Here is a 461,373-nt window from a genome sequence, read left to right as displayed (position 1 = left end):
GCTTAACGGAAAGAGGAAATGAAATATATAAAGCTCATGAAAAATTGCATAAACAAGCTGAAGAAAAGTGGCTGTTACTTTTAGATGGATATACGAAAGAAGAGCAAGATTTTATTCAAAGATTTATAAAGGATGTCTCTGGTCATTTGGAAATATAATTGGAAGAAAAAACCCCTCCATTTCAAGCCTTTTCAATATAATTTCTGAAAGAACTCATATATAATAGAAAAAGATACTTAACATAGTGAATAATTAAAGAGTCAATATATATAAAGAGGAGAGAATAACATGCTTGAAAATACGGGGTTAGTATTAGAAGGCGGCGGTATGCGTGGTGTATATACGGGCGGGATATTAGAATATTTTATGGAACAAGATTTATATTTTCCATATGTAATTGGTGTATCAGCTGGTGCTTGTCATGCAGCGTCGTATCTTTCCAGACAAAGAAATAGAAATAAAACAGTAAATATTGATTATGCATCACATCCGCAGTATTTATCGTATAAAAACTTGTGGAAAAAACGTCAGCTATTTGATATGGAATTCATTTTTCATGAAATTCCAGAAAAGCATGTACCGTTTGATTTTGAAACATACTTTAATAGTCCAGAGCGTTTCCTTGTAGGAACAACTGATTGTGAAACAGGACAGTCTGTTTATTTTGAAAAAGAGGGAACGAATGATGATGCACTAAATTTATTGCAAGCATCTAGTTCATTACCTTTCATTGCACCGGCAGTAAACTACCGAGGTAAGCAATTGTTAGATGGCGGGATTTCAGATCCGATTCCAGTTCGTAAAGCACAGGAAGATGGATTTAAAAAATCAGTCGTTATTTTGACGAGAAATCATGGTTACGCGAAGAAAAAATCAAAATTTGGTTGGATTGCAGCAAAGGCTTATAAGAAGTATCCAAACCTTGTAAATACGATGCTGAATCGTTATGAAGTGTATAATGAAACACTTCACTACATTGAAAAAGAAGAGCAAGCAGGTAATTTATTTGTTATTCGTCCAGAAGTGCCGCTTCAAGTAGATCGTATGGAAAAGGATACGGCTAAATTACAAAGTTTATATGAGCAAGGCTATGAAGATGCAAAGAGACAATTTGCAGATTTGCAGACGTTTTTGCAAAAATAATAATTAGGCTGTGGAGAAGGAGTTCTCTGCAGCCTTTTTTATTATTGGTTTCAATACCGAATGTTGGTTATATACATTTTGGGATTATGGTATAATATGGATAAAAGTATGTGGAGAGGTGATACATATGGAAAATGTATATAAAGGGCTTAGACATACTGGATTTACAATGTTGCTTATTTTTGGTGGCGTATTTCTATTGCGCTGGTTCATTCATGATGAAATGTTATTAGATCAGCTTATTGGTTTTAGTATAGGAATGGTAATGGTTATTTCATCAGTGTTCATTCAAAAGTATAGTAAAGAATTGCAGGTAAATGAGAAATATTAAAGGTTTCTAACCTCTTTTAAGTAATTTGGTCGTAGAGGAGGCTTTCATATGACTTTTTTATTTGCGATATATTTTGTTTTTATTATGACATTGTTAATTACATTTCTTCTTTCTAAAAGATCATTTGAGAAGCCTTTTATTAAATATATACCAGCGTTCATATTGTTTATTTTGGCTTTCATTTCTTCTATTATTTTTATATTTAATAACGGAATGGGAGAGCTTATGATAGCAATCTTCTTAGGTGTTACAGCAATAGCGAACGGTCTTTTGCTTTTTGCGTTGAAAGTAGTTCGTGTGATTGTTGCAAAAGGAAAGTAGCGCATCGGAATTCGATGCGCTACTTTTTTATTTACGCTTCTTTTTAATAAATGAAAAGGCTAAAGCTGCAATTAAAATACTGCCTTTAATGATATCTTGCGCATAATAAGGAACGTTCATCATTGTAAGGCCGTTTAATATGATTCCAATTAATACGGAACCAAGAAATGTTCCGATGACATTTGGTTTCTTAGCACCGAACATTGCATAACCGATATAGGCAGCTGCAACTGCATCCATTAATAATGGGGCGCCAGCTGAAACTTGTCCTGTTCCAACGCGGCTACATAGAATAATACCGCCAATAGAGGCAAGTAAACCGCTAATCATATAAGCATATACACGGTAACGATCAGTAGGAATACCAGCTAGTCTAGCAGCTTCTCGATTCCCACCTGTCATATAAAAGAAACGACCGTACGTTGTTTTTTCTAAAAATACATATGCAATTAAAACGACGATAAGCATGATAATGACAGGGACTGGAATTCCTAACACAGAACCTTGACCGATAAATAAAAAGGATGGAATAAAATGTCCTTTGGCACCAGACATTCCTTCATAAATAGAAGATCCTTTTGAAAATGTTAAATGTAGTCCATTCACGATATACATGATACTTAATGTAGCTAGTAAATCTGGTAGTTTAATTCGGATAACGAGTAGTGCATTTAATAATCCAACTAATAGCCCACAAAGAATAGGAACAAGGAGTGTGACTAATAGTTCTTGTCGATATAAAATGAGACAGGAAGCAGCGGCAATGGTTGCTAAACTAGCGGTAGAGCCGACTGATAAATCAAATCCATCTACAATTAATGTAAAGGTAACACCAATTGCAAGTAACGTTACGATAGAAATGGAACGTAAAATATCACTAATATTGTTGTATGTTAAAAAAGAATCGTTGACGATAGAGAAGAAAATTGTAACACCTATAATGATAGCAATCGTACTAAATTGATAAAAAAGATGAGTAGGTAAATATAGTTTCTTAGTTTTTGTTTTATGAACGAGATTCAATGGAATAACTCCCTTCAGATAAATGTAAAAGCTGTTCAGGAGATAGTTCGTCTGGTAAGTATTCACCTACAAATTCTCCGTTTGCGAGTATAAGAATGCGATCAGCGATATGTAGTGCTTCATCTTGTTCTCCTGTGAAGTAAATTACGGAACTTCCGTTTTCGGTAATGTTACGAATGAATTGAAAAATGTCTTGTTTTGCAGCTATGTCTACACCTTTAGTTGGCTCGTCCAAAAGAAATAGATTCGGTTTGAATCCATGCCACTTTGCAATGGAGACTTTTTGCTGGTTTCCACCGCTAAGTGAATGAATAAATGCTTTTGGGTCATTGGGTGAAATGCTGAAAGAAGAAATTGCTGTAGTAGCATTATTTACTTCGGTTTGCTTTCGTCTCCAACCTGATTGGTGTAAATTAGTGTGGCTTATAATATCTTCCGAAAGAAATACGCCTTGTTTTCTTCTTTCCTCTGGTACAAGTGCGATCTTTGCTTTAATCGCATCTCGCGGTGTTTTAATTGTTATTGTTTGACCATCTATTTCTGCGTGATAAGTATGACGAGTACCAAATAACGTTTCAGCAAGTGTTGTTTTGCCACTGCCAATTAATCCGTATATCACAACAGTTTCACCTTTCCGTACGGTGAGAGAAAGAGGAGAATGGTCTTTGTGTAATGGAAGTTCTTGTACTTTAAATAATTCTTCGTTCCCTCGTTTTGGCGCTGTATTAATAGGAAGTGTAAGTTGTTTTCCAGTCATCGCTTCCACAATTTGTTGATCTGTAACCTTTGTAATCGCTTCAGAAATTGCAACTTTACCGTTATGTAATACGGTTACATCATCTGCGAAATTTCGAATCTCTGATAAACGATGAGAAATTAAGATGATGCCAATTCCTTTCAATGTTAAATCTTTTAATAGTTGCCCGAAGGTTTCTACTTCTTTCGGTCCAAGAGAAGAAGTAGGCTCATCTAATAAAAGATAATTTGTATTGTTGGATAAAGCTCTTGCGATAAGAAGTAATTGTTTTTCATGTAATGAGCAGTTTGAAACATCTTCCGAAACATTTAAATCAGCCTGTACAGTTTGCAAATGTTGTTTAGCGAGTGAGACTAATTTTGACTTTGAAAATAGTACTTTATTTTGCATTGCTAAATGATCGATTAGTACATTTTCTAATACAGATAATCCAGGAATAAGTCCGTGATCCACTTCTTGTGTTACGAAGGAAATACCATGCTTTTTTGCATCGCGTGGTGAAGTAAAGGAAATAGACTGATTATCAATTTTTATATTCCCAGCAACTGGTTGAATTTCACCAGTTGCTATTTTTAGTAAAGTACTTTTTCCTGCACCATTCATTCCTAGTAAAGCGTGAACTTTTCCTTTTTGTATGTTAATAGAAACATTTTCTAGTACAGGGGTAGAGATGTGATAAGAATGTGTAATGTTTTGAAGAGAGAATGTCATCATTTTTTCTCCTTCTCTAATTTTTTCATCCAAGGTGAATATGCATCTTTCGAGTCTCCCCAACCGTTTATATGTTTTGATAATTGATCCATCGTTATATTTTCTTGTGGCAAACTATTTTTCTTTACTAAATAAGGTTCTAGTGAATAAATATCTGGCGTTTGTTCACCAGCGATTTTCTTGTATAAGAAACGCACTTGAACTTTACCGACTTCAGCTGGATCGGTTGCAGCCGTAGCAGTCCAAGGTGAATTTTCTTTTTGCATGAGTTGTAAATCTTCATTACTTAAGTCAATGCTGTATACTTTTATATCTGTACGACCAGCTTGTTCGAGTGCTTTGACGGCCCCCTTAGCAAACTCATCCCACGAAGCGAAAATAGCTTGTAAATCACCTTTTTTCGGATATTTTTTTAGTAAAGCCTCTACTTGTGTTTGCGTATCAAGTGGTGTGTTATTACTAGCGGTACCAAAGCGTGCAACTTCTTTTATATTTGGATAACGTTTATAAAAAGCATCAATGATAACATTGCGACGTTCCATTGGAGCAAATCCGCCAACCCATACGACGGCGATATTCCCTTGTCCATTCAGATCTTCCGCTAACGTTTTTAATGATTTCCATGCAAGACTATAGTCATCTTGATCAATAATCGTTACGCCTGGTAAGCGTAGGTCGTTATCAAATGCAACTACAGGAATATTCGCTTGTAATGCTTTTTCTACTCCGGGTTTTAGTGCTTCAGAGCGACCGTGATCAATTAAAATACCATCAACTTTTGAATTAATAGCAGTATCTAGATTTGCTACCATTTTTGCTAAATCATTATCAGAATTGTAGACTTGCACACTGCCGCCGAATAGCTCGACTTGTTTTTTGACACCCTCAATATATTGAGAGGAAAAAGTTCCGATGGACATTTGCATAATTAATGCGATTTTTAATGGATTTTTTACTTGGCTTGGAATTTCTGTTTGTAAATGATTTGCTGCTGTAGTAGCTTCTTTCTTCACCGTTTGTTGCTTTTGTGAAGAGATGGCATCTTGTTCATTTGTGCAAGCTGTTAATGCGAGTAAGAGAATAATGAGTACGGTGGAACATAATTTTTTCATGAAAAAATCCCTCCTAAATTAAGAAAAGAGAGGAGGGAGTGAAAATAAAAACGTCTTTTCATATAGAAAAGACGTCTTATCATATTACTCTTATCTTTCAACACAATGTGTTGTAAGAATTAGCACCGTGCCCATAAATGGGTCGGTTGCCGGGCTTCGTAGGGCTCATCCCTCCACCTGCTCTTGATAAGACATCGAATATTTAACTATTTCGAATTATTCCATAAGTGTATGCTGTTGTCAAATGTTTTTTTGTAAATAAAAAATCCCTCTTTACGAGGGATTTTAATGTGGTAAGAAAACTAATTGATAAGCGAACAAGATCCCGAATAAATACACAAGTGGGTGAACAGCACGGAATTGTCCTTTTGCCACTTTCATAAGTGGGTATGAAATAAATCCAAGTGCAATACCTGTTGAGATACTTGATGTAAGTGGCATGCTTAAGATTACTAAAAATGCTGGGAATGCTTCATCGAATGTATCCCAATCGATGTGGCGAACTGAGCCCATCATAAGACTACCAACGATAATTAGTGATGGTGCTGTAATAGCTGAAACGCCAGAAACAGCGCTCACTAACGGTCCGAAGAATGCTGCTAATGCAAATAGAACAGCTACTGTAACAGTTGTTAAACCAGTACGACCACCAGCTGCAACACCAGCAGATGATTCAATGTAAGCTGTTGATGGTGTTGTTCCGAACATAGCTCCAATTGTTGCTGAGAATGAGTCAGATAGAAGAGCTCGTCCTGCTTTTGGAAGCTTTCCATCTTTCATAAATCCACCTTGTTGTGCAACGCCAAGTAATGTTCCAGTTGTATCAAATAGTGTAACAAGGAAGAATGAGAACACAACGCCGTATAATCCGTAGTTAATTACATCAGATACAGCAGTAATTGGATTTGAAACGATAATTCCTTCTGGTAATCCAGGCATTGATGTAACGCCGCTTGAGAATGTTAATTGACCTGTGAAGTAAGCGATAATACCAGTTAATAACATTCCGATAAATAGTGCCCCGTTTATATTTAAAGACATAAGGATAATTGTAATTCCAAGGCCAGCTAATGCTAGTAGAACTGGAGCAGAGTGAAGATCGCCAAGCCCAACTAAGTTTGCATCATTTTTTGTAACAATTCCCGTTAAGCGCAAACCGATAAAAGCAATAAAAAGACCGATACCAGCAGTAAGTGCATGTTTTAAGTTTTCAGGAATTACTTCCATTAATTTTGTACGGAAAGATGTGAATGATAACAAAATTAAAATCATACCTGCTACGAATACAGCAGAGAATGCAATTGCGAAAGTCATGCCTTCATGGGCTTTTACAACAGAATAAGAGAAGTAAGCATTTAATCCCATACCTGGTGCAATTGCGATTGGTAAATTAGTAAAGATCGCCATAAATAATGTTCCGACAACAGCAGCGATAATTGTAGCTGTAAATGCTTGTTCAAAAGGAACACCTGCATCCCCAAGGATGACAGGGTTTACGACAATGATATATGCCATTGTTAAAAAGGTAATAATACCTGCCATAATTTCAGTTTTAATAGAAGTTTTATGTTTTGAAAGGTTAAACATATAAACATCCTTTCTTTTTACGAATAATTTTCACAACAGTTATATATAATATTCGTTTTTTAACTATTTTGCAATAGTTTTGCATAAAAACTTTAGAACAACTCATATTTTATGTCGTAAATTCGAATATTAATCGTAAAACTGTGTGTGCATTGCGGTTCTTTAATGTGTAAGTAGTTTTTTTTATTGTGCGCATTATAAGGGGAAAGGAGTTGAAGGAAGTTATGCCGCAGCAAAAAAACTTTTTAACAATGCCAGCACAACATCAAAATAAACAACCTGGTATTGAATCGTTAATGAATCCTCTTCCAAAGTTTGAAGATCCAAATTATAAAGGAAGTGAAAAGTTAAAAGGAAAGAATGTATTAATTACAGGAGGAGATAGCGGGATTGGAAGAGCTGTTTCTATCGCTTTTGCAAAAGAGGGAGCAAATATTGCGATTGCTTATTTAGATGAGGACGAAGATGCAACTGAGACGAAACAACTTGTGGAAAAAGAAGGCGTGAATTGTGTATTATTGCCGGGAGATTTGAGTAATGAACAACATTGTAAAGAGATTGTAGAAGAGACCGCCCAGCAGCTAGGGGGGCTAAATGTTCTTGTGAATAACGTCGCACAGCAATATCCGCAGCAAGGACTAGAGTATATTACAGCGGAACAGCTAGAAAAAACGTTCCGTATTAATATTTTTTCTTATTTTCATGTTACAAAAGCAGCCCTCTCTCATTTAAAGCAAGGGGATGTAATTATAAACACGGCATCTATCGTTGCGTATGAAGGAAATGAAACGTTGATTGATTATTCTGCAACGAAAGGAGCAATTGTCGCTTTTACAAGATCGCTATCTCAGTCGTTAGTACAAAAAGGAATTCGTGTAAATGGTGTTGCACCAGGCCCAATTTGGACTCCGCTTATTCCATCTAGTTTTGATGAGAAAAAAGTATCACAGTTTGGGAGCAATGTTCCTATGCAAAGGCCTGGTCAGCCGTATGAATTAGCGCCTGCATATGTATATTTAGCGTCTAGTGATTCGGCATATGTAACGGGACAGATGATGCATGTAAATGGTGGAGTAATTGTGAATGGATAGTTTTCATTTATAAGAGCAAAGTAAAGTTAATTGTATTTATCCCGCATTAACGGGCAGTAAAATTCCACCTCAAAATTCAGGTGGAGCACAGAAGTTAGGTGGGAGATTAACTGCCCGTAAATGCCCGATTGGTGAAGGCTAATAATCAGTGGGGGATGAACAAAACCCCCACTGATTAAAATTTCACTTTATCCCGCTATTTGCGGGCAGTAAGACCCCTACCTAACAATTCGGTGAATACAAGGAAGTTAGGTGGGAGATAAATGTCCGTAAATGCTCGATTGGTGAAGGCTAATCCTCAGTGGGGATGGACAAAATCCCAAGCCGAGTAAAGTTTCACTTTATTATGATGTTAGTGCTAGGGAGGATTTAGATGAAGAAAGTATGGTTTATCGTAATCCTATTTTTCTGCCTGCCAGCTAGCGTTTTTGCTAATACAGATCATTTAATATTAGTTAACCTTACGACGAATCAGCTGTCTTTTTTTGAAGATGGAAACTATACTAAAACATTTCCGATAACGACAGGAAAAGACAGGACCCCGACGCCTGAGGGTAATTTTTGTATTATAACTAAATATAAAAATAAAGAATACCATCGTAAAAAAATAGCTGGGGGTGCTCCGAATAACCCTCTCGGTACGAGGTGGTTAGGTCTAGATAAAAAGGAATATGCAATTCATGGAACAAATCGGGAATGGACGATTGGAAGCAGGGAGTCGAATGGTTGTATTCGCATGCACGATCGGGACATACAATGGTTATACGACCGGGTACAATTACAGACGAAAGTAATTATTTCTCGTTTTCATACGGGTCCCGAATATGAAGCGTATAAGCTTGGTTATCGGGTTGTGAGTTGGAATGGTCGTAAAGTAGAAGAAGAACAAATTGGAATGCTTACGTTAGTAGATCGTGTAAATATATATTGGCAAGAACCAAATGGACAATTGACGAAAGTAAAAACGGTATTGCCAAATGAAAAATATACAGTGTATTCAAAACGAAAAGATGGAACCTATTATATAGGAAACAATTTGTATATTGTAGATGTAACGGGAGAAAAAATTCGTTATGAGCAATTACCTTATTCGATTTTAAGTAACATATATAAAAGGAAATATAATGTTCCATAATAGCTACCGTGTATAGGCGGTAGCTTATTTGTGATGAAGTTTAGTTGGTTTTAATGATTTCATACCAATCGCGCGCCTGTAAATAGTGAGATAAAAAAATTGAAACAGCAACTATTATGTTTTGCTGAATATAATACAGTACAGACTGGGGGGCGGTCACATTATGAAAAGTGAATTTGCATTTAAAATTTTCTTAATCACGACTTGTTTATTTATCGTGTATTTATATGCGTTACTCGTCTTCTCCTTTTATGTTCCATATATTGATTTAATATTGTTCGTTGGATTTATTTGGGCATTTGTTAAAGCGAGGGAAGGGGAGAAGAGTGTATATCGGCGCATTACTTTATGCGGGACGGTCCTTCTCGTTATTTTGTACTTTTTTATGATGCATGATGTTTGGAGAGGAATGTAAAAAAGCATACGACTAATCGTATGCTTTTACGTTTAATATTTCGGTTTAAATGTATGACAACACGTTTCTACACTCGTTGTTACAGAACTTTCAAGCGTCTCGTTTGTTAAAGTAGCGTTTGTATATGAACTGTTTTCAATTTGACCTGCTTCTTGTGCATCAGGTTGAACAACGATTGCACTTGCTTGACAAAGGTTACCTTGTCCCCAAAATGAGCAATTGGAAACAGAGCATTTCACTTCTGGCATAAAACCCCCTCCTCATACATTAGTGTGGGATTTTACGCCCATTTCATGTATAGAAGGAGTTTCCTTTTCTTATTATTTTTTCGTTTGCTCAAGCCACTCTTTTAATTTGTCTTCCGGTTGTTCGCCGCTAATACGGCTCACTTCTTTACCGTCTTTAAAATGAATGATTGTTGGAGTTCCTTTAATTTTATATTCATCCCAAGGAGCATCTAATTTTTCAATATCCATAACTTTCATATCAACATTCAAGTCTTTAGCCATTGGTACTACGATAGGAGATAATTTTTGGCAATGAACGCAAGATGTTTGATAAAAGTATACTGTTTCTTCTTTTTTCTCTTTTAAATTCTTTTGGAGATCTGAAAGAGAGATTTTATTTGTGTAGTAGTCAGAACCATCTGTTTGACTAGTAGCATTATCAATTTTTTGGCTTGTTGAAGCATTTTTTTCTTCCATTTGTGTTACAGCGAAAATTGCTGCAAACAAGGCGATAATAATACCGCCAAATATAAGCATTTTTTTCATTCTTTCATCTCCTTATTTGTTTTTAATTACGATGAAGCTACAAACAGCGATTGTGATAAAGCCGATAAGTGCTAAAAACGGGATTGTCACAAAGCCGAACCAGTTTATGTATTCTCCCGTACAAGGTACGCGGCCGCAAGCTGCCCCAGCAGCTGAAAATGCTGCGATTTTTTGAATTGCATAGTGATATAAAGAAATACAAGCACCAATACTTGCGATTGGTAAAGAATAACTTGCAATGCGATAGTCTTTCTTTACTACAGCGATACCGAGCCATAAAACAAATGGATACATAAAAATACGTTGATACCAACAAAGGACACAAGGCTCAAATTTCATAATTTCGGAAAAGTATAGACTTCCTAATGTAGCAATAAACGAAGCTCCCCATGCAGCAAATAAAGCATACTCTTGCTTTTTTTCTCGTCCCATATTTTATACCTCACTTATAATAGTTACATACTAAATTATAGTATGAAGTAGTAGGGAAAAGAAAGAAAAATATGTTTATCAATAAAAGTTTTATAAGGAGAAACTTTTATTGATATAAACATTTTAAAAAAGCGCTATTCTCATAAAGAGAATAGCGCTATATTTTACATTTGAATTTGCTCTACTTCTTCTACATGTGACTTTTGGGATGCGTGGTCAATATATTGAAATAGGAGCTGCAATTGTTTATCAACTTCTGGTAGTTCTTTACTGTATTGATAAGCGTGTAAAAAATGCTCAATACGCTTAGAAAATAATTGATCGTTCGTTTGAACCATGAGAACGAGTAATTTATCCCAATTACAGCAATACGTGTAATAGAGAGCTTTATCATAGTCGTTATATGTTTGCACTGTGTACCCTCCTTACCGAGGAGTTATATATAGTGTGTGACAAGTAAGGAGAAATACACTTGAAAGAATTTGTTAAGAAAAAAGGTGAATGAAAAGAGAAAAACGAGGGATTTCCTCGTTTTTATGCTTTTGGCATTGGCGTAGGTGTTGGCTTGCCATACCCTTCTTTGTATTTATTGTCGATATAGTTACGAATTTCGAGCGTTGATTTTCCTTTTTGTTTCATGGAAGCCGATTCAACCGCGATTTCTAGGCAGTTGACACAAGTTGTTGCGTGGGAATCCCAAACAACTTCACCATTCTTTTTAATTTCACGAATAAAGCAGTTTTTATTGTTTTTATGTCCTACAGTCTCACCGCAACCGCAGTAACATGGAATCCAATCTAATAGCTCTGCATTTTGTCCAGCGACAGTGTAGATATCTTTCATTTGCGGATCAAGCTTGTCTAGGAAGGTAGGGAGTGTGTCGACTCCTTTTGTCTTTTCTTGAATATCAGCTTGCTGAGTATGTGATGCGTGGTCATGCTCTTCTTTTGATTCAGAAGATTTTTTGTCATTTGTACTAGTACTCCCGCATCCAACAAGAATTAGGCTCAGTACTGCAAGTAAAGAAAATACATACTTTTTCATTCGCTTGTCCCCTTTACAAATGTATTAACCAAATTGTATCAAATATCATGGTGTGTCGGGTGAAGATTTTTTCGACTGATTTTTGAAGCGCCATCGTAGTGAATGGAATAGAAATAAAATTGGTATATAAGCGTATACAATATATAAACCAGCTTGAGACAGTACTGTATTTAATGTATTGATACTTTCACGGTTTGTGAAAAATAAGGATGAAATAAATATAGCTGCAATAAAAAATGGAAGTGTAATTTTAAATGGTACGTGAAAAGACCTTTTACTAATGCAACAAGAAGACCAAATTGTTAAACAAAGATTAGGTAAAATAATAAGATACCACATGAAAATAATGATGTACTCAAACCTTTGGATAAAAGGAATCTTTATGATTTTTAGCATTGTTAGTGTTGGCCAAATTGTATGATGCAGTTGTCCTTGGCTATAGTACATAAGGGAAACGATGGCTAGTATTACGTATAGAATTGTTGTAAAAGCAATACCACCGTGCGCCCATTTATTTAATGATTTTTCTTTTTTTATAAATGGATAAAAAACAAGAATTGCTTCAAATCCAAGAAATTCTAATGCAGATGATTTCGCTGCAGTTAGAATTTCTAAAGGTGAATGAGTTAGAATTGGGAGAATGTTACGGACATGCGCGTATTTCATTGGGAAAACTAAGAAAAATAGGACGAAAATCGGTATTACGACGCCCCAAAAACATATTCCTGTTACAGAGCGAAAACCACCTTTAATTACGTAGTAAGTCACAAGTAAAAATAATAAAGTTAATTTCCACGGTTTAATTGTAGGGAAGACCCAAACTTGAATGACTTCAATATATGTACGAAGGACAGTAAGGCAAAATAATAGAAGGTATGCAGCAAAGCATACGGACAAAAATGTTCCAATCCACTTTCCGAAACATGTCGTATGAATATTCATTAAATCATTATCTTTTTCTAACATTTTAAGCATGCAAAATAGCACGATATGAGTTGCAATGCCCGCAACAATAAGAGAAATCCAAGAATCATAACCGGCATATTGCGCAATAATCCTTTGGTATCCTAACACACCTACTCCAATTTGAAGGGAGTGTAATAGAAGAAATGTGAAATAAGGGGAAACAGTATGTGTTTTATCTTGTCCAGCCATTACAGCACCTCACTATTCTCCGATACCAGATTGCACGACATTGATTTGCACATGAACAGCAACGTCTACATTAGGGTACATTTCTTGAATTTGTTTTATAGTCCATTTTCTTGAATGACTACGAATTTCTTCTTGTATACCTATCGGATCGATTTCTTTTTCTTGGAATTGTTTTATTAATTCGTTTAAATGCTTCTCAAGCGTTTTTTCTACATGTTTTTTTACGTAAGTTATATTTTCGTGCTTTGCTAAATCGAGCCAGTCGGGAGCATTTTTTATAAGTCCGTTTAACTTTAAGTGGATGTTAACTTTCGGAATGTCACCGTTTTGGGAAAGAGAACAAAAACTTTTCCCGGATAAGTTTTGAGTAGCGATCAATCCTTTATGCTTACCTTGACGTATCGGAACTTCGTAACGACCATTTTTAGTTGGATTAATGAGTAGTTTTAATAAAAAAGATCCTTTTTTATCTGTGTACATAACCACTTTATCCTTTTTTAAAAAAGCAATTCCTTTAATGGAAGCAGACTTGTCTTCATCAACTTTAATATAAGGAAGAAATGGATCGCATCCAGATGAATAAAAGTTATATAAAAAAATATTTAAAGCTGTCCGAGGGATTGTCTCGGTTTCTATATTTTGCTCCAGTAAATCAGATAGATATAGCGATCCATTCGTTTTGACATGTTTAAGTAATTCTTCTGTTGAACCATCTACAAGCGCTAGTTGCACATCTCGGCCAATATTAGGATCACGTTGTAAGTTGTTAATAACATCCCCAATTCCACGTTCACCAAATGATTTTCCAAATAGGACAACACGCATTTGACCTACAGCGATCGTATGTGGTGATTTGGCGTTTAGAAGTGAAGAAATTGTTTCAATTGTATCTGCGGTAGTTGACTGAGTTTCTGGTTTTGATTGAACGCCTTTTGTGTAATCGGGATATAAGATTGTCCCGCGAAATTTTTTATCTTTCGTTATATCAAATCCACCTATATGAATCATTCGCTGTGTGTCTACTATATTCGGTTGTGTACAGCCGGATTGGAAAATTAAAATGATAATGGCAAAGCATAATAAAGTATTTTTCATTTCTCTTCACCATCATGTTTTTCTTTCGCTTTGTTTGGATCATAGCGCCATTTCTTTTTTGGTCTTAGAAAAGAGGCACGTCCTGCAGTTTGACTAAATGGCAAGCGAAAGAGACCTTCTGCCGTTCCTAAACCGCGAAATGGATATAGAGGTAATAAATAAGGTGATCCAAGTGATTTTAAGCGAATTAAATGAGCTAATATGAGTACGAATCCTACAATGAGACCTAAGCCCCCAAATGCACCAGCTAAAAGAATAAGTGGAAATCGTAGTATCCGGATAGTAGAAGACATTTTTACAGTTGGTGTTGTAAAAGAAGCGAGTGCTGATAAAGCAACTGCAATTAATAAAATGGTACTCGTTAAAGCAGCCTGAACAGATGCTTGGCCAATTACAATCCCGCCAACGATACCGATTGTTTGTCCAACTTTTGTAGGTAATCGTGCTCCAGCTTCACGGAGCAATTCGATTGTGATTTCTAAAAAAAGTGCTTCTAAAATGGGCGGAAAGGGTACATTAGCTCTTGAAAAAATAATCGGACCTAGTAAATCCGCAGGAATCATTTGATAGTGATACGTTAATACAGCTGTATAAATAGCTGATGAAAATAGCGAGAATGCTGCTCCGAAAAAGCGAACCATTCGAAGAAATGAGCCTGCTATCCATGGTAAATAATAATCTTCTGGAGAGACGAAGAAATCGAGTAATGTCGCTGGTCCAGCTAATGCGTAAGGTGAACCGTCTGTTAAAATGACGACTCCTCCATTCAATAATGCATAAACGGAGCGATCTAAACGCTCTGTAGGAAGTAAAACAGGGAAGGGAGAGTTGCTGTTATCACTAATAAACTGTTCAATCATAGTTGCATCGAAAGGAACATCAAAGTCAATGTCTTGTAAGCGCTGCATCGCAGTATTAACGTGCTGCTCATTCGTAATATCTTCGATGTAAGCAACTACGACTTTTGTTTTTGATATAGAACCAACTATAACTTCTTTGAAAACTAATTGTTCTGTGACGATATTTCGCCGAAGTAAGTGTATATTTGTATCGATATTCTCAACAAATCCGACTTTTGGACCGATGACACTATATTCATTTTCAGTATCGTTATATAGCCGTGTACCTAAAACGGAACTTTCAGCACGAATAAGTGCATATTCTGCGATTTGAGAATCATTTTTTAGTTGTATAAGTACATACCCACTTAATAATTTTTCACGAATGTCATCAATAGTAGGGCCAGTGATAATCTCCTCAAGTGTGACGATATTTGCTATATCACTTATATTTTCAATGTGATCTAATTCTCTTTTTATAGGTGTTAAAATGAATCGATTAATGAGGAGTGATTCAGCCGTAGATTTATAGTAAAACAAACATAATGTCCCATCTTCTACGATGTTATAAGAAACGAAATCACTCGATTCTTTCATAGTATGGATAAACTCTGGAATGGAACAGATTGTTTTTTTCTTCTTTTTAGACGATAAACGAAACATTTTCTCACCCCTTACTACATCATTTTCTTATGTTAGTTTTTGGGAAAGACGGGAATTTATACTTGAAAATTGAAAGTTCATAAAGAAAAGGAAGAGTATTGAATATCTCTTCCTTTTTGACAGGCTAATTTGTTTTCTTTTCTTTAATAGACTTCACTAATTTAATCATTTCTGCCCGTATATCTTCTTTTTTAACACTTAATTTTTCCGCAATTTGTTTAATATCCATCCCATCTTTTTTCATTTTTAGTACATCGTCAAGAGGGGTATTACTTTTTTGAGAGATGATTGTTAACACGGTAAGTTGGCGTAAGCCGATGTTATATTCTTTCATTTTTTGTTTCAGTCCATCTGGTGTGGACTTTTGCATATTTGCTAATTTTTGCAGTAGTGCTTTTTTCGTTTCTTTATTCATATGATGCTTTTTCAATTTACTTGGGTCTACACCGAAATGCTCGGCTGTTTTCTCCCAAGATTTATTTTGCTTATAGTAAGCTAAAACGTCCTTAATTTCTTTTTTACTTATTCTTGCAATGTGGGCAGCTTTCCAAATTTCATGTTTATTATAGCCGAGTTTTTCGAGCGACTGCATTTCTTCTTCTGAAATAGGCTTATGATGGTGCATTGTTACTTCTTTTGGCGTGGCAGCGGAAGCAGGAAAGACAGATATCCCGCACAATAATGCTGCCATAGTCATACTTACTGCGATTTTCTTGTACATATAAACTCCTCCTAGATGGGTAATGTGGAAAACTTACACATATCATTTCCATAAAATGTGAAAAACTTGTGAACAAGTTAAGTTTTTTTATTCACAGTATAAAAAGAAGTTTTTCATGGTTTTCCAACATAAAACATTGATTAATAGTGAAAAACTAGGTTATAATCGAAATTGAAAATCAATATCAATGACGGATTTATACATATAGATAAAAATAAGGGAGAGAAAAATATGACTACATATACTTCCATCGCAAACGTTATTAAAGAAAGACGTTCTGTTCGTACATTTACAAATAAAGCAGTAGAAAAAGAGCTATTAATTGAACTATTGAACGACGCAACATGGGCACCGAATCATAAACACCGTGAACCATGGAATTGTAAATTATACATTGGAGAAGGCCGTCAGAAATTAGTAGACGCAGTACTAAACTCTTTCACAGAAGAAGAAAGAGCAAAACGCGGCAAAACTTTATCTGATCGTTTCTTAAGCACACCTGCACAAATCGTTGTTTACATTAATGAAGATCCGCGTCAAATTCAACGTGACGAAGATTACGCTGCAACATGTGCATTTATGCAAAACTTCCAATTACTTGCTTGGGAACGCGGCTTAGGGTGCGTTTGGAAATCAGGTGGATTAAACTACAATCCACTATTTATAGAAGGAATTGGTTTAACAAGAGGTCAACGCATCATTGGAATTCTTCATATCGGCTATTTCGATAAAGCACCAGAAGGAAAAGCGCGTACACCGATTACGGAGAAGATGGAGATTATTGAGGGTTAATTAGAAAGAGGCATTCTCGTTTTTTAAGAGGGTGTCTTTTTATTATGCAATCAATCCTCATGAAAGCTTGTTCCTCATCATACACTTTCTTAAGGGAAAGTGTAAGGAGGGAAAATAATGAGAGCAAGTGATGATAAAGCACTACAATATGCGATTGCTGAAATTACGGAAATTGCGACTGGATTTGGTCTTGATTTTTATCCGATGCGCTATGAAGTATGTCCAGCGGAAATTATCTATACATTTGGTGCATATGGGATGCCGACGAGGTTTTCGCATTGGAGTTTTGGAAAGCAATTTTTCAGAATGAAATTACAATACGATTTAGGACTTAGTAAAATTTATGAACTCGTTATTAACTCTAATCCATGTTACGCCTTTTTATTAGATACGAATTCTTTAATTCAAAATAAATTAATCGTGGCGCACGTTTTAGCACATTGTGATTTCTTCAAAAATAATATTCGTTTTTCTAATACGAAACGCGATATGGTTGAGAGTATGGCAGCGACAGCAGATCGTGTGAAGGCGTATGAACATAAGTATGGAAGAGAAGAGGTAGAAACATTTTTAGATGCCGTACTTGCCATTCAAGAACATATTGATCCATCGCTTATGCGTCCGAAACTTGCATGGAGTATTGAAGATTTAGAAGAGGATGTAGAAAAGAAAAAGATATCACAGTACGATGATTTATGGAATTTAGATGATCGAAACAAAAAGAGAGAACGACCTAATATGCATAAAAAGAAGAAAATCCCACCGCAGCCAGAAAAAGATTTACTCCTCTTTATTGAAGAATATAGCCGTGAGCTAGAAGAGTGGCAGCGCGACATATTAACGATGATGCGTGAAGAAATGTTATACTTCTGGCCACAGCTTGAAACGAAGATTATGAATGAAGGTTGGGCTTCCTTCTGGCATCAACGCATACTTCGTGAAATGGACTTAACATCTGGTGAAGCAATTGAATTTGCGAAATTAAATGCAGGTGTCGTACAGCCATCAAAAACAAGTATTAATCCATACTACCTCGGTATTAAAATGTTCGAAGATATTGAAGAGCGCTATAACAACCCGACAGAAGAAATGAAACGACGCGGTGTGAAACCTGGTTCTGGTCGTGACAAAATCTTTGAAGTACGGGAAATTGAATGGGATGTATCGTTCCTAAGAAACTATTTAAATAAAAAACTTGTAATGAGAGAAGATATGTACTTATTCCAGCGCCAAGGAAAAGAATATAAAGTAATTGATAAAGAATGGGAGCATGTACGCGATCAACTCGTAAATATGCGTACAAATGGAGGTTTCCCGTACTTAGTAGTAGAAGATGGAGACTACTTAAAGAATGGGGAATTGTACATTAAACATAGCTATGAAGGAATTGAGTTAGATTTAAAATACTTAGAAAAAGTATTACCGTATCTTCATCAGCTATGGGGAAGAACAGTGCATATGGAATCGATTGTGGAGAGTAAGGGCGTTGTGTTTTCTTATGATGGGAAAATGGTGCATCGGAAGTATGTGTGATGAAAAGAACGGACATAGAAATGCTATGTCCGTTCTTTTTTATTATATGGAGTTTTTGTTTACCAAACAGGTCGTATGCTCGATGATAATTTTCCTGTATTTTCTTTAGTAACGAATGTTGTTAAATCCTCTTTAAGCATTTGCATTCGTTCTGCACCTATGTTTGCAATCCATCGTTGTTCTATTTCAGCTACTATTTCTTCTTTTGCTTTCATTACTGCTAAACCACGCTCGGTTAAAACAATAATTTTACCTCTTTTATCAGTAGGATGCGTTTGGCGCGTGACATAACCACTGTTCTCAAGAGAATCTACCATTTTACTTATGGCTTGTTTTGAAACCCCTAAATATTCAGCTAGTTCTATACCGGTTGCTCCATTAGGAAGGATGCGTTTGAACATAAAACCATGCGCTGGCCTAATATCTTCAAATCCCAATTCACTTAATTTGTCATGTAGTTCAGTAATTAATGTGCTGAAGGATAATGATAAAAGTGAAGTGAGATCTAATTCGTTAAATATTTGATGCTCCATGTATATAACCTCCTTACTTATAGTCAATCAAATTGACTATATAATAGTGATAGAACAAATAATGATTTATCTAAATAAAATCAATGAATTATGGAGGTTTCACATGGTTAATATCGTTAAAATTAGAGGGAGTGTATTTGCACCGTATGCTTCGCTGAAACCTATTCAGGATCCTGCGACGGGAAGAGTGTTTGAATATGCCGGAGATGCACGGGAGTTTACACCGTGCGCTGTGAACACAAAGCGTTCAAGATTAGAACAAGAAGTGAATATTGATTTTTATAAAAGAGAGATTTTCACATATGCAGATGCTTGTATCGTCACTGTGAAAATTACAAATCCAGATGGCTCAATTGAGTATCAAAAAGGAGAAACAAGTACAGAAAACATTGCATGTACAAATATTGTATGGAGTGAAGATGAAGTTTCATTTGAAATGAGAGCAAGTGCAAGTAATCCGTTAAACGCGGCAGCACCTGCAGCTGATTATTTTTTGACTATACGAGTTAATGAAAGTGGTACTGTGCATGTTGAAGGTTTACATGATGGTTTTCCTTGCTATGAATTTTATAAACAAATCGACTTTGGTTCATTTGAATTAATATATACACATGATTTCAGGAAAACGGATGATACCCCAGCAGCACTAGCTGGAGAAATGGAATATAGCTTTAAAACGAAAATCTAGATATAAATATAGCGCTATTTTTTAGAAGGAAGTAGCAAACGTAAAAGAGAAAGCTATTGGTTCTAGGATTGAAATTGTGGTCTATTTTATTCAATAGTATGCAGTATATAAAATTAGAATTACAGGGGTGTTTCTTATGACGAATATCGTTAAAATTAGAGCCAGTGTATTTATTCCAGTGTCTTGGACGGAACCGAGTAAGGATGTACAAACAGGAAGAGTAATCCAATTCGAAGGTGATTCACGTGAATTTACACCACATGCGGTAAATACTATGCGCTCTAGAGTTGAGCAAGAGGTAGTAGTGGACTTTTATAAAGAAGAAGTGTTTTCATATGCAAACACGGGTATTACGACAGAGAAGATTACAAATCCAGATGGTTCTGTGAATAAAAGAACAGGAAAAGCGAGTACTGAAAATATTGTGTGTACGGATATTTCATGGAATTCTGATGGTGTGCAATTTAAAATGAGTGCAAGCGCTAGTAATCCGTTAAATGTGTATGCCCCTCCTGTGGACTATTTATTAACTGTATGTGTGAACAAGGATAGTAGTATCGATACTCAAGGAGAACATGATGGATTCCCTTGTTTCGAATTTTATAAGCAAGTAGATTTCGGTTCATTTGAACAAATTTATACACATGATTTTAGAGAAACTGGTGATACACCTGAAGCGTTAGGTGGAGAAATGGATTATAGTTTTACAAAGAGATTATAGGAAGTATGATAATAAAACGGTTGATTCTTTCGTTCGTTCGTAAATGGAATGAATTAATTGGACTATCCAGCAGTGTAGTTGAGCAATGCAAAAGCCAATAAAGTTAGTGGCTTTTGCATTTTTATTATACTCTAAGAGGTTTCAAAAAAACAAACAACTTTACAATATACCCTTAAGGGTATATGATATTATACAAAGTTACAAAGTAATGTATAATATAGTTATAATTACGGAGGTGATCTACAGTGGAATATAATCAAGATATGAAAAATAGATTGAAACGTATTGAAGGTCAAGTGCGTGGTGTGCTTCGCATGATGGAAGAGGGAAAAGATTGCCGAGATGTTATTACACAGTTAACTGCATCCCGTTCTGCACTTGATCGTACAATTGGACTCGTTGTTGGAACAAATTTAGAGCAATGTTTGCGCGAGCAGTTTGAAACAGGTAATGGTTCAAATGAAGAGTTAATTAAAGAAGCCGTTCAATTACTTGTAAAAAGCCGATAATCTGTCAAACATATGTGTTGACAGATTTTCAAAAACATTTTATTATACCCCTACAGGTATATATATTCTGATTAGGGAGGAAATGATTATGAGTATAAAAGTTGATATGAATTTAGACTGTAAAGGCTTGGCTTGTCCGATGCCAATTGTGAAGACAAAAAAGGCGATGGAAGGATTGGCATCAGGACAAGTTATTGAAATAGAGGCGACGGATAAAGGATCGACGTTAGATATACAAAGTTGGTCAAATAAAGTAGGGCATCAATATATTGGAACGAAACAAGAGGGAGATATATTAAAGCATTATGTACGAAAAGCCCATGAACATGAAGTAAATGAAGTTGTGAAGTATCCTCATACAATTACGAATGGGGAATTGCAAAATAAATTATTAAGTGGTGAAGAGTGCACTGTATTAGATGTTCGTGAAGAAGCGGAATTCGTCTTTGGTCATATTCCATCCGCAATTTCGGTGCCGTTAGGTGAATTAGATAGTGCTATGTTAGACAGTGCGAAACCAATTTATGTTGTTTGCCGAACTGGTAACCGTAGTGATGTAGCTTGCCAAGTGTTGAAAGAGAGAGGTTTTTCAAACGTGAAAAATGTTATTCCAGGTATGTTAGAGTGGCAAGGAAATATAGAAAAATAAAATTTTTTAAATATAAATATACCTCAGGGGGTAATTGAATGAGTGTTAAACTGTTACAAGCAAAAGATGTCGCAGAGAAAGTTTTATTCGGAGAATTGTTTATTTTAGATGTTCGTAATGAAACGGACTATGAAGATTGGAAAATTGAAGGGAAACAAGTTTCTTCTATAAATAAACCGTATTTTGACTTATTAGATGGTGTAGATCATATTGTAGATGAATTGCCGAGGGAGAAAGAAATTTTAGTCGTATGTGCGAAAGAAGGTTCTTCGCAGTTTGTCGCAGAGCAATTGTTACATGCCGGATTCAATGATGTTTATTATTTAGCTGGTGGTATGAAAGTTTGGAGTGAATATGTAAAGCCGTTAAAAGTAGGAGATGTACAGGGCGGAGGAAGTGTATATCAATTTAACCGTCTTGGAAAAGGCTGTTTATCTTATATGATCGTCTCAAACGGTGAAGCAGCAGTTATTGATGCAGTCAGAACGGTTGAAGCATATGAATATTTTGCGGAAGAGCATGGCGTTACTATTACGAATGTCATGGATACACATTTACATGCAGACCATATTTCTGGAGGACGTAGGTTAGCTGAAAAAGTAGGTGGTACGTATTGGTTACCTCCAAAAGATGCGGAGGAAGTCGTTTTCTCATATAAACCGCTTGTTGAAGGATCTGTTATTACGGTGGGGGGTACCAAAATTGAAATTGATGCATTATACTCACCGGGGCATACGATTGGAAGTACATCATTTATTGTAGATGATTCCTATTTATTATCAGGTGATATTTTATTTGTAGATTCAATTGGCCGTCCAGATCTTGCTGGGAAGGCTGAAGATTGGGTGAGTGATTTACGAAATACGTTATATAAACTTTATAAGGAACTGTCTCAAGATTTAATTGTTTTACCGGCTCATTATTCAAAAATAAGTGAAATGGACGACAGAGGCATTGTGAATGCGCATTTACAAGATTTATTTAAGGAGAATGTAGGGTTAAATATTGTTGATGAGGGAGAGTTTCGTAAAACTGTGACAGAGAACTTACCGCCTCAGCCGAATGCTTATGAAGAAATTCGTCAAACGAATATGGGTAAGATTTATCCGAGTGTGGAAGAAGAGCGTGAAATGGAGATTGGCCCAAATCGTTGTGCAGTTCATGATTCATTATAAAATAACAAACTGGAGGAATAGATGATGAATGTAAAACAAGTATTAGATGCCAAAGGTTTAGCATGTCCAATGCCGATTGTAAGAACGAAGAGAGCGATGGATGCTTTACAAACTGGAGAAGTATTAGAAGTACATGTAACAGATAAAGGATCAGTAAAAGATATTCCAGCATGGTCAAAAACAGGCGGTCATGAAATAGTAAAGCATAATATAGAGGACGATGTACTGAAGTTTTGGATTAAGCGTAGTGAAGAACTAGTTTTGTAAAGGCGGAGAGGTTGGTTATATGAATACAATATTAAGTACGCCTTTCATTGTACTTGCTGCATGGTTTGTTATTTCGCGTTTTTTACCGGTGAAAGGTGTTCAAAATATAAATGGAAAAGAATTAAAGAGTATAGTGGGAAAACAGGGAAAACAATTTGTCGATGTTCGTACAGTAGGTGAATATAGAGGAAATCATATGAAGGGATTTCAGAATATCCCGCTAAATGAGTTAGCTAGTAGAGCAAATCAATTAGATAAAAATAAGGAAATAATCGTTATTTGTCAGAGCGGGATGAGAAGTAAGCAAGCAGCAAAAGTATTAAAGAAATTAGGATTTCAGCGCATTATAAATGTTTCAGGCGGTATGAACGTTTTGTAAGGGGAAAGTAGTATCAGGTGTAGCTAGATAATTTGAGCCTTTTTACAATTTTTAAAATACCCCTACAGGTAATTAGGAGGAGAACAACATGGAACAACAGAAGAAAACAACAATCGTTTTATTTAGCGGAGATTATGATAAAGCGATGGCTGCTTATATTATTGCGAATGGTGCAGCAGCGTATGATCATGAGGTGACTATTTTTCATACTTTCTGGGGTTTAAATGCCCTTAGGAAAGATGAGCATGTGAAAGTAAAGAAAACGTTTATAGAGAAAGTGTTTGGAAAAATGATGCCGCGCGGCGCTGATAAGATGGGATTATCAAAAATGAATTTTGCTGGTATGGGGCCAAAGATGATTAAAGGCATTATGAAGAAGCATAATGCGATGCCTTTGCCAGATTTAATTGATATGGCGAAAGAACAGGGAGTTAAACTTGTAGCTTGTCAAATGACAGTAGATTTATTAGGGTTAAAAGAGGAAGAGATTATGGAAGGGGTAGAGTTTGCAGGAGTAGGTGCATATTTAGCAGATGCTTCGGATGGGAATGTGAATTTATTTATTTAAATCACCTTCTTTTTAGAAGGCAGGGGATACAATATGAGTTTAACAGTACTACTTTTTATTATTGGTTTTATAGGATCATTTATTTCAGGAATGGTTGGTATTGGCGGTGCAATTATTAATTATCCGATGATCTTATACATTCCAGTATTGCTAGGATTTGCTGGATATACATCACATGAAGTAAGTGGTATTACAGCGATTCAAGTATTCTTTGCAACTTTTGCAGGCGCGTGGGCGTATAGGAAAAGTAACGATATGGATAAAACTTTAGTTGTGTATATGGGAGCTAGTATATTAATAGGAAGCTTTGTAGGTAGCTTTAGTGCGAATCTATTAAATGAGCATGCTGTAAACGTTGTTTACACATTACTAGCTACTATTGCGGCTATTATGATGTTTATACCGAAGCGAAGCAATCGTAAGGGGACAGAAGGAATTACGTACAATAAGTGGCTCGCTAGTTTGCTAGCGTTTATTGTAGGAAGTGTTTCCGGCATTATTGGGGCTGGTGGTGCGTTTCTTTTAGTCCCGATTATGCTAGTTGTTTTAAAACTACCGATACGTACGACAATAGCCACATCTATCGCTATTACTTTTATTTCCTCGATAGGAATTACTACTGGGAAAGTGATTACTGGACAAATAGTTGTTATTCCGGCTCTTATCGTTGCGATAGCAAGTTTATTTGCCGCTCCGCTTGGGGTGAGAGTAGGGAAGAGAGTGAATCAAAAAGTTTTGCAATACGTATTGTCTACTTTAATTGTAGGAACTGCGATAAAGATGTGGGTTGATATGATATCGAAATAAAAAGATGGTGCTTTTGTAGCACCATCTTTTTATTTACGCCCAAATAACTTTCATTAAGTTCTTATATTCATCGTTTGCCAGTTTATATAGCATTCTCGTATGTTCAAAGACAAGTGCGGGATTAAAGTTTGGTTCTGAGAATGCAAGAGATGTTGAAATATCAATTGCATTTTGTTTGTTTAGCGTGAATTTTGCAAATCGATAAGATGTGTTTAATTCATTGATGACATGTAAAATATCATTTGTTGATGTTGAATCAGGTACAAGAGCAACATTGAAGCAGTATATATCCACAGCAGGATGTTCGCTTTGGAAAGCAGCGATAAGCTGAATTTTTGCGCCAGCTTCTGTTTCTAATCCTACTGAAAAATGTACCGAACCATCATTTTCATCTATATTTTCTTCCATGTATATATCGTTTGATTTTAAGTACTCTTTAAAATCTGAAATGTTATGTTTTACTGCAGCTTTCATATGTGTGAGCCCCCTGGTAATTGGAATAGATTACTATTATTTATTATAATTTAAAAATATTAAAAAAGATAGTTGGAAAGTTCTGATTTTTTGTTTTGGAAGCATTAAAAAGAAGCAGTGCTCTACCTCCATAGAGCACTGCTTCACTTTATTCATTGTTATTAGACGATGTTTCTGTATCTTCACTGTTATTCTTATTTTGAGTTTCATCGTTACTCGATTCGCGTTCACTCGTATTTTTAGACGTAGATTCTTTTGTTTTCTCTGAGCTTGTTTTTTTCGAATCAGAATCAGATTTTGTATAGGCAGGTAGTCCAAGGTGACTACGAAGTTCATTTGTAACATTAGCTAATTCTTTTTTATCTGGATTGTAGTAGTAAGTTCGACCACCACCAGCTGACTTACTACATGTATCATCACCTTTTGCCATGTAACAATCTTCACCTTCAATTTGTAATTTCTCAATTGAAGAATCTGCTCCATATTTATAGAATGAAAGCATATCGTCGAATGTTAAGTTTGTAACGAATTGTCCGTTAATATCATCAATGATGTTACCAACTTTTGTTACGGATCCAACGCTTGTTAGTTTCTTTAAAATGGCTTCGATAACGAGTTGCTGACGTTGACCACGCATCGCATCACTATCAACGTGTCGTGTTCTAGCAAGAGCAAGAGCTTCTTCACTATTTAACTTTTGAACACCTTTTTTCAGGTGAATTGCATCGGCGTTATCATTACTATCTTGTTCAGTAAATTCAACTGGTACATCAACTTCAATGCCACCTAAATCATCAACGATTTTCATGAATGATTTAAAGTTAAATTTTACAAAGTAATCGACAGGAACATTCATTAATTTTTCAACTGCATCAATACTTGCTTGTGGTCCACCATCTTTTCCGTTTTTGGTAGCACCGAATGCATGAGCGTGTGTAATTTTATCTTTTTTCTTTTCTACTGGAATATAAGTATACGTGTCTCGTGGAATACTTAATAGTTTTACAGTTTTGCTATCTTTATTAAACGTTGCAAGTAATAGTGCATCCGTTCTTATAGCTTCACCATATTCTTTCCCACGGACATCGCTTTCATCAACACCCATTATTAAGACAGAGACGTTATTTGTAATAGGTTTTACAGCTTTATCACGTAAATCAGATTTATCACCGCGCGCTAAATCGTGAGCGGCATTTCGAACAGCAGAAGATGCTTTATTTACTAAAAACCAAGTATAACCGCCACCTATTATTAAAACTAATAGAATAACGCTTATAATAATTTTTGTTTTTTTCTTACTTTTTTCGGTTTAGTTCGTGTATTTTCTTGCAAAGATGGGTTTTGCTCCATTTCTTGTACTCCTTCATTTGAATTGAAATACGACACTCATATCCACTTATTATAATGAAATTTAGCGAAAAAAAACATTACAAATCATTTACATTTCGTAAAAATTCAATTTATTTATAAAAAGTCAGATTTTCTATATTTTATTTTTAAGATATAGAACAAGTATAATGTGTTTTAGTAGAAATGAAAATATGTATTGTGAGAAAGTGATAGAGAAGTAAGATTTGTTGAAATATAGCCAATAAGATGTGATTAGCTGTATGTGTATTTCTTATATAATAAAGAAAGATTTTACGGATGAAGGAGAGAGCATAATGAATCATACATCATTCCGAGCAATTGTCGTGAACGAAAAAGAAAATAATCAATTTGAAAGAAAGCTTGTTGAGAGAGAAGTCAATAGTTTACCTGAAGGAGACGTATTAATACGTGTTTATTATTCTTCATTAAATTATAAAGATGCCCTTTCAGCTACGGGTAATAAAGGTGTAACGAGAACATATCCTCATACACCAGGTATCGATGCAGCGGGAGAGGTAGTTAGTAGTGAAAATAACGCCTTTCAGGAAGGCGATCAAGTTATTGTAACTGGATATGATTTAGGTATGAATACTTCTGGTGGTTTCGGAGAATATATTCGCGTGCCATCATCTTGGGTTGTTCCTTTACCGAAAGAAATGTCTTTGAAGGAAAGTATGATGTACGGGACAGCCGGTTTTACAGCTGCCTTATCGGTATATAAGCTCATTAGAGCGGGAATTACGCCTAGTATGGGAGATGTTTTAGTAACGGGTGCTACGGGCGGAGTAGGCAGTGTAGCAGTTAGCATTTTAGCGAAGCTAGGATATGACGTAGTAGGATCAACTGGGAAAATGGAAGAGGAACAGATGCTGCTACGTTTAGGTGCAAAAAAGATGATTCATCGCGCGGAGTTGAGTGATGAATCAGGAAGACCGATGCTTAAAGGAATATACGCTGGGGTTGTCGATACCGTAGGCGGAAGCATGTTAGAAAGTTCTTTAAAGGTAGTTAAGTATGGAGGCTGTGTAACAACGTGTGGTAACGTAGCAGGGCATGAATTAAATACAACTGTATACCCATTCATATTACGAGGGTAACTAACTGTTACGATTTATTTAACCAATTATAACTAAAGTTAATTAAATATATCAGTAAGCCCTGCTAGTCAAGTGATTGGCTAGTAGTGAGGGGTAACTGCGGGCAATCCCTAAAGCTGATTGAACTACAGCGTGGCTAGAAATAGCGAGCGCGAATGTCGCGAAAGCAGAAAAAATCAATCAGATCGTGCAAGGTTAAATCCTAAACACTAGAACAATGGGTCTTCCGCCTCGAATCATCTAAGTCAAAATGGATAAGATGAACGTTCAACGACTATCTCGTATAACTGACGAGAGTACATCACAAGCCTATGGTGGTGGAAAAATCCTCTATCTCTAAGTAGATAAACATATAGTCTGCGCTCATGTGAAAACATGAGAAGTTCATAAGAGAACTGGCTAAGGAATTGCGCCCTTAGTTGAACAAGATAAATTTTATTGAATCTATCAAACTTCATTGAAAATATAGAACTTCATTGAAAATATAGAACGTATGTGCTATGTTTGGTTCAATGAGGTGAGAATCATAATGAAATTTTCACGAGTTAGTCAAGTATCAGAATTAACAGGATTGCATCCGAGTAGTCTAAGGAGAATGCTGGTGGAACACGCTACTATTCAGAAGAACAAATCTTTCATTAAAGAAGTTAAATTCTGATGATATTAGCGAAGAAAGTCAGACTGATTCCAACGCCTGAACAAGAAAAAGTGCTTAGAAACCATGCTGGAGCTGCAAGATTTGCTTATAACTATTGTAAAAGAATGAGTGATAGATACTATAAGCTATTTGGAAAATCTGTTTCACAGTTAGCTTTACAGAAACGATTTACAAAGATCAAGAAGCGAAAGCAATATGAGTGGTTAAAAAATATCAACGCACAAGTTCCCAAACAGGCTTCAAAAGATTTTGACAAGGCGCGAAAAAATTCGTTCGAAAAGTACCAAAATGGTTATCACACTTCTTATAAATCCAAAAAAGATTTAATCCAAGGATTTTATGCCAATTATGAAAGACTGATTATAGGAAAGAAAGTAGTTCATATTCAGTCTATTGGAGAAGTGAAAACAAGCCAACAACTACCAAGAAACAAAAAGCCATCCAATCCAAGAGTTACATTTGATGGTCGTCACTGGTGGATTAGTGTAGGGTTCCAAGAAGACTTTGAATTACAAGAGCTAACCAAATGAGTCGATTGGTGTGGATGTTGGTTTAAAAGAGCTGTTTGTGGCTTCTAATGGTATGAAAGAACGAAATATAAATAAAGATGCTAAGGTTAAAAAACTTTTGAAAAGGAAAAAGTCAGCGCAAAGAGATATGTCTAGGAGATTTAAAAAAGGTGTAAAAATTCAATCTGCCGAATATGAAAAAGCTAAAGCGGAGCACCTGCGGTTATCTAGGAAAATTACGAATATCCGAAATAACCATATCCATCAAGCAACAGCAAAATTGGTGAAAACCAAACCAATGAAAATTGTTGTGGAAGACTTACCTATCTCAAACCTGTTAAAAAACAAAAAACTATCGAAAGCATTTTCATTTCAAAAATTAAACTTCTTCTTTCAATGTTTGTCATACAAGTGTGAGAAATATGGCATCGAGTATGTAAAAGCTGATAAATGGTTCGCCTCAAGCAAGATTTGCTCATGTTGCGGAGTAAAATACGACCATTCAGTTCAACCAGAAGGACAGTGGAGTTTAAAAATACGTGAGTGGTGTTGTGTTGGGTGCAATAGCCATCACGATAGGGATGTAAATGCTTCGATAAATTTATCAAGATGGGTAAAATAAATGCTTGATAATAGGAGGTAACGATACTGCCTCGTGTGGAGTGTTATACCCCTCGTCCCTTCGGGGTTGCGAGAACACGATGAAGCACTAACTTGTGTAAATTTGATTGAATTGTATAGATTTAGTTAAGTTTATCGTATCGGATTAGCCTTTTAGGAATAGATTCAGTTCAATGTCCAGTAGATGTGAGAAGAGAAGTGTGGGCATTGCTAGCAGGTGAGTGGAAAAATTCAGAGCTATTATCTTATACAGAAGAATGTACATTAAAAGAATTAGATGAGAAGTTTGTACTTATACTGCAAGGAAAGTTAAAAGGAAGAACGGTTGTAAAGATGAAATGAAAAAAGAGACGCTTAAATTAGCGTCTCTTTCCTATTATAATGATTGTTTTATATTTACTTTTCCTTGTTCACCTAAAACACCATCAGCGATATTTACAGCGTGATCACCGATACGCTCTAAGTTACTTACCATATCAACGTAGATGATGCTTGCATCACCTGAACAGCTACGTTCGTTCAGACGTAACACATGGCGTTTACGTAAAACACGTTCCATTTGGTCAATTTTACGTTCTTTTGCAATAACGGTTTGAGCTAGTTCAGTGTCAAAGTTTGTTAAAGCATTGATTGCATCTTGTAATGTTGAAATTGTTAATTCAAGCATTTCATTTAATTCAGCTAGTGCTTCATCTGATAGTGAAACACGGTTTGAAATTTGGAAATCTACAAGTTCTACAAGGTTTTCTACATGATCACCGACACGTTCAATATCTCCAACAACACCTGCTAAAACTGAATGTTTTTCAGAGTCTGTAGGTGAAAGTGGTTTTTCTGATAGTAAAACTAAATACTCGATAATTTTTTTATCTAAATTGTTAATAGCTCCTTCTAATTGAGTAGCCATGTTAGCGTGTTTTTTGTCTTGTGTATTTAAAAATTGATTAGCTTCTTTTAGTCCATCTAATGAAAACTCAGCCATACGAATAATTTCTTTTTGAGCTTCTGTTAAAGCAATCGCTGGAGATTGCTCAATAAAGATTGGATTTAAATGCTGTGGTTTGAAGTTAATAGATGCATCTTCACCACGAATAAGTTTTGTTACAATCCATGCTAATACTGCAATGAATGGGAACTGAATGATTGTATTCGTTACGTTAAACGTCCCGTGTGCGAATGCAATTGTCATTTCTGGATTTAAGTTTAATGACGTTTGGAAATATTGAATTAAACTTGTAAATGGTATTAATATAATCGTAAAGATAATGGTACCGATTATATTAAAGATAACGTGAACTAATGCTGCACGTCTTGCTGCAATTGAAGTACCGATTGCTGCTAATACGGCTGTAATTGTCGTACCGATGTTATCACCGAACAATACAGGAAGAGCAGCTTGTAAATCAATAGCACCCTGGCCGAATAGTTCTTGTAAAATACCGATTGTCGCACTTGAACTTTGTACAATTAAAGTGAAGACTGTACCAACAACAATTCCTAAAATTGGATTATCACTCATGCTAACCATTAATTCTTGGAATGACTCTAAAGAACGAAGAGGCTTCATACCTGCGCTCATTAATTCTAAACCGAAGAATAACATACCAAACCCAAATACGACTTGACCTACAGAATGTACTTTTTTATTTTTAAAGAAGAATAGTAAGATAGCTCCAACTGCCATAACTGGGAGAGCGTATTCTCCGATTTTAATCCCGATAATAAATGCAGTAACTGTCGTTCCGATGTTCGCACCCATAATAACACCGATTGCTTGTCTTAATGTCATAAATCCAGCACTTACAAGTCCGACTGTTAAAGCGGTTGTTCCTGAACTTGATTGAATTAATACTGTAACTAACATACCTGCTAGTACACCCATAAGAGGGTTTGTTGTAAAACGATCTAGAATATCGCGAAGACGATCTCCAGCTGCTTGTTGCAGTCCATCGCCCATGTATTTAATCCCGAATAAGAAAATACCTAATCCACCAATGAACTGGAAGATCATATCTTGAATATTGTATTCCACGCATTCCACTCCTTAAATTTCATGTACGATGTAATTATTAACTAAACCTTGAGACACTGTAAACGGTTTATCAGTAAAATTTACACTAAATTTACAAAGTGATAAAAAGTTTACAAATCTTTAAAGAAACACCTGGATTTAATTGGTTTTTCAGATGATATATCTGATCGGTTTGTAAAGAAGTCACATTTATCACACTATTTTCGGATAGTAAAAATAGGTGAAGGGAAACTACCCAACTGGATATGCGGATTGGAATTTTATTTTGTTATGATGATGGTTCTTTGCATATTTTTTGATTAAAGTTAGAAAAATATGTAGGGAAACGGGGGAGGTTTGAAATGAATGTATTAAGTGAAAATGAAAAAGCAATGTGATTTTTTTAGGAATCCACTGCTTTTACAAATGTGTATACATGATTTTTTGGTCCAAGTACTTCGAAAAAGAACCAATTAGCATTACCCAACGGCTTTTTCTTTTGTTTTATCCCCCTGTTTTTGCTTCCGTAAGCTTGTGATGTAAATGAAAAGAAAAGCGATAAGTAATAGAGAGGAATATCGATATACAGTTGCATAGTTGGTAAAGTGTGCAATGAATCCAAAAATAATCGCTCCAGCACCAATTCCAAGATCAAATGCTGAGAAGAATGTTGCTGTTGCTACTCCTCTCCGGTGCGGTGCTACTCGGTCAATCATCCATGCTTGTAGTGCCGGTTGAATTGCTCCGAAACCACTTCCGTAGCACGCTGCGGCAATAATTAAGCTCGGAATTGTAGTTGTATACGACAGCAAAATAATACCTGTAAACGTAATAATAACTCCTGGAATGATGACGAATGTATGGCCTTTCGTATCATATAATCTTCCAGAAAACGGACGAGTTACAGCGATTGCAAGTGCATTAAATAAAAAGAAGAGGCTAATATCAGCAATCCCGACTTCTGTAGCAAATAATGTAATAAAGCTCCCAATTCCCCCGTACATTAATGTAATACATAATATTAATAGTGAAGGAAGTAAAGCTTTACGCTCAATAAACCCATCGAGAAAGGTACCAGATGTTTGCTGTGGTGGTTGCGGCGATTTTTTGATTTGAAGTAGTTTCGTTAATATTAATGAAACTATTGTGCATGAAAGTGCACATAAAAAAAGAATCGTGAAGTTATATGCTTGCATAAGCCAAAGTCCAATAAGCGGACCGAGCGCCATGGCAATAGTTCCAGAAAGACCGAAGTATCCCATGCCTTCTCCGCGGCGAGCTTGCGGAATTAAATCTGAAACGACAGTTCCGTATGTAGTCGTTGTAATACCAAAACCAGCTCCGTGTAAAATTCGAACGGCAAGCAATAGGAAAACGGTTGAAGCGAAAAGATAACTGCCCATAGCGAGTAAACAAATAGCGGTACCGATCATTAAAATGATTTTTTTGTTGAATTTCTGCAAGGCATTTCCAGTTAGCGGCCTAATAAAAAGTGCTGCAACGGTAAACATGCCGACAACGAATCCGATATTTGAACTTGTGCCCCCAATTTCTTTCACATAAACAGGTAAAGTTGGAATTAACATTTGAAATCCTAAAAACATACATAAGTTTGCTAGAATTAGCGCAATAAACTCTTTTGTCCATAACGGTTCTCGTTTTACGAGTACTGCCTCTCCCATATATTCATCCCCTATATAAAAGTTTTCTCTATTCTTTCGAGTATATGTATTGGTCAACGTAACAGTCAAGGAAGGTGTCTTGAAAACGTATAACAATTTTCGAGGCGAAAAAACTGACAAATTTGTGGAAAGACTACACAACTATGAAAAAAAGATGTAAAGTATAGATGTATAGACTAGTAGTTGTTATGAATGATAGAAATTATTTTTTCTTTAAAGAAAGCGGATTCAAATGGTAGTGAAAGAAAAGGGGATACATACTTTTTCGCTACATATATTTGAAAAGGTTTACAATATGATGAAGAAAGAGGCGTGTACATATGAGACGATTAGGTATTTCTATTTATCCAGAACATTCGACAGTAGAGAAAGATAAAGAGTATGTAACATTAGCGAGTAAATACGGATTTACACGTGTATTCACATGTTTATTATCTGTAGATGGCGAAAAAGAGAAAATTATAGAAGAGTTTAAAGAAACGATCTCTCATGCAAATGCATTAGGGTTCCAAGTATTAGTTGATATTAGTCCGTCTGTCTTTACACAATTAGGTATTTCATATAATGATTTATCGTTCTTCCATGAGTTAGGAGCGTACGGTATCCGTTTAGATGTTGGATTCTCTGGTTTAGAAGAATCGATTATGACTTACAATCCATACGGCTTAAAAATTGAAATTAATATGAGTAACGGTACGAAATATGTAGATAACATTATGAGCCATAGACCAAATCGTGAAAATTTAATTGGTTGCCATAATTTTTATCCGCATCGTTATTCAGGATTATCATACGATCATTTCATTAAATGCTCGAAACAATTTAAAGATTACGGTATGAGAACGGCTGCTTTTATTTCATCATTTGATGCAACATACGGACCTTGGCCAGTAACAGAAGGGTTATGTACGTTAGAGCAGCATCGCGAATTACCGATGACAACACAGGCGAAGCATTTGTTTGCAACAGAATTAATTGATGATGTTATTATTGCGAATGCTTATGCTTCAGAAGAAGAATTACAAGCACTAGGTGCGTTAAATAAAGAGAAACAAACATTTGATATAGAACTATACGATACAACAACAGATTTAGAAAGAATTATCGTATTAGAAGAACCTCATTTTTATCGCGGGGATGTATCTGAATATATGATTCGTTCTACACAAAGTCGTGTGAAATATAAAAAAGAAGAGTTTAAACCGCATAATACGCGTGAAATTAAGCGTGGCGATCTTTTAATTGATAATGAGCAATATGGCCAATATAAAGGTGAATTGCAAATTGCTTTAAAAGATATGGTGAATACAGGAAAAACAAATGTAGTTGGCCGAGTTGTAGAGGAAGAAATCTTCTTATTAGATTATTTACAAGCTTGGGATAAATTTGGATTTACACTAAAAAAATAATGAGAGCGGGATAAAGTGAAGCTTTAATAAGTGGGAATGTAGTTCATCTCCACTTATTATTAGCCTGCATTAATCGGGGATAAAAGGGAAAAAACTACTGATTTCAGTGGCTTTTTCCCTTTTATATAAAGAGCGAGAGGAAGAGCTATGACAAAAGTGCATCAGCGATTAATTTCCATTTTAGAGGAGTTTTTAGAAGAGAAATCGATGTTAAATCGAGCTTTTTTAGCGAGCCGTTTACACGTATCAACGAAGACGATTCAAAAGGATATAAAATTATTAAATGATATATTGGAAGAACACGGAGCGAAAATTGAATCACAAAGAGGGAATGGGTACGAACTAGAAATTATACAAACTAAGAAGTTTGAAGATTTTTGCGTAAATGTATTTCAAAAACAGACAGAAAAGATTCCAACTTCTTATGAAGAAAGAGTAGCTTATATTTTACACCGTATTTTAACGACAGATGGGTATGTGAAGCTTTCACAGCTAGCGGAAGAGATTTATGTGAGTAAATCTACTGTAAACTTAATTATGAAAGATGTTACGGATATTTGTAGTCGCTATGAGTTACAAATTGAAAAAAGACCATATTATGGTATACGTATTGTAGGAGAAGAATTTAATATTCGTTCTTGTTTATCACAATATGGTTTACCGCGGTATGAACATACTCCGTTTCATGAGAACTATGAGCAGACGGACACATATTTATCGTTACCCCATATTTCTCTCATCCGCTCAGTTATACTAAAGTATATCGAGGGAGGAACGATATATTTATCAGATATAGAAATTGATAATTTATCAATTCATATTGCGATTGCTTTAAAGAGATGCAGGGATGATCATTACATTCAAGCACTGCATGTAGAGGAATCTGAACTTATAATAAAGAAAGAATATAAAATTGCGAAACAGATTTTAGGGAATTTAGGGGAAGAGCTAAAACTTCAATTTCCAGAAGAAGAAATTTTATATGTGACGATGCATTTATTAAGTACTGCTGTTACAGCGAGAGATCGCTATGAAAATGTGGAAGAGCTATTAGGGAAAGACGTATATGCATTCATGCAGCATATTCTTTTCAAAGTAGCGGAAGAACGTAATCTTACTTTTTATTATGATGAAGAATTATTATTTGGTTTTGGTGTTCATTTAAAAACGTTATTAAATCGTTTGAAATATAAGCTAAATACGAGAAATCCTCTTTTGGCAGAAGTGAAAAAAAATTATCCATATGCTTTTGAAATTGCAGTTCTCGTTGGAGATATAATTGGTGAATATACGGGTGAATCCATTCCAGAGAGTGAGATTGGTTATATTGCCATTCACTTTGGTGGGGCGATGAGCCGCTTGCAGGAAAATAATCAAAAGAAAAGATGTTTATTAGTTTGTGCAACTGGTCAAGGGAGTGCACAACTACTGAAATATAAAATTCTATCACATTTCCGAGATAAACTAGAGATTGTAGGTATTACAGGGTACTATCAATTGAAAGTGGAAGATCTTTATAAAGATAAAATAGATTGTATTATTAGTACGATTCATATACCGAGTGGTTTGCCTGTTCCGGTTATAAAGGTAAACTCAATATTTGATGATAAAGAGATTAAATCAATTGGTAAGCAGTTATTTACACATGTGAATGATAGTATGCAGCAATATATTAAGGAAGATTTGATCTTCTTAAATCGTAGTGCTTCTACGAAAGAAGAGGTTATTCAGTTTTTATGTGAGAAAGCTGCTGAGAAAAACTATGTACCCGCAAACTTTTATGCTTCTGTTATGGAGAGAGAGAACACATCTCCTACAGCGGTTGGAAACTTAGTGGCAATTCCGCATCCGATGCAATTATTAAGCGATACGACATTTTTGATGTTTTGTACACTCGATAAGGCGATTGACTGGGGAGATAAAAAAGTACAAGTTATTATTATATTTAGTGTGAAGCGCAATAATAATGAAGATTTACAAAAGCTTTATAATTTTTTATTTGATATTATGTCTAGTCAAACTATAATAGAAAAATTGCATCAGGCTCAAGCTGTTGATGATTTTCAAGAAATCTTACTATCATTATGAAAAAGTATATTAAAACTTCCGTTACATAACGGAAGTTTTTTATGTTTAATTGTATGCGTTTTCATAATAAGATGAAAATATAGAAAAAACATAGCTTGGAGGAATTTAAAATGACTGATATGCAAACTCCATTTGCGTTAATTTTACATGGCGGCAACGCGAGAAGCGCGGCACTTGAAGCAATCGCTTTTGCAAGACAAGGAGATTTTGAGAATGCGAGTGAAAAGATGACACTTGCTAGTGAAGAAATTTCAGCAGCTCATCGCATTCAAACAGACTTAATTCAAGAAGAAGCAAGAGGAAATCATGCAGAAATAAGTTTACTGTTAGTGCATGCACAAGATCATTTAATGAATGCCATTACAGTGAAAGAACTTGCTGAAGAATTTATTACTCTTCATAAACGAGTGGAAGAGAAAGTGACAGTGTAATATGTACATTTTATTATGTTGCGCGGCAGGTATGTCAACGAGTATGGTTGTAAGAAAAATGCAAGAAGAGGCAAAGAAACAAGGGAAGGATTATAAAATTAAAGCAGTCGATTCAGAACTTGTGAAACTGGAAATGAAAAATGCTGATGTTGTTTTAATTGGACCACAGGTGAAGTATTTGTTTCCAGCGGTAGAGTTTCTTGCGAAATCATACGATATACCAGTTGCAATTATAGAGCAGCGAGATTATGGTATGTGTGATGGTTTGAAAGTACTTAAGCAAGCTGAACAATTAGTTTTAGCGTAATTATATTTTTTTAAATATAAACATTATAATGTTATAACTTTTGTTTTTGTCAGATAGAACATAGGGAGGGTTATCGATGAATGGTTTTATGAGTTTTATGGAACAGAAGATTATGCCAACAACGCAAAAGATTGCGGGGCAACGACATTTATTAGCAATTCGAAATGGAGTTATTTCTACATTACCGTTAACGATTGTCGGGTCATTTTTCGTTATCTTTTTAAACTTACCAATTGATGCATATATGGAGTGGATTGCACCGTTTCGTCATATTTTAGATATTCCATTCCGATTTACAGTAGGCTTAATGGCTTTATACGCAGCATTTGGGGTAGGGGCCTCACTCGCGAACTTTTATCAGCTCAATCAATTAAGTGCAGGATTATTATCTGTACTCGCCTTTTTACTAGCATCAGTTGAACCAATTCAAATAACAAAAGCTGTACCAGGTGTTATTGATGCAGGAAGATATATTTCAGTAGGGACATTAAGTGCAACTTCTTTATTCGGAGCTATTGTGACAGCATTAATTGCAGTAGAAATTTATCACTTTATGATTAAGCATAATATTTCGATTAAATTACCAGATAGTGTACCACCAGCAGTTGCAAACTCGTTTGCAGCATTAATTCCAACTTTAGTAGTTATTCTTTTATTCTGGGGTATTCGTTACGGTTTAAAATTTGATGTAAACACAACAATCACATATTTAATCGCACCATTAAAATCAGTATTAGTAGGAAATAATTTATTCGGCGGTTTATTAACAGTATTCTTAATCGTGTTCTTCTGGTCGTTCGGTATACATGGCCCAGCGATTTTAGGACCAATCATCCGTCCGATGTGGGATTCAGCAATTCTTGAAAATATGGAAGTATTCACGGCTACAGGAAATGCACATCAGTTACCAAACTTATTTACAGAGCAATTTATTCAGTGGTTCGTATGGATCGGTGGATCAGGCTCAACGTTAGCTTTAGTAATTATGTTTATGTTCTCTAAATCTAAGTTCTTAAAAGAGTTAGGTAGATTATCATTCGTACCAGGTTTATTCAATATTAACGAGCCAATTATTTTCGGGGCACCAATTGTAATGAATCCAATCTTAATTATTCCGTTCGTTATTACACCGTTAGTTACAACGACGGTATCATATTTCGCAGTTGTTTCAGGTATGATTCCGCTCATGATGGCGAAGCTGCCATTTACGATGTTAGCACCAATTGCAGCGATTATTAGTACGGACTGGACAATTATGGCTGGTGTACTTGTACTTGTTAACTTTGTTATCTCATTCGTTATTTACTATCCATTCTTCAAAATGTATGAGAAGCAACAATTAGCAGGAGAGGAGAAAACAGAATGCTCGGAGCAATTATCATCTTAATTACATTCGTGGCGGGGCAGTGTATTGCACATTATTCAAAGTGGGTACAAAGTAAATCGCTATTAGTTTTACTACTTGTGTCGATATTATTTATTGGATGTTCAATGGGAGCTTATGTGGCATTTAGTTTAGAATCACCGTACTTTATCATCGTACCAACGATTTTATGTGCAACATGTTTATCTGCAAAATATAGATTTACGAGCATGGCATTAATACAACGTGTGAAGGAGATGCAAAAGCATGGAGCGTAAATTAGGAATTTCACTTTATCCAGAGCATTCAACGAAAGAACAAGATATGGCATACATTTCGGCAGCGGCACGCCACGGTTTTTCAAGAATATTTACATGTCTATTATCTGTGAATCGTCCGAAAGAAGAAATTGTAGCTGAATTTAAAGAAATTATTAATCATGCAAAAGATAACAATATGGAAGTTATTTTAGATGTAGCTCCAGCTGTATTCGATCAACTTGGTATTAGTTATAGTGATCTAGCATTCTTTGCAGAGTTAGGTGCAGATGGAATTCGTTTAGATGTAGGGTTTGACGGGTTGACAGAAGCGAAAATGACGAATAATCCATATGGCTTAAAAATTGAGCTGAATGTAAGTAATGATATTGCCTATTTAGAAAATATCCTTTCGCATCAAGCGAATAAATCAGCTTTAATTGGTTGCCACAATTTTTATCCGCAAAAATTTACTGGTCTTTCGTATGATTATTTCATGCGCTGTAGTGAACGCTTCAAAAAGCATGGTATTCGCAGTGCAGCCTTTATTACATCGCATGCAGCTGACATCGGTCCATGGGATATTAATGACGGATTATGTACGTTAGAACAACATCGTAACTTACCAATTGAAGTACAAGCGAAACATTTATGGGCAACAGGGCTTATTGATGATGTTATTATCGGAAATGCTTATGCGAGTGAAGAAGAGTTAGAGAAACTAGGAAACTTAAATCGTTACATGTTACAGCTAAAGGTACAATTTGTAGACGAAGCGACTGAAGTAGAGAAGAGAGCGACACTGCAAGAATTACACGTAAGACGCGGTGACATAACAGAGTATATGGTACGTTCTACAGAAGTACGTAAAAAGTACAAAGACTATGACTTCCCAGTGCGCGAAAGTGTACGCCAGGAAAGAGGGCAAGTTGTAATTGGTAATAACCTATTCGGAAAGTATAAAGGTGAACTACAAATCATTCTGAAAGAAATGCCAATAGATGAACGGAAAAATATTGTCGGTACAATTGCAGAAGAAGAGTTATTCTTACTAGATTATGTAGGAGCTTGGACACAGTTTACTTGTGTGGAATAGGGAAGATAGGAGGGGATGCTATGGCATCCTCTTTTTTCTGTTGAAATAGTAATCTATCGTATATAGAATGCAAAGAGATAGATTTAACTTGGACGGGGGAGAAGGAGAAAGAATGTAAGAATCATAAAAAAAGAGTCAGTCTCAACGTTGAGACTGACTCTTTTTTATATAGTAATTAGTTTAAAACTTTCACTGTAACTGTTTTACGTCCCCAGTTACTTGATGTACCTTTATCTGGCATTAAAACGTCAATTTTATTTCCTTTAATAGCTCCACCAGTATCACCAGCGATTGCTACTCCGTAACCTTCAACCCATACTTTTGAACCTAATGGAATGACACTTGGATCAACTGCAATAAGTTTCATGTTTGGATTAGCTGTTAGGTTATGGCCTAAAGCTGATTTTACTTGGTCGCCTGCTTTATAACCATTTTCAAGTGGATCTGCTGTGTAAGCTGTTGCTACAACTTGGAACTCACGAGAAGAAGATTGTGTGTTTTTCTCAGTTTCTTTTGCAACAGGTTGTTGTGTAGCTGGTTTTTGAGCCTTATTAGCCGCTTCACGATCAGCTGCCTCTTGAGCCTTAGCCGCTTTACGAGCTTCAGCTGCTGCCTCTTGAGCCTTAGCTGCTTCACGAGCTTCAGCATCTGCCTGAGCTTTAACTTCTGCTTGAGCCTTAGCTGCTTCACGAGCTTTAGCCGCTGCTTGAGCTTCAGCTGCTTCTTGAGCTTTAGCTGCTTCACGAGCTTTAGCTGCTTCTTGAGCCTTAGCTTCTGCTTGAGCTTCAGCTGCTTCACGAGCTTTAGTTGCTTCTTGAGCTTTAGCTGCTTCACGAGCTTTAGCCGCTTCTTGAGCCTTAGCTTCTGCTTGAGCTTCAGCTTGAGCTTCAGCTGCTTCACGAGCTTTAGTTGCTTCACGAGCTTTAGTTGCTTCTTGAGCCTTAGCTTTTGCTTGAGTTTCAGCTACTTCCCCGGCTTTAACTGCTTCACGAACTTTAGCTGTATCTTGAACGTTAGTTACTTTTTCAGCTTTAACTACTGGCTGAACTTTAACTGGTGCTTTTCCTGTTAAGTAAGGAATGTGTACATAAGCTGTTTGGCCGTTATATTCAAATTGGATCCAATCATTTTGTACTTGGTGTGTTGTTTCGATTACATCATCTTTTTTCAATTTACCAAGAATCGCTGAATCTGTATTTGCTCCAGCACGTACGTTTAATACGCTTGCTGTTACGTAGTAAGTATCTTTTGTGTAGTCAGCGCTTATGAAAGCCTCTTTACCACTATTTAATTTAACTTTTGACCATCCGTTTTCTGTATGTAAAACGTTAACTTTATATCCATCTAATAACTTTCCGACAACTTGTGATTCAGTAGTTGGGTTTTCTCGTACATTTAGTACATCAGTCGTTACGATTGTTTCTGCTTTAGCAGATGTTGTGAAAATCCCAAGACCAAAAACCGCTGCTGTTGCTATACCCATAAATTTTTTCATAATAGCCTCCATTGCATTTGTTTTCGTTGACCTCATTATAGCAACCATTATTTTCTTATTTGCGGAAAACACAAAACTACAAAGCATTCGTAACGAGGCATTAATATTCTGTAATAATTCCATTAATATCCTGATAGCGTTTTCTTTGCGTTTTTTAGGGGATTAGTACATACGATTCATAAAATCAACACTTTTTTAATTACTAATAGATTAATAATGTATCGGTGATGTTACTTGAATATTTCTGTAACGTTACAAAAAAGGGGTATTTAACTATTTGAATCGTAATGTAGTTATGAAAATATAATATTCTTGTGTGTGAAGTCGTATATATAGGGGTGATTTTAATGAAATAGAGATATAATTGTTACAAAATAAGTTGTAGTATGGAAAAAATTACGCCTTGAATTTGTTCTTTTACATATTATTTTTGCAATAATAGGATTGCTTGATAGCTTTCGTGAGAAATGAAAGTTTAAATGATAAAAAGATAATCGCAACATGAAACATATATAATAGAAGAAACATGATTTAAAGGGATGATATCGTTATGAAGTGGTTCGCGAATTGCAGTAGAATTATCCCGCTATTTGTGGGCAGTAAAACCCCCACTGATTATAGTTTCACTTTATATAATAGAAGTTAGAGGTTCTTATTTTTGTCAAAACGTCGATGAAATTACATTTGCCTTCAACAAAATAAAAAACGTAGGAGTGTAAACTCCTACGTTTTTTTATTTACTCATATCGTAAACATTCAATTGGATCAAGTTTAGCAGCTTTGTTTGCTGGTAGTAAACCGAATGCAATACCGATTAGCATTGAGATACCTACTGAAAGAAGTCCAAGTTCTTTTGAGATAACGAGTGGCCATCCGGCAAAGATTGAGACGATCCAAGCGAAGAAAATACCAAGCATGAATCCGATGAAACCACCGAGTCCTGTTAAAATACAAGATTCAATTAAGAATTGTGTTAATACTTTACCGCGCGTTGCACCAAGTGCTTTACGAATACCGATCTCACGTGTACGTTCTGTTACAGATACAAGCATGATGTTCATTACACCGATACCACCAACAAGTAAGGAGATAGCGGCGATACCACCGAATACCATTTTCATCATACCGATTGATTCGTCTAATTGCTTCGTAAACTCACCCATATCTTGAGCTTCAAATTTATGCTCAAATTTAGGAGCTTTCATGTCGTTTAAAACAGAAGCAGCTTGTTTTTCTACACTTTTACGTTCTGCTGGCGAAGTTAATATTAATCTTACAGAGTCATACTCAGTTACTCCTGAGATTACAGGAGCGTTTTCAAGTGATGTATAACCTTCTGACATAGCCATTCCGAAATCATTTTTTGCTTCATACACACCGACTACTTTATATGGCTTTCCTTTTATGTCAGTATATAAATTTGATTCCCAACCATTAAACAATTTGTTGAAAGCTTCTTCATTTAAAATAACAGCAGGAATTGCTTGCTTTAATTCACTATCATTTAATTCACGACCGTGAACTAATTTTATTTTCGCATCTGTCATGAAGGCACCTGTTCCACCTTTTAAATCAAGAGAGACATCTTTTGAACCAGAAGATGCTTTTACTTTCATACTTACATCTGGATAAACATCTTTAGCGCCAGGAACAGTTTGAAGACGTTTTAGCATATCCGGTGTGATTTTGGCACTATCAGTTCCATAATCAGGGTTGTTGTAGTAAATCGTTACTTCAGTATCTTTTCCTTGGCCTAACTCTTTTTTAAACTTTGCATTTGTACCATCACCCATTGAAATGATAGTAATAATGGCGCTAATACCGATAATAATACCTAGCATTGTTAATATAGAACGCATTTTATGAGCAAAGATAGAGGAAAGGGCCATGCGTATATTTTCACTCGTGTTCAAAATTAACCTCTCCAATCTTGGACGATATTTCCGTCACGAATTACAATTTGACGTGCTGCCGCTTCCCCAATTTCACGATCGTGGGTAATCATAATGATTGTTGAGCCTTGTTTGTTTAATTCGTAAAAGAGATCCATAATTTGTGTACTTGTTTTCGTATCAAGTGCACCCGTCGGTTCATCTGCTAAGAGAAATTTCGGGTTATTTACGATTGCACGTGCGACTGCGACACGCTGCTTTTGTCCACCTGACAATTCATTTGGTAAGTGAGTAGCACGATCAGCTAAACTGACTTTTGTTAAAGCTGCTAATGAGCGCTCACGTCTTTCTTTTTTATCGACTCCAGCGTAAATAAGAGGTAGTTCTACATTTTGAAGTGCTGTAAGTCTCGGTAATAACATAAAGTTTTGGAATATGAATCCGATCTCTTTATTACGAACATGTGCAAGTTCTGTTTCAGACATGTTTGAAATGTTTTGACCAGCTAGTTCGTACGCACCTGTCGTTGGTTTATCTAAGCAACCGATAATGTTCATTAATGTTGATTTACCAGAACCAGATGGTCCCATAATAGAAGTGAATTCTCCTTGGTTTAGTGTTACATCAATTCCGTGTAATATTTGAACGGACTCTGCACCATTTTGGAAAGATTTCGTGATGCCTTTTAAGTTAATCATTGAGTGACAACCTCCATACCGTCTTTTAAGTCTTTTTCAGGTTTAGAGATAATTTCCTCTCCTTTTTTCACTCCAGAAACTTTTGCTTCGCTATCTGTCTCAAATTCAACAGTAACTGCTTGTTCTTTCGCTTTACCGTCTTTTACAACGAAGACAACATTTTTGTCACCTTTTTTCACAATGCTGCTTTTCGGAACAATCGTACCAGTTGCTTCGCCAGATTTACTTGTTACGTAAACATGGAAGCCGTTTTGTAATTCTTCACTATTATCTAATGTGACAGTGAATTGATAATTAGAAACAGTTTTATTTTCGTCCATGCTCTTTAATGGTGTAGAACCGATTTCTGTTACTTTTCCTGTCCAAGTCTTACCAGCGACAGTTTTTGATGAAACAGTTACTTCTTGCCCAACTTTCATACTAGCAAGTTCATATTCAGAAAGTTGACCTTTTACTTTAAATGGACCAGCGTGACGAAGTGTAATGCCACTCATACCTGTTTTTTCATCAGCAGTTTTTACGATATCATCAATTACACCGTCGGCTGGACTCGTTACAGAAAGTGTGTTTACTTTCTCTTTTGCTACTTTAATCATTTCATCAGCTTTTTCTACTTCAAACTTCTTCATTTCAAGTTGTGATTCTAATTGCCCAACTTCAATTTCTGATGCTTTTAATGCTTCAGCGGGAAGGCCTGCATTTTTATCTTTTTGTAATTTTTGTTTCGCTGCATCAATTTGTTTTTGGAACAATGTTACTTCTTTTTGTGCGATTTTCTTTTGCATTTCTGCTTCTGTTACACCTTGTTTAGCAGTAGGGTCATTATATTTAAATAGAAGCTGACCTTTTTTCACTTCATCACCTTTTTTAACAGCTAATTCATACGTACCTTTTGTTGGATCGAATGAAATTGATTCAATACCATTTGGAATAACTTCGCCGCCAAATTTTTGTGCATTTTCAATTTGTTTTTCCGTAATTTTATAACCGCTATATGCCATTGCTACTTCTGAACTTCCGCCAGCAAAAGCAAAATATGATCCAGCTGCAATTCCGATTGCTACTACACTAGTAATTAACACTTTATTTTTCTTCTTCATCTTCATCTATTTATCACCTTTTCGTTCGTTTTAGTATCTACATTAAGTATAGAAGAGGTGAAGAATATGACAAATCGTTTTAGCTTACAATAACCTTACAGTTTTGTAAGGTATAAATATGTAAATGTAAGGTGGAGGTTGTCCTAGTTTAAGCAAATGAATTGACTCGTTGTTTCTTTCTAACAATAATATTGTATGAAGGAAGATGGAAGCTTATTTTAGTGCGCATCCATTAAAACCATTTATTCCGTACTCGAGGCAACATGTCATTATATTATTTATTATGTTGGTGGGGATATTTTTTCTGTATCAATACCAAGATTTATTGCGTCAAAGTGAGTGGAATATAACGGTTCGATATGCGATTGCATTTCTATTTATAGGAAGTGAGATTGGACTTCATATGTGGGAATGGAAAGCCGGTATTTTTGAGCTAGGCACTTCATTACCATTTGAGTTATGTACGATTAGTTTATTGTTAGCATCGATTATGATTGTAACGAAAAGCTATCGAATATATGAGATTGTGTTTTTTACAGGAATAATCGGTGCATCGCAAGCCATTTTAACGCCGAACGTGCAATACGCTTTTCCGCATTTTCGCTTTATAGAATTCTTCATTGCACATGTATTACTCATTTGGGCACCGCTCTTTATGACGTGGGTAGAAGGATATAGACCTACCTTGCAATCGATTAAGCGTACGATGATATTTTTAAACATAGTAATTCCAATCGTTTCATTTGTTAATTATAAAACGGGTGGCAATTATATGTTTTTAGCTCATAAGCCAGAAACTGCTTCATTACTCGATATGTTAGGGCCGCATCCTTACTATTTTACTGCACTTAGGGTTACTGGAAGTATTCTTTGGTGGAACAGTTAACTTTATGGGGCCGGTGGAAGAAGTGGAATCTTATACGCATGAATGGTCAGGTTTAATTGGAGTTTATTTTAGATCATTAACAGTTAATCCGTGGATTCCTCTCGTTCCAATTACATTTTTTGGACTTACTATCTTTTCAGGAAATATGATTGTAAAAAGTATAGAAGAGGCGATGATGAAAGTAAGGTTAGGCGGAGTGAGAAAGAAGACAGATGTAGAAAAGGAACAACCTGCTGTGCAGTCAAAAGAAGAGCTGTTTACGTTTAAGCATACGATTTGAAAATAAAGAAGAAGCAAGCATAATCAATGCTTGCTTCTTCTCTTTATTTTGTAGAAACTTCACCTTCAGCTTCTGTTTGCGGAATAAAGTATCCGACTATACCACCAATTATTGCTGGAACAATCCAGCCAATACCTAGTTCATAAAAAGGAATTGTGTGTACGATATTAGCGATAAAACTTGGTATCATTCCCACATTATCAAGTGCATGAATACAGCTAATAATGAATGCTGCAATCATTGCTCCGATATAGACAGAAGGTTTACGTTTCGTATATTTATCGATAAATGATACGAAAATTAAAATGATTGTAATTGGATATAAAATAATTAATACGGGTAATGTAATTTTGATTAATAAACTTAATCCTAAGTTTGAAATAACGAAGCTAAAGATACAAACGTATAGTACAAGCTTCTTATATGAAACATTTGTTAGTACTGTTGTGAAATAGTTGGCGAATGCACTTACAACACCGATTGCAGTCGTTAAACAAGCAAAGATAATTGCGATACTTAATAAAACATTACCGCTTGTCCCAAAGAATTGATACATAACAGTTGCTAATAGCTGACCGCCATTTTCGAATTGTCCTAAGTTTCCGTTTGAAGCGCCAATATAACCGAGTAAGAAATAAACAATTGTTAAGAAAAGGGCAGCAATGCTTCCGCAAATAATTGTATATTTTGCAATGGATTTCTTATCTTGTATACCGTTTTGACGAATTGCATTTACAACAATTGTTGATAATACGAGAGCTCCGATTGCATCTAATGTTAAAAAGCCTTCGAGAAATCCTTTGAAAAATGGAATTTCTTTATAGTCACCGATAGGTTCTGCGAATGATCCTGGTGAAAGAATTGCTTTTGTTGCCATAATTGCAATAATTCCAAGTAAAATTGGCGTTAATATTTTTCCGATATGGTCTACTAATTTGGATGGATTTAATGATAAAAAGTAGACGACTGTAAAGAAAATAGCACTAAAGACTAACATAGAATACCATTGGTCCGGGAAGAGTGGTGCGATTCCAATTTCGTAAGACACAGTTCCAGTTCGTGGAATAACAAATAGTGGGCCGATTGAAAGATAAATAATGATAGCGAATACTGCTGCGAATTTTGGGTGAACACGGCTCGCTAAAGTATTAAAACTACCACCAGCAAGGGCAACAGCGACGATAGCTAGTAAAGATAAACCGACATCTGTAATAATAAATCCTGTAATGGAAACCCACATATTTTCTCCGGAAGAAAGACCGAGAAGAGGCGGGAAAATCATATTACCAGCACCGAAGAAAACTGCGAATAGTAATAAACTAATCGAAAGTATTTGCGCTGGTTTTAAAGTTGTACGCATATAAAGAAAAGCCTCCTAATGAGCGTTTTTTTGTCGAAAATTCAAATAATTTGTCGATTAACTGTTATTATTTTAAAGGTCTGATGACTAGAAAGCAAGAGGGAATTTTAAAAATATTTTAAAATAATGCGTAAAATTGAATAAATATACTATTTATATGTTAATTAGGAAGGATTTAACTTTAAATATAAAAAAACACATATCGTTACGATATGTGTGTTAAAAGAAAATCTTTTTATCACGTTCTTCTTTTAAAATTTCTACAGCCTCTCGGAAACGTTGAGAATGGACAATTTCTCGTTCGCGTAAAAAGCGTAAGCTATCATTTATATCGGGATCGTCTGATAAATCAATTAGCCATTGATAAGTCGCTCGTGCTTTTTCTTCAGCTGCAATATCCTCGTATAAATCTGCGATAGGATCTCCTTTCGCTTGAATGTAAGTGGCAGTAAAAGGAACACCACCTGCATTATGGTAAAACAAGGCGCTATCATGATTCGCATAATGCGCGTCTAATCCGGCAGCTTTCATTTGTTCAGGTGTTGCATCTTTTGTTAATTTATAAATCATTGTAGCAATCATTTCTAAATGTGCGAACTCTTCTGTACCAATATCGGTTAGTAAGCCAACGACTTTATCAGGAATTGTATAACGTTGATTTAAGTAGCGAAGAGCAGCAGCCAGTTCGCCGTCCGCACCACCGTACTGTTCAACTAATAATTTGGCGAGTGCTGGATTACAAGTACTCACTTTAACTGGATATTGTAATTTTTTTTCATAAATCCACATAGTTTCTCTCCTTTATCCCGCTATTTGCTGCCCGTAAACTCCACTTGATTAAAGTTTCATTTTATATTTGCCATGGCCACGGTCCTTGGCTCCATTGCCATGGAGCGTTAGAATAACTATTTCCGAACTGCTGAAGTGGCCCGTATTTTTCTTCAATTTTTTGTTTTAATACTCTTCGTTTATAAGAAAAATCGTTGAATTGATTTATAGCTGTAGTATCGTCGGGATGCGTATCTAAATAGAGAGTAAGTTCAACTAATACAAAGTCTAATTCTTGCAGTTCTTCAATCCATTTGTAATATTCATCAGGTAATGTTTGTGTCACGTTTTTATTCACCGTCCTTTTTTGTAAGGATTTTCATAATAATCATAAAAAGCAGGCCATAAAGTCCCTTTTCTTAAAGCTTCTTTTGGTGTGAATTGGGGTAAATTAGTTGGTTGAAAACCCATATATAAGTGCGGGGGAGTTGAGTAATATTTTTTTTCAATTGGGGGACAAGGATCATTTGGACCGTGATAAGGTATGTAAGATTTCATGAATTTATCCATGTTACACGCCTCCTTTATAAATGAAATATTCATCACTATGTATTGTATTCGTACATAATTGCAAATTATGACTCATATAGAAAACTAAAAGGGGCAGGGGGAGTGTGGATGGAAAGTGTTACAACATGTATTGTCTTAGAATCCAAAAACTTAAAGGAAACATTATATTTTTATGAAGGAATTCTAGGGTTTAAACCGAGCAAGGAGAGGCCACAAATACGTGTAACAGGTGTGTGGTATGATATCGGTTCAACGAGAATTTGTTTTGTTGTAAACAGGGGACTGGGAGAGCATAGAGAGACTGTTATATCATCAGTGAAGGGACTATTGTTAAAAGCTACAAATATCGAGCGTTTAAAGAAAAAGTTAGCGTTTTATCAAATATCATTTGTAGAAAAGCGCCACGGTGAAGAAGTTAGAATAATATTTCATGATCCAGATGGTTATACACTCCAATTTATTTCAATAGAGAACATGGAAGAGAGTCTTTTACAATGTAATAATCTGAATGGTGAATGAAAAAAATATTGACAAGCTTAGTTAAATATTTTAATGTGATTGTATAAAACTATGTATATAAAGGGGAGTAACTTATTACAGTAAAGTCGTCATTACAGGGAGAAACCCTCGGCTTTATTGGCAACGTTTCGTTGTTAGTGAGACCTTTACCAGCAATGGTAAAGGCCCCTTCTTGTCTTTTTTAGGACCCTTACCATATTTGGTAGGGTCCTTTTTGTATACAAAGAGAGGAGCTAGAAAATGAAAAAACTTTTTAGTAGATTAAGAGTTGTATTTCATGTCCGCCGTTTTGTTCCATTCCTATTTGACTTTTTTACTTCAAAAGAGGTTTCAATAAAGAAGAAAATTTTATCTATTGCTTTTTTAGTTGGTTATGTAGCGATGCCGCTCGATTTAATTCCAGACTTCCTACCGTTCATTGGTATTTTAGATGATATTGGAATTGTGTTATTTATTTTGAATCGAATTGTAAAGATGGCGCCAGTTCAATTACAAGAAAAGCATAACGTAAACGTAGGATAGGAGTTGAAAATATGGAGCAAATTATTTTAGATATAATCGAGTTTTTAAAGCAGTTTTCTTATTTTGGAGTTGTGTTAGCATTAACGTTTGAATTTATTCCAGCAGAAGTAGTTTTGCCCATGGTTGGGTATTGGGTATATGAGGGAGATATGAATTTTTGGCTAGCTGTATTAGCTGGAACGCTTGGCGGAACGACAGGACCTTTAACGTTATATGCGCTCGGGTATTACGGTGGTCGTCCTCTATTAATAAAATACGGGAAATACTTCTTCATTAAAGAAGAACAAATTCAAAAAGCAGATGATTTCTTTGGAAAATATGGACCGGTTGTAGCATTTTTAGGACGCTTCATCCCGGGAGTTCGAACGCTTATTTCCGTTCCATGTGGTATGGCGAAAATGAACATATGGAAATTTAGCATATATACATTTGTAGCAATGTTCCCATTAACGACTTTGTATATTTATTTTGGAATGAAATTAGGTCCGCATTGGGAAAAAGCAGCGGGTGTTGTTGGACAATATATGCTACCGATATTAGCCGTCGTTCTTATTATTGTAGGTGGTATTTTAATCTATAAATTTATGAAAAAACGAAACAAATCGGAATCTATCTAGTCATTGGTAATGGAATTTGCATATTTTTTGAAAATAGATGAATAGTACAGGCAAAAGACTCTGAGGGACATACACATATAGGGAATATAAAAGAGAGAGGGGAAACAACTATGTCTTGTGAGTGCTCAGGGTCAGCATTAACTTGCTGTCCAGATAAAAATTATGTGCAAGATAAAGTGTGTAGTCCGTGGTCTGCTACTGTAGTTGCAACAGCAATTGATAATGTTCTTTATACAAATAATATTAACCAAAATGTAGTTGGTACTGGTTTTGTTAAATATGATGTTGGTCCAGGTCCAATTACTGTAGAAGCGCTTGATTCTGCTGGGGCTACAATTGATACACAAACATTAAACCCAGGAACGAGTATCGCTTTTACGTATCGCCGCTTTGCTAGTATACAAGTTGTGTTACCTGCAACACCTGGTGGAACGTATCAGGGAGAATTTTGTATTACAACACGTTATCCACTTTCATAGTAGAATTGGAGAGGATCGAAATGGGAATGAGAAGTTCCGGTTTGTCTTGTTGTTCTAATAAAACACTTGTGCAAGATCAAGTATGTACAGACTGGTCTATTACAGGTGCTGGTACTCAAATTGTATATACGAATAATATTACACAAGAAGTATATGGTTCAGGTTATGTGAAATATGATGTAGGCGCGAATCCCATTACAGTTGATTTTTTAGTCGGTGCTACAGTAGTTGATACAATTACTGTACAACCACAAAGTAGTGGTACTTTCACTGTACGATATTTTACTACTGTCCGAATTACTACGACAGGAACAACTGTTAATCAAGGCGAGTTTTGTATTACAGTACGTTATCCAATTTCATAAAAAAAGCATACCGTAAATGGTATGCTTTTTTTAAATTGAGGAAGTAATAAAATTGGTATTCTATAAGCAACATGTAAATTGGCAACAGTACTTGCCTTCTAAATATAGTGAAGGATTATTTTGTATATTAATAATACTAACGGATTTTAAATCTTTACCTGTGTAAGATATTGTATTGCCAGGAAACACAGTGAAAATATTGGTTACTGCTCCAACGATTTGAATTGTAATTGCTTCAGTGCTGCTAGTACTATTGTAAACCGAGACAGTACCTGATATAAGTAGTATCCCATCACTTTGCCACAGTATCATTGATGGTGACGCATCTTTGGTAGAGGGAATAGTGTTATTAGTTATGAGGAAGTTTCCTGCAAATTCATTTGTTACTCGTTCGCAACTTGGATTTGGAGGAGGGGGGGATGGACAAGGGGTCGGGCAAATGATAGATAAAGGAGCAAAACAGCCAATATTTTTTTTGTTCTTCAATACAACCCCTCCTTTTTAAGCTGTCTTTTACTACTATTAAATGTAGAAGCATGGCCGATGTGTTAAGAAAAGAAGAAAATTTTTAAAATTAAGATTGTCTAATAGGCTTAGAACTTAACTTGTCATTTGTTTTATAGAAAAGATTATATGTGAATAGGCGTGGGAAAAGAATAATCAGACTCTTTTAGACAAAATGTGGTTGTTTACAATAGTACAAGTAGTGTTGAAGTTAATGAACAATTCACTGTATATTTACAAAAAACTAATAAAATTAATTTGTCATTTAAACGGAGTTAATATGTTTTCGTTACAATAACCCTTGTAATTAATCAATTATTATGAGGAGGATTTACGTGGACAGAACTGTTTTACGAAAAGTAAAAGGCCTTATTGGAGTATTAATGGTTTTTGTATTAGCATTTGTATCATTTCCGTGGAGTACATCAGTCAAAGCGGAAGAGAAAAAGCAAGAAAAGGCACCAAGTGAGAAGAAAATTGTTTTCCCAGTTGTAAGTGATGTGCATATTAAAGATAATAAAACGGATGATATGTTCCGCTGGAAACGAGCGATTGAGCAATTGAATTCAATCGCACCAAAGCAAGATGCTTTTGTTATTGTAGGTGATTTTACTGATTCTGGGTCACTGCAGCAATATGATCGTTTCATGCAAGTGTATAATGACAATGCAAATAAAGATGCGGTACGAATGAATTCTCTAGGTAATCATGATTATTGGAACGGTTTATCTGTAGAGGGAGCGCAGAAGCGTTTTTTAGAAAAGACAGGAATGGAATCAATTTATTATCATAAAGTGGTAAAAGGCTATCATTTCCTTGTTATGTCTCCAGAGAATGGAGCGACACATGGGTATTATTCGGACAAGCAAATTAATTGGTTAAAAGAAGAAATGGCAAAGGCACAAAAAGATGATCCGGAAAAACCGATTTTTGTGTTTTTACATCAACATATTAAAGATACAGTGTACGGTAGCCAAGAATGGGGAACGCAAGATAGTGCAAAAATTAATGCGGTATTAACAGAATATCCACAAGTAATTACGTTCTCAGGTCATTCGCATTATCCATTAGATGATCCAAGATCGATTCATCAAAAAGACTTTACATCTGTTGGTACATCTTCTGTAAGTTATATGGAAGTTGAAGGTGGTAAAGTGCAAGGGAATATCCCTTCAGAATCTCGTGCATTAAGCCAAGGCTTATTAGTAGAGGTAGATGATAAGGAAGTAACAATTAATCGCCGTGATTTCCATACGAATTCTTGGACAGGCGAGCCATGGAAAATTCAGTTGCCATCAAAGAAAGAAACATTTACGCATGTAGAAGATCGTGATAAAGAAAAGCCATCTTTTGTAAAAGATGCGAAATTGTCAGTATCAAATGTAACGGAAAATGCAGCAACAGTAACATTCCCGCAAGCGGTGGATAACCTTCTTGTTCATTCTTATCGTGTACAAGCGAAGGATAAGCAAACAGGTGAGATTAAAAATAAGTTATTAGCATTCTCAGAGTTTTATCGTGATCCAGTTCCAAAAGAACTTACATTTACACTTGCAGGATTAGATGGCGGGAAATCATATACACTTGAAGTAGTTGCGATTGATTCGTTTGGCAACGAAAGCGCGCAGCCGTTAACAACAGAAATTACTACGAAAAAAGATAATATTGATCCGAACGTAAAAGTGCCAAAGGCAGACGTTTTTGATGTGAATTTCTTAGATGGTACATTTAAGGATAACTCACCGTTTGGAACAAAAGGTGATGTGAAAGGGAATGTATCTGTTGAATATGATAAAGCGTTGAAAACAAATGTAATGAAATTAAATGGAAAAGCAAATACATTTGGTTATCTTCCATTTTCAGCAGCACAAAAAGAAAAAGTAGCAAATTCATTTACGTTAGAAACTGTATTTTCAATGAATGAAATTCGCGGACAAGGTATTTTGCAAAATACAGAGAGTGGTGGAATTGGTTTTGAGTCTACAGGAAGTGGTTATGTAGAATTATGGGCTCATATTGGCGGAAGCTATAAACGTGTTGGAGTTCAATTAGAAGCAAACAAAACGTATCATTTAACAGGAACGTATAATGGAAGTGAAGTAGCAATTTATGTAGATGGTAAAAAAGTAAATAGTCAGCCAGCTAGTGGGAAAGTGTATCATCCGAACGTGCCATTTGCACTTGGTGCAGATCCAGATAGCAACGGAAATGGCGGTATTCCGTTAAATGGACAAATTGCGTTAGCAAAATTATATAGTAAAGCATTAAGTTCTTCAGAAGTAGTAGCAGCGTATAACGAGTTTTCAAATCGTACAAAATTAGAGCAAGTAAATACGTTATATGAAGAGATTGGAAAAGTGAAAGAAGTATTGGCAGGTACTTATGAATTTGGTGAAAAACCAGGTCAGTATTCCCAAGCAGCTTTTAACGAATTACAAAGAAGTTATGACAATGCAAAGAAAGTGTTTGAGAATATAGCAAGTACAGGAGAACAAATTGTTCAAACGTATAATGAATTAAAAACAGCAAACCAAACATTTTTACAATCAAAGGTAGCAGAAGAACAGCCGAAAACACCGAAAGAAAAATTACAAATCAATATTGAATTAGCCAAAGCTTTAGTGAAGAAAGCCCAATCTGCAAACGTAACGGAGGGTTCAGTGAAATCATTGAGTCGAAAAATTACAGTTGCAGAAGCTGTATTAAAAGATGTGAAAGTAAAAGATGCACAGGTAGAAAAGATGAATCGTACGATAGAGCATGCGATTTCACTTGTTGAGAAAAGCATGAACAAATAAGGTAGAAGAAAAGAAGCTTATCATGATAGGCTTCTTTTTTGTTATACTAAAAATAGCATGGAAAAAAGGAGCGAATAATTTGGAACAGAAAAAGATAAAAAGAATTCTTGAATATGTATGGATCGCGGTTGTGCTCCTTGTAGGATATTATTTCTTAAAAGAGAAAAGTATATGGGTTCTATTTTTAATGACATTTTTATTAGCGGGATTAGGAACGCTATTTATTAACTTTTTCTTTGATAGTGTAAACGTGTGGAGAAAGAAAAAGAAAGAGGCGAAGTAAGGGAGAAGAAGTATACAAAAGTTGATCGGTATATTTTTCATTTTACAATCGTTAATGAAAATAGCTCGCCGTTTCATCGGCGAGCTATTTTGTTATGCTTTTTTCGTCTCATCACCTGTTTTTTCAGTAGCTAAATGACTATGTTTTCTAGAGTAGAAGAAGTAGACGCATAAACCGACTATAAGCCAGACTGCAAAGCTGATCCATGTTGTTTTGGACAAATTAATCATTAAATATAAACAACAAATAATAGCGACAACCGGTAGTGCAGGTACGAGTGGTGTACGAAAGCCACGTTTTAAATCAGGATGCGTTTTCCGTAAAATAAGTACAGCAAAGCAAACGAATGTGAAGGCTGTTAACGTACCGATGTTTACTAAATTCGCTAGTAAATGTAGGTCTAGAAGTCCTGCTAATAAAGCTGCAAATACCCCAGTAATCCATGTGTTTAGTAAAGGGATTTTTACTTTTTTATTTACGCGTGATAACGCTTTTGGGAGTAAGCCGTCTCGGCTCATTGCATAAGAAACACGAACTTGTCCATACATAACGACTAAAAGAACGGTTGTCATTCCTGTCATCGCACCTACTGCAAGTAGCCCCGCAATAGTATCTTCGCCAACGAAATGTAGTGCAAATGCAACTGGATCAGAAACATCTAATTGCGTATAAGGAACCATACCTGTTAAAACGAAAGATACGATCATGTATAAAACTGTACAAATAAGAAGGGAACCGATAATGCCAATTGGTAAATCACGCTGCGGTTTTTTCGTTTCTTCTGCTGCAGTTGCAATTGCATCAAAACCTAAAAAGGCGAAGAAGACAGTCGCAGCTCCGGTAATAATACCGTCGTACCCGAATGGAATGAACGGTGTCCAATTTTCAGGCTTTACATATTTTGCGCCTGCTACGATAAAGGCGATAATAACTGCTAATTTGATAAGGACCATAATATTATTAATGCGTGCGCTTTCGCGAATACCAAAACTTAAAAGCCCAGTAATGAGAAGTAAAATACAAACAGCAGGTAAATCGATGAGACCACCCTTTCCTACGCCAGGTGCCGAGGCGATTATGGCGGGAAGATGTATGTTAAAGCCTTGTAGTAAAGATTGTAAATAACCAGACCAACCAACAGCTACTGCTGCCACGGCAAGTAAATATTCGAGCATTAAACACCAACCAACAATGAAGGCGACGATCTCTCCGACTGTCATGTATGCGTAAGTATACACACTTCCTGAGACAGGAATAGAAGAAGCGAATTCGGCATAGCAAAAGGCTACACAAGCACAAGTGAATGCAGCAATAAGAAATGATAGCATAATACCAGGACCGGAATGTTTTGCTGCGACAATACCTGTTAATACAAAGATGCCTGTCCCAATTACGGCGCCGATTCCTAAAAACATTAAATCGAGTGCCGTTAATGTTCTATCTAGCTGCCTTGGTGATTCAGTACTAAGCGCTTTTTTACGTAATAATGACTTCATTTTGGACTCTCCTCCTTTAGTTTTCATTTCCATAACTGCGAATATAGTACGAGCCCATTGGAAAAGAGTATGTAAGTGAATGAAAATACAGTTATGGTATGTAGTTTTTTAAAATTTCTGGGTTAATCTTATTATAATTCAGAATATTTTGTCAAATGAAATTTTAACAAATAAAAAGCCGGTTGTAAGGAGAAACTATGTGCAGAAATAGATGCAGGTTAACAATCAGTAGAGATGAAGAATAATCCACTGATTAAAGTTTTACTTTATTATAGTAGGAGAAGATGTTATGTTATTTTATTTTGAACTTGTCGTCATTTTACTTTGTACGAAATTAGCTGGTGATATTAGCGTTAGACTTGGCCAGCCTTCTGTACTCGGTAAATTAATCGTTGGTATTATTATCGGTCCGGCTTTGCTAGGTATTATTAATAGTTCAGAACTTATTGATGAGCTTAGCGAAATTGGTGTTTTGCTACTTATGTTTATGGCAGGACTCGAAACTGATTTAGAAGAGTTAAATCGTAATTTAAAATCTGCATTCGCAGTAGCGATGGGAGGAATTATTTTCCCATTCCTTGGTGGGTATTTAGCAGGACTTGCGTTTGGAATGTTACAGTCGCATGCGATCTTTTTAGGGTTATTACTTTGTGCCACTTCGGTTAGTATTTCTGTTCAAACACTAAGAGATTTAGGGAAAATGAATACGAGAGAAAGTACGACGATTTTAGGTGCAGCTGTATTTGATGATGTAATTGTCGTTATTTTATTAGCATTTGTGATGAGTTTTTTAGGTACACAAGATGTAAATGTAACGCTAGTCATTGCAAAGAAAATTATCTTTTTTGTAAGTATTGTTTTCATCTCTTGGAAAGTTGTTCCATGGATTATGAAAATGCTCGTACCACTTCGCGTAACAGAAGCATTAATTAGTGCAGCTCTTATTATTTGTTTCTCTTTTTCGTATTACAGTGAAATGATGGGGATTGCAGGTATTATTGGAGCATTCGCAGCTGGAATTGCCATTTCTCAAACAGAGTATAAGCATGAAGTGGAACATAAAATTGAACCAATTGCTTATGCAATATTTGTTCCAGTGTTCTTCGTAAGTATTGGAATGGAAATTACATTTCAAGGTATCGGAAGCCAGCTTTGGTTCATTATCATTATGACGCTCATCGCAATTTTCACAAAGTTAATTGGATCAGGTTTAGGAGCAAGACTAACAGGATTTAACTTACAATCTTCTATTAGTATTGGTGCGGGGATGGTGTCGCGCGGGGAAGTAGCGCTTATTATCGCAGCAAATGGACTTACGGCAAATTTATTAGCGAAAGAAAATTTCACAGCGATTGTCATTGTTGTTATATTGACGACGATTATTACGCCGCCGCTTTTGAAGAAGTATTTTGTATAGAGAGGAAGGGCTTATCTGATGTAGGTAAGCTCTTTTTTTATTGCAAAATGAAGTGGTCATGTAGCATGAATGGATTGTAATTATGATAAAATCTATGTATGTGATATGACAAGGAGAGGGAAGTGTGAAGATTACAAAGGGGAAAGTTATAGGTGTAATCATACTTATTGCACTATGTATACCATTTACTGCATGGAAAGAGTCGAAAGTGAAAAATTTTCCAGTTTCTATTTTTTCTTCCTATGTAGAAGACGAAAACCCGAAAGACTATAAGTACACTGCTTTTGTACCTGACTTTGCAATTTGGATACATGGATGGGAAAAACAGCGATCTGAAGGTGAAATAACGTCATATAAAAAAGGGGATCGAACTGTAATTGTTCACCATCCACCTGGCAATGATGGTTTTTATCTATATGATACAAATGATATTAGAGAATATACGCAACCGTAAGAAGTGGAGGTTAAATAGTGAAAGCTTCAACATTACTATTTAAAATTGAAAGTAATATGGATCAATTTTCACCAGCCGAAAAGAAGGTTGCCATGTACATAATGGAGAATGCAGAAATTGTTCCGAACTTAACGACGAAAGAAGTGTCAACGAATGCAGGCGCAAGTGAGGCAAGTGTTGTTCGCTTTTGTAAGTCGATTGGGATTGGGAGCTTTAAATCATTTAAAATCGCGCTCGTTCGTGAATTAACGATTGCTGATTATAATATTAATGATTTTTCAGTGATGAATACGGAAGATGGACCGTACGATTTGTTTAATAAAGTTACATATGTGAATAAAGCTGCAATTGAGGCGAGCGTTACTGCGATAGATAAAAAGGAACTTGAGAAAGCTGCAGATCGTATTGTAAATGCGGATAAAATTATATTTTACGGAGTAGGCGGATCGGCTACTCCGGCGATGGACGGGGCTTATAAATTTACAAGGCTCGGATTTACAGCGATGATGCTATCTGATTTTCATATGATGTTGCCACTCGTCACGAATTTAAAAGAGGGAGATATATTTGTGGCGATTTCAACTTCTGGGCGGACGAAAGATGTGCTCGAAATGGCGCAATATGCGAAGAAGCGAGGGGCTACAGTTATTGCGATTACGAAGCTAGACCAATCATCTCCGTTATATAAAGCGGCAGACATTCGCCTTTGTATGCCAGATGTAGAGCAAGATCATCGTATTGCAAGTATTGCTTCCAGAATGACACAACTGAATATGATTGATGCTTTATATGTGATTACTTTCAATCGAATTGGCAATAAAGTGCTGGATCAATTTATGGAGACGCGAGAAGAAGCAGTGCGGTTACGGAAGTTAAAATAGAAGAAAAGATGAGGGGACTCATCTTTTTTATTATCTTTGACACAAATATGTCATTTTGTGAAATTTTATTTCATAAAATAAGAAAGTAATATTGATTTTTAATTTCTTGAAGTTATAATAAAAGTGTGAAATATAATTTCAAAGAGGGTGGCAATATGTTAGAAAATTTATCGACAGAACACCGTAATGAGAAAACGACGAATCTAGATGAGATGAGTATAAAAGAAGTGTTACAAAGTATGAATGAAGAAGATCGAACTGTTGCGTTAGCAGTTGAAAAAGAGATAGAACAAATTGAAAAGGTCGTACAGACTGTTATTAAATCTTTTGAAGCAGAGGGCCGATTAATTTATATTGGGGCTGGTACGAGTGGTCGTTTAGGTATTTTAGACGCAGTGGAATGCCCGCCGACATTTGGCACAGACGATAAAATGGTGCAAGGATTTATAGCAGGTGGATTGAAAGCGTTTACTAAGGCGGTGGAAGGTGCCGAAGATCGCGAAGAGTTAGCAGAAGAAGATTTGAAAAGTATTGGATTAAACGAGAAAGATACAGTGATTGGTATTGCCGCAAGTGGTAGAACCCCTTACGTAATTGGCGGATTGAAATACGCACATAGTGTGGGAGCTAGTACGGCGAGTATTTCTTGTAATAAAAATGCTGAAATAAGTAAGTATGCAAAACTCAATGTAGAAGTGGAGACAGGCGCAGAAATATTAACAGGCTCAACACGTTTGAAGGCTGGTACAGCGCAAAAATTAGTGCTTAATATGATTTCAACAGCGTCAATGATTGGTGTAGGAAAAGTATATAAAAACTTAATGGTAGATGTTCAATCTACGAATGAAAAGTTAGTAGAACGATCAAAACGAATTATTGTAGAAGCAACAGGAGTTAGTTATGAAGTAGCGGCAGATTATTACGAAAAAGCAAATCGTAACGTGAAAGTTGCTATCGTTATGGCATTACTACAGTGTGAGTACGGGGAAGCAAAAGAAAAACTAAAAGAAGCGAAAGGCTTTGTGAAGAAGGCTTTATAAAGTGAAACGATAAGAATAGGGAGGGGGATTCTATTATGAAGAAAGAAGAGAGAATGGCCAAAGAAATTTCGGAGCAACTTGGGGGAATAAAAAATATTCGTGGCATTGCTCATTGTATGACGAGACTGAGGTTAACGCTTCATGATGAAAGTAAAGTGAATATGGATTTTTTGAAAAAGGTTGAAGGCGTTATGGGCGTCATTGAAGATGAAACACTTCAAGTTGTTGTTGGTCCAGGAACGGTAAATAAAGTAGCAGCCGAAATGGAAGTTTTAACAGGATTACGAATTGGTGAGGTTGCAGATCATCATCTTGAAGATATTGGTCAAGAGATTAAATCAGAGATGAAGAAGAAAAATAATACACCAGTGAAGAACTTTTTACGAAAAATAGGTAACATTTTTATTCCGTTAATACCTGGTCTTGTTGCATCAGGAATTATAAACGGAGTTGCTAACTTCGCAAAAAACGCAGGTGCTGATCCGAATGCAACATGGCTACAAATGTTACTACTTATTGGCGGCGGTATCTTTACATTTTTAGGGATTTTAGTCGGTTGGAATACAGCGAAAGAATTTGGCGGGACACCAGTTCTTGGAGCGATTGCGGGTATTTTAATTTTTAATCCAGCGATGGCAAATGTGAAATTATTTGGTGAAGCAATGGTACCCGGGCGGGGCGGATTGTTTGCAGTTATTTTTGCAGCATGGCTTATGGTAGTAGTTGAGAGAAGAGTACGAAAAGCAGTGCCGAATGCAGTTGATATTATTGTAACACCGCTTATTACTGTATTAGCTGTAAGTATAGTAACGATGTTAGCGATTCAGCCAGCAGCGGGATTTTTATCTGATGGTATTACGAGCGGTATTAACGCAATTTTAAATGTTGGCGGAGCATTTGCTGGAGCAGTGCTAGCCGGAACGTTTTTACCACTCGTTATGGTCGGATTACATCACGGTTTAACACCGATTCATATGGAATTTATTAATCAAACGCACGTAACGCCTTTATTACCAGTACTCGCAATGGCTGGCGCTGGGCAAGTAGGAGCAGCAATTGCGATTTATGTGAAAACAAAAAATAAACGCCTTCGTAATGTGATTAAAGGTGGATTACCAGTAGGATTTTTAGGAATTGGCGAACCGCTATTATACGGGGTTACATTGCCACTTGGGAAACCGTTTATTACTGCTTGTTTAGGAGCGGCTGTCGGTGGTGCATTCCAAGCTGTTATGAAAACGGCTTCACTCGGAATAGGTGTATCAGGATTATCATTAATTCCGTTAATTGCTGATAATAAATATTTATTATATTTCCTTGGATTAGTAGTTGCATATATTTTCGGATTCATCTTTACGTACTTCTTCGGCTTTAAAGAAGAAATGGCAGAAAACATATAGAGAAAGGGATTCCTTTCTCTTTTTTTTATATTAATAGAAGGAGAGATTTATATGATAGGAGTTTCAATTTATCTTTCAAAAGAGCGAGTAGAGAAACAAGAAGCATGGTTAAAACTAGCGAAAGAAAACGGATTTTCATCTGTTTTTACATCTCTTCACATTCCAGAAGATGATCCGAATAGGTATAAGGAGTTAATTCAAATACTTGGGAAACAAGCTCTCGAAAATGAAATGGAATTAATGGTTGATGTCTCTCCAAAATCGTTAAACCATTTAGGGATGACGTATGAAAATGTGGAAGAGTTATTAGACTTTGGCATTACTGGTTTACGAATGGATTACGGTATTACGCCAAAAGAAATCGCACGTGTATCTCATAAGATGAAGGTAGCTTTAAATGCGAGTACGATTACAGAATCATTTTGGAAAGAGTTACTTGCGGAAAATATACGAGTAGATCGTATAGAAGCGTGGCATAATTTTTATCCACGTCCAGAAACAGGACTAGCAAAGTCGTTTTTGCAAAAACAAAATAAATATTTACATGAGTGCGGAATAAAAACGATGGCGTTTATTCCGGGAGATGGTGAAAAACGCGGTCCGTTATATGAGGGTTTACCAACTTTAGAAAAGCACCGCTATATGCGGCCACTTGAAGCGTATTTAGAACTTGTTCAAGAGTGTGACATTGATAAAGTGTTAATTGGAGACATAAGTGGGAGCCTAGAAAGTGTACAAGAAATCTCGAGTGCGAGTGGTGGGATTATTCCAGTGCGATATGAGTCATTTATAAATGCAAGTGAAGTATTAAAAGTGGTAGAGCAAGTGCATACAAATAGGTTAGATCCGGCTCGTGACGTAATTCGCTCTGTAGAATCAAGAGAAGAAAATAAAGTTGCAATACAACCGATGAATACAATTTCAAGAAAACGAGGCAGTATTACAATTGATAATGAATTGTACGGTAGATATGCTGGGGAGATGCAAGTTGTTGTAAATGATTTACCTGTAGATGAGAAAGTGAATGTTGTCGGAATGGTTGTGGAAGAGGACGTGCCGTTATTGCCCTATATTGGTGCTGGAAAAAAGTTTCAACTTTTTCTGTGCGATAGAGCGAAAGCTTGAATTAGCACTATTTTATAAAAAACATTATTCGTAAAACGGATAATGTTTTTTGGTTTCTTTAAAAAAGTATTTGACGAATGAAAAGAAATACCGTATTGTTTTGTCTTGTGAATAAATGTTCACCATAACAAAACAAAAAAGGAGAGTTCAGAATGAATCAATATATTGGGAATTTAATTATTCGTATCGTATTAGGAGTTACTTTTTTTGCACACGGTTTAGCAAAGTTTCAATCAGGTATAGATAACGTAGCAGGATGGTTTACAAGCATCGGTTTACCAGGTGGTCTTGCATACGGCGTAGCAACAGTTGAATTAGTTGGTGGTATATTATTGATTATCGGTTTAGGCGTGAGGTATGTAGGATTGTTATTCGCTCTTATTTTAGCTGGAGCTATCGTAAAGGTAAATGGAGCAGCAGGATTATTAGGAGATGGAAAGAATCCAGGGTATGAATTAGATCTTGCGTTATTATCAATGGGTGCGTATTTATTCGTTGTAAAAGCAGAAGGATATGTAGATCGTTTCTTAAAAGAGAAAGTAATGAAAACGAAGTAAATTTCATTTTTTAAGTGTTGACTTGACGACTTGGTGTAACTATAATGATTACATCAAGTCGATTAGTAATAAAATGATTCATATATTTTTTTATTCTAGTTGTAACTAAAATAGTTACAACTAGAATAAAGCTTAAAGAATAAAGGAATATAAAAGAGTAAATAAAAAGTGGAGGAAATAACATGTCCAAATTACATTTAGAGGTTTTTACAGGATCTGAGCAAGCATTTCAAGTTACATCCACAATTGTATACGGAGAAAAAGATGCAATTCTTATCGATGCACAATTTTTATTAAGTGATGCGCACCGTTTAGCAGCTCAAATTATTGAAACAGGAAAGAATTTAACTCATATTTATGTGACTCATTTCCATCCAGATCACTATTTTGGATTAAATGTATTACATGAAGCATTTCCAGAAGCGAAGATTGTTGCATTACGGAATACTGTTGAAGATATTCGTAACACATTTGAGAAGAAAGTGGAACAGTGGAAACCATCTATTGGGCATAATGTTCCTCATCAACCAATTGTTCCAGAGGAATTAACAGAAGAGAAATTGATTTTAGAGGGAAATGATTTAATCATTAAAGGTGGTTTGCAAGGTGATACACCGAATAATAGTTATGTATGGATTCCATCATTAAAAGCTGTTGTTACAGGCGATATCGTTTATAACAATACTTTCGTATGGACGTTAGAAACAGATGCTGAAGCTCGTCATAAATGGTTAGAAACATTAAGTGAACTTGAAAATCTTCATCCTGAAATTGTTGTAGCGGGTCATCGTGATTATGACGTACCAAATACAGCAGACGCGATTAAACATACTCGTAAATATTTAGTTGCATTTGATGAAGTTCTTGCAGGAAATCCTTCAAGTGAAGAAATTCAAACGGCAATAAAGGAACGATTCCCGCGCGTTAAAGCGTTAGAAATTGGACTTATTTTAGCGGCAAACGCGTTTGGGGCGAAAAAATAATGAAGCAAAAAACAAATTTAGAAATTATTCAAAGCACGTATGAAGGATCAGCTTCTTCGAATGCAAAACATTTAGCAGAAGCATTTTCTGAAAAAGTGGAATGGACAGAGGCAGAAGGTTTTCCGTACGGCGGAACGTATATAGGTACAGAAGCTATAATGGAAAATGTATTTAGTCGTTTAGGATCAGAATGGGATGATTATAAAGCGAGTGTAAAGACGTACCATGAAGTAAACGGAAAAGATGTAATTATTGCTGAAGGTGTTTATTCAGGAGTTTATAAAGAGACGGGAAAATCATTTGAGGCGGAATTTGTTCATGTATGGCAACTTAAAAATGGAAAAATCGTGAAATTTAAGCAATATGTGGACAGTTACATTGTACGAGAAGCGATGAAGGCTTAAAATAAAATAAGGAAACAAATGGAATCGACTATGTGCAGGCGATTCCATTTGTTTATGTAATTATTAGGGGGAATGGGGAGTACATAATATGAAAAAATGGATAATAGGGACAATTACAATGATTGTAATTGCGGTAGGAGCTGTATTCGGTGTTACTAAACTTCTTAATTATATAGAGGAGGAGGAGAAGAGTCTTAAAACACAAAAAGTGATGAGCCAACGGGACAAGAAAGTTGCGGAAGAGAAGCCACAATTTAGTGAGGATGAAATTATTTCTACAATGCATAGGATGGTACATCAAAAAGTGAAATCATCTGATAAATGGGGATTTATCGAAATGACAAATAAGGAAATTCGTAGTGCGAAGAACGCAGTAGAAGGCAGTACAAATTTTAAATATAAAGCAAAGCTACTTTCTACTTTGGAGCGTTGGGAGAAAGGAGACTTTTCACAAACGGTTGAGGATCATAACTTTTTGTGGGAAATTCAAGGTGGTGATACCGGAAAGGCAACAGAACGTTTATCGCCAGAAGAAGAAAAACAGTATGTGAAAGAAATGAAAGGTAAATAAAAACATCGCCACTTTGGTGGCGATGTTTTTGATTAAGAATGTTTTCGCATTAAAGCTCTAGTTGGCTGAACAGCAACGGTTTTGAAATGAGAAAATAAATAACACCCTGTCACGACGATGATTGTACCGAAAATTTGAATCCATGTTAATTCTTCTCCAAGGAAAAGGAATGCTAAAATAGCTGTGAAAATTGGATTGAAATTTAGAAAAATCCCCGATGTAGTAGCGCCTAATTTCTGTACACCAATATTCCAAAACACCATACAAAGTACTGTTGAAATGAGTCCTGTATATAAAAGTGATGTTATGAAGGAAGAGTTGATATTGGAAACAGTGAAGCTACCTATGTTAAATGGAAGCAATAAAATAACGCCGAAAATGCCAGAATATAATGTAGCCATTAGGGGTGTAACTGTTTTTGTCGCCCATTTACTACAAACAGAATAAATGCCCCAAATACAAACTGCTGCAATCATCCATAAATCCCCGCTATTAAAATGTAGTGAAAATAAAAGAGCAAAATTTCCTTTTAAAAGGACGAGCATAACCCCGAAAAATGAAAGAATCATAGAAAGAATTTGAAGTGTATTTACTTTTTCTTTTAGAAATAGCACAGAAAATAATGTAATTGAAATAGCGTTCAATGTAGAAATAAGACCTACATTCGTTGCGGATGTTTTTTCTAGTGCTAAAAATTGAAAAATGTTAAAAAGAACGACTCCTGAAATTCCCATAAGTATTAACGGAAGTATTGCAGAGCGTGGTGGAATGATTTTCTTCTCTTTAAACCATACCATTGGTAATAAACAAATGATCGCAATTAGCCATCTTAAACTTGTCAGTGTCATCGGAGATGCATGATCGACGAGTGATTTCCCAACGACGAAATTTCCTCCCCATAATAAGCTTGTTAATAATAGTAAAAAGACGTAAAAATAAGGCATGCTAAAAACCCCTTTGTTGAAATAAGAATGAACTGTAAATAATTTTAGCATTTTTCTTTATTATCTAATATATTCTTTTGTATAATGGTAAAAACTCGATAAAATGTTTCGTTAGAAATCTTATTTACAGAAAAATATTTAGTTTGATATAAGTTATGAGATGTTTCTTCGAATAATCGTCGGTAAGAAAAAAGGGGGAATTTTGATGGAGTCATCTGTTATTAAAGTGCTTGATGATTTGGATGTGAAAATTTTAGATATATTGCAGAAAGAATCACAAGTAAGTAATGCAGAGCTTGCACGCCGTGTTAATTTATCTCCAGCTGCGATGCATGCACGAATAAAAAGGTTAGATGGGGAAGGTTTTATTGATAAGCAAGTAGCAATTTTAAATCAAGAAAAGCTTGGATTTGATTTATTATGTTTCATTTTTATGAGCACGAATATTCATCAGTATGAAAAGCTGGAAGTGTTAGAACGAGAATTAGAATCTATGCCTGAAGTGTTAGAATGTCACTGTTTAACAGGAGAGTATGATTATTTATTAAAAGTTGCAAATCGTGATCGTAAAGAACTGGAGCATTTTATTAGAAAGCTGAATAAGCTTGGTATTACACGTATACAGACGAGTTTAGCACTTCGTGAAATTAAATATTCAACGGTATTACCGATACGAAATGAGGAATCAAGCATCGATTAAGTTGCTTGGTTTTTTGTTTATGTAAAGTGAAACTTTAATCAGTGGGGGTTTTGTTCATCCACCACTGATTATTAGCCTTCACCAATCGGGCGTTTAGGGGCAGCCCGACTCCCACCTACCTTCTTTGCTTCAGCCGAATTTTGAGGTGGGAGTCTTACTGCCCGTTAATGTGGGATAAAATTCAGAAAAGTGATTGACGGAGAGAAAAGAGAGATGTATTATTATATGAAATTATGAATTAAAATTCATACAATGTTATAAATATTAACACTGGGGGCAAGGGGATATAATATGAAAATCTTTAATGCGGTTACAAGTGATGTGAAAGAAATTTATACTCTCATTGAAATGTATGCAAAAGAAGGAGTTGTTTTGCCGCGTTCTCTTTTGTCTCTCTATCAATATTTACAATGTTTATACGTTGTGAAAGAAGGAGGGGAAATCGTGGGAGTTGCTGGTTTGCATGTGTTAGGAGAGGATCTCGCAGAAGTACGATCGTTAGTAGTTTCGCATACATATGCAGGAAAAGGGATAGGGCGTAAGTTAGTGAATCATGTAATGAATGAGGCGGCAAAGATAAAAGTGAACAGGGTAATTTCTGTAACATATGAAACGGAATTTTTTCAAAAGTGCGGGTTTGATTTTGTGAATAGAGAAGCATTGCCAGAAAAAGTGTGGATTGATTGTAGACATTGTCCAAAAGTTGATTATTGTGATGAGGTGGCGATGATACGGTATGTGGGTGGAATTTTTAGAGAGAAAAAAGGCCCACTATTATTTAAGAAATAGTGGGTATCTATATTTTAATCAGAAATGAGATGTTGTTAAGAATTTGAATTCGTTTTTCTCACGGCAAAATTATAAAGTGGATCTCTAAGTTCATAGTTATACGTAGAACCATCGACAAGTCCTACAACTTTATCGCTATCATAAAGGTCGAGCATAAATTGTGCCATTTGTTTTGCAGTGTGGAATTGTGGCACAACATTAGCGTATTGGAACTCATCAATATCAAATGAACGTTTTGCGAATTCTGTTTCAGTTGCAGCAGGAGCTAAAACTTTTGCTTGTAGTTTTGCACCTTGTTCTTTCAGTTCGTGAGATAGTCCTTCTGTAAATGCACTTACATAAAATTTCGTAGCGCAATACGTAACAGCATTGGCAACAATCGTGTATCCACCGCCTGATGAAACATTAATAAGTTGTGTTCCTTCGGTCATTGAATAATCTCGAACGAAAAGGGAAGATAGTATTGTTAGTGCTTCTATATTTACATGCAACATCGTTTCTATCTTGTTTAAATTTTGTTCAGCAATTGAGGCGAAATTACCAAAACCTGCGTTGTTAATCCACGTTTCAATTTGAAAACTTTGTAGACTTTCATAAAATTTATAAACTTCTTCAGTGACTGATAAATCAGTTCTTCGAATGACAACATCCAATTCCGGATGCATTTCATTAATTTTCAATTTTAATCCGTCTAATTCTTCTTGTCTTCGAGCTACAAGTATTAAGTTTTTTCCGCGAGATGCAAAGGCTAAAGCGGATTCATAGCCAATTCCTGAACTAGCACCAGTAATAACAGTATATTTCATATAAAAGCCTCCTAAATTCAAATTAATTTATCATGGTTAGATTGTATTTGTTAGAGTATACTCTAAGTCAAATGTTTTTTATAATTTGGATAAGGCAGTAAAATATATGAGAGTAAATGGCGTGCGGAGGGAGTATGGTTATGTACACAATTAGCGAGGTAGCTAAATTATTAGGAGTGAGCACACATACATTACGTTATTATGAAAAGGAGAACATATTAATTGCAAATCGCGATGCAAATGGGAATAGATTGTATGAAGAGTCACATATAAAGTGGTTGCAGTTTGTAATGAAATTAAAACAAACGCAAATGCCGATAGCGAAAATAAGAGAATATGCTAGATTATATTTAGAAGGGGAGCATACAACCGAAGCTCGTTTACAGCTCTTAGAAGATCATAGGAAATCTATTCAGATTCAAAGAGAAAATTTAGAAGTTACAGAGAAGATGCTCGAAAATAAAATTATTGCATACAAAGACTCGTTGAAAAGTAAATAGCGTACAAAATATTTCGTTCTTTGTTGCATGTTGAAAAGGGAGTACAGGTCTTTGTTTTGGAATTTATCTATGAGTATTTTATTATAATGTGCCGATAAATTAAAAAAGAGCAGTTAGCTAAAAGCAACTGCTCGATTCAAAGGGATCTCCAAGGGGGGAATGGAGAAAATATTATGTTACTACCATTATTCACAGATTATTAAGAAATATTCATGTGGATTTAAGAAATTTAAAATATTTTTGGTTAATAGAATCCGGGTGTTGACACTTTATCAATTGGTCATGTAGAATGTTTATGAATGACATTCAGTCATTTTTTTCTGTGGAAGGGTGTAGATAAGCAACTTTTATATGTAGTTAGCTTAATAACGGAACAAATATAAGGATAAATGAGGATGATATTGGTTTTTTAAATAGTAGTTAGAGTGAGATTATATTTTTTAAATCAAAAAATGACTGACGGTCAGTCAGTAAATAATAGAAGGTGAGAGATATGAAAAATAAAGCTTGGTTATATGTCATATTAACATGTATCTTTGAAATTTTTTGGGTGTTTGGTTTTAATACAGCTCATACTTGGTGGCATTGGGTCATTATTGTAGGAGTTATCGCTGTTGATTTTTACTTCCTATCGAAAGCGTGCGAACATCTTGCAACAGGGACTGTATATGCTGTGTTTGCCGGAGCTGGTACGGTTGGTACTTTCCTAATGGATGTATTCCTTTTCGGCGGCAGTTTCAGTTTAGGAAAGCTATTCTTTATCGTAATGGTCGTAGCGGGCGTGATCGGTTTAAAATTAGCTGATAATAAAGAAGAAACCGCGGAAGAAATTGTGAAAGGAGCTGCTTAAAAATGGGTTGGATTTTCGTATTTTGTGCTGCAATTAGTGAAATAGTCGGTGTGATAGGCCTTAAAATGTATAGTAAAGATAAGACGTTAACAAATGGAGCGATTTATATAGGTGGATTTGCAACTTCCTTTGCATTCTTATACACATCTTTCTTGTTCTTACAAGTAAGTGTAGCTTATGCGGTTTGGATTGGCATTGGAACAGCAGGAGCTGTTTTATTAAATATGTTTCTGTTTGGTGAATCGAAAAGTAAGGCACGTTTGATTAGTGTAGCTCTTATCGTATGTGGAGTTACGGGATTAAAGGCTCTTTCATAAGAAAAGGATATTAAAGTTAAATCTCCTAACGATTTGTTGGGAGATTTTTATTATGAAAAGTGCACGATGATTGACAGTACAGCTAGTTATTTTATAAAATGAGTGACAGTCATTCAATACGCGTGTGAAAGGGTTTAGATGATGAATAAAAAAGAAAAAATTGTCTATGCAGCTATTGAGGTGTTTCAGGAAAAGGGCGTTGAAAAAACGAAGATTTCTGATATCGTGAAATTGGCTGGCATTGCACAAGGAACTTTCTATTTATATTTTCCTTCTAAGTTATCTGTTATGCCTGCAATAGCAGAAGTGATGGTTGAGAAGATGATACTTGCAGTGAAAGAAAAAGTACAGAACGATGCACCTTTTTCAAGTAAGGTTGAGCAGGTAATAGATGCAGTGTTTAACTTTATAGCTGAATATCGTGAAATACAAGCTTTAATGTATGCGGGTCTTGCATCTACTGAACATATAAAAGAATGGGAAGCTGTGTATGAGCCTCTTTATATGTGGCTAAGTGAATTTTTAAGTGAAGCAAAAGAAGCTGGTGAAATTCGTGATTCGGTTCATGCAGAGAGAACAGCGAAGTTATTTATTGCTCTTGTTGAATCAGCAGCGGAACAAGTTTATTTATATGATCATAAAGATGATGAGCAAGTCGAGCTACAAAAGGCAGAAGTACTAGATTTTTTAACACATGCACTACATATAAAAGAATAGAGAAATTAGATGAACCTATCTTAGAAAGGTAGGTTCATTTCTGCGGAAAACTGAATGATAGTCATTCACTATGTATTTATGTATGTGTGGAAGGATAGAGTGAAATTCTAATGAGTGGGGGCATCTTTACTCAGTATGAGCCCACAAATAGCAGGATAAAGAAAAAGCTTCTTGGGCATTATTTTTGAGAGGAACTACGGGAAGAGGTGTTAAAAATTGAAGAAACCGATAAAAGAACAAAAGATGGTATTGATCATTCTTTTGAGTAATATATTTATCGCTTTTTTAGGGATTGGATTAATCATTCCGGTTATGCCGTCCTTTATGAATGATATGAATTTAACAGGAAAGACGATGGGTTATCTCGTTGCAGTGTTTGCAATGGCGCAGCTTATTACTTCACCTATTACGGGTCGTTGGGTCGACATTTACGGTAGGAAGAAAATGATAATCATTGGATTATTTATTTTTGGTGTTTCAGAGCTTCTTTTTGGATTAGGTACAGATGTGTGGATGCTTTATGCAGCGAGGGTGTTAGGCGGAATTAGTGCCGCGTTTATTATGCCGGGTGTTACGGCATATGTTGCTGATATTACTTCTATTCAAGAACGTCCAAAGGCGATGGGATATCTTTCAGCGGCTATTAGTACCGGATTTATTATAGGGCCTGGAATCGGCGGGTTTATTGCAGAATACGGTATACGTGTGCCGTTCTTTGTGGCAGCAGTGATTGCCTTTATAGCATGTGTGATTTCCATCTTTATTTTAAAAGAACCGTTAACGAAAGAGCAAATTGCAGAGATTTCTGCTAATACGAAGGAATCAAGCTTTATCGGGGATTTAAAGAAATCATTAAATCCAATGTATGCAATCGCATTTATTATTGTATTTGTACTCGCATTCGGATTATCGGCATATGAAACTGTGTTTAGTCTGTTTTCTGATCATAAATTTGGTTTCACACCGAAAGATATTGCTGCAATTATTACGATTAGCTCCATCTTTGGGGTAGTTGTGCAAGTATTTATGTTTGGCAAATTGGTTGACATGTTCGGTGAGAAAGTATTAATTCAAATATGTTTAATTGTAGGTGCAGTATTAGCATTCGTCTCAACTATAGTCTTTAATTATTGGAGTGTACTTCTCGTTACTTGCTTTATTTTCCTAGCATTTGATTTACTTCGTCCAGCTTTAACGACGTTTTTATCAAAAGCAGCTGGAAAAGAGCAAGGATTCGTTGCTGGTATGAACTCAACGTATACGAGTTTAGGAAATATCGCAGGACCAGCGATGGGCGGAATATTATTTGATATAAACATTAATTATCCATATGCATTTTCAGGTGTTGTTTTAATCGTTGGTCTCGGCATTACATTTATGTGGAGAGAGAAACAGCTAGCTCAAAGTTTTGCGAAGTAATGTAGTGAGTAATGAAAAACCCCTTACCATTATAAGGGGTTTTTAGAGATAATCGAGAAACGTTCTGATTTAAGTGCATTGTAGAAGAAGAGTTTTCTATTGAACAAAAGTGGGGTTTTACATAATTCACCAAATGAATCAATGAGAGCTTCGGCTCTCTTTTTTATTTTCGTTCGACAAAATATGACAATGTTGCGATTGAATGTTTGCTATGATAAACTCGGAAATCTTACATTTTGACCGAAAATTATCAGAAAAGGCGGATTTAATATGGAAACACTAGCAGTACTGATTTTTCTAGCTTCAATTGTTCTGTTTGTATTATTTATAATTGCTATTTTCAAAAGAAAACCTAAGGCGAAACTTATTATTAGTTCGATTGTATGCCTTGTGTTAGCAATGATATTAATGCCATCAAAAGATAAAGAAGAAAAACCAAAAGCGAAAGAAACAACTCAACAAGCTTCTACAGAGGTGAAAGAAGAGCCTAAAAAAGAAGAAGTGAAAAAGGAAGAACCAAAAAAAGAACAACCTAAAAAGAAAGAAGAACCTAAGAAAGAGGAGCCTAAAAAGGAACTTTCTAAAGAAGGGGATTCTTCTAAAGTTAAAATCGCTGTAGGTTCTGTTGAATCAATAGATTCTGTTGGTGGCGAATATTTAAAAGAAAGCGCACAAGGCGTGTTTAAAATAGTTGAAATTTCTATTACAAACAATCAAAAAGATGCAATTACTGTTGATGCTAATAGTTTCAAATTAATGGACAATCAAGACCGCGAATTTACATACTCTACACAAGCTCAGACAGCTTATGATATTGGAAATGGTGGTAAATCTGATTTCTTCTTAAAACAACTTAACCCTGGACTAACTCAAACAGGAAAAATCATCTTTGACGTCCCTGCTGACGCACAAGGCTTAGTATTAAAAGCTCGCGGCGGTATGATGGGTAAAGAAATTAAATTAAAAGTAGAATAAACTTTAAAGGAGCAATAAATTGAAAAGAACAGCTGAATTTGTATTAGGACTTATTGGTGGGATTTTTGGTATTATTTTTGCATTTATCGCTTTACTGATCGGCGGTATGGGGGCTGCTTTCGAAGCTGAAGGCGCAAATACGATTATCGGATTGGGATGGGGTGCCGTAGGCCTATCAATCTTAGGAATCGTTGGCTCTGTTATGGTAAGAAACAAAGCAAAAGTTGGCGGTATCATGATGACTGTTGCTGCTATTGGTGGATTTGTTTGTATCTCTATATTTTACTTATTGCCAGGAGTATTATTATTAATCGGCGGATTAATGGGTATCTTCCGTAAAGATAAAGCTGCTGTATCTGCTTAAAAAGGAGCACTCGAAAGAGTGCTTTTATTTTGCCTTTACTAATACAATTTAACAATTATGCATAAATGGAGGAGTCAGCATGAACAAAAAGATAATTGGGGGAATTTTAGGGGTTATTGTGATTGTTATAGCCCTTGTGAGTATGAATGTATTGCAAAACAAAGCTAAAGAAGCTGAAGAAAAGAAGAAACGTGAAGCTAGCTATGTTCAAGCCGCAGCAAAATTTTATAATAATATCGAACTAATGGGGTTTGTTGCTGATACAGTTTTACCGGAGTATTCGAAAACTTGGTCTAAAGCTATTGATGATCGCCGAGATTTTAATGTAGCTGTAAACGCTAAGAAAAAATTCTATAATTCAATGATCTCTCAAGCTTCTATACTATATAGTGATATGGAAGGTCAATTAAAAACTGTTTCTGAGGCTGCAAAAGAAAATCCAGATAAGTATAAAGAGCTTTATGATGAATATAAAAAGATGTATGGAACTATTACATCTTTAAAGGAACAAACTGAATCTCCTAGTGGAACTCTGATGACATTTAACCAAAATGCAAACATGTTATTCCAAGAATACAAGAAATATAAAGGGAATATAGATGTGGCCGTATCTGAGGATGTAAAAAATGAGGTCGAAAAAATTAAAGAAAAGAATAAAAAGTAAATACAACAAAATATAGATTTGAAAAACTCCCTTTAGATATCTAAAGGGAGTTTTTCAGGTTTATACATTAATATAAGACTATCAATTGCTATTAATCTATTTTTTGCGTGTCATAAACATTATAACAAACCAAAATAAAATAACTAATCCTGCAATAATAATTGCTATTGGAGTGTTTAAACTCAATAAATAATCAACACCAAAATAGAAAACTATACAGATTAGAATAGCTAATACTATAACAAACTTGTCATGCATTAAACTTCTTACCTTCTACCGCTGCACTAGCAGAAGTTGCAATAGTACCTGATAAAATAGTTGCTGCTACAGCAAATGCTGTACCTTTAAAAATCTTTTTCTTCATAATAAATTCCTCCTACGACATAACGCTTTGTTTTATTTTTCTATTTCTATTTATTTACCCTACAACCAAATATTAAAATTAATGGGGTTAAAATACAAATATAGTTGTCTGTACATTTTTTTGATACAATTAACTTGTTAAAAAATGGAAACTTCATGAATTGTACGATTGGGGATTATAATTTTTTTATCCTTTTATTGGAATCGTAAATTAACTTGGAATTTATATAAAAAACTTAAACCAAGTCAGAAGGAAGCCCCCTTAGCGTGTCTTTTCTTTATACATTAAAAAGCCCACCTATTTCCGTAGGTGGGCTTTATCTTTATTACACAATACCAAAGTATACTTTCATTTCCTCATAAACTTTAACATATTTACAAAAACTACACTTTATAAACTTAATCCAAACCGCTTTAATTCAATAAATATCCCCTCTAATTGCTTTCCTTTATCCGTTAATGTGTACTCTACGCGAGGCGGAACTTCTGGATATACTTTTCTCGTTATAATCCCTTGTGCTTCCAATTCTTTTAGGCGAAGTGATAATGTTTTCGGACTAATCCCGTCCATTGATTTTTGTAAATCGCTAAATCTTAATGTTCCTTCGATAAGAAGATCGCGAATGATTAAAAACGTCCATTTTGTACTAATTACGTCAAGCGTTTTAGCGATAGGACAAGGTATACCAGGTAAACCTTTCGTTAATACAACTGGATCTATATTGCTCATGGAAATAGCCTCCATAAAAATTTTTTGAATGAATTTTCCTTATCGTATCACAAAACTATCTTTTTGGTAACTATATGAAAAAAATATCACTACTTCCATAAAGGAAGTTAGTGCATATACAATAGAAATAAGAAATACAAAGGGTTTGTATGAAGAGGAGGTGATTTCCATGGGTATGAAAAAGCTGTTTATGTTACTTAGTTTTTTTGTCACTTGTATTGTGCTTGTAGCATGTAGTGGTGAGCAAAAAACTGAAATCCAATTATTGAAGGAAATGCCGAAGCCAAAAACAATGACAATCGATCCTTCACTAGGCAAAAAAGAAGCGACAGAAATGGTTCATGCAGCCCAGCGCTTTTATGCATTTTGGGATACAGGTAGAGAGGAACTTATTCCGCAGACGGTTACTGAAAATTTTTTCGATAACACACTGCCGAAAGGTCGACCACAAGGCACTGAAGGATTAAAGCTTGCAGCGCAAAACTTTCGTAAAGTAGTTCCAGACATACATTGTGAAATTGAAGATTTATTAGTGGTTAGTGATAAAGTAACAGCTCGTCTTTCTTTTACTGGAACCCATAATGGTAAAAACATTCGTTTTTTTGCAATTGATATTTTACATGTGAAGGATGGAAAGATAACGGAAGATTGGCATTTAGAAGATAATCTTACGCTGAAGCAGCAACTGGGCTTAATAGCTGAAGAGTAGATCATATAGGGGAGAGAAAAGCGATGAAAAATATTTTTATTATAAATGGACATGAAAAATACGGTACGAAAGAAGGACGATTAAATAAAACGTTAGTTGATTATATGGTAACTGTATTAAGCGAAAATCATCATGTGAAAACAACAACGATTCAAGATGGATATAGTATTAAAGAAGAACAAGAGAAGTTTTTATGGGCCGATGTTGTGGTTTATCAAACACCAATTTATTGGTTTAGTGTCCCGGGATTATTTAAAACATATATGGATGAAGTGTATGAGTACGGTTTGTTCTTTAAAGGTGCAGATGAATACGGGACAGCTGGTTTATTAAATGAGAAGCAGTATATGTTTTCTACAACTTGGAATGCACCTGAAAAGGCATTCGGAGATAAGACGAAGTTCTTTGAAGGAGAAAGTTTAGAATCAGTGCTTAGTCATTTACATCGTGTGCAGAAATTTCTCGGTATGAGTCCGTTAAAGAGTTTTGCTTGTTATGATGTGGTGAAAAATCCGGATATTGAGAAATTTTTGATGGACTTGAAGAATCATTTGGCTGAGGTAATTTAATAGTAGTTTGCATCTTTGTGCGTAAAAAGGTTCATCTTTAAACATGTAAGAGAAGGTACTACTAAGGAGGTAGTACCTTCTCTTACATTCATAAAAATTGCTTAGTTTTTCTTAGCTTAAAGTCTTCATAAGCGGAATTTAACCTTTTATGAAATACGTTGAAAATCTTTACTCATACAGGACTGTTTTAGTTTTTTTGATTTGATTAAATGTTTAATATCAGAGATGTTATCGTATGAAAGCTGAGTATGATAATAGTTAATGTACTCAAGTAATGCAAAAATATAAATAAATAGAGTGAATGATAGCCCACCTAAAGGTAAGTGGGGATACCAAATTGCAAAATCAATAGTAAACGTAATAAATCCCGTGATAAGTAATGCTATATTTATCTTTTTAAGTATTTTTAAATATTGAATCATCCTAATGGGTGTAACAGATGTTTTCTCTTTTTTTAGTCGTTTCCACTTTACGTACCAGTAAAGTGTTCCTTGTAATAAGATAAACTCTAAAAGAAGAAATGAGATCCAAAAAGAATATAAGGAATATAAATGTAACGTAGGATAAGCATAATTAAGTAAGTAACTTGTGAAAATAAAAGTAATGACTGAAAATAACTCACCTGTGTATAGATAGGAAAGCCTTTTTTCTAGGTTGCTTTTCATGGTTCTTCTCCTTTTATAAAAAACTTCACATTTTAATGCGGGGATGGCTGTATCCATAACTTCGCAAAATTCGCCCAACCGAATGAATCAATTGTTACATTTTTTAAAGAAGAAGGGTATGTTTTTCTTTTTAAAACGTGATAGTTAAATAAAATGATGTTTTCAGCTTGTAAAAACTCTTCGATCTCATACATGAGCTTATACCGTTTTTCTTTATTGTCTTCTAATAAAAAGGTATCAAGTAAACAATTAATTTGTTTTGCATAGTGTGGGTCCATGAATCGATTTACGAAGCAACTTTTATTTTTAAATACATTTAAAAATGCAATTTCATGATCAGCAGCAAACACTTCGCCCATAAAAATAATATCGGCATGTTTATCAATAGAACGATCCATATAATCTGAAACGAGAAATGGGTGAAGTTCTACGTGTACTCCTAATTGTTCGCAGCGTTCTTTTAGGAAATGTGCATCATTTGCACTATCTTTAAATGCGAAGAAATAAATATGTATCGTTTCTCCATTATAGGTGCTCTTTTTCAAATAATCTTTCGCTTTTTCTAAAGAGTAGGATCTTCCCTGAGCTTGGCGGCTTCTTTCAGGGAAAAAGCTTGATGCAGCAATTGTTCGTCGCCCCTCTATATTACGAAGTATCGTTTCAACGTCATATAGTTCTCTCCAAGCTTTACGAAAGTAAATGTCGTGGTGGGGACCAGATTTTGTAAAGTTGAAGCTAGCATAAATACAGCCTATTTCTTCTATTTGTATGTCATGTCTTTCATTTTCATTCTCATTTGGTAATTCATAATCAGCATCTATTTGCACATGATCAGGAATACCCCAAAATTCAATACGGTCTAATAACGCGCGCTCTTTAAAATAATGGGTGAACGCTTCGAGTACGATATTATCTTCAGAGTAATGAGCAAGCCTGAAAGGTCCAGTACCTATATAATGATGATTTTGAACGGCTGCATCATGTGGCAAAATTGCTAGTTGCATGGAACTCACATAGTGTAAGAAAAATAAATTTGGTTTTGCTAAATGAAATCGTATTTGCAGTGGTGATGGTGTTTCAATTTGAACAATTTCCTGTGTTAACCATGCGTAAGGAGATTGAGCTTGCTGCAATCTTTCAAATGAAAATTGTACATCTTTAGAAGTTAGAACAGTTTCGTTATGAAAATATATATCTTTTCGTAAATGAAACGTCCACGTAAGCCCGTCTTCGCTTAATTCCCACGTATGTGCAATGTGTGGTTCCATTTTTTCTGTAATATCGTTATAAATGACTAATGTATCAAAAATTTGGTTAATAAGATGACCCTCTGTTGTTACAGCCGTAAAAGCGGGATCTAATGGCAATATCTTTCTTGATATAGGGATCTTCAATATGTCATACATATCATTTGAAGGTTCGTATCCAAAATGATGATGTAGTTTATTTTCTATTTTTTTTTGAATTGCAAGAGGAAGGGGCTCTTTTAAAAGAAGAAAGATATCTTTTAATTTTTCTTGGGCTAACAGTTCATCTGTATAGGATTCAATTGCTTCTACGAAACTATGTACAAATATAATTTCTGTTTTATTTCCGCGACCACGCCCTGGTGTCCACTTAATGAATTGTTCCTCGCTCATTTTCTTTAATAAAATCTTCACGTTTTTCGTACTGCAATATAAAATATCCGCTAATTCTTGTAAGCTATTTCGTATAAGTTGCTGATCTTGTGAATGTAACCTTAAACGAACATAATAGTCCATAATCTTCATATGTATGCACTTCCTTCTATTTAAAAGGGGAAACTCTTTAGAATATTCTAACCTTTTTCTTCCTCTTTTTCAAAGTAAAATGAATAAGCATAAGGAGGGGGAAACAATGGGATTTTGGAGTATGCACCGAAATATAAAAATTAGAATTATAACTTCGTTTTTAACACGCACTGTATCCACAATGATTTTTCCATTTATGGCGATTTATTTTTCAATAAAATTAGGTAGTGCGATTGCTGGTGCTTTATTACTCATCAATGTGCTAGCTGCATTAATTATCGGTTTATATGGTGGGTATGTTGGAGATCGGCTCGGTCGTAAAAAAGTAATGATTATCGGCCAAAGTATACAAGTCGTTTCCATTGCTTGTATGGGAATTGCAAACTCAGATTATGTAGATTCACCGTGGCTAACATTTGTGTTTATGTTAGTGAATAGTTTAGGATCTGGACTTATGAATCCAGCGACGGAAGCGATGTTAATAGATGTGAGTACACCTGAAAATCGAAAAGTGATGTACAGCATTAACTACTGGGCTATTAACTTATCAATTGCGATTGGAGCAATATTTGGCGGATTATTATTTGAGAACTATAGATTACAATTGTTTATCGTATTAACGGCTGTTGCGGTCATTACTTTATATGTGATGGCTGTATATATGGAAGAAGTGTATGTGGCACGAAAAACGGTGGAGAAGAAAAATGTATTAAAAGATATGGCAGATAGTTATAAAGTCGTGATGAAAGATAGAGCGTTTTTAATTTTTTGTGCAGCAAGTATATGTACACTATCGTTAGAGTTTCAAATTAATAATTATTTAGGGATACGTTTACAGAAGGAATTTGAAACGGTGCACTTTTTCTTCGGGAATGGTTTTACATTCGATTTAACAGGTATTCGAATGCTTAGCTGGATATCGGCAGAGAATACAATTTTAGTTGTGTTATGTTCGGCGCTTCTTATTAAAATGCTGAAAAGCTTCAACGATTTGAAAATTTTATATGTAGGTTTATTCATTTACACGATTGGATTTACAATACTCGGAACGAGCAATAGTTTATGGATCTTATTAATCGCAGGGCTTTTCCAAACTGTAGGAGAGATGATGTATGTGCCGGTTCGTCAATCTATAATGGCGGATATGGTGCCAAATGAGGCGAGAGGTTCTTATATGGCGATTAATGGAATGGTCTTTCAATTAGCGAAAATGAACGGTGCATTAGGTGTTATGCTAGGCTCGTTTATTGCATCTTGGGGCATGAGCGCTCTATATTTCATCGCTGGTATGAGCAGTATTTTATTATTTATGAAGGCGATCGGGAAAGAGAAGTATCAGAATGAAGGAAATGTTTCTCAGATTGGATGAAACTATATAAAAGCGAACCAGTTATACTGGGACCCGCTTTTTATATAATTTTTAAAACGGATCAACTTCAGCTAAATCAGGATTGGCGTTAGGGTTTGTTAATAAGGTTTTCAGCTCACCTACTTCTGAGAGAGCGACGAGGATATAACCACTAATAAGGACGATGAGTCCGATGACTCGTAATGTTTGCAATTTAATGTCACGGCTATTTTCTTCTGAGTTGTTTTGGGGCGTTGCAGGCGGATTGTTGTTCATAATAGAGCTCCTATCTTTTTTATTTATATGTGCGAAATCATTATTAACGTATGGATAAGAATTGTATAGTCATTTTCACTATATGAGAAATGCCTATGAAAAGTGATTATAAATTTTAGGACGAGAAAAGAGGCTGTCTCAAAAAATCATTAAAGATGAAGAAATGTTTCATATGGTGTTAATTTTGTTTTTTACAAATAAAAAGGTTAACCAAAGTAGCTATTTAGCTAATTTGGTTAACCTATAATAACTATCCTAATATACGCAATGATTCTTCAATAAACACTGGGATGTCCTCTGGTTGTCTACTTGTTACTAGCTGATTTTGGCATACAACCACTTCTTTATCATGAAAATTTCCACCGGCATTTTTCAAATCGACCGCAATGGATTTATATCCAGTCACATCGCGTCCTTCAAGTGTTTGTGCAGTGATGAGTAATTGGGGGCCGTGACAAATAGCAAAAACAGGTTTTTTCGCATCCATAAATGCTTTGCTAAAGCGAACAAAACGTTCATCTGCACGAAGTATATCTGGGGAAAATCCGCCTGGTATAAAGATGGCATCAAAGTTCTCTGGAGAAACATCATCAATACTTTTATCAATTACGACTTCACTTTTTCCTTGTTTACCGTGTACCGTTTTACCTTTTTCCATTTCAATAGTTGTTAATTCGTATCCCTTTTGATTAAAAGCTTCTACTGGCTCTGTGTATTCTGTGTCCTCGAAATAATCCGTTATTAAAATAGCAATTTTTTTACTCATTGCAATCAGCTCCTTATATTATATAATCGGTTCCAGAATCGTCCTTGAGCAACGCCTTTTATAAAGTGAAACTTTAATTCATATTTTTCATTCCCTCCAGTTCCTTTGCCCTGTTAATTTAATAACTACCCTTTTTATTAGGACGTAAACATGTATTATCGTTTTTGTATGTAAAAATCATAAAATATCGGTTGTTTCAGTGATTCTTGTTTGAGGAAGAAAAATAAAAAAGCCAAGGAGATAATTTATTTTCTCCTTGGCTTTTAAGATAATTCTTTTCGTTAAAACGAAGAAACGCGTTGCTTCGTTTTTGGTACAATAATAAATTTGATCCAGATTAAACCGATAATCATAATGATAAGACTATGTGAAAATTGCCCTGTGGCAATGAGTATAACACTTGAAAATAAAATGAGTTGAATACTTAGCAATATGAAAATTAAGCTAAGAAATTGACTCATTCGTTCTTCAGTATCAATTGGATATAATGCTACAATAATATTTCCTGAAAAATATTTCCACAGAGAACGAAGCTGCATAGAAATCATATATAGGACGATATAAGCGATAGCACCTTTTACATATATATTCGGAATAAAATATAGAGCGAAAGCACCGATCAACCCTAAGCGAATATATATACCGAAATAATCATTACCGCGTAAAAATGCTAGTGTATGTAAATAGAAGAAAGTTGCTCGTTTTTTATGTAATAAAGGTTCAATCCAATTTGTAAGCCATTTTCTTTTATTTACTTGCTTATTCAGTTGCGGAACATCGGTGAAAATGCTAGCAAATTGATAGAAACGAACGTCCATTTTTTCTTCTTGTTCGATTATGTAATCCCACGGTATTCGTTTTGTAGGTTGTTTCTTCGTGTATAGAAGCAGGAAAGCAAGAAGTAAGAGTAGTCCGCCTAACACGATCACATTTGCAGTATAAAACAGCATGTAAATGATCAGGGCGTTACAAGCAATGCGAATGATAAACCATATGCTTTTTTCATAACTATCACGCCACATCCAATGTATGTATATGTTCCAGCCCTTTAGAATCATTAAAATTATAAAGATTGTACATAAGAAAGGTACGGTTAGTTGTAATGATTGCATGGCAAGCGGTACGATAACAAGGAACGTAAATATAAGCGGGAAAAGCTGAATGATGTAATTATATAGAAGAGATTTTTTAAAATAAGATGTTAATTTCTCTTCTAATGCAAGTAAATAGACAGCGTCCGGTTTTTGAATAAATGTGCGAACTTGGCATCTCGTTATAATGAGTGTAAGTACGATCGTGATGAGTAATAAAGATATTCCTTTAGAAGGATCCGTTTTAAGAAACTTAGCGTAATAATATGCACCTACACATGAGACGAAGATGAAGCTATATAGTAAACCGTTAATCATACGTGCAAAGTATGTGATGGCATTTTGAATATGTTGTTGAAAGCGAGAGCTCCATAGTGATTCGATTGACATGTTTTTCACCTCTTTTTTCTATTATATATGTTTTATAAAGTAAAAAACGAGCAAATTGCGTTACGCAACTTGCTCGTTTTTCTTTTCTTTATTTTTTTTCTGATCACGATTCATTAATGGATAGAAGGCAAAGCCAATTCCGAATAAACCAATTCCGAGAAGAAATGTTTTTATATCGGATGCGCCGGTTTTAATAACCCATAGTGCATAGCAAAGTGCGATAACTGCAACTACACCATCCATAATTCTTGCCCGCATTTCATTTTTATATGTTTCACCAGTTGCGACTAGTTTTAACTGGAAGATTGGTGAAACGAGATATGGAATGAGGTAGGCCAGTGTTGATACGGTAATAACGAATGTATAAGCTTCCGCAATTGTTCCTGATAATGTTGAGAATAAGAACACTTGCGACATAATGTTTGTTAATCGTAGTGAATGAATTGGACTTCCTTTTTTATTTGTTTTTGCGAAGAAGGAAGGGAAGAAACCTTCTTTTGCTGCTTGATAAGGTACTTCTGAGCTTAATAAAATCCAGCCTAATATTGAGCCGAATAGGGAAGTAAGAGCAAGTAATGCCATAAGTTTCCCGCCGCCGTGACCCATTGCAGCGTTTAGCGCATCTGCTAATGGACGTTCAGAAGCTTGTAATTTATCAACGTGAAGTACACCCATTGTTAAAATTGTAATTCCTAAATAAATTGCAACTGTTATTAGTAAACCGGCAACAGTCGCACGTTTTACCGTTTTGGGAGAAGTAGCTCGGTTTGATAAAAGAACGGCTGATTCAATCCCGATAAATGCCCAAAGTGTTGTAAGAGCAGCTAAGTTTACTTGTGAAAGTAGACCGTGTGATACGCCTTCTTTATCGATCATTGGTGTGTACCATTGTCCAAATTTTGAAGCTTCGAACGCAAATAACGTAACGACGATGAATAGAAGGAATCCAGTTACTTTCGTTGTTGTTGCTAAGAAGTTTAGCTTCCCAGCTCCGCTTACACCGTTTGTTAAAATTAAATGTGTTCCCCAAAGTAAGATGGAACAAATAGTAAATGTAATTAGTTTTCCAACTTCTATATTGAAAGAGCCAATTGAAAATAGTAGTCGTGTATCTTTCATAATTGGGAAGAAGAGCGATAAATATCCCGCGAAAGATGTAATAATGGCAACGTTACTTGCCCAGTTTGCAACCCAATATCCCCATACCATGCTGAAACCAGCCATTTTCTTTCTTTTTGGTGTTGAGAATAAAGCATATGAATGACTTTGTGGTCCTGTCGTTAAATCAGGACGACGAATTGCTAAATTACCGAAAACAAGAGCTAGCATTAAAACACCAAACCCTGTTGTTAACCAAGCTAAAGTGACACCGAGTGGGCTAGCTGTTTGTGCCAACGTACTTGGTACCATGAAAATACCAGCGCCAACCATGTTACCGACAACGAAAGCTGTTAGTACCCAAAAGCCCCATTTTTTTTGTTGCATAGAAAATACCTCCAAAGTTAGTATAACCAAGTCAAGCGAGGAGATATGTATGTCTTCCTATTAGGGAAGAGAAGTTCCAAACAAAACAAAAAAAGCACGTAAACTTGCCGCTACATGCTTTCTATCTTATAAGAAACCCACGACATACCTCTCGATAGCTCTCCACAAACGAAACGTTTGTGACAGTTCTGCACTTATTAAATGCAGACCCAGCAAGCGTGCATGGTGGACACGACTTACTTCGGCAATCATTCCTTTCTCATTTCTTCATCAATGCCACTACATCTCCTGAAATGATACTCTTAATGACTGCAACCTCTACCTCACCGAGATACGAATGAGGATTTATGTATTAAATTAACATGTTTAAGAGTAACAAATGTATTTTTATACGTCAATGGATATAGTAATAATCAGATTATAGAGAAGAATTCGTTATTAGGTTCTGGAGGGTTTTAACTAAAAAGCAGCTGACCTAAATATTAGATCAGCTGCTACATATAAGATTAAACTAAGTTTAATACAGTTACTTTTTGACGAGTCATAGACTCAAGGCTCTTACGAATACCTTGTGCGCCCATACCTGAACCTTTTACACCGATGAATGGGAAGTGGTCAGGGCCGCGCTCTGTGCGTCCGTTAATTTGAACAGAACCAGTGTCGATTTTGTTAGCAATTGCAAATGCTTTGTTAATGTCTTTTGTGAAGACACTTGCTTGCAGACCGAACTCTGATTTGTTAGCAATTTCAATCGCTTGTTCGTCAGAAGAAACACGGATGATTGGAAGGATTGGGCCAAATGGCTCTTCCCAAGCAACTTTCATTTCTTCTGTTACGTTGTCGATTAATGTTGGATAAATTAGGTTGCGCTCACGTTTGTTACCGATAACGATTGTTGCACCTTTTTCAGCAGCATCGTCAATTAAACCTTGAACGAAGTCAGCAGATTTGTCGTCGATTAATGGAACGATTGTGCTGTTTTGTTCTGGAGATCCAACTGATAGTTCAGCTACTTGCTCTTTTAATAAGCCAGCTAGTTCGTCTGCTACATTTTCATGTACAAGTACACGCTTAATAGCTGTACAACGTTGACCTGAGTAAGAGAATGCACCGCTTACGATATGCTTTGCAGCTTCTTGTAAGTCTGCATCTTCACAAACGATACCAGGATCTTTACCACCAAGTTCTAATACAAGTGGAATCATCGCAGCTTTTTTCGCTAAATGTTTACCTGTATTGGTACCACCTGTGAACGATACCATATTTACGCCAGGATGTTCTACTAAGTAGTCACCAATTACAGAACCGCGTCCTGTAGCTACGTTTACAAGACCTTTTGGAAGGCCAGCTTTATGAAGTGCTTCAACCATTTTAACACCGCTAATTGCACCTTGAGTTGCTGGTTTGAAGATAACAGCGTTACCCATAATTAGTGCTGGTGCAAGTTTTGCAGCAGATAAGTTTACTGGGTAGTTAAATGGTGCAATTGCTAATACAACACCAAGTGGTGCGCGCTGAATAATCGCAAGTTTAGATTTAGATCCACCAGGGAAGCTATCACCCATCATGCTTTCACCGTGCATGTGAAGTGCTTCGTCAACTGTGTAACGAATTAAGTCAGCTGTACGAACGACTTCTTTTTGCGCATCTTTATAGCCTTTACCGACTTCTTTCATAATGATATCGGCAATTTCATCTTGCATATTTACGAGCTCATCAGCCCATTTATATAAATATTTTGCGCGATCTTGTAGAGAAGCTTCAGCCCATGATTTTTGAGCTTCTTTTGCAGATGCAATTGCTTCATCTACTTCTCCTTGAGTAATTGCTTGTACTTGCCCAATTACTTCGTGTAAGTATGGAGATGGAATGTCGATTGTTTGACCTGAAGAGCTTTCTCTCCATTCTCCGTTTAAATAAAATTTGTACGTATTGCTAGTTGTCATGATTAGTCCTCCTAAAATAGCAACTTGTAAGAGTGAGTATAAGGTGATTGTAGGTGGTTTGATAATATTTTTCAAATGAAATGTTTGTGAAAGCGATTTCTTACTATTTTTTTATTTTGTATGCCCTTTCTTACAGAAGATTCTCTTATTTCAAACTGAATTATAAGTAGAATGCATCACTTTTATTTTTTGTGATAAAAGATTATTTTATTCTAAAGCGAAAAAAATAATTGACAGAATACTCAATAAAGTTGTAAGATTATAAATGGAAAATAAATGAAGGGGGTGTGCGTAATGATTGTAATCGTAAATGTAATGGGCTTAGCTCTGTTAAATGGCGGAAAACATTCATATCATTACGCAACCCGTGCGGATATATAGGACCTTTTTGTCTTATGAGAAGCGTATGTTGCGTATATCGTAACGTACGCTTTTATGCATTCTATTGCATATCGTCAAGCGGCGGTATGCTTTTTTTTGTTTATCCCGCTATTTGCGGGCAGTAAGACTCCCGCCTCAAAATTCAGCTGGAGCAAAGAAGTTGGGAGGGGAGTCGGGCTGCCCGTAAACGCCCGATTGGTGAAGGCTAATAATCAGTGGGGAATGAACAAAACCCCCACTGATTAAAGTTTCACTTTATTTTCCTTGTTACTATAAAAAATCAGAATTTGGAAGGTGGAAAAATGTGATGAAATTGTATGGCTTACGAAATGTAAATGTGATGGGTTTGGATAGCGGATAAAGAAATGTGAATCAAACGGGAACGAGAAAGGAGAGGTTATATTGTTTTCAGTATTACTAAAGTTAAGCTGGTTTTTTAGAGAGCATTGGAAAAGGTATAGTATTGCAATTGGGGTACTTTTAATTGTAAACGTGATAGAGGTAATTCCACCGAAAGTGTTAGGAATTACAATTGATAATATTAAAACGGGAGCCTTAACGAATGAGGCGATTATGCAATATATTCTTATTTTACTTGGGGTAACGATTGTTGGGTATGTACTTACTTTCATTTGGCAGCACCAACTATTTGGCGGTGCGTTCGTACTTGAGAAAACGATGCGTTCAAAATTTATGGGGCATTTACTTAAGATGACACCGACGTTTTATCAAAAAAATCGTACTGGCGATTTAATGGCGAGAGCGACAAATGATTTAAAAGCAATCTCCATGACAGCTGGTTTTGGTATATTAACGCTCGTTGATTCTAGTCTATATATGCTTACAATCGTTTGTATGATGGGCTTTTCAATTAGTTGGCAGTTAACATTTGCTGCGCTTATACCGCTTCCGATTATGGCATATGCGATGAATAGATACGGAAAGAAGTTGCATGAAAGATTTACAGTCGCGCAAGATGCGTTCGGGGATATGAACGATAAAGTACTTGAATCAATTGCGGGTGTACGCGTTATTCGTGCGTATGTACAGGAGAACGCTGATCAAGAAAGGTTTCATCATTTAGGAGATGACGTATACGAGAAAAATATGAGAGTAGCAAGAATCGATGCATTATTCCAGCCAACTGTAAAAATGCTCGTCGGTCTTAGCTATTTAATTGGTTTAGTTTACGGTGCATATCTCGTATTCCAATCAAAGGTGACACTTGGTGAGCTCGTTTCTTTTAACGTCTATTTAGGGATGATGATTTGGCCGATGTTTGCAATTGGTGAATTGATTAATGTTATGCAAAGAGGAAATGCGTCGCTCGACCGTGTAAATGAAACGTTAGCTTATGAACCGGATGTAAAGAATCCGAAAGATCCAAAGGTTGTACAAGAGCCAGATTACATTCAATTTGATAACGTTACTTTTTCATATCCTTCATCAATTGAAACAAATTTAAAAAATGTTTCGTTCTCATTAAAACAAGGAGAGACACTTGGAGTTGTTGGGAAAACAGGAAGCGGGAAAACGACGCTCGTTCGTCAGCTTCTTCGTCAATATCCACTTGGGGAAGGGGACATTGCGGTTTCTGATGTGAAGCTAGATAAAATTACGAATGATAACGTACTTGGCTGGATTGGGTATGTACCTCAGGAACACATTTTGTTCTCAAAAACAGCGAAGGAAAATATTTTATTCGGAAATAGAGAAGCGACTGAAGAAGAACTTGAAAAAGCGATTGAAATAGCTGCGTTTAAAAAGGATTTAGAGTTTTTACCGGAAGGTTTAGAAACGCTCGTTGGAGAGAAAGGTGTTTCTTTATCAGGTGGGCAAAAGCAAAGGATTTCGATTGCGAGGGCTGTTATTCAAAATCCGGAAATTTTAATTTTGGACGATTCTTTATCAGCTGTTGATGCTCGTACTGAAGCGGCAATTATTGAAAACATACGAACAGAAAGAAGCGGGAAGACGACGATTATAACAACGCATCGTTTGTCAGCAGTGCAGCATGCTGATTGGATTCTCGTTATGGATAACGGTGAGGTTATTGAAGAAGGTTCGCATGAAGCGCTCATTCGAAATGGGGGCTGGTATGCAGAGCAGTTCGAAAGACAACAAGGTGAAAGTGAAAGTGAAAGTGAAAGTACGGATAGTGGGGTGAAAATATGAGTGTTTCAAAACGATTGTTTCAATACGCGATGAAAGTAAAAGGGCCGATTTTTGCAGCGATGGCGATGCTATTTGTTTTCGTTATTGCAGAACTCGCGGGTCCTTTCGTCGCAAAAACGATGATCGATGAGCATATCGTTGGAATAGAGAGACCCTGGTATGAAACAGAAAAGAGTGAGGATGCTGTTTCATATAATGGCGCCTTTTATAAGCGAAGTGATCGCTTTGAACAAGGTGAGCAAAAAGGGAAAGAAGTCCGAGTGATTCAAGTTGGTTTTCAGTACTATTTTGTACCGAATAAAATAACGCTTGAAGGAACTCGTTCTGTTAAGGGTGATGTGCTTACAGTACAAAGTGGTAAGGCAGTGCAAGTGTATAAATCGAAAGCCTTAACGAAAGAAGAAGTATTTGCGTTTTATAAACCAGAAATAAATAGGTTATTACTACTTGGCGGTGGATATTTCGCTTTATTAGTAGTCGTATCATTATTTGCATACGGAAAGCAGTTCTTCTTACAGAAGGCAGCAAACAAAATTATTCAAATTATGAGGGAAGACGTCTTTTCCCATATTCAAACGTTGCCAATTCGTTATTTTGACCATTTACCAGCAGGGAAAATTGTTTCGCGTGTAACGAATGATACAGAAGCGATTCGTGATTTATATGTAACAGTGCTTGCGACATTCGTCTCTAGTATCATCTATATTATCGGGATTTTCGCTGCGCTATTTTTACTTGATGTAAAACTGGCGGCACTATGCTTACTCATCATCCCAATTTTAATCGTTTGGGCGATTATGTATAGAAAGTATGCGTCTGTATACAATCATAAAATGCGTTCGCGTTTATCGGATATTAACGGAACAGTGAATGAATCAATTCAAGGGATGCCAATTATTCAAGCATTTCGTCAAGAACATGAAACGAAGAAGGAATTTGAAGAGTTAAATGGTGATTATTTTAAATATCAAAATAAAATTTTAAATTTAAATGCAGCAACTTCGCATAATTTAGTGTCTGTATTAAGAAACATCGCTTTCACAGGTGTAATTTGGTATTTCGGTGGTGCTTCATTAAGTGCTTCTGGCCTCCTTTCTCTAGGGATACTATATGCTTTCGTTGATTATTTAACGAGATTGTTCTCGCCAATTACGAACATGGTGAACCAACTTGCTAACTTAGAGCAATCGCGTGTTGCATCAGAGCGCGTCTTTGAATTGCTAGAGGAAAAGGGAGAGGCAGTAGAAGAAGAACGTATGCCTCGCTTAACCGGAAATGTGAAATTCGATAATGTTTCGTTTTCTTACAATGGAAAAGATGAAGTATTAAAAAATATTTCTTTTGAAGCGAAACAAGGGGAGACAGTGGCACTTGTCGGTCATACTGGATCAGGAAAAAGTTCCATTATGAATGTGCTCTTTCAGTTTTATGAATTTCAAAAAGGGAAGCTTACGATTGATGGTCACGATGTAACAGAGATGCCGAAACAAGCCACACGTGAACATATGGGAATTGTATTGCAAGATCCGTTTTTATTTAGCGGGACAGTGGCATCCAATGTAAGCTTAGAAAATGAAGAAATTTCAAAAGATCGCATCGTAAAGGCGTTACGTGATGTTGGTGCGGAAAGGTTTGCGAACAATATAGATGAAAAAATTACGGAGAAAGGAAGTACACTTTCAACCGGAGAACGTCAGCTTATATCGTTTGCTAGGGCACTTGCTTTTGATCCTGCCATTTTAATTTTAGATGAAGCGACTTCCAGTATTGATACAGAAACAGAAGCGATGATTCAACAAGCGCTAGAAGTTGTGAAAAAAGGACGAACGACGTTTATTATCGCTCATCGTCTTTCAACAATTAAGAGCGCTGATCAAATTATTGTGCTTGATAGAGGAACGATTTTGGAAAAAGGTTCCCATGATGAATTAATGAAAAAGCGCGGGCGTTATTATGATATGTATAAAACGCAAATGGAAGGAAACCAGAGTGCTTAATTTTTAGAAGAACTTGCGATTTTCGCAAGTTCTTTTTTGATCGGATTGTCCGCTTAGAAGTTAGTATATTTCACCGGCTGAAAAACTTATAAATAAGTAGGTATTGTTTTACCTTTTTCTTTATAAATGCTATATTAAAAAATGTTACTTATTTTTTGTATGTAGCGCTATTTTTCCATTTTGTTTGATTATGAAGAAAAAGGTTAAACTAAATAAGAACATTTTCATTGAAAAATTGTTCAAAATTGCATACAATCAATATAGTTTTTAAATTCCTATCAGAATACTTGGAGGACTACTATCATGAAAAAATTATTTTCAGTGCTTGCAGTAACTACATTAGCGATTGGGATTGTAGCGGGCTGCGGTAAAGAAGAGAAAAAAGATACAGCTAATCAAGATGCATTACAGAAGATAAAACAAAGCGGTGAGCTTGTAATTGGTACAGAAGGTACATATCCACCATTTACGTTCCACGATACAAACGATAAATTAACTGGGTTTGACGTTGAATTAGCAGAAGAAGTTGCAAAACGTTTAGGTGTAAAGCCTGTATTTAAAGAAACACAATGGGATAGCTTACTTGCAGGAATAGATGCAAAACGTTTCGACATGGTTGCGAACGAAGTTGGTATTCGTGAAGATCGCCAAAAGAAATATGACTTCTCTAGTCCATATATTTCTTCTTCAGCAGCATTAGTTATTGCGAAAGATAAAGATAAACCTGCTACATTTGCTGACGTAAAAGGATTAAAAGCAGCACAATCTTTAACAAGTAACTACGCAGATATTGCTAAGAAAAATGGTGCGGAAATCACAGGTGTAGAAGGGTTTAGCCAAGCAGCAGAATTATTAAGTTCTGGCCGCGTTGATTTCACAATCAATGATAAATTATCAGTGTTAAACTATTTAGAAACGAAAAAAGATGCAAAAATTAAAATTGTAGATACAGAAAAAGAAGCGTCACAAAGTGGATTCTTATTCCGTAAAGGTAGCGACAAACTTGTACAAGAAGTAAATAAAGCGTTAGAAGATATGAAAAAAGATGGTACGTACGATAAAATAACGAAAAAATGGTTCGGTGAAAATGTATCTAAGTAGCGCATTGATGTCAGATCGATTGTCTACTTGGATAGATATTATGCAGACTTCCTTCGCGCCTATGCTGAAGGAAGCTGTCTTTACGACAATTCCGTTAACGCTTATTACATTTATTATCGGTATTATACTTGCGACGTTAACAGCGCTCGCACGTATTTCAGGTAGTCGTATTTTACAATGGATTGCTCGTATCTATGTATCTATCATTCGCGGAACGCCACTTCTTGTACAGTTATTTATTATTTTCTATGGTCTTCCAACTCTTAATATTGAAGTTGAGCCATATACAGCAGCAGTTATTGGATTTTCATTAAATGTAGGTGCATATGCATCTGAAATTATTCGTGCTTCTATCCTTTCAATCCCGAAAGGACAGTGGGAAGCAGCTTACACAATTGGGATGACATACCCGCAAGCATTAAAACGTGTTATTTTACCACAAGCAACACGCGTATCAATTCCGCCGCTTTCGAATACATTTATTAGTTTAGTGAAGGATACGTCATTAGCGTCGTTAATTTTAGTAACAGAAATGTTCCGAAAAGCGCAGGAAATTGCGGCAATGAACTATGAGTTTTTAATTGTTTATTTTGAAGCAGGTCTAATTTATTGGGTAATTTGCTTCTTATTATCTATCGTGCAACAAATATTAGAAAAACGTTCAGAACGTTATACTCTAAAATAACCCTTTCATAAAAGGAGTTTTTGTTTTTATGATTTCAATTCAACATTTACAAAAAAGTTTCGGAGATAATACCGTATTAAAACATATAGACTTATCAGTTGAGAAGGGCGAAGTGGTTGTTATTATCGGGCCATCTGGATCTGGTAAAACGACATTCTTACGTTGTCTCAACGTGTTAGAAACGCCGAACGCTGGTAACATTCGCATCGGCAATAAAGAGCTCGATTTCTCTCAAAAAGTATCGAAGAAAGATATTGTAAATCTTCGTACGCAAACAGGTATGGTATTCCAACACCATAATCTATTTCCTCATTTAACAGCAATTCACAATGTAATGGAAGGGCTCGTTACAGTGAAAAAGATGGGGAAAGAAGAAGCGAAGAAAAAAGCAAACTATTTCCTTGAAAAAGTTGGTCTTGCGGATAAAGTAGACTTATATCCGTTCCAATTATCAGGTGGACAACAACAGCGCGTTGGAATCGCTCGTGCGCTTGCGATGGAGCCGGAAGTTTTACTATTTGATGAGCCAACGTCAGCACTTGATCCTGAGCTAGTTCAAGAAGTTTTAAAGGTTATGAAAGAACTTGCTAAAGAAGGAATGACGATGGTCATTGTAACGCATGAAATGCGCTTTGCTCATCAAATTGCGAACCGTGTTATTTTCATGGATGGCGGTGTCGTTGTCGAACAAGGTACACCGGAAGATGTATTTACAAATCCAAAAGAAGAACGAACGAAGAAGTTTTTACAAATGTTGCAATAAATTAAGGAAGGTCTCAAGGCATATGCCTTGAGACCTTTTTGCCATATATATTTATTTTTGGAATCCGCCAAGGCTTTGCTCAGCCATTGCAACTAAACGTTTTGTAATTTCTCCACCAACAGAACCGTTAGCGCGAGCCGTAGAATCTGCTCCTAATTGTACACCAAATTCTTGAGCGATTTCGTACTTCATTTGATCGATTGCTGCTGTTGCACCTGGTACTACTAATTGATTTGAAGAATTTTGGTTTGCCATAGGAATATATCCTCCTTAGAGTTATAAAAATTTTTTTGGTTGGACTAGCTGGATTTGAACCAGATTATCGCCCCGTTTGGCGCTAATCCATCGGTAATTAAGTTTGTACTCATAGTATGGATGTTACCTAGAAAGATATACAAAATAATAATTTGTAAATTTTGTAAAAAAATCATCGCTATTTTGTAAATTATGAAATAAGAGTAATCGTTGTATTTTTAAGAAAGAAGGCTAAACTAAGAGCGAAATCATATGCGTTTTTTTCTTTGTATAACCAGCTTGGCTTACTTAACTTATGATTTGTTAAAGTGAGACAAATTCCAGTTTAGTAAAATGAAAATTAAATCGGGAGCAACTACATAGTTCTTTTTTAACCCAGGATGGGGAAGAAAAAGGAACTGACCGCGTCTATGCACGGCTAGATGCTCTCTTCAATCTAAAAAAGAGGCTTTTAAACGAAAATGTAATTAAAGCTTAGTAAAATGAAAATTAAACGGCAACAACTGCATAGTTCTGTTTTAACCCAGGGTGGGAAGAAAAAGGAACTGACCGCGTCTATGCACGGCTAGATGCTCTCTTTAATCTAAAAAAAGGACTTTTTAAACGATAACGTATGGAGGAATCATGATGGGAATTTGCCCGCTTTGCAACGCGCTAGAATCACAAACATATTCTTGTCAAAATTGCCAAGGTATACTCCAAGATTATGGGAAAACTGTAGATTACATAGACGATTACAGTGCATATATGGATCAAGAATTATTAAGTGCAGTAGACGATTTAACACATAATAATTCACAGGAGTATTGCAATCATGTTTTTTATTGCGGAGTATGTAATGTGGAAACAGAAGTTGTAGTGAAGCTCGTTTAAATAAAAAACTTCCACCTTATGAAGGAGGTGGAAGTTTTTGTTTTTGTATTTGTGAGTTAATCATAGGGGAAGGGATGTTTTCGGTATGTGACGAAGGATCTGATTTTATTTGTGACATTTTTTCTTTCTTGTCGCGCAAAGAGTGTTCAGTTAAATAGATGGCATATTCATAAAATAATTGGCGCGTAAGTTCACTTTGTTCTTTTAACTTTTCATCTTGGAATACAGTTCGCCCCGGTTTAGAATTTGCTTCAAATAGCCACGGGTTTTCCGTGGTGTCTAAACCAATGTCAAAACCAATTTCTCCAATGTTCCCGGTTACTTGCCCATCAAGTGCATAACTGATTTGTAAGGCTGTTTGTTTTAGTTTATTTTCAATTTGAACTTGCTTTGTTGAATCAGGAAATAGTTCCTGAAGTAATTTCGTATCACCGCCGCTATTTACATGAGTTGTTAAGCTACCTTTGCCGGCGATTTTTGCGACGATTGCACTGACTACCCAATTACCAAAATGGTTTTTATTTGTATGAATGCGAAAATCGACGGGTTGCCCTTCGAAGCGGAGCAGTGAGATACCTTGTTGTACGATAAACTTTTTTAAATCATGTCCTTTTAACACATGGTTAAGAAGGGCTTCTAATGATTGATACTTTCTTAGTTTGTTTTGTTCATTTTCACGATAACGACAATAGTAGCAATTATCAGTTTGAGAATAGAGTATTTGATGAATATTTCTTCCGAAGCTACCGTGTATTGGTTTCATATAAATGTACTTATGCGTACCGAGAAGTCGTTCTACTTGTTCAAAATGTTGAAATACTTCTGTATTTGGTAAGAATGGTTTAATTGAATCTTCTTTCATTAAAAGTTGATGCACTTCCCATTTATTGAAAAATCCTGGATTAAACCACGGAATCGCATAGTCGCTTTCTAAACGTTTTTTTGCTCTTACGATAGGTTTGTAATTTTCCGCTTGCCGATTTGGTAATCGGTCGTAAATGACATTTGGTAAAGGGACTTTGTTTTTTACCCATTTTCCTTCTTGAAAGAAGTACCCTTCAATTGTTTCCTCTTCCCAGTTTATATGTTGAATGCCAAAGACAAATACAAATGGCTGCAATGTGAATGGTGGTGTTAATAACTCACTGAGAGAGATGGAACGGCTTCCTAAAGGAGAATTAGAATCATCGTTAAAGCCAGTTGTGAAAATCCCGATTAATGGGCCGAAAACAATGGTTTGATTGTGTAAGAAGGCATGGATTGCCGTCGAATGCGGTAGTAAAAGATCGGCTGCAATCTGTTCGCCAATAATAATTTCTCGCGTGAATGAATAATGAATTTTAATATTCTCACATGTAATATAACGTAAGCCAAAGAAAAAGGATGTAATTGGTGGTGTAATAGAAAAAACGTAAGGTAAAGTAATACTATTTGGATGCTCATCTGAAATACTTAATGTATATATGTGCTCTTTCAACGGGGATTTCCTCCTTTCGTTATGGTGTAAATCGGCTAAACTTTAATGGACCATGAAAAATTTGTTCAGCCAGTTCGTCGTTGTACCTAGTATAAACATCGTAAGAAGGCATCGTATTGACGTACATAAGCCAAATGGCACCTTTTTGATCCATAATGGTAGAAAGCTCTAGTTCAAATAATGAAGAATAGGACTGATCGAGTGTTTTAAACACTTCATTTACAACATCATGTAAAGCATCTTTTAATAATTGAACGCCAGTTGGAGAAAGTAAATATTTAATTTTAGAAAATGGATGTAACATAGAACGTTCTGTTGCTGAAAGTAAAAATTGTGCTGGGAATGAAGATTTTTGTATAAATTGACCGAGCACTTGCCAATTCTGTTCTTTATTTTTTTGCATAATGGTTCGAATATGAATCGGATATGATAGTTGATTTGGAGGTTGTAACATTGGATGAATCATATAACGGAATGAGTGTATGTTCGATTTGCACCATGATATAAATTTATCTGTTCGTTTGAATTGAGTAGAAGTATGATGTTGTTCATTTATTGTATCGATATGAAATGTTTTATTTTTGTAAGTGGCCCGATATAAATTTTCATTGGAGTGTATATTGATTGGTCTTATAATAATATCTCTTGTTTCTAGTAGTAATTTAAAAATTCCTTGTACTGTTCCTTTTATTATTTTTGGTACGTAAGGGGAAAGACGTTTATTAGTAAGAAAAAGATTGTGTAAATCGCTTGGGTTAATAAGTGTGTTGTTTAAAAAAGTAGTGGAAGAACGTTTGTGTAATGAATGAATAATCGCATTTGCTTGTTGGAATTCCTCATCCTCTTTGAAATGACAACGATCATATATATATGAAGGAATGGGAAAGGTTTGATCTATCCAATTTCCTGTATCTGTATCGTAAATAAGACCAGAAACAAGATCTGTCTTTGAATCAATGCTAAACGGTGTGAATTGGGCAACGACGTTATGATAAAGACGAGCTCGCTTAGCGATTTCGGTGTAATACGTTTGCTCGTGATGGAGACCGGAAGTTAAAAGACCAAGAACCAACGAAATCACTCCTTTAGTAATAAGATGTTTGCATTATAGGCGAAGCTATATATTGCAAATACGTTTTTATACCATTATACTTTTGTCCGTATGATGATATGCTATAGTTTTGGAGAAGTGAAAGGTTGATTGTGATGAATATATGGTTAAATATGTTAATAACGACAGGGCTCGGGGCAATTATTGGAGGATACACAAATCATTTAGCCATAAAAATGTTATTTCGTCCTCATCGTCCGATTTATATTGGGAAGTTTCAAGTTCCATTTACGCCAGGGTTAATTCCGAAACGCCGCGATGAGCTTGCTGTTCAATTAGGTAAAATGGTTGTAGACCATTTGTTAACACCAGAAGGAATCGGAAAAAAACTAACAAATAAAGAGTTTCAAACCAGTTTAATTCGCTGGACACAAGTGGAAGTTGATAAAGTAATTACAAATGAACAGTCGTTACGGGATATGTTAGAAAAATGGAATTTAGAACATGTAGAAGAAGAGGCGAGCGGGAAAATCGAACATGTTATTACAGAAAAAATTCATGCATTTTTAGCAGAGTACTATACATATACATGGGAACAGGCGTTACCTCATTCTGTTCATGAAAAAGTAGAGAATGCGATTCCGAATGTAGCATCTTTTATTTTAAAAAGAGGAATTAGCTTTTTGGAAAGTGAAGAAGGAAAGGAACGCCTTTCAAAAATGATTGATGACTTTTTCGCTTCTCGCGGAACGCTGCTTAACTTAGTTGGCATGTTTTTAGGGAATGTAAGTTTAGTTGATCGTGTGCAGCCGGAAGTAATTAAGTTTTTAGGACAAGATGGAACAGAGCGGCTTTTAACTGATGTACTGCAAAAAGAGTGGGAAAAGTTAAAAGGAAGAGACGTAAAAGAATTAGAAACGTTCGTAGAGAAAGAAATGATTGTGAACTCCATATTGTCAGCGGTTAAAGTAGAGGAAACAGTGAGTAGATTTTTAAATCAGTCTGTTCAGCAAGTATGTGAGCCAGTTCGAGAAACAATCGTTGAAAAAGTGGTCCCTAGCGCAGTAGAGAAAGGCTTGAAGTGGGGGACAGAAAATGTGGGAAGTATATTGGGAAATCTACAGCTTGCGGAAATTGTCCAGCAAGAAGTATCTACATTTTCAACAGAGAGACTAGAAGATCTCGTATTGTCCATTACAAAAAATGAGTTGAAAATGATTACATATTTAGGGGCGTTATTAGGAGGAACAATTGGATTTATTCAAGGGTTGTTACTCTTGTTCCTTAAGTAATAAAGATGGGTGCATAGAAATAAAAGTGAAATTTCTTCCCATCTCTTGCATAGTTTGATATGGTAGGAAGAGGTGCGTATGTAAATGCACTTAAAAGGCAGTGCGAGCGAAAAGCGCTAGCCTTCTAAAGGAGGAAAAATAAAATGACAAAAAACATTCATGATGTTGCATATGAATTACAAAAAACAATCGCTGAAAACGAAGATTTCCAAACACTAAAAGCAAGCTACGCAGCAGTACAAGGAGATGCAGAGTCAAAGAACTTATTCGAAGAGTTCCGCGCGATGCAACTTGGCTTACAACAAAAAATGATGCAAGGCCAAGAAATCACTGAAGAAGATAACCAAAAAGCACAAGAAGTTGTAGCTCGCATTCAACAAGATGCTAAAATCACAAAGTTAATGGAAACTGAGCAACGTTTAAACATCGTTATCACTGACGTTAACAAAATTATCATGAAGCCACTTGAAGAATTATATAGCGCGCAACAACAAGCTTAATGATGGAAGACGCCCTGGTATAGGGGCGTCTTTTTTGTTTATGAAATAGATGAATTACATTTTGATAGTCCGTCCACAAAAAAAAAGCCCATTCAAAACAGTCTTTTTTAGTGACTATTTTGAATGGGCTTATGATAGATTCTACAATTTTTGAATATTTCATTACTTGTTGAAATACTCAGTTCTAATATTTTTTTCTTTCAAAAACTTTTCAATTTCTTTTTGCTTCCTACCATTAACTTTCTCAAAGCGTTTTGTAAAAGAAAAATCAGTTTTGAATAAGTTACCATCTTGCGCGAGTTTGTCTAATTCGTCCTCTAGTTCTACTGAAAGTGCTGTAGAAGATGAAATAAATTCATAGATTTCCTTCGAAGGCTGTTTGTAATCATTGGGGATCGTATTGTTACTAATAAAAGTATGGAAATTCGCATCATTTTGTTTTGCTAAATCTACTAGTTGCTTTAATTTCTCTCGGTCGGATTCCGTGACATTCTCGTCAGACATAGATGATGAAAGTGGAACGATGTTTTCGTCTAACTCTCCGCTATAATTTAAATACGTCTTTATATTTTGTTTCATTTCGTCTTCGTTAATCGTTTCATTCTTTTTTGAGGAAGTGAATATAGTTTCTGGAATTTTTATCGTTACATCTTTAATAGATTGCACATCGTTTTCTTCCTTAGGTTGTGCACTGTTTGAACAAGCTGATAGAAATAAAATTGTAAGTAACATGAGTAGATATAAAGTATACTTCTTCATTTTAATCTCCTTTTATATTCATTATTATCTTTGTAAAATAGCTATATTCCATTTCAAATACTTTACTAAAGTTGTGTATAGATGTTTTACCATTTGGTAAGATATGACGGATATGAGTAAACCGCTGCAAAAAGCGATGAACACATTATAAACATCGGAATAACTAATTTGATGAAACCCTTTAAAAAATCCTAACCCTATTAATAAAATAGGTGAAATGATTAATAATGGAGTGGCAATGATAAGGGCTAGAAGAATCGGTAATAAAAAGAGTAGTACGAAAAAGGCGATAATGATAAAGGCAAAGTTTAAAACACTTAAGCTCATAACAGAAAATAGTGCGGTTATCATATTTTTGAAGCTTCGTTTATTGTCCGCGTTTTGTATTGCATAGGAAACATTAAGTTCTTTAGCAATAGTTTTAGGGTCTCCTAGTTTCCTGGAAATTTCTTCTTCAGATTTCCCATCCTGTTTAGCACTGATAAAATGAGTTTCATACTCTGAAATAATATCTTTCTTTTCTAAACTAGGCATATTCCGCAGGGAAGAACTAAGTTGTTCCAAAAATTCACTTTTGTTCATAACAATCACTTTCCTTTATAAAATGATGAATTACAGCTGAGAATCCTATCTTTTGAAAAGGGGGATACGAATTATAAGGTGCGTTCCAATTATTGGGCATTCCAATATTTACAAATATATCATTTAGTAGTGTTCTTTGCAAGGTACTATAATGTTTTTAATACTGTGATGAGATGAAAGTTTTTCGTACATTTTTAGATGAGATATAAAAATATTATTTTAGGATAAGCAAAGGGTTGTAAGCGTATTCCTTAGAGGTTGTCAAAAAACTGTCGAATTCATATCGTTGGAAAAATAATGAATTTGTAATATAATGATAAATAATACTTCACCACATTAATTAACTAGGTGAAATTAAAAATCTTTATTACACACATTATGAAATAAAGGGATGATTAGTTTGAGTACAGGTGTAAAAGCAAACGACGTGAAAACAAAAACAAAAGGAGCAGATCTTGTTGTTGATTGTTTAATTAAACAAGGTGTTACACATGTTTTCGGTATTCCAGGAGCGAAGATTGACTCTGTATTTGATGTACTGCAAGAAAGAGGACCAGAGTTAATTGTTTGTCGTCATGAACAAAATGCAGCATTTATGGCAGCTGCTATTGGTAGATTAACAGGGAAACCGGGCGTATGTCTTGTAACTTCAGGACCAGGGACATCAAATTTAGCGACAGGTCTTGTTACTGCGAATGCGGAGAGTGATCCCGTTGTTGCTTTAGCTGGTGCAGTTCCGCGTACAGATCGATTAAAACGTACGCATCAATCTATGGATAATGCTGCATTATTCGAACCAATCACTAAATATAGCGTAGAAGTCGAGCATCCTGATAATGTACCAGAAGCACTTACTAATGCATTTCGAAGTGCTACTTCTACAAATCCAGGAGCAACACTTGTAAGTCTTCCGCAAGACGTTATGACTGCGGAAACGACAGTAGAATCTATCGGTGCGCTTTCTAAGCCACAGCTTGGAATCGCTCCCATAAGTGAAATTACATATGTAGTAGAAAAAATAAAATCAGCGAAATTACCAGTTATTTTACTCGGCATGAGAGCGAGCACAAATGAAGTAACGAAAGCAGTTCGTGAGTTAATTGCTGATACAGAACTTCCTGTTGTTGAAACATATCAAGCAGCTGGTGCAATTTCACGTGAGTTAGAAGATCATTTCTTCGGCCGCGTTGGATTATTCCGTAACCAACCAGGTGATATTTTACTAGAAGAAGCGGATCTTGTTATTTCTATCGGCTATGACCCAATTGAGTATGATCCGAAATTCTGGAATAAACTTGGCGATAGAACAATTATTCACCTTGATGATCACCAAGCAGATATCGACCATGATTACCAACCAGAGCGTGAATTAATTGGCGATATCGCTTTAACTGTAAATAGCATTGCAGAGAAATTACCGAAGCTTGTATTAAATACGAAATCAGAAGCAGTTTTAGAACGATTACGCTCGAAATTATCAGAGCAAGCAGAAGTTCCAAATCGTGCTTCAGAAGGTGTTACGCATCCACTTCAAGTCATTCGTACACTTCGTTCTTTAATTAGTGACGATACAACCGTTACATGTGACATCGGTTCCCATTCTATTTGGATGGCAAGATGTTTCCGTTCTTATGAACCACGTAGACTATTATTTAGTAACGGTATGCAAACGTTAGGTGTTGCACTTCCTTGGGCAATTGCAGCTACTTTAGTTGAACCGGGCAAGAAAGTTGTTTCCGTGTCAGGTGATGGTGGTTTCTTATTCTCTTCGATGGAATTAGAAACAGCGGTACGTTTAAATGCACCGATCGTACATCTTGTATGGAGAGACGGTACGTATGATATGGTTGCGTTCCAACAAATGATGAAATATGGTAGAACATCAGCTACAGAGTTTGGCGATGTTGATCTTGTGAAATATGCAGAAAGCTTCGGTGCAAAAGGTCTTCGCGTTAACACGCCTGATGAATTAGAAGGTGTATTAAAAGAAGCATTAGCAGCAGACGGACCTGTCATTATTGATGTTCCAATTGACTACCGTGACAACATTAAATTAAGCAGAAAATTATTACCAAACCAATTAAACTAATGGAGGCATGATTGAGATGACTGTTGCGCAATTAATTGATATTGATGCAAAAAGAACGAAAACGAGTAATGAAGTATATCAAACATCTACAATGCTTGCGCTATTAGATGGTATATACGATGGTGTTATTAACTTTGAGAAACTGAAAGAACGTGGTGATTTTGGCATCGGCACATTTGATCAATTAGATGGTGAAATGATTGCATTTGATAATGAGTTTTACCATTTACGTTCAGACGGTTCAGCGGAAAAAGTAGAACCGGAAGAAACAACACCGTTTGCGACTGTAACGTTTTTTGAAAAAGAAATGAGTTATACGGTAGAGCGTCCGATGAATCGTGAAGAAGTGGAAGCATTATTACATGAGTTAATGCCAAGTAAAAACTTATTTTACGGTATTCGAATGGATGGAACGTTCCGTGAAGTAAGAACGAGAACTGTTCCAAGACAAGAAAAACCGTATACGCCGCTCGTTGAAGTGACGAAATCACAACCGATCTTTTCATTTAAAGATACAGAAGGTACGCTAGCTGGATTTTGGACACCAGATTACGCGCAAGGTATTGGTGTAGCTGGTTTCCACTTACATTACATTGATGATGAAAGAAGCGGTGGCGGACATGTTTTCGACTATGTTGTAGAAAACTGTACGATCCAAATTTGTCAAAAAGCTCATATGCATTTAGCACTTCCTGAAACAGCTGATTTTATGGCGGCTGAATTATCAAGAGAAAACTTAGAGAATGATATTGCGACCGCGGAAGGTGCGGAGTAAAAAGGAATCGAAATTATGTATTCTCTATATAAAGAACCGAAGTCTTGTTCAGGCTTCGGTTTTTTTCATTGATTTGCAATCTTCGAGTGAAATTCCCCTATCCAATTTCACTGCACCGCCTCATTATGTTTCTTTTGTAAAATGAAAACTCAATTTTGAAGCAAAAGAAATATAAATTTCTCTCCAAACATATACATCAAAAGGATAGGGGGGATATGATGGAAAACTCCATTACTATTAGTTTATGCATGATTGTAAAAGATGAAGAACAAACTATATCAAAATGCTTAGAATCGGTTAAAAGTGTTGTGGATGAAATTATTATTGTAGATACAGGTTCCACAGATGCTACAAAAGAAATTGTGAAGAAGTACGACGCGAAAGTTTATGATTTTCAATGGATTGAAGATTTTTCAGCGGCACGAAACTTTGCGTTTTCTAAAGCTACAAAAGAATACATTCTTTGGCTAGACGCAGATGACATAATAGATACGGAAGATATAAAGAAATTGTTGCAGTTAAAACATACGTTAGATCGTAGTACGGATGCAGTATCTATGAAATATTATTTAACTTTTGATATAGAAGGAAATCCAACACATTCTTTAAGGAGATATCGATTAGTCAACAGAAGTAAAAATTTTCAATGGTATGGATTTGTTCATGAATATTTAGAGGTGTATGGAAATCTTATAAATAGTGACGTAGGGGTAAGTCATAAAAAAGAAAAAGCATATACTAATCGTAATTTGAAAATATATGAAAAACATCTTGAGAGTGGAAAAGAGTTTAGCCCCCGCGATGTGTACTATTATGCAAATGAATGTAAGGATCACAGATTATTTGATAAGGCTGTTAAGGGGTATTCTAGGTTTTTAGATGAAGAAAAGGGTTGGGTTGAAGATAATATTCAAGCTTGTTTAAAAAGAGCCGAATGTTATTTAGAATTGGGGGACTTAAAAAAATCTATACAGTCTTGTTTACAATCATTTACGTATGACACGCCTAGAGGAGAACTTTGTTGCCACTTAGGACGTGTATTTTTGCAACAAGGGGAATATTCTAAAGCGATATATTGGTACCATGCAGCAATTGATGGGCCACGCCCAAAGGATTCTCCATTTGTCCGGGAAGAGTGTCATACATGGTTGCCGCATATTCAACTATGTATTTGTTATGATCGAATAAAAGAATATGAAAAGGCAATTTATCATAACGAACAAGCTGCACAGTTCATACCTAATAATCCGAGCATTGAATATAATAGAAAATATTTTGATAGTTTATCAGAAAAATAATATTTAATAATACTAGATAATCATTTTGGCTGCTGAGAGGAGTTTGATTCATGCTCACAAGTATAATTATATTGACTCATAATCAATTACAGTATACAAAAGAATGCATCCAAAGTATTAGAACTTATACAGTGGAACAAGAGTATGAGTTAATAGTTGTGGACAACGCGTCAACAGATGGTACTGTAGAATGGTTACAAAAACAATCGGATATTATGCTAGTGGAAAATGCGGAGAATATGGGTTTTCCAAAGGGATGCAATCAGGGAATTAAAGAGGCAAAAGGTGACAATATTCTATTATTGAATAATGATGTGGTCGTAACTGAAAATTGGCTAAGCAACTTAATTCGGTGTTTATATGAAAGTAAGGATACTGGAGCGGTAGGGCCCATAACTAATAATGCCGCTTACTATACTGCTATACCAACCTTTTATAAAGATATTGAAGGAATGCAGAAGTTTGCAACTTTATATAATCAAAGTGATAAAAATAAATGGGAAGAACGTATGAAATTAATCGGATTCTGTATGCTTATAAAAAAATCAGTGTTAGATGAAGTTGGATTATTAGATGAACGATTTACACCGGGGAATTATGAAGATGATGATTTGTCACTAAGAATGTTTGAAAAAGGATATAAACTGTATTTATGTAAAGATACATTTATTCATCACTACGGAAGTGTCTCATGGAAAGAAGATAGTATGAAATTTTCTGTAGTTTTACATGCAAATAATATAAAATTGTATGAAAAATGGGGATTTTATGGTGAAAGTTTATACATTCATTATGATTTACTAGCAATTGTAGATCGATTTGCGCCTGATCAAGTGAATATTCTTCATATAGGAGCTGGATGTGGTGCAACTTTATTAGAAATGAAAAGGCGTTACCCGGCAGTTCCCATATTCGGAGCAGAAATTAATGAAAAAGCGGCAGCTCTTGCAAATAGGGTAGCTCCTACAACTTCTACTGAGTATGACAAGTTACATGAGGTATTTACAGATGAAAAATTCCAGTACATTTTGTTATCACATCCTATTGAGTTAGCTCAATTACCGCAGGTCATACAATCTATGTCACAACTTTTAACGCCAACAGGAACTTTCATTATGTCGAAATTCAATTTAGATAATTATTATGCATTAAAAAAATAATGCTTTTAGGATTTTCTCTTTGGAGATGAGCTGTATTTGGCAATGCTGGAGGAACAACGGTTTCTTTTATAGAAACAAAACCGAAATCCGAGCCCGGATTTCGGCTTTTCGACGTGTGATGAATTACGAAAAAAGAGCTATCCTATAAGTTGGTTTCACTGACTTATAGGATAGCTTCTTTATTTTGCGTGCCCAGCTAAGCTGGGCACTGCTTGCTGGTGAAAGTCCAGCCTAGGTAAGAGCCAAGTCGCCTAGTAGCTGACAGGCAGCTGGTGGAGAAATCCTAAGGTTGAAGCCCTGTGACAAAGTAACTTCTACTAGAAGTGCGAGCGAATCAACAGACCGTAACATAAAGTGAACCTTGCCGCCTCGTTAAAAGCAACCTAGCAATAGGACAAAGGGAAGTCGAGCCTGGTGAATATGGGCGAAGACCATGGAAGATGTGAAGAACTTGGAAATACGACATCGAAGAATCCCTCGGGGTACGGAGGGCGGTATGTTGAGAAAGTAGTGTCTGGAACTGGGGAGACCCTCCTTTGCCCTTTCTTTCAGAAAGGAGAGAGGAAACCTATAAGCATATACGAAATGGTGGACTGTAAAGAGGGAGTCGGAGGAGGTCATAGTACTGAATATCATAACGACAACACAACGTTATGTAGGGAAGGACCTCTACTTTGTTCATAAGTTGGAAGAAGGTAAGAGTGAGTGAATGCTGGAAAACTAGCTAACTACACTGATGTAAAAGCTCAAGAACTTTGGAAGACTTTATATCTTTGTGCCAAAGAAAGTTCAAGTCGTAGGTTTCACGCGTTGTATGACAAAATATATCGTCCTGACATATTGGCTGAAGCATGGAGAAGGGTAAAATGGAATCAAGGGAGCGGTGGAATTGATGGACAGACGATTGAAGAAATCGTGTATCAATATGGAGAACGAAACTTTCTCAATGAATTATATATAGAATTGAAAAGTAAATCCTACCATCCACAAGCTGTAAGAAGAATGTATATTCCAAAAGGTGATGGAAAACAAAGACCGCTTGGAATTCCCACGATCAAGGATAGGGTTGTACAAATGGCAACGAAATTGGTGATAGAACCTATCTTCGAAGCCGATTTTCAAGACTGTTCGTATGGATTTCGCCCGAAACGAAACGCACATCAAGCGATATCGAAGATACGGAAAGCGAGTAAAACATCTCATTGGATTGTAGATGTAGACATACAAGGATACTTTGACAATATTAATCATGACAAATTAATGAGGCTTGTAGAAAGAAGAATCAGTGACCGAAGAGTGTTAAAACTCATTAGAAAATGGTTGAAAGCGGGAATCATGGAACATGCGCAATTTCATGAAACGACATTAGGTACACCACAAGGTGGCGTGATATCTCCATTACTTTCTAATATATATTTAAACTATATGGATACCATTTGGGAAAAGAAGTGTAAACATTTGGGGGAACTAATTCGATATGCGGATGACTTTGTCATCGTATGTCAAACAAAACAACAAGCATTAGAGAGTATTCGGATACTACAATCCATTATGAATAAGTTAGAACTTACAATCCATACAGAAAAGTCGAAGCTAGTGAATACGTGGGATGGAAACGAGGGATTTGATTTTCTAGGATTTCACCACCGAAAATACCCTAAACATGTGAAAGGCGGGAAGAAAGTGCATGTGATGGCACATATTCCGAGCCAGAAAGCCATGAAGAAAATGCGGGAACGCATTAAAAGATACACAGAGCCGAGGAACAAACTGTATCTACAATTGGAAGAGATGGTGAAAGGTTTAAATAGAATTCTGCAAGGATTCAAGAATTATTATAGCTTATCTTCAATTGGACAGAGGTGGCTCTGTAAAATAGACTGGTACGTCCTAGAACGACTTAACCTTTTTTGGAATAAGAAAAGAAATGTTCGAAAGAAACATGGTCGTATCAAGGACTTGATGAAGAAAACAACATATACACTCGTGAAAGTAGGAGGATAGAACAAAACTGAACGCCAAAGAAGGAAGAACATCGGAAAGCCGTATGAGGGAAAACCTCACGTACGGTTTGATGAGGGGAAGCTGAAACAGAAAAGGGATGGCAAAGCCATCCCTAAAGAAAATTTAATCTGTTTCAGTTTTCTACTCTACGAAACAAACGGATGCTTTTCATAATAAAACCGCCATGGATAGTGAACGGCTTCTTCTGCATAATCAATATTAATACGAGGGCCAGCTATTATTTTATGTGTGGATGATAAATGGTCTTCTTCAGGAACTAATTCAATATGTAACGTATCACTTTGAAGTGATACGCCGCGCTCTTCTAAAGTGATTCCGAGCGCGCGGCATAGTTTTCCGGGGCCATTTGTTAAGTTTTTATACTGAGCTTTCGTAATGTCGGTTTTGTTGTAGCGCGCTAGTTTCATGTCTTCGATTCCATCTACAGGTTCAAGAGCACGAATGAGAACTCCTTGCGGGGTTCCGATTGGTGCTGTAATTACGTTAAAGCAATGATACATGCCGTAAATTAAATATACGTAAGCATGTCCTGGTGCGCCGAACATTACTTCTGTTCGATCAGTCCGTCTGCCTCCGTAACTATGAGCGGCCTTATCATCTGGACCTTTGTATGCTTCTACTTCTACAATAATTCCGCTCCGCTTTATGCCGTCTACAATATGAACGAGTTTATGTCCGAGTAACTTCTTTGCGACCTCTAACGTATCGCCTTCATAAAAAGAAGGAGGTGCCTGCATTGTACTATCTCCTTTGCCAGTTGTATATGTATATAGTAAACCAAATTTTCAGTAGTAATTCTAACTCGTTCTATTTACTACATTTATTTCATAAATTATGGATAGAGTACAACAGCGAAGAGGGGGAGTGCGACATGATTTATCGCTTACTAGCTCTTAATATAGATGGGACACTACTATACAACAACGGAAAAATCGCAAAAGGGTTAAGGGAGACAATTGACTTTGTGAAAAGAAAAGATGTATACGTTACATTGTTTACGAATCGTAATTTTCAATCTGCTCATAAAATAGCGAAGGCGTTAAAATTAGACTCTATATTAGTTACGCATGGCGGTGCCTTCGTTTCAGCATCGTTAGATAAGCCGTTCGCTCAAAGGAGATTATCTGAAGAGAAAACCTTTAATATTGTGCAAGTGTTAGAGCATTTTGATTGTAATGTTCGCATTTCTCATGAACGATATTCAATTGGGAATCGTGAGAGAAATACACCAAACTTAATTGCGCGTACTGTATTATCAAGCGCAGATCCATTATTTTATCCGGTTCAATTTGTAGATTCGCTAGGGGATGCACTGCGTGATCATCCAGTAGCTGCACCAAAAATTGATATTGTTTTCCATACGAAAGGTGAAAAAGAAAGAGGGATGAATACGTTAAGAAAGGCATTTCAAGATGTAGAGTACGTTGAGTGTGATGAGAGACGTATAGAAATTCTCCCTCAAAATGTATCAAAACTACGTGGTTTACAATTACTTGGGGAGCATTTAAATATTAACCTTAGTGAAATGGTTGCGATTGGAGATAGCATAGAAGACTTAGAGGTAATTGAAAATGTTGGGCTCGGGGTAGCAATGGGGAACGCCCCTGTAGAATTAAAGCAGGCGGCGGACTGGATTACACGTTCTAATACTGAGAACGGCGTAGAGTACATGATTAAAGAGCATTTTCGTAAGCAATTCCCGCTTCCTTTTTTAAAGAATCATAAACATACACCGAAACGATGAAAGAAAAACGTAGCTTTTTGGCTACGTTTTTTTGTTGAACTTATTAAAATGAATGAAAATGTTTTAGATTGTGAATTGTGTATGGAATCTATACAGTTTACTTGAATACTCTAGGAAACTGTTGTAAAGTGGATGATGTTGCCAAAGTAGTTACACCATATGAAATATTCTCCAGGTTAATTTTGTTGAGCTCCAAACGCAAAAAACACTTCCGCATGTTAGTTTAGTTCACGTATTATCTCAAAAATGGATTGTAGTAATTTTATTAATGAGTTGTAGAGTTTCTTTGTTTTATTTAAATGGATTATTTTAAGTTAATGTGAGTAAGACTTGGTACATACGAAATGTACTTCTTTTTGTGGTTTTAGGAAGTTTAAAAGGGGGAATGAATTTCTTGAGGAAATCATTTAATCAAAAATTTAAAAAAGTAAGTAGTAGTTTTATAGTTGTATTACTAATATGTATGAATTTTTTAATCCATTTACCATTTAAAGCAGAGGCAGCTACAACAGAATTAAAAGGTTTAGGTGATGTATCTTATTACAACGCCATCATTTTTGGAGATCATAGTGCAACGAGTGCGGATATTGAGGGTGCAATGGCTGTTCAAAAAAATATGAACGCATCGAGTTATACAGTCGTAGCAGCTGCAACTGGAGCAAACAACTTAGCTGGAGCAACATGGAAAGATGAAGGATATCCATCATTATTACTAGGTGGTCAATTTACGAAAGCGGGAACAGGACAAGTAATTATCCAAGATGGAACAGTGGCAATGACAAAAGATGGTGACCCAGAAGGTGCAATGAAATCATCTTATGACCGTATCTCTTATAAAGAGCAAGCAGAGATTGATGCCAAGTTCAAAGAATTTAGAAAAGACGTTGATGGTGTAATTGGAGATGCGAGTCAATTACATACTGATAAACCAAAACCTAATATGAGCTTTGGAATCGGTGAAGATGTAAACAACCCTAATATTTACGTTTCTTCAGGCTTAACAGGAAAGAAAATATTTGATGTAAAAGATGTTTATCTTCCGAATGTAAATAACAAAGACTTTATTGTTATTTATTCAGACGCAGAAGAAGTGAATTTTGGTAGCGGTGCAATTTTGTACGATACGAGAAATACTGGGATGGCAACAGACTTAATTAATACATCTCAAGCATATGACCCTAATTCAGCTTTTACTGAGTTAGCTAGTAAAGTCATTTGGGTGTTCCCTAATGCTACAAAGATAACAACTAAAGGTTATGGTGTAGTAGGTAGTGTGTTTGCGCCTAATGCTGTTGTAGAGACAAAAGGTGGTTCTATTAACGGACAAGCCTATGTTGGAGGATTACACCAAAGAGATGGATTTGAGGTTCATAACTTTAAATTTAATTGGCCAAAGTGGAATAAGCCAGTAGTTGAAAAAGGAAACTTACAAATTAAAAAAGTTGATGCAAATGATGAAAATATTGTTTTAAAAGACGCAAAGTTTGATGTTATAGACAAAGATAATAATGTTGTGGCTACTGTTACAACGAATGAAAAGGGTATTGCTGAAGTCAAGGATTTACCACTTGGTGACTATTTTGTAAAAGAAATAAGTGCACCAGAAGGATATATAAAAGTTGATACACCAGTAAAAGTAACAATTAATGGTACAAACGTAATTGAAATTGTTATGAAGAATACGAAAAAAGTAGAGAATGGCCAATTTAAATTATTGAAAAAAGATAGTGAATCTGGTCAACTTCTACCAGGTGCAAAATTTGATGTTATAGATAAAGATGGAAATGTTGTTGAAACAATTATTACAGATGGTAAAGGTGCAGCTTTATCAAAACAACTTCCAGTTGGAACATATACATTAAAAGAAGTTGAAGCACCAAAAGGTTATGAACTATCATCTAGCTCAGTTCGTGTTGATGTAGCTGCTAATAAAACAGTGACTGTAGATGTGTTGAATAAAAAAATCGCTGAAAAAGCTACAGGCCAATTTGAAATCGTAAAAGTAGATGCGAATGATAAAACGAAGCTATTATCGGACGCAGAGTTTGAAGTGTATAAAGATGGTGAAAAGGTAGATACGTTACGAACAGATAAAACAGGTAAAGTAATATCTACGAAATTAGAACCAGGAAAGTATACATTAAAAGAAACGAAAGCACCACAAGGATATAAGTTGTTAAAAGAAGAAATTGAAGTCGTTGTGGAAGCAAACAAAGTAGTACAAGTACAAGTAGAAAATGCGAAAGAACTAGGAAGCTTACAAGTAATCAAAAAGGATGCAGAGAGTGGAAAAGTTCTAGAAGGCGCAGAATTCAGACTGAAAAACGAAAATGGTCAAGTAGTTGGAGAAGCGAAAACAACGAATAAAGATGGTGTTGTGACATTCGAAAACTTAGTGCCAGGTAAGTATACGCTAGAAGAAACGAAAGCGCCAGAAGGCTACAAAGCGGTAGAATTAAAAGTGGAAGTAAATGTTGTAGCAAATGAAGTAGTAAAACAGGAAGTAATGAACGAAAAAGTTCTGGGTCAATTTGAAATCGTAAAAGTAGATGCGAATGATAAAACGAAGCTATTATCAGATGCAGAATTTACTGTGTATAAAGATGGTAAAAAGGTAGCAGAGTTGAAAACTGATGAGAGTGGAAAAGCGATGTTACCGAAATTACCATTAGGTGAATACACAGTGAAAGAAATGAAAGCACCAGCAGGTTACAAGATTTCAAATAAAGAATGGAAAGTAACAATTCAAAATGAGAAAGAAGTAGTAAAAGTAGAGGCAGAAAATGAAAAACTCTTGGGCTCTCTACAAATTATTAAAACAGATGATAAAGATCAAGCGGAACGTTTAGCAGGCGCAGTATTTACATTGAAAGATGCTAAAGGAAATGTTGTAAAAGAAAAAATTACAACAGATAAATCTGGAACGGTTAAAGTAGAAGGACTAGTACCGGGTGAGTATACGTTAGAAGAAACAAAAGCACCAGAAGGTTATGAGTTAACAAAACAAGTAATTCATGTAACAGTCGACGGTGAAAAAGTTGTTGATGTAAAAGTAACGAATAGTAAGAGCCTTGGTCAATTTGAAATCGTAAAAGTAGATGCAAACGATAAAACGAAGCTTTTATCAGACGCAGAATTTGAAGTGTATAAAGATAGTAAGAAAGTAGAGATGTTACGAACAGATAAAACAGGTAAAGTCATCTCTGGAAAATTAGAACCAGGAAAATACACGTTAAAAGAAACGAAAGCACCAAAAGGATATAAATTACTAAAAGAAGAAATTGAAGTCGTTGTGGAAGCAAACAAAGTAGTACAAGTACAAGTAGAAAATGCGAAAGAACTAGGAAGCTTACAAGTAATCAAAAAGGATGCAGAGAGTGGAAAAGTTCTAGAAGGCGCAGAATTCAGACTGAAAAACGAAAATGGTCAAGTAGTTGGAGAAGCGAAAACAACGAATAAAGATGGTGTTGTGACATTCGAAAACTTAGTGCCAGGTAAGTACACGTTAGAAGAAACGAAAGAGCCGGAAGGCTACAAAGCGGTAGAATTAAAAGTGGAAGTAAATGTTGTAGCAAATGAAGTAGTAAAACAAGAAGTATTGAATGAAAAAGTGAAAGAAAAAATCACAGGTCAAGTAGAAATTACAAAGATAGATGCTAATGATACAGAGAAAAAATTAGAAAGTGCAGTGTTTGAAATTCTGAAAGATGGAATAAAAATAGACACATTAACATCAGATAAAAATGGTAAAGCAACTTCGAAGAAACTGGAACCAGGAGATTACGTTTTAAAAGAAGTCCAGGCTCCAGAAGGATATAATTTATCTGATAAGGGAATTGAATTTACGATTTCTAATGAGAAAGTAGAAGTTATAAAGCTTCAAATTACCAATGAAAAAGAAACAGGAAAAGGTCCAGAGAAACCAGGTGGAGAGACAGAAACACCAGGTGGAGAGACAGAAACACCAGGTGGAGAGACAGAAACACCAGGTGGAGAGACAGAAACACCAGGTGGAGAGACAGAAACACCAGGTGGAGAGACAGAAACACCAGGTGGAGAGACAGAAACACCAGGTGGAGAGACAGAAACACCAGGTGGAGAGACAGAAACACCAGGTGGAGAGACAGAAACACCAGGTGGAGAGACAGAAACACCAGGTGGAGAGACAGAAACACCAGGTGGAGAGACAGAAACACCAGGTGGAGAGACAGAAAAGCCAGGTGAAGGAACAGAAAAGCCAGGTGAAGGAACAGAAACACCAGGTGGAGAAACAGAAACACCAGGTGAAGGAACAGAAAAACCAGGTGGAGGAATAGAAAAACCAGGTGGGGAAACAGGAACACCAGGTGAAGGAATAGAAAGCCCAGGCGAAGAAGTAGAAAAGCCTAACTTACCAGAAAAAGAACAAGGCGGTTCTAATAATCAAAAACTTCCAGCTACAGGGCATAATACGGATTACCTTCCATTTATAGGTGTAATTCTGGTGTTATTAGGAATACGTTTAAGATTTATGATTAAAAATAGCTAATAGGTTTATAAAAGGCATAAGAGAAATGTTATCTCTTATGCCTTTAAGTTTTTAATAGAAGAAATAAGGTAAAACCTTCTGTATTGACCTTCAAACGCCCTTCAAGTAAACTAAAGAGAGTTTGCAAATGAAAAGGTGATAATGTTGTTAATTTCAATTAAAACGTTACAAGATGATCGTTTTTTACGTCCGCTACAAAATATTGGCGGTTTATTTTTTGAAGAGAGCACGATAGGGTTTGAGAAAGAAGAAGCAAATCTTATCGTTGATATACAGATAGAAGGTAATGTGACAGCATCGGCTCGTTTAACAGATGTTGCAACCGGAAATGTATATGAAGAAACATTCGCAAAAGATTTATCTGCTTTCACAGAAGAAAAAGAACGTATGAAGCAAGTGAAACATGTTGTTTCTTACGTATATCTTTCTGTACTTCAACAGCTAACTGGACTTGAACAGAGCTGGGGAATATTAACTGGGGTACGCCCAACGAAACTTCTTCACAAACTGCTTCAAAATGGTATGTCAAAAGAAGAAGCGCATAAAGAACTTCGTGAAAGTTATTTAATTCATGAAGAGAAAATTGAACTTCTTCAGCGTATTGTTGATTGCCAATTAGCGGTTGTTCCGGATTTATACCGTTTGAAAGAAGAAGTAAGTATTTACATCGGTATTCCGTTTTGTCCTACAAAATGTGCGTACTGTACGTTCCCGGCTTATGCAATTAACGGACGCCAAGGATCAGTTGATTCGTTCTTAGGCGGGTTACATTATGAAGTTCGTGAAATTGGTAAGTTTTTAAAAGAAAAAGGTGTTACAGTTACGACGATTTATTACGGCGGCGGTACACCGACGAGTATTACAGCAGAAGAGATGGATATGTTGTATGAAGAAATGTACCAAGCTTTCCCTGATGTGAAAGATGTACGTGAAGTAACAGTTGAGGCAGGTCGCCCAGATACAATCACACCAGCAAAGCTAGAAGTGTTAAATAAATGGAACATTGACCGTATTAGTATTAATCCGCAGTCATACCACCAAGAAACACTAAAAGCAATTGGACGTCATCACACTGTAGAAGAAACGATTGAGAAGTATCATTTAGCACGTGAAATGGGAATGAACAATATTAATATGGATTTAATTATTGGTCTTCCTGGTGAAGGATTAGACATCTTTAAGCATACGTTAGATGAAACAGAAAAGTTAATGCCAGAATCGTTAACAGTTCATACGTTATCATTTAAACGTGCTTCTGAAATGACGCAAAACAAACGTAAATATAAAGTAGCAGGTCGCGAAGAAATTACTGCGATGATGCATGAGGCGGAAGAGTGGACGAAGAACCATAATTACGTGCCATACTATTTATATCGTCAAAAAAATATTTTAGGTAACTTAGAAAACGTTGGGTATGCAATACCGACGCAAGAAAGTATCTACAATATTGTTATTATGGAAGAAGTACAATCGATTATCGGACTTGGTTGCGGGGCATCAAGTAAATTTGTTCACCCACAAACAGGAGCAATTACACACTTTGCGAATCCGAAAGATCCAAAATCATATAACGATGGCTTCGTGAAATATACAGAAGATAAACTGAAAATTTTAGAAGAGCTATTCGTTTAAGAAGAAGGGGGTTGTTCCGATTTGGAACAGCCTCTTTTTATATTGTCAGTTTTTGTCGGTAAGTCGATATATTTGAAAAATAACTGATATAAATTGAGTTGCGTTCGATATATTCAAAAAATCGCCGGTATAATTTCATTTACCATCAAACGGTCCATATATAAAACTATGTCGATAATAATCAGAAAAATTAGTCATATTATTAGAGGACAATGTCTACTTATAGACGAAATGATAGATTTATGAAAGAGAAAAGGGGGAAATTGTTGGCATGTACATGACGATAGGGAGAATTTTTGATTTGGCAGTTGGCAAATATCCGAATAAAGAGGCGTTAGTAGAACCAGAAAAAAATATTCGTTGGACATATAAACAGTGGGATGAGCAAATAAATAAAACGGCGCAAGCTCTATTGAACGAAGGAGTAAGAAAAGGAGATTGTGTATCTGTTTACTTATATAACTGTCGTGAATTTGTAAACGTTTACTTAGCCTGTGCGAAAATTGGTGCGATCTTCAATCCAATTAATTTCCGCTTAAAAGCAAAAGAATTATCATATATCCTCCAAGATGCAGCCTCGAAAGTAGTTGTCTTTGAAAAAGCAGTCGAATCAACAGTTGCTATGATTGAACGAGATTTTCCAAATTCGTCTTTTTGGTACGTGGAAGACGATGCACCTTCCTATGCTAGTTCTTACCATGAAAAAGTAAATGAAGCATCAGCTGAGAAAGTCGATATTGTAGTCGATGAAATGGATTTTTGTTCTATGCTTTATACGAGCGGGACGACTGGTCATCCGAAAGGCGTACTACATCGCCATCGTGATATGGCTGAGCATAGTATGATTTGTACGTATTTCATAAAATATAACAGGGATAGCGCCGGTCTTGTGGTAGCACCTTTATATCATTGCGGCGAGTTAAATGCTGGAATCATACCGCGCATTCAAGTTGGCGGAAAGAATGTTATTTTACATCATTTTGATACGGATAGAGTATTACATACCATTCAAGAAGAGAAGATTACGACGTTTTTTGCAGCACCGACGATGTGGAATATGTTACTGCAAAAAGATCTAACTAAGTATGATTTAACTTCAATGAAAATCGGTGTATACGGCGGAGCTGCAATGGCACCGGCGCTAGTGAAGGAATGTAAAGAGCGCCTTTATATTGATCTTGTTCAAATTTACGGAATGACAGAAATGGGACCAGTTGTTGCGTTTCTCGTAGAAGAGGATCAAATTACGAAAGCTGGTTCAGCAGGAACACCGTGCTTTAGCCATGAAATTCGAATTGTGAAACCGAACGAAGATGGACCAGCAGAGCCAGATGATACGTTGCCTCCTTATGAAGTAGGGGAAATTATTTTGCGCGGTCCAACCATGATGGCTGGTTATCATAACCGAGAAGAAGCAAATGCAAAATCGATGTATAAAGGCTGGTATCATTCTGGTGATTTAGGATACTTCGATAAAGACGGCTATTTATTCGTTGCAGACCGCGTTGATGATATGGTAATTAGCGGTGGCGTAAATATTTATCCTCGCGAAATTGAAGATTTTCTTCATAGTCACCCTGGTGTATTAGATGTTGCAGTACTTGGTGAGCCAGACGAACTATGGGGAGAGCGTGTCGTTGCGGTCGTTGTAAAGAAAGATAAAAATATTTCAGAAGCTGATTTAGAAATGTATTGCAAAGAAAGTGATGAATTAGCCGACTATAAACGTCCGCGTCATTACTTATTTGCAGATGAACTTCCTCGTAATGCGAGTGGGAAGTTGCAAAAATTTGTGCTGAGAGAGTCGTTAAAAGGTATGAAAAAATAATGAAAAAATGCCTTTCCAAATTTGGAAAGGCATTTTTATTACTTGCGTGAGAAACCTTCTTCATCAAGGTATTCCGCAGCTTCTGGATAAGAGTTGAATGTACCGTCTAAGTTTACGCCAGCGTAAACGTTCCACATGTCATCCTCTTGAATAAGAGTTAGGATATGACCGTCTTCGTTCTTCCATTCTTCTTCTGCAGCAGGTTCCATTGGTGCTACAATTTCCTCTGGCTCCTGTGATAGACGTTCAATTACTTTTTCAATTAATGAACGCAGTTCTTCTTCTGAAAACTCACGGATGTTAATCATACCTTTAGCATCTGTTTTATAACCTTTAATGAAGTATGCATATACAAATCCGTTTCCATTTGGGTGTAAATGATATACAACGTTCTTTTTATCTAAACGACTTTCTTCAAAGTGAAAGTTTACGCGTTTTAATGATACGTTCTTTCTTTCTAATTCCGGGAAAGATTCAATAATCGATAATTTTTCTTCAAAAGTTAGCATAGTGCCTCCAAGTATATAGTAAAAGATTTAATTTGTTCATTATAGCATAGTCAAGTTTGTTTCCAAAGGTAGATTCGTCATATTGCTGTTTTTTAGTTCGGCTTGGGAAGGCTATTTGTAAATGTAGACGCTTACTTCACGAGACTGTAAAGAGTTTTTTATAAATACGCTAACGAATGATTTGTTTTAGATGTACAATGGAACATGGACTTTATAAGAAGGTGGTTATTTATATGTTTCAAAAAATAGCAAAGGAATGTTTAGCAGGGTTTACTGTTGCGATTGTTGCTTTGCCGCTAGCGATTGCATTTGGTATTGCCGCAACGGGAACGTCTGAGGGAGCGCTAGTCGGATTGTATGGTGCGATTTTTGCAGGTTTGTTTGCGGCGTTATTTGGCGGTACACCGGGGCAAGTAACGGGTCCTACTGGGCCGATTACAGTAATTGCAACAGGCGTTATTGCAACTCACGGATTAGAAGCAAGTTTTATTGCATTTATGATGGCAGGGTTATTTCAAATTTTATTCGGTGTATGTAAGCTCGGCTCTTACGTTCGTTACATTCCGTATCCTGTTGTTTCAGGGTTTATGAATGGGATTGCACTGATTATTATTTTAGGTGAAATGAAGCATGTACAAAATAGCTTTCTGCTTGTGTTATTAACGATCATTGTAATGATTGTTTCTGGAAAATGGATTAAGGCCATTCCATCAAGTTTAGTAGCATTAGTAGGTGTTACAGTAACGTTGCCGTTATTTTCTTCTATGCTACAAGGAATTACGGTAAACTTACCAGTTGTAGGAACTCTTTCTTTAAATAAGATGATTGAAAAAATAGGTGCAATTCCAGAGGCGATGCCATCTCTTCACGTACCGAATTTAGACGCAAATGGCATGTTAGCACTTGTATTACCGGCACTTAGTATTGCTTTACTAGGATCAATTGACTCGTTATTAACGTCTGTCGTAATGGATAATGTGACGGGGACACGTCATAAAAGTAATAAAGAGTTAATCGGACAAGGTATTGGCAATATTGCGAGTGGTTTGTTCGGTGGATTAGCAGGAGCAGGTGCAACTGTTAGATCTATCGTCAATATAAGAAGCGGGGGGAAGACGGCACTGTCGGCTTGTATGCATAGTGTCATATTATTTATTTTCATTATGGGACTCGGTTCAGTGGTACAATATATTCCGCTTGCTGTATTATCAGGTATTTTAATTTTAACTGGCATAGGGATGTTTGATTGGGAAAGCATGAAGAAAGCACATGTAGCACCAAGAGGTGATGTGATTGTTATGTTCGTGACGATGGTTGTGACAGTGAAATTCGATTTAATGGTTGCTGTTGCGTTTGGCATTATTCTTTCCTTCATTATATACATGGTGAAGTGTAAAGAACGTAAAGCTTCTATTATAAAAGAAAAAGAAGCGACGTATACGATTCAGGGACCACTTTCATTTCTATCAGTAGATCGTATTTTTGCTTCTTTACAAGATGTGAAGTCACCAGTTAGTTTGCGTATGAAAGATGTACATTATATGGATGTATCAGGAGCTATGGCGTTATTAAACTTTGTTGAGCAATCGGATAAAGCAGGAGCGAGTGTGACACTTGAACATGTACATCCGCATGTTGAAAAGACGATAGTAATGATGGCGAATGATGAGCAAAAAGAGAAACTGCAGTTTTTAAAAGTTAAGGCAATATAACAATAAGAACCTTCACATGAATTGCGTTATAGAGTGTGAAGGTTCTTATTATTTGTATATGAGCTTACTATGTACAAAATCATTATATCTAAATGTTATACGTCTGTTGACAATTGATTTTCTACACAGTATAGTAACATCTTAGATTAGCAATGTGCTATTATAAGAAGGTATATGAATTTTGAGATTCCTTTATATTCAGAAGGAAGAGCTTTAAGCTGGAGGGAATATTTGATGTACAAACAGTTACCACATGGAGTGAAGATCGGGATTACACGATCAATTGTTGTTTCTTTTGAGAGATATATGAAAGAAATTGAATGGAATGAAGAAAAATTTGATATGCAGCAATTTGTTGAACAGTGGAAACAATATTTATACACAAAATCAACTTGGATTAATAAAGTAGATGACGAGTTGAAAGGACATCCAGATTTCCATCAAGCATTAGCGATGAAAGTAAATGAAAAAATTAATGAACTTATTAGTGAGCAGCCGAGCGAAGAACAATTAGAGCTGTTAAACAAGAGCGAAGTAAAGCATGTAGATGAAATGTGTAAACTAGAAGCTGAGTATCATATTGAACGTTTATTAGTAACGAAGTAGATTTTACATAAAAAATAGAGCCTATCCTAAAGGTGTGATGACCATCTTTTAGGATAGGCTTTTTTGTATATTAGTCTTGTGGTACAAATGCTTTCCAGCTAGATAAATCCATATTTTGTTTCAAGATGGATGAAGCAGGGAAAACAAATGACCACGGTTTTGTAGTATTCGCTTTAATTTCAAGATTCGGTAACGTGAAAGCACCTTTAACAACGACTTCTCCAGAAGCATCTTCAATATGAAGAGGAAGTTGTTCTAGCTGAATGTTATCTTTACAGCCGTTACGAATTAGAAGTGTTGTATGTAAATCACCGTTCTCTTTCAGTGCGGCTTGTAAACCTAGGAAGTTAATTTCACCTTCATTTGGAGGTGTTAAATTGTCTACAAAATTACGTAAAGCATCTTTGCTTGCTTCAGGTAACTGAGATTCCCAAGATGGATCTAAATCTAGTTGATGCTTACTTTCAAGTTCGAAAGCTAATTCCCAATCTGATTGAGATAGTTCAGCTTCCGTTACTGTTTCTTGCTCAAATGTAAATACGAAAGGCATATTCACGTTTTCAGGAATATCGCCAAGTGCAGATAGGTTAAATGTTTTACGTGCGCACAGCTTTTTATCTTTGTTTAATAGAAGTAATGTAACTTCTTCGAAAGAAATTGGTTTTGGGACACTGCTGCGAATGAATGCAGCTACATCGTATGCGCCATCACGTTTTTCAATTTCAATTCCTGATAAAGAAATTTGATATTCTTGTAAACGTGGTAATTCTTTATGTAAAAATTGATAAATGTATTTTTGTTCTTGTGCTACGTCACCCCAGCTAGGATGGAAGTAAAGAACTGGCTTTACCGTTTTGTTTTGAGAAGTAGTTTCTTCTTGTCCAAATAATTGATTACTAGAAACAGTAGTATCTTTTCCTTTTTTCTTTGCCTTTTTCAGGAATGATAACATAAATTTTCACCTCATGATTGTACGTTTTCTGGAACTGCTAAATGTCTCGCGATATATCGGCACATTTCTTTTTCAAAATTACCGTAAGTGTATAAGAAAATATCCAAACCTTCTTTTTGGTAAAGGCGAGTTGGATCTTCTTGTTGATATTGTCTTAAGCCAATACCTTCTTTCAAGTGAGTCATTGCATCTAAGTGATTTACCCAGTTTTGATCTAGGAAGTGTAAACCAACGTAGCGCAGTGATTGTTGTAAATCCGCATGGTCATTTAATTCTTGTACACGTTCGATATAGCTAGAAATTGTATCTTTTAAAACGATTTGTAAATCCTCAGGCGAATGTACGTCGTTCGCAGATAATGGCGGCAAAGTTTCAACCGCTAAAACTTCTTTAATAGATGCTGTTAAACTAGTGAAATCCCATTCTTCAGGAAGCATTCCTTCGAAAAGGTGCTGCTTAGCAATTGCATCCACAGAGTGTTCAATCATTGGAATAACAAGTTCTATCATATTTGTTTCTTCTTTTAGAAGGTTGTTACGTAGTGTGTATATAACATTACGTTGATCATTAATTACGTCATCTAATTTTAAATTATATTCACGCATTGAGAAATGACCACCTTCACAAATTAATTGTGTACGGTTAATGAAATCATGAACTTTAGATGTATTAATAAGCCCCGTTTTGTCAGGTTTCAGTGATTTCTCCAGCTTTTCTACTTCTTCGTGAGCGAAGCGCTTTAGCATCTCATCTTCTAAAGATAGGAAAAATTGAGAGCTTCCTGGATCACCTTGGCGACCAGCTCGTCCTTTAAGCTGGTTATCAACGCGGCGAGATTCATGACGTTCTGTTCCAATTACATGTAATCCACCAAGGGCGTGGACACCTTCACCTAGTAAAATATCAGTACCTCGGCCTGCCATATTTGTAGCGATTGTAATTTGACCTTTTTGCCCGGCAGTTGCAATTAAGTCTGCTTCTTGCTCTGCACTTTTAGCGTTTAATAATTGATACTTTATGTTTGCTTCATCTAAATAACGAGCAACAGTTTCAGATTGCAAGATAGACATCGTTCCAATTAAAATAGGGCGTCCTTGCTTATTCTGTTTTAGAACTTCTTCACGCACAGCTTTATATTTATCATCAGCTGTTACATATACTACGTCATTTTTATCTTCACGAAGAATAGGACGGTTCGTTGGAATTGGAATAACTTCCATATTATATACACGGTTGAATTCTTTTTCTTCCGTTTTTGCGGTACCTGTCATACCTGATAATGCCGGATACATACGGAAGAAGTTTTGAATTGTAATAGAAGCTTGTGTTTGATTTTCTTCTGTAATTTCTAAACCTTCTTTTGCTTCTAGTGCTTGATGTAAGCCGTCACTTAAAGAGCGACCATCCATAACACGTCCTGTGAAAATATCTACAAGTAGTATTTTTTCATCATGCACAATATAGTCAACGTCAAGCTGGAAAGCGACATTGGCACGTAATGATTGAATCATATAATGGTATAGAGTTTGATGCTCTAAATCATATAAGTTATCGATGTCAAATAAATCTTCTATTTTTGTAATACCGTCTTCTGTAAAACTAGCTGATTTCGATTCTGCATCGTATGTATAGTGAAGGGTATCTTGGAATGATTTAATAACTTTTGCACATAAATAATGCAAATCAGAGCTACCTGATTTCTTCCCAGCAATGATAAGTGGCGTTTTCGCCTCATCAATTAAAACGCTATCAATCTCATCGATAATAGCAAAGTGATAGGGGCGCTGAACTTGATCATTTTGTGAAGCAGCCATATTATCGCGAAGATAGTCAAAGCCAAACTCTGTTCCAATACCGTATGTAATATCAGCTTTGTACGCAAGTTTCTTTTCAGAAGGATCGATTTGAGGAATATTTAATCCAACTTGTAAGCCTAGAAATTCATGGACTTGGCCAATTAATTCTTTATCACGCTTCGCTAAGTAATCGTTTACAGTAATAACATGAACGCCTTTTCCTTCAAGGGCACGTACATATGTTGGGAGAGAGGAAACTAATGTTTTTCCTTCACCAGTTGGCATCTCCGCAATATTACCTTCTAGTAATACAAGTCCTCCGATTAACTGCACATCGTAATGGCGTAATCCGAGCACACGTTTTGCGGCTTCGCGTACAACAGCGAATGCTTCTACTTTTATGTCATCAACTGTTTTACCATCCGTAAGCATACTTTTGAATGTGACAGTTTTGTGACGTAATTCTTCGTCAGGTAAATCAGACATTTGTTTTTCCAAATCATTAATATCTTGAACGAGTTGTTCATATTTTTTTAGCTTTCTCTTTTGAGAATCTCCTAACAATTTCTTTACCGAATTCAGCATGTTGTAAACACTCCTCTTACTGACAATAGCTACATTATAGCACATGTTTATCTTGAACAAGTAGAAGTAGTAAATTGAAGAAAATACTGGATAAAAATACGCGTATCTTGCACATATTATATTTAAAACATAAAAAGAAAGAGAGTATTCAATATATAAGAAATTTGGTATGATAACTAAATGAGATAAAGTGATGATTCTCAAGTTGAATGAATAATATGGATTTAATATTTTATGTAGATTATATATTGAAAGAAAAGAGATAGAAGATGAATAAAAAGTTTGTAAAAGGCGCTGCGATTTTAACCGTTACAACGTTTATATCGAAAGTAGTGGGGAGTTTTTTTCAAATTCCATTGCAAAATATAGCAGGGGATGAAGTACTTGGGATTTTCCGTCTTGTTTTTCCTGTATATATGATAGCCTTAACTTTATCAGTAGCGGGAGTCCCGCTAGCAATATCACAGTTAGTAGCTGATCTTCATGAAAAGAATGATCGTGACGGAATAGCTAAATTGTTTACGTCCGCATCTATTATCGGTGTTATATTTGGGGTGCTCGGATTTTTAATTATTATCATTGGATCGAGTAGCATTGCAAATATGCTTGGTGGACAAGAGACGAGGCTACCATTAATTGTTACTTCGTTTGCTTTATTAATCGCACCGTATATGGCAGTGTACCGTGGATATTTCCAAGGGTTTGGAGATATGATACCTACTGGTGTATCGCAAGTAATTGAACAGTTGATTCGCGTGTTCTTTATGCTAACAATAGCCTATATATTTGTATATTGGAATAAAGGTAGTGATATCATAACAGGCGGAGCAATGATCGGTTCTTGTTTTGGTGTTATTACGTCACTCATATATTTGCGAATGAAATATGTGAAAAGCACGTATCGCTATAAGAGTGAAACATATTCATTACAAGACTTTAAGAAAAATGCGAAAAGTATACTCCGTGTTTCAGTTCCTATTGCAATCGGAGCGTTATCGATGCCTGTTTTAAATTTAGTTGATTCTGTAACAATTCCACATGTATTACATGAATCTTCTACAACGATTCAGGAACAATTTGGTATATATAGCCGTGGTTTTGCATTTACGCAATTAATCGTTGTATTTGCAAGTGCGATAGTATTTCCACTAATTCCATTATTAACAGCGGCTTTAACAAAAAAAGATATAGCTTTAGCTAAACTGACAGTAAAACGTACAAATGAGTTTGCACACGTTTTAACAATGCCGATAACGATATGGCTTATGGCGCTTGCAGTACCGCTTAATGTTGCGTTATTTACAGATACAAAAGGAAGTGGCATGTTAGCTATTTTAATTGGTAGCTCGTATTTCACATCACTTATGGTATTATCAATAGGAATCTTGCAAGGGATTAATCGTTCGATGCAAGCAGCATGGATTGTCATCGGTGTAAGTTTTGTAAAAATTGTATTAAATATAGCGCTAGTAAACCAATTCGGTATAAATGGAGCAGCGTATAGTACTCTAATTATTTATATAATGATTTGTATCGTAAATCATATTTATATTAGAAAAGATCTTTCCTATCCAATAGCTATAGGGAAATTTTTGGCTGTGATTGGAGTATCTAGTATTTTAGGTATAGCATTATACTTTGGGTCTACATTAATCAATGTGACAGATTCCAGGATTTTAGCAATGATATATAGTGCTGTGGCGTTAAGTATAGCTTCAGTGTTATATGGCATATGTGCATTGAAACTAAACTGGATATCGAAAGAACAAATTCCATTTTTACGTAAATAAAATCGTTGATTATAGAAAATGAACAATATTATACATGGGCATGACTTGTTAGATGTTTGTGAAAGAAATCAATTTGAAGTTATCAAACCTTTCTCGGCAAGGAATGGATAACAATTTGTTTAATTACAAAAAGAGTTGATTGCGAAATGTTGGAGGAGATTAAGAGTGCGGTTAGTTTTATCAGGATATTATGGTTTTTATAATGTTGGGGACGAAGCAATTTTGCAATCAATTATTAAAGCGCTACATGAAGAGGATCCTACTCTTGAGCTTGTTGTACTTTCAAATGACCCCGACTATACAAGAAAAATGTACGGTGTAGAAGCAGTAAACCGATGGGATATAAGAGCGATTTACCGAGAAATAAAGAGAAGTAATGGTTTAATTAGCGGAGGCGGAAGTCTCTTACAAGATAAGACGAGTATTAAGAGTATTTTATACTATACGGGTATTATGCGGCTTGCCCGTTTTTTGAAAAAGCCGTATTATATTTACGCCCAAGGAATCGGGCCTATCACGAAGAAGCAAAATCGTTTATTAGTGAAATGGCATGTATCAAAGGCTGAATATATATCAGTACGTGATGAAGACTCTTTTTTGTACTTAAAAGAAATTGGTATTAAGAAAGACATCGAACTTGTTCCAGATCCAGTATTAGCTTGTCAGCCAGAAGAAAAGAAATCCGATTGGCTTCAAAAACATGCGCTGCAAGGAAAGGTCGTTGCGGTTAGTGTAAGGTACTGGGATGCAAAAGAAGATTATATGAAGAAGTTAGCAGATACGCTGAAAAAGCTTAAGCAAGAGGGATACCATATTTTATTTGTACCGATGCATGGACCATTTGATCAAAATGCATCAAGGGATATCATTAATTTGATGGGAGAAGAAGCGCACATGCTCCCTTATAAAATGGATATTCATGAGAAAATCTCTATTTTATCAGAGTGCTCTCTTTTAATAGGGATGAGACTGCATGCTCTTATATTATCGGCAGTTGCAAACACGCCTATGATTGGAATTTCCTATGATCCAAAGATCGATTCGTTTTTACAACAAGTAAATCAGCCGATTATTGGGAATGTTGATGGAGACTGGACGACAGAAACATTACATAGTATGGCGATTAAACAATTGGAGCAAACAGAATATGTACAAGAAACGTTAGGACAAAGGGTAGAGGAATTGCGAGAGCAAATTTCCATAGCGTCCAAATATATTATTAATGACTTGCATGCAAAAGAGTCTATAAAAAGAGGAATGGAATAGAGGCCATTCCTCTTTTTATTCAATAATTGAGTAGAAGAAAGAACAGGGATCACCTGTTCTTTTTTGCTATGTAAGTAAAAGTTTGAAAGAGAAGCGTATGGAAGAAAAAATAAAATGTCGACAAAAAATATAAAAATGTAGAATAATGTCGAAAAAAATAACAGATTAAAGGTTTGGTTGTTCCGGAATAGGCATGTTTTTATCTTAAAATCTTAACATTAGTATATAGAGAATATCGGTATAAAGCGTTTTATATAAAAGTACTTGGATAATGAAGTGGGTTTTGTTCAAAAAAATGAATTTAAGAATAATGTCGAAAGTTATAAAAACGTCGTGTCGATTAATGTCGTAATATCTTCATAATTAGATATTGAAATTGCAAACGTTTTTCTGCTATAGTAGTAAGTGGTTATGTACAGATTGTGTGAAGCTTATGTTGATACACAATTAATACATACTTGATAATGAAGCCTATACATAATTTTTATGAGATGTCGAAAAATAAAGTTGGATAATTGTAAATCTTTTTATTTTTTTGGCGTTTAGGGATTTTATTTTTCAATAAAATGGTGTAATATGTGTATTGTTCTATATTATGGAATGGGTTTCGCATTTCTATAATGTAATACTTTAATCAAATTTATACTTACTAGTTTCAATCATACATAGGAAATTGTTATTTATCTCATATGCTATGAAACTAGTATTACATTCCTGAAGGAGGAAATATATAAAATGGCAAAGACTAACTCTTACAAAAAATTAATCGCTGGCACAATGACAGCAGCAATGGTAGCAGGTGTTGTATCTCCAGTAGCAGCAGCAGGAAAATCATTCCCAGACGTTCCAGCTGATCACTGGGCATTAGATTCTATTAACTACTTAGTAGAAAAAGGCGCAATTAAAGGTACTGACACAGGAATGTTCGAGCCTGGAAAAGAATTAACTCGTGCAGAAGCAGCTACAATGATGGCTCAAATCTTAAACTTACCAATCGATAAAGATGCTAAACCATCTTATACTGACGCTCAAGAGGGCTGGGCTACTCCATTCATCGCAGCTGTAGAAAAAGCTGGTGTAGTTAAAGGTAAAGGTAACGGCACATTCGATCCAAACGGAAAAATGGACCGCGTTTCAATGGCATCTATGCTTGTAGAAGCTTACAAATTAGATACTAAAGTAAATGGTACTCCAGCAACTAAATTCAAAGACTTAGAAGATAGCTGGGGTAAAGCGAAAGCTAACATCCTAGTTGAATTAGGAATTTCTGCAGGTACTACAGCTACTACTTGGGAGCCAACAAAAACTGTAACTAAAGCAGAAGCAGCTCAATTCATTGCTAAGACTGACAAAGATTTCGGTGCGGCAGCAAAAGTTGAATCTGCAAAAGCAGTTACATCTCAAAAAGTAGAAGTTAAATTTGACAAAGCTGTTGAAAAATTAACTAAAGAAGACGTTAAAGTAACAAACAAAGCTAACAACGATAAAGCGTTAGTTAAAAACGTAACTTTATCAGAAGATAAAAAATCTGCTACAGTTGAGTTATACGATAACCTAGCAGCTAAACAAACTTACACTGTAGATGTAAATAAAGTTGGTAAAACAGAAGTAACTGTAGGTTCTTTAGAAGCAAAAACAATTGAAATGGCTGATCAAACAGTAGTAGCTAATACAGCAACTAAATTACAATACAAAGTTACAGATGAAAACGGTACTGAAGTTGTTTCACCAACTGGTATTGAATTTGAAACTCCAGCTGCTGAGGGAACAATTAAAAATGGTGAAATTACTTTAGCAAAAGGTACTTCAACTACTGTAAAAGCTGTTTATAAAAAAGACGGTAAAGTAGTAGCTGAAAGTAAAACAGTAAAAGTTTCTGCTGAAGGTGCTGCAGTAGCTTCAATCTCTAACTGGACAGTTGCAGAACAAGGTACAGCTGACTTTACTTCTAAAGATTTCAAACAAAACAATAAAGTTTACGAAGGCGACAATGCTTACGTTCAAGTAGAATTGAAAGACCAATTTAATGGAGTAACAACTGGAGCAGTTGAATACGAGTCATTAAATACAGAAGTAGCAGTAGTAGATAAAGCTACTGGTAAAGTAACTGTTTTAGCTGCAGGGAAAGCACCAGTAAAAGTAACTGTTAAAGATACAAACGGTAAAGTACTTGTTTCAAAAACAGTTGAAATTGAGGCTTTCGCTCAAAAATCTCTAAAAGAAATTAAGTTAGAGCAAACAAACTTAACACTTTCTACGAAAGACGTAACAGACTTAAAAATAAAAGCTCCAGTATTAGATCAATACGGTAAAGACTTTACTGCTGATAAAGTAGAAGTAAAAGTTCTTGATAAAGACGGTAAAGAGCTAAAAAATCAAAAAGTAACTGCTAAGTACGAAAATAAGGAATTAGTAGTAAATGCTAATGAGCAAGAAGCTGGAAAATACGTATTAGAATTAACAGCTACTTCTGGTAAAAAAGAAGTAAAAGCTAAAGTAAATCTAGAATTAAAAGCTCCAGGTACATTCTCTAAATTTGAAGTTCGTGGCTTAGAGAACGAGTTAGATAAATATGTTACTAAAGACAATAAAAAGAATGCTATGACTGTTTCTGTTCTTCCAGTTGATGCAAATGGTCTAGTTTTAAAAGGTGCAGAAGATGCTAAGTTAGTAGTAACAACAACAAATAAAGAGGGTAAAGAAGTAGTGGCAACTACTGAGCAAGTAACTGTGGACAATAACAGTGTAATTACTGTTGGAGCAGGTGCAAAAGCTGGTGAAACTTACAAAGTAGCTGTGAAATTAGCTGATGATAAGTTAATCGCAACTCACTCATTCAAAGTTGTTGACACAGCACCGGCTGCTCAAGGATTAGCAGTAGAATTCACAAGCACATCTCTAAAAGATGTAGTAGCAAACGCTGATTTAAAAGCTGAGCTTGTAAAGATCCTATCTGTTGATAACGTACCTGCAACTAAAGCAAACGCAACAGTTTCTAAAGTAGAATTTGTTTCTGCTGACACAAGTGTTGTAGCTGAAGATGGAAAAGTTGGTACAAAAGGTGCAACATCTATCTACGTGAAAAACCTGACAGTTGTAAAAGAAGGTAAAGAACAAAAGGTAGAATTTGATAAAGCAGTAAGAGTAGCAGTTTCTATCAAAGAAGTAAAGCCTGCACAAAACTAATTTAAAATAATTAAATAGTAAGTGCTTAATAAAGCCTATGAGAAAATAGATGAAAGTCTATGAGTATCATAGGCTTTTATTTTACGTTAATAGTAGAATCATGTAAAAAAATTTAAGGGGAAGGAGATAAGTTTTGTAGGGTTTATTAATTTTTATTTGAGATCTAAATTTTTAGATTTTAAGAGGTACTTACAAAATGTACTAGCTATTTAGTGATAAGATGCCTTTATTTTTTAGTTTGAGGGGGATAGTCAGAGAGAATCTAAAATGAAAAACACAGCCATGTATAAGCTTTATGGCTGTGTTATATGGTTATTGTTTAAACTTAAACATATCCCCGCTCAAATTCGAATCACTATACACGAACAATACCATGTTAATGTTGTTGTCTTTAATGTATTGATATACATCCTTTTCGTGATAGTGACGAAGGTCGAGGGTGGATGTGTGTTTGAAACTTTGTGCTAAGTGAGGCACGATTGCGTTTGCGAATGAATCTTTTAGGACTAAAGCTCGTACATCATTTGGTGCATTGTTGTTTTCGATAACGATTTCTGGATAGTCATTTGCATAATAACCTGCGTATGATGTTGTATCATTTTGTTTTTCTACGCCGTATAGTTCATCTAATGTGCGATATACAGTGCTATTTACATCTTTTGCGGCTACGCTCGTAAAGTTGAAACCGTCTTTCGGTGTGTAGTAGCATAGTTTTTCTCCAGTCGCATCGATCAGTTGGTAAAGCTGGTTGTTAAAGCTTCCGACTAGATGTGTATTTGGAGCACACGTACGAGTGTAATCTTCTTTTTTTATTTCTTTTCCTTTATATATAGAAGATTGTTGCGCGATTGTGTTCATTATATATTGATAGCCTAAGAAGGCACCATCCATATTCCAGTGATGGTCTGTTTTAAAGTACATACTTTGTATTTCTTCATTTGTATAGTTTTTCTTAAAATGTTCCATGAGTTTAATTGGCTTTACGTCCGCTGGAAGTTTATTTAGAAAATAATTTAAATTTTCCTGCGCATATGTGTGAATATGAGAAGGTAATTTAAATGATAATGCATTCGTTTTGGACGGTGGTAAGGCAAAGTAAAACTCAATGTTTTGTTCTTTTAAAAACTGAGATAAGTCGTTTACAGCTGGCATAGCTTGGTCAATCTCATTATATTTTGTAGTCCAAGCAGGGTTTTTCAGAAGCCATTTATCATCAGTTAGAATAATATCGTTAATGAGAGACTTGCCCATTTTAATTTGGGTAAGTGTATAGTTTTTTATGAGATCATCTCTTCCGATTAATTGATCGTTTGTATATGTCTCAAAGTCTTTAAAGAAACTACCATTTAAGGCAACTTCTTTTGTAAGAGCTGGTTTTTGAGCGAGCGGACGATTTTCAACGGACGAAACTGCTCGGTCAGTTTTGAGAAGCGATAATATGCCAAATGAAAAGATAATGGTGAGAAAACCGATAAATAGGACGATGTTCCCCAATTTTTTCATAATAACTTTTCCTTCCTACATAAAGTGAAACTTTAATCAGTGGGGGGTTTTTGTTCATCCCCCACTGATTATTAGCCTTAACCAATCGGGCTTTTCCGGGCAGCCCGACCCCAACCTAATTTCTTTGCTTTCGCTGAATTTTGAGGTGGGGGTCTTACTGCCCGGAAAATAGCGGGATAAGTTAAAACCTGAAGTAAATAAATGGATTATACGTCGAATTAATTAAATACATAATCGAAATCATAAATAATGTTAGTAATAATATAGGACGTACAACTTGCATCGTGAATGTATACGTTTTTGGTGCAAGTTCTAATATGTTTTTAACACGTTTCAAAATTGGTGTCGCTGCGATAAAGGCGATGATAAATATGACAATGTATTCATGTATATAGAGCATTGTGTTGTCATCGATGAAAGATTGCCTCCCTATGCCAAACATCGCTTTTAAATATTGGAACGAGTATGCGAAGTTATCAGCTCGGAAGAAGACCCAACCAATCATAACGATGATTAGTACATATGCATGTTGCAGCGGCTTCCATAGCTTATTTAATATTTTCTCGAATCCAGCTTTTTCAATCGAGATAATAAAGCCGTAATATAATCCCCAGGCGATAAATGTCCAGCTTGCCCCGTGCCATAAACCGGTTAATCCCCATACGATGAAGAGGTTACGGTAATTTGCTAGTTTGGATACACGGTTTCCGCCGAGCGGAATGTATATATAGTCGCGGAACCAAGAGCCTAGTGTAATATGCCATCTTCTCCAAAATTCTGAAATGGATTTCGAGATGTACGGATAATTGAAGTTTTTCGGGAAATCAAATCCGAACATTTTTCCAAGTCCAATTGCCATATCAGAGTATCCTGAGAAATCGAAATAGATTTGAAGTGTATAGGCGATAATACCAATCCAAGCCGTTCCAGCGCTCATTTCAGATGGTGGTAAGGCAAAGATTTTATCTGCGACAAATCCAACTTGATTGGCGATTAACATTTTTTTCGCTAATCCTAAAACGAAAATTTGGATACCTTCTGTAAATCGTTCAAAAGAATGGATGCGCGTTTTAATTTGATCAGCAACGATATTGTAACGAACGATTGGTCCGGCAATAAGCTGCGGGAAAATTGATATATATAGTGCTAAGTTAAGTGGATTCTTTTGAACATCCCCGTCTTTACGATATATGTCGATGACATAGGACATCGCTTGGAATGTATAAAATGAAATCCCAATTGGTAGTGGAATAGGTTCCACCTGGATAGATAAATGTAAAGCGTTGTTTAAAATGTCTGTGAAAAATGAAATATATTTAAAATAAGAAAGTAATAAAATATTTCCGACCACAGCCATAATTAAAAATGTGACTTTCATATTTTTTCGTTTATCATAATGATGCACGAGTAGGCCGAAGCAGTAGTTTAATATAATAGAAAAGAGCATTAAGAGGACGAATCGAGGTTCTCCCCATGCATAGAAAATTAAACTAAATGCAAGTAATACGAAATTACGTAGCTCGGCACGCACTATAAAATAGAAAAATAATACGAGAGGTAAAAAGATAAATAAGAAAACAGAACTACTAAATACCAAAGGACTCTCCTCACTTTTTTCAAAAATACATTTCGTGCAAAAAACCGACATTTCTATTATATATTCTTTTATATAAAAGCGCCTTTAATATTTTATCATGTTAATAATTCGATTAAAATGATTATTATATATAATAGAAGAAAAGGGGAGCGGAATCCTTTTGACACTCACTATTTGGATAAGATAAGATGAATAAGGTGTGATTTGTTTGGAAGGGAAGAGATGGTGTGTTATTTAACTCATTTGAGTTTATTTTTTTATTTTTACCGATAGCATTTCTTTTATATTTTCTATTAAATAAATTTGGACATGCTACATTAGCGAAGGCTTGGCTTGTTGCGGCCTCTTTATTTTTCTATAGTTATTGGAATGTGAAATATTTACCGCTTATGTTAGTGTCACTCATTGTGAACTACTTTATCGGAATGAGGCTCGTAAAACATAAGAGTAAACTTCTTTTAACGGTAGGGTTAATATTTAATATAGGAATGCTTAGTTATTTCAAGTATTATGATTTTTTCTTGCAAAATGTTAATGCATTAATTGGAACTCATTTTACATTATTATCATTAACGTTACCGCTTGCGATTAGTTTCTATACGTTTCAAAAGATTGCATTTTTAGTAGATACGTATCGTGGTGAAACGAAGGCATGTCATTTTCTTGATTACGCATTGTTTGTAACGTTTTTCCCGCAGCTTATTGCAGGACCGATTGTACATCATGCGCAAATTATGCCGCAGTTTGCTGACAATAGTAAAAAGCGCTGGCAATCGAAGTATATCGTTCTTGGTATATTTGTATTTGCAGTTGGTATTTTCAAAAAGGTAGGTATTGCAGATGTATTATCACCCCTTGTACATGAAGGGTTTGATGTGCAGCAATCATTAACATTTGTCGAAGCATGGCTTTCGTCGTTAGCGTTTACGTTCCAATTGTATTTTGATTTTAGTGGATATAGTGATATGGCAATTGGAATCGCTTTAATGTTTAATATTAAATTACCTCAAAACTTTAATTCACCGTATAAAGCAGTGAATATACAAGAGTTTTGGCATCGTTGGCATATGACGCTTAGCCAGTTTTTAACGAAGTACGTGTACATTTCTCTAGGAGGAAATCGAAAAGGAATTACGCGTACATACGTAAATATTATGATTGTATTTTTAATAAGTGGACTTTGGCACGGAGCTGGTTGGACATTTGTTTTTTGGGGGTTCTTGCACGGTTTGGCTTCTGTTATTCATCGCCTATGGAGTAAAGCAGGAGGGCGCATGCCAGCCTTTGCTGGTTGGTTCGTTACGTTTTTCTTCATTAATATAACGTGGGTATTCTTTAGGGCAACATCTATGCATGATGCGGTGAAAGTGTTAAAAGGAATGTTCGGGCTAAATGGAATCGAATTAGCAAATAGCGTATTCCCAGCATTTATAATAGAGAAGCTGCAATTTTTAAAAGAGTACGGTGTTTCATTTAGTGAAGGGTACCATGTCTCTTTATTAGATCCGAAAATGGTAGCATATATTTTCGGAGCGTTATGTATTAGTTTCTTCTTAAAAAATTCAATTCAGTTAAAAGATTCATTCCGTCCGAATGTATGGACTGCTTTATTTACTGCAGTATTACTCGTATATAGCGTGTTACATTTAACGAGTATTAGTGAGTTTTTATACTTTAATTTCTAGGTGGAGAATATGAAAAACAAACATTGGCTTATTTTCGTTTTTGTATGTGTTTTTGTTCCTCTGGCAGGTGTCGGGATATTTAATAGCTATATAGATTCACTTTGGTTATTCCCGCATAAAAATAAGTGGAATGATGTTCAGTACGGGTTTAACGAGAGACAACAGAAAACAAATTATATAACGTACCGTCCGTTTACATATGATGGAGTTATACTTGGAAGTAGTAGAACGACTTTTATTAACGAGAATGACTTCACCGGGTTAAACGCATTTAATTATGCGGTAAGCAGTACAGATCCGCGTGAGTATGATGCATATATTGAATATGCAAAAGAACAAAAAGGTAGTGGACTCGAGTCTATTGTACTTGGTTTAGATTTCCTTGGAACGAACAAAAATAGGGAAATTGGTTTTGATAAACCAGAAGCGTATATTAATCAGGCGCAAAGTTTATTGTATCCGATTAAATCGTATGTCAGTATGGACGGGATTACTTATTCAAAGAATACAATTGCAAATTCCACTCATCATAGTACGGATCTTGATCGGTACAATCGAGAGAATATAAAATCGATGCGCGATTATACGAAAGAAGAACGTGATGCGCAAATAGCGGCGCAAGTAGATAAGTTTAGTAAAGAGATTTATGGCGGGAATTATGAGTATCAAAATATGAAAGAAATATTAGGAACAGTAAAGGCTCATAATCCGAACACGAAGTTTTATATTTTTACAACGCCTGTTTCAGAGCCTCTGTTCCGTACGATGATTCAATCAGGGCGATGGGAAGATTATAAAAGATGGCTTCATGACGCTGTAGATGTATTTGGAGAAGTGCACCATTTCATGTATCTTAACTCCGTCACAAAGAATTTAGACAACTATATGGATGGGCATCATTTCAGACCGGAAGTTGGAAAGTTGATTGCGCATAAAGTTGTAAATGAGGAAGATAGCAACGTCCCGAAAGACTTCGGTATTGTTATTACGAAGGATAATATTGATGAGGTGTTGGAGGAGATTCGGGCGTCTTTTCAATAGGGGAATTTTGAAAAGCTAGATCATAATGTGATCTAGTCTTTTTTTGTAGATTGCTGCTTTATCAAACTTCGTCGGTAAATCGATATCTTCTGTAGAATCATTAATATAATTTCATGTATTACTTTCAAAAGAAGAAGCAGTATCCATTTGGATGCTGCTTCTTTTATTCCACCTCTAAATCAACAATTAAGTAGGCGAGTATAACGACGAAGAAAATACTAACGGACGGCGCTGTTAATACGTGACCGGACATAAAGCCGATTCCAAGTGATAGTACAACGGTGCTAGCTAATAGCATATATTTCACAGTTAATATTTTCTTAAAGTTTGTTATGATGCTGAGTAATAATTTAATACCGAAGTAAAGGAATGGTATGAAGTAAATAAGAGAACCGATGATTCCGAATGCAAAGAATATGTCATGGAAGTCCATTTCGATTAATTTAATTTTAACCGTATAGTTACCAGCATAGCCCATTCCGAATAATTTTTGTGATAGTGGTGCGTCTTTATAGTATTGTTTGTATACTTTTAAAAACTTATCGCGATCACTGTAAATTAAACTTTTGACCTCAGAGTCTGTTAGTTCACCTTTTGCATGTTTTTTCTCTGCGTCAGGATCTTCTTTAATTATTTTCCCTTCTTTTCTATCCTTTTCTTCTTGTACTGATTTTTTGTATTCGTATATTTGCATGTGGATGCCCATATTTTTTGCGATAGGAGTATGCGGTGTAAGGGCAATTAAACCTCCTAGTATAATAGCGGCAACAACTGTATTTACGAGATATGTGAATCCTTTTCCTTCTTTTTTACGATGAACCATATATTCAATGAATGAGAATAAAAGTGCCACGCCAAGAGTTAGAACAATTGCACCGTATCCTACTTTCGTTCCGACCATAATACTTGCATACATCGCGAGTATTGTTGGAATCCAGTAATAGATTTTCGAGAAAGAAGTTGTTTTATGAATCGAATATAACACTATGATTGGGAACATAATTGCAAAAATAGAACTTAAATCATTTCCAGCAAAGAACCAACCTCTTGAACCGATCTTTGAGTGAGGGTAGCTTGGGAAATCTGTACTAGTTTGCATTGCAACAATTAGTGTGATGCTTAAAATTAAAGTTGCATATAAGAAATATGTAATGATTTTATGAAATGTATATTCTTTATTTTTTAACTCTTTAAAGGCGATAATATATCCAAACAGTAGCACAATTGGATATATGCTCTTTAAAATAAATTTCACTTCTTCGCCAAATGAAATTGGGGATTTAATCATCATATTATTTGCAAGACCAATTGCTAGTACGATACCGAGTAGGCATAAATAGAGAATGTACTTTTTCGCTCCATGTTGATTTCTATGAAGAAGTAGATAACCTAATGCAAGAAGCATAAAGGCGAAACGGACTACGATTCCAACTGTTGCGCTCATGTGTAATACATAGATTGAAAAAGACGTTAATAAATCTAAAATTGGTTGAAACACAATGAATAGCAATAGGAAATGCGGGAAGTAGTTATCCGTTTGTTTCAACTTATTAACCATATATTCCTCCATTTCTTCATTCCTTTAGTTCAATACCCAAGAGATGGGGATAAAAGCCTTATTTACATAATAAGGCGAATGAATTTCAATATTTGTTTTTTTGCATCAAACTTAAGAATACACCATTTCATTGTAATGGTAAATAGATGAAAAGCATGGATAAACCGACTTTAATTTCTATATTTTTTAACGAAATTGTATGTTTTATACGGAGATATATACAAATTACGAGGATATTAGACAGAAAATTAAGAAAAAAGAAGGATTTTTAACATGCTTTCTATAATTATATAAGTATAATCTTTATGTTGAAAAGAGGGGTATATAATGGAAGTAACAAGTAAAACAGAATCTGTTGTTGTGAAATATGAAGGGCGCGTAGCAACGGTTATGGTCAATCGTCCAGAGGTTTTAAATGCATTAGATGAACCAACGTTAAAAGGGTTATTACAAAAGTTGAAAGAAGTGGCGGAAAGTTCTGTTCACGTTGTTGTGTTGTGCGGAAGTGGCCGTGGTTTTTCTGCGGGTGGAGATATTAAATCAATGCTTTCAAGTAATGATGAAAGTAAGTTTGAAGGCATCATGAATACAATTTCTGAAATCGTTGTGACGTTATATACGATGCCAAAGCTTGTTATTAGTGCAATTCATGGGCCGACTGCTGGACTTGGATTAAGTATTGCATTAACAGCTGATTATGTCATGGCAGATATATCATCAGTTATTGCGATGAACTTTATTGGAATCGCTTTAATTCCAGATGGTGGCGGCCATTTCTTCCTTCAAAAGCGTGTCGGTGAAAATATGACGAAGAAAATCATTTGGGAAGGGAAGAAATTATCAGCGACAGAAGCGTTAGATATCGGTTTAATTGACGAAGTAATCGGTGAGGATTTCCAAATGGCTGTGAAGCAAAAAATTAATGAATGGTTACAAAAACCAATCAAGGCAATGATTCAAACGAAACAAATTTTATGTGAAGTAAATCGTTCTAATTTAGAACAAACGCTTCAGCTCGAAAAGCGTGGTCAATATGCGATGAGACAAACAGCGGACCATAAAGAAGGTATTGCTGCTTTTCTAGAAAAACGTTTACCAGCATTTAAAGGGGAATAAAGTGAAACTTTAATCCGTGGGGATTTGTTTATCCCCCGCGGATTATTAGTCTTACTGCCCGTTAATTCGAGATAAAGGGAAGAAAGTGCTAACACATTTTAGTATAATTGTGTTAGCACTTTTTTTAGGAGTAATAAATGAAGAAAATTATCGGTGTTATCGTTATTATTTTACTTACATATTATGCTTTGCATAGTACACCATCTCTTGCGGTACGGACTGCATTATTCTTTGAGGGACATCCAGCTGTTGCTTTCTCTGGTGAAGTGAAGAAAGAACGGGATGTGAAAAAAGAGGCGATTCCTGATGAGTACCAAACCTTATACGGCGATAAGAAAGAAGAACCAGAGCATTACTTCTTTCCGGTAGTAAAGGCGCACGGATCAGGAATTGATATGTTAAGTGCTTGTGTGAAAAAAGAGTGGTTTTTCTATAAAGCAGAGCTTGGGTGTTATTAAAAGTGGGAGGAAAAGTGATGTCAACTTATAACAGGTTAGTAAGAGATCGTGTCCCGGAGAAAATTTTGATGTCTGGAAAAACATATACAGCACAAAAATTAACAGGGCAAGCTTACATACAAGCGTTAGCGAAAATTGGTACAGAAGAAATTCGTGAATTTGCTTCGATGAAAGAGCGTGAACATGCGCTAGATTCACTTGCAGATGCACTTGAAATTATTATTTCATTAGCGCGTGCAGAAGGTGCAACAATGGAAGATGTAGAGCTTATTCGTAAGCAGAAAGAAGAAGAGCGCGGCGGATTTACAAGAGGGATTTATTTGATGGACGTTTCGGAAGAGTAGTTTTATCCCGCTATTTGCGGGCAGTAAGACCCCAAACTCAAAATTCGGCGAATGCGAGGGAGTCGGGCTGCCCGTAAAAGCCCGATTGATGCGGGCTGATTAAAGTTTCACTTTATAGAAAAAGCACAGTGTTAATGGAGATAATGCGGTGCTTTTTTGTCATTGAGATTAGGATAAAGTGAATTTTATTATAATTTAGAAAATTAAACTATATGAGTAGAGGTTTTATCGTAATTTCGCTATACTAAATAGTAGAGAAAATGAGGAGGAAACGACAATGGCACATCATACGAAAGAAACGATGGAACTTATTAAGGAGCTTGTCTCTATTCCAAGTCCATCTGGAAACACGGCGAAAATTATTAGTTTTATTGAAAATTATGTAAGTGAGTGGAATGTAGAGACGAAGCGTAATAATAAAGGCGCTCTTATTTTAACGGTTAAAGGAAAGAATGATGAGCAGCATCGTTTATTAACTGCACACGTTGATACGTTAGGTGCGATGGTGAAAGAAATTAAGCCTGACGGTCGTCTTCGTCTATCTATGATTGGTGGATTTCGCTGGAACTCTGTAGAAGGGGAATATTGCGAAATTGAAACGTCAAGCGGTAAGAAATATACAGGCACAATTTTAATGCATCAAACTTCTGTCCATGTGTACAAAGATGCAGGGGAAGCGAAGCGCGATGAGAAAAATATTGAAGTGCGTATTGATGAGCGTGTCTTTTCAGCAGATGAAGTACGTGAGTTAGGAATTGAAGTAGGAGACTTCGTTTCATTTGATCCACGCGTTCAAATTACAGAGAGTGGATACATAAAATCACGTCATTTAGACGATAAAGTAAGTGTAGCAATTCTATTAAAATTAATTAAAAGATTGCAAGATGAAAAGGTAACATTGCCATATACAACACATTTCTTAATTTCTAATAATGAAGAAATTGGATACGGTGGAAACTCAAATATTCCAGAAGAAACGGTAGAATATTTAGCAGTTGATATGGGAGCGTTAGGTGATGGACAAGCATCTGATGAATATACAGTATCCATTTGTGCGAAAGACTCTAGCGGTCCATACTATTACGCTTTACGTAAGCATTTAGTTGAACTGGCGAAAGCGAACGCTATTGAATATAAAGTGGATATTTATCCATACTACGGATCAGACGCATCAGCTGCGATTCGCGCCGGATTTGATGTGAAACATGCGTTAATTGGAGCTGGTATTGATTCTTCTCACGCATTTGAGCGTACGCACGAAAGCTCGATTGCACATACAGAAGCACTTGTTTATGCATATGTGTTATCAGAAATGATAGTAGAATAGTGAGAGGGTGGTTGATTCTATGAATCAACCACTTTTTTGTGTATAAAAAATACTTTAAGTGTATTTTATTTTACAATAATAAGAAAGTAGGTTTACTATAGAATTCTAGTATTATAGAATGATAGAGGCGCACTAATTTTTTTTGTTCGTCGTTTGATGTAATTTATATATTAAGATTACGCGTTTTAAACGTTGGTTTTCGAGAGGAGTATTATTATTTATGAAGTATCGTGCAGTCGCGGCAGGTATTTTAGCCGCAAGTTTATTATCGTCTCCAATTAGTAGTTTCGCAGCAGCGAAGAAGTTTTCGGATGTTCCTACATGGGCGCAGGAATCGGTTGACTATTTAGTAGGGAAAAAAGCGCTTGATGGGAAACCAGACGGAACTTTTTCTCCATCTGAAGCAGTAGATAAAGGATCAGCTGCAAAAATATTAGCAGTCGTTCTTGGTTTACCAATTGATCCAAAAGCGAAACCATCTTTTAAAGATTCGCAAACTCATTGGGCAGCACCATATATTGCTGCGGTAGAAAAAGCAGGTGTAATTAGTGGAGATGGTACTGGGAAATTCAATCCATCAAGCCAAATTAACCGTGCATCAATGGCATCTATGCTTGTACAAGCATATTCATTAGATAAGAAAATTATTGGAGAACTTCCAACGCAGTTTAAAGATTTGGAACCTCATTGGGGTAAGAAACAAGCTAATATTTTAGTAGCTTTAGAGATTTCAATGGGTACAGGAAATGGTTGGAAGCCTGATGGTACTGTAAGTCGTGCTGAAGCAGCTCAGTTCATCGCGATGGCAGATAAAAATAAAACAAATACATCGAAAAGAATGTATATGAATAGAAACTTTATTACATATCATCAAGCATCGTTATCATCTGGTATTACTGACGTTCAACATAAGCCACAAATGCTTGAAGTGAAAGAGCAAAGAGCGGATGGTTGGTTAAAGGTTGTAACAAGTAAAGGTGAGAAGTGGACACCATTACAAGAAAAAACAGAGTCTATTAATCAAGAATTCACTACATATCAAGAAGCTTCACATACGTCTACAGTGGCAGGCACACATAAAGCACAACAAGTAACTGTTATTGAAGAAAAAGATAGCTGGATTCGTATCCGTATGGGGGCTGGTTTCCAATGGGTGGATAAAAATCAATTAAACCCAGTGAAGCAAGGTAACTTCCTAGAAGGTAAAGCGATTATTATTGATCCAGGTCATGGTGGAATTGATTCGGGGAACCCTGGTTATTATGAGAAAGAAAGTAAAACCGTATTAGATGTATCATTACGATTACAGAAAATATTTGAGAAAAAGACACCGTTTACTGTGTTGTTAACTCGTGAGAATGATACACGTCCAGGAAACACTGCAGCTGAGTCTTTACAAAAACGTGTAGAATTTGCTCAGGCAAATAAAGGTGATATTTTTGTAAGTATTCATGGTAATGGTACGGATAGTAAACAAGGACAAGGTACAGAAACATTCTACTATGAATCAGCGACAGCAAGAGGGACAAACCCGAATGTATCAGAAAGTCGTTTATTAGCAAAGAAAATTCAAGAGCGTCTTGTAGATGCACTTGGAACAAAAGATCGCGGTGTGAAGAAAGGCGATTTATATGTAATTAGAGAAAATACGATGCCAGCTGTATTAGCAGAATTAGCATTTGTAGATAATAAAAGCGATGCTGATAAAATTGCTACACCAGAACAGAGACAAAGTGCAGCAGAAGCTATTTATCAAGGTATTTTAGATTACTACGAAGCAATGGGTAACAACGTATCTTCTTTCCGTTAATGAATAAAAGAGATTGCCATAGGCAGTCTCTTTTTATTTATAAAACAAATTATAAAGGTTTCTCTTTATTTCGGGCATATGATATCATTTAATTTTATATGAAAAAAGTATTTGAGTAATTTTGATCATAACAATTTTAAACGATAAAGGATGATAATAGATTGAGTAATCATAGTAAAACACCTGCATGTATATATACGTATGCATTTCGCGAAGAGGAGCGTGCCTTATGTTACTTGGAAATGCGCTCGTTCTTTGGGATGGAGTCTCACGTTAATATTTTAAAAAGTGAAGTCAAGATTGCTCCGAGTAGAAGTCCGTTTATTAAAGAGCGCGTCGAGGTTATGTATGAAGGGGACGACTTAGAAAGCATTTTAAAACAAGTGGAACAAATTGATTTAGCGGGAGCGACATTCAAAGTTATCTTCGTTAAAATCAATGATCTTGGTAAAGAAAATAAAATTGAATATGGAGAAAGACGCCTTATTGAACGAGACCTCGGTATGCATATTGAAGGAGAAGCGGATGTTCGTAATCCAGAGCGTGTATTCGGGATTGTTCCTCTTGGAGGACGCTGGTACTTCGGACACTATGTAGAAAGTGATCCAGTTTGGTATCATCACATAAAAAAACCGCATAGCTATTCGACATCACTGAGCACACGTGTTGCTAGAGCTGTCGCAAATATCGCTGTACCAAACCCAGAGGGAGTACGAGCGATTGACCCGTGCTGCGGAATTGGAACAGTAGTAGTAGAAGCACTTTCTATGGGAATTAACATCGTTGGTAGAGATATAAATCCACTTGTGGTGCTTGGAACGAGAAAAAACATTGCACATTTCGGGTTTGAAGGAACAGTAACAAAAGGTCCAATCGAGGAAATTACTGAGAACTACGACGTTGCAATTATCGATATGCCCTACGACTTATTTACGCATGCAACACCAGAAGACCAGTTCTCCATTCTTTCAAGTGCGCGCCGCATTGCAAAAAAGGTAGTCGTTGTTACGATGGAAACAATGGACGACATGATTCATGAAGCAGGATTTGAAATTACAGACCGCTGTATCACAAGAAAAGGATCATTTTCTAGACAAATTCTTGTTTGTGAATAAGAAAGAAAGGTCACCCGTTTGGGTGACCTTTTTTGGTTTGTATTGATGTGTGATTGGTTGGTGGAATGGAGGGATGATTTGGCGGGATTTGTTGATAAGTCGATATTTTATGTCGAATCGCTGATATATTCAGAGAATCAACCGATATCAAATTACTCTTCTTTCGTTGTCTCTTGTTGTGCGATTAATAAATTGCGTAATACGTGTGCGCGGTAACTTTCTAGTTTTCGTCCTTCATGATAGCGAACACCTAATTTTTTTAGTTCAGCTACGTACCAGCCTTTCGTTCCGTAATACATGAGACCACTTCCTTCTTTCTTTTGAACAGTATATGTGCCTGGGCGAGAGAATTTTCTTGTTTATTCATGAAATTTGCGGAGTTTAATATTGAATATTCAGTTTAATTTCATTATGATTAACTTATTATCGGATGACAGTGATTAGCCTCGCTGTAAGCCCGGATTTATGTTTGAAAATGAAGAGAGTAACTTCTTTCCACTTGAGCTTCTTTAGCAGAAGTACGAGCTATAAGGATAAGGGTAGTAAAATTCAATGCAAATGTGTACATTGTTTTTCTGGCTCTTAACATAGTAATGGAGGATGAAATATGCGTAAAGGGACTTTTTTTATGGCAGGACATTCGAGACTTCCGAAAGGTATGGCTGTTCGCAGTATGTATGAAACATTAACAATTACAATTGAGGCAGATCATAAATATCATGTCATTATTGAAGCGTCATGTACGCTTGCGACAGAGCATGGTAGAGACTTCGTCGCTCAAATGTTGAGAGGACATAGTTTGCAAGATGGTATTGAGGAAATCGTTCAAGATATTACGGACCATTATCAAGGAAAAGCGCAAAATGCTATCGTCAGTGCGGTGAAAGATTTACATCGCCAATATGTAAGTTATTTAAATGATGAACAGCCCAGGGGAGAGTACGAGGAAACAACACCATAAAAACTATCTAGTTTACAACCATAAACGAGAGCCAGTTGTATTTCTTTTAAAGAGATACGACTGGCTTATTTTATTGAGGAGGCAAGAACTATGAAAAAGTTAAATGAAGTGAAAGTTGTAAAACAAGAGATGAAAAAAAGAGGGTGCGTAGAAAGTAAGGGGATTTTTAAAACATATAAAGTATGTAGAGAAAATAATAAAAAACGAATTGACAGTTAGAATATTTTGAATTATTATTTAATTAATAAGATCCATACGAGAAATTAGCCTTCTCTATATTCGATCTTGCTTTCCTGTTTTACAAATATTCTCATACAAACTGTCTATTATTATTGTACTTTAAGAGATTAAAGAACACTCGTAATTATGAGCCAGTTGTACGTTTCTACGATTTTATGTCGTGGTATGCGTATAACTGGCTTTTTCGTTGTTAGGACAGTAAGACCGAATCTCAGCATAAGAAGATAAGGATAACTGTCTGTAAAAAGCGTCAATACATTCTTCATATTTAAATTAGGGAGGAATTGAAATGTCGATTATTACAGAACAAAATGCAAAGATGAAATTTGCAAAGAAATATGAGGGGTATGAGATTGTTCCTCATCCAGAGCATAAACGTTTATATCATATTACGCTAAACCAGCAATTGCTTAAGCAGTTTTTTGAAGAGGTAAAAGAGCATTCAGAGCAGTCATTACAATACATTCCTTATTCTCGGTTTAATCTTGCGGATGGAATGAGAAAGATTTTTGGGCAATCATTTATGGATAACATTCGCGGCATTGTTCATGACCGTGAAACGGGCGGATTTACAATTGGGGTACAAGGTGAAACGTCAGATCCAGCAGACTACGTGAAATTTGCAACAGCATTAACACATTTAATCGGGGAGCCAAACTTTGATGCAATGACAGGAACGTACTATGCTAGATTTAATGTGAAAGATACGGATAGTAGTGATTCTTACCTTCGTCAAGCGTACCGATTGTTTACACTGCATACAGACGGTACATTCGTTGATGAGCCGACAGATTGGCTTCTTATGATGAAAATTGAAGAGCAAAATGCAGTAGGAGGAGAATCTCGTTTACTACATTTAGACGATTGGGAAGACCTTCAGAAATTTAGAAATCATTCGCTCGCATCTGTTAAGGTTACGTATAAAGCACCACCAAGTAAAAATGCGCAAGAAATCGTCTATCGTGAAACATTTTTTGACGTAAATAACGCACCATGTATTTGCTTTATTGATCAGTTCGCTTATCCAGATAATATTGAACAAGCAAACTATCTGAAAGACTTATCATATTCTGTTGAAAACTCACCAGCAACACATGCATTGAAATTACCAATTGGTGACTTAGTTCTTTTAAATAACTTATTTTGGATGCACGGAAGAGCTGCATTTGAAAAAAATAAAGATTTATATAGAGAACTAATGCGTCAACGTGGTTGTTTTTCTAAATAAGTTTGTACGGCGGGTCTTAAAAAAGGCCTGCCTTTCATCATATTAAGGGGGAAGTAGGATGTATGACTTTATAATTATTGGCGGAGGAATTGTTGGGCTTTCAACAGGAATGGCTTTAACGAAAAAATTCCCTCGTGCGAAAATCGCGATCATTGAAAAAGAAAAGGAACTTGCACATCATCAAACTGGACATAATAGCGGAGTAATTCACTCTGGAATTTATTATAAACCAGGGAGTTATAAAGCGAAGTTTGCCAAAGAAGGAAACGCAGCTATGGTTCAATTTTGTAAAGAAAATGACATCGCTTATGACATGTGCGGAAAAGTAATTGTCGCTACAGAAAAGGACGAACTGCCTCTTTTACATAACTTATATGAAAGAGGCCTACAAAACGATTTACATATTGAAAAAATAGATAAGGTAGAATTAGCTGAAATTGAACCGCATGTAAAAGGACTTGGCGCAATCCGTGTTCCTTCTTGCGGAATTGCTGATTATAAAGGAGTAAGTTATGCATTTGCTCGCTTAATTCAGGAAAGCGGGGGAGAAGTACATTTAGGAACAGCGGCGGAGCGTATTACGGAGAAGAAAGACGCCGTAACAATTGAGACGAATCAAGGTGTATTTAAAACGAAATTTCTCATTAACTGCGCTGGATTACATAGTGACCGTATTGCAAAAAAGACAGGCATATTAACGGATATGAAAATTGTTCCGTTTCGTGGTGAATATTACGAACTTGTCCCAGAAAAACGCCATCTCGTAAAACATTTAATCTATCCAGTTCCAAATCCAGAATTCCCATTTCTAGGTGTTCATTTCACAAGAATGATAAACGGAGACGTACATGCAGGACCAAATGCCGTATTAAGCTTCAAACGCGAAGGCTATACGAAAACGGACTTCGATATAAAAGACTTCATGGAAACAATGACATACACAGGATTTTGGAAAATGGCGATGCCAAATATGAAAGAAGGCATAAAAGAAATGGTGCGCTCATTTAGTAAACAATCATTCCTAAAAAGCTTACAGCGCCTAATACCAGAACTTACAGAGAAAGATATCATGCCAACCCATGCAGGAGTAAGGGCACAAGCCATTTTATCAAACGGAAATATGGTTGATGACTTCTGCATTATCCCCGGCATCAATTCTCTGCATATTTGTAATGCGCCATCTCCAGCGGCAACGGCTAGTATAAAGATTGGTGAGGAGATTGCTAAGCAAGTGCCGGATGTGGTGGCGGTTAGGATTTGATGGGTAATGGGTCCCCCGAGTGATTTGAGTCATAAATCCGCCTCACTTTGAACGATAATATTACCGAAAATCATGAATTTGAAGAACCCCTTCTCATAAAGTAAAACTTTAATCAGTGATGGTTTTTCTTCAGCATTAGGGCTACGAAATTGAAAAATATTTAAAGGAAATACGATATCACTTCTATTTCTAGTTTATTAAAGTAGGCTTTATAGTAAGGATTTCTAAAAATATAAAGGAGGGATATGCTTTGTTTCCAGGTACTTTATATGAAACACATGTTAAAACAAAAAATTTAGAAGTGGCAAAAGAGTTTTATACTAAACTTGGATTATTTCATGCTCGCACTATTGAAGAACGCCGTGTAGCTTTCTTTTGGTTTGATAAAGAAAATAAGAAGGAACAAATGCTGGGCATTTGGGAAGTATCGGAAGAAGCATTCCATACAAGTCACTTTGCATTCAAGGTTAACTATGAAGAAATCATTCATGCAAGAGAATGGCTTCTTAATAAAGGAATAAACCCAAGGGCTGCTTTCGGTCTTGAACCTTCCGAGCCTATGGTTCAAACTTGGACACCTAGTGCAAATCTTTATTTTTACGATCCTGACGGCAATTCTTTAGAATTTCTATGTTTACTTCCTGAAAAGAAAAAAGTAAAACAAGACGTCATGTATTTGAGTGAGTGGGAAAGCTTGGAGAGTGAAGAATAAATTTGATTTTTAACTCGAATTTCGCAACGCTATTTTAAAGGGAACCATAACCTTATCTAAGTGGCAAAGTTATGGTTTAAATCATCCCCCTGAGTTTTCGGGGGATTTTTTTGTTTTGGGGCTAATAATCACCTACTGTATAAAAAAGTAGACAGTAGTGTGTATTTTTCAAAAAATGTATACAGATTTATCCCGCATTAACTGCCCGTAAAAGCCCGATTGGTGTGGGCTAATAATCAGTGGGGGATGAAGCCCCCCCCCACTGATTAAAGTTTCACTTTATACTCTATGCGTTGGCATGATACTTGCAATGAAAATAGTATTAACATATAGGGGAGAGATAGAAATGAAGGTTAGTAAAATATACACAACAATTGATGCTCACGTAGCTGGGGAACCGCTTCGAATTATTACGGGCGGAGTGCCAGAGGTAAAGGGAGAAACGCAATTAGAAAGACGCGCATACTGCATGGAACATTTGGATCATCTTCGCGAGGTTCTTATGTATGAACCGAGAGGACATCACGGAATGTACGGTTGTATCATTACTCCGCCCGCAAGTCCTCATGCTGATTTTGGCGTATTATTTATGCACAATGAAGGCTGGAGTACGATGTGTGGTCACGGAATTATCGCTGTTATTACAGTTGGAATTGAAACAGGTATGTTTGAAGTGACAGGTGAAAAACAAAAATTTATTATTGATAGCCCTGCTGGGGAAGTCATTGCGTATGCAACATATAACGGGAGCGAAGTAGAGTCTGTATCATTTGAAAACGTTCCTTCATTTGTATATAAGAAAGATGTTCCTATTAAAATAGATAACTATGAATTTCAAGTAGATATCGCGTTTGGCGGAGCTTTTTATGCGGTAGTAGATAGTAAAAAATTTGGTTTGAAAGTCGATTTCAAAGACTTATCTGCTATTCAAACGTGGGGCGGTAAAATTAAACACTACATTGAAAGTCAAATGGAAGTAAAACATCCACTTGAAGAAGATTTAAAAGGAATATACGGCGTTATTTTCTCAGATGAACCGAAAGGAAAAGACGCTACTTTACGAAATGTAACGATCTTTGCTGATGGGCAAGTAGACCGTTCCCCTTGCGGTACAGGAACTTCCGTAAGAATCGCAACTCTTTTTGAAAAAGATGCGTTACAAAAGGGAGAAATTTTCGTCCACGAATGCATTACTAACGGGAAATTCGAGGGGGAAGTATTGTCGTTAACCGCAGTAGATACATATGAAGCTGTCATTCCGAAAGTAACGGGGAATGCATTTATTACAGGATTTCATCAGTTTGTTGTAGACCCGAGAGATGATTTGAATAGGGGATTTTTGTTAGAGGAGAAGGAGGAGGTGGAAAGATATGCTAGTCATAAGCGCGAACGAACAACGAAACTTAGTAAATATGAAGGAAGTCATTGAATACGCGGCGCTTGCTTTAAAAGAATTTTCAGCAGAAAGAACGATCACACCAATTCGCGCCTCATTACCATTTGCGAACGGGCAAAATACCGCATTAATTATGCCTTCAGTAGCGGAAGGACTCGAAGCGCTCGGTTTAAAAGTAGTAACGGTAGCTCCGCATAATAAAAAGATAGGAAAGAAGACGATAAACGGGATCGTTATGCTATCAGACTTTCAAACGGGAGAACCACTCGCACTTTTAGAAGGATCGTACTTAACGATGATTCGAACAGGCGCCTTATCAGGAGTAGCGACAAAACATTTAGCTCGTCATAACGCAAAAAACTTATGCATTATCGGTACTGGTGAACAAGCGAAAGGAATTGCAGAAGCTGTACTTGCAGTTAGAGACATCGAAAAAGTCACCTTATATAACCGAACGGAAGAAAAAGCGTATGCATTCGCGCAATATATCCAGGAGACATTTAACAAACCAGCTTACGTCTACAGGGATCCAAATGAAGCAATAAGCGAAGCGGACATCATCGTCACAACAACGAATGCATCCACACCAGTCTTCTCAGAAAAACTACAAAAAGGCGTTTACATAAACGCCGTCGGTTCATTCAGACCGAGCATGCAAGAACTACCATCTCACGCTATCGCGGGCGCAAACAAAGTAGTAGTCGAATCAAAAGAAGCAGCACTCGAAGAAACGGGTGACCTTCAAGTTCCTATAAAAGAAGGATTATTTGAAGCGAGCGACATCCACGCCGAACTTGGTCAGATTATAAGCGGGGAAAAGGCTGGTAGAGAGAATGATGAAGAGATTACTATTTTCAAATCAGTAGGTTTAGCAGTAGTAGATATAATTGTTGCGAAGTATTTGTATGAAAAAGCGATGGAACGTGGAGTGGGTACTACGATTCAGTTGTGAGGCTGCCTTTTGGGTGGTCTTTTTGTTTATAATGCGCGTATGCATCTCAATTGTAATGTGTAGTGTTTGCAAAGAAATTATGTGATGTATCATATATTCTGTTAAAATTAAACAAAAATGCATATAAGAAATTGCAGGTGAGAAACCTTGGATTTAGTTCGGAAATTAACTCGTATTTATGGCTTAGGGCTTTGCTGTGGGTTGTGGAGTAAAGCTGAAGTAATTCAATGGTGTGATAAATTGATTGAAGCAAGTGACAGTCCGCCATATGAAATAATTGAGATATCCTTAATGTCTAAAGCAAAGATAGATGATATTGAAGGGAAGTTATTTGAGTTTAGTAGCACAGTTGATGAAGAATACACTGTTAAGTTAACTCTTTCCGTCATTCATGAAAAACTAAAAAAACATGAACTGACGATTGAAGAATCAATTAAATGCACCACTAGACTTTTAGTCAACAGAGGGGTGCATTGGGAGGCGGAATACTTTGAATTGTATAGTCTAGACGATAGCTATGACTTAGCTAAAGATGGTGTTCATTTTGATTTAAGTCAAGTTATTCATACATATATTGAAATGTTAAGTATTTATAGTAAGTATTTTAGTGGGTTTGAAAAACTGTATTTTAAAGTAATGGGAAATGAATGGAGATTTTAATGTATATCAGTATTTGATTAGCTTTGTTTGTCCCTTATTTTCCAATTGGAGAATAAGGGACAAAGTTTTATGAAGGAGTAAATTTAGATATCAAGTATGCAGATTTTTTTACCATTCCCGCCATTCTTCTGTTATATCTTCTTCGGATTCTAAGCCAGCTATTCGTGCAGCTGCATCGATAAATTCATAGAGATCTTCTCTTTCCATTGTTTCGATAAAATGGTCATGTTCGATATTTAGTTCATTTAATTTAATAACTACCTCTTTAACAACTTGCATTACTTCGACTTCGGTTGGATTCTCGCCTAATTGCTGTAAATTGTTAATGTAAGTGTCGAGAACTTTATTTGTTGCACTTATATTTTCTTCAGTGAAAAATTCCCCATCTTCATCATGCTCAACCCATGGGGTTGTTGGTTTGTTTTTTTTCAATTCATCAAACGTCATGATAACCTCCTAAAAATGTTTTTTTATCTTTAATCTCATTCTACATTTTCAATTATATATAACAACCATTTCAGAGAAATTTCCTGTACGCTGCTAGTTTTCTAGCTCATTTTGCTAGGCTACCTATTCGTGGTCTTTTTATTTTACCCTCCGCATAAATATATTTTATCGCAAGAATTCATTAATAGATTTCAAACTGTCTATCTTTGCGAAAAAGTTTGACAATACATACGGGTAGTGGTAATTTAAAACCTATAAGAAAACTCGGTATTAATTCCGAGTTTTCTTATAGGTGTAAATAGTCGAGAGGGGTCGAAATATGAAGAAGTTGTTTGCATTACCATTTGTCCTACTATTACTTATTGCATTAGCGGCTTGCTCAGGGGAGAAAGATTCTTCGAAGCAAGCGAACACTAGTAAATCAGGGACTCCGAAAGATGGAGGAACGTTAACAGTTGGTGTTAGTGATAATCCAGATACGATGAACCCGCTTTATGCGAATGATCGAGTGTCATTAACGATACAGCAAGCTTTATATGCACCGCTGTATCATATGGAAGACGGTAAGAAAAAGTTTGTTCTTGCTGAGAGCTTTACGCCTTCAGAGGATCAATTAACATGGACTTTAAAACTAAAAGATAATTTGAAATGGCATGATGGTAAGAAAATTACATCAGATGATATTGTATTTACATTCAAATCTATTCTAGATGAGAAGCAAAATAGTTCAAGCCGTGAAAACTTTATTTTTAAAGGAAAGCCGCTTGAGGTGAAAAAAGTGGATGAGCTAACGACTCAATTCGTTTTACCACAAGTAAGTGCATCTTTCGAAGGGGTTATGAACGATTTCTTCCCAATTCCGAAACATGTATTTGAAGGTGAAGCGGATTTAGTGAAGAGTAAGAAAAACTTACAGCCTGTAGGATCAGGTCCATTTAAGTTTAAAGAGTATAAATCAGATGAGTACGTTGCATTAGATCGATTCGATGATTATGTCGGTGGTAAAGCTAAATTAGACTCTATCGTATATCGTGTTGTAAAAGACCGTAATACAGCAAATGTTTCACTACAAAATGGTCAAATCAACATGAAGATGATTGAGCCGCAAGACTTTAAGAAATTAGATAGCACTGGGAACTTCTCAATGGTCACATTCCCTGAAGGTAGATTATTCTACTTAGCTTATAACTTTAATACAGATCTTATGAAGAAAAAAGAAGTGCGCCAAGCAATTGCGCATGCATTAGATAAGAAAGAAATGATTAACTCAGCGTTCGTTTCTAGTCAATTTGCAGAACCGGCAAATTCAATCTTAACGCCAGACGCTATGTATTATGCGAAAGATATTAAAGAGTATAAGTATGATCAAAAAGAAGCGAAAGATTTATTAGCAAAAGCTGGTGTGAAAGATAAAGAAAAAATCCGCGTTATGTATGTAACGAATAATAAAATCATGGAAAGTCTAGCACTTTATACACAGCAAAAATTACAAGAAGTTGGCTTACAAGTTGAACTGAATGCATTAGATGCTAGTGCAGCAAGTGAAAAAGGCTTAGATAAAGAGAATAAAGAATATGACATTACATTCGGTGGTTACATAATGGGACCAGAGCCTGATTCATATAAGAGCTTATTCTTAAGTAATGCAGAATACAATTATGCACGTTATAAAAATGCTGATTTCGATAAATTATGGGAAGAAGCTGCAGTTGAAACAGATAAAACGAAACGCGCAGAACTATACCATAAAATTCAAGAGACAGCGAGAGAAGACTTACCTTATCTACCAATCGCATATCCGAAAGCAGTTATTGCAGTAGATAAAAAGTTTGATGGATTAAAAGAAGCAAAAGCAATTCCTGTCACAATGTTTGAAGATCTATCGAAAATCTATGAAGTGAAATAAGAAACAGTAAAGAAGCTGGTGGAAATCAGCTTCTTTATCCCGCTTTAATGGGCAGTAAGACTCCCACCTCAAAACTTGGCGAATGCGAGGAAGTTAGGCGGGAGTAGGGCTGATTAAAGTTTCACTTTATCTTGAGGGGGGAAGTTTGTGTATAAAGTAATTGCAAAGAGGCTTTTAAATGCAATTCCGCTTTTATTTGTTATTTCTATTATTTCTTTTCTATTAATAAAACTAGCACCGGGCGATCCCGTTCGAAACTTTGTAACGCCGAATATGAGTCCGATTGACGTTGAACGTATTCGCAAAAGTTTAGGACTAGATCAGCCGATTTACGTGCAATATTTTTTATGGTTAAAAAATATTTTAACAGGGAATTTTGGATACTCACTTCAAAACCATCGTCCTGTTTTAGAACTTATTACAGAAAGATTACCCGCAACAATCGGGTTAATGGGATCATCTTTACTCGTCTCATTTGTAATCGCAATCCCGCTTGGATTATTTACAGGTGTGAAAAAGAACTCGTTCTTTGACCGCATTGTGAACTTCATCTCCTATGTGGGAATCTCAATGCCAGTTTTTTGGTTCGCGTTACTATTAATCTACTTATTCTCTTTAAAGTTGAACATGCTTCCGAGTATGGGTATGCGCACAGTCGGTCAAGATTCCTTCTGGGATATTGTCCAGCACGGTATTTTACCTTGCATGGTGCTAGCGTTCCAAAACATCTCTGTCTATATGAGATATATTCGCTCAAGTACCATCCAGCAATTAGAAGAAGATTACGTACAAATTCAATATGCGTACGGTGCTTCACAGAAAACAGTTTTATTTAATCACGTACTTCGAAACGTATTAATACCGATCATTACAATTTTCGGATTATCTATTCCGAGTTTAGTAGGCGGAGCTTTTATTACGGAAACAGTATTCTCATGGCCGGGACTTGGTTCACTCGGGGTAAATGCTATTTTTAGATTTGATTATCCAATTATTATGGCAATCACATTATTATCATCGTTCATGTTAATTCTCGGTAATTTAATTGCTGATATTTTATATGGCGTAGTAGATCCGCGCATTCGAATGAGGGGGTGATTTGGAATGAACAATAGGAGATTTCAAACGATAAAAAATAGTTTTACAAAAAATAAGTTTGTAGTAATGGGAGTTATTATACTGGGTGTTTTAACAATCGCGTCTCTTTTCGCATTCGTATCACCGTACGATCCTAGTAAAATGTCGATTCCAGATCGTTTACAAGAACCGAGTATGAGTCATCCGTTCGGCACAGATGATTACGGAAGGGATTACTTAACGAGAGCGTTATATGGCGGACGAGTTTCCCTTGCTGTTGGTTTTCTAGCGATGGTTGTTTCCATTACAATCGGGACCGCAGTAGGAACAATTAGCGGATATTTTGGCGGAAAGTTAGACAACTTCTTAATGCGAATTGTTGAAGTTCTTATGTCGATTCCATCATTCTTCTTAATGCTGTTATTAAATGCGTATTTAAAACCAGGAATTACAACGCTTGTTCTTATCATCGGACTATTAACGTGGATGGATACCGCGCGTATCGTAAGGGCAGAAACGTTATCTGTAAAAGAGCGTGAGTACGTTTTATATGCAAAAGTATCCGGACAAAAATCACTCATGATTATTGTAAGACACATCATCCCTAACATTTTATCGACCATTATAATCGCAGCGACATTAACAATTGCGACATCGATTTTAATGGAATCATCACTTAGCTTCTTAGGATTAGGTATTAGAGAACCAGATTCTTCTTGGGGCAGCATGCTAAATAATGCGCAAGGATATATAGGTGAAGCTTGGTATTTAACACTCTTCCCAGGGTTCCTTATTTTATTAACAGTACTAAGTTTTAACGTAATCGGTGAAGCGTTGAAAAAAGCTTTCGCGCCAAAAGGGGCTCATCATGAGAACTAATGCTTTAAGTGAGGGGGAGTGAAAAGCGTGTCTGAAAAACTATTAGAAGTGAAAAACTTAAAGACTTCTTTTTTCATAGAAGACGGCGAAGTAGAAGCGGTTCGCGGCGTTTCATTTAGCTTGAAAAAGGGTGAAGTCGTTGGGATTGTTGGCGAATCGGGAAGCGGAAAGAGCGTTATGGCGAAATCGGTTATGGCCCTCGTTACGTCGCCAGGGAAAGTGAAAGCAGGAGAGATTCTTTTTCAAAATGAAAACGTGCTTTCTAAATCGGAGAAAGAATTACGTTCCATTAGAGGGAATCAAATTTCACTCATATCCCAAGATCCAATGTCTGCACTAAATCCAGTTGTGAAAATTGGAAAGCAAATGACGGAAGTAATTATTCGGCATCAAAAAGTGAAAAAGAAAGAAGCACAAAATATCGCGGTCAATTTGCTAAAACAAGTCGGTCTTTCTTCACCGGAAGAAAGGGTAAAACAATATCCGCATGAACTAAGCGGCGGAATGAAACAACGGGTTATGATCGCGATGGCAATGTCTTGTAATCCAGACCTTCTCATTGCGGACGAACCGACGACAGCGCTTGACGTAACGATACAAGCGCAAATACTAGATTTAATGAAAAACTTAAAAAACGAAACGAATATGTCGTTACTTCTTATTACACATGATCTTGGAATTGTTGCGCAAAACTGTACACGCGTCATCGTTATGTACGGCGGACTTATTATGGAAGAAGGACATGTACTTGATATTTTTCAATCGCCGAATCATCCATACACGAAAGGCTTATTAAACTCTCTGCCAAAAATATCGAACGGAGTAAAAGAAAGACTAGCGCCAATTCAAGGTGTAACGCCAAACTTACTACACCCGCCGAAAGGGTGCCCATTCGCAGAGCGTTGCCCACATAAAATGGACATTTGTGAAAAAGAACGTCCACCATATTTTGAAATTGGAAACGGAAGACGCTCCATGTGCTGGCTAAACGATAGAGCGGTAGGTGATTCACATGCATGAAGAAAACTTAATTGAAGTTCGGAACTTAAAAAAGTATTTTCCTATTAAAAAAGGACTATTCGGCAGAAAAACAGAGCAATTAAAAGCAGTTGATGACCTAAGCTTCACAATTAAAAAGGGTGAAACATTCGGACTAGTAGGGGAATCCGGCTGCGGGAAATCAACGACAGGAAGAAGCATCATTCGTTTACACGACGTGACTTCAGGTAACATCCTATTCGATGGAAAAGATATTGCGGATCTAAAGGAAAGTGAACTAAAAGAATACAGAAAACGAATGCAAATCATTTTCCAAGACCCATACGCATCATTAAACCCGACAATGAACGTATTCCAAATTATTAGCGAACCGATGAACATTCATGGCTCTTACACAGCCGAAGAAAGAAAAGAAATCATTCTAGACCTTCTCAAAAAAGTAGGATTAAAAGAAGAACACCTATATCGCTACCCGCACGAATTTAGCGGAGGCCAAAGACAGCGCATTAGCATCGCACGCGCACTATCTGTAAAACCGGACTTCATCCTATGTGACGAACCAATCTCAGCACTAGACGTCTCAGTCCAAGCACAAGTCGTAAACATGCTGCAAGATATCCAAGAAGAAACAGGAGTCACATACTTATTCATCGCACATGACCTATCCATGGTAAGACACATATCAGATAGAATCGGAGTCATGTACTTAGGAAACATAGTAGAAATTGCCGACAGCGAAGACCTATACACAAAACCGGCACATCCATACACACAAGCACTACTCTCATCCATGCCAGAACCAGATCCAACAAACACAGGCAAAGAACGGATCATTCTGCAAGGAGAAGTACCAAGCCCACTCAACTCACCATCCGGCTGCAAATTCAGAACGCGCTGCAAATTCGCCACTGAAAAATGCGCGCAGGAAGTACCGAAGATGGTCGAGATTGCGAAGGGACATCAGGTGGCTTGTCATTTGTTTTAGGGGGGAAAGCATCGGGGGGACCTGGTGCTTTTTTCTTTGTAGGTGAACGTGGTGTGGGATTGGTTGTTAGTTTAGGAGATAGTGCGCGCGAAATTTGTCGGTAAATCGATATGTTATGCCGAAACGTTGATATATTTTTGTAAAGAGTGGGATTGGTTGTAGACTAATGGTCAGCGACTGTCTATATTTGCATGTCTTATCATATAATTCCCCTTATTTTTTTATTATAATTTGAATGACATGTTAGATTGTATATTTTGTCCTTAATATATTTAAAGGGTAATTGGGTATTAAGATTAATTAATGGAATGAAAGATTTGGATTAAATGTACCTATTATTAAATTCGGAAATAGTATCTCTAACGCTGAAAAGATAGTTGGTTTAGGGCTTCTTTTCTATATTTTAGAAACAATTAAAGTAAGAAAAAGTAAAATGTTAATATCCTAATATTCAATAGAAAGATAAAATGTTTAAAAGTTCAAAATAATACTTTATAATATATTTAGTAAAATTAACCAAAATATATTTTGCTCATTATGTATTAAAGGGGAAATGAAAATGGCTGGACAAATTCGTATGTCACCAGAGGAGCTTAAATCGAAAGCCACTCGATATGGACAAGGTGCAAATCAAATTGAGGACATTTTACGTCAATTACAAAACTTACAAAATGAATTAAGAGGAGAATGGGAAGGTCGTGCATTTGAAGGTTTTGACCAACAGTTCAATGAATTAAAGCCAAAAGTACAAAACTTCGCACAGCTATTACAAGAAATTAATATGCAGCTGAATAAAACTGCAGAGGCTGTTGCTTCTCATGATGAAGAATTATCACGTAATTTCGGTTTGAAATAAACATTGTCATACTCTATATAACAAGCATTTCAAATGAGCCATACAGCTTATATTGTATGGCTCATTTGATTGCGTGCCCAGCGAGTGATATTGATAGGGATATATATAATGAGATTTCTTTGATGCGTTTGGAAAACTTATAGAAAGGGTTTGAAAGAATGGGACAATTTCAAAGTAATTTACAAACAGCAACGCAAATTGCTACGAAAATGGGATCAGCCTCTGATAGGATTCAAAGTGCAACCAGTCGTTCTATAACAAAGGCGACGCTTACAACGTTGTCTGTTAACTTCAAATCACAAGAAGCGAATCAGCAAGTTTTAGACTTGACGAAACAATTTTCCGCTGCCTTTCAACAAGCGGTGGATAATATTCATTCAGTATCCCAAGAGTTTGAGAGAATGGATAACGAACTTCACAACACTTTTCGCTAATGTGACAACCTACATAAGGGTAAAATGGTAGGAGGAATATGATGAGTCAAGATATTGAAAAACAAATCAATGAAGTAAATCAAAAGTTAAGAAGTGTATTTGAAGAACAAGACCAAAATCAATCCGCGATTCACATTCAGGAGCAAGCGGAAGCAGATTTTTATGAATGGAGAAGTCGGAGCCATCGTTTGTTTGATCGAATTTTAGGAACTTGGCATAGTGATAGAGAAATGTCTCAGTTTCTTATGAATACATATCAAGATGCACAACATATTGAAAGAAAAGTCACATCTGAATTGGAAAACAAAAAAGAAACGTTGCTTAAAGAAAGACGAGACCTTAGTGATTTAGAAAACGACCTTTCTTATCAACAACAAAAATTAGCAAGGGAGGTCAATGCATGAGTTTAAATATGTATTTGGGAGAAGTACAAAGCCAAACTCAAAGCATGAATGCTGTATGTACCGCTACCATTCAAGGCATGGAACAAGCCATTCAGTCGATTGACGCTTTTGCAACTGATACTGTGTTACAAGGGCAAACATATAGCAGTGCAAAATCATTTTTTGTACAAACCTTTCGTCCTTTAGCGCAAGGAATTATTTACTTATGTGAAGAGCTAATCCGACAAAACAATGCCTTTCCAAGTCAATTTCAATCACAGGTAGCTCAGGCAGATGTAATTGAACACGAGATATTAGAACAAATTCGAGAAATTGACCGAATGAAAACAAGTATGGAAGCTGTCAATCAAGCTATGCCAATACCGGGTATGGATGCCATGGTAAATCTTTTTATTGTTATGAGGCAAAAACTGCAAGAAAAGCTGGATCATTTGTATCAATTCAATCAGACCTCTAGTAATAATTATAGTACAGCACTTCAATTAGCAACTAGTATTGCCACAGGTCTTGCGGAAGTCCAAAGTGGAAAAGGTTTTAGTGCTTCAACGGGGATATTTAGTGTGAAAGAATTAAATATGGAATGGGCAGTAGCTATTCAAAAAAAATCAGAAGATAAAGTTCATGCTGTTCAAATTGAAAAAGAAGCTGTTAAAAATGATTGGTTTTTGATGGATTCAAAAGTGGTAATGGAAACAGCTAATGGAGTAGCAACAGCTGCTGGATTAGGCGCTGCTGGATTAGGTGCTACTGGATTAGGTGCTGCTGGATTAGGTGCTACTGGATTAGGTGCTGCTGGATTAGGTGCTACTGGATTAGGTGCTGCTGGATTAGGTGCTACTGGATTAGGTGCTGCTGGATTAGGTGCTACTGGATTAGGTGCTGCTGGATTAGGTGCTACTGGATTAGGTGCTGCTGGATTAGGTGCTACTGGATTAAGTGCTGCTGGATTAGGTGCTACTGGATTAGGTGCTACTGGATTAGGTGCTGCTGGATTAGGTGCTACTGGATTAGGTGCTACTGGATTAGGTGCTACTGGATTAGGTGCTACTGGATTAGGTGCTGCTGGATGGATTATTAATAAAGTTAATTTACAATCAATAACTGATGTGTTAAGTACGAAGTCTAATGAACAATATTTATATAACCATGAAAGTGGTCCATTATATGCTAAAGCTATAGGTGGTGAATTGAAAGCTGGAGCAATTGCTGGTGGAAGTGCTTCATATAATACTGTTAAAGTAGGTATTGAAGGTGGAGTAGATGTTAATGGAAGAAAATTAAAAGGAGAAGCTAGTTTAAGTATGGCGAATGCAGAAGTTTCTGCTAAAATAGATAAAAATGGATTTGAACTTGGTGCAGAAGCTTCTTTAGCAAAATATGAAGCGGGTATTGATATACCTATACCATTTACAGATCATGATTTGCATATTGGAGGTTCAGCTTCACTTGGACAAGCCGGTGGAACTGTTAAGGTAAGTTCAAGTGGGTTTAAAGTAAATCTTCCTTGGGGGCCTGGAGCAAGTCCTGTGGGTACAGGTGTTGAAATAGAGATAAAGTAAAGGAGTATTTTTAATGACTTTAGAAGGTTTGAAAAAAGTTTTAACAATTCTTTTTGTTATTTGTTTTTTTGGTACAATTATTTTTACATTGTTTGATGTTACATATAATTTTAAGGAAAAAATGATTTTTTCTTTAATATATTTAATTACAATTCCTATCAGTTTTTTAGTTTTATATAAAATAGGGAAAATTTTCATTAAATAAAGAGGTGAATTATTGTGGGAAAAATAGAAAAGGATACATTACTTCCAATTGGTTCGGTTGTGAAATTTAAAACATGGGAGCAACCTTTGATGATATATGGTAGAAAACAGGAAGATTCAAAAACTAAGGAAACTTGGGATTATGTGGCTTGTTATTATCCTATTGGAAATGTTTCAACTGAATATAATATGTTTTTTAACCATGAATACATATCAGAAGTTATTTTTACTGGTTACATAAATGAGGATGAAATTAAGTTGCGTGAAGATTTAAAATAATAATTTGAAATTTATAACTATAATAAAATATATATATCTTAATGGATATAATTTTTTATTATAGTTATTTTTATAAGTTTAATGTTGAAAATTTTATTGGGAATAGAAGGGGTAATGATGTTGAAAATTTTTAAAAATACAATTTTATTTGTTTTGTGTTTAGTAATTCTTAGTGGTTGTTTTACAAGAGAGGGAACTATTGTTGGTGGTAAAGTTCATGGTTCTTCAGATAGTGTATCAGGTAGTATATCTGGAGATTATAGAAAATTTACTGGATCTGCAACTCAAGATAGGAAAGTTAAAAAAGGTGAGAATTGGATTTTTTCTTTTGATGATAAAACTAAACAAGGAACTATAATTGCTTATGTTGTGGATTCAAATGATAATACAATACTAGAGTTTAATAGTGGCGAAGGCGAAAAAAATATTAAAGTGCCTAAGGATGATACATATAAGGTTAAAATTAAAACGGAAGAACATGGTGGGGAATTTCGAATATCATGGAAAAAAGAAAAATAGTTTTTTGATTGAAAAAAGCATCTAAAGATAGATGCTTTTTTTTAGTCTTTAATTAAATAGTTTTGATGTATAGTGATAATAAAGTTATTGAATTTTGATTAAAAAAGATAAGAGCCTTACTACATTCTATATGCAGCAAGGCTCTTTAAAGTTGTTTCAAATTATATCCATCTGCTTATGTAATGCTTAAAAAATGAATAATAAAGTTGTTTACTTCTTATTGAACTAACGCCCCCGTTAGTTTAAGTGTAACTCTTCACAATTATTTGATATTATATAGGTGAATAGAAAGATAAATTAGAATTTAGTTTATAGTTATAAAAATAAGTTATTTATACCCTTATAATTCTTCAAAAAGGAGAGTGTATGAAAAAGACTATTGTTTTTGTATTAACGATATTTATATTATTCTCAGGATTCGCAACACAAGGTTATGCGTTGTCAGATTCGAAATCTGTGGCAATACAAGCATTGCTAGATGATGCCTGTCGTACGTCAGGTGTGCCTGGAATGTCAATCTCAATACTTGCTGATGGTGAAGTGTTCTACTTTTCTTCTGGGTATGCAGATCTTGAAAAGGGCCTGTCTGCAAGTGAAAATACACTCTATGAGTTGGCCTCGGTGAGTAAAGCTTTTACTGGTATGGGGATTTTGCTATTGGAAGAGCAAGGGCTGCTATCAATGACTGACCCTATCCAAAAATATTTACCTTGGTTTACGTTAAAGTATCAAGGTAAACCTGTTGATATGCAAAACCTTACACTAAATAACTTTCTTCACCATACCAGCGGCCTAACAAATATTAGACATCTTCAAAATATTCCACAAGGTAATACGCCTGATATGTTGCAAAAGACTGTGGAAACGCTGGTAGATGCAGAATTGGCGTTCTCTCCCGGTGAACAATATAACTATGGAACCGTTAATTATGACGTATTGGGTTTGGTTATTGAGATTGTATCACGACAAAGCTATGAAGACTTTATGAAGGAACAGGTATTTCTACCCTTAGGTCTTCACCAGACGTATGTTTATAAAGAAGATGCTCAAGCCACTGGACAGTTAGCACAGGGCTACCGTTCTTCCTTTTTTATAACAACTCCATTTAACGCTCCGGATTATGCTGGGAATAAACCTGCCGGCTATATCATTTCTAATACAAAAGATATGGCGCGTTGGATGGGCATACAGATGGGTATCGTGCAGGACATACCCGAAATATTTCACAGGGCCATCGAAAAATCACATAGAGGTGATATGTCTGTTTCGGCTGTCAATGATATGTATTATGCGGCAGGTTGGTCGGTAAACGCCGAACAAACGTTTATAGAACACACTGGGGGTAATCCAAATTTTAGTACCAAAGTAGCCATACTGCCAAATGAAAGAACAGCCATCTGCTTACTGAGCAACGGCGCAAATACCAATATAAACCTGGTACTACAAGTTAAAAATATATTAAACGGCAATCTAACTCAGTCATATGAGATAAGTGGCACACAGCTTTTGGACATCATTTTGTCGTCTACCACAATTATTCTTTGCCTATTAGCCGTTCTGTTATTTTTCTTAGGATTAAGAAAAAGGAAAACGAATGAGCAGCAGCCAATGACAAAAAAGAGAACAATCGTAACAATTATTTTCCTAATCGCTACGATTGCCCAGTGTATAATGTTTTTTGCCTTCGATTGGTCAACGATACTTATTTGGCAAACATATAGTGTTCTTACAGCTTTAATTTCGTCAACATTATTAACAGCAAGCATTACTTGGTTTGTATATACTCACCGATTAGATGCCTCGGTCCGAAAATAAGTATAATGTTAAGTAAATAAATCTTAATTTATCGATATCCTTAATTTAAAAAACAGAAGACACTTCTCCTAGTTAAACCCACTTGCTATTTCTTCCACTAACCTGCCTCGTTAGTAGAAGAAGGATTTTTAAACAACTATATTATTTTTTAAATGACTTTATTGTAAATTAAACAACTTTATTATCTCTGTACATTTGAATCTGTATTCTGGTGAAATATATAGTAATCATGTTTTTTAAGTAGAAAATCGAGTGAGAATCAGCTCCAATTTAATTCAAAGAATTATTAAGTAATGTTTTTAAATCTGATTGTATATCAAATTTTTCTTTATGTTGATCATATATGATTAGATATAGAAATTATCTAGTATATTATCTTTTTCTTCTTTATTGATTCCAATATATTTAAGCGTAATTTGTGGTGTACTGTGATTGAGTATATCTTGTAACATGGCTACATCTTTTGTTTGTTTATAGAACCAATAGCCGAAGGTTTTGCGCATAGTATGGGTACCAATGGATTCTATACTGGCAAAGTCTCCGGCTTTTTGCAATTGTCGATAAGCCTGGATCTTACTAATGGGTTGATCTCCTTTTCGTGAAGGGAATAACCAGGTATTTTCTAGTGTTTGAGCATACGAATAGACTTCATCAAAAATAGAAGTAAGGTTAATCATGCGTTCTTTCTTCGTTTCCCCCTCTTTGATTTTGAATTCTTTTATCTTTTTCCGTTTTAACTTTACGATGGTTTTTGTTTGAATTTGGAGTAGATCGCTGACACATAATCCTGTATGGATCCCAATAAGGAAGAGCATATAGTCTCGTTCAGAATAATGACGTTTGAGAGCCCATTTCATATCTTCAAGCTGTTCTTTACTTCTGATGGGTTGGGGATCAATGAGATGTTGTTTTTTGTTCATGGATTTTTAACATCTTTATTTACAGTGTTTTGAATGTAAACTAATAATAAAAAGTTTGCTTTCAAATTAGAAAAGGTTAGTCCCTCACTCCACTCCAGCTAAAAACCTCACACCCAAAAACAAAGGGGAACTCAATTGTTCAAACTCATATAAAGTTTCAATCTTGTCTAAGCATCCATTAGGATATACAATTGATCATCCATTTTTCTTTACATAATCTCCAGATACAGTCCATATCAACTATAGATTCTTGTCTTATGCTAAATGTAATCAAAAAGCAAGTAGATAAAGATAATGACTAAAACATTAACTCTAGATACTTTTTTGATGAATATTACAAATAAACAGGAGGTAATGAAAAATGATTAAAACATTATTAGCAGGAGCACTTTTAAGCACAGGATTGGTAGCGGGAGGTGCAGTAGGTGCAGATGATGCGAAAATGGACAATTTAAAGTCAAATGAAAATAGTTCAAAACAAGTAATTACACAGAGTGCAGATGGAACAACGTCTTTCTCACAAAACTTTGATGTACCTAAAGATGCAGTGCCAGCAACTCCTAAAGGAGACGCAAAAACTGTTGAAAGAACAGAAGGTACAGGTTCTCAAGAAGGAAAAATGGTGCCAACAAAAGAAGGTACAGATTCTCAACCTGGATTTGAAATGGGAGCCCCTGAAAAACCAGAACATGCAAAAACTGTTGAAAGAACAGAAGGTACAGGTTCTCAAGAAGGAAAAATGGTACCAGCAAAAGAAGGTACAGATTCTCAATCTGGATTTGAAATGGGAGCCCCTGAAAAACCAGAGCATGCAAAAACTGTTGAAAGAACAGAGGGCACAGACTCTCAAGAAGGAAAAATGGTACCAACAAAAGAAGGAAATTAAATAATATATAGTTATAACGAAGAGCATCCAAAAAGGGGTGCTCTTTTTATATTATAGGGATTAACTAGTTTTACTCAATATAGAACTGTAGGAGGAATTCAAGCTAGAATATGGGTTACTGTCTCTTCAAATCATGGTGTTGGAAGCACTAGTTTTGGTGGTAACGTTACAACATAAACATTTTATTAGAGATTTTTTGAATTTACATACACTCTAGATAAACTACATATCAACTTCAGATACTTGTTTTATGATACAAGTAATCAAACAAAAGGAGGGCAATACAAAATGATTACAACAGTATTAACAGGGCACTCTTTTAAGTACAGGAGATTATTAACAGGTGGAGAAAATGTTGAAGATGTACAGACAGATAAACATAGTCCATATGAACAAAATGAATTGCAGCAAACCCTAGAAAAGTACGATTCGAAGAAATTTGAGTTATAAAAAGAAAATAGATAAATATAGTGAAAATAGATAAATTGACAAGAGAAAAGCACTTTGTGTATATCACAGGTGCTTTTTATTTTCATTTTGATATAGGGCTTGAATTAAATTTTTACACTAAAATATATACGGCAAAAAGGGGGGAGTTCATTGCACAAAGTTATTTATGGAATATTAATTTTAATTTATACTTTGTATTCATTTTTTGTAAGTGATGGAAGTGAAGTAAGGTTTATTATGGTGTTAACTATAGTACTTATCTTTTCGGTAGTTTTAGAAAAAGGAAATGCAAACAAAACGACTGATTAAAGGTCTTTTTGTTTGCATTTTTTAGTTGGCTATTAAAGTCCAGATGTTTAGGGATAGCACGAAATCGCCATTAAGCTTAAAGAACGATTTATCCCCAAACAATAAAAATGAGCTTTTTATTACAAGTTAGCACCAAATTTCGTTTTTGGGACACTATTAACTTTTTAGTTGATGAAAACACCCGCCTAAAATAGAAAACTTTTAACCTATTATCATTTATTCCGTAGCTTTTAAGGTGTTTAACACGACTTTGGTTGCGTCTACGATAAGTTTATCATCGTATTTAGCATCTTCTTTATCATGATTAGAAAGTATAGCAAGAACAATCGGCTTTTTATTTGGTGGCCAAATAATTGCGATATCATTTCTTGTTCCGTAAGATCCCGCGCCTGTTTTATCAGCTACTTCCCATCCTTTTGGTACGCCCGCACGAATCAATTTATCTCCAGTTGTATTTCTCTTCATCCAATCTACTAATAGTTCACGTTTTTCTATTGGAAGTGCAGTTCCTAATGTAAATGATTGAAGTGTCTTAGCTATCGCTTCTGGTGTACTGGTATCATGTGTTTCTCCTGGATGCACTTCATTTAATTCAGGTTCAAATCGTTCTGAAGTAGTAACAGTATCTCCCATTTCTCTCAAGATTTTTTCAAATTCAGAGGGCCCCCCTAACTGTTTAAGAATCAAATTATGTGCTGTGCTGTCACTATATCGAACAGAAGCATCTGCAAGTTCTTTTAACGTCATTCCCGTATCAACATGCTTTTCAGTAATTGGATTATAATTAGAAAGATCTTCATGAGTATACGTAATCCTTTGATCAAGAGCTTCTAATGAGTTCTTGCGTAAAAGAGCGCCCACAGCTAATGATTTAGATGTAGATGCAAATGCAAAACGATCATCTGAATGATAAGCAACAGTTTGATTTGTACCTGTGTCCAGTGCATAAATACCAAGCTTAGCATCATATTCTTTTTCAAGTTTAGCGAAAGATTGATTACCTGTATTTTCTTGTTTAATTTGATTAGCTTGATTCGTTTGTTTAGGTGGTTCAGATTGAGTGTTACTATTGGAACAGCCTATAAGTGATACACATGAAAGTAATACTACAGGCACAATCTTTTTGTAATGTAAAATGTTAAAGAACTTGTTTAAAACGAACATAAATTTTCAACCTCTTTCAAGAATATATGGATTTTGTCTAGGTATTCTAAATACCAATGCAATTAAAGATGGCATAGGGTAACAATACTACTGCAGCTAAAATTTCACAGGTTAAAGGACATCAAAAACGTTTATCCCGCTATTTGTGGGCAGTAAGACCCCCACCTCAAAATTCAGCGGAAGCAAAGAAGTTAGGTGGGGGTCGGGCTGCCCGTAAAAGCCCGATTGGTGAGGGCTAATAATCAGCGGGGGATGAACAAAACCCCCACTGATTAAAGTTTCACTTTATATGATTGATAAGTCACGGTTTGGGTTATTTCTTTTTTGTTTTCACTTGTAATGGTTCACCTGTGAAAGTATTAAACTTGTAATACTTAACCGTAGTATTACAATACATATTTTTTACTTTTGGGAATAATAAGTCCTTTCTTTTTTTTTGTAATACATAAAAATAGATGTCAAACGGGATATGTTGTATCCAATCTGGACAACTAATATTAGAAATACACTTATTAGACACTCTAAGTAATAAATTTGTTCCACTTTAAGATGAGGAAGAATTTGGGGTTTGTAAAATAACAATGGAACTACGTGTTTTTTCGTCATACAAAAACCTCTACATATAAGTAGAGGTTTTTAAATTGTATATTAATGAATTATGCTTTTTTAGATAAAGAAAATCGAGTTCAGGTAAACGAAGAACATAGAAGAAACGTTGTTTGATAAACTTAAAGATACTGTTGAAAATAACGTAGAAGCGATGGATCAGTTGTACGAAAAATTTATTCGCCAGATAGAAAATACTCCTATTATCGGGCAATATCATAACTACAAAAAAGGGCAAAATGAAGCGGTGTTAGATGAACCTAAAGGAATATTAAACACAATTTTACATCCAATAGATAGTGTTGAGGGCGCTGTGTATGCTCTTTCTCACATCGACGAAACATTTGCTGCTATGGAATGAAAGATTTGGATTAAATGCACCTATTATTACATTCGGAAATAATATCTCTAACGCTGAAAGGATATTTGATCTAGGGATTCTTTTCTATATTTTAGAAACAATTAAAGCGAGAAGAAGTAGAATATTTAATGATTAGAATTGATAATATTCTAATATTCAATAGAAAGATAAAACGTTTAAAAGTTCAAAATAATACATTATAATATTTTTAGTAAAATTAACCAAAACATATTTTACTTATTATGTATTAAAGGGGAAATGAAAATGGCTGGACAAATTCGTATGTCACCAGAGGAGCTTAAATCAAAAGCGACTCGATATGGACAAGGTGCAAATCAAATTGAGGATATTTTACGTCAATTACAAAACTTACAAAATGAATTAAGAGGAGAATGGGAAGGTCGTGCTTTCGAAGGTTTTGATCAACAGTTCAATGAATTAAAGCCAAAAGTACAAAGCTTTGCACAGCTATTGCAAGAAATTAATATGCAGCTGAATAAAACTGCAGAGGCTGTTGCTTCTCATGATGAAGAATTATCACGTAATTTCGGTTTGAAATAAAAATTGTTTTACTCTATATAACAAGCATTTCAAATGAGCCATACAGCTTATAATGTATGGCTCATTTGATTGCGTGCCCAGCTTAGCTGGACACACGTTTAAAAAGAGTGATATTGATAGAGAAATTTCATATATTTATTGGGATTTCTTTGGCATGTTCTGAAAATTAGAGAAAGGATTTGAGTGATGGGACAATTTCAAAGTAATTTTCAAAAGGCACAACAAATTGCTACGCAGATGAGAACAGCTTCGGATATAATCCAAAGTGCAACAAATCGTCCTATAACAAAGGCGACGCGTACAACACTATCTGTTAACTCCAAAGCACAAGAAGCGAATCAACAAATGTTAGATTTTACGAAACAATTTTCCACTGCCTTTCAACAAGCGGTCGATAATATTCATTCAGTAGCCCAAGAGTTTGAGAGAATGGATAACGAACTTCACAACACTTTTCGCTAATGTGACAACCTACGTAAAGGTAAAATGGTAGGGGGAATATGATGAGTCAAGATATTGAAAAACAAATTAATCAAGTAAATCAAAAGTTAAGAAGTGTATTTGAAGAACAAGACCGAAATCAATCCGCGATTCACATTCATGAGCAAGCGGAAGCAGATTTTTATGAATGGAGAGGTCGAAACCATCGTTTGTTTGATCGAATTTTAGGAACTTGGCATGGTGATAGAGAAATGTCTCAGTTTTTTATGAATACATATCAAGAGGCACAACATATTGAACGAAAAGTCACATTTGAATTGGAAAACCAAAAAGAAACGTTGCTTAAAGAAAGACGAAACCTTAGTGATTTAGAAAACGACCTTTCCTATCAACAACAACAATTAGCGAGGGAGGTCAATGCATGAGTTTAAATATGTATTTAGGAGAAGTACAAGGCCAAACTCAAAGCATGAATGCTGTATGTAACGCTACTATTCAAGGCATGGAACAAGCGATTCAGTCGATTGATGCTTTTGCAGTTGATACTGTTTTACAAGGGCAAACATATAGTAGTGCAAAATCATTTTTTGTACAAACCTTTCGTCCTTTAGCGCAAGGAATCATTTATTTATGTGAAGAATTAATCCGTCAGAATGATGCCTTTCCAAGTCAATTTCAATCACAGGTAGCTTCAACTGATGTTATTGAACAAGAATTATTGGAACAAATTCGAGAAATTGACCGAATGAAAACAAGTATGGAAGCTATCAATCAAGCTATGCCAATCCCTGGTATGGATGCTATGGTAAATCTTTTTACTGTCATGAGGAAAAAACTGCAAGAAAAATTAGAACATCTATATGAATTTAATTATACTTCTAGTAGTAATTATGATACGGCACTCCAACTAGCCGCTAGCATTGCGACGGGTTTGGCGGAAGTTCAAAGTGGAAAAGGCTTTAGTCCTGCAAGTGGTACATTTAGTACGCAAGGGTTGAATATGGAGTGGACAACTTCTATTCAGGCGATTGGAGAAGAGAGGGCACGTCAAGTTGCCAATTCAATTGAAGAAGGTGCAATGTGTGGTAAGCCACCTGAAAAATCTACTTTCCGAAAAGTGGTTGACGGTACTATAGAAGGTGCAGGACAGGCAGTTGAAGATACTATAGAAGGATTTAAGGCACTTGGTAAATGGGAAACATGGGAAAACATGGGGAATGCTGCGGTGCATCCTATTGATACCCTCAGTACGATGTATAATGTATTGTCAGATTCATTTATTAATGATGTAATAAATGGAGATGCTGAAAGTCGTGCTAAATGGGGAAGTTATGCTTTAACACAAGTTGGATTAGGACTTATTGGTGATAAAGGATTAAGTAAAGCAAGTAAATTAGGTCAAGCGGGTAAAGTGACCAAACTAGCAAAAAACGAGATTCCGCAAACTTTTTCGCATATTACAAGTAATTTACAAATGGGAGATCGCTTTGCTTTTGCAGGTATGGGTACATTCAAAAATGAATTGCCTAAAGTTGAAGATTTGTTTGTATATGCAAGTAGAGAAAAAAGTAAAGGATTAAATGATAATATAAATCAAACCTTTGGAGTTAAGAAGATTGAGGGGGAAAATTCTCATGAATCTAGGGGAGCTAGTTTAAAAGAAATTAAAAGACAATTAAATATACCTAGATTTCAACACCCGATTAGTCAAAAAATGGTACCATTAACAGATAGTAATGGTAAAAGGATATTAAATGATAATAAACAGCCTATTATGACTCGAGAATTAACATATGAAGTAAAAGGTCAAAAAATTATAATTCAAGATCATTCAGAGGGTCATAAGTTTGGAGAAGGTGGAATTGGAGATCAGCCACCGCATCATAATGTAAGACCTGAATACAATACACGAACAGGACAGGTAGATGGTATGGAGGATCATTATTATTTTGAGAAGAGAAATAAAAAATAGGGAGTATAAAAATGATTGATCAATTTAAATTTTTAAATCCACAAGCGTTAATTAGTATTTTTGGGAAAATACCAAAGTTTGAAGAATCAGAGTTATTAGATGTGCGTCTTAAAAGAGATGGTCCTACTTTAGTTATTCAATTGATGACAAAGGAAAATGTTGAAAACAAGCCAAAACGATGGAATAAGTGGGATGTAATTTATGTAGAGATATCTTTCTTTACTATTCATAATTTAACAATAAAAGGTTTAGGGACAGAAAATATAATTGATTATTTTGAAATAAATACGATAGAAGAAGAAGGTTTATTAAAAATTAAGTGTAAGAATCAAATGTTAGTTGAGTGCTCGTTTGAATGGGCAAAGGTAGAAGGGGTAACCCCAGGCTTAATAGGATTACCATAATTTTGATGGGAAGTAGATAGTTAATTTTTATAGTATTCATATTTTAATATTTTTGGATTAAATAAGGAATGTATCAAGGACATTATCTTTTTCTTCTTTATTGATACCAATGTATTTAAGTGTAATTTGTGGTGTGCTGTGATTGAGTATGTCTTGCAACATGTATACATCTTTAGTTTGTTTATAGAACCAATAGCCGAAGATTTTGCTCATGGTGTGAGTCCCAATAGATTCGATACCAGCAAAATCTTTGGCTTTTTGAAATTTTTGATAAGCCTAGATCTTATTAATGGGTTGATCTTCTTTTCGAGAAGGGAATAATATTTCACAGAAGGTGTAAAATGGGATGTTGATTTAGATGGTGATGGTGAAGATGATAGTATTAAGGATATGGTGAAAACGGGTGCGAAAAAAACTTGGTCAACAGTAGCAGGGTGGTTTAATTAACATGAAAAAAAATACAGATTTTAATAAAAAAGTTTTTGAATATTATATGGCTCTTTATGCTGTAAATGATATAAGGTCGACTATAATTACTCTTGTGATTGGGATAGCAGATATATTTGTGCTTTTACCTGCTTTTGCGAATCCTATTCAACCAATATATATGTACATAATAGTTCCACCAGTTGCTTTTTTAAATGTATGGGCAATATGGATTGTTATAAATCCTAGGAAGCGGCAATTACAATACACTCTATTTCGTGGGGTATTTGGCATCGTATGTTCAGTAGGATTGTTAGTTATAACCCAAAAGTTTGCATATGGAATGTTAGGATTACAAACTCCCATCTATTTTATTTTTTCGGTTGGTTTGTATATTTTTGCTTTGAATTATTATTATAAAAATCATATTAAAAAACTTCAGGAACCAATCAAAAAATCAAAATCATCGAAAAAAAACTCTGGTTTCGGAGTAGTGGCTTTTATAGGATTGGGTCAACTCGTTGCTAATATCAGTCTTGGTTTTGCAACACAAAAGATGGTAGCAATTGTATTAATGTGTGTATACTCCATGCTTTCGTTTATTTTGTTTCATTTCATTATGGAACTCCATAGGTACTATTATTTAAGGAAGCATATAGAAGATGGGGGTAGAACACATGAAACCTTTTAAAGAGTCTGTATTGAATATTAAGTATATAATCGCGGTTCTCCTATAGCCAGTAAAGACTGCGGAAAAGAAAAGGGAGAAGCAACATCATAAATATAGAATTACATTTAGATAAAGGAAGGATGGGGAATTATGCAATTTTCTAAAGAAAAGTTTTTACCAAATGGTTCTATTGTTCTATTAAAAGGTGGGACGAAGAAAATTGTGATTTATGGAAGAAAACAAAAACTTATGGTTAAAGAACCTGTGATGTATGACTATATTGGCTGTTTTTACCCAGAAGGATACATTAATCCTGAGTATACATTTGTATTTAATCATGAGGATATTGAAGAAATTATATTTGTAGGTTTTATAGATGAGGAAGAAGAGGCATTTGTAGGATTGCTTAATTGAATGTGATTTAGAAACAGGTGACCTTCAAATTCCGATAAAACTAGCAATTTCCACGCCGAACTTGGTTAAATTATAAGCGGGGAAAAAGCTGGACACGAAAATGATGAAGAGATTACTATTTTCAAATCATTTGGTTTGGCAGTAGTAGATATTATCGTCGCGAAGTATTTGTATGGGAATGCGGTGGAGTGCGGGATGAGGAATAGGATTGAGTTTTGAGACTGCCTTTTGGTGGTCTTTTTTGCATAAAATCTTGTAAAGCAAGAAAAAGTAGAATATTTAATGATTAGAATTGAATATTCATATTCTAATATTCAATAGAAAGATGAAACGTTTAAAAGTTCAGAATAATACATTATAATGCGTTTGGTGAAATTAACCAATATATATTTTGCTCATTATGTATTAAAGGTGAGATTATAATAGGCGGGTATGGTTATAGATTCCATGCAGGTGAAGAATCAGGGTTTTCCGCAACTTCACCTAACGGTTATGGTGGGGGAGTTTCATTTAAGTTTGAGAAGGAAGCGAGATAATAGAATGCGAAAATTTTCAAAAATAGTTATATGTGTTGGTGCGTTAATAATGATTATACTGGGCATGATTGTACATGATACATGGAAGGATAGGATTTATTTTTCTTTAGCTGTACTTTTTGTTACCGTACTTTCTTTACTATGGAATATAGTTGCTCATAATATTATGGATAAATTTAGAGAAAAGGAGAATAAATAGCTATGAAACTTTTACCGATTGGAACAATAGCGGGGTGGTTTAATTAACATGACAAAAAGTATTTCTTTTAATAAGAAAGCTTTTGCACATTATATGGCTCTTTATCCTATAAATGAAATAAGGGTCCATGTAATTGGTCTTGTCCTTTTGGGGGCAGACGTGTTTGTTCTTTTGCCTGCTTTTGCGAATCCTTTTCGATTACTCTATGTATATATAGTAACTCCTCCAGTTATTTTTTAAAATTTGTGGGCGATATGGATTGCTATCAATCCTCGGAAACGACAATTACAATACACTCTATTTCGAGGAGTATATGGCACCATATGTTCAGTCGGATTATTGGTTATAACTCAAAAATATGCCTATGAAGTGTTACAATTACAAATTCCTATCTATTTTATTTTTTCAGTTGGTTTGTATGGTTTTGCTTTGTATTATTTTTATAAAAATCATATTGAAAAACTTCAGGAACCAAGAAAAAATCAAAGTCGTCGAAAGGAACTGGTGGTGTAAAAGTGGCAACTATTGCAGTTGGATTGGGGCAGTTAATTGCTAATATAATTCTTAGCATTGCAACACAACAGATGGGGGCAATTGTATTTATGTGTGCATGCACAGTGTTTTCGTTTGCTTTGTTTTATATGATTATAGAACTCCATAAGTATTATTATTTACGGAAGCATATAGAAGATGGAGGGAAAATACGTATAGGCTTTTAAAGAGAATTTGTTGCATTTCAAGTATATAAGCGCATTCTTCTTATGGAAGCCATTCACGAGGCTTATAGCAATAAAAGATGTATAAGTGGAAGATTATATTCTGGTAAAACATCTGAAGGAATGGAAATTAGGTTTGTTCTTATTAATGATATGATTATAACTGTTTATCCAATGTATTAAAGAATGTGAGGTACTCAAAAATGAAAGTAACTACTCAGCCCATAGTTAAAAATGCAAGACAATATAGAGGTAATTGCTAAGAAGCACTCCCCCTAAGTTTCAGATGAAATTAAATGATTGAATATTTATATTTAAATAACCGACTATTTATGCTTTAATATTTCTATGTACATAACTGGGATGATTAGGAAATTATATTTAATATGTTTTAAGAAAGGGGAATGTTTTTTATATGGAAACTCCAGAAAATCAATTTAAACGTGCACTTAATCCTTGGTTCTCCATTTGGACAAAACCACGTGATACAATGAAAGAAATTTTTATATCCAAACCTAAGAATGTGTTTTTACTCATTTTATTAGGCTCATTCGTACAGACTTTAGATCGAGCATCTTCTAAAAATATGGCGGATTCAATAAGTAGTCCATTTTCAATAATCTCAATAGTTATATTCGGTACCTTCGTTGCTTTCTTAATTTATTATTTTTTGTTACCAGCGTTATTCAATTGGGTGGCAAAAAAACTTGGTGGACAAGGTACCTTTGAAAAAACACGTTACTCAGTTGCCTATTCTTATATCCCTTACGTTTACTCTCTTATATTAGTTTGGGTGCCTTCATTTTTCTTGTTTGGGATAGAAAACTTTACGAGTGAGACACCGGAAATGGATAGTAGCATAACTTTAACGATTTTGTTTCTTATTTTTGCCATAATTGATATAGTTATTGGAATTTGGACAATCATTATTTCCTTAAAATGTTTAGGAGAAGCACACCAATTTTCAGCATGGAAAGCATTATTAACAATAATAGTGTCCTTTATGATTATCATTCTTCCTTTGGTAATAATAGTATTTCTTATAGTAGGGGTTACAACCCTTTAATAATTTATTTGCTTCGTATGAACTTAGAAATTTAATTGAGGTTTGGGGACAAGCACAAAAAATGTATAAAAATAATAACTAAAAAATTAACTTTTATAAAAACATTTAAACTAAAATGCTTCTTAAGCGTGGGTCCAATAGCTCACGCTTTTTATTTTGGGTGACTATAACATTTATTTTTAAAATTTATAATCATACTATTTGTTACGAACAAACTTTCAAAGAATCTATTGGTGCTACAGCTAATTGAAGGCGTATTAACAATTTGAGAGTAGTTATTGATAAGAATGGAAATGTAATAACTGTGTTTCTAAAGAATAAGAAAAGTTTAACATGAGTTTATGTTTTTTATTCGGGGAAATATGGCGTAATTGGTTATCAAGAAAAAATTTAGGAGAATAAAATTATGAAAAAAATAAACCATGAATTATTTGGTGAAATTGTTCACGATTTATATTGGAGCGGACAACAAAAGATAACTATTTTTGGGCAGGAAAAAATAGTTTCTTTAACTATTGATGGAGAAGAAGATGATTTAATTCCTAAAGTTCAAGAAGAAGCATATAGGAAGTTCATTACTGATATGAACAAACTTACAAAAGAAGCTGAACAAGCAATATTCGAGTATTATAAAGAAGAATATATGGAATATAGAGATATGGTAGGTGATGAATCTGCTGATAAAATAGCGCCGATTATAACAACTATTCAAGAACTAGGGAAATTGCTGGAACCTGTTGGGTTAAGTATATTACCAGATTTTGAAGATGGAATTAGAAGAGTTGGATTAATATTCAATTGTACCTGGGAAGAGGACGGTGTCGGGGTGAAATTTGAAAATGAGCAAGTTGTAGAAGTTGGTTATCAAGACATCGTTATTTAAACTTCAAATTATGTGCTGTCACTATATCGAACAGAAGCTGGGTTTGTAAAATAACAATGGAACTACGTGTTTTTTCTTCATACAAAAACCTCTACATATAAGTAGAGGTTTTTAAATTGCGTATTAGTGAATTATGCTTTTTCAGATAAACGAAGATCATAGAATACATAATTTTAACTAGATTTATTATTAGCTAGTTTATCTCCACCACCAAGCTCCGCCTCAATCTGCGAAGTTTTCGATGACTCATCCATACGCCAATACGTAATAAAGCTTATCGCGATACATCCAGCTACGTAGAAGTAGAATAGTGATTCCATTCCGATACTTTTTAGCCATAATGCGATGAACTCAGCTGTTCCGCCAAATATCGCAACGGTTAGTGCATACGGTAAACCTACGCCTAGTGCGCGAATTTCAGTTGGGAAGAGTTCTGCTTTTACAATTGCGTTAATGGAAGTGTAACCAGTAACGATAATGAGGCCGACCATCATGAGTAAGAATGCTACCATTGGTTCTGTCGTTTTTTCCATAAAGAAGAAGATCGGCGCTGTTAGTAAAGTTCCGAGAATACCGAAAGCCATTAATAGTGGGCGGCGTCCAATTTTATCGGATAATAGCCCCGCAATTGGTTGAAGTACAACGAATATAAGTAGTGCGGCAAAGTTAATCCAGCTTACAACTTCTTTCGGAAGACCGACTGTGTTTACCATGAACTTTTGTAAATATGTTGTGTACGTATAGAATGCAACAGTGCCTCCTAGTGTTAGGCCGACTACTGTTAATACTGCTTTCGGGTGTTTCATAAGAGCGCGAACGGTTCCTGCGCTTTCGCGGTTTTTCGATTCCATATTTGAGAATTGCTCTGATTCATCCATTGTACGTCGAAGCCATAATACAGCTACTGCTCCCATCGCACCAATAATGAATGGAATACGCCATCCCCAAGCTTTCATATCTGGTTCGCTTAGTAATTGCTGAAGAACAATTTGAACACCTAACGCAACCATCTGTCCAGCAACGAGCGTTACATATTGAAAACTTGAATAAAAACCACGGCGTCCACTACTAGCCATTTCAGATAAATATGTTGCGGAAGTTCCATACTCTCCGCCGAGTGATAATCCTTGCAGTAAACGGGCAAGAACTAAAATAATTGGTGCCATAATACCGATGCTTTCGTAACTAGGTGTACAGGCGATAATTAAAGAACCACCGGCCATAACCGTAATAGAAAGTGTTAATGCTGCCCGGCGTCCGTGCCGATCTGCATAGCGTCCCATTAATAAACTTCCGATAGGGCGCATTAAAAATCCGACTGCGAAAATAGCGGCTGTGTTCAATAACTGACTCGTTGGATCTCCTTTAGGAAAGAACTCTGCTGAAAAATAAACAGCGAAAGCAGAGTAAACATACCAGTCGTACCATTCAATTAGATTACCGACAGAACCTTTGAAGATATTGCCGGCGACTCGGTTAGATTTTGCTTGAGCCATAATAATTCCTCCTCTTGCTTATAAATAAAAGGTATATATGAAAGCGTGTTCAATGTAGTTGAATTGTACTGTTCTTTGATTGAAATCTCAATATTACGACAATTTTATTCTTTTTGTACTTTATGTACATGGAGAGTTTTAATAGTTGCTTCATTATTAGTTTTGTCATAATAATAGAAAAAGGAGATTGATAGTTTTGAATATTTTATCAAAGGATATGGAGTATGAAGAAATCACGTAAAGTGTCATTACAAACGAAAATAGTAAGCTTAATAATTACGTTAATTTTATTTGTTGTTCTTCTATTAGCGGGAATATTTGTTTACATTCAGTCCGTTGATACGAAGCGCCAAGTAGAGCAGCTAGCACTGCAAACGGCTAAATCTTTGTCTTTTATGCCAGCTATAAAAGATGCTTTTCAATACAACGAGCATAAAAGTACTATTCAATCCATTGCGGAACAAGTTCGCGAGCAAGCTGGTGCAGATTATGTAATTATAGAAGATCGCTATGGGGTTATGTATTCCCATTCTAATTCTGAGTTGATTGGTACAAAAAGTAACAATCCATATAACTATGAAGCACTCACTTTTGGTGGCTATTATACACTCGAAGGAAATGGTGAAAGTGGTCCGGCTTTAATGGCGAAGGCACCCATTATTGTTCATAACGGAGACTACGATCAAGTAGTAGGCGTTGTGACAGTAGAGTTTTTAATAAAGGGTATTGAATCTAACATACTGAGCAGAACGAAAGAAATTATACTCTTTTCTTTAGCGGTGTTACTAGTTGGAATTGTTGGCGGCATTCTTTTAGCACGTAGTATCAGGAAAGATACACTCGGTCTAGAACCGAATGAAATCGCAGCGTTATACCGGGAACGAAGCGCAATACTACTATCTATAAAAGAAGGAATTATCGCCATTGATCAAAACGGTTTTATTACGATGATGAATACTTCAGCAGAAGAGATGCTGCATGTAAATGATGACTATATGCAGCAGCACATTTCAAAAATTTTACCGAATTTTAATATGGAAAGAGTGCTAGAAAACGATCAAGAAATCGCGTTTCAAGATAAAGTGTTTATTTTAAACATGACACCGATACTCGAAAATAATAGTACGGTAGGCGTTGTATGTAGTTTTAGAGATAAAACAGAACTGCAAAATCTTGTGAACACAATATCTGAGGTAAGAAAATATTCAGAGGACTTACGTGCTCAAACGCATGAATTTACAAATAAGCTTTTCGTCTTATCAGGATTACTTCAGTTAGGACATTACAAAGAAGCGATTGAATTTATCCAGCAAGAATCTAATATTCATCAAAGCCAAAACCATATTTTATTCCATCAAATTCACGATGCGAAAGTACAAGCTATTTTATTAGGGAAAATCGGAACAGCATCTGAGAAGAAAATTGATTTTCATATTGAAGGAGATAGTGCGCTTCAACTGTTACCAGACCATATAAAAGTTTCGCACCTTATTACGATCCTTGGAAACATAATCGACAATGCGTTTGATGCGGTGAGTGAACGAGAGGACAAGAATGTTTCCTTCTTTGTTACGGATATTGGACATGACATTGTGTTTGAAGTGATAGATAGTGGAGCAGGGATACCAGCTGAAAAAATCACGACAATTTTTCAAAAAGGATTTTCAACGAAAGGAAACAATCGTGGTTACGGGCTAGCAAACGTGAAAGAAATGGTAGATTTACTAGAAGGAACAATCGAAATTCAAAACGAGAAAAATGGGGGAGCTATTTTTACAATTTACCTTCCAAAAACATTGAGAGAAAGTACATGACAAACAGGGGGATGGGCATATGTTGAAGGTTGCAATTGCAGAAGATGATTTCCGCGTAGCGCAAATTCAAGAGGAGTTTTTATCAAAAATAAAGGACGTAAAAGTGATCGGAAAAGCATTGAACGCAAAAGAAACGATGGAACTACTACAAAAGGAAGAAATCGATTTACTTCTATTAGATAATTATTTACCAGATGGAATTGGTACAGACTTATTGCCGAAAATCCATGCTGACTTTCCAAACGTTGACGTCATTATGGTTACAGCGGCGAATGAAAACTATATGTTAGAAAAAGCAATTCGAAATGGCGTAAGCAACTACCTTATAAAACCAGTCACGTTAGAAAAATTTGTTCGAACCATTGAAGACTATAAAAGAAAAAAGCAATTATTACATAGTAACAATGAAGTGAATCAAACACTCATCGATAACTTCTTCGGTATTTCGCAAACGCAAGACATGAAAAACTTACCGACAGGTGTGGACCCGTTAACACTGCAAAAGGTGAAAGGCATTATAAAAGGATTCGAAGAGGGAATTACAATAGAAGAAATGGGAGAACAAATGGGGGCTTCCAGAACAACCGCAAGAAGGTACTTAGAATACTTAGTAGCGACAAACGAATGTACAGTAGAGTACACATACGGCATTATCGGACGACCAGAACGAAAATATCGAATAGGACGAGGATTATGAAAAAACGATTATTACTATGTATATGGATCATGACAGGAGTACTAGCTGGTTGTTCCGTAGAAAAAACGCACACGAATAAAGTGGACATAGAAGAAGTAGAAATCGTTGCGCCAAACGTTCAAGGAGCGGGATGGGACTTAACGGCACGAGCGATGCAAAAAACGCTGGCAGAAGAAAAAATCTTCACAAAACCAATCACTGTCACAAACAAAGTAGGTGGCAGCGGTGATGTCGGATGGAAATATACGAAACAAAAAGGCGGTCACGTACTCGCGATTAACTCAAGCTTACTCATAACGAACAACCTACTAGGCCACAGTAAACTAACATATAAAGACTTCACCCCGCTCGCGCTACTTGCATCGGACTGGGAAGTCGTTGTCGTATCAAAAGAATCAAACATAGAAAACGCAAAACAACTAATGGAACAACTAAAACAAGACAAGAAAAATTTCAAAATCGGTGTTGCCCCAGGCCTAGGAAATGACGATCACCTATCCTTCGTACAAGTAAGTAAAGCATTTGGCATAAACCCTGCCGAACTACAATTCTTCGTCTACGAAAACAAAGAAAAAATCATAAACGCCCTAACGAACAAACAAATAGGCGCCGCAACAATGACCCTATCCGAAGCCGAAAAACAATACAAATCCGGCAAAATAAAAATACTAGCCGTATCCGCACCAAAACGGCTAGACCGACTACCAGAAATCCCAACGTGGAAAGAACAAGGAATCGACGTTGTCTTCCAGCACTGGAAAGGGATTATGGGCCCGAAAGATATGACAGAGGAAGAGGTTGCTTATTGGGATAGTATTATTAAAAAGATGGTGGAGAGTGATAGTTGGAAGGGGATTTTGAGGGAGCGGGGTTGGAATTCTTATTATAAGGATAGTGGGGAGACTAGGGGGTTTTTGGAGGAGAGTTATGAGTGGTATGGAGAGATGGTTGGTGGAGATAGAGGAGATAAGTAATTTTGGTGTTTTGTATTTATAAAATATCGATAGCATTCTTAGTATATTTATTTAGAATTTTAAATAGAGATTAAGCTTTTTTAGTAGGGTTTAATGGGAAGATTACTAAAGAAGAGGATTTCGTTTTCTATGGACGGTTCTGTTGCAAAGTTTCCGAAGACATAAAGAGATAGGGAATATTGTGGATCAGTTTTATGAAACTATTAATAATTCATATAATGCGTTATATGTCGAAAAAATGAAGTTTGATTGAGGACTTCGTTTTTGTTTGTAATTACCCTGAAGTTTTTGCAACAGAACCAACCTTGTTATTCCTTGTCATGTCTGTATACACAAGGTGTTATTATTGATTAATTATACAGACATAACAACACATTTATACTGTTTCTTAATGTATGTAAGCAAATGATTGATCAAATATAGTCAAAACTGATAAAATTTATGTAAATTACATACAAGGAGGGCTTGCATGATTACAATAGCCAATACAAACGGTGAACTCGTATTAAGCAAAGATGAGAATGGTTATGCAGAAGTACTTGAGGACTTTCAGGATGCTTCTTCCATTACAATCGTCACGTATAATATCTCCTCTTATAAAGATGATTTATTAAGCAATTTACATCAATTAAGCTCTGATAAAGAAGTTATGGTTATTACCAAAGTCCCAAGCCGTTGGGAGTATTACCGCAATGATTATAAGAAAGAAGAAGCTCTTAAACAAATGGAACAATATTGTTCCAGACTGGATCCGGGTAATTTTTCTTGCCACCTCAGTACTTTTTTTAACCAGAAGAATCATGCCAAAATTATTATGACCGAAAACATTGCATATATCGGTTCTCAAAATTTCTCTGATGAAAGTAGAAACAACTTTGAAAGTGGCATCATTATCCGAGACTCAGATGTCATTATGCAAATTCGTGAACAGATGGTAAAAGAAATACTTGATGCTTCAATTCCATTCAGTTCATCATATTATTATCTCCATCAAGAGGAACTTCTTTATTGGCTAGAGGAATGTAAACGAATTGTACAAGAATTTGATGGTGATTTATTCACTGATGCAGAAGTTGGATACGGTTTATATGTTGAAATACTTAGTGATAGTGCAGCTCTTAAAGAAGAAGATTGGGAGAATATAATTCAATATCATGAAGAGATTTTTTCCATCGTAGAATACATTGAATCAAACAATAGCAGAACACTCGATTTGTCAGCGGTATTAACTCTTCAAGAACTAAAATTAAAGTTAGCAGTTATTAAAACAGAACTTGCTGCTCTTGCTAATTTTAATCCAAATGTAATTCAAACTGCAGAGGAAGATTATCGTTATTATGGTGCGGAGCCAGAAGAAGTAGAAGAGGCTTTACAAGCAGCAATGAATAAAATAGCTGAACAGAAGTCTGAAATTATGGATAGAATGCGTAACAAAACAGATGAGATTAAGGGCGCTCTACAACACATACCATCTTTGTTAGAGCAGCTCATTGACTCACTTAAAAATCACAAATTCTATACAAACTGTGATGAAATTAATAATACTGGCTTATCAAGTGAGATTATTCAAGATAGAGACTAAGTCATATCATTACATAAAATATAAATCTTCATGAATCTTACAAGTAACTTCCGTGTTCTTCATCTGAACACGGAAGTTACAAGTTATTTTAAACATTACTTGTCACCCTTCATGAAGTTTGAGACAGATTCACAACCCTTTGAGACAAAAGCTGCTACGAACCCTTTTATTTTAATGAAAAATATTCATGAAATTTGAGACGGAATTTTTATGAAGAAAATTAAGGAATAATAAGGATGTATAACTAACAAATTAATATGCAACTTCTCGACATAGATTCAGTGTTATCGATGGAGAAAGTTTGTACAAAAAAGTTTATCGAAAAGTATTAATTTTGATAAACTTTTTTAGTTATTAAAACAGTACCTTGATTACTGGAAAGTAAAAAATACAAGATATTTTGTCAAGATTGCTTTTAAGAATTAATAATATTGCCCTAATAGTGTTTATATAATCCACCTAAATCAATAATAGTGTAAGTTTTTTATTGGGATTAAAAATAACCTCCACTCTATCTTCAAAATAAACTCCTTTCTCTTGGAATAATGAATATATTGATTCTAAAGTTATTGTTGTATGAGGATTTTTATAATTAGTTGGAGATGTGGTTTCAATGTGCGTGCCTTCTATGTAATCCATTATGATAAACTCATACCCTGATTGAGTCTCGTATTCATAAAAATTCGGTATATATTGTATCAATTTTTTATGTTTTTGAATCTCTTGATACATTTTTTTCTGAATTTAAATATGGATTCATTCTTTTTAAGGCAGTATTTACTGACTTAATTTCGTTTTCAAGAAATGTTTTGTGACCTCGTAGGACTTCCATATAAACTACTTTGTTAATAAATAATTTTACATCTTCATGTCTAGCTAATCTGTTAAGCGTTTTATTAAGCACTTTTTCTAAGTAAGGGTCTTTGAATAGTATGTTTGAATCCAAAAAAATGTTCACTAGTTCACCTCTGGTTGTTCGTTGTATAAAAGACAGATTGACTGCTCTATATTACGCTTTGTATAAAAATATCTATGTATATTATAAAAATGACAATATATTAGAAATTTTCTCGTGTGGTATTTCTAATATACATAAGTTGATTTGTAATTTACGTTTCTTTTGACATTAAAATATATTTGTATATTTTTATATATGGTAAACTATTAGGTGTATAATAAGTTAAAATAATACAGCATAAGGAATGGTTTAGATGTTTATGTATCAACTTTTAATGGAATACAAAAAACGGTTTGGATTCAAAAATATGTTTCTCCAAAATATAAAGATGAACAAGTGGATTATTCTATACTTATTAGTTGCTATTGGTCTTCCGATTGTCTATCTTTATCTAGTTTATTTAAATTTCAGTTTTTGGATGTTAACTATATGTGTTGTTATGTACATTCTGCTACTGTATATATGGGGAGAACAATACAAAAAGAGAACGTTTAAGTTAGACCTTTCAGAATCTCTTGGATATAATGTTCGTCCATTTAGAAAAATGTTACAAGAGGAATTTTCGATTACAACTGATGAGCAATTGCTAAGATTAGATGAAATTATAAAAAGAAAGATAGCGGCTGAAGAATACAATCGAAAGGTTCCTCTGGTAGAGGTTGTACGACAATTATCTGTTGCAATTCCAATTACAGGTTTACTGTCTTATGCTTTTTTTGAAATAAGGAATGGAAAGGGAGAACATGCATCTGCATTGATAGCGGTTTATATAGTATGTATTGGTATTGTGTGGACGGTAGGCGGATTCTTGAAGCAATTGAGAGAATTTGGTTCTAGTTCCTATTTACATGATATTTCCTTTCTTATTCAACTCGTTTTACTGGAGAGTTCTATACAAGAAAATCTTGAGAAGGAAAAGACAGAAGAGATTTATAATGCAGAATCATTACCGTCTCGAAAACATAAGAAATAGTGAATTTTTCACGATGAAAAGCTCCGAATTTGGGGCTTTTTTATTACATTTTCGAATTTGGGGATTCCTGTATATTTATTTTACGGTTCTAGCTAAAGCTTCTTTTTTCGAATGGAGTAGGATTAGAAGTAAGGTTCTAATTATTTGTAGTATTATACTTTTTGTTAATATATATGATGTTTTGAAAATTAAGAAATAATAGATAGGAATTTATTGTATAATTATCATAAACAATGAGACAGAGGTGGTATTCTTGACGAGACATATCAATGCTACAGTCTTTCAAATGAAAAAAATAATGAAGGACATAAGGAATTATAATAAAGAATGGCGATATATCGACGCTTTCCAGCGATTCGTAAGTGTATTAAATGATTGTGCAATAAAGTTAGAGTTGCCAGAATTCCAATTTGAATCTTTCCACTTCTCGAATACTGGAAAGACTATTAATGATATCGGTTATGATTCTTTAATTAATCATATTAATCTTTTAGAAGAAATGATACCAAATTTAACTAGCTATAAAACTGAAAAAGAAAATAAAAATGATTCCCAAAAGACTCCGTCGGAATCGATAAAAAACCGAGTCTTTATTGTACATGGAAGGGATAGAACAGCCTTATTAGAAACGGAAGGGATTTTAAATAGAGCTGGACTTGAACCTATTGTTTTAAACAGAATGGCAAACGGTGGATTGACTCTAATCGAAAAATTTGAAAAGTATTCGGATGTAAAATACGCTATTATTTTGTTAACTCCAGATGATATCGGAGCGTTGTATGAGAATGTTCCTTTGGAGTCTTTAAATTTAAAATTTCGTGCAAGACAAAATGTGGTTTTTGAACTAGGTTTCTTTAGTGGAAAACTTGGTCGTTTAAACGTTTGTTGTTTACATAAATCTACTGTAGAACTTCCTACTGATATTCATGGATTAGCTTACTTACCTTATAATGAGTCAGTTGAAGAAGTTGAATTTTCCCTTTTGAAAGAGCTTAAAGAGGCAGAAATTGAAGTGCAAACTTTTTAGTTGAAAATATACAGACTATCGGAAGCGGGGAATAACATGGCTTTTCAAACACCTATCACAATTAAAGAAGTAATTGAAAATATTCACAGAAAGAAATACCTTTTACCAGCGATTCAGCGGGAATTTGTTTGGGGAACAGACCAAATTGAAAGATTATTTGATTCGTTAATGCAAGGCTATCCTGTAGGTTCATTCTTATTTTGGGATGTAAAGAAGGAGAAGAGTAAAGAATTTCAGTTTTATGAATTTATTAGAAGTTATCATGAGAAAAACAATCGTCACAATCCTTTAGCTAGTATTAATGGAGAAGAAGATATTATCGCAATCTTAGATGGACAACAAAGATTAACATCTATGTATATTGCGTTAAAAGGTACATATTCTTATAAGTTGCCAAGAATGAGAAGAGAAAATCCACTGGCTTACCCTGAAAAACATTTATATATAGATTTATTAGGACCATCACAGGATTTTGATACTGTTTATGATTTTAGATTTTTAACTAGTGAAGAAGCAAATGCTACATACGAAGATGCGTATTGGTTTAAAGTTTCGGATATCCTAAATATTAATGAACAATTTGAAGTGAACCAGTATTTAATTGAAAATGGATTAAGTTCCATCGAAAAGGAAAAAGCGTTGTTTGCAAATCAAACGTTATTTAAGTTGTATAAAGCGATTAATGAAACGCCAAGTATTAACTATTATTTAGAAAAAGAGCAGAAGCTTGATAAAGTGTTAAATATCTTTATTCGAGTAAATAGTGGAGGGACAACTTTAAGTTATTCAGATTTATTGTTATCAATTGCCACAGCTCAATGGAAAAATAAGGATGCTAGACAGGAGATTACAAAGTTTGTTGATGAAATAAATCAAATTGGAAATGGTTTTAACTTTGATAAGGACTTTGTTCTTAAAGCATGCTTAGTTCTCTGTGATTTTAAGGATATTGCATTCAAGGTGGATAATTTTAATGCGGAAACAATGCAAAAAATTGAACAGAACTGGGATAATATTAAAGACGCTATTAGATTGGCTGTTACTTTGGTTTCGAGTTTTGGATATAGCCATGATACTTTAACTTCAAATAATGCAATAATTCCTATTGCTTATTATTTATTGAAGAAGGGTATCCCTCATAGCTATATTCAGTCAAAACATTATCAAGATGACCGAGAACTTGTTAGTAAGTGGTTAATTTTAGGGTTGTTAAAACGAGTATTCAGTGGACAACCTGATAATGTCTTAAGACCCCTAAGAAGAATTATTGCTGCAAATTACATTGAGTTTCCACTACAAATAATTATTGATGAATTTAAAGGTGGCGCAAAGTCCTTTTCATTTAATGAGGATGAGATTGAGCACTTGTTAACCTATGAATACGGTCAAAAGCATACATTCTCAATTTTAGCCTTGTTGTATCCAAATTTAGATTTTAGAAATAAGTTTCATTTAGACCATATTTTCGCAAAGAGTTTATTTGTTAAAAGAAACTTAACTAAAAAGGGAATCCCGCAAAGTAAGATGGAAGTATATTTAGATTTTTGTAATTCAATTATGAACCTACAGTTATTAGAGGACATTCCTAATATAGAGAAATCTAATATGGAATTTGAAGAATGGCTTAACGAAATATATAAGGACACTGTATCGAAGAGAGAGTATATGAATAAACATTACATTCCAGATGTTAGTTTAGATTTTACAGACTTTGAAGAGTTTGTAGAAAAGAGAAAAGAATTACTACAAGAAAAAATAAAGTCAATGATTTAGAGTCGTTGTATATCAATTCATTAATGTTAGTTGGATATAGAGTCAATTCAATTGGACCCATTTGAAAAGAAGCTCTTAAAGGGATTTGTAAGTAACTAAATTTGATTTAGATTTTAGGAAGACCAAGTGTATGGATTTTTGCATTTGGTCTTTTATATTGCAGTGTTAGTAAAATAGTTTTTATTTTATATGTTTTTTATGAAAACGGTGATAAATATGACTACCAACTTTTCATTTTTCCGTGGGAAATGGGATGTACTTGCTAACTTGGGAGAGACAGCGGAGAGAATAGTATTAAAGCACTTAAACAATCTATTCTCTCCAAATCCTTTCGAGGTGAACTTGGAACTAATGACTTAAGTGAAGAAAACGCTATTGAATTGTTAAAAGAAGTTCTGCAAGAACAGGCTGTCAAAACATCATAAGGGCTGTTTTGTTTTTTAGTCTATAAAGATAGGGCCGTTCTGTAAGTAATTGAAGAACGGCTAATCGTATTATTAAGGATTCACTAATAGTTCAGCGCTTTAAGCAACTAAACAAGGTCTGTTTCTTCTGTTACAACTTCAACTTGAGTTGTATAGTGTTCAGGGAAAGTTTCCCAAAAATCGGTGATAGCAGTGACGTATTTCTCGAAAGATGTTTTGTCTTGTCGTAGAACGATTTCTGTATTTGTTGTTAATTCACGTTCTATTAATAAGATTTTTTCATTTTGCTGATATTCTTCTAATTCTTTTGAATCCAGCGAATTAATATATGCTCGTTCTTCCTCTTTGCTTTTAGGTTCATCGTAGTAAAAAAAGCGAGTAGATTCATTTGCAAAGATATCTTTATTCTTACGATACAAGCTTTTAGCTGAATTCCCATCCCCGTGCTTATAGGTATTAGATATTTTGTTTAATTCATCTATTGTTGACCATGAAGGAGTTTCTCCAAATGGATAATTCAATTTTTTAAATAAAATTTTAATAGCTCCAAATGTTGTAGCAAAATTCGGCATATCCTCTTGTGTACGGACATTACTTAAACGATGATTTAATTCTTTGTATAAGAGTTTACGTATTTGTTGTTCGAATACTTGGTAAAGGTTTACGAGTGATGAAAAATGGAATTGATACTTCATTAATAAATCTTGTTCTAAACGGAAATTTGCTTCGCTACCAATTTCAGCGTAGTCTATATCGATAGGATTGCTATATTGATTTACCTGTTCGTTATATACCTCTTCCTGATATTGTTCGAACCGTTCTGATAAGTTGCTGTAGAGTAATTCATTAGTAGCGTTATAGTTGCTCTGCATTTTTTTATATAAAGCAATATGTGATTTTTTTTCCCAATCATTAAACCATATGGAAATGGTCTGTATCTCCATTTTAGGAGTTTCTACCTGTTTGTGAATACAGTGTTGGCACTTTCGGCAATTACAAGTACAATCAGTCATAAATATTTATCCCTCATTCCAATTTATTTGTTGATATTACTTATAGTAATTATATCTTATAAGAAGCGATGATGATTAATTTTAAACATATTACATTACGCAAGTGAAATGACTTAATGAAGACATTCAATTCAATTTGGGTGTCTTTTCTTTTTCTTTTGTTCTAAAGTGAGAGCTTTTCCTTTGTAAAATATGGACTGCCAGTGTTGTCCCAGAAGTGTAGCCTCATACATTGTACATATAGGAATTGATTAATGTATGTTTTTATTTAGGGATAAAACCCCTTTTATAGTAAATGATGTTAATGGGAATGAAAGGGTGATTTTATTGAAAGAGCAAGAAGAGTCACATATTGAATCAATTCAATATGTGTACGACAAGGAATTTGAAGAGCAATGGAAAGCGTACTATTTCAGTTTGGTGAAGAAAGAGTTATATCAACTGATGGAGGATGTTGGACAGCATGAAGAAAACTTAATTGAAGTTCGGAACTTAAAAAAATATTTTCCTATTAAAAAGGGGCTATTCGGCAGAAAAACAGAGCAATTAAAAGTAGTCGATGACTTAAGCTTCACAATTAAAAAAGGTGAAACATTCGGATTAGTAGGCGAATCAGGCTGCGGAAAATCAACGACAGGAAGAAGCATCATTCGTTTACATGATGTCACTTCAGGTAACGTTTTATTCGACGGAAAAGACATCGCAAGTTTAAAGGAAAGTGAACTAAAAGAATATAGAAAACGAATGCAAATCATTTTCCAAGATCCATATGCATCATTAAACCCGGCAATGAACGTATTCCAAATTATTAGCGAACCAATGAACATTCACGGCTCTTACGAAAAAGAAGAACAAAAAGAAATCATTTTAGACCTGCTCAAAAAGGTAGGCTTAAAAGAAGAACACTTATATCGCTATCCGCACGAATTTAGTGGAGGCCAAAGACAGCGCATCAGCATCGCGCGCGCACTATCTGTAAAACCAGATTTCATCCTATGTGACGAACCAATCTCAGCACTAGATGTTTCAGTCCAAGCGCAAGTCGTAAACATGCTGCAAGACATTCAAGAAGAAACAGGCGTCACATACTTATTCATCGCACATGACCTATCCATGGTAAGACACATATCAGACCGAATCGGAGTCATGTACTTAGGAAACATAGTAGAAATTGCCGACAGCGAAGATCTATATACAAAACCGGCACATCCATACACACAAGCACTACTCTCATCCATGCCAGAACCAGATCCAACAAACATAGGCAAAGAACGGATCATCCTAGAGGGAGAAGTACCAAGCCCACTCAACTCACCATCCGGCTGCAAATTCAGAACGCGCTGCAAATTCGCCACTGAAAAATGCGCACAGGAAGTACCGAAGATGGTGGAGATTGCGAAGGGGCATCAGGTGGCTTGTCATTTGTTTTAGAGTGGGGGAAAGCATCGGGGGGAACCTGGTGCTTTTTTGTTTTGGGATGGGGAGTGGATGTAGGAGGGATTGGTTTGTTACATAAATTAGGAATGAAGGTGATGATGGTTTTTTTGTATAAAACTTTATGTTATGTGTAATTTATTTGGTTTAATGGTAAAAAATACATATTATTGAATAACTTTAATTCCCAACAAAAAGAAAGTTTTTATTTGTATATAAAGTAGTGAAGTTTGGAAGGAGGTTAATATGATGTTTAATGAAAAATATAGTGAATGGAATAGCCTAGCGGCCCTTTGTTATTCATACAATTTAGATGCATTTAAGGAGGCTAAAAAGATAATAAGAGATGAATATTTAGCGATGGATGTTATTCAAGAGTCTATTATTAAAGTATTGAATAACTGGTATAGATTTGATGATTCGAAAATTTTTTGGCCTTGGTATAAAACGATTATTAAAAATACAGCATTGAATATGCTTGAGAAAAAGAAAAGAGAGATTCCTCAGGACGATGCTGAAATCATACATTTTCCTTTGATTGATATGGATAAGGGGTATAATGCTTATTTGTTGAATATGGAATTTTGGGAAAATATACGTGGTGTACTTACTGATAAGCAATATTTATTGGTTTTACTTCGATACAAAAAGGATATGGATTATCAACAGGTAGCTGATTCTTTAAATATTAATGTTGGCACTGTCAAAAGCGGTTTGCACGATGCACATCAAAAGTTAAAGCGTGTTTTTGCTAAATAATAATAGAAGTAAATGTATGTAGGAGGATTAGAAGTTATGAATAAAGATGAGGGACTTCAAAATAAAAAAATTGAGGAAGAAAATAGCGTTACGGAGATGTTTAATCAAAGAGTAATGAAAGCCATTGAGGAACAGCGTGAAAAATTTGTTTCTGAGTTTGATACTTTGAAATTAAAGGCCATGGGTAGGGTAACAAAACCTGCAATTCCATTTAAAACAATAGTTACTGATGGAACTCATATTACACACTTCAAAATGATCCTACGAAAAAAAAATATTTCCTCGGATGATCTTATAAAAAAAGCAGCAGAAGTTGTGGAAAATGCTGTTGATTGGAGAGAATCAAACGGTGAGCGGAGAGGATTAATGTTTGGAAGAATTCAAAGTGGGAAAACAAACTCATTAATTGCCTCATTAGCAATGTCTGCTGATAATGGATATAAATGTTTCATTGTTTTGACATCGGATAATCTTTGGTTATATCAGCAAACAATAAGTAGGTTGAGGCAATCTCTTCCTGGAATTACAGTGGTAGGAAAGGAGGAGTGGGCAGATAATACTGATAGCATTAAGAATAAACTACAACTTAACGGTGTAGTCTTTGTTTCCACTAAGAATGTAACAAACCTAAAAAAGTTAACAAAAACTATAATTAACACAAAAGCTGATACACAACCAACTATAATTTTCGATGATGAAGCAGATCAAGCTAGTTTAAATACAAATATAGGAAAGGAAGAGGATGATCCAAGCAAAATTAATGCGTTAATTAGTGAATTAAGAAAAAATTTTCGTATAAAAACATATGTTCAGGTTACGGCCACACCGCAAGCACTCTTTTTGCAAGGTTTAGCTAGTTTGTATAGACCCGAATTCACAGTTTTATTGGAACCTGGAGAGGGATACATTGGTGGAGATATTTTTTTTGATGGGGAAGAAAGTAAATTACTATCGATTGTCTCTAATGATGAAATTGACATGCTTACTTCAGATAATCTAAATCTACCAGAGGGTTTAAAATACTCTATTTGTTGGTTTTATATTGGGGCAACGATTCAACTCCTTAGGTTTGAAGGGACGAGCTTTTCTTTTTTATGTCATGTTAGTTTGAAAAAAAAGCATCATGAAAATGTGAGGCAGATAATCCGAAATTTCACGGATCAAATAGCTAGAAGTTTATATATTGATGAAAGAACGCCTGAAACTGAGCGAACTATGCTATTATTTCGCAAAGCATACAATGAGATCTTGATAGAAGCTGTAGATGTGCCTTCATTTGCAGAAATTATAGATAAACTAAAATTCATTATTTCTAGTACAGATATTCAGGTGCTTAATACTGATAGTTCGAGTGGGGAACCAAGATACGATAATATATACAATATCTTAATAGGAGGTGCAAAGTTAGGAAGGGGGGTAACTATTGAACGATTGCTAGTTACCTATTACGGCAGACAAACTAAGAAACCTCAAATGGATACGGTTTTACAACATGCTCGAATGTATGGATATCGTTCGCGGGATTTAGCTGTAAGTCGTGTTTTTTTACCACAGCAATTAGCTGATAGATTTCGTCTAATTTATGAATCGGAAACTAACTTAAGAGAGGTTATTAATAAACATAAAGAAGAAGGATTAAGAAGCATATGGTTGTCGGGTTTTAGACCAACTAGATTAAATGTACTTGATCCTAATGAAATTGGGGCATTTGCTGCAGGAAGTGCGTACTTTCCTCACAAGCCATTATATAAAAAAAAGGAAGTAGCTAATAGTACACAAATACTTGATGCGTTACTTGAACCCTATTTTAACGATGGACATATTGAAGTATCAATCGATTTGTTTTCTGAATTATTAAAACATACAAAGACTGACCCTAATTCACCTGGTTTATGGAGAGAAGAAAGGATATGCTTGGCTTTGGAAAAGCTTAAAGAAAATTATAGCAGTGCTTATTTGTCTGTGAAAATAGATCGTAATCTTTCACAGGTAGATAATCTAAAAAATGTTTATACAAGTACGGATCTAAATACAATTCCTGATGATTTACCGACGTTACTTATGCTTCGACAAAATGGGGAAAAGTGGGACGGCCAAAAGTTTTGGATTCCTGTCTTTCGTTTCCCTGAGGGTAACTATGCTTTTATGTTTAATATATCATGAGGAGGAGAATATGAGAGCTTCGGATTATAAGGATATTTTTGATCTATTAAGCCCTTCCGCTGATAAAGCTGAATACACGATGAAACAAATCATAAACAATTTTTTTGTAGGAAAAAACTATTTAAACAATCTTTGTTTGTTGCTAAGGTACTCTCAAGGGTCGTTTCTTCAAGCTGGAAGGTCTACTAAAGGAATATTATTAGAATACTTTGCATCTGAAAAATTGTATTTAAATGGAAAGGGAACTAGATATGATTGGGCGGTGATAACATGCTTGGATCCTATGTTGAATAGTTTATTTCCTGTTCTTGCAGAAGGAATTAGAGATAGATGTGTCAATAATTTAATGTCTGATCCAAGAGATATATTAGAATATATTCTAGAGTGGCAGGAGTTGCTAGCTTTTGCTCCATCTCTAACAGAAAAGCAGTTGCAAGGTTTATGGGGGGAATTGAGTTTTATATTAGATACAAAGTCACCAGAAAAAGCCATATTAGTTTGGGAAGGGCCTAATAAAAAGAAGTTTGACTTCAGTAATAATAAGGTTGATATTGAGGTTAAAACGTCCTTAAATAGACATATTCACACATTTTCGGATGAACAGCTCCAGACCAATTTATGTTCATCCAGTAGATATGTATATTCTCTTTATCTTGAAGAGGATTTGTCGGGAGGCAAAAGCATAAGCGACTTAGTGAATGAAATTAGAAGTGTTTTATCCCGTGCGGAACTATTTGAAAGGAAATTGTTAGCGTATGGGTATCGAGAAACTTCCGAACAATATGAAAAAAAATTTTCAATTAAATCGACTAAGTTAGTTAAGGTATCTGATATCCCTAAAGTACATTTGAAAGATCTTGGAGTGTTTGATCTAAAATATCAATCCGATCTTACCTTTTGTATAGATCAAACTAATAAAAATGAGGCACTTCTTAAATTAATACAGTTTTAGTATGTATTTATTAATTTTGAGAATGTAGTATTTGAATAGGGGCCTTTGGGGAAACGGGCTCCTTTTTAACGTGCTGTTACTTTTGAAAGGAACACTTTTAATGTGTTTTTTTTGAAAGATGATAGTTTTTATTTTAAATGATATCGGGTGTAAATTATTCTATAATAATAAAAAAGACCTTAGATAGAGGTTTTTCTAATTTGGTATGTCTTGTATAAGAATGAATACGGTAAGTATATTATTTCTTGATAGCAAGATGAAAAATTATTTTACTTTAGACGTGAATGTATTCAAATCTAGTAAACTTTCTTTACATATATAAACGTTTGTTCTATTATAAACATATGTATATGTTTATGTTTAGCATTAATTTATTTCAAAGGGGAATTGAGTAAAATGGATTGTTTGAAGTTGGCCGTTCAAGAAGTTGAAAATTTAAATCCTGGTGAGATGTTTTTGATTAAGGATTTATTTAAAGGTTATGAATGGAATCGATTAGCTATTGGTGATAGACGCTCGCTAGGCTCATTATTTTTGCATGAAGTAAAATATGGAGAGCTAAATGAAAAAATAGAAATCGGGATTAAAAGTAGTGCAAATCAGCAACAATATAAGAAAAAATAGTATGTTAATCGATAAATTATTTATGTAAAATGGATTGTTATTTGGAGTTGAGAATATTGAATAATAAAAAACCTACAGTTATTGATATGTTTTGTGGTTGCGGTGGTTTATCAAGGGGATTTATGGATGCAGGTTATGATGTTTTACTAGGCATTGATAATAATGAGCCTGCTTTAAAGAGTTTTAAGGAAAATCATAATGGGGCTATTGCTATGAATGGAGATCTATTTCAAGGATCTACTATATTAGAAATGGCGCATCTTACAGATAATAAAAGTATCGACTTAATAATTGGTGGTCCTCCTTGTCAAGGTTTCTCATTGACTGGAAAACGTAATGAAAATGATGAGCGTAATACGCTGTTTGAGGCTATGGTAAATGCTGTTGCATTTTTTCAACCTAAAGCGTTTGTATTAGAAAATGTACCTGGCTTAGCCACTTTATATAAAGGAAAAGCGAAGGAAGCTATTATGAAGGAATTTGAAACTTTAGGATATACAATAACTTCTAAAGTTTTATATGCTCCTGACTATGGAATTCCGCAAATAAGAAAACGTTTATTTTTTGTTGGATTATCAAATGGTATGGAATTTGAATTTCCAGAACCGGTTCTTACTCCAGAAAATTATGTAACATGTGAAGATGCAATCGGTGATTTACATGATTTTGAACAGGATTTAGGCACAGATATTAGTGAATATTTAAATCCGCCTAAAACAGTGTATCAAAAACAAATGAGAAAGTATGCTAAAAACTTATATAATCATGTAGGGACAAAGCATACACCTGAAGTAATTAATGTCATCTCTCAAGTTCCAGAAGGAGGAAATCATAAAGATTTACCGCCTGGTGTAGGAGAGAGTAGAAAGTTTAATGAAGCTTGGACTCGTTATCATAGCCAAAAGCCTTCAAAGACTATTGATACAGGGCATCGGAATCATTTTCACTATAAATATAATAGAGTACCGACAGTTAGAGAAAATGCTCGATTACAATCGTTTCCAGATGACTTTGAATTTTTAGGTAACAAAACAGAACAATATAAGCAAGTTGGTAATGCCGTGCCCCCATTATTAGGATATCACTTAGGCATACAACTAAAAAAATATTTGAATATAGATGGAGAATAGCAATGAGTCAGTATAATTTAATAGATATTTTTGCTGGTTGTGGAGGACTTTCTGAAGGATTTGAAAAAAAAGCTAATTTTAACATGGTAGCTGCTGTAGAATGGGAAAAACCTCAAGTGCAAAATCTTATAAATAGATTAGTAACAAAATGGAAGATAGAAGATGCTGACAAAAGAGTACTGAGATTCGATATTCAACGAACTGAAGAGTTATTTAATGGCTGGATCAATGATCCGAATTATGGAACCCATGAAGGGCTAGATAAATTGCTAAAGGGAAAGTCATTAGATTTAATAATTGGAGGTCCTCCTTGTCAAGCATACTCAGTAGCAGGTAGAATACGTGATGAAAATGGTATGAGAGATGACTATAGAAATTATTTATTCGAGAGTTATTTAGAGATTGTAAGGAAGTATCAACCAAAATTATTTGTCTTTGAGAATGTACCTGGAATATTAAGTGCTAAACCTGGAGGTACACCTGTTACAGAGCTTATGCAGAATGCCATTGAACAATCTGGATATGAAATAGTTGATGACCTGAAAAATTATGCGCAAATAGATTTATCGGAATATGGTGTTCCACAGAAAAGAAAACGTGTAATCATTATCGGTCTAAGAAAGGATTTGTATCCAGATGCGCAAAAACTTCTAAAATCATTCTATGTGGAACATCTTCCAAAATATAAAGAATCTACTCAAACGGTGAATGACACAATTAAAGATTTACCTAAATTATTACCTTTAGATAAAGAAATCAAAGTTAATGGTAAAAAAAATTCGCATTCTTTAAATTATGAAATTCCAAATCATTTACCGAGATTTCATAGTAAACGGGACATTGGAATTTTTAAACTATTAGCTGAAGATATTGAAAATGGTCAATATAAATATACGTCTAGTGAAGCGCTAAAACAGCTTTACACTCAAATTACAGGGAAAAATTCAAATGTTCATAAGTACCATGTATTGCGATGGGATAAGCCTAGTAATACCATTCCAGCTCATCTTTATAAAGATGGTTTAAGACATATACATCCTGATTCTACTCAGGCGCGTACAATTACTGTACGTGAAGCTGCTAGATTACAGACCTTTGATGATGACTATGAGTTTATATCTAGTGCAGGAGATAATTATAAAATGATTGGAAATGCAGTTCCGCCTAAATTTTCCGAGAAGTTAGCTGAAGCTATCGAAGTGTTATTATAGATAGTTTTCTAGGGAAGCTTTTAATAGCTTCTCTTTTTTTGTGTTAAAATATGTTAAATTATTATATGAGGAGAGAGCTTACACTTAAGGAAGAAATGAATTACATACACAGGAGGTAAACTATGACATATTATTTGAAGAAATTAGGGCACCAAGAATTAGGAAGCATTACAGAACCAGGTAATAGGGCATCGAGAGGAAGGTATATATATATATCTAAAGATAAAAGAGTTCTTTCTTTTTTTCCGCCATTGTCTAAATATGTGAAGAATGACTCATCTTTATTACCAATTATCCCTCTATACACAAAAAATAAGGAAAAAATTTATTGTAATTACATTTACCATAATGATAAATATAATGGAAGTACTGCAGTAAGGCCGAGGGATGAGTATAGAATATATTCTAATAATGCCCTAGAAATGTCTCAGTATTTTTTTGAAGCTGGGGATATTATTGCGTTGAAAAAAGAGGAAATTATAGAAAAAACAAGTCAAACTGTGTATTATCTAGAGATAATAAAGCCTATTGAATCTGCATTTTATCAAAAATGTAAAGACATTATTGATGCTAGCGATATGCGTCGTAACAATGCAATTTATGAGGGTGTTTTGGATGAAATGGAAGCAAAGATTGAGAAACTATCTACAACTCCTTTACAAGTAGTTGTAGATAGTAGTGTTACTGATAAAATTAAAAATTCTGAAAAGCAAATTGAAGACTTATTTAATGCTAATAGTTTTAGAGATTTTACTATGGTAGCATACCAGGGGAAATGTGCGGTAACGAGAAGTGTTATTAAGTGTAATAATTTTCTCAATTTAGAAGCTGCACATATAAAACCTAAAAGTCATGATGGATCGTACCGACCTAATAATGGATTGGCTTTAAGTAGGGATATTCACTGGGCTTTTGATAAAGGATTTTTCACGTTAAATGATGATTATACGTTAAAAGTACATCCTTCAATTGAAAGTGATTTTTTACAAAATTATAATGGAAAGCAAATTTACATTCCTGAAGAGGACTTTTTTAAGCCTTCAATTGAAAGTATTCATTATCATAGAGATAATGTCTTTGGACTTTTTCTAACATCAGGTAAATTATAAAAAAGGTTTCTATTTGTAATAGTTACATATATTGTTTTAAGTAAAGTAGAGTGGTTGTAATATTATATCGCTCTACTTTATTATGTTATTAGCTTTTTAATTAAAGTTAACTAGAAGGGGGTAGATGCATGCTTAGTTGCGCTTTTTTAATACTGTCTACTTGACAGGGGTCACTGCATAATTCTAGGCTCGTTCTTTTATAAAAGGAAAGCTTTTTCACTGAGAGCGTAACGGAGTGATACGTCCAAAGCACTGGTTTATCAAGAATGGCTTTCACCTAAAGTTACTTCTGCAAATAAAAAGTTGTTTATTACCATTTTAACAACAATTATATCTCCAAACTGATAACAAGTATAATTATACTCATATGGCTGAACTGTAGCCCAATCGAGCAATAATCTAGGTTCTTCGCCATCCCTTTCTAAAACCAATAGCCTTCCTTCATAAACCCTACTCCCAAGCTCAGGAAGTGGTTCATTAGTAATATCAAAAGGAATTGAAAATTTATTAATTTCTTCATCTGTCATGTCGTTAATAAAGGAGTATTCTACCTTAGCTGAATCGGCTGCTATTCCATCCTCATCAATATAATACCCTTCAGAAATATCCCAAACTGAATGTCCAATAGCTAATTTAATCAGCATTCTTAAAATGTTGTCGTGAAACTCGTCTTTTACGTTATCCGCTTCGATAACTTGCTTTATTTTGCTTACCAATTTAACATTTCTCACATTCTCCATTCTAGAATTTACCTCTTCGGAGAACGTATATTCTGAACCATAATGCTTTTGCTTAAGTAATTGAATCAGAAGAGCCAATAATTCTTCATCAGATGAATAAGAATTATTACATGTTAAACAGGCTGATACAGTTGAAAGATTTTCAGGAAAGGGGCGATTTAGAAACACTTTTGAAGGAATATGCTCCCTTGTACTTGATTCCTCCCCACAATATATACATTCTGTATAAGAGCTTTTCGAATACACAACTCTATGGCGTAATCTCTCGTCGCCAAGGTATTTTTCAACTTTCAAAGTACATCCCCCTTAATTTGTAAAATAGAAGTATATGTCTACTGAAAAACATCCCCCGTTAATACTACCATAAATTTCATATTATCGAACAACTTAAAACTCACCGTTCCTCTAAATTCAGTTATAGAAAGATGTTAGCTCCTTGTATCACAAGGTACACTTTTTGCAATGTACTTTACGAAACGATCGAATAAGGGTTCTGATAGTCTCATATGGTATCGGATTCACTTTTGGAACGTATCATAATTTGAAACAACCTTTTGATACACATCTGATAAGATAAGAGTATCAAATAACAAGGTGTAATAAATCATGGATAACAAAGATTTCGGATATGTACGAGTAAAAGGAGATACATTATATATTCATTAGATAGACTAGGTCGTAACAAAGAATAGAAGAAAAACCAAACGGAGGAAAATCCCATGCCAACCTACAACAAACTAATCCGAAACAAAATCCCACAAATAATAAAATCCAACGGAAAAACACCATTAACAAGAATCCTAAACGAAGATGAATACATAAAAGAACTATGCAAGAAAACACAAGAAGAACTAACAGAATACATCGAAGCGAAAACAAAACCCGATAAACTAGAAGAACTATCCGACCTCTTAGAACTAATCAACGCCCTAGCCGAACACGAAGGCACAACACTAGAAGAAATCGATACAATCCGTAAAAAGAAAGCAGAAGAACGAGGCGGCTTCTCAGATCGAGTCTTCCTAATCGAAGTAACCGACACCAAGCACCTCCTATACCCCTTGCAAGCCCCTACGAAGTAATAAATCACTAAGAAAAAACACAACAAAACAAAAACACCAACAAACACCGTAGTAGTAGTCAAAAAAAAATTTGAAATAACACGCCAAAAACCTGGCCCTCCTTCCTATATATAGTACAAAGAAGAATTTTTACTTTTGAATGAGGACGGGAGGAATTGGGATGGCGGTGTATCGTACAGTGCAGGTGAATTTTTGGCAGGATGATTTTGTTTTGGATTTGACGCCGGAAGAGCGGTATTTTTATGTTTATTTGTTAACTTGTTCGAAGACGACGCAGTGCGGGATTTTTCCGTTTCCGAAGCGGTTAGCTGAGATGGAGACTGGTTATAACAGGGGGACTGTTGATAAGTTAGTGCAGCGCTTCATTGATTATGGGAAGATTCTTTATGATGCGGAGACGAAGGAGTTATTTATTTTAAATTGGCTTCGTTATAATCCGGTGACGAATACGAATGTGGAGAAGTGTGTGCTTCGTGAGCTGAAGAGTGTGAAGAATAAGGAGTTTGTACATATGTTTCTTCAGAAGTGCGTAGAGGAGGAGCTGAATGTTCCGATGCTTTTAGCTCATTTCGGTATGCCGGGTGATTTGGCTGTGGATGATGTCGGGCCAGTTTGTGAGGAGACAGAGGAAGAAGAGGTTATAGAGGAAGAGACGGGAAGTCGCGTGTTTTCTTTTTATGAGCAACATTTTGGTAGTTTGTCTCCTCATACTGTGGAGGAACTGAGTGCGTGGATGGAAGATTTGTCAGAGGAGCTTGTGCTGAAGGCTCTTCAAATTGCGTTTGAGAATAATAAGCGAACGGTTGCTTATGTGAAGGGGATTTTGCGTGGGTGGCACGGGAAAGGGTTTACGAAAGTATCTGAGGTTGAGGCAGATACGGCTCAGTTTAGGAAGAAGGAGTCGTCTGTTAGTAGCGGGGAGACGGAGGAGTTTTTGACGAGGTGCGAGGAGTGGGAGAAGAATGCGCTGTCAGAGGAAGAGTTGCAGCGGTTCTTAACTGAACGCGGGTGGCGTCCATGAGTATTCAAAATGTGGAGGCGGAAAAGACGGTGTTAGGTTCTCTTTTAATTGATGGAGAGCTTATTAAGGAGTGCCGTTTGACGGAGCATTATTTTTCTATGCCGGTGCATAAGTCTATATTTCGGTTAATGCGAAAAATTGAAGATGAAGGGCAACCAATTGATCTTGTGACGCTCGTTTCTAGGATGAATCCAAATTTTTTGGAGAATATCGGGGGGATGGAGTATTTTATAGCGTTAATAGAGGGTGTGCCTACAACTGCCAACTTCTCTTATTATGAGGGGCTTGTTCGAGGTGCATGGAAAATGTATCAGGCTGGCGTTCTTGGGCGCAAGATGGGAGAGCGTCTTATTGCGGAGAAGAATGAGAAAATTATTGGTGAGACGATTACGGCGCTTTGTGAGTTAGAGGAAAAGGACTATGTATGTGAGTTTGATTTGAAGGATGCTTTAGTTGGTTTGTATGAAGAGCTTCATCAAGATACGAAAGAGAATACTGGTATTGAGACTGGTTATACATCGTTAAATAAGATGACGTGCGGATTGCAGGAAGGGGATTTTGTCGTTCTTGGAGCGCGTCCTTCTATGGGGAAAACGGCGTTTGCGTTAAATATTGCACTGCATGCGGCGAAGTCTGGAACGGCAGTTGGATTGTTTTCGTTAGAGATGAGTAGTAAGCAACTGTTAAAAAGGATGGCGTCTTGCGCGGGCGAAGTGTCAGGAGGTAGGCTGAAAAATCCGAAGCATCGTTTTACGATAGAGGACTGGGAAAAGGTGAGTAAGGCGTTCGCGGAGATTGGTGAGTTGCCTCTTGAGATTTATGATAAAGCCGGTGTTACGATGCAGGATATTTGGATGCAGACTCGTAAGTTAAAGAGGAAGCACGGGGATAAAAAGCTGTTAGTTATTGTAGATTATTTACAGCTTATTACGGGCGATCCAAAGCATAAGGGCAATCGATTTCAAGAGATTAGTGAAATTTCACGTAAGCTTAAGTTGTTAGCGCGTGATTTAAATGTTTGTATAGTAGCATTGTCGCAATTGTCTCGTTCCGTAGAGTCACGTCAAGATAAGCGTCCGCTTTTATCAGATTTAAGAGAGACAGGGCAAATTGAGCAAGATGCGGATGTCATTATGCTTATGTATCGTGAAGATTATTACGATAAGGAAACGGTGCATAAGGAGATGACGGAGATCCATGTGGCGAAGCATCGGAATGGGCCTGTGGGTAGTTTTAAGCTGAGATTTTTGAAGGAGTTTGGGCGGTTTGTGGAGAGTGGATAATAAAATAGAAGAAGGCATATAAAAAGGTAAAGGAGTGGTTACGGTTGACAAAAGTAGGTCGTTTATCCCGCTATTTGTGGGCAGTAAAACTCCCACCTCAAAATTCGGCTGGAGCAAAGGAGTTAGGTGGGAGATCAACTGCCCGTAAACGCCCGATTGGTTCAACTAATAATCAGTGGGGGATGAACAAAACCCCCACTGATTAAAGTTTCACTTTATATGAGCAAGAGAAGCAAGAAGAAATAGATAAAGCTCTTTCTGCAGCTGGAATGCTCTTTAAGGGAATGAGTATAGAAGAAGTAGCTAAGAAATTAGATGTAAGAATTGAGAAGGTGAAAGAGTGGGAGAAGCGTTTATCCCATTAAAAGGGAGCAATGTTTAGTGTTGCTTCTTTTTTATTTCTTGTGTGACATAATGCGACAAAATTTGAGTCGTAACTTTGTTAAGATGTGCTTGGGAATCTTACTTTATATGTAATGGAAGGTAGTTGAATATAAAAAAGTTAAGGACACTTGTTTGAGGGAGTGCTGTGGTATTCAGTTTAGTAGTCTGTCATAGTAAGACAGGTGATTCTGTAACAGGGAAAGGCGGGGATACATACGAGTATACGGTTGCGGCGTTTGGAGTATGAAACTGATTGTTGCTAGTTGGATAAAAATAGTAACGGAGACTTTGGAGCAAGTATATGGGATAATGTCGCCGGAAATTTGCTGTAGGTAAAACACAAATAGGAATGAAGTAAGGAGCGGGTATTGAAAATGAAACGTACAACAGAATTTGTATTAGGACTTATTGGTGGTATTTTCGGTATTTTATGCGCATTTATTGCGTTATTTATTGGTGGGCTTGGTTCTGCTTTAGATGCGGATGGAGCGAATACACTTATCGGTTTAGGATGGGGAAGTGTTCTTCTCTCTATATTAGGAATTTGTGGATCTGTTGTAGTGAAGAATAGAGCCAAGCTTGGCGGTGCGATGATGACAATCGCTGCAGTTGGTGGATTAATTTGTATTTCTTTCTTTTATATTTTACCGGCGGTTCTCCTGTTGATTGGCGGGCTAATGGGAATTTTGCGTAAAGAGAAAGTGCTAGTTTCTGCATAATAACGTGGAACTGTTACATGCCATTCAGCTAGTCTATGTAAAATAATAGGTTGAAAATCTAAATACCCGACTATTATATGAAATAATAGTCGGGTATTTGTTTTTTCTAATGAACTGCAGATGTGTGTAGTTACCTATTCTATATTCTTCTTATAATTAGGCCTCAACAAACTCTTAAAATCCATCTCAGCAATCAACACACTTAACAATATAAGCGTCGCCCCTAAATACCCTTTTCCTGTGAGCGTTTCGCCTGTGAAAACGAAGGCAAATCCTGCCGAAAAGACAGGTTCTAATGAAAAGATAAGTCCCGTATGTGTAGGCGTCGTGTATTGCTGGGCGATAACTTGCACGATGAATGCGACTGCGGTGCAAAATATGCTTAAGGCTAATATGATTAGCCATGAGTTGATCGTGCTAGGAAGTTTTGGGGTTTCCATCACTAATGAAAAAATAAGACTAAATAGGCCGACGAAACCGAGTTGTATGACCCCGAGCGCAATCGAGTTCACATGTTTTGTTACGTTTCCAGTAATGATGACATGAATGGCATAAAATAAAGCAGATAGTATGCAAAATATATCGCCGTTACCGATCTTGAATTCGCTAGTTAATGTTAATAAGCCGATTCCTATTATCGTTAAAATGATTCCTAATATAACTTTCTTTTCAGGAATGTGTTTTAAAAATATAGCTGATAATATCGGAATAAAAATGACTGTGAGACATAATAAGAAACCAGCATTAGAGACACTAGTATACTTTGTACCGAATGTCGCGAAAATGTAAACGATAAATAAAACGGAAGCTAGTATAAAAGCATATTTTACAGTTTTAAAATCGACTTTGAATAAATGTTTGTAAAATATTAAACCTGATAAAAGAAAGGCAATAATAAATCGTAATGCGATTAAATTATATTCTTCTATGCCATCAAGTCCAAGCTTTGTAAGTAGGATGGATGCACCCCAAAAAAATGTAACTAGTAGTAGCATTAAATCAGCTTTTAATTGTATTTTCATTTCTAGTCCCTCGTTATGTATAATTTATGATTCCATACCCCTATCCCCATTGTTTATTTTAATATTAATTCTGAATATTTGTAACGGAAATTTATCGACGTTTTATTCTATAGTTACGTACGAATTAACGTTATCTACCGCAAAAACATTAGCGAAGTTAAATCCAAACATGACGTTCATTTACGTATCTGGTAGCGGCACAGATAGTACAGAATCAGGACGTACGATATGGGCGAGAGTGAAGGAAAGAACGGAAAATGAATTGTTGCGTTTACCTTTTAAAGCTGCGTATATGTTTAGACCAGGATTGATCATTCCGGCAAATGGTGTGAAATCAAAAACGAAACTGTACCAATTGATGTACGATGTGATGAAGCCGTTTAACCCTCTTTTGAAGCGATTCGGCAGTGTTATAACTTCTGAACAATTAGGAAGAGCGATGGTGCGAGTTGGGAAAGATGGATATTCTCATTCAATCATTGAAAGTGCGGATTTGAAGAAGATTGGTAAATAATAGTGTTTATATAAAAGCCCAGTTTAGAAGGTTTTTTTTCTATGTAAAATTTCATTTGTTTTGTTTACATAATATCTTTACAATCATTTGATAAAATAAAGTTAACTGCGTATTGTGAGGGTGGGTGGTTATCCCTTCTTTCTATTTGGAAGGAAAGGGGGTGATAATATGGAGTTTTTGTTTGATCTTGTAAAAGAATTTGTGAAAGCGACTGTGCGCGAAGTTTCAGCGTATTTTTTGTGGAAGCAGTTCCTGGATAAGGACAACAAAAAACCCACTCCGCGCCGTCACAAGCAAAAGGGTGGGTTCCGCAAAAAGAAATAACTTATAATAACCACCACCCTAAGCCGTAGCAGTTAGGGAAGAGATGTTAGCGCATCTCTTCTTTTAATATACGCAATTCCATTCGATGTCATACTTAAATAGTATTCTACCGAAAATATATCATATTCTTATTTTATGGTCAATTTGATTACATGATCTAAAAGTTGTAATACTATTCCTTTTCAAACTGAAAAATATCCCGGTTAATAAGTTGGTGGAGATACCTATCCATTTCAGCAGCAGAAACGCTTCTTTCATTTTTAAACCACCACGCACTTAATGAGGTGATTGCCCCTGAATAAAATTCAATGATTAAATCATTGGACATCGTATGATTTTTACACAGTTGATTTAACGCTTCTATTTCTTGTTTTCTCGTTTCATGACTTAAATACTGTGTCCGGTTAATAAATTGTTCATCAGACATTTGCGTTTCTAATATTTTACCGATTTCTTCATGATGTAGAAATTGTTCCATTACTTGAAATGGTTTACTTAATCGATCTGAAATCGGTATTTCAGCAATCATCTTGCCATAGCGTTTAAATCCAAATGCTAATAAAGCATCTTTATCTTCAAAATGTTTATAAAAAGTTGTTCGGTGTACCATCGCAAGGTCACAAATTTGGTTAATCGTGATGGTACTATATTTCTGTTTTGATTGCGTCATTAATTCAAATAAGGAATCCCAAAGTAATTTATGTGTACGTCTAATACGTAAATCAAGCTGTTTTTCATTATCGTTCATCTACAATTCTCCTTTTTTGTAGATTAAATATACAATGGCTTTAAATTGATTCTCCCTTTTTAATCTACATATGTATATTATATTACATGTGTTCCGGTGTATTTAAATTTTTTTAAGTAAGAAACAGGAGGAGAATCTGTAAATGAATATGACAACAAAGAGCCCCACAAGTGGCAAAGTTGATACTTCTAATATGAAACATACCCCGATTTTAATCGCATTACTTTTAGGGACAATGGTTGCATTATTAAACGAAACATTACTTGGTAATGCGTTAACTGTATTAATGAAAGAATTCGACGTAACAGCTTCAACTATTCAATGGCTGTCTACAGCTTACATGTTAGTGGTTGGGGTTTTAGTACCAATTACAGCTTTACTTCAGCAATGGCTCACAACGAGACAAATGTTCTTGATCGCTATGGTAACGTTTTTAGTCGGTACATTAATTGCGGGATTCGCACCGACATTTTCTATTTTATTAGTTGGCCGTATCGTCCAAGCTGTAGCGACGGGGTTAATTTCACCGTTATTAATGAATACGATTTTACTTATTTGTCCGCCTGAAAAACGTGGTGCCACAATGGGATTAATCGCACTTGTGATGATGTCTGCTCCTGCAATTGGTCCTACATTATCTGGAGTAATTGTGGATTCATTAAATTGGCGCTGGTTATTCTATATTGTTATTCCTATCGTGATCATTTCAATTATGATTGGGATGAAGTACATTCAAAATGTTTCAGAGTTAACAAGGCCAAAAGTGGATTATCCATCTATTCTTTTATCGACATTAGGATTCGGCGGGCTTGTGTATAGCTTTAGTGCATCGGGTGATTTAGGATGGTCTGATGCGAAAGTGTATGGCACTTTACTTGTTGGGCTTATATCACTATGTATTTTTGTCGTTCGACAATTAAAAATCGAGAATCCAATTTTAGAATTACGTGCATTTAAAGTTCCGATGTTTACAATATCAGTTGGATTAATCGTCATTGTGATGATGTCGTTATTTTCAACGATGACTTTATTACCGATGTTCTTGCAAACAGTTTTACTCGTTACAGCATTTAAATCAGGACTAATAATGCTTCCAGGAAGTATTATTAGCGCCATAATGGGACCAATCGCAGGTAAACTATTTGATAAATTTAGCCCGAAAGTTGTTATCGTTCCCGGTATTGTGTTAGTAGGTATTGCAATGTTCTTATTTAAAGGCATTACTCCTGATACATCAATGGTACAAATTATTGTCATGCATAGCGTATTAATGGTCGGGCTCATGTTTGTAATGACAGCACAAACATATGGATTAAATCAATTAACACCAGATTTATATCCGCACGGAACAGCACTGTTTAATACGTTACAGCAAGTAGCTGGCGCAATTGGTACAGCTATCTTTATTTCGAAAATGTCTTCAGGAACAACTAAGTATATGGAAAGCTCAGCAAATCCAATGGATCCAGTAGAGAAGTTAAACGGTTTAACATCGGGATTCCAGGGTGCATTTACACTAGGTTTAATCTTTATCATTGTTGCGTTTATCGTATCGTTGTTTTTAAAAGAAGAGAAAAAGGGAGTAAAGGCAACGAGGGTTTTACAGAACGAAAATTAAGGTTCATATTAAAAAGACATCTTTACAAGATAAAGATGTCTTTTTACATTTCTTTCGTAATATCATACTGCAACAACTGCCGTTGATCATAAAACTTCTCAAAAACGATGCCCATTACATAGAAGAACAACAGACCGAAGCAAATGTGAATGAGCGTAAAGGTAGCTCCGAATGAAGAAAATTCATAGACCATAATCGGTAATTTCGCAGTTGTCCAAACACCTAAGAAAAATACGATGTACCTAATGCTGGCGCCTTTTTTTAATAGTAGTGCTGCAATTGGAAAGGCAACATAGAGGGGACCAGCTGCAATTCCGCCTAATAATAGAGAGAATAATATTCCATATATGCCGGACTTTTCTCCCATGTATTTCATTAGTGTTTCTTTCTTCACCCACTGATCAAGTAACCCTACAAATATTAGGACAGGGGGGAGTAGAAACAACATATCTAAAATGCTATTCCCCGTTAATTGTAATGCGCTCCATCCTAAAGATTGGTTTATAAAAGTTAGAATGATAAGTCCAATCAGCAAAATGAAAAAGAAGCGATATCTTTTTAGTTCCTTCATACCATCACCACCCAAATGATATATGAGAATAGGAGTGACATGAGTAATGCAGATGCATTACGAGCGTAAGCAAAGCTTCGTCCGAATATCTTTTGTTCCATAGGCAAGGTTGTAATTCCTACTGACATTAGTGTAGACATGAGTGCCGCAACTTGAGGAAGACCCGCGCCGTGCTGTACTAACGTATTACCAAGTGGGAACACGATAAAGCTTGGGATAAGTGCCACAGATCCGAGTAGTGCTGAATAAATAATACCTAAAAATCCAGACTGTTCTCCAATGATGGAAGAGATGAAGGACGGCGTTAAGATAGAAAGTGATAGTCCAACGAAAAGCATAATGGAGAGCATGGCAGGGAGAAGGTTTTGAAATATTTTCCATGATTTTAATAGGGCAAATTTCGTTTTATTCCGATCCTTCATAAAAGAAATCCCCGTAAGAATAATGGCCAAAGTGTAAAGGATAGCGCCATTAATCATGATTAGATTCCTTTAAGTCTTTATATTTGTTTAAGAAAAAGGTTAAGTTTTTCATTTTTTCCTCAATATCTATTTGAAAATCTGCTAATTGTTCTTTGCCGGTCTTAGTAATTTTGTACATCTTTCTCGGTTTATCTGGAACGGATGTACTTACATAAGATTCAATAGCGCCTTCGTTTTCTAATTTCTTCAGCGTGCGGTAAAGGATGGCACTATCAATTGGATTGACCGGAAGTTCTTCTTCACATTTCTGAAGTAGCTGTCCGCCATAGTTATCACCTTCTGCTAAAAATAACAAAAGAAATGCACCTGTATGTCTTCCTGTATGTTTCATGAATATACCTCCTAGAATGAATTAGAATATATACTGTTAATGACAGTATACTGTTGTTAACAGTATATGGTGCATGAAGTGCTATGTCAATTTAAAAATGTTACTGAGGGGAAATGGCAATTCATGTTTTAATCTTGTTAAATAACAAAATAAAAGCCTACTGTTTTCTTGTGACAGTGGCTTTCATAGTTGGTAAACTACTATATTACGCTTAGGGAATCTCGCCTTTTGATAGTAACACATATATGTTAGCCCTATATTGAGAAATAAAAAAAAGACACTCTCAAGAGTGCCTCTTATTAGCAGCCGAATCCGCCGCCCCAACAGCTAGCTCCAACGATGATTAATAAGATAAAGAGCACAACAAGTAAGGCGAATCCACCGCCAAAACCACAGCCTCCACCACAACTACCACCATAGCCTCCACAACTACCACCATAGCCCATATTAACTCCTCCTTCCATAAAGTCCATATATTAATGGATTTATATCACTTTATGTTTTTACGGATAAACTTGAGCAGGTCCTTTTGAAAAAATAAAAGTACTCGGTATTTTAAAAGAGTTGACGAACTTATTTTTGTCACGAGTATTCCGCTTATTACATATGGTATTTTATTCTGTGCATTGGGGGAAAGGAGATCGTTATGGCTAATTCTGAGATGATATTACGTTTACTTACGGATTTAAAGATTGAGCAGCAAGCTTTAAAAGAACAGCTGGAGAAAATGCAAACAGCTTTGAGTATTCTTGAAGAAAAACCAACTATTCCTGAAGAGAAATCAACTACTCTTCAAGAGAAACCAGTTGTTACAAAGCAACGTGGACATTCTGGGTTTCCAACATCTTTTCGTGATTGGAGAGCATCTTCTCAAAAGAACTAAGGAATCCTATTATAGTGAGTTATACAAAATCATAAATGAAAAAGTACAGTCTACTGTAGTTAATACAGAGGCTGTACTTTTTGTTATGTTAGTATAAGTTGTGATAGGCGGTTTATCTATTTTGTAGAAAAGCCACTTTTACATTTTCTTTTGACTATTCCACTTTTAATTCGATCCCTTTATCCAGCATATCTCCATTAATTTTTAACGTTAATCCTTGCGTGTTTTTCGGTACATTTAATGAATCGGCAGAGCGTATTGATATGTATACATCAGAAGAATCTCCATGGGTGGGAAGTTCTTTTTGAGAATCCTTGTTGCTAAGTTCATCATTTTTTGTTTCTTTAGAAGTCTCCTGTTCGTTTTTCGTGTCAATGCTAGATGTATCATGTGAACTGCGAGCTGATAATCCAAATAAGAATGTGCTACATAATAATGATGTTACTAACTTTTTGTTCATAGTTTGTTCCTCCGAAATAAAAGTACTTTCATGGGTGCCATAATGATTTAATAAATCTATATTTTTCTTTATATGTATTAAATGTTACATTTTATTATATTTATTTTGGGATAAAAAGGAAACTTGATACAAATAAACAAGACACTTTGCAGTGTCTTGTTTATTTAAGTTATGCGCATTACTTAATAAGACGTTAGTTACTCATCCTGAACATGAGTAACTATGTAAGATGGTTTAATTATAACATTTTAACCAGTAATGGGTCTATATGGAATTCTCAATAGTTGTTTTTAATTATTCAGAATGATACATGTGGTGAAAGGTATATATAACTAGCCTTGTAATGAGTTTCTACTATATTTGAAATTGAAATATAAATGAAAAGAAAAGACACCCATATAAGAGTGTCTTTTCCGATAGTTTTTTAGCAGAAGCAAGAAGCTCCAACAATGATCAATAAAATAAACAATACAACTAGTAAAGCAAAGCCGCCGCCACAATTACTACTACAACTACCACCAAATCCCATAATAGTTCCTCCTTTAATAAGAGGGGAAAACAAGGGGTCACTCATGTATTTTAACGGATTCAAATTACTTTATGTTTTTTACGCAATAATTGAGCAGGTCCTTTTGAAAATAAAGAAAAGACACCCTAAGGTGCCTTTCTCCGACTTGAACCATCTTAATTTTAATAATATTGGACTCCCGTCCGAATATTATTTTACCATGTTAAGTAATGTTGGTCATTGAGAAAAAAGAAAAAGCTCTATAAGGGGTATCACCACACGACTAGCCAGCACTCACACCTAAAAACAGGAGGGGGAAGAATGAAAAATGTACATAGATGGTTAAATTATTTTGGTTTTATATGTGTGTGCATGTCTAGCTTCGGTTTTGTTGCTCGTTGGATTTTTCGTGATGTGATTGCACTCGATCAATTACTTGTTTTGAGTATAGGAATTATTATTTTAATAACAGCGTTTTTTGTAAAACGTTGCAGTAAAGAGTTACGTGGTGATAAAGGTCAATCGCCCTAAATGTAGTTTTAGAATTTCGCAATCGGAGCATATTGTTGAAAAAGGCTTATTGAATAATGACAGTTTATTTTAAGAAAGTAAATCGATAATATAGTAAATAATACTTTCCTTGATCCTGTACTATGGTACAGGGTTTATACTTTATATGAGGTGAGATAGAGGCAATATCTTATTATCGAAACTTTAATAGATTCAGAAAAGAAAGCAGAAGAATATTTATAAAAATAATAAATTGTAAAGGTGGAAGAATAATGGAAGATTGTTGTAGTAACCTTAAAGGAATAAAAATTGAAAATAATGGTCATTGTCCATCATGTAAAAATAAAGCTAAGAATGTAAAGTTGATTACACTAAAATCATTGCTTAAACCATCTGCATTAGAAACATTAAATGCTAAAGAAAATCACTATTTTTGTTCAAACGAAGATTGTGATGTAGTCTATTTTGATACGAATAGTAAAAAATACTTTGTATCTGACATAAAGATAGCTGTAAATCAAAAAGATGACTCAGCAACTACACCAATTTGTTATTGTTTTGATTGGACAAAAGAAAAAATCAAACAATATGTAGAAAATGGATTTACTCCTAATCCAGTAGAGCATATTCGCGAAAACATAAGAGAAAATCGATGTGGTTGTGAAGTAAACAATCCACAAGGTAGTTGTTGTTTAGGCAATGTTACAACTTATATTAGAAAAATGTCATAAGGAACTTAAATGTTGCTTTTTTTCACCAAAATACTTGGGGGTATTTCAAAATCTCAAGTCGATGGGCATGTGACGTTGCCTCATGCTCAACAAGCTAGTTAGGGTATGTTAAGTAAACCTTATGGATTTGTATATCTCATCCATCCACTTTCCGATTGTTTCGCTTTATACTTCCCATAAGACAGAAGCTTCATTGCCGAGCGATTGGCCGCATGAAAAACCAAGTTTAGCTTCAATTCTTCTTCCATTTCACTGGGATAGGTGGTAGATTCATAAACATAATAACCCGCCATGATACAGGGGATTACTTGCTCCGGTTCAAATCCATAAGCAGTTGCATCATCCACAACCAAATCAATGATGCATCGGTTTCCATCTTTAACTTTTTTCTGGAGTAATTTTTTTACCGATCCTGGTACTAATTCTAATATTTTATCCTTCATGTCAGTCACCTCATCTTTTATCATGTCCAGATAGCCTGGGGATATGTGTCAAACAGAATGAAGTTCCAACCGTAATTGCACTGGTTTAACAAGATCTTAAGGACTATATCACCCTAAAAGAGAAAATGGATTTAAATAAAAGAAACCCCGATTGTCTGCGGGGCTCCTAAGGGTAATCGTCAAGTAATGACGTACTCGACTAATTAACGATATCATGAATTTTTTGGTAAAAACACTGGTAAATGTGTCCAAATGAATGAGGGCATCATTTGGAACAAAAACGCTATTTTAATTTCAAACAAAAGAAAAGTCAGCAAAAGCTAACTGCTCGGTTCTCCAAGGGGGAACAAGGAGAAAGTAACTTAATTGGTTGTCTGCATTATTGACGGAATATTGAATTTTATTCAGGGGTCTATGTTATATGATTGATAAAAAATTCCTTTATTAGCAGTAAAACTCCGAGGAGAGACAAGACTTCAATTGAGAACCAAAACATGCTTTTTTGAGGGTTTTTAAATTCCATTATTATGGAAGAAAATAAAAAGGTTGCAATCATCATGATAATTAAGAGACGGATTATATCAGACATTAATAGCACTCCTAATATTTAATCAGTTTCATTATATAGTTATTTCCAATGAGATGGAATTTAAGAATTGTTTTATTGAAATTCGAACAAAAAAGGTCCTGTTGTCTCCAACAGAACCTTTTCTAAAATGGCAAAGAGTAACTCTTACCTTACTCTTCTGCTATATAATACACAAAACACGTATAGATTTGTAGAACAAGAAATTCCAATATAATTATTTGAATAAAGTGTTTAAAAGTATCTTGTCGGGGTTTAATATAAGGAATTAAATTACAAACGTTGATTTATCAATGGATATTAATGATGAACTAGAAAATGATAGTTAATAAAGAAATATTACAATAATGAAATATGAAATATTGCATATTCAATCAAAATAGAAATTTACAAGTAGAAAGCGAGGAATAACAATGGGGCTAGGAAACCATAGAACAGAAAATAGTTTGAGTGTAAATGACAGGTGTTCCGGGTTCTACTATTTATGCGAAGAATGTCATTGGGAATTCCATAGACACTTCGAAACAGTTAAATCACACGAGTATGTTACGGAGACACCTAAATATACAGAATTGATAGGATTATGGGAAGTATTGAATGATCCATTATCTATGAAAGAGTTCAAGGAACTTGTTTATAAAGGATTGGATTTAAAAAGAAATGTACAAAAATCATTTAATGAAGAAGAAATAGAAGCAAACAACAAACAATTAAAGTAGCGAATTCGCTGCTTTTTTATTTTACATAGAAAAAAGGAAACCGCAAAGGATCCTTTTTATATTAAGCTGCTTTATAATTTTTATTTTTAATCCTATTTCTAGTATCCATAAATGCGGCGAATGTCGCTATAGCACCACCTAAATCATAAACTTGGAATTTGTGGACAAAAGCAAGTCCTACAATGAAATTGTAGCTGTATATAAAGCATGTAATACCGAACAGCCATAACATGAACTTTAAATCTTTTAAGCTCAATCTATAATTCTTAATTTTTTTCCACATATGTATCAACTCCTATTGTTCTGAGGTTCTATAGTTTTTCTTGCAGATCTCTCGCATGTTTACGATAAAGAATAGAAAGAAGATAACAGCTGCGATGCCATTAACCCAGTAATACGTACGTCCCATCGTGAATCCATCATAGAAGGAATAGGCATTCCAAATTATAAGGATTATTGAGCAGATAGTAGAGATCATTAATGAGCCAAAACTTCTCATGCTTTTCACCTCGATTCGAAGTTTTAGAACTTTTCATACAATTATACATTTAAATAAAGAGATTTACAAAAGGAATTACCATAAGGAGGGGGTATGACTATACGCTCTAACGGGACAAACTGTTGGGAATTGTGAAGGAAACGGCGGTTCTAATGTGGATATCAATACGTTAAGTCAGGTGGATTCGATACTAACTCCTTAGATGAAGCTATTCAAGCTATGGTAGAACGAGGAATAAAAGGTAGCGTTAATGTTGATTCACTTTCTGGACTATGTTATATCCAAACCGATGCCCTACCTAATACAGAGTTAGATAAGATTACTTGGTGGGTGGATACTTGATCAGGTGGTAAATGGTGGTATGAATATATCAAAGTTAGATAATAGTTGAAGCCGTCCTTAATCGGGCGTTTTCAACTATTATCTAAATGCTTCTTTAGTTTTCTCTATTGTGTTCTGTTCCTCTTTTGTATTTGTAAATTCGATAACCATAACAGACAGTCCAAAACCTAAACAAACAGCCTTTATCTTGCTAATTCTCACAAGAACTTACACTTTTTCTCTATCTGTATTTAACCTAGAATACAAGATTCTTTCATTTTTATTCCTGGGTATATTTGAAAAACTGTATGTTTTTTATCTCAAATCAATTACATCTATAAATTTAAGGAAAACTCTGTTATAAGATGCATCAGTGCAAGTTATTAAATTCTTTATCGGATTTATGTCAGTTACAGTCACATATCTAGTAAGTAAATGACCATCTCTATAATAAGTAATCAATACCTTCTCTTCAGAAAGAAATGAACATAGTAACTTGTTTTCAATAATTTCTTGTTTGTCTTGGGTTAATGTAGGGCGCTCCACTTTTGTTTTTTTTTTAACAATCTTACCAATACCGATGAATTTCTTCGGTATTGAAGCGAATGGAGTCCGCTTAATCATTCCTATTTCTTTTGGCATATGTGTATAGTTCATGCTGTACATCTCCCTGATTGCTATAAATAATTGTATCATTATATCAATTTTTGAAGATGTTGGGATTATTTATATAATTATAAAATAAACATTTAGAGGTTTTTGACTCCTTATAAAATCAACCCAATTTAACTAAGTATGATTTATATATATAATTGAGTAATGAACATGAATCAATTATTGTCATAGATGTAAGCAACATTTATAATGCAAAAGAATTGCATTTACTTCTTAAAGAGAAGCTTGAGTTTCCTGATTTGTACGTGGAAAACTGGGATGCTTTTTGGGAGTATATTACAGGATTTGTGTGTCCTTTGCCAAACAAAATGATCTTCGAAGGATGGTCAAAGTTTGAAAAAAGGTTACCGAGAGATACAAAAATAATGAAAGAGTGTCTTCTTGATTATAATGAAGAGGATAGAAAGGATCCTGCATGAGCGTCTTTTTTATTAAAATTTATATTTTAAAGAGTTACCTAGAAGAGAACAAGCTATTAATTAACAAAAAAGAAAAGACACCCTAAGGTGCCTTTCTCCGACTTGAACCATCTTAATTTTAATAATATTGGACTCCCGTCCGAATATTATTTTACCATGTTAAGTTGTTTTTGGAAATATGCCATATCGATAATTACAATATACGTTTTAGTTTTTAAATTATTTATCTTTCTAAAAGTTGAAATTAATAAGAACCCCATAAATGATAAACCATTCCACTAACGAAAAATACTAATCCTAAAAACAAAACAATTAAAGCAAGTACTCCATTTTGATTATGTTCCATAAAATTAGCTCCTTTTAGATTTATTTTTATCCCGCTATTTGTGGGCAGTAAAACTCCCACCTCAAAATTCAGCTGGAACAAAGAAGTTAGGTGGGAGCCCTGCTGCCCGTAAAAACCTGATTGGTGAAGGCTAATACTCAGTGGGGGGATGAACAAAACCCCCCCACTGAGTAAAGTTTCACTTTATATACAAAAAAGCCTTTAGTCGTAATTATGGCTAAAGGCTTTGATCATTATACTTTTTAGTTTATAAAATTTGAAACTGAAAATGTACTAACTTGATAATGAAGCTTGGCTATTAGAATTGAAAAATTTTAGTTTTATTATAATTAATAGAAATGAGAGTAGTGTGAAAATGAATCCGCTCCAAATAAGCTGGTGAATACCTAAGTTTGAAATGAACCAGCCTCCAATAGTTGTTCCTAAAGTAATTCCGAGATTGGAGAACGAAACGAATAGACTATTACCAAATTCAGGTGCTTCTTTTGCTTCGCTTATTAACCATGTTTGACCAACAATTAATCCACCAGCATGTACGATTCCCCAAATGAATACGATAAAAATCATTGGAACAAGGTAGGAACCTAAATAATAAACCAATATGTAAACAATAGAATATAGGATAGGGAATAATATTACTGTATTTACTATACTTTTTTGCAGGAGACTACCAAATAAATGATTGCCTAAAATCATAACTATGCCAAATATGAATAGCATGATACTGATGAGAGATCCATTCATGGAAGTTACTTTGGCAAGGTACTCAGCGAAGTAACTGTATACGGAAAACATGGCTGCAAAAAGGAATGTGACGGTTAAAATATTCAACCATAATCCTGGTTTGCCGAGTATACGAATTTGTTTGCCGAAAGACATTTTTTCTTTAACAGGCATAGAAGGAAGTAGGATTAGTATTCCAATGAATGCAAGAGTGTTAACAAGCGCTCCGAATAAGAAAGCAATTTCGAGTGAAAATTGGTCTGCAAGGTAAGAGGTTAGTGGTACACCTAAAGCAAAGCCAACAGTAATTCCCATGAAAACTTTTGTAACCGCTTGACCGCTCTTTTCTGGAGGGACAAGTTTAGCAGCTGTTACAAGAGCAATTGAAAAGAAGAGTGGGTGAAGTGCTGCCGGTAAAATACGAAAAATAAGCATGATTTCAAATTGTGTTGTATAAGCGTAGATTATATTTGAAATAACAAATGCAAAAATTGCTGTTAATAAAATTATTTTGCGATTAATACTAGAGACGAGCAGAATTAAAAACGGACCAGAAATAGCAACAACTAGTGCAAATATACTTACTAAAAATCCAGCTTGTGTAGTTGAAATTCCAAATTTTTGAGTGATTTGTGGTAATACGCCGACAATACCCATCTCGGTAGTAATAATTCCGAACACACCTATTGCGAGTGTCAGAATAAGTAAAGGATTTACTTTTTTCATTTAGAAAACTCTCCATTCGTATCAGTATTTTGAAAGTAAATTCATTAACAAAGAAGCATTATTACAAGTATGATTGGATGCCAATATTATCAGGATTATGTAATTCGAAATACAATAACAGATATCTAAATAACTAGATATGATATGTTAAAAAAATTTCTCCTTTCGATGTTTCTTGCTTTTATAGGCAGTACAATTTTATAACAAAGTCATTGGATACCTGTAAAAAAGCAGAATGTGTGAAAACTAATAATCAATTAGTATGCTGATTAATTATTAGCTTTCATTTTATAATTCGTTTTGGACGTATTCAGAAAACTCTCGTATTGTTTTTTCATTTCGACGATAGTAGGTCCATTTTCCAATTCGGTCAGACTCTAGTAATCCTGCTTTTTTCATAGTTAATAAATAACTAGAAATAACCGATTGGGCTAAGCCAGTTTTAAGCTGGATATCTCCTACACATACGCCAACTTGAAAGTTAAGGTCTTGTTCTAGATAAGGTTTTTCATCGAAATGGTTTTCTGGATTTTTCAACCATGATAAAATTTGACATCTTGTTTCATTTGACAATGCTTTATAAATTAATAAAGGTTCCATAAGGATATTATATCTACTTTTATAGATTTGTAAATGGGTTTTAGTGATTTTAAGGGAAGAAGGTATATGTAGATTCCTTTAAATGTGGATGAGATGTTCTAGTAAGAGGGCTTTTTTCTGGATGTGAATTTATAAAAAGTTGCACCGTCATATTGCTTTAGAATATGATTGGTTAAAGAGTAGGTGATGAGTACATGCAGGAAACAAAACAATTCCCGCTTATATCTGGAAATCTCTCATTAGATTTAGTGAATACAGAGTTAGTTAGGCGTGGACAACGTTATGATTTATTAATAACAGATGAAGATGTATTAGAATGGCTACATGTAATAAAGGCTAATCTTCCTTTTTGGAATGAAAAAACACTTATAGGAATTCAAGAGCGAGTGAATCAAGTTACATCTAGCATATTAGAGGTAAGAGAAGTACTGAGAAAACAGTTTGAGGCAATTGCTGATCTGCACGAAATTTCTAATGATTTTATTGCGTATTTAGAAAAACAAATTGAGAAGGCACCATTTACATATAAAGTCATTGAACAGCGTCTAGTACCTATCCCAGCTGGAGAAATTGAGGATGTACTTGTATCGTTAATTGCATTTGATGCTTTAACGTTAATAGCAGAAAATAAGCTTATTTCTCTTAAAAGGTGTTCAAACCCCGACTGTGTTTTATTATTTATAGATAAAAGTGGAAAACGAAAATGGTGTTCTATGAAAATATGTGGGAACCGGAAAAAAGCAGCAAAATTTCAGGTTCGAAAATCTGAAGAGGTTTAGGAATCAGCTTATAGCAGTTGATTCTTTTTTTTTTGTATCTTTTAACTAACCTCTAAAATGAATATTTACAGGTTAGTTAATTCTGGTTATAATTATTGGTAAATAAAGTGAAACTTTAGTCAGTGGGATGTCCATCCCTGCGAATAGCGCGATAAAGGAGGAAAACGATGGATAATATAACAGCAGCTAAGCAGAAAGAGGCTCAACCAATAAGTGTACGATATTTTGCAAAAATGAAAGGGAAAGGGAGAAGTCCATTACAAGTAAATATAAAGGATTCTTTAACGGGACTACTGGGGGGATTTTTAACAATTCTCACCTTAACATATTTAACGAGTATAACTTCTACAGAATTACTAATGGCTCCATTTGGAGCGAGTTGTGTATTAGCGTTTGGAGTTTGGAATGCACCGCTATCTCAGCCGCGTAATATTATTGGAGGACATTTGATTTCAACTTTCATTGGTCTATCAATATATCATTTGTTTGGGAATGAATATTGGACAATTGCTTTAGCAGTCGGGGTGTCGATTGCTATTATGATGTTAACAAGAACAACGCATCCTCCGGCAGGGGCTGATCCAATTGTCGTTATTTTAGGAGCAAATAGTTGGAGTTATATAGTAACGCCGGTTTTAGTTGGTTCCGTTGTTATTGTAGTTATTGCTTTATTTATTAATAATATGAGTAGTAAAAGGAACTATCCAACTTTTTGGATATAGTTTGTAAAGTGAAAAACAATTTAAGTAAGTATTTTATTTTTTATATAGAAAAAGCCTTTAGTCGTAATTATGACCAAAGGCTTTCATTCTCATTCTTTTTAGTTTACAAAGAAAAGACACCCATATAAGAGTGTCTTTTCCGATAGTTTGTTTAGCAGAAGCAAGAAGCTCCAACTATGATTAATAAAATAAACAATACTACTAATAAAGCAAAGCCGCCAGAAAATCCACAGCCGCCACAACTACCACCAAATCCCATAATAGTTCCTCCTTTAATAAGAGGGGAAAACAAGGGGTCACTCATGTATTTTAACGGATTCAATTTACTTTATGTTTTTTACGCAATAATTGAGCAGGTCCTTTTGAAAATAAAAAAAAGACACATTAAGGTGCCTTTCTCCGACTGGATAACCGCATTTCGAAACTGGTGGATAACTTGCAAATAGTATGTATGCTTCGATTTATTTACAGATACCTAAGATTTATACATTCTTCATATAAGTCAGTACTTTTGATTACTAAACGTTCAATCATCATAAGATTTAGTTTATTGTTACCAACCACTCGCTCTAACATCCGCCTTCAACCACTGCACCCAATCCGAATCTTCTATTTTAAGCAAACTGAGCGAAACACCTTTCATATCTAAAGAAGTGAGAAGGGTACCAACCTTTACGAACTTCACATGTAAGCCTTCCAGCTCACATAAACGGCGAATGTCGTTTGCGAAAATGTATTGTTCCATTAATGGTGTCGCACCGAGTCCGTTAATGAGGATGGCGAAGTTGTCACCTTTTCTCCAGCGATAAATGCTTTTTAGTTTGTTCATAAGTTCGATCGCTAATATTTCAGAAGAGGATAGTGCTTCTTTGCGGTAACCTTTTTCGCCATGAATACCAACGCCGTAAAAGACTTCATCGTCGTTTAATGTGAATGAAGCTTTTCCTTGTACTGGATCATTTGCAGGTGAAAGAGCGACTCCTAATGTGTGTAAGTTTTGGATGACAGCTTGCCCAAGTGTTGTTAGTTCTTCTAAAGAATGACCGCTCTCAGCGGCCGCGCCTACTATTTTTTGAATGAAAACGGTGCCAGCTACGCCGCGTCTTCTTTTATTAAAAGAAGCATCATCTTCAATTGAAACGTCGTCATTTACGATGATGTGGTCAACCTGTCTTCCTTCTTCTTTGGCGATTTGTTCTGCCGCTAAAAAGTTTTCTACGTCATCTTTAAAGTTTTTTATGATGAATAAAATACTTTTATCTTTTGGCATGAGGCGAGTTGCCGCAATAATTTGTTCCACTGTAGGGGGAGTGAAGATACTGCCGTTTACTGCCGCCGTAAGCATTCCGTTTCCTACATAGCCAATATCAGCTGGTTCGTGTCCGCTACCACCGCCGCTTATAATAGCGACGTCTTGCTTCAGTCTTTCGATATCTTTTACATAAATGATGTTATTTGTTTCGTCGTAATTCACTTTGTCGTTATGTTCAAAATAAAAGCCATGCAGCATATCTTGAACAATATTTTCTACATCATTCATAATCTTTTTCATTGCTTTTGCCACCCTTTAATTACTTTGCTGATTGCTCCAGTAATAGTAGTAATTGATTGTTTATCATATTTTTCATGAGAGAAGACATAATGGACGGATCTACTTCACATTTACTTTCAATCCAATCTTTTATCGTCCCAACGAAGCCGTGACTATAAAAAGAGGCAATCGTATTTTTTGTCTCATTCGAAAGGCTGAATCCACAGCTCATCGATAGTTCATCAATAATCTTCATATATAAGTTTTTCGTATGCTCAAATAAATAGTGATTAAACGAGTTTTGCTCAATGACTTTAAATGCATTTCGGTAAAATTTTTGATTTTCGTAAAAGTAATCAAATAATAAATCAAAAATATTTTCCCATGTTTCATAATCAAGAAAGTCGATAATGTTTTCTTTCGTTTCTTCTCTATAAATCCAGCTTAATAGTTCAAATTTATCTTTAAAATGATAATAAAAAGTTTGCCTACGCATTTGACAGTGTAACATAATATCGCTCACTGATATTTTATGAAATGACTCTGTTTCCATTAAATGTTTCAATGAATTCGCGATTATCTTTTTAGAAATTATAGAAGAGGTCATCTTAATCATCCCTAGAATGTTAGTAATATGAAAATCCTACCTACAAATGAGAGCGGTGTCTTTAGACAGATTGTCCATTTTGTCCGTTTACTATAAAACGCTTTCATTTTAACATGAGTAGTAAGAAGAAGATTTCAAATATATCACAATATATTAAAGGAATTGAGGGAGAATCACAATGAAAAAGATTATAAATAAACCAGAAACATTAGTAATGGAAATGTGCAACGGAATGGTGATGGCTCATCCAGAGCTTGAGTTTTTGAAAAAATATAAAGTCATTAAGAAGAAAGAAATGAATGAAAATAAAGTAACGTTAATTAGTGGCGGTGGTAGTGGTCATGAGCCAGCGCATGCAGGATTAGTCGGAAAAGGAATGTTAGATGCGGCAGTGTGCGGAGATGTGTTTGCTTCGCCTTCACAAATTCAGGTATATCAAGCAATTAAAGAGACAGCGAGTAAAAAAGGTACGTTATTAATTATTAAAAATTACAGCGGCGATATTATGAATTTCAAAAACGGAGCGCATTTAGCGACGGAAGATGGAATTGAAGTAGATTACGTAAAAGTGGACGATGATATTGCAGTAGAAGATAGCCTGTACACAGTAGGACGCCGCGGCGTTGCGGGCGTTATTCTCGTTCATAAAATTGCCGGTGCAGCAGCGGAAGCAGGTATGGATTTAGGAGCGGTGAAAGCTGTAGCGGAAAAAGCAGCGGCTAACGTGCGCACAATCGGTTTAGCGTTAACGTCTTGTACAGTTCCAGCGAGCGGATCACCTACTTTCACACTTGCGGAAGATGAAATGGAATACGGCGTAGGTATTCACGGTGAACCAGGAATTAAGCGTGAAAAAATGTTGTCAGCAGATGAATTAGCTAACCGTATGACAAATGATTTAATGAAAGATTTAGGAGTAAAAGACGGCGAAGAAATTGCACTTCTAGTAAATGGTTTTGGCGGAACACCACTGCAAGAACTATATCTATTTAATAATGCAGTTACGAGAGAATTAGCTGATAGAAACATTAAAATTAATAGAGTATTCGTCGGTAATTATATGACGAGTATCGATATGGCTGGTATGTCTTTAACAGTGATGAAGTTAGATGACGAGCTAAAAACGTTGTTATCGAAAGAGTGTAATACACCAGCGTTTAAAGTAGATGGACCAGTTGAAAGTGTAGAGTACGTGAATGTGCTTGAAGATGTAGAAGAGAAGGAAGTTTCCTTCGAAATAGAAACAGCGGAAGAGCACGCTGTTATTAAAGATAATGTCATTACATTAAATAACATGATTTATCTCGTTGATAAAATGAGTGACATTATTATTAAAAATGAAGTACCGTTCTGTGAGTTAGATACACATGCAGGTGACGGCGACTTCGGAATGAGTGTTGCAAAAGGATTTAAGCAATTAAAGCGTGAGTGGCATTCTATTGTAGATCAAGAGAATGTAACGATCGGATCATTCCTTGACGGTTGTTCAATGATTATTATGGAACATTGCGGCGGCGCTTCTGGTCCAATTTGGGGCGGAGCATTCCGCGCAGCTAGTAAAGCAGCAGGCGAAAAACGTGAGTTAACAGCCAAAGAGTTCGCTGAAATATTGCAAGCGGCACTTCACGGCATACAATCTATCGGTGAAAGATCGTTCGGAAGAGGAGCGGTAGTTGGTGATAAAACACTTGTTGATGCACTTGCTCCATGTGTAGATGCTTGGATTGACAGTGCTTCAAACGAAGTAGACATAAAAACTGCCTTTGAAAAAGGAGCAGAAGCAGCGGTTAAAGGAGCAGAGTATACGAAAGAAATCGTAGCTCGTATGGGCCGCGCTGGTACAGTTGGTGAAAGAAGCTTAGGCTATCCAGATGCAGGTGCACATGCGCTTGGGGTTATCTTTACGGAGATTGCGGGTAGTTTGAAATAGTAATTAGAAAGTCCCTCTGCCTTAAGGCGGAGGGACTTTTATATAGTTGATATGTAGAAGACTTCTTTCAGTGCTTTTTGCTTATTTGAGAGATTTCTTCAATCAAATTGTATTTGAGACTTAGTTTTTTTGTGATTGCAGCTTATCGATTTTCCAGTGTGCTCCTAGAGATTCTAAAGAGCTTTCAATATAAAACATATATTCATCTGCGGTACTTGTTACTTCAAAAGCTATTTTTAATTCTACCGTTTCATTTGGTTTAACTTGTATATCAGAAGGGTTTTGGTCAAGCACCTTGCCTTCATAGGCCTTTCCGTCTTTTTCATCTTTTAAGTTATATTTTAATTCTGATAGTCCAATCATTTGACCTCGTACATTTTTTACAGAGACATTAACAACGACGGAATCGTTGTTAGCATTTAAATATGCATTTTGAACGGTGGCCGAGTAATAGCCTCCCTTAACACTCTCACCAACTAATAAAATACCTTGTTCCAAGCGGCTCATATCTTCTTTTTCTTCAAAATTTATTAATTCTTCATTTTCATTTTTTGCGGTTGGTTCTTCTATTGGACCATTTTCAACGGCACTATCTTTTTTATCTTGTGTACAAGCAGCCGTAACACTGGCTAATACTAGAATTAAAGTAAGTAATATGAATAATTTCCTCATAAAATTTATCTGTCTCCTTAAGTTTCTCAATTTTGTGCAACTATACATATTATAAAGAGATTCTATTAAGATTAACATAATGTCTCATTATTGGATCAAAATAGGGGGTCTTTTAGACACCTTATTCTTGTTTTTTATTAATATGATTGGTGTATTTACTCTAGTTGTAGCGAAATCGTCCGTTGTTATCATTCCTACTGTATCATTAATAAACATCTGCATAATATGTAATTAGTATTATTTTATTCTTTAAATATCTCCGGTTTTTCAACTCTAAATGATTGCACCTCACCGCACTCTAAACAAAATGTGGTTAATAGTTTGGAACGTTTCCCTCCTGAAAAGAATCTACTAGATTCATCTTCACAAACATATGCATGATAAGCAGATCCAACTCTTCCTTCTTTAAATGTAGTAGAACCACAATTCTCGCATCGTTTATTTTTCATGTTACTAACACCTCTTTAGGTTGATATTTATTTTGGCGTATTCTCTATCTCCTTTACGATAGAAGTAAAGCAACTTGGTTATAAATGATGTTTTCGACATGATACAACATACCCCTTTATATATCCGCAAGTAAAACAACACCCTATAAATCTCTATAACAATATGATGTTTCATATATCATTTAATGTTTATCGGAAAAATAAGTATTAAAGTATTGAGTTTTATTATTCTGATGATTATAATAAATGGAAATCAAACAATTCTTATGTTGAGAAGTGGAGGGACGGGCCCTATGAAACTTCGGCAACCTCGTTTTAGACGAAAGGTGCCAAATCCTGCAGGTGAAAAAACACCTGAAAGATAAGAGCGGTTCACTTAGTCAAGAAGGCTACTCTTATTTCGATAAGAGTAGCTTTTTTTATCCCGCATTAACGGGCAGTAAGACCCCCACCTCAAAATTCAGCGGAAGCAAAGAAGTTAGGTGGGGGATCAACTGCCCGTAAAAGCCCGATTGGTTCAACTAATAATCAGTGGGGGATGAACAAAATCCCCACTGATTAAAGTTTCACTTTATGGCTAAAAGATAAAGGGGGAATATGTAGTGGAGTATGGTTTTTGGTTACCGATTTTTGGGGGATGGCTTCGAAATGTAGATGATGAATCTATGCCACCTACGTTTGAGTATGCAAAACAAACAGCGCAAGCGGCAGAACAATTAGGTTTTTCAACAACACTTATTGCGGAATTAAACTTAAATGATATAAAAGGTGTTTCAGCACCAAGTTTGGAAGCATGGACAACTGCGGCAGCACTTGCTGCGGTAACAGATCGATTAGAGATTATGACAGCTGTAAGACCTGGTTTTCACAATCCAGCAGTTACAGCGAAAATGGCAGCGAATATTGATCAATTAAGTAATGGCCGTTTTACATTGAATGTAGTTTCAGCATGGTGGGAAGAAGAAGCGAGACAGTACGGCGGGGTATTTACCGCACATGATGAACGATATGATCGCACAGAGGAATTTGTAACAGTTTTGAAAGAGCTTTGGAAAGAAGAAGAGTTTTCTTATAAAGGGAACTTTTATGAGCTTCATCATACACATTTAAGTCCAAAACCTGTGCAGAAACAAGGCATTAAGATCTATGCAGGTGGTGAGAGTGAGCGAGGAAAAGAAGTAATTGTAAATCACACGGATGCATATGTAATGCACGGGGGAACAGTGGAAGAAGTATTTGTGAAAATAGAAGATATGAAGAATCGTAGAAAGAAAGTCACAGAGGAGCCATTGCAGTCATTCGGGCTCGCGGCTTATGTCATTTGTCGTGATACAGAAGAAGAGGCGTTAGAGGAATGGAGACGCATAACGGATGTGAAAGACGATGCTTTAGGTTATGCGGGTTACCAAGACTTTATTAGTAAATCGCATTTGGAACAGCAAGTGAAGCTAAATGATTATTCCGTATCTAATCGCGGGTTACGTCCTAATTTAATCGGAACACCAGAACAAATTGCAGAAAGGATACTTGCTTTTGAAAAAGTGGGTGTTACGTTATTACTTTTACAATTTTCACCGCAGCTTGAAGAGATGAAACGATTTTCTGAAAAAGTGATGCCATTAGTTGAAGCAAAAAGAAAGGAATTGATTACAAATGAGTAAAATTTACATATTACATGAGAATAAGGAATGGACGAATCATTTGGTGAAAAGGTTGGAAGAACTGGAGTTACCTTATGAGGAGTGGTTTTTAGATGAAGGAACTGTTTCGTTAGAACAAAAACCTCCCCAAGGTGTTTTTTATAGCCGCATGAGTGCTTCTTCACATACGAGAGGGCATCGATATGCACCTGAATTGACTGAAGGGGTTCTTGCTTGGCTAGAGGGATACGGACGAACAGTATTTAATGGGTCTCGTGCATTACGCCTTGAAGTAAGTAAATTGAATCAATATGCAGCATTAAGAAATTTTGGGATACAAGTTCCGAAAACAATTGGTGCTGTTGGCCGTGATAATATAGTAAAAGCAGCAAGGGAGTTAGGGGAAGTACCGTTCATTACAAAGCATAACCGTGCAGGTAAAGGCCTTGGTGTTCAACTTTTTCATTCTATTGATGCTTTAGAACAATATTTGGATGGTCCGACGTTTGAAGAACCTATTGATGGAATTACTTTAATCCAGCAGTATATTGAAGCGCCAGAACCATATATTACACGTTGTGAGTTTGTAGGCGGTCAGTTTGTATATGCAGTTAAAGTAGATACATCAGAAGGATTTGAGCTTTGCCCGGCAGATGCATGCTCTATTCAAGATGCTTTTTGCCCAGTAGGAGAAGAGAGTAAGAAAGAGTCGTCAACAAAATTTGAAATTATATCGGACTTCCAAGAGCCAATTATTGAACAATACAAAGAATTTTTGAAAGAAAACGAAATTAATGTCGCTGGTATTGAATTTATTCGCAGTTCGGATGGAACAATTTATACGTATGATATTAATACAAACACAAACTATAATTCTGACGCAGAGTCTGTAGCTAATCAATTTGGTATGCTTGAGCTTGCTAAATTCCTTGGAATAGAATTAGAAAAACAAGTAGAGTCAGTTAAATAATGTTGATTAAAAAATAAGGTTTTGGTGCAAACCTTTGCTAAATTAATAGTATCAGTATGTCCAAGTTTAAGAGCGTACTTACAAGGTTTTTAGAGTTTTTGCACCAGCAAGAAAAGTATCAGTTTTTATGTTGTATTTTTTTCCTTTCCTAGCACTACTCTATCGCCATCAAAACAAAAGAACGAGTGATTCCACTTTATGGTTATGTGCAAAACATAAACTAGTAGAAGTTTTGTATTTTTTATCCTACGCATCCCCACCCTGCACAAAAAAATATTTCTCAACATTTAATTGTTGAAAAACATTGAATATTCTCTATAAAGAGAATATTATGTTTCTATCGGCAAAAAAAACGATAATTCGCAGACACTGGGGAGGAAATGCATTGAAAAAGAATAAGAAGTTAAAACCATTATCAGTTTTAGCAACAGCAGCAGTACTAAGTAGTAGTTTTGCTTTTGGAAGTCATGCAGCGTATGCTGATACACCAACACCATCTCTACCAATAGATGAGCATTTAATACCGGATGAGCGTTTGGCGGAAGCACTAAAACAACGGGGCGTAATTGATCAATCTGCATCACAAGCTGAGACGTCAAAGGCTGTCGAAAAATATGTTGAGAAAAAGAAAGGGGAAAACCCTGGTAAAGAAATCTTGACAGGAGATAGTCTTACGCAAGAAGCTTCTGATTTTATGAAAAAAGTAAAAGATGCAAAAATGAAGGAAAATGAACAGGCGCAGCAGCCAACAGTAGGGCCAGTAGCTGGACAAGGTGCAGGATTGAATTCTAGTAAATTAAATGGAAAAGTACCTACTGCACCAGCGAAGCAAGAAGAGTACAACGGTGCTGTTCGAAAAGATAAAGTACTTGTTTTACTTGTAGAATTTAGCGATTTTAAGCATAACAATATTGATCAAGAGCCAGGATACATGTATTCTAAGGACTTTAATCGTGAACATTATCAAAAAATGTTATTTGGTAATGAACCATTTACGTTATTTGATGGATCGAAGATTAACACATTTAAACAATATTATGAAGAACAATCTGGCGGGAGCTACACAGTTGATGGAACTGTAACGGAATGGCTTACTGTTCCAGGAAAAGCTTCAGATTATGGTGCGGATGCAGGTACTGGCCATGATAACAAAGGTCCTTTAGGACCGCGCGATCTTGTGAAGGAAGCATTAAAAGCAGCGGTAGCAAAAGGAATTAATTTAGCAGACTATGATCAATTTGATCAATACGATCAAAATGGTGATGGAAATAAAAACGAGCCAGATGGCATTATTGATCATTTAATGGTTGTACATGCTGGCGTTGGTCAAGAAGCTGGCGGCGGTAAATTGAAAGATGATGCGATTTGGTCTCATCGTTCAAAACTTGGATCAAAACCATATGCGATTGATGGCACAAAATCTTCTGTTTCGAATTGGGGCGGAAAGATGGCTGCATACGATTATACAATCGAGCCTGAGGATGGAGCAGTTGGTGTGTTTGCGCATGAGTATGGTCATGATTTAGGATTACCAGATGAATACGATACGAAGTACTCAGGACAAGGTGAACCTGTTGAGTCATGGTCTATTATGAGTGGCGGCAGCTGGGCTGGAAAAATTGCAGGAACAGAGCCAACAAGTTTCTCACCACAAAATAAAGAGTTTTTCCAAAAGAATATGAATGGCAACTGGGCGAATATCGTTGAGGTAGATTATGATAAACTTCGCACGGGAGTCGGTGTTGCAACATATTTAGATCAAAGTGTTACAAAATCAAAACGACCAGGAATCGTTCGTGTTAACTTGCCAGACAAAGATATTAAAAATATCGAGTCAGCATTTGGGAAGAAGTTTTATTACAGCACAAAAGGAAATGACATTCATACAACACTTGAGACACCAGTATTTGACTTAACAAATGCAAAGGATGCTAAGTTCGATTATAAGGCATTTTACGAACTTGAAGCGAAGTATGATTTCCTTGACGTATATGCGATTGCAGAAGATGGAACGAAGACACGTATTGATAGAATGGGCGAAAAAGATGTAAAAGGCGGCGTGGATACAACTGATGGTAAGTGGGTTGATAAATCATACGATTTAAGCCAATTTAAAGGGAAAAAAGTAAAACTGCAATTTGAGTATTTAACAGATATTGCAGTAGCTTATAAAGGATTTGCGTTAGATAATGCTGCATTAACTGTAGATGGAAAAGTTGTTTTCTCAGATGATGCAGAAGGCGGGCCAGCAATGACGTTAAAAGGATTTACTGTATCTAACGGATTGGAACAGAAAAAAAATAACTACTACGTAGAGTGGAGAAATTACGCTGGTTCTGACACGGCGTTAAAACATGCGCGTGGTCCAGTCTTTAATACAGGAATGGTTGTATGGTATGCGGATCAAAGCTTTACAGATAACTGGGTAGGTGTTCATCCAGGTGAAGGATTCTTAGGAGTAGTAGATTCTCATCCAGAGGCAATCGTAGGTACATTAAACGGACAACCGACTGTGAAGAGCAGTACGCGTTATCAAATTGCCGATGCGGCATTCTCATTTGATCAAGCGCCAGCATGGAGAGTAGACTCGCCAACTCGCGGTATCTTTGACTATAAAGGATTACCAGGAGTTGCAAAATTTGATGATTCTAAGCAGTACATCAACAGCGCTATTCCAGATGCAGGACGTAAGTTGCCGAAACTAGGATTGAAGTTTGAAGTAGTAGGTCAAGCTGAAGACAAATCTGCAGGTGCAGTTTGGATTCATCGATAGAATAAGGTGAAATTATGAGGGAGCTGCCCCGTAAGTTGGTGAAACCGACTTATGGACAGCTCTCTTTTTATTGTAGAAAAGGAAGATATAAAATTCATTTTCGATAAAATCTCAAAAAGCGCTATGTATAATGAATGTTACATTAGTATTTTCCTTTTTATTTATATATTCGTAAGTAAAATAGCGTAATATTAATACGGAAAAATATAACAATATGAGTTTTTGCATATTTTAAAATTTATTATATCCTTCGAAAACTTTTAATTGTATAATGTCTTTTGTCATATTCTTTTTAGATTTTTCGACAAAAAATAACAAAAATAGAAGACGTATTGGGAGAATGCATTATGTACATAAAACTATTAAAATCAATTACATCATTATCACTTATTGGTGGTGCTTTATTATATACAAATGGCAGTGATGTGAAAGCTGCTGAAACGGGTACTTTTTCGGATGTACCTACATCGCACTGGTCCTATCCTGCGATTAAAGACTTAGCGAGTAAAAATATTATTTCAGGCTATGGAAATGGAAAGTTTGGTTTTGGTGATGTTGCGACGAGGGAGCAAGTTGCAGCTTTAATTTATCGTGTGTTAGTACCGAATAAGCAAGGCGGTACGTTTAGTAATGATGGTGCTCGTTATGTATTACAAGATGGGTCTACTTTAAATAATCCGTATGGAGATATTCGCTTAGGTTCTACAATGTTTCCGGAAGAGGTTTTAACGTTAACGAAATTGGGGATTTTTAAAGGTGATGGAAATGGCGGTTTTAGACCGAAAGATTCTGTTAGCCGCGCAGAAATGGCGCAAATTATTAAAAATGCGTTCCAAGTTTCAGCTAAACAAAAACATACATTTAATGATGTTCCAAATGGATTTTGGGCAGAAAATGCGATTAGTGCGGTGCAGTCAAACGGGATTGCATCTGGTACAGGAGACGGGAAATTTGAACCAGCTAAAACGGTAACGCGTGAACAGTATGCACAGTTTTTATATAATGCATTGAAATATAAAAAGCCTGAGGTTGCGGTGCAAGATACAGGAGATGCGGCATTATTAGCAGCATTCAAAAATGAAGTACAAACGCGTATTAATACGTATGAAACGAATATTACACTTCCATATAAAACGAAAAACAGTAATACAAAAGAAGTGATGAATACACTTTTCACCGCATATAAAGAAGTCGCAAGTAAAAATGAGTATACAAATTATAATAGATCGAATGTTTCATACTCACTATCTGGATCGCCAGGGAATTATACGTTTACGCTAAATATTACATATCGTGAAACGAAAGAACAAACAGAATATGTGATGAAACAAGCGAAAGCGATCGTTTCTTCTATTATTCAAGTCGGGATGGATGATCATGAAAAAGTGAAGGCGATTCATGATTATGTTGTAAAACATGTTTCTTACGATACGTCTTATAAAGCCTATACAGCATATGAGGCACTCGCGAATCGTTCTGCCGTTTGCCAAGGTTACACACTATTAACCTATCAATTATTAAAAGAAGCTGGAATTGAGAATCATTTTGTAGTAGGAACTGGAGACGGTCAGCCTCATGCTTGGAATTTAGTGAAAATCGATAACAAATGGTACCATCTTGATACAACATTTGATGATCCAGTGCCAGATGAACAAGGCCGCGTAACGTATTCTTATTTCAACTTATCAGATGAGCAAATCGCAAGAAATCATGAGTGGAACCGCGGGGACTATCCGCAGGCTACTACAAATTATTATAGTACATTAACAAATAAAATTGCGACAGGTGGTACGAAAACACCTGCATATCAGCAAATATTAAAAGATACAAAGTTAAATTATTTAGGAAATGAATATATCGCAAATAACTATAATGAATTCAAAAATAAAATGCAGCAGCGTTATAGCACAAAGTCAGCAAAGATTGAAATTCTTTATAAACAATCAATGGATGTCGCATTGCAAGATGTGAAAAAAGTAATTGGAGAAATCGGTTATCCGCAAGGAGCGAACCGTGTTTCTTATAAAGCTGAGCCGTATAATGCGAAAGAAGGGTATTCTTTGGTGACGATTACGTTTATGTATTGATAATGAAAAAAGCATCTATTTCAGATGCTTTTTTATTATTTTAGTTCGACATAATGTGATAACGGAACATAATTGCATCTGTTATGATAACTTTAAAAATTTTACATTTTGGAGGATTAGCAATGGACAAAAAGAAGATTTTTGCTGTGTTAATAGGAATCGTAGTTTTACTTGTTTTTGTTATCCATCCAGGCGTCCCAGACAAACGTGTTCCTCTAAAAAATAAACTTGCAGTAATCCTTCCATTGATTGTTATATCCGGTTTAATTTCCTTGTATATATAATTAAAACAAGTACTTATCAAGTAACGTTAAGGTAGGTATAGAAGTATATATCTACTTTTCTACCTATGCGTAGTTCAGTAAAAAACCTCACAAACACTTCCACTGCGGCTTCTCCTTCACGATAATCACTTACTAATTCTTTTGGCTTAATATATAAGATATACAGTATGAATTATATTGATATGTCACGCCGTTCAAAAAAATCTGCTTTATAGAGCGTGCCCCATGCCCATCAAGCTAAAAATTTAGAATTACTCCAAAACGAAAAAATGAACTTTTTGTCTCGTTAGAAGAACATGCTGCTAATCCCATAAATAAAGCGCAACAAATAAGTGTTTTTAATAGTTTATTGTTCATAATATGTATCCCCCAGTGTGTAAAATGTTAGATTTCCTGAACTAACATAACAAATGTGGTTACAACTATTTTGTTATGTTTTGTCGAATGAAAATAAAAAAAGAGAAATTCCGCTTATATGAAGATCATTTATCTAGTATTGAGCATTTAATAATTATGATAAGTACAAGCATCGTAAGGAGGTGTGTACATGAATGAAAAAAATGAGTTTTTGAGTGGGGCAGCATTTGATCCAAATTTATTGGGTCCTACATTACCACCTATTCCACCATTTACTTTACCTACAGGACCTACTGGTCCGACTGGGATTACAGGAGAAACCGGACCGACGGGAACAACAGGACCTACTGGGCCAACAGGAGGTCCTGGAATCACAGGCCCAACCGGAATTACCGGACCAACAGGAGCAACTGGGGAAACAGGAGCAACAGGAGCAACAGGAGCAACTGGGACAACTGGGGAAACAGGAGCAACTGGGACAACCGGGGAAACAGGAGCAACAGGAGCAACAGGAGCAACAGGAGCAACTGGGGAAACAGGAGCAACTGGGACAACCGGGGAAACAGGAGCAACAGGAGCAACTGGGGAAACAGGAGCAACTGGGACAACTGGGGAAACTGGAACACTCTCAACTGCTAGTGCTAGTGTTATAACAATTACATCACAAACTCTTGCTAATCTTGCTCTAGTCAATTTTAGCACTGGAGCTTTTGTATTAAACAATGTTTTATTTGATGGAATTTCCACATTTACAATTCAAGTGCCTGGTATTTATTATTTTATTGGTGCACTAATGACTTCTGCAAATCAAGCAGGACCTGTTGGAGTAACTATATCTCTTAATAATCTTTCTCCAGGCTTGGATGGAGTAAATTATGGAACTGCAGCAGGCCAAGAAGTTGTTGCTTTTGGATTTCTTCAAGTCGTTGCTGGGGATACAATTACTCTTAATAATGTTAGTGGGCAGTCAATTACGATAGGAGGTAATACAGGTAGTAATCAACCAACCGCTCGATTGTCTTTTTTCAAAATCTCATAAGACTTAATTTTGTGAACGAAAAGTCCATTCAGGCTGTTTCTGAAGGGACTTTTTTTATAGGTTTAGAGATACATTGACTGCTGATAATGAGACGTTATGTTAACCTAGCATGAATATGATATACAATAAAAATATAAAAAGGAGGTAATAAATTTGATGAATATAAAAAAGATGAATAAAACCACTGTGATATTATCTTTTGCTTTGATGCTTGGTATTGTAGGAATATATAGTACTGTATTAACTCAAAAAAGTACCCCTATTGTTCCTGAAAAGATTGAAGTTGCAGAATCTATCTCAACAAAAGAAAATAAGACAGAAGAGGTAGGGTATTCAGAACTAATTTCTGTAAAAAAGTCAGATAAGGATAAATTTACAGAAGAAGGTTGGAAAGAAGTTTTTAAAAAAATTCAAAGTGGAGAAGTTTATTGGGAAAAGTAAAAGAGATATTATGAATTATTACTAATCTTAAATAAACGATAAGTTAATTTCCGTTAACGAGAATTATGTAAATAAGCTATCCATATGGGCGGCTTATTGTTTTTTTTGCTTAGCGTGTTTTTTTCAAAATGCTAGTGGTACCTGTAAAATGATAATAAAGTTATTTAATTTTAAAAGCTCAACCAAGCATAACCCCGTTCTAAATTTAGGACGGGGTTAAAAATATAGTTGTTTAATTTTTAAAGTAAGGTATCTCACTACACTAAAAAATATAATAATAAAGTCGTTTAAAAATCTAATTTTTATTCAACAATAGCGCCCGATTGTGGAAAATATGTAACTTCCTTTTATATGTTGATCCAAAGAAAGTAACTGAATTATTGATTTAAATCCATATATTATTTTCAGCAGTTAGTTTGGAATTAGTTTCACCAGTGTTGACTACACCTTTAGGCTCTACCAGCATTATATGGCATTCCTTTTCAGCATAAGGCTTATGCTCCACACCTTTTGGTATCACATACATTTCTCCTTTGGAAAGTTTAACCTGTCCATCGCGGAATGTGATGGACATCTCGCCGTCTATCACGATGAATACCTCATCGGTGTCTTTATGATCGTGCCATACAAAATCCCCCAGAATCTTAACTAACTTAAACTGATAGTCATTCATTTCACCAATGACTTTGGGCGACCAGTGTTCACTGAATTTGGACAGTTTCTCGCTTAGATTAATAGCATTATAATTGATATAAATCCCTCCAGAACTATTCTTACCCTTATTTTACAACTTCGATAGATTAATTACTATTTTGATTAAGATCTCAAAAGTTTCTGCTGATCTTCCACAAAATGGCCCGATTGTTGAATAAAACTTAGATTTTTAAACAACTTAATTATTTTTTAAGCGACTTTATTTTAAATTAAACAACTTTTTTGTCACTTTACAGTACCCCTGATTTGAAAAATTCACTTTACTGTACATAGCAAGAACCCTGTTATCTCCACTTATAAGTGAGTTATTTGTATTCCTGTCTATATAATTTAAACGAATAAATAGCTCCAATAAAGAATACAAAAGCTTCAAATAATATAAAGATTTGACGGAAATTCTCAATATCTTTACCAACTAAAGAAATAAATATAGCATTCATTAGAATTTGGGTAGTAAACATACGAGAAGTAATTTTTAAATAAATAGCATTTGTTCTTTCATCTGGTTTACCAATTTTTTTGTAAATAATAATAAGTGCAATTACTGAACCCAAAAATAGAAGTGCTGTAAGTCCTACAACGATATTGAAATTGCCTGTACTTTCTAACATCCATTTATTTAATAGATCAATCATTATTATCTTCCTTTCCTACATAAGAGAATATTTCGTTCTTCTTTTTCACTATAATAAAAAATGAAAAAGGAAAACATCGAACTTTCTTACAAACATTCGTGCATTCTTACAGTTTTGTCACTTTGTAAATGTATTCATCGTCTTGCTTTTCGCTATTTTCTTTGAAAAACATAGTGAATTACGAGAAAGAGTGCTACAAGATCAACTTCAAAGAAGTAGTGCACTAAACCTCTTAATTAATGCAATTAGTATGTGGAATACTATTTATTTAAGTGAAGCAATAAAAGCTTTGAAGAAAAAAGAACAATTTGATGAAGAATTATTAAAACATAGTTCTCCAGTAAGGTGGGAACACATTAACTTTCTAGGAGAATACCGATTTAGCAAAAGAGAAAGTGCACCAGTAGACTCTCTACAACCACTAGAAACAACTAAACAGTAAGAAACCGATGATCTCTTAGCGTACGAAATTCGCGTTTTGATGGTGCTCCCCCATCACCATCAAGTTAAGAAAAACAAATACCCCCAAATGAAAAAAATCGATATAACTCTTCGGCAAATAAAGATAACTCTTGTTTTTGGTGCATATTCATAAAAAGCACGTCACCCTTTCTCATTAACATAAGAGAATAGTAATGTGCTTTTAATTTCAAAAATAGTCTAAATCCTTAAGTTGATGGTTGTGGGGCGGGACCCCATACCCATCAAGCTAAGGTTTTTAATTACCCCATAACGCAAATTTTATGCATCGTTGACTACTGATAATGATGCGTTACGTAAACCTTGCATGAATAGGTTAAATATCGTCATTTCCTCGTTTCTCCCTATATTTTATATACTGGCATACCAAACATGTTTATATCATATATTGGTACAAGCAATCATATATACATATATGGTACATAAAACAATAATCAAGGTAGTACAGTACCATATTGTAAGGAGAGAGGAGCATGTTTTATGGAATCACGACCTACGAAGAAAACTGGGCATAGGAATATACCGCAGCCTATAAGAGATGATGGCGCTGGTGCGACCGATCTTGGCCCCCGGGACGTCATGCGGGATATTGAAAATCCTGATATGCTAGTTCCGCCAGCCACTGATGCGGGATTGATCCCTAACTTAAAGTTCTCTTTCTCCGACACACATATGCAATTAAATCATGGCGGTTGGTCTCGGGAAGTGACTATAAGAGAACTACCAATTGCGACAACTCTTGCAGGCGTTAATATGCGTCTGACACCAGGTGGTGTGCGAGAGTTACACTGGCATCAACAAGTAGAGTGGGCTTATATGATTTTAGGTCGGGCACGTATTACCGTGGTTGATCAGAATGGACAGAACTTTATAGCTGATGTCGAGGCAGGTGATTTATGGTATTTCCCCCCGGGAATTCCACATTCAATTCAAGGACTAGAGGAAGGCTGTGAGTTTCTTCTCGTTTTCGATGATGGCAATTTCTCGGATCTCAATACCCTATCTATCTCAGATTGGTTCGCGCGCACACCAAAAGATGTATTGGCGAAGAATTTCGGTGTGTCGGAAAACGCCTTTGTCCATATCCCAACACATCAACGATATATTTTCCAAGAACAGGTACCTGGACCCCTGGAAACCCAGAAAGTACCGGATCCTTACGGTACTGTGCCAGAGAGCTTTACATATAAACTACTTTCACAAAAGCCGATAGTAACCCCAGGTGGAACTGTACGAATAGTTGATTCTACTAATTTTCCTATTTCAACTAATATCGCAGCAGCACTGGTTGAAATTAAACCCGGCGGAATGAGGGAAATGCATTGGCACCCGAATAACGATGAGTGGCAATATTACCTCACAGGTATGGGTCGCATGACTGTGATGGGAAGTAATGGTAATGCTCGCACATTCAATTACCGTGCTGGTGATGTAGGATACGTACCGTTTGCTTTCGGACACTATATTGAAAACACCGGTGACGAAAGCATTTGGTTTCTAGAGATGTTCAAGAGTGACCGCTTCGCTGATGTGTCGTTGAATCAGTGGATGGCATTAACTCCGCATGAGTTGGTTCAGGACAATTTGCATGTAGGAAGTGAGCTGATGGACGTGCTGCGAAAACAAAAATGGCCTGTCGTCAAATAGAAGATTGTGTCTTCCGTTGTTAATTATTCATTCATCTGGATTCTAAATCAGATATCCCCCCCGAGCTTCGCTTCAAAAAGTATTGATGAAAGAAAGGAAGATGAAATGTGTATCGTAAATTGACCTTTGTCATTATTCATGGTTCCTGGGCTGACGTCAGCCAATTTGATGGAGTCGCTGCCGAGCTTCACAAGCTTGGCCATTCGGTTTATGTGCCTGAATATCCAGGTCACGGTGTCTTGACAGACAATAACGTAACTCACGAGCAAATCACGAATGCAGTCATCGAATATATCGAGAAAAGAGGTTTGAAACATATCGTTTTGCTTGGACATAGCTTCGGCGGAACGATTGTCGCAACAGTAGCCCAGAAAATCCCGCATCGAATCGACCGTCTCGTGTTTACTAACGCATTTGTTCCTCTAGACGGACAAAGCTTGTACGATCAACTTCCGCCGCCTCTTCAAGAAACATTCAAACAACTGGCCGATGCTTCAGGTAACAATACGATCATGCTTCCATTTCCACTGTTCCGCGATGCCTTCACAAACACAGCCACCTTAGAAGAAGCGACATCGATGTACCACAAAATTATACCGGAGCCTGCAGGGCCTTTATTTCAAAAGCTAGATTTGAAAAAGTTTTACAATCTGCAAATTCCGAAAAGCTATCTCAATCTGACGGAAGATATCGCTCTTCCGCCCGGATCGTTCGCTTGGCATACGAACCAATCCAGCCATCTCGGTTTTTACCGATACATTGAAGGCAACGGAGACCACTTTACGACCTTCTCCAGGGAACCGAAAATGATCGCCAAAAAATTCGTGGAAGCCGGCAGACCATAAATAACAACACAGAGGGTTTGAAGCCCTCCAGACTGAACGATCACAAAAAAATCTACGTTTAATGTGGGGTTCAATCGAGATACGTGCAAATTTCGGTTGACCCCCTTTTTTAGCTTGATAGCAATGGGGTACTTCAAAATCTTAGCTTGATGGGCATGTGGCGGTACCCCATTTAGAAGACTAGTATATGCTGCTAGTCCTTTTTTATTAATTTATAAATTGAAGTAATAAAGAAAAGACACCCTAAGGTGCCTTTCCTGTGACTTGAACCACTTTACTTTTAATAATATGTATTAGAAATTAAGTAAACACGTCCTATAAAACAGAATCATTTATTTTTACCAGATTGTTAGTGTACAAATACAAGAGAATCGAGATCGTTTGTTTGGCTAGATTAAAGCAACGCCACATCTATATGGTTGAGATGTGTTACGCCTTCTAATCGGAGAATCTGCTTTATAGAACGTGTCCAAAAGTTATATTTCACTACATGTAATATTTATTTGGTGTAATTTTACCGAATATGTATAATTGCATTAAATTTACGAGAAAAAGAGAGTATACTTTGGTATTGTGTAATAAAGATAAAGCCCATCTACGGAAATAGGTGGGCTTTTTAACACATGAGGAAAAGACACCCATATAAGAGTGTCTTTTCCGATAGTTTGTTTAGCAGAAGCAGCTAGCTCCAACTATGATTAATAAAATAAATAGTACAACTAATAAAGCAAATCCTCCAGCGAAACCGCCGCCGCAACTACCACCAAATCCCATTTTAATCTCTCCTTTGAGTAGGAGGGGAAATTCAAGGTCACTCATGTATTTTAATGGATTCACTTTACCTTATGTTTTTAAGAATTAATTGAGCAGGTCCTTTTGTAAATAAAGAAAAGACACCTTATAAGGTGTCTTCCTTCGATTTGAAACATTTTAAGTTTAATAATATACGGTCTCGCCACTGACCTATTAGGCTGAAATTTTATAGTGTTTCTGAACAAAATTTTGTGCTGATTTTGAATCCTTAAGTTGATGGGGATCCTTTTATGTTTTATCATTTTTAAAAAAATCCTTCATTATCTTAGCGCCTTTAATATTCACCGTTACAGCTTCTACTTTATCTTTCTTCTCATCTTTAGCAATCGTAATTTGTTCCTTATTATCAACCCACACAAGAAACTCTTCTTTTGAGTCATCTTTATATGTAACGGTTATAGTAGAATGCGCAGATGCCCTCTTTTTTTGATCTAGTGTGATTGTTTTCGGTGTTCCTTTTTGGACTGCTGAAGCGATTGATTGTATCATTTCCTCGTTATCTGTTTGAGATTTGGAACTAGTATTACTTGTTGTTCTAAGCATCTCAATGTTGGTAATGTCTGCAGAGTTTAATTGAATGGCATTTTTCGTATTTTCTTGCTTAGTTGTTGGAGTATTATTTGTAGTAGAAGTGCTTGTACAGCCTATTAAAGTGAAAGATAGAGCGGTTAGAGCGCATATAGATATGATTTTTTTCATAGTATCCCTCCTTACGTTTAATTATAACAATTTTCTGTTATTTTAGGTAGTTATTGTAAGGAGATAATTTTGTAAATCATAGGGAGACATGTTTACTAGTTTTAATGATGTTCGTATGAATAATATGAAGCGTATATATGAAAAATATGCGGTTCATTCTCTATCAAAATCAAAATTCACATAATTTTTTTCATATTTTATGTTTAACATTTCGAAAATGGGTGTATTACATATAATATAACAAATAATTCATTTTAGAGGAGGAAGTTAAAGATGGAAACGAAGTATAGTAAACCTTTTGTATATGAATTTATTACGGAGAAAGAGGTCATGAATGCAGCGAATGATCTAGTGAAGAAAGGAATCGACCAAAAAGATATTTACGTATTAACACATGAGAAAGAAAGGACAGATAGAATCGCAGACAATGCAGACGTGAATACAATTGGAATAAAAGAAGAGGGACTTGGGACAAGTATTATTAATGTTTTTCAAAAAACAGGAGATCAGTTAAGAAATAAGATGCAAGAATTAGGACTTAATGAGGAAGAAGCTAACTTTTATGAAGAAAAACTGGATGAAGGGAAAATCTTGTTATTCGTTAAGGATTTAGAAAGAGTCGGTGAATGGTTACAAGAGAGAAGATGCACGTATTCTATTTAAATTCATACTCTTTAAATCTACAAATCTATTACGAAAAGGAGATTGGAAATATGAGTGAGAGCGGGCTAAAAGAACAAATTACTGGTAAAGTTGAAAAGAAAAAGGGGCAAGTAAAAGAAGGAATTGGTGAAGTTACAGAAGATAGAGAGTTGAAAAATGAAGGGAAGTGGGAGAAGACGAAGGGAACTGTAAAAGAAAAAGTCGGAAAAGTGAAACAAAAGATAAGCGATGGATTGGATAACAAAGAATAATACATGTTTATCAAGCTTTGGTTAAACGCCAAAGCTTGATAAATCCATTATAAAAATAATATAGGAGGTCTAATTGTGGGACTTATTATTACGTGTATTGTAGGTGGACTTATTGGTATGTTAGCTGGAATGATTACAGGAAAAGACTTTCCTTTAGGTATAGTTGGTAATGTTATTGCGGGATTAATCGGATCTTGGGTAGGTAGTGCGTTATTTGGTCATTGGGGTCCTGAATGGGGAGGCATCTTTATTCTTCCAGCTTTATTAGGTGCAATCGTCTTTATTTTAATCGTTACATTCTTTTCTAGAATGCTACGGAAAGCATAAGCATTATAATGAATAGTAATCTTAAGTTTATTATATATAGCTATAAAGTTAATAAACTAATAAATATACATAAAAAAGCATCCAATTAAAATAATTTGGATGCTTTTTTAATGTATTTTACATAGGAATCAGTGAGGATGGCCCCACTGATTGAGATTACATATTAAGCTATCGTTACTTTTTTACAATTATTTATTCTTACGACCTGCCTCGGTTCTATATGAGATAAGTCCTCGGTATTACCTATATCAACTACAATTGTATTCGTTAGTATGTTAATAATGGAACCAATTAATTTTGTAGCATGATCGTGTCGATAAGAAAATTGAACAAAATCTCCCTTTTTAAAGTCGTGCTCTTCCATAGATAGATCCCCTAAAAATAATATTTATACATTATACATACACAAATTTATAAGGTTTAAACATTTGGTAGTATTTTTTTTAGTGTTAAGCTGAGAAAGGTGTAGAAAATTTATTTATAATTAAAATGAAAAAATATGTTTAAAACTAATTTTTATGGGTAATTAAATAGTAGTAGTTTGAGATAAGGGGGCGGAAATGATGAATTTGGCAATAAATATTTTGCAAAATGATTTAGGTTATACAGTACAACTTAATGGTGAGATTGATGCGTATACGGCATCAGATTTAAAAAATAAGGTAATGCCTATTGCAAGTGAGAAAGAGGTTTATATAGTAGTAGATTTTAATAAGGTAGATTATATGGATAGTACAGGTTTAGGCGTTTTTATAGCGCTATTAAAAGCAATTAAGAAAAATGATGGAAAACTAGAGTTTATTGGTGTATCTAAAAGGTTAAAAAGATTATTCGATATTACAGGACTAACAGAAATATTAAATTTGAATTCAGATTTTGAAAAAGTAGAAAGAAGGTGACTAGGGATGATGGAGAAATTTGAAAAGATAGAAATGAAAATTCCTGCAAAAGCAGAATATGTGGCTATTATTCGTTTAACAATGGCTGGTGTTGCGAATCGAATGGGCTTTGCTTATGACGATATAGAAGATATGAAAATTGCTATTAGTGAAGCATGTACAAATATTGTACAACATGCATATAAAGAAGACGTTGGAGAAATTAAAATTGTCTTTGGTCTATATGAAGATCGATTAGAAATTATGGTTGCGGATAATGGAGTTAGCTTTGATTTTAGCACCTTAAAAAGTAAAGTTGGTCCGTATGATATTAATAAACCAGTAGAACATTTGCCGGAAAATGGTTTAGGTTTATATTTAATAAATACGTTAATGGATGACATACAAATTATGCATGATGAGGGCATGACAGTTTTAATGACAAAATATATACAAAGAGAGCAGGTGGAGAATGATGGAAATCCAATCTCAACCTACAAATCTTACTAAAGAAGATGTTATTAAACTAATTGCAGAATTCCAACAAAACCAATGTGATGAAGCGCAGGAAAGATTGGTTAATCATTATAAAAATCTCGTACATTCCATTGCATATCGCTATTCAAAAGGTGGCCCGATGCATGAGGATATTATACAAGTAGGAATGTTAGGGCTCTTAGGCGCAATAAGAAGGTATGATTATTCGATAGGGAATGCTTTTGAACCGTTTGCAATACCTACGATAGTAGGGGAAATAAAGAAGTATTTACGTGATAAAACTTGGGGCGTTCATGTTCCAAGGCGAATTAAAGATTTAGGCGGGAAAATTAAACTTGCGATAGAGGAGCTAACAGATCGTTTGCAACGTTCACCGAAGATTATAGAGATTGCAGATCATTTAGGACTATCCGAAGAGGAAGTTCTAGAAATTATGGATGCGAAAAATAATTATCAAGTATCTTCCTTAGATGATGTAGTTGAAAATTCATCTGATGGAAGTTCGGTAGCGAGAATTGAATCTGTAGGTGAAGTAGAGCAAGGGTATGAACAGACAGAAAGACGTCTCGTTTTAGATGATATTTTTAACGTATTAAATGATACGGAAAAGAGTGTTATTCATTATATATTTGGAGAAAATTTAAATCAAAAGGATACAGGGGAACGGTTAGGTATTTCACAAATGCACGTTTCTCGTATTAAAAGACAAGCGATAAGTAAATTGAAGCAAGCGGCGTTTTTAGATACATAAAAAATTTAAAATAATTATGTTTAAAACATGAAAAAAGGGGTAGTTATTAAGTATAGGAGGAGATATTAAAATGTCACACGATGTGAAAGAACTAATCGAAGGATTGAATGAAGATTTAGCAGGAGAATACTCGGCAATTATTATGTATAACCATAATGCAGCTACGGTTTCTGGTATATATAGACAAGTGTTAAAACCTTTCTTTGAATCTGAAATTAGTGATGAACAAGGACATGCCCTATATTTAGCGGAGAAAATTAAGACGCTAGGTGGTACACCTACTACGATCCCTTTACCAGTGAAACAAGTAGAAGATGTTAGAGAAATGTTAGAATACGCTAGACAATCAGAATATGAAACAATTAAGCGTTATGAAACGAGAAAAGAACAGGCAGCGAAATTAAATATGACAGAGTTAGTTGTAAAGTTAGAAGATATGATCGCAGATGAAACAAATCATATGGAAGAATTAAATCGCCTTTTAAATGACAAAGCAATGGTGTTAAATTAAAAGTGGAAATTTACCCCACTTTAATGGGCAGTAAGACCCCCACCTCAAAATGCAGCGAAAGCAAAGAATTTAGGTGGGGGTCGGGCTGCCCATAAAAGTCCGATTGGTGAGGGCTGATAATCAGTGGGGGATGAAGAAAACCCCCACTGATTAAAGTTTCACTTTATAGAGTGAAAGAACAAACTCTCATTTCTAGGGGGTTTGTTCTTTTGCTGTATAAATACGTATGAGTAGGAAATTTTTATTTTATAACTGAGTATGCAATACTAGAAAAATAGAGAATGATAATAGATTTACATTTTAAATAAGAAAAGGGGAAATAACTTGTGTCCATTTTAATTGTCGATGATAATCCGGTTAACATCTTTGTAATTGAAAAAATTTTAAAACAAGCCGGATATCAGGATCTTGTATCGCTTAATTCTGCACAAGAGCTTTTCGAATACACCCATTTTGGAAAAGATTCTTCCAGGCATAATGAAATTGATTTAATACTATTAGATATCATGATGCCTGAGATTGATGGACTTGAAGTTTGTAGGCGATTACAAAACGAGGAGAAGTTTAAAGATATTCCTATTATTTTTGTAACAGCTTTAGAAGATGCGAATAAATTAGCTGAAGCGCTTGATATAGGCGCAATGGATTATATTACGAAACCGATAAATAAAGTTGAATTGTTAGCTCGTATGCGTGTGGCATTACGCTTGAAATCGGAATTGAATTGGCATAAAGAACAAGAGGAAAATCTTCGTAATGAATTAGATTTAGCTACACAAGTACAAAGAAACTTATTAAGTAGCCCATTAAGAGAAGATCATATAAAAATTGAAGCAAGTTACTTACCTTCATTCAAACTAGCTGGAGATATGTATTATTGGTATAAAATCGATGAAAACCGCTACGGTATTATATTATTAGATGTGATGGGACATGGTGTATCTGCTTCATTAGTTTGTATGTTTATTTCGTCTGTATTACGTGAATCGATTAAATGTTTAATCGATCCGGAACTTGTCATTAAAGACTTAAATAAATATATGACTCTTTTACATAATGAGAATGACAATATTCCATATTATTTTACAGCGATATACTTAGTAGTTGATACAGAAAAGAGAACAATTGAATATGTAAATGCAGGACATCCTTCTGGATACGTTTTAGTTGATGAAGAGAATGTAGTGGAACTAAATCGCGGGAGTTGTGCGGTAGGATTTTTTGATGAAATAAAAGTTGAAAAGACAGTTATACCTTTTGAGAAGAACGCTCAAATATTATTGTTTACAGATGGTGTTCTTGAAGCAGTTGCAAATGATGAATTTGAGTCTGAAGAGAAATTACGTGCTTTTACAGAAAGAAAATGGGGAGATTTAGAAGAAGAGATAGAAGGATTTTATAAGGAAGAACAGAAGAAAACACAATCAGATGATATGTGTCTAATTATGATACAAACGAATGCGAAATAAAAAGCGTATGAAATCCAAACATAGGATTTCATACGCTTTTTATTGTATTTTTTGATAGATTTGTTCGTTAGGATTAAATTGGATATAATGCGGCATTATATCTGAAAAACGAAGAGTTTCTTTATTTCCTAAACATAGGAATCCATTGTGGCCTAAACTTTCATAAAATAGTTGCTGTACTTGGTTTTGAAGTTTACTCGTAAAGTAAATTAAAACGTTACGGCAAAGTATAATATGAAATTCGTTAAAAGATTGATCGGTTACTAAATTATGCTGTGCAAAAATAATGTTTTGTAAAAGGGATGGATTAAAATAAGCAAAACGATTATCTGTTGAATAATAGTTAGAAAATGCTTGTGTACCTCCAGCTTGTAAATAGTTTTTCGTATAAGTTTGCATTTTATTTAACGGAAGGATGCCTTGTTTTGCTTTTTCTAACACATTTGTATTCATATCTGTTGCGTAAATAACAGCTTTTTCACTTAATCCTTCTTCGTGAAGTAAGATGGACATTGATAACACTTCTTCACCAGTTGCGCATCCAGCATGCCAAATTCTAATTTCAGGATACTTTTTTAATTCAGGAATAACATGCTCTCTTAACGCTTTAAAAAAAGTAGGGTTACGGAACATTTCAGTTACATTAATGGAGAAATCATTTAATAACTGTTCTAGAAACCCTTCCTCATGAATTACTTTTTCAATTAATTTTGAAATGGTAGGGATATTAGAGAGCTGCATTCTATTACAAATTCTTCTATAAATAGATGTGCGAGCATATTGGCGAAAATCAAATCCTGACAGTTTAAATACCGCTTCCAATAGTAATTCAATTTCTAAGTTCGTACGCTTATCCATATCTACGGATGGATCAAAATTATAATACTTATTTTCCACTTAAACTAAACCTCACTTATTTTATTAACCATACACTCATTACTGAATAGAGTTGATGTAAATTTAATGGTTTACTTATATAATCTGAAGCGCCAGCAGATAAACATTTTTCTTTATCATTTGGCATTGCTTTAGCAGTTAATGCGATAATAGGTATTTCATGTAACCCTAAATTCATTCGGATATGTTCCATCGTTTCATAACCGTCCATATTCGGCATCATAATATCCATTAAGATAAGGTCAATATTTGTATTGCTTTTTAGTATTTCTAAACACTCTATGCCGTTTTGTGCAGTAATAATGTTGGCATGTTGTTTTTCTAATGCGTTTTGTAATGCAAATATATTTCGATGATCATCATCGACAATTAAAATAGTTTTCTCTTGGAAGACGTTATTTGTTTCTGGCGTCACGATAGTTTCCTCAATAACTTCAGCAGGAATAACATCTTCTATCGTTGCTGCGACTTCTAAATTGGATAACTGTATATCATTTAACCCATTTGGAAGGTTAGGAATATATACTGTGAAAGTACTGCCTTCTCCTAAATTACTCTCTAACGTAATCCAACCGCCTAATAATCTAGCAAACTCTTTACAAATAGATAACCCTAAGCCTGTACCACCATATTTCCGAATCGTTGCACCATCTGCCTGTTGAAAGGCTTCGAAAATGAGTTGATGCTGTTCTGTAGCGATACCAATACCAGTATCTTTTACTGAAATTGTAATCCAATCATTACTTATAGACTGCATTTCATTACTCAAATTGGTTGTTTCTATCGGATCGAAATGTAAAGAGACGGATCCTTTTTCCGTGAATTTAAATGCATTGGATAATAAATTTTTAATAATTTGCTCAATCCGCTTTGCATCTGTATAAAATAAATCAGGAATAATATCACTGTCTTCAATAGTAAATTCGACATTTTTTTGTGCAGCTATATGTAAAAAGTTTTGATGCATATTTGCTGCCATGTCACTTATGTTCGTTGCTTCAAAAATGACGTCTAGTTTCCCAGCTTCTACTTTAGATAAATCTAGTATGTCATTAATTAAAGTAAGTAAATCTTTTCCTGATGAATGAATGACGGTTGCTAATTCAATTTCATCATCGGATAAATGATTATCATGATTTTCTCTTAACATTTCAGATAATAGTAAAATACTATTTAACGGTGTGCGTAATTCATGTGACATATTTGCTAGGAATTCTGATTTGTATTTTGAACTACGTAATATTTCGCTTGCTTTTTCTTCTAATTCTGATTTAGTAATTTCTAAATCAGTTGTCTTTTGTTCAGCCTCTTCAGTTCTAGACTCTAGTTGTTCATTCGTTGTTCGTAATTCTTCGGCTTGCATTTGTAGTTCTTCAGCTTGCGTTTGCAATTCTTCTGATTGAACTTGTAACTCCTCCGTCATTGCTTGTGATTCATGTAAAAGCGTTTGAATTCGCATACGTCCCATAATACTATGGATGGTTAGACCTAGGTTATCAACGGTTTGTTGAATTAAATCTTGATGTAAGTCTGAAATCTCAGTTACACTTACTAACTCCATTACTGCAATCACTTCATCTTCAAATAAGATAGGGATGACTAGTAGGTTTTGAGGGCGTATTTCTAATAAGCCACTAGTGACATAACGAAATTCTTCTGGTATTTCTCGAAGGATAAAGCTTTGTTTTTCTAAAGCACATTGCCCAATTAAACCTTCACCCATTTTAATGGATTGTTTTCCAATATCAGCACCTTGATCGGCGAAAGAAGCTTTCTTCACATAGTATACAGTTTCTTCAATTTCTTCACGTACATAGAATGCACCGCAAGAGGTTTGCGTTTTTTGTATAACTCCACTAAGAATTTTTTTACCTAACATCTCAATAGAAGGTACACCTTGATACATTAAAATTAATTCTGCAAGCTCGGTTTGTAACCACTCTCTTTTAGATATTTCGTCTAGTAGGTGGTTCGTTGTATGAGCAAGATCTTTTATTTCATCCCGCGTGTTTACATGAATTCTTTCAGTAATTTTTTCTTTAGAAGAAATGGATTTAATAGCTTGAATTACGTTTTTAATCGTTTTTGTAATGGAATTCGAAATATAGAGTGAAATGATAATAGAAATACAAGAAAGTAAGAACAATAAACTGTATAACCAAATCTCTAATTTATTATTTTCAGTATCTAATTGTGCAGCTCTTTTTTTCGTTAGTTGCTCCTCTACACCACGGAAGTTAGTTATCTGCGATTGTAATGACTGAATTTGAGCCGTGTCGATTGCTTGTATGTTATTACTATTGTGATTTGTAATTAATGGGTGAATCTCTTTATTAATCCAACTATTGATGTTTTCATTAATCTGTTTTAATTTTTCTTGCTGAGAGGGGTTATCCTCTAATAGAGCAAAAAGATCTTGATAATGTTTTTCGTAATCCTTTTCCGCAGTGTTAAGGGATTGCACGTAATTTGCATTATTAGAAGTAATAAATCCTTTCGCTTTATTTTCAATTGTTAGCAATTCTTTCTCCACTTGATTCGTTAAATTAAGAACTTTAAAATCGTGATCAATAATAAAATTACGAGATTTTTGTAAATTGGAAATCTCATTGTTTAGCATAATGAAAGAAATAAGTAAGAACAAAATCATAATTAAATAACCGACCATAATTTTGTAGCGAATACTAAATTTTGCTTTCGATTTCATTAAAAATTCCTACCTTCAAGATTATTAAAAGTTTTCTATTGTAAAGAATGAAAAACGTAATATATATTATATCAGTTTTCATAAGGCCAAACTAGAAATCCCCCTATTGTATTAGGGGGTCTCGTTTTGAATAGAGGAAATCATTTTGAAATATAAAAACATATATGAAAAGTAACAATCGAGGGAATTGGGGGATAATAAAACTTTTAAGAAGGAAAGAGTGTGCTTAAAGCTTTTTTTGCATCTATTCCTTCAAAGGTAAATAATACAAGCTCTCTCTTTTTTACAGTAAGGAAAAAGGATATTAATGTGCTTAAGCTTTTAATAGAAGTAAGTGTTCCGTGTTTACTTATAAATAAATTAGTTTGAAATGTTGTCATTAAAGCATAAAAATGATGAATCTGCTTTATTGTAGGTGTTTCATTATAAAGAATAGTAGTAGATTGGATTGCATTCATCGAAATATTCCTTTCTGTATAGTAAGCATAACAATATAAACATACCCGTTTTAAAAAATGTTAAACATATAAATAAGAAAAAATATAATTATAGTTTTTTAGGTTTAGAAAGGGTTACGAAGGGTATACATATACTACAAAGAGATTGACTGAAGATAAATTGTAAGATTTCTAGTCTATAAAAATATACTTTTACTTTAAATAAAAAGGAGTCGGGTATACATGAATGAAATGATGATTGATATTACATTTGATTTAATTTACTTGTTAAGTAGTTCGCTTGTAATGCTGTTACTATTCGCTTTTTTCGTAAATGGTTATGTTAATAAGAAGGTTAGTGTATACAGAAATGAAGAAAGATAAAGATACATTATATAAAACTTTAGGAGGTTAATAGTTATGGATGTAGATAGAAAAATAGTAGGTATTTTTAGAACAATTGATGATGCGGCATTCGTTATTAATGAATTAAAAGATAAAGGATACTCGGCGGGTAACATTTCAGCTATTGCGAAGGATCAAAAGGAAATTGAACATCTGGAAGAAAAATCGGGTGAAAAAGTAAATAGTGAAACGGCACATAAAGCGGATATCTTTTCAGCGACAGGGCTTGTGGCAGGAGGAGTAGCAGGCGGACTTGGTGGTTTATTAACAGGTCTTGGTATACTTGCCGTTTCTGGAATGGGTCCAATCGTAGCAGCGGGACCTATCGCAGCAGCTATTGGAGGAGCCGGTATTGGCGGAGGAGCTGGAAGTTTAATAGGAGCATTTATCGGATTAGGAATTCCCGAAGAACATGCTAAGAAATATGAAGAATACATTTACGATGGAAATATATTAATTTTAGTAGATGCAAAATTAGATGGTAAGTTAGAAATCTATAAAATATTTGATAAGCATAATGCCTATAACTCTGATTTCTTTAAATAATATTTACTTCACATATCAATTATGCAAAATGTAAACATAGTGAATATCGTTTTTTGATCTTACAACTTTGGCGCGGCCGAGGAGTCGTATGACTATAAGAGAGGAAGGGCTTATAGTAAAAGATCAAGTTCTATTCTGTTATCCCGCTATTTGTGGGCAGTAAGACCCCACCTCAAAATTCAGCGAAAGCAAAGAAGTTAAGTGGGGGTCGGGCTGCCCGTAAAAGCCCGATTGGTGAGGGCTGATTAAAGTTTCACTTTATTGAAAAGGGAAGAGGTGTCTTTTCGTGATTGTAAAAATAGTAAAGGATAGTAGTAATAGTTTCCTTTGTACGGTTCAAAATAAAAATGGAGAGAAGTATGTGAAGAAATGGTTTAGTAAACAGAAAAACAAGGAAGAAGTAGGGCGACCAACTTTTAAAGAAGTAGAAAAGGATTGGAAAGAAAATAGAGAATCGTTTATGTATCCGAATGTAAAGGCGCTTTATTAAAAATAATAGGCGTTTCATTCTTACAAAATTGTCACACTCTTGTAAGGTAATTCAATAGATTAGATACTTTTTCCATGTCATAATAAAGACATAAGAAAGCTTATTCAAACTACAACTTATTAGGAGAGTGTCAGTCATGATTGTAACAACAACGTCTGGAATTCAAGGTAAAGAAATTATTGAGTATATCGATATTGTAAATGGTGAAGCTATTATGGGTGCAAATATTGTCCGCGACTTATTCGCTTCCGTTCGTGATGTTGTCGGTGGTCGTGCTGGTTCTTACGAAAGCAAGCTAAAAGAAGCTCGTGATATCGCAATGGATGAAATGAAAGAACTTGCAAAACAAAAAGGTGCGAACGCTATCGTTGGTATTGACGTAGATTATGAAGTTGTTCGTGATGGAATGTTAATGGTTGCTGTAAGTGGTACAGCTGTACGTATATAAGTAAGTAAAAATACAGGCTCACCCCTTGAAGCTTATGCTTTGAGGGGATTTTTTTGTTTTCAAGTAGTAGAAGTAAAAAGAATGAGCTTGATCCTTTAGGAAAAAGCCCATTCTTTTTATTTAAGCTATAAGATCTTTCGCTTCTACTTTCTTTTTGTTCATGACTAAAGTTAATAGGAATAAAATTAAGCTTAAAAGTGTCATTATAATAAAAACTTGCGTATAACCATCAAAATAGTCACGAGTGATTCCAGCTAGGACAGGAATGAATCCGCCCATAATGTATCCTCCGGACTGCATCATAGCGGTCCATGCACTCGCATCTTCTGAAGTTTTTGTTTCATATAGCGGTAGCATGAGAGCGAGTGGGAATACGCCGCCGAGCCCGATACCTAGTAAAATAGAAGGGATCCATGGTGTAGTTAGTGGGTAAATCATAAGCGATAAACCTACGAGTACAAAGCATATACTCCCTAATAACCAAAGTGCTCGGTTTTTATAAATATCCGCTAATGTTGGAATTAAAAAGCTGCATATCATTTGAACAACTGTAAAAACAGTTATGAGAGTACCAGCTTGTTCGCTACTGACACCCATATTTTGATTTGCGGGCGCAAGCCAAGTTGTAATGGAGTAAAAGATTCCTGATTGTAGTCCGAAAAAGATTGTGAACAACCATGCTTTTTTATTTCTTAAAGGTAAACTATTATTCTTTTTATCTTGTGTGCTCGTATTCTTTTTTCGTTTCATAACCGGATACCAAAATATAATAGCGATTATAGTAAGTACACCCCAAAAAGCGAGTGCCATATTCCAATCGTCTTTTAATACATGTTGTAAAGGAATCGTTAATCCTGCACTTAAAGAAGCGCCAGTTCCCATGCCTACTGAATATATTCCAATCATTAAGCCGATTTTCGTAGGGAATTTTTCTTTAATAAAACCTGATAGTAACGGACCTGCAAGTGCAATTCCAATGCCGATAAATAAAGAGCTCGCGAATAATGTGGAAATGGAAGAGGTAAAAGCCCTCATACATGTAGCAAAGCCAATTAAAATAAGACAAGCCATAATTGATTTTTCTGCCCCATATTTTTTAATTACCTTCCCAGTCAGTAAGGCGAATGTCCCCATACAAAAAACAGGAATAGCTGTAAAAAAACTAACGGAAAAATTGCTTATATTTAAGTCTTGTCGGATGGTTTCTAATAAAGGTGAAATAGATGTAATTCCGATACGTAAATTAATGGAAACAAAAAATAGTGCTAGTATATACAAATAAGTTCGTCCTTGATGTTTCAATTTGATTTTCTCCTCTCATAAACATCAGATGTTATTGAGTATATCATCTGATGTTTAAGTGTAATATATAAGGAGCTTATTTCAGCTCCAAATTTTGAACGGCGTATGTTCGTGCCTCTTCGGCATTTTGTTTTAAAATAGCTTGGAATAATTTTTCATGAATTTCAGAGTTATCTTCATAGTTCACTGTATTTAATATTAATTGGCTTAAAATGTGGCGAAGGGCAGGTACGAAAGATTGATACAAATCAAGTAGAACTTCGTTTTTGCTCGCCTTTGCAATTGCTAGATGAAACTGAATGTCTGCATCTATGTATGCTACATAATTTCCTTCTTGAAGGGCATGTTTTCTTTTATTCAAATGTCCTTTTAAGTATAAAAGATCCTCTTCACTTCGGCGCTGTGCCGCTAACATAGCTACTTCTTTATCTAACATATTTCTTGCTTCATACACATGATTAATATTAGCTGCTTGCAGTCGTTTTTCAAATGAATCTTGCGTTGTATTTAGTGAGACAATACGAGTACCTTGTCCTTGTCGAACTTCTAATATGCCGGCATGTACTAATATCTTTATGCTTTCTCGCAGCGTTGAACGTCCTACTCCTAACTCTTCCATTAATTGCGGCTCTGTAGGGAGGCGATCGCCAACTTCATACTCGCCAGAAAAGATTTTTTCTTGTAGACGTTCCAACACTTCATCGACTAATTTCCGCCGAGAAACTTTTGAAAAAGATTTCTTTTCGTTTATATTCATCTGCTCATCTCCTGTTATATTCGCTTTTATGATAACCAATTTAAGTTCTGTTGACAATGTTATTTTTTAGGTAGTTGAAGCGGGATACTAAAATAGGGTTTATAAGACATAAAAAAATCTATTTTGAAAAAATCAATCAAAATAGATCTTTCAATAGCATTTACTAACTCGTCAAAAATACTTTCCCCTTCGTTTTCTCAGCAGACTGCACAATATCAACCGCACTTTTCACATCTGCTAAGTCATATGTAGAATGGACTGTCATGAAACGTAATTGCTCATTTTCCACTAAGCGAATTAAGTGACGAAACGTTTCTTGCCATTTATATGGTGACACTTCTTTATTCCAATGTCGTAAATGAAATATGTTCGCGTGCACTTTTGCTTTCGTGACAATCTCTGCCCAGTTCACTTGTATGCCTGATAGAAGACCGATCGTTAAAAAGTGCCCGTTTGGACGTAAGGAGAACGCTAATTCATTTCCATCCGGTCCTCCGATAGAATCAATCGCTGCATCTGCACCAAGCCCGTTTGTTAACTCCATAACTGTTTCATAAAGCGGGGCAGTGGAAGTATCTATTACATATTCGGCACCGAGGCGCAGTAATTCTTCTGTATGCTTATTATTTCTCGTAACTGCAATTAATCGGAAGTTTAAAATTTGTGATAACTGAGCAAAAAGATGACCAATAGCGGATCCACAAGCATTTACTAATAAAATATCATTCTGTTTTAAGTTTAGCGTTTCTGTGCATGTGACCCACGCCGTAAGGGGATTAATATACATTTGTGCCGCTGTAAAATCATCGATGGAATCAGGAATAGGGACTACAAAGTCAGCTGATGTTGTAACGAACTCTTGCCAAGTACCATCTCCGCGTAAAGGTAATACGCGTTTACCGATAAGGTCTCTAGTAACGCCCGCGCCTACATCTTCTACAATACCAACACCTTCATAACCAGGGATGTTAGGTAAAGGGATTCTATGTGCATACGCTCCGGTTACGGGAATTAAGTCAGATGGATTAATCGGTCTAACTAACATACGAACCAAAACTTCATTATCTTTTAATGGTTCTATATTTTTATATTCAACTTGTAATACATCTTTTGGGTTACCAAACTCATGAAATTGAATGTATTTTCCGTGCAAGATAGTTGTTCCCCTTTAGTTTGATTGGGTTAATTATAGCATTTTTGGTTTGGTTGGTTATTTCATTAGCACTAAATAAAGAGGAACAGACAGTCTTCGTTTATACATTTGATAAAATCGTAGAAAACGGTATTGCTGTGTTTAAAAAATTTAATGAAAAATAGGCTCGACCCTTGGATTTTATGCTTTGAGGGGATTTTTATTGTGCAAATTTCAAAAAGATACATGAATTATGTAGCATTGTATGGATTGTAAAATCGATTTCCTGAATACATAGTAATATAATAAAAAGACGCCCTTGTGAGCGCCTTTTTCCGACTTGAGATAGATGTATCATTATTGTTCTGTTAGGATACATAGCTCTCGTTTAAAGTTTACTCACACAAATGATCTGTGTATCAATTTGTTTTGATATACAGATCATTTGCATGATAATTCTTATAGATAATTGCTGAATGATAACCTTACATGAATGCTTTTAAAAGTTCTTGAACCAATGGAATTACTCCACCTACGAATTTTAAAACTGCCATTGCGATTTCCATATGATTGCCTCCTTTTTTTAATAGTAAGATGTAATGAATCTTTATACCCTCATTATAGTAAGCGTTTACAAATACATCAATGCATTTCTATATGCAATATTTCATATTTGTATTCGGTAATGAGGAATCAGTAACCTATCAAAATATAAGTCGCATCTTGTATAGTATAATGTAATGGTGGAGGTCGGATATGAAAAAAATAAATTCAAATATAGATTTGGATACAAATGTATTGGAAGCGGTATTTATTCCAAGAAGGTTTATTGTTTTATGGATTACCCTCGTATATATAGCTTCAATGCTTTTAGAATTTCGTAATAATATTTTCTCTATGGATAGTTTCTTCTTTACAATAGTCATTGTTATTCATACTATTTTTCATTGGTATGCGAGTTCATTAAAGAATAGGCAATTATTGTACTTCTTTTTTGTACAACTCTTCATTGTGTTTCTCGCTGCATTTATTGTACCAAATGGTTCAATAGCTATTTTTGTTGGATTAACCCCTATTTTAATTGCCCAAAGTCTATATGTTTATAACAATATATTTAAAGTAATGGCAGTTTTTACTCTTATGTATGCAATATTTTGTGCTGCAATTAGTATCAATTATGGTGTGAATAAATTAGCTATTCTTATTTCTATGTTTCTTTTAGTGTTAGCAATTATTATTCCTTTTTCTTATATTAATAAGCAGCAATTTGATGCGCGTAATCGTATACAGAGCTATATTCAAGAGTTAGAGTCTGCATATATGAGAGTGGAAGAATTGACATTAGCTAATGAAAGGCAGCGTATGGCAAGAGATTTACATGATACGTTAGCGCAAGGTTTAGCGAGCTTAATTATGCAATTGGAAGCGATAGATGCCCATATGCAAAAAGGGAATACAGCACGATCTCAAGAGATTATGAAACAAACTATGATAAGAGCGAGACAAACTCTACATGATGCAAGGTTGGTTATTGATGATTTGCGTCATACTACTAATTCATTTAATGGAGCAGTAAAAGAAGAGGTTCAACGTTTTTCTGAAGCTACGTCTATACATGTGAGACTTACTATTCAAAGTCCACCGTATATTTCAAGCGTAGTAAAAGAGCACTGTTTATATGTAATTAGTGAATGTTTAACGAATATCGCAAAACATTCACAGGCAGCAGATGTAAATTTAAATGTTGAATATATCGATGATCTTGAAAAACTTACTATTGAAGTTGAAGATAATGGAATTGGTTTTGACACTAGATATATCGGTAAGAATCCTGGACATTATGGTTTAATTGGTCTAAATGAGCGTGTTCGATTGATTAAGGGAGAAATACATATATTGAGTGAAAAGATGAAAGGTACGAAAGTGTATATTCAAGTGCCTATAAATAAAGAAGGAGATAGCCATGAAGCATAACGTATTAATTGTAGATGATCATTTCGTTGTAAGAGAAGGTCTGAAATTAATAATAGAAACGAGTGATTCATTTCAAATTATAGGTGAGGCTGCAAACGGAGAAGAAGCCCTTTCTTTCATAGAAAAGAAGAAACCTGATGTCATTTTAATGGATTTGAATATGCCTAAAATGAGTGGTTTAGAAACAATTGAGGCTTTGAATGAAAAACAAAACCATACGCCGATTATTATATTAACTACTTATAACGAAGATGAATTAATGTTAAAGGGAATTGAGTTAGGGGCAAAAGGATATTTGCTAAAAGATACGGATCGTGAGAATTTGTTTCGAACATTGGAAGCGGCTATTCGAGGTGAGATTTTACTACAACCAAATATTATGGAAAAGATAGTGAAGTATAAAAGGAAAGAAGTACATGCTGATAAGGTTGCAGAAAATAACTTAACGGTTAAAGAATTGTTTGTGCTGAAAGCTATTGCGCGCGGATATAAGAATAAAGAAATTGCATTTGATATGGGAATAGCTGAGCGAACGGTAAAAGCATATTTAACAAATATATACAATAAATTAGGTGTTAATTCACGGTCAGAAGCAGTAGCTGTATCTATTGAAAGGAAGTTAATTCATTTTTAAAACATTATATATGCCCAATCGTACATTATAGGCTTGCCCTTTTGTACGATTTTTTTATTTCTTTCTCATGTTATGCTTCAGAAAGTATGAGAGATTTAAGAACAATCTAATTGCATTACAATTATAGACGTTTCTAATGTAGGAAAGGAAGAAGAATAATTAAATGGAAACTTTGCTTTTAATTCCTGTATTAATTTTCTTTATTTGGCTGCAAAGCAAACAAAGAAAATTAAACTGGATAGATATTATAACTTTTCTCATGATGATAGGGATTATTACTTATACGGCGCCGCAACCAATGACTAGGGATTTACAAGCAGAGTTACTGGCAGTTACGCTTATTTCTTTCGCTATTGGTGTTTGGCAAGGTGGGGGAATTACAGTCTGTTATGAGGATGAAATTTTATATATTACAAATGGAAAACAGTATTTCATTTCATGGATTCTCTTAATAATTGGTAACATAATTATTATTAATATATTTGAAGGTGGATTTACATTTAATGGACCGTGGTTTCTTTTGTGTAGTGTTGTCATTACATCTGGGGTGAAAACCAGTATTCTATGTGTTTTGTACAAATTAACAGTGCGAAATTGAATGGAAAATCAAAGCTGTTTTCTTTTATCCCAACATAAAACGTATTGCTGCAAGTTCATTAAAAGACCTTAGTTGATAAAAAATGAGATGGAAGTATTGGAAGAATGGGGGAGTTAACGTAGATGTTTCTACCTATTACTACATTTGATAGGTTTAGTTGGCTGGGGAATGTTGCTTTCTCTTCAGAAAAGACTAGTAGGAATCGAGCGCTATCGAGGGCTGAAGAAAGAGATGTTAATTTGTGTAATAAGAACTGTATAGGTTCAGTTAATAATATGCATCAAAAAATAACGATAGATTCTGTGGAATATGGTGATAATTGTGTATTGGGCCGTGCAGAACCTCATTCAACAATTGTCATAACAAGTAGTGATATGTATGTTGGAAGCGGACGGGTTAATAAGTGTGGAGAATTTAAAATATATACAAATGATTATCTGGAAGAGTATTTGGTACTAGAGATTCAGTTGATAATGGGCGGTTTCTATCAAGGAAGTATAACGGTAAAGTTAAAAAGTTAAGGTATGATGATTTCCTTTTTATTTAGTAAATAAAAAGGAAGCAACCGTAGTCGCTTCCTACATCTATTAAGCCGAAGCTTTCTTCATTCTCTCAAGTAAACTAGATAAAATATGTGTACGATAAGATTCTAGTTTTTTACCTTCGTAAGTACGAATCCCTAATTTTTTAAGTTCTTTTACATACCAACCTTTGCTTCCGAAATACATGTGATCGCTCCCCTTCAACTTTGTTTATTTGTCCTGATTGTACTTGGAGGTACGGGTAATATAATGAAGGAAATGAATTTCGCGCGAAAATGGTTAACTTTGTTGCAAAAGACATATATACTAAGGGTAGTATATAACGAGGTGGGCAAGACGTGATTATAGAGAAGCACGAAATTCAAATTGACCAAATTACGAGCGGTAAAGTGAATATCTTTACTTTCTATAGAAATAGAAAGCAAGTTGATGATCATTTTTTACGATTGCAAGAACCATCGCTTACAGCAAACTACTTCTTCCATTTTCATTTTGATGCAGAGAGCTTGCATCTTCTGCAGGAAGAGTTTCCGGGCGTATATCCGTACGACCGTAGTGACACGATTCACGACTGGACGGAAAAGATGAAAGCGGAATTGCAACATCAGATCCAAACAGGTAAATGGAATAAACGCGTACGTATCGGTAATCGCATTCTAGATGTGGTGTTTACGTGGTGTGACGAAGATATAGTAGAGTGAAAAAGAAGCGGATGACGCTTCTTTTTTTAGCGCTGGAATAAAACGAGCTTACCTGCAGAAGATGTGCAGCGATGTGTTTTTTCGTACAATCCTTTTTCTTGTAAAATAGATTCACCTTTTGCTTTCGCTTCTTTTTCAGTTGCTGCCTCGAATGATTCGTCTAATGCTTTTGAACCATCTTTTTCAAAGACTGTTAGAACGTATAATCCCATGAAAATTCCCTCCAATAATTAAAATCAGAATCTTATAACTATTTTGTCATAAATCACTAGAATATGCAAAGAAATATATGACATTGCGTGTTACAATAAAGTGAAACTTTAACTAGTGGGGAGTCTTTTCATCCCCACTAGTTATTAGCCTTCACCAATCGGGTATTTATGGGCAGTTTACTTTCAGATTGGCTTCTTTGCCTACTGCCCGTTAATACGGGGTAAGGTGAAACTTTAATCAGTGGGGGATTTTTTATTTCCTGCTTATTACTAGTTTTCGCCAATTGAGCATTTATTGTTTGTGTTCATGCGGATAAGATGAAACTTTTGAACTATAGAAAGGATCGTTATTTGTGAAACAAGTGAAGTTTATACATGCGGCTGATTTGCATTTGGATAGTCCGTTTAAAGGGATGGAGATGAATGTTGCGCAGTCTGTTTGGGAGAGAATGAAGCAGAGTACGTTTGAATCGTTCGAGCGTATTGTTGATAAAGCGATTCAAGAGCGCGTTGATTTCGTATTACTAGCCGGGGATTTGTATGATGCGGAGACGAGAAGTTTGAGGGCGCAAGTGTTTGTGCGTGAGCAAATGAAGAGACTGTCGCAGTACGATATCCCTGTTTTTATTATTCACGGTAACCACGATCATTTAGGGGGAAGCTGGGCGGCAATTGAGTTTCCGGAAAATGTTCACGTGTTTACGGAGCCTTATGTAGAAGAAAAATCATTTTATAAAAATGGTGAGCTTGTAGCTTCTATTTATGGGTTTAGTTATTTGCAGCAAGCGGTAACGGATAATATGACAGCGCAGTATACGAAAATGAGTGATGCGCCTTTTCATATTGGAATGCTTCACGGAAGTGTGGAAGGGGATGCAGAGCATAATCGCTATGCACCGTTTCAAATTCGTGAGCTGAAAGAAAAGCAGTTTGATTATTGGGCTCTTGGCCATATACATAAACGTGAAATTTTATCGGAGGAGCCATGCATTATTTATCCAGGTAATATACAAGGACGTCATCGTAAGGAGACCGGCGAGAAAGGTGCATATCTTATTGAACTCACGAAACAAGGATCGCAATGTTCGTTTTTCCATACGGCGGATGTTGTATGGGATGAGATAGAAGTGAGTATCGATGGACTTGAAACTGTTGATGATCTTATGACGAGCGCATCAAGTGCGATGAATGAATGCAGAAGAGAAGAGGAAGGTACGCTTTTAACTGTCATATTTACAGGACAGGGACCACTTTCTCCATATTTGCGTGAAGACAAGCGCGTGGAAGAGATTTTTCATATTTTAGCAGCTGGCGAAGAGCGAAAAGACTTTGTGTATGCGATGAAGTGGAAAAATGAGACGGTTTCTTTTGCGGAAATTGAACGTTTGAAAGAAGAAAATCATTTCGTCGGTAGTGTGCTGAAAGAGTTAGAAGCTTTCACAAATATGGACGGAGTATTGCGCACCATTTGGACATCTCCTGTAGCACGTAATAGTATTGAAGCTTTTACGGAAGAAGAGAAGAAAGAGATTCAAAAGGAAGCGGAAAATATTATTTTAGAGCAATTATTCCAGCAAGAGAGGGATAAAAAATGAGAATTGAAAAACTCCATATTTATGGCTATGGAAAACTAGAAAATGTGGAAATGGATCTGTCATTGCTGACGGTACTGTACGGTGAAAATGAAGCGGGGAAATCGACAATTCGCTCGTTTATGAAAAGTATTTTATTCGGTTTTCCGACGAGAGGACAGCGCCGTTATGAGCCGAAAGAAGGCGGGAAGTACGGCGGAGCGATGACTGTTCAAATAGAGAAGTACGGCCGTTTGAAAATTGAACGATTGCCAAAGACGGCAGTAGGCGCGGTGACCGTTTATTTTGAAGGCGGGAAAACTGGCGGCGAAGATATTTTAAACGATATATTAAGCGGTGTGAATGAAAGCTTATTTGATTCTGTTTTTTCATTTGATATGCATGGTCTTCAAAATATTCATCAGCTCGGCGAAGCGGATATCGGCAATTATTTATTTTCGGCCAGCGCAGTCGGAAGTGATGCGTTATTGCAGTTAGATAAAAAGTTAGAAAAAGAAATGAATCAGCGTTTTAAGCCGAGTGGTCGTAATCCTGAAATTAACGTGTCACTGCAAGAGATGAAGAAAATTGAGGAAAAGATGAAAGAGTGGCAAGGGAAAATTGGCACGTATGAAAAACAGGTCGAGCAGTTAAAAGAAAGTGAAGAGAAACTTACTTTTGTTCGTGCGGAAAAAGAGTCAGCCGAAAGACGAAAGCAAGACTATGAAATATTAGCAGCGCTTGAGCCTCTCGTTATTGAAAAGAGTGCGCACGAGAAAGTGTTAGAAAACGAGAACGGGCAGTTTCCTGTAAACGGGATGGCGCGCTATGAAGCGGTAAAGGCAAAGATGGAGCCGCTGCAAGTACAAGTAGATTCACTTCAAAAAAAGATAGAAACAGTGCAATCAAAAATTGATTCCACAGAAATAGATGAAGCATTTTTACAAAAAGAAAGTTATGTAGAAGAACTACGCATGCAGCATATGTCTTATGAAAATGCACGTCAAGAAATGCGTGATATGACGGGAAGTATTGCGAATATAAAAGAAGAAATCGCAGAACTACAGCAACAAATCGGCGCGACTTTTGAACAAGAGACTGTTCTTTCGTTTGATATAAGTTTAGCGACGAAAGAATTAATTACACAAACTGTGCAAAAGGCGAGAGAGTTAGAAACGCAAAAAGCACAACTAGATGAACGTTTTAAAACGGCTCAAGAGCAATTAGAAGAGCAAGAAGAAAATATAAGACAGATCAAGAAACAAATGTTAGCTGATGAAGAACGAAATACGTTAGTTGAGAAAGAAAAATCATTTCAAGATGCTGCATTTTTAGGTATGGGCGCAGAAAGAATGAAGCGCAAGTATGAGGAAAAAGCAGGGGCGGCTATGCAAAAGAAAAAACAGTGGCAAAGAATTTGTCTTCTGTTACTTCTTATTAACACGCTTGTTTTATTCACGAGTCTATTTATAGATAACCGCGTGCTGTTATTTATTAGTGTGATTGTTTTTGTAGGGATTGTTTTAGCACTCGTTTTATATAAAGATCCTTCGGGTGGATTACAAGAAGAGCTTCTTACTCTTCAGCAAAGTGCTGGCGGGCGTCAAAGTGAAGAGGCGATGTCCGTTCGTTATCAGTTAGAAAAGGATGAAGAGATTCGAAAGTTATTTGAGCGAGAGTCTTATAAATTACAACAAATGGAACGTGCTTATGATAAAGTCGTTTCATCTTATGAAGAATGGGAGAGAGAAACTTTCCAAATAGGAGAACAAGTAGATGCGTATAAAACGCGCTATATGTTCCCTGAATTTTTTACATATGCGCACATGTTGCCAGCGTTTGAGCGTATTGAAAAAATGCAGCAATTATATCGTGAGCTAGATAAACAAGGCGAGCGGAAATCTTCATTATATGAAATGATTTCGCACTTTGAGCATAAACTAGAAACTGTTATCGGTAGTAAAGAGTATAGTAATTTGCATGAGGCGCAAAGTCGTATGCAAAATGAAAAAGAGAAGCGCCAAACTTGTAAGCAGCTGAAAGAGAAGCTGGCGGAATGGCAAGAAGAATATGAGTTCATGCAAGAGCAATTAAAACAACTACTAGTAGAGCGAGATGGGTTATGGCATATCGCAGAATCTACAGATGAAGAGATGTTTTTAGAAGCAGGAAAATTGGAAGAGAAACGTGAAGACGCGGATAAGCAAGTGGGGCGTTTATTACCTCAAATTGATTTGTTAGAACAGCGCTTAACGAGTTTGTCATTAGCTGAGCATTATGAGGCTGACGGTTATGATGAAAAATTAAAGCAAGAAATCACAGCCGCGCAAAACTGTCTGGCGCAAGAGAAAGAACTGACAGAGCGTATTGCGAAGCATCGAATAGAAATTGCGAATTTAGAAGAAGGCAGTACGTATGGTGATTTACTACATGAGTGGGAAATGAAAAAAGCGCAAGTGCGTGAACAAGTGAAGAAGTGGGCTGCTTATGCGGCCGCAAAGACAGTATTAACGAAAACGAAGCAATATTATCATGAAGTGCATCTTCCGCGTATTTTACAAAAATCCGAAGAGTATTTCGTTTATTTAACGGGCGGGAGATATAGTAAAATATTCTCACCGTCAGAAGCGGAACCTTTCATTGTCGAACGTAACGATGGTATGCGTTTTTACAGTCATGAACTAAGCCAAGCGACAGCGGAGCAGTTATATTTATCATTGCGATTCGCGCTAGCGAAAACGTTTGAGCATGACTATCCATTTATTATTGATGATAGCTTCGTACATTTTGACGCGGTAAGGACGAATCGAACGATTGAACTTATAAAAGAAATTGCGAAAGATAGACAAGTTATCTTCTTTACATGCCATGCGCATTTATTAACGTATTTTACAGAAAATGAGATTATAAAATTAACACGTAAGCGTAAAGAAAATGAGTTGTAGTATGCTATACTAAAAGTAACTGATTTGGTGGAGGAATTCGAATGAAAAAGAAAATTGTAGAATATGAAGTTGGTGAACAAGTCGATGTTTTCTTGTTAATTAAAACAGCGACAAAAGGTCTCGCAAGCAATGGCAAGCCATTTTTAACAGTAATCTTACAAGATCCAAGTGGAGATATTGAAGCAAAGCTATGGGACGTATCGCCAGAAGTTGAGAAACAATATGTAGCGGAAACAATCGTTAAAGTAGCTGGAGATATTCTAAACTATAAAGGACGTATTCAATTACGTGTGAAACAAATTCGTGTTGCGAATGAGAATGAAGTAACGGACATCTCGGACTTTGTAGAAAAAGCTCCAATAAAAAAAGAAGATATGGTTGAGAAAATTACGCAATACATATTTGAAATGAGAAACCCGAACATACAGCGTCTAACAAGACATTTGTTAAATAAGCATCAAAATGAATTTTTAGAATATCCAGCAGCGACAAAGAACCATCACGAGTTCGTATCTGGACTAGCTTATCATGTTGTATCAATGTTAGATTTAGCGAAAGCTATATCAGCTCTATACCCATCGTTAGATAAAGACTTACTATATGCGGGCGTTATTTTACACGACCTTGGTAAAGTATTCGAACTATCTGGCCCAATTTCTACAACGTATACGTTAGAAGGAAATTTACTAGGCCATATTTCTATCATGGTGAACGAAATTGGTAAAGCAGCAGACGAACTACAAATCGATGCAGAAGAAGTATTAATCCTTCAGCACATCGTCCTTTCCCATCACGGAAAAGCAGAATGGGGTAGCCCAAAACCACCATTAGTGAAAGAAGCAGAAATTCTGCACTACATTGATAACTTAGATGCAAAAATGAACATGATGGACCGCGCATTAGGACGTACAAAACCAGGCGAATACACAGAACGTGTCTTTGCGCTTGATAATCGTTCGTTCTATAAGCCAACTTTCCATAATTAAGATTGTGAATAGAATGGCCTCATTAAGTGTTAAGAGCTTAGTGAGGCTGTTTTTGTATTGAAAATGAAATAAAATAGTTAAGAAGTACGCATGGGTGTAACGAAGAACTAATAAAACATATCTTGCCACTAGAATGGGAGCATATCAACTTTTTAGTTGAGTAACGCCAGCATTTCAGAAAAAATACAATAAGCTGTCCATATGGGCAGCTTATTTACATAATTCTCGTTATTGGAAGTTGATTAATATTAGCTTATTTGTCTTATAAGTTAAATTGAGAACAATTAGATTCCCAAATATTTCAGTTCTTTTTGTATGTTATTCAAAGCAAATCCCTCTTGTTTTCGAAAGGGGTTATTTGATTCGTTCGAAGATAATCTCAAAATATTGCGCGTATCCTGCGATTGATGGTGCAAAGATTTGAACAAATTTCCAACCGTCTTCAGCATGTTCGGCAATAATACGCTTATAATCTTCTTTAGGTTCCCCTTTCCAGTTATTAACTTCGACTTTCACGAATTTGTAATCGTACATATCCTTTCCCCCTTTTCCTAATTGTACCATTTCGGAGAATCGATTTGTTATGATTTTTGGATGTATATGGTATTCGCATTCAGTTAATATAACGTAACATTATCGGTAGCAAGGACAAGGAGGAACCCTGCTCACACAAGGGAACCTCCTTTTTACGTTCTATGGATCTATACATTTTTTTATACATTCCTATCCTGAAGGGGATTTTAAGATTTCTGTTTGTTACTGAATTAGCTGAAAAACTGTATAAAACCTTGCATACTCTTAGCGTGTTTTTTTAATGCTGGCGATATCCTACATCCATCAACTTATGAATTTTATAATGTCTCCAAACCAAGAATTTCTTGTGTTTTTAGTCCAAAATTTTATGCAATAAAAAATATCTCGAATTTGAGATAAATAACTTGCTTTTTAATCACTTGAGTTGTAAAGTGATAGTAACGAAAGTGATTGAGTCATATGAAAAACATACACTCACTTGCTTTCGATTTACAAAAAAAGTAATTTATAAATGGATTCAGTGCAGCTTATTCAATAAAAAAATACGACTAAGCTATAAAAACATAATGAGCATAAATTGAAAAGTTAATAACCATATTATTTGTTGGAAATATTATTTTTTAGGTATCACTTGACTAGTAAAATGAAACGGAGGAATTATCAATGTATGAAATTAAAGGGCATCATCACATTTCAATGGTTACAAAAAACGGAAGTGAGAATAACCATTTTTATAAAAACGTGCTAAGTTTACGTCGTGTGAAAATGACGGTAAACCAAGATGATCCGTCCATGTATCATTTATTTTACGGAGATAAAACAGGAAGTCCAGGTACAGAATTATCATTTTTTGAAATGCCTTTAGTAGGAAAAACGTACCGTGGTACAAATGCAATTACTCGAATTGGATTACTCGTTCCTTCAGAGGAAAGCTTACATTACTGGAAAGAACGATTTGAGAAATTTGATGTGAAACATAGTGAAATGACAACATATGCAAATCGTCCTGCTTTGCAATTTGAGGATGCTGAAGGTCTTCGTCTCGTGCTACTCGTTTCAAATGGAGAAAAAGTGGAGCACTGGGAAACGTGGGAGAAATCCGAAGTTTCGACTGAACATCAAATTCAAGGAATGGGTTCAGTGGAAATGACAGTGCGTAGGCTTGATAAACTGGCGAGTACACTTACAGACATATTTGGTTATACAGAGATTAGCCGAAATGAAGAAGAAGCGATTTTCCAGTCTATTAAAGGGGAAGCCTTTGGAGAAATCGTTGTGAAATATTTAGATGGTCCTACTGAAAAGCCGGGCCGTGGTAGCATTCACCATTTAGCAATTCGTGTAAAAAACGATGTAGAGCTAGCTTATTGGGAAGAACAGGTGATACAAAAAGGTTTCCATTCTTCAGGCATTATCGACCGTTTCTACTTTAAAAGCTTATACTTCCGCGAATCAAACGGAATCTTATTTGAAATTGCGACAGATGGACCAGGATTTACAGTTGATGGAGATGTAGAGCATTTAGGAGAAAAACTTGATTTACCGCCGTTTTTAGAAGAAAAGCGAGCAGAAATTGAAGCGAAATTAGCACCTATTGAAGAGAAATAATAGAAGAGAAAATATACAATTTAAAACCATTGGAGGAATATAAAATGAACCAATTAAAAGGAATACACCACGTTACAGCGATTACAAGTAGTGCAGAAAAGAACTATGAGTTTTTCACTCACGTTTTAGGAATGCGTTTAGTTAAAAAAACAGTAAACCAAGATGATATTCAAACGTACCATTTATTCTTTGCAGATGATAAAGGTAGTGCAGGAACAGATATGACATTCTTTGATTTCCCAGGTGTTCCGAAAGGAGTCCATGGTACAAATGAAATTTCAAAAACATCATTCCGAGTGCCAACTGATGCGGCATTAGCATATTGGGTGAAACGTTTTGACCGTCTTGAAGTGGAACATACAGGAATTAAAGAGCAATTTGGTAAGAAAACTCTTTCGTTTGTTGACTTTGATGATCAACACTATCAATTAATCTCAGATGAATTAGATAACGGGATAGAATCAGGTACACCGTGGCAAAACGGTCCAGTTCCATTAGAATATGCAATTACTGGCTTAGGACCTGTATTTATTCGTATCGCGAACTTTAGTTATTTCAAAGAGGTGCTAGAAAAAGTTCTATTATTTAAAGAGATTGATCAAGAAGGAGAGTTCTACTTATTTGAAGTGGGTGAAGGTGGAAACGGTGCCTCTGTCATTGTAGAACATAATACGGTTCTTCCTGAAGCACAACAAGGTTTTGGTACAGTGCATCATGCAGCATTCCGCGTAGAGGATCGCGCTGTATTAGAAGAGTGGATTGAGCGACTAAGTCGAGTTGGACTCCCTTCATCTGGTTATGTAAATCGTCACTTCTTTGAGTCATTATACGCAAGAGTTGCGCCACAAATTTTATTTGAATTTGCGACAGATGGCCCTGGTTTTATGGGAGATGAGCCATACGAAACACTTGGGGAAAAATTATCTTTACCTCCATTCTTAGAGCCAAAGCGTGAAGAAATCGAAAAATTAGTTCGTCCGATTGATACTGTGAGAAGTACTAAGGAATTTATTAAAGAGTAAAAATAGAAATAATAAGTAGAAGAGTAAGTAGTTTTAGCGAATCGCCGGAATTGCTTGCTTTTTTATTTGGTCTATAAAATTTTCTGAAAAATGTTTCTCAAGTCTTATAAATAGGAATATTTGGTATAATTCATTTAAATTATAAATTTTCTGACAATTATTTTTCAATACATAGAAAAGAGGTGATAATATACAATTTGAATAATTGTATAAATATCCCAAATTTATAATTTGGCAAGGGAGAGGCGAAGGTATGGGAACGAATATAGTAACGAAGGAGCAAATGAAACATTCTTTAGATGATTGGTATCGTGTAATGTTGAAGCAACATATAGAGAAAGCTACGGAAATGAAAGAAGAGATTGATAGTACGATTAGTGGGTTGGACGTGGATCAAGATGTATTGCTTTATCATACATTATTGAATTTTAGATATGATGCATTAGTTGATTGGATTTCAATTAGAGAAGATAGTTTTGATAAAGTGGAATCTTTCGAAATTCCGGAAGAAGGCTTTCTAGCGTATTACTATCATTTTTTTAAAGGATTTCATTGCACATTAATTTCAAATTATAACGAAGCGAAAGAACAGTATGAACAAGCTGAGAAGCTATTGAAATCTATTGCAGATCCGATAGAGTATGCGGAGTTTAATTATCGGATGGGGAATTTCTATTATCAAAAATATGACCAAGTTCATGCAATAGATTACTTGAATAGAGCTAAAGCGGCATTTTTGAAATATCCAGGCTATGAAATAAAAGTAGGATTATGTGAAAATGCTTTTGGACTATGTTGCGTAGACATAGATCACTATGAATTAGCGGAAGAGAACTTTAATGCTGCTATGGAAGTATTGCAAAAAGCAAATCAAAAAAAATATATGCTAATGGTTCGACATAATTTAGCTTGGCTTTATGCCAGTCAAAACCTTTCAGAATTAGCGATTCGCCATATATCTGAGGTGACAAAAAATTACCCAGAACATTTTAAAGCCTTGTTTGTAGAAGCACGTGAACATTACAAATTAGGAGAATATAATTTAGCGAATCCAATTGTTGAAAAAGGTTTAAATATTTGTATTGATTTAGGTGAAAAAGAATTTCAACATCGGTTTAAAATTTTGAAAGAACTCAATGGAAATTCTTCTATATCAATTATTGAAGATGTAATTTTAAAAGGCCTTTCTTATTTTGAGAGAGAAAGATTATGGGATTGTATTCAAGAATACACTGAAATTTTAGCAATGAAATTTTATGAGGTTGATGATCATGTTAAGGCAAGTAAATATTTTTATATGAATAATAAGGCTCAAAAAAATATATTGGAAAAGGGAGCGTTAAACTAATGAAGAAATTTCGTTTAGCTATTGTTGGGGCTGCATTAGTAGGGGGATTATCAATTGGATTCAATAGTTCTTTTACAAATCAATCTGTAAATATAGGTGACACGGGAGGGGCACCAGCAAGACCAGACTACGTTAATATAGGGGACACGGGAGGAGCACCAGCAAGACCAGACTACGTTAATATAGGAGATACAGGTGGAGCACCCGCAGATAATAAAGGCGATGGCGGCGGAGTAAGCCAACTATAATAACAAAGAAAAGGACTTCAACAGGAAGTCCTTTTCTTTGTTATTAGGCCATGTAGAGAAAAGAATTGACTTACTTTAAATATGTAACTATAATAGTTACAAAATAACCATCATTGATAGAAATGAGTTATATTTTTTTAATATAATTGTAACTAAAGTGGTTACAATTAAAAAAGAACATAAAACAACCAAATAATGTAAAAACTTTAAATAGCAACAAGAGAAAGGAGACGGGAATTTTGAAACGGTTTAAATTTTATTTTATTAGCGGTATTGTGCTCGTTTTGTTAATAGTATGTAACTTCGTTGATAAGCCGATTGCAAAGGTTGAAGAAGTGAAAGATACTGTGATGATGAGGCTGAATACGAAAGAGAGTATGGCGCAGATTGATGGGCAGACGATTTATTTTAAGCAAATTGGTGAGGGGAAACCGCCTTTACTTATGCTTCACGGATTTGGTGGTTCTTCAGATGGGTTTGGTGATATTTATCCGGAACTTGTAAAGGATCATACGATTATTGCGGTTGATATTTTAGGGTTTGGGCGTTCTTCTAAGCCGGTTGATTTTCAGTATTCGTTTCCTGCGCAAGTAAATTTATATTATAAGTTAATGAAGAAACTCGGATATGATCAATTCGCAGTACTTGGTCATTCGATGGGCGGAGAGATGTCTCTAAATTTAGCGTATTTATATCCGGATGCAGTAACGCATCTCGTTTTAGCGGATTCTACAGGAATAGAGTCTTTCCAGCAAAAAGAAAGTTATGAAGTGCCGCCACTATCGACAGACTTACAAACTGTAACAGAGATTACAGATTATAATAAAAATGAAGTGAAAAATAGTCGTGATGATAAAGAGCATTATGATCAGCTTACGAAAATGAGAGAGCGCCGCATTGCGATGGAAGCAGATAAAATTAAGGTACCGACTTTAATTATATGGGGACGACACGATAAGAGTGTTTCTTGGAAAAATGGTGAACTGTATCATGAGCTATTTGCAAATAGTACGTTCCATATCATTGAAAAAGGATACCACGCACCGTTTCGCCAGGAACCAATAGAGTTTATGGAATATGTACAAGCGTTCTTCGCGAAGAATCCACAATAAAATTTAAGCATAAATCCACTTCTTTCCTCATAAAGTGAAACTAATAAGGCTTGTCTAAGGAAAGGGATGAACGAAAGTGGAAACTTTACCATGGTGGATTTATCTTGTAATCATTGGGATTGTACTAAGTGGCTACATGGTTTTATATACTTCGAAAAAAGAGCAAGAGATGGATAATGATTTTATCGAAAAAGAAGGCGAAGTATATATGAAGCGTTTAGAAGAAGAGCGAGAGAAACGGAATCAGGATAGTGATAAAGATTCGGTATTGCTTTAATAGAAAAAGTTTGAAGAAGAGAAAAGTATTTTATTTCTCTTCTTTTTTGTTGTATGAAATATTTGTATAAAAGTATATGTTACGTTTAGTAGCTGTTATTTTAAAATTTAAGATTTATTAAATAAAAATATAATTGATTATTGCTGGAGGATACTATATATTCAAAATAATTAATATATAGTTTTAGTGTTTTTTTAGAAGGGATGAAAACTAACATGAATACAAAAAAAATTCAAACCTATGTAGCGTTGTCAACAAAAGACTGGAGTGCTGAAACATTAGTAAGAACCTTAGAAGAGATTGTAGCTTCGTCAAAAGAATATGAAAATGATTATGTTGAGATTCATCAAGTTTTAGAAACGGTAGTAACAGAAGTTGAAGTTGAGTATGTAATCATTTTAAATCATACGAGAAACTTAGATGATTTGGGGAAATGTCTTAAATAACAAAGTCCAAATACTGTTTATAAAAAAGGACGTAATCAGTATGACAGAGGAAAAACTTTCGGTTTTACTTTAATAGAAACTTTTAAAGAAGAGAAATGGATTTTATTTCTCTTCTTTTTATTGTTCGGGAAATTATTATAGAAGAAAAACATATGAAATCGCCATGATACATAGCGTCATTTTTAGATGTAACGCACAAGTTGCACAGGTTACGCAACGATAACTAGCTTTACTCTTCATCATTTATTTGACCATACTAGACATAGAGAGGTGATAAACACAGTATGATTTTTAGTGAACGTTTAAAAGAAGAAAGGGAAAAAAGAAATTGGTCGCAAAATGATTTGGCTGAAAAAATTCATGTAAGTAGGCAGTCTGTTTCGAAATGGGAGACGGGAAAGAACTATCCGAGCATTGAAATTATTATTCATTTAAGTGATCTGTTCGGTATTACAATTGATGAGTTATTGAGGAGTGATGAAGAGTTGACGCAAAAAGTAATTGAGGATAGTAAGCAATTAGCGTATCCGAAATGGAAGGTGTTTTTCGATAGTCTATTTATGATGGGCGTATTTTTATTTATTACAAAAATCGTTGTATGGGCGTTAAATAAGTTTGCAGGAGCAAGCATTACAATTGTCGCAGATGCACCATATGTAATGAATTTTTTACCGCTCCTATTAATGATTATAGGTGGTACGGTTTCTGATAAGTTGAAGAAAATATATAGATAAGAGAAAGATTTGTAAGAAATCCCCTACACTAGCTGTTCTTTTCACCCAAATTGTGTACTATAAAGGATAGATAGGAAGGGGACGTTTAGAATGGAATTTCATGAGCAAAAGATTTTGCCGGCAGTGAGGCAAATTAAAGATTTGGAGAAGCTATTACATAGTTCGTATGAGTATATTGTTATTTTAGATATTCATGTCGGTCAATTGAAGAGTGTTGTGTCGCTCGCGAAGCAGCATAATAAAAAAGTATTTTTACATGTGGATTTGATCCATGGATTACAAAGTGATGGGCATGCGACGGAGTTTTTATGCCAAGAATATAAACCGTACGGGTTATTATCGACAAAGGCGAGCGTAATTATGAAGGCGAAGCAAAAAGGTGTCGTCTCCATTCAACGCATCTTTTTAATTGATTCTAGCGCAATGGAAAAGAGCTGTAATTTGCTAGAAAAGACGAAGCCGGATTATATAGAGGTGCTTCCTGGTGCGTTAACGGGTGTCATTGCTGAGGTGAAAGAGCGTACAGGTGTACCAATTTTAGCAGGTGGTTTTATTCGAACGGTAGAAGACGTTGAAAGAGCGTTAAATGCGGGTGCGACAGCAATTACGACATCGAAAAAAGAACTATGGAAACATTACCAAAAAAAGTGACGAAAATGTGAAAAAATTCTGTTGACACCGCTTTCATTAAGGGTTAACATTATAGACAAGTTAATAAACGTGACGGAGAAAAGAAGAGATCCACATTTTATTGTTTCTATATATATTATATAGAAGCATGTAAGCTGTGGATCTTTTTCTTTTGAAAAAAACGAATGGCCATTCATTTTACCTCTATCACTTTTCGAAAGCATTTAAATTGATTGTGGAGGGATTTTATGTCAGCATTTTTAGGGGAATTAATAGGGACTGCATTGTTAATCTTACTTGGTGGCGGCGTTTGCGCTGGTGTAAGTTTAAAGAAATCGTTTGCGAAAGATTCTGGTTGGATTGTAATTACAATGGGTTGGGGTCTAGCGGTTGCTATGGCAGCGTATGCAGTTGGATCAATTAGTGGGGCACATTTGAATCCGGCTTTAACGATAGGACTTGCGTTTAAGGGAGCGTTCCCATGGAGTGACGTACCTATGTATATCGCAGCACAAATGATTGGGGCAATTATCGGGGCAGTTCTTGTATATTTACATTACTTACCACACTGGAAAGAAACAGAAGATCCAGGAACAAAGTTAGGTGTATTTGCAACAGGTCCAGCAATTCCGAACACATTTACAAACCTTTTAAGTGAAATGATTGGAACATTCGTTTTAGTATTTGGTATATTAGCAATTGGAGCAAATAAATTTGCAGATGGTTTAAATCCATTTATCGTTGGTTTCTTAATTGTAAGTATTGGTTTATCATTAGGTGGAACAACAGGATACGCAATCAACCCAGCTCGTGATTTAGGTCCGCGTATTGCACACTTCTTCCTTCCGATTGCAGGAAAGGGCGGTTCAAACTGGAAGTATGCATGGATCCCAGTAGTTGGTCCAATTCTAGGTGGATCACTTGCAGGATTATTCCATCAAGTTGTATTTGAAGGAAAACAAAATTCAGCACTTATTTATGTGATTATTACAACTGTGATTGTACTAGCAATCTCTTATATGACAAGTAAAAAAAGTGAAGCTACTACAAATAGTAGAAAAGTAGCATAGGGGGAAACTGATATGAAAAAATATATTCTTTCATTAGACCAAGGAACAACAAGCTCACGCGCAATTCTTTTCAATAAAGAAGGAAAAATCGTTCATTCAGCTCAAAAAGAGTTTACACAACATTTTCCAAAGCCAGGCTGGGTTGAGCATAATGCACAAGAAATTTGGGGATCTATTTTAGCAGTTATCGCAACTTGCTTAAGCGAAGCAGATGTGAAGCCAGAACAAATCGCTGGTATCGGTATTACGAACCAACGTGAAACAGCGGTTGTATGGGATAAAACGACTGGAAAACCAATTTATAACGCAATCGTATGGCAATCTCGTCAAACAGTTGAAATTTGTGATGAGTTAAAAGAAAAAGGTTATAGCGAGATGGTTCGCGAAAAAACAGGTCTTTTAATTGATGCATACTTCTCTGGTACGAAAGTAAAATGGATTTTAGATAACGTTGAAGGTGCAAGAGAAAAAGCAGAAAACGGCGAGTTATTATTCGGAACAATTGATACATGGCTTGTATGGAAATTGTCTGGCGGTAAAGCGCACATAACAGATTACTCAAATGCATCACGCACATTAATGTTTAACATTCACGACTTACAGTGGGATGATGAGCTTCTAGACATGTTAACAGTACCAAAGAGCATGCTTCCAGAAGTACGTCAATCATCTGAAATATATGGAGAAACAATTGATTATCACTTCTTCGGTCAAAATGTACCGATCGCAGGTGTAGCTGGTGACCAGCAAGCAGCATTATTTGGACAAGCTTGTTTCGGTGAAGGTATGGCGAAGAACACTTACGGAACTGGTTGCTTTATGTTAATGAACACAGGCGAAAAAGCAGTAGCTTCTGAGCATGGCCTATTAACAACAATTGCATGGGGTTTAGATGGTAAAGTGAATTACGCATTAGAAGGAAGTATTTTCGTAGCTGGTTCTGCAATTCAGTGGTTACGTGACGGACTGCGTATGTTTAAAGATGCGAGCGAGAGCGAAGTGTACGCTAGCCGTGTTGAATCAACTGAAGGTGTATACATAGTACCGGCATTCGTAGGACTAGGTACACCGTATTGGGATAGTGAAGTACGCGGCGCTATGTTTGGTGTAACACGCGGTACGACGAAAGAGCATTTCATTCGTGCAACGCTAGAATCTTTAGCATACCAAACGAAAGATGTACTATGCGCAATGGAAGCAGATTCAGGTATTGAACTAAATACATTACGCGTTGATGGCGGAGCAGTTAAGAATAACTTCTTAATGAAGTTCCAAAGTGATATTTTAGACGTTCCTGTAGAGCGTCCAGTGATCAATGAAACGACAGCTTTAGGTGCAGCATACTTAGCTGGTCTTGCGGTTGGATACTGGAAAAACCAAGATGAAATTAAAGCACAGTGGCATATGGACAAACGCTTTGAACCAACGATGGAAGCGGAAACAAGCGAAGAGCTATATGCTGGATGGAAAAAAGCAATTGAAGCAACTAAAGCTTTCAAATAATCATAAACAGTGCTATAATGATGACAAGTTAATAATTCGGTAGGAGATTTGGAGAGACCACAACACGCTATAGAGGCGAAATCTATAGCGGAGCTTGTGGTCTCTTTTTTCGTTATCAAAGGGAGGAATTACCATGAAATTTTCAAGTAAACAACGTAAAGACGTATTAAATGGAGTAAATAAACAAGAGTTAGATGTGATCGTAATTGGTGGAGGTATTACTGGTTCTGGTATTGCATTAGATGGGGCAACACGCGGTTTATCAACGATTGTGTTTGAAATGCAGGACTTTGCAGCAGGTACATCAAGTCGTTCAACGAAACTTGTACACGGCGGTTTACGTTATTTAAAACAACTTGAAGTGAAAATGGTAGCAGAGGTGGGGAAAGAGCGTGCGATCGTATATGAGAACGGTCCCCATGTAACAACACCGGAGTGGATGTTACTTCCGTTCCATACAGGCGGCACGTTCGGGTCATTCAGTACATCAATCGGTCTTCGTGTATACGACTTCTTAGCAGGTGTAAAACGAAGCGAGCGCAGAAAGATGTTTAACCGTGAAGAAACGCTAAATAAAGAGCCTCTTGTAAAACAAGAAGGATTAAAAGGCGGCGGTTACTACGTAGAATATCGTACAGACGATGCGCGTCTTACAATTGAAGTAATGAAAGAAGCGATTGAACATGGTGCGAAAGCTGTTAACTACGCAAAAGTAGACAGTTTCTTATATAAAGATGGAAAAGTATGCGGTGTACGTGTAATCGATTTACTAGACGGAGAAGTGTATGAAGTTTACGGTAAGAAAATTGTAAACGCAGCTGGTCCTTGGGTAGATACACTTCGTGAAAAAGATAATTCTAAAAAAGGGAAAGTACTTCAGTTATCAAAAGGTGTGCATTTAGTAATTGACCAAAAACGTTTCCCATTAGGGCAAGCAATTTACTTTGATACACCAGATAAACGTATGGTGTTCGCGATTCCTCGCGAAGGAAAAACGTACGTAGGTACAACAGATACGTTCTATGATAAAGACGCAGCTGTACCACACATGACAACAGAAGATCGCACATATATCATTAATGCGATTAATTACATGTTCCCAAGCGTGAAAATTACAGAAAAAGATGTGGAATCAAGCTGGGCTGGTGTACGTCCGCTAATTTATGAAGAAGGTAAGAATGCATCTGAAATTTCTCGTAAAGATGAAATTTGGACTTCTGAATCTGGTTTAATTACAATCGCGGGCGGTAAATTAACAGGATACCGCAAAATGGCTGAAATGGTAGTAGACTACGTAACGAATCTATTACAAAAAGAAGGACATAGCGCATATAAGAAGAGTGATACGAAACATATGCCAATCTCTGGTGGTCATGTAAGTGGTTCACACGGATTCCCGGCATTTGTTGCGAAAAAAGCAGGCGAAGGTACGAAATATGGTTTAACGACAGCACAAGCGGAAAAATTCGCGAAATTCTACGGCTCTAACGTTGACGTACTGTTTGACTTAGCGAAAAAACATAAAGACGAAGCGAAAGAATACAACATGCCGATAGACGTTCTAATCCCGCTTGTATACGCAATGGATTACGAAATGACAGCGAAACCAGTTGACTTCTTCGTACGCCGCAGAGGCGCTGTATTCTTCAACATCCACTGGGTATACGAGTGGAAAGAAGCAGTAATCAACTACATGGCTGCGAAACTAGGCTGGAGCAAAGAAGAGCAAATGAAATACACAGCTGAACTAGAAAAAGCGTTAAGCGACGCTGTAATTCCTGTAGATCAACAAGAGCAGGCGGCTGCGTTAGCGTAAAATAGAGAACCACCTGAAGGGGAGCCTTTAGGTGGTTTTTTTATGGGGTATTATTTCAATTGTGTTGCATAACGACATATGTTGTTATACGATGTATATAAGGAGGTGGTATTGTTGGACAAAGAAATCTTGAAGGGAAGTATAGATATTTTATTACTTTCTATCATTGCAAAACGTGATACATATGGATATGAAATAGCCCAAAGTTTAAAGGATGCAAGTGAAGATTTGTATAGTATGGGGCAGGGAACTTTGTATCCAGCTTTAAAGCGATTAGAAAAAAAAGAATTTCTTGAATCTTATTGGAATCAATCTGAGAATGGGATGAAAAGGAAATTTTATACTATTACAAGTAAAGGGAAAAAAGAATTGCAGAAGAAAGTGAACTCTTGGGAGCGTGTAACATCATTAATTCAAACTTGTCAGAAAGGAGTTATTTATGAGTGAATTTGATGAGTATATTAAGTCCATTTTAGCTTATTCAGAACTTAGTAATATTGAACAGGATGAGCTATTTCTAGAAATATATGATCACTTGAATAGCTTGAAAGAAGAATATATGGAACAAGGTATGAACGAAAAAGAAGCGATTTATAAAGCGATTCAAAGTTTTGGCGAATCAAAAGTTATTGGTTTAGAGATTAATCAATCGGTATACGAAGTTCCTAGGCCATTAAAGGTAGTATCAAAAATTTTATGTATTCCTTATATAATGATTTGTTTTATTGTCTTTTTAGGAGCGTTTATTTCAAATTCTACATTTGACTCTGTTCGTAGTTTGACAGGTGGAACTGTCTATCATCCTATTGAATTTTGGCAGCAATTTTTACATATATCTGATTTAGAAACGCTGTTACAACTTTTTGGAATAACACTTTGGCAAATTAAAGATTTTATTGCGCATCCGGGTCTGTGGGGAAACTCAACTTATTGGTTAATCGTTTTACAACATATAATATTGTTAGTTCCATTTGGATTTTTCGTTCCAGTGTTGATTAATAAAGTGACTAACTATAAGAAAGCTTGTAAGTGGTATGTTATGGCCTTTCTTGCTTGGGAGTTATTACATTTACTAACTTTATCTGATGTTTTTGATGTGTGGCGGATTGCTATAAATATGATTGGTGCATCGATAGGATATCTTTTATTTATAAGCATGATACAAATGGATAATAAATTTAGGGTTATGCGCAAGAAGATATTTGAAAATTAACTTGCTATCATGAAGTTAAAATTATATACATTTAGTTCGATGGTAATAGAGTATCACTGAAAACATAGATATTATGTATTGAGCCGATTTTTTATACTCGTAATAAGTGTTGTTAGTTATTTATTCATACTGTTATGAAACTGCTGCATAATCCGTCTTTATTGGTGCTATAGAAGATGAGAGCGTCGAAATGAAATACACAGCCGAGCTAGAAAAAGCATTAACAGATATGCTGTAATTCCTCTGTAGATCAACAAGAGCAGGCAGCTGCGTTAGCGTAAAATAGAGAACCACTTGAAGGAGGAGCCTTTAGGTGGTTTTTGTTTTATTATGAATGCGCTAAAATTTTAACGATAGAGTGTTGTATTATAATAAAAGTTGCTGATTTGTAAAAAAATCCATCTTGTAGAATTTTTTTCAAATCAGCAACTTCTATTAAATGAACGTTAGTAAAATAAAAAATTTACTCTTAGCAAAGAAAAATTAAAGTTTCAAAAAACGGTATGGACATTTCCAACCGTTTTTTTATGAATTTATAAAACTTTTCCATAACAGTAGATTAAAATTTATACATCTTTTCATGCTGTACGTATTTTCTTTATATCTATTTTTAACGACATCAATTCTTTTACCAATTTTCATTTATATTACGATGGTATTTGTTATGCTTTGGTGGAGTAAGTTAGGAAAGAAAACGGCATGGCTCATTACAATGTTACCAATTTGTTTCTTTATTATTAGGGATTTACTTTCATGGTCTGCCGTAAAAGAATACCGGATAGCTAGAATTTTAGGGTTTTTAAACCCAGCGCATGATCAATGGGATTTACGTTTAAAAGAGGCGATGTCTTCAGCAGGTTGGTTTGGTACATATGGAAATATAAAGTCTATCCCTGCTGCCCATACTGATTTTGTATTCGCGAGTTTGACTTACTATTATGGATATGTGCTTGCGCTAGTTCTTGTCTTGATTCTTTCTCTTTTTGTAGTAAGAATAATGGTTATATCTTATAAAATAAATGATCGATACGGTAAATTGCTTCTCGTTGGTGGAGTAACTCTTTTCGTATTCCATTTCGTTTATAACGTTGGCATGATCCTAGGGATATTACCGCGCGTTTCTATATCATTGCCCTTTATTAGTTACGGCTTGATACCAACTTTGTTTCACGCATTTATAATGGGGATTGTGCTAAGTGTATATCGCCGTAAAGATATTTTAGTGAGAAAATCAGCTTAAAAAACAAACCACCCGTTCCCTATATTCTTTAGGGCATAGGTGGTTTTATTTGTACACTTAACAAGTTTTTCCGTTTTCAACTTCTCCGCATGAATCTGGAATTTGCTTATCTTTTATTAATAGTAATAGAAGTTCAAAAAACTGTTCGCGTTGCTCTAATGTGAGGTTTTTCAGAATATCGTCTGCGACCTTGTCTTGGAAAGCGAGCGCCTTTTCCATATTGGAGTGCGCACGTTCAGTAAGTTGAATTAATGTAGCTCGGCGATCAGTTGGATCTGGTATACGAATGAGGAGCTTGTCTTGTTCGAGTGCATCGACAAAATCGGTAACTGTACGTGCTTTGACCCCTAATTTAGCAGCTAATGCATTCATTCGAATGGGGCCGTTTTCAGAAACGGTGGATAGAACGCGTAGCCTTGGCCCTGTTAGATGATACGGTGTGTCAAGGGATGACAATTGAGATTGAAATTCTCTTTGAACATAGTTGGTCGATTGCATTAAGGTGTGGATGACATCTATTGCAGTTGGATAATTTGATTTCATGAATGGAATGACCTCCCCAGTGTTTTTATAGTTCATTTTTGCACGTTTCATAAATATATTGTATATTATTAGTGAGTATCCTCTTTATATTATAAACGATTAGTGAGTAACTTCATTATCTTGTATACTCATAATGTGTAATAGCGGGATAATTACTATTATAACGGATGCTGGGTTCTATAGAAAATGATAATAGAGCGAGGTGTATCTATGTAAGGAATTTCAAAGCGTTTCATTATTCAATAGCAATACCCTTAAAAACATATATAACGGAGGATTGTACATGACTATTGTAGCACTAGTACTTCAATGTTTATTAATTTTCGCATTTTTCTTTTCAAGTGTTAGTAAAATCGCAGGAGCAAAAATGCAAGTAGAAGCTTTCTCTCATTTAGGTTTACCTCAATGGTTCAGAGTTGCGACAGGTTGGATCGCTTTAGCAGGAGTGGTTGGACTGATTTTTGGTTTCTGGAATGAGGTAATACTAGTTTTAGCAGCATTATGGATTGCTTGTATTATGTTAGGAGCTGTATTGTCCCATATTCGTGTTAAAGATCCAATCGGAAAAATAATGCCGGCAGCAGTGCTTATGATTTTAGCGCTAATTCTTGCGGTCGTTCATTCTTCAGCAATAACAGAACTTCTGTAAAGTAAATTGTAGATTAGTAGATTCGAATGACTGCAGGCTGAAACTCGGCTTGTACGATAAAAATGATATCCTCATTATAATAAAATAGTGAGGATATTCATTATGTTGATACTCATTTAAATTTATATAGATTTAAGTGAAAGAGAAAAGGAGGTCTACACTATGGTAGATAAATCATCACAAAACGCGGATAAATTGCTAGGAGTTTTAGTAGTTACGCTAATATTTTCGGTTATGAATGGTACGATGTTTAATGTAGCTCTTCCTGAGATAGGTAAAGAATTCAACCTTGTTCCTTCAGAGGTTAGCTGGATTATGACTAGTTATATGGTCGTTTATGCGGTTGGTTCCATCGTGATGGGAAAACTGGCGGATAAATATCGGCTAAAGGATTTGTTAACGTATGGACTACTTATTTTCGCTCTAGGTTCTTTGCTTGGCCTACTTGCTACTGAGTATTGGGTTATCATTTTGGGGCGTGTAATTCAGGCAGCGGGAGCTTCTGTTCTTCCTGCGACAGCGATGATTATTCCAGTCAGGTACTTTGCACCAGAGAAAAGAGGGCGTGCGCTTGGAACTTCAGCAGTTGGTTTAGCACTTGGTAATGCTTTAGGCCCTGTTGCTGCAGGACTAATCACAAGCTTTGGAAGCTGGAGACTCATGTTTGTTCTTTCTTTACTACCGCTTCTAACGCTTCCTTTCTTTAGGAAGTATTTAGACAATGCGAAAGGGAAGGTGGGGAGTATTGATATTCTTGGCGGAGGGCTATTAGCTGTATCAGTCACGTTCTTCTTGCTTGCCATTACGCAGATGCAAGTATTGCTATTCCTAGGAGGGATTGTTACGTTAGCTTTCTTCATTCTTCGGATTAGAAAAGCTACGGAACCTTTTATTAAACCGACTCTGTTTAAAAATAAGAACTTTTCGATTGGGTTGCTCATTGCTTTTATGACGACAGCAATGAGCTTTAGCATGACATTCATGACGCCGCAATTTCTATCGGCAGTAAATGGATTGACTCCTTCGAATATTGGCTTTGTTTTAGTTCCAGCTGCAATTGCTTCCGCAATTATGGGAAGAAAGGGAGGAAGGTTGGCTGACACTCGGGGCAACTTTGCGCTCGTTTTTATTGCCTCGGTATTCATATTCCTTGCTTTCTCATTATTATCTACTTTTATTGGGACCTCAGCTTTTGTCATTGCATTGATTTTAATTTTCGGAAATGTAGGACAGACTTTTATGCAGATTTCGATGTCTAATACTATTTCACAAACACTGTCAAAGGAGGAGACAGGTGTTGGAATGGGATTACTGTCGATGATTAATTTTATATCTGGTGCGATGGCCATGAGTGTAGTAGGGAAATTGCTTGACGGTGGTTCTACTTCACTGCAATTCAATCCTTTTATTGCAAATCACGCTGCAAATATGTATAGTAATATTTTTGCCGTCATGTCACTCTTGATCATAATTGTAGTTGTGCTGTATCGCCTTCAATTTGGTAGGGGTGCTTCTACGTTAAATATGACTAGCAAAGGTAATAAAAACTTATAAAAGAATACAAGGAGGTTTATGTATGAATGCTCAAACTGCGTCTGTTTCTTCGCAGTCAAAGGAGTTTGACAATGTGAAAAAACTCCCAATTTTAATATCGATGATAATTGGAGCTTTTTTTACCATTTTGAATGAAACATTATTGAACGTTGCTTTTCCGCAATTGATGATTGAGTTGAATGTAACACCATCGACTCTTCAATGGCTTTCAACAGGGTACATGCTTGTAGTTGCTGTACTAATTCCAGCTTCTGCTTTATTAGTACAATGGTTTACAACGAGACAAGTATTCATAGGTGCTATGGTAGTCTTTACTTTAGGTACACTTGTAAGTGCAATTGCGCCTGGGTTTTCCATACTATTGATTGGTCGCTTGTTACAAGCCGCGGGTACGGGATTAATGATGCCCGTATTAATGAATACGATTCTCCTTCTATATCCTCCAGAGAAGAGAGGAGCGGCAATGGGGAGTATTGGGCTTGTTATAATGTTTGCTCCTGCCATTGGACCAACGCTTTCAGGCATTATTCTTGAAACATTGAACTGGAGATGGCTATTTTATATCGTCCTTCCATTTGCGATTTTTTCCATCATTTTTGCGTTTATCTATTTAAAGAATGTCTCTGAACCTACTAAACCAAAAGTAGATGTGTTATCCATTCTTTTATCTACAATTGGATTTGGCGGGATTGTTTATGGATTTAGTAGCTCAGGTGAGGGATGGGATAGTTTCCAGGTGTATGGAATAATCTTAATTGGTCTCGTAGCAATTTTCTTCTTCGTATTCCGTCAATTGAAATTGAAAGAGCCATTACTAGATCTTAGTGCATTCAAGTATCCGATGTTTACTCTAACAACAATTTTATTGACGATAATGATGATGACGATGTTCTCCACAATGACGTTACTACCATTTCTATTTCAAGGTGCTTTAGGCTTAACCGTCTATGCAACTGGTCTTATCATGCTTCCAGGTAGTCTATTGAATGGTATGCTTTCCCCAGTTTCAGGGAAGCTCTTTGACCGATTTGGCCCAAGAGCGCTTATTATTCCTGGGACGATATTATTAGCAGGTGTGATGTGGTTCTTTACACAGGTGACGACAGATACGTCTAAGATAACTTTCATCATATTACATGTCAGTATGATGGTAGCCATTTCAATGATCATGATGCCAGCGCAAACGAATGGTTTGAACCAACTTCCGCGTAGATTTTATCCTCACGGAACAGCTATTTTGAATACCTTATCGCAAGTGGCGGGTGCGATAGGAGTTGCTTTCTTTATCAGTATTATGACTTCCGGACAAAAGAAATATTTGGATAAATCTCTAAATCCAACTGACCCAGCTCAATTGACTGAAGCGATGGTTTCAGGCGTGCATAACGCTTTTACGATTGGATTTGGTTTGGCACTACTTGCAGTCGTTGTAGCTTTGTTTATAAAACGTTCGCAGACCCCGGAAAATTAAGGAGTTTGAAGTGAAAAGGGTATGCTGAGGGTTGCTCTATTTACTTGAAAGAAACTATTAATTAGGTTGTTAGATTTTCTTGATTCAACTTTATGGGTATCGTGTTAAGTATATATCGCGTAAAAATCTTTCATTTAGAATGAAAAAATAATTTGATGATTTGAAGTGAATCCTGAAAACGGGGCGCATATCAAAACACCTAAACCATCCGTTCTCTATATTCTTTAGGGGATAGGTGGTTTTATTTTTCTTGAATTAGCACAGCTTTTTTATACCTATAATGTAACGGTTCTAACTTAGCGATAAAATTCATAATATCTTCAAAATTCTCCCATTCAGTCTCCGGATTGATAGTAGGTAATCGTGCTATAATATATTCGCAATTAACGAAATAATAAGAAAGAAGGGCTTATTGTGGAAACAAAGCTTTTAGAAACAGAGAAGAAAATTGATTCGAAATCTCTTTTAGCTTTGGGGTTATTGATGATTACCGGGATTGCATATCAATTATTAGGAAGTGTTTTGGGAGGTACTATACCACATTTATTAGGAATGATTCTTGAAGCTTCATGGAATCTTGTATTATGTGGAATTATTGGATACTATTTTTTAGGGAAAATATCGTTAGAGCAATTTAAACATTTTAAATTTAAGACATTACTTTGGGGTTTACCTTTAGTAGTTATCGTAGGTGTAATTTCCGGCGCTATATTTAATTACATTTTTGAACCAGCAACTAAAAATTCTGTTGCAGAAGTAATAAGTATTTCTATGATTTTATTCCGTGTACCATTTATGCTAATGGGCGAAGAGTTGCTTTGTACCAATGTAATTATTGCATTACAAAAATTAGGGTTGAAATTTGGCACGGCATCAATCATATGTAGTGTCTTGTTCGCTTTGTGGCATATTCCGACTTATGGTTTCGTGCCAATGCAGTTATTAATAACTATAATTCCAATTAGATTGGCACTAAATTATGTATGGAAAAAATCCAATAGTGTTTGGGTAAGTTGGATTTGCCATTATATTTATGATAGTTTAGCATTCATACAATTTTTTCTGAAATGATATATTCTATTTTAAAGGTGTAAATCTTGCATAAAAAAACACCTTGATAAAAATCAAGGTGTTTTCGTTATACATTTAAAACTCTCCGTATCAGCCCCTGTTACAAAAGGACTAACCTCACCAACGCTATAAAGCTGCAATTCATGCATTGCGCGTGTACAAGCAGTGTAGAACAATCTACGTAGGCTCTCATCGCTGTACACATCTTTAGAAGCATCGTAAATAATAACAGCATCAAATTCGATACCCTTCGCTAAATAAGCAGGGATAACGACGATGCCTTGCTCATACTCGGCTGAGTTACTTTTCACAAGTTTAATATTCTCGATATGACTGAGTGCCTCGTATGCAGCGGCACTTTCAGCCGCGGATTTACATATAATTGCGATCGTATTGTGCTGTTGTTTTTGTAGTTCAGCAACTTTAGAAGTGATACGATCATGCAGTTCGCTGTAATCAGAAACTTTAGTCACTGTAGGCTTCTCACCGTCACGTTCAAATGCGTTAATGTTCTTTCCTTCCGGTACGAGATAGCGTGTGAATTCAATAATCGGTTTTGTTGAGCGATAGCTACGAGTTAAGTTAATGCCGTTCGTTTCATCTGGTCCGTATAAGCTAGTAAGTGTATTGAAATTCACTGCTTCACTCGCATGGGCAAATATCGCTTGGTTAAAGTCTCCGAGTACTGTCATTTTTGCGGCAGGGAATAAGCGTTTTAAAAACTCGAACTGAAACGGAGAATAATCTTGTGCTTCGTCTACGAGTACGTGTTTAATTGATCTGTTCGTTTGGAAGCCTTCAATTAATTCTTTTAAAAGTAAAAATGGAGTCGCATCCTCGTAATGTAGCTTTCCTTCATCAAGCATGTTCACAGTTAATGAGCAAATTTTGTCCCATTCTTTAGGCTTTTCGCCAGTAACCCATGATGCATCTGTGAAGAGTTGTTTATATATTCCTGTGAAATTGATGAAGCGCAATGTTTGAACGCCTTTACGCAACGGTTTTAATTTTTTGCGGACAATCATACGTCCAAGTACTTTCGTTTCTTTCTCATAATCATTAAAGGAGTTGTCATCAAACTCGCCTTTTTTCTGTAAGTATTTATAAGCTTTTTGATACTCATCTTTACTAAGTAGTTCAATTTCTTCTTCTACCCAAGGCTTTTTCAGTTCTGTTTTTTCAATTGTGTCTATTTGTTTGTTTAGCCAATCCGTTAACTTCTCAATTCGATTATGGAAGCGGAGGGAGGAATCAGTATTATAAAATTGCTCTGTAATTTCTTTAGCAGAGGCAATCAATTTCCCTCTAAATTTCATTCCTCTAAATAGCATGCCTGAAGATTCAAGAGATTGTCTGTACGCTCTAATCATCTCGAAAAATTGAGTAGATGCTTTAAATCGAATGCTCGCATTTCGAGTTTTATAATTTGCGCTATTCGTTTCAGTTAGCATATATTCTAATTGCTCGTAAGGATCCTCAACATCAAATGACTTACTTAGTCTATGGTTTAAATATTCTTGGAATGTAACTTGCTGCATATTTTCTTCACCGAGTTCTGGCAGTACGTTAGATACGTAGCTGTTGAACATGGAGTTAGGGGAGAAGAGAATGATTTGATCTGCTTTTAGCCATTCGCGATATTTATATAGTAAATAGGCGATTCGCTGCAGGGCAGCTGACGTTTTACCGCTACCAGCAGCTCCTTGCACGATAAGTAGTCGCCCTTCATCGTGACGGATAATTTCATTTTGTTCGCGCTGGATAGTAGCAACGATACTTTGCATATGTTTGTTTGTTCCTTTTCCGAGCGCTTGTTGCAGAATTTCATCTCCAATTGTGAGGCTCGTATCGAACATAGAATCAATCTCGCCATTCTGAATAATATATTGTAATTTTTTCTCCACATTGCCGTGGATTACGCCTCCTGGTGTACTGTACTCAGCCGGTCCTGGTGGATAATCGTAGTAAACACTTGAAATAGGTGCGCGCCAATCGTATATAAGAAAGTTTTCTCCGCTTGCATCAGTAAGTGTAGCTACGCCGATATAAATTTTCTCCGCAGCAGATTCTCCTTCTTCTTTGAAATCAATTCGTCCGAAATAAGGTGCTTTATGCATGCGTCTTAATGCGGCAAGTCGATTAAAGGTGTGCTTATGGGTAATTTGTGTGACAGCTAGTGATTGAGCTTGTTGTCTTAAGTTGATAACTGTTTCAAGATAATCATCAAAAGTATCAGTATTCACTTTCACGTCATCCCAAAAGTGTTTACGAATATGGATTACTTCCGCCCGGCGTCTGCCAGTTTCGTTTTCCAGTTTATCAATTTGCTCCGTAATCGTTTCTATTACGGTATCCAATCGTTTTTGCTCTTGATCAAGTTTTTTGTTCATACGTAAGCACTCCTTTAAAAGTGAAAAATAGAGGTTGACTGAAGATGTGTTTTGGTGTACAATTAAGATACGGATAAATACATTCTTTTGTTTTTAGTGAATGCGTTTCTGTACTAATTTACCATAGTTTTTTAATTTAATCAATGATAATAAGATAAACCTTGGTTTCGTGTTGCACGAAACCAAGGTTTTTTTGTGTTGAATGGAGTAAGGTGAGGGAGTATATCGATTTATCGGTAAAAAACTACTACAAAATAAAAAAAGCTTGGGGCTACCCAAGCTTTTTTTATTTCATTATTTCTTTTCTTCTTTTTTATCGTCAGCTTTTTTCTCTTCGAAAAGATCTTTCAAATCTTTATCGTCAACTTTTACGTCAGCTTTTTTGATTTCTTTCATCATAAGATCGTTCATGAATTCGCCGTCTTGTGCTTTCTTCGCAACTAACTCTTTTTTCAGGTCAGCTTTTGATTGCTCAAATGATTTTTCTGGTTCTTTAATGTCTGTTACTTTAATGATATGGTAACCAAATTGTGTTTTTACAGGCTCGCTTACTTCATCTTTTTTCAGTTTATAAGCAGCATCTTCGAATTCTTTAACCATTTTACCATGTTCGAAGAATCCTAAGTCGCCACCTTTTTCTTTTGAAGCAGTATCTTCAGAGTATTGTTTCGCTAACTCTTCGAAAGATTTACCTTGTCCAAGTTCTTCTTTAACCTTTTTAGCAGTCGCTTCATCTTTTACAAGAATGTGGCTTGCCTTAACTTGAGGCTTGTAGTTATCTTTTAATTCTTTATCAGTGATTGTTTTCTCGATAGCTTGTTCTTGAGCTAATGAAGCGCGAACGCCATTTTTAACTGTTTCTTCTTTAAGGCCTTGTTGTTTCATTAGTGTATCGAATTGGTCACCGACTTGCTTTTTCATTTCATCGAACTTTTTGTCTACTTCTTTTTCATCGACTTTGTAGTTTTTAATAAGTACTTTTTCCATAACCATGTTATTTAGTACTTGTTTACCAGCTTGTGTCTTCATTTGATTGTAGAACTCTTCTTTAGTGATGTCACCAGCTTTAGATGTAACAATTTTGTCTGATGATGATGGTGTTCCACATGCTGATAATGCGATTACACTTGTTGCGGCTAAGGCAAGCATAGCTTTCTTCATTCAATAAACACTCCTACTATTATGTATTTTTAATTTATCCCATACGAATGAAGAAACGCCTTATGATAGGTTATTTTCGTTCATAAGAACCTGATTAAGTCTCACTGATGTCTTTGCTTTTTTTATATGTAAAAGCACGCTTAACAGGGCTTACCGAGGCTTTAGGATAAAGTTTAGATGCGTGTCGTTTATTTCATAGTATAAGCAATATGTACAAAATTTAATATATCATATTTCGACGGGTTTTCCTATTGATAAAGAAATTTTAACCAGTTTGTGTCAGATTTTGAAAGGGTACCATATTGGGCGGATGTCGCATATACAGAAAAGAGGAGGGGATGGGGGATGAATTCAAAACTTATTTTATTACTTGTACTGTTTATTTTATTAGTTATAGTAGGTATAATTTGCTTATAGAGGAAAAAAATGAGGAAGGGGCTTCCTTCCTCACTTTCCATGAAATATAATTTCTACATAACTAGAAATTAATAGAATGGTAATACATACATTAATAACTCGAAAGACACCGGGCTGGCGGCTCGCAGATATTTGTTTTCGCTCACACAGTGTATGTGTCATGAAATTCGTGTAAAATATAACAAGAAGTGCGAATGCAACAAAAACAACGGTTATAAGAGTCATGAGGCGAGACCTCCTTTTGGCTAAAATACATATACTTTATATATTGTATCATACGATATTTTGTTCGTGTTACAAAATTCAGAAATAGAAGACTTTGTGTTAGGAAGCGAGGGAGAAAATGGACGTTGTAAGAAGACTAGAACAAGCTGAATACTACGTAGACCTACTATTTAAAATGATTGATGAAGAAAAGTGTCCATTTTATTCTTTAATCATAAAGAAAAAAGCTCGTAAAAAAGACATTGAACGTATACTAAAACTTTGTGAAAAACTGAACGAACAATATGTAGTGGAGAAAGCAGAAGGCCTTCTATTGTTTGATGCGCTATTAGATCAATTTGAAAAAGCGCTTCCACATCAGCTCGAAGTACACGAAACTGCGGAAGCGCTAGCAAAACAAGGTTTATTTAAGCCGCTTATGAATGAATTCTTAAGCATGATTGCGAAAAAATAAATAGATTATTTCTTAACTAACTTTTGATCAGATTCCGTAAAGTTCTCCTCAATATCTTCTAATGATTTCTCAAAAATATCGATGAAGTCTTGTCCGTAAATATTACGCAGGATTGCAATCAGTTCGATATTTTCTGGGAACTTACCGTAAAAATTACGAAGTTCAAGTGCTCCATTAAAAACAGAATTATTTTCAGGATCATACTCCTCCATTAAGCGAAGCAGTAATTCTTCCCCTTTGTCTGTAATTTCAATGTACGTATTTCGTTTATCATCTTCTTTTTTTGAGAATATAAGATAGCCGCGTTCTTCAAGCTTTTTAGAGAAGTTAAACGCCGTTGATACGTGCATAACTCCAAACTTAGCAATCTCAGAAATAGAAGCCCCTTTTAAATGATAAGCGATGGTTAAAATGTGATGCTCATTAATGTTTAAATCGTAAGGTTTAATCCATTGTTGCCAATCTTTCTCTACGCATTTCCATAACGCTTTCGATAATTGAGCAATACGTTGGCTGAAAATCATCGCTTCTTTTACCGAGTAATTTTTTTCTCCACTTTTCATTTACTCACCCACTTTAACATTCTTTTTTCATTATTATCTATTATGCCAGTAAAATAAAAATTAATAAAGTCTTTTTGTGAGAATTGTGAAAATTTTTCGGAAAAATAACATTCTATACAAATCATGCATAACTATGGAAGCGTTTTATGAGTCGAGAATACATGTGTTGTCTTTACATGTTAAGGGATAACATATATTGTAAATGCATAAAAACACGGCATATCTATGTGATATGCCGTGTTAAGGTCAATTTGTATGAAAAATATTTGTTATATGCAAAAAACTAAGCAGGAATATGTTTACGCTTTTTCTGGAACGGCTTCTTGTAGTTTCTCAATTGACTTTTGAATGTCTAAAATTTCTTTTTCAATATGTCGTTTGTTTTGAGAAATATCTTGTTTCCAGTTAGAAAGCGTGTCATGCATATCGTCTTTTAGTTCTTGGAATACTTCTTTACCTTCTGAAGCAGTTTCAACGATTTGACGCTTTAATAACTTCGTATCAGCTGTAATATCAGCCAATGTCTTTTTAATATCAGTTCCTTTTTCTTTCAGCTTACCGCGCATAGCTTTACCAGAAGAAGGAGTTGAGAAAAGAACGGCTAGTCCAGCAACTGCTCCGCCGCAAAGTACACCTGTAATAAAGGATTTAGCTTTTGACATAAAAGGAAACCTCCTTATTTTTCGTTCGTATTCATGATGTATAAAAGTGTGCATACCTTTAAGACAAGGGGAAGAAAAGTGAGCTTTTCTCTCTTGTACATGCTATGCACAAAAAATCATACCCCCGGCATTTTTTGTGAAGAAAGAAGCCATACAATAAATGCCAGAGGAATCGGCTTATTATGTATTACTTCTTATTATAGTGGCACTATTTCACACTATTTGCAATTGTACTTGCGATGTTTTGTAAATTTTCCATTGTGTATTCATTTTGGTGTGATTTCCAAACAGCACCGAAACCATCGTTTTCACCGTAGCGTGGAATTAAATGAAGGTGGAAGTGGAATACAGTTTGTCCAGCTTTCTCGCCGTTATTGTTAAGTAGGTTGAAACCAACTGGATTAAATTCTGCTTTCATTGCATTTGCGATTTTTGGAACGACAGCAAAAATATGTGATGCGATTTCTGGCGTTAACGCAAAAATGTCTTGTTTGTGTATTTTCGGAATAACAAGAGTATGTCCTTTTGTTACTTGACTAATATCTAAAAATGCAAGTACATGCTCATCTTCGTATACTTTTGAGCAAGGGATTTGCCCGTCAATGATTTTACAAAAAATACAATTGTCCGCTGTATGATTCATCGATCTCATCCTTTCAAATAGTCTTAGCCGTATTTTACCATAATTACATAGGAGAACAAACACGAAAAACAGGAAGCTGACTCAGCTTCCTGTTTTCTGAAGAGGGATTGAAAAAGCATTTTTTATAATTTACGGTTCGCAGACACCTCATTTATATAAGAAATGCACGGTAAATCGGCTAAAGTTTCTGCCGTAGACACCCCATTTTCAAGTGAAATGAATTGCAATCTTTTTTTAAAATGAAATTGTTTATTTTTTAAAACAGTATATGCTCTTTCGGAGACACCCCGTTTCGAAAATGAAACAAATTATCTGGTTATGTGTAAATTTCATTGTCCAACTTGGACACCCCATTTCATGATGACTTTACTATGTTGTTGTACTCATCAATTGGTGGTTGCTTTTTCAATGTGTTCCTTCTTCACTAATTATGATGTCCGCTTTCGTAAAAATATATGCCAAGAAATTAAAATTTTTTTTTGAAGGCATCGATACTATGTAGTGCACCATGATTTTTGGTAAGATGAATATATACATTTCTTACAAAAGTGAATGAATATAAATGAAGAAAGTGGTGTCGTATGAGCGAGTTATTGCGTGTAGAAAATGTTACAGGAGGATATACGAAACGACCTGTACTGCAAAATGTTTCGTTCTCTGTTAATAAAGGCGAACTTGTCGGCTTAATCGGTTTAAATGGAGCTGGGAAAAGTACGACAATTAAACATATCATCGGTTTAATGGAGCCGAAAAAAGGGACTGTCACAATTAATGGGAAAACAATTCGTGATGATATGACAGCGTACCGTTCTAGTTTCTCCTTCATTCCAGAAACGCCAGTATTATATGATGAGTTAACGTTAGAAGAGCATTTGAAATTAACAGCGATGGCGTACGGTGTAGATGAAAAACAATATGAAGAACGCGTAGGACAACTATTACAAGAGTTTCGCATGAAAAATCGCTTAAAATGGTTTCCGTCTCATTTCTCAAAAGGGATGAAACAAAAAGTGATGATTATGAGTGCATTTTTAGTTGAACCATCACTTTACATTGTGGACGAACCTTTCGTTGGGCTTGATCCTTTAGCGATTCAATCACTTCTTCAAATGATGGATCAAATGAAAAAGAGTGGTGCGGGCATCTTAATGAGTACACATATTTTAGCGACAGCAGAGCGCTATTGTGATTCATTCATTATTTTGCATCAAGGTGAAGTGAGAGCGATGGGAACATTATCAGAACTTCAATCCGGGTTTAATATGCCTGGTGCAACGCTTGATGATATTTATATTGCGTTAACGAAGGAAGAAGATTATGAATAGCACAGCGTTATGGAAAGAACGATTTCGGCACTTTCTAAAAGAAGTTCGTACATATAGTAAATACGTATTTAATGATCATTTGAAGTTTATTTTCGTATTTATCATCGGCGCAGGAGCGTATTATTACCAGCAATGGTTACAAACGTTAACACCTTCGTTTCCGACAGCGATTGTTATGGCAGTCTTACTTGGCCTCGTATTAACAGCTGGGTCAGTCCAAACGTTATTAAAAGAAGCAGATCTCGTGTATTTGCTTCCAGTTGAAGAAAAGTTAAAGCCTTACTTTACGAAGGCATTTCTCTTTACGTTTATGATTCAGTTATACATAATCGCAATGGTAGCCGCTGCGCTTGCTCCGTTATACTTCCAGCAAATGAAACAAACAGGTGCCAATTACATATGGATTGTAATCGCGTTTGTCATTGTAAAAGCGTGGAATTTATTCGTAGCGTGGGAAAAATCATTTTTAACAGATCAAGATGTACAAAGAGCGGATTGGTTTATTCGTTTTATTTTAAACGGCTTATTTGTGTACGTCCTTGTAGAACGTACTTCAGTCATTTTTACCGGTGTGATTGTCTTTTTAATGGCGCTATACCTTGCTGTTATGCATCAAAAGGTGAAGGGAAAGCCGCTGAACTGGGAGTATTTAATTTCTGAAGAAGGTAAAAAAATGATGCTGCTGTACCGCATTGCGAATATGTTCGTTGATGTACCAGCGTTAAAAGAGAGAGTATCACGTAGGAAATGGCTTGATTTCATTCTTTCGATGATCGGTGAGAAACGTACATATTTATACTTATATACGAGAACATTTTTAAGATCGGGTAACTATTTCGGATTATATATGCGTTTACTCGTTCTTGGGGGAATTATTCTTTACTTTATCCCATTTTTATATGGACGTTTTATCGTAAGCTTTGTTTTCTTATACTTAATCGGCTACCAGCTCTTAACCCTTTGGAAACATCACCGTATGAAAGTTTGGCTTGATTTATATCCGGTAGGGGGAGACGAGAAGAAGAGAGATTTCCTTACTTTATTAAATGCGATTCTTATCATTGGTAGCGTTGTATTTACAATTATATTTGCACTTGCGACGAAAGATTTCATAATGACCGGCATTTTATTTGTCGTAAGCATATTATTTAGTATTGGTTTCGTTTATCAATACGGTGCGAAACGCATTGAGCGTTTAAACTGAAAGGAATGAACCTATGATTACATATGAAGAGAAGGTTATAAAAGAATTGGAGCAGTGGAAAGCTACATTCATGAAAGATTCTTCTATGATGACACGGTTCTCTAAAAAAGTGCAGGTGAAAGTGCAGCAACTAGTACCCGCGAAAGTACAAAAGGTACTAACAGAAACGATTCGGATGATGGTACAAACAATTAGTGCTGGATCAAACTTCATAAAACCGAAGCTAAAAGAAACGAACTGGTCACTGCAAAGAAGAGATGATGAAGTACGTAAAAAAATGGATGAGTACAAAAAAGTCGCAGCGGCAGAAGGGGCAGGAACAGGAGCAGGTGGTATTCTCCTTGGCCTTGCCGATTTCCCGTTATTACTTACTATTAAAATAAAATTTTTATTTGATGCAGCAACATTGTACGGATTTGATACGAGTAAAAAAGAAGAACGTCTTTTTATTCTTCACGTTTTCCAACTTGCTTTTTCAAGTGACGATCACCGAAAAGAAGTATGGAAAGCGATTGAAACGTGGGATACAGAAGAAGAAAATCATATGGACTGGGAAAAGTTCCAAACAGAATACCGAGACTATATCGATTTAGCAAAAATGCTTCAACTCGTTCCAATCATCGGTGCCCCAGTCGGCGCATATGCGAATTATCAATTGTTGCAAAGGCTTGGGGAAGTGACGATGAATTGTTATCGTATGCGCTTGCTTAATAGAAATTAATTTGTTTTACAAAAAGCATCCTAAATTACACATTTAGGATGCTTTTTTTATTTTTATTCATATTTTTAATTTTTTTTACCAATAATATACAAATAAAGTTACTTGAGCTTACTTTACTGTATTTAGGGGTGCAAAATATGAAAGTATCAATATTTATTACTTGTGTTGCAGATGTTTTTTATCCAGAAGTAGGGAAAGATGTTGTGGAAATTCTTGAAGATTTAGGGTGTGAAGTTGATTTTCCTAAAAATCAAACTTGCTGCGGACAACCCGCTTATAATAGCGGGTATGTTAAAGAAACAAAAACAGCTGCAAAACATATGATTGAAGCCTTCTCCAGTTCAGAATATGTTGTGGCACCATCGGGCTCTTGCGCTATGATGGTTCACGAGTTTTCTAGCTTGTTTTCTGAAAGTGAAGCGGATTGGAAGAAAAAAGCTACTGAACTTGGAAATAAAACATATGAATTCACACAATTTCTTGTGGAAGTATTAGGGAAAGAAGACTTAGGTGCAGAGCTTCATAAAAAAGCAACGGTTCATACATCTTGTCATATGAGCCGATTAATGGGGATTAAGGAACCGCCGCAAAAACTATTAAAGTGTGTAAAGGGACTGGAAGTTGTTTCATTGCCGCATAATTATGATTGTTGCGGATTTGGAGGGACATTCTCGGTGAAAATGCCAGAAATTTCTGAGCAAATGGTTGAGGAAAAAGTAAAGCATATTATGGAAACCGGTGCGGAAGTGTTAATTGGGATGGATTGTAGCTGCTTAATGAATATAAAAGGACGTTTAACACGCAATGGTTATTCAATTGATGTAAAACATATTGCTCAAGTATTAAATGAAGATCGAAAACAAGGGGGGATATAGAGATGGGAATGAAAATTGGGAACGATCCCTTTCATAAGCGTACTAAAACAGGCATTGGGGATCAATTTATGCGACAGGCTGTCAGGAAAGCGCAAGATGGTCTTAGAATCAAGAAATTAAAAGCTACTGAGAGTCTTGGGAATTGGGAGGAATGGCGAGCTTTAGGAGAAGAAATTCGAAAACATACATTAGAAAACCTTGATTATTATTTATATGAGCTGAGTGAAAATATTGAAAAAAACGGTGGTTTTGTTTATTTTGCAAAGACTGCAGAAGATGCAAGGGAATATGTAAAAGAGATTGTAAAAAAGAAAAATGCGAAAAAAATTGTGAAATCAAAATCGATGGTAACAGAAGAGATTAGTTTAAATGAAGCGATTGAAGAAGCTGGAGCAGAAGTATTAGAAACAGATCTTGCTGAATTTATTCTACAAGTGAATGACCACGATCCTCCCTCGCATATTGTTGTTCCATGCCTTCACAAAGATAAAGAACACATTTGTGAAATATTTAAAACAAAATTAAATTACACTGGAACATCTGATCCTACGGAAATGGCGAGGTTTGTAAGATCGTATTTACGGGATGATTTTTTTGCAGCGGATATAGGAGTGACTGGATGTAACTTTGCTGTTGCAGATTCGGGATCAATTTCTATCGTAGCAAACGAAGGAAATGCAAGACTTACTACGACACTTCCGAAAACGTTGATTACAGTTATGGGGATGGAACGTATTGTTCCGACATGGGAAGAGCTTGATGTTTTAGTAACACTTCTATGCCGAAGTTCTGTAGGACAAAAGTTAACAAGTTATATTACAGGATTAACTGAGCCTGGCGGAACAGATGGACCTGAGGAATTTCATTTAGTCATTGTTGATAATGGCCGTTCCGATATTGTAGGAACAGAATTCCAAAGTGTCCTTCAGTGCATTCGTTGCGCGGCATGTATTAATGTGTGTCCTGTATACAGGCATATTGGTGGACATGCATATGGCTCTATTTATCCAGGACCAATTGGAGCTGTGTTGACACCGCTTTTAGGGGGATATGATGAATATAAGGATTTACCTTACGCATCTAGCCTTTGTGGTGCTTGTACAGAAGCGTGTCCAGTGAAAATCCCGTTACATGACTTATTAATTAAACATCGCAGCCGCATTGTAGAAGAAAAACGATCACCTGTAGCTTGGAACGTGGCTATGAAAGGTTTTGAAAAAGCGGTGAAGAGTCCTAGACTATTTTCTTTTGCAGCGAAGAGCGCTCCGTATGCATTAAAACCTCTTGCAAAAGGGGATAAGATCGAGCGCGGCATTGGGCCGTTAAAAGCTTGGACGGATGCGAGAGATTTTCCAGTTCCGAAAAAACAACCGTTTCGAGAGTGGTTTGAAAAACACGAAAAGGAGAACAATGATGGCCATCCAAAATCGTGAGGAATTTTTACTCCAGTTATCAGAAAAGCTTGGTAGGAAACGTCCAGAAGTAGTGAAAAAACCGAACTGGTCTTTTTCCCCGCAGTGGGATGTTTTTGACGGACTGGCGCAAGATGAACTTGTATTAAAGTTAATAGAGCACTGCGAAGTCATTCATACAGAAGTAAAGCGAACAACAAAGGAAAATCTTGTTGAAACATTGGGGTCTTTTATAAAAGATTGGAATATCAAATCTGTTATATGTTCGAATGATGAGCGCTTTAATGAGTATGGTCTTACGCCATGTTTCAGCAATGAAGGAACAACACATTTTCGTACATGGGGATTAGATCATAAAGAAGAGGACATAAAATTTGCGAAAGCTGCTGACCTTGGCATTACGTTCAGTGATATGACTCTAGCGGAATCAGGAACCGTTGTACTATTTAATGACGGGTTAAAAGGAAGACATGTGAGTCTTCTTCCAGAGTCATACATTGCAATCGTTCCTAAAAGTACGATCGTACCAAGGTTAACCCAAGCTACAAAACTGATTCATAATCAAAGTAAAGAGGGAGAAAACTTGCCGGCTTGTGTGAACTTCGTTTCTGGTCCGTCAAATAGTGCGGATATTGAAATGAACCTTGTCGTAGGTGTGCATGGGCCAATTAGAACAGCGTATATTATTGTGGATGATCAATAATGATTTACGTGTGCGAGTTGGAAATATAGATGAAGCATTATAAGAATACTGAAAATAGAAAGCGCTGGCTGTTAAATATAACCGGGGCTTTCTATTTTGTGTGCCCTTACTCGTGAAGAAACCTTAAGAAGGAAAATTTTAATCTCTGTTTCAGTTTTCTACGCTACTATAACTAACTGAATTGTGTCTTTTCTTAGAAGCTAAACACACTATAACTAGCTCCAATTATAATGAATACGATAAAGAGCAGAATGATTAATAAAAGCCCACTACTACCGCTCTTACCATCTTTGCCATCTTTGCCATCTTCACCGCCGCTACCACCTTTACCGCCAGATCCCATATGAAAATCCTCCTTATCGTTATACATTGTTTTTACTTTATATTTTTCTAGGTTCATCAAGAAGTTCCTTTTAAAACTCTAATTAACTTGCAAATCATTCATTTTCATTTTACAATTTACTTACCGACCGGTAAGTAAAAATAGAAGAGGTACAGTATGACAAAAAATTTACAAACATCGCAGCACATTGTAGATGCATCATTTAAACTAATGGCAGAGCATGGCATTGAGAAGATGAGTCTTTCAATGATTGCGAAAGAAGTAGGCATATCAAAGCCAGCTATTTATTATCATTTTCCGTCTAAAGAAGCGCTAGTTGATTTTTTATTTGAAGAGATTTTTTCTGGATATTATTTCGTGGGTTACTTCGATAAAGAACAATATACGAAAGAAAACTTTGCAGAAAAGTTAATCGCAGATGGTTTACATATGTTATCGGAGTATAGAGGTCAAGAAGGCATATTACGCGTTATAAATGAATTCATCGTAACTGCGACGCGAAATGAAAAGTACCAGAAACGCTTATTTGAAATACAAGAAGATTTCTTAAATGGATTCCACGATTTATTAAAGCAAGGTGTGGAACTTGGTGTTGTGTCACAACATGCAACTGAAGAAAACGCGCATACGTTAGCGCTCGTTATTGATAATATGAGTAATTACATATTGATAGGATTCGATTTAAAGTATAAAGAAATTTGGATTCGAAATGTGAAAAACGTAATGAAGGAGGGGGAATAAAAATGAAAATGCAGAAAAACTGGTGGCTCGGTTTTCTGGGGTTAATTGGAATTTATAAAATCCCAGGTATGATTGAAGCTTATCAAGCGGATAAAGGTTGGTTCGCGTTAATTAGTTTAGTTTGGCTGCTTTGGTTCGGGTATTTTATTCCTGAGAAAAAAGAGGATAAATAATAAATTTTCAATTTTATGTAAAGTTATGTAAAATATAGATTGAGACAATTCATATATTAGATTAATAGATTTGGAGTGGTTACATGGATCCATTGAAAAATGAAATTCATCCTGACATGATCAAGGTGTGGAAAGTTCGTGCTGTAATTGAGGAAGGGATCGGTATTCTCGTCATTTTAGCTTACCTGTTCCTTATGATAAAGTTTGATTGGTGGGCGTGGATTTTGTATGTGCTGATCGGGTTAACAGTTGCACTAGCACCATTTGAGTACTTCCTATTCCCGAAACTGCGTCAGCGTTATTATAGCTACCAACTAAATGAAGAAGAACTTGAAATTCAGCACGGTCTTTTCGTTGTAAAGCGCGTATTAGTACCGATGATTCGTGTACAGCACGTTACAATTGAACAAGGACCAATTATGAGAAAATATGGATTAGCAGAATTACATATTTCAACGGCGGCAACTTCTCACAGCATTCCAGGCTTAACGATGTATGAAGCAGAAATGTTAAAAACGAGAATCGCAGAATTAGCGAAAGTGAGTGATGAGGATGTATAAGAGGCAGCATCCCATTACGATGTTATTAGAATTAAAAATAACAGACTTTATACCATTATTTATTTTCATGTTTAGTTTAAATGGAAAGTTTCCATTTTGGTATTTAATTCCCGCTGGATTCGGTTTACTCACCGTCTTTTCAGCGTTTGAAAAATGGTATTACACAACATACTGGGTTGAAAATAACGTATTACATGTGAAACAAGGGCTCTTTGTGAAGAAGGAGAGCTACTTAAATAAAGAACGTGTTCAAACGATTAATACAAGTTCAAACGTGTTATATCAAATGCTCGGTTTAAAGAAAATTCAAATCGAAACAGCTGGCGGAGGCGATGATGCCGAAGTAAGCCTAGCTGGTATTACAGAAGATGAGGCGAAGGAGCTTATTTCCTTACTAAATGAGCCAACTCCAGAAGTAAAAGCAGAAGAAACATCAGAAGAAGTAGTAGAAAAAGAAGTTATGACAGAGGAAAAGCAAGCGACAGAGTACAAATTAACTTTGAAAGAAATTTTATTAGCATCTGTTACATCTGGTCAGTTTGGATTATTATTCTCATTAATCTTTTTCGTGTATCACCAAGTAGATGAGTACATTCCGAAATGGATAAAAAATAGCGTAGAGTCGTATGTAATGGATCATGATATATACGGCTGGATTTACATGGTAGCTATTTTACTCGTCCTTTCGTGGATTATATCTACAATTGGTTACGCGTTAAAACATGGTAATTTCACAGTAAATCGAAAAAACGATGAAGTGCGTATTTCTCAAGGATTACTTGAAAGGAAAGAACTTGTACTAAAGTTACACCGCATTCAAGGGATTACGATAAAAGAAGGTATTTTCCGTCAGATGTTCGGTTATTGTGCTGTGCAAGTCGAAGTCATTCAAAGTAAGGGATTGGGAGAAGAGAAAGACAAAGTTACGCTGCATCCGATTATTCGAAAAGATCGTGTGCAAGAGTTACTCGCTCATTTACAATTGCCATATGAACTGAATACAAATATTACTGCATTACCAAAAGCAGCCTTGCGCCGTTATTTAATTGATAGTTTCATTTTCTTCGCAATGCTAGCAGTCCCGCTTACTGGGATAAGCATATACTTTGAAAAGTATTTCATCATGTGGGCGTTGTTACCGCTAGCTATCCTCATCGTTACACTTGGATACGCAACATTTAAAACAAATGGTTACGGTGTAAACGGAGAACAAATTACGATTATACATCGTAGTATTGGGAAACATACAGGACTTGTAAGAAGAAGACACGTCCAATCAATTGAAAAAACACAATCATATTTCCAGCGCCGAGCGGATTTATGTACGTATACGTTTTCTAGTGCATCATCGAATTATAAACTAGAGCATACGAGAGTAGAAGATGCGGAGAGAATGCAGGATTGGTATAAGAAGAGAATATGTGAGGATTAATTTAAAAAAGCTTGCCTATTATGAATGGCAGGCTTTTTTGTTATGGAGAAATGAGTAGTTTGATTCATATATGGGTGCAAATACAGCTCACATTTCTCAATACGTATCAGAAAAAAAGTAGTACCTTTCTATTTCAGGGAAATTCGTGAAATTTTTGATATAAATGGTATACTAATATAGAAATAATATTAGGAGGTTATATATGATAAGTCAGTTGAAAAGAGAAGCACTTGATGCATTAAAAGGAAAATGGGGATTAGCGGTAGGGGCAACCTTATTACTTGGAATCCTTATTGGAGCTGTTGAACTTCTAATTACAGGTGTTTTCTCGATGTTTTGGGGTTGGGAAGAAGCAAATGAGTCGCTTACAGTAACTATTATTGCAATGCTTGTTATTGGTCCGTTAACAATAGGCGCCTACTATCTTGTTTTAAATGTAATCCGTGAGACTAGTGCTCGCATTGGTGATTTATTTAGATGGTTTAGCGATGGAAGTAAGCTTATGAAGTTGTTTTTAACATATTTACTAATGTATGTATACTTGATGCTATGGACATTACTTCTTATTATTCCGGGTATTATTAAATCATTTTCTTATTCTATGACGTATTTTATTTTGAATGATCGTCCAGAATACACAGCGAATCAAGCAATTACCGAAAGTCGCCGTATGATGAATGGACATAAAATGGATTACTTTTTACTATGCTTAAGTTTCCTTGGCTGGTTCATTTTAAGTATTCTTACTGTAGGAATCGGTTTCTTATGGTTAGCACCTTATTTCTACTCGACATCGGCAGCATTTTATAAAGAGATTTCAAAAGAATATTATAAAAAAGAAGGTACTACCTTCTAATAAACCACCTAAACCACTTGTCCCCTAAAGAATATAGGGAACAGACGGTTTAGGTGGTTTGATATGTGTTCTGTTTTCGGGTTCACTTCAGGATAAGGTATAGGTTTTTATATAGAAATTATTCCCTCTATGTTTTATCATAGAGGGTTATTTTTTTATATAAAAATGATAGGAAATAATGAATAATATATATGGAAGGAAAAAGTGAGGTGAATGAGATTGAGTAAATTTTTAATTCCGTATTCCTTTTCTATATTAAGTTTCTTTATTTCAGTAACGGTACTTGATTTATATGATAGGATGGGAAAAACTAATGAGATGACTTCGCCGACCATACTTGGAAAGGTAATTCAATCTACTGCGCAAATGGGAGTCCTTACATTGTATTTCGGAGTACCTATCATTTTAGGTGGATGTCTTCTTGGTGAGCTATTGTTTAGAGGTATCATTTTACAATTTAAACTAAGCTATATTATATCTTTATTATTATATCTACTTTTAGCTTTTAGTATTGTTTTTGTAACGGTAGGAATTCCAACTACATATGAAGATTCTAATACTTTTTTCATGGGGATAACTATGATTTGCGCTGTTACATTCTTTGTGGGCCGGAATATAGGGGAGAAAAAACAAATTAATAATGGAGTGACAAAATGAAATACACATGTCCATGCTGCGGATATAAAACATTAGAAGAAGAACCACCAGGTACATATGAAATTTGCAGTATATGTTATTGGGAAGATGATCCTGTTCAGTTTAACGATCATGACTTTGAAGGCGGAGCAAATGAGCCCTCGTTAAGACAAGCGCAGAGAAATTTCATTGCGTTTGGTGCTTGCGAGGAATGTTTCGTTGGATCAGTTAGAAAGCCGACTAGTGAAGATGTGAAGGATGCTAGTTGGAAGAAAATTTGTTAAATAGCTTTAAATAAAAATGTTATTACTCAATGTAACAAGAGTAATAACATTTTTTTATGCAATGATGAAAGAATTAACGACGTCTTATAAGATAAAACAATAAAGATGATACAGTAATAGGAAGGCCAGTATCCAGAAAGGTATTTAAATTAAAGGATAGAAACTCTCTGTCGTTAAACCACGTAAAGAATAAATGATTGTAGGAAATACCTAGCAGTATAAATAAAGGAATGCCGATTTTTAATTCATGACTTCTTTTTATTTTTTTATAACAAAATTCACCTAATAAACAACCGATAAGAGCGGGGATACTGCCAAGAATAATATACATAATGATTGATACCCAAATTGGTCCCCATGAATCTGCAAAATTGGGAACTCGTGTATACTGTAAAAAATTTACAATGACAGAGAAAACTAGTAAGCATGTTAAATAGCTAATAGAAAATTTTTTCAATGGAATCATCCTTATAAAATTTTGATTGCCTCAGTTAGGTATTTTTTTAAAAATATAAATTCTTTTAAATTATAGATTAAATGTATGAGGAGAATCAACTTGTTAAAAGGTTATTTCATATTAATGGATATATTAGGAATGAACATAAAAGTATAGATGTATAGTCAACGTTGTGTATTTGATGTTATCATATTGTGATATGGAAATTTTTAATAGAAGAAGCAACTAACAATTCAAAGATAATGAAGCCTATATTGAATAAAAAAATACCTAGTAGTACTGAACAATATTAAAAATAAAATACGTATTTAGATAGAATTAGTAGAAATGAGGGTTTAAAAAGGAATGAACACGAGCATAACACGGCAAAAGATTTTAGCCGCCGCTTCTCAAATTGTTCAATTTAAAGGAGTAGCTAAGTTAACTTTAGAAGCAGTAGCAAAAGAGGCAGGTGTAAGTAAAGGTGGGTTATTGTATCACTTTTCAAATAAAGAAGCTTTAATAGAAGGCATGATACTTAAAGGGACAGAGGAGTATCATGGTGCTATTCATAATAAGGTAACGGAAGACACAGAGAAGAAAGGAAGGTGGGTTCGTTCTTTTGTGGAGGAAAGATTAAGTAATGAGAAAAGAACAGAAGAGTTGTGTAGTAGTATGATGGCAGCATTAATGCTAAAACCTGAATTACTTGAGCCATTACAACAAGCATTTCAGCAATTGCAAACTAAAATAGAAAATGATGAAATGGATTCTGTTTGTGCCACAATTATTAGATTAGCAGCTGATGGATTATGGTATTCGGAATGTTTAGGGATCGGAAGACTAAGTCCCGAATTAAGAGAAAAAGTGATTCAAACCCTTATTAATGCTTCCTATAAATAGAATATATAAACTATAGAATAAAAAATAATTCCCCATTGGTTTATTTAATCCGGTGGGGAATTATTTTTTTATTAGAATAATAGAACAATTTTGCAGGGTGTTGAATTATAACCGTCCAGACGGTATAGTAATATTTGGTTCAAAAGGAAAATGAAACAAAAAAAGAATAAAAAAATATTTTTAGCACACTATTCGAAAGGATAGGCCGCAAAGCTTAGAGTCTACGGTAATATATTGGTTACTAAGATCGTCTGGTTGCACATTTTTGATGCAACCGGACGGTCTTTTTTTGTTATATAAATATAAAAAATTAGGAGGAAATTATGCAAACGAAAAGTACTAAAAGGCACATTTCAATGGTTTCATTAGTTTTTCTAGTATTATTTTCAGTGCTGAATGTATGGGCTCCAGTTATTCAAGCCGCTGTGATAAAAAATCCAGTGGACGAGATTAACATTTCTCGTACTGATGGCACAACATCTGAACCATATCAGGCTTCAGATGGTATGAAAGTAGAAGTGAAGTGGTCAGCTAAAGAACAGATAAAGAGTGGAGATCAATTCACAATTGATATGCCAAAAGAATTTCGAAAAGATCTTATGAATATGAGTTTTCCTTTAAAAGATGCTGAAGGCAAAACAGTTGGTACATGTGAGATGAAAAAGGGTCTATTAACGTGTACTATGGGTGATTATGTAGAAGGAAAGAATAACGTTAAAGGTTCTTTATTCGTAGAATTTTACTTTGGTCTAGAAGCATATGATGGTGTCCAAAAAATCCCATTAGAATTTAACGTTGATGGTCAAATCGTAAATAAAGAAGTAAGTGTAAGTAATACGACAGAGAGACCGCAGCCGCAGCCCAATACAGATAATCTATTGAAATGGGGTTCTTATAATCAAGAAGACCCTTCAATTGCAGAATGGCTTGTATATGTAAATGCAACTGGAACAGAAATGCAAGATCTTAAATTAACAGACACATTAGGACCTGGGCATGAGTTAATTACAGACAGCGTAGTATTAGAAGAGGCTGTATTTGAAGATGGTTATGCACCAACAAATGTTAAGCCAGCAGATTTATCTAAAATTAAAATCAATGCAACGAAGACTGGATTTACAATTGAATTTCCAGACAGTTCAAAAGGTTATATTTTAAGATATAAAACAAAGATTACCAATCCCGCTGCAAAGCCTCATAAAAATACAGTGAAATTAGAAGGCAAAAATATTAAAACTGAAGAAAAAGTAGGAGAAGTATTCGTAAGTGGTGGGGGAGGAACCGGTTCAGGCGACGATAATCCACCTAGTATTGAAAAGAATATAGTTGATGAGAATGGTAAGCTTGTAGAGAATCAGCAGTTAGCGCAAATGGATCAACCTATTCAATATCAAGTTGGTACACATATACCAAACGATCCTCCTAAATACACATCTATGGTAATTAGTGATGATTTAGAAGATGTATTAGAAGTATTAGAGGCAAAAGTGTATGATCAAAATGGCCAAGATATTACTTCTAAAGGAACACTAAAGATAGATAAACAAAAAAGTGAAGTAATATTTACGTTCGGTGAGAGTTTTGACTATAAGTCATATGAGGACCAGATAATTAACTTGAATATTAAGGCGAAAATTAAAGCTGATGCAGACTTATCTTCTTACGTAGATAAGAAGATTCCTAATAAAGCAGAATTACATTTTGATGATAAGAAATTAACATCAAATGAAGTAACTGTTACGCCGCCTGAACCTCCAAAAGACGGTACAGTAGCTATTCATAAAATAGATGCTGAGAATCCGAATAAAGAGTTAACAGGTGCCGAATTTGAAGTTCGAGATAGTGAGGATAAGGTTGTTGCAGTACTGAAAACAGGCGAAAAAGGTTTTTCAGCACCTCAAACTTTAGCTCCTGGGACGTATAAAGTTTATGAAAAAGTAGCACCTGAGGGATATCAAAAATTAACAAGTCCGGTAGAGGTTACGCTTCAAGCTGGAGAAACAAAAACAATTGAAATTAAAAATACCATGCAAAAGGGTCAAATTGAATTAAAGAAAATTGATTCGGAAAATGGTGGTAAAGCGTTAGCAAATGCAGAGTTTGATGTAGTAAAAGACGGTGTAGTAGTTGAACATATTATTACAGATAAAGACGGTAAGGCAATTTCTAAACCGTTAGCACCAGGAAAATATATTTTAAAAGAAACGAAAGCGCCCGAAGGATACCAATTAAAAGAAAAAGAGTTCGAAGTAAATGTAACAGGGGACGGCATATTCCCAATAACAGTAGAAAATGCAATGGTAGACAAAGGTAATGTAGAAATTACAAAAGTGGACAAAGAAAGCGGCGCAGTATTAGCGGGTGTCGAATTTGAAGTCCAAGATGAGAAAGATAAAGTGGTAAGAAAAGTAGTAACAGATAAAGATGGAAAAGCAAACGTTTCAGATCTATCAGTAGGAAAGTACAAATTAGTAGAGACGAAAAGCTTACCAGGTTACAAGAAACTAACAGAATCAGTATCATTTGAAATTAAAAAAGGTATGACAGAAGTCTTATCACTGAAAGTAGAAAATGAGCAGTTAGATAAAGGCTCAGTAGAAATTATAAAAGTAGATAAAGACAGCCAAAAAGCATTAGCAGGCGTAGTCTTCGAAGTGCAAGATGAAAAAGGAAAAATGGTAAAAAAAGTAACGACAAATAAAGATGGAAAAGCGAATGTCTCAGACTTATCAGTAGGAAAATACAAATTAGTAGAGACGGAAAGCTTATCAGGTTACAAAAAATTAACAGAGCCAGTATCATTCGAAATAAAAAAAGGTATGACAGAAGTCTTATCACTGAAAGTAGAAAATGAGCAGTTAGATAAAGGCTCAGTAGAAATTATAAAAGTAGATAAAGACAGCCAAAAAGCATTAGAAGGTGTAGTCTTCGAAGTGCAAGATGAAGCTGGAAAAATAATAAAGAAATTAACAACAGATAAAAGTGGAAAAGCAAAAATTGCAGACCTATCAGTAGGAAAGTACAAACTAGTAGAAGTAGAAAGTTTACCAGGCTATAAGAAACTAACAGAGTCAGTATCATTTGAAATCAAAAAAGGCATGATCGAGGTACTATCATTAAAAATAGAAAATGAAATGGTAGATACGGGAAATGTAGAAATCACAAAGATAGATAAAGATAATAAGGCACTGTTAGCGGGAGTAACGTTTGTTGTCCAAGATGAAAAGGGCAATGAGGTGAAAAAAGTAACGACAGATAAAGATGGAAAAGCAAATGTTTCAGATTTACCTGTAGGAAAGTATGAATTAGTAGAGGTAGAAAGTTTACCTGGTTATAAAAAGTTAGAAAAACCAGTATCATTTGAAATTAAAAAAGGTATGACGAAGTCTTTAACATTTACTGTAGAAAATGAAATGGTAGATACAGGGAATGTAGAAATCACAAAGATAGACAAAGATAGTAAAGCACCATTAGAAGGTGTTGTGTTTGAAGTACGTGATTCAAAGGGGAAAGTAGTAACAAAAGTAAAAACGGATAAAGATGGAAAAGCAAATGTTTCAGATTTATCTATTGGAAAGTATGAGTTGGTAGAAGTAGAAACACCAGCAGGATACAAACCGCTAGAAAAACCAATTTCATTCGAAATTGAAAAAGGTAGAGTAACAGCATTACAATTAACTGTCGAAAATGAATTAGTGGATACAGGAAATGTAGAAATTACAAAAGTAGACAAAGAAAATAAAGATGCTTTAGCTGATGCCGTATTTGAGATTCAAGACGAAGCAGGACAAGTAGTCGCTAAAATAACGACAGATAAAAAAGGGCACGCACAGGTTACTAATTTATCAGTTGGAACATACAAGTTGGTAGAGGTAAATGCACCAAAAGGATATAAGCAATTAGTAGATCCTATTACTTTCCAAATTGAAAAAGGTATGACAAAATCTCTTGCTTTAACAGTAGAAAACGAAATGTTAGACAAGGGTAATGTAGAAATTACAAAAGTAGATAAAGAAGGCCAAAAAGCATTAGCGGGCGTAGTCTTTGAAGTACAAGATGAAGCAGGCAAAGTAGTAACAGAAGTAACAACAGATAAAGATGGAAAAGCAAAAGTCTCAGACTTATCTGTAGGCAAGTACAAATTAGTAGAAAAAGCAGGCTTACCGGGATACAAAAAACTAACAGAGCCAGTATCGTTCGAAATTAAAAAAGGTATGACGAAAGTTTTATCATTGAAAGTAGAGAACGAACTGTTAGATAAAAGTTCAGTAGAAATTAAAAAAGTGGACAAAGAAAGTGGCGCAATATTAGCGGGCGTAACCTTCGAAGTGCAAGATGAAAAAGATAAAGTAGTAACAAAAGTAACAACAGATAAAGATGGAAAAGCAAACGTTTCAAATTTATCAGTAGGGAAATATAAGCTAGTAGAGGTAGAAAGCTTACCAGGATACAAAAAACTAGCGAAACCAGTATCGTTCGAAATTACAAAAGGTATGACAGAAGTCCTATCATTGAAAGTAGAGAACGAAAAGTTAGATAAAGGTTCAGTAGAAATTACAAAAGTAGATAAAGAGAGCCAAAAAGCATTAGCAGGCGTAGTTTTTGAAGTGCAAGATGAGCAAGGTAAAGTAGTAACAGAAGTAACGACAGATAAAGAAGGAAAAGCAACAATTTCAGATTTATCTGTAGGAAAGTACAAATTAGTAGAGAAAGAAAGCTTACCAGGTTACAAAGAACTAACAGAACCAGTATCATTCGAAATTACAAAAGGTATGACGAAAGTTTTATCATTGAAAGTAGAGAATGAACTATTAGACAAAGGTTCAGTAGAAATTACAAAAGTAGATAAAGAGAGCCAAAAAGCATTAGCAGGCGTAGTTTTTGAAGTGCAAGATGAGCAAGGCAAAGTAGTAACTGAAGTAACGACAGATAAAGAAGGAAAAGCAACAATTTCAGATTTATCTGTAGGAAAGTACAAATTAGTAGAGAAAGAAAACTTACCAGGATACAAAAAATTAACAGAACCAGTATCATTTGAAATTACAAAAGGTATGACAGAAGTCCTATCGTTGAAAGTGGAGAATGAGCAGTTAGATAAAGGTTCAGTAGAAATTACAAAAATGGCTGCTGAAAGCAAGAATATATTATCAGGAGCTGTGTTTGAAGTTCATGATGAAAAAGGTAAAGTAGTAGCGAGAGTAACAACAGATAAAGAAGGAAAAGCAAAAGTCTCAGATCTATCTGTAGGTAACTACACACTTGTAGAAGTAGAAGCACCAAAAGGATATGAAAAATTAACTAATCCAATTCCATTTGAAATCACAAAAGGAATGATAAATTCAGTTCAATTAGAAGTATTAAACGAATTGAGTCATTTAGCACCACCAGGTCCAGAAAAACCAGATCCAGAGAAACCGGAAAAACCAGATCCAGAGAAGCCTGGAACAACAGATCCAGAGAAGCCTGGAACAACAGATCCAGAAAAACCGGAAACAACAGATCCAGAGAAGCCTGGAACAACAGATCCAGAGAAACCTGGAACAATGAATCCAGAGAAGCCTGGAACAACAGATCCAGAGGAACCTGGAACAACGAATCCAGAGAAGCCTGGAACAACAGATCCAGAGAAACCTGGAACAACGAACCCAGAGAAGCCTGGAACAACAGATCCAGAGGAACCTGGAACAACGAATCCAGAGAAGCCTGGAACAACAGATCCAGAGAAACCTGGAACAACGAACCCAGAGAAGCCTGGAACAACGAATCCAGAGAAACCTGAAAAAGAATTACCGAAGACAGGGCAGAAAATGCTTGTGGAACCATATATGGGAGCACTTCTTGTAATGATGAGTTTTGGATTACTCGTATTAGGTAGAAAACAGCAAAGATAATAAAAGTGAAAAGGTATCCTCAAAGTATTTGAGGATACCTTTTTTATCGTTATTTGGCATAAAAAAAAGCATCTAGCAAAAGAATTAGCTGCAAATAAAAAACACAAGGGAAGATAAATGTCTTCCCGCTTCACGAATGTGCTTATTTCAAAAAAAGTATAAAAACTAGTTTTATTATATATATTTGATGTGTAAAGGTATGGAAGGAAAAGGTTATACGTTTTCGTAGTGTTTTGTTGAAAAAAGAGCAATCTATGTAATTAATTTTAACGATTTAGGAAATAAGTCCCGTTCTTAAAGCGTTTGAAGAGCGATAGTCCAATAGTAGGTGGGAGATGAAATTAGGGTTGGAATCTTATTGGATCTTAAAATGTAGAGGGGGAAAATAATGTAAAAAAAACTATTGTATGTTTAAAATCTTTATGTTACATTTGTGTTACAAAAGAGTTGCGAATCGTGACTTTTGTTACGGTTTGTTTTCTATTGCTTTTCGGTATGTTACAGATTATAGTTTGTATTCCAATTAGCTGAGAATGTTTAAAGCTGAAGAAATAGCAAACTATAAACGAAAAATGATTTTTCTATGTGTATAAGAGTGTGTGTAGTAAAGATTCTGAGTAAGGGCTTTATTAAAATTCCTTTCTGTCTTAAAAGAAGAAGAAAACCAACTACCAACTATTTAGGAGTTTTAAGTAATGATAGTAAATGAAATGTACAGTACATATTTACTTTCAGTCTAATTACTACACAGACTTTTATACATATGATGTTATTGTTTTAGGTATATATAGGGGGAGAGAAAATGAGAAAGTTATTAACGGTAATTGGACTTACGTTTTTAATGCTAGCTGGATGTAGTAATGGGGATTTTGACAAAGCAATGGATGAAGGGAAGACCGCGTTAACGAATAAAGAATATAAAAATGCTTTATCATCATTTGAACGAGCATTAGATGAGAAAAAAGATGATTCAGATGCAAAAGTGTTTGTAGAGCAAACGAAAGCAATGATTGAAGCAGTGAAGCTAAAAGAAGAAGCAAAGCTAGAAGAATCGATCAAGTCATTTGAAAAAGTAGAGAGCGTGAAGAATGGAAGTAATGCGCTTATAAAACAAGCAACGGAAGAACGAACAGCATTAGTAGCGATCTTAGAACAAAAAAAGAATTATAGTGAGCAACTGGCAAAAAGTGAAGAGTTAATAAGTAAGAAAAATTATACAGAAGCGAAAGAGATATTAAATAAGCTAGTTTCAGAAACAAAAGATAACAAGAACCTTGAAGAATATAATAAAAAGGCTTTAGGATTAATCACTAAAATTGGTGAAGAGGAAAAAACTGCAAAGAGTGTAACGACAGCAGCGAAGGCACAAAAAAATGATGCAGTAACGAGTCAAAAGGTAGCGACAGAAAAGAACCAAAAAGCAGAGACAGAAAAAAATCAAAAGGCAGTAACAGAAAAGAATCAAAAAGCAGAGACAGAAAAAAATCAAAAGGTAGTAACAGAAAAGAACCAAAAAACAGAGACAGAAAAGAACCAAAAAGTAGAGACAGGAAAGAATCAAGATGCATTTACTTTTGAGAAAGCTAAAGAATATATCAAAAATGAATATAAAGAAGAATATGATTACACACTAGAGAATACGCAAGTAGAAAATGGAAAGAAATATTATCAAATTAGAGTGCGTACGACATATAAAATAGAAGGCGCAGCTGGACCAGGATTTACTGGCGTATTCAAAGTATTTGAAGATGGTACAATTGTTGAAATACACTAAATCGATAAAAAGGTATCCTCAAAGTATTTGAGGATACCTTTTTAAGTTTGTTTAGCATAAAAAAAGCATCTAGCAAAAGTACTAGATGCAAATAAAAACACAAGGGAAGATAAATGTCTTCCCTTTTCCCGTAAGTAATTATATCAAAAAAATTATAAAAAACTAGCTTTATTTTTAATATAATGAATTTGTGAGGCTATGAAAGTAAAAGATTACACTATTTTCGTAGTGTTTTATTAAGAAAAGGAGTTGTGTCCATGATTAATTTCAAGCCAGAAAATTTAAACCAACTATTAAAAGTGACGCTTATAAGTGCGAATAAGTCTTATGATGCGATTAAAGAGTATGAATTTACGGGAGAAGCAGTAGTATTCCGTGTAGACTTCGAATATATTGACGTTTCTCTAATGATTATAGATATGTTAGGAAGAACTGCTTCTAAATTTAACATTTTGCCATACGCTCGTCCTAATACGAATGAAATAGATTACATTCAGTTCCAAGTGTATTCCATTAATGAAGGGAATTTTAAAGAAATGCTCGATACGATGTGATAACTATAATTTTACAAAACTGTATATAAAGCCTTATTTTCTGCTAATATATAATTAATAAATTGATATAATTGGAGTGATGAGATGCAGCCGTTAGAGAGGGAGATTCATTCTAATATGCTGAAAGTGTGGAGAATTCATGCTTTAATTGGGGCGGCAGTTATACTAGCAGTCGTAATTGCGTATTTCTTTTTTATGATTAACTTTAACTGGTGGGGCTGGTTGTTTGGATTGTTAGTGACAGGAGCAGTTATATACATACCACTCGACTATTTTGTATTTCCAAATTTACGTCAACGTTATTATAGTTACAGATTAAATGAAGAAGAGATTGAGATTCAAAAGGGAATGTTCGTTGTAAAACGCGTACTTATTCCGATGATCCGCGTGCAGCACGTAACGATTGAGCAAGGACCGATTATGAGAAAGTATAATTTAGCAGAATTACATATTTCAACAGCGGCAACTTCGCATAGTATTCCAGGCTTAACGAAAGAAGAAGCAGAGCAGTTGAAAAGACAAATTGGAGAGCTTGCGAAAGTGAGTGATGAGGGTGTATAAGAGGCAACATCCGATTACGATATTATTAGGTATTAGGATTTCTAGTTTATTTCCACTTATTATCCTTGTTATGTTTAAACCTGAAGAACAAGTGAAACCCTGGTATTTATTTTATCTTTTCATCTTGTTTATTATATTCATTATGACGATATTTTCAGCTATAAAATGGTATTTCAAAGTATACTGGGTTGAAAATAATATTTTACATATAAAACACGGTGTTTTTGTAAAGAAGGAAAGTTATTTAAATAAAGACCGTGTGCAAAACATTAGTACATCTTCTAATGTCATTTATCAAATGCTTGGGCTTACGAAATTAAATATAGAAGTAGCGGGCGGCGGTAGTGAGCCGGAAGTGATGTTAGCTGGTATTAAAGAAGATGAAGCGAAGGAACTGATTGCCTTATTAAATAAAAAAAGAAGCGCTGCGAGTGAAGAAGTACCCATGGCAGAAGAAAGTAAGACGATTTATCAGTTAACGATGAAAGAGATTTTAGTAGCTTCCATTACGTCTGGTAGATTCGGATTAGTGTTTTCTGGATTACTTCTTATTTACACAGAGTTTAATCAATTTCTTCCAGAATGGCTCATAAATAAAGTGGAAGCGTATGTGATGGATAACGGTGTATATGAATTAATCGTTATGGCCGCGATTTTAATGGCGGTTTCGTGGGTCGTTTCCACAGCTGGTTATGCGCTAAAATATGCGAACTTTAAAATAGAGCGAAACGGAAATGAAATTCGTATTGTGCAAGGGTTATTTGATAAGAAAGAGTTTGTCTTAAAGCTCCACCGCATTCAAGCAATTACTGTGAAAGAAGGAATTCTCCGCCAGCCTTTCGGTTATTGCTCTGTCGAAGTGGAAGTCATTCAAAGTATAGAAGCGGCAGGGAATGAAGTGATGTTACATCCTTTTATGAAGAAAAAAGATGTACAGCAGCTACTTGCCTATTTACAGTTGCCATATGAAATAGAAGAGGAAATCGTTCATTTACCGAAGGCTGCATTACGCCGTTACGTCGTAATGGGCTGGATTACAAGTGCTGTGCTCGCTGTGCCAATCGCTGGTGCGAGTATATATTTTAAACAACATACTGCGTTGTTCGTTCTTATACCGCTATTTATTGTATTTACAATACTTGCATACGCTAGATATAAAAGTGGTGGATATATGATACGAGACAATCAGTTAGTAATGGTGCACCGAGGTCTCGCGAAATATACAGGGATCATGCGAAGAAGGCATATTCAAGTGGTCGGATACAATCAATCTTATTTTCAAAAGAAAGACGAGTTATGTACAGCTGCTGTAGCGGTGGCGGGACATGGTTATGAAGTGAAGCATATGCGAAAAGAAGACGCGCTTCGCATATATAATTGGTACAAAGAAAAAGGAAACACCAGTGTGTAATGGTGTTTCCTTTTTGTGTGTCGTCATTTGTCGATAAGTCGATATATTTCGAGTTGCGCCGATATAATTTCGCATACCGCCGACTCCGAACTCCGAAAATTAAACTAACACATCAAAAGTAGTCACGAACGACGGGCGAGAGAAAATACTTTTTTGCTGTTCTGCATGTGGATGCGCCTGAGCCTGAGCTTGTCCTTCTGCTTGTGCAGGGCGTTTTTTATGAGCGTTTTCGAATGAACGTGATTCTGTCCAGTCTTTAAAGTTTTGCTCAGTTTCCCACATCGTTAAGATGACATATGTATCATTACTTAATGGGCGAAGAACACGGATTGCTTGGAAGCCAGGCTCATTTTCGATTAGACCAGCACGGTTTTTAAAACGGTTTTCAAATACAGGGCGACCTTCGTCTGTTACAGAAATGTTGTTACAAACGATGTAGCCAGATTGTCCTTTAAATTCTCCAACAGCATCTAATACGTCATACTGAAGTGTCGATTCTACAGATTCTTCAGTATTTTCTTTATAAAACATATCTTTTTCGTTATTTTTTGCAGTGAAATGTGCTTGTTCTAGAGGTGTTTCGTATGAAATAATAGCCTTCATTTTAATGCCCCCTTTATGGTTTGTCTCTATTATATCAATTCTCTTAAAAAACTTCGAAGATTATATACATAAAGATACTTCTTTTTCAAATAATAAATGTACCATCATTTGGAAAGAAGGCCGATGTATGAAGAAAGCAAAGTGGACTTTATTAGGCGGGGTAGCAACGTTCGTAGTAGCGATTGTACTCTATAAACTTATTGTGTTAACTGGTGGCTATATGATGGATGAAAAGCAGCTTGTTTTCCACTCTTCATCACGTATCGTTGACCAGAAAGGAAAAGAAATTACGAAGTTATATGTAGAAAATAGAGAGCTCGTGCCGATTGAAGAAATTCCAAAGTACGTGCAGCAAGCATTTATTGCTGTGGAAGATTCTCGTTTTTATGAGCATCAAGGAATTGATTACCCTTCTATATTTCGGGCGCTTTATAAAGACGCGTTAGCTGGAGAGAAGGTAGAAGGCGGTAGTACGATTACGCAGCAACTAGCTAAAAATGTCTTTTTAACTCGCGAAAAAACATTTACGCGTAAATTGAAAGAGGTCGCAATTTCTCTTCAATTAGAGCAAAAATATACGAAGCAGCAAATTCTTGAAATGTATATGAACCATATTTATTTCGGTCATGGGGCATATGGTATTCAAGCGGCAGCAAAGTTGTATTTTAATAAAAATGTAGAAGATTTAACAGTGGAAGAGGGAGCTATGCTTGCAGGGCTTCCGAAAGCGCCAAATGGCTATTCACCGTACTTATCCCTAGAAAAGAGTAAAGGGCGCCGTGATCTTGTTTTGTCACTTATGCATAAACAAGGCTATTTAACAGCGGAAGATAGTGTTCGTTACCAAGGGAAAACAATCGCTCTTTATAAAAATTCAGATGAACGTGAACTCGCATATATGCCGTATATCGATATGGTTATAGATGAAGCGGCGCGTTTATATGGTTTATCGCATCAAGAAGTACTGCGCGGAGGATATACGTTTGTCGTACCGATGGATGAAAAAGTTCAAAAGGTAGCATATAACCAGTTTCAAGATGCGAGAAATTTCCCTGGTAAAGAAAACGGGGCGCAAGGTGCATTTTTATTAATGGATAATCAGACTGGCGGAATTAAAGCCGCGATTGGCGGAAGAGAGTATGTTCCGAGAGGGCTTAATCGCGTTTTTGCAAAGCGGCAGCCTGGTTCTGTTTTAAAGCCGCTTATCGTATATGGACCTGCACTTGAGACGAAGAAATATAATCCATATTCTTTATTAACGAATGAAAAAAGTTCGTTTGAAGGTTATGAACCTCGAAATTATAATCATGAGTATACGAAAGAGATGACGATGTACGATGCGGTATTAGAATCAGCAAATGTGCCAGCTGTATCTTTATTAAATGAATTAGGGGTAGATGAGGGAAAGCAATATTTAGAGAAAGGGAATGTTCATATTGCGGACTCAGGTTTAAGCACAGCACTTGGCGGGCTAAAAAATGGTGTGTCTCCATTTGATCTTGTCAAAATGTACCGATCTTTTTTAGCAAACGGGAATATTATCGAACCGCACGTTATCGATAAAGTATTAAATAGACACGGGGCGGTCATTGGAGAATCATCAAAAGCTGAAACGAAAGTCTTTTCGAAGCAAACGGCATGGTATATGACAAAGATGCTTGAAGGAGTTGTGAAAGAAGGTACGGCGAAAGCTGGCGTATATAATGGAGCTTTAGCTGGAAAAACAGGCACAACTTCATTGCCGAATGATGACAATAGTGCGCGTGATATGTGGTTCGTTGGATATACACCGAATTTAGTAGGTGCAGTTTGGATTGGCTATGACCGCACCGATAAAGAGCATCAATTACAAGATGGAAATGCATCTGCAACGATGTTATTTAAAAAGATTTTAACGAAAGCAAACATACAAGATAAAGCGAGTTTTCATAGGCCAAAAGGTGTTGAAACAATTGGACTGCCAATTCGTTTAGATAAGATTCAAAACGTGGAAGCAAAACTAGCATTTAGTCCTTTCGGTTTATTTGCAATGAAACTAAGCTGGACGCCGCTTCCTGATGAGCGAATTATGTACCGGATTTATAAAGTTGAAAAAGGAATTCATACTCACGTTGGAACGGCAAAAGGAACGGGGAAATATGAGGAGAAGTTTATTAATATATTCTCAAAACCAAGTTTTTACGTTGTGCCATATAACACACAAACGAACCGTGAAGGAGAAAAGTCAAAAGTAGCTAAACCGTAGTTTTTCTCTGTGCTATAATAAGAATGTTGTGAAAATAGTAAACGTTTTTACGAACGTTTGTGTCAATTTAATGAACAACGTACATAATGTTATGCATTTTGTTTTTACAAGCTGTATAGTAAAAAAAGATAAATATCGGAATAGAGCATATTTAAAGAAAAAGCATTGGTAAGGAAGGGAGCTAGGGTCTTGGTAAGAACTATAAATGAGACATTTTTAAAAGCATGTAGGGGGGAACGTACAGAGTATGTACCAGCATGGTATATGCGTCAAGCAGGTCGTTCACAGCCGGAATATAGAAAGATAAAAGAGAAATATTCTTTATTTGAAATTACACATAATCCAGAGTTGTGCGCTTACGTTACAAAGTTGCCAGTTGATCAATATAACGTAGACGCAGCAATTCTTTATAAAGATATTATGTCACCACTACCTGCAATTGGTGTTGATGTGGAAATTAAATCTGGCATTGGTCCAGTTATCGATAATCCAATCCGTTCTTTACAAGACGTAGAAAAATTAGGAGAAATCAATCCAGAAGATGACGTACCTTACATACTAGATACAATTCGTTTATTAACGAAAGAAATGTTAGATGTACCGTTAATCGGTTTTTCAGGAGCTCCATTTACGTTAGCGAGCTATATGATTGAAGGCGGTCCTTCTCGTAACTATCATAATACGAAAGCGTTTATGTATGCAGAGCCGAAAGCTTGGTTCGTATTAATGGATAAGCTAGCAGATATGGTTATTACATATTTAAAAGCGCAAATTAATGCAGGAGCAAAAGCGGTTCAAATTTTCGATTCTTGGGTTGGAGCAGTAAATGTAGCGGATTACCGTATATTTATTAAACCAGCGATGGAGCGTATTTTTGCAGAAGTTCGTAAGGTGGGTGTTCCAATGATTATGCACGGCGTAGGAGCTGCACATTTAGTGAATGAATGGCACGACTTACCGCTTGATGTAGTAGGTTTAGATTGGCGTTTACCGATTGAAGAAGCACGCGCACGTGGTGTTCACAAGGCGGTACAAGGAAATATGGATCCTTCATTCTTATTAGCACCTTGGCCTGTTATTGAAGAACATGTAAAAGGTATTTTAGATCAAGGGATGAAGCAGCCAGGTTATATCTTTAACTTAGGTCACGGCGTATTCCCAGAAGTAAATCCAGATACATTAAAACGCTTAACTACATTTATTCATGAGTACTCTAAAGAACAGTTAGCGAAGTAAAGGGGATTGTCTGTATGAAAAAGAAAATTGGTTTGCTTGTAATGGCATACGGAACGCCATATAAAGAAGAAGATATTGAACGTTACTATACACATATTCGCAGAGGAAGAAAGCCAAGTCCTGAAATGCTAGAAGATTTAACAGAGCGTTACCGTGCAATTGGTGGTATTTCTCCTTTAGCTACTATTACATTAGAGCAAGCTAAAAAGTTAGAAACGCGTTTAAATGAAATACAAGATGAAGTAGAGTACCACATGTATCTTGGTTTAAAACATATTGAACCGTTCATTGAAGATGCAGTACAAGCTATGCATGAAGATGGAATAGAAGATGCAATTGCACTCGTTCTTGCCCCTCACTATTCTACTTTTAGCGTGAAGTCGTATGTAGGACGAGCGCAGGAAGAAGCAGGAAAACTTGGAAACTTAACAATTCACGGCATCGATAGCTGGTATAAAGAACCGAAATTTATTCAGTATTGGGTCGATGCAGTGAAAGGTATATATAACGGTATGTCAGAAGCAGAACGTGAAAAAGCAGTGTTAATCGTATCTGCACATAGCTTACCAGAAAAAATTATTGCACTCGGCGATCCATACCCGGATCAATTAAACGAAACAGCTGACTATATTGCACGTGGTGCTGAAGTAGCAAATTATGCAGTTGGCTGGCAAAGTGCCGGAAATACACCAGATCCTTGGATTGGTCCAGATGTACAAGATTTAACGAGAGAATTAAATGAAAAGTACGGCTACAATTCATTCGTATATGCACCAGTTGGATTTGTTGCGGAACATTTAGAAGTTTTATATGACAATGACTTTGAGTGTAAAGTTGTAACGGATGAAATTGGCGCGAAATATTATCGTCCCGAAATGCCTAACGCGTCGGACGCATTTATCGACTGTTTAGCAGATGTAGTATTAAAGAAAAAAGAATCTGTAATGTAAGTAGAAAGGGGGAGCTTACTTGAGGAAAAAAGTTGTGATCATCGGCGGTGGCATCACAGGATTAACAACAATGTATAACTTACAAAAAGAAATTCGTGAAAAAAACTTGCCGATAGATGCATTGCTTATAGAAGCGTCTGGTAAACTTGGCGGGAAAATTCAAACCGTTCAAAAAGATGGATTTACAATTGAACGCGGTCCTGATTCTTTCTTAGCAAGAAAAGAGAGCGCAGCTAAATTAGTGAAAGAATTAGGACTTGATGCTGAACTTGTAAATAATAAGGCTGGTCAATCGTTCGTTCTCGTAAACAATCGGTTACATAAAATGCCGAGCGGTTCAATGATGGGAATTCCAACGCAAATTACGCCGTTTCTATTTTCCGGATTGTTCTCCCCAATTGGTAAACTAAGAGCTGGTTTTGACTTGTTAATGCCTAGATCAAAACCAGTTTCTGATCAATCACTCGGGCAGTTTTTCAGGCATCGTCTTGGAAATGAAGTCGTTGAAAATTTAATTGAGCCATTATTATCTGGTATTTATGCAGGGGATATTGATGAAATGAGTTTAATGTCAACATTCCCTCAAATTTATCAAATTGAACAGGAGCACCGTAGTATTTCACTCGGTATGCGTACGCTCGCTCCAAAGCAAGAGAAGGCTGAATTGAAAAAAGGAATATTTAAAACTGTGAAAACCGGTTTAGAATCTATAGTAGAATCTCTTGAAGTGAAGATTCCTAATGATATGGTAATGAAGGGAACTCGTATTGAAAAAGTTGCAAAACTTGGTGATAGTTATACGATTACTCTTAGTAACGGAAAAGAAATGGAAGCAGACGCGATTGTAGTTGCGACGCCGCATAAAGTATTGCCGTCTATGTTTGCGCAGTACAAGCAGTTTCGTTTCTTCCGTAACATTCCGTCTACATCAGTTGCAAACGTGGCACTTGCTTTCCCAAAGTCTGCAATTCAGCGTGATATTGATGGTACCGGATTTGTCGTATCAAGAAATAGTGATTATACAATTACAGCGTGTACGTGGACACATAAAAAATGGCCACATACAACGCCAGAGGGAAAAACGCTTCTTCGCTGTTACGTCGGACGCCCAGGTGATGAAGCGATTGTTGAACAAACTGACGAAGAAATTGTACAGCTCGTATTAGAGGACTTACAAAAGACAATGGATATTACAGAGGATCCAGAGTTTACAATTGTAAGCCGCTGGAAAGAAGCCATGCCTCAATATACAGTAGGCCATAAAGAGCGAATGAAAAAGCTCACAACATTTATGGAGGAAGAATTGCCAGGTGTGTATTTGGCAGGTAGTTCTTACGCTGGTTCTGGTCTTCCGGCTTGTATTGAGCAAGGTGAGTTAGCGGCGAAACGTGTGTTATTTCATTTAGAGAAAGTAATGGAGACTAAATTAGTCGCACATTAAAATATTTCAAACAAAACGCCTTCAATTATATTGAAGGCGTTTTCAGAGTGTTGGGAAACCCTTTAGGGTTCCCAACACTCTGGAATCTTTTTTGATTTTAGCGAAAGAAAACAACAAAAAATAGTAGAATTTAGAAAAATAGCCCTCCACCAACCCCTTTTTGGTTAGATGGAGGGCTATTTTTTTCATGTTTTGACAAGCGGCGGTGAGGTAAGCCTGCATTTGGACAGATTTCAGCCCTCGAAACCGAGCATATCGATAGCCATGTAGTTCTTTTGCATCCGCAAAGCTTCGCTCTATAGTTGAACATCGTACTTTATACAACTTTTTCCCTGTAGCTGTTAGTTTGTTTTTTCTAGCGATATCTTTATATTTCTCCCATATATGATGGGTGATAACTTTTTGTTTTTGTTTCTTTGAAAAGCATACCTCACGTAGCGGACAAACAGCGCAGTCTTCTGGATTCGATTTATATTGACGATATCCTTCGCGATCCGTTGTCGCATATTCTAAAATACATCCCATCGGACAAGCAAATGCATTCATTTCTTCTACATATTTAAATTGGCTTTTCGGTACTTCTTTATTTCTCTTTCCAAATCGGCGATACCCCATCACCATAAATATATTTCTTTCTGATAACTTCTTACAGATATATCCTGTAAAATAGCCTGCATCAAGAGCTACAGCTTCCACTTCAAATCCGAATTTATCAACTTGAGCTTGTAGACGTGCTAAATACGGCTCGGAATCTGCCATATTTCCAGCCGTTATATAGGTATCTGTAATAATATTGTACTTCGCATCAGTCGTACGATGATCTAAAAAATGAAAACCGTTCGGTTTTCCATCTCTCATTAAAAATCCACTATCTGGATCCGTTGTACTTATCCGAGTTTTTTTAGTAGGGGTATCACTTTCCTTTCTAGGTTTTAATTCTTTTTTCCGTGCGCATCACGATCTTCGATTACCGCAGCTTCTAGTTCATCTATATAGAACTTTGCCTTTTCTTTTTTATATTTATGTACAAATTTATTTTTATTGGCATTGGCCTTAATGTGTGTGGAATCTGTCATCAACGCACGTCCTCCTACCATACGGCGCTCCGTCGCTTGTCTCACAATCTCATCAAAAATTTCTTCGAAAATATTTGTATGAACGAAACGAGTACGGCGATTCCAACTGATTGTAGAATGATCTGGAATTGTATCTGATAGAGAGAACCCTAAAAACCAACGGTAGGCAATGTTCGTTTTAATCTCCTTTTCCAATTGACGCTCAGAACGAATACCATAAAAATATCCAATAAACATCATCTTAAATAAAACGATAGGATGGATTGACGGACGGCCATTGTTTTCACAATAATAAGGGCGTAACTTCTCCTCAATAAAATCAAAACTAATTGTCGCTTCAATCGCACGAAGGAAATGATCTTGTGGAACCAATTCTTCTACAGAAACAGATACACGCTCGTCGCGATGATTTTTTAAAGCACCCATCATAAGAAATCTCTCCTTTTCCTCTTTTTTATCAGTGTTGACACATAAAAAGAGGTTCAGACACAAAAATAGGCTGTGGAGAAGGCTTTCTCCACAGCCTGAAAACGCCTTCAATTATATTGAAGGCGTTTTGTTTATTATATAAAATACTTATTCGCCAATAAACATATATAAGTTATTTGGCTTTATAACGGCATCTCCTGCATAAATAACCCACTCTGTTAAGTTATCAAAATCTAAATGATAACTATTTCCTTCACTCATATCTTCTATAAAATATGGTTCATTAATGAGTATTCCTTGAATGAAATCTTCGGTAATGTTTTGCATTTCAAACCACATATGTTCACTTTTTCCTTCTTCGTAGGAGACACCAAACTTAGCGAGGAAACGAAAATCTTCATTTGATTGTTCAATGTGAAAAATGTTGCTGAAATACCCGAAAGTATTCTTCGCATTGTAAGCCATACGATCAGTTTCACTATTTGTTTTATAGAACATGAGCCCTGTAGCCTCCTCGTGTTCTTTGAAAAAACTTTCAATATATTCTTCTGAAGTATTAAACTTGAATAAGAGAACGGATGGAGATTGATGGTATTCATCTCGGTCATCCATCCCGCCAAGAAATACGTTTTGTGCATCTATTGGTTGTAGTTTCACTTCTTCATCCTCGATTGAAGATAATTGATCCATACTCGTTTTATGCCCAATATAAGATAATCCTTTTTCCCATGGAACAGCTACTGTATGTATAGAACCTTGCTGACTATGCGCGATAACGATAGGCTCATTCATAGGGACTTGTCCATTCTCAACGGCATTATTAGCAAATGTTTGAAAGAGATCACCAATGCCGTAATAGGAAGAAATACGATTTGGAATAATTAATTCTATTTCTGTTACGCCTGCTCTTAAAAGGCCGTGTGTATGAAACCAATATTGCGTAGGCTCATCTTCTTTATCGTCTTCATAAACGGAATGAATAACATACAAGTCAGGAATGTCAGGTAATAATTCATTTTCAACGTGATATTCAATATAGCTTCTAGATATCACTTTCATTGCGGCACTTGAATCGATTACAAATAACAAGTCTGGGGCGAGGTTCCATAGAAACTGTAACTGCTGGAAAAAGCAGCCCAGCACATCGCCTACAAATAGCGTACGAGTGAAAATTTCAGTGCCATAAGCAGCATCTTCAAAATTACGATCTACGATTGTAGAATCTTGTCTATTGTACATTTTATATTCTTCTGGGTCATTCGCCTCATCAATATGCAGTTCATACGGTATGATTTTTTCATCCATATGTAACTCGACAATAAGGCTTATCTCATCACTATAAACAATTTTCAACTCATCAACTTTAGTAGAGATAGTTTCTAGCCGCTGTTTTAACTGTTCAATTGTAATTTTAGTTGGTATAACAGCAATCATATCTGAAAAATGACGTTCTAATGTTCCATTCATAGCTGCGCGGTATGTTTCTATTTGCACTTCCATCCAATCACTCCTATTCAAATGAATCTATTTTACATGCCAATTAAATTTCTATATTTTCTGTTTTCTCTCTCTAACATTATAGAGCGCATTCGTAGAAGGTGTAAAATTATTATTTTGTATTATAGTTTGAAAACTTGTAAATTAAATAAATTTTGTGTAAAATTTGTCGAAATATAGTTCTATATAACGAATCATTTGATATGATAGAAATGCTGAGAAAATATGAATTAGGGAGAGGGAAATGGCTGTGAAGAAATTATTAAGTGTCTTTTTATCATTGATGTTATTGCTTTCATTTACTGGAACTTTAGCGCAGGCGGAAGAAACTACTTCTATGTCAGTAGAAAAAGCAATTCAAGTATTTAAGCAGCAAGGGAAAACGAAGGGGATAGTGGAAGGATATATCGTTGGGTATACGCAAAGTCCTTCTAAATACACGAAAGATCCGGCTAAGTTTGACGACACAAACGTGGCAATTGCCGATTCGCCAAACGAAACGAATCCAGACAAAATCATGCCTGTTCAATTGCCAAAAGGCGATGTGAGATCGGCAGTAAATGTGAAAGACCATCCTGAAAATATCGGAAAGAAAGTTAGGTTGACAGGGACGCTTGAGTTATATTTCGGTAGCCCAGGTTTAAAATCAGTAACAGCTCATAAGTTTCAAGGAGAAGAACAAAACCGCGTTAGCGATGTAGTGGCATCACCAAATGGTGGGGAAGTCGCAAAAGGAACAGCAGTAACATTAACAACGAATACAGAAGGAGCAACAATCTACTATACGTTAGATGGCTCTAATCCTACAAATAAAAGTGTTCGTTATAAAGGACAAATTGTAGTGAATGAAAATAGTGTAGTGAAAGCAATCGCTGAAAAAGAAGGGCTTACTTCTTCAGCAGTTTCGACATTTTCATTTATAATCGTAACAAATGAACCAGTTCGTATTCATGATATTCAAGGGGAATCACATATTTCTCCTTACAATGGGAAGAAAGTAAACAATGTGGAGGGCGTTGTCACAGCGCTTGATAAAAATGGTTTTTATATAGAAGATAATCAGCCGGATAATGATCCAGCTACTTCTGAAGGTATTTACGTATACAAAAAAGATGCGAATGTAGCAGTAGGAGATCTTGTCCAAGTTGATGGAGAAGTAGAAGAATATGTTGGACCTGGATATGCAGAGCGATTTGAAACAGACTTAACGACGACGGAAATTAAGGCGAGTCGCGTTGCTGTAATCGCAAAAGATCAACCTTTACCAGCGCCGATTGTATTAGGAGAAAACGGTGTGAAAATCCCTGATCAAATTATCGATAATGATGCATTCGGTCTATTTGATCCAAATGAAGATGCAATCGACTTTTATGAAAGTGTAGAAGGTATGCGCGTTACGATGCCAACACCAAAAATTATCGCTCCGCAGAAAAACGGTAATTTATATGTAACAGTAAAAAATGGCGGAGATAAAGTAGTAACGAAGTATGGTACACCTTTATTAGGTAAAGAGCAATTAAATCCAGAGCGCCTTTCTGTAAAAGTACCTCGTGATTATGTCGCGAAAGTAGGCGATACGTTCACTGGAGATATAACAGGCGTAGTAGGATATGACTACGGTTCGTTCCGCATTTCGCCAGTAACGGAATTACCATCTGTAGTGGACGGCGGATTTAAGCAAGTAGGGGCAAATATTCAGCCGCGTCTTGATAAGTTAACAGTTGCTACATATAACATTGAAAACTTCTCAGCGAACAAAAAAGAAACAACAGATGAAAAAGTGAAAGCGTTAGCTTATTCTATTAAATATAATTTAAAAATGCCTGATATTATCGGTGTACAAGAGATGCAAGATAATAATGGAGCAATCAATGACGGTACGATTGATGCATCTTTAAGCGCAAAACGTATCATTGATGCTGTATTAGAAATTCGTGGACCGAAGTATGAGTATGTAGAAATTGCGCCGAACAACAATCAAGACGGCGGGGCACCTGGAGCGAATATTCGCGTCGGTTTCTTCTATAACCCATCTCGTGTGAAATTAGCGACAGTACCGAAGTTACTAGATAAAAATGTAGTTCGTATTGGAGACGAAAATCCTTTATTTGAAAGTACACGTAAACCGTTAGCGGCAGAATTTACATTCCAAGGACAAAACGTTGTTGTCATTTCAAATCACTTAAACTCAAAACTAGGAGATGCAACGCCATTTGGAAAAGTGCAGCCGCTCGTATTAAAGAGTGAAGAAAAACGAGTTCAATTAGCACAAGAAGTGAATCATTTCGTACAAGGTATTCAAGAAAAGAATACAAATGCACCAGTTGTTGTATTAGGTGATATGAATGACTTTGAATTCTCTAAACCTTTAGAAGCACTAGAGGGAACGATATTAAAAGATATGTTAAACACAGTGCCGAAAGAGAACCGCTACACGTACATTCATGAAGGTAACGCACAAGTGCTAGATCATATTTTAGTAACAAACAACATCGCACCGCACACAATTGTAGACCCTGTACACTTAAACTCAAACATTATGAAAGAACATGGACGTGTAAGTGACCACGATCCAGTACTTGTTCAAATTGATTTGAAGAAGGCTTCTTAAAGTAGGGGAACGCTTAGAAATATACTAAGCGTTCTTTTTCTATAAAAATCATGTTAAAATTAATTAAAAATTCAGTTTTTTATAATGAGGAGGTTAAAGATGCAAGCATGGTTAAATGGAAAGTTAATGAATCAGCTTGCAATTTTTTTTAGTACGATCGTCATGATCCAATTTGTAGCTGATGTAACAGGGCTTACTCAAAGTTTAGACATTACGTATAACTTAATACATACAGCATCGTCCTATATAACGTTTAGTTTGGCGGTTATTTTTACTTTAATCGGTGCAAGAAGAGAATTAAGTGAATATGCAATTATTGCATTATGTTTAGTGGTAGCTATTAAAGCGATTTATTTTGCGGCGATCGTTATTTTATGGGGATTGGCAGGTACGCCGTAAATGAATAAAAAAACCTAATTTCCAAGAAGACATGAGGAAATTAGGTTTTTATGCTTGAAACGCTTTTCTACATCGATCTCTTCTTTGTAGTCTTCTTTTGTACCGTTTTCTATCACGCTGTACGCCTTTTATATACATACATAGGCTAACGAAGAAGAAGAAGGCACATTGCATCGTTAATATGTACGGTGACATGCCATGTAACGGTTGCTTTGGATCATATAAATGAATAGGTGCCCCGCCTATTGTAGGGAATATCGTATTTAGCAGGATGTAAGGAATGGCGGTAGTTGCAAATGGAAATAGAAGCGCCATATAATCTTTTTGTGACCATGCAGATGCAGCAAGTCCTAAAAGAGCCATTAAACCTGCAAATAAAAAATTAATTCCGATATATACAGTAATGTAAGTGATGGGAGTATCGTAATATAAGTTTGCGAACATCCCGTTATCATTTATAATGCCTGAACCAGCCGTCGGTTCTCCGTCTGGAATGGTTAATTTGCAAAATAATAATGATAAGATGAATGGAAACGTATAAAGAGTTCCTCCGCAAAAAAATGTAACGATATATTTCATTACTGAATAAGGAAATATAGAAATTTCTTTACTGACAAACGGTTTAAAACCATCTGATTTATCCGAGTTGTAACTTGTACTAAAGGGAAGGCTCGCAATAACTGGCATTAATAACAAATAAACATCCATTTCATTGCCACGAAATCCAATCCATTTAATATCCGTTGATATAGGTCCATTCGCAGCGTCTCCTAAATAACGAATTACATAATAATAATGATAAATAGAAATAAGAGCTAATCCACTAAACATAATAATTAAAGAAACACGATTACAAAAAGCTTGTCTTATATTTAAACGAAGCGCACGCATCATGACTGAAAAAGCCTCCACTATTTTTATAAATCTGTCTACTTTCTATATTACTATTAAATGTAAGGATTTTCTTGTTTTTTTATTTGTTTATTAGAAAAAGAGAAATTTAAGTGTTGTCAGGTAAGGTTTCAATACAAGACTTACAAAAGTTGTTTTTTCTAAAATATGGTTGACAATTAAGTATTACATTTGTAATCTTAAAAGTGGATTACAAATGTAATACGAGGGGTGGAAAACAATATGACAAATAAATTACCTAAAATATCTGAAGCAGAATTAGAAATTATGAAAGTGTTGTGGTCGAATTCTCCACAAACAGCGAATAAAATTATAGAAGAACTGGAAGATACAATGGACTGGAAACCGAAAACCATCCGTACATTAATTAACCGGTTAGTACAAAAGGAAGCCGTTTCTTACCATCAAGATAAAGGGCGCATGTATGCTTATTTTCCGCTAGTATCACAAGATAATTATTTACAAGTTGAAACGAAATCTTTACTAAAGCGCTTTTGCGGCGCGGCGTTTAAGCCATTACTTGTCAATTTCTTAAAAGAGGAAAAATTGTCTTCAGAAGATATTAACGAACTGAAACGCATTTTAGATGAAAAGACCGAGGAGAATAAGAGGAAGGATAGATAACAATGATAGACATGATTATAAATCTATACCTTCCTCATTTTTTTGATTGGCTTATAGAAACGTCACTTATGGCTAGCATATTAGTTGGATTTATTTTATGTATAAAAGTTCTATTTAGAAATAAATTAACGCCCCGATGGCAATATATGCTGTGGATCGTACTAATGATAAGACTTCTTCTGCCATGGTCACCGGATAGTTCGTATAGTATTTATTCGCTACTTTCCTATAGTTCTAGTGTATCGGAAGTTATTCCAAAAAATATGTCGTCTACTGAGAGTATAGTGAACATAGAAACCAATCATACAGTGGAATTGGAATCAAATTCTGAAACTGTGACAAAAAATGGTGAACCTGAAGTAAACGCGAGTGCGGAACAACAGACTACATTTTCTTTATACAAACTTGCTCTATATGTTTGGCTAGCTGGGGTAATCGTATTAGCAGTCATAACGTTTATTACAAATAGACGTTTATATTCTTACATAAAGAAACAAGCGGATATTACGGATGAACAGGTCATTACAGTGTTTAATCGCTGTAAGCAGTCTATGAAAATGAAGAAGGCAGTTTCATTACGTCTAGCAGGAAAGATTGCGAGCCCAACTGTTTTCAGTTTCTTTCGTCCGAAAGTATTACTATCAAAAAAACATATGAAAGTATTAAATGAGCAACAATTACAATATGTCTTTTACCATGAGTTAGCTCATATTAAGAGAAACGACGTAGCTGTAAATTGGATTATGTACAGTTTGCTGCTATTAAATTGGTTCAATCCGATTCTTTGGTACGCCTATTTCTGTATGCGAGAAGATCAAGAATTAGCCTGTGATGCATATGCGCTTACTTTTATAGATAAAGAGGAGCAAATTGCATACGGTCATACAATTATTACTCTTTTAGAACATTATTCCTATCAAGCACCAAGCCTAGCAAATTTAAGTAGAAATAAACGAACACTGAAAAGGAGAATCGTTATGATTAAAAAATTCCAAAAAAAATCGTATCGTCTTTCTTTACTTGGAATCATTGCTATAGCAGCTATAGCAGGGGGATTCTTATTGAATGCAACGATAACTGAGGGAGATGAAAGACAGAAAGAAAAAGTTGTAGAAAAAAAGCAATCTAAAGCAGCATTTGAAAAAGCGATAGAAACAGTATTAGGTACACCAGAGAATGCAAGTAGAGAATGGGGTATGTCAATAAAGTCATATAAAAGGGATACAGATTTTTTGTATTTGGCAGAAAAGAATTTTACAAAAGAAGAATTTGAACAATATATTCAATTATTTAAGGAAGCTAAAGAAATTCATAAAAAAGCAATGGTTAAGAAAAAAGTGCCTGAGAATTATGATGGAGATACAAAGGAATTTAAACGTGAACGCTTGAATAAAACGGATCAAGAAAGACTGGCTATTATTGAGAAGAAATTAATTCCACTTTCGGAAAAGGTGGAGAAGTCTTTAACATATACTGTGGAAGAAGCGAAAGATCATGTACCATTTCAAATTAAGCAGCCGACTTATATAACTGAAGGTTATGAGTTAAAAAGAGAATGGGCTGACTCATATTTTGGAAGAGATGTAGAATTAGTTATTAAATCAGAATATACAAAAGGGAAATATGGTTTTACAATTTATCAGTCAAGGATGTATGTAGGTGGTAATAAGGATCCACTACACTACATGATGCCTGGAGAAGATAATCTAGAAAGTTATAGTTTAGACGGGAAAGGAATGGTCTATAATAAATCTTCTCATGGAGAGGGTAAGTTAAAAGGTGTCAAAATGTTTGTACCAGCACAAGGTAAGAATAGTGAGTATCAAATTGTTATAGTGAATGATATTTTTACAAGAGATACAAAGATATACGAAGAGATAATCGATGATGAGCTAACTAAGAAAGAGATGGAGAAAATATTACTTTCTATGTCAAAATAAAAGACAGTGTTCTTAAACTGAACTGCACCCCAATTGTTAGACACAGTCTAACAATTGGAGGTGTAGTTTTTTTATGACTAAATTTACTTCAGAAGACAAAATGAATGCAGTAATACATTATCAAGATGGAAGTGAGAGTATAAAAGATATTGCGAAATCATTAGGAGCGAATCACGAAGTGGTTCGCATGTGGATAAAACAATTTGAATATCATGGAATCCAGGCATTTGAAAAAGGCTATACAACGTATTCTGCACAGTATAAACTAGACGTACTAAATTATATGTTCGAAAATGGGACGTCTCCAAACGAAACGGCAGTTATTTTTAATATTTCTTCACCTGGACTTATTAGAAAATGGCGCATTCAACTACATCAAAAAGGAGTAGACGCCCTTAAATCGAAGAAAAAGGTGCGTCAATCTATGACTAAGGACAATCAAAAATCAATCAACAAACAAACACAAATGGAAGCGTCAGTAGAAGCATTACAAGCTGAATTGGAGCGTTTGCGTATGGAGAATGCTTATTTAAAAAAGTTGAATGCCTTAGTTCAAAACAAGGAAAAATCACCAAACAAGATAAGGCGCAAGTAATCTATGAACTAAGGAAAGTATTTCCAGTGAAGGCACTTTTAAAATTAGCAGAACTCCCACGAAGTACGTATTATTACTGGATACAGAATTCTAATCGCCCGGATAAAGATAAAGAGTTAAAGATCTTAATTCAAAACATTTACGATGAACACCAAGGTCGTTATGGATATCGCCGTATTCGCGATGAGTTAATGAACCAAGGACACAAAATCAACCATAAAAAAGTTCAACGAATTATGAAAGAGTTAGGTTTGAAGAGCTTAGTTCGTATGAAAAAATATCGCTCTTATAAAGGAAAAGTAGGTAAGATTGCGCCAAATATTTTAGAACGTAACTTTAAGGCTGAAAAGCCGAACGAAAAATGGGTTACAGACATAACCGAATTTAAATTATGCGGCGAGAAGCTCTACTTATCACCGATGTTAGATTTATTTAATGGAGAGATAATCGCTTATACAATTGATTCAAGACCAACCTATTCACTTGTATCGAAGATGTTAGAGAAGTCTTTTCAACAATTGACAGAAGAAGACGAACTCCTTATTCACTCTGATCAAGGCTGGCATTATCAAATGAAGAAGTATCGTCACGCCCTAAAAGAACGCAAGATTACTCAAAGTATGTCTCGTAAAGGGAACTGTTACGATAATGCGGTTATTGAAAGTTTCTTTGGTATTATGAAATCTGAATTTCTTTATCTAAAAGATTTTGAAAGCATAGAACACTTTAAACAAGAATTTGAAAAATATATCGATTATTATAATCACAAACGAATTAAGGCGAAATTAAAAGGCATGAGTCCGGTACAATACCGAACTCATGCCCTAAAGGCTGCCTAATAAAACGACCTGTCTAACTTTATGGGGTCAGTTCAAACTTTTGGTTTTAAGAACACTGTCTATTTAATTAGATTTCTAGTGTGATATAGCCAGCAATTATTATGAATATATTCTTGCTTTCCATACAAGTATACTTTTTGATACACTATGGACAGTATGATATAACTTGACTGGAATTTTTTTAAACTGGGAATAACTAAAAAAGAGAACTTGTATAGAATGTAAGCGTGTGGTAATATCAAAGATGTACTGATTGACTATATTATCCAATTGGTCATTTTTGGAGGTGACGATGTGGCGATAGATCGAAAACGTTCTATTATTGAAGCTGCAACAAAGTCTTTTTCAGCATTTGGTTATAAGGCGACGACGATGGATCAAGTTGCGAAGTTAGCGAATGTAGGAAAAGGAACAATTTATACTTTTTTCAAAAATAAAGAAGAACTATTTGGCGAAATTATCTCTAATTTAATTACAGAAATGAAGCAAGTTGCAGCAAATGCAATTCGTTCAGATATTTCATTTTTTGAAAATGTACATAGAGCATTATATAGCATATTAGAATTTAGAAAAGAACATCAGCTCATGATTAAATTAATTCAAGAAGAGCGCGATATGGGAACGAAAGAAGTACAAGAAGTGATGCAACAAGTAGATGTGGAAATCGTTTCTGTCATTCAATCTTATTTAGAGATTGCAATTGAAAAAGGTGAAATTAGCAAATGTGATCCAGAAATTACAGCGTTTATTATGCTTCGCCTATACGTATCGCTTATTTTTGATTGGGAAAAAAATCATGAACCGCTAGAAAAAGAAAAAATCGCAGAATTATTTGAACTTTATTTATTAAAAGGATTGTCAAACTAAGATAATCCTTTTATTATTATAAAAAGTGACCAATTGAACAAAGTGGTCATATGTTAATTTTAGGAGGGATAATAGAAATATTTACTTCATAGTAAGGAACAGTTGCATAGTATAAATTCGGGGATAAGGCATATGTATGAATAAGTATAGCCTTTTTGTTTGGGTAAAAATGACCAAATGAACATTTTGGTCATTTTAATAAAGGGGGAGAAATGATGAAATGGAATCAGTTACTTCGTAAAGAGTTTACTGAAATTATAAAAAGTAAAAAAATATTAATCCCAATCATTGCGGTTTTATTTGTACCGATTTTATATGCGGGTATGTTTTTATGGGCCTTTTGGGATCCGTATGAACAGCTAGATGACTTGCCAGTGGCGGTAGTCAATTTAGATAAAGGTGCAGTATTTGATGGGAAACCAATTGAGGTCGGAAAAGGGTAATTAACTGTTACGATTTATTTAACCAATTAAAACTAAAGTTAATTAAATATATCAGTAAGCCCTGCTAGTCAAGTGATTGGCTAGTAGTGAGGGGTAACTGCGGGCAATCCCTAAAGCTGATTGAACTACAACGTGGCTAGAAATGGCGAGCGTGAATGTCGCGAAAGCAGAAAAAATCAATCAGATGGTGCAAGGTTAAATCCTAAACACTAGAACAATGGGTCTTCCGCCTCGAATCATCTAAGTCAAAATGGATAAGATGAACGTTCAACGACTATCTCGTATAACTGACGAGAGTACATCACAAGCCTATGGTGGTGGAAAAATCCTCTATCTCTAAGTAGATAAACATATAGTCTGCGCTCATGTGAAAACATGAGAAGTTCATAAGAGAACTGGCTAAGGAATTGCGCCCTTAGTTGAACAAGATAAATTTTATTGAATCTATCAAACTTTATTGAATTTATCGAACGTACGTGCTATGTTTGGTTCGATGAGGTGAGAATCATAATGAAATTTTCACGAGTTAGTCAAGTATCGGAATTAACAGGTTTGTATCCTGGTAGTCTCAGGAGAATGCTGGTGTAACACGCTACTATTCAGAAGAACAAATCTTTCATTAAAGAAGTTAAATTCTGATGATATTAGCGAAGAAAGTCAGACTGATTCCAACGCCTGAACAAGAAAAAGTGCTTAGAAACCATGCTGGAGCTGCAAGATTTGCTTATAACTATTGTAAAAGAATGAGTGATAGATACTATAAGCTATTTGGAAAATCTGTTTCACAGTTAGCTTTACAGAAACGATTTACAAAGATCAAGAAGCGAAAGCAATATGAGTGGTTAAAAAATATCAACGCACAAGTTCCCAAACAGGCTTCAAAAGATTTTGACAAGGCGCGAAAAAATTCGTTCGAAAAGTACCAAAATGGTTATCACACTTCTTATAAATCCAAAAAAGATTTAATCCAAGGATTTTATGCCAATTATGAAAGACTGATTATAGGAAAGAAAGTAGTTCATATTCAGTCTATTGGAGAAGTGAAAACAAGCCAACAACTACCAAGAAACAAAAAGCCATCCAATCCAAGAGTTACATTTGATGGTCGTCACTGGTGGATTAGTGTAGGGTTCCAAGAAGACTTTGAATTACAAGAGCTAACCAATGAGTCGATTGGTGTGGATGTTGGTTTAAAAGAGCTGTTTGTGGCTTCTAATGGTATGAAAGAACGAAATATAAATAAAGATGCTAAGGTTAAAAAACTTTTGAAAAGGAAAAAGTCAGCGCAAAGAGATATGTCTAGGAGATTTAAAAAAGGTGTAAAAATTCAATCTGCCGGATATGAAAAAGCTAAAGCGGAGCACCTGCGGTTATCTAGGAAAATTACGAATATCCGAAATAACCATATCCATCAAGCAACAGCAAAATTGGTGAAAACCAAACCAATGAAAATTGTTGTGGAAGACTTACCTATCTCAAACCTGTTAAAAAACAAAAAACTATCGAAAGCATTTTCATTTCAAAAATTAAACTTCTTCTTTCAATGTTTGTCATACAAGTGTGAGAAATATGGCATCGAGTATGTAAAAGCTGATAAATGGTTCGCCTCAAGCAAGATTTGCTCATGTTGCGGAGTAAAATACGACCATTCAGTTCAACCAGAAGGACAGTGGAGTTTAAAAATACGTGAGTGGTGTTGTGTTGGGTGCAATAGCCATCACGATAGGGATGTAAATGCTGCGATAAATTTATCAAGATGGGTAAAATAAATGCTTGATAATAGGAGGTAACGATACTGCCTCGTGTGGAGTGTTATACCCCTCGTCCCTTTGGGGTTGCGAGAACACTTTGAAGCACTAACTTGTGTAAATTTGATTAAATTGTATAGATTTAGTTAAGTTTATCGTATCGGCTCGTTGATAACTTAAAAGATAATAAAAGTTTTAAATGGGAATTTGTAAGTGAAAAAGAAGCGAAAGAGGGAATGGAAGGCAGAAAGTATTACATGTTAGTACGTATTCCAGATGACTTCTCAAGTAACGCTACAACGTTATTAAAAGACGATCCGAAACCATTAAACTTAGAATATATTCCAAATGAAAGTTTAAACTTCTTATCTTCACAAATTGGCGGAACAGCAATTGAAAAAATTAAAGGTGAAGTATCAAGCACATTAACGAAAACATATGCAGAGAAAATGTTTGATTCCATTAAAGACGTCTCAAAAGGATTAGCGGATGGAGCGGACGGAGCAAATAAGTTACATGATGGAGCTAGTGAGTTGCATGATGGATCAAGTAAAGTGACGGATGGCCTCCATACCCTTCAAGAAAAATCTGGAGAAATGAAAGATGGAGTTCAGATATTAGCAGATGGATCTAATAAATTAGTAGATGGGTCAGGCAAAGTAACAAACGGTTTAAATACGCTAAATAGCAAAACAGGTGAAATGCAGACAGGTATAGGTAAATTACAAGATGGATCCGGAAAGGTGACAGCAGGTTTAAATACGTTAAATAGTAAAACAGGTGAAATGCAAAAAGGAATTGATGAATTACAAGGTGGATCGGAGAACGTGACCGGTGGTTTGAACAAATTGGTAAGTAAATCAGATGAATTAAAAACAGGAACAACTGAACTATCAAATGGTATGGAACAACTTGTTGGAGGACAAAGTGAATTAGAAAAAGGGTCCCAAGAGATTCAAACAGGTTTGCAGGAGTTAAATAGTAAAGTACAAAATTCTGTTGCAGGCCTAGAGAAAGCGCAGTCGAATATTCCTTCTATATTAAATACAGTAAATGAGAAAATGACTGGGGCTGAAGAAAACGTAAATCAGTTAAATGAATTTACTCAATCAACAGCAGGGGATGCAACAACTGCAGCGCAAGATGTAGCGAATTTGCAAAAGCAAATTGAAAGTTTACCAAAAGAATATCAAGAGCAGTTACAACCATTTATAGCAAATGCGGCAAAAAGTACAGCGACAGTTCAGCAAAAAGCTGCCGGAGTAGCAGGTGGAACAAACAAATTAAATGAAGAAGTAAAACAATTAAAAGGTGAAATACATCAAACAACAAGTGGATTGCAAAATAAACTACCAAATCCAGCAGAGGTGAAGAATTTAACGGAGGGTATTGAGAAACTAACGAACGAACAAACCAAATTTGTTAGTAAGTTTCATGGATTTGGTGAAGGTTTAGCTAATGTGAAAATAGGTGCCGATAAACTAAAAGACGGATCAGGTCAACTAATTGATGGAGTAACTCAATTACAAAGTGGATCTGGAAAGGTGACAGCAGGATTAGGTCAATTATCGGTAGGAGCCAACCAAATGTCAGGTGGAGTAACCCAATTAGTGGACGGTTCAAGTCAAGTAACAGGCGGTTTAGGTACATTATCTGCAGGAGCAAATCAAATGTCAGGCGGAATAAATCAATTGGCAGATGGATCAAACCAAGTAACAGGTGGTTTAGGCACATTATCTGTAGGAGCAAGTCAAATGACAGGCGGAATAACGCAATTAGCAGATGGCTCAAGTCAAGTAACAACTGGCTTAGGTACTCTAAGTGGTGGCCTAAATAAAATGTCCACTGGCTCAACCCAGCTAATCGACGGAGTAAATAAACTAACAGACGGATCCGGAAAAGTAACAGATGGCCTCGTAAAAGTAAATGATGGTTCAGGTGAACTTGCTGAGAAACTTGGCGAAGGGGCAGAGAAAACTGGTGAAGTGAAAGGAACGGATAAAACGTATGATATGTTTGCAAGCCCTGTAAAAGTGAAGACGGAGAAAATGGCGGAAGTTCCAAACTACGGAACAGGATTCACACCGTATTTCTTATCACTCGGTTTATTCGTTGGGGCATTACTATTATCTATCGTATACCCATTACGCGATACAGTCGGCGTTCCGAAATCAGGATTTAGCTGGTTTATTAGTAAGTTTGGTGTTTTACTATCAGTCGGTATTATTCAAGCAATAGTAGCAGATGTCATATTACTGTTCTGGTTAGGTGTAGAAGTACAAAGTATTCCATACTTTATACTCTTTAGTATTGTTACGAGCTTAGCGTTTATTTCATTAATTCAATGTTTAGTAACAGCATTCGGTGATGCAGGACGTTTCATCGCCATCATCACATTAATTATTCAGCTTACAACAAGTGCTGGAACATTCCCGCTAGAGTTGATTCCGAAGTATTTACAACCATTTAATGCTTGGTTACCGATGACATATTCTGTATCAGGATTGAAAGCAGTCGTATCAAGCGGAGACTTTAACTTCATGTGGCAAAATATTGGGATACTCATGATCTTTATCGTTGTATTATCACTTGGAACAATTGCTTCATTAACGTGGATGCACAAACGACAATTTAGAAATATTGCTGAAAATCAATCGGTTGAAGCGTAAATAAGAAATATAAAAAAGGCACCGAAATGGTGCCTTTTTTATTGGTCTTGTTTTATTGGATGAGAAATTTTATTTGTTTTTCTATTTTTACGGAACAAGTATATAACAATACTTATAAGAATAATTGTTGCTACAATCCAAACAAATGGACCATATCTTTCAGCAAAAGTATATAGTTTCATGTTGCTGGAAATGTCCTCTTTTGTTTTTCCTATTAGAATTTCAGAGCCACTATAACCTTCAAGTGTATCTCCGTTTTTCATACCAAAAATAAGAGTGTCTGATTTGTTTTCTATTCCTGTGTATCGGTATCCTTTACCTTTAATTGTTAATTGAGTATCATCTTTTTTTAGTGTGTAGTCTTCGGCGGAAATATCTTTTCCTGACAGTGTAATTGGTTCCATTGAGAAGCGGATTTCTTTTAATGCAGGAAGAGCCTCATTGTTTAGTAAGAGCTGCTTTGCAATATGCTGCTCGGTATCAATATTTTTCCAATTTGCCTTTCGATGTTTATACGTATTAATTTCAAGGAGTGCGAATTCTTTATTTTGAAGTTTTTCTTCTGTAATAGGTTGCGCAGTAGTTAACGTCCCTTTTAATAAAATTACACCATCTTTTGCAGATTGAAAAGAAGAGACTTCTTTCGTTTCTTGTAATGTATTGATAGCACTTCTATAATCTTTTTTTCCTAAAAGAACAGCTCCTGTATGTACAGTTAAAATAAGATATAGGATGCTTAATACTATAATAGCTTTTTTCACTATGTACCCTCCAAAGTATGTATAAATGGATTGTAACATAATTTACCATATGGAATTATTAATTTGAATAATAAGTTACAAATATAAGGGTGATAAATAAATTAAAAAAGTGTGGATGAGAGGAGTAAAAGTGAAAAGGAATTACAACAATTTACAGAGAAAACTAGAATAGAGGAGTTGATATGATGAAAGGAAATCTTACTTATTATTTTATCGTAAATCCGCTAATCATCTTTCTTGTTTACGCCCTTTCACCTATCTTTTTTCATAAAGAAAAATATATAAATATGAAAGATGCACTAGGAATACTTGTAGTTTACTATGTGCTAATTAGTGGGTATTACTTTATGGATGTTGTAAGTAAAAGAATGAAGAAAAATAGTAAGGACAAACAATAAAGTTTTATTACATAAAAACTGATGGAGGACAACAAAATGACCGAAAGCCAAATGAAATTTCGTGATACGACCATTCGCAATTTTTTCGATAAAGAGGATCGTTTAAAATCGATTCCAGGTCAAAAGAAGAAAAAACTAGTATTGTTAGAGCATTTAGTGAGCAAGTTAAACGCTGAAAATCAATATACAGAAAAAGAAATTAATACATTCATAAAACAATATCATGATGATTTTTGTACGATTAGACGAGAATTCATAGTGCATGGATTTATGGATCGTGAGGATAATATGTACCATATAAACGGGAGAGAAGTGTGGACGAAGTGGGAGGAGTTATAAGTGTAATAAGGAAGGGGAATTTTCTTGCAAGCTAGTAGTCTTATACAGGAAGAGATTTCGGGAAAACCATCGATTATTGGGATATTCACTTCACCAACACTACAATTCAAAAGGATGAAGAATCAAAGAAATATATTCTTTCCACTAGCCTTTTTAATTGTGCTTATTATAATTTCAAGTGCCTTAATGTCTTGGAATTCTTTAAATAATCCTGCACTCAGTATGTTTCATGATAAAACGGGATTTACTGTTCCGAAATACATAACTTTCTTTACTACATTTGGATTTTCAGCAGTCAGTGGAATCGTAGCTATACTTTTTGCACCTATATTCTATAAGAACATTATGATTTTCTTTGGAGTTGATATTAACTATAAAGAAACATTCCCGGTAATTATTTATGCTTCGTTTGTATTAAGATTAGGGATGATTTTAAACGGATTAATTGCATTTTCTCTAAGTGGGTATGAGATATCTTATACAGGTTTAGGTGCAATAGCAACAGATAATATGATCTTGCATACAATCGCTCAAAGAATAGATATATTTAATATTTGGTATTACGTTTTATTAGGAATAGGTTTAAAAACGATAACGAATTTAAATAAAGACAAACTTATCCCTCTTATTATTGTACTTTTCGTTTTCACTAGTTTATTAGCGAGCATAGCTGGGTTTATGCAGGAAATATCTAAAGCGTAAGGATAGGTGGGAAGTATAATTATAAGCTTGTATGAAAAAGGTGGTTTGGATATGGACAAACCACCTTTTATCCCGCTATTTGCCGGGCAGTAAAACTCCCACCTCAAAATGCGGCTGGAGCAAAGAAGCTAGGTGGGAGATCAAAACAGCCCGTAAATGCCCGATTAGTAGCCCGCGCTAGTCTTGCATTTTTCTTTGTAGTAAGTCTATGAATTCTTCAATATTTGAACTTGTAATGTATCCCACCGTTATATATTCATCTTCATAATAAAATATTATTTTTTTATCAAAGATTCTTCTCTTCGTTTCTATAGATACAATTTTTTCATACTCAAATTCGGCAATTAATGTATTTTTATATTGGCTAAAAAAGAGAAGTCTTCTATTAGTAGCAAGTAGCATGCCTGGATATGGGACTTTATGCGTATTTATATAGTCAGTAAGTGAACAATTTAAAGTAGATATAATAACGTCGTCTTTATGTAATAGTTGTTTTGCGGCTGTTAAAATTGGATTCATTTTATGCATTCCTTTTATATAGATGTAAGGATATTGTATCAAAAGTGAAAAGATTCTCAATATGTAATGTTGCATATTGAGCGTTTTAGAGATTCTTAGTTTGATAGTTCCAATATTATTTTTAAAAGAAAAAGGTACGAGGTGATTCGGTGATACGATTAGCAAAAGAGGTTGATGCGGAATCAATTATGGATATTAGAAAAGAAATTATATTATCAGAAACTACTACAAAGTTTTTTATATCATCTCCAAATAAATTACCAAATGATATTGATTCAGAAAGAGAAAAGTTACAGACAAGTAGTGAAAAAGGCAACCTTTATATAGTTTACGAGGTAGATAGTAAGGTGGTTGGCTTTCTGGTTTTCAAACGATATGAACTAGAACGCTTACGACATGCAGGTACAATGGGAATGGGGATTAGGGAGGCGTATTGTAATCAAGGCATTGGTACGAAACTAATTGAATTTCTTATTAGTTGGGCTAAAGGGCAGAAAGGTTTAGAGAAAATTTGCTTAGGTGTAGTTTCTATTAATGATAGGGCAATTAAAGTGTATAAACGAACTGGCTTTGTAGAAGAAGGAAGGCAAAGAAAGCAAATTAAATATGAAGATGGATCATATGGAGACGACGTATTGATGGGTTTTTATATTGAATAGAATTCTTATTAATTAAGAAGGTGTATATGCGTTATGGTATGTACATCTTTTTTTATATGCATATTGTGAAATTCTAAAAGTAGTGTGTAATTCCCTGCCATTAACAGACTTTTCCCTATGTATAATATTAATATAGTAAAATCATAAGAACCTATATTGCAGTTTCCAATAATATACTATATAATCAGGATAAGAAAACGTTTTCATGCAAAGGGGGAAATTTCGTGTCGACTATCGAGGACGTGGCGAAATTAGCGGGGTTATCAAGGACAACGGTTTCTAGGGTGATCAATAATCATCCCTATGTTTCAGATGAGAAGAAGAAAAGGGTTCAATTAGCAATGAAGCATTTAGGCTTCGTTCCTAATTCTGCGGCGAGAAGGCTTCGTAAACAAAAAACAGAAACAATTGCGGTGCTTGTTCCAAGGATTACAAATCCTTTTTTTAGTAGATTTATTGAAGCAATCGAGATTGCTGCTTCTGAACATAAATATAAACTGATTATTTGTCAAACAAGATATTTACCGGAAAAAGAGATGGAGTATTTACAATTATTATCTACGAAACAAGTAGATGGGATTATTCTATGTTCACTAGAAAATCCATGGGAGAATGTGGAGCCATACTTGCAACACGGTCCAATCGTGTTATGTAATGAATATATTGAGGAAGCAAATGTTCCAACAGTGAAGTTCGATCATGCACAGGGTGCATACATAGCTGCCAATCATGTATTAGAACAAGGCTATCGTAATCTGATTTTTTGCCGTGGCAACGAAACGAAAGTAGTGAGCCAACAGCGAAAAATGGGCTTTTTACGCGCTATTACTGAAAAGAGTAGAGAAGTGGAAGCGATCGATTTTCTTGAAAACGCTTTCTCTTGGGATGATGGAAAACGAATATTCAATGAAGTATTAAAGGACAAAAAAAATCCTACCGCGATTTTGGCAGGAGGCGACGAGGTTGCAGCTGGAATTATCTCAGAGGCGAAACGCCATGGTTGGAGTATTCCAGAAGATCTCGCTGTGATCGGTTTTGATAATCAAATTTTAGCGCAGATTACAGAGCCAGGTATTACGACAATTGAACAACCAATCGACGAGATGGCCCGAAAAGTTGTCGACTTAATGATGGATAAAATCCATACGAAAAATTATCGACAAAAAGAATTGTATGAGTTTGAACTGGAGCTCTTGGTGAAAGGTTCAACGATGAAGGATACGATGTTATTAGCCTAGTAGACTATGTCTGCTAGGTTTTTTTATGTTTACAAACTACTATTCTTCGTGAACGCAATCGTCACATTTGTTATGGTATGCTTCGTGCTGCTCATCAATTTCCTTTCCGCAATGAGAACAAGTTTTCGTCGGTAAATTTCGGAAAAACTCCATTGGTTGATCGATCATGTCAATCCCTCCATTTCCATTTCTTACTATCATTGTATTAGTACAAATAACAAAAGTCAACAACTGTTTTATAACAAAAGTGAAAATTAATGAAAAAGTTTAGGAAATGGATTATAGTTAACAATGTAGGATGTAAGTAAAAAACTTTCTCAAGTACGGAAAAAACGGCATTCCTACGCGGTTTTAGAAAGGAAGGATACATATGAAGATGACTGTTGTCGGCTTTTGGGGCGGCTTTCCAGAAGCGGGAGAAGCAACGTCGGGGTATTTGTTTGAACACGATGGTTTTCGTTTACTTGTAGACTGTGGCAGTGGTGTACTAGCACAGCTTCAAAAATATATAACACCATCTCATATAGATGCAGTTGTACTGTCACACTATCATCATGATCATGTTGCAGACATTGGGGTGCTGCAATATGCAAGATTAATTACGAGTGTGACAAAAGGACAACTACCGGAGTTACCAATATACGGTCATTCGTTTGATGAGAATGGATTCCATTCTTTAACGCATGAACCGCATACGAAAGGAATCGCGTACAATCCAGAAGAAACACTTCAAATTGGACCGTTCTCCATTTCATTCTTAAAAACTGTTCATCCTGTTACATGCTTTGCGATGCGTATTATAGCTGGCGATGATGTTGTTGTATACAGTGCAGATTCAAGTTATATTCCTGAATTTATTCCGTTCACAAAAGATGCTGATCTTTTCATTTGTGAATGTAATATGTATGCACATCAAGAGGCTGCAAAAGCAGGGCATATGAATAGTACAGAAGTAGCAAGTATTGCGAAAGATGCAAATGTAAAAGAACTTTTATTAACGCACTTACCGCATACAGGCAACCCATCTGATTTAGTAACAGAAGCAAAACAAATTTTCAGTGGCCATATTACGCTAGCGCATAGTGGCTACGTATGGAATTCATGAGGTGATACGATGTTATTTATTGATAATAAAGGGATTACAGATCCTAGAATAAACTTAGCAATTGAAGAATATTGTGTGAAGAATTTAGATATTAACGAAACATATTTACTGTTCTACATTAACAAACCTTCGATTATCATTGGTAAAAACCAAAACACAGTAGAAGAAATTAATGCAGATTACGTAAAAGAACAAGGAATTCATGTCGTTCGTCGTCTATCAGGCGGAGGCGCAGTATATCATGATTTAGGAAACTTAAACTTCAGCTTTATTACGAAAGATGATGGAGATAGTTTCAGCAACTTTAAAAAATTCACAGAACCTGTAACGAAAGCGCTTGGTAAATTAGGCGTAAATGCAGAACTAAGTGGTCGTAACGACATTTTAGCTGAAGGTAGAAAAATTTCAGGTAACGCGCAGTTCTCAACGAAAGGTCGTATGTTCAGTCATGGTACGTTACTATTTGACTCTGAAATCGATCACGTCGTATCAGCACTTAAAGTGAAAATGGATAAGATTCAATCAAAAGGCATTAAATCAATCCGTAGCCGCGTTGCGAACATTACAGAGTTCTTAAACGAAAAAATGACGACAGAAGAGTTTAGACAACTTCTTCTAGAAACAATTTTCGAAGGTGAGACAGAAATTCCAACGTACGAATTAACAGAAAATGATTGGAAAGAAATCCATAAACTTTCTGAAGAGCGCTACCAAAATTGGGACTGGAACTACGGAAAATCTCCGAAGTTCAACTTACAACATTCACACCGCTTCCCAGTTGGACAAGTTGACGTTCGTCTTGAAGTGAAAAAAGGAACAGTAACAGAATGTAAAATTTTCGGTGACTTCTTCGGCTCACTAGATGTTCATGACATTGAAGAGCGTCTAACAGGCGCACAATTTGATAAAGATGCATTCACTGTAGCTTTAGAAGGCGTAGATATCGCACGCTACTTCGGTAATATTACAACAGAAGATTTCTTACATTTATTCTTCTAAAAGAAGAAGCCATCCCAAAATATCTTTTGGGATGGCTTTTTTTATTATGAATTCATTTACCGTTAAAAGCGTCCCTAAAAACATCTACTAGCAGGACATTCTTTTATTATAAAGGAAGTATATATAATTAAAGGAGGATGATCGAAATGAAAAGGATAATACACTTTATATTATTGATCAGCTTCGTTATTGGAATGACAGCTTGTAACGATGAAACTTCTTCAAACCGTACGACTTTGTCTATTGGAAAGCCAGCGAAGGATAATGTCATATATTATACGCATACAAATAACAAACAAAAAATAAATGATATACAAACTATGTTTCAAAATAAGAAATGGAAAAGAAATGAAACGTTTAGTAGCGTTGGTAAAACGCCAGATGTTGTCTTGTCGATAGATGAAGACAATAAAGGATTACCGAGACTATATGTTACAGTCTACTTGCATGAAAATGGAGCGGACGCTCTCAATTTGTATGGAGAGTATACGGCTTTAAATAAAGAGGAAGGTGAAAAACTTAGGGGAAAGATGAGTGCATATTATCCTACAATGATTTTAGCTACAGTTTAACTATATGTTTGTACCTGTTTCTTTCACATATAATTCTCGTATCTTACTAAAGTATTCTGGAAGAAAGTGGTTTATGTATATTCGATTAATGGAATATCACTTGCTACTTTAATTTTCTTTTAATATAATTAATTTAGAATTTTTAAATATTCTAAATTTTATAAAGGTGGGGTTTGTGTGAATCTCGTTCAATCTTTGGCTGAAACGGCAAAAAAGAAGGGGGATAAACCGGCGTACATATTTATGGATCAGTCGGTCTCTTATGACCAATTAAACAAAGTGGTCACTAGGTTTTCTAGTAATTTAGCAAAAATGGGCATTGGAAAAGGGGACAATGTCGCATTAGCTGTAGGCAATTCACCACATTTTTTAGTAGGTTTATACGGAACGATGAAAGCCGGAGCAACTGTCATTCCGATTAATCCAATTTATACAGCAGACGAAATACATTACATATTACAAAATGGAGATGTAAAAACAATCATTGTACTCGACGTCCTTCTACCTGTTATACAATCTCTTACAACAAGACTTCCTTCACTTGAAAATATCATCATATGCGAAACCTCATCAGATTTTACTCATACAGAAACGGAAAAAATGAAAACGTTTACTAGTTTTATAGGAACTGGAGATATAACTTACGAAGGTCCTGAACTAGATGAAGAAGATGTAGCTGTTATTTTATACACTTCAGGTACAACTGGAAAGCCAAAAGGCGCTATGTTAACACATAAAAACCTATATAGTAACGCAAGCGATGTTGCGTCATATTTACAATATACTGCGGATGATCGCGTCGTTGCGGCATTGCCGATGTTCCATGTGTTCTGTTTAACAGTTGCAGTAAATGCGCCGATTGTGAACGGGGCAACGATTTTAATGGTACCGAAGTTTAGTCCGAAAGAAGTATTCCGTATTTGTCGTACGTATGAACCAACGATTTTTGCAGGTGTGCCGACGATGTACAATTACTTATATTTATTTGAAGAAGCAAGCGCAGAAGATGTAAAGACGCTTCGCCTTTGTATTTCAGGTGGTGCGTCAATGCCTGTTGCCCTTCTGCAAAACTTTGAAAAACGTTTTGATGTGATTGTTTCAGAAGGATACGGCTTATCAGAAGCATCACCAGTTACTTGTTTTAACCCGTTAGATCGTCCTCGTAAACCAGGATCAATCGGTACAAATATTTGGCACGTAGAAAATAAAATTGTGAATGAACTTGGGGAAGAAGTACCTGTCGGTGCAGTTGGGGAGCTAATTGTTCGCGGACCTAACGTTATGAAGGGTTACTATAATGCGCCAGAAGATACAGCTGCGACACTTAAAGACGGCTGGCTATATACAGGTGACTTAGCGAAAATGGATGAAGAAGGTTACTTCTATATCGTCGATCGCAAAAAAGATATCGTCCTAGTTGGTGGTTATAACGTATACCCTCGTGAAGTAGAAGAAGTATTATATACTCACGAATCTGTGGCTGAAGTTGTCGTAATTGGTGTACCGGATGAAAACTTAGGAGAAGCAGTGCGAGCTTACGTCGTTCTGAAGCAAACGAACGTAACAGAAGAGGAGCTTACGCATTACTGCACGCTGCATTTAGCGAAATACAAAGTGCCAAAGAGCATTGAGTTTTTAACAGAATTGCCGAAGAATACAACTGGTAAGTTGTTACGAAGAGCTCTGAGAGAGAAGGCATTGCAAGTGTAAAAATAAAGATATCCATCACTATGACTACATGTATAGAGATGGATATCTTTTTGTCCTGTAAAAGCTCGATTCGTGTGGATGGACAAAATCCCTACTCATTAAAGTCTCACTTTATTTTTTAGAATTGGTTAAGCTATAAGCCCATATATTTAAAACGTAATATTGCTAATAAGGAGGAGATATACGTGGAGCAGAAGGAATTACGCTTACGGAAAGTACAATATCTTATTTGTGACATTATGGATGAAATGAATATGGAGAGTGAAAAGAAGAACTTAGAAACATTGCAAAAGGTAATTGATCACCTTTCCGGTGCGATAGGTGATTTAGTTGATCCATCGAGCACGTATTCTATTGATTATTTGGAAAGAAAAGTTCACACGGCGCATTATTTACTTTTTAAAAATGAGCGGAAGGCGTACTTATGTAGGAAATAGTATTATTAATTTTATTTGACATTGATAATCATTATCAATATGATAGTTATGTTGGGTATATTCATATAAAAGGAGATGTCGTATTGATAATGATTAAGAAAAAATATGTTAATGCGTTCGTTATAGCAGCAACTTTAGCAGTTCCATTCAGTGGTATTATGGCACCGATTGCGAAAGCAGAAGCGGCAGTAGAAATGAAAGCAAATAGTAAACTTGCAGATGGTACATATGACGTTATTTTAAAAACGTATAAAGATCAAACGAATGAAACATCTGTTGCTTCTACGTATTTAAAAAATGTAAAAGTAACAATTCAAGGTGATAAAAAAATCGTTACGTTAACAGTTCAAGATAGTAGCTATTTCCAGTATCTTAAAGTAGAAGATACTAATAAAGTGGGGACATTTCATGATGTGAAAGTGATCTCTGAAGATAAAACAAATAATGGTACGAAAGTTGTTCAATTTGAAATCGATGAGTTCTCGAAAAAATATAATATGCAAATGCATATATTAATTCCAGCAATTAAATATGATCATAAATATCAAGTGCAGTTTGAAATCGATGCGAGTGCAATTGAAAAGAAATCTAAGTTCTCAGATGTACCGACTTGGGCACAAGAGTCAGTTCAATATTTAGTAGACAAAGAGGCAGTACACGGTAAGCCAGATGGTACATTTGCACCAGCTGAAAATATCGATCGTGGTTCAGCAGCAAAAATATTAGCTACTGTTTTAGGGTTAGAAATTAATAAAGATGCGAAGCCATCATTCCGCGATGCTCAAAATCATTGGGCTACACCTTACATCGCAGCAGTTGAAAAAGCTGGCATTGTAAAAGGTGATGATAAGGGTAACTTTAATCCGAGCGGGCTAATTAACCGTGCATCGATGGCTTCTATGCTTGTGAATGCATATAAATTAGAAAGAAATGAAAATATTAAACTACCAAAAGAATTTGCTGACTTAAAAGATCATTGGGGTGCGAAGTATGCCAATATTTTAATCCAAGAAAACATTTCAGTTGGAACAGATAATGGCTGGGCTCCAGATAAAGCGGTAAGCCGCGCAGAAGCAGCTCAATTTATTGCGAAGACTGATAAGTTAAAGAAATAAATCGAAACTAAAATCAGTGGGATTCCATTCCCGCTGATTTTTAACTTGTATGAAGTTTCTTATATAATAATTCTAAATTCCAAGTTGACACATGTGAATTACGGAATTAAAATAAAAAGAAATCAAACAGAATACAATAGAAGCTCATCAGAGAAACTGAAGGCGCACAACGTTCACTTTTGTGAATAGATTGTGTGCCTTTTTCTATTGTACAAACTAAGGGGGCTTTATATATGAAACAGTGGAGTAAGACAGCATTAATGAAAAGTACAGGTGTTTTATTATCAGCATTTGTCCTTTTGTCAGGGTGTGGTTCGGCAACATCCACTAACAATTCTGAAGGAAGTGCAGATAAGAAGACAGTCGAACTTTTAAATGTTTCATATGATCCAACGCGTGAGTTATATCAAGATTTCAATAAAGACTTTGCGAAGTATTGGAAAGAGAAGCATGGTCAAACAGTAAATGTAAAGCAATCACACGGGGGATCTGGAAGTCAGGCACGCTCCGTTATTGACGGTTTAGAAGCAGACGTTGTAACACTAGCGCTCGCTTATGATATTGACGCGATTAGTAAGAAGAAACAACTAGCAGAAGATTGGCAGAAGCGACTTGCGGATAATTCTACTCCGTATACATCAACGATTGTATTTCTTGTTAGAAAAGGAAACCCGAAAGGAATTAAAGATTGGGATGATTTAACGAAAAAAGGTTTGTCTGTCATTACACCAAACCCAAAAACATCTGGGGGAGCACGGTGGAACTATTTAGGGGCGTGGGGATATGCACTGAAGAAATATAACAATAGTGAAGATAAGGCGAAAGAATTTGTTGGTCAAATTTATAAAAACGTGGAAGTACTAGATTCAGGAGCACGCGGGGCAACGACAACTTTCGTTGAAAAAGGAATTGGTGATGTGTTAATCGCTTGGGAAAATGAAGCGTTATTATCACAAAAAGAACTTGGAAAAGATAAATTCGAAATTGTAACACCTTCGATTAGTATACTTGCCGAGCCGCCAGTAGCAGTTGTAGACAAAGTCGTTGATAAAAAAGGAACGAAAAAAGTAGCAGAAGGATATCTTGAATATTTGTATTCAGAAAAGGGGCAAGAAATTGCGGCGAAAAACTTTTATCGCCCTCGTAATGAAAAAGTAGCAGAGAAGTATGCATCACAATTTCCGAAAGTTCAATTATTTACAGTTGATGAACTATTTGGAGGCTGGAAAAAAGCACAAGAAAAGCATTTTAATGATGGCGGCGTATTCGATCAAATGTATAAAAAATAAGGGGGGATGAGGTGACGTTATATGAGGAAGAAGCGTGTCTTACCAGGGTTTGGATTATCTCTTGGATTTACAATGCTATATATGAGCTTATTCGTACTTATACCACTTTCTATCGTATTTATTCAAACTTCGCAGCTAGGCTGGAAGAAGTTTGCTGGGGTTATAACGAGTGAGCGCGTGTTGCATTCGTATCAAGTAAGTTTCACAACTTCACTTGCAGCGGCAATCGTAAATGCCATTTTCGGTTTATTAATTGCTTGGGTACTCGTTCGCTACACATTTCCAGGGAAGCGGTTATTAGACGGACTAATCGATTTACCATTCGCTCTTCCGACTGCTGTAGCTGGTATTACACTTACGACGCTTTATGCAGAAAATGGCTTTATTGGAAAAATATTTAGTGTGTTTCATATAAAAGTAGCTTTTACCCAGCTCGGCATTATTGTTGCACTTACGTTTATTGGCTTACCATTTGTCGTTCGAATGGTGCAACCAGTGCTGCAAAGTATTGATAAAGAAGTAGAAGAAGCAGCTTCTAGTTTAGGGGCGTCACGCTTTCAAATATTTGTGAAAATCATTTTGCCAGAAATATTCCCGGCCTTGCTTGCTGGTTTTTCACTCGCCTTTGCTCGGGCGTTAGGGGAATATGGATCTGTCGTGTTCATTGCAGGTAATATGCCAATGAAAACAGAAATTGCACCGCTTATGATTATGACAAAACTCGAACAATATGATTATGCAGGCGCAACAGCTGTAGCGGCTGTGATGCTTATTATTTCTCTCCTTTTCCTACTATTTATTAATATGATTCAAACTTGGAGCAGAAGGCATGAACTGAAAAGTGAATAGGAGGGGAGAAAATGGAACCAACATTATTAGAAAAGAAAATAGTAAAAAGCGTATCAGTTAAAAAAGAATCTAAGTTTGTACCCATTCTATTCATTACGATAACAGTTTTATTTTTATCTCTCTTTCTATTACTGCCGCTCGTGACAATTTTTATGAAAGCATTCGAACGAGGAATTGATGTATATATTGCCGCAGTAACAGATCAAGAAGCATTTTTGGCAATTAGGTTAACACTTCTCGTTGCTTTAATCGTTGTGCCGCTGAATACGATATTCGGAATAGCAGCGGCTTGGCTTATTACGAAGTTTCAGTTTAAAGGAAAGCAAGTATTATTATCTCTTATTGAACTGCCGTTTGCTGTATCACCAGTCATTGCAGGATTAGTATTCGTTTTACTTTTCACACCTCGTGCGAATCTTGGCGGATGGTTAATGGAACACGGGATAAAGCTCATCTTCTCTGTTCCTGGCATTATCATTGCGACGATATTTGTTACGTTTCCGTTCGTTGCGCGTGAATTAATCCCGGTTATGCAGGCGCAAGGAAAGAGTGAAGAAGAAGCGGCTCTATCACTTGGCGCAAGCGGATGGAAGATGTTTTGGCGCGTCACATTGCCAAATATAAAATGGGGTCTATTATACGGAATGATTTTATGTAACGCCCGGGCCATTGGTGAATTCGGAGCAGTTTCCGTTGTGTCTGGTCACGTGCGCGGCATGACAAATACAATGCCGCTTCACATTGAAATTTTGTACAATGAATATCAATTTTCAGCAGCGTTCGCTGTGGCGACTTTAATGTCACTCATCGCAGTTTTTACGCTCGTTATAAAAAACTGGATTGAATGGAGAATGGAAAAACGACAATAAGGAGTGAGTGCGGTGAGTATTCAAATTCAAAATGTATCAAAACAATATGGTACATTTCAAGCGCTGACAGACATTCATTTGGATATTCCAAAAGGAGAACTTGTTGCCTTATTAGGCCCATCAGGTTCTGGGAAAACGACATTATTACGAATTATTGCAGGACTAGAAGAAGCGGATGGAGGCTCCATTTCATTTGATGGAGAAGATTTAACTGATATTCGCGTGAAAAACCGGCAAGTCGGTTTCGTCTTCCAGCACTATGCACTTTTTAAACATATGAATGTATTTGAAAATGTCGCTTTCGGTTTAAAAGTAAGAAAGAAAAACTTACGACCTTCAGCTGAAGTAATAAAAGAAAAAGTAACAGAACTATTGAAACTAGTAAAAATGGATGGTTTCGCAAAACGTTATCCAGCGCAATTATCTGGCGGACAACGCCAACGTATCGCACTAGCCCGGGCACTTGCAGTCGAACCGAAAATTTTATTGCTAGATGAACCGTTTGGTGCACTTGATGCAAAAGTACGGAAAGAATTGCGAAGATGGCTCCGGAAACTACATGACGAATTTCAAATTACGAGCGTATTCGTAACGCATGACCAAGAAGAAGCGCTAGACGTTGCGGACCGCATCGTTGTAATGAATGAAGGACGCATTGAACAAATGGGAACGCCGGAAGAAGTGTATGAAAAACCAGCAAGTCCGTTCGTATATGACTTTTTAGGAAACGTGAATTTATTTCACGGCCGCGTTCATAAAGGTAAACTAAATGTAGGATCGGTGGAGCTAGAAGCACCAGAGCATAAGCACGTTTCAAACGTAGACGGAGTGGGATATGTAAGACCACATCACCTATCAATCGATCGTACGAAACAAAGTATAGATGCCATCCCGGCGAAAGTAACATACTCACATGCAGTTGGCCCTGTCGTATATGTAGAATTGAAGCGCGACGGAACAGATGAGTATTTAGAAGCAGAAATTAGTAAAGAACAGTTTAGACAACTAGGCATTCAAACAGGTGAGTTTGTATACGTACATCCGAGAGAAGTGAAGGTGTTTATTCCGGAGGATTTTGTTATTTAGGCGAGTGGTATTGTAAATAAACTTAAAATGAATTGATAACAAAAAATGGTAATAGTAGCAATCTATCGATAAAAGGAGTTCATCCAAAATGTCTTTTGGATGAACTCTTTTTTGTTTTACTGTGCTATCTTATTGTTATGTGAAATATAGTTGAGGAGTAGTTTATGAACTTAAAATATAAAAATGGTTTTTATGTAAGAGAAGATATATATGGGGAAACTGTTTTGGTATCTCAAAATAATTTAGCTGTAGTTTGTTTTGGGGAAAAGGTTGATATTGAATTTGAAAAATTAAATCAAAACAGGATTATAGAGTATGTAATGGGGAATTGCTTTGTTCCTAAAATCACATTAGTCCCCTCATCGGCGTGTGCGTTTATTCAATATGATGGAGCAGTATTAACGATTGTGAGTAACAATTTGGAAATATAAAGTTTTTAGAATTACAGATAGATTTTGAGAGAGTAAGCGTAAGCGTCAAACTTATTTTTTATGTTTAGAATCAATGAGAGGATTTTCATCTATATGAAAGATATTGTATGTAAAGAGTTAGTAAGTTTTAAGGATATTGTTGAAGCTTATCAGTTAAAAAAAGTGAGTTTGGATTATAAACAAAATGTGATTTTACTAGTACAAGATAATACTGATCAACCTTGTATTATTTATTTGGATAAAAATAATGTGAATATAAGTAAATTCAATTTAAACGTAGATATCGATGTTGAATCTGTGCGATGTATGCAACGAATCGGAGAGAAATGGTTACTTATATTTAATTATGAAGATGATAATGCGGTTATTTATAATTCGGACGGAAGTGAACATTGTAAGTTTTATGCCGGCGAAGGGATTCAAGATTGTCAGGTTGATGTGAATGAAGATATATGGGTTAGTTATTGTGATGAAGGGGTTTTCGGAGAGTGCCCAATTGGAGTAAATGGTATAGTTGCTTTTGATCCTACAGGTAAATTGATTTTTAATAATTATGATCAATATGTAGAAAGGTTTAATGTACCTCCTATAGATGATTGTTATGCAATGAACGTTATAGATGGAGACGTTTGGCTCTATTATTATTCAGAATTTCCTTTAGTTCAAATGAAAGATAAAAATTTTCATATGTTGTGGAATGAAATAAATGTAACGATGGAAATATGGTCGGAAAGTTTTGCGGTTGTTCAAGGTAAAGTAGTATTCATTACTCGAGATAAAAAGTTGGTTGTTTATGATTTAAACAATAATCATGTGTATGATAGTAATCCTTGTAATGAACTAGGTGAGCCGATTCAATTTGTTAATTATTACAGCCGCGGATCTGTTATGTATTTTCAGACGGATGACACACTGTACTATGTTGAGTTACTTAATATATGGGGATGATAAACATGAACGAACGTTTAAAGAGAATTGCAATGTTAAGAGAAAGGATTGTCTTTATACGCAGGTTTTATCTTTGGTATTCTACAGGTAAACATAATTATAAACAGCAAAATAGGCCAGCCTATAACAAGGAATATGTGAATAAAGCTGCTAGAAAAGCAGGTTACTATAAAGAAAACCTGTAAAAATAACTTTGTGCTGTAGCAGATAAAGCAGCTTATTACGGTCCGTTTGGAACGCTTAATATTTATGTTATTGGTACATAACAAGTTATAATAGAAGAAATCAATAAGGAGGCTGGCTGTGAAAAGTTTTCGTTATCTCAATATATTCACTATTTTAATTGTATACACACTACTTATGTTTTACATCGGCTGGAACGGATGGGTTTGGCTCAGTACGGTGTTCGGCTGGGAATCTTGGGGATATTACGCTTTCGTAGTTGGCTTCATTTCATATGCGTATATTCTCGTACAAGTGCTTAAATTCCTTCCTTTCCTGCGAACAGTCGGTTCAATTTGGTTTGCGGTTATACAATACGCGCTTATGTTATTGCCGTTAGCCGATATTGCCGTCTTATTATTACAGTTTTCAGTGGAGAAAGAGACGGCAATTATTTGGACAGGGGCAGTCACTTTACTCGTATTTTTCTTTATCTTCGCATACGGGGTATTTAATGCGTATAGCCCGGTTGTAAGAAAGTATGATGTACATATACCGAAAAAAGTAGAAGGGCGTAAAAGTTTACGCATTGCGATGGCTTCTGATATGCACTTCGGTAAACTGTCTGGAGTTGCTCATTTAAAGAGACTCGTTCGTCATGTAAATGAAATGAAACCCGATATTATTTTACTGCCGGGTGATATTATCGATGATCATCCAGGTGTGTTCATTCAGAAAAATATGGGACCAATCATGAAACAGATGAAAGCTCCATTAGGCGTATATGGTGTGTTAGGAAACCATGAATATTACGGCCGAGCTGTTCCTGAGTTTTTACAAGAGATGGATAAGATTGATATTCGTATTCTTTTAGATGAAGTCATTACAATTGAAGATGATTTTTATCTCGTTGGAAGAAGGGATAAAACAGAGCGAGATCGTCAAAGCTTTGAAAATCTAATGAGTACGGTAGATAAATCGCTTCCTGTTATCGCAATGGATCACCAACCATTTGAATTAAAACAAGCAGCGGACGCCGGCGTTGATTTATTATTATCCGGTCACACGCATCGCGGACAAATGGCGCCGAACCATATTGTGACGAGAAGAATGTACGAACTAGACTGGGGATATGCACAAAAAGGTGCATTCCACGCAATTGTTTCTTCTGGATTTGGATTCTGGGGACCACCGCTTAGACTGGGAAGTAGATCTGAGATTGTGCAGGTTGAAGTTACATTTGAATAGGATTGTGAAATAGAGAGCTGAGTGCTCTCTATTTTTTAATTTAAAGGTACAAAATATTCGAGTGAAGTTCTTTATTTACTCTCTGAAAAAAGAGATACTATAAGAAGACTCTGCTTGAAAAGGGGGATTTTAAGTGATCATATTAGATGTCATATACGGTGAGTTTAAAGTAGATAAAGTGTTAGAAGAATTAATTTTAAGTAAACCTGTGCAAAGGCTGAAAGGGGTCCATCAGGCCGGAGCAAGTTACTTAATGAATGAGAAATGGAATGTAACACGTTTTGATCATTCAGTTGGTACTATGTTGTTAATTAAAAAACTTGGTGGTTCAGTAGAAGAACAGATTGCTGGTTTACTGCATGATGTATCGCATACTGCTTTTTCCCATGTGATCGATTACGTTTTTGATAACGAAAATGAAAGTTATCATGAAGAAATATTTAGTTCTGTCGTGAAAAACTCGGAAATCCCGGCGATTCTTTCAAAACATGGTTATAACTATGAAGATATTTTGTTAGATGATTCGAAGTGGACGTTACTGGAAAAATCTGCACCAGAATTATGTGCAGACCGAGTGGATTACACATTACGGGATATGTTAACATATGGATATATTTCTTTAGAAGAAGTTCATAGTTTTTTAGAGGATTTAATCGAAGTAGATGGGAAAATGGTTCTTCAAAATATTGAAATTGCAGAATGGTTTACGAAGACGTATTACAAAGAAGTAATTGATTTCTTTATGAAACCAATTAATATTTATGGAAACGATATGTTAGTTAAAACGTTAAAGTTAGCTCTTCATAAAAAGATAATCCATCCAGACGATTTTCTTCTTGAAGATCATGAGCTTATATCGAAATTGCAGCTATGTAAAGATCAAGAAGTAGATGCTTTATTAAGAAAAGTTCATCCAAGTATAGAAGTAAAAGAAGATAGAAATGAGTATGATCTACATCAGAAAAATAAAGTGCGTCTCATTGACCCGCCGTTACTTCGTGAAGGGAAAATTATTCAGTCGTCGGCCGTATCAGAAAAAATAAGACAGATGAGCGATATCGCTTATGAAAAAGCGGTAAGAGGAATATATGTGAAAGTGATTTCTAATTAGTTTATTTGTAATAGGAAAAGGTGTCATCAATTATGATGACACCTTTTCGCATTAAAGGGTTGTTCGTATGAAAATGTGTTGCATTTTTACGAGACTATAATATTTTACCAGAGAAATACCTTTTATAGTAAAAAAATTTTTTTATAAAGTTTTCCATCAAAAATAATTTGTGAAAAAAGTACTAATTTTTAATGTGACAAAAATAATATATTTTTCAATAATCGCTTTAGAATCTTTCGTTCTTTGTATATGGATTGTTATATTTTTTAAGGGAATTTAAAGATTTTTGTCGTTTTTTGTTGTAATTTTCATATTATGATAAATAAAATGTTCGGAATCAGCCATTATAACAGAAAAATTTTTAAAAAACAGAATTGAATCATATTGCTTATTTTAATATAATTTATTTGTTAATTAATAACATATTTAGGGTATGATTCTTTATTGCGGTGAGAATTCTTTTTAGCATAGGAGGATTTACAGAATGGTTAAAACGGCAAAACCTGAAATGATGAATGAATTAAAAGAAACAGTTTACAAATTCTTTCCGAAAAATATTGTGAAAGAAGAAGGATTGTACGAGGAGTCCAAAGAGCATAAAAAGTTTGTAGACTTGAAAGAGAGTTTTATAAAAAACGAAAGCTCTCAAAAGGAAATTTTGTCTTTAATCGAGTCAACATTTTGTGATTATCACGTGTCAGACTATACAGATTTAAACCTATATAATTGTCTAGAATATAATGTGTTACTAAATGGAAAAGAACCGATGTTAAATGATGATATTGATTGGATACGAAAATCAAGAGGCGAGCGCCTTGATTTAGGGGTTTTTGTTAGCTTACAGAATTTACGATACGGGAAAGCCCACGCAGGACTTTAGTCCGTCTTTAGACGTGGGATGAAAGCATCGTTTTTGCATAGCGAAACATGGTATACTTTATTCATAGTCATGCAAAAGACTCTAAAACGACTGTTCTCTGAAAACAGAATACATATGAGGTTGGGGTAGCCAATTCTTCTACTCCGTAAAATGTATTAAGTCGTCATGCAAAAGACGTAAAAACAGTTGAGAACGAACAATCTGTACGGTATGGTCACAGTACCGTAGCCCACGAACCTATATGGTCTGTTGTGGGAGTGGTGATGGCACACCGCAATCTTGCACGTCAGCGATACCAGAAATGGACTTCGCCTTTGGTAGCAAGAATCCCACTGACGTTAGTCAGCTGGCCCCTTTAGGGGTGGGAGTGTCAATACGTATTAAAAACAACATATGATGAAGATGTAAGGGAATGGACTTTTGAAACAATCGATGTAGAAATGGATACCATTTGTGAATTTGAAAAACTAATGAATACAAAAGGATTTGTAAGAGTAGAACGAGAGGTTGCTAGAACTGCAATTCCTGATATAGAAACGGAATGTTTACGTATGGGGGAAGTTAACGTATTCCACGCTTTATTCACGGATTCTGTTAGTGAAATATAGGTTTTAAATTATTAAAAAGGTTGTGTAGAAAATAGCTGCTATTTTCTACACAACCTTTTCATTTTCACTGATCAAACCAATTCCAAATCTCAATATCTCCAAGAGTTGCATAACGTACGTGCGGGGAGTTTTGTAATTTTAATAACTCTTTCGACGGACCGGTAATGACAATGCCATATACTTTTACGCCGTTATCTTTTACATATTTATAACGTTTATCTAAGTTTAGTTCTTTCTCAGGAAGTGCTGCTATTTTACTTACCGTTTTTTTATGGATAGAAAGGACGCGCATCATTTCGATTACTTGATCTTCTGGCGTTTTGTACTTGTCTGCGTTACTATCTAGAAATCTTACATGTTCTGGAAATCCTATAGCTTCTCCGCCATGTAAGATATAGTCATCTACATTTTTTCTTTCTTGTCCTGTATCTAAAGCGTACCATACAGGAGTTGGAGGGAGTTCTTGTGCTTCAAATATGCTATATAAAAGCGGTTCTAATTCTTTTAAAGTGTAAGCTTTATCAAAAGAAATTGCTACTTCTGCAACGGTTCCATCATGTACTTTTGCAAGTGTATCCCATACTTTTTTTGAGGAATCCTTTAAATAATCACCCTGCTCTGTTTTGGGATGAACAAAGAAGAGTTGTGGTTGATAGAACGGATTCATCCAAGTTTGCTTCGTGACATCTACAGATGATAAGAAGCTTTTTGTTTCTATTGTACCGAGTGGCATTTCTTTTTTACCGACGGTTCTTACTAAATCAAAGCGGCTGTTTGTACGGAAAAAAGCTTCTACACTTGTTCCGCCTCCCATAACACGGCTGTTTGGGATAGTTGCTTCAAGTGCAAGAGAAGGCACACTTCTTATTTCTTCTAGCCTTTTATCATTATTAGCTTGAAAATAAAAGGCAGATAATACCCCGCCGATTATATATATAACGATACAAATTACTAGTATAAAACCAAGCATCTGTAACCGATGTTTCCACTTAATTCTCCAAAAAGGAATTTTAAGATCTTTTGGCGGTAACTTTTTCTTAATTGGCTCTGTTTTTGTTAACAGTTCATCTAAGTGAGTTTCACATTCTTCACAAGTTTCAATATGACTTTCTAACTGTTCTTGTTCATCATGTGTGAGCATTCCTGTTTCATATTTCTCCCACAGTTTTTTAAACTCTGCACATCCCATCTGTATCACTCCTTTATGCTTTTCATTTCTTTTCGTCCGCGATGTAATTCAATTTTCACTTTCGCTAAGGAGAGCCCCGTCATTTCTGCTATTTCCTTATAAGAGAATCCGTAGTAATCTCGTAGTAGTAACACATTTCGTCTTTCGAGCGGAAGAGAGGATATACTTTGTAACCAACTAGCAATCTCATGTTTTACGAAATAAGAGTGTTCTGTACTTGGCACGTTTGGTAAATGGAATTCTTCAATTTGCGTTGTTTTATACTTCTTTTCTTTTCGGTACCAATCGATAAAGGCGTTGTAGGCGATTGTAAATAACCACGGCCTAATTTCTTCTCCTTTATAATAGTCAATATGGACGAGCATTCGATAAAATGTTTCTTGCATGAGATCTTCAGCACTATGAGAATCTCCGGTTAGGGAGAGAAGATAGCGAAATAAATCTTGCATATGCTCTGAGTAAATTTCTTCTAATGATTGTTTACGTTTCACTACATTTCCCTCCCTTCATACATAACAACGAAATACATATAAAAAAGTTACAATTTTTACGAAATTATAGTAAAAAACGTCAAGAATTGGATAGGATTCTCTTTTATCATAATACATATAAGGCGGGTGAACAGAGATGGAAAGCTATGAAACACAAATTCAAAGGTCAATTGATTATATTGAGGAAGATGTAATGGAAAAACAAACGCTGCGTAATTTAGCACGTGTTGCAGGTTTTTCTGAGTCGCATTTTCATCGTGTATTCCAGGCGTTAGTAGGCGATACAGTAATGGAGTATGTTCGAAAGAGGAGGTTAGCCCGGGCAGCTTATCAACTTTCTCATACGGATGAAAAAGTTATTGATATCGCATTTGAGCATGGCTTTCAATCTCACGAAACGTTCACGAGAGCCTTTAAAAAATTATTTCAAATGACACCAAGTGAATATCGAAAACAAGAAATTGAAACACCAATGTATTATAGAGTGAATGTAAAACAAAGAAAATTAAATCCATATTTAGGGGGCATACAAATGGAATATCGTATTGTAAATAAACCAGAATTTTTAATGGCGGGTTATGAGCTGAAGACGACAAGTAAAGAAGGAAAAAACCATCAAGACATTCCAGCATTTTGGCAAGAATATTTACAAAAAGATCTTGGAACGACGATTCCGAATCGTAAAGATACGAGCCAATGGGTAGAACTTGGATTATGTACTGATTTTAATTTAGAAACAGGGGACTTCACTTATATTATCGGAATGGAAGTTACAGACTTTGAAAATGTACCAAATGCAGTTGCAAAGCGTACATTCCCATCCGCAACGTATGCAGTATTTACAACGCCTAAAGTTCCTCATGAAGAAATGGTATCGTCTATTCACCAAACGTGGAATGCAGTATTCTCAGAATGGTTCCCGCATTCAGGATATGAACATTGCGGAGTTACAGAGTTTGAACAGTACGATGAGCGTTGCCATGCAGATAAGAGTGAGTTTGCTCAAGTTGAGCTTTGGATACCAGTGAAGAAGAAATAATAGAAAGAAAGACCGTTCAAAAGGTATTTTTGGACGGTCTTCTTTTATTAATAGGTTGCTACTATTGTTGTATTTTATAGTTAAGTCGATATAATTTCATTTACTAGCGCGCTGCTCCGAAAAGAGAACGGTGCTTTATAAAAGCACCTTTTTCTACGAACTAAACGGAAACACAAGTATAATCGTCGTTCCTTTTCCAAGTTCACTATCAATGAAAATCGTTCCGTTATGGGCATGAACGAGCTGTTTTGTAATGGCGAGACCAAGTCCAGTTCCGATGTTGCTTTCTTCTGTATTCGTTCCTCTGTAATATCGCTCGAATAGAAGTTCTTTCGTTTTATCATCCATACCTTTTCCATTATCTGAAATAGATAGTGTAAATGAATTTGCATTTTGCGAAAGCTTTACGATTACGTTTGTCGTTTCATTATTATGTTTTACAGCGTTTGCGAGTAGGTTTTCGATAATACGTTGGAACCATTTTTCTTCAATAAAATATTGGATTTTGCTTGAACTTGGCACGAATTCAATGTTTTGATTTTGCAGTGTCGGGTTATTAATAAATTGTAATAGTACTTTTCGGACGAACTGATTAATTTCAACATTTATGTGTTGCGCAGGAAGAGTATCATTTTTTAATTGATATGTTAAGCTTAAGTCGTCAATTAATGTAGTCATATATTGAGATTTTTCTTTCATTACATGGCCAAATTGTTGAATGTCTTGATCCGTCCAATTATATTGCTTCGATTCTAGTAATAATGCATAGCCGTATATAGAGCTAAGCGGCGTTTTTAGATCATGCGTCAGGCCGGTAATCCACTCTTCACGTGTTTGTTGCAGTACTTTTCTCATTGCATCGTTCTTTTTCAAAGTAATAGAAAGGTGCTCTAGTGAGTTTGTAACATCTTTAAATATGCGGAACGACCATTTTTCTTTACCGGAGCGCCGAAACCGAACAGGTTTGCCTTTTTTACTAACAGGTTCTTCATATTTTCCTCCGGCTATGTTTTTAAGCCAGCGCATCGTGTGTAATAAAGGCTTTCCAAACTTATTTCCATACCAAATTGAAAGAATGACTAAATAAACAAACACAATAAGGAGGATTAAGCTGCATCCGATTAGAAGTTTCTTGGTAAATATATCATCTAATTCATCATCTGGATAATAATGAGCGTTTGGGGCGGATACAACGACGAGATGACCGCTATTTGAATCGTAAAAACTAGATGTATTTTCTTTATAATTCCACGGTTCTTTTTCATTAAGAGCCATTTTTATAGCCGAAAATGTTTTTTTCTTCCCAGTTGGATAGGAAAAAACTTCTTCGCCATTGTTATTAAATATTTGCAGTGTTGCTTTTTCTTTAGAAAGTAATTGTTTTTCTTGTTCATTTAATGATAAAGAAGGGTGTCCTTGTTGTATCGTTTTTAGTAATGCATTACTTTTTAGTTTGGCACCGTAAATAACGATCACTGGTTTCTTTTCTAATTTAATTTCCCAATAGTTAAATTTATAAATATTGTTGTTACTATTCTGTAAATACGTAAGTAAGGATGTCTTTGTGTAAGAGGTCGGAACATCGTTAGGCGTATTAAAGTTGTAAAGGACCTTTCCATCTTCATCTACAATTTGAAGCCAATCACTCTTTTCTGTTATTAAATCTTTTACCTCAGATTTTAAAGTAATGTTATTGTCTTCAGAAGAAATATATTCGGAGATTGTAAAGGTATCATAATCAGAAATATTAGGTTCATATAAAGTACTATTAAGAAGAAAAATTAAATAAGAAAAAGAAGCAATTACTGCGATAAGTAACGTAACTAAGACAAAAACGTGTTGTAAAATAAACTGGATTATAAGTCGTTTATTAAAATTCATATCTTTAACCTACTTTGTAATGAACTTATAGCCAAGTCCACGAACTGTTTTTATGTATTCTGGTTTACTTGGATCTTGTTCAATTTTTTCACGTAGTTTTCGAATATGAACCATAACAGTATTATCATCTCCATTATAGGCAGGTGCTCCCCAAACTTTTTCATATAATTCTTCCTTCGAAAATACGTAGTTCGGATTCTCACAAAAGAATAGTAGTAGTTGAAAGAGTTGAGCGGAACATTCGACAACGTTTCCATCTACTGTTAGTTCCGCAGAATGTTGATCAATTTCAAATCTCCCAAAAGAAAAGGAGTATATTCTTTGTTCTTGTATGTTTTGTTTCATATGTCTTCGGAGTTGAGCTTTCATACGAGCGACTACTTCTAGTGGATTAAATGGTTTCGTAATGTAATCATCCGCACCGTATGAAAATCCGGAAATTTTATCTACATCAGATGTTTTTGCTGTTAGGAAGAAGATAGGGCAATCCGTTTTTTGGCGAATGATTGGACAAATGTCAAAACCGGATTGTCCAGGAAGCATTACATCTAAAATAATTAAATCGTAATTGTTTTGCTCGGTGAGAGATAAGGCTATTTCCGCAGATGTTGCAGTTGTAATATGAGAAAAACCTTCTTTTTCAAGAATGGTAGTTAGTAATTGTAAAATTGCTGTTTCATCATCAATGAGTAGAATATTTGCGTGATACATATGAATCCCTCCTAATTTCCTCGAATATCATATCATCTTTTTGTAACTTATGGAATTTTTAAGGAAATTTTAAGGTTTTCTTTCACAAAAAATTAAGATTCAAATGATATGATAAAAGTAACATGGGGAGGAGATGAATGTGAATCCGTTTCAAACGATGCGAGCTAGATATTTTTTAATTGTATTTGCACTATTAATTTTAATAGCACGAAGCAGTAATGAATTGCTAGAAAGTACATTTCATATACAAAATTCATCTTTTATAAATATGCTTATATTTTATATCCTTCCAATAATATGGATTTTTTACGGATATAGAAAGCATCGTGTTTCATTTTCATTATTTATTAATAGAAACGAAACATTTAACCTAGTGCAAGTTTTGTACATCGCGATTATGCTTTGTATGTTTAGTTACGGCTATCTTATTTTATATATGTACAGCTTTGCATGGATTACACCAGATTTTATTATGAATGCCTTGCATGAACCGATTATAGATAGTACCGGGGGATATGTATTTCAATTTATTATGGTTGTATTTATCGCGCCTATTGTCGGAGAGTTTGTTTTTCGAGGGTTTTTACTGCAGCGTTTTGCGGCAAAATGGGGTACTAGTATAGCAATGGTCGTTGTAGCACTTTTATTTGGGTGCTTACATGTTGATTTCCTTGGTGCAGTTGTGTTTAGCATCGTACTATCAATTGTATATATTCGTACGAAAAGCTTACTCATGCCAATTGCTATTCATATGTTAAACAATGCGCTTGTGCTTAGTTCTTCTTTTTTAGTAAGTAGAGAAAAGATAATGAGTTTTGCCGATTTTTCGAACTATACGACATTCTTTCCAGGATTAATTATTTTTATGACAGGATTAAACTTAGTGCTCATCTTTTTATTTGTGAATCGCAAATATTGGAGTAAAGAAGTGCCTGTTATATATGCGGAGAAGGAAAAGAGCTTTTCGAGTATAGCAGGAGATAAGTAAGGTAGAGAAGATGTTTGAGAAAATATTGAAGGAAATGATAGATTATTGTACTTCTATTAGATATAAGTACTGTTCCATCAATAATGATACAGGAAATATTATTTTTCTTTTTATCGTGTTAGGGACATTAATAATAGTCAGCTTTATTATAGAAGAAATGATGAAGCGCATCTTCAGACAGTATGTAAAAAATGAAGTGAATTATGTTAGGGCTCATAAAATGTTTGAGAAAGTGATGGGGACTTTTATTTTATGAAAACTAAATCATTATTAATTCGAAATTTGAAAGGGATGTATAAAATTATATGAATGAAACAATATCGTCAAATAAGTTTTTTTATTTGATTGTACTGAGTTTAGTATTGATTACGACAGTAAATGTTGTTCTTCGCTGGGAGGAAGCTTACTTTTTTATGTATTTAGCGCTCCATTTATTAGGGATTTTATGCATAACGGGCGGAGTAGTTGCTGAGAAAAAGCATGAAGAAAGTATTAATTATATGTGTGTGATGGGTCTTATTTTACTTCTAACTGTACAAGGTATTATGAAATATAGTTCTTTTTCTTTGCAAGATTTTAGTTTGTTAATAGATGTACTTCCTTAAGAAGGATTTTAAGGACTATGAATATATACGATATGTAAAAGGCACTGGTTTGTAAGTACATTTCTTATACCAGATTATGAGCCGGTGAAACTCTTCTTGTAATAGAAGAGTTTTTTTATGTAAATTGAACGAGCTAGAACAATTATCACGATTAGCTTGTTCTAATTTTGAAAGTACGAACTTACAATAATAATAGACAGGCAGCATAGAGGAGGGAATAGCGTGAGGAAAGTTATTGGGTGGTCGCTTTTTTTGTACGTTGGGTTTGCGTTACTTATATATTGGTATTTATTTGGATGGAATCATGAACTCATTCCGGACATGTATAAAGGAACGAGTGCAGATCCAGAAACCTTTATGAATGCGAGGGAGCTTACGCTAAGTCAAGATTATTCGCGTGTGAAAAATTTACTGTTCTTTTTAGCGACGCCTCTTGAATGGATTATTTTATTATTTGTACTCGTGCTCGGTATTTCAAAAAAGTTTGAGAAATGGTCGAAGGAAACGACCAAAATAAATGTCTTACAAGTTGCGATTTATTTCTTTTATTTATCACTACTAACAACAGTTCTTGCATTACCGATGCAATGGATCGGGCGTAAAGTGTCCGTTGATTACGGAATATCTACGCAAAGCACACAAAGCTGGATAAAAGATCATGTCATCGATTTTTGGGTGAACTATGCGACTATGTTACTCATTGTTACGGTTTTGTTATGGCTTATCCGTAAATTCCCGAAGAGATGGTGGCTAGCAGGATGGGCACTCTCTGTACCATTTACAATCTTTTTAACGTTCGTACAGCCTGTTATTATTGATCCGCTTTACAACGACTTCTCGACGTTGAAAAATAAAGAGTTAGAAACGAAAATTTTAGCGATGGCAGACAAAGCTGACATTCCTGCTAAACACGTATATGAAGTAAATATGTCGGAAAAAACGAATTCGTTAAATGCATATGTAACAGGAATTGGCCTTAACTCGCGTATTGTAATGTGGGATACAACGCTTAAGCAATTAAAAGATAAAGAGATTTTATTTATAATGGCTCATGAAATGGGACATTATGTTATGAAACATATATATTGGGGCGTTGGGAGTTATATTTTACTATCGTTTATAGGTATGTATGTAATTAGTCGAATTTTAAATTTGTGTATTCGAAAATGGGGAGATACGCTGAAAATTTCAAAAATGGCATGTTTCTCGATTTTACCTTTATTTTTCTTAATTTCCTCTTTATTATCTTTTGCATCACAACCAGCAACAAACTACGTTTCACGTATAGAAGAACGAGCGGCAGATCAATATGCTTTAAATATGACGAAAGATGGGAAGTCTGGTGTGAAAACTTTTCAATATTTATCAAAAACAAGCTTAAGCCAAGTGAATCCGCCTGCGTTAGTGAAATTTTTCTTATACACACATCCGCCAATTTTTGAAAGGATTCATACATTTGAACAATATGAAAAACAAAAAAACAAGAAGTAGCGATTATGCTACTTCTTTTTTATAGAAATATAAGTTTGGTATTGGGAATATTTATCATTGCTTTTTATTGTGATTTTGTAAATAATAAGCTATAAAATTCTAAAAATCTATATATGAAGGAATAAAGGTGGAAATATGTATTTTTTACAAAATTTAAAAGTGAAACATAAATTATTCTTACTTATCTCATTAGCAGTTTTGGGCATGGCAATTATGAGTTGTGTAGCAATTAATTCTATTAATAAGATTAAGCACGATACAGAGGTTGTAGTAGATGATTATCAAAATTCTGCAGTTTTATTAGAAGGAATGCTTCGTACACAAAATTCACTAGAATATAACTTACTAGAATTAATTACAACGTCACAAAATGAGGGGACAAATAAAGAAGGGATTATTGGTAATGTTGAAAAGGATCTTAAAAAATATGATTCTTTATTAAAAGAATATGATGATGGCGTTAATTTAAGTAAGCAAGAGGATGAGCTGTTTCAGAAGATGAAGAAATCTTTGCCAAGTTATATGGAGACATATAAGAAGTTGTTTGACAAAGCAAAGGGAACAAATGAATCTCAAATGGTAAACGAATTTCAAAAGGACTTAAAACCGAAGGGAGTAGAGTTAGCTGCTTATGCTGTAGATTTAGAAGAGTATGTTTCAAATTTAGCTGACCAAGTATTTAAAGATTCTCAAAAAATGATAGATCGGTCCGTTATTACCTTTATCATTCTTGCAGTAGTTACTACAATCATTATATGTATAGTAAGTTATATTATTAGCAAACTTATAGTTGCTCCTTTACAAACGGTTAGCCGTATGATGGAAAGAGCAAAAGAGGGAGATTTAACTGTACATGGTGATTATAATGCTAAAGATGAATTAGGTATATTAGTAAGTGATTTTAACGAGATGATTGCAGGGCTAAGAACAAATATGCAAGAAGTAGAGAATAATATTCAGCTTTTATTCCAACATGCAGACGGAGTAGTATCTGCATCAGAAGTATCTAGCGGTGCAGCAAAGAAAATCACTATAGATATTGAAGAAGTTGCCAATGGCGCAGAGAGCCAAATGCAAGCAATGGAACAAACTGCGGGTGCGATGGAAGAGTTGACACAAGGAATGCAGAGCATAGTGAATACATCATCCTCTGTAAATGAATTGTCTGCTCAATCAGCATTAGATGCAGAGAGTGGTAACAAATTAATGAAACAAATGATTCAACAGATGGATACAATCCAAAATTCAGTACATAGCGGTGTGAAACAAGTAGAGACTATGAAAGAACAATCAGAAGAAATTGTTAAAATCATTGATGTTATGCAAGGTATTACCTCTCAGATTAACTTATTAGCATTAAATGCAGCAATTGAGGCTGCACGTGCTGGAGAAAGTGGTAGAGGATTTGCAATTGTGGCAGATGAAGTAAGAAAATTAGCAGAACAATCTAGTGATTCTGCAAAACAAATTGAGAAACTTATTATTCAAGTTATGGGAACAACGAACCATACGGTAGACATGATGGGGAAAGTAGATAATGAGGTACAGGCAGGTACACAAGTAGTGATGAATACAGAAAAAGTATTTGGAAAAATCACTGAAAAAGTGCAGCAAGTATCTAATCAAATTCAAACTGTATCTATGTCTACAGATGAAATTGCAGCGAGTAGTGAGGAGGTTTCTGCTTCTGCAGAAGACATGGCTCAAATTTCCCAAAGATCATCTGATCGAACTGATAGGGTAAAAGAGTCTATTCATCAGCAAGAAAAATCAGTTCAAGAAATCTCAGTTTCAATTGAGCATCTGCATAGCGTAGCAGGAGGATTAAAGCAGATTGTTTCACAATTTACTCTTCAAAAATAGTATATTTAAGTTTATATATAGTGAAATTCCTCTGAATAAATAGCAAAAAAATCATCCTTTATAAGAAATAAAGGATGATTTTTTTATTATGAAAATTTGGTGTGAACTCTACTTTTTACATTCTATTTTTTTACAGTTTTTCAATTGTGATATATAATGATATGTAATGTTTTTAGAATTTTTAGTTTATAAAGAGATGATTGTAGGGGGAGGAGAAAATTGTTTCATTCAAAATCAATGCCGGCTATAAAAATGATTCTTTCGATGTCTATTTTCGGATCGATTGGATTTTTTTCTGTCCAAACGGGTTTACCATCTTTTGAATTAGTATTTATTCGTTGTATTTGTGCGACTTTATTTTTAACGCTATGTTGGTTTGCAACAGGACAATATAAAAATGAGAAATGGAATAAAAAAGAAATTGTGCAAATATTAGCGTGTGGCGTATTTCTCGTTTTTAACTGGGTGTTTTTATTTAAAGCGTTTGAACTCATGTCGATTACAATTGCGATTTCAGTGTATCATCTCGCTCCAATTATCGTATTAATGATCGGTAGTATCGTATTTAAAGAGAGGCTAACAGTATTTGCTGTTATGTCCATTGTTATTTGTTTTATCGGCACAGTGTTAGTAGCTGGAGTGGACGGTAGTATGTCGCTTGAGAAATTAATGTCATCTGGAATGGTATGGGCACTTCTTGCGGCTTTATTTTATGCTTTTACCACGTTACTAGGAAAGGGGATTCAGCATACGAGTGCATATGCGATGACCTTTTTACAAACGTTTTTAGGCATATTTTTATTGCTACCATTCGTAGATTTCGGACATTTTCAAGGATTAACAGAGATGAACTGGATGATGATTACTGCGACAGGACTTATACATACTGGGTTTGTATATTACTTATTTTTTGACAGTTTAAGAGATTTACCGACGAGACTTATTTCTGTATTAGTGTTTTTAGATCCTGCTGTTGCCATTTTGTTAGATACGATCTTTACCGGTTTTAGACCGACTAGTATGCAAATTGTAGGGATTATTCTTATATTTGTAGGAATGGCGTTTACTTTTCGAAAAACGAAGGATGAAAAAGTGGTGGTAAAAGAAAATACGTATTATGAAGTGTGAAAAATTACCTCCTAACGTATTGAGAATTTTCTTATTTTTTGTACAATATAAAAGTAGGAAAATAAAGGAAGAGGCGGATGAGAGAGATGAAAAAGTTATTAAAGATAGCGACATCATTAACTTTAATAGGGGGGATATTTGTTAGCGGTAATATTGTTTCAGCAAATACAGATGGAATTCACCAATCTCCACCTCCACCTGATATTATGCTAGAATTTGATGATTTAGCAAATGATCATTGGGCTTATAATGAAATTATGAATTTAGTATATTACCGGATTATGTATGGCTACGGAAATGGGAAATTTGGTGTAGAAGATAATGTAACCCGTGAACAAGCAGCAGCAGTACTGTATCGCGCACTAAATTTGAAACGAAATGTACATATTGAAAATCCATATGGAGATATTGACGGGAAATCAACAATGTTTCCTTATGAAATTTTACATTTAACAAAGATCGGTATTTTTAAAGGAGACGAAAATCAGAACTTCCGTCCAAAAGATACGTTAACTCGTGCGGAACTAGCGCAAATTTTGGTAAAAGCATATAATCTGAAAGCAAAACGACATCATACATTTACAGACGTATCAGAGGATTATTGGGCAAGAGATGCGATTAGTGCGCTGCAATCTAATAACGTTGTAGCAGGAACAGGCGCTGGGAAATTTGAACCTGAAATGTTTGTAACACGAGGGCAATTTGCGAAATTCTTAAAAAAGGCAATCGATAATTCGCTAGGGAAAATGGAATAAATAAGAGCTACATTATTATGTAGTAAAAGTGCAAATAGATCATATTTGTACCTTTTGTATGAAAAGTGAAATGACATATCAGAAAATCATTGGGCTAAAGATTTGATTAGCGCCTTACAGTCTAATAAAGCTATAGTTGAAACGGGTAATGGTTTATTTAAAAACTTGTAACCCGTGAACAGTATGCGAAGTTCTTAAATAATGCACTTCATAGATTCTACGCAAACGATTAATCTATGAAGCTCGAAAAAAGCGCAAATATGATATTTGCGCTTTTTTTGTCTATAAAGTGAAATTTTTATAAGTGAAGGACTTGATTAGTAGATAGTAGAATATTGTATATATAGCATCTTTGCAAAAGCTTTTGTTTATCCTTTTTGAAAATCAAACAGGGAAACTAGAGCGCAAAGATAAGAATATTTTTTCAAATGATTTGCATGCAATTCAGAATACCAATTGGAATTGAGAGCGAATTGGCTCTCCTAGTAATCTTCAAAATAATAGATGTTAAAAATGCAATATATTACATAGGGCTTGCAAATACAGCATATGTAATATGGGGAAAGAATTTAGTCTATTATGTTCCACTTTTAATAAAGTGGAAATGAAGGAGCGAGGACTATGAAGAAAAAAATGTTCCGTATAATGGCGGCAGCGACTATTATGGGTGGATTATTGGTAAGTGCAAATGTTCCTAACATAAAAGCAGAAGAATATCCTGAAATGATTGTATTTGACGATGTCCCAGTAAACCATTGGGCATATGATTATATTCTAGATGCGGCATATAATAAAATTATGCTAGGTTATGGAAATGGAAAGTTTGGTGTAGGTGATAACGTAACACGTGAACAAGTGGCCGCAGTACTATATCGCGCACTTAATATAAAACATGAAGGACCGTTAAAAAATCCGTATAATGATATTTCTGAAAGATCAACAATGTTTCCAAATGAAATTTTAGCATTAACAGAACGCGGTATTTTTAAAGGTGATGAGAAGGGGAACTTTAGACCTAGAGAAACAATAACACGTGCAGAAGTAGCGCAAGTTCTTACACAGACATATTCCTTTGAAGTGAAGCAACAGCATACATTTAAAGATGTACCAAATAATTACTGGTCAAAAAATGCAATTAGTGCCTTGCAATCTAATAATGTCATAGTAGGAACAGGAAATGGAAAGTTTGAACCGCATAAAATTGTAACACGTGAGCAATATGCAACATTTTTATATAAAGCTATTATTAATTTCCACTTAAAAAATGAATAACATGAAATTTAAATTATATTAATATAGTATATTTTTTAAAAAAGCGCGAAGATAACGCGCTTTTTTCTTATTTTAAATTGTTTATTTGCATATTTATTCTGCTGTTCATAGTTTGGTGAATAGTATTAAATGGGAAAAATATACTAATTTTAGTTACTTTTTATATTTTTTAAAAGCGATTTAGTAACTTCATTGTTCATTAAGTATAAAGATAAGTATATGAAATACAGTTCACAAATTAGACAAATGTTATATGGATAAGTGTATTGTTACTTTTCCATGAATTCTTTATATTAGAAAAAAATATGTTTTTTTAGGGAGAGAACAAAATGAAGAAAAAGATTTTAAAAGTAGCAACAGCTTTAACAATTATGGGTGGAGTTGCATTTAGTGCTGAAGGCGCTACAGCGAATGCTGAAGTAGCTGCTAAGCCTAAGCCACAACAAGCAAGTCAGGCTATCTTTAAAGATGTACCAGCAGGACATTGGTCTTACGAAGCAATTCAAACTTTAGCACAAGAAGAAATTATGCTTGGTTATGGAAATGGCGTGTTCGGTTTTGGACATAACATAACTCGTGAACAAGTAGCTGCTTTGATTTATCGTACTATCGATTTCAGTGAAGTATTCGAGGAAGGCGATATCCTTGAGAATCCATACAAAGATATTAATGAAAAATCAACAATGTTCTTAGAAGAAATTTTAGTATTAACAGAGGTAGGTATCTTTAACGGTGATGGAACTGGAAACTTTAGACCGAAAGATACACTAACACGTGCAGAAATGGCTCAAGTGCTTACAGTAGCATATGAGTTAGAAGTAAAAGGAACACAAGGATTTAAAGATGTACCGAAAGGACATTGGGCATACAATGCGATTAATGCAGTAGGTTCAAATGGTATTTCTGTAGGAGATGGAACTGGAAACTTTGCTCCAAACATGAAAGTAACACGTGAACAATATGCGCAGTTCTTATTTAAGACAATTTTTGAATAAATAAAAAAAGAGTCAGTGTTATATAACACTGACTCTTTTTTTGTTGAAATCATAATGGATAAACACAGTTTTGTAAAAAAATCATTAAATTTTCAAAAAAACTTCCTTTTCCGAAGATTTGTTATATAATATAAAACATAAAATCAAATCTGTTATAAGACAGTTTAAGAAGGGGATGCTAATATGTCGACGCAAACTTCACGGGTTACACTGGCCGGAGAAATGTTACCAGCGTACAACGAAATATTGACACCTGAGGCGCTTAGTTTTTTAAAGGAACTGCATGAAAATTTCAATGAACGCCGCACGGAACTTTTACAAAAGCGTGTGGAGAAACAAAAAAGAATTGATGCAGGGGAGTTTCCTAAGTTTTTAGAAGAAACAAAGCATATACGTGAAGGGGATTGGACAATCGCCCAGCTTCCGAAAGATTTAGAGGATCGCCGCGTGGAGATTACTGGTCCGGTGGATAGAAAGATGGTCATTAACGCTTTAAATTCAGGAGCACATCTTTTTATGGCAGACTTTGAAGATTCGAATGCACCAACTTGGAGAAATGCTGTCGAAGGTCAAATTAACTTACGAGATGCGAGTGAGGGAACGATCTCACATAAAAATGAAAACGGAAAAGAATATCGTTTAAATAGTAAAACAGCTGTATTAATTGTGCGTCCGAGAGGGTGGCATTTAGAAGAAAAACATATGCAAGTTGACGGCAAGAACATGTCTAGCAGTTTAGTAGATTTTGGTTTGTACTTTTTCCATAATGCGAAGACGCTTTTAGCAAAAGGAAGTGGCCCGTACTTTTACTTACCGAAAATGGAAAGTTACTTAGAGGCAAGATTATGGAATGACGTTTTCGTATTCGCTCAAAAGTATATCGGTATTCCGAACGGAACGATTAAAGCGACTGTGTTAATAGAAACGATTCACGCTTCATTTGAAATGGATGAAATTTTGTATGAACTAAGAGATCATTCTGCTGGTTTAAACTGCGGACGATGGGATTATATATTTAGTTTCTTAAAGAGCTTCCGTAATCATAATGAATTTTTACTTCCGGATAGAGCGCAAGTCTCGATGACAGCGCCGTTTATGCGCGCGTATTCTTTGAAAGTTATTCAAACGTGTCATCGTCGTAATGCGCCAGCAATCGGAGGGATGGCGGCGCAAATCCCAATTAAAAATGATCCAGAAGCAAATGAGGCAGCTTTCGAGAAAGTGCGTGCTGATAAGGAGCGCGAAGCTTTAGACGGTCATGATGGGACTTGGGTTGCCCACCCGGGACTTGTACCGGTTGCAATGGAAGTATTTAATCACATAATGAAAACGCCAAATCAAATTTTTAGAAAGCGTGAAGGAATACGTGTAACAGAAAAGGATTTATTAGAAGTACCGATGGGAACGATTACAGAAGGTGGTCTTCGCACGAATATTAACGTCGGTATTCAATATATTGCATCTTGGTTAAGCGGGCGGGGAGCAGCTCCAATTTATAACTTAATGGAAGATGCAGCAACAGCAGAAATATCAAGAGCACAAGTATGGCAGTGGATTCGTCATGAGGGTGGAAAGCTAAGTGATGGCCGTAATATCACTTTTAAATTAATGGAAGAATTGAAAGAAGAAGAACTAGCAAAAATAGAAAGAGAGATTGGTAAGGAAGCATTTAATAAGGGGAGATTTGAAGAAGCTACAAAACTGTTTACAAACCTTGTTCGTAATAACGAGTTCATGCCGTTTTTAACATTACCGGGTTATGAAATTTTATAAGAAACAAGAAAAGGGGATGGAACATATGAAAAACGAAAGAATTGATAAATTGCAGGAAAGCTGGGAATTAGATACGCGCTGGAAAGGGATAACACGTCCATATACAGCTGAAGATGTAATTCGTCTGCGCGGATCGATTGATATTGAACATACGTTAGCGCGCTGCGGTGCAGAGAAGCTTTGGAAATCACTTCATACAGAAGATTATATTAATGCACTTGGGGCATTAACAGGAAACCAAGCGATGCAACAAGTGAAGGCTGGATTAAAAGCAATTTATTTAAGCGGTTGGCAAGTAGCGGCAGATGCGAACCTTTCTGGACATATGTATCCTGACCAAAGCTTATACCCAGCGAACAGTGTGCCAGCTGTTGTAAAACGAATTAACCAAACACTTCAACGTGCTGATCAAATTCAGCATATGGAAGGTAACGGTGATACGGATTATTTCGTCCCAATTGTGGCGGATGCTGAAGCTGGGTTTGGTGGACAGTTAAACGTATTTGAATTAATGAAAGGGATGATTGAAGCGGGTGCATCTGGCGTGCACTTTGAAGACCAATTATCTTCAGAGAAAAAATGCGGGCATTTAGGCGGAAAAGTATTATTACCGACGCAAACAGCGGTGCGTAATTTAATTTCGGCACGTCTTGCTGCGGATGTAATGGGTGTACCAACAATTATCGTCGCAAGAACAGATGCAGATGCGGCAGATTTAATTACGAGCGATATCGATCCAGTTGATCAAGAGTTTATTACAGGTGAAAGAACGCCAGAAGGGTTTTATCATACGAAAGCAGGTCTTGATCAAGCAATTGCACGTGGTTTAGCGTATGCGCCGTATGCAGATCTCGTTTGGTGTGAAACGTCGGAGCCAAATTTAGAAGATGCAAAACGCTTTGCGGACGCAATTCATAAGAAATATCCAGGGAAGCTACTTGCTTACAACTGTTCCCCTTCTTTTAACTGGAAACAAAAATTAGATGAAAAAACAATTGCAAGCTTCCAAAAAGAAATTGCATCATACGGTTATAAATTCCAGTTCGTAACGCTTGCTGGATTCCATTCATTAAATTACGGCATGTTTGAATTAGCGCGTGGTTATAAAGAGCGCGGCATGGCAGCGTACTCTGAATTACAACAAGCAGAGTTCGCAGCAGAAAAAGATGGTTACTCTGCAACGCGCCATCAACGCGAAGTAGGAACAGGATACTTTGATGAAGTAGCACAAGTAATTACGGGCGGTACTTCATCAACGACTGCTTTAAAAGGATCTACGGAAGAAGAGCAGTTTACGAAATAAAGGTATAAGTAGGTGCCCCAAAAAATATTTTTGGGGCACTTTTCTTATTTATTATTACGTCGCTGACATTGTTAAACTTTGTCGGAAAGTTGATGTAATTTTATTTGTCGTCGTATTGTGGGACGTTCACTTCTATTTAAAATATCCAATCCAATATAGTGAATATACCAACGATAGCAGTAAAAAGAAGGAATGCGAATAATGATAGACAGCCCCATGTAAATAGTTTGTCTTTCCATGTTTCTTCATAATCATCAATTAGTTCCTCTATCACTTTTTTCTGCAATGGCTGTAAGGGACGTTCGGTGTGTAGTCCTGTAATAATGTTACGATCTCCTTTGAATTTTAAAGCACGTACAATATGATAAGAGTCGTTTCCCATCGATTTTTCAAACTGTAGACATGCCGCGTGCATAACATCTGTTTTCTCTTTTTCAAGATACCAATACCGTCCAGCCATTTCTGGGTATTGTAATGTAAAGTAAATGTCACCGAGTTTTTTCCTAAGTGCTAATTCATTCGGATAAGTAGTGATTAATCCGTGTAATCTATCTCTTGCTTTTCCAAGGTTGTTATTTTCAATATCTTTTTCAATTCTCTTTAATGTTTTTTTAGGGATTATTTCTGTCATACACGCCTCCTTATTAGAATAGGTATGGTTATATTTTATAAGAAATACTAAAATTTAGAAATTTTATTTTTAAAAAGATTGTACATTCTATTTTAAGTGTGTTATGATAATACCAGTTGAATAATTAAATTAAGCAATCCATATATTATCAAATGCCGAAAACAAACGGGGAAAAGTATGTGAGAACTAGTTTATGTTTCGAATTTGATAATGTGTGGATTCTTTTTTTATACATGAAGACTAAATAAAATGTATTTTCGTAGGAGGAAATAATTATGACAGTTACAGGACAAGTAAAATGGTTTAACAACGAAAAAGGCTTCGGTTTCATCGAAGTTCCAGGCGAAAACGATGTATTCGTACATTTCTCTGCAATCGAAACTGACGGTTTCAAATCTTTAGAAGAAGGCCAAAAAGTTAGCTTCGAAATCGAAGATGGCAACCGTGGACCTCAAGCTAAAAACGTAATCAAACTATAATTTTATAGTTTATTATAGAAAAAAGGATGGCTTATGCCATCCTTTTTTTGTTGAATATGAAGAACAATGAACTGATAATCGATATGTAAAAAGGCTTTCCGTAAAGGAAAGCCTTTTAGTGTTCTTTCACAGCTTTTTTCTTTTCGCGTTTCTTACATTCTGGACATTTAGATTTACGAAAAGGCTTCGCGAAGAACAGTAAAATAAAAAATAGACCGAATATAATACTTGCAGAATTTTTTACGATAATAATGCTACTATTTTTCATTTGAATTGTTGGATGATCTTGCTTTTCTTCCATGAGAGACCTCCGTGTATTTGATTTATCCCGCTATTTGTGTGCAGTAAGACTCCCACCTCAAAATTCAGCTGGAGCAAAGAAGTTAGGTGGGAGATCAACTGCCCGTAAACGCCCGATTGGTTCAACTAATAATCAGTGGGGGATGGACAAAACCCCCACTGATTAAAGTTTCACTTTATATTTTAATTATAGCAAAGTTGATTGTTGTAATGATGTGAAAAGAGGGGGCGATTATAAACATTTGTAGACAGTATAAATAATTTTTATATAGTCATTAACGTGTTTATTTTCATATTATTATTTTGAGATTTATAAAATGTTTGATAAATGATAAAAGATTGTAAAAAAGCGTAATCTGTAAACCATTTCCTTTTCATAGGTGCTAAAATTATATATGCAGCTGCTAATATAAATGGAAAAAAGGAGATAGTAGACTATGGAAAGTAAAGTAGAACGTTATGTCGAAAACTATGTTGTAAGCAAAAATACAATGGCCTTACTTCCTGTTGTTCTAGGAGAAAAGAAAGTTGTTACGCGAATTGTTGAAATGGAAGATTCTTTTTTCGTATTTCAAAAGCCTCTTGATATTATAGAGAGAAGTTGCCGGAAACATGGTTCTAGTTTCTTTGGAAGAAAAGAAGGAACGAAGGAGTTAACTCGTATTACACATAAAGCTCCTATCGCAATTAGTCCGACAGATCAACTTTATTTTTTCCCTACGTATTCTTATTCTCGAAAAGAGTGTGCGTGGTTATCTCATTTTCATATTGAAGGTAATAAAGAATTAAAAGATGGAAATCTTATTATTAGATTTATAAATGGTTTCGCTGTGAAACTAGAAATGTCAAAAAGTAGCTTTGAAAATCAGCAAAATCGTACAGCGAAATTGCGGACAGAATATGAAGACCGTAAGAAAAAACAAGGGAATCCTTGCTTTAAAGAGATTGATAAAAATGAAGAATCTAAATTAACACCAGCATATGAGAACGTGTATTTTGTGAAGGAAGGCGAAGTGTAAGAGGGAAAGGATGGGGAGACTCATCCTTTTTGATTTTGTTATATATACTATTTGCACGGTAAGATTCATAAATAAAACAAGGTTAATTTCCTGAATTTTCGTTCTCTAATAACTTAAGGTGATATATATAATTACAATATAAGGGTTATTTCCCTAAATATACTTAATGTAGTGTGATTATATATCATTTTATATTCGCGGTATACAGGATAGTTCTTTCCTTATTATATAAAAAAGGGGGCTGTTATGTTGAAAAGGACCATGTTATTTTGGGCGCAATATATTCTTGTTTTGCCTATATTATTTCTTACCTTTATGTTTACTGGTTTCGTTGGCAGTCAGTTAATGATAGGTGCTGATAAACAACATTTTATTTTTACGCCTCAAAATGCAACAGAATATAGTCAAATTAGGGAAATTGATAAATTGCTATTTGCTTTTTCAATTCAACCAATTGTCACTATAGTATTTCTTCTATCGATTGTGTACGTACTGACACTTATTGTCTTTCAAATTATTGAATGTAAGAAGGAAAAAAAGATATTACATAGTTTATAATATATGGTTCTCATACCGATTTTTTTTTACTTGTGGTTAGGAATAATGCAATTTTCCACAGTTGATTTAACTTGGATAGATAATTGGCAAGAGCACCTTATATTCACTCCTACTACTATAACGAATGAGCAAGATATATATATGATTGATAAGTTTTTATACAAATTTCGAATGTTACCTATTCCAAGTACAGTATTAATACTATCTTTCTTATATTTATTAATACTTATCGTGATTGATAGTATACGCTTACTAAAAAAGTTTCTTGTAAGAACTAGTCATTAGAAAAGGATAATTGTTTGAAGGTATAACAATTATTTGTCATTACTCATTTCCATACAGGTAGAAATAACCTTACGCGTAGTAAGGGTTTTTTTGAAACTACAGATTGACACTTTCTGTAGTTTCTTCTTTTTTATAATATATAACCGTTAAGTTATAATCTGTGCGTGGTGTCTAAATTATTCTCATGTCTTGTCGAATATTGAAAGATTATCATAGCATAATAATGAAGGAATTCTAGCGAATGATATGGAAACTTTAATAAATACATCTCCATATGTCGTATCTACCATTTCCTCTTTCATTTAAGCAATGATACAGTAGAGGTAGTAATTAGAGTAAAGGGGTAAAGTGTAGAATGGATTTTCAAACGATCAAAGAGTATTTTTCACCAGAAAATATGGATCATATTGTTGAAAGTTATCGTGCGTTCGGACCGCTTCTCGGTATTGGCTTACCGATGATAGAGGCGCTTATTCCGGCATTGCCACTCATTGTGTTTGTGTTGGCGAATGCTGTTGCATTTGGTTTTTGGTTCGGTTTTCTTTATTCATGGATTGGGTCAGTAATTGGTGCAATGCTTGTATTTTTCATTATTCGTAGCTTTGGAAGAAGTCGTTTCTTTTCTTTTGTAAATAAGCATGAGAGAGTGCGAAAAGCGATGGGATGGATTGAAAGAAAAGGGTTCGCGCCAATCTTTGTTATATTTTGTTTTCCGTTCACACCATCTGCGCTTATAAATGTTGTAGCTGGTTTATCTCGCATTAGTGTAAAACAGTTTGGACTAGCATTAGCATTTGGAAAGCTTGTTATGATCTTTATTTTAACGTATATCGGTCATGATTTAGTGTCATTTATTCATAAGCCGGTGAAATCGGTTATTGTGGGCGTTGTTATTTTTATTTTATGGTATGTCGGTAAAAAAATTGAAGTAAAGTTAGAACTACATTAGGAAAAGTCTTCTTTGTCCCGCATTAACGGGCAGTAAAACTCCCACCAAAAAATTCGACTGAAGTAAAGAAGTTAGGTGGGAGATCAAACTGCCCGTAAATGCCCGATTGGTTCAACTAATAATCGGTGGGGGATGAACAAAACCCCCACCGATTAAGTTTCACTTTATAAATACAAGCTTCATCATTAAAGGGCGAGGGGAGAAGCGAATGAAGAAAACTTTGAAAAAAGAAGGGCTAGAGTGGGTAAGAACAATTTTAATTGGTGTACTATTAGCTGTATTTTTTCGAACGTTTTTCTTTTCAACGTACGTTGTAGAGGGGAAGTCAATGATGCCGACATTGCAAGATGGAAATATGCTCGTTGTAAATAAGGTGAGTTATCAAGTAGGGGACTTGAATCGATTTGATGTCGTCGTTTTTCATGCGAATAAAAAAGAGGACTATGTAAAGCGAATTATCGGTTTACCTGGGGATCATATCGAATATAAGCATGATAAATTATATATAAACGGACAATTCGTGGATGAACCTTATTTAGAGACGTATAAGAAAGAGACAAATGGACGGCAATTAACAGGCGATTTTAAACTAGAAGAGTTAACGAAAGAAAAGTTTGTACCACCCGGTTCTATTTTTGTAGTTGGTGACAACCGCCTTGGTAGCTGGGATAGTAGGCACTTCGGCTTTGTGAAAGCTGATACAGTTGTCGGTAAAGTTGATTTACGATATTGGCCGATTCAAGAGGTACAAACGAATTTCTCAAAAGGCTGATATAATAAAATGAAGTATAAGGAAAAGACAAACGAGTATGTTTGTCTTTTTTATCGTCCTATAATACAATTGTGATAGCAAACTAACGTTCGTTATGTAAGTGAAAGGTGGGGTTTCATGTCACTTCGATTTGTGATTGGTAGAGCTGGAAGTGGAAAAAGTACACTTTGTTTACACGAAGTGCAAGAAGAGTTAAAACAGCGCCCAAGAGGGAAAACAATATTATATCTTGTGCCAGAACAGATGACATTCCAAACGCAGCAGGCGTTAATTGGGAGTGAAGATGTAAGAGGTTCTATTCGGGCACAAGTTTTTAGTTTTTCGCGATTAGCGTGGAAGGTGCTGCAAGAAGTTGGCGGAGCGAGTCGTCTTCATATTGATGAAGCTGGTGTACATATGTTGCTTCGTAAAATTGTAGAATCTCGTAAAGATGGACTATCTGTGTTTCAAAAAGCAGCGGAGCAAAACGGTTTCTTTGAACATCTTGGTAGTATGATTGCTGAGTTTAAACGTTACAATGTGACGCCGTCTAACGTATATGAAATGTGGCAACAATTAGACACGCATAGCAGTAGTGCAGAGCAAAAGCTACTAGCGAATAAAGTGTATGATTTACAGTTACTATATGATGATTTTGAACGTGCTTTAATCGGAAAGTATTTAGATTCAGAAGACTACTTACAATTATTAATTGAGAAGCTTTCAGACTCTGAGTATGTAAAAGGCGCGGAAATTTATATAGATGGATTCCATTCATTTTCTCCTCAAGAGCTAGAAATCGTTAGAGGGCTAATGAAATTAGGAACAAGAGTAACAATAACATTAACGATAGATGAAAAAACGTTAGCGCAGCCAGTGAATGAACTAGATTTATTTTATGAAACGACGTTAACGTATGAACGAATAAAACAAGTAGCGCGTGAAGAGAAAATAGAAATTGAAAAAACAATTCCACTTATGGAACAACCGCGTTTTCATTCTCCAGCATTAGCTCATTTAGAAACGCATTATGAAGCGCGTCCGAATGAAAAGTATCATGGTGAAGCGAGTGTAACAATTAGTACAGCAGCTAATTTACGAGCTGAAGTAGAAGGTGTAGCTCGTGAAATTAGAAGACTTGTGGCGGATGAAGACTATCGTTACCGAGATATCGCAGTCCTTCTTCGTAACGGAGAAAGTTATTACGACGTAATGCGAACGTTATTTACGGATTATAATATCCCGCATTTCATCGATGAAAAACGCCCAATGTCACATCATCCGCTAGTAGAATGTATTCGTTCTGCACTCGAGATTATTAGCGGGAATTGGCGTTATGATGCAGTATTTCGCTGCGTGAAAACAGAGCTTTTATATCCATTAGATGTAAGAAAAGAAGCGATGCGCGAAGAGATGGATGAGTTTGAAAACTACTGTTTAGCGTACGGTGTACAAGGGAAGAGATGGACTTCTGAAGATCCGTGGATGTATCGTCGTTATCGTTCTCTTGATGATGCGAGCGAAATGATAACAGACAGTGAGCGTGAAATGGAAGAGAGAATAAATCGACTTCGCGACGTTGTAAGAACGCCAATTATTCGTATGCAAAAAAGACTGAAGCGTGCTGGAACAGTTATGCAAATGTGCGAAGCGGTATATTTATTTTTAGAGGAGCTTGACGTTCCGAAAAAACTAGAAGAATTACGTGTTCGTGCAGAAGAAAATGGAGATTTCTTATTTGCGACAGACCATGAGCAAGTATGGGAAGAAGTGATGAATCTTCTTGATACGTTCGTTGAGATGCTTGGCGAAGAGAAGATGTCCCTTTCAATGTTTACGGAGGTTATGTCGACAGGTCTTGAGGCACTTCAATTTGCGAATATTCCGCCGTCACTAGATCAAGTGTTAGTTGCTAACATTGATCATTCTAGATTATCAGATATTAAAGCGACGTTCATTATTGGAGTAAATGAAGGAGTGATTCCAGCAGCGCCTATGGATGAAGGTATGCTTTCTGATGAGGAAAGAAATGTTCTCACCGCTGCAGGTATCGAATTAGCACCAACGACGAGACAAACTTTATTAGAAGAACAGTTCGTTATGTATCAAATGGTGACGAGAGCATCTGAGAAGTTATACATTTCCTGTCCACTTGCGGATGAAGAAGGAAAGACGTTACTTGCTTCTAGTTTTATTAAAAAAATAAAAAGAATGTTCCCTGATGTGAAAGAATCGTTTATTACGAATGATGTAAATGACTTATCGCGTTCGGAACAAATCTCATATGTAGCAACGCCAGAAGTAACGTTGTCTTATGTCATGCAGCAACTGCAAACGTGGAAGCGATACGGATTTGAAGGGAATTTAGACTTTTGGTGGGACGTATATAACTTCTACGTTACTTCAGATGAATGGAAGCAAAAAAGTAGCCGTGTGTTATCAAGTTTATTCTACCGAAATCGTGCACAGAAACTAAGTACAGATGTAAGTAGGGATTTATATGGAGATACAATTAAGGGAAGCGTTTCTCGTATGGAACTATTTAATCGCTGTGCGTACGCTCATTTTGCCCAGCACGGTTTATCGCTAAGAGAGCGTGATATTTTCAAACTTGATGCGCCAGATATCGGTGAATTATTCCATGCAGCGCTGAAGAGAATTGCAGACAAGCTATTACGTGAAAATCGGACTTGGGCGGATTTATCAATAAAAGAGTGTGAACACCTTTCTGCTTTAGTAATAGAAGAAATTGCACCGTTATTACAAAGACAAATTTTATTAAGTTCGAACCGTCATTTCTATTTAAAGCAAAAACTACAACAAATCATTTTCCGTACGTCACTTATTCTTCGTGAACATGCGAAGTCGAGTGGATTTGTACCAGTTGATTTAGAAGTACCGTTCGGTATGGGCGGGACTGGATCGCTTCCGCCGATGGAATTTGCGTTGCCAAATGGTGTGAAGATGGAAGTAGTTGGCCGTATTGACCGTGTTGATAAGGCGGAAGATGAGAGTGGTACGTTCCTTCGTATTATTGATTATAAATCAAGTTCGAAAGCGTTAGATTTAACAGAAGTGTATTACGGACTCGCACTTCAAATGTTAACGTATTTAGATGTTGTTACTTCAAATGCACATACGTGGATGAAAAAGGGCAGTACTGCATCACCGGCGGGTGTATTGTATTTCCATATTCATAACCCGATTGTTGAGATGAAAGGCGATGCATCTGAAGAAGAAATTGAGAAAGAAATTTTAAAGAAATTTAAAATGAAAGGTCTCGTACTAGGAGATGCTGACGTTGTGCGTTTAATGGATAATAAACTTTCAACAGGAAGCTCTGATATTATTTCTGCTGGTCTGAAAAAAGATGGTAGTTTTAGTGCGCGTTCTAGCATTGCAAGTGAACAAGAGTTTAACGTACTTCAAAAATATGTACACCACTCGTTTGAAAATATCGGAAAAGACATTACAGAAGGTGTTATCGATATTGCTCCTTACAAAAAGGGGAATAAAGCGGCATGTACGTTCTGTAACTTCAAATCTGTTTGTCAATTTGATGAATCACTTGAAGATAACCAATTCCGTACGTTAAAAGATATGAAAGATAGCGAAGCGATGGAGAAAATTAGAGAGGAGGTTGGCGGAGAATGATAGAAAATTGGCCTCAGAAACCAGAAGGTAGTCAATGGACAGATGACCAGTGGAAAGCGGTTGTAGCGAACGGACGTGATATTTTAGTCGCAGCGGCAGCTGGATCAGGGAAAACAGCGGTATTAGTTGAACGTATTATTAAAAAGATTATAAGTGAGGAAAATCCAGTCGATGTCGACCGCCTGCTCGTTGTAACATTTACGAATGCAGCAGCGCAAGAAATGAAAAATCGAATTGGGGAAGCGTTAGAAAAAGTATTAATTGATGGGCCAGGTTCACAGCATATAAGAAAGCAGCTTAGCTTATTAAATAAAGCTTCCATTTCTACAATTCATTCATTTTGTTTACAAGTTATTAGAGGATATTATTACATGCTTGATGTCGATCCTCGTTTTCGTATTGCGAACCAAACGGAAAATGAGTTATTAAAAGAAGAAGTGCTAGATGACATATTAGAAGAAGAATATGGAATCGAAGATAATAGTATTTTCTTTGAACTAGTTGATCGTTATACGAGTGACCGTAGTGACGATGACTTACAACGAATGATTTTAGCGCTTCATACAGAATCAAGAGCGCATCCAAACCCGGAGAAGTGGCTTGATAAATTAGTAGAAGCATACGACGTTGAAGGAAAGACGATTGAAGATTTAGTGTACGCTTCTTACTTATTAGAAGATGTGAAGTTTCAGCTTGAAACAGCGGAAAAGCATATTCGTAAGGCGACTGAACTCGCAATGCTTCCTGATGGTCCAGCGCCTCGCGTTGAAACTTTACAAGCGGATTTAGCTTTACTTGGAACGTTATCCTCAGCAGCGAGTGGATCGTGGACAAGCGTTTATGAAGCGATGCAAAATGTATCGTGGCAAACGTTAAAGCGTATTAAAAAAAGTGATTACAACGAAGATGTTGTAAAACAAGTAGATTCTCTTCGTAATAAAGCGAAAGATGAAGTGAAGAAATTACAAGAAGAGCTATTTAGCCGCAGACCCGAAAGTTTCTTACGAGATTTTCAAGATATGCATCCTGTATTAGAAAAACTCGTGAAGCTTGTAAAAGTATTTACAGAGCGTTTCCAAGCGATTAAGCGAGATAAAGGAATGGTCGATTTCACAGATTTAGAGCATTTCTGTTTGCAAATTTTAAGCGAGCAAAGTGAAGGCGGTGAAATGAAGCCGTCAGCAGTAGCGCTTCAATATCGTAATAAATTTGCGGAAGTACTAGTTGATGAATATCAAGATACGAACTTCGTACAAGAATCAATTATTAAATTCGTAACGAAAGATTCTGAGAGTGAAGGAAACTTGTTCATGGTTGGTGACGTAAAACAGTCAATCTATCGTTTCCGACTAGCAGAGCCTGGTTTATTCTTAGGAAAATATAAACGTTTCACACAAGAAGGATCGGGCGGCGGAATGAAGATTGACTTAGCGAAAAACTTCCGTAGCCGTCATGAAGTGCTAGCAGGTACGAACTTTATTTTCAAACAAATTATGGGCGAAGAAGTCGGCGAAATCGATTATGATGCTGACGCTGAATTAAAGCTAGGTGCTAGCTATCCAGAAGGTGAAGATGTAGCGGCAGAGCTATTATGTATTCAGCAAACTGAGGAAGAAGTGCAAGACGGTGAAGAAGGTGCCGAAGTAGAAAAAGCGCAGCTTGAAGCTCGTCTTATGGCGCAGCGTATTAAAGCAATGGTCGATTCAGGCTATGCAGTGTATGATCGTAAAACTGATAGTATGCGCCCAGTGCAATATCGTGATTTCGTTATTTTGCTTCGCTCCATGCCATGGGCGCCGCAAATTATGGAAGAGTTAAAACTACAAGGAATTCCGGTATATGCTGACCTTGCGACTGGTTACTTTGAAGCGACAGAAGTAAATATTATGATGAACGTATTCCGCGTCATTGATAACCCGATGCAAGATATTCCGCTTGCAGCTGTACTTCGTTCACCGATCGTTGGACTAAATGACGAAGAACTTGCGACGCTTCGTGCTCATGGAAAGAAAGGCTCGTTTTATGAAGTGATGAGCTCATTCTTAAAGGGAGCGCCGCTTGAAGAAGAACAAGAATTGCATGATAAATTAGAGTGGTTTTATAACTTACTGCAAGGGTGGCGTGAATTTGCGCGTCAACAATCTCTTTCTGATTTAATTTGGAAAGTGTACGGTGAGACAGGCTATTACGACTTTGTCGGCGGTTTACCAGCCGGAAAGCAAAGGCAGGCAAACTTACGCGTACTATATGACCGTGCAAGACAATATGAAGCAACATCGTTTAGAGGATTATTCCGCTTCTTGCGCTTTATTGAGCGTATTTTAGAACGCGGAGATGATATGGGAACGGCGAGAGCCCTCGGAGAACAAGAAGATGTTGTTCGCATTATGACGATTCATAAAAGTAAAGGGCTAGAGTTCCCAGTCGTATTTGTAGCTGGACTTGGTCGCCGTTTTAATACACAAGATTTAATGAAGCGTTTCTTACTTCATAAAGATTTCGGTTTCGGTTCACAATTTATCGATCCTCGTAAACGAATTAAATATACGACATTATCGCAACTAGCGATTAAGCGTAAAATGAAGATGGAATTAATTGCGGAAGAAATGCGCGTACTATACGTAGCGTTAACACGTGCAAAAGAGAAGTTGATTTTAATTGGAACAGTTAAAGATGCAAATAAAGAAATGGAAAAATGGCTCGATGCAAGAGAGCATAGTGAATGGTTATTACCAGACCATATACGCGCTGGAGCGTCTTGCTACTTAGACTGGATTGCACCTTCCTTATATAGACACCGTGATAGTGAAAGGCTTCTTGAATTAGGACAAGGAAATATTCCAGGCGAAATTTATGAATATAGTGCTAGCTGGAAAGTAGAAGTTGTTGAAGGAAAAGATTTACTTGCGCCAGAACCAGTTCAAGAAGAGAAACAAGAGTTATTAGAAGCGCTTCGCGATAAAAAAGCTGTTCCGTTAGAAAGTGAACGGAAAGAAGAAGTGTACGACAGATTAATGTGGGAATACGGGTATGCGGACGCGACATCTCACCGTGCGAAACAGTCTGTTACAGAAATAAAGAGAAATTATCAATCTGAAGAAGGTAGCGATAACGCCTTTATTAAAAAACTTCGTGCACCAATTAAAACACGTCCGCGCTTTATGGAGAAAAAAGGGCTAACATACGCAGAGCGAGGGACAGCAGTCCATGCCGTTATGCAGCATGTAGATTTGAAGAAACCAATTACGATCGAAGTTCTTCAAGAACAAATTGCAAGAATGGTAAATAAAGAACTATTAACATTTGAACAAGCTGAAGAAATAGCGATTGAAAAGGTAATTTCATTCTTTGACAGTGACTTAGGTAAAAGGGTATTAGCAGCAAAAAGTGTTGAGCGCGAAGTACCATTTACGATGATGCTTTCAGCAGAAGAAGCGTATCAAGATTGGCAAGGGAAGAAAGGCGAATCAATACTTGTCCAAGGGGTTATCGACTGCATGATCGAAGAGGAAGATGGAATTACTTTAATCGACTTTAAAACAGATACGATTGAAGGAAAGTTCCCAGGCGGATTTGATCAAGCGAAACCAATTTTAGAAGACCGATACAAAGTACAGCTTTCACTATATGCAAAAGCACTCGAGAAAAGCTTAAAACATCCTGTGAAAGAGAAATGTTTATATTTCTTTGATGGAAATCATGTTGTAAATATTGACGAATAGAGCTTAGAAAGGGGTTATGGATTATGGCGACGTTAAGAACTTGTGATCAAGGCCACGAGTACTACAAAAGTAGCGATTGTCCAACTTGCCCAACCTGTGAGAAAGAGAGAAAGCCAAAAGAAGGCTTTCTTTCTCTTCTTTCAGCACCAGCAAGGCGAGCGTTAGAGCACCATGGAATAACGACTGAAGCAGAACTTTCAAAGTATAGTGAAAAAGAAACTTTGAAACTGCACGGTATAGGACCAGCATCTTTACCTAAATTGAGAGCGGCTTTAGAAGATAAGGGATTATCATTTAAATAAAAAAACTAATCATTAGCGGGGAGTAGCATCTTCATTAATGATTAGTTTTTATAATCGGTATTAATTAGCTAGATAAACGCGTATAACGAAATCCCATTTTGAAAATCGTAAATCGATGGACAAAACGCTTTAAAAGATGGAGTTATGAAGTATAGAGAACTTGATAAAGAAGATAAGCGAATTGATTATAATATTGAGGAAGGAAGTGCAACACGATGGATTTTGAAACAGTAATGCAAGAGCTTGAAACTCTCGGCAAGGAACGAACTAAAAAAATATACATATCCAATGGTGCAAAGGAGCCACTTTTTGGAGTAGCTACAGGTGCTATGAAACCAATCGCGAAGAAAATAAAAATCAATCAAAGTTTAGCTGAAGAGCTTTATGCTACAGGTAACTATGATGCGATGTACTTTGCAGGCATTATTGCAAATCCAAAAACTATGAACGAATCGGATTTTGATCGTTGGATGGATGGGGCGTACTTTTATATGCTGTCCGATTATGTGGTGGCAGTAACTTTATCAGAATCAGATTTTGCACAAGACGTTGCTGATAAATGGATTGCAAGTGGTGACGAACTAAGAATGTCAGCGGGATGGAGTTGCTACTGCTGGCTTTTAGGGAATCGAAAAGACCATGAATTTTCCGAAAGTAAGATTACCAATATGCTAGAAGTTGTGAAAAATACAATTCACGATGCGCCAGAACGAACGAAATCCGCTATGAATAATTTTCTAAACACTGTGGGGATTTCATATGTGCCGCTACATGAAAAGGCAGTTGAAACTGCAAAGGAAGTAGGCATAGTGGAGCTAAAACGGGACAACAAGAAAAGCAGTTTTCTAAACGCTTACGAAAGTATTCATAAAGGACTTGATAGAGGAAGACTGGGGTTCAAACGTAAATATGTAAGGTGTTAAAAAACAGAAGGAAAAGCATTAGCTCTATACAAGAAGAGCTAATGCTTTTTTTACGCTGTTCCAATTTGATCTTGGTCTGCAACGTCCGAATCGAATGTATTTGTTGCACTAACGCCGCTAAAAGTGTTAACGACAAATCCGACATTGGAAGCCCCAGATCCGTTATAAGCTTTCGTATTTTCTTTCGGAGACACGTTATAAAAATCTCCTAAGTTGAAAGAGCCGTTACTGTTTTGAACGACGAGATTTCCTACAACCGAAGGCATACCATCCACCTACTTTACTAAGCTTTTTAATTACTATATGAATTATTTAGAGGAAGGTTCATCAGTAATAAATTGGCGGATTTGTAGCGTACGAGAATTATTAAAAACATAGTCAACATTGCCGATTTGGAAGCACGCGGAATTTAAAAGGGTTCGCAAGTGAACATCATTTACTTCAATAAAAGGGCACTCATTTACAATATTCATTTTTACATCTGTTGTTCGCTTTGGAATTGTAATGTATTCATCTGTAAAGATTTCAAACGCATCAAAACGACCTTCACCTTTTATATAACAAGGGATTTCTCGATGAACGATAAGTGCTCTATTTTTTAATTCTATTTGATTAGAATCCCCGGCCTGGAAGACAGCTGCAACCCCCATAGAAACGATAGAAACATTTTGTACAATTGAAGTATGACGGAGCATAATTTTTCCTCTCCTCAACCTGGAGTCGGAGGGACATCTGTTACTAATGGTACAAATGGTCCCTCTGTAACAGATTCGAATGGCGTATCAAGAATAGAAGAAAGGATGAGAAGGTTTGCATCTCCAATTAAAAATAATGCGGAAGAAGAAACCCCGTTCATTTTAATCTGGCCTACTTTTAACTCGCGGTTTACAACATTTAAATTCATACATACTCACTCCTTTCGGAAATTGCCCGGTATGTGTTGAATAAAGGAAAGGAACGCCTTGTCAATATCTTGTTTCATCGCTTGAATAATGATGTCTCGTAAATAATCGGGATCTGTGGAAATACCCTCATACGATTGAACTTGTGATAAATAATATGGAAGTCTATGTTCCATCTGTTTTTTTATGTCATCCACCATCATTTGTCGATACATCTCATCAAGCGGCGTTCTCTCTTCTTGTTCAAAATGGAGAATTCGACTATATGCTTCTTCATCTAAATAGCGATGCATTTCTTGGAGGATACCTTGATAAAAGTCTGGATTTGTTTCTGTTTCAGGATTTACTTTTAATGTTTCTGTATCCACTTGAAAATCTTCAATTTGTTGCCCTTTTGTTGAAAATGGATTCAAGCCAATATTTAAAGTGCCGTTTAAATTTTCTACTTTTAATTGATCGAATTTATATTCCACTTTTCCTATAGAAGAGGAGGGACGACTTTTTAACTCATTAAGCTCTTCTTGTAGTAGGCGAACTTGCTCTTCAAGGTTTAGAATAGTTTGCTGCTGTATTTGGAGAGCTTGTTGAAGTTGGTGTAGGTAAGTATATATATCTTGATTCATTTGTGAAACCTCCTTTTCAATAGGGAGGGGAAATATATTCCTGCTATATATTTATGACAAGGATACCTTAAGAAGAACTAGTTGATGGTTTGATGGAAATAATTTGTCCTTTCGCATGTAAAGGGCGAAGCGGTTCTGTAAATCCGCCAGAATTTGAGAATTTAGAAAGAGCCTTAATACTACCTGCAGTTCCAATTTGAAAAACGGAAGAGGTCGTAATGCTATCGATTTTAATGCTGTTAATGATGATACTTTGGTTCACATAAAAATTCAATGCAATCGCCCCCTTTAGTTCGAACCAATTATTGCTTGATCAATTACATCTGAATCATTGACGGTCGTTGAGCTTTGATAATTGTAGACAGAGACGTTATCCCCAACATTAAATGAACCGGCTCCGGCAAAAGCGCGTGAATAACTAATAGGCCTAATCGCAAATACATCTCCAATATGAAAAATACCACTTGATCCAATGTTAACGATACGAATATGTCCGACCATAGCTGGCATACAAAACACCTTTCGTTTTTAAAATTTTCTTTTCTACTATTGTATGGGCGTTTTCAATAAAATGTGTATTTTTTCGAAATAAAAGAAACACATACGTTATTGCGTATGTGTTTCGAACATTTGAGTATGTGTGCAATCTGTATGTATAGGCCAAACAACATTTAAGAGCCTGTCCAATTCCTGGCTACAATCTACTGTTTTTTGAGAAGTCATTCCGTAGCGTTCAGCAAAATAGATCATTTTTTCGCGTTTTTTTTCGATAGCTTGCTCAAACATTGAAATCGGCTCCATCTCTCAATAAATTTTATGTATATATGTAGTACATATTATACAAAAATCCCATAAAAAAGAAACATCTTCGCTAAAAAAAGTATAATTTCTACATTTTATGTCAAATAACGGATGAGGAACAAATGTAAGAATGGTTGAATATTGTAAAAATTAGCGTGTGTAAGAAGGTTTTTTTCTTAAGGATGCGAATACAATTATAGGGTATGAGTTTTAGGATGGAGAGTGGAAATGTTGCGTTTTGTAACGGCGAAGAAAGAAGAAAAAGTATTTGTAGGTATTGTGGATGAAGAGGAAGAAAAGGTATTACATTTAAGAGAAGCGCAAAGACAAAAAGGGGAAAAGGTTACTATCCCGATTACCATGTTAGAGTGTATTGAAAGAGGAAGCGAATGTCTTGAGAAAGTGTACGATATTGTAAATTGGGCGAAGGAAAATGCGGGATCGGCGTATTATCCGTTAGCAGAGGTGAAAATATTAGCACCGATTCCAAGGCCGAGAAAAAATATTCTTTGTGTTGGAAAGAACTATCGTGAGCATGCGGTAGAAATGGGCGGAGTAGAGTCTATCCCTGAAAATATAATGATTTTTACAAAGGCGCCAACAACAGTGATTGGAATTGATGAGCAAATTAATGGTCACCCTCACGCGACGAATGAACTTGATTACGAAGGTGAACTAGCAATCGTTATCGGTAAGCGAGGGAAACAAATAAAAATAGAAAAAGCTCTTGATCATGTTTTTGGATATACAGTTATAAATGATGTAACTGCTCGGGATATTCAAAGAAAACATAAACAATTTTTCCTAGGGAAAAGTTTCGATACATTTTGTCCGATGGGACCGTATTTAATTCATAAATCGATGGTTAGAACGCCGAATGCATTACACATTGAAACAGTGGTAAATGGAGAAGTAAGGCAAACTTCAAATACGAGAGAAATGATTTTTTCAGTAGAAGAAATTATTTCAACTATAAGTAAAGGCATGACATTAGAGCCAGGAGATATCATTGCAACAGGGACACCAGCTGGTGTTGGTAAAGGTTTTACACCACCGAAGTTTTTACATGCTGGTGATGAAGTTGTTATTACAGTAGAGGGAATTGGTACGTTAAGAAATATAGTGAAATGAAAAAAGAGCTATCTTGTGAAAAGATAGCTCTTTTCTATGGGCGTGGATTAACGGAGTAATCTATGATGGCGAAAATATACAATCCGATTAATGCTAAAGTACAAATTCCAATTAGCATAACTGCAAGTGCGCTTCTCTCACGGCCAAAACCGATAATTGTAAGGAAAACAGCAGCCCAAAATGATGTTTTGAGTAGTGTGAATGTATTAGGAGTTGAATAATGACTGAGTAAAGTTGTAGATAATATGAAGCCGATGAATGTCATAGAAATAAAAATTGTAGCTAAATTATTAATGTGTTTACCGTATTTCAATAGCATACAGTTACCCCCTTTTTAATAAAAACAGAATATTCAATTTTATTTTACGGTAAACTACTAAAAAAAGAAAGAGGTTGTCCTATATTTAGGACAACCTCACTATGATTAAGATAGTACAGCTTTAATTTTTTGGAACGCCCACTCTAAATCTTCTTCAGAGATTACTAGAGGTGGTGCAATACGAATTACGTTTTCGTGTGTTTCTTTACATAATAGACCAGCTGCTTTTAGTTGTTCACAGTAAGGACGAGCTGGCTCGTTTAATTCGATACCGATGAATAAACCTTTACCGCGAATGTCAGTAATCATTGGGTTATCAATTTCTTTTAATTGCCCAACTAGTTTTTCTCCTAATTGAAGAGAACGCTCTGTTAATTTTTCTTCTTCTAATACTTCAAGAGCTGCAATAGAAACAGCACATGCAAGTGGGTTACCACCGAATGTAGAACCGTGAGAACCTGGCTCGAATACACCTAAAATGTCGCTGTTTGCTGCAACACAAGAGATTGGGAATACGCCGCCGCCAAGTGCTTTACCAAGTATGTACATGTCAGGAGTTACATTGTCCCAGTCGCAAGCAAATACTTTACCCGTACGGCCTAAGCCTGTTTGGATTTCATCTGCTACGAATAAAACGTTTTCTTTTTTACATACTTCAAAAGCTTCTTGTAAGAAACCAGCTGGTGGAATGTTAATTCCTGCTTCACCTTGGATTGGCTCTAAAATGAATGCAGCTGTATTTGGTGTAATCGCAGCTTTTAACGCTTCTAAATCACCATAAGGAATTACAATAATGCCAGGAAGCATTGGACCGAAGCCGCGCTTGTACTCTTCGTTTGATGACATAGAAACAGCACCCATTGTACGTCCGTGGAAGTTATCTTCACAAACGATGATTTCTGCACGGTTTGCTTCTACCTTTTTCACATCATAAGCCCAGCGACGAGCTGTTTTAATTGCAGTTTCAACAGCTTCTGCACCTGTATTCATAGGAAGTACCATATTTTTATTTGTTAGTTTCGCAACTTTTTCGTACCAAGGACCTAATTGATCGCTATGGAAAGCACGAGAAGTTAACGTCACTCGATTAGCTTGGTCAATTAAAGCGTTAATGATTTTTGGATGACGATGACCTTGGTTTACTGCAGAATATGCACTTAATAAGTCCATATAGCGGTTTCCTTCAGGATCTTCTACCCAAACGCCTTCTGCTTTAGAAATAACGATTGGAAGTGGATGGTAGTTATTTGCCCCGTATGTGTCTGTAAGTTCGATAATATCCTTAGTTTGAATCATGATTGTTCCCCCTTTTGTTATTACAAGAAGTTTGTAAATACTCTAAATATTATAGCATTTAAATATAAAAAAGCGAAACATTTCCTGAAAATATATGAACATGTTATCATATAGAGTGAAAAAGTGTGAAAAAGAGGAGGCAGGGATACGATGGTACATATGCATATTACAGCATGGGCGTTAGGATTAATTTTATTCTTCGTTGCGTATTCACTTTATTCAGCAGGAAGAAAAGGTAAAGGTGTACATATGGGGCTTCGCCTTATGTATATCATCATTATTGTGACAGGCGTTTGGTTATACTTAGATCAAACTATAGTCGATAAGATCTATCACATGTGGTACGGTCTAAAAATGCTAGCTGGTATATTAGTAATCGCTGGAATGGAAATGGTTCTTGTGAAAATGAGCAAGAACAAAGCAACAGGGGCATTTTGGGGATTATTTATTGTTGCGCTAGTAGCGGTATTTTACCTTGGACTGAAATTACCGATTGGTTGGCAAGTATTCTAATAAAAAATAAAACCACCTTATGATCTCAAATATTTGGGAGATAAGGTGGTTTTTATTTTATGTCGCATCAATATGCAACTCTTCTCCGTTTACTTTCGTAAATCGCAAAATATTTTTATTAGAGGAAGAGTGGCGTACAAAATGATGCTGCAATGTACAAATCATTTCGTCGTTATCGAATAAAAGAATATTTACTCCTTCGCATGCTTCCTCTTTTGGCAAGAAGGATAAATAATTATGACAATACATGCAATCATATAAAGAGTAATTAAGTGATTGCAATGATTCGGTTAATAATGTAAAGACAGAGTCAGGTAATTCCTCAAGCCATTCATTATAGCTAAGAAGTAATTTTTTTCGAATTCGTATCATTTCCCCGTTTTGGAGAGAATGTTGTTCATTTGCAATTTGTAATATGTCTTGTTCATAAAAACGAGCTGGTAGCCAATTGTTGTTATATAAAATTTCAAAACCATCTTCAGCAATATCTTCTAATAGAAAAGCCTCATCATTTTCATCATCAAAGAATACCCATTCTTTGTTTATATATTCTACATTACCGACTGTATGAGCGCGCGGTTGGTTATACAAAATGTGTTTGCGTTGTATCATAGTTCATTTCTCCTTTTATAGAAATAGTTATTCTTGTTATGGACAGTTCGTACGTTCTTTATAACTAGACACACCTAAAGATAGATGGGCATACAATAAAACACGCTTTACACTGTGAAACTGCTATTCCATATGTGGATAGTTAGTTATCGTCAAGTTTGTTGTTTTTATGTATCCGCACTCATAGGGTGGGGATTACTGCACGTTCGGAAACAGATATTAGATTAGGAAGGATGATTCTTATGTGCGGGATTACAGGATGGGTGGATTATAAACGCTCATTAGAAGGGGAAAGGGACATCGTGACGAAGATGGCGGAAACGCTAGCGAAACGCGGTCCAGATGATAATAAAGTTTGGATTAAAGGGAACGTCGCATTTGGGCATAAACGGTTAATCGTTGTAGATCCTGAAGGTGGTAAACAACCCATGACTTGTTTAAAAGACGAAACGAGTTATGCGATTTGCTATAACGGAGAGCTCTACAATACAGAAGATATTCGCAAAGAGTTATTAAGAAGAGGTTATACATTTAAAGGGCATTCCGATACAGAAGTACTATTGGCATCTTATATTGAATGGAAAGAAGAATGTGTCGATCATTTAAACGGTATATATGCGTTTGCAGTATGGGATGAGAAAAATGAACGAGTCTTTATTGCCAGAGATAGATTAGGTGTAAAACCGCTTTTTTATAAATATGATAGCGGACGATTATTATTTGGTTCAGAGTTAAAAGCGATACTAGCGCATCCAGATGTGAAGGCGGAAGTAACGTTAGAAGGGTTGTCAGAAATATTTGGGCTCGGACCATCTAGAACGCCTGGTCACGGTATATATGCTGGTATTCAAGAACTGCGTCCGGGTCATGCAATGACGTTCTCAAAAGACGGTTTATGCATATGGAGATATTGGAATGTAGAAAGTAAAAAACATGAAGATTCATTTGAAGAAACAGTAGAGAAAACTCGTTTTTTATTACAAGATGCGATTACGAGACAATTAGTTTCTGACGTACCACTATGTACTTTTTTATCAGGAGGTGTAGATTCAAGTGCTATAACAGCAATTGCCGCGAAAGAGTATGAAAGATCAGGGAAAGGTCAATTGCACACGTATTCTGTTGACTATGAAGATAACGACAAATATTTTAAAGCGAATGCGTTTCAGCCAAATTCAGATGCACCATTTATTAATTTAATGACAGAGACATTTCAAACAATTCATCATCGCTGCGTCATTTCTAATGAACAACTAGCGCAGTATTTAACAGAAGCAGTACTCGTTCGCGATTTGCCTGGTATGGCAGATATTGATTCTTCATTATTATGGTTTTGCCGTGAAATAAAACAAGATTTTGTCGTCGGTTTATCTGGAGAATGTGCAGATGAAATATTCGGCGGTTATCCGTGGTTTTATAGAGAAGATGATTTACAATCAAGTGCATTTCCATGGATGCGTTCTACAGAAGCGCGTGAACAACTTCTGAAGAAAGAATGGAGAAATAAATTAAATTTACAACAATATGTACAACAACGCTATGAAGAATCCATTCAAGAAGTTCCTATTTTAGAGGGAGAAAGCCCATTAGAAGCGAAGAGACGACAATTATTTTATTTAAACATGGTATGGTTTATGACAACATTATTAGACAGAAAAGACCGTATGAGTATGGGGGCAAGCTTAGAAGTACGCGTTCCATTTGCGGACCACCGACTTGTCGAATATGCGTGGAATATTCCTTGGGAAATGAAAATGTATAAAAACCGCGAAAAAGGTCTATTGCGTAAGGCTTTAGAAGGATTACTTCCAAATGATATATTGTATAGAAAGAAAAGTCCGTATCCGAAAACGCATAACCCGCACTATACGAAAGCAGTCACAGTATGGCTCCAAGATTTATTAACGGATAAAGGCTCAATTTTGCATGAATTGTTCGATAAGGAGCAATTGAGCGGATTGATCCAGTCTGGCGGCAGTGCATTTCAAAAACCATGGTTTGGTCAATTAATGACTGGGCCGCAGCTTTTAGCTCATTTAGCGCAAATTCATGTTTGGTTTAAAGAGTATGGGGTAAATATTAAGGAATAGGGAAAGAGCGGCTTATATTTATGTGAGCCGCTCTTTTTCTTAAATAAATTGTCATATAAAATTCGAAATCATATTAGAAACAATACTTATTTAGAATTATTATTTTGACGTACTTATTATTGCTTGTTATAATTGGAAACAAATGTTCTTGAAAAAGATTCTCATTTCCAAAATTGAGGTGCTATATAGATGACGAAGAAGAAAATAGGTTTGCTTGTAATGGCATATGGAACACCGGAGTCATTAGATGATGTAGAAGCTTATTATACTCACATTCGTCATGGCCGTAAGCCATCTGAAGAAGCGCTCCAAAATTTAATCGGACGGTATAAAGCAATTGGTGGAATTTCACCGCTTGGGAAAATAATGAAAGAGCAGGCGCATAAATTAACAGATTCAATGAATAAAATGTTTACAGAGTATGAATTTGTTTGTTACTTAGGTTTAAAACACATTGCTCGATTTAGGAGTTTTATCCCGCATTAACGGGCAGTAAAACTGCCACCTCAAAATTCAGCTGGAGCAAAGAAGTTAGGTGGGAGATCAACTGCCCGTAAATGCCCGATTGGTTCAACTAATAATCAGTGTGGGATGAACACCCCCCACTGATTAAAGTTTCACTTTATATGACACCGATTATGAATGTAAAGTTGTAACTGATGAATTAAATGCCGCATATTTTAGACTAAATATGCCCAATTCACAATCTGTATTTATTGATTGTTTAGCTGAAATTGTTTCCAAAAAAATGAAGGAAATAGTTGACAAGGATTTAATTTTGAATAATAATTAGTTTATAATAATTTTAAATAAATAATAATTACTATGAGGGAAAGAGGAGGATCACCCTTGATGAATCCAAATAAGCGCTTAACAACAAACCAAGGTGCTCCAGTTGGAGATAACCAAAACTCTCGTACAGCTGGTCGCCGTGGACCGGTATTGTTAGAAGACTATCATTTAGTAGAAAAACTTGCTCACTTTGATCGTGAACGTATTCCTGAGCGTGTTGTGCATGCACGTGGTGCAGGTGCTCACGGTGTATTCGTAACGAAAAACAGCATGCAGCAATATACGAAAGCAGCGTTTTTACAAAATGAAGGAACTGAAACACCTGTATTCGTTCGTTTCTCAACGGTTATTCATGGTCAAGGTTCTCCAGAGACAGCTCGTGATCCGCGTGGGTTCGCTGTTAAATTTTATACAGGAGAAGGAAACTACGATATCGTAGGTAACCATTTACCGGTTTTCTTCATTCGTGACGCAATTAAATTCCCTGACATGGTGCATTCTTTAAAGCCAGCACCTGATACAAATGTTCAAACGCCAGATCGTTACTGGGATTTCATGACGTTAACTCCAGAATCTACACATATGATGACATGGGTATTTTCTGATTATGGTACACCGGCAAACTACCGTGAAATGGAAGGTTTCGGCGTACATTCATTTAAATGGATTAATGCAGAAGGTAAAATCGTTTACATTAAATATCATTGGAAGCCACAGCAGGGTGTGCGTAACTTAAGTGCAAAAGAAGTCGAGCAAGTGCAAGGAAAAGACTTCAATCATGCAACTCGTGACTTGTTCGATGCAATCGAAAAAGGAAACTATCCGAAATGGGATTTACACGTACAAGTAATGCAACTAGATGAAACGGATTCTTTAGATTTCGATCCACTAGATCCGACGAAAGTATGGCCGGAAGATCGCTTCCCATTAATTGAAGTAGGGGCAATGACGTTAAATCGTAACCCGAAAAACTTCTTTGCGGAAGTAGAACAAGCGGCGTTTACTCCAAGTGCAACTGTAAATGGTATTGAACCATCTGAAGATAAATTATTACAAGGTCGTTTATTCTCTTACCCAGATACGCAGCGTTATCGCCTTGGTGCAAACTATTTACAAATTCCTGTAAACTGCCCATACGCTGCTGTTCGTAATCAACAACGTGATGGTGCGATGCAAGTGGATCAAAACCCATCTACAATAAACTACGAACCGAGCCGTCATACTGAAAATCCAGTTGAGGATCCAACTTACCGCGATTCAACTATGAAAGTAGAAGGCTACGTATCTCGTGAAAAAATTGACAAACCAAATGATTTCAAGCAAGCGGGTGAGCGTTACCGTTCATTCTCTAAAGAAGAGCAAGACAACTTAATTGCGAACTTAACAAACGACTTAAAAGGCGTAAATGAGCAAACGAAATTACTAGCTATTTGCAACTTCTTCCGCGCAGATCATGACTACGGAATGCGTTTAGCAGGGGCGTTAAATGTTGATATTACGCAGTATGTAGGGAATGTTCCGAAGTAAATAGGAAAAGACGACTGTTAAACGGTCGTCTTTTTTGTGTAAAATCATGCAGGGTATTTTGCGTTTTAGCTATGTCGGAATTCGTCGGTAAATCGATATATTGAAAGAAACGATCGATAAATTTATGGGAATACAGGATGGGGTGTGCTAATCAGTGCGATAAAAGAGATGCAATCTACTATTAATAGATTGCATCTCTTTTTTAATTTACTCGCTCAGTATACTCATAAGCTTTCTCCCCATGCATCGAAATATCAAGCCCCATTTGTTCTTCATGCTCATCGACGCGAACAGGGAGGAAGAAGTTAATGGCTTTAATGATGGCGTACGTCATTATGATTGTGAATGCATATGTTGCGCCGATTGCTACAAGTTGTTTGAAAAGGAGAGTGGCGTTTCCGTAAAATAATCCGTTAGCGCCATCGCTATTTATAGTAGTAGTAGCAAATAGTCCAGTTGCAATACCACCCCAAGTTCCTCCGATGCCGTGGCATCCAAATGCATCGAGTGTATCGTCGTATCCGAACTTCGTTTTTAAGAAGAAGACAGCGCCAAAGCATAATATACCGCCAATTGCTCCGATAAGAAGAGCGGAGAAAGGTGTAACGAATCCGCAAGCCGGCGTAATTGCGACTAAACCAGAAACAACCCCACAAGCAGCTCCCATCGCAGTCGGCTTCGATTGGAAGAACCATTCAGAAAGCATCCAAGTTAGAGCTGAGGCAGCGGCGGCTATATTTGTATTAATAAATGCAGTTAAAGCTACGTCATTTAAAGATAATGCACTACCGACGTTAAAACCGAACCAGCCGAACCAGAGTAAGCCTGCGCCTAACATTGTAAATGGTAAATGATGAGGAGAGGTGCCGCTTATGTTTTTTCGTTTTCCTAGGAAAATAGCTAATACAAGACCGGCAACACCAGATGTGATATGAACGACATTACCACCAGCAAAGTCTAACGCGCCGAGTTCTCTCAGCCATCCGCCAACGCCCCATACCCAATGAGCGACAGGATTGTAAACAATTGTTGTCCAAAGAAGGATAAAAATAAGAAAGGCAGAAAATCGCATTCTTTCGGCGAATGCCCCTGAAATTAAAGCGGGAGTTAAAATAGCGAACATGAGTTGGAACATCATAAATAAATTGTGAGGAATAGTAGATGAGTAGTCTGGGTTTGGTGCGTAGGTAACTCCGTTTAGACCGAACCAATCGAGATTGCCGATAAGTCCGTGCCAATCTGGCCCGAATGATAAAGAATAACCGATAACAATCCATTGAATCGAAACGATAGCCATTGCGCTATAACTGTGCATTGTCGTGCTGAGTACGTTTTTACTGCGAACCATACCCCCATAAAAAAGTGCCAATCCTGGTGTCATCAACATGACCATTACTGTCGTTACAAAAATAAAAACTGTATCTCCCGTATTCATTCTCTCTCCTCCTATGATGTTAGAAAAAATAACATCTATATGTTATGTTTCATATCATATTCGAAATAAAAAGAAAAATCAACTAAAAATTCAGAAAACTTTTTAGATGATGTTAGAAAACCTAACATGATGTATTTTTGGGGGATAAAATCAACGTATGCGATTTGCTCTAAAAATTGGTATAATATTCTTACAATTGGAAGTTTGGGGGATGCGTGTGAAAAAAATATGGACTAAGGAACTATTCATTTGTTTTTGTTTAGCTGTTATTTTGTTTGTACCAGTACATACTTTTGCGGAAGAAAAAAGGGAATGGCGAGATGAAGTTATATATTCCATTATGATTGATCGCTTTAATAACGGAGAATCGAAAAATGACAAACAGTTAGACGTTGGTAATTTAGAAGGGTATCAGGGCGGAGATATACGTGGGATTATAAAAAGATTGGACTACATAAAAGAAATGGGATTTACTACTATTATGCTTTCGCCGCTTTTTGAAAGTGAAAAGTATGACGGATTAAGCGTTCGAAATTTTCAAAAAGTAAATGAACATTTCGGAACAGAAAATGATGTGAAAGAACTTGTAAATGAGGCTCACAAAAAAGGAATGAAAGTTGTCTTTCAATTTCCGTATGAAGAAAATGAACAACAATTAATAGACTCGATGAAATGGTGGATAAAAGAAGTCGATTTAGACGGAAGTTATGTGATACATAGTGAAAAAAAGCCGCGTGCTTTTTGGGATGAAGTGCAAAAGGATTTGCAGAAGGTAAAGAAAGATTTTCACATTATGACAAAGGAAGATAATGAGTACTATAAAAAAATAGTAGAGTCATTTTCAAAAGCAGATATGTCTGTGAAACCTTTATATGATGTGAGTGGAAAAGAAGAGGAATTCGCTACGTTTTTAGATAATCAAGAAACAAAGCGATTTGCACGTATTGCAAAAGAAAATATGTATTACCCGCCGTCTCGTTTAAAACTAGCGATCACTTACTTATTAACATCCCCGGGGATACCGAATTTTTATTACGGAACTGAAATCGCATTAGATGGGGGAGATGCTCCAGATAATAGACGATTAATGGATTTCAAATCTGATGAAAAGTTTATGCAGCACATAACGAAGCTAGGTGAACTTAGACAAACGAGACCATCTTTACGACGTGGTACGTTTGAACTTCTATATGATAAAGATGGAATGAGTATACTAAAAAGAAAGTATAAAGATGAAGTAACACTAGTAGCGATTAATAATACGAAAAAAACGCAAAAGGTTTCCTTACCTGTAAGTGCAATTGGTGAAAAACAAGAGTTAAGAGGATTGTTAGAAGACGAAATTATAAGAGAAGAAAACGGAAAGTTTTATCTTGTTTTAAAGCGCGAAGAGTCGAATGTGTATAAAGTTAGCGAAGAAACAGGTGTGAATTGGTTGTTTATCTCCTTAATAGTCGGTGTGAACGTATTATTTATTGCTTTTTTAATTGCGGTTAAAAAGAAAAGATCCTCTGTATAGATAGAGGATCTTTTTTTCTTAGCGGTAGTTAATGAATTGTACGTCGATTGGTAAGTCGACGCTGCGAACGGCTGCGATTACTGCTTGTAAGTCATCACGGCTTTTCGCTGTTACGCGTACTTGGTCATCTTGTACTTGCGTTTTTACTTTTAATTTCATTTCTTTAATGATGTTGTTAATTTTTTTCGCGTTATCTTTATCGATACCTTGTTGCAGAGTTGCACGTTGGCGAACAGTATTACCAGATGCAGTTTCAACTTTTCCGTAGTCCAAGTTTTTAATTGGAACGTTACGTTTTACAAGTTTAGAAATTAGAACGTCTTTTACTTGGTCTAATTTGAACTCGTCCTCAGAAGTTAAAACAAGTACTTCTTTTTCTAATTTAATATCACTTTTACTACCTTTAAAGTCATATCGGTTTTGGATTTCCTTTAATGCGATGTTAATTGCGTTTGTTACTTCAGGTAATTCTACTTTCGAAACGATGTCAAAAGAACTCTCTTTTGCCATAGTTAGCACCTCCAAATAAATTTCTATCTTTTCATGCACCTAAATAGGCTATGTAATATACATATTAAAGTATAGCGGAAAATACATCGATTAGATAGAGTGTTGCAACTTAAGTGTTTTGACGGATCATCCGTAGGGGAATATAGTCCTATAGATACAGTCTTTATTTAATTATAGTGAATTTTGGGCAGTTGGACAAATAAAGGAAAAATCGTGTTATAATTAACTTTTGTTTGGAATGATAAAAAAGATAACTTTATATATATAGAAGGGAATTAAAAAATATGTATTTGCAATTAGGATCGATTGAACAGGTAACTGTTTTACGCGAAACGGAAATCGGATATATGGTTGGAAACGAAGAGGAAGAAATCTTCCTACATAAAAACGAATTAGCTGGAGAAATTGCAGAAGGCGATACGATTGATGTATTCTTATACCTTGATCACCAAAATCGTATTTCAGCAACAATGAAGGAACCAATTATTACAACACATGATTGGAATTGGGTAAAGGTTGTAGAAGTTATTCCTAGTTTAGGTGTGTTTGTTGATATTGGCGTATCAAAAGATATACTAATTCCACTTGATGAGTTTCCAATTTATATGCCAGTATGGCCTCAGGAAGGCGACGAATTATATTGTACGTTAAAATTAACGAATCGTGATCGTTTAATTGCTCTTCCGGCAAGAGACAGTGATATGCAAGAAATTATCGTAGATGCAACGCCATCTATGCGTAATAAAAACGTAAATGGACGTGTGTATCGCTCACTTCAAGTTGGTTCATTCATACTAACTGACGAGCATTTCCGTGCTTTCTTACACCATACAGAAAGAAAAGAACAAGTCCGCATCGGTGAGCGCGTAACAGGTCGTATTATTGACGTGAAAGACGACGGTACAATTAACATTTCACTTCTTCCTCGTAAAGAAGAAGGAATGGAAGATGATGCAGCAGTACTTTATGCATATATGGAAGAACGAGGCGGAGCAATGCCGTTTTGGGATAAGAGCAACCCAGAAGACATTAAAGAACGTTTCAATATGAGTAAGGCTGCATTTAAGCGCGCACTTGGTAAACTGATGAAAGAAGAAAAGATTTACCAAGAAGAAGGTTGGACTTACTTTAAGAAATAAGATAAATGAAAAAGAACTATTTTTTCTCTTAATTTTTAAGAGAAGAGATAATTCTTTTTTTTATTATAAAGTACATAAAAAGTAAATAAGGTGTAATAAAATTCACAAAATCTGAAGATATACAAACGACTAGAATATGTTATGGTTTTTATTATAACAAGAAAGAAGAGTATTTCGAATAAAAAGAATATTAAAATGAGTTTTTGGGCTTTTAGTTAACAAAGTTTCGAAAATAAACACTTTATAAAGGTTTCCTTTAAATATGATTATTGTGTTTCGAGGGTTTTCTTATAAATCTTAGTTATATATTTTACAAAATCAATGATGGGATAGTGTATGAGCGAGCGGTGCTGTGTAAAATGAACTCCTGATTTTTCCATTTTCGAAATGATTTGTTCAATTTCCAACTCTTTTTGTTGTATCTTATTATAATTTTGATATACAATGTTTTTCCATTGATAGGAAGAACCATGAAAATAACTCTCTCCTTTTACCCTGTGATTAAATATTATTTCTATTTTTTCTCTACGTTGTCTTTCCTTCATATACGATTCCGTTGACTGCATGGTTATCGCCTCTTTCCTTTGTATTGTATACTGTTTCCGAAAATTCGGTCTAACTCATCATAGCCAATGTACAGTGATTTTGTTGGGGATTGTCGTTTAAGGCTATCTTATCAACTGTATATGTTTTGCAATTTCTTAATCTAATATCTTATATCTAAATAAATTGTTAGTGTGTATAAAACGCCATTAATCTTTTAAGTTTTTGCTACCAATAACAAAATTAGAAAGTAGCGAAAACGGATGAAAGATAAATTGTTTATCAATCTTTATTATAAAACGATTCTTTATGGATATGCACCTTTTTATACTCACCGAGATTTACAATATGACGAGTATCTTCATCCATGAATGTTATCCTCTATTTGCTGAGGATCGTTTTTTTATTTAGGCTAAGCAACATATCGTATGCCTCAGAACCCTTTTTATAAAAAAGGACAATATATGTAACGGTTTCCCTTTTGATATGAAAAAAATCATATAGAAATAAAGTGTTCTTAAAGTGGTTTGTTAAAAATTTGTTGTATTTGACTTAAAAAAAGGAAAGTAATATTTATTTGTAGAAAATTTTTAAGGATACAAATGAATGTAAAAATAGAATGACTATCTACGATAAAAAAGGGGGCACTTATAGATGCTAACAAATGATTTAGATTTCCGATTAGAACCAAGTTTAAAAGAACTGTATGAGCAACATAAAATAAGAGCGCAGAAGATAGACTGGGGTTATCATGAGTTTTTACCATGGGATAAGGGAATGGACTTTAAAAGAGTTCCTTGGGATGAAAGTCAAGTTACTCTTCCTTCTGGTGTAATTACGGCCATTGAAACAGCTTTATTAACAGAAGTGAATTTACCATGGTTTACAACGTATTTATCGGCGACCTTTAAAGGATCCCTTTCTGTTATTACAGACTTTATTCATACTTGGACCTCAGAAGAGGATCAACATTCGAATTTATTGGAGACATATTTACTACTTACTCGAAGTGTGAACCCTAAACGAATACATGAATTAAGAAAGTCAGTCGTTGAGGGTGGATTTGAGCCTGATTTTCATACACCAATCGAAGCCATGACGTATACGACGCTACAAGAACTTGCAACGATGGTGTTTTACAATAATGTAGCTAAGGTTGCAAGTAAGCACGATCCAGATCTTGCTACATTATTACGCCGTCTTGCAAAAGATGAAACTCTTCATTATGCGTTTTATCGAGACGTCATTCGAACGCATTTGGAATTGGAACCTAATTATTGCTATCATATTGCCAATGTAATTATGAATTTTAAAATGCCAGGTGCTGTCATGCCTGATTTTGAAAATAGAATGGCTGTGATTGCAAAAGAAGCTAACTATGGACCACTACAATATTTTGATCAAGTACTTGATGTAGTGGTTGATTATTGGGGGTTAAAAGATTTAAGGCCAATTGCACCTCTAGCTGAAAAAGCAAGAATTGAGATTTTGGAGTACCACACAAGATTGAAAAAAATACGGGATCGATTTGGTCGTTTTCAAGGGAAAACTGATCTACGTTAATTAGTAGAGGTTTCAGAATATACGCGGGAAAATCCCTCTTCTTTTTATTCGAAATCCGACACGCTCCCTATAAATTTGGTGCTGTTTTTACTAAATTTTATTTTTGAAGAAAAAGGGATTGACACTAAAAATAAATTTATGATATTATTAAATATTTGATAAAAAATCACATATATGTTAAGCTTAACAAGGTTACCATATATGGAGGTGGATTATATGTTTCAAATTGGCGATAACATTGTTTATCCAATGCACGGAGCAGGTATAATTGAAGCCATAGAAGAAAAAGAATTCTCAGGGAAAAAACAACAGTATTATGTTATAAAAATGTCAATCAGTAATATGCAAGTCATGATTCCTATGGGTAAAATATTGAGTTCGAGTATACGCCCAGTTACTGATATACTTGCATTAAAACACATTATACACATTTTTCAGCATGGAGAATCAGATAGATTATTGCCGTGGAAACAAAGGTATAAAGTGAACACGGACAAAATAAAAACGGGTGAAATACAAGAAGGTGCTGAAGTTGTACGTGATTTAATGCGTATGAAGAAAGAAAAGGCACTTAATACAAGCGAAAAAAAAATGTTGGATAACGCACATGAATTTTTGATTAGTGAACTAGGATTAATTAAAGGAATCACTGAAAATCAAATAAAAAGTTTCTGTTAAGATTCATTATAGATAATGTATTATATCCCCTGAAAATATCCTGAATTTTTCGGGAATCTGATTATTATTAAAATTAAATCATTTCAAAGACATTCAACTTCTTCAACTCACTTTTAGAGTAGGAACCTCTTTTGTTATTACTTCAATCTAATCCATTTTTATTTTTAAATTTCTTTTACGAACGTTCGAAGTTTCATCAAATAACTCGATTAAATAGTAACTTGATTTTTGCAATCCTGATTCACACTGGCACGGACAAGGAGCCGTAAGGATGAAAGAGAGGTAGGGCTTTCATTGTTTTAGGTAATATACTATCTAAGTCATTATTTCTAGAAGAAAAAACAATCAATCTCACCGCTATCTTTAAGAATTTCTTACATCTACTGATACAGTGAATAGTAATTGTTTATCTTCTTTACGTAAAATTGATAAGCAAACTGGTAACACTATATGGTCAACTACAAAAAATGGTTTCCGGACCAGGAAACCATTTTTAATTTCATTTACATAACAATAATAAATTAAGCAGTAAGAAGGAGTGCACACATGAAAAAAATGTTAACAAAAGAATTAAGTAATGAATTAAAGAAGCGGGAAGGGGTTATTTCTATTACAGTTGAGCCTTATGAAAAAATCGAAGTTGGTGGAATTCGTGTAGATGGACCAGCTGTTATTCTAATTAATCAAGAATAGTTGAATGCACGAAGAAAAGGATCAGCCTTTAAAAGAAGGGAGGATCCTTTTTGTTTGCTGCAGCTAATATGGGATATACATAACTTTTATCTGATGTGTTGGGGTTAAAAGGAAGGAGAGGGTCGGGATTATCATGGTGGAAAGCTTAATATTGGTAGGATTTCTTTTTACGTTATATAAATTAGTTGATAAAAAAACAAACTAATTATTTAAAACGAGATATTGTTTCCTTTTTAAGGGCGAGATTTATTTGATAGTGAAATGGATAGTGTAAAGGAGGAATTTAGATGGATGCAAGGAAAGAACGCATAAAATACGAGAAGATGTCAAAGAACTATGAACGTATTTATTTAGTTTCGTTTCTCCTATTAATTGTACTTGTTTGTAGTAGTGTAATTATCATAGGAGCTACAGGGGGAACATATGGAGTGTTTTTGTTGTTAGCAATTTTACTTAACGCACGTATTACTAAAGAATCTCAAAAAAAGTATGAGCAGTATTCTAATAAAGGGCGTATTTAAAATGATACATATCTTGAAAGGAACAACCTGGATGTACATGCAAAGTATCCCGATATCATCACCTATTAACTAGTAAAAGTGACCTTATATAAATAATTTTTTAGCAATTTAGGAATAGAAAACGCACCTTATTAAAATGTTAGTTTCGTTTTTATAATGAATTATCCTTCTAGTATAGTTATAAGATTTACATCATATATTAAGAGAAAAAATGTAAGTTAGAAAGGAGTCCTATAGAATGAGTTATTTAGAGGCAAATGACTTTAGTGAACAAAATATGGTAAGTGTACCTAATCCCTAAGTATATTAGACATTACAATCGGTAATTGGTAAACATGTGGTTATTGAAACTGTAAGAGGTAATGTAAGAGGAAAGTTAAAGAATGTGAACCGGATCATTTGCTCATTGAAGCTAAGGTGCCGCATATTGTACGTATTCAACAAATTGTATGGATTATGCCAAAACAATGATCAAATTACATCTAGTTTGATTTATAACCGATTGGCGTCATAGACGCCCAAATAAAAATACAGGGTTTTATCTCTGTGTTTCCTCAAATTTTCGTTTTTGAATATATGCTTGAGCATGAATGATTTCTTCCTGAAGTGCTTCTAATTCTTCCGTAGATCCTGATTCAATCCTCATATAAGTAGTAACTAAACTAATCATCATATCCATCTTCTCTACTATATTTTGAATGACCTGTTCAGATTGCTCTTTTTTAGGGTGTTGTATTGCTATTAATACATTTTCCATATAATTGTTCTTTCTTTGCTGGATATCATAAATAAACTGTTTTGTGTTTGAGTTCATTTGTTGTTCCTCCTTTTGGATATATTTCCATTCTATCATATTTGAATAGAAAATATTGGATTCCCCTAAATTCACACCTGTCTCGTATATCTCCACAAATATACAAACTAATTCCTTAACGTACAGGCAATAAATTGAAATTCGTCAATTTTATGTCTAAATGTACAGTTTTCTTTTTTTGGTATGGTGCCTCCTAATAGCTTCAGTTGAATTTTGTATGCTTTTAGTTACAAGAGATTAAGAAAGAATGGATGAGATATTGAAACGGAGGTACGGAAGTGCAAGATAATGTACTGGAACAATTAATAAACCGTCTTTCCGTATTATCTCCCGAAAAAGAACGTGAAATATTAGCGACGGATTTAAATGATATATATGAGAGTAGTCAAAGGTTTGAAAAGTTGCTTGAGAGTATGGTGAACTTTCAGCAAAATAAAGACGACTTAATAGATATATTAATTGAAGTAGAGATAGAACTAGATCACATCAATTGGCATTATAAAAGTCTGAAGAAAAAGCTGAAAGTATTAATGAAAGAATAAAAGAAGTAGGCTGCTCAAGCAGCCTACTTCTTTATGTTGTTAATTTTTGTCGGTAAATCGATATATTTTAAACAATGCTTATATAATCTCATTTACCATCATGTATACTGTTGAAAAAGTTTGCACTCTTGTTTTTTAGTTCTCTTTCCCAAAAAGATGAGAAAATGTATCTTTTAAGTCACTATCATTTATTTTAATATCCGCCTTTTTTAATTCATCTTGTAATAATTTTTGACCGAAGGAAGGATCGGCAAGACGTTCTTCTTCTAAGTCTTTACGTATAGGGTCTTTCACTTTATCGTAAGGTTGTAAATCTTTTTTATCAGTTAGTTTAATAATGTGATAGCCGTTTGGTGATTTTACGGGATTGCTAATTTGGCCGGGCTTTAATTTGTAGGCAGCTTTTTCAAATTCAGGTGTCATTTTTCCTGCCCCGAAGTATCCGAGGTCTCCGCCATTATCTTTTGATGCTAAATCTTGAGATTCTTGTTTTGCTAATTCTTCAAATGAAGTGCCGGTATCTAATTTCTTCTTTATCTCTTTCGCTTCATTTTCGTTACTTACTAAAATGTGACTAGCTTTAATTTCTGGTTTATAGTGGTCTTTCACATCTTTTTCTGTAACGCTTTGTTTAATCGCTTCATTCAATGCAAGTTTGAATTTAATTTGATTTTTGAAATCTTCTTCATCTTTTAAACGATTATTTTCTAGTGTTGCTTTGAATTGTTCTCCGTATTGATCTTTTGCTTTTTCTACTTCTTTATCTACTGCATCATCAGATACTTTATATTTTTTAGTAATAACATCTTGTGCTACCATTTCGTATAGCGTGTCTTTTCCGTATCGATCTTTCAATTGTTTTTCGAAATCGCTCTTCGTAATGGTTGAGTTTGTTGTTGTAGCGATTGTGGCCGAGTCATTTTTTTGTCCGCAAGCAGATAGCATTAATATACTTATTAGTGCAGTGATAATGAATGTACTTTTTCCTTTCATGCTAACACCTCATCCGAATATGTTATCGCTATTGTAGAATATAGAAGTGAACATGAAGTGAATTTTTAATGTTTTTTCCTGTGAAATGTAAAAAAAGTACATCAACATTAACGTTGATGTACGATGTAATCAAAGGTGATCGGTTTTCTTAGAATATGCACGTTTTCCTTGCTGAATATTTTTTTGCTCTTGTTCATTTTTTTGAGTGCGCTTTGCATTATTGTCGTGTGCTTTTTTGTCGTTATCGCTAGTATGTGGCATATGTATCAACTCCATTTCTAAACGTTGTATGTTTATCATTTCCTTTTTCGTAAAGACTATGTATAGCGGTGCATTCATGAATACTAAAGGTGGATTAGAAATGGATTTGAAGCTGAATTATACTGAACTTATTAAGAAGTTAGTCGTTGTAATTATTGCGGGTTTATTAAATGCGATTGGGATGAATTTATTTTTAACACCAGCGAAAGTGTATGCGAGTGGTTTTGCTGGATTGTCTCAATTATTGTCACAAATATTAGGTGACTTTTTATCTATTCATATATCTACGGGGGTATTGTTTAGTTTGTTTAATATTCCTGTCGTTATTTTAGCGTGGAAAAAGGTTGGGAAGGCCTTTACATTTTTTAGTTTTCTTTGCGTTGTATTTATGACTTTGTTTTTAGAAATTATCCCAGTTAGAGCGGTTTCGCACGATATTATATTGAATGCGATTTTTGGTGGTATTATTTCAGCGATTGGGGTAGGGGTTGCTTTAAAGTGGGGGGCTTCTACAGGTGGCCTAGATATTATTGCCATGATTTTATCAAAAATAAAAGATAAGCCTGTCGGTACGTATTTTTTCTTCTTTAATGCACTTATCATTATCGCCGCTGGCTATGTGTATGGATGGGAAAAGGCATTATATACTTTAGTCACTTTGTATGTATCAACGAGAATTATTGATGCGATTCATACCCGTCATGTGAAGATTACGGCATTAATTGTTACAAAGAACGGGGCAGATGTGCGAAAAGCGATTCACTCTCGCTTAGTGAGAGGGATTACAACTATACCAGCAACAGGTGCTTATACAAATGAAAATAAAGAAATGTTAATGATTGTTATTACTCGTTACGAGTTGTATGAATTAGAGAGGGTTATTAAACAAGTGGACCCAGGTGCATTTACAAATATACTGCAAACGGTCGGTGTGTTTGGATTGTTTAGAAAAGATTAAAGAGGACCAAAGCTGGTCCTCCTTTTTTAATGCGAATTCGTAATGTTTTGCAATTGCTCCTGCATTTCACGTAGCTGAACTTTTTCAGCAGTTGAAGAGTTTGCATAAGCAGAGTGCAAAGAGTTTTTTGCTCTATAAACGAGTTCCTGTTGTTCAGCGCCACTTGAACAAGAAACGGCACTTGAAACAGCGTCTCTAGCTTGTTGGAATAGTAAGTTCCCCATTTAAACCCCTCCAAATGAAGAGTTACTTCTCGCTTTTTCTGCCTCAGCTAATGTACCTCTGTACGGGAATCTTGCATCATGCTTCATAACAGCATCGGCTCCTTGCTGGATAAAACGTTTTGATTTGTTCTTTTTACCCATTCGAAAAACCCCCTTTATTTAGCTGAAAACAATTGACGCGCTGACTTTTGCGTCTAATAATAGTATGAGCGTTTAGCGAGAAACTATAAGCAGGGAATTTTTAGATTACAATCCAAGAACCTCTTCTAAATATAGAGCGATACCATCTTCTTCATTCGTTAATGTCGTATGATTTGCAAGTGATTTTAATTCAGGAATCGCATTACCCATTGCGATTCCATGACCAGCAAATTCGATCATTTCAAAGTCGTTATCCTCATCACCAAAAGCGATAATTCGCTCTTTAGGAATGTTATAATGGCCTGAAATTTTTTGTAATCCGACAGCTTTATTTAATCCGCTTTTTACAATTTCAATAATTGGCCAAGGTGCACCCCATTTTCTATGGTCGATGACTTCAGCATGCATATCTGTTAAATGTTGGCGAATTGCAGCAGAATGCTCGTCATGTGCATCGATTAATAAGCAAGTTGGATGGTCGTTTAAAATATTTAATAAATCTCCTGTGAAAATCTTTGGAGAACCGAATTCAAAAATATGTTTTTTATCTTCATCAATTTCACGGACATACACATCATCGATGACTTCAGCATAGACATTTTTCACGCCGAAATCAAAGCAAGCTCGGACGATTTCTTGCGCTGTTGAAAGTTCAAGAGGAGAGTGATGTGTTCCCCAACTTGAATCAAGAGGGTGATGCACGTAAGCTCCATTAAAGTTTACGATTGGTGTGTTAAGGCTAAGTTCTTTATAATAATCGTAACTAGCGCGGAATGGACGCCCTGTTGAAATAACGACAATATGTCCTTGTTCTTTTGCTTTTGCAATTGTGTTTTTCGTTCTTGGAGAAATTATTTTGTTGTCTGTTAATAAAGTTCCGTCTAAGTCTAATGCGATTAAATGTTGTTTGTTCATAATTTCACCTCTTATAATAAATTTTTTGATTCTATCTGTATTTCCGTTTTTAATATGCAGAAATAAGAGGTTAGACTGGGTGAAACTACTGTAGATGAAAGTTTCACTATATATCCATCTTACGTCGCGAAGCGCTGTGGTGTCTACTATTTCTCGTTGGAAATTAGGGAAAGTCAATATCTTTTTAGAAAGTTCAAACAATGTTTCTTTCATTATGTACAATTTGTGAAAAGGGTTACATTGTTTGAATGATGCGACTTATAATGAACATGTAATCTTCTCGTATATGTTTGACTCTCCTTTGAAACTGGCCTAAAGTAGGTTGGTTTCTTTTTTTTCAACAAATATGCCAATAATTCCTGCTTAAGCTTGTGTAATTATATATATGTACATGGGTAAACCGTAGTACTTGTTTCCTAAACATGACAGAAAAGCTTTCTTTTAAAATGGATATACTAATGAGGCAAGACGTCATGGAAGGAGAATGGAAATGGGACAAAATCGCAGGTTTCGTTCAGGGCAAAAGGCGCCAAATGATGGCATTTACGTAGAAATTGGTGAAACGGGAAGTATGGTGAAAAATCCGCAAATGGTACAATTAACTGCCGGTGAAAAGTTTCCAGAGAACGCAAATCATAACCGTCAGTGGACATATAAAAGAAAACCGTAACAGAAGCCGCAATCGTTATTGCGGCTTTTTTGATTAGGAAAATGAATGTTACTTTTTTCTTTTTCCAATAATAAGTTTGAAAATACATAAGCAAAATTATTGTATAAAAAAGTCAGTTGGCGTATAATCAAATCAAAGGTCAAAGAAAGTCAAACATTTGGAGGACTGTAAAGATGGACTTAAATCAAATGACAACGAAAACACAGGAAGCGATTATGAGTGCTCAATCTTTAGCGGTATCTCATCATCATCAAGAAGTAGATACTGTTCATCTATTGCTTACGTTATTAGAGCAGCAAGACGGATTAACGGTACGTATTTTTCAAAAAATGAATGTCGATATAGAAGCGTTAAAAACAGATGTAGAAAGTTTAATTAAGAAAAAGCCTTCTGTAACTGGAAGCGGGGCAGAGGCAGGGAAATTATATGTAACAGGTGCTTTGCAACAACTGCTTGTAAGAGCAGGAAAAGAAGCGGAGAAATTGCAAGATGACTACATTTCAATCGAACATGTATTGCTTGCTTTTTCTGAAGAAAAAGGCGATATAAATCAATTATTCGCAAAATTTTATATTACGAAAGATAACTTATTACAGTCTTTAATGACAGTTCGGGGGAATCAAAGAGTGACTAGTCAAAATCCAGAAGCAACTTATGAAGCGTTAGAAAAATATGGCCGTGATTTAGTGGCTGAAGTAAGAGCGGGGAAAATTGATCCTGTAATTGGCAGAGATAGTGAAATTCGCCGCGTGATCCGCATTCTTTCACGCAAAACGAAAAATAACCCCGTTTTAATCGGAGAGCCAGGTGTTGGTAAAACAGCAATCGTTGAAGGATTAGCGCAGCGTATTGTGAAAAAAGATGTCCCAGAAGGATTAAAAGATAGAACAATTTTCGCTTTAGATATGAGTGCACTTGTGGCCGGAGCAAAATTCCGCGGTGAGTTTGAAGAACGTCTGCAAGCTGTATTAAATGAAATTAAAAAGAGTGAAGGTCGCATTTTATTATTCATTGATGAACTTCATACAATCGTCGGCGCTGGTAAAACAGAAGGAGCGATGGATGCGGGAAATATGTTAAAACCGATGTTAGCGCGTGGTGAACTGCATTGTATCGGGGCAACGACATTAGATGAATACCGTAAATATATTGAGAAAGATCCAGCGTTAGAAAGACGTTTCCAACAAGTGTTAGCAGAAGAGCCAACTGTTGAGGATACAATTTCCATTTTGCGTGGTTTAAAAGAGCGTTTTGAAATTTATCACGGTGTAAATATTCATGACCGCGCGATTGTAGCAGCATCTGTTTTATCAGATCGATACATTTCGGATCGCTTCTTACCTGATAAAGCGATTGATCTAGTTGATGAAGCTTGTGCAACAATTCGAACAGAAATTGATTCTATGCCAACAGAACTAGATGAAGTAACGCGCCGCATTATGCAGCTGGAAATTGAAGAAGCTGCTCTTGGGAAAGAAAAGGACTTAGGTAGTCAAGAGCGCCTAAAAACATTGCAACGTGAATTATCGGATTTAAAAGAAGTTGCAAGTAGTATGAGAGCGAAATGGGAGAAAGAAAAAGAAGACATTCATAAAGTGCGTGACTTACGTGAGCATTTAGAGCGCTTGCGCCGTGAGTTAGAAGAAGCAGAAGGAAATTACGATTTAAATAAAGCAGCTGAGCTTCGCCACGGGAAAATTCCAGCTATCGAAAAAGAGTTAAAAGAAGCGGAAGAGATGGGTGCACATAATAAACAAGAGAATCGCTTATTACGCGAGGAAGTAAGTGAAGAAGAAATTGCAGACATTGTTTCAAGGTGGACTGGTATTCCTGTCGCAAAACTCGTTGAAGGTGAACGTGAGAAATTATTACGTCTTGAACAAATTTTATCAGAGCGTGTTATCGGTCAAGAGGAAGCGGTAAGCCTTGTATCAGACGCAGTACTTCGTGCTCGCGCTGGCATTAAAGATCCGAATCGTCCAATTGGTTCATTTATTTTCTTAGGCCCTACAGGTGTTGGTAAAACTGAGCTTGCAAAAACGTTAGCGCAAACATTATTTGACAGTGAAGAGCAAATGATTCGTATCGATATGTCTGAGTATATGGAGAAACACGCAGTGTCACGCTTAATTGGAGCGCCTCCTGGATATGTTGGATATGAAGAAGGTGGACAATTAACAGAAGCAGTAAGACGTAAACCATATTCTGTTATTTTGTTAGATGAAATCGAAAAAGCACATCCAGAAGTATTCAACATTTTATTACAAATGTTAGACGATGGCCGCATTACAGATTCACAAGGACGTACAGTAGACTTTAAAAATACGGTTATTATTATGACTTCAAATATTGGATCTGCTCACTTATTAGAAGGGCTAGAAGAAGATGGTTCTATTAAAGAAGAGTCAAGAGAACTTGTAATGGGACAATTAAGAGGACATTTCCGACCAGAATTCTTAAACCGTGTCGATGAAATTATTTTATTCAAACCTCTGACAAGGAATGAAATTAAAGGTATTGTTGATAAGATTGTACAAGAATTACAAGGGCGTTTAGCAGATCGCCACATATCATTAGAATTGACGGAATCTGCAAAAGAATTTGTTGTAGAAGCTGGATTCGATCCGATGTACGGAGCTCGTCCGTTAAAACGATACGTACAGCGTCAAGTTGAGACGAAATTAGCGAGAGAATTAATTGCAGGAGCGATTACTGACAATAGTCACGTAGTGGTTGATGTAGAAAATAACGAATTAGTCGTGCGTGTGAAGTAAAAAAAGAGTTCGGATAAAATCCGGACTCTTTTTTTAGTGTTGTTCTACTGGCTCGTTTGGAATCGCAGCTGCAATCGCTAATACTAATACCGCAAGAACAACTGAGAAAATAGACGCTTGGTTAAAATCGTATGTACCGCCAGTCATAGAGCCGATTACATAGCTCATCATATGTACAAGTGCGAACGACCAAATTAATGCCCAAATGAAACGCATATTTTACACCTCTATTCGTTCAATCTGTCCTTATTGTAACACAATTGAAAAAAGAATATAGAAAAATATTTGTAGATTTTTCAACGCAAATTTGCATTCTGTTCATACATTATAAAAGAGTACTTTTATACGTTTAGAAAATAAGGCGGGGGAAAAATGAGTATTACGGAACGTTTTTTTTACTTAGAAAAAGAACCATGTGTAATTTATTTACCGGAAAAGCCAAATGGATTTTCTGTTATGCTCCTAGGAGATTATAACTATTTTATTGAGAATGGTACAAGTTTATGGACACAGCATGCAGGGAGAGCTTATTTTTTACAGGGCCTTATTGAAAAAGGTTATACGGTCTTTTCATCTAACTTATACGGAAGGCATTGGGGGAACGATCGAGCTGTTCGTCTTGCAAAACGTTTGTATGATGTCGTTCTAAGAAAAGAGACATTGAATGCGAAAATGCACATTATGGCAGATGGTATGGGAGCGCTTGTAGCACTGGAGATGATGAACAAATACCCTGAATGTATACGTTCTGTCGTTATGTTAAATCCGTGTTTAGATTTACCAGAATATGTGGATTTTGAGAAAGAGCATAAGTTTTTTTACAAAAGATTAGTGAAGGAATTAAGTTTGGCGTATGATTCCAAAGAAGAAGAATTAGAATCAAAAATAAATAAGAAATCATTTGCGCTTCTGCCATCTTGTGTACCTGTTAAAGTTTTTGTCTCAACACAGGAAAAAAGAGGAAGAAAACAATTGTTACGTAAATACGAGAAAATGAGGCAATTCAATCAATGCGATACTTCTGTTTTATTCCATCTGCAAGATGTGAAATATAAAATGGTTAGACAAACGACTGATTTCTTTAAAAAATATGAAGAAGAATTGTGAAGCTCCCATATACATAAATGAGGAGCTATTTGTTTCAAGGGGAAAGGGTTGGTGGTATGAAACGCGTGCTGATTATAGGTGCACTTACGTTTGTAGGTTATCACCTTGTGAATAAAATGATTGCAGAAGAAGTAGAAGTATATGGTCTTGATTTTGATGAATTTGATAGTATGACAAAAATTAATGAAGAGAAATTATTGTTGATTGGGCGGAATGCGTTATTTACGTACTATTCTATAAGGGATGAAGACGGATGGCGATCGGTAGAGGAAGAGAGTTTCGATACAGTTTATTTTTGCTTGTATGAGCCGAATCAGCAAAGTGGATTTCGGAATGAAAGGGTCATATTACAATATTTAAAACGAATCGTAAGGATGTGTGAAAAAAATAAAGTAAAGTTAAATCTAATTTCTTCTATTGAAATAGGAAGCACTGAAGAATCCGAAAACAAACATCTATTTTCGAAAGTGGAAGAAGGGTTGAAAAAAGGAGAATTACAATATAGTGCATATCGAGTTCCTACATTATATGGGCCATGGCAACCGTCGTTTATGATGTATCATCAGCTTATTTTATCAGAACTTGATGAAAAAGAGTGCCGTTGTATAAATGGAGAAAAAGGAAGTGATTTACTTTACGTTGAAGATGTATGTGAATATTTATGGGAAAATGGAATGAATGTGAAACACCTCGGTATATATAATTTACTTAGTGGAAAAGAAGAGTTATGGGAAAAGGGTATGAGTCTTTTACATGCAGATGATAAAGTAAATAACAAAAATGTGGAAGTAAGAGATGAAGCTGTAGAGGTTATTTCTATTCAAAAAAATACACCAGTAGAATTCGGTTTAAATAAACAATTGGCACATATGAAAAAATATAAAGAGTTATACGAAGGATAGCATGCGTGTTACACTATTGTATGGATAATTGATTGAAAAGCTTTAATGGAGAGGAAGAGATTACATGAACGAAAAAAGTATGCAATTTTTACAAATCGCAATGAAGCATTTACCAGAAGCAAAGGCAATTTTAGATTCTAATGGAATTGCACTTGATATGGAGAAAGCACAGCCGGTGTTAGAGCTATTGATGAAAGTAATGGGCGAAGCATATGAGCTTGGGAAAGCAGATAAAGAATAAAACCAAACCCTTCTTTTTTTGATGGAAGAGAGGCTCGAACCGTGGATAGAAGCGGTTGGGGCCTTTTTTTGTTTCGAGTGGAGTGAAACCTGGGGGATGATGAGGCTAAAGGGGAAGGTTATGAGGAGAAGGTCTTAGTTTTGAAGGGAAAGCAGATAAAGAATAAAACCAAACCCTTCTTTTTTGATGGGAGAGAGGCTCGAGCTGTGGATAGAAGCGGAAAGGGCTTTTTTTGTTTCGAGCGGAGTAAGGTCAAAAGTATTGGGAAGTTTATCTTTTGAAAGGATAGGGATTTTTCTGTTTCTTTTAATGAAAAATAAAGTTAGTAATACGCTGTCTTATTTTTTTAGCTGAAATATATTCTAGACAAAAGTACATTTATGTTTTAAAATTAGTACCAAGTCATAATAATTGATATAAAACGGAGGGCTGCGATGTGAACGTGGGCATTTTAGGGATCGGAAGATATGTGCCAGAAAAAGTAGTCACAAATCACGATTTAGAGAAAATCGTAGATACATCTGATGAATGGATTCGTACGAGAACGGGAATTGCAGAAAGACGCATTGCCGATGATACAATAGATACTTCATATATGGCGGTAGAGGCTTCTAAAAAAGCACTTGAAGATGCCGGGATTAGCGGAGAGGATATCGATCTTATTTTAGTGGCAACAGTAACGCCAGATCGCGCATTCCCAGCAGTAGCTTGTGTAATCCAAGAAGCAATTGGCGCAAAACACGCAGCCGCAATGGATTTAAGTGCAGCATGTGCTGGCTTTATGTACGGAATGATTACAGCACAGCAATTTATTCAAACGGGAACTTATAAAAATGTATTAGTAGTTGGTAGTGACAAACTATCTAAAATTGTAGACTGGAACGATCGAAATACAGCCGTACTATTTGGGGACGGAGCAGGTGCTATCGTAATGGGAGCTGTTTCGGAAGGGAAAGGTGTACTTTCCTTTGAATTAGGAGCGGACGGAAGTGGCGGTAAGCATCTTTATCAAGACGAGTATGTTATGATGAACGGCAGAGAAGTCTTTAAATTTGCTGTTCGCCAACTTGGTGATTCCTGTCTTCGCGTGTTAGAAAAAGCAGGACTTACGAAAGAGGATGTGGACTTCTTAGTACCACATCAAGCGAATATTCGTATTATGGAATCTGCAAGAGAAAGATTAAATTTACCGAAAGAAAAAATGAGTATGACAATTGAAAAGTTCGGTAATACATCGGCTTCTTCAATTCCAATTGCAATGGTAGAGGAATTGCAAAATGGACGTATTCAAGATGGTGATTTAATTATACTAGTCGGTTTTGGCGGCGGGTTAACATGGGGAGCAGTAGCTCTTCGTTGGGGTAAATAAGGACTGAGAGAAAAAAAGGAGTGTATTTTGTATGGAAAAAAAGAGGGTCGTAATTACAGGGCTAGGAGCTGTTACACCGATCGGAACAGATGTTGAAACAGCTTGGGAAAACATTAAAAACGGTGTATCCGGAATCGGACGACTTACAAGAATAGATTCAGAACAAATTCCTGCAAAAGTAGCAGCAGAAATTAACGACTTTGAAGTCGAAAAATATATAGATAAAAAAGAAGCGCGCCGTATGGACCGCTTTACGCAATATGCAGTAGCAGCAGCGAAAATGGCAGTTGCGGATGCGAAGCTTGAAATTACAGAAGAAAATGCACCACGCATTGGTGTATGGGTTGGTTCTGGTATTGGTGGTATGGAAACATACGAAGAACAATTTAAGATTTTTACTGAAAAAGGTCCGCGCCGCGTGAGCCCATTCTTCGTACCAATGATGATTCCAGATATGGCAGCAGGTCAAGTGTCAATCGCTACAGGAGCGAAAGGAATTAATACTTGCTCTGTAACAGCTTGTGCATCTGGAGCAAACTCAATTGGTGATGCGTTTAAAGTAATCCAGCGCGGTGATGCTGATGCGATGATAACAGGCGGAGCAGAAGCGCCATTAACAAGTATGGCATTCGCTGGGTTTAGCTCAGCGAAAGCATTAACATTCAATGAAGATCCAGCAACGGCTTGCCGCCCATTCGATAAAAATCGTAGCGGTTTCGTAATGGGTGAAGGATCAGGAATTCTTATTCTTGAAGAATTAGAGCACGCATTAGCACGTGGTGCTCACATTTATGCAGAAATTGCTGGTTATGGTGCAACTGGTGATGCGTTCCATATTACAATGCCTGCTCCTGGCGGTGAAGGCGGAGTTCGTGCGATGCGTCAAGCTTTAGCTGATGCAGGTCTAGAGCCAAAAGATATTGATTACATTAATGCACATGGTACAAGTACAGATGCAAATGAAAAGTATGAAACGATGGCAATTAAAGAAACTTTCGGTGAGCATGCATATAAAGTAGCGATTAGCTCAACGAAATCAATGACAGGTCATTTATTAGGAGCAGCTGGTGCTGTTGAAGCGATCTTCTCTATTAAATCAATTACAGACGGAGTAATTCCTCCGACGATTAACTATGAAACACCAGATCCAGAATGTGATTTAGATTACGTACCAAATACAGCGAGGCATCAAGAAGTGCGAGCTGTATTAAGTAATTCATTAGGATTCGGTGGTCATAACGCAGTATTAGTATTTAAAGCATATAAATAATATGTACAATAAGGTGTCTTTTCGTAAAGTATTACGAAAAGACACCTTATTTATTTTTTATCACCTTTACGTTCCTTTCTTTTTTGCATATACATAAGAAAAGGAGGGATGAAGGTTGGGGGTTGTTGAAACGGCAGAATGGTTACATCTGTATTATGGACGTCCAGAGAAGCTTTGTGAGAAATTTACAAAGTATATTCCATTGCCAAAAGAGAGACTGTATCGCTTTTTAATCTCTAAAGGTATGTATCGCCCAGTAATGCGGGGGGAGCAGGAAATTAAAGAGTTAGAGAAGAAAGAAATTTGGAAAGAACTTAGCATGGAGTATGAAAAATTGAAAGGTTGGCTAAAAGGTCCAGATGTCCCTATCTTTATTTTATTATCAGATTCATACAATCGAACTGTACAAGAGGAATATAACGGGAAGGCTGGCTTATCTATGCGTCACGTTATTTTCTTATTCGTATGTGGACGTAATTCAGTAGAGGAACTAAAAGCTTTATTAACGCATGAATACCATCATATATGTAGGTTACATCAAATTGAGACGAAAGAAACAGAGTATACATTACTTGATACGATGATTATGGAAGGGTTAGCTGAGCAAGCTGTGTATGAAAGGTATACAGAAAAAAGATGTGCACCGTGGACTACTTACATTTCAAAAGAAGATGCTATTTATTATTGGAGGAATTCAATACAAGAACGAATAGGCGTAAAGAGAGGTACGAGGGAGCATGATGTTTTATTAAATGGACTGCACTCGTATCCGAAAATGCTTGGCTATGCACTTGGATTTCATATTGTGAAAGATTGTGTAGCATTTGAAGGAGAAAATACACTTTCTTTATTATCTATAGATGCGAAAGAAATATTGAATAAAGCAAATACATTTCATGTTTCATGAAAAACAGGGGAGCTATCTCCTGTTTTTTTTATATTATAGAAGAAAAAATAATAATTAGAATATATTTCCTCAAGTGGAATAAAGTTAAGCGAAACTGAACATAATGATTGGTACAAACAGTAGTGAAGTGAGGGGTAGTGAATGTTATATCTACATGATGTATGGGTAAATTGGTTTGAAGGTGAAGAGAATGGGTATAACGTTTGTCATTTTTACGAATGGCGGAAAGATGATACGATTGAGCTATTAGATCAAGTGCCATTATTAAAAGTAGATGCCACATTATATCATTACATCGAGAACGAATTATTAGAGCTTCCGCAAAAATTATTGGAAGACGTATATCATAAGGCTTATATTCGTAAAAATCACGAACGTTTGCAACAAGAATATTGTTTTGTAGTTACAGATGGAAAAGGAATTATTGCGATTGATTCAATCGGCTATAATGTGCCAATTAGAAAAAGTAGGCTTATACCGCGTCAAGAACAGATGGTATATGAGATGGTAGAGAATGTGCAAGCAGAAAAGTATGAGTTCCAAGTGGAAGAGATTGAAAAAGAACATCATATTTTATCACCGTCGCCTTTCATTATGAACGGCCTAACTCGTAAAGAAAGACAGTTAAAACAATTATTATTTATGGCATTAGATCAATTACATACAACGAAAAATCCAGCTGAAATTCGCTATTGGTTCACAGAATGGGATCCATCAGCGTACGGAATGGTCCAACATATGGAGTTTGAAGATGTTTGGGCTAAACTTTATGATGAAGCGAAAACTGGATGGTCTGAGAAGCACGAGCAATTATGTGAGCGCCTTGTAAAAGGACAGCCGTTTTTTGAAAAGTTATGGGAAATGGAAAATGAGCAGAAGGTAAATTAAAAAAACCGCCAATTGGCGGTTTTTTTAATGGAGGTGACAAGAATGTTCGGTGGCTTCGCGCCTTCCTGCGAGGCAAAAAGCGCCTCTACGTCAGGAGCTCCATCCCCTCACATTCTGAGCGAGCCGCTTCCGCTTTTTATGAAATCCAGCTCCAGCGGCAAGAATGTTCGGTGGCTTCGCGCCTTCCTGCGAGGCAAAAAGCGCCTCTACGTCAGGAGCTCCATCCCCCTCACATTCTGAACGAGCCGCTTCCGCTTTTTGTAGTAATCCAGCTCTGGCAGCAAGCTCTTCGTGTCTAAGAACCTTAGCCAGTCAGAGCTGAACGAGCTGCCTCCGCTTTATAAGTTACCTACGTTTTCTACTTAATCCCATTGCGTTTTCTACTTTGCGTAGTTGTTTGAATGCAACGCGGTTCGCTTTTTCGGCACCTTTGTCTAGAATTTCGTCTAGTTCTGGTGAGTTGATTAGTTCGTTATATTTGTCTTGGATTGGACGAATTGCTTCTACGACTACTTGTGCTAGGTCGCCTTTGAAATCGCCGTATCCTTTTCCTTCGTACATTGCTTCTATTTCTTCAACTGTTTTTCCAGAGAATGAAGAGTAGATTGTTAATAAGTTAGAGATTCCAGGTTTGTTTTCTTTATCAAATTTCACGATACCTTCAGAATCAGTTACAGCACTTTTAATTTTCTTTTCAATTGTTTTTGGTTCATCAAGCATACTGATCATTGCTTTTGGATTCGGATCAGATTTACTCATTTTTTTCGTAGGTTCTGTTAATGACATAACGCGAGCTCCTACTTTTGGAATACGAATTTCAGGAACAGTGAACACTTCACGGAAGCGTTTGTTGAAACGCTCTGCTAGGTCGCGTGTTAATTCCATATGTTGTTTTTGATCATCACCAACAGGTACGATTTCAGTGTTGTAAAGTAAAATATCAGCAGCCATTAATGGTGGATACGTTAGTAATCCAGCTGGAACTGAATCTCTACCAGAAGATTTATCTTTATATTGCGTCATACGCTCTAATTCTCCAACGTAAGCAACTGATTGCATAATCCATCCTAGTTGAGCGTGTGCTGGTACTTCTGATTGTACAAATAAAGTAGCTTTTTCAGGATCGATGCCACATGCTACATAAAGTGCAGCAAGACTGCGAATGTTTTTACGAAGTTGTACGGGATCTTGAGGTACTGTAATCGCATGTTGGTTTACAATACAGAAATAACAGTCGTGTTCGTTTTGAAGCTCTGTAAATTGCTTCATAGCTCCTAAATAGTTTCCAAGTGTAATTGTTCCGCTTGGCTGAATACCAGAAAAGATAACTGACATAAGTAATTCCTCCTAAAATTGAATGTGCGATGGGGAAGAGAAGGCATACAAAAAAGCCCATTCATCCCAAATTACATAGGGACGAATGGACCGCGGTACCACCCTAATTATTTCACAGCTGTGAAATCTCTCAAGATCCATAATAACGTCTGGATATAACGCCAAAGCCTACTACTTTCGGTTCGGTTTGGTGCTCAAAAGCCCATTCCATACTGCGCAATTACTTGTTCACACCAGCCACAAGCTCTCTGAAATTGCCTCAATATGTACTCTTCTTTATCATCGCATACATATAAATTTATTTATTGTTACCTAAGCTCTTTTAATATGAAAGAACTAAAGTTTTATAACAAAATGTTTTGCTGATTATTATATCATATGGGATAGTGTTTGCAAACTACATCAAAATAGTAAAGCTAATGAGGATCGAGAACAACCCAAGTACGATACCGGTAATACAAATCGGATACGTCCATTTGAATGAATATGTTTTATAAATACGTTCTTTCTTATCGATAGGTTCCTCTGCTTCTTCAATTAAAGAGTCAATTTTTTTATTCGTACCAAATACTCTTTGGAATGCGTAAATTGTTACGTTAAAAAATCCGTTTTGAAATATGAATAAAAAACCACCTATAAGAATAAAAAACAATGCAATATAGAATGAGATGTTGACAAAATTCAACAAAAAATGAGATGAAACGAGGAATGCGCCCACACTAGAAGCGATTATCGCAACCAAAAATAGTATACAAGTATGAAAAAAACTTTATTCAAAATATTCCCCTCCGTCAAAATATTACTAGAATTATTATACTATAAAAGTTATAATAAGTAATATAAATAATTTTTTGAAAATTATACGCAATTGAGGTTCTAATTTCAAGATGATGGTAGCAATGTTAACGTATCCCTTTACAAAAAATTAAAAATATAAACATTTTATTAAAAATTTTAACAAAAAAACAAAAAACTATATTCACAATCGTCATATTATATGTATAATGAAAATTGTAGAAACTTGGAGATTATTCTTTCAATTCTACTTTTCTACAAGTGAGGGTACAGTAAGTGCAATTAGGGGAGGCAACACAACATGAAAAAAAAGATACCGTTATTACTTGCATCAACTTTAACGGCAAGTATGTTGCTTGGCGCGTGTAGCTACCAGAAAGAGGACGCTAAAGCAAAAGGAAAAGAAAACACTACTAGTAGTAGTAACGGAAAACAGATTCTTAATTTAACAGAGTTATCTGAAATTCCATCAATGGATGCATCGTTAGCATCAGATTCTGCATCTTCAACAGCATTAAATAATACGATGGAAGGTTTATATCGTACTGGCAAAGATCAAAAGAGAATGCCTGGGATTGCTGAAGATGTCCAAAAGCTAGATGATGGGAAGAAATACATATTTAAGTTAAGAAAAGATGCGAAATGGTCGAATGGGGAACCTGTAACAGCGAAAGACTTTGTGTATTCATGGAAAAGAGCAGTAAATCCAGATACAAAAGCGACGTATTCATACATTATGTTCGATATTAAAAATGCAGAAAAAATTCATAAAAAAGAATTACCTGCTGACCAATTAGGTGTAAAGGCGATTGATGATTATACATTAGAAGTGGAATTAGACAATCCCGTTCCTTACTTTATTGATTTAACGGTTTATCCGGTGTTCTACCCACTAAATGAGAACTTTGTGAAATCACAAGGTGATAAGTTTGGTTTAGAGGCAAATACAACATTATATAACGGGCCATTCGTTATGAGTGATTGGAAACATGAACAAAGCTTCCAATTTAAGAAGAACCCATCATATTGGGATAACAAGACGGTTAAAATCGAAGAGATAAATTTCAATATTGTGAAAAATACATCGACTGATGTAAATTTATATGAGACAAATTCGATTGATCGTGCGGCTCTAACATCGGAATTTGTTGATAAATTTAGACAAACTCCAGAGTTCCAAACACGAAAAGAAGCTGGAGTTGCCTACTTAAGATTTAATCAAAATAATAAGTATTTGAGTAATAAAAACTTAAGAAAAGCAATTTCAATGTCCTTTGACCGTGATAACATTGCAAAAGTTATTTTAAACAACGGCGCAATCGGTGCTTACGGATTTGTTGGAAAAGATTTCGCTGAAGGTCCGAATAAAAAAGACTTCCGTGCTGAAAATGGAAATCTAGTTGAAACGGATTCAAAAGAAGCGAAAAAACTTTGGGAAACAGCAAAGAAAGAGCTTGGCACTGATAAAATTGAACTAGAATTCTTAAGCTTCGATAATGAAGATGCGAAAAAAATTGGCGAATTCTTAAAAGGTGAGATGGAAAAGAACTTACCTGGTTTAACGATCAAAATTAAACAGCAGCCATTCGCACAAAAAAATAAGTTAGAAGACTCTCAAGAATATGATATGGCGTTTGGTATTTGGGGTCCAGACTTCCCAGATCCAGTCTCATATTTAGATATGTTTGTTACGAATGGTTCACAAAATAAAACAGGATATTCTAATCCGAAATATGATGAGCTAATTCTAAAAGCAAAAACAGATACAAAAGATTTACAAGCTCGCTGGAACAACCTTTTAGAAGTAGAGAAAATATTAATTAAAGAGGATGCAGTTATTACTCCGATCTTCCAAAAAGGTTCAGCATATGTGGTAAAAGGTGCCGTAAAAGATATTATCCCAATTAACTATGGTGGTAGATTAACTTACAAATGGGCATCTGTTGAACAAAAATAATCTTTTTTCCATCGTTTACAAGGGTATATGCCTATGATGGGCATATGCTCTTATTTTAAAAAATAAAAGTAAGAATATTTTAAACTATCTTATTGCTTTTGAGAAAAACGGGGAGGTGCTTGACTATGGGACGTTATGTATTAAAACGTTTCGTGTACATGGCTTTGACATTATTTTTAATTACTACACTGACTTTCTTTTTGATGAAATTACTACCGGGTTCTCCGCTTAAAAACCAGGAGAAGCTATCACCGGCACAAAAAGAAATCATTCTTGAAAAATATGGATTAAATGATCCAGTACCAGTTCAATATGCACGTTACTTAGGTAACTTAGCGCAAGGTGATTTAGGGGTATCATTCCAATATGATAACCGCCCAGTAACAGACATGATTGTGGATCGCATTGGACCATCAGCACAACTTGGTTTACAAGCGATTATATTAGGAACATTTATCGGTTTACTTTTAGGAATTGTTGCGGCACTTCGTAATAATACGTGGGTCGATTATAGTGCAACAGTTATTTCGGTACTCGGGATGTCGGTACCATCGTTCGTATTCGCCGCATTACTACAATATTTCGTAGGGGTAAAACTTGGCTGGTTCCCAGTAGCGTTCTGGAAAGGACCAGAGTTTACAGTAATGCCTACAATTGCATTATCGATGGGAGTTATCGCAACAATCGCACGTTTCTCTCGTGCAGAATTAATTGAAGTTATGCAGTCTGATTATATTTTAACAGCGAAAGCAAAAGGAATTAGTCAAGGCGTTATCATTGTCAAACACGCACTTCGTAACGCGTTAATTCCAGTTGTAACAATTTTAGGACCAATGGTTGCTGCATTAATTACAGGAACACTTGTTATCGAGCAAATTTATGCTGTACCAGGACTTGGGGAACAGTTCGTTAAATCTATTACAGTGAATGACTATACAGTTATTATGGGAACTACAATTTTCTATAGTGCGATCTTCATCGTAGTTATTTTCATTGTCGATATTTTATACGGAATTATTGATCCTCGTATTCGTTTAGCGGGAGGGAAAAAATGATGAAAGATGTACAAAAATTATCTCCAGATTTATTTCAACAAGCCAATCAAAATAATGTTGATAATGAAGTCATTGCCCGTCCAAGCTTAACGTTTTGGCAAGATGTACGAAGACGCTTGTTCCAACATAAAGGCGCGATGTTGGGTTTAGTATTATTGAGCATTATTGTACTACTAGCAATTTTTGGACCGATGGTAAGTAAACATTCTTATAAAGAGCAGGATTTAGGTCGTGCGAAAATGCCACCGAAAATTCCAGTGATTGAAAATATTCATTGGTTACCATTTGACGGCACAGATCAATATGGTGTTGACCAATATGCAAAACGTGATATTAAAGAGTACTTCTGGTTTGGTACAGATGATCTTGGCCGTGACTTATGGACAAGAACATGGGAAGGTACACGCGTATCATTATATATCGCTCTTTTAGCAGCAGCAATTGACCTAGTAATTGGGGTTGCATACGGGGGTATTTCAGCATTCTACGGCGGTAGAGTAGATAATATTATGCAACGTATTATGGAGATTATTAATGGTATTCCATACTTAATCATCGTTATTTTAATGGTAATCATTATGGGATCTGGTATTTGGTCAATCACACTCGCAATGGCGATTACAGGTTGGATAGGGATGTCGCGGATTGTTCGTGGACAAATCTTAAAGTTAAAAAACCAAGAGTATGTATTAGCGTCTCGTACATTAGGTGCAACAAATACACAATTAATTGTGAAACACTTAATTCCAAACGTTATGGGACCAATTATCGTAATGACAATGTTTACAATTCCATCAGCGGTGTTTGGTGAGGCATTCTTAAGCTTCATCGGTTTAGGAATTCAGCCACCATTCGCATCACTTGGTTCTCTTGTAAATGATGGATATAAATCAATTCAAACGTATCCACACATGATGTTCATCCCTGCGGTTGTCATCAGTATGTTAATTCTAGCATTCAACTTAATGGCAGATGGATTACGCGATGCGTTAGATCCAAAAATGCGTAAGTAAACGAGGAGGGAGAAGTAAAAATGAAAACATTGTTAGAGGTAAAAGATTTACAAGTCTCCTTTGATACACATGCAGGTGAAGTACAAGCTGTACGCGGTGTTACTTTTGATTTAAAAAAAGGAGAGACATTAGCGATTGTAGGAGAATCTGGTTCTGGTAAATCAGTTACTTCTAAAGCGTTAATGGGATTAATTCCGAATCCTCCAGGACGTATTAAAAACGGTGAAATCGTATTTGAAGGTCGTGACTTAACGAAACTAACAGAAAAAGAAATGCAGCAAGTACGCGGTAAAGATATTGCGATGATTTTCCAAGATCCAATGACATCATTAAATCCAACGATGACTATTGGTAATCAGATTATGGAAGGTCTTATTAAACACCAAGGGATGAGTAAAGCAGATGCACGTAAAGTTGCGTTAGAATTAATCGACCTTGTAGGTATTCCGAATCCAGAAGCGCGCTTAAAACAATATCCTCACCAATTCTCAGGTGGTATGAGACAGCGTGTAGTTATTGCGATGGCGTTAGCTTGTAACCCGAAATTATTAATTGCCGATGAGCCGACAACAGCGCTAGACGTTACAATTCAGGCGCAAATTTTAGAACTTATGAAGGACATTCAGCAAAAAACAGAAGCAGCAATCATTTTCATTACGCATGACTTAGGTGTAGTGGCAAACGTTGCAGACCGAGTTGCGGTTATGTACGCTGGTAAAGTTGTTGAAATTGGAACTGTTGATGAAATTTTCTACAATCCAAAACATCCATACACATGGGGCTTAATCGCATCTATGCCAAGCTTAGATGGTGCAGAGGACGAGCTATATGCGATTCCAGGAACGCCTCCAGACTTATTAAAACCGCCAAAGGGTGATGCTTTTGCACCACGTAACCCGCAGGCATTGAAAATTGATTTTGAAATGGACCCACCTTTATTTAAAGTAAGTGATACACATTATGCGGCAACTTGGTTACTTCACGAGCAAGCTCCAGAAGTAAAACCACCGGCAGTCGTTGAAAAACGTATTCTTCAAATGAAAGCAGGTGAACAACATGACTAAACAACGTGAGAAATTAATTGAAGTAAAAAATGTAAAGCAGCACTTCGACGTGAGTGGTGGTGTTGTCAAAGCGGTCAATGATATTTCATTTGATATTTACCGCGGAGAAACATTTGGTCTTGTAGGAGAATCAGGTTGTGGTAAATCGACAACTGGAAGAACGATTATTCGTTTATATGATGCAACTGCCGGTGAAGTGTTGTTCGATGGTGAAAATGTACATGGGAAAAAATCACGCGCAGAACTTAAGAAGTTCAACCGTAAAATGCAAATGATTTTCCAAGATCCATATGCATCATTAAATCCTCGTATGGCAGTAGGGGATATTATCGCAGAAGGTATTGATATTCACGGACTAGCAAAAGGCAAAAAAGAGCGTATGGACCGTGTTCACGAGCTGTTAAATACAGTTGGTTTAAATAAAGAGCACGCGAACCGTTTCCCGCATGAATTCTCAGGCGGACAACGTCAACGTATCGGTATCGCTCGTGCGCTAGCTGTAGAACCTGAATTTATCATTGCTGATGAACCAATCTCAGCACTTGACGTATCGATTCAGGCACAAGTTGTAAACTTACTGAAACAGTTACAAAGAGAAAAAGGTTTAACATACTTATTCATCGCCCATGATTTATCAATGGTAAAATACATTAGTGATCGCATTGGTGTAATGTACCGTGGTCAAATCGTTGAATTGACAACAAGTGAAGAGTTATATGCGAATCCAATGCATCCATATACAAAATCACTACTATCTGCAATTCCACTTCCAGATCCAGATTATGAGCGCAATCGTAAACGTATCGTATACGATCCATCTCAACATCAATATGGTGAGGAAGCACCAACAATGCGTGAAATTCGCCCAGGACATTTTGTATTATGTTCTGAAGCAGAGTATAAGAAATATAAAGAAATCTATCAATAATAAAGTAGAGCCATTCTTCTATTACAGAAGGATGGCTCTATTTTTTATACTAATTAAACTTAATTTAGTATAAAGAGATTTTATCCAAGTTCTTTTTCTGTTTAAAGACAGCAAATTAAGAGTTTCCAAGAATGAAGAAAAGGCGACTGAAATCCAGCCGCCTTTTTCTTCATTTAGAAACAATTTTATTTTACTGCGCCTGAACAGAAACACTCTCATCTTGCTCATTTGGTTTAACAAGTGCATAATTTTCCCACGATCTACTTCTCCAGCGGAAGAACATAATAATTGCTCGCGTCCATTCGTCGATAGCAATCGCTAGCCAAATACCAACGAGCCCCATGTCTAAATGGAAGGCGAAAAAGTAACCGAGTGGTAAGCTCATTAACACCATGGAGAATGCGCCGATTAAAACAGGATATTTTGCATCGCCAGCTGCACGAAGTGAATTAATGATGACGATGTTCATCGTCCGTCCTGTTTCAAGTAGTACACTTAGTAAAAGAACGCTTGCCCCTAGAGCGATAATATGAGGATTATCTGTAAATAGTCCCATTAATTGTGTGCGGAATGTAACAACGAGCATGACCATAAATAAAGTTACGCCAATCGCCCATTGTACACTTTTCCATACGCGTGTGTAAGCTTCATCCTTTTCATTTCCGCCAACTAGGCGTCCAACGATAATAGCTGTTCCCATACCGATAGCAATGGCGAATAAATAAGTGAACATGGAAATGTTAGTAGCGTATTGTCTTGCAGCTAACGATTCCGTACCTAAGTATGTTGCGTAATATAAGAAGACAATTTGACAAGCTTGATACATGACTTGTTCGAATGCAGATGGAATGCCGATCTTTAAAATTTTGCCAACGTATTCTTTTGATAAAGTGAAGTAATATTGTAATTTCACACGGTATTCCATAACGCGGTACAGTAACCAGAAGAAAACGATAAGTGCGATTAACCGGCTCACAGCGGAAGAAATCGCGGCTCCTTGCACACCAAGTTCAGGGAAACCGAATTTCCCGAAAATAAGTACGTAGTTTCCGGCGATATGAATAATATTCATTCCAAGCGAAACAAACATTGCTTGCTTTGTAAAGCCGTGAACGCGGATAATTGCGGCTAATGAGTTAATAATAGCTTGAAGGAAAATAGCTCCTCCGACGATGGATAGATAGCTTTGTGCATACGTTAGTACATCGCCTTGTAAATTCATTGCCATCATCATATGTTTTGAAAATAAAAGAAAACCAGCGCTTATAATGAGTCCGACCACTAAATTTAATGTGACGGCTAATGCTGATATTTTTGATGCTTCCATAAAGCGTTTAGAACCGAGGTATTGGGATACAACGATAGCTGCACCATTCCCTATGACTTCTAGTACTAAAATCGCGATATGAAGGTATTGATTCGCTGCACCAACCCCAGATACAGCATCGTCTGATAATGCACTTAACATGAAAGTATCAGCGATCCCCATCAGCATAAAAAGAAAAACTTCTAGAAAAATAGGCCATGTTAATAAGAATAAACTTAATTTCTCTGTTGGCCCGTTTTTTGAGCGAATTGCTGTCATGTCCGTCCCCTCTTTACCGATATCTATTTTTAGCAAAGTGTATCGTAACACACTTTCATATCCTTTGCACTTATTTTAGCCTACATATTTTCAATATGAATAAACCTTCATTTTATGACAAAAAAGGAGGAATAATTATGCGTAAGATATTATAGAATATAAAATTTATTTTTCTCTGATAATTTAGAAAAGTATAAAAATGATCATTTTTAACACTTTAGTTCAATAAAAACGCAGTGTGAAACGTTTACAAAGGCACGTTGTGTTAACAGAAAATTTTAATAAAATAGAAATATAAATATACAAAGAATATATTTATGTGTATAATATGAATTATTAGAACATATATATATTTCTTTCTGTTTGAAAATGAAAGGGCTAACATTTTTTTTGGAGGGTGGAAGTATGAAAAAAAAGATACCAGTTTTTGTAGCATCAACAGTAGCAATGAGCATGATTTTAGGGGCATGTGGCTACCAAAAAGATGAACCGCAAGCGAACGCAAAAGGGGATAGCGGGAAAAGCGGTGCGAAGCAAGTTATTAACTTAATTGAAACACAAGAAATTCCAACGATGGACCCAGCGTTATCAGCTGATGCAGTTTCTTCAAAAGTAATGAACAATACGATGGAAGGCCTATACCGCCTTGGGAAAGACGATAAATTAGTTCCAGGTGTAGCGAAGGAATTCCAAAAGTCAGAAGACGGTAAAAAGTATACATTTAAATTACGTGAAAATGCAAAATGGTCAAATGGTGAACCTGTAACGGCGAAAGATTTCGTGTATGCATGGCAAAGAGCAATTAATCCAGATACAGCTGCGAAATCGGCGTACATTATGTACGATATAAAAAATGCTGAGAAAATTAATAAAAAAGAGATGAGTCCAGACCAATTAGGTGTAAAAGCGATTGATGATCATACACTAGAAGTAGAATTAGATAATTCTATTCCATATCTTGTTGATTTAATGGTCTATCCGATCTTCTATCCTGTTAATGAAAAGTATGTGAAAGAGCAAGGGACGAAGTTTGGTTTAGAAGCAAATACAACACTTTATAACGGACCATTTACATTAAGTGATTGGCAACATGAACGTAGCTTCAAAATGACAAAGAGCTCATCATATTGGGACAATAAAGAAGTGAAGCTTGAGGAAGTAAACTTTAATATTGTAAAAGATACGTCTACGCCAATTAATTTATATGAAACAAACGCAGTCGATCGAGCGACGTTATTAGCAGAGTTCATCGATAAATATAAAGGAAAACCAGATTTCAAAACGGTAGAAGATACATCTGTATTCTTCCTTCGCTTAAATCAAAAAGACCCAGCTTTAGCAAATAAAAATATTCGTAAAGCAATTTCTCTTGGTTTTGACCGTAAACCATTCGTTGATACATTATTAAATAACGGTTCTAAGCCAGCGACGGGATTAATTCCTGACAATTTCATTAAAGGACCGGATAAAAAAGATTTCCGTGTTGAAAATGGAGATATTGTAAAACCAAATGTAAAAGAAGCGAAAAAGTATTGGGAAGCTGGTAAAAAAGAGCTTGGTAAAAACGAAATTGAATTAGAGCTATTAAATGAAGACGTTGAATTATCGAAGAAAACTGGTGAATATTTAAAAGGTGAGTTAGAAAAGAATTTGCCAGGTTTAACAGTGAAAATTAAACAACAACCATTCGCGCAAAAACTAAAATTAGAAGATGCGGGCGACTTTGTAATGTCATTCTCTGGATGGAGTGCAGACTTCCCAGATCCAGTTACATATCTTGATATGTTCGTAACTGATGGGGCACAAAATAAAATGAAGTATTCTAATCCGAAGTACGATGAGATTATTATGAAAGCGAAGAAAGATGGAAGCGACGTAAATGCTCGTTGGAAAAACTTACTTGAAGCAGAAAAAATGTTACTTGATGACGCTGCGATTGTTCCAGTATATCAACGTGGTAGAGCATATTTACAAAGAGAAACAATTAAAGATATGTACAACCATAAATACGGCGGGGAAGTAAGCTTCAAATGGGCATCAGTAGGAAAATAACAAAAAAAAGCAGGTAATTACCTGCTTTTTTTAGTACGTACGTTTTTTATAAATGCCTTTTCCGCCAACTTGGTTCCAGCCAGATTGTACATCTAAACTTTTGTTAACAAACTTCATTTTTTCTTTCCCACCAAAGAGTTTTTCACCGATGCTATTTGTAATGACACCAATCAATGCTGTTATTCCGATGATGAGGGTAGCAACAATGATAAAATCAGTAAAAAAAGCGATCATATGCAAATTCCCCCTTTGTCTGTCTGTATTTTTATTGTATGAGATAAATGGTAAAAAAGAAAGAAATGTCAGAAAAATATTCGATTTACTTTAGAAAGCATATAGACATGAGCGGAGAGATTTGTTAAAATAAGAACAAATGTTCCTTTTTGTTTCTAACCTTTAGAGTCTTACATTTCTCAATTGTTTTGTTGGGAAAAGGTAAGAAAACGCTCTCTTTTTAATGGGGAAGATTATGAAACTGTAATTGTATATCAAGTGAAGAGTATTGTATAAAGTAAGTATCAAAAGGGTTGAAGACCGTTGTTAAAGGACAGTTTTACTGAGTATAATCATGTTGCATAGCAGTGGAGTACACGGAGAAATTTTCTCAACTAGCAGTAAATTCACTGTATATTTCTTGCAAAAACTATTGTATAATGATTATAGAAGTTACTTATTAAAAGTAATTATTGTTGCTTACATGAATTGCGATTTTTTACTTTGCTATAAGACAAGTTATCGCGAAAAATTGCGGAAGTTAGAAATTTAAACTGTAATTAGTACAGAATTTGTACTCTTTAAGGAGAGTGAGCTTTGTATGGTAACATTATATAGTTCTCCAAGCTGTACGTCTTGTAGAAAGGCGAAATTATGGCTAGAGGAAAATCATATTCCTTATACAGAACGTAATATTTTCTCAGATCCATTAACGATTGATGAGATTAAAGAGATTTTACGTATGACAGAAAGCGGAACGGATGAGATTATTTCTACTCGTTCAAAAGTTTTCCAAGAATTGAATGTGAACTTAGAGTCTTTACCACTTCAAGATTTATATAAGATGATTCGTGACTATCCAGGTATTTTACGTCGTCCAATTATGATTGACGAAAAACGCCTTCAAGTAGGTTACAACGAAGATGAAATCCGTCGTTTCTTACCACGTACAGTAAGAACGTTCCAATTACGTGAAGCACAGCGTCTTGTAAATTAATTATAATAATATGAAAACCTTCTACCTATTATAGAGTAGAAGGTTTTTTTTTACTGTTTAACATTACGTAATCGCACTTGTTGAACGATAAAGCCTATGCATAAAATGGTGAAAATGAACAAATAAGGGATACTTGTGGCAAAACTAGGATTATGATGAAAAAACGTTGCAAGTCTGTCTTCATGTGTAATCATTTTTCCTGCTGTATAGGCGAGAACTGCTGCTCCGCAATAAATGAGAAATGGAAAGCGTTCCATGAGTATTAAAATAAGTTTGCTTCCCCAAATGATAATCGGGATAGAAATGAATAAACCGATAATTACGAGTGAAAGTCTTCCGTGAGCTGCTCCTGCAATGGCAATAACATTGTCAAACCCCATAACGAGATCCGCGAATACAATTGTACGCACAGCTTGGAATAAAGTCGTTTTTCCTTTGATAGAAGAAAGATCGTTGTTATTATCAGTGAGTAAATTGACCGCAATTAATGTAAGTAAAATTCCGCCGGTGAGTTGTAAAAATGGGATATCAAGTAAATAGACAGCTAGTATCGTGAGGAGAATTCGTAGCACAATTGCTAACATAGTACCAATCAAAATGGCTTTATTTCGTTTTGCTTCAGGTAAATTTCGGCTAGCTAGTGCGATGACAATTGCGTTATCGCCACCTAGTACAACATCGATACCGACAATCATTAGTACAGATGTTAAAAACTCTAAGTCCATTCGTCTGCCTCCATTTATGATGTTTTAATAAGCGAAATATATGTATGTGGTGAAGAAAGTTTGTCTAGTTTTGATCCCGCGCTCCCAGGGACAAAATAATCACCTCTAATAGAAGTTTCACTTTATTACAGTGTACGAGGGAATATGGGAATGTATGTCCAAATTTTTTGCGAACAGTGAATTGGTATAATGGTATATTTATTCCGATTGGTGCGAGCTAATAATCAGTGGAGGATGAAAAAAATACTGATTATTGTTTCACTTTATGTAAAAAGTCGAATACAGATAGGTATATAACTATTTTTGTAAAATAAATCGATTTTATTTCCCTTCTGGAGAATCTTATCATAAAATGAGAGTACAAGAATCTATTGTTTTGTCATATGAGTGGGGAATCCCTTCATAACAATTCTAAGCAGGAAGGGAGCGTTGTATTTTGGATATTGAAAGAATTAATGACCATACGATGAAATTTTTTATTACGTACATTGATATAGAGGACAGAGGGTTTAATCGTGAAGAAATTTGGTATGATCGCGAACGAAGTGAAGAGCTCTTTTGGGAGATGATGGACGAAGCTCGTGATCATGATGATTTCTTTATCGATGGGCCGTTATGGATCCAAGTGCAAGCAGTCGATAAAGGGATTGAAGTACTTGTAACGAAAGCGGAGCTTTCAAAGGATGGACAAAAGCTGGAGCTACCAATAGGTGTAGACAAAATTATAGACATTCCTCTAGATGAAGGCATCGAATCATTATTCCAGCAAGAATTAGTGGAAGAGGTAGAAGAACAAGTAGGAACAAACTTTAATGAAGATGGTACGTTTGGCTTTTTAATTAAGTTTAATGATTTTGAAGATGTTATTTCATTAAGTCATCGTCTTATCTTTGAAGATATAAAAGATGAATTACATTCATTTGAGGACCGATATTATGTATATGTGGAATTCGATGAAGTGCTACATGATGAAGAAGAAATTGATCGTATTTTAAGTATTGTTTTAGAATATGGAGAAGAATCTACTTTAACGATTCACCGTGTAAGTGAGTATGGGAAACAGGTTGTGAAAGAGCGTGCGCTTGAGACAATTCGCAACAATTTCCCTCCTAAAATGTAGGCCGATTTCTATAGTATGAAATCGGCTTTTTTTATGAAGAATAGGAAGGCTTTCTTAGTAAGGAGGTAAGAGATGAAAAACACGTTAAAACTACTTTTCTTTTTTCTACTATTGTTCGCATTATTTGTTTCATTACGCATGTTTATTGATGTAGCATTTTATTCGGATGTCATTGGGATAAAGGATGTTTCTATTTTAGGTATTATTAGTATTTTATTTACGGTTTCCGCATTTTTAATTGGATGTGTTATTTTCTTAGAAAACCGCCATCCGTCTAAAACACTTACGTGGTTAATCGTACTAGGTATTTTTCCGGTGTTCGGTTTCTTTGCTTATCTTTTATTTGGACAAAATTTTCGTAGAAAAAGAATGTTCCAAAAGAAGGCATTACTCGATGAACAGGCGTTTTTACAATATAAGGGACACGAAGATTACGAAGAACGGATTTTACGAAATCATAAGCATCAAGAATTGTTATTTCGTTTAGCAGATCGACTAGGTGCTTTAAATATTTCATTTCAAACTGAAACGAGGACATTAACAAATGGAGACGAAACGTTTCAGGCAATTTTAGATGGGTTAAATCGAGCGAAACACCACATTCATATGGAGTATTACATTGTGCGTGATGACAAGCTCGGTACAGAAATTAAAGATATTTTAATAAAAAAATCAAAAGAAGGCGTTGTCGTTCGTTTTTTATACGACGCGGTTGGAAGCTTTAAATTATCAAATTCGTATATTGAAGAATTGAATGATGCAGGAGTAGAAATGATTCCATTTTTCCCTGTGCGCTTTCCAATTTTAAACGATAAAATTAATTATCGAAACCACCGAAAAATCGTTATTATAGATGGAAATGAAGGGTTTGTAGGTGGATTAAATATTGGTGATGAGTATTTAGGGAAGGATAAATATTTCGGTTTTTGGCGAGACACGCATTTATATTTACGCGGTGAAGCAGTTCAAAGTTTACAGCTAATTTTCCTTCAAGACTGGTTTTATATGACTGGTGAGGCGGTATTAGCACCTGAATATTTACAAGCGGAAGCAGTTGAGGGTGATCATTGGGGCGGAGTCCAACTTGTTGGAGGTGGACCGGATAATAAATGGGAAACAATTAAACATTTATATTTTGCAATGATTGCTTCAGCTAGGAAATCGATTTGGATTGCAACACCATACTTTATCCCAGATGATGATATTTTATCTGCATTAAAAGTAGCTGCACTTGCTGGTATTGATGTTCGTTTGTTAATGCCAAGTAAGCCAGATAAGCGGACTGTCTTTTATGCATCAAGATCGTACTTTCCGGAGTTATTAGATGCAGGAGTAAAAATATATGAATATGAAAAAGGTTTTCTTCATAGTAAAGTTGTCATCGTGGATTCTGATCTCGCATCAATTGGGACAGCTAATATGGATATGAGAAGTTTTCATTTAAACTTTGAAGTAAATGCCTTTTTATATGATACAGGTAGCATTCGAAAGCTCGTTCAAGATTTTAAAGACGATTTAGAAGAATCCAGTGAAATTCATGTTGACCGATTTCATAAGAGACGTCTTCATAGGCGGATTGTTGAATCGACGTATCGGTTATTATCACCTTTATTATAGAAAGAGATGTCCTAATTTAGGACATCTCTTTTTTTGAGAGGAATTTGTAGTAAATTGTAGAATACAAGAAGTTGAAAGGGTGTGATGGTGGATGTTTATTGCAAGGAGAGAAAACGGAGAGAAAATTCATCTATTATATAACCGGGATGAAGAACGTTTACGCGAAATGCGTAAACGAGAAAAATTCTTTTGTACAGCTTGCGGAAAAGAAGTGCAAATGAAATTAGGAACACAAAAGAGCTGGCATTTTGCTCATAAGAAAGTGGATTCATGTCTTACCTTTTATGAAGCAGAATCTATGTATCATATGCACGGTAAAGAATTGTTATATAGATGGCTGAAACGTCAAAATTTTCATGTGGATATAGAGCATTACCTTCCAAAAATCCAGCAAAGACCAGATGTTTTCGTAGAGAGAGCAGGTAGGGAAATTGCGATTGAATATCAATGCACCAATCTCTCCATAGAACAGCTTTCTAAACGAACATACTCGTATTGGCAAGCTGGTATACAGGTCATCTGGATCATTGGTGGAAATCAATTAAAAAAGCAATCTGCATATTGGATGAAATTTTCCTCACTTCTGGCTTTCTCCTTACAATCTTATCCTCAGCCATTTCTTATTTTCTTCTGTCCGAAACAAAAATCGTTTATGAAATGCGCATTTATCACTCCGTTTTCTACAAATGTATCTTTCTCACATACTATTTATTTACCAACTGATACGACTACTGTTGACATGCTCTTTTCCTCTGTTCCTTTCCAAAAAGAGGTATTAGGACAAGAATGGAAGAGAAAAAAGAACCATTTTCGGCAAAATGCTCTATCTATCTGGAATTATAATCATAAGTCACTACTCCGCCTCTTATATCAATATAAATGTACCCCAGCGAGCTTTCCTTCTGAAATCGGTGTTCCGCTCCCATCTGCGTTTGCTTTTCAAACAAATCCATTTACATGGCAAGCTTTTCTATACATGAAGTGTATAGGTGAGCTTGCGGTAGGGAATTGTATTTCCCTTCAATATGTGTGTAGTTATGTAAAAAAAAATACGAAAATGCGCTTACTTCCGTACTTTTCACGACATATATGGAAAGTAGCGGTTACTGAATATATGACTTTTTTATGTTTTGTAGGCGTGTTGCATAAAGTAGGGACTTATACGTACCGAAAAATGAGGAATATAGTTATGTTACAGGCGGAGGAGGAAGTTAGGAAATATGATGAGATTTGCCTAACTTATGCGCTATCTCTATTTGAGACAAAGTTCAACATGAGAGAAGAAAAAGGGGATATAATAAAGAATGAACGTGAAGGAATTACATAAGAAAAACAGAATTGTACTTAAGTAGAGATATTTAAAGGAGGGCTTACAGAATGTCTGAACAAAATAAAGCAAAAACATTACCAGATCGCAATGAGATTGAAGAAGCAAGCACATGGCGATTAGAAGATATTTTCCAAACAGATGCAGAATGGGAAAAAGAATTCCAAGCTATTAAAGAGCTATTGCCAAAGTTAACTGAATTTAAAGGGAAGCTTGGCGACTCTGCAGACAATTTGCTTGAGGCATTGCAATATGAAGATGAAATTTCAATGCGATTAGGTAAGCTATATACATATGCACATATGCGTTACGATCAAGATACAACAAACTCTGTGTATCAAGCACTGAATGATCGCGCAACAAATTTATACTCACAAGTATCTAGTAGCACAGCGTATATCGTACCTGAAATTTTATCTATTTCAGAAGATACATTGCAAACATTCTTACAAGAAAATCGAGAACTAAGTGTATATGAGCATGCAGTAGAAGAAATTACACGTCAACGCCCGCACGTATTATCTGAGGCAGAGGAAGCGTTATTAGCAGAAGCATCTGAAGTGATGAGTGCATCAAGTAATACATTCGGTATGTTGAATAATGCGGATTTGAAATTCCCATCTATTAAGGGTGAGGATGGAGAAGAGGTAGAAATAACACATGGCCGTTACATTCAGTTTTTAGAAAGTGATGATCGTCGTGTTCGCGAAGATGCATTCAAAGCTGTATTTGAAACGTATGGGAAATTTAAGAACACATTTGCAAGTACGTTAAGCGGGGCAGTGAAACGTAATAATTTCAATGCACGTATTCGTAAATATGACTCTGCTCGCCAAGCAGCATTAAGCAATAATAATATTCCTGAAGCAGTATACGATCAACTCGTTGAAACGGTAAATGACAACTTACATTTATTACACCGTTACATTGATATTCGTAAGCGTGCACTAGGACTTGATGAGCTTCATATGTACGATTTATATACACCACTTGTACAAGAAGTGAAAATGAATGTGAAGTATGAAGAAGCGCAAGACCTGTTATTAAAATCTTTAAACGTACTTGGTGATGAATATGTTGAAATTTTAAAAGAAGCATATGAAAATCGCTGGGTAGATGTGTACGAGAATAAAGGCAAACGAAGCGGAGCATATTCATCTGGTGCATACGGAACAAATCCGTATATTTTAATGAACTGGCATGATAATGTAAATAATTTATATACACTTGCTCATGAGTTTGGTCATTCGGTGCATAGTTATTACACAAGAAAGACACAGCCACACGTATACGGTGATTATTCAATCTTCGTTGCAGAGGTAGCATCAACTTGTAATGAAGCGCTTCTAAATGATTATTTATTAAAAACGACAGAAGATAAAAAAGAGCGTCTATATTTATTAAATCATTATTTAGAAGGATTCCGTGGTACTGTATTCCGTCAAACAATGTTTGCAGAGTTCGAGCATATCATTCATAAAAAAGTACAAGAAGGACATGCGGTTACGCCAGATATGTTAACGGAGATTTACTACGATTTAAATAAGAAATATTTCGGGGATGCTTTAGTAATCGATAAAGAAATCGGTTTAGAATGGTCTCGTATTCCGCACTTCTATTACAACTATTACGTATATCAATACGCAACAGGATTTAGTGCAGCGACAGCTTTATCTAAACAAATTTTAGAAGAAGGGCAACCAGCAGTAGAACGTTACATTAACGAATTCTTAAAAGCGGGAAGCTCCGATTATCCAATTGAAGTGTTGAAAAAAGCAGGAGTTGATATGGCATCTCCTGAACCAGTGAAAGAGGCACTTCAAGTATTTGAAGAGAAATTAAATGAATTAGAAGCGTTATTATTTGAAGAAAAGTAATGAGAAAAGACGAGGGGTTTTATCCTCGTCTTTTTTGTTTGAAAATGTATTTTGTCGATATTTGTCGATAAAATAAGGAGGGTTTCCTTACTTTTTCTAAATTAGAAGGCAGTTTTACAGTTGATTTTTGTAATTAAAATCCTTTAAATCGTTTTCTATAGTTGAAATAAGAGACAGCGATGACGATAACTCCGAATAAAAGAGGAAAGGCAATAATTTTAGGGAAAGCTTGTAATAGAGAGAGGATATACAAGAAAAAAGAAACAATAACACATAGAAAGATAAGAAAAATATGAGATTTTTTCATAAGGAAACCTCCTAAATTGCTTTTTTTATAGCTTATTCAAGAATGAAAACGTTTAGAATGTGACAAAAATGTGAAATTCGACAAAAGGGGTTGTCATTTGGCGTCGAATCTTGTAATATAATAAGCGTGAACGAATTCACATACAAACATATACCCCTTTGTTTGAACGTGAAAATTTCTCCCATCCCCTTTAATATTTTTATAAGCCGTAAAGAAAAAGACCTGGTGTTTACACCAGGTCTTTTTCTTTTGCTATCCATTTCCAATAACGCTCGCACTTCACTTCAATCATTTGTACTTTTCGTTTTAGTTGTAATTTTTTTAGTTCGCGCTCTATTTCTTGCTGAGGGCAGTCATATATAAATGAGATTTCCTTTGAAGAAATAAATTGTGTTGCTTCTAGTAATACTTCTAAAGGAGGTAATGGTTCTGGTTCAATTTCGCATTTTACCAGTTCTTTTAATAGCTGTACGTATACATCATAGGAATAAATCCCTGTGATTTTAATACCTTCCTCATCTGAATTTGCATGAAAAAATAGGAGGGAAGGTATTTCTGTAATATGCATCTCATTTGTGAATTTTAGGTCGCATTGGAAAGCTTTTTTTGCGCTAACTGAGTGTAGGTCTTTTTTAAATTCCTCTACATCAATGCCACTATCTTTAGCACATGTAAGCAATAATTCACAGTCAGGGTTTGATACATTTTCAAGAAAAATGTATTCTTGGAGTTTTCGCAAAAACTTCGAACCTGCTTTTCGGCCTTGCAACTCCGCCGCCTTAATTGCCATCGAAACTAAATACGGTGTTGACGACGCCTCTTGCATATGTACTTTTCCATCACATGAAAAACCTTGTAAACTAGTTGTCTTTTCCCACACAAATCGAATATTAGCAGGTTTATTCCATTTGTGTGAGGAAGCGTTTGCCCCGTCCACTTTTCCTGTTACTATATGACGAATAGAGAAGTATTTCCCATACTCAAGCCATAGTTTAATAATAAATGGCTCGATATCCCAGCAATCTTTACAAAGTGGATCAATAAATAAATATGCTTCTACAGATTTATGCTCGCATGTGGAAGGAGAAGGCATATTTATATGCTTTGCTTCCTGCTTATCCATTACACTTCACCTGTTTCATTTGGAGTATTGACCATATGTTGAGCAGTTAATGCTAAACGTTCAAAAACAAACTCTCTTATATGACCGTGCACTCCTGTATCATCCATTGCTTGCTCCATACATGACAGCCAAGCTTCTGCGCGTTTTGGAGTAATCTCAAACGGAAGATGGCGTGCTCTTAGCATAGGATGCCCATGTTCTTCAGTGTATAAATTAGGACCACCTAAATATTGTGTTAAAAATTGTTTCTGCTTCCTAGCAGTTTCTGTTAAATCATCCGGGAAGATCGGAGATAAGTCAGGGTGTTCACTGACATAGGAATAAAATGTATCCACTAATGTTGCAATGCATTGTTCACCGCCGATTGCTTCAAATGGTGTCATCGGTTGCTTGCTCATCCTTTATAAACCCCTTTTTCCATGAAATGTATGTCTATTGTAGCAATGGAATGTTATGAAGAGCAACTAAACAGCCTTCATAACATTCTTTGCTTATTCTATATGTTGCTAATAAATCTTTTACTTTTCAAAAAGGTGAAACATAGCCACCAGTAAATCACTTCTGCACTGATGGAAATTTTACTTTAGCGCTCTTCGTTTTGTTTGGCAAGGAAAAAGCGTTTTACTTTGTTGTTTGTATGACGAACTGGTACGTTATGTTGCTTTAATAACCTTATAAATGCTGCTTTACCGGTCTTTTCATCTTGCACTTCGTATTCAATTTCATAATCATCGTGATTGTAATAGAAACTATGATCAAAGACAAGCGTTCCGCCTTCAAATAATATTTCAGCTCTTTCTGTTGTTAAACTACCCATATAAGTTAAAGAGGAAACGGGAATTTGTAATTTGTGTAGCTGATCCATTACAGTTCCTTGAATGATTGTGTTTGTTTCCATCATAAGTTGTGCTTCTTTTTCTGTTACAGACTGATGAGTTTCTAATAAACCAATTTCAGCAGGTTGTTTTAATGTTAATGTATAAGTTCCATCTTTATGACGAATACGAAGTGCAGAGCCCGTATCTTTTAAAGAGAAGTGAGGCGTTTCAAAGTAGTGATTTACTTGTTTTGTAAATGCTTCAATAGAAAAAGATTTGCATAATGTTTGGAATTCTTTCTCTGTAACCATATTTTTAAATTCAATTTCAATTTCTTGTGTCATTGTATGCGCTCCTTTTGAAAAATAATTCTTTCCACATTATCGCTTTTTCGCAAATTTGGTTCAATGTTTTATTTGTTTGCGTCCATGTTATGATACAATAATACTGTTAAGTAAGACAGGAAGTTGAGATGGAGGAGTTCGAGTATGCAAAATAAAATTCAAGTTAAGAGCGTAGAAACGAGAGAGAATGCGCTTATTTTTTGTGCGGAAAATACTGAAATAGAGGTAAAGGAGTTAAGTGCGCGTAATCACGTACTTGTAGACTCAGACAATTTATCATTTTTATATATCTTAGAAAATGAATCATCTTTCATTTATGTAAGTATTCCGCATACATGCTGGGAAGCAGTGCATGAAGCGATGAATAAAGATACAGCGATGTTTATTCGCGTGAATGATGTTGAAATAGAATTAGAAGGATTAAAAGAAGAAGTAGAATATTTAGTTGAAAATATTGAAGGTAATGCAAATTACGGAGAAGAACTAGTAACTGCTGTAGAAAAAGTGTTTCTATAAGCAAATGGATTGATTTTGGTGGTGGTTGAAATGAATCGTAATTGGGAAGAATTTTTAGCACCGTATCACCAAGCGGTGGCGGAGCTGAAAGTGAAACTAAAAGGAATGCGTACTCAATTTGCAATGTTAACGGAGCATTCTCCAATTGAGTTTGTAACAGGAAGGGTAAAGTCGGTTGCAAGTATTATTGATAAAGCGGAGAAGAGAAATGTACCGCTAGACCGAATTAGAGAAGATATGCAGGACATCGCGGGCCTTCGAATGATGTGTCAATTCGTAGATGAGATTAAGCCTGTTGTAGAATATCTTCGAAAACGAAATGATTTTGACATTGTAGAAGAACGTGATTATGTAACGCAAAAGAAAGATAGCGGCTATCGCTCTTACCACGTTGTCATTAGTTATCCTGTTCAAACGATACAGGGGGAGAAAAAAGTGTTAGTTGAAATTCAAATTCGCACGTTAGCAATGAATTTTTGGGCAACGATTGAGCATTCTTTAAATTACAAATATAGTGGACGTTTTCCTGAAGATATTAAAATACGCTTACAACGTGCAGCGGAAGCGGCGTTTTTATTAGATGAAGAAATGTCTTCCATTCGTCTTGAAATTCAAGAAGCGCAAAAGGTCTTTTCACGAAAGCAGGAAACGAAAGATTCTGAATCATAAACTAAAGGGTGTTGGGCGATGAAATTTACAATTATGTCAAAGGGAGATCAATCATCAGATACACTAGCAAGTACGATGAAAGAATACTTGTTAGATTTTGGGTTTACAATGGATGAAAAGGAACCTGATATTGTAATTTCTGTTGGGGGAGATGGAACGCTTTTATATGCATTCCATCGTTACTATAATCGATTAGATGAAACCGCATTTGTTGGTGTACATACAGGGCATTTAGGTTTCTATGCAGATTGGTTACCGACGGAAGTAGAGAAGTTGGTGATTGCAATCGCTAAAACACCGTTCCAAGTGGTTGAATATCCACTTTTAGAAGTGATTATTCGCTATGTGAATGGTAGTAAAGAGTCGCAGTATTTGGCGATGAATGAAGCGACTGTAAAAAGTGCAGAAGGTACATTAGTAACAGAAGTGGAAATACGCGGAGAGTATTTCGAAACGTTTCGCGGAGATGGTCTTTGTATTTCTACTCCTTCAGGAAGTACCGCGTATAATAAGGCGCTTGGCGGAGCAATTATTCACCCTTCTATTGAAGCGATTCAAATTGCAGAAATGGCATCTATCAACAATCGTGTATTTCGTACGGTAGGTTCGCCGCTCGTACTGCCGAAGCATCATACATGCGTTTTAAAGCCCGCTGCAGGAATGAACATGCAAATTACCGTGGATCATTTGACGATGGTTCATCAAGATGTGAAATCAATTCAGTATCGCGTTGCAAACGAGAAAGTACGATTTGTTCGTTTCCGTCCGTTCCCATTCTGGAAACGTGTTCGTGACTCGTTTGTTGCAGATAAATAGAGAGGGTTTATATATTTGAACAGATTTACATTGAAATGGGATATAGGGCTGGCTGAAGAGGGAACTTTAGTTAGAGAATTTTTGAAAACAAAAGGGATTTCGAAAGCTGCTTTAACGGATATAAAGTTCCGCGGGGGAGCAATTGAAGTAAACGGTCAACACACAAGTGTTCGTCACAAGTTACAAGCTGGTGAAGAGTTACAAATCTTTTTTCCAGTGGAGGAAAGAAGTGAAGGGATGGAAGTGGAAGAGATCCCTTTATGTATCGTATATGAAGATGATGCGGTTCTTGTTATAAATAAAGAAGCAAATATGTCGACGATTCCGTCTAGGGAGCACCCGTCAGGAAGTATTGCAAACGCTCTTTTATATCATTATGATAAACAAAATCTTGCAAGTACGGTGCACATTGTGACGAGGTTAGACCGTGATACTTCAGGGCTTATGTTAATTGCGAAAAATAGATTCGTTCACCACCTTTTATCGAAGCAGCATCAACAAAAAGGGGTGAAACGAACGTATGAGGCAATCGTTCATGGGACTATTTTAGAAGAAGTAGGAACGATTGACGCGCCAATCGGACGAAAAGCGGATAGTATTATCGAGCGAACTATTTGTGAAGATGGTCAAAGAGCTGTTACTCATTTTAGAGTGATGGAGAGTTCTTCCGATAAGACGCATGTAGCGCTTGAGCTCGAGACGGGAAGAACACATCAAATTCGTGTACATATGACATATATAGGACATCCGCTACTTGGGGATGATCTATACGGTGGCCGAAGAGATGTGATAAAACGTCAAGCGCTGCATAGTACATCTTTGACGTTTTATCACCCTATCTTAGAAAAGGGAATGACTTTTACCGTAAGTATCCCAGAGGATATGCAATACGCTTTACATAACAATTAAAAGGGAACAAAATTCTTATCATAAAAAGAATTTTGTTCCCTTTTTTTAGCGAAATAATATTAAAATTTGATTTTCACCAGTACGTTTTATAACGAAAAAGCCACTTTCAGCTTTTGTGGCAATGCCGTCATCATTTGGACGACAATATCCGTGTGCTTCGCAAGTGCCGTCATCACGTACTAACATTTGTCCAATTAATCCGACAGGAAGCCACTCAGTACGGTCTCTTCTTGATATATACTTACAAGCTGGATCCCATTCTGTATTTAAAAGGGGTTGTATTTCTTGTTTGTTAGTACGTGTATATTGACGTTTTCCGAAGCTGTCTGTTTCATAGCGTTTTTGCCAACTTAAAGCACCGCTATTTCCTATGAGAGCAGGAGTAGCGCTGGATATGCCTAATATGAATGTATCATTTGAAGTAGCTTTTCGAATTTTTTCTTCGCTACTAAATGTAATGAAATAGCCGATATCAATAGGGCTATGATCTGCTGCCTCAAACATTTGTGCAAAATCAGTACCACCTGCATTGTAAGAAGCACCATCGATATACATTTCTCCGTTATGGGCAAGCCATTTGGCACCTATATTATAATCAGTGTCATTTGTCCCATTTGCGATAAACCAGGAATAAGCTTCTTCTGCTGTACCAAATTTCCCCATAATATGGCTGCCTGCAAAATTAGCTGTTGATGTATGATTTCCTTCCGCATGAGATGAGAATCCGTTAGCGATAGTTGCGGTTCCTTCTGCATGTGCTGCTTCGCCCAAAGCAATTGCATGTTTTCCTTCTGCATGAGAATAAGAGCCGCCTGCTGTCGTTTCACTTCCTTCGCTATGCGAACTATGTCCAGTTGCCTTTGTTTTTGTCCCTTCTGCATGAGAAAAGGGACCCGTTGCATGTGTAAGAAGCCCTTCTGCATGTGAAGCGATTCCATCAGCTTTAGAGTGAAGTCCTTCTTTATATGCGTGACGAGCTCCTTTGTTATTTTCTTTTTTTATAGGTGTAGGTACAGGAGCCTGAATAGGCGCGGATCTTTCTATTTGTACATCGTTGCCCGAGATTAATGCTTCTTTTATTTTTTTTACTTGATTTATAATAGTAGCTGGAATTTCTGGTTGTACTTTTTCCTTGATTGCTGCAGGAATGTTTTCTTCTATATTTTCTTGTATCTTTTCCGAATTAAGCACAGGTTCATCATTATTAGAAGCGAGCTTCTTTTTTTGTTTTGCTTTTATTTTCCTGCTATCTATAATTCGCCTCATAACTGCATTTTCTAAAGAGATATATTTTTCTCTCGGTTTGCTTTTTTTTGATGACTCTTGTTCTTCTATTTCTTCTATAGCTGCAGCTCGAATACTGCACCAGTTGTTAATTCCATACATGGGATGGTATAAAGGGTGGAATTTTCTTTTTTGTTTAGAAGATTTTTTCTTCATTCCGTCACCTCCTGCGACAGTATATGCCGTGCAATTAAAAAAAGATGCACTTTATTGCATCTTTTTTTAATTGCTTTATCTAGTTTTAGTGTGGAATATGTCTAGAAAACACCATGATCCTCTGCAAATCGTGAATTGTATTAAGTAGAGGTATTTATCCCGATTGGTGCGGGCTAATAATCAGTGGGGGATGAACAAAACTCCCACTGATTAAAGTTTCACTTTATGAAATTGGGCGGAACTTTTCAGGGACAAAAGGTAGGGAAGAAGGGACAGAAACGGTCTCCAACTCAGGGTAACGTAGTCCAGTTAGTTTACCACCAAATACAGCACCAGTATCAATATTGACTGTATGATTCACAAAGCGGGGTTCATTGACAGGTGTATGTCCATAAACAATCCATGTTTCACCCTTATACTCTTTCGCCCAATCTCGGCGGACAGGTGAGCCGTCAGGGTGTTTTTCGCCTGTAATATCACCATATAATACAAAGGTTTGTACTTTTTTATCTTGTCTTCCTATGTAATCTTGCCGAATACCAGCGTGACAGACGGTTAATTTTTTTTCATCCAGTATGTGATATAGCGGTGATTGTTCGTAAAGAGTAATGAATTTTTCTTTTATTATTTGTTGCTTATTAGAAGGCAATGCTTCATATTCTGCAACAGTTGTTTCGAGCCCATGAGCGATTGTAACATTACGTCCAAGGAAGAAACGATACAGTTTATTACAGTGATTCCCTGGAGCATAATAAGCATCTTTTCTATTTATTACGAGCTCCCATACAATTTCAATCATCCGTAATGAATGAGGACCTCGGTCTGTAATATCACCAACGAATGCAAGCCTTCGTTTTGCGTTATGAATTGGGATACCACTATCCCAGCTATACCCTAGTTTCGTTGTTAAATCTTGAAACTCTTGGAAGCATCCGTGAATATCACCTATAATGTCATATTTCATATTTAAACCTCCAGCTCATTTTTTCATTAGTATATCTAAAATGGACATAGAAAAAAACCATACCGTTTTTCGATATGGTTCATTTAAACATAAAGATTTTAGTTCTTGAGCGTACGTTTAAAATAAATCCAATAGCAACCATATATGTGAGCAGTGAACTCCCGCCGTAGCTCATAAGCGGTAACGTTATTCCTGTAATAGGGAGTAAACCAATTGTCATCCCAATATTTTGGAATACTTGGAACGTAAACATTCCAATTGTACCAGCGCAAATATAACTACCGAAAGGTTCATTGCTTTCTAAAGCGATATGGATCATTCGGTAAATGAGTAAGAAAAAAAATGAAATAATAACACTTGCTCCTAAAAAACCGAATTGTTCAGCGATATTTGTAAAAATAAAATCTGTATGTGGCTCTGGAAAATATACTTGTCTATTTTCCCATCCTTTTCCTTGCATTTCTCCTGATCCAGTAGCTAAAAATGCTTGTCTTAATTGGTATCCTTGTGCGTCATATTCATAAGGTGCAAGCCAACCATAGAAGCGATTTAATTGATATTCTTTTAGAATGTGCTCTTTAAAGAACTCTGTATGCGTGAAATAAATATATGTTAAGGTAGAGCCTATGGCGAAAATACCGGAGGTTAATCCGAGGATAAAGCGCCAACGTATACCAGAAACTAAAACCATTGTTGCAAGCATCGCTGAAATGACCATTGTGTTTCCTAAATCAGGTTCTTTTGCGATTAGAAGTAGTGGAGGTAAACTAGCTGCAAATATTTTTAAAAGTAAAATGAAATCTTCACGAGTTGTCCGAAAAAGGTATTTTTCATTATGATTCGCTATAATTCGTCCAACGACGATAATCAAAAATAATTTCATAATTTCAGAAGGCTGAAAGTTTCCGATGCCTGGAAGTCTGTACCACGCGGTAGCCCCTTTAATTGTAACGGCGCCAGGAACTTGAAGTTCTAGGCCAATTAGAAGTATGAGTGCAAAGCTATATAAATACCAAGCAATTTGTTTATAGCGATCGAAATCAATAACCATAATAACACCAATGGCGATAAATCCAATGGCATACCATTGGATTTGTTTTAATACAAAATTTACGTTTTGTAAAAATGGTGGTAAAGAAGCTTGTGCACTTGCGATAGCAAAGCAGCTAACAATCCCAATGGCAAATAAAATGAATATTAATATGTAGTCTATTTGATATTGAGTGTTCGGATCTTTCACTGTATGAATTCCTTTCTACTGCTCTCTATATTAGTGGGTTTTAGTTGGTGCATCACATAATTTAAAAAGAATGTATGAACTATACGCATTATTCACGTAAAGCTCACACATTTTATGTTCGCAGAATAGACTAATGATGTAGCTCTTTTATAATTATGTCCAAACAATGGGAAAGACGTACATGTGCATCTGGAATGAGGTTTGGTAGCTGGCTATAATATTCTAAGGAACCTTTACACCATTTATAAGCGCTAATTAGACCTAGTCTATAATCTGTATTATCTTGTAAAAATCCGTATTCTTTTGAAGTTATAACGAGGTGCGTAAAATCCTCAGATCCTTCAAGGAGCTTGCTGTGTATTTGTTGCCCAGTATGGTAGCGAAATTGGCTTAAAGGTTCGGATATGTATACTGCGTCTCCTTTAGAAAGTAAGGAAATCCATGATGCCATATCGACACTACAAGAATAGTGCCTTCCTTTTAGCGTGCCGAAAGGTTCAGTGAGTAACTGTTTTCTAAACAGAATAGTTGTAGGCTCACCGATAATGTTATGTCCACCTTTTAACATCCAGTCGCCTAAAAATATTCCGTTTAATTGAATGTCTTCGCTATATAATCTTTGTGTTGGATGAGCATCTCCAATTAAATTCCCGTGATCATCAATACGTACTCGATAAGAAGTTATAAGAGCGAGATTTTTATTTGTGTCTTGCTCAAAATAAGCCATCATTTTTTGTATTTTATGATTATAAAACACATCATCGTCCATTAAAAAATTTATATACTCCCCATTAGATTTCTCTAAGAGCATAAGATCGTTATGAAATTGTCCTAAAGTAGTGGTATTTCGAATGTATGTTATGTTTTTATAATTAGGTAAATACTGTTCATTTATTAAGATTTCTGTTTCATCATTTGTACTATCGTCTCCTATAATAATTTCAATGTTTGGGTAAGTTTGTGCTAATGCACTTTCTAGAGCAATTTTGAAATAATGTGGTCGATTATAAGTGGGAATAAGGATGGAAACGAGAGGTAACTTTTTTTTATTATTCATACGAAACTACCTTTCAGAAGCTTTTTTTGTAAGAACGATATCTTGATAACTTGTATACTCATTTCTGCCGCACCATAAACCATAATGCGGTTTATTAATTACCTCTAAGCCATGTTTATTTAATAAGATGCGGATATCTTTTTCAGGATAGGCAACTGCGAAATTAGGAATATCTTTATTCACAACATAACAATTTTCAATTTGATGATAAAAACCTAATGTACTTAGCCCTGAATTTAAGTAATAGGATGATTCAGGGGTAATGAGAAAGAAGGTAATAAAACATCTCCCATCTTTTTTTAGAACACGTACAATCTCAGATACGTAATGTTCTAATTCTTTCGGAAGGAGATGGGTAAATACAGAAGTTAAAAAAATAAAATCGAATGAATCGTCTTCATATGGAAATTTGTATTGAGAAGCATCTTCTTTTCCTTCTGGGTTGTAGAATTGATTATATATATCAACGTGTTCAAAATGGAAATTGCTACGGGTAGTTGAAATATTATTTTTGCACCATGTAATGCCATCTTTAAATAAATCAAATCCATAATAAGCCCCATCATCGCTTAAGTAATTCATTAATGGAACCGCCATTCGACCGACACCACAACCTACATCTAACACTGTTTCATTGGATTTTAAACTACCAATTTGAATAAAATGCTTTATGAATTCTTTTCCAACCTTGTGAAAGTCGCCACCTACATATTGGACGAGTTCGGGAGGTGGGATTAATGCGATTTTTTTTTCAAGCTCGCTCATAATGTCACTCCTTCCTTGTAGTAAATAGGGAACCAACATTTTTAACATGCAGCTAACATTTTAGAGTGGGAGGGGAAATGATATTAGAACTGTTGCGATATGTAAAAAGCTCCCTAGAACAACTGGAAATAGTAATGGGAGCTTTTGTTTTTATTTATCATGCTATTGGCGAAGGCTAATAATTAGTGTGAGATGGAGAAACTCTAACTGAATAAAGTTTCGCCCTATTCTTTTCGCCAATAAACCCCGAATACATCAATTTTAGTAATAGGAGCTTTTAAGTTTCTTTGATTTCTAAAGTCTGTCACGGCCTCTGCACAAGCTGGTAGTCCATAGTCATCAATAATAATATAGCCGCCCTTAGAAACTTTATCGTATAAGTTCACGAGACCATCCATTGTGGATTCATACATATCACCGTCAAGGCGTGCAATTGCAATTTTTTCTATTGGTGCTGTTGGTAAAGTATCTTTAAACCAGCCTTTTAAAAATTTTACTTGATCATTTAATAAATCATATTTTCTAAAATTCTCTTGTACTTGTTCTAAAGAAACGCGTAAGTAATCGAAAGAGTGTAAATAATCTCCGTAATCTTTCGGATATTGTTCTAAATTCGGTGTTGGCAAACCTTCAAATGAATCTGCAACCCACACATTACGATTAGTAATGTTATTTGCCTGTAAAAAACCATTCATAAAAATGCATGATCCCCCGCGCCACACACCTGTTTCAATAAAATCACCTTCTATATTTTCACGGACAACTGTTTCTAATGCTTCATGTAATTGATTCATGCGTTTCCGGCCAATCATACTGTGTGCTGCTCTTGGCCAATCCATTCCACCTTGACGTTCGCTTTTTGACACACTTGGTTTAACAATTTTTAAGTTATGGTTTTCAGCATATTGCTTAATGAATAAAGGGAGTGGTACGGTAACTGGTTCGAATGGAAGTCCCTTAGAAATATGTAATGAAGCAGGTAAATATGGCTCATACTCTAGCCATATTTCAAATAAAATTGTTTTCTTTAACAACTCGAGATAAAGCTGAACAGCAAATTTATTTTCCATATTTGTGCCTCCTGCAAAATGTCATACAACAATATGATTATGTAGATAGTGAAAGTTTCATGCTTGAATTCATAATTGAAAAAGCAGTAAAACTAATATCAGTTTTACTGCTAAGTAAAAAATTAAGCGATTTTTTCAATAATAATGGATGCACTTGTACCAAGAGCTAGAGATAATCCAAGTCCTGTAACAACAGCTTCAACCATTGATGGCGTTATTGTAATTTGTGTAATTGCCTGGATAACGAGAGGCGCTCCAAGTGAGATTAAACTTGTTCCAGCGCCAGGTATATTACCGCCGTTCACTTGAATTGCAAGGCTACCTAATATACTTACTGCTGCAGTATATGCGATAACAGTAATTTTATAGAATCCAGTTTCACTTATGATGAAAGTATCAGCGTCTAATTGAGAAATTGCTGTACCAAACTGAGATCCAACCGTGTTAAACGGTACAGGATCATTAATTCCAAGAGCTAAAGAAACTGTAGCAGAGTTAAATGCATACAATCCTGCTGGAAGTCCTAATCCAGATGGCCCAGTAGGCCCAGTCGGCCCAGTCGGTCCAGTCGGTCCAGTCGGTCCAGTCGCACCAGTCGCACCAGTGTCTCCAGTAGGCCCAGTCGGTCCAGTAGCGCCAGTGTCTCCAGTAGGCCCAGTCGGTCCAGTAGCGCCAGTGTCTCCAGTAGGCCCAGTCGGTCCAGTAGCGCCAGTGTCTCCAGTAGGCCCAGTCGGTCCAGTAGCGCCAGTGTCTCCAGTAGGCCCAGTCGGTCCAGTAGCGCCAGTGTCTCCAGTAGGCCCAGTCGGTCCAGTAGGTCCAGTCGGTCCAGTAGGCCCAGTCGGTCCAGTCGGTCCAGTAGGCCCAGTCGGTCCAGTAGGCCCAGTCGGTCCAGTAGGCCCAGTCGGTACGGTAGGTCCAGTCGGTCCAGTCGGTCCAGTCGGCCCAGTAGGCCCGGTTGGAAGTGTAAACGGTGGTATTGGTGGTAAAGTTGGACCTACAAGATTAGGATCAAATGCACTAGCTGATAAGAATTCATCAGGATTTAAGCCATCTGAATAATTATTATTTGACATAAATTCACCTCCATAAAGCTTTCATTATATAGTAGATGCAAAATCGCAAGAAAATGACACGGACATTTGAATTATTAAAAAGAAATCTTAAATAGCTTGAACAAGTTAAAAAAATGGAAAGTTTATTGTATGTATAACATATGATTGAGTTGGAAGAGGGTGATTATGTTGAACAAGCAAGGAATTACAATTAGTCTATGTATGATTGTTCGCGATGAGGAAAATACAATAGATCGATGTTTGGACGCAGTAGAAAAAATTGTTGATGAAATTATTGTAGTTGATACAGGATCCACTGATCGAACGAAGGAAATTGTAGCAAAATACACTTCTAACATACACGATTTTCCGTGGATTGATGATTTTGCGGCAGCTAGAAATTTTGCGTTTTCAAAAGCAACGCAAGAATATATATTATGGTTAGATGCGGATGATGTGTTATTAGAGGAAGCTCAAGAATCACTGAAAACATTAAAACGAGAGTTAGATGGTAAAGTTGACGCTGTTTCTATGCCTTATTATCTTGTAATGGATTCTAATGGGAAACCTTTATATTGCACAAGAAGATATCGACTTGTAAAGCGTGAAAAACAATTTCAATGGTTTGGAAAGGTGCATGAGTATTTAGCTGTTTCTGGTGAGATTTACAATAGTAATGTCGCCATTACACATAAAAAAGAAAAAGAAATAACGAATCGTAATTTAAAAATTTTTCAGAATGCTGTAGCAGCTGGAGAAGAATTAAGCCCGAGAGATTTATTTTATTACGGTAATGAATCTATGGATAATCAAAAATACGACGATGCGGTTCTTCTGTATGAAACATTTCTTAATCAAGAGGAAGGATGGCATGAAGAGAAAATTTATGCATGTGGTAAGTTAGGAGATTGTTATGCGAAGTTAGGAGACTGGGAGAAGGCAGTTGAAACTTGTACGAAGTCGTTTCGTTATGGTATTCCTAGAGGAGAGAATTGTACAAGAATAGGATATATATATATGGAACAACAAAAGTATAATGAAGCGATATTTTGGTTTAAGCTAGCAACTGAAGTGCCGCTAGCAGAGGATAGTCCTTTTCACAGTCCGGCTAGTTATACGTGGATTCCATATTTACAAATGTGTATTTGTTATAGCAGATTAGGAGATCAAGATAAAGCTTATTATTATAATGAATTGGCAGCTTCTTATGTTCCGAATAATGCTGCGATTGAATATAACCGTAAATATTTTAGAGGCATCTATGATAAACAATATAAAATGTAATTTGTTCTATTTTTAGGAAATGACTTGTCGCTATTCTAATGATAGTAGAATGGCTATATATTAGAGTATCGGTAATGCAACCAATAGAGATGGCATCCTTTGTAGAATATCTTTTGTTTATATTTCAAATTCAATTTGCATAAGGAGTGTGTGAAATGAATCGGGAGAAAAGTTCTTTATACGAAGAAAAATCTGAACATTATTATAATGCGATAAATCCTAATTTATTCAAGCATATAAAAAAGGAATGGCAAGAGGTTCTTGATATTGGTTGCTCGAGCGGTGCATTAGGAGCGGCTATAAAAGAAAATGGAGCACGTGTATCAGGAATTGAGGCGTTCCCAGAGGCTGCCGAAAAAGCGAAAGAAAAACTAGATCATGTTATTTTAGGTGATATAGAAACAATGGATCTTCCTTATGAGAAGGAACAATTTGATTGTGTCATATTCGGGGATGTATTAGAGCATTTATTTGATCCGTGGGCTGTCATAAAGAAAGTAAAGCCATATATAAAAGAAAATGGTGTGATTTTAGCTAGCATACCAAACGTTGCGCACATTTCAGTATTAGCTCCCTTACTCGCTGGAAATTGGACGTATACAGAATATGGCTTATTAGATAAAACGCATATTCGTTTCTTTACTTTTAATGAAATGCTAAGAATGTTTTTAAAAGCAGGATATTCTATTAGTAAAGTAGATCGTGTATATGTTGATCATAAAATATATGAGCCACTTATTGAAGAGTTATATGGAATTTGTAAAAAGTATCGTCTTGGAAGTGGCTTCATGGCTGAGACAGTTGTATTTCAATATATTATTGAAGCAGAAAAATCACAATTATGAGCGCTGCAGAAAAAACAATACTATTTGTTACATGTATAAATGATCGGAAATTGTATGCACAATGTGCGCGACATATATTGAAATTGGCAGTACCTCCTGGGTATACTATACAATTTATGCCGATTCGAAATGCAAAAAGTATGACGAGCGGATACAATCAAGCCATTTCACATCCAGCGAAGTATAAAGTGTATTTACACCAAGATGTCTTTATTATAAATGGAGCCTTTCTATACGGATTAATTCAATTATTTGAGGAGCATGAACATCTTGGGATGATTGGGATGGTTGGATCCCAATATGTTCCTCCAAATGGTGTATGGAACGAAGGGCGTGGGATTGTCGGGAAAGTCATTGGTTATATGAACGATTTGTTTTATATGGCAAGTTTAGAGCAACCATTTCATGAATCCAAAACGTTTATTCCTGTGGAATGTATTGACGGTTTATTGATGGCGACACAATATGATATTCCGTGGCGAGAGGACTTATTTGATGGGTTTGATTTTTATGATGTATCCCAATCTTTTGAATTTAAAAAAGCTGGGTATACAGTCGGTGTCCCTGTGCAGCGTGATGCTTGGTGTATTCATTATCATTTCGATGTAAATATGACGAACTATGAAAAGTATAGAAAAGTATTTGTAGAGAACTATATGTCAGATGTGAATAAGGAAGAATAGAGGGCTACAAAATGAAAGATCATACAATATTAGTCGTTGTTTGTGTAAATAATGAAGAGCTTTTCGAGCGATGCGAAAGGCAAATAAGAAACATTGTTGTTCCCCCTGGCTATGTAGTGCAAATTTTTCCGATACGAGATGCGAAAAGTATGGCAAGTGCGTACAATCGAGCACTTTCATATCCGGCGAAATATAAAGTATATATACATCAAGATACTTACCTTATTAATCGTGATATGTTTTGTACCCTCATTTCTCTTTTTAAAGAAAATGAAAAGCTTGGTTTAATTGGAGTAGCTGGTGCTCAGTTTTTACCGAGTAACGGGATATGGTGGGAAGGGAAAAATTTAGTAGGGAAAGTGATTGAGTACAGAAGACAGAATTATCAATTATTAAATTTGGATCAGGGGTTTTATGGAAATCAATCTTTTATGTCAGTGCAAGCAATCGATGGTTTACTCATGGCAACGCAGTATGATATTCCGTGGCGAGAGGATTTGTTTCAAGGATTCCATTTCTATGATGTGTCACAGTCTTTAGAATTTCAAAAGGCTGGATATTTAATTGGTATCCCTAATCAAGCAAATCTATGGTGTATTCATTACAACGGAGATGAGTTTGATGCGGATACATATGAGAAATACCGGGAAATTTTTGTGGAACATTATAAAGAGGTGCTATCTCCATCATAAGGGAGAGATGAAGGATGAAAGGGATTATTTTAGCAGGCGGGACAGGATCGAGATTATATCCAATAACGAAAGTAACGAATAAACATTTACTTCCCGTTGGGCGGTATCCGATGATTTATCATGCGGTATATAAGCTGAAGCGATGCGGGATTACAGATATTATGATTATTACAGGTAAAGAGCATATGGGAGATGTTGTGAGCTTTCTAGGAAGTGGTCAAGAGTTTGGTGTATCCTTTACGTATCGTGTGCAGGATAAGGCGGGTGGGATTGCGCAGGCGCTAGGACTTTGTGAAGATTTCGTAGGAAATGATCGGATGGTAGTTATATTAGGAGATAATATCTTTTCAGATGATATTTGCCCGTATGTTAAAGAGTTTGCAAGTCAAAAAGAAGGGGCTAAAGTGCTGCTTCAATCTGTAGAAGATCCCGAGCGATTTGGTGTAGCGCATATTAAAGGCCGAAAAATAATTGAAATTGAAGAAAAGCCGAATGAGCCGAAAAGTTCTTATGCTGTTACGGGAATTTATTTGTATGATTCGAAAGTCTTTTCTTATATAAAAGAATTAAAACCTTCCGCAAGAGGGGAACTTGAAATTACAGATATAAATAATTGGTATTTAAAACGAGGAGTACTTACTTATAATGAAATGAGTGGCTGGTGGACTGATGCGGGAACGCATGCTTCTCTTCAAAGAGCGAATACGTTAGCGCGGGATATAAACTTTGGGAAACAGTTTAATGGAGAATAGGTGAAAATATGAAAGTTGTAGAAACAAATTTTACCGATGCGAAATTGTTAGAACCGAGATTGTTTGAAGACGAGCGAGGTTTTTTTACTGAAAGTTATAATAAGAAGATGCTAGAATCGTTAGGGATTACGCATTCATTTCTGCAAGATAACGTATCTTATTCAGCGCATTCGGGGACGATTCGAGGGCTACACTTTCAAAAAAATCCGAAAGCACAAACGAAACTCATTCAAGTTATGCAAGGTGCAATATATGATGTTATCGTTGATTTGCGAAAAGATTCACCTACATTTAAAAAGTGGAGAGGTTATATTTTAAGTGCGGATAATCATAGGCAATTATTAGTGCCGAAAGGATTTGCTCATGGTTTTTGTACACTTGTACCTCATACAATTGTTATGTATAAAGTAGATGAGTATTATAGTGCTGATCACGATTCCGGTTTGCTTTGGGAAGATAAAGAATTATCAATTCCATGGCCGGTAACAAATCCTATCTTGTCCGATAAGGATCGAATATTACCATTACTTCAGGAATATGAAGATAGTTTTTAAGTAGGAGAGTTGTTTATGAATATATTAGTTACAGGTGGAGCTGGATTTATTGGAAGTAATTTCATTCACTATATGTTAAAAAACTATGAAACATATAAAATCATTAATTACGATGCATTAACATATAGCGGGAATTTAAATAATGTAAAGTCTATTCAAGAAAATCCTAACTACTCATTTGTAAAAGGGAAAATCCAAAATGGAGAGCTGCTGGAACATGTTGTTAAGGTATGTGACGTGCAAGTAATTGTAAATTTCGCAGCTGAATCACATGTGGATCGTAGTATTGAAAACCCAATTCCTTTTTATGATACGAATGTAATAGGTACAGTCACGCTGTTGGAGTTAGTGAAAAAATATTCACATATTAAACTCGTGCAAGTATCAACAGATGAAGTATACGGTTCTTTAGGGAAAACAGGAAAGTTTACCGAGGAAACCCCGCTAGCTCCTAATAGTCCATATTCTTCAAGTAAAGCGAGTAGCGACATGATAGCCTTATCTTATTATGAAACGTATCAA

455 protein-coding genes, 25 pseudogenes, 4 riboswitches and 1 other annotated feature (2 of these 485 running past the window's edge) are annotated in these 461,373 nt (G+C 35.6%); of the genes and pseudogenes, 330 read left to right on the top strand and 150 right to left on the bottom strand.

Annotated features, from left to right (window positions below):
- The 4 genes from JFU18_RS11720 to JFU18_RS11705 form a co-directional block, all read left to right on the top strand.
- A protein-coding gene (locus tag JFU18_RS11720) for a MarR family transcriptional regulator (RefSeq protein WP_002125351.1) crosses the window boundary here: on the top strand, positions 1-158 show its 3' portion. 304 nt of this gene lie to the left of the window's left edge; only the last 158 of its 462 coding nucleotides appear in the window; its start codon lies off the left edge, out of view; its stop codon occupies positions 156-158.
- A gap of 130 nt (positions 159-288) precedes the next feature.
- Positions 289-1,143: a patatin-like phospholipase family protein gene (locus JFU18_RS11715; protein WP_002029877.1), complete on the top strand. Its 855-nt coding sequence runs from the start codon at positions 289-291 to the stop codon at positions 1,141-1,143.
- 127 nt (positions 1,144-1,270) lie between these two features.
- Positions 1,271-1,474, top strand: a complete 204-nt coding sequence (locus JFU18_RS11710; RefSeq protein ID WP_000432819.1) for a hypothetical protein — start codon at positions 1,271-1,273, stop codon at positions 1,472-1,474.
- A gap of 48 nt (positions 1,475-1,522) precedes the next feature.
- Entirely contained in the window at positions 1,523-1,795 is a 273-nt protein-coding gene (locus tag JFU18_RS11705) for a hypothetical protein (protein ID WP_016101771.1), read from the top strand.
- A 27-nt stretch (positions 1,796-1,822) separates the two neighbouring features.
- On the opposite strand, the gene JFU18_RS11700 is transcribed toward JFU18_RS11705, so the two are convergent.
- The 4 genes from JFU18_RS11700 to JFU18_RS11685 form a co-directional block, all read right to left on the bottom strand.
- A complete protein-coding gene (locus JFU18_RS11700) occupies positions 1,823-2,818 on the bottom strand; it encodes an ABC transporter permease (protein WP_001054974.1) in 996 nt (331 codons plus the stop codon).
- Positions 2,802-4,289: a sugar ABC transporter ATP-binding protein gene (locus JFU18_RS11695; protein WP_016101770.1), complete on the bottom strand. Its 1,488-nt coding sequence runs from the start codon at positions 4,287-4,289 to the stop codon at positions 2,802-2,804. Before JFU18_RS11695 ends, JFU18_RS11700 begins: the two co-directional genes overlap by 17 nt.
- Entirely contained in the window at positions 4,286-5,398 is a 1,113-nt protein-coding gene (locus JFU18_RS11690; protein WP_201032504.1) for a sugar ABC transporter substrate-binding protein, read from the bottom strand. Before JFU18_RS11690 ends, JFU18_RS11695 begins: the two co-directional genes overlap by 4 nt.
- A gap of 87 nt (positions 5,399-5,485) precedes the next feature.
- A riboswitch (SAM riboswitch) is annotated at positions 5,486-5,591 on the bottom strand.
- A gap of 92 nt (positions 5,592-5,683) precedes the next feature.
- The gene (locus tag JFU18_RS11685) at positions 5,684-6,985 is read right to left on the bottom strand and encodes an NCS2 family permease (protein ID WP_002029878.1); all 1,302 of its coding nucleotides are present in this window, start codon (positions 6,983-6,985) and stop codon (positions 5,684-5,686) included.
- Between the two features lie 224 nt (positions 6,986-7,209).
- Between JFU18_RS11685 and JFU18_RS11680 the strand changes: the two genes are divergently transcribed.
- From JFU18_RS11680 to JFU18_RS11670, 3 genes are all read left to right on the top strand, one after another.
- Positions 7,210-8,076: an SDR family oxidoreductase gene (locus JFU18_RS11680; RefSeq protein ID WP_002087502.1), complete on the top strand. Its 867-nt coding sequence runs from the start codon at positions 7,210-7,212 to the stop codon at positions 8,074-8,076.
- A gap of 373 nt (positions 8,077-8,449) precedes the next feature.
- The gene (locus JFU18_RS11675; protein WP_078205452.1) at positions 8,450-9,211 is read left to right on the top strand and encodes a L,D-transpeptidase; all 762 of its coding nucleotides are present in this window, start codon (positions 8,450-8,452) and stop codon (positions 9,209-9,211) included.
- Positions 9,212-9,374: 163 nt separating this feature from the next.
- The gene (locus JFU18_RS11670; protein ID WP_002029881.1) at positions 9,375-9,626 is read left to right on the top strand and encodes a hypothetical protein; all 252 of its coding nucleotides are present in this window, start codon (positions 9,375-9,377) and stop codon (positions 9,624-9,626) included.
- Positions 9,627-9,658: 32 nt separating this feature from the next.
- Here JFU18_RS11670 and JFU18_RS11665 read toward each other — a convergent pair whose 3' ends face one another.
- The 9 genes from JFU18_RS11665 to JFU18_RS11625 all read right to left on the bottom strand — a co-directional run bounded on the left by JFU18_RS11665 (position 9,659) and on the right by JFU18_RS11625 (position 16,348).
- Positions 9,659-9,874 carry a DUF1540 domain-containing protein gene (locus JFU18_RS11665; RefSeq protein WP_002029883.1) on the bottom strand — a complete coding sequence of 72 codons (216 nt, stop codon included), beginning with the start codon at positions 9,872-9,874 and terminating at the stop codon, positions 9,659-9,661.
- A gap of 72 nt (positions 9,875-9,946) precedes the next feature.
- On the bottom strand, positions 9,947-10,399 hold the full coding sequence (locus JFU18_RS11660; RefSeq protein ID WP_002029885.1) for a thioredoxin family protein: 453 nt from the start codon (positions 10,397-10,399) through the stop codon (positions 9,947-9,949).
- Between the two features lie 12 nt (positions 10,400-10,411).
- Positions 10,412-10,831: a disulfide formation protein C gene (locus JFU18_RS11655; RefSeq protein WP_002125372.1), complete on the bottom strand. Its 420-nt coding sequence runs from the start codon at positions 10,829-10,831 to the stop codon at positions 10,412-10,414.
- A 164-nt stretch (positions 10,832-10,995) separates the two neighbouring features.
- Positions 10,996-11,244, bottom strand: a complete 249-nt coding sequence (locus JFU18_RS11650; protein WP_001195459.1) for a YhdB family protein — start codon at positions 11,242-11,244, stop codon at positions 10,996-10,998.
- A 121-nt stretch (positions 11,245-11,365) separates the two neighbouring features.
- Positions 11,366-11,875, bottom strand: coding sequence for a PCYCGC domain-containing protein (locus JFU18_RS11645; RefSeq protein ID WP_201032506.1), 510 nt, complete (start codon positions 11,873-11,875; stop codon positions 11,366-11,368).
- A 45-nt stretch (positions 11,876-11,920) separates the two neighbouring features.
- Entirely contained in the window at positions 11,921-13,030 is a 1,110-nt protein-coding gene (locus JFU18_RS11640; RefSeq protein ID WP_002029888.1) for a GerAB/ArcD/ProY family transporter, read from the bottom strand.
- A gap of 12 nt (positions 13,031-13,042) precedes the next feature.
- Positions 13,043-14,125, bottom strand: coding sequence for a spore germination protein GerYC (gene gerYC, locus JFU18_RS11635; RefSeq protein WP_088291180.1), 1,083 nt, complete (start codon positions 14,123-14,125; stop codon positions 13,043-13,045).
- Complete coding sequence (locus JFU18_RS11630) at positions 14,122-15,627, bottom strand: spore germination protein (protein WP_033729732.1); 1,506 nt, start codon at positions 15,625-15,627, stop codon at positions 14,122-14,124. The genes gerYC and JFU18_RS11630 overlap by 4 nt, the downstream gene beginning before the upstream one ends.
- Before the next feature lie 124 nt (positions 15,628-15,751).
- Positions 15,752-16,348 (bottom strand): hypothetical protein, encoded by a 597-nt coding sequence (locus JFU18_RS11625; protein ID WP_201034728.1) that lies wholly within the window; start codon positions 16,346-16,348, stop codon positions 15,752-15,754.
- Positions 16,349-16,579: 231 nt separating this feature from the next.
- On the opposite strand from JFU18_RS11625, the gene JFU18_RS11620 reads away from it, so the two are divergent.
- Both JFU18_RS11620 and spoVR read left to right on the top strand, forming a co-directional pair.
- A complete protein-coding gene (locus JFU18_RS11620) occupies positions 16,580-17,140 on the top strand; it encodes a nitroreductase family protein (RefSeq protein WP_002125380.1) in 561 nt (186 codons plus the stop codon).
- 117 nt (positions 17,141-17,257) lie between these two features.
- Entirely contained in the window at positions 17,258-18,673 is a 1,416-nt protein-coding gene (spoVR, locus tag JFU18_RS11615) for a stage V sporulation protein SpoVR (RefSeq protein WP_002029894.1), read from the top strand.
- 59 nt (positions 18,674-18,732) lie between these two features.
- Here spoVR and JFU18_RS11610 read toward each other — a convergent pair whose 3' ends face one another.
- A complete protein-coding gene (locus JFU18_RS11610; RefSeq protein WP_201034729.1) occupies positions 18,733-19,206 on the bottom strand; it encodes a MarR family winged helix-turn-helix transcriptional regulator in 474 nt (157 codons plus the stop codon).
- Between the two features lie 103 nt (positions 19,207-19,309).
- On the opposite strand from JFU18_RS11610, the gene JFU18_RS11605 reads away from it, so the two are divergent.
- The 9 genes from JFU18_RS11605 to JFU18_RS11565 all read left to right on the top strand — a co-directional run bounded on the left by JFU18_RS11605 (position 19,310) and on the right by JFU18_RS11565 (position 24,969).
- Positions 19,310-19,894: a DUF3238 domain-containing protein gene (locus JFU18_RS11605; RefSeq protein ID WP_201034730.1), complete on the top strand. Its 585-nt coding sequence runs from the start codon at positions 19,310-19,312 to the stop codon at positions 19,892-19,894.
- Between the two features lie 136 nt (positions 19,895-20,030).
- A complete protein-coding gene (locus tag JFU18_RS11600; protein ID WP_201034731.1) occupies positions 20,031-20,615 on the top strand; it encodes a DUF3238 domain-containing protein in 585 nt (194 codons plus the stop codon).
- Positions 20,616-20,860: 245 nt separating this feature from the next.
- Positions 20,861-21,124, top strand: coding sequence for a metal-sensitive transcriptional regulator (locus JFU18_RS11595; RefSeq protein ID WP_000456201.1), 264 nt, complete (start codon positions 20,861-20,863; stop codon positions 21,122-21,124).
- Positions 21,125-21,212: 88 nt separating this feature from the next.
- The gene (locus JFU18_RS11590) at positions 21,213-21,773 is read left to right on the top strand and encodes a sulfurtransferase TusA family protein (protein WP_201032510.1); all 561 of its coding nucleotides are present in this window, start codon (positions 21,213-21,215) and stop codon (positions 21,771-21,773) included.
- Positions 21,774-21,811: 38 nt separating this feature from the next.
- Entirely contained in the window at positions 21,812-22,948 is a 1,137-nt protein-coding gene (locus tag JFU18_RS11585) for an MBL fold metallo-hydrolase (RefSeq protein ID WP_201034732.1), read from the top strand.
- Between the two features lie 21 nt (positions 22,949-22,969).
- On the top strand, positions 22,970-23,215 hold the full coding sequence (locus JFU18_RS11580) for a sulfurtransferase TusA family protein (RefSeq protein WP_201034733.1): 246 nt from the start codon (positions 22,970-22,972) through the stop codon (positions 23,213-23,215).
- A 19-nt stretch (positions 23,216-23,234) separates the two neighbouring features.
- Positions 23,235-23,594 (top strand): rhodanese-like domain-containing protein, encoded by a 360-nt coding sequence (locus JFU18_RS11575; protein WP_201034734.1) that lies wholly within the window; start codon positions 23,235-23,237, stop codon positions 23,592-23,594.
- An 88-nt stretch (positions 23,595-23,682) separates the two neighbouring features.
- A complete protein-coding gene (locus tag JFU18_RS11570) occupies positions 23,683-24,162 on the top strand; it encodes a DsrE/DsrF/DrsH-like family protein (RefSeq protein WP_016093281.1) in 480 nt (159 codons plus the stop codon).
- Between the two features lie 33 nt (positions 24,163-24,195).
- Positions 24,196-24,969, top strand: coding sequence for a sulfite exporter TauE/SafE family protein (locus JFU18_RS11565; protein ID WP_002029911.1), 774 nt, complete (start codon positions 24,196-24,198; stop codon positions 24,967-24,969).
- Positions 24,970-25,002: 33 nt separating this feature from the next.
- On the opposite strand, the gene JFU18_RS11560 is transcribed toward JFU18_RS11565, so the two are convergent.
- Positions 25,003-25,443 (bottom strand): hypothetical protein, encoded by a 441-nt coding sequence (locus tag JFU18_RS11560; protein WP_002029912.1) that lies wholly within the window; start codon positions 25,441-25,443, stop codon positions 25,003-25,005.
- A 148-nt stretch (positions 25,444-25,591) separates the two neighbouring features.
- Positions 25,592-26,793, bottom strand: a pseudogene (locus JFU18_RS11555) (LCP family protein).
- A 314-nt stretch (positions 26,794-27,107) separates the two neighbouring features.
- On the opposite strand from JFU18_RS11555, the pseudogene JFU18_RS11550 reads away from it, so the two are divergent.
- From JFU18_RS11550 to JFU18_RS11540, 3 pseudogenes are all read left to right on the top strand, one after another.
- Positions 27,108-27,908, top strand: a pseudogene (locus JFU18_RS11550) (YhdH/YhfP family quinone oxidoreductase); the annotation flags it as partial.
- A 660-nt stretch (positions 27,909-28,568) separates the two neighbouring features.
- Positions 28,569-29,700: pseudogene (locus JFU18_RS11545) on the top strand (RNA-guided endonuclease InsQ/TnpB family protein).
- Positions 29,701-29,843: 143 nt separating this feature from the next.
- Positions 29,844-30,041: pseudogene (locus JFU18_RS11540) on the top strand (oxidoreductase); the annotation flags it as partial.
- 34 nt (positions 30,042-30,075) lie between these two features.
- Here the strand turns inward: JFU18_RS11540 and JFU18_RS11535 are convergent.
- Both JFU18_RS11535 and JFU18_RS11530 read right to left on the bottom strand, forming a co-directional pair.
- Positions 30,076-31,731 (bottom strand): Na/Pi cotransporter family protein, encoded by a 1,656-nt coding sequence (locus JFU18_RS11535; RefSeq protein WP_085309332.1) that lies wholly within the window; start codon positions 31,729-31,731, stop codon positions 30,076-30,078.
- A gap of 458 nt (positions 31,732-32,189) precedes the next feature.
- A complete protein-coding gene (locus JFU18_RS11530) occupies positions 32,190-33,392 on the bottom strand; it encodes an MFS transporter (RefSeq protein ID WP_002029919.1) in 1,203 nt (400 codons plus the stop codon).
- A 320-nt stretch (positions 33,393-33,712) separates the two neighbouring features.
- Here JFU18_RS11530 and JFU18_RS11525 point away from each other — a divergent pair, with 320 nt between their 5' ends.
- The 7 genes from JFU18_RS11525 (at position 33,713) to JFU18_RS11495 (ending at position 40,343) form a co-directional block, all read left to right on the top strand.
- Positions 33,713-34,801: a DUF871 domain-containing protein gene (locus tag JFU18_RS11525; protein WP_085309334.1), complete on the top strand. Its 1,089-nt coding sequence runs from the start codon at positions 33,713-33,715 to the stop codon at positions 34,799-34,801.
- Between the two features lie 147 nt (positions 34,802-34,948).
- Complete coding sequence (locus JFU18_RS11520) at positions 34,949-36,889, top strand: BglG family transcription antiterminator (RefSeq protein WP_201034735.1); 1,941 nt, start codon at positions 34,949-34,951, stop codon at positions 36,887-36,889.
- A 110-nt stretch (positions 36,890-36,999) separates the two neighbouring features.
- A complete protein-coding gene (locus JFU18_RS11515) occupies positions 37,000-37,320 on the top strand; it encodes a PTS lactose/cellobiose transporter subunit IIA (protein WP_000131328.1) in 321 nt (106 codons plus the stop codon).
- A 1-nt stretch (position 37,321) separates the two neighbouring features.
- The gene (locus tag JFU18_RS11510; RefSeq protein WP_002134545.1) at positions 37,322-37,627 is read left to right on the top strand and encodes a PTS sugar transporter subunit IIB; all 306 of its coding nucleotides are present in this window, start codon (positions 37,322-37,324) and stop codon (positions 37,625-37,627) included.
- 76 nt (positions 37,628-37,703) lie between these two features.
- Positions 37,704-39,014, top strand: coding sequence for a PTS sugar transporter subunit IIC (locus JFU18_RS11505; RefSeq protein ID WP_001013048.1), 1,311 nt, complete (start codon positions 37,704-37,706; stop codon positions 39,012-39,014).
- A complete protein-coding gene (locus JFU18_RS11500) occupies positions 38,990-39,268 on the top strand; it encodes a hypothetical protein (protein ID WP_002087437.1) in 279 nt (92 codons plus the stop codon). Before JFU18_RS11505 ends, JFU18_RS11500 begins: the two co-directional genes overlap by 25 nt.
- Positions 39,258-40,343 carry a DUF871 domain-containing protein gene (locus JFU18_RS11495; protein ID WP_201034736.1) on the top strand — a complete coding sequence of 362 codons (1,086 nt, stop codon included), beginning with the start codon at positions 39,258-39,260 and terminating at the stop codon, positions 40,341-40,343. Before JFU18_RS11500 ends, JFU18_RS11495 begins: the two co-directional genes overlap by 11 nt.
- A 175-nt stretch (positions 40,344-40,518) precedes the next feature.
- On the opposite strand, the gene entC is transcribed toward JFU18_RS11495, so the two are convergent.
- The 4 genes from entC to JFU18_RS11475 all read right to left on the bottom strand — a co-directional run bounded on the left by entC (position 40,519) and on the right by JFU18_RS11475 (position 45,528).
- Entirely contained in the window at positions 40,519-41,961 is a 1,443-nt protein-coding gene (entC, locus tag JFU18_RS11490; RefSeq protein WP_201034737.1) for a cell wall-binding protein EntC, read from the bottom strand.
- A 614-nt stretch (positions 41,962-42,575) separates the two neighbouring features.
- Positions 42,576-43,727 carry an ABC transporter permease gene (locus JFU18_RS11485; RefSeq protein WP_483862061.1) on the bottom strand — a complete coding sequence of 384 codons (1,152 nt, stop codon included), beginning with the start codon at positions 43,725-43,727 and terminating at the stop codon, positions 42,576-42,578.
- A 26-nt stretch (positions 43,728-43,753) separates the two neighbouring features.
- Positions 43,754-44,428 (bottom strand): ABC transporter ATP-binding protein, encoded by a 675-nt coding sequence (locus JFU18_RS11480; protein ID WP_002087431.1) that lies wholly within the window; start codon positions 44,426-44,428, stop codon positions 43,754-43,756.
- A complete protein-coding gene (locus JFU18_RS11475) occupies positions 44,425-45,528 on the bottom strand; it encodes an efflux RND transporter periplasmic adaptor subunit (RefSeq protein WP_201034971.1) in 1,104 nt (367 codons plus the stop codon). The genes JFU18_RS11480 and JFU18_RS11475 overlap by 4 nt, the downstream gene beginning before the upstream one ends.
- Before the next feature lie 205 nt (positions 45,529-45,733).
- Here JFU18_RS11475 and JFU18_RS11470 point away from each other — a divergent pair.
- Positions 45,734-46,384, top strand: a pseudogene (locus JFU18_RS11470) (YwaF family protein); the annotation flags it as partial.
- Positions 46,359-46,694, top strand: a pseudogene (locus tag JFU18_RS11465) (peptide ABC transporter permease); the annotation flags it as partial. The pseudogenes JFU18_RS11470 and JFU18_RS11465, both read left to right, overlap by 26 nt.
- Before the next feature lie 43 nt (positions 46,695-46,737).
- On the opposite strand, the gene brnQ2 reads toward JFU18_RS11465, so the two are convergent.
- From brnQ2 to JFU18_RS11445, 4 genes are all read right to left on the bottom strand, one after another.
- Positions 46,738-48,054 (bottom strand): branched-chain amino acid transport system II carrier protein BrnQ2, encoded by a 1,317-nt coding sequence (gene brnQ2, locus JFU18_RS11460; protein ID WP_201032521.1) that lies wholly within the window; start codon positions 48,052-48,054, stop codon positions 46,738-46,740.
- Between the two features lie 219 nt (positions 48,055-48,273).
- A complete protein-coding gene (gene cotJC / locus JFU18_RS11455; protein WP_000265281.1) occupies positions 48,274-48,843 on the bottom strand; it encodes a spore coat protein CotJC in 570 nt (189 codons plus the stop codon).
- Positions 48,844-48,904: 61 nt separating this feature from the next.
- Complete coding sequence (locus JFU18_RS11450) at positions 48,905-49,168, bottom strand: spore coat protein CotJB (RefSeq protein ID WP_085309348.1); 264 nt, start codon at positions 49,166-49,168, stop codon at positions 48,905-48,907.
- An 8-nt stretch (positions 49,169-49,176) separates the two neighbouring features.
- Entirely contained in the window at positions 49,177-49,392 is a 216-nt protein-coding gene (locus JFU18_RS11445; RefSeq protein ID WP_085309350.1) for a spore coat associated protein CotJA, read from the bottom strand.
- Between the two features lie 108 nt (positions 49,393-49,500).
- Here JFU18_RS11445 and JFU18_RS11440 point away from each other — a divergent pair, with 108 nt between their 5' ends.
- From JFU18_RS11440 to JFU18_RS11420, 5 genes are all read left to right on the top strand, one after another.
- Complete coding sequence (locus JFU18_RS11440; protein WP_201034739.1) at positions 49,501-49,911, top strand: VOC family protein; 411 nt, start codon at positions 49,501-49,503, stop codon at positions 49,909-49,911.
- Positions 49,912-50,151: 240 nt separating this feature from the next.
- Positions 50,152-50,433, top strand: coding sequence for a YkvA family protein (locus JFU18_RS11435; protein ID WP_002125440.1), 282 nt, complete (start codon positions 50,152-50,154; stop codon positions 50,431-50,433).
- Positions 50,434-50,444: 11 nt separating this feature from the next.
- Positions 50,445-51,050, top strand: coding sequence for a DedA family protein (locus JFU18_RS11430; RefSeq protein WP_201032523.1), 606 nt, complete (start codon positions 50,445-50,447; stop codon positions 51,048-51,050).
- Between the two features lie 110 nt (positions 51,051-51,160).
- Positions 51,161-51,529, top strand: a complete 369-nt coding sequence (locus JFU18_RS11425; protein ID WP_002087413.1) for a DUF3992 domain-containing protein — start codon at positions 51,161-51,163, stop codon at positions 51,527-51,529.
- A 20-nt stretch (positions 51,530-51,549) separates the two neighbouring features.
- Positions 51,550-51,894: a DUF3992 domain-containing protein gene (locus JFU18_RS11420; RefSeq protein ID WP_000525803.1), complete on the top strand. Its 345-nt coding sequence runs from the start codon at positions 51,550-51,552 to the stop codon at positions 51,892-51,894.
- Between the two features lie 60 nt (positions 51,895-51,954).
- Here the strand turns inward: JFU18_RS11420 and JFU18_RS11415 are convergent, their stop codons facing one another.
- Positions 51,955-52,380 carry an S-Ena type endospore appendage gene (locus JFU18_RS11415; RefSeq protein ID WP_201050313.1) on the bottom strand — a complete coding sequence of 142 codons (426 nt, stop codon included), beginning with the start codon at positions 52,378-52,380 and terminating at the stop codon, positions 51,955-51,957.
- A gap of 353 nt (positions 52,381-52,733) precedes the next feature.
- Here JFU18_RS11415 and JFU18_RS11410 point away from each other — a divergent pair, with 353 nt between their 5' ends.
- Both JFU18_RS11410 and JFU18_RS11405 read left to right on the top strand, forming a co-directional pair.
- Positions 52,734-55,196, top strand: coding sequence for a LamG-like jellyroll fold domain-containing protein (locus tag JFU18_RS11410; RefSeq protein WP_201032524.1), 2,463 nt, complete (start codon positions 52,734-52,736; stop codon positions 55,194-55,196).
- 79 nt (positions 55,197-55,275) lie between these two features.
- Positions 55,276-55,479 (top strand): hypothetical protein, encoded by a 204-nt coding sequence (locus JFU18_RS11405; protein ID WP_085312937.1) that lies wholly within the window; start codon positions 55,276-55,278, stop codon positions 55,477-55,479.
- 92 nt (positions 55,480-55,571) lie between these two features.
- Here JFU18_RS11405 and bcaP read toward each other — a convergent pair whose 3' ends face one another.
- A complete protein-coding gene (bcaP, locus tag JFU18_RS11400; protein ID WP_085309358.1) occupies positions 55,572-56,975 on the bottom strand; it encodes a branched-chain amino acid transporter BcaP in 1,404 nt (467 codons plus the stop codon).
- Positions 56,976-57,264: 289 nt separating this feature from the next.
- Here bcaP and JFU18_RS11395 point away from each other — a divergent pair, with 289 nt between their 5' ends.
- From JFU18_RS11395 to JFU18_RS11350, 10 genes are all read left to right on the top strand, one after another.
- Entirely contained in the window at positions 57,265-58,392 is a 1,128-nt protein-coding gene (locus tag JFU18_RS11395; protein WP_078422166.1) for a cation:proton antiporter, read from the top strand.
- 124 nt (positions 58,393-58,516) lie between these two features.
- The gene (locus JFU18_RS11390; RefSeq protein WP_000704964.1) at positions 58,517-58,846 is read left to right on the top strand and encodes a hypothetical protein; all 330 of its coding nucleotides are present in this window, start codon (positions 58,517-58,519) and stop codon (positions 58,844-58,846) included.
- A gap of 17 nt (positions 58,847-58,863) precedes the next feature.
- On the top strand, positions 58,864-59,727 hold the full coding sequence (locus JFU18_RS11385; protein WP_085309360.1) for a MurR/RpiR family transcriptional regulator: 864 nt from the start codon (positions 58,864-58,866) through the stop codon (positions 59,725-59,727).
- Between the two features lie 155 nt (positions 59,728-59,882).
- On the top strand, positions 59,883-60,767 hold the full coding sequence (gene murQ / locus JFU18_RS11380; protein WP_085309362.1) for an N-acetylmuramic acid 6-phosphate etherase: 885 nt from the start codon (positions 59,883-59,885) through the stop codon (positions 60,765-60,767).
- A gap of 35 nt (positions 60,768-60,802) precedes the next feature.
- Positions 60,803-62,167: a PTS transporter subunit EIIC gene (locus JFU18_RS11375; RefSeq protein ID WP_201034741.1), complete on the top strand. Its 1,365-nt coding sequence runs from the start codon at positions 60,803-60,805 to the stop codon at positions 62,165-62,167.
- A gap of 51 nt (positions 62,168-62,218) precedes the next feature.
- Entirely contained in the window at positions 62,219-63,292 is a 1,074-nt protein-coding gene (locus JFU18_RS11370) for a DUF871 domain-containing protein (RefSeq protein WP_201034742.1), read from the top strand.
- A 152-nt stretch (positions 63,293-63,444) separates the two neighbouring features.
- Positions 63,445-63,849, top strand: coding sequence for a DoxX family protein (locus tag JFU18_RS11365; protein WP_001077751.1), 405 nt, complete (start codon positions 63,445-63,447; stop codon positions 63,847-63,849).
- Between the two features lie 182 nt (positions 63,850-64,031).
- Complete coding sequence (locus JFU18_RS11360; RefSeq protein WP_201032528.1) at positions 64,032-64,832, top strand: MBL fold metallo-hydrolase; 801 nt, start codon at positions 64,032-64,034, stop codon at positions 64,830-64,832.
- Positions 64,832-65,236 (top strand): nuclear transport factor 2 family protein, encoded by a 405-nt coding sequence (locus JFU18_RS11355; protein ID WP_088038561.1) that lies wholly within the window; start codon positions 64,832-64,834, stop codon positions 65,234-65,236. The genes JFU18_RS11360 and JFU18_RS11355 overlap by 1 nt, the downstream gene beginning before the upstream one ends.
- A gap of 88 nt (positions 65,237-65,324) precedes the next feature.
- On the top strand, positions 65,325-65,807 hold the full coding sequence (locus JFU18_RS11350; protein WP_201034743.1) for a PRK06770 family protein: 483 nt from the start codon (positions 65,325-65,327) through the stop codon (positions 65,805-65,807).
- Positions 65,808-65,839: 32 nt separating this feature from the next.
- On the opposite strand, the gene JFU18_RS11345 is transcribed toward JFU18_RS11350, so the two are convergent.
- On the bottom strand, positions 65,840-66,751 hold the full coding sequence (locus JFU18_RS11345; protein ID WP_201034744.1) for a DMT family transporter: 912 nt from the start codon (positions 66,749-66,751) through the stop codon (positions 65,840-65,842).
- A gap of 205 nt (positions 66,752-66,956) precedes the next feature.
- Here JFU18_RS11345 and JFU18_RS11340 point away from each other — a divergent pair, with 205 nt between their 5' ends.
- Positions 66,957-67,451 carry an Lrp/AsnC family transcriptional regulator gene (locus JFU18_RS11340; RefSeq protein ID WP_002029975.1) on the top strand — a complete coding sequence of 165 codons (495 nt, stop codon included), beginning with the start codon at positions 66,957-66,959 and terminating at the stop codon, positions 67,449-67,451.
- Positions 67,452-67,742: 291 nt separating this feature from the next.
- Complete coding sequence (locus tag JFU18_RS11335; protein ID WP_201034745.1) at positions 67,743-68,240, top strand: N-acetyltransferase; 498 nt, start codon at positions 67,743-67,745, stop codon at positions 68,238-68,240.
- Between the two features lie 35 nt (positions 68,241-68,275).
- On the opposite strand, the gene JFU18_RS11330 is transcribed toward JFU18_RS11335, so the two are convergent.
- Entirely contained in the window at positions 68,276-69,046 is a 771-nt protein-coding gene (locus tag JFU18_RS11330; protein ID WP_002063956.1) for an SDR family NAD(P)-dependent oxidoreductase, read from the bottom strand.
- Positions 69,047-69,186: 140 nt separating this feature from the next.
- On the opposite strand from JFU18_RS11330, the gene JFU18_RS11325 reads away from it, so the two are divergent.
- From JFU18_RS11325 to JFU18_RS11290, 8 genes are all read left to right on the top strand, one after another.
- Positions 69,187-69,546: a MerR family transcriptional regulator gene (locus JFU18_RS11325; RefSeq protein ID WP_002188427.1), complete on the top strand. Its 360-nt coding sequence runs from the start codon at positions 69,187-69,189 to the stop codon at positions 69,544-69,546.
- A 493-nt stretch (positions 69,547-70,039) separates the two neighbouring features.
- Entirely contained in the window at positions 70,040-70,396 is a 357-nt protein-coding gene (locus JFU18_RS11320; RefSeq protein WP_002125474.1) for a DMT family transporter, read from the top strand.
- Between the two features lie 2 nt (positions 70,397-70,398).
- Positions 70,399-70,713: a DMT family transporter gene (locus tag JFU18_RS11315; protein WP_000539704.1), complete on the top strand. Its 315-nt coding sequence runs from the start codon at positions 70,399-70,401 to the stop codon at positions 70,711-70,713.
- A 138-nt stretch (positions 70,714-70,851) separates the two neighbouring features.
- Positions 70,852-71,430 carry a TetR/AcrR family transcriptional regulator gene (locus JFU18_RS11310; RefSeq protein WP_098778294.1) on the top strand — a complete coding sequence of 193 codons (579 nt, stop codon included), beginning with the start codon at positions 70,852-70,854 and terminating at the stop codon, positions 71,428-71,430.
- Positions 71,431-71,646: 216 nt separating this feature from the next.
- Positions 71,647-72,849: an MFS transporter gene (locus tag JFU18_RS11305; RefSeq protein ID WP_137058417.1), complete on the top strand. Its 1,203-nt coding sequence runs from the start codon at positions 71,647-71,649 to the stop codon at positions 72,847-72,849.
- A 270-nt stretch (positions 72,850-73,119) separates the two neighbouring features.
- The gene (locus JFU18_RS11300) at positions 73,120-73,824 is read left to right on the top strand and encodes a DUF4352 domain-containing protein (protein WP_201034746.1); all 705 of its coding nucleotides are present in this window, start codon (positions 73,120-73,122) and stop codon (positions 73,822-73,824) included.
- 19 nt (positions 73,825-73,843) lie between these two features.
- Positions 73,844-74,188: a DUF4064 domain-containing protein gene (locus JFU18_RS11295; protein ID WP_201034747.1), complete on the top strand. Its 345-nt coding sequence runs from the start codon at positions 73,844-73,846 to the stop codon at positions 74,186-74,188.
- Positions 74,189-74,267: 79 nt separating this feature from the next.
- The gene (locus tag JFU18_RS11290; RefSeq protein ID WP_201050312.1) at positions 74,268-74,852 is read left to right on the top strand and encodes a hypothetical protein; all 585 of its coding nucleotides are present in this window, start codon (positions 74,268-74,270) and stop codon (positions 74,850-74,852) included.
- A 754-nt stretch (positions 74,853-75,606) separates the two neighbouring features.
- On the opposite strand, the gene JFU18_RS11285 is transcribed toward JFU18_RS11290, so the two are convergent.
- Entirely contained in the window at positions 75,607-75,945 is a 339-nt protein-coding gene (locus JFU18_RS11285) for a winged helix-turn-helix transcriptional regulator (protein ID WP_002166316.1), read from the bottom strand.
- Between the two features lie 169 nt (positions 75,946-76,114).
- Here JFU18_RS11285 and JFU18_RS11280 point away from each other — a divergent pair, with 169 nt between their 5' ends.
- Entirely contained in the window at positions 76,115-76,654 is a 540-nt protein-coding gene (locus JFU18_RS11280; protein WP_201034748.1) for an ester cyclase, read from the top strand.
- Between the two features lie 23 nt (positions 76,655-76,677).
- Positions 76,678-77,223 (top strand): NAD(P)H-dependent oxidoreductase, encoded by a 546-nt coding sequence (locus JFU18_RS11275; protein ID WP_201034749.1) that lies wholly within the window; start codon positions 76,678-76,680, stop codon positions 77,221-77,223.
- Positions 77,224-77,369: 146 nt separating this feature from the next.
- On the opposite strand, the gene JFU18_RS11270 is transcribed toward JFU18_RS11275, so the two are convergent.
- Both JFU18_RS11270 and JFU18_RS11265 read right to left on the bottom strand, forming a co-directional pair.
- The gene (locus JFU18_RS11270) at positions 77,370-77,888 is read right to left on the bottom strand and encodes a general stress protein (protein ID WP_137058413.1); all 519 of its coding nucleotides are present in this window, start codon (positions 77,886-77,888) and stop codon (positions 77,370-77,372) included.
- A gap of 32 nt (positions 77,889-77,920) precedes the next feature.
- Positions 77,921-79,660 carry an SgrR family transcriptional regulator gene (locus JFU18_RS11265; protein ID WP_201034750.1) on the bottom strand — a complete coding sequence of 580 codons (1,740 nt, stop codon included), beginning with the start codon at positions 79,658-79,660 and terminating at the stop codon, positions 77,921-77,923.
- 106 nt (positions 79,661-79,766) lie between these two features.
- Between JFU18_RS11265 and JFU18_RS11260 the strand changes: the two genes are divergently transcribed.
- Positions 79,767-81,029 (top strand): MDR family MFS transporter, encoded by a 1,263-nt coding sequence (locus tag JFU18_RS11260; RefSeq protein WP_201032536.1) that lies wholly within the window; start codon positions 79,767-79,769, stop codon positions 81,027-81,029.
- A gap of 51 nt (positions 81,030-81,080) precedes the next feature.
- On the opposite strand, the gene JFU18_RS11255 is transcribed toward JFU18_RS11260, so the two are convergent.
- The 5 genes from JFU18_RS11255 to gapN form a co-directional block, all read right to left on the bottom strand.
- Positions 81,081-81,284, bottom strand: coding sequence for a hypothetical protein (locus JFU18_RS11255; RefSeq protein ID WP_002010828.1), 204 nt, complete (start codon positions 81,282-81,284; stop codon positions 81,081-81,083).
- Positions 81,285-81,534: 250 nt separating this feature from the next.
- Positions 81,535-82,050 (bottom strand): type 1 glutamine amidotransferase domain-containing protein, encoded by a 516-nt coding sequence (locus JFU18_RS11250; protein WP_201032537.1) that lies wholly within the window; start codon positions 82,048-82,050, stop codon positions 81,535-81,537.
- Positions 82,051-82,331: 281 nt separating this feature from the next.
- On the bottom strand, positions 82,332-83,531 hold the full coding sequence (locus tag JFU18_RS11245) for an ABC transporter permease (RefSeq protein WP_201032538.1): 1,200 nt from the start codon (positions 83,529-83,531) through the stop codon (positions 82,332-82,334).
- A gap of 60 nt (positions 83,532-83,591) precedes the next feature.
- Positions 83,592-85,016 carry an amino acid permease gene (locus JFU18_RS11240; RefSeq protein WP_201050311.1) on the bottom strand — a complete coding sequence of 475 codons (1,425 nt, stop codon included), beginning with the start codon at positions 85,014-85,016 and terminating at the stop codon, positions 83,592-83,594.
- 147 nt (positions 85,017-85,163) lie between these two features.
- Positions 85,164-85,345, bottom strand: a riboswitch (Lysine riboswitch).
- Between the two features lie 177 nt (positions 85,346-85,522).
- Positions 85,523-86,962 (bottom strand): NADP-dependent glyceraldehyde-3-phosphate dehydrogenase, encoded by a 1,440-nt coding sequence (gapN, locus tag JFU18_RS11235; protein ID WP_002010835.1) that lies wholly within the window; start codon positions 86,960-86,962, stop codon positions 85,523-85,525.
- 783 nt (positions 86,963-87,745) lie between these two features.
- Between gapN and JFU18_RS11230 the strand changes: the two genes are divergently transcribed.
- The 5 genes from JFU18_RS11230 to JFU18_RS11210 all read left to right on the top strand — a co-directional run bounded on the left by JFU18_RS11230 (position 87,746) and on the right by JFU18_RS11210 (position 94,064).
- Complete coding sequence (locus tag JFU18_RS11230; protein WP_201034751.1) at positions 87,746-89,518, top strand: ABC transporter ATP-binding protein; 1,773 nt, start codon at positions 87,746-87,748, stop codon at positions 89,516-89,518.
- Positions 89,515-91,515, top strand: coding sequence for an ABC transporter ATP-binding protein (locus JFU18_RS11225; protein WP_002188440.1), 2,001 nt, complete (start codon positions 89,515-89,517; stop codon positions 91,513-91,515). Before JFU18_RS11230 ends, JFU18_RS11225 begins: the two co-directional genes overlap by 4 nt.
- A gap of 303 nt (positions 91,516-91,818) precedes the next feature.
- On the top strand, positions 91,819-92,616 hold the full coding sequence (locus JFU18_RS11220; protein ID WP_002030008.1) for an amino acid ABC transporter substrate-binding protein: 798 nt from the start codon (positions 91,819-91,821) through the stop codon (positions 92,614-92,616).
- Complete coding sequence (locus JFU18_RS11215) at positions 92,603-93,301, top strand: amino acid ABC transporter permease (protein WP_033706449.1); 699 nt, start codon at positions 92,603-92,605, stop codon at positions 93,299-93,301. The genes JFU18_RS11220 and JFU18_RS11215 overlap by 14 nt, the downstream gene beginning before the upstream one ends.
- Positions 93,302-93,329: 28 nt before the next feature.
- Positions 93,330-94,064 (top strand): amino acid ABC transporter ATP-binding protein, encoded by a 735-nt coding sequence (locus tag JFU18_RS11210; RefSeq protein ID WP_002010843.1) that lies wholly within the window; start codon positions 93,330-93,332, stop codon positions 94,062-94,064.
- 51 nt (positions 94,065-94,115) lie between these two features.
- On the opposite strand, the gene sasP is transcribed toward JFU18_RS11210, so the two are convergent.
- Positions 94,116-94,319, bottom strand: a complete 204-nt coding sequence (gene sasP, locus JFU18_RS11205; RefSeq protein ID WP_000013339.1) for a small acid-soluble spore protein, SasP family — start codon at positions 94,317-94,319, stop codon at positions 94,116-94,118.
- A 627-nt stretch (positions 94,320-94,946) separates the two neighbouring features.
- On the opposite strand from sasP, the gene JFU18_RS11200 reads away from it, so the two are divergent.
- Positions 94,947-95,192: a hypothetical protein gene (locus JFU18_RS11200; RefSeq protein WP_201034972.1), complete on the top strand. Its 246-nt coding sequence runs from the start codon at positions 94,947-94,949 to the stop codon at positions 95,190-95,192.
- Positions 95,193-95,208: 16 nt separating this feature from the next.
- On the opposite strand, the gene JFU18_RS11195 is transcribed toward JFU18_RS11200, so the two are convergent.
- Positions 95,209-96,669, bottom strand: a complete 1,461-nt coding sequence (locus JFU18_RS11195) for a YheC/YheD family endospore coat-associated protein (protein WP_061674993.1) — start codon at positions 96,667-96,669, stop codon at positions 95,209-95,211.
- Positions 96,670-96,688: 19 nt separating this feature from the next.
- Complete coding sequence (locus tag JFU18_RS11190) at positions 96,689-97,741, bottom strand: YheC/YheD family protein (protein ID WP_002140521.1); 1,053 nt, start codon at positions 97,739-97,741, stop codon at positions 96,689-96,691.
- A 125-nt stretch (positions 97,742-97,866) separates the two neighbouring features.
- Here JFU18_RS11190 and JFU18_RS11185 point away from each other — a divergent pair, with 125 nt between their 5' ends.
- Together JFU18_RS11185 and JFU18_RS11180 are read left to right on the top strand one after the other, a co-directional pair.
- Positions 97,867-99,012, top strand: coding sequence for a DUF445 domain-containing protein (locus tag JFU18_RS11185; RefSeq protein WP_201032544.1), 1,146 nt, complete (start codon positions 97,867-97,869; stop codon positions 99,010-99,012).
- 143 nt (positions 99,013-99,155) lie between these two features.
- Positions 99,156-99,512 (top strand): YlbF/YmcA family competence regulator, encoded by a 357-nt coding sequence (locus tag JFU18_RS11180; RefSeq protein ID WP_201034752.1) that lies wholly within the window; start codon positions 99,156-99,158, stop codon positions 99,510-99,512.
- Positions 99,513-99,674: 162 nt separating this feature from the next.
- Here the strand turns inward: JFU18_RS11180 and JFU18_RS11175 are convergent, their stop codons facing one another.
- Positions 99,675-100,271: an NDxxF motif lipoprotein gene (locus JFU18_RS11175; protein ID WP_201034753.1), complete on the bottom strand. Its 597-nt coding sequence runs from the start codon at positions 100,269-100,271 to the stop codon at positions 99,675-99,677.
- 24 nt (positions 100,272-100,295) lie between these two features.
- A complete protein-coding gene (locus JFU18_RS11170; RefSeq protein ID WP_201034754.1) occupies positions 100,296-100,853 on the bottom strand; it encodes an HAAS signaling domain-containing protein in 558 nt (185 codons plus the stop codon).
- A 400-nt stretch (positions 100,854-101,253) separates the two neighbouring features.
- On the opposite strand from JFU18_RS11170, the gene alsS reads away from it, so the two are divergent.
- From alsS to ltrA, 5 genes are all read left to right on the top strand, one after another.
- Complete coding sequence (alsS, locus tag JFU18_RS11165; RefSeq protein ID WP_201034755.1) at positions 101,254-102,942, top strand: acetolactate synthase AlsS; 1,689 nt, start codon at positions 101,254-101,256, stop codon at positions 102,940-102,942.
- Between the two features lie 16 nt (positions 102,943-102,958).
- Positions 102,959-103,717, top strand: a complete 759-nt coding sequence (gene alsD, locus JFU18_RS11160) for an alpha-acetolactate decarboxylase (RefSeq protein WP_201034756.1) — start codon at positions 102,959-102,961, stop codon at positions 103,715-103,717.
- 218 nt (positions 103,718-103,935) lie between these two features.
- Positions 103,936-105,015 (top strand): tetratricopeptide repeat-containing glycosyltransferase family 2 protein, encoded by a 1,080-nt coding sequence (locus JFU18_RS11155; protein ID WP_002166309.1) that lies wholly within the window; start codon positions 103,936-103,938, stop codon positions 105,013-105,015.
- Between the two features lie 50 nt (positions 105,016-105,065).
- A complete protein-coding gene (locus tag JFU18_RS11150) occupies positions 105,066-106,175 on the top strand; it encodes a glycosyltransferase (protein ID WP_201034757.1) in 1,110 nt (369 codons plus the stop codon).
- Positions 106,176-106,880: 705 nt separating this feature from the next.
- Positions 106,881-108,179, top strand: coding sequence for a group II intron reverse transcriptase/maturase (gene ltrA / locus JFU18_RS11145; RefSeq protein WP_201034360.1), 1,299 nt, complete (start codon positions 106,881-106,883; stop codon positions 108,177-108,179).
- Positions 108,180-108,325: 146 nt separating this feature from the next.
- Here ltrA and JFU18_RS11140 read toward each other — a convergent pair whose 3' ends face one another.
- Complete coding sequence (locus JFU18_RS11140) at positions 108,326-108,937, bottom strand: DNA-3-methyladenine glycosylase (RefSeq protein WP_201034758.1); 612 nt, start codon at positions 108,935-108,937, stop codon at positions 108,326-108,328.
- Positions 108,938-109,071: 134 nt separating this feature from the next.
- Here JFU18_RS11140 and JFU18_RS11135 point away from each other — a divergent pair, with 134 nt between their 5' ends.
- The 4 genes from JFU18_RS11135 to JFU18_RS11120 all read left to right on the top strand — a co-directional run bounded on the left by JFU18_RS11135 (position 109,072) and on the right by JFU18_RS11120 (position 117,932).
- Positions 109,072-109,944, top strand: a complete 873-nt coding sequence (locus tag JFU18_RS11135) for a Cof-type HAD-IIB family hydrolase (RefSeq protein WP_085309412.1) — start codon at positions 109,072-109,074, stop codon at positions 109,942-109,944.
- A 394-nt stretch (positions 109,945-110,338) separates the two neighbouring features.
- On the top strand, positions 110,339-114,472 hold the full coding sequence (locus JFU18_RS11130) for an MSCRAMM family protein (RefSeq protein ID WP_201050309.1): 4,134 nt from the start codon (positions 110,339-110,341) through the stop codon (positions 114,470-114,472).
- Positions 114,473-114,613: 141 nt separating this feature from the next.
- Positions 114,614-116,104 (top strand): coproporphyrinogen III oxidase, encoded by a 1,491-nt coding sequence (locus tag JFU18_RS11125; RefSeq protein WP_002010930.1) that lies wholly within the window; start codon positions 114,614-114,616, stop codon positions 116,102-116,104.
- Positions 116,105-116,375: 271 nt separating this feature from the next.
- Positions 116,376-117,932: a fatty acid--CoA ligase gene (locus JFU18_RS11120; protein ID WP_201034760.1), complete on the top strand. Its 1,557-nt coding sequence runs from the start codon at positions 116,376-116,378 to the stop codon at positions 117,930-117,932.
- Between the two features lie 38 nt (positions 117,933-117,970).
- On the opposite strand, the gene JFU18_RS11115 is transcribed toward JFU18_RS11120, so the two are convergent.
- A complete protein-coding gene (locus tag JFU18_RS11115) occupies positions 117,971-118,441 on the bottom strand; it encodes a hypothetical protein (RefSeq protein ID WP_085309419.1) in 471 nt (156 codons plus the stop codon).
- Positions 118,442-118,674: 233 nt separating this feature from the next.
- Between JFU18_RS11115 and JFU18_RS11110 the strand changes: the two genes are divergently transcribed.
- Together JFU18_RS11110 and JFU18_RS11105 are read left to right on the top strand one after the other, a co-directional pair.
- The gene (locus tag JFU18_RS11110; protein ID WP_033708836.1) at positions 118,675-120,153 is read left to right on the top strand and encodes a SulP family inorganic anion transporter; all 1,479 of its coding nucleotides are present in this window, start codon (positions 118,675-118,677) and stop codon (positions 120,151-120,153) included.
- Between the two features lie 234 nt (positions 120,154-120,387).
- Complete coding sequence (locus JFU18_RS11105) at positions 120,388-120,759, top strand: hypothetical protein (RefSeq protein ID WP_002125538.1); 372 nt, start codon at positions 120,388-120,390, stop codon at positions 120,757-120,759.
- A gap of 70 nt (positions 120,760-120,829) precedes the next feature.
- Here the strand turns inward: JFU18_RS11105 and JFU18_RS11100 are convergent, their stop codons facing one another.
- Together JFU18_RS11100 and secA2 are read right to left on the bottom strand one after the other, a co-directional pair.
- Positions 120,830-121,711: an accessory Sec system S-layer assembly protein gene (locus JFU18_RS11100; RefSeq protein ID WP_201032553.1), complete on the bottom strand. Its 882-nt coding sequence runs from the start codon at positions 121,709-121,711 to the stop codon at positions 120,830-120,832.
- 11 nt (positions 121,712-121,722) lie between these two features.
- Positions 121,723-124,092 carry an accessory Sec system translocase SecA2 gene (gene secA2 / locus JFU18_RS11095; protein ID WP_098636376.1) on the bottom strand — a complete coding sequence of 790 codons (2,370 nt, stop codon included), beginning with the start codon at positions 124,090-124,092 and terminating at the stop codon, positions 121,723-121,725.
- Positions 124,093-124,361: 269 nt separating this feature from the next.
- Between secA2 and JFU18_RS11090 the strand changes: the two genes are divergently transcribed.
- From JFU18_RS11090 to sap, 3 genes are all read left to right on the top strand, one after another.
- Positions 124,362-125,882, top strand: coding sequence for a putative polysaccharide biosynthesis protein (locus tag JFU18_RS11090; RefSeq protein ID WP_201032554.1), 1,521 nt, complete (start codon positions 124,362-124,364; stop codon positions 125,880-125,882).
- Between the two features lie 165 nt (positions 125,883-126,047).
- On the top strand, positions 126,048-127,148 hold the full coding sequence (gene csaB, locus JFU18_RS11085) for a polysaccharide pyruvyl transferase CsaB (protein ID WP_002125544.1): 1,101 nt from the start codon (positions 126,048-126,050) through the stop codon (positions 127,146-127,148).
- 735 nt (positions 127,149-127,883) lie between these two features.
- The gene (gene sap / locus JFU18_RS11080; RefSeq protein WP_201032555.1) at positions 127,884-130,334 is read left to right on the top strand and encodes an S-layer protein Sap; all 2,451 of its coding nucleotides are present in this window, start codon (positions 127,884-127,886) and stop codon (positions 130,332-130,334) included.
- A gap of 312 nt (positions 130,335-130,646) precedes the next feature.
- Here the strand turns inward: sap and patB1 are convergent, their stop codons facing one another.
- Together patB1 and JFU18_RS11070 are read right to left on the bottom strand one after the other, a co-directional pair.
- Positions 130,647-131,837: a secondary cell wall polysaccharide O-acetyltransferase PatB1 gene (patB1, locus tag JFU18_RS11075; RefSeq protein ID WP_201034761.1), complete on the bottom strand. Its 1,191-nt coding sequence runs from the start codon at positions 131,835-131,837 to the stop codon at positions 130,647-130,649.
- A gap of 181 nt (positions 131,838-132,018) precedes the next feature.
- The gene (locus JFU18_RS11070) at positions 132,019-133,434 is read right to left on the bottom strand and encodes an MBOAT family O-acyltransferase (protein ID WP_088265468.1); all 1,416 of its coding nucleotides are present in this window, start codon (positions 133,432-133,434) and stop codon (positions 132,019-132,021) included.
- Positions 133,435-133,661: 227 nt separating this feature from the next.
- On the opposite strand from JFU18_RS11070, the gene JFU18_RS11065 reads away from it, so the two are divergent.
- Positions 133,662-135,119, top strand: coding sequence for an MBOAT family O-acyltransferase (locus tag JFU18_RS11065; protein WP_201032558.1), 1,458 nt, complete (start codon positions 133,662-133,664; stop codon positions 135,117-135,119).
- Between the two features lie 9 nt (positions 135,120-135,128).
- Positions 135,129-136,160: a hypothetical protein gene (locus JFU18_RS11060; protein WP_085309434.1), complete on the top strand. Its 1,032-nt coding sequence runs from the start codon at positions 135,129-135,131 to the stop codon at positions 136,158-136,160.
- A 163-nt stretch (positions 136,161-136,323) separates the two neighbouring features.
- Here JFU18_RS11060 and JFU18_RS11055 read toward each other — a convergent pair whose 3' ends face one another.
- A complete protein-coding gene (locus JFU18_RS11055; protein ID WP_085309436.1) occupies positions 136,324-137,718 on the bottom strand; it encodes an O-antigen ligase family protein in 1,395 nt (464 codons plus the stop codon).
- Between the two features lie 327 nt (positions 137,719-138,045).
- Here JFU18_RS11055 and JFU18_RS11050 point away from each other — a divergent pair, with 327 nt between their 5' ends.
- From JFU18_RS11050 to JFU18_RS11025, 6 genes are all read left to right on the top strand, one after another.
- Positions 138,046-138,834, top strand: a complete 789-nt coding sequence (locus JFU18_RS11050; protein WP_201034762.1) for an enoyl-CoA hydratase — start codon at positions 138,046-138,048, stop codon at positions 138,832-138,834.
- 137 nt (positions 138,835-138,971) lie between these two features.
- Complete coding sequence (locus tag JFU18_RS11045) at positions 138,972-139,292, top strand: hypothetical protein (RefSeq protein ID WP_002134648.1); 321 nt, start codon at positions 138,972-138,974, stop codon at positions 139,290-139,292.
- 17 nt (positions 139,293-139,309) lie between these two features.
- Positions 139,310-139,636 carry a nucleoside triphosphate pyrophosphohydrolase gene (locus JFU18_RS11040; RefSeq protein WP_002125566.1) on the top strand — a complete coding sequence of 109 codons (327 nt, stop codon included), beginning with the start codon at positions 139,310-139,312 and terminating at the stop codon, positions 139,634-139,636.
- 277 nt (positions 139,637-139,913) lie between these two features.
- Positions 139,914-140,963 carry a M42 family metallopeptidase gene (locus JFU18_RS11035; protein ID WP_085309440.1) on the top strand — a complete coding sequence of 350 codons (1,050 nt, stop codon included), beginning with the start codon at positions 139,914-139,916 and terminating at the stop codon, positions 140,961-140,963.
- A gap of 220 nt (positions 140,964-141,183) precedes the next feature.
- On the top strand, positions 141,184-142,773 hold the full coding sequence (locus JFU18_RS11030; protein ID WP_201032559.1) for an N-acetylmuramoyl-L-alanine amidase: 1,590 nt from the start codon (positions 141,184-141,186) through the stop codon (positions 142,771-142,773).
- A 161-nt stretch (positions 142,774-142,934) separates the two neighbouring features.
- Complete coding sequence (locus tag JFU18_RS11025; RefSeq protein WP_002188490.1) at positions 142,935-143,888, top strand: TRM11 family SAM-dependent methyltransferase; 954 nt, start codon at positions 142,935-142,937, stop codon at positions 143,886-143,888.
- Between the two features lie 152 nt (positions 143,889-144,040).
- Here JFU18_RS11025 and JFU18_RS11020 read toward each other — a convergent pair whose 3' ends face one another.
- The gene (locus JFU18_RS11020; protein ID WP_002010895.1) at positions 144,041-144,187 is read right to left on the bottom strand and encodes a YflJ family protein; all 147 of its coding nucleotides are present in this window, start codon (positions 144,185-144,187) and stop codon (positions 144,041-144,043) included.
- 308 nt (positions 144,188-144,495) lie between these two features.
- On the opposite strand from JFU18_RS11020, the gene JFU18_RS11015 reads away from it, so the two are divergent.
- The 8 genes and pseudogenes from JFU18_RS11015 to JFU18_RS10985 all read left to right on the top strand — a co-directional run bounded on the left by JFU18_RS11015 (position 144,496) and on the right by JFU18_RS10985 (position 151,298).
- On the top strand, positions 144,496-144,849 hold the full coding sequence (locus tag JFU18_RS11015) for a DUF3870 domain-containing protein (RefSeq protein WP_001225455.1): 354 nt from the start codon (positions 144,496-144,498) through the stop codon (positions 144,847-144,849).
- 90 nt (positions 144,850-144,939) lie between these two features.
- Positions 144,940-145,068, top strand: a complete 129-nt coding sequence (locus JFU18_RS30200; RefSeq protein WP_274606767.1) for a hypothetical protein — start codon at positions 144,940-144,942, stop codon at positions 145,066-145,068.
- 310 nt (positions 145,069-145,378) lie between these two features.
- A complete protein-coding gene (glaH, locus tag JFU18_RS11010) occupies positions 145,379-146,317 on the top strand; it encodes a glutarate dioxygenase GlaH (protein WP_002087318.1) in 939 nt (312 codons plus the stop codon).
- Positions 146,318-146,375: 58 nt separating this feature from the next.
- Entirely contained in the window at positions 146,376-147,578 is a 1,203-nt protein-coding gene (lhgO, locus tag JFU18_RS11005; RefSeq protein ID WP_201034763.1) for an L-2-hydroxyglutarate oxidase, read from the top strand.
- 250 nt (positions 147,579-147,828) lie between these two features.
- Positions 147,829-148,290, top strand: a complete 462-nt coding sequence (locus JFU18_RS11000) for a VOC family protein (RefSeq protein WP_002125581.1) — start codon at positions 147,829-147,831, stop codon at positions 148,288-148,290.
- A gap of 298 nt (positions 148,291-148,588) precedes the next feature.
- Positions 148,589-149,635, top strand: a pseudogene (locus JFU18_RS10995) (proline racemase family protein); the annotation flags it as partial.
- 25 nt (positions 149,636-149,660) lie between these two features.
- Positions 149,661-150,638: an ornithine cyclodeaminase family protein gene (locus JFU18_RS10990; protein ID WP_201034764.1), complete on the top strand. Its 978-nt coding sequence runs from the start codon at positions 149,661-149,663 to the stop codon at positions 150,636-150,638.
- Between the two features lie 147 nt (positions 150,639-150,785).
- Positions 150,786-151,298 (top strand): hypothetical protein, encoded by a 513-nt coding sequence (locus JFU18_RS10985; RefSeq protein WP_002030070.1) that lies wholly within the window; start codon positions 150,786-150,788, stop codon positions 151,296-151,298.
- A 108-nt stretch (positions 151,299-151,406) separates the two neighbouring features.
- Here JFU18_RS10985 and JFU18_RS10980 read toward each other — a convergent pair whose 3' ends face one another.
- Positions 151,407-151,745, bottom strand: coding sequence for a hypothetical protein (locus tag JFU18_RS10980; protein WP_201034765.1), 339 nt, complete (start codon positions 151,743-151,745; stop codon positions 151,407-151,409).
- Between the two features lie 319 nt (positions 151,746-152,064).
- On the opposite strand from JFU18_RS10980, the gene JFU18_RS10975 reads away from it, so the two are divergent.
- The 14 genes and pseudogenes from JFU18_RS10975 to JFU18_RS10915 all read left to right on the top strand — a co-directional run bounded on the left by JFU18_RS10975 (position 152,065) and on the right by JFU18_RS10915 (position 163,661).
- Positions 152,065-153,651, top strand: a complete 1,587-nt coding sequence (locus JFU18_RS10975) for an ABC transporter substrate-binding protein (protein WP_201034766.1) — start codon at positions 152,065-152,067, stop codon at positions 153,649-153,651.
- A 147-nt stretch (positions 153,652-153,798) separates the two neighbouring features.
- On the top strand, positions 153,799-154,749 hold the full coding sequence (locus JFU18_RS10970) for an ABC transporter permease (RefSeq protein ID WP_002035186.1): 951 nt from the start codon (positions 153,799-153,801) through the stop codon (positions 154,747-154,749).
- A gap of 6 nt (positions 154,750-154,755) precedes the next feature.
- Positions 154,756-155,607 (top strand): ABC transporter permease, encoded by an 852-nt coding sequence (locus JFU18_RS10965; protein ID WP_002035185.1) that lies wholly within the window; start codon positions 154,756-154,758, stop codon positions 155,605-155,607.
- 27 nt (positions 155,608-155,634) lie between these two features.
- Entirely contained in the window at positions 155,635-156,627 is a 993-nt protein-coding gene (locus tag JFU18_RS10960; RefSeq protein WP_103458276.1) for an ABC transporter ATP-binding protein, read from the top strand.
- Complete coding sequence (locus JFU18_RS10955; RefSeq protein ID WP_061689456.1) at positions 156,620-157,591, top strand: ABC transporter ATP-binding protein; 972 nt, start codon at positions 156,620-156,622, stop codon at positions 157,589-157,591. The genes JFU18_RS10960 and JFU18_RS10955 overlap by 8 nt, the downstream gene beginning before the upstream one ends.
- 304 nt (positions 157,592-157,895) lie before the next feature.
- A pseudogene (locus JFU18_RS29865) lies at positions 157,896-158,039 on the top strand (ABC transporter ATP-binding protein); the annotation flags it as partial.
- Positions 158,040-158,150: 111 nt separating this feature from the next.
- Positions 158,151-158,447, top strand: a complete 297-nt coding sequence (locus JFU18_RS10950) for a WXG100 family type VII secretion target (RefSeq protein ID WP_000918596.1) — start codon at positions 158,151-158,153, stop codon at positions 158,445-158,447.
- Positions 158,448-158,605: 158 nt separating this feature from the next.
- On the top strand, positions 158,606-158,881 hold the full coding sequence (locus JFU18_RS10945) for a TIGR04197 family type VII secretion effector (RefSeq protein ID WP_201034767.1): 276 nt from the start codon (positions 158,606-158,608) through the stop codon (positions 158,879-158,881).
- Between the two features lie 41 nt (positions 158,882-158,922).
- Positions 158,923-159,285: a DUF3958 family protein gene (locus JFU18_RS10940; protein WP_016119688.1), complete on the top strand. Its 363-nt coding sequence runs from the start codon at positions 158,923-158,925 to the stop codon at positions 159,283-159,285.
- On the top strand, positions 159,282-160,844 hold the full coding sequence (locus JFU18_RS10935) for a T7SS effector LXG polymorphic toxin (RefSeq protein ID WP_201034768.1): 1,563 nt from the start codon (positions 159,282-159,284) through the stop codon (positions 160,842-160,844). The genes JFU18_RS10940 and JFU18_RS10935 overlap by 4 nt, the downstream gene beginning before the upstream one ends.
- A gap of 13 nt (positions 160,845-160,857) precedes the next feature.
- A complete protein-coding gene (locus JFU18_RS10930) occupies positions 160,858-161,049 on the top strand; it encodes a hypothetical protein (protein WP_000171320.1) in 192 nt (63 codons plus the stop codon).
- A 14-nt stretch (positions 161,050-161,063) separates the two neighbouring features.
- On the top strand, positions 161,064-161,327 hold the full coding sequence (locus JFU18_RS10925) for a DUF4176 domain-containing protein (RefSeq protein ID WP_000515962.1): 264 nt from the start codon (positions 161,064-161,066) through the stop codon (positions 161,325-161,327).
- A gap of 117 nt (positions 161,328-161,444) precedes the next feature.
- Positions 161,445-161,846 (top strand): hypothetical protein, encoded by a 402-nt coding sequence (locus JFU18_RS10920; RefSeq protein WP_016119699.1) that lies wholly within the window; start codon positions 161,445-161,447, stop codon positions 161,844-161,846.
- 366 nt (positions 161,847-162,212) lie between these two features.
- Entirely contained in the window at positions 162,213-163,661 is a 1,449-nt protein-coding gene (locus JFU18_RS10915) for a serine hydrolase domain-containing protein (RefSeq protein WP_116366745.1), read from the top strand.
- Positions 163,662-164,008: 347 nt separating this feature from the next.
- Here the strand turns inward: JFU18_RS10915 and JFU18_RS10910 are convergent, their stop codons facing one another.
- Positions 164,009-164,581 carry a tyrosine-type recombinase/integrase gene (locus tag JFU18_RS10910; protein ID WP_201034769.1) on the bottom strand — a complete coding sequence of 191 codons (573 nt, stop codon included), beginning with the start codon at positions 164,579-164,581 and terminating at the stop codon, positions 164,009-164,011.
- Positions 164,582-164,942: 361 nt separating this feature from the next.
- On the opposite strand from JFU18_RS10910, the gene JFU18_RS10905 reads away from it, so the two are divergent.
- The 3 genes from JFU18_RS10905 (at position 164,943) to JFU18_RS10895 (ending at position 166,226) form a co-directional block, all read left to right on the top strand.
- A complete protein-coding gene (locus JFU18_RS10905; protein ID WP_201034770.1) occupies positions 164,943-165,467 on the top strand; it encodes a hypothetical protein in 525 nt (174 codons plus the stop codon).
- Positions 165,468-165,755: 288 nt separating this feature from the next.
- Complete coding sequence (locus tag JFU18_RS10900) at positions 165,756-165,917, top strand: hypothetical protein (protein WP_172805434.1); 162 nt, start codon at positions 165,756-165,758, stop codon at positions 165,915-165,917.
- A 150-nt stretch (positions 165,918-166,067) separates the two neighbouring features.
- Positions 166,068-166,226, top strand: a complete 159-nt coding sequence (locus tag JFU18_RS10895) for a hypothetical protein (RefSeq protein WP_002087303.1) — start codon at positions 166,068-166,070, stop codon at positions 166,224-166,226.
- 216 nt (positions 166,227-166,442) lie between these two features.
- On the opposite strand, the gene blaIII is transcribed toward JFU18_RS10895, so the two are convergent.
- Positions 166,443-167,390 carry a class A beta-lactamase BlaIII gene (gene blaIII / locus JFU18_RS10890; RefSeq protein ID WP_201034771.1) on the bottom strand — a complete coding sequence of 316 codons (948 nt, stop codon included), beginning with the start codon at positions 167,388-167,390 and terminating at the stop codon, positions 166,443-166,445.
- A 694-nt stretch (positions 167,391-168,084) separates the two neighbouring features.
- On the opposite strand from blaIII, the pseudogene JFU18_RS10885 reads away from it, so the two are divergent.
- The 6 genes and pseudogenes from JFU18_RS10885 to JFU18_RS10860 all read left to right on the top strand — a co-directional run.
- Positions 168,085-168,354: pseudogene (locus JFU18_RS10885) on the top strand (hypothetical protein); the annotation flags it as partial.
- A gap of 267 nt (positions 168,355-168,621) precedes the next feature.
- Complete coding sequence (locus tag JFU18_RS10880; RefSeq protein ID WP_002125598.1) at positions 168,622-168,918, top strand: WXG100 family type VII secretion target; 297 nt, start codon at positions 168,622-168,624, stop codon at positions 168,916-168,918.
- Positions 168,919-169,104: 186 nt separating this feature from the next.
- On the top strand, positions 169,105-169,380 hold the full coding sequence (locus tag JFU18_RS10875) for a TIGR04197 family type VII secretion effector (protein ID WP_002125601.1): 276 nt from the start codon (positions 169,105-169,107) through the stop codon (positions 169,378-169,380).
- Between the two features lie 41 nt (positions 169,381-169,421).
- Complete coding sequence (locus tag JFU18_RS10870; protein WP_044440348.1) at positions 169,422-169,784, top strand: DUF3958 family protein; 363 nt, start codon at positions 169,422-169,424, stop codon at positions 169,782-169,784.
- Positions 169,781-171,331, top strand: a complete 1,551-nt coding sequence (locus JFU18_RS10865; protein ID WP_201034772.1) for an HNH/endonuclease VII fold putative polymorphic toxin — start codon at positions 169,781-169,783, stop codon at positions 171,329-171,331. Before JFU18_RS10870 ends, JFU18_RS10865 begins: the two co-directional genes overlap by 4 nt.
- A gap of 11 nt (positions 171,332-171,342) precedes the next feature.
- Positions 171,343-171,735, top strand: a complete 393-nt coding sequence (locus JFU18_RS10860; RefSeq protein ID WP_000566919.1) for an immunity 50 family protein — start codon at positions 171,343-171,345, stop codon at positions 171,733-171,735.
- 57 nt (positions 171,736-171,792) lie between these two features.
- Here JFU18_RS10860 and JFU18_RS29860 read toward each other — a convergent pair.
- A pseudogene (locus JFU18_RS29860) lies at positions 171,793-172,056 on the bottom strand (tyrosine-type recombinase/integrase); the annotation flags it as partial.
- A 127-nt stretch (positions 172,057-172,183) separates the two neighbouring features.
- On the opposite strand from JFU18_RS29860, the gene JFU18_RS10855 reads away from it, so the two are divergent.
- The 6 genes and pseudogenes from JFU18_RS10855 (at position 172,184) to JFU18_RS10820 (ending at position 176,645) form a co-directional block, all read left to right on the top strand.
- On the top strand, positions 172,184-172,852 hold the full coding sequence (locus JFU18_RS10855) for a hypothetical protein (protein WP_201050308.1): 669 nt from the start codon (positions 172,184-172,186) through the stop codon (positions 172,850-172,852).
- A 129-nt stretch (positions 172,853-172,981) separates the two neighbouring features.
- On the top strand, positions 172,982-173,245 hold the full coding sequence (locus JFU18_RS10850; protein ID WP_001160635.1) for a DUF4176 domain-containing protein: 264 nt from the start codon (positions 172,982-172,984) through the stop codon (positions 173,243-173,245).
- A gap of 10 nt (positions 173,246-173,255) precedes the next feature.
- Positions 173,256-173,464: pseudogene (locus tag JFU18_RS10845) on the top strand (ornithine cyclodeaminase family protein); the annotation flags it as partial.
- A gap of 564 nt (positions 173,465-174,028) precedes the next feature.
- Positions 174,029-174,699, top strand: a pseudogene (locus JFU18_RS29855) (hypothetical protein).
- Between the two features lie 412 nt (positions 174,700-175,111).
- Positions 175,112-175,762: a Yip1 family protein gene (locus JFU18_RS10825; protein ID WP_002010942.1), complete on the top strand. Its 651-nt coding sequence runs from the start codon at positions 175,112-175,114 to the stop codon at positions 175,760-175,762.
- 406 nt (positions 175,763-176,168) lie between these two features.
- A complete protein-coding gene (locus JFU18_RS10820) occupies positions 176,169-176,645 on the top strand; it encodes a DUF6985 domain-containing protein (protein ID WP_201034776.1) in 477 nt (158 codons plus the stop codon).
- A gap of 173 nt (positions 176,646-176,818) precedes the next feature.
- Here JFU18_RS10820 and JFU18_RS10815 read toward each other — a convergent pair whose 3' ends face one another.
- Positions 176,819-178,141: an MFS transporter gene (locus tag JFU18_RS10815; protein ID WP_201034777.1), complete on the bottom strand. Its 1,323-nt coding sequence runs from the start codon at positions 178,139-178,141 to the stop codon at positions 176,819-176,821.
- A 224-nt stretch (positions 178,142-178,365) separates the two neighbouring features.
- On the opposite strand from JFU18_RS10815, the gene JFU18_RS10810 reads away from it, so the two are divergent.
- Genes JFU18_RS10810 through JFU18_RS10800 form a run of 3 tightly spaced genes read left to right on the top strand, consistent with a single transcriptional unit; the run spans position 178,366 to position 181,626 of the window.
- Positions 178,366-179,955, top strand: coding sequence for an ATP-binding protein (locus JFU18_RS10810; RefSeq protein ID WP_201034778.1), 1,590 nt, complete (start codon positions 178,366-178,368; stop codon positions 179,953-179,955).
- A 19-nt stretch (positions 179,956-179,974) separates the two neighbouring features.
- Positions 179,975-180,652 (top strand): response regulator, encoded by a 678-nt coding sequence (locus JFU18_RS10805; RefSeq protein WP_201034779.1) that lies wholly within the window; start codon positions 179,975-179,977, stop codon positions 180,650-180,652.
- Positions 180,649-181,626, top strand: coding sequence for a tripartite tricarboxylate transporter substrate binding protein (locus JFU18_RS10800; protein ID WP_201034780.1), 978 nt, complete (start codon positions 180,649-180,651; stop codon positions 181,624-181,626). The genes JFU18_RS10805 and JFU18_RS10800 overlap by 4 nt, the downstream gene beginning before the upstream one ends.
- Positions 181,627-181,818: 192 nt before the next feature.
- On the opposite strand, the pseudogene JFU18_RS30645 reads toward JFU18_RS10800, so the two are convergent.
- Positions 181,819-181,902, bottom strand: a pseudogene (locus JFU18_RS30645) (IS6 family transposase); the annotation flags it as partial.
- 193 nt (positions 181,903-182,095) lie between these two features.
- On the opposite strand from JFU18_RS30645, the gene JFU18_RS10795 reads away from it, so the two are divergent.
- The 4 genes from JFU18_RS10795 (at position 182,096) to JFU18_RS10780 (ending at position 187,939) form a co-directional block, all read left to right on the top strand.
- A complete protein-coding gene (locus JFU18_RS10795) occupies positions 182,096-183,208 on the top strand; it encodes a phospholipase D-like domain-containing protein (RefSeq protein ID WP_098628834.1) in 1,113 nt (370 codons plus the stop codon).
- A gap of 1,211 nt (positions 183,209-184,419) precedes the next feature.
- Positions 184,420-185,139, top strand: coding sequence for a hypothetical protein (locus JFU18_RS10790; RefSeq protein ID WP_098628837.1), 720 nt, complete (start codon positions 184,420-184,422; stop codon positions 185,137-185,139).
- Between the two features lie 253 nt (positions 185,140-185,392).
- On the top strand, positions 185,393-186,166 hold the full coding sequence (locus JFU18_RS10785) for a TIR domain-containing protein (protein ID WP_242486489.1): 774 nt from the start codon (positions 185,393-185,395) through the stop codon (positions 186,164-186,166).
- 36 nt (positions 186,167-186,202) lie between these two features.
- Positions 186,203-187,939 carry a GmrSD restriction endonuclease domain-containing protein gene (locus JFU18_RS10780; RefSeq protein WP_201034781.1) on the top strand — a complete coding sequence of 579 codons (1,737 nt, stop codon included), beginning with the start codon at positions 186,203-186,205 and terminating at the stop codon, positions 187,937-187,939.
- A gap of 532 nt (positions 187,940-188,471) precedes the next feature.
- Here JFU18_RS10780 and JFU18_RS10775 read toward each other — a convergent pair.
- On the bottom strand, positions 188,472-189,377 hold the full coding sequence (locus JFU18_RS10775; RefSeq protein ID WP_201034782.1) for a hypothetical protein: 906 nt from the start codon (positions 189,375-189,377) through the stop codon (positions 188,472-188,474).
- A 444-nt stretch (positions 189,378-189,821) separates the two neighbouring features.
- On the opposite strand from JFU18_RS10775, the gene JFU18_RS10770 reads away from it, so the two are divergent.
- The 8 genes from JFU18_RS10770 (at position 189,822) to JFU18_RS10735 (ending at position 198,759) form a co-directional block, all read left to right on the top strand.
- Positions 189,822-190,808: an ABC transporter ATP-binding protein gene (locus JFU18_RS10770; RefSeq protein ID WP_201034974.1), complete on the top strand. Its 987-nt coding sequence runs from the start codon at positions 189,822-189,824 to the stop codon at positions 190,806-190,808.
- A 252-nt stretch (positions 190,809-191,060) separates the two neighbouring features.
- Positions 191,061-191,570, top strand: a complete 510-nt coding sequence (locus tag JFU18_RS10765; protein ID WP_201034783.1) for an RNA polymerase sigma factor — start codon at positions 191,061-191,063, stop codon at positions 191,568-191,570.
- Positions 191,571-191,606: 36 nt separating this feature from the next.
- A complete protein-coding gene (locus tag JFU18_RS10760; protein ID WP_176546292.1) occupies positions 191,607-193,733 on the top strand; it encodes a Z1 domain-containing protein in 2,127 nt (708 codons plus the stop codon).
- A gap of 10 nt (positions 193,734-193,743) precedes the next feature.
- Positions 193,744-194,685, top strand: a complete 942-nt coding sequence (locus JFU18_RS10755) for a PD-(D/E)XK motif protein (RefSeq protein WP_201034784.1) — start codon at positions 193,744-193,746, stop codon at positions 194,683-194,685.
- A gap of 396 nt (positions 194,686-195,081) precedes the next feature.
- On the top strand, positions 195,082-195,309 hold the full coding sequence (locus JFU18_RS10750) for a single-stranded DNA-binding protein (protein ID WP_098873066.1): 228 nt from the start codon (positions 195,082-195,084) through the stop codon (positions 195,307-195,309).
- A 56-nt stretch (positions 195,310-195,365) separates the two neighbouring features.
- The gene (locus JFU18_RS10745; protein ID WP_098873065.1) at positions 195,366-196,439 is read left to right on the top strand and encodes a DNA cytosine methyltransferase; all 1,074 of its coding nucleotides are present in this window, start codon (positions 195,366-195,368) and stop codon (positions 196,437-196,439) included.
- A 2-nt stretch (positions 196,440-196,441) separates the two neighbouring features.
- Positions 196,442-197,650, top strand: coding sequence for a DNA cytosine methyltransferase (locus JFU18_RS10740; protein ID WP_098873064.1), 1,209 nt, complete (start codon positions 196,442-196,444; stop codon positions 197,648-197,650).
- Between the two features lie 122 nt (positions 197,651-197,772).
- On the top strand, positions 197,773-198,759 hold the full coding sequence (locus JFU18_RS10735; RefSeq protein WP_201050306.1) for an HNH endonuclease: 987 nt from the start codon (positions 197,773-197,775) through the stop codon (positions 198,757-198,759).
- Between the two features lie 260 nt (positions 198,760-199,019).
- On the opposite strand, the gene JFU18_RS10730 is transcribed toward JFU18_RS10735, so the two are convergent.
- Positions 199,020-199,793, bottom strand: coding sequence for a hypothetical protein (locus JFU18_RS10730; RefSeq protein ID WP_201034785.1), 774 nt, complete (start codon positions 199,791-199,793; stop codon positions 199,020-199,022).
- A gap of 425 nt (positions 199,794-200,218) precedes the next feature.
- On the opposite strand from JFU18_RS10730, the gene JFU18_RS10725 reads away from it, so the two are divergent.
- The 5 genes from JFU18_RS10725 (at position 200,219) to JFU18_RS10705 (ending at position 203,988) form a co-directional block, all read left to right on the top strand.
- Positions 200,219-200,581: a nucleoside triphosphate pyrophosphohydrolase gene (locus JFU18_RS10725; RefSeq protein ID WP_201034786.1), complete on the top strand. Its 363-nt coding sequence runs from the start codon at positions 200,219-200,221 to the stop codon at positions 200,579-200,581.
- A gap of 160 nt (positions 200,582-200,741) precedes the next feature.
- The gene (locus JFU18_RS10720; RefSeq protein ID WP_201034787.1) at positions 200,742-201,602 is read left to right on the top strand and encodes a DnaD domain-containing protein; all 861 of its coding nucleotides are present in this window, start codon (positions 200,742-200,744) and stop codon (positions 201,600-201,602) included.
- A complete protein-coding gene (gene dnaB, locus JFU18_RS10715; protein WP_201034788.1) occupies positions 201,599-202,885 on the top strand; it encodes a replicative DNA helicase in 1,287 nt (428 codons plus the stop codon). The genes JFU18_RS10720 and dnaB overlap by 4 nt, the downstream gene beginning before the upstream one ends.
- A 44-nt stretch (positions 202,886-202,929) precedes the next feature.
- Positions 202,930-203,091, top strand: coding sequence for a hypothetical protein (locus JFU18_RS10710; protein WP_201034789.1), 162 nt, complete (start codon positions 202,930-202,932; stop codon positions 203,089-203,091).
- A gap of 552 nt (positions 203,092-203,643) precedes the next feature.
- The gene (locus tag JFU18_RS10705) at positions 203,644-203,988 is read left to right on the top strand and encodes a DUF4064 domain-containing protein (RefSeq protein WP_061689516.1); all 345 of its coding nucleotides are present in this window, start codon (positions 203,644-203,646) and stop codon (positions 203,986-203,988) included.
- Between the two features lie 134 nt (positions 203,989-204,122).
- Here JFU18_RS10705 and JFU18_RS10700 read toward each other — a convergent pair whose 3' ends face one another.
- Positions 204,123-205,010, bottom strand: coding sequence for a DMT family transporter (locus JFU18_RS10700; protein WP_201034790.1), 888 nt, complete (start codon positions 205,008-205,010; stop codon positions 204,123-204,125).
- Between the two features lie 169 nt (positions 205,011-205,179).
- On the opposite strand from JFU18_RS10700, the gene JFU18_RS10695 reads away from it, so the two are divergent.
- Both JFU18_RS10695 and JFU18_RS10690 read left to right on the top strand, forming a co-directional pair.
- Positions 205,180-205,524, top strand: coding sequence for a Rossmann-fold NAD(P)-binding domain-containing protein (locus JFU18_RS10695; protein WP_242486492.1), 345 nt, complete (start codon positions 205,180-205,182; stop codon positions 205,522-205,524).
- A gap of 168 nt (positions 205,525-205,692) precedes the next feature.
- On the top strand, positions 205,693-205,848 hold the full coding sequence (locus JFU18_RS10690) for a hypothetical protein (protein WP_201034792.1): 156 nt from the start codon (positions 205,693-205,695) through the stop codon (positions 205,846-205,848).
- Between the two features lie 172 nt (positions 205,849-206,020).
- Here the strand turns inward: JFU18_RS10690 and JFU18_RS10685 are convergent, their stop codons facing one another.
- On the bottom strand, positions 206,021-206,596 hold the full coding sequence (locus tag JFU18_RS10685) for a TetR/AcrR family transcriptional regulator (protein ID WP_201034793.1): 576 nt from the start codon (positions 206,594-206,596) through the stop codon (positions 206,021-206,023).
- A gap of 142 nt (positions 206,597-206,738) precedes the next feature.
- Between JFU18_RS10685 and JFU18_RS10680 the strand changes: the two genes are divergently transcribed.
- Positions 206,739-208,214, top strand: a complete 1,476-nt coding sequence (locus JFU18_RS10680; protein WP_201034794.1) for an MDR family MFS transporter — start codon at positions 206,739-206,741, stop codon at positions 208,212-208,214.
- Between the two features lie 43 nt (positions 208,215-208,257).
- Here the strand turns inward: JFU18_RS10680 and JFU18_RS10675 are convergent, their stop codons facing one another.
- The 4 genes from JFU18_RS10675 to JFU18_RS10660 form a co-directional block, all read right to left on the bottom strand.
- On the bottom strand, positions 208,258-208,785 hold the full coding sequence (locus JFU18_RS10675; RefSeq protein WP_002087271.1) for a permease: 528 nt from the start codon (positions 208,783-208,785) through the stop codon (positions 208,258-208,260).
- Positions 208,782-209,264, bottom strand: coding sequence for a hypothetical protein (locus tag JFU18_RS10670; protein ID WP_050000899.1), 483 nt, complete (start codon positions 209,262-209,264; stop codon positions 208,782-208,784). The genes JFU18_RS10675 and JFU18_RS10670 overlap by 4 nt, the downstream gene beginning before the upstream one ends.
- On the bottom strand, positions 209,257-209,598 hold the full coding sequence (locus JFU18_RS10665) for a PadR family transcriptional regulator (RefSeq protein WP_050000900.1): 342 nt from the start codon (positions 209,596-209,598) through the stop codon (positions 209,257-209,259). The genes JFU18_RS10670 and JFU18_RS10665 overlap by 8 nt, the downstream gene beginning before the upstream one ends.
- A gap of 299 nt (positions 209,599-209,897) precedes the next feature.
- Positions 209,898-210,044, bottom strand: coding sequence for a YjcZ family sporulation protein (locus JFU18_RS10660; protein ID WP_000540380.1), 147 nt, complete (start codon positions 210,042-210,044; stop codon positions 209,898-209,900).
- Between the two features lie 200 nt (positions 210,045-210,244).
- Between JFU18_RS10660 and JFU18_RS10655 the strand changes: the two genes are divergently transcribed.
- Positions 210,245-210,481, top strand: coding sequence for a hypothetical protein (locus JFU18_RS10655; RefSeq protein WP_002140614.1), 237 nt, complete (start codon positions 210,245-210,247; stop codon positions 210,479-210,481).
- 154 nt (positions 210,482-210,635) lie between these two features.
- Here JFU18_RS10655 and JFU18_RS10650 read toward each other — a convergent pair whose 3' ends face one another.
- On the bottom strand, positions 210,636-210,941 hold the full coding sequence (locus JFU18_RS10650) for a hypothetical protein (protein ID WP_201034795.1): 306 nt from the start codon (positions 210,939-210,941) through the stop codon (positions 210,636-210,638).
- Between the two features lie 424 nt (positions 210,942-211,365).
- Positions 211,366-211,470 (bottom strand): YjcZ family sporulation protein, encoded by a 105-nt coding sequence (locus JFU18_RS10645; RefSeq protein WP_075310385.1) that lies wholly within the window; start codon positions 211,468-211,470, stop codon positions 211,366-211,368.
- A gap of 300 nt (positions 211,471-211,770) precedes the next feature.
- On the opposite strand from JFU18_RS10645, the gene JFU18_RS10640 reads away from it, so the two are divergent.
- Together JFU18_RS10640 and JFU18_RS10635 are read left to right on the top strand one after the other, a co-directional pair.
- Positions 211,771-211,980: a hypothetical protein gene (locus JFU18_RS10640; protein WP_002134715.1), complete on the top strand. Its 210-nt coding sequence runs from the start codon at positions 211,771-211,773 to the stop codon at positions 211,978-211,980.
- 251 nt (positions 211,981-212,231) lie between these two features.
- Positions 212,232-212,690: a putative iron-sulfur cluster-binding metallochaperone gene (locus tag JFU18_RS10635; protein WP_201034796.1), complete on the top strand. Its 459-nt coding sequence runs from the start codon at positions 212,232-212,234 to the stop codon at positions 212,688-212,690.
- A gap of 119 nt (positions 212,691-212,809) precedes the next feature.
- Here the strand turns inward: JFU18_RS10635 and JFU18_RS10630 are convergent, their stop codons facing one another.
- Positions 212,810-213,133 (bottom strand): hypothetical protein, encoded by a 324-nt coding sequence (locus tag JFU18_RS10630; RefSeq protein ID WP_002064068.1) that lies wholly within the window; start codon positions 213,131-213,133, stop codon positions 212,810-212,812.
- A gap of 999 nt (positions 213,134-214,132) precedes the next feature.
- Between JFU18_RS10630 and JFU18_RS10625 the strand changes: the two genes are divergently transcribed.
- Positions 214,133-214,438: a hypothetical protein gene (locus JFU18_RS10625; protein ID WP_033706480.1), complete on the top strand. Its 306-nt coding sequence runs from the start codon at positions 214,133-214,135 to the stop codon at positions 214,436-214,438.
- A 61-nt stretch (positions 214,439-214,499) separates the two neighbouring features.
- Here JFU18_RS10625 and JFU18_RS10620 read toward each other — a convergent pair whose 3' ends face one another.
- Positions 214,500-214,721 carry a hypothetical protein gene (locus tag JFU18_RS10620; RefSeq protein ID WP_002125677.1) on the bottom strand — a complete coding sequence of 74 codons (222 nt, stop codon included), beginning with the start codon at positions 214,719-214,721 and terminating at the stop codon, positions 214,500-214,502.
- A 12-nt stretch (positions 214,722-214,733) separates the two neighbouring features.
- Positions 214,734-214,937, bottom strand: coding sequence for a hypothetical protein (locus JFU18_RS29845; RefSeq protein WP_080019748.1), 204 nt, complete (start codon positions 214,935-214,937; stop codon positions 214,734-214,736).
- 97 nt (positions 214,938-215,034) lie between these two features.
- Here JFU18_RS29845 and JFU18_RS29645 point away from each other — a divergent pair.
- Positions 215,035-215,279 (top strand): annotated as a pseudogene (locus JFU18_RS29645) (N-acetylmuramoyl-L-alanine amidase C-terminal domain-containing protein); the annotation flags it as partial.
- 294 nt (positions 215,280-215,573) lie between these two features.
- Here JFU18_RS29645 and JFU18_RS10610 read toward each other — a convergent pair.
- Entirely contained in the window at positions 215,574-215,915 is a 342-nt protein-coding gene (locus tag JFU18_RS10610; RefSeq protein WP_201034797.1) for a YolD-like family protein, read from the bottom strand.
- Positions 215,916-216,070: 155 nt separating this feature from the next.
- Between JFU18_RS10610 and JFU18_RS10605 the strand changes: the two genes are divergently transcribed.
- A complete protein-coding gene (locus JFU18_RS10605; protein WP_201032580.1) occupies positions 216,071-216,352 on the top strand; it encodes a barstar family protein in 282 nt (93 codons plus the stop codon).
- 619 nt (positions 216,353-216,971) lie between these two features.
- Here the strand turns inward: JFU18_RS10605 and JFU18_RS10600 are convergent.
- Both JFU18_RS10600 and JFU18_RS10595 read right to left on the bottom strand, forming a co-directional pair.
- On the bottom strand, positions 216,972-218,147 hold the full coding sequence (locus JFU18_RS10600) for an MFS transporter (RefSeq protein ID WP_002140622.1): 1,176 nt from the start codon (positions 218,145-218,147) through the stop codon (positions 216,972-216,974).
- Positions 218,148-218,435: 288 nt separating this feature from the next.
- Entirely contained in the window at positions 218,436-218,747 is a 312-nt protein-coding gene (locus tag JFU18_RS10595) for an ArsR/SmtB family transcription factor (protein ID WP_000433539.1), read from the bottom strand.
- Positions 218,748-218,941: 194 nt separating this feature from the next.
- On the opposite strand from JFU18_RS10595, the gene JFU18_RS10590 reads away from it, so the two are divergent.
- Positions 218,942-219,526 (top strand): CGNR zinc finger domain-containing protein, encoded by a 585-nt coding sequence (locus JFU18_RS10590; RefSeq protein WP_201032581.1) that lies wholly within the window; start codon positions 218,942-218,944, stop codon positions 219,524-219,526.
- A 167-nt stretch (positions 219,527-219,693) separates the two neighbouring features.
- A complete protein-coding gene (locus tag JFU18_RS10585; protein WP_201032582.1) occupies positions 219,694-220,248 on the top strand; it encodes an HPP family protein in 555 nt (184 codons plus the stop codon).
- Positions 220,249-220,399: 151 nt separating this feature from the next.
- Here the strand turns inward: JFU18_RS10585 and JFU18_RS10580 are convergent, their stop codons facing one another.
- The 3 genes from JFU18_RS10580 to dhaS form a co-directional block, all read right to left on the bottom strand.
- On the bottom strand, positions 220,400-220,507 hold the full coding sequence (locus tag JFU18_RS10580; protein WP_000505673.1) for a YjcZ family sporulation protein: 108 nt from the start codon (positions 220,505-220,507) through the stop codon (positions 220,400-220,402).
- 294 nt (positions 220,508-220,801) lie between these two features.
- Positions 220,802-221,800 (bottom strand): DhaKLM operon coactivator DhaQ, encoded by a 999-nt coding sequence (dhaQ, locus tag JFU18_RS10575; protein WP_201034798.1) that lies wholly within the window; start codon positions 221,798-221,800, stop codon positions 220,802-220,804.
- Positions 221,801-221,819: 19 nt separating this feature from the next.
- Positions 221,820-222,386: a dihydroxyacetone kinase transcriptional activator DhaS gene (gene dhaS, locus JFU18_RS10570; RefSeq protein WP_088265675.1), complete on the bottom strand. Its 567-nt coding sequence runs from the start codon at positions 222,384-222,386 to the stop codon at positions 221,820-221,822.
- Between the two features lie 178 nt (positions 222,387-222,564).
- On the opposite strand from dhaS, the gene dhaK reads away from it, so the two are divergent.
- Positions 222,565-224,316 (top strand): dihydroxyacetone kinase subunit DhaK, encoded by a 1,752-nt coding sequence (gene dhaK / locus JFU18_RS10565; RefSeq protein WP_201032583.1) that lies wholly within the window; start codon positions 222,565-222,567, stop codon positions 224,314-224,316.
- A gap of 120 nt (positions 224,317-224,436) precedes the next feature.
- Here dhaK and JFU18_RS10560 read toward each other — a convergent pair whose 3' ends face one another.
- Positions 224,437-224,988 carry a DUF4352 domain-containing protein gene (locus tag JFU18_RS10560; RefSeq protein ID WP_201032584.1) on the bottom strand — a complete coding sequence of 184 codons (552 nt, stop codon included), beginning with the start codon at positions 224,986-224,988 and terminating at the stop codon, positions 224,437-224,439.
- 242 nt (positions 224,989-225,230) lie between these two features.
- Positions 225,231-225,437, bottom strand: coding sequence for a hypothetical protein (locus JFU18_RS10555; RefSeq protein WP_002035364.1), 207 nt, complete (start codon positions 225,435-225,437; stop codon positions 225,231-225,233).
- A gap of 261 nt (positions 225,438-225,698) precedes the next feature.
- Positions 225,699-225,805, top strand: a riboswitch (SAM riboswitch).
- 234 nt (positions 225,806-226,039) lie between these two features.
- Between JFU18_RS10555 and JFU18_RS10550 the strand changes: the two genes are divergently transcribed.
- The 7 genes from JFU18_RS10550 (at position 226,040) to JFU18_RS10520 (ending at position 235,028) form a co-directional block, all read left to right on the top strand.
- Positions 226,040-227,098 carry an LLM class flavin-dependent oxidoreductase gene (locus JFU18_RS10550; RefSeq protein WP_201034799.1) on the top strand — a complete coding sequence of 353 codons (1,059 nt, stop codon included), beginning with the start codon at positions 226,040-226,042 and terminating at the stop codon, positions 227,096-227,098.
- Entirely contained in the window at positions 227,091-228,047 is a 957-nt protein-coding gene (locus JFU18_RS10545) for an ATP-grasp domain-containing protein (RefSeq protein WP_201034800.1), read from the top strand. The genes JFU18_RS10550 and JFU18_RS10545 overlap by 8 nt, the downstream gene beginning before the upstream one ends.
- Before the next feature lie 385 nt (positions 228,048-228,432).
- A complete protein-coding gene (locus JFU18_RS10540) occupies positions 228,433-230,820 on the top strand; it encodes an immune inhibitor A domain-containing protein (protein ID WP_201034801.1) in 2,388 nt (795 codons plus the stop codon).
- Between the two features lie 347 nt (positions 230,821-231,167).
- On the top strand, positions 231,168-232,907 hold the full coding sequence (locus JFU18_RS10535) for an S-layer homology domain-containing protein (protein ID WP_085309529.1): 1,740 nt from the start codon (positions 231,168-231,170) through the stop codon (positions 232,905-232,907).
- A gap of 122 nt (positions 232,908-233,029) precedes the next feature.
- Complete coding sequence (locus tag JFU18_RS10530) at positions 233,030-233,191, top strand: hypothetical protein (protein ID WP_172805403.1); 162 nt, start codon at positions 233,030-233,032, stop codon at positions 233,189-233,191.
- A 547-nt stretch (positions 233,192-233,738) separates the two neighbouring features.
- Entirely contained in the window at positions 233,739-234,587 is an 849-nt protein-coding gene (locus tag JFU18_RS30195) for an exosporium leader peptide-containing protein (RefSeq protein ID WP_201050305.1), read from the top strand.
- A gap of 156 nt (positions 234,588-234,743) precedes the next feature.
- A complete protein-coding gene (locus JFU18_RS10520; protein WP_157404929.1) occupies positions 234,744-235,028 on the top strand; it encodes a hypothetical protein in 285 nt (94 codons plus the stop codon).
- A gap of 385 nt (positions 235,029-235,413) precedes the next feature.
- Here JFU18_RS10520 and JFU18_RS10515 read toward each other — a convergent pair whose 3' ends face one another.
- Both JFU18_RS10515 and JFU18_RS10510 read right to left on the bottom strand, forming a co-directional pair.
- On the bottom strand, positions 235,414-235,779 hold the full coding sequence (locus JFU18_RS10515) for a cupin domain-containing protein (RefSeq protein WP_050001571.1): 366 nt from the start codon (positions 235,777-235,779) through the stop codon (positions 235,414-235,416).
- Positions 235,780-236,047: 268 nt separating this feature from the next.
- Positions 236,048-236,377 carry a hypothetical protein gene (locus JFU18_RS10510; RefSeq protein ID WP_016083241.1) on the bottom strand — a complete coding sequence of 110 codons (330 nt, stop codon included), beginning with the start codon at positions 236,375-236,377 and terminating at the stop codon, positions 236,048-236,050.
- A gap of 151 nt (positions 236,378-236,528) precedes the next feature.
- Here JFU18_RS10510 and JFU18_RS10505 point away from each other — a divergent pair.
- The 3 genes and pseudogenes from JFU18_RS10505 to JFU18_RS10495 all read left to right on the top strand — a co-directional run.
- Positions 236,529-236,819: pseudogene (locus JFU18_RS10505) on the top strand (Tn3 family transposase); the annotation flags it as partial.
- Between the two features lie 518 nt (positions 236,820-237,337).
- Complete coding sequence (locus JFU18_RS10500; RefSeq protein WP_085309533.1) at positions 237,338-238,504, top strand: oxalate decarboxylase family bicupin; 1,167 nt, start codon at positions 237,338-237,340, stop codon at positions 238,502-238,504.
- Between the two features lie 107 nt (positions 238,505-238,611).
- Positions 238,612-239,349 (top strand): alpha/beta hydrolase, encoded by a 738-nt coding sequence (locus JFU18_RS10495; RefSeq protein WP_085309535.1) that lies wholly within the window; start codon positions 238,612-238,614, stop codon positions 239,347-239,349.
- A 669-nt stretch (positions 239,350-240,018) separates the two neighbouring features.
- Here JFU18_RS10495 and JFU18_RS10490 read toward each other — a convergent pair.
- Both JFU18_RS10490 and JFU18_RS10485 read right to left on the bottom strand, forming a co-directional pair.
- On the bottom strand, positions 240,019-240,123 hold the full coding sequence (locus JFU18_RS10490; RefSeq protein WP_063219790.1) for a YjcZ family sporulation protein: 105 nt from the start codon (positions 240,121-240,123) through the stop codon (positions 240,019-240,021).
- Between the two features lie 267 nt (positions 240,124-240,390).
- Positions 240,391-240,861, bottom strand: a complete 471-nt coding sequence (locus JFU18_RS10485; RefSeq protein ID WP_085309537.1) for a hypothetical protein — start codon at positions 240,859-240,861, stop codon at positions 240,391-240,393.
- Between the two features lie 273 nt (positions 240,862-241,134).
- Here JFU18_RS10485 and JFU18_RS10480 point away from each other — a divergent pair, with 273 nt between their 5' ends.
- From JFU18_RS10480 to JFU18_RS10470, 3 genes are all read left to right on the top strand, one after another.
- Positions 241,135-241,524, top strand: a complete 390-nt coding sequence (locus JFU18_RS10480) for a YflT domain-containing protein (protein ID WP_000448809.1) — start codon at positions 241,135-241,137, stop codon at positions 241,522-241,524.
- Positions 241,525-241,574: 50 nt separating this feature from the next.
- The gene (locus JFU18_RS10475; RefSeq protein ID WP_000004264.1) at positions 241,575-241,775 is read left to right on the top strand and encodes a CsbD family protein; all 201 of its coding nucleotides are present in this window, start codon (positions 241,575-241,577) and stop codon (positions 241,773-241,775) included.
- 75 nt (positions 241,776-241,850) lie between these two features.
- Entirely contained in the window at positions 241,851-242,102 is a 252-nt protein-coding gene (locus JFU18_RS10470) for a GlsB/YeaQ/YmgE family stress response membrane protein (RefSeq protein WP_000522906.1), read from the top strand.
- Between the two features lie 163 nt (positions 242,103-242,265).
- Here the strand turns inward: JFU18_RS10470 and JFU18_RS10465 are convergent, their stop codons facing one another.
- Positions 242,266-242,466, bottom strand: a complete 201-nt coding sequence (locus JFU18_RS10465) for a methyltransferase (RefSeq protein WP_085309539.1) — start codon at positions 242,464-242,466, stop codon at positions 242,266-242,268.
- Between the two features lie 196 nt (positions 242,467-242,662).
- Here JFU18_RS10465 and rsbV point away from each other — a divergent pair, with 196 nt between their 5' ends.
- The 5 genes from rsbV (at position 242,663) to JFU18_RS10440 (ending at position 246,209) form a co-directional block, all read left to right on the top strand.
- Positions 242,663-243,001 (top strand): anti sigma b factor antagonist RsbV, encoded by a 339-nt coding sequence (gene rsbV, locus JFU18_RS10460; protein ID WP_002011067.1) that lies wholly within the window; start codon positions 242,663-242,665, stop codon positions 242,999-243,001.
- Positions 243,002-243,007: 6 nt separating this feature from the next.
- A complete protein-coding gene (rsbW, locus tag JFU18_RS10455) occupies positions 243,008-243,490 on the top strand; it encodes an anti-sigma B factor RsbW (protein ID WP_201034803.1) in 483 nt (160 codons plus the stop codon).
- The gene (gene sigB, locus JFU18_RS10450) at positions 243,453-244,229 is read left to right on the top strand and encodes an RNA polymerase sigma factor SigB (RefSeq protein WP_201034804.1); all 777 of its coding nucleotides are present in this window, start codon (positions 243,453-243,455) and stop codon (positions 244,227-244,229) included. The genes rsbW and sigB overlap by 38 nt, the downstream gene beginning before the upstream one ends.
- Before the next feature lie 70 nt (positions 244,230-244,299).
- Positions 244,300-244,740, top strand: a complete 441-nt coding sequence (locus JFU18_RS10445; RefSeq protein ID WP_201034805.1) for a ferritin-like domain-containing protein — start codon at positions 244,300-244,302, stop codon at positions 244,738-244,740.
- 326 nt (positions 244,741-245,066) lie between these two features.
- On the top strand, positions 245,067-246,209 hold the full coding sequence (locus tag JFU18_RS10440; RefSeq protein ID WP_201034806.1) for a fused response regulator/phosphatase: 1,143 nt from the start codon (positions 245,067-245,069) through the stop codon (positions 246,207-246,209).
- Positions 246,210-246,248: 39 nt separating this feature from the next.
- Here the strand turns inward: JFU18_RS10440 and JFU18_RS10435 are convergent, their stop codons facing one another.
- The 3 genes from JFU18_RS10435 to JFU18_RS10425 form a co-directional block, all read right to left on the bottom strand.
- Complete coding sequence (locus JFU18_RS10435) at positions 246,249-247,106, bottom strand: CheR family methyltransferase (protein WP_002168988.1); 858 nt, start codon at positions 247,104-247,106, stop codon at positions 246,249-246,251.
- A gap of 16 nt (positions 247,107-247,122) precedes the next feature.
- On the bottom strand, positions 247,123-249,813 hold the full coding sequence (locus tag JFU18_RS10430; RefSeq protein WP_201034807.1) for a response regulator: 2,691 nt from the start codon (positions 249,811-249,813) through the stop codon (positions 247,123-247,125).
- A gap of 206 nt (positions 249,814-250,019) precedes the next feature.
- A complete protein-coding gene (locus tag JFU18_RS10425; protein ID WP_201034808.1) occupies positions 250,020-250,271 on the bottom strand; it encodes a hypothetical protein in 252 nt (83 codons plus the stop codon).
- Between the two features lie 222 nt (positions 250,272-250,493).
- Here JFU18_RS10425 and JFU18_RS10420 point away from each other — a divergent pair, with 222 nt between their 5' ends.
- The 4 genes from JFU18_RS10420 to JFU18_RS10405 all read left to right on the top strand — a co-directional run bounded on the left by JFU18_RS10420 (position 250,494) and on the right by JFU18_RS10405 (position 252,139).
- Positions 250,494-250,634 (top strand): hypothetical protein, encoded by a 141-nt coding sequence (locus JFU18_RS10420; RefSeq protein ID WP_002011076.1) that lies wholly within the window; start codon positions 250,494-250,496, stop codon positions 250,632-250,634.
- A gap of 36 nt (positions 250,635-250,670) precedes the next feature.
- Positions 250,671-251,201, top strand: coding sequence for a general stress protein (locus tag JFU18_RS10415; protein WP_201034809.1), 531 nt, complete (start codon positions 250,671-250,673; stop codon positions 251,199-251,201).
- A gap of 286 nt (positions 251,202-251,487) precedes the next feature.
- Positions 251,488-251,691, top strand: a complete 204-nt coding sequence (locus tag JFU18_RS10410; RefSeq protein ID WP_012260481.1) for a DUF4028 family protein — start codon at positions 251,488-251,490, stop codon at positions 251,689-251,691.
- Positions 251,692-251,827: 136 nt separating this feature from the next.
- Entirely contained in the window at positions 251,828-252,139 is a 312-nt protein-coding gene (locus JFU18_RS10405; RefSeq protein WP_000637510.1) for a YbjQ family protein, read from the top strand.
- 120 nt (positions 252,140-252,259) lie between these two features.
- Here JFU18_RS10405 and JFU18_RS10400 read toward each other — a convergent pair whose 3' ends face one another.
- The 3 genes from JFU18_RS10400 to JFU18_RS10390 all read right to left on the bottom strand — a co-directional run bounded on the left by JFU18_RS10400 (position 252,260) and on the right by JFU18_RS10390 (position 255,351).
- Positions 252,260-253,447, bottom strand: a complete 1,188-nt coding sequence (locus JFU18_RS10400; RefSeq protein WP_201034975.1) for an MFS transporter — start codon at positions 253,445-253,447, stop codon at positions 252,260-252,262.
- A gap of 70 nt (positions 253,448-253,517) precedes the next feature.
- Complete coding sequence (locus tag JFU18_RS10395) at positions 253,518-254,198, bottom strand: FadR/GntR family transcriptional regulator (protein ID WP_016093163.1); 681 nt, start codon at positions 254,196-254,198, stop codon at positions 253,518-253,520.
- Positions 254,199-254,361: 163 nt separating this feature from the next.
- Positions 254,362-255,351 carry a zinc-dependent alcohol dehydrogenase family protein gene (locus tag JFU18_RS10390; protein WP_201034810.1) on the bottom strand — a complete coding sequence of 330 codons (990 nt, stop codon included), beginning with the start codon at positions 255,349-255,351 and terminating at the stop codon, positions 254,362-254,364.
- 735 nt (positions 255,352-256,086) lie between these two features.
- On the opposite strand from JFU18_RS10390, the gene JFU18_RS10385 reads away from it, so the two are divergent.
- The 4 genes from JFU18_RS10385 to JFU18_RS10370 all read left to right on the top strand — a co-directional run bounded on the left by JFU18_RS10385 (position 256,087) and on the right by JFU18_RS10370 (position 259,057).
- Positions 256,087-257,304, top strand: a complete 1,218-nt coding sequence (locus JFU18_RS10385) for a sensor histidine kinase (protein ID WP_085309552.1) — start codon at positions 256,087-256,089, stop codon at positions 257,302-257,304.
- Positions 257,294-257,938: a response regulator gene (locus JFU18_RS10380; RefSeq protein ID WP_002087211.1), complete on the top strand. Its 645-nt coding sequence runs from the start codon at positions 257,294-257,296 to the stop codon at positions 257,936-257,938. Before JFU18_RS10385 ends, JFU18_RS10380 begins: the two co-directional genes overlap by 11 nt.
- Before the next feature lie 163 nt (positions 257,939-258,101).
- Positions 258,102-258,536, top strand: coding sequence for a hypothetical protein (locus JFU18_RS10375; RefSeq protein WP_085309553.1), 435 nt, complete (start codon positions 258,102-258,104; stop codon positions 258,534-258,536).
- A 122-nt stretch (positions 258,537-258,658) separates the two neighbouring features.
- Positions 258,659-259,057, top strand: a complete 399-nt coding sequence (locus JFU18_RS10370) for a hypothetical protein (protein WP_201034811.1) — start codon at positions 258,659-258,661, stop codon at positions 259,055-259,057.
- Positions 259,058-259,123: 66 nt separating this feature from the next.
- Here the strand turns inward: JFU18_RS10370 and JFU18_RS10365 are convergent, their stop codons facing one another.
- Entirely contained in the window at positions 259,124-259,264 is a 141-nt protein-coding gene (locus JFU18_RS10365) for a YflJ family protein (protein ID WP_000273535.1), read from the bottom strand.
- Between the two features lie 152 nt (positions 259,265-259,416).
- On the opposite strand from JFU18_RS10365, the gene JFU18_RS10360 reads away from it, so the two are divergent.
- On the top strand, positions 259,417-259,779 hold the full coding sequence (locus tag JFU18_RS10360; protein ID WP_002064091.1) for a hypothetical protein: 363 nt from the start codon (positions 259,417-259,419) through the stop codon (positions 259,777-259,779).
- 26 nt (positions 259,780-259,805) lie between these two features.
- Here the strand turns inward: JFU18_RS10360 and JFU18_RS10355 are convergent, their stop codons facing one another.
- Positions 259,806-259,991 (bottom strand): YhzD family protein, encoded by a 186-nt coding sequence (locus tag JFU18_RS10355; protein WP_201034812.1) that lies wholly within the window; start codon positions 259,989-259,991, stop codon positions 259,806-259,808.
- A gap of 353 nt (positions 259,992-260,344) precedes the next feature.
- On the opposite strand from JFU18_RS10355, the gene JFU18_RS10350 reads away from it, so the two are divergent.
- Genes JFU18_RS10350 through yhaM form a run of 3 tightly spaced genes read left to right on the top strand, consistent with a single transcriptional unit; the run spans position 260,345 to position 265,493 of the window.
- Positions 260,345-261,586 carry a metallophosphoesterase family protein gene (locus tag JFU18_RS10350; RefSeq protein WP_201032607.1) on the top strand — a complete coding sequence of 414 codons (1,242 nt, stop codon included), beginning with the start codon at positions 260,345-260,347 and terminating at the stop codon, positions 261,584-261,586.
- Positions 261,583-264,507: an ATP-binding protein gene (locus JFU18_RS10345; RefSeq protein WP_201032608.1), complete on the top strand. Its 2,925-nt coding sequence runs from the start codon at positions 261,583-261,585 to the stop codon at positions 264,505-264,507. Before JFU18_RS10350 ends, JFU18_RS10345 begins: the two co-directional genes overlap by 4 nt.
- Before the next feature lie 41 nt (positions 264,508-264,548).
- Entirely contained in the window at positions 264,549-265,493 is a 945-nt protein-coding gene (gene yhaM, locus JFU18_RS10340) for a 3'-5' exoribonuclease YhaM (RefSeq protein WP_002011096.1), read from the top strand.
- 354 nt (positions 265,494-265,847) lie between these two features.
- Here the strand turns inward: yhaM and JFU18_RS10335 are convergent, their stop codons facing one another.
- Positions 265,848-266,027, bottom strand: a complete 180-nt coding sequence (locus JFU18_RS10335; RefSeq protein WP_000272495.1) for a DUF4177 domain-containing protein — start codon at positions 266,025-266,027, stop codon at positions 265,848-265,850.
- 663 nt (positions 266,028-266,690) lie between these two features.
- Between JFU18_RS10335 and JFU18_RS10330 the strand changes: the two genes are divergently transcribed.
- The 15 genes and pseudogenes from JFU18_RS10330 to JFU18_RS10260 form a co-directional block, all read left to right on the top strand.
- Positions 266,691-267,635: a ring-cleaving dioxygenase gene (locus JFU18_RS10330; RefSeq protein WP_201034813.1), complete on the top strand. Its 945-nt coding sequence runs from the start codon at positions 266,691-266,693 to the stop codon at positions 267,633-267,635.
- 44 nt (positions 267,636-267,679) lie between these two features.
- Positions 267,680-268,657: a ring-cleaving dioxygenase gene (locus tag JFU18_RS10325; protein ID WP_002186504.1), complete on the top strand. Its 978-nt coding sequence runs from the start codon at positions 267,680-267,682 to the stop codon at positions 268,655-268,657.
- A 253-nt stretch (positions 268,658-268,910) separates the two neighbouring features.
- Entirely contained in the window at positions 268,911-270,005 is a 1,095-nt protein-coding gene (locus JFU18_RS10320; RefSeq protein WP_016093155.1) for a response regulator aspartate phosphatase, read from the top strand.
- Entirely contained in the window at positions 270,005-270,253 is a 249-nt protein-coding gene (locus tag JFU18_RS10315) for a Phr family secreted Rap phosphatase inhibitor (protein WP_201034814.1), read from the top strand. The genes JFU18_RS10320 and JFU18_RS10315 overlap by 1 nt, the downstream gene beginning before the upstream one ends.
- 239 nt (positions 270,254-270,492) lie before the next feature.
- Positions 270,493-271,365: an alpha/beta fold hydrolase gene (locus JFU18_RS10310; RefSeq protein ID WP_016093153.1), complete on the top strand. Its 873-nt coding sequence runs from the start codon at positions 270,493-270,495 to the stop codon at positions 271,363-271,365.
- A 76-nt stretch (positions 271,366-271,441) separates the two neighbouring features.
- Positions 271,442-271,642: a sporulation YhaL family protein gene (locus JFU18_RS10305; protein ID WP_002087191.1), complete on the top strand. Its 201-nt coding sequence runs from the start codon at positions 271,442-271,444 to the stop codon at positions 271,640-271,642.
- A gap of 215 nt (positions 271,643-271,857) precedes the next feature.
- Complete coding sequence (locus JFU18_RS10300; protein WP_201050304.1) at positions 271,858-272,088, top strand: hypothetical protein; 231 nt, start codon at positions 271,858-271,860, stop codon at positions 272,086-272,088.
- Between the two features lie 284 nt (positions 272,089-272,372).
- Positions 272,373-272,822, top strand: a complete 450-nt coding sequence (locus tag JFU18_RS10295) for a helix-turn-helix domain-containing protein (RefSeq protein WP_002087188.1) — start codon at positions 272,373-272,375, stop codon at positions 272,820-272,822.
- Positions 272,823-272,912: 90 nt separating this feature from the next.
- A complete protein-coding gene (gene glpP, locus JFU18_RS10290) occupies positions 272,913-273,473 on the top strand; it encodes a glycerol uptake operon antiterminator GlpP (protein ID WP_000394293.1) in 561 nt (186 codons plus the stop codon).
- A 227-nt stretch (positions 273,474-273,700) separates the two neighbouring features.
- Positions 273,701-274,522: a glycerol uptake facilitator protein GlpF gene (gene glpF, locus JFU18_RS10285; protein ID WP_002134791.1), complete on the top strand. Its 822-nt coding sequence runs from the start codon at positions 273,701-273,703 to the stop codon at positions 274,520-274,522.
- A 12-nt stretch (positions 274,523-274,534) separates the two neighbouring features.
- The gene (gene glpK, locus JFU18_RS10280; protein ID WP_002011107.1) at positions 274,535-276,025 is read left to right on the top strand and encodes a glycerol kinase GlpK; all 1,491 of its coding nucleotides are present in this window, start codon (positions 274,535-274,537) and stop codon (positions 276,023-276,025) included.
- A gap of 133 nt (positions 276,026-276,158) precedes the next feature.
- Positions 276,159-277,841, top strand: a complete 1,683-nt coding sequence (glpD, locus tag JFU18_RS10275; RefSeq protein WP_078422061.1) for an aerobic glycerol-3-phosphate dehydrogenase — start codon at positions 276,159-276,161, stop codon at positions 277,839-277,841.
- 114 nt (positions 277,842-277,955) lie between these two features.
- Positions 277,956-278,288 (top strand): PadR family transcriptional regulator, encoded by a 333-nt coding sequence (locus tag JFU18_RS10270; RefSeq protein ID WP_061674045.1) that lies wholly within the window; start codon positions 277,956-277,958, stop codon positions 278,286-278,288.
- Positions 278,281-279,054: a VanZ family protein gene (locus tag JFU18_RS10265; protein WP_201034816.1), complete on the top strand. Its 774-nt coding sequence runs from the start codon at positions 278,281-278,283 to the stop codon at positions 279,052-279,054. Before JFU18_RS10270 ends, JFU18_RS10265 begins: the two co-directional genes overlap by 8 nt.
- A 544-nt stretch (positions 279,055-279,598) precedes the next feature.
- A pseudogene (locus tag JFU18_RS10260) lies at positions 279,599-280,294 on the top strand (FtsW/RodA/SpoVE family cell cycle protein); the annotation flags it as partial.
- 57 nt (positions 280,295-280,351) lie between these two features.
- Here JFU18_RS10260 and JFU18_RS10255 read toward each other — a convergent pair.
- On the bottom strand, positions 280,352-280,837 hold the full coding sequence (locus JFU18_RS10255; protein ID WP_201032617.1) for a MarR family winged helix-turn-helix transcriptional regulator: 486 nt from the start codon (positions 280,835-280,837) through the stop codon (positions 280,352-280,354).
- A gap of 283 nt (positions 280,838-281,120) precedes the next feature.
- On the opposite strand from JFU18_RS10255, the gene JFU18_RS10250 reads away from it, so the two are divergent.
- The 4 genes from JFU18_RS10250 (at position 281,121) to JFU18_RS10235 (ending at position 285,582) form a co-directional block, all read left to right on the top strand.
- A complete protein-coding gene (locus JFU18_RS10250; RefSeq protein WP_201032618.1) occupies positions 281,121-281,486 on the top strand; it encodes a DoxX family protein in 366 nt (121 codons plus the stop codon).
- Between the two features lie 162 nt (positions 281,487-281,648).
- Positions 281,649-283,040 (top strand): MFS transporter, encoded by a 1,392-nt coding sequence (locus JFU18_RS10245; protein WP_201032619.1) that lies wholly within the window; start codon positions 281,649-281,651, stop codon positions 283,038-283,040.
- 22 nt (positions 283,041-283,062) lie between these two features.
- Positions 283,063-284,511, top strand: coding sequence for an MDR family MFS transporter (locus JFU18_RS10240; RefSeq protein ID WP_201034817.1), 1,449 nt, complete (start codon positions 283,063-283,065; stop codon positions 284,509-284,511).
- 414 nt (positions 284,512-284,925) lie between these two features.
- Complete coding sequence (locus tag JFU18_RS10235; protein WP_201050303.1) at positions 284,926-285,582, top strand: CPBP family intramembrane glutamic endopeptidase; 657 nt, start codon at positions 284,926-284,928, stop codon at positions 285,580-285,582.
- Positions 285,583-285,635: 53 nt separating this feature from the next.
- Here the strand turns inward: JFU18_RS10235 and helD are convergent, their stop codons facing one another.
- The 3 genes from helD to JFU18_RS10220 all read right to left on the bottom strand — a co-directional run bounded on the left by helD (position 285,636) and on the right by JFU18_RS10220 (position 289,775).
- On the bottom strand, positions 285,636-287,972 hold the full coding sequence (helD, locus tag JFU18_RS10230; protein ID WP_201034818.1) for an RNA polymerase recycling motor HelD: 2,337 nt from the start codon (positions 287,970-287,972) through the stop codon (positions 285,636-285,638).
- A 294-nt stretch (positions 287,973-288,266) separates the two neighbouring features.
- Positions 288,267-289,133, bottom strand: coding sequence for a peptidylprolyl isomerase PrsA (prsA, locus tag JFU18_RS10225; protein ID WP_201032623.1), 867 nt, complete (start codon positions 289,131-289,133; stop codon positions 288,267-288,269).
- A gap of 447 nt (positions 289,134-289,580) precedes the next feature.
- Positions 289,581-289,775: a hypothetical protein gene (locus JFU18_RS10220; RefSeq protein ID WP_000172693.1), complete on the bottom strand. Its 195-nt coding sequence runs from the start codon at positions 289,773-289,775 to the stop codon at positions 289,581-289,583.
- A gap of 118 nt (positions 289,776-289,893) precedes the next feature.
- Between JFU18_RS10220 and JFU18_RS10215 the strand changes: the two genes are divergently transcribed.
- Positions 289,894-290,229 carry a DUF1878 family protein gene (locus JFU18_RS10215; protein WP_002134804.1) on the top strand — a complete coding sequence of 112 codons (336 nt, stop codon included), beginning with the start codon at positions 289,894-289,896 and terminating at the stop codon, positions 290,227-290,229.
- 5 nt (positions 290,230-290,234) lie between these two features.
- On the opposite strand, the gene JFU18_RS10210 is transcribed toward JFU18_RS10215, so the two are convergent.
- The 3 genes from JFU18_RS10210 to JFU18_RS10200 form a co-directional block, all read right to left on the bottom strand.
- Positions 290,235-290,792, bottom strand: coding sequence for an HTH-type transcriptional regulator Hpr (locus tag JFU18_RS10210; protein ID WP_002134805.1), 558 nt, complete (start codon positions 290,790-290,792; stop codon positions 290,235-290,237).
- A 299-nt stretch (positions 290,793-291,091) separates the two neighbouring features.
- Positions 291,092-291,454 (bottom strand): YtxH domain-containing protein, encoded by a 363-nt coding sequence (locus JFU18_RS10205; protein WP_002011120.1) that lies wholly within the window; start codon positions 291,452-291,454, stop codon positions 291,092-291,094.
- Between the two features lie 208 nt (positions 291,455-291,662).
- Positions 291,663-292,097 (bottom strand): HIT family protein, encoded by a 435-nt coding sequence (locus tag JFU18_RS10200; protein ID WP_097871395.1) that lies wholly within the window; start codon positions 292,095-292,097, stop codon positions 291,663-291,665.
- Positions 292,098-292,678: 581 nt separating this feature from the next.
- Here JFU18_RS10200 and ecsA point away from each other — a divergent pair.
- The 6 genes from ecsA to JFU18_RS10170 all read left to right on the top strand — a co-directional run bounded on the left by ecsA (position 292,679) and on the right by JFU18_RS10170 (position 298,337).
- Positions 292,679-293,422: an ABC transporter ATP-binding protein EcsA gene (ecsA, locus tag JFU18_RS10195; RefSeq protein ID WP_001292616.1), complete on the top strand. Its 744-nt coding sequence runs from the start codon at positions 292,679-292,681 to the stop codon at positions 293,420-293,422.
- Positions 293,415-294,626, top strand: coding sequence for an ABC transporter permease (locus tag JFU18_RS10190; RefSeq protein WP_201034819.1), 1,212 nt, complete (start codon positions 293,415-293,417; stop codon positions 294,624-294,626). Before ecsA ends, JFU18_RS10190 begins: the two co-directional genes overlap by 8 nt.
- 13 nt (positions 294,627-294,639) lie before the next feature.
- Entirely contained in the window at positions 294,640-295,347 is a 708-nt protein-coding gene (ecsC, locus tag JFU18_RS10185) for an ecs operon protein EcsC (RefSeq protein ID WP_002030211.1), read from the top strand.
- Positions 295,348-295,484: 137 nt separating this feature from the next.
- Complete coding sequence (locus tag JFU18_RS10180; RefSeq protein ID WP_201032626.1) at positions 295,485-296,222, top strand: (Fe-S)-binding protein; 738 nt, start codon at positions 295,485-295,487, stop codon at positions 296,220-296,222.
- A gap of 2 nt (positions 296,223-296,224) precedes the next feature.
- A complete protein-coding gene (locus JFU18_RS10175) occupies positions 296,225-297,655 on the top strand; it encodes a LutB/LldF family L-lactate oxidation iron-sulfur protein (RefSeq protein WP_201034820.1) in 1,431 nt (476 codons plus the stop codon).
- A complete protein-coding gene (locus tag JFU18_RS10170; protein ID WP_201032628.1) occupies positions 297,636-298,337 on the top strand; it encodes a LutC/YkgG family protein in 702 nt (233 codons plus the stop codon). Before JFU18_RS10175 ends, JFU18_RS10170 begins: the two co-directional genes overlap by 20 nt.
- 193 nt (positions 298,338-298,530) lie before the next feature.
- Here the strand turns inward: JFU18_RS10170 and JFU18_RS10165 are convergent, their stop codons facing one another.
- Positions 298,531-298,680 (bottom strand): sporulation protein YjcZ, encoded by a 150-nt coding sequence (locus JFU18_RS10165; RefSeq protein WP_201034821.1) that lies wholly within the window; start codon positions 298,678-298,680, stop codon positions 298,531-298,533.
- A gap of 156 nt (positions 298,681-298,836) precedes the next feature.
- Between JFU18_RS10165 and JFU18_RS10160 the strand changes: the two genes are divergently transcribed.
- From JFU18_RS10160 to JFU18_RS10130, 7 genes are all read left to right on the top strand, one after another.
- Positions 298,837-299,421, top strand: a complete 585-nt coding sequence (locus JFU18_RS10160; RefSeq protein ID WP_085309593.1) for a TetR/AcrR family transcriptional regulator — start codon at positions 298,837-298,839, stop codon at positions 299,419-299,421.
- 2 nt (positions 299,422-299,423) lie between these two features.
- Positions 299,424-299,594, top strand: coding sequence for a hypothetical protein (locus JFU18_RS10155; protein WP_172805404.1), 171 nt, complete (start codon positions 299,424-299,426; stop codon positions 299,592-299,594).
- A gap of 83 nt (positions 299,595-299,677) precedes the next feature.
- Positions 299,678-300,154, top strand: coding sequence for a PH domain-containing protein (locus tag JFU18_RS10150; RefSeq protein ID WP_085309595.1), 477 nt, complete (start codon positions 299,678-299,680; stop codon positions 300,152-300,154).
- Positions 300,147-301,586, top strand: a complete 1,440-nt coding sequence (locus tag JFU18_RS10145; RefSeq protein ID WP_201032629.1) for a PH domain-containing protein — start codon at positions 300,147-300,149, stop codon at positions 301,584-301,586. The genes JFU18_RS10150 and JFU18_RS10145 overlap by 8 nt, the downstream gene beginning before the upstream one ends.
- A 202-nt stretch (positions 301,587-301,788) precedes the next feature.
- Positions 301,789-302,442 carry a DUF975 family protein gene (locus JFU18_RS10140; RefSeq protein WP_201034822.1) on the top strand — a complete coding sequence of 218 codons (654 nt, stop codon included), beginning with the start codon at positions 301,789-301,791 and terminating at the stop codon, positions 302,440-302,442.
- Between the two features lie 219 nt (positions 302,443-302,661).
- Entirely contained in the window at positions 302,662-303,099 is a 438-nt protein-coding gene (locus JFU18_RS10135) for a hypothetical protein (protein ID WP_085309601.1), read from the top strand.
- Complete coding sequence (locus JFU18_RS10130) at positions 303,096-303,362, top strand: CPCC family cysteine-rich protein (RefSeq protein ID WP_201032630.1); 267 nt, start codon at positions 303,096-303,098, stop codon at positions 303,360-303,362. Before JFU18_RS10135 ends, JFU18_RS10130 begins: the two co-directional genes overlap by 4 nt.
- 73 nt (positions 303,363-303,435) lie before the next feature.
- Here the strand turns inward: JFU18_RS10130 and JFU18_RS10125 are convergent, their stop codons facing one another.
- Positions 303,436-303,819, bottom strand: a complete 384-nt coding sequence (locus JFU18_RS10125; RefSeq protein ID WP_201032631.1) for a hypothetical protein — start codon at positions 303,817-303,819, stop codon at positions 303,436-303,438.
- A 345-nt stretch (positions 303,820-304,164) separates the two neighbouring features.
- Between JFU18_RS10125 and JFU18_RS10120 the strand changes: the two genes are divergently transcribed.
- The 6 genes from JFU18_RS10120 to JFU18_RS10095 all read left to right on the top strand — a co-directional run bounded on the left by JFU18_RS10120 (position 304,165) and on the right by JFU18_RS10095 (position 314,892).
- Entirely contained in the window at positions 304,165-304,701 is a 537-nt protein-coding gene (locus tag JFU18_RS10120) for a TetR/AcrR family transcriptional regulator (RefSeq protein ID WP_085309607.1), read from the top strand.
- 172 nt (positions 304,702-304,873) lie between these two features.
- A riboswitch (cyclic di-GMP riboswitch) is annotated at positions 304,874-304,964 on the top strand.
- A 60-nt stretch (positions 304,965-305,024) separates the two neighbouring features.
- Positions 305,025-310,592 carry a SpaA isopeptide-forming pilin-related protein gene (locus JFU18_RS10115; protein WP_201050302.1) on the top strand — a complete coding sequence of 1,856 codons (5,568 nt, stop codon included), beginning with the start codon at positions 305,025-305,027 and terminating at the stop codon, positions 310,590-310,592.
- Between the two features lie 802 nt (positions 310,593-311,394).
- Entirely contained in the window at positions 311,395-312,366 is a 972-nt protein-coding gene (locus JFU18_RS10110; protein ID WP_201032633.1) for a hypothetical protein, read from the top strand.
- Between the two features lie 257 nt (positions 312,367-312,623).
- Positions 312,624-312,920, top strand: a complete 297-nt coding sequence (locus JFU18_RS10105) for a hypothetical protein (protein ID WP_003187801.1) — start codon at positions 312,624-312,626, stop codon at positions 312,918-312,920.
- An 84-nt stretch (positions 312,921-313,004) separates the two neighbouring features.
- Positions 313,005-313,481 carry a PH domain-containing protein gene (locus JFU18_RS10100; RefSeq protein WP_002186468.1) on the top strand — a complete coding sequence of 159 codons (477 nt, stop codon included), beginning with the start codon at positions 313,005-313,007 and terminating at the stop codon, positions 313,479-313,481.
- The gene (locus JFU18_RS10095; RefSeq protein ID WP_060750245.1) at positions 313,474-314,892 is read left to right on the top strand and encodes a PH domain-containing protein; all 1,419 of its coding nucleotides are present in this window, start codon (positions 313,474-313,476) and stop codon (positions 314,890-314,892) included. The genes JFU18_RS10100 and JFU18_RS10095 overlap by 8 nt, the downstream gene beginning before the upstream one ends.
- Positions 314,893-314,991: 99 nt before the next feature.
- On the opposite strand, the gene hmoB is transcribed toward JFU18_RS10095, so the two are convergent.
- Positions 314,992-315,495, bottom strand: coding sequence for a heme-degrading monooxygenase HmoB (gene hmoB, locus JFU18_RS10090; protein WP_002011151.1), 504 nt, complete (start codon positions 315,493-315,495; stop codon positions 314,992-314,994).
- Between the two features lie 127 nt (positions 315,496-315,622).
- Here hmoB and JFU18_RS10085 point away from each other — a divergent pair, with 127 nt between their 5' ends.
- The 4 genes from JFU18_RS10085 (at position 315,623) to hemY (ending at position 321,367) form a co-directional block, all read left to right on the top strand.
- On the top strand, positions 315,623-317,740 hold the full coding sequence (locus JFU18_RS10085) for a transglycosylase domain-containing protein (RefSeq protein WP_201032636.1): 2,118 nt from the start codon (positions 315,623-315,625) through the stop codon (positions 317,738-317,740).
- A 189-nt stretch (positions 317,741-317,929) separates the two neighbouring features.
- Complete coding sequence (hemE, locus tag JFU18_RS10080) at positions 317,930-318,976, top strand: uroporphyrinogen decarboxylase (protein WP_201032637.1); 1,047 nt, start codon at positions 317,930-317,932, stop codon at positions 318,974-318,976.
- Between the two features lie 14 nt (positions 318,977-318,990).
- Positions 318,991-319,926, top strand: coding sequence for a ferrochelatase (gene hemH, locus JFU18_RS10075; protein WP_201032638.1), 936 nt, complete (start codon positions 318,991-318,993; stop codon positions 319,924-319,926).
- 19 nt (positions 319,927-319,945) lie between these two features.
- Complete coding sequence (gene hemY / locus JFU18_RS10070) at positions 319,946-321,367, top strand: protoporphyrinogen oxidase (protein ID WP_201032639.1); 1,422 nt, start codon at positions 319,946-319,948, stop codon at positions 321,365-321,367.
- Positions 321,368-321,409: 42 nt separating this feature from the next.
- Here the strand turns inward: hemY and JFU18_RS10065 are convergent.
- Both JFU18_RS10065 and JFU18_RS10060 read right to left on the bottom strand, forming a co-directional pair.
- Positions 321,410-322,872 (bottom strand): IS1182 family transposase gene (locus JFU18_RS10065; protein ID WP_374101388.1). Its coding sequence is split into 2 segments (ribosomal slippage): positions 321,410-322,311 and positions 322,311-322,872, totalling 1,464 coding nucleotides; the frame shifts between segments, so codons are not numbered across the junction.
- 147 nt (positions 322,873-323,019) lie between these two features.
- Complete coding sequence (locus JFU18_RS10060) at positions 323,020-324,372, bottom strand: DUF4026 domain-containing protein (protein WP_201034824.1); 1,353 nt, start codon at positions 324,370-324,372, stop codon at positions 323,020-323,022.
- Positions 324,373-324,613: 241 nt separating this feature from the next.
- Between JFU18_RS10060 and JFU18_RS10055 the strand changes: the two genes are divergently transcribed.
- Both JFU18_RS10055 and JFU18_RS10050 read left to right on the top strand, forming a co-directional pair.
- Entirely contained in the window at positions 324,614-326,980 is a 2,367-nt protein-coding gene (locus JFU18_RS10055; protein ID WP_201034825.1) for a DUF6359 domain-containing protein, read from the top strand.
- A gap of 99 nt (positions 326,981-327,079) precedes the next feature.
- Positions 327,080-327,379, top strand: coding sequence for a hypothetical protein (locus JFU18_RS10050; RefSeq protein WP_201034826.1), 300 nt, complete (start codon positions 327,080-327,082; stop codon positions 327,377-327,379).
- A gap of 48 nt (positions 327,380-327,427) precedes the next feature.
- Here JFU18_RS10050 and JFU18_RS10045 read toward each other — a convergent pair whose 3' ends face one another.
- Positions 327,428-328,273, bottom strand: a complete 846-nt coding sequence (locus JFU18_RS10045) for a hypothetical protein (RefSeq protein ID WP_002134843.1) — start codon at positions 328,271-328,273, stop codon at positions 327,428-327,430.
- A 240-nt stretch (positions 328,274-328,513) separates the two neighbouring features.
- Between JFU18_RS10045 and JFU18_RS10040 the strand changes: the two genes are divergently transcribed.
- The 7 genes and pseudogenes from JFU18_RS10040 to JFU18_RS10010 all read left to right on the top strand — a co-directional run.
- A complete protein-coding gene (locus JFU18_RS10040) occupies positions 328,514-328,915 on the top strand; it encodes a BlaI/MecI/CopY family transcriptional regulator (protein ID WP_002134844.1) in 402 nt (133 codons plus the stop codon).
- Between the two features lie 2 nt (positions 328,916-328,917).
- Complete coding sequence (locus tag JFU18_RS10035) at positions 328,918-330,855, top strand: M56 family metallopeptidase (RefSeq protein ID WP_201032643.1); 1,938 nt, start codon at positions 328,918-328,920, stop codon at positions 330,853-330,855.
- A 73-nt stretch (positions 330,856-330,928) separates the two neighbouring features.
- A protein-coding gene (locus tag JFU18_RS10030) for an IS3 family transposase (RefSeq protein ID WP_201034827.1) occupies positions 330,929-332,289 on the top strand; the annotation gives its coding sequence in 2 pieces (ribosomal slippage) (positions 330,929-331,385 and positions 331,385-332,289; 1,362 coding nt in all).
- A gap of 294 nt (positions 332,290-332,583) precedes the next feature.
- On the top strand, positions 332,584-333,156 hold the full coding sequence (locus tag JFU18_RS10025; RefSeq protein ID WP_002134846.1) for a TetR/AcrR family transcriptional regulator: 573 nt from the start codon (positions 332,584-332,586) through the stop codon (positions 333,154-333,156).
- 215 nt (positions 333,157-333,371) lie between these two features.
- Positions 333,372-333,596, top strand: a pseudogene (locus JFU18_RS10020) (YhgE/Pip domain-containing protein); the annotation flags it as partial.
- 641 nt (positions 333,597-334,237) lie between these two features.
- Entirely contained in the window at positions 334,238-335,368 is a 1,131-nt protein-coding gene (locus tag JFU18_RS10015; protein WP_201034828.1) for an RNA-guided endonuclease InsQ/TnpB family protein, read from the top strand.
- Between the two features lie 143 nt (positions 335,369-335,511).
- A pseudogene (locus JFU18_RS10010) lies at positions 335,512-338,016 on the top strand (YhgE/Pip family protein); the annotation flags it as partial.
- Positions 338,017-338,054: 38 nt separating this feature from the next.
- On the opposite strand, the gene JFU18_RS10005 reads toward JFU18_RS10010, so the two are convergent.
- Positions 338,055-338,816 carry a hypothetical protein gene (locus JFU18_RS10005; protein WP_201034829.1) on the bottom strand — a complete coding sequence of 254 codons (762 nt, stop codon included), beginning with the start codon at positions 338,814-338,816 and terminating at the stop codon, positions 338,055-338,057.
- A 143-nt stretch (positions 338,817-338,959) separates the two neighbouring features.
- Here JFU18_RS10005 and JFU18_RS10000 point away from each other — a divergent pair, with 143 nt between their 5' ends.
- Genes JFU18_RS10000 through yknW form a run of 3 tightly spaced genes read left to right on the top strand, consistent with a single transcriptional unit; the run spans position 338,960 to position 340,216 of the window.
- The gene (locus JFU18_RS10000; protein WP_201034830.1) at positions 338,960-339,175 is read left to right on the top strand and encodes a hypothetical protein; all 216 of its coding nucleotides are present in this window, start codon (positions 338,960-338,962) and stop codon (positions 339,173-339,175) included.
- Between the two features lie 36 nt (positions 339,176-339,211).
- Positions 339,212-339,514, top strand: a complete 303-nt coding sequence (locus JFU18_RS09995; protein WP_201034831.1) for a DUF2087 domain-containing protein — start codon at positions 339,212-339,214, stop codon at positions 339,512-339,514.
- Positions 339,515-339,538: 24 nt separating this feature from the next.
- Positions 339,539-340,216, top strand: a complete 678-nt coding sequence (yknW, locus tag JFU18_RS09990; protein ID WP_201034832.1) for a YknW family membrane protein — start codon at positions 339,539-339,541, stop codon at positions 340,214-340,216.
- Between the two features lie 177 nt (positions 340,217-340,393).
- Here the strand turns inward: yknW and JFU18_RS09985 are convergent, their stop codons facing one another.
- Complete coding sequence (locus JFU18_RS09985; protein WP_201034833.1) at positions 340,394-340,735, bottom strand: PH domain-containing protein; 342 nt, start codon at positions 340,733-340,735, stop codon at positions 340,394-340,396.
- Positions 340,736-340,884: 149 nt separating this feature from the next.
- Here JFU18_RS09985 and JFU18_RS09980 point away from each other — a divergent pair, with 149 nt between their 5' ends.
- Positions 340,885-341,394 carry a GNAT family N-acetyltransferase gene (locus JFU18_RS09980; RefSeq protein WP_201034834.1) on the top strand — a complete coding sequence of 170 codons (510 nt, stop codon included), beginning with the start codon at positions 340,885-340,887 and terminating at the stop codon, positions 341,392-341,394.
- A 224-nt stretch (positions 341,395-341,618) separates the two neighbouring features.
- Positions 341,619-342,632: a LacI family DNA-binding transcriptional regulator gene (locus JFU18_RS09975; RefSeq protein WP_002087115.1), complete on the top strand. Its 1,014-nt coding sequence runs from the start codon at positions 341,619-341,621 to the stop codon at positions 342,630-342,632.
- Positions 342,633-342,671: 39 nt separating this feature from the next.
- Here JFU18_RS09975 and yhfH read toward each other — a convergent pair whose 3' ends face one another.
- A complete protein-coding gene (gene yhfH, locus JFU18_RS09970; protein WP_078184059.1) occupies positions 342,672-342,800 on the bottom strand; it encodes a protein YhfH in 129 nt (42 codons plus the stop codon).
- Positions 342,801-343,002: 202 nt separating this feature from the next.
- Here yhfH and JFU18_RS09965 point away from each other — a divergent pair, with 202 nt between their 5' ends.
- The 17 genes and pseudogenes from JFU18_RS09965 to JFU18_RS09885 all read left to right on the top strand — a co-directional run.
- Complete coding sequence (locus tag JFU18_RS09965) at positions 343,003-343,737, top strand: MBL fold metallo-hydrolase (protein WP_002140760.1); 735 nt, start codon at positions 343,003-343,005, stop codon at positions 343,735-343,737.
- A 9-nt stretch (positions 343,738-343,746) separates the two neighbouring features.
- Positions 343,747-344,736: a lipoate--protein ligase gene (lplA, locus tag JFU18_RS09960; RefSeq protein ID WP_201032650.1), complete on the top strand. Its 990-nt coding sequence runs from the start codon at positions 343,747-343,749 to the stop codon at positions 344,734-344,736.
- Between the two features lie 146 nt (positions 344,737-344,882).
- Complete coding sequence (locus JFU18_RS09955; protein ID WP_201032651.1) at positions 344,883-345,308, top strand: hypothetical protein; 426 nt, start codon at positions 344,883-344,885, stop codon at positions 345,306-345,308.
- A 177-nt stretch (positions 345,309-345,485) separates the two neighbouring features.
- Positions 345,486-347,018: a fatty acid--CoA ligase family protein gene (locus JFU18_RS09950; protein ID WP_201034835.1), complete on the top strand. Its 1,533-nt coding sequence runs from the start codon at positions 345,486-345,488 to the stop codon at positions 347,016-347,018.
- Positions 347,019-347,203: 185 nt separating this feature from the next.
- Entirely contained in the window at positions 347,204-347,455 is a 252-nt protein-coding gene (locus JFU18_RS09945; RefSeq protein WP_201034836.1) for a hypothetical protein, read from the top strand.
- 89 nt (positions 347,456-347,544) lie between these two features.
- On the top strand, positions 347,545-348,570 hold the full coding sequence (locus tag JFU18_RS09940) for an S-layer homology domain-containing protein (protein ID WP_201034837.1): 1,026 nt from the start codon (positions 347,545-347,547) through the stop codon (positions 348,568-348,570).
- A 233-nt stretch (positions 348,571-348,803) separates the two neighbouring features.
- Entirely contained in the window at positions 348,804-349,859 is a 1,056-nt protein-coding gene (locus JFU18_RS09935; protein WP_201034838.1) for a sulfate ABC transporter substrate-binding protein, read from the top strand.
- Between the two features lie 21 nt (positions 349,860-349,880).
- The gene (gene cysT, locus JFU18_RS09930; RefSeq protein WP_002011198.1) at positions 349,881-350,708 is read left to right on the top strand and encodes a sulfate ABC transporter permease subunit CysT; all 828 of its coding nucleotides are present in this window, start codon (positions 349,881-349,883) and stop codon (positions 350,706-350,708) included.
- A gap of 11 nt (positions 350,709-350,719) precedes the next feature.
- Positions 350,720-351,577: a sulfate ABC transporter permease subunit CysW gene (gene cysW / locus JFU18_RS09925; protein WP_201032655.1), complete on the top strand. Its 858-nt coding sequence runs from the start codon at positions 350,720-350,722 to the stop codon at positions 351,575-351,577.
- A 12-nt stretch (positions 351,578-351,589) separates the two neighbouring features.
- A complete protein-coding gene (locus JFU18_RS09920; RefSeq protein ID WP_201032656.1) occupies positions 351,590-352,663 on the top strand; it encodes a sulfate/molybdate ABC transporter ATP-binding protein in 1,074 nt (357 codons plus the stop codon).
- A 164-nt stretch (positions 352,664-352,827) separates the two neighbouring features.
- Positions 352,828-353,094 (top strand): hypothetical protein, encoded by a 267-nt coding sequence (locus JFU18_RS09915; protein WP_242486493.1) that lies wholly within the window; start codon positions 352,828-352,830, stop codon positions 353,092-353,094.
- Between the two features lie 93 nt (positions 353,095-353,187).
- On the top strand, positions 353,188-354,042 hold the full coding sequence (locus tag JFU18_RS09910) for a hypothetical protein (RefSeq protein WP_201034839.1): 855 nt from the start codon (positions 353,188-353,190) through the stop codon (positions 354,040-354,042).
- A 5-nt stretch (positions 354,043-354,047) separates the two neighbouring features.
- Complete coding sequence (locus tag JFU18_RS29835) at positions 354,048-354,227, top strand: hypothetical protein (protein ID WP_242486494.1); 180 nt, start codon at positions 354,048-354,050, stop codon at positions 354,225-354,227.
- Between the two features lie 118 nt (positions 354,228-354,345).
- A complete protein-coding gene (locus JFU18_RS09900) occupies positions 354,346-355,452 on the top strand; it encodes a metallophosphoesterase (protein ID WP_201034840.1) in 1,107 nt (368 codons plus the stop codon).
- A 133-nt stretch (positions 355,453-355,585) separates the two neighbouring features.
- Positions 355,586-356,563 carry an HD domain-containing protein gene (locus JFU18_RS09895; protein WP_201034841.1) on the top strand — a complete coding sequence of 326 codons (978 nt, stop codon included), beginning with the start codon at positions 355,586-355,588 and terminating at the stop codon, positions 356,561-356,563.
- Between the two features lie 484 nt (positions 356,564-357,047).
- Positions 357,048-357,419, top strand: a pseudogene (locus JFU18_RS09890) (hypothetical protein); the annotation flags it as partial.
- Between the two features lie 398 nt (positions 357,420-357,817).
- Positions 357,818-358,051: pseudogene (locus JFU18_RS09885) on the top strand (hypothetical protein); the annotation flags it as partial.
- Between the two features lie 64 nt (positions 358,052-358,115).
- Here the strand turns inward: JFU18_RS09885 and JFU18_RS09880 are convergent.
- Together JFU18_RS09880 and JFU18_RS09875 are read right to left on the bottom strand one after the other, a co-directional pair.
- Positions 358,116-359,240: an anti-sigma factor gene (locus tag JFU18_RS09880; RefSeq protein ID WP_201032661.1), complete on the bottom strand. Its 1,125-nt coding sequence runs from the start codon at positions 359,238-359,240 to the stop codon at positions 358,116-358,118.
- Between the two features lie 5 nt (positions 359,241-359,245).
- Positions 359,246-359,731: an RNA polymerase sigma factor gene (locus tag JFU18_RS09875; RefSeq protein WP_201034842.1), complete on the bottom strand. Its 486-nt coding sequence runs from the start codon at positions 359,729-359,731 to the stop codon at positions 359,246-359,248.
- A gap of 136 nt (positions 359,732-359,867) precedes the next feature.
- Between JFU18_RS09875 and JFU18_RS09870 the strand changes: the two genes are divergently transcribed.
- The gene (locus tag JFU18_RS09870) at positions 359,868-360,770 is read left to right on the top strand and encodes an AraC family transcriptional regulator (RefSeq protein WP_002064180.1); all 903 of its coding nucleotides are present in this window, start codon (positions 359,868-359,870) and stop codon (positions 360,768-360,770) included.
- Between the two features lie 153 nt (positions 360,771-360,923).
- On the opposite strand, the gene JFU18_RS09865 is transcribed toward JFU18_RS09870, so the two are convergent.
- Both JFU18_RS09865 and JFU18_RS09860 read right to left on the bottom strand, forming a co-directional pair.
- Positions 360,924-362,651: a sensor histidine kinase gene (locus tag JFU18_RS09865; RefSeq protein ID WP_201034843.1), complete on the bottom strand. Its 1,728-nt coding sequence runs from the start codon at positions 362,649-362,651 to the stop codon at positions 360,924-360,926.
- A 9-nt stretch (positions 362,652-362,660) separates the two neighbouring features.
- Positions 362,661-363,362, bottom strand: coding sequence for a response regulator transcription factor (locus tag JFU18_RS09860; protein ID WP_002064182.1), 702 nt, complete (start codon positions 363,360-363,362; stop codon positions 362,661-362,663).
- A 139-nt stretch (positions 363,363-363,501) separates the two neighbouring features.
- Here JFU18_RS09860 and JFU18_RS09855 point away from each other — a divergent pair, with 139 nt between their 5' ends.
- The 12 genes and pseudogenes from JFU18_RS09855 to aceA all read left to right on the top strand — a co-directional run bounded on the left by JFU18_RS09855 (position 363,502) and on the right by aceA (position 375,535).
- Positions 363,502-364,350, top strand: coding sequence for a CPBP family intramembrane glutamic endopeptidase (locus JFU18_RS09855; protein ID WP_201032664.1), 849 nt, complete (start codon positions 363,502-363,504; stop codon positions 364,348-364,350).
- A gap of 305 nt (positions 364,351-364,655) precedes the next feature.
- The gene (locus JFU18_RS09850; RefSeq protein ID WP_001006056.1) at positions 364,656-364,955 is read left to right on the top strand and encodes a hypothetical protein; all 300 of its coding nucleotides are present in this window, start codon (positions 364,656-364,658) and stop codon (positions 364,953-364,955) included.
- 222 nt (positions 364,956-365,177) lie between these two features.
- The gene (locus JFU18_RS09845; protein ID WP_201032665.1) at positions 365,178-366,446 is read left to right on the top strand and encodes a M48 family metallopeptidase; all 1,269 of its coding nucleotides are present in this window, start codon (positions 365,178-365,180) and stop codon (positions 366,444-366,446) included.
- 135 nt (positions 366,447-366,581) lie between these two features.
- Positions 366,582-367,361: pseudogene (locus JFU18_RS30640) on the top strand (MCP four helix bundle domain-containing protein); the annotation flags it as partial.
- On the top strand, positions 367,356-368,309 hold the full coding sequence (locus tag JFU18_RS30635; RefSeq protein ID WP_483862060.1) for a methyl-accepting chemotaxis protein: 954 nt from the start codon (positions 367,356-367,358) through the stop codon (positions 368,307-368,309). The pseudogene JFU18_RS30640 and the gene JFU18_RS30635, both read left to right, overlap by 6 nt.
- 219 nt (positions 368,310-368,528) lie before the next feature.
- Positions 368,529-369,437, top strand: coding sequence for a DMT family transporter (locus JFU18_RS09835; RefSeq protein ID WP_002166166.1), 909 nt, complete (start codon positions 368,529-368,531; stop codon positions 369,435-369,437).
- A 77-nt stretch (positions 369,438-369,514) separates the two neighbouring features.
- Positions 369,515-370,192, top strand: coding sequence for an S-layer homology domain-containing protein (locus JFU18_RS09830; protein ID WP_201034844.1), 678 nt, complete (start codon positions 369,515-369,517; stop codon positions 370,190-370,192).
- Positions 370,193-370,264: 72 nt separating this feature from the next.
- Positions 370,265-370,425 (top strand): annotated as a pseudogene (locus JFU18_RS30490) (S-layer homology domain-containing protein); the annotation flags it as partial.
- A gap of 388 nt (positions 370,426-370,813) precedes the next feature.
- Positions 370,814-371,464: an S-layer homology domain-containing protein gene (locus JFU18_RS09825; RefSeq protein WP_201034845.1), complete on the top strand. Its 651-nt coding sequence runs from the start codon at positions 370,814-370,816 to the stop codon at positions 371,462-371,464.
- A 329-nt stretch (positions 371,465-371,793) separates the two neighbouring features.
- Entirely contained in the window at positions 371,794-372,459 is a 666-nt protein-coding gene (locus JFU18_RS09820) for an S-layer homology domain-containing protein (RefSeq protein WP_000727132.1), read from the top strand.
- A 183-nt stretch (positions 372,460-372,642) separates the two neighbouring features.
- Positions 372,643-374,232 carry a malate synthase A gene (gene aceB, locus JFU18_RS09815; protein WP_201034846.1) on the top strand — a complete coding sequence of 530 codons (1,590 nt, stop codon included), beginning with the start codon at positions 372,643-372,645 and terminating at the stop codon, positions 374,230-374,232.
- Positions 374,233-374,257: 25 nt separating this feature from the next.
- Positions 374,258-375,535 (top strand): isocitrate lyase, encoded by a 1,278-nt coding sequence (gene aceA, locus JFU18_RS09810; protein ID WP_033708881.1) that lies wholly within the window; start codon positions 374,258-374,260, stop codon positions 375,533-375,535.
- A gap of 136 nt (positions 375,536-375,671) precedes the next feature.
- On the opposite strand, the gene JFU18_RS09805 is transcribed toward aceA, so the two are convergent.
- Positions 375,672-376,166, bottom strand: coding sequence for a DUF6584 family protein (locus tag JFU18_RS09805; RefSeq protein ID WP_002011284.1), 495 nt, complete (start codon positions 376,164-376,166; stop codon positions 375,672-375,674).
- Between the two features lie 275 nt (positions 376,167-376,441).
- On the opposite strand from JFU18_RS09805, the gene cspA reads away from it, so the two are divergent.
- The gene (cspA, locus tag JFU18_RS09800) at positions 376,442-376,645 is read left to right on the top strand and encodes an RNA chaperone/antiterminator CspA (RefSeq protein WP_002011282.1); all 204 of its coding nucleotides are present in this window, start codon (positions 376,442-376,444) and stop codon (positions 376,643-376,645) included.
- Between the two features lie 115 nt (positions 376,646-376,760).
- Here the strand turns inward: cspA and JFU18_RS09795 are convergent, their stop codons facing one another.
- Positions 376,761-376,946 carry a hypothetical protein gene (locus tag JFU18_RS09795; RefSeq protein WP_085309698.1) on the bottom strand — a complete coding sequence of 62 codons (186 nt, stop codon included), beginning with the start codon at positions 376,944-376,946 and terminating at the stop codon, positions 376,761-376,763.
- Between the two features lie 436 nt (positions 376,947-377,382).
- Here JFU18_RS09795 and JFU18_RS09790 point away from each other — a divergent pair, with 436 nt between their 5' ends.
- The 8 genes and pseudogenes from JFU18_RS09790 to JFU18_RS09755 all read left to right on the top strand — a co-directional run bounded on the left by JFU18_RS09790 (position 377,383) and on the right by JFU18_RS09755 (position 389,108).
- Positions 377,383-377,964, top strand: coding sequence for a competence protein ComK (locus JFU18_RS09790; RefSeq protein WP_002064195.1), 582 nt, complete (start codon positions 377,383-377,385; stop codon positions 377,962-377,964).
- 246 nt (positions 377,965-378,210) lie between these two features.
- Positions 378,211-378,807: pseudogene (locus JFU18_RS09785) on the top strand (DUF4306 domain-containing protein).
- 355 nt (positions 378,808-379,162) lie between these two features.
- Positions 379,163-379,756: a TVP38/TMEM64 family protein gene (locus tag JFU18_RS09780; protein ID WP_002011278.1), complete on the top strand. Its 594-nt coding sequence runs from the start codon at positions 379,163-379,165 to the stop codon at positions 379,754-379,756.
- Positions 379,757-379,964: 208 nt separating this feature from the next.
- Positions 379,965-380,528: a signal peptidase I gene (gene lepB, locus JFU18_RS09775; RefSeq protein ID WP_002011277.1), complete on the top strand. Its 564-nt coding sequence runs from the start codon at positions 379,965-379,967 to the stop codon at positions 380,526-380,528.
- Positions 380,529-380,645: 117 nt separating this feature from the next.
- Positions 380,646-384,161: a helicase-exonuclease AddAB subunit AddB gene (gene addB, locus JFU18_RS09770; RefSeq protein ID WP_201032669.1), complete on the top strand. Its 3,516-nt coding sequence runs from the start codon at positions 380,646-380,648 to the stop codon at positions 384,159-384,161.
- Positions 384,158-387,883, top strand: a complete 3,726-nt coding sequence (gene addA, locus JFU18_RS09765) for a helicase-exonuclease AddAB subunit AddA (protein ID WP_201034847.1) — start codon at positions 384,158-384,160, stop codon at positions 387,881-387,883. Before addB ends, addA begins: the two co-directional genes overlap by 4 nt.
- A gap of 23 nt (positions 387,884-387,906) precedes the next feature.
- Positions 387,907-388,185 (top strand): RNA polymerase alpha subunit C-terminal domain-containing protein, encoded by a 279-nt coding sequence (locus tag JFU18_RS09760; RefSeq protein WP_201034848.1) that lies wholly within the window; start codon positions 387,907-387,909, stop codon positions 388,183-388,185.
- Between the two features lie 215 nt (positions 388,186-388,400).
- Positions 388,401-389,108, top strand: a complete 708-nt coding sequence (locus JFU18_RS09755; protein ID WP_002030297.1) for a DNA alkylation repair protein — start codon at positions 388,401-388,403, stop codon at positions 389,106-389,108.
- 50 nt (positions 389,109-389,158) lie between these two features.
- Here JFU18_RS09755 and gerPF read toward each other — a convergent pair whose 3' ends face one another.
- The 7 genes from gerPF to JFU18_RS09720 form a co-directional block, all read right to left on the bottom strand.
- Positions 389,159-389,374: a spore germination protein GerPF gene (gerPF, locus tag JFU18_RS09750; protein ID WP_001141570.1), complete on the bottom strand. Its 216-nt coding sequence runs from the start codon at positions 389,372-389,374 to the stop codon at positions 389,159-389,161.
- Between the two features lie 42 nt (positions 389,375-389,416).
- The gene (locus JFU18_RS09745) at positions 389,417-389,803 is read right to left on the bottom strand and encodes a spore germination protein GerPE (RefSeq protein WP_002030295.1); all 387 of its coding nucleotides are present in this window, start codon (positions 389,801-389,803) and stop codon (positions 389,417-389,419) included.
- A gap of 14 nt (positions 389,804-389,817) precedes the next feature.
- The gene (gerPD, locus tag JFU18_RS09740) at positions 389,818-390,012 is read right to left on the bottom strand and encodes a spore germination protein GerPD (RefSeq protein ID WP_001052805.1); all 195 of its coding nucleotides are present in this window, start codon (positions 390,010-390,012) and stop codon (positions 389,818-389,820) included.
- Positions 390,013-390,018: 6 nt separating this feature from the next.
- Positions 390,019-390,633, bottom strand: coding sequence for a spore germination protein GerPC (gerPC, locus tag JFU18_RS09735; protein WP_001070757.1), 615 nt, complete (start codon positions 390,631-390,633; stop codon positions 390,019-390,021).
- 67 nt (positions 390,634-390,700) lie between these two features.
- A complete protein-coding gene (gerPB, locus tag JFU18_RS09730; protein WP_001012505.1) occupies positions 390,701-390,907 on the bottom strand; it encodes a spore germination protein GerPB in 207 nt (68 codons plus the stop codon).
- 14 nt (positions 390,908-390,921) lie between these two features.
- Positions 390,922-391,143 carry a spore germination protein GerPA gene (gene gerPA / locus JFU18_RS09725; protein ID WP_001111190.1) on the bottom strand — a complete coding sequence of 74 codons (222 nt, stop codon included), beginning with the start codon at positions 391,141-391,143 and terminating at the stop codon, positions 390,922-390,924.
- A gap of 96 nt (positions 391,144-391,239) precedes the next feature.
- Complete coding sequence (locus tag JFU18_RS09720) at positions 391,240-391,419, bottom strand: aspartyl-phosphate phosphatase Spo0E family protein (protein ID WP_002087032.1); 180 nt, start codon at positions 391,417-391,419, stop codon at positions 391,240-391,242.
- A gap of 243 nt (positions 391,420-391,662) precedes the next feature.
- Between JFU18_RS09720 and JFU18_RS09715 the strand changes: the two genes are divergently transcribed.
- A complete protein-coding gene (locus JFU18_RS09715) occupies positions 391,663-392,565 on the top strand; it encodes a fumarylacetoacetate hydrolase family protein (RefSeq protein ID WP_002125896.1) in 903 nt (300 codons plus the stop codon).
- Between the two features lie 34 nt (positions 392,566-392,599).
- Here JFU18_RS09715 and JFU18_RS09710 read toward each other — a convergent pair whose 3' ends face one another.
- Positions 392,600-392,884: a hypothetical protein gene (locus JFU18_RS09710; protein WP_000925332.1), complete on the bottom strand. Its 285-nt coding sequence runs from the start codon at positions 392,882-392,884 to the stop codon at positions 392,600-392,602.
- 105 nt (positions 392,885-392,989) lie between these two features.
- Complete coding sequence (gene rocD, locus JFU18_RS09705) at positions 392,990-394,180, bottom strand: ornithine aminotransferase (RefSeq protein ID WP_000616665.1); 1,191 nt, start codon at positions 394,178-394,180, stop codon at positions 392,990-392,992.
- Between the two features lie 150 nt (positions 394,181-394,330).
- Between rocD and JFU18_RS09700 the strand changes: the two genes are divergently transcribed.
- On the top strand, positions 394,331-394,693 hold the full coding sequence (locus tag JFU18_RS09700) for a YisL family protein (RefSeq protein WP_002186436.1): 363 nt from the start codon (positions 394,331-394,333) through the stop codon (positions 394,691-394,693).
- 57 nt (positions 394,694-394,750) lie between these two features.
- Here the strand turns inward: JFU18_RS09700 and JFU18_RS09695 are convergent, their stop codons facing one another.
- On the bottom strand, positions 394,751-395,305 hold the full coding sequence (locus tag JFU18_RS09695) for a DUF2777 domain-containing protein (protein ID WP_002140810.1): 555 nt from the start codon (positions 395,303-395,305) through the stop codon (positions 394,751-394,753).
- A gap of 242 nt (positions 395,306-395,547) precedes the next feature.
- Here JFU18_RS09695 and asnB point away from each other — a divergent pair, with 242 nt between their 5' ends.
- From asnB to katB, 3 genes and pseudogenes are all read left to right on the top strand, one after another.
- Complete coding sequence (asnB, locus tag JFU18_RS09690; RefSeq protein ID WP_016119809.1) at positions 395,548-397,395, top strand: asparagine synthase (glutamine-hydrolyzing); 1,848 nt, start codon at positions 395,548-395,550, stop codon at positions 397,393-397,395.
- A 189-nt stretch (positions 397,396-397,584) separates the two neighbouring features.
- A pseudogene (locus JFU18_RS30485) lies at positions 397,585-398,188 on the top strand (ferrochelatase).
- A gap of 59 nt (positions 398,189-398,247) precedes the next feature.
- Positions 398,248-399,714, top strand: a complete 1,467-nt coding sequence (gene katB, locus JFU18_RS09675; RefSeq protein ID WP_201034976.1) for a catalase KatB — start codon at positions 398,248-398,250, stop codon at positions 399,712-399,714.
- 202 nt (positions 399,715-399,916) lie between these two features.
- Here the strand turns inward: katB and JFU18_RS09670 are convergent, their stop codons facing one another.
- A complete protein-coding gene (locus JFU18_RS09670; protein WP_201034849.1) occupies positions 399,917-401,149 on the bottom strand; it encodes an ammonium transporter in 1,233 nt (410 codons plus the stop codon).
- A gap of 157 nt (positions 401,150-401,306) precedes the next feature.
- Here JFU18_RS09670 and JFU18_RS09665 point away from each other — a divergent pair, with 157 nt between their 5' ends.
- Positions 401,307-402,668 (top strand): alpha-amylase family glycosyl hydrolase, encoded by a 1,362-nt coding sequence (locus tag JFU18_RS09665; RefSeq protein WP_002087002.1) that lies wholly within the window; start codon positions 401,307-401,309, stop codon positions 402,666-402,668.
- Positions 402,669-402,686: 18 nt separating this feature from the next.
- On the opposite strand, the gene JFU18_RS09660 is transcribed toward JFU18_RS09665, so the two are convergent.
- Positions 402,687-403,178, bottom strand: a complete 492-nt coding sequence (locus JFU18_RS09660) for a YajQ family cyclic di-GMP-binding protein (RefSeq protein ID WP_002011241.1) — start codon at positions 403,176-403,178, stop codon at positions 402,687-402,689.
- A 284-nt stretch (positions 403,179-403,462) separates the two neighbouring features.
- On the opposite strand from JFU18_RS09660, the gene JFU18_RS09655 reads away from it, so the two are divergent.
- Complete coding sequence (locus tag JFU18_RS09655; protein ID WP_002011240.1) at positions 403,463-404,317, top strand: CvfB family protein; 855 nt, start codon at positions 403,463-403,465, stop codon at positions 404,315-404,317.
- 266 nt (positions 404,318-404,583) lie between these two features.
- Here the strand turns inward: JFU18_RS09655 and JFU18_RS09650 are convergent, their stop codons facing one another.
- Entirely contained in the window at positions 404,584-404,883 is a 300-nt protein-coding gene (locus JFU18_RS09650) for a hypothetical protein (protein WP_201034850.1), read from the bottom strand.
- A 631-nt stretch (positions 404,884-405,514) separates the two neighbouring features.
- Between JFU18_RS09650 and JFU18_RS09645 the strand changes: the two genes are divergently transcribed.
- The 5 genes and pseudogenes from JFU18_RS09645 (at position 405,515) to JFU18_RS09625 (ending at position 408,786) form a co-directional block, all read left to right on the top strand.
- Complete coding sequence (locus JFU18_RS09645) at positions 405,515-406,423, top strand: acyl-ACP desaturase (RefSeq protein ID WP_085309723.1); 909 nt, start codon at positions 405,515-405,517, stop codon at positions 406,421-406,423.
- A gap of 216 nt (positions 406,424-406,639) precedes the next feature.
- On the top strand, positions 406,640-407,101 hold the full coding sequence (locus JFU18_RS09640) for a CarD family transcriptional regulator (protein ID WP_002107156.1): 462 nt from the start codon (positions 406,640-406,642) through the stop codon (positions 407,099-407,101).
- Positions 407,102-407,647: 546 nt separating this feature from the next.
- Positions 407,648-407,794 carry a BC1881 family protein gene (locus JFU18_RS09635; protein ID WP_000738549.1) on the top strand — a complete coding sequence of 49 codons (147 nt, stop codon included), beginning with the start codon at positions 407,648-407,650 and terminating at the stop codon, positions 407,792-407,794.
- A gap of 287 nt (positions 407,795-408,081) precedes the next feature.
- Positions 408,082-408,315, top strand: coding sequence for a hypothetical protein (locus JFU18_RS09630; protein WP_085309725.1), 234 nt, complete (start codon positions 408,082-408,084; stop codon positions 408,313-408,315).
- A 238-nt stretch (positions 408,316-408,553) separates the two neighbouring features.
- Positions 408,554-408,786, top strand: a pseudogene (locus JFU18_RS09625) (DUF2642 domain-containing protein).
- A gap of 67 nt (positions 408,787-408,853) precedes the next feature.
- On the opposite strand, the gene JFU18_RS09620 reads toward JFU18_RS09625, so the two are convergent.
- Complete coding sequence (locus JFU18_RS09620) at positions 408,854-409,129, bottom strand: hypothetical protein (RefSeq protein ID WP_002166150.1); 276 nt, start codon at positions 409,127-409,129, stop codon at positions 408,854-408,856.
- A gap of 278 nt (positions 409,130-409,407) precedes the next feature.
- On the opposite strand from JFU18_RS09620, the gene JFU18_RS09615 reads away from it, so the two are divergent.
- On the top strand, positions 409,408-409,671 hold the full coding sequence (locus JFU18_RS09615; RefSeq protein WP_201034851.1) for a hypothetical protein: 264 nt from the start codon (positions 409,408-409,410) through the stop codon (positions 409,669-409,671).
- A 135-nt stretch (positions 409,672-409,806) separates the two neighbouring features.
- Here the strand turns inward: JFU18_RS09615 and prsA (JFU18_RS09610) are convergent, their stop codons facing one another.
- Positions 409,807-410,664 carry a peptidylprolyl isomerase PrsA gene (prsA, locus tag JFU18_RS09610; protein WP_201034852.1) on the bottom strand — a complete coding sequence of 286 codons (858 nt, stop codon included), beginning with the start codon at positions 410,662-410,664 and terminating at the stop codon, positions 409,807-409,809.
- A 129-nt stretch (positions 410,665-410,793) separates the two neighbouring features.
- A complete protein-coding gene (locus tag JFU18_RS09605; RefSeq protein ID WP_098594642.1) occupies positions 410,794-410,925 on the bottom strand; it encodes a DUF3941 domain-containing protein in 132 nt (43 codons plus the stop codon).
- A gap of 100 nt (positions 410,926-411,025) precedes the next feature.
- Here JFU18_RS09605 and JFU18_RS09600 point away from each other — a divergent pair, with 100 nt between their 5' ends.
- The gene (locus JFU18_RS09600; protein WP_002125914.1) at positions 411,026-411,883 is read left to right on the top strand and encodes a YitT family protein; all 858 of its coding nucleotides are present in this window, start codon (positions 411,026-411,028) and stop codon (positions 411,881-411,883) included.
- A 26-nt stretch (positions 411,884-411,909) separates the two neighbouring features.
- On the opposite strand, the gene JFU18_RS09595 is transcribed toward JFU18_RS09600, so the two are convergent.
- From JFU18_RS09595 to JFU18_RS09585, 3 genes are all read right to left on the bottom strand, one after another.
- Positions 411,910-412,107 carry a DUF3813 domain-containing protein gene (locus JFU18_RS09595; RefSeq protein ID WP_002011309.1) on the bottom strand — a complete coding sequence of 66 codons (198 nt, stop codon included), beginning with the start codon at positions 412,105-412,107 and terminating at the stop codon, positions 411,910-411,912.
- Positions 412,108-412,248, bottom strand: a complete 141-nt coding sequence (locus JFU18_RS09590) for a hypothetical protein (RefSeq protein ID WP_000516816.1) — start codon at positions 412,246-412,248, stop codon at positions 412,108-412,110.
- Positions 412,249-412,353: 105 nt separating this feature from the next.
- Complete coding sequence (locus tag JFU18_RS09585; protein ID WP_002030271.1) at positions 412,354-413,163, bottom strand: Cof-type HAD-IIB family hydrolase; 810 nt, start codon at positions 413,161-413,163, stop codon at positions 412,354-412,356.
- A 490-nt stretch (positions 413,164-413,653) separates the two neighbouring features.
- Between JFU18_RS09585 and JFU18_RS09580 the strand changes: the two genes are divergently transcribed.
- Both JFU18_RS09580 and clpB read left to right on the top strand, forming a co-directional pair.
- The gene (locus tag JFU18_RS09580; protein WP_002086997.1) at positions 413,654-413,833 is read left to right on the top strand and encodes a YjzC family protein; all 180 of its coding nucleotides are present in this window, start codon (positions 413,654-413,656) and stop codon (positions 413,831-413,833) included.
- A 173-nt stretch (positions 413,834-414,006) separates the two neighbouring features.
- A complete protein-coding gene (gene clpB, locus JFU18_RS09575) occupies positions 414,007-416,607 on the top strand; it encodes an ATP-dependent chaperone ClpB (protein WP_201034853.1) in 2,601 nt (866 codons plus the stop codon).
- Positions 416,608-416,640: 33 nt separating this feature from the next.
- Here clpB and JFU18_RS09570 read toward each other — a convergent pair whose 3' ends face one another.
- Complete coding sequence (locus JFU18_RS09570; protein WP_001211111.1) at positions 416,641-416,823, bottom strand: YjzD family protein; 183 nt, start codon at positions 416,821-416,823, stop codon at positions 416,641-416,643.
- Positions 416,824-416,979: 156 nt separating this feature from the next.
- On the opposite strand from JFU18_RS09570, the gene JFU18_RS09565 reads away from it, so the two are divergent.
- The 7 genes from JFU18_RS09565 to JFU18_RS09535 all read left to right on the top strand — a co-directional run bounded on the left by JFU18_RS09565 (position 416,980) and on the right by JFU18_RS09535 (position 423,291).
- Positions 416,980-417,714 (top strand): lipase family protein, encoded by a 735-nt coding sequence (locus tag JFU18_RS09565; RefSeq protein ID WP_002030268.1) that lies wholly within the window; start codon positions 416,980-416,982, stop codon positions 417,712-417,714.
- A gap of 29 nt (positions 417,715-417,743) precedes the next feature.
- Entirely contained in the window at positions 417,744-418,616 is an 873-nt protein-coding gene (locus tag JFU18_RS09560) for an NAD-dependent epimerase/dehydratase family protein (protein WP_002086991.1), read from the top strand.
- Positions 418,617-418,680: 64 nt separating this feature from the next.
- Positions 418,681-418,857 (top strand): ComZ family protein, encoded by a 177-nt coding sequence (locus tag JFU18_RS09555; protein WP_002011319.1) that lies wholly within the window; start codon positions 418,681-418,683, stop codon positions 418,855-418,857.
- A 436-nt stretch (positions 418,858-419,293) separates the two neighbouring features.
- The gene (gene fabH, locus JFU18_RS09550) at positions 419,294-420,226 is read left to right on the top strand and encodes a beta-ketoacyl-ACP synthase III (RefSeq protein WP_001100550.1); all 933 of its coding nucleotides are present in this window, start codon (positions 419,294-419,296) and stop codon (positions 420,224-420,226) included.
- 31 nt (positions 420,227-420,257) lie between these two features.
- Complete coding sequence (gene fabF, locus JFU18_RS09545) at positions 420,258-421,496, top strand: beta-ketoacyl-ACP synthase II (protein ID WP_002030364.1); 1,239 nt, start codon at positions 420,258-420,260, stop codon at positions 421,494-421,496.
- A 115-nt stretch (positions 421,497-421,611) separates the two neighbouring features.
- The gene (locus JFU18_RS09540; RefSeq protein WP_002030365.1) at positions 421,612-422,403 is read left to right on the top strand and encodes a DUF2268 domain-containing putative Zn-dependent protease; all 792 of its coding nucleotides are present in this window, start codon (positions 421,612-421,614) and stop codon (positions 422,401-422,403) included.
- Between the two features lie 141 nt (positions 422,404-422,544).
- Positions 422,545-423,291 (top strand): YjbA family protein, encoded by a 747-nt coding sequence (locus tag JFU18_RS09535; protein ID WP_002030367.1) that lies wholly within the window; start codon positions 422,545-422,547, stop codon positions 423,289-423,291.
- A gap of 345 nt (positions 423,292-423,636) precedes the next feature.
- Here JFU18_RS09535 and trpS read toward each other — a convergent pair whose 3' ends face one another.
- Together trpS and JFU18_RS09525 are read right to left on the bottom strand one after the other, a co-directional pair.
- Entirely contained in the window at positions 423,637-424,626 is a 990-nt protein-coding gene (trpS, locus tag JFU18_RS09530) for a tryptophan--tRNA ligase (RefSeq protein WP_000110999.1), read from the bottom strand.
- A 74-nt stretch (positions 424,627-424,700) separates the two neighbouring features.
- Positions 424,701-424,918: a binding site (T-box leader), on the bottom strand.
- Between the two features lie 105 nt (positions 424,919-425,023).
- The gene (locus JFU18_RS09525) at positions 425,024-425,359 is read right to left on the bottom strand and encodes a DUF3899 domain-containing protein (protein WP_201050402.1); all 336 of its coding nucleotides are present in this window, start codon (positions 425,357-425,359) and stop codon (positions 425,024-425,026) included.
- Positions 425,360-425,722: 363 nt separating this feature from the next.
- Between JFU18_RS09525 and JFU18_RS09520 the strand changes: the two genes are divergently transcribed.
- From JFU18_RS09520 to JFU18_RS09500, 5 genes are all read left to right on the top strand, one after another.
- The gene (locus JFU18_RS09520) at positions 425,723-427,378 is read left to right on the top strand and encodes a peptide ABC transporter substrate-binding protein (RefSeq protein WP_002125925.1); all 1,656 of its coding nucleotides are present in this window, start codon (positions 425,723-425,725) and stop codon (positions 427,376-427,378) included.
- A gap of 125 nt (positions 427,379-427,503) precedes the next feature.
- Positions 427,504-428,433: an oligopeptide ABC transporter permease gene (gene opp3b, locus JFU18_RS09515; RefSeq protein ID WP_063226144.1), complete on the top strand. Its 930-nt coding sequence runs from the start codon at positions 427,504-427,506 to the stop codon at positions 428,431-428,433.
- A complete protein-coding gene (gene opp3C, locus JFU18_RS09510) occupies positions 428,430-429,446 on the top strand; it encodes an oligopeptide ABC transporter permease (RefSeq protein WP_000974104.1) in 1,017 nt (338 codons plus the stop codon). Before opp3b ends, opp3C begins: the two co-directional genes overlap by 4 nt.
- 20 nt (positions 429,447-429,466) lie before the next feature.
- The gene (locus JFU18_RS09505) at positions 429,467-430,510 is read left to right on the top strand and encodes an ABC transporter ATP-binding protein (RefSeq protein ID WP_002011337.1); all 1,044 of its coding nucleotides are present in this window, start codon (positions 429,467-429,469) and stop codon (positions 430,508-430,510) included.
- Positions 430,503-431,438 carry an ABC transporter ATP-binding protein gene (locus JFU18_RS09500; RefSeq protein ID WP_201032680.1) on the top strand — a complete coding sequence of 312 codons (936 nt, stop codon included), beginning with the start codon at positions 430,503-430,505 and terminating at the stop codon, positions 431,436-431,438. Before JFU18_RS09505 ends, JFU18_RS09500 begins: the two co-directional genes overlap by 8 nt.
- 190 nt (positions 431,439-431,628) lie before the next feature.
- Here JFU18_RS09500 and JFU18_RS09495 read toward each other — a convergent pair whose 3' ends face one another.
- Complete coding sequence (locus JFU18_RS09495; protein WP_002166144.1) at positions 431,629-433,074, bottom strand: MATE family efflux transporter; 1,446 nt, start codon at positions 433,072-433,074, stop codon at positions 431,629-431,631.
- A 354-nt stretch (positions 433,075-433,428) separates the two neighbouring features.
- Between JFU18_RS09495 and JFU18_RS09490 the strand changes: the two genes are divergently transcribed.
- Positions 433,429-435,075: a peptide ABC transporter substrate-binding protein gene (locus JFU18_RS09490; RefSeq protein WP_201034855.1), complete on the top strand. Its 1,647-nt coding sequence runs from the start codon at positions 433,429-433,431 to the stop codon at positions 435,073-435,075.
- A gap of 30 nt (positions 435,076-435,105) precedes the next feature.
- Here the strand turns inward: JFU18_RS09490 and JFU18_RS09485 are convergent, their stop codons facing one another.
- Positions 435,106-435,309 (bottom strand): hypothetical protein, encoded by a 204-nt coding sequence (locus tag JFU18_RS09485; protein WP_000559981.1) that lies wholly within the window; start codon positions 435,307-435,309, stop codon positions 435,106-435,108.
- A 580-nt stretch (positions 435,310-435,889) separates the two neighbouring features.
- On the opposite strand from JFU18_RS09485, the gene spx reads away from it, so the two are divergent.
- Positions 435,890-436,285, top strand: coding sequence for a transcriptional regulator Spx (spx, locus tag JFU18_RS09480; protein ID WP_002011348.1), 396 nt, complete (start codon positions 435,890-435,892; stop codon positions 436,283-436,285).
- Between the two features lie 50 nt (positions 436,286-436,335).
- Here spx and JFU18_RS09475 read toward each other — a convergent pair whose 3' ends face one another.
- Complete coding sequence (locus JFU18_RS09475; RefSeq protein WP_002011349.1) at positions 436,336-437,010, bottom strand: TerC family protein; 675 nt, start codon at positions 437,008-437,010, stop codon at positions 436,336-436,338.
- 436 nt (positions 437,011-437,446) lie between these two features.
- Between JFU18_RS09475 and mecA the strand changes: the two genes are divergently transcribed.
- The 4 genes from mecA to pepF all read left to right on the top strand — a co-directional run bounded on the left by mecA (position 437,447) and on the right by pepF (position 442,951).
- Positions 437,447-438,130, top strand: coding sequence for an adaptor protein MecA (mecA, locus tag JFU18_RS09470; RefSeq protein WP_002011351.1), 684 nt, complete (start codon positions 437,447-437,449; stop codon positions 438,128-438,130).
- A gap of 72 nt (positions 438,131-438,202) precedes the next feature.
- The gene (locus tag JFU18_RS09465; protein ID WP_002064255.1) at positions 438,203-439,747 is read left to right on the top strand and encodes a cardiolipin synthase; all 1,545 of its coding nucleotides are present in this window, start codon (positions 438,203-438,205) and stop codon (positions 439,745-439,747) included.
- Between the two features lie 91 nt (positions 439,748-439,838).
- The gene (locus JFU18_RS09460; protein WP_201034856.1) at positions 439,839-441,074 is read left to right on the top strand and encodes a competence protein CoiA; all 1,236 of its coding nucleotides are present in this window, start codon (positions 439,839-439,841) and stop codon (positions 441,072-441,074) included.
- Between the two features lie 50 nt (positions 441,075-441,124).
- On the top strand, positions 441,125-442,951 hold the full coding sequence (pepF, locus tag JFU18_RS09455) for an oligoendopeptidase F (RefSeq protein WP_201034857.1): 1,827 nt from the start codon (positions 441,125-441,127) through the stop codon (positions 442,949-442,951).
- Between the two features lie 133 nt (positions 442,952-443,084).
- Here the strand turns inward: pepF and JFU18_RS09450 are convergent, their stop codons facing one another.
- The 4 genes from JFU18_RS09450 to JFU18_RS09435 form a co-directional block, all read right to left on the bottom strand.
- The gene (locus JFU18_RS09450; RefSeq protein ID WP_000748141.1) at positions 443,085-443,258 is read right to left on the bottom strand and encodes a hypothetical protein; all 174 of its coding nucleotides are present in this window, start codon (positions 443,256-443,258) and stop codon (positions 443,085-443,087) included.
- Positions 443,259-443,487: 229 nt separating this feature from the next.
- Complete coding sequence (locus JFU18_RS09445; RefSeq protein ID WP_002011359.1) at positions 443,488-444,381, bottom strand: ClpXP adapter SpxH family protein; 894 nt, start codon at positions 444,379-444,381, stop codon at positions 443,488-443,490.
- Positions 444,381-444,779 carry a globin domain-containing protein gene (locus tag JFU18_RS09440; protein ID WP_000043388.1) on the bottom strand — a complete coding sequence of 133 codons (399 nt, stop codon included), beginning with the start codon at positions 444,777-444,779 and terminating at the stop codon, positions 444,381-444,383. The genes JFU18_RS09445 and JFU18_RS09440 overlap by 1 nt, the downstream gene beginning before the upstream one ends.
- A gap of 185 nt (positions 444,780-444,964) precedes the next feature.
- Positions 444,965-445,543, bottom strand: coding sequence for a CYTH domain-containing protein (locus JFU18_RS09435; RefSeq protein ID WP_201032683.1), 579 nt, complete (start codon positions 445,541-445,543; stop codon positions 444,965-444,967).
- Between the two features lie 144 nt (positions 445,544-445,687).
- Between JFU18_RS09435 and JFU18_RS09430 the strand changes: the two genes are divergently transcribed.
- From JFU18_RS09430 to JFU18_RS09415, 4 genes are read left to right on the top strand one after another with little or no spacing between them, the layout of a single operon-like run.
- Positions 445,688-446,059 (top strand): UPF0738 family protein, encoded by a 372-nt coding sequence (locus JFU18_RS09430; RefSeq protein WP_002030390.1) that lies wholly within the window; start codon positions 445,688-445,690, stop codon positions 446,057-446,059.
- Between the two features lie 30 nt (positions 446,060-446,089).
- Positions 446,090-446,728: a GTP diphosphokinase gene (gene yjbM / locus JFU18_RS09425; RefSeq protein WP_002125951.1), complete on the top strand. Its 639-nt coding sequence runs from the start codon at positions 446,090-446,092 to the stop codon at positions 446,726-446,728.
- Positions 446,729-446,746: 18 nt separating this feature from the next.
- A complete protein-coding gene (locus tag JFU18_RS09420; protein ID WP_002011365.1) occupies positions 446,747-447,544 on the top strand; it encodes an NAD kinase in 798 nt (265 codons plus the stop codon).
- Positions 447,545-447,559: 15 nt separating this feature from the next.
- Positions 447,560-448,453: an RluA family pseudouridine synthase gene (locus JFU18_RS09415; RefSeq protein ID WP_201034858.1), complete on the top strand. Its 894-nt coding sequence runs from the start codon at positions 447,560-447,562 to the stop codon at positions 448,451-448,453.
- A 45-nt stretch (positions 448,454-448,498) separates the two neighbouring features.
- Here the strand turns inward: JFU18_RS09415 and JFU18_RS09410 are convergent, their stop codons facing one another.
- From JFU18_RS09410 to JFU18_RS09380, 7 genes are all read right to left on the bottom strand, one after another.
- On the bottom strand, positions 448,499-449,893 hold the full coding sequence (locus JFU18_RS09410) for a peptidase G2 autoproteolytic cleavage domain-containing protein (protein WP_201034859.1): 1,395 nt from the start codon (positions 449,891-449,893) through the stop codon (positions 448,499-448,501).
- 223 nt (positions 449,894-450,116) lie between these two features.
- Positions 450,117-450,857 (bottom strand): bis(5'-nucleosyl)-tetraphosphatase PrpE, encoded by a 741-nt coding sequence (gene prpE / locus JFU18_RS09405; RefSeq protein ID WP_016093071.1) that lies wholly within the window; start codon positions 450,855-450,857, stop codon positions 450,117-450,119.
- Positions 450,858-450,936: 79 nt separating this feature from the next.
- Entirely contained in the window at positions 450,937-452,097 is a 1,161-nt protein-coding gene (locus JFU18_RS09400) for an FtsW/RodA/SpoVE family cell cycle protein (protein ID WP_002030401.1), read from the bottom strand.
- 130 nt (positions 452,098-452,227) lie between these two features.
- Positions 452,228-453,154, bottom strand: coding sequence for a glycosyltransferase family 2 protein (locus tag JFU18_RS09395; protein ID WP_193652795.1), 927 nt, complete (start codon positions 453,152-453,154; stop codon positions 452,228-452,230).
- Between the two features lie 6 nt (positions 453,155-453,160).
- Entirely contained in the window at positions 453,161-453,919 is a 759-nt protein-coding gene (locus JFU18_RS09390; RefSeq protein ID WP_201034860.1) for a class I SAM-dependent methyltransferase, read from the bottom strand.
- A 224-nt stretch (positions 453,920-454,143) separates the two neighbouring features.
- Complete coding sequence (locus tag JFU18_RS09385) at positions 454,144-454,989, bottom strand: TylF/MycF family methyltransferase (protein ID WP_201050301.1); 846 nt, start codon at positions 454,987-454,989, stop codon at positions 454,144-454,146.
- A gap of 122 nt (positions 454,990-455,111) precedes the next feature.
- Positions 455,112-456,062, bottom strand: a complete 951-nt coding sequence (locus tag JFU18_RS09380; protein WP_201034861.1) for a BclA C-terminal domain-containing protein — start codon at positions 456,060-456,062, stop codon at positions 455,112-455,114.
- 165 nt (positions 456,063-456,227) lie between these two features.
- Here JFU18_RS09380 and JFU18_RS09375 point away from each other — a divergent pair, with 165 nt between their 5' ends.
- The 7 genes from JFU18_RS09375 to rfbB form a co-directional block, all read left to right on the top strand.
- Positions 456,228-457,325, top strand: coding sequence for a tetratricopeptide repeat-containing glycosyltransferase family 2 protein (locus JFU18_RS09375; protein WP_002140850.1), 1,098 nt, complete (start codon positions 456,228-456,230; stop codon positions 457,323-457,325).
- 155 nt (positions 457,326-457,480) lie between these two features.
- Positions 457,481-458,170, top strand: coding sequence for a class I SAM-dependent methyltransferase (locus tag JFU18_RS09370; RefSeq protein WP_002125965.1), 690 nt, complete (start codon positions 457,481-457,483; stop codon positions 458,168-458,170).
- Complete coding sequence (locus tag JFU18_RS09365; protein ID WP_002140852.1) at positions 458,167-458,853, top strand: glycosyltransferase family protein; 687 nt, start codon at positions 458,167-458,169, stop codon at positions 458,851-458,853. The genes JFU18_RS09370 and JFU18_RS09365 overlap by 4 nt, the downstream gene beginning before the upstream one ends.
- 11 nt (positions 458,854-458,864) lie before the next feature.
- Positions 458,865-459,545, top strand: coding sequence for a glycosyltransferase family protein (locus JFU18_RS09360; protein ID WP_201034862.1), 681 nt, complete (start codon positions 458,865-458,867; stop codon positions 459,543-459,545).
- Positions 459,546-459,559: 14 nt separating this feature from the next.
- The gene (locus tag JFU18_RS09355) at positions 459,560-460,297 is read left to right on the top strand and encodes a sugar phosphate nucleotidyltransferase (RefSeq protein WP_085309764.1); all 738 of its coding nucleotides are present in this window, start codon (positions 459,560-459,562) and stop codon (positions 460,295-460,297) included.
- Positions 460,298-460,305: 8 nt separating this feature from the next.
- Complete coding sequence (gene rfbC, locus JFU18_RS09350; protein ID WP_002011381.1) at positions 460,306-460,851, top strand: dTDP-4-dehydrorhamnose 3,5-epimerase; 546 nt, start codon at positions 460,306-460,308, stop codon at positions 460,849-460,851.
- Positions 460,852-460,866: 15 nt separating this feature from the next.
- A protein-coding gene (gene rfbB, locus JFU18_RS09345) for a dTDP-glucose 4,6-dehydratase (RefSeq protein ID WP_201034863.1) crosses the window boundary here: on the top strand, positions 460,867-461,373 show its 5' portion. The gene runs 465 nt beyond the window's last position; the window shows 507 of its 972 coding nt (coding positions 1-507); it begins with the start codon at positions 460,867-460,869; its stop codon lies off the right edge, out of view.

The sequence above is a fragment of the Bacillus sp. TH22 genome, assembly GCF_016651015.1.
GTDB classification, from domain to species: Bacteria; Bacillota; Bacilli; order Bacillales; family Bacillaceae_G; genus Bacillus_A; species Bacillus_A mycoides.
This window is presented reverse-complemented; position numbering and strand designations above follow the sequence as displayed.

Bases quoted from the DNA above. Each gene is read 5' to 3' on its own strand.
- JFU18_RS09830 (WP_201034844.1), top strand. From the start codon at position 369,515: ATGAGAGAGATGAAAAAGTTATTAAAGATAGCGACATCATTAACTTTA.
- glpP (WP_000394293.1), top strand. From the start codon at position 272,913: ATGGAATTTCATGAGCAAAAGATTTTGCCGGCAGTGAGGCAAATTAAA.
- JFU18_RS11500 (WP_002087437.1), top strand. From the start codon at position 38,990: ATGCTCGGAGCAATTATCATCTTAATTACATTCGTGGCGGGGCAGTGT.
- ecsA (WP_001292616.1), top strand. From the start codon at position 292,679: ATGAGCGAGTTATTGCGTGTAGAAAATGTTACAGGAGGATATACGAAA.
- JFU18_RS09360 (WP_201034862.1), top strand. From the start codon at position 458,865: ATGAAAGATCATACAATATTAGTCGTTGTTTGTGTAAATAATGAAGAG.
- dnaB (WP_201034788.1), top strand. From the start codon at position 201,599: ATGAGTATTCAAAATGTGGAGGCGGAAAAGACGGTGTTAGGTTCTCTT.
- gerYC (WP_088291180.1), bottom strand. From the start codon at position 14,125: ATGAAAAATACTTTATTATGCTTTGCCATTATCATTTTAATTTTCCAA.
- JFU18_RS10165 (WP_201034821.1), bottom strand. From the start codon at position 298,680: ATGGGATCTGGCGGTAAAGGTGGTAGCGGCGGTGAAGATGGCAAAGAT.
- JFU18_RS11520 (WP_201034735.1), top strand. From the start codon at position 34,949: ATGACAAAAGTGCATCAGCGATTAATTTCCATTTTAGAGGAGTTTTTA.
- JFU18_RS10725 (WP_201034786.1), top strand. From the start codon at position 200,219: ATGCCAACCTACAACAAACTAATCCGAAACAAAATCCCACAAATAATA.
- JFU18_RS11510 (WP_002134545.1), top strand. From the start codon at position 37,322: ATGTACATTTTATTATGTTGCGCGGCAGGTATGTCAACGAGTATGGTT.
- JFU18_RS11440 (WP_201034739.1), top strand. From the start codon at position 49,501: ATGGAAAGTGTTACAACATGTATTGTCTTAGAATCCAAAAACTTAAAG.
- JFU18_RS10220 (WP_000172693.1), bottom strand. From the start codon at position 289,775: ATGACTCTTATAACCGTTGTTTTTGTTGCATTCGCACTTCTTGTTATA.
- JFU18_RS30200 (WP_274606767.1), top strand. From the start codon at position 144,940: ATGAAAAAGTTAAATGAAGTGAAAGTTGTAAAACAAGAGATGAAAAAA.
- JFU18_RS11055 (WP_085309436.1), bottom strand. From the start codon at position 137,718: ATGGTTAATAAGTTGAAACAAACGGATAACTACTTCCCGCATTTCCTA.
- JFU18_RS11250 (WP_201032537.1), bottom strand. From the start codon at position 82,050: ATGAGTAAAAAAATTGCTATTTTAATAACGGATTATTTCGAGGACACA.
- yhaM (WP_002011096.1), top strand. From the start codon at position 264,549: ATGAAAAAGAAAATTGTAGAATATGAAGTTGGTGAACAAGTCGATGTT.
- JFU18_RS10000 (WP_201034830.1), top strand. From the start codon at position 338,960: ATGATGAAAGGAAATCTTACTTATTATTTTATCGTAAATCCGCTAATC.
- JFU18_RS09390 (WP_201034860.1), bottom strand. From the start codon at position 453,919: ATGAGCGAGCTTGAAAAAAAAATCGCATTAATCCCACCTCCCGAACTC.
- JFU18_RS09935 (WP_201034838.1), top strand. From the start codon at position 348,804: ATGAAACAGTGGAGTAAGACAGCATTAATGAAAAGTACAGGTGTTTTA.
- JFU18_RS10050 (WP_201034826.1), top strand. From the start codon at position 327,080: ATGCAAGCATGGTTAAATGGAAAGTTAATGAATCAGCTTGCAATTTTT.
- JFU18_RS10100 (WP_002186468.1), top strand. From the start codon at position 313,005: ATGCAGCCGTTAGAGAGGGAGATTCATTCTAATATGCTGAAAGTGTGG.
- sap (WP_201032555.1), top strand. From the start codon at position 127,884: ATGGCAAAGACTAACTCTTACAAAAAATTAATCGCTGGCACAATGACA.
- JFU18_RS11335 (WP_201034745.1), top strand. From the start codon at position 67,743: ATGAAAATCTTTAATGCGGTTACAAGTGATGTGAAAGAAATTTATACT.
- JFU18_RS10345 (WP_201032608.1), top strand. From the start codon at position 261,583: ATGAGAATTGAAAAACTCCATATTTATGGCTATGGAAAACTAGAAAAT.
- JFU18_RS11565 (WP_002029911.1), top strand. From the start codon at position 24,196: ATGAGTTTAACAGTACTACTTTTTATTATTGGTTTTATAGGATCATTT.
- JFU18_RS11225 (WP_002188440.1), top strand. From the start codon at position 89,515: ATGAGTGTTTCAAAACGATTGTTTCAATACGCGATGAAAGTAAAAGGG.
- JFU18_RS10060 (WP_201034824.1), bottom strand. From the start codon at position 324,372: ATGGAAGTGCAAATAGAAACATACCGCGCAGCTATGAATGGAACATTA.
- JFU18_RS11340 (WP_002029975.1), top strand. From the start codon at position 66,957: ATGGAGTCATCTGTTATTAAAGTGCTTGATGATTTGGATGTGAAAATT.
- JFU18_RS10465 (WP_085309539.1), bottom strand. From the start codon at position 242,466: ATGGAAGAGCACGACTTTAAAAAGGGAGATTTTGTTCAATTTTCTTAT.
- JFU18_RS11300 (WP_201034746.1), top strand. From the start codon at position 73,120: ATGGAAACACTAGCAGTACTGATTTTTCTAGCTTCAATTGTTCTGTTT.
- fabF (WP_002030364.1), top strand. From the start codon at position 420,258: ATGGAAAAAAAGAGGGTCGTAATTACAGGGCTAGGAGCTGTTACACCG.
- JFU18_RS11210 (WP_002010843.1), top strand. From the start codon at position 93,330: ATGATTTCAATTCAACATTTACAAAAAAGTTTCGGAGATAATACCGTA.
- JFU18_RS11660 (WP_002029885.1), bottom strand. From the start codon at position 10,399: ATGAAAAAAATGCTTATATTTGGCGGTATTATTATCGCCTTGTTTGCA.
- JFU18_RS11125 (WP_002010930.1), top strand. From the start codon at position 114,614: ATGTTGTTAATTTCAATTAAAACGTTACAAGATGATCGTTTTTTACGT.
- JFU18_RS09595 (WP_002011309.1), bottom strand. From the start codon at position 412,107: ATGGGGAACTTACTATTCCAACAAGCTAGAGACGCTGTTTCAAGTGCC.
- JFU18_RS10425 (WP_201034808.1), bottom strand. From the start codon at position 250,271: ATGAATGCAATCCAATCTACTACTATTCTTTATAATGAAACACCTACA.
- JFU18_RS10445 (WP_201034805.1), top strand. From the start codon at position 244,300: ATGTCACACGATGTGAAAGAACTAATCGAAGGATTGAATGAAGATTTA.
- cysW (WP_201032655.1), top strand. From the start codon at position 350,720: ATGGAACCAACATTATTAGAAAAGAAAATAGTAAAAAGCGTATCAGTT.
- JFU18_RS10600 (WP_002140622.1), bottom strand. From the start codon at position 218,147: ATGAAAAAAGTAAATCCTTTACTTATTCTGACACTCGCAATAGGTGTG.
- JFU18_RS09985 (WP_201034833.1), bottom strand. From the start codon at position 340,735: ATGAATCCAATTTTAACAGCCGCAAAACAACTATTACATAAAGACGAC.
- JFU18_RS09535 (WP_002030367.1), top strand. From the start codon at position 422,545: ATGTTATATCTACATGATGTATGGGTAAATTGGTTTGAAGGTGAAGAG.
- JFU18_RS10980 (WP_201034765.1), bottom strand. From the start codon at position 151,745: ATGACGTTTGATGAATTGAAAAAAAACAAACCAACAACCCCATGGGTT.
- JFU18_RS09375 (WP_002140850.1), top strand. From the start codon at position 456,228: ATGTTGAACAAGCAAGGAATTACAATTAGTCTATGTATGATTGTTCGC.
- JFU18_RS11420 (WP_000525803.1), top strand. From the start codon at position 51,550: ATGGGAATGAGAAGTTCCGGTTTGTCTTGTTGTTCTAATAAAACACTT.
- JFU18_RS09570 (WP_001211111.1), bottom strand. From the start codon at position 416,823: ATGCGTTTCATTTGGGCATTAATTTGGTCGTTCGCACTTGTACATATG.
- JFU18_RS11360 (WP_201032528.1), top strand. From the start codon at position 64,032: ATGTCCAAATTACATTTAGAGGTTTTTACAGGATCTGAGCAAGCATTT.
- JFU18_RS11110 (WP_033708836.1), top strand. From the start codon at position 118,675: ATGTTTCAAAAAATAGCAAAGGAATGTTTAGCAGGGTTTACTGTTGCG.
- JFU18_RS11480 (WP_002087431.1), bottom strand. From the start codon at position 44,428: ATGATTAACTTAAAAGGCATCACGAAATCTTTCCAAAATGGTGCAGAG.
- JFU18_RS10015 (WP_201034828.1), top strand. From the start codon at position 334,238: ATGATATTAGCGAAGAAAGTCAGACTGATTCCAACGCCTGAACAAGAA.
- JFU18_RS11240 (WP_201050311.1), bottom strand. From the start codon at position 85,016: ATGCAACAAAAAAAATGGGGCTTTTGGGTACTAACAGCTTTCGTTGTC.
- JFU18_RS10120 (WP_085309607.1), top strand. From the start codon at position 304,165: ATGAACACGAGCATAACACGGCAAAAGATTTTAGCCGCCGCTTCTCAA.
- JFU18_RS09795 (WP_085309698.1), bottom strand. From the start codon at position 376,946: ATGGAAGAAAAGCAAGATCATCCAACAATTCAAATGAAAAATAGTAGC.
- JFU18_RS11090 (WP_201032554.1), top strand. From the start codon at position 124,362: ATGAATAAAAAGTTTGTAAAAGGCGCTGCGATTTTAACCGTTACAACG.
- JFU18_RS11270 (WP_137058413.1), bottom strand. From the start codon at position 77,888: ATGAAAAGCAACCTAGAAAAAAGGCTTTCCTATCTATACACAGGTGAG.
- JFU18_RS10650 (WP_201034795.1), bottom strand. From the start codon at position 210,941: ATGAACAAAAAGTTAGTAACATCATTATTATGTAGCACATTCTTATTT.
- JFU18_RS10355 (WP_201034812.1), bottom strand. From the start codon at position 259,991: ATGGGATTATACGTTCTAACAGTCTTTGAAAAAGATGGTTCAAAAGCA.
- JFU18_RS09780 (WP_002011278.1), top strand. From the start codon at position 379,163: ATGGATTTTCAAACGATCAAAGAGTATTTTTCACCAGAAAATATGGAT.
- JFU18_RS11170 (WP_201034754.1), bottom strand. From the start codon at position 100,853: ATGAACAAAAGTGAATTTTTGGAACAACTTAGTTCTTCCCTGCGGAAT.
- glpK (WP_002011107.1), top strand. From the start codon at position 274,535: ATGAAAAAATATATTCTTTCATTAGACCAAGGAACAACAAGCTCACGC.
- hemH (WP_201032638.1), top strand. From the start codon at position 318,991: ATGAAAAAGAAAATTGGTTTGCTTGTAATGGCATACGGAACGCCATAT.
- JFU18_RS09870 (WP_002064180.1), top strand. From the start codon at position 359,868: ATGGAAAGCTATGAAACACAAATTCAAAGGTCAATTGATTATATTGAG.
- JFU18_RS10770 (WP_201034974.1), top strand. From the start codon at position 189,822: ATGGAGGATGTTGGACAGCATGAAGAAAACTTAATTGAAGTTCGGAAC.
- JFU18_RS10750 (WP_098873066.1), top strand. From the start codon at position 195,082: ATGGATTGTTTGAAGTTGGCCGTTCAAGAAGTTGAAAATTTAAATCCT.
- JFU18_RS10880 (WP_002125598.1), top strand. From the start codon at position 168,622: ATGGCTGGACAAATTCGTATGTCACCAGAGGAGCTTAAATCAAAAGCG.
- opp3C (WP_000974104.1), top strand. From the start codon at position 428,430: ATGATGAAAGATGTACAAAAATTATCTCCAGATTTATTTCAACAAGCC.
- JFU18_RS09645 (WP_085309723.1), top strand. From the start codon at position 405,515: ATGCTAACAAATGATTTAGATTTCCGATTAGAACCAAGTTTAAAAGAA.
- JFU18_RS10910 (WP_201034769.1), bottom strand. From the start codon at position 164,581: ATGAACAAAAAACAACATCTCATTGATCCCCAACCCATCAGAAGTAAA.
- JFU18_RS11575 (WP_201034734.1), top strand. From the start codon at position 23,235: ATGAATACAATATTAAGTACGCCTTTCATTGTACTTGCTGCATGGTTT.
- JFU18_RS10535 (WP_085309529.1), top strand. From the start codon at position 231,168: ATGTACATAAAACTATTAAAATCAATTACATCATTATCACTTATTGGT.
- prsA (WP_201032623.1), bottom strand. From the start codon at position 289,133: ATGAAGAAAGCTATGCTTGCCTTAGCCGCAACAAGTGTAATCGCATTA.
- JFU18_RS10330 (WP_201034813.1), top strand. From the start codon at position 266,691: ATGTATGAAATTAAAGGGCATCATCACATTTCAATGGTTACAAAAAAC.
- JFU18_RS10610 (WP_201034797.1), bottom strand. From the start codon at position 215,915: ATGAACTATACACATATGCCAAAAGAAATAGGAATGATTAAGCGGACT.
- JFU18_RS09965 (WP_002140760.1), top strand. From the start codon at position 343,003: ATGAAGATGACTGTTGTCGGCTTTTGGGGCGGCTTTCCAGAAGCGGGA.
- blaIII (WP_201034771.1), bottom strand. From the start codon at position 167,390: ATGTTCGTTTTAAACAAGTTCTTTAACATTTTACATTACAAAAAGATT.
- JFU18_RS11600 (WP_201034731.1), top strand. From the start codon at position 20,031: ATGACGAATATCGTTAAAATTAGAGCCAGTGTATTTATTCCAGTGTCT.
- JFU18_RS09880 (WP_201032661.1), bottom strand. From the start codon at position 359,240: ATGGGATGTGCAGAGTTTAAAAAACTGTGGGAGAAATATGAAACAGGA.
- JFU18_RS11505 (WP_001013048.1), top strand. From the start codon at position 37,704: ATGAATGGTTTTATGAGTTTTATGGAACAGAAGATTATGCCAACAACG.
- JFU18_RS11320 (WP_002125474.1), top strand. From the start codon at position 70,040: ATGAAAAATAAAGCTTGGTTATATGTCATATTAACATGTATCTTTGAA.
- JFU18_RS10760 (WP_176546292.1), top strand. From the start codon at position 191,607: ATGAATAAAGATGAGGGACTTCAAAATAAAAAAATTGAGGAAGAAAAT.
- JFU18_RS10620 (WP_002125677.1), bottom strand. From the start codon at position 214,721: ATGTGGAAAAAAATTAAGAATTATAGATTGAGCTTAAAAGATTTAAAG.
- JFU18_RS10810 (WP_201034778.1), top strand. From the start codon at position 178,366: ATGAAGAAATCACGTAAAGTGTCATTACAAACGAAAATAGTAAGCTTA.
- trpS (WP_000110999.1), bottom strand. From the start codon at position 424,626: ATGTCAGTTATCTTTTCTGGTATTCAGCCAAGCGGAACAATTACACTT.
- JFU18_RS09450 (WP_000748141.1), bottom strand. From the start codon at position 443,258: ATGAAAAAATCTCATATTTTTCTTATCTTTCTATGTGTTATTGTTTCT.
- JFU18_RS10380 (WP_002087211.1), top strand. From the start codon at position 257,294: ATGAAGCATAACGTATTAATTGTAGATGATCATTTCGTTGTAAGAGAA.
- JFU18_RS10315 (WP_201034814.1), top strand. From the start codon at position 270,005: ATGAAGAAATTTCGTTTAGCTATTGTTGGGGCTGCATTAGTAGGGGGA.
- alsD (WP_201034756.1), top strand. From the start codon at position 102,959: ATGACTGTTGCGCAATTAATTGATATTGATGCAAAAAGAACGAAAACG.
- JFU18_RS09380 (WP_201034861.1), bottom strand. From the start codon at position 456,062: ATGTCAAATAATAATTATTCAGATGGCTTAAATCCTGATGAATTCTTA.
- JFU18_RS09700 (WP_002186436.1), top strand. From the start codon at position 394,331: ATGGTACATATGCATATTACAGCATGGGCGTTAGGATTAATTTTATTC.
- glpD (WP_078422061.1), top strand. From the start codon at position 276,159: ATGAAATTTTCAAGTAAACAACGTAAAGACGTATTAAATGGAGTAAAT.
- JFU18_RS09485 (WP_000559981.1), bottom strand. From the start codon at position 435,309: ATGATCGCTTTTTTTACTGATTTTATCATTGTTGCTACCCTCATCATC.
- JFU18_RS11370 (WP_201034742.1), top strand. From the start codon at position 62,219: ATGATAGGAGTTTCAATTTATCTTTCAAAAGAGCGAGTAGAGAAACAA.
- JFU18_RS11180 (WP_201034752.1), top strand. From the start codon at position 99,156: ATGACAAAAAACATTCATGATGTTGCATATGAATTACAAAAAACAATC.
- JFU18_RS11620 (WP_002125380.1), top strand. From the start codon at position 16,580: ATGACTACATATACTTCCATCGCAAACGTTATTAAAGAAAGACGTTCT.
- JFU18_RS09355 (WP_085309764.1), top strand. From the start codon at position 459,560: ATGAAAGGGATTATTTTAGCAGGCGGGACAGGATCGAGATTATATCCA.
- JFU18_RS09410 (WP_201034859.1), bottom strand. From the start codon at position 449,893: ATGAAGAAAAAATCTTCTAAACAAAAAAGAAAATTCCACCCTTTATAC.
- JFU18_RS09910 (WP_201034839.1), top strand. From the start codon at position 353,188: ATGAAAGATATTGTATGTAAAGAGTTAGTAAGTTTTAAGGATATTGTT.
- JFU18_RS10295 (WP_002087188.1), top strand. From the start codon at position 272,373: ATGATTTTTAGTGAACGTTTAAAAGAAGAAAGGGAAAAAAGAAATTGG.
- JFU18_RS10625 (WP_033706480.1), top strand. From the start codon at position 214,133: ATGGGGCTAGGAAACCATAGAACAGAAAATAGTTTGAGTGTAAATGAC.
- JFU18_RS11570 (WP_016093281.1), top strand. From the start codon at position 23,683: ATGGAACAACAGAAGAAAACAACAATCGTTTTATTTAGCGGAGATTAT.
- JFU18_RS10205 (WP_002011120.1), bottom strand. From the start codon at position 291,454: ATGTCAAAAGCTAAATCCTTTATTACAGGTGTACTTTGCGGCGGAGCA.
- secA2 (WP_098636376.1), bottom strand. From the start codon at position 124,092: ATGCTGAATTCGGTAAAGAAATTGTTAGGAGATTCTCAAAAGAGAAAG.
- JFU18_RS11100 (WP_201032553.1), bottom strand. From the start codon at position 121,711: ATGTTATCATTCCTGAAAAAGGCAAAGAAAAAAGGAAAAGATACTACT.
- JFU18_RS10200 (WP_097871395.1), bottom strand. From the start codon at position 292,097: ATGAATCATACAGCGGACAATTGTATTTTTTGTAAAATCATTGACGGG.
- JFU18_RS10800 (WP_201034780.1), top strand. From the start codon at position 180,649: ATGAAAAAACGATTATTACTATGTATATGGATCATGACAGGAGTACTA.
- JFU18_RS10110 (WP_201032633.1), top strand. From the start codon at position 311,395: ATGAGAAAGTTATTAACGGTAATTGGACTTACGTTTTTAATGCTAGCT.
- JFU18_RS10130 (WP_201032630.1), top strand. From the start codon at position 303,096: ATGAAATACACATGTCCATGCTGCGGATATAAAACATTAGAAGAAGAA.
- JFU18_RS11315 (WP_000539704.1), top strand. From the start codon at position 70,399: ATGGGTTGGATTTTCGTATTTTGTGCTGCAATTAGTGAAATAGTCGGT.
- JFU18_RS09420 (WP_002011365.1), top strand. From the start codon at position 446,747: ATGAAATTTACAATTATGTCAAAGGGAGATCAATCATCAGATACACTA.
- gapN (WP_002010835.1), bottom strand. From the start codon at position 86,962: ATGACAACTAGCAATACGTACAAATTTTATTTAAACGGAGAATGGAGA.
- JFU18_RS11285 (WP_002166316.1), bottom strand. From the start codon at position 75,945: ATGAGCAATATAGATCCAGTTGTATTAACGAAAGGTTTACCTGGTATA.
- JFU18_RS09385 (WP_201050301.1), bottom strand. From the start codon at position 454,989: ATGGAAAATAAATTTGCTGTTCAGCTTTATCTCGAGTTGTTAAAGAAA.
- yjbM (WP_002125951.1), top strand. From the start codon at position 446,090: ATGAATCGTAATTGGGAAGAATTTTTAGCACCGTATCACCAAGCGGTG.
- JFU18_RS10675 (WP_002087271.1), bottom strand. From the start codon at position 208,785: ATGAAGGAACTAAAAAGATATCGCTTCTTTTTCATTTTGCTGATTGGA.
- JFU18_RS10990 (WP_201034764.1), top strand. From the start codon at position 149,661: ATGCTAGTCATAAGCGCGAACGAACAACGAAACTTAGTAAATATGAAG.
- JFU18_RS10215 (WP_002134804.1), top strand. From the start codon at position 289,894: ATGGACGTTGTAAGAAGACTAGAACAAGCTGAATACTACGTAGACCTA.
- JFU18_RS09500 (WP_201032680.1), top strand. From the start codon at position 430,503: ATGACTAAACAACGTGAGAAATTAATTGAAGTAAAAAATGTAAAGCAG.
- JFU18_RS11020 (WP_002010895.1), bottom strand. From the start codon at position 144,187: ATGTATTACGGAACGAAAGGCTGGTACGTAGCTGAACTAAAAAAATTA.
- JFU18_RS10500 (WP_085309533.1), top strand. From the start codon at position 237,338: ATGGAATCACGACCTACGAAGAAAACTGGGCATAGGAATATACCGCAG.
- JFU18_RS09940 (WP_201034837.1), top strand. From the start codon at position 347,545: ATGATTAAGAAAAAATATGTTAATGCGTTCGTTATAGCAGCAACTTTA.
- JFU18_RS10520 (WP_157404929.1), top strand. From the start codon at position 234,744: ATGAATATAAAAAAGATGAATAAAACCACTGTGATATTATCTTTTGCT.
- JFU18_RS09665 (WP_002087002.1), top strand. From the start codon at position 401,307: ATGCGATTTGCTCTAAAAATTGGTATAATATTCTTACAATTGGAAGTT.
- JFU18_RS11675 (WP_078205452.1), top strand. From the start codon at position 8,450: ATGAAGAAAGTATGGTTTATCGTAATCCTATTTTTCTGCCTGCCAGCT.
- JFU18_RS11135 (WP_085309412.1), top strand. From the start codon at position 109,072: ATGATTTATCGCTTACTAGCTCTTAATATAGATGGGACACTACTATAC.
- JFU18_RS10905 (WP_201034770.1), top strand. From the start codon at position 164,943: ATGATTAAAACATTATTAGCAGGAGCACTTTTAAGCACAGGATTGGTA.
- JFU18_RS09650 (WP_201034850.1), bottom strand. From the start codon at position 404,883: ATGCAGTCAACGGAATCGTATATGAAGGAAAGACAACGTAGAGAAAAA.
- JFU18_RS09745 (WP_002030295.1), bottom strand. From the start codon at position 389,803: ATGCTCCGTCATACTTCAATTGTACAAAATGTTTCTATCGTTTCTATG.
- JFU18_RS11435 (WP_002125440.1), top strand. From the start codon at position 50,152: ATGAAAAAACTTTTTAGTAGATTAAGAGTTGTATTTCATGTCCGCCGT.
- JFU18_RS11525 (WP_085309334.1), top strand. From the start codon at position 33,713: ATGAGACGATTAGGTATTTCTATTTATCCAGAACATTCGACAGTAGAG.
- clpB (WP_201034853.1), top strand. From the start codon at position 414,007: ATGGACTTAAATCAAATGACAACGAAAACACAGGAAGCGATTATGAGT.
- JFU18_RS09720 (WP_002087032.1), bottom strand. From the start codon at position 391,419: ATGTTTGAGCAAGCTATCGAAAAAAAACGCGAAAAAATGATCTATTTT.
- JFU18_RS09505 (WP_002011337.1), top strand. From the start codon at position 429,467: ATGAAAACATTGTTAGAGGTAAAAGATTTACAAGTCTCCTTTGATACA.
- JFU18_RS10765 (WP_201034783.1), top strand. From the start codon at position 191,061: ATGTTTAATGAAAAATATAGTGAATGGAATAGCCTAGCGGCCCTTTGT.
- JFU18_RS10630 (WP_002064068.1), bottom strand. From the start codon at position 213,133: ATGAAGGATAAAATATTAGAATTAGTACCAGGATCGGTAAAAAAATTA.
- JFU18_RS11105 (WP_002125538.1), top strand. From the start codon at position 120,388: ATGTACAAACAGTTACCACATGGAGTGAAGATCGGGATTACACGATCA.
- JFU18_RS10805 (WP_201034779.1), top strand. From the start codon at position 179,975: ATGTTGAAGGTTGCAATTGCAGAAGATGATTTCCGCGTAGCGCAAATT.
- JFU18_RS09660 (WP_002011241.1), bottom strand. From the start codon at position 403,178: ATGGCAAAAGAGAGTTCTTTTGACATCGTTTCGAAAGTAGAATTACCT.
- JFU18_RS11655 (WP_002125372.1), bottom strand. From the start codon at position 10,831: ATGGGACGAGAAAAAAAGCAAGAGTATGCTTTATTTGCTGCATGGGGA.
- dhaK (WP_201032583.1), top strand. From the start codon at position 222,565: ATGAAAAAGATTATAAATAAACCAGAAACATTAGTAATGGAAATGTGC.
- JFU18_RS10790 (WP_098628837.1), top strand. From the start codon at position 184,420: ATGTTTATGTATCAACTTTTAATGGAATACAAAAAACGGTTTGGATTC.
- JFU18_RS10635 (WP_201034796.1), top strand. From the start codon at position 212,232: ATGGAAGATTGTTGTAGTAACCTTAAAGGAATAAAAATTGAAAATAAT.
- JFU18_RS10825 (WP_002010942.1), top strand. From the start codon at position 175,112: ATGGAAACTCCAGAAAATCAATTTAAACGTGCACTTAATCCTTGGTTC.
- rocD (WP_000616665.1), bottom strand. From the start codon at position 394,180: ATGATTCAAACTAAGGATATTATCGAACTTACAGACACATACGGGGCA.
- JFU18_RS11330 (WP_002063956.1), bottom strand. From the start codon at position 69,046: ATGAAATATACTGTTATTACTGGTGCTAGTTCAGGAATTGGCTATGAA.
- pepF (WP_201034857.1), top strand. From the start codon at position 441,125: ATGTCTGAACAAAATAAAGCAAAAACATTACCAGATCGCAATGAGATT.
- JFU18_RS11690 (WP_201032504.1), bottom strand. From the start codon at position 5,398: ATGAAAAAATTATGTTCCACCGTACTCATTATTCTCTTACTCGCATTA.
- JFU18_RS11050 (WP_201034762.1), top strand. From the start codon at position 138,046: ATGGAAGTAACAAGTAAAACAGAATCTGTTGTTGTGAAATATGAAGGG.
- addB (WP_201032669.1), top strand. From the start codon at position 380,646: ATGTCACTTCGATTTGTGATTGGTAGAGCTGGAAGTGGAAAAAGTACA.
- yhfH (WP_078184059.1), bottom strand. From the start codon at position 342,800: ATGATCGATCAACCAATGGAGTTTTTCCGAAATTTACCGACGAAAACT.
- JFU18_RS10850 (WP_001160635.1), top strand. From the start codon at position 172,982: ATGCAATTTTCTAAAGAAAAGTTTTTACCAAATGGTTCTATTGTTCTA.
- bcaP (WP_085309358.1), bottom strand. From the start codon at position 56,975: ATGAAGTCATTATTACGTAAAAAAGCGCTTAGTACTGAATCACCAAGG.
- JFU18_RS09695 (WP_002140810.1), bottom strand. From the start codon at position 395,305: ATGATACAACGCAAACACATTTTGTATAACCAACCGCGCGCTCATACA.
- JFU18_RS10665 (WP_050000900.1), bottom strand. From the start codon at position 209,598: ATGAAACATACAGGAAGACATACAGGTGCATTTCTTTTGTTATTTTTA.
- JFU18_RS10320 (WP_016093155.1), top strand. From the start codon at position 268,911: ATGGGAACGAATATAGTAACGAAGGAGCAAATGAAACATTCTTTAGAT.
- JFU18_RS09955 (WP_201032651.1), top strand. From the start codon at position 344,883: ATGAAAAGGATAATACACTTTATATTATTGATCAGCTTCGTTATTGGA.
- JFU18_RS11060 (WP_085309434.1), top strand. From the start codon at position 135,129: ATGAAAAACAAACATTGGCTTATTTTCGTTTTTGTATGTGTTTTTGTT.
- JFU18_RS10475 (WP_000004264.1), top strand. From the start codon at position 241,575: ATGAGTGAGAGCGGGCTAAAAGAACAAATTACTGGTAAAGTTGAAAAG.
- JFU18_RS11325 (WP_002188427.1), top strand. From the start codon at position 69,187: ATGTACACAATTAGCGAGGTAGCTAAATTATTAGGAGTGAGCACACAT.
- JFU18_RS11260 (WP_201032536.1), top strand. From the start codon at position 79,767: ATGGGATTTTGGAGTATGCACCGAAATATAAAAATTAGAATTATAACT.
- JFU18_RS09670 (WP_201034849.1), bottom strand. From the start codon at position 401,149: ATGAATACGGGAGATACAGTTTTTATTTTTGTAACGACAGTAATGGTC.
- JFU18_RS10175 (WP_201034820.1), top strand. From the start codon at position 296,225: ATGGGAATGAAAATTGGGAACGATCCCTTTCATAAGCGTACTAAAACA.
- JFU18_RS10720 (WP_201034787.1), top strand. From the start codon at position 200,742: ATGGCGGTGTATCGTACAGTGCAGGTGAATTTTTGGCAGGATGATTTT.
- JFU18_RS09605 (WP_098594642.1), bottom strand. From the start codon at position 410,925: ATGCCACATACTAGCGATAACGACAAAAAAGCACACGACAATAATGCA.
- JFU18_RS10670 (WP_050000899.1), bottom strand. From the start codon at position 209,264: ATGATTAATGGCGCTATCCTTTACACTTTGGCCATTATTCTTACGGGG.
- JFU18_RS11445 (WP_085309350.1), bottom strand. From the start codon at position 49,392: ATGGATAAATTCATGAAATCTTACATACCTTATCACGGTCCAAATGAT.
- JFU18_RS11710 (WP_000432819.1), top strand. From the start codon at position 1,271: ATGGAAAATGTATATAAAGGGCTTAGACATACTGGATTTACAATGTTG.
- JFU18_RS10655 (WP_002140614.1), top strand. From the start codon at position 210,245: ATGGCTAATTCTGAGATGATATTACGTTTACTTACGGATTTAAAGATT.
- JFU18_RS10795 (WP_098628834.1), top strand. From the start codon at position 182,096: ATGATTACAATAGCCAATACAAACGGTGAACTCGTATTAAGCAAAGAT.
- JFU18_RS09565 (WP_002030268.1), top strand. From the start codon at position 416,980: ATGAGTATTACGGAACGTTTTTTTTACTTAGAAAAAGAACCATGTGTA.
- JFU18_RS11150 (WP_201034757.1), top strand. From the start codon at position 105,066: ATGCTCACAAGTATAATTATATTGACTCATAATCAATTACAGTATACA.
- prsA (WP_201034852.1), bottom strand. From the start codon at position 410,664: ATGAAAGGAAAAAGTACATTCATTATCACTGCACTAATAAGTATATTA.
- JFU18_RS09435 (WP_201032683.1), bottom strand. From the start codon at position 445,543: ATGACACAAGAAATTGAAATTGAATTTAAAAATATGGTTACAGAGAAA.
- JFU18_RS11715 (WP_002029877.1), top strand. From the start codon at position 289: ATGCTTGAAAATACGGGGTTAGTATTAGAAGGCGGCGGTATGCGTGGT.
- JFU18_RS10385 (WP_085309552.1), top strand. From the start codon at position 256,087: ATGAAAAAAATAAATTCAAATATAGATTTGGATACAAATGTATTGGAA.
- JFU18_RS11645 (WP_201032506.1), bottom strand. From the start codon at position 11,875: ATGAAAAAGTATGTATTTTCTTTACTTGCAGTACTGAGCCTAATTCTT.
- JFU18_RS10940 (WP_016119688.1), top strand. From the start codon at position 158,923: ATGAGTCAAGATATTGAAAAACAAATCAATGAAGTAAATCAAAAGTTA.
- addA (WP_201034847.1), top strand. From the start codon at position 384,158: ATGATAGAAAATTGGCCTCAGAAACCAGAAGGTAGTCAATGGACAGAT.
- JFU18_RS10180 (WP_201032626.1), top strand. From the start codon at position 295,485: ATGAAAGTATCAATATTTATTACTTGTGTTGCAGATGTTTTTTATCCA.
- JFU18_RS09760 (WP_201034848.1), top strand. From the start codon at position 387,907: ATGGCGACGTTAAGAACTTGTGATCAAGGCCACGAGTACTACAAAAGT.
- JFU18_RS10405 (WP_000637510.1), top strand. From the start codon at position 251,828: ATGATTGTAACAACAACGTCTGGAATTCAAGGTAAAGAAATTATTGAG.
- JFU18_RS11015 (WP_001225455.1), top strand. From the start codon at position 144,496: ATGCGTAAAGGGACTTTTTTTATGGCAGGACATTCGAGACTTCCGAAA.
- JFU18_RS09865 (WP_201034843.1), bottom strand. From the start codon at position 362,651: ATGAATTTTAATAAACGACTTATAATCCAGTTTATTTTACAACACGTT.
- JFU18_RS10255 (WP_201032617.1), bottom strand. From the start codon at position 280,837: ATGAAATCAAATTATCCAACTGCAATAGATGTCATCCACACCTTAATG.
- JFU18_RS10870 (WP_044440348.1), top strand. From the start codon at position 169,422: ATGAGTCAAGATATTGAAAAACAAATTAATCAAGTAAATCAAAAGTTA.
- JFU18_RS10695 (WP_242486492.1), top strand. From the start codon at position 205,180: ATGACGTTCATTTACGTATCTGGTAGCGGCACAGATAGTACAGAATCA.
- JFU18_RS10560 (WP_201032584.1), bottom strand. From the start codon at position 224,988: ATGAGGAAATTATTCATATTACTTACTTTAATTCTAGTATTAGCCAGT.
- JFU18_RS10690 (WP_201034792.1), top strand. From the start codon at position 205,693: ATGGAGTTTTTGTTTGATCTTGTAAAAGAATTTGTGAAAGCGACTGTG.
- JFU18_RS11515 (WP_000131328.1), top strand. From the start codon at position 37,000: ATGACTGATATGCAAACTCCATTTGCGTTAATTTTACATGGCGGCAAC.
- cspA (WP_002011282.1), top strand. From the start codon at position 376,442: ATGACAGTTACAGGACAAGTAAAATGGTTTAACAACGAAAAAGGCTTC.
- asnB (WP_016119809.1), top strand. From the start codon at position 395,548: ATGTGCGGGATTACAGGATGGGTGGATTATAAACGCTCATTAGAAGGG.
- JFU18_RS11290 (WP_201050312.1), top strand. From the start codon at position 74,268: ATGAACAAAAAGATAATTGGGGGAATTTTAGGGGTTATTGTGATTGTT.
- JFU18_RS11355 (WP_088038561.1), top strand. From the start codon at position 64,832: ATGAAGCAAAAAACAAATTTAGAAATTATTCAAAGCACGTATGAAGGA.
- JFU18_RS10115 (WP_201050302.1), top strand. From the start codon at position 305,025: ATGCAAACGAAAAGTACTAAAAGGCACATTTCAATGGTTTCATTAGTT.
- JFU18_RS11200 (WP_201034972.1), top strand. From the start codon at position 94,947: ATGGGAATTTGCCCGCTTTGCAACGCGCTAGAATCACAAACATATTCT.
- JFU18_RS10585 (WP_201032582.1), top strand. From the start codon at position 219,694: ATGGATAATATAACAGCAGCTAAGCAGAAAGAGGCTCAACCAATAAGT.
- JFU18_RS10240 (WP_201034817.1), top strand. From the start codon at position 283,063: ATGAATGCTCAAACTGCGTCTGTTTCTTCGCAGTCAAAGGAGTTTGAC.
- JFU18_RS11245 (WP_201032538.1), bottom strand. From the start codon at position 83,531: ATGTCAATCGAATCACTATGGAGCTCTCGCTTTCAACAACATATTCAA.
- JFU18_RS11255 (WP_002010828.1), bottom strand. From the start codon at position 81,284: ATGAACAACAATCCGCCTGCAACGCCCCAAAACAACTCAGAAGAAAAT.
- aceB (WP_201034846.1), top strand. From the start codon at position 372,643: ATGTCGACGCAAACTTCACGGGTTACACTGGCCGGAGAAATGTTACCA.
- JFU18_RS11350 (WP_201034743.1), top strand. From the start codon at position 65,325: ATGAAAAAATGGATAATAGGGACAATTACAATGATTGTAATTGCGGTA.
- JFU18_RS10155 (WP_172805404.1), top strand. From the start codon at position 299,424: ATGAAAATGCAGAAAAACTGGTGGCTCGGTTTTCTGGGGTTAATTGGA.
- JFU18_RS11035 (WP_085309440.1), top strand. From the start codon at position 139,914: ATGGCACATCATACGAAAGAAACGATGGAACTTATTAAGGAGCTTGTC.
- lepB (WP_002011277.1), top strand. From the start codon at position 379,965: ATGAAGAAAACTTTGAAAAAAGAAGGGCTAGAGTGGGTAAGAACAATT.
- JFU18_RS10935 (WP_201034768.1), top strand. From the start codon at position 159,282: ATGAGTTTAAATATGTATTTGGGAGAAGTACAAAGCCAAACTCAAAGC.
- hmoB (WP_002011151.1), bottom strand. From the start codon at position 315,495: ATGAAGGCTATTATTTCATACGAAACACCTCTAGAACAAGCACATTTC.
- JFU18_RS09655 (WP_002011240.1), top strand. From the start codon at position 403,463: ATGTATTTGCAATTAGGATCGATTGAACAGGTAACTGTTTTACGCGAA.
- JFU18_RS10735 (WP_201050306.1), top strand. From the start codon at position 197,773: ATGACATATTATTTGAAGAAATTAGGGCACCAAGAATTAGGAAGCATT.
- JFU18_RS09430 (WP_002030390.1), top strand. From the start codon at position 445,688: ATGCAAAATAAAATTCAAGTTAAGAGCGTAGAAACGAGAGAGAATGCG.
- JFU18_RS09520 (WP_002125925.1), top strand. From the start codon at position 425,723: ATGAAAAAAAAGATACCGTTATTACTTGCATCAACTTTAACGGCAAGT.
- JFU18_RS09460 (WP_201034856.1), top strand. From the start codon at position 439,839: ATGTTTATTGCAAGGAGAGAAAACGGAGAGAAAATTCATCTATTATAT.
- JFU18_RS10965 (WP_002035185.1), top strand. From the start codon at position 154,756: ATGAACAATAGGAGATTTCAAACGATAAAAAATAGTTTTACAAAAAAT.
- JFU18_RS09580 (WP_002086997.1), top strand. From the start codon at position 413,654: ATGGGACAAAATCGCAGGTTTCGTTCAGGGCAAAAGGCGCCAAATGAT.
- JFU18_RS10140 (WP_201034822.1), top strand. From the start codon at position 301,789: ATGATAAGTCAGTTGAAAAGAGAAGCACTTGATGCATTAAAAGGAAAA.
- JFU18_RS11580 (WP_201034733.1), top strand. From the start codon at position 22,970: ATGATGAATGTAAAACAAGTATTAGATGCCAAAGGTTTAGCATGTCCA.
- JFU18_RS10085 (WP_201032636.1), top strand. From the start codon at position 315,623: ATGAAGAAAGCAAAGTGGACTTTATTAGGCGGGGTAGCAACGTTCGTA.
- JFU18_RS10975 (WP_201034766.1), top strand. From the start codon at position 152,065: ATGAAGAAGTTGTTTGCATTACCATTTGTCCTACTATTACTTATTGCA.
- prpE (WP_016093071.1), bottom strand. From the start codon at position 450,857: ATGAAATATGACATTATAGGTGATATTCACGGATGCTTCCAAGAGTTT.
- JFU18_RS09820 (WP_000727132.1), top strand. From the start codon at position 371,794: ATGAAGAAAAAGATTTTAAAAGTAGCAACAGCTTTAACAATTATGGGT.
- JFU18_RS11395 (WP_078422166.1), top strand. From the start codon at position 57,265: ATGTTATTTTATTTTGAACTTGTCGTCATTTTACTTTGTACGAAATTA.
- JFU18_RS10875 (WP_002125601.1), top strand. From the start codon at position 169,105: ATGGGACAATTTCAAAGTAATTTTCAAAAGGCACAACAAATTGCTACG.
- JFU18_RS10420 (WP_002011076.1), top strand. From the start codon at position 250,494: ATGAATGAAATGATGATTGATATTACATTTGATTTAATTTACTTGTTA.
- entC (WP_201034737.1), bottom strand. From the start codon at position 41,961: ATGGAATTATTACAGAATATTAATGCCTCGTTACGAATGCTTTGTAGT.
- cysT (WP_002011198.1), top strand. From the start codon at position 349,881: ATGAGGAAGAAGCGTGTCTTACCAGGGTTTGGATTATCTCTTGGATTT.
- JFU18_RS10680 (WP_201034794.1), top strand. From the start codon at position 206,739: ATGAATATGACAACAAAGAGCCCCACAAGTGGCAAAGTTGATACTTCT.
- JFU18_RS09370 (WP_002125965.1), top strand. From the start codon at position 457,481: ATGAATCGGGAGAAAAGTTCTTTATACGAAGAAAAATCTGAACATTAT.
- JFU18_RS10685 (WP_201034793.1), bottom strand. From the start codon at position 206,596: ATGAACGATAATGAAAAACAGCTTGATTTACGTATTAGACGTACACAT.
- lhgO (WP_201034763.1), top strand. From the start codon at position 146,376: ATGTATGACTTTATAATTATTGGCGGAGGAATTGTTGGGCTTTCAACA.
- gerPA (WP_001111190.1), bottom strand. From the start codon at position 391,143: ATGCCAGCTATGGTCGGACATATTCGTATCGTTAACATTGGATCAAGT.
- JFU18_RS11610 (WP_201034729.1), bottom strand. From the start codon at position 19,206: ATGGAGCATCAAATATTTAACGAATTAGATCTCACTTCACTTTTATCA.
- JFU18_RS10915 (WP_116366745.1), top strand. From the start codon at position 162,213: ATGAAAAAGACTATTGTTTTTGTATTAACGATATTTATATTATTCTCA.
- JFU18_RS10300 (WP_201050304.1), top strand. From the start codon at position 271,858: ATGAATACAAAAAAAATTCAAACCTATGTAGCGTTGTCAACAAAAGAC.
- spoVR (WP_002029894.1), top strand. From the start codon at position 17,258: ATGAGAGCAAGTGATGATAAAGCACTACAATATGCGATTGCTGAAATT.
- JFU18_RS10900 (WP_172805434.1), top strand. From the start codon at position 165,756: ATGATTACAACAGTATTAACAGGGCACTCTTTTAAGTACAGGAGATTA.
- JFU18_RS11275 (WP_201034749.1), top strand. From the start codon at position 76,678: ATGAAAAATATTTTTATTATAAATGGACATGAAAAATACGGTACGAAA.
- JFU18_RS11685 (WP_002029878.1), bottom strand. From the start codon at position 6,985: ATGTTTAACCTTTCAAAACATAAAACTTCTATTAAAACTGAAATTATG.
- JFU18_RS11140 (WP_201034758.1), bottom strand. From the start codon at position 108,937: ATGCAGGCACCTCCTTCTTTTTATGAAGGCGATACGTTAGAGGTCGCA.
- JFU18_RS10530 (WP_172805403.1), top strand. From the start codon at position 233,030: ATGGACAAAAAGAAGATTTTTGCTGTGTTAATAGGAATCGTAGTTTTA.
- JFU18_RS10375 (WP_085309553.1), top strand. From the start codon at position 258,102: ATGGAAACTTTGCTTTTAATTCCTGTATTAATTTTCTTTATTTGGCTG.
- JFU18_RS11345 (WP_201034744.1), bottom strand. From the start codon at position 66,751: ATGCCTTATTTTTACGTCTTTTTACTATTATTAACAAGCTTATTATGG.
- JFU18_RS10955 (WP_061689456.1), top strand. From the start codon at position 156,620: ATGCATGAAGAAAACTTAATTGAAGTTCGGAACTTAAAAAAGTATTTT.
- JFU18_RS09790 (WP_002064195.1), top strand. From the start codon at position 377,383: ATGGAAAGTAAAGTAGAACGTTATGTCGAAAACTATGTTGTAAGCAAA.
- JFU18_RS09715 (WP_002125896.1), top strand. From the start codon at position 391,663: ATGTTGCGTTTTGTAACGGCGAAGAAAGAAGAAAAAGTATTTGTAGGT.
- JFU18_RS09585 (WP_002030271.1), bottom strand. From the start codon at position 413,163: ATGAACAAACAACATTTAATCGCATTAGACTTAGACGGAACTTTATTA.
- opp3b (WP_063226144.1), top strand. From the start codon at position 427,504: ATGGGACGTTATGTATTAAAACGTTTCGTGTACATGGCTTTGACATTA.
- sasP (WP_000013339.1), bottom strand. From the start codon at position 94,319: ATGGCAAACCAAAATTCTTCAAATCAATTAGTAGTACCAGGTGCAACA.
- JFU18_RS10430 (WP_201034807.1), bottom strand. From the start codon at position 249,813: ATGAAATCGAAAGCAAAATTTAGTATTCGCTACAAAATTATGGTCGGT.
- JFU18_RS10245 (WP_201032619.1), top strand. From the start codon at position 281,649: ATGGTAGATAAATCATCACAAAACGCGGATAAATTGCTAGGAGTTTTA.
- JFU18_RS10325 (WP_002186504.1), top strand. From the start codon at position 267,680: ATGAACCAATTAAAAGGAATACACCACGTTACAGCGATTACAAGTAGT.
- JFU18_RS11475 (WP_201034971.1), bottom strand. From the start codon at position 45,528: ATGAAGAAGAAAAATAAAGTGTTAATTACTAGTGTAGTAGCAATCGGA.
- JFU18_RS10370 (WP_201034811.1), top strand. From the start codon at position 258,659: ATGTTTCTACCTATTACTACATTTGATAGGTTTAGTTGGCTGGGGAAT.
- JFU18_RS10510 (WP_016083241.1), bottom strand. From the start codon at position 236,377: ATGATTGATCTATTAAATAAATGGATGTTAGAAAGTACAGGCAATTTC.
- JFU18_RS11280 (WP_201034748.1), top strand. From the start codon at position 76,115: ATGGGTATGAAAAAGCTGTTTATGTTACTTAGTTTTTTTGTCACTTGT.
- JFU18_RS09395 (WP_193652795.1), bottom strand. From the start codon at position 453,154: ATGAATAATAAAAAAAAGTTACCTCTCGTTTCCATCCTTATTCCCACT.
- JFU18_RS09490 (WP_201034855.1), top strand. From the start codon at position 433,429: ATGAAAAAAAAGATACCAGTTTTTGTAGCATCAACAGTAGCAATGAGC.
- JFU18_RS11495 (WP_201034736.1), top strand. From the start codon at position 39,258: ATGGAGCGTAAATTAGGAATTTCACTTTATCCAGAGCATTCAACGAAA.
- JFU18_RS11045 (WP_002134648.1), top strand. From the start codon at position 138,972: ATGAAGAAAATTATCGGTGTTATCGTTATTATTTTACTTACATATTAT.
- JFU18_RS09850 (WP_001006056.1), top strand. From the start codon at position 364,656: ATGAATGAAACAATATCGTCAAATAAGTTTTTTTATTTGATTGTACTG.
- JFU18_RS10485 (WP_085309537.1), bottom strand. From the start codon at position 240,861: ATGAAAAAAATCATATCTATATGCGCTCTAACCGCTCTATCTTTCACT.
- JFU18_RS11430 (WP_201032523.1), top strand. From the start codon at position 50,445: ATGGAGCAAATTATTTTAGATATAATCGAGTTTTTAAAGCAGTTTTCT.
- JFU18_RS10190 (WP_201034819.1), top strand. From the start codon at position 293,415: ATGAATAGCACAGCGTTATGGAAAGAACGATTTCGGCACTTTCTAAAA.
- JFU18_RS10950 (WP_000918596.1), top strand. From the start codon at position 158,151: ATGGCTGGACAAATTCGTATGTCACCAGAGGAGCTTAAATCGAAAGCC.
- JFU18_RS10820 (WP_201034776.1), top strand. From the start codon at position 176,169: ATGAAAAAAATAAACCATGAATTATTTGGTGAAATTGTTCACGATTTA.
- JFU18_RS10740 (WP_098873064.1), top strand. From the start codon at position 196,442: ATGAGTCAGTATAATTTAATAGATATTTTTGCTGGTTGTGGAGGACTT.
- gerPF (WP_001141570.1), bottom strand. From the start codon at position 389,374: ATGCCTTCGGTTGTAGGAAATCTCGTCGTTCAAAACAGTAACGGCTCT.
- JFU18_RS10490 (WP_063219790.1), bottom strand. From the start codon at position 240,123: ATGGGATTTGGTGGTAGTTGCGGCGGCGGTTTCGCTGGAGGATTTGCT.
- JFU18_RS10145 (WP_201032629.1), top strand. From the start codon at position 300,147: ATGTATAAGAGGCAGCATCCCATTACGATGTTATTAGAATTAAAAATA.
- JFU18_RS11365 (WP_001077751.1), top strand. From the start codon at position 63,445: ATGAATCAATATATTGGGAATTTAATTATTCGTATCGTATTAGGAGTT.
- JFU18_RS11040 (WP_002125566.1), top strand. From the start codon at position 139,310: ATGTCAACTTATAACAGGTTAGTAAGAGATCGTGTCCCGGAGAAAATT.
- JFU18_RS11695 (WP_016101770.1), bottom strand. From the start codon at position 4,289: ATGATGACATTCTCTCTTCAAAACATTACACATTCTTATCACATCTCT.
- JFU18_RS10580 (WP_000505673.1), bottom strand. From the start codon at position 220,507: ATGGGATTTGGTGGTAGTTGTGGCGGCTGTGGATTTTCTGGCGGCTTT.
- JFU18_RS10210 (WP_002134805.1), bottom strand. From the start codon at position 290,792: ATGAAAAGTGGAGAAAAAAATTACTCGGTAAAAGAAGCGATGATTTTC.
- lplA (WP_201032650.1), top strand. From the start codon at position 343,747: ATGTTATTTATTGATAATAAAGGGATTACAGATCCTAGAATAAACTTA.
- JFU18_RS10160 (WP_085309593.1), top strand. From the start codon at position 298,837: ATGACAAAAAATTTACAAACATCGCAGCACATTGTAGATGCATCATTT.
- JFU18_RS10775 (WP_201034782.1), bottom strand. From the start codon at position 189,377: ATGACTGATTGTACTTGTAATTGCCGAAAGTGCCAACACTGTATTCAC.
- JFU18_RS10105 (WP_003187801.1), top strand. From the start codon at position 312,624: ATGATTAATTTCAAGCCAGAAAATTTAAACCAACTATTAAAAGTGACG.
- JFU18_RS11375 (WP_201034741.1), top strand. From the start codon at position 60,803: ATGAAGAAAGAAGAGAGAATGGCCAAAGAAATTTCGGAGCAACTTGGG.
- ecsC (WP_002030211.1), top strand. From the start codon at position 294,640: ATGATTACATATGAAGAGAAGGTTATAAAAGAATTGGAGCAGTGGAAA.
- JFU18_RS11680 (WP_002087502.1), top strand. From the start codon at position 7,210: ATGCCGCAGCAAAAAAACTTTTTAACAATGCCAGCACAACATCAAAAT.
- JFU18_RS30195 (WP_201050305.1), top strand. From the start codon at position 233,739: ATGAATGAAAAAAATGAGTTTTTGAGTGGGGCAGCATTTGATCCAAAT.
- JFU18_RS11155 (WP_002166309.1), top strand. From the start codon at position 103,936: ATGGAAAACTCCATTACTATTAGTTTATGCATGATTGTAAAAGATGAA.
- JFU18_RS10250 (WP_201032618.1), top strand. From the start codon at position 281,121: ATGACTATTGTAGCACTAGTACTTCAATGTTTATTAATTTTCGCATTT.
- rsbW (WP_201034803.1), top strand. From the start codon at position 243,008: ATGATGGAGAAATTTGAAAAGATAGAAATGAAAATTCCTGCAAAAGCA.
- JFU18_RS10780 (WP_201034781.1), top strand. From the start codon at position 186,203: ATGGCTTTTCAAACACCTATCACAATTAAAGAAGTAATTGAAAATATT.
- JFU18_RS11215 (WP_033706449.1), top strand. From the start codon at position 92,603: ATGTATCTAAGTAGCGCATTGATGTCAGATCGATTGTCTACTTGGATA.
- glaH (WP_002087318.1), top strand. From the start codon at position 145,379: ATGTCGATTATTACAGAACAAAATGCAAAGATGAAATTTGCAAAGAAA.
- JFU18_RS10755 (WP_201034784.1), top strand. From the start codon at position 193,744: ATGAGAGCTTCGGATTATAAGGATATTTTTGATCTATTAAGCCCTTCC.
- JFU18_RS11670 (WP_002029881.1), top strand. From the start codon at position 9,375: ATGAAAAGTGAATTTGCATTTAAAATTTTCTTAATCACGACTTGTTTA.
- JFU18_RS10945 (WP_201034767.1), top strand. From the start codon at position 158,606: ATGGGACAATTTCAAAGTAATTTACAAACAGCAACGCAAATTGCTACG.
- JFU18_RS09915 (WP_242486493.1), top strand. From the start codon at position 352,828: ATGAACTTAAAATATAAAAATGGTTTTTATGTAAGAGAAGATATATAT.
- gerPC (WP_001070757.1), bottom strand. From the start codon at position 390,633: ATGAATCAAGATATATATACTTACCTACACCAACTTCAACAAGCTCTC.
- JFU18_RS09365 (WP_002140852.1), top strand. From the start codon at position 458,167: ATGAGCGCTGCAGAAAAAACAATACTATTTGTTACATGTATAAATGAT.
- JFU18_RS10040 (WP_002134844.1), top strand. From the start codon at position 328,514: ATGACAAATAAATTACCTAAAATATCTGAAGCAGAATTAGAAATTATG.
- glpF (WP_002134791.1), top strand. From the start codon at position 273,701: ATGTCAGCATTTTTAGGGGAATTAATAGGGACTGCATTGTTAATCTTA.
- aceA (WP_033708881.1), top strand. From the start codon at position 374,258: ATGAAAAACGAAAGAATTGATAAATTGCAGGAAAGCTGGGAATTAGAT.
- JFU18_RS11625 (WP_201034728.1), bottom strand. From the start codon at position 16,348: ATGTACAAGAAAATCGCAGTAAGTATGACTATGGCAGCATTATTGTGC.
- JFU18_RS10705 (WP_061689516.1), top strand. From the start codon at position 203,644: ATGAAACGTACAACAGAATTTGTATTAGGACTTATTGGTGGTATTTTC.
- sigB (WP_201034804.1), top strand. From the start codon at position 243,453: ATGATGGAAATCCAATCTCAACCTACAAATCTTACTAAAGAAGATGTT.
- JFU18_RS11630 (WP_033729732.1), bottom strand. From the start codon at position 15,627: ATGTTTCGTTTATCGTCTAAAAAGAAGAAAAAAACAATCTGTTCCATT.
- JFU18_RS11310 (WP_098778294.1), top strand. From the start codon at position 70,852: ATGATGAATAAAAAAGAAAAAATTGTCTATGCAGCTATTGAGGTGTTT.
- patB1 (WP_201034761.1), bottom strand. From the start codon at position 131,837: ATGAAAAAATTGGGGAACATCGTCCTATTTATCGGTTTTCTCACCATT.
- JFU18_RS11665 (WP_002029883.1), bottom strand. From the start codon at position 9,874: ATGCCAGAAGTGAAATGCTCTGTTTCCAATTGCTCATTTTGGGGACAA.
- JFU18_RS30635 (WP_483862060.1), top strand. From the start codon at position 367,356: ATGATTGCAGGGCTAAGAACAAATATGCAAGAAGTAGAGAATAATATT.
- JFU18_RS10170 (WP_201032628.1), top strand. From the start codon at position 297,636: ATGGCCATCCAAAATCGTGAGGAATTTTTACTCCAGTTATCAGAAAAG.
- JFU18_RS09465 (WP_002064255.1), top strand. From the start codon at position 438,203: ATGAAAAACACGTTAAAACTACTTTTCTTTTTTCTACTATTGTTCGCA.
- JFU18_RS09805 (WP_002011284.1), bottom strand. From the start codon at position 376,166: ATGACAGAAATAATCCCTAAAAAAACATTAAAGAGAATTGAAAAAGAT.
- rfbC (WP_002011381.1), top strand. From the start codon at position 460,306: ATGAAAGTTGTAGAAACAAATTTTACCGATGCGAAATTGTTAGAACCG.
- JFU18_RS10035 (WP_201032643.1), top strand. From the start codon at position 328,918: ATGATAGACATGATTATAAATCTATACCTTCCTCATTTTTTTGATTGG.
- JFU18_RS09555 (WP_002011319.1), top strand. From the start codon at position 418,681: ATGAACGAAAAAAGTATGCAATTTTTACAAATCGCAATGAAGCATTTA.
- JFU18_RS09475 (WP_002011349.1), bottom strand. From the start codon at position 437,010: ATGGACTTAGAGTTTTTAACATCTGTACTAATGATTGTCGGTATCGAT.
- JFU18_RS09635 (WP_000738549.1), top strand. From the start codon at position 407,648: ATGAAAAAAATGTTAACAAAAGAATTAAGTAATGAATTAAAGAAGCGG.
- katB (WP_201034976.1), top strand. From the start codon at position 398,248: ATGAATCCAAATAAGCGCTTAACAACAAACCAAGGTGCTCCAGTTGGA.
- JFU18_RS10150 (WP_085309595.1), top strand. From the start codon at position 299,678: ATGGATCCATTGAAAAATGAAATTCATCCTGACATGATCAAGGTGTGG.
- murQ (WP_085309362.1), top strand. From the start codon at position 59,883: ATGTTAGAAAATTTATCGACAGAACACCGTAATGAGAAAACGACGAAT.
- JFU18_RS11120 (WP_201034760.1), top strand. From the start codon at position 116,376: ATGTACATGACGATAGGGAGAATTTTTGATTTGGCAGTTGGCAAATAT.
- JFU18_RS11585 (WP_201034732.1), top strand. From the start codon at position 21,812: ATGAGTGTTAAACTGTTACAAGCAAAAGATGTCGCAGAGAAAGTTTTA.
- JFU18_RS10365 (WP_000273535.1), bottom strand. From the start codon at position 259,264: ATGTATTTCGGAAGCAAAGGTTGGTATGTAAAAGAACTTAAAAAATTA.
- JFU18_RS11220 (WP_002030008.1), top strand. From the start codon at position 91,819: ATGAAAAAATTATTTTCAGTGCTTGCAGTAACTACATTAGCGATTGGG.
- JFU18_RS10555 (WP_002035364.1), bottom strand. From the start codon at position 225,437: ATGAAAAATAAACGATGCGAGAATTGTGGTTCTACTACATTTAAAGAA.
- cotJC (WP_000265281.1), bottom strand. From the start codon at position 48,843: ATGTGGATTTATGAAAAAAAATTACAATATCCAGTTAAAGTGAGTACT.
- JFU18_RS09755 (WP_002030297.1), top strand. From the start codon at position 388,401: ATGGATTTTGAAACAGTAATGCAAGAGCTTGAAACTCTCGGCAAGGAA.
- JFU18_RS11640 (WP_002029888.1), bottom strand. From the start codon at position 13,030: ATGGCTGGACAAGATAAAACACATACTGTTTCCCCTTATTTCACATTT.
- JFU18_RS10590 (WP_201032581.1), top strand. From the start codon at position 218,942: ATGCAGGAAACAAAACAATTCCCGCTTATATCTGGAAATCTCTCATTA.
- JFU18_RS09600 (WP_002125914.1), top strand. From the start codon at position 411,026: ATGGATTTGAAGCTGAATTATACTGAACTTATTAAGAAGTTAGTCGTT.
- JFU18_RS09640 (WP_002107156.1), top strand. From the start codon at position 406,640: ATGTTTCAAATTGGCGATAACATTGTTTATCCAATGCACGGAGCAGGT.
- JFU18_RS11530 (WP_002029919.1), bottom strand. From the start codon at position 33,392: ATGGGAGAGGCAGTACTCGTAAAACGAGAACCGTTATGGACAAAAGAG.
- JFU18_RS09630 (WP_085309725.1), top strand. From the start codon at position 408,082: ATGGATGCAAGGAAAGAACGCATAAAATACGAGAAGATGTCAAAGAAC.
- JFU18_RS09995 (WP_201034831.1), top strand. From the start codon at position 339,212: ATGACCGAAAGCCAAATGAAATTTCGTGATACGACCATTCGCAATTTT.
- gerPD (WP_001052805.1), bottom strand. From the start codon at position 390,012: ATGAATTTAAATGTTGTAAACCGCGAGTTAAAAGTAGGCCAGATTAAA.
- JFU18_RS11605 (WP_201034730.1), top strand. From the start codon at position 19,310: ATGGTTAATATCGTTAAAATTAGAGGGAGTGTATTTGCACCGTATGCT.
- JFU18_RS10595 (WP_000433539.1), bottom strand. From the start codon at position 218,747: ATGGAACCTTTATTAATTTATAAAGCATTGTCAAATGAAACAAGATGT.
- spx (WP_002011348.1), top strand. From the start codon at position 435,890: ATGGTAACATTATATAGTTCTCCAAGCTGTACGTCTTGTAGAAAGGCG.
- JFU18_RS10265 (WP_201034816.1), top strand. From the start codon at position 278,281: ATGAGTGAATTTGATGAGTATATTAAGTCCATTTTAGCTTATTCAGAA.
- dhaS (WP_088265675.1), bottom strand. From the start codon at position 222,386: ATGACCTCTTCTATAATTTCTAAAAAGATAATCGCGAATTCATTGAAA.
- JFU18_RS11175 (WP_201034753.1), bottom strand. From the start codon at position 100,271: ATGAAGAAGTATACTTTATATCTACTCATGTTACTTACAATTTTATTT.
- JFU18_RS10055 (WP_201034825.1), top strand. From the start codon at position 324,614: ATGGCTGTGAAGAAATTATTAAGTGTCTTTTTATCATTGATGTTATTG.
- JFU18_RS10395 (WP_016093163.1), bottom strand. From the start codon at position 254,198: ATGAATATAAACGAAAAGAAATCTTTTTCAAAAGTTTCTCGGCGGAAA.
- JFU18_RS10640 (WP_002134715.1), top strand. From the start codon at position 211,771: ATGAAAAATGTACATAGATGGTTAAATTATTTTGGTTTTATATGTGTG.
- rsbV (WP_002011067.1), top strand. From the start codon at position 242,663: ATGATGAATTTGGCAATAAATATTTTGCAAAATGATTTAGGTTATACA.
- JFU18_RS11485 (WP_483862061.1), bottom strand. From the start codon at position 43,727: ATGGCCCTTTCCTCTATCTTTGCTCATAAAATGCGTTCTATATTAACA.
- JFU18_RS10660 (WP_000540380.1), bottom strand. From the start codon at position 210,044: ATGGGCTATGGTGGTAGTTGTGGAGGCTATGGTGGTAGTTGTGGTGGA.
- JFU18_RS10645 (WP_075310385.1), bottom strand. From the start codon at position 211,470: ATGGGATTTGGTGGTAGTTGTAGTAGTAATTGTGGCGGCGGCTTTGCT.
- helD (WP_201034818.1), bottom strand. From the start codon at position 287,972: ATGAACAAAAAACTTGATCAAGAGCAAAAACGATTGGATACCGTAATA.
- JFU18_RS10700 (WP_201034790.1), bottom strand. From the start codon at position 205,010: ATGAAAATACAATTAAAAGCTGATTTAATGCTACTACTAGTTACATTT.
- JFU18_RS09590 (WP_000516816.1), bottom strand. From the start codon at position 412,248: ATGGGTAAAAAGAACAAATCAAAACGTTTTATCCAGCAAGGAGCCGAT.
- JFU18_RS10480 (WP_000448809.1), top strand. From the start codon at position 241,135: ATGGAAACGAAGTATAGTAAACCTTTTGTATATGAATTTATTACGGAG.
- JFU18_RS10045 (WP_002134843.1), bottom strand. From the start codon at position 328,273: ATGATGCGTGCGCTTCGTTTAAATATAAGACAAGCTTTTTGTAATCGT.
- JFU18_RS11705 (WP_016101771.1), top strand. From the start codon at position 1,523: ATGACTTTTTTATTTGCGATATATTTTGTTTTTATTATGACATTGTTA.
- JFU18_RS29845 (WP_080019748.1), bottom strand. From the start codon at position 214,937: ATGAGAAGTTTTGGCTCATTAATGATCTCTACTATCTGCTCAATAATC.
- JFU18_RS10545 (WP_201034800.1), top strand. From the start codon at position 227,091: ATGAGTAAAATTTACATATTACATGAGAATAAGGAATGGACGAATCAT.
- JFU18_RS09440 (WP_000043388.1), bottom strand. From the start codon at position 444,779: ATGAGCAAGCAACCGATGACACCATTTGAAGCAATCGGCGGTGAACAA.
- JFU18_RS10930 (WP_000171320.1), top strand. From the start codon at position 160,858: ATGACTTTAGAAGGTTTGAAAAAAGTTTTAACAATTCTTTTTGTTATT.
- JFU18_RS11115 (WP_085309419.1), bottom strand. From the start codon at position 118,441: ATGCTAACTTTTGAAGAAAAATTATCGATTATTGAATCTTTCCCGGAA.
- JFU18_RS10815 (WP_201034777.1), bottom strand. From the start codon at position 178,141: ATGGCTCAAGCAAAATCTAACCGAGTCGCCGGCAATATCTTCAAAGGT.
- JFU18_RS11560 (WP_002029912.1), bottom strand. From the start codon at position 25,443: ATGAAAGCTGCAGTAAAACATAACATTTCAGATTTTAAAGAGTACTTA.
- JFU18_RS10920 (WP_016119699.1), top strand. From the start codon at position 161,445: ATGTTGAAAATTTTTAAAAATACAATTTTATTTGTTTTGTGTTTAGTA.
- JFU18_RS11265 (WP_201034750.1), bottom strand. From the start codon at position 79,660: ATGAAGATTATGGACTATTATGTTCGTTTAAGGTTACATTCACAAGAT.
- JFU18_RS10335 (WP_000272495.1), bottom strand. From the start codon at position 266,027: ATGTACGATTACAAATTCGTGAAAGTCGAAGTTAATAACTGGAAAGGG.
- JFU18_RS10865 (WP_201034772.1), top strand. From the start codon at position 169,781: ATGAGTTTAAATATGTATTTAGGAGAAGTACAAGGCCAAACTCAAAGC.
- JFU18_RS09710 (WP_000925332.1), bottom strand. From the start codon at position 392,884: ATGCTATTGAAATACGGTAAACACATTAATAATTTAGCTACAATTTTT.
- dhaQ (WP_201034798.1), bottom strand. From the start codon at position 221,800: ATGAAAAAGATTATGAATGATGTAGAAAATATTGTTCAAGATATGCTG.
- JFU18_RS09445 (WP_002011359.1), bottom strand. From the start codon at position 444,381: ATGGATAAGCAGGAAGCAAAGCATATAAATATGCCTTCTCCTTCCACA.
- JFU18_RS09825 (WP_201034845.1), top strand. From the start codon at position 370,814: ATGAAGAAAAAAATGTTCCGTATAATGGCGGCAGCGACTATTATGGGT.
- JFU18_RS11425 (WP_002087413.1), top strand. From the start codon at position 51,161: ATGTCTTGTGAGTGCTCAGGGTCAGCATTAACTTGCTGTCCAGATAAA.
- JFU18_RS11030 (WP_201032559.1), top strand. From the start codon at position 141,184: ATGAAGTATCGTGCAGTCGCGGCAGGTATTTTAGCCGCAAGTTTATTA.
- JFU18_RS10415 (WP_201034809.1), top strand. From the start codon at position 250,671: ATGGATGTAGATAGAAAAATAGTAGGTATTTTTAGAACAATTGATGAT.
- JFU18_RS11590 (WP_201032510.1), top strand. From the start codon at position 21,213: ATGAGTATAAAAGTTGATATGAATTTAGACTGTAAAGGCTTGGCTTGT.
- brnQ2 (WP_201032521.1), bottom strand. From the start codon at position 48,054: ATGCGTACAACTTTAAAACCAGCGCAAATACTTTCGATTAGTTTATTA.
- JFU18_RS10860 (WP_000566919.1), top strand. From the start codon at position 171,343: ATGATTGATCAATTTAAATTTTTAAATCCACAAGCGTTAATTAGTATT.
- JFU18_RS10855 (WP_201050308.1), top strand. From the start codon at position 172,184: ATGAAAAAAAATACAGATTTTAATAAAAAAGTTTTTGAATATTATATG.
- JFU18_RS10005 (WP_201034829.1), bottom strand. From the start codon at position 338,816: ATGTTACAATCCATTTATACATACTTTGGAGGGTACATAGTGAAAAAA.
- JFU18_RS09620 (WP_002166150.1), bottom strand. From the start codon at position 409,129: ATGAACTCAAACACAAAACAGTTTATTTATGATATCCAGCAAAGAAAG.
- JFU18_RS09860 (WP_002064182.1), bottom strand. From the start codon at position 363,362: ATGTATCACGCAAATATTCTACTCATTGATGATGAAACAGCAATTTTA.
- JFU18_RS29835 (WP_242486494.1), top strand. From the start codon at position 354,048: ATGAACGAACGTTTAAAGAGAATTGCAATGTTAAGAGAAAGGATTGTC.